This is a genomic window from Bacillus sp. XB1, assembly GCF_053557995.1.
The window spans coordinates 985705-1382411 of record NZ_JBNRIL010000001.1 but is presented as its reverse complement, the minus strand read 5'-3'; the positions used below and the strand labels follow the sequence as shown (position 1 = coordinate 1382411).

At 33.1% G+C, this 396707-nt stretch carries 377 protein-coding genes, 30 pseudogenes, 3 riboswitches and 1 other annotated feature (1 of these 411 running past the window's edge); of the genes and pseudogenes, 308 read left to right on the top strand and 99 right to left on the bottom strand.

The window, feature by feature from the left end; translation table 11 throughout:
• Positions 1–225: 225 nt before the first annotated feature.
• From thrS to ACK1U5_RS06915, 6 genes and pseudogenes are all read left to right on the top strand, one after another.
• A complete protein-coding gene (gene thrS / locus ACK1U5_RS06940; protein WP_069605115.1) occupies positions 226–2148 on the top strand; it encodes a threonine--tRNA ligase in 1923 nt (640 codons plus the stop codon).
• Positions 2149–2397: 249 nt separating this feature from the next.
• Positions 2398–3165 carry an ABC transporter ATP-binding protein gene (locus tag ACK1U5_RS06935; protein WP_000106426.1) on the top strand — a complete coding sequence of 256 codons (768 nt, stop codon included), beginning with the start codon at positions 2398–2400 and terminating at the stop codon, positions 3163–3165.
• An 11-nt stretch (positions 3166–3176) separates the two neighbouring features.
• Positions 3177–5057: an FtsX-like permease family protein gene (locus tag ACK1U5_RS06930; RefSeq protein ID WP_000897859.1), complete on the top strand. Its 1881-nt coding sequence runs from the start codon at positions 3177–3179 to the stop codon at positions 5055–5057.
• 151 nt (positions 5058–5208) lie between these two features.
• Positions 5209–5714: pseudogene (locus ACK1U5_RS06925) on the top strand (MFS transporter); the annotation flags it as partial.
• Between the two features lie 131 nt (positions 5715–5845).
• Positions 5846–6712 (top strand): ABC transporter permease subunit, encoded by an 867-nt coding sequence (locus ACK1U5_RS06920; RefSeq protein WP_000929104.1) that lies wholly within the window; start codon positions 5846–5848, stop codon positions 6710–6712.
• A 1-nt stretch (position 6713) separates the two neighbouring features.
• Complete coding sequence (locus ACK1U5_RS06915; protein WP_000267875.1) at positions 6714–7715, top strand: ABC transporter permease subunit; 1002 nt, start codon at positions 6714–6716, stop codon at positions 7713–7715.
• 45 nt (positions 7716–7760) lie between these two features.
• Here ACK1U5_RS06915 and ACK1U5_RS06910 read toward each other — a convergent pair whose 3' ends face one another.
• Positions 7761–9461, bottom strand: coding sequence for a pyruvate oxidase (locus ACK1U5_RS06910; RefSeq protein ID WP_000467235.1), 1701 nt, complete (start codon positions 9459–9461; stop codon positions 7761–7763).
• 135 nt (positions 9462–9596) lie between these two features.
• Entirely contained in the window at positions 9597–10334 is a 738-nt protein-coding gene (locus tag ACK1U5_RS06905) for a ZIP family metal transporter (RefSeq protein WP_069605116.1), read from the bottom strand.
• 155 nt (positions 10335–10489) lie between these two features.
• On the opposite strand from ACK1U5_RS06905, the gene ACK1U5_RS06900 reads away from it, so the two are divergent.
• Entirely contained in the window at positions 10490–11356 is an 867-nt protein-coding gene (locus tag ACK1U5_RS06900) for an MBL fold metallo-hydrolase (protein WP_069605117.1), read from the top strand.
• Positions 11357–11423: 67 nt separating this feature from the next.
• Here the strand turns inward: ACK1U5_RS06900 and ACK1U5_RS06895 are convergent, their stop codons facing one another.
• From ACK1U5_RS06895 to ACK1U5_RS06885, 3 genes are all read right to left on the bottom strand, one after another.
• A complete protein-coding gene (locus ACK1U5_RS06895) occupies positions 11424–12074 on the bottom strand; it encodes an SMI1/KNR4 family protein (RefSeq protein WP_069605118.1) in 651 nt (216 codons plus the stop codon).
• Positions 12075–12143: 69 nt separating this feature from the next.
• Positions 12144–13097 carry a nucleoside hydrolase gene (locus tag ACK1U5_RS06890; RefSeq protein ID WP_113710713.1) on the bottom strand — a complete coding sequence of 318 codons (954 nt, stop codon included), beginning with the start codon at positions 13095–13097 and terminating at the stop codon, positions 12144–12146.
• A gap of 21 nt (positions 13098–13118) precedes the next feature.
• On the bottom strand, positions 13119–13721 hold the full coding sequence (locus ACK1U5_RS06885) for a DUF2441 domain-containing protein (RefSeq protein WP_069605120.1): 603 nt from the start codon (positions 13719–13721) through the stop codon (positions 13119–13121).
• A 206-nt stretch (positions 13722–13927) separates the two neighbouring features.
• Here ACK1U5_RS06885 and ACK1U5_RS06880 point away from each other — a divergent pair, with 206 nt between their 5' ends.
• The 6 genes from ACK1U5_RS06880 (at position 13928) to ACK1U5_RS06855 (ending at position 18004) form a co-directional block, all read left to right on the top strand.
• Positions 13928–14413 (top strand): hypothetical protein, encoded by a 486-nt coding sequence (locus ACK1U5_RS06880; RefSeq protein ID WP_001987380.1) that lies wholly within the window; start codon positions 13928–13930, stop codon positions 14411–14413.
• A 171-nt stretch (positions 14414–14584) separates the two neighbouring features.
• On the top strand, positions 14585–15010 hold the full coding sequence (locus tag ACK1U5_RS06875) for a DMT family transporter (protein WP_000676010.1): 426 nt from the start codon (positions 14585–14587) through the stop codon (positions 15008–15010).
• Between the two features lie 18 nt (positions 15011–15028).
• Positions 15029–15724, top strand: coding sequence for a Crp/Fnr family transcriptional regulator (locus ACK1U5_RS06870; protein ID WP_000390202.1), 696 nt, complete (start codon positions 15029–15031; stop codon positions 15722–15724).
• A 16-nt stretch (positions 15725–15740) separates the two neighbouring features.
• Complete coding sequence (locus ACK1U5_RS06865) at positions 15741–16211, top strand: DMT family transporter (RefSeq protein WP_000579022.1); 471 nt, start codon at positions 15741–15743, stop codon at positions 16209–16211.
• A 615-nt stretch (positions 16212–16826) separates the two neighbouring features.
• Positions 16827–17234, top strand: a complete 408-nt coding sequence (locus ACK1U5_RS06860) for a GNAT family N-acetyltransferase (RefSeq protein ID WP_000431735.1) — start codon at positions 16827–16829, stop codon at positions 17232–17234.
• 116 nt (positions 17235–17350) lie between these two features.
• Positions 17351–18004 carry an MBL fold metallo-hydrolase gene (locus ACK1U5_RS06855; protein WP_000401502.1) on the top strand — a complete coding sequence of 218 codons (654 nt, stop codon included), beginning with the start codon at positions 17351–17353 and terminating at the stop codon, positions 18002–18004.
• A gap of 122 nt (positions 18005–18126) precedes the next feature.
• Here ACK1U5_RS06855 and ACK1U5_RS06850 read toward each other — a convergent pair whose 3' ends face one another.
• The gene (locus ACK1U5_RS06850) at positions 18127–18750 is read right to left on the bottom strand and encodes a TetR/AcrR family transcriptional regulator (RefSeq protein WP_069605121.1); all 624 of its coding nucleotides are present in this window, start codon (positions 18748–18750) and stop codon (positions 18127–18129) included.
• A gap of 121 nt (positions 18751–18871) precedes the next feature.
• Between ACK1U5_RS06850 and ACK1U5_RS06845 the strand changes: the two genes are divergently transcribed.
• Positions 18872–21103 (top strand): MMPL family transporter, encoded by a 2232-nt coding sequence (locus ACK1U5_RS06845; protein WP_113710712.1) that lies wholly within the window; start codon positions 18872–18874, stop codon positions 21101–21103.
• A 47-nt stretch (positions 21104–21150) separates the two neighbouring features.
• Here the strand turns inward: ACK1U5_RS06845 and ACK1U5_RS06840 are convergent, their stop codons facing one another.
• Positions 21151–21333 carry a DUF4021 domain-containing protein gene (locus ACK1U5_RS06840; RefSeq protein WP_001060657.1) on the bottom strand — a complete coding sequence of 61 codons (183 nt, stop codon included), beginning with the start codon at positions 21331–21333 and terminating at the stop codon, positions 21151–21153.
• Between the two features lie 200 nt (positions 21334–21533).
• Between ACK1U5_RS06840 and catA the strand changes: the two genes are divergently transcribed.
• The 4 genes from catA (at position 21534) to ACK1U5_RS06820 (ending at position 24703) form a co-directional block, all read left to right on the top strand.
• Positions 21534–22184: a type A chloramphenicol O-acetyltransferase gene (gene catA / locus ACK1U5_RS06835; protein ID WP_069605122.1), complete on the top strand. Its 651-nt coding sequence runs from the start codon at positions 21534–21536 to the stop codon at positions 22182–22184.
• 343 nt (positions 22185–22527) lie between these two features.
• Complete coding sequence (locus tag ACK1U5_RS06830; RefSeq protein ID WP_069605123.1) at positions 22528–23052, top strand: GNAT family N-acetyltransferase; 525 nt, start codon at positions 22528–22530, stop codon at positions 23050–23052.
• Positions 23053–23089: 37 nt separating this feature from the next.
• On the top strand, positions 23090–24034 hold the full coding sequence (locus tag ACK1U5_RS06825) for a GNAT family N-acetyltransferase (RefSeq protein ID WP_113710711.1): 945 nt from the start codon (positions 23090–23092) through the stop codon (positions 24032–24034).
• Positions 24035–24193: 159 nt separating this feature from the next.
• The gene (locus ACK1U5_RS06820; RefSeq protein WP_000512616.1) at positions 24194–24703 is read left to right on the top strand and encodes a GNAT family N-acetyltransferase; all 510 of its coding nucleotides are present in this window, start codon (positions 24194–24196) and stop codon (positions 24701–24703) included.
• Between the two features lie 25 nt (positions 24704–24728).
• Here the strand turns inward: ACK1U5_RS06820 and ACK1U5_RS06815 are convergent, their stop codons facing one another.
• A complete protein-coding gene (locus tag ACK1U5_RS06815; RefSeq protein ID WP_000841812.1) occupies positions 24729–25616 on the bottom strand; it encodes a DMT family transporter in 888 nt (295 codons plus the stop codon).
• Positions 25617–25786: 170 nt separating this feature from the next.
• On the opposite strand from ACK1U5_RS06815, the gene ACK1U5_RS06810 reads away from it, so the two are divergent.
• From ACK1U5_RS06810 to ACK1U5_RS06795, 4 genes are all read left to right on the top strand, one after another.
• A complete protein-coding gene (locus ACK1U5_RS06810) occupies positions 25787–26347 on the top strand; it encodes a helix-turn-helix domain-containing protein (protein ID WP_000581029.1) in 561 nt (186 codons plus the stop codon).
• A gap of 33 nt (positions 26348–26380) precedes the next feature.
• On the top strand, positions 26381–27328 hold the full coding sequence (locus ACK1U5_RS06805; RefSeq protein WP_000428899.1) for a hypothetical protein: 948 nt from the start codon (positions 26381–26383) through the stop codon (positions 27326–27328).
• Between the two features lie 170 nt (positions 27329–27498).
• A complete protein-coding gene (locus tag ACK1U5_RS06800; protein WP_000417698.1) occupies positions 27499–27648 on the top strand; it encodes an aspartyl-phosphate phosphatase Spo0E family protein in 150 nt (49 codons plus the stop codon).
• A 177-nt stretch (positions 27649–27825) separates the two neighbouring features.
• The gene (locus ACK1U5_RS06795) at positions 27826–29217 is read left to right on the top strand and encodes a protoporphyrinogen oxidase (RefSeq protein WP_000860361.1); all 1392 of its coding nucleotides are present in this window, start codon (positions 27826–27828) and stop codon (positions 29215–29217) included.
• A gap of 55 nt (positions 29218–29272) precedes the next feature.
• On the opposite strand, the gene ACK1U5_RS06790 is transcribed toward ACK1U5_RS06795, so the two are convergent.
• Positions 29273–29821: a hypothetical protein gene (locus ACK1U5_RS06790; RefSeq protein WP_000275249.1), complete on the bottom strand. Its 549-nt coding sequence runs from the start codon at positions 29819–29821 to the stop codon at positions 29273–29275.
• A 308-nt stretch (positions 29822–30129) separates the two neighbouring features.
• On the opposite strand from ACK1U5_RS06790, the gene ACK1U5_RS06785 reads away from it, so the two are divergent.
• On the top strand, positions 30130–30681 hold the full coding sequence (locus tag ACK1U5_RS06785) for a GNAT family N-acetyltransferase (protein ID WP_000885392.1): 552 nt from the start codon (positions 30130–30132) through the stop codon (positions 30679–30681).
• Positions 30682–30724: 43 nt separating this feature from the next.
• Here the strand turns inward: ACK1U5_RS06785 and ACK1U5_RS06780 are convergent, their stop codons facing one another.
• The gene (locus ACK1U5_RS06780) at positions 30725–30910 is read right to left on the bottom strand and encodes a cold-shock protein (RefSeq protein WP_000286203.1); all 186 of its coding nucleotides are present in this window, start codon (positions 30908–30910) and stop codon (positions 30725–30727) included.
• Positions 30911–30996: 86 nt separating this feature from the next.
• Complete coding sequence (gene cspD / locus ACK1U5_RS06775) at positions 30997–31200, bottom strand: cold-shock protein CspD (protein WP_000176366.1); 204 nt, start codon at positions 31198–31200, stop codon at positions 30997–30999.
• Positions 31201–31592: 392 nt separating this feature from the next.
• Between cspD and ACK1U5_RS06770 the strand changes: the two genes are divergently transcribed.
• The 3 genes from ACK1U5_RS06770 (at position 31593) to ACK1U5_RS06760 (ending at position 34011) form a co-directional block, all read left to right on the top strand.
• Complete coding sequence (locus tag ACK1U5_RS06770) at positions 31593–32489, top strand: CPBP family intramembrane glutamic endopeptidase (RefSeq protein ID WP_000794817.1); 897 nt, start codon at positions 31593–31595, stop codon at positions 32487–32489.
• A complete protein-coding gene (locus ACK1U5_RS06765; protein WP_002005064.1) occupies positions 32489–33148 on the top strand; it encodes an AAA family ATPase in 660 nt (219 codons plus the stop codon). The genes ACK1U5_RS06770 and ACK1U5_RS06765 overlap by 1 nt, the downstream gene beginning before the upstream one ends.
• Before the next feature lie 257 nt (positions 33149–33405).
• Positions 33406–34011 (top strand): PRK06770 family protein, encoded by a 606-nt coding sequence (locus ACK1U5_RS06760; RefSeq protein WP_000846983.1) that lies wholly within the window; start codon positions 33406–33408, stop codon positions 34009–34011.
• Between the two features lie 70 nt (positions 34012–34081).
• Here ACK1U5_RS06760 and ACK1U5_RS06755 read toward each other — a convergent pair whose 3' ends face one another.
• Positions 34082–34948, bottom strand: a complete 867-nt coding sequence (locus ACK1U5_RS06755) for a LysR family transcriptional regulator (protein ID WP_000425905.1) — start codon at positions 34946–34948, stop codon at positions 34082–34084.
• Between the two features lie 129 nt (positions 34949–35077).
• On the opposite strand from ACK1U5_RS06755, the gene ACK1U5_RS06750 reads away from it, so the two are divergent.
• Positions 35078–36121, top strand: a complete 1044-nt coding sequence (locus ACK1U5_RS06750) for an aspartate-semialdehyde dehydrogenase (RefSeq protein ID WP_113710710.1) — start codon at positions 35078–35080, stop codon at positions 36119–36121.
• A gap of 129 nt (positions 36122–36250) precedes the next feature.
• On the opposite strand, the gene ACK1U5_RS06745 is transcribed toward ACK1U5_RS06750, so the two are convergent.
• Complete coding sequence (locus ACK1U5_RS06745; protein ID WP_048568004.1) at positions 36251–36682, bottom strand: hypothetical protein; 432 nt, start codon at positions 36680–36682, stop codon at positions 36251–36253.
• 285 nt (positions 36683–36967) lie between these two features.
• Between ACK1U5_RS06745 and ACK1U5_RS06740 the strand changes: the two genes are divergently transcribed.
• A complete protein-coding gene (locus tag ACK1U5_RS06740; protein WP_113710709.1) occupies positions 36968–38092 on the top strand; it encodes a C45 family autoproteolytic acyltransferase/hydolase in 1125 nt (374 codons plus the stop codon).
• A 51-nt stretch (positions 38093–38143) separates the two neighbouring features.
• A complete protein-coding gene (locus ACK1U5_RS06735) occupies positions 38144–38407 on the top strand; it encodes a hypothetical protein (RefSeq protein ID WP_000921858.1) in 264 nt (87 codons plus the stop codon).
• Between the two features lie 96 nt (positions 38408–38503).
• On the opposite strand, the gene ACK1U5_RS06730 is transcribed toward ACK1U5_RS06735, so the two are convergent.
• Complete coding sequence (locus ACK1U5_RS06730) at positions 38504–39406, bottom strand: LysR family transcriptional regulator (protein ID WP_448814783.1); 903 nt, start codon at positions 39404–39406, stop codon at positions 38504–38506.
• 156 nt (positions 39407–39562) lie between these two features.
• Between ACK1U5_RS06730 and ACK1U5_RS06725 the strand changes: the two genes are divergently transcribed.
• From ACK1U5_RS06725 to ACK1U5_RS06705, 5 genes are all read left to right on the top strand, one after another.
• The gene (locus ACK1U5_RS06725) at positions 39563–40252 is read left to right on the top strand and encodes an MOSC domain-containing protein (protein WP_001263003.1); all 690 of its coding nucleotides are present in this window, start codon (positions 39563–39565) and stop codon (positions 40250–40252) included.
• 258 nt (positions 40253–40510) lie between these two features.
• Positions 40511–41398: a GNAT family N-acetyltransferase gene (locus ACK1U5_RS06720; RefSeq protein ID WP_000528676.1), complete on the top strand. Its 888-nt coding sequence runs from the start codon at positions 40511–40513 to the stop codon at positions 41396–41398.
• Positions 41399–41431: 33 nt separating this feature from the next.
• A complete protein-coding gene (locus tag ACK1U5_RS06715) occupies positions 41432–42028 on the top strand; it encodes a DUF1349 domain-containing protein (RefSeq protein ID WP_069604900.1) in 597 nt (198 codons plus the stop codon).
• 223 nt (positions 42029–42251) lie between these two features.
• Entirely contained in the window at positions 42252–44006 is a 1755-nt protein-coding gene (locus ACK1U5_RS06710) for an ABC transporter ATP-binding protein (protein ID WP_000834788.1), read from the top strand.
• Positions 43999–45795 (top strand): ABC transporter ATP-binding protein, encoded by a 1797-nt coding sequence (locus ACK1U5_RS06705; protein ID WP_001243555.1) that lies wholly within the window; start codon positions 43999–44001, stop codon positions 45793–45795. The genes ACK1U5_RS06710 and ACK1U5_RS06705 overlap by 8 nt, the downstream gene beginning before the upstream one ends.
• Before the next feature lie 636 nt (positions 45796–46431).
• Here ACK1U5_RS06705 and exsF read toward each other — a convergent pair.
• The 5 genes from exsF to ACK1U5_RS06680 all read right to left on the bottom strand — a co-directional run bounded on the left by exsF (position 46432) and on the right by ACK1U5_RS06680 (position 50053).
• The gene (exsF, locus tag ACK1U5_RS06700) at positions 46432–46935 is read right to left on the bottom strand and encodes an exosporium protein ExsF (protein WP_001257877.1); all 504 of its coding nucleotides are present in this window, start codon (positions 46933–46935) and stop codon (positions 46432–46434) included.
• A 385-nt stretch (positions 46936–47320) separates the two neighbouring features.
• Positions 47321–47605 carry a DUF4183 domain-containing protein gene (locus ACK1U5_RS06695; protein WP_001123247.1) on the bottom strand — a complete coding sequence of 95 codons (285 nt, stop codon included), beginning with the start codon at positions 47603–47605 and terminating at the stop codon, positions 47321–47323.
• A 242-nt stretch (positions 47606–47847) separates the two neighbouring features.
• The gene (locus ACK1U5_RS06690) at positions 47848–48120 is read right to left on the bottom strand and encodes a hypothetical protein (protein WP_000774115.1); all 273 of its coding nucleotides are present in this window, start codon (positions 48118–48120) and stop codon (positions 47848–47850) included.
• 386 nt (positions 48121–48506) lie between these two features.
• A complete protein-coding gene (locus tag ACK1U5_RS06685; protein ID WP_113710707.1) occupies positions 48507–49289 on the bottom strand; it encodes a glycosyltransferase family 2 protein in 783 nt (260 codons plus the stop codon).
• Between the two features lie 179 nt (positions 49290–49468).
• Positions 49469–50053: a LysE family translocator gene (locus ACK1U5_RS06680; protein ID WP_001121281.1), complete on the bottom strand. Its 585-nt coding sequence runs from the start codon at positions 50051–50053 to the stop codon at positions 49469–49471.
• A gap of 57 nt (positions 50054–50110) precedes the next feature.
• Between ACK1U5_RS06680 and ACK1U5_RS06675 the strand changes: the two genes are divergently transcribed.
• On the top strand, positions 50111–50725 hold the full coding sequence (locus ACK1U5_RS06675; RefSeq protein WP_100240153.1) for a helix-turn-helix domain-containing protein: 615 nt from the start codon (positions 50111–50113) through the stop codon (positions 50723–50725).
• A gap of 338 nt (positions 50726–51063) precedes the next feature.
• Here ACK1U5_RS06675 and ACK1U5_RS06670 read toward each other — a convergent pair whose 3' ends face one another.
• Complete coding sequence (locus tag ACK1U5_RS06670; protein WP_033667963.1) at positions 51064–51609, bottom strand: BclA C-terminal domain-containing protein; 546 nt, start codon at positions 51607–51609, stop codon at positions 51064–51066.
• Between the two features lie 211 nt (positions 51610–51820).
• On the opposite strand from ACK1U5_RS06670, the gene ACK1U5_RS06665 reads away from it, so the two are divergent.
• Positions 51821–52750 carry a DUF4183 domain-containing protein gene (locus ACK1U5_RS06665; protein WP_448814782.1) on the top strand — a complete coding sequence of 310 codons (930 nt, stop codon included), beginning with the start codon at positions 51821–51823 and terminating at the stop codon, positions 52748–52750.
• Between the two features lie 64 nt (positions 52751–52814).
• Here ACK1U5_RS06665 and ACK1U5_RS06660 read toward each other — a convergent pair whose 3' ends face one another.
• Positions 52815–53105 (bottom strand): DUF4183 domain-containing protein, encoded by a 291-nt coding sequence (locus ACK1U5_RS06660; protein ID WP_001121647.1) that lies wholly within the window; start codon positions 53103–53105, stop codon positions 52815–52817.
• Between the two features lie 468 nt (positions 53106–53573).
• Here ACK1U5_RS06660 and ACK1U5_RS06655 point away from each other — a divergent pair, with 468 nt between their 5' ends.
• Positions 53574–54848 (top strand): exosporium glycoprotein BclB-related protein, encoded by a 1275-nt coding sequence (locus ACK1U5_RS06655; protein ID WP_448814781.1) that lies wholly within the window; start codon positions 53574–53576, stop codon positions 54846–54848.
• 248 nt (positions 54849–55096) lie between these two features.
• Here the strand turns inward: ACK1U5_RS06655 and ACK1U5_RS06650 are convergent, their stop codons facing one another.
• Both ACK1U5_RS06650 and ACK1U5_RS06645 read right to left on the bottom strand, forming a co-directional pair.
• Positions 55097–55264 (bottom strand): hypothetical protein, encoded by a 168-nt coding sequence (locus tag ACK1U5_RS06650; RefSeq protein WP_002094006.1) that lies wholly within the window; start codon positions 55262–55264, stop codon positions 55097–55099.
• A 150-nt stretch (positions 55265–55414) separates the two neighbouring features.
• A complete protein-coding gene (locus ACK1U5_RS06645) occupies positions 55415–56047 on the bottom strand; it encodes a cupin domain-containing protein (RefSeq protein WP_048568162.1) in 633 nt (210 codons plus the stop codon).
• 229 nt (positions 56048–56276) lie between these two features.
• Between ACK1U5_RS06645 and ACK1U5_RS06640 the strand changes: the two genes are divergently transcribed.
• From ACK1U5_RS06640 to ACK1U5_RS06630, 3 genes are all read left to right on the top strand, one after another.
• Positions 56277–56582: a luciferase domain-containing protein gene (locus ACK1U5_RS06640; RefSeq protein ID WP_000010319.1), complete on the top strand. Its 306-nt coding sequence runs from the start codon at positions 56277–56279 to the stop codon at positions 56580–56582.
• A gap of 94 nt (positions 56583–56676) precedes the next feature.
• Positions 56677–57987, top strand: coding sequence for a phytoene desaturase family protein (locus tag ACK1U5_RS06635; protein WP_061113326.1), 1311 nt, complete (start codon positions 56677–56679; stop codon positions 57985–57987).
• Positions 57965–58834 carry a sigma-70 family RNA polymerase sigma factor gene (locus ACK1U5_RS06630; RefSeq protein WP_000447144.1) on the top strand — a complete coding sequence of 290 codons (870 nt, stop codon included), beginning with the start codon at positions 57965–57967 and terminating at the stop codon, positions 58832–58834. The genes ACK1U5_RS06635 and ACK1U5_RS06630 overlap by 23 nt, the downstream gene beginning before the upstream one ends.
• A 32-nt stretch (positions 58835–58866) precedes the next feature.
• On the opposite strand, the gene ACK1U5_RS06625 is transcribed toward ACK1U5_RS06630, so the two are convergent.
• Positions 58867–59025, bottom strand: a complete 159-nt coding sequence (locus ACK1U5_RS06625; protein WP_001100984.1) for a hypothetical protein — start codon at positions 59023–59025, stop codon at positions 58867–58869.
• 304 nt (positions 59026–59329) lie between these two features.
• Between ACK1U5_RS06625 and ACK1U5_RS06620 the strand changes: the two genes are divergently transcribed.
• The 3 genes from ACK1U5_RS06620 to ACK1U5_RS06610 all read left to right on the top strand — a co-directional run bounded on the left by ACK1U5_RS06620 (position 59330) and on the right by ACK1U5_RS06610 (position 62204).
• Complete coding sequence (locus ACK1U5_RS06620) at positions 59330–59923, top strand: O-methyltransferase (protein ID WP_002005067.1); 594 nt, start codon at positions 59330–59332, stop codon at positions 59921–59923.
• Positions 59924–60233: 310 nt separating this feature from the next.
• Positions 60234–61346 carry a toxic anion resistance protein gene (locus tag ACK1U5_RS06615; protein ID WP_000137396.1) on the top strand — a complete coding sequence of 371 codons (1113 nt, stop codon included), beginning with the start codon at positions 60234–60236 and terminating at the stop codon, positions 61344–61346.
• 24 nt (positions 61347–61370) lie between these two features.
• The gene (locus tag ACK1U5_RS06610) at positions 61371–62204 is read left to right on the top strand and encodes a DUF3974 domain-containing protein (protein ID WP_000008378.1); all 834 of its coding nucleotides are present in this window, start codon (positions 61371–61373) and stop codon (positions 62202–62204) included.
• A gap of 58 nt (positions 62205–62262) precedes the next feature.
• Here the strand turns inward: ACK1U5_RS06610 and ACK1U5_RS06605 are convergent, their stop codons facing one another.
• On the bottom strand, positions 62263–63822 hold the full coding sequence (locus ACK1U5_RS06605) for a glycoside hydrolase family 10 protein (protein WP_070758093.1): 1560 nt from the start codon (positions 63820–63822) through the stop codon (positions 62263–62265).
• A gap of 227 nt (positions 63823–64049) precedes the next feature.
• Here ACK1U5_RS06605 and ACK1U5_RS06600 point away from each other — a divergent pair, with 227 nt between their 5' ends.
• The 10 genes from ACK1U5_RS06600 to ACK1U5_RS06555 all read left to right on the top strand — a co-directional run bounded on the left by ACK1U5_RS06600 (position 64050) and on the right by ACK1U5_RS06555 (position 73578).
• On the top strand, positions 64050–64355 hold the full coding sequence (locus ACK1U5_RS06600) for a PTS sugar transporter subunit IIB (RefSeq protein ID WP_000865907.1): 306 nt from the start codon (positions 64050–64052) through the stop codon (positions 64353–64355).
• An 11-nt stretch (positions 64356–64366) separates the two neighbouring features.
• On the top strand, positions 64367–65650 hold the full coding sequence (locus tag ACK1U5_RS06595; RefSeq protein ID WP_087875361.1) for a PTS sugar transporter subunit IIC: 1284 nt from the start codon (positions 64367–64369) through the stop codon (positions 65648–65650).
• 78 nt (positions 65651–65728) lie between these two features.
• Complete coding sequence (locus ACK1U5_RS06590; RefSeq protein ID WP_001021966.1) at positions 65729–65995, top strand: hypothetical protein; 267 nt, start codon at positions 65729–65731, stop codon at positions 65993–65995.
• Positions 65996–66017: 22 nt separating this feature from the next.
• Entirely contained in the window at positions 66018–67190 is a 1173-nt protein-coding gene (anmK, locus tag ACK1U5_RS06585) for an anhydro-N-acetylmuramic acid kinase AnmK (RefSeq protein ID WP_087875362.1), read from the top strand.
• Complete coding sequence (locus ACK1U5_RS06580; protein WP_087875363.1) at positions 67187–68080, top strand: BadF/BadG/BcrA/BcrD ATPase family protein; 894 nt, start codon at positions 67187–67189, stop codon at positions 68078–68080. The genes anmK and ACK1U5_RS06580 overlap by 4 nt, the downstream gene beginning before the upstream one ends.
• Before the next feature lie 138 nt (positions 68081–68218).
• Positions 68219–68767, top strand: coding sequence for a glycerol-3-phosphate 1-O-acyltransferase PlsY (gene plsY / locus ACK1U5_RS06575; protein WP_016109967.1), 549 nt, complete (start codon positions 68219–68221; stop codon positions 68765–68767).
• A gap of 69 nt (positions 68768–68836) precedes the next feature.
• Positions 68837–70420 carry an aminotransferase class V-fold PLP-dependent enzyme gene (locus ACK1U5_RS06570; RefSeq protein WP_048568156.1) on the top strand — a complete coding sequence of 528 codons (1584 nt, stop codon included), beginning with the start codon at positions 68837–68839 and terminating at the stop codon, positions 70418–70420.
• Positions 70421–70494: 74 nt separating this feature from the next.
• Complete coding sequence (gene tdcB, locus ACK1U5_RS06565; RefSeq protein WP_000632959.1) at positions 70495–71496, top strand: bifunctional threonine ammonia-lyase/L-serine ammonia-lyase TdcB; 1002 nt, start codon at positions 70495–70497, stop codon at positions 71494–71496.
• 232 nt (positions 71497–71728) lie between these two features.
• On the top strand, positions 71729–72199 hold the full coding sequence (locus ACK1U5_RS06560; RefSeq protein WP_001030900.1) for a MarR family transcriptional regulator: 471 nt from the start codon (positions 71729–71731) through the stop codon (positions 72197–72199).
• Between the two features lie 143 nt (positions 72200–72342).
• Entirely contained in the window at positions 72343–73578 is a 1236-nt protein-coding gene (locus tag ACK1U5_RS06555; protein ID WP_000021821.1) for an MFS transporter, read from the top strand.
• A 221-nt stretch (positions 73579–73799) separates the two neighbouring features.
• Here the strand turns inward: ACK1U5_RS06555 and ACK1U5_RS06550 are convergent, their stop codons facing one another.
• Positions 73800–74129 (bottom strand): YkvA family protein, encoded by a 330-nt coding sequence (locus tag ACK1U5_RS06550; RefSeq protein WP_000415089.1) that lies wholly within the window; start codon positions 74127–74129, stop codon positions 73800–73802.
• A gap of 246 nt (positions 74130–74375) precedes the next feature.
• Here ACK1U5_RS06550 and ACK1U5_RS06545 point away from each other — a divergent pair, with 246 nt between their 5' ends.
• The 3 genes from ACK1U5_RS06545 to ACK1U5_RS06535 all read left to right on the top strand — a co-directional run bounded on the left by ACK1U5_RS06545 (position 74376) and on the right by ACK1U5_RS06535 (position 76940).
• The gene (locus ACK1U5_RS06545) at positions 74376–75062 is read left to right on the top strand and encodes an MBL fold metallo-hydrolase (RefSeq protein WP_087875364.1); all 687 of its coding nucleotides are present in this window, start codon (positions 74376–74378) and stop codon (positions 75060–75062) included.
• A gap of 158 nt (positions 75063–75220) precedes the next feature.
• On the top strand, positions 75221–75490 hold the full coding sequence (locus ACK1U5_RS06540; RefSeq protein ID WP_000535034.1) for a hypothetical protein: 270 nt from the start codon (positions 75221–75223) through the stop codon (positions 75488–75490).
• 73 nt (positions 75491–75563) lie between these two features.
• Positions 75564–76940 carry a DEAD/DEAH box helicase gene (locus ACK1U5_RS06535; protein ID WP_113710704.1) on the top strand — a complete coding sequence of 459 codons (1377 nt, stop codon included), beginning with the start codon at positions 75564–75566 and terminating at the stop codon, positions 76938–76940.
• Positions 76941–78254: 1314 nt separating this feature from the next.
• Here ACK1U5_RS06535 and ACK1U5_RS06530 read toward each other — a convergent pair.
• Positions 78255–78467: a hypothetical protein gene (locus tag ACK1U5_RS06530; RefSeq protein WP_000033153.1), complete on the bottom strand. Its 213-nt coding sequence runs from the start codon at positions 78465–78467 to the stop codon at positions 78255–78257.
• 342 nt (positions 78468–78809) lie between these two features.
• On the opposite strand from ACK1U5_RS06530, the gene ACK1U5_RS06525 reads away from it, so the two are divergent.
• Together ACK1U5_RS06525 and ACK1U5_RS06520 are read left to right on the top strand one after the other, a co-directional pair.
• Entirely contained in the window at positions 78810–79445 is a 636-nt protein-coding gene (locus tag ACK1U5_RS06525; RefSeq protein ID WP_001223580.1) for a TetR/AcrR family transcriptional regulator, read from the top strand.
• 64 nt (positions 79446–79509) lie between these two features.
• Positions 79510–80754, top strand: a complete 1245-nt coding sequence (locus tag ACK1U5_RS06520; protein WP_001111715.1) for an MFS transporter — start codon at positions 79510–79512, stop codon at positions 80752–80754.
• Between the two features lie 18 nt (positions 80755–80772).
• Here the strand turns inward: ACK1U5_RS06520 and ACK1U5_RS06515 are convergent, their stop codons facing one another.
• Complete coding sequence (locus ACK1U5_RS06515; RefSeq protein ID WP_000342728.1) at positions 80773–81246, bottom strand: CDI toxin immunity protein; 474 nt, start codon at positions 81244–81246, stop codon at positions 80773–80775.
• A 1707-nt stretch (positions 81247–82953) separates the two neighbouring features.
• A pseudogene (locus tag ACK1U5_RS06510) lies at positions 82954–83219 on the bottom strand (hypothetical protein).
• A 235-nt stretch (positions 83220–83454) separates the two neighbouring features.
• Here ACK1U5_RS06510 and ACK1U5_RS06505 point away from each other — a divergent pair.
• The 3 genes from ACK1U5_RS06505 (at position 83455) to ACK1U5_RS06495 (ending at position 85815) form a co-directional block, all read left to right on the top strand.
• Positions 83455–84165 carry a class I SAM-dependent methyltransferase gene (locus ACK1U5_RS06505; protein ID WP_000787498.1) on the top strand — a complete coding sequence of 237 codons (711 nt, stop codon included), beginning with the start codon at positions 83455–83457 and terminating at the stop codon, positions 84163–84165.
• Positions 84166–84280: 115 nt separating this feature from the next.
• Positions 84281–84688, top strand: coding sequence for a VOC family protein (locus tag ACK1U5_RS06500; RefSeq protein WP_087875366.1), 408 nt, complete (start codon positions 84281–84283; stop codon positions 84686–84688).
• Positions 84689–85032: 344 nt separating this feature from the next.
• Positions 85033–85815 (top strand): class I SAM-dependent methyltransferase, encoded by a 783-nt coding sequence (locus tag ACK1U5_RS06495; RefSeq protein ID WP_000381800.1) that lies wholly within the window; start codon positions 85033–85035, stop codon positions 85813–85815.
• A 157-nt stretch (positions 85816–85972) separates the two neighbouring features.
• Here the strand turns inward: ACK1U5_RS06495 and ACK1U5_RS06490 are convergent, their stop codons facing one another.
• Positions 85973–87658 (bottom strand): alpha-keto acid decarboxylase family protein, encoded by a 1686-nt coding sequence (locus ACK1U5_RS06490; RefSeq protein ID WP_113710703.1) that lies wholly within the window; start codon positions 87656–87658, stop codon positions 85973–85975.
• A 107-nt stretch (positions 87659–87765) separates the two neighbouring features.
• On the opposite strand from ACK1U5_RS06490, the gene ACK1U5_RS06485 reads away from it, so the two are divergent.
• The 5 genes from ACK1U5_RS06485 to spoIISB all read left to right on the top strand — a co-directional run bounded on the left by ACK1U5_RS06485 (position 87766) and on the right by spoIISB (position 90617).
• Positions 87766–88248, top strand: a complete 483-nt coding sequence (locus tag ACK1U5_RS06485) for a MarR family winged helix-turn-helix transcriptional regulator (RefSeq protein WP_000191888.1) — start codon at positions 87766–87768, stop codon at positions 88246–88248.
• A gap of 166 nt (positions 88249–88414) precedes the next feature.
• Positions 88415–89152, top strand: a complete 738-nt coding sequence (gpmA, locus tag ACK1U5_RS06480) for a 2,3-diphosphoglycerate-dependent phosphoglycerate mutase (protein ID WP_000594152.1) — start codon at positions 88415–88417, stop codon at positions 89150–89152.
• A 237-nt stretch (positions 89153–89389) separates the two neighbouring features.
• Entirely contained in the window at positions 89390–90127 is a 738-nt protein-coding gene (locus ACK1U5_RS06475) for a type II toxin-antitoxin system SpoIISA family toxin (RefSeq protein WP_000624977.1), read from the top strand.
• Between the two features lie 112 nt (positions 90128–90239).
• Complete coding sequence (locus ACK1U5_RS06470) at positions 90240–90368, top strand: hypothetical protein (RefSeq protein ID WP_000237818.1); 129 nt, start codon at positions 90240–90242, stop codon at positions 90366–90368.
• Positions 90369–90440: 72 nt separating this feature from the next.
• Complete coding sequence (gene spoIISB / locus ACK1U5_RS06465) at positions 90441–90617, top strand: stage II sporulation protein SB (protein WP_000852629.1); 177 nt, start codon at positions 90441–90443, stop codon at positions 90615–90617.
• Between the two features lie 18 nt (positions 90618–90635).
• On the opposite strand, the gene ACK1U5_RS06460 is transcribed toward spoIISB, so the two are convergent.
• A complete protein-coding gene (locus ACK1U5_RS06460) occupies positions 90636–91025 on the bottom strand; it encodes a YxeA family protein (protein WP_000713866.1) in 390 nt (129 codons plus the stop codon).
• Positions 91026–91236: 211 nt separating this feature from the next.
• On the opposite strand from ACK1U5_RS06460, the gene pepD reads away from it, so the two are divergent.
• The 3 genes from pepD to ACK1U5_RS06445 all read left to right on the top strand — a co-directional run bounded on the left by pepD (position 91237) and on the right by ACK1U5_RS06445 (position 94389).
• The gene (gene pepD / locus ACK1U5_RS06455; protein ID WP_000287515.1) at positions 91237–92706 is read left to right on the top strand and encodes a beta-Ala-His dipeptidase; all 1470 of its coding nucleotides are present in this window, start codon (positions 91237–91239) and stop codon (positions 92704–92706) included.
• Between the two features lie 245 nt (positions 92707–92951).
• A complete protein-coding gene (locus ACK1U5_RS06450; protein ID WP_113710702.1) occupies positions 92952–93761 on the top strand; it encodes a papain-like cysteine protease family protein in 810 nt (269 codons plus the stop codon).
• 25 nt (positions 93762–93786) lie between these two features.
• Complete coding sequence (locus ACK1U5_RS06445; RefSeq protein ID WP_000517260.1) at positions 93787–94389, top strand: hypothetical protein; 603 nt, start codon at positions 93787–93789, stop codon at positions 94387–94389.
• A gap of 239 nt (positions 94390–94628) precedes the next feature.
• Here the strand turns inward: ACK1U5_RS06445 and ACK1U5_RS06440 are convergent, their stop codons facing one another.
• Positions 94629–94880 carry a response regulator transcription factor gene (locus ACK1U5_RS06440; protein WP_000827560.1) on the bottom strand — a complete coding sequence of 84 codons (252 nt, stop codon included), beginning with the start codon at positions 94878–94880 and terminating at the stop codon, positions 94629–94631.
• A 376-nt stretch (positions 94881–95256) separates the two neighbouring features.
• Here ACK1U5_RS06440 and ACK1U5_RS06435 point away from each other — a divergent pair, with 376 nt between their 5' ends.
• The 17 genes and pseudogenes from ACK1U5_RS06435 (at position 95257) to ACK1U5_RS06355 (ending at position 134682) form a co-directional block, all read left to right on the top strand.
• Positions 95257–96135: a helix-turn-helix domain-containing protein gene (locus tag ACK1U5_RS06435; protein ID WP_000397984.1), complete on the top strand. Its 879-nt coding sequence runs from the start codon at positions 95257–95259 to the stop codon at positions 96133–96135.
• A 140-nt stretch (positions 96136–96275) separates the two neighbouring features.
• Positions 96276–96554: an AbrB/MazE/SpoVT family DNA-binding domain-containing protein gene (locus ACK1U5_RS06430; protein ID WP_000842216.1), complete on the top strand. Its 279-nt coding sequence runs from the start codon at positions 96276–96278 to the stop codon at positions 96552–96554.
• Positions 96555–97075: 521 nt separating this feature from the next.
• Positions 97076–98326: a hypothetical protein gene (locus ACK1U5_RS06425; RefSeq protein WP_001032367.1), complete on the top strand. Its 1251-nt coding sequence runs from the start codon at positions 97076–97078 to the stop codon at positions 98324–98326.
• A gap of 67 nt (positions 98327–98393) precedes the next feature.
• The gene (locus ACK1U5_RS06420) at positions 98394–99152 is read left to right on the top strand and encodes a TSUP family transporter (RefSeq protein WP_000347987.1); all 759 of its coding nucleotides are present in this window, start codon (positions 98394–98396) and stop codon (positions 99150–99152) included.
• 253 nt (positions 99153–99405) lie between these two features.
• Positions 99406–100065 (top strand): CatB-related O-acetyltransferase, encoded by a 660-nt coding sequence (locus ACK1U5_RS06415; protein ID WP_113710700.1) that lies wholly within the window; start codon positions 99406–99408, stop codon positions 100063–100065.
• 331 nt (positions 100066–100396) lie between these two features.
• Positions 100397–101710 carry a D-alanyl-D-alanine carboxypeptidase family protein gene (locus tag ACK1U5_RS06410; protein WP_061139286.1) on the top strand — a complete coding sequence of 438 codons (1314 nt, stop codon included), beginning with the start codon at positions 100397–100399 and terminating at the stop codon, positions 101708–101710.
• Between the two features lie 92 nt (positions 101711–101802).
• Positions 101803–101928: pseudogene (locus ACK1U5_RS06405) on the top strand (acyltransferase family protein); the annotation flags it as partial.
• Between the two features lie 137 nt (positions 101929–102065).
• A complete protein-coding gene (locus ACK1U5_RS06400) occupies positions 102066–102656 on the top strand; it encodes an SGNH/GDSL hydrolase family protein (protein WP_000265875.1) in 591 nt (196 codons plus the stop codon).
• 1060 nt (positions 102657–103716) lie between these two features.
• On the top strand, positions 103717–104970 hold the full coding sequence (locus ACK1U5_RS06395) for an MFS transporter (RefSeq protein ID WP_000858613.1): 1254 nt from the start codon (positions 103717–103719) through the stop codon (positions 104968–104970).
• 13 nt (positions 104971–104983) lie between these two features.
• Positions 104984–109540 (top strand): non-ribosomal peptide synthetase, encoded by a 4557-nt coding sequence (locus ACK1U5_RS06390; RefSeq protein ID WP_113710699.1) that lies wholly within the window; start codon positions 104984–104986, stop codon positions 109538–109540.
• Positions 109541–109542: 2 nt separating this feature from the next.
• Positions 109543–116013 (top strand): non-ribosomal peptide synthetase, encoded by a 6471-nt coding sequence (locus tag ACK1U5_RS06385; RefSeq protein WP_113710698.1) that lies wholly within the window; start codon positions 109543–109545, stop codon positions 116011–116013.
• Positions 116010–130892: a non-ribosomal peptide synthetase gene (locus ACK1U5_RS06380; RefSeq protein WP_113710697.1), complete on the top strand. Its 14883-nt coding sequence runs from the start codon at positions 116010–116012 to the stop codon at positions 130890–130892. The genes ACK1U5_RS06385 and ACK1U5_RS06380 overlap by 4 nt, the downstream gene beginning before the upstream one ends.
• A 321-nt stretch (positions 130893–131213) precedes the next feature.
• Positions 131214–131918: a 4'-phosphopantetheinyl transferase family protein gene (locus ACK1U5_RS06375; protein WP_087875374.1), complete on the top strand. Its 705-nt coding sequence runs from the start codon at positions 131214–131216 to the stop codon at positions 131916–131918.
• Positions 131905–132627 carry a thioesterase II family protein gene (locus tag ACK1U5_RS06370; protein ID WP_001172937.1) on the top strand — a complete coding sequence of 241 codons (723 nt, stop codon included), beginning with the start codon at positions 131905–131907 and terminating at the stop codon, positions 132625–132627. The genes ACK1U5_RS06375 and ACK1U5_RS06370 overlap by 14 nt, the downstream gene beginning before the upstream one ends.
• Before the next feature lie 383 nt (positions 132628–133010).
• Positions 133011–133352, top strand: a pseudogene (locus ACK1U5_RS06365) (SDR family NAD(P)-dependent oxidoreductase); the annotation flags it as partial.
• A gap of 251 nt (positions 133353–133603) precedes the next feature.
• Positions 133604–133912 (top strand): annotated as a pseudogene (locus tag ACK1U5_RS06360) (putative mucin/carbohydrate-binding domain-containing protein); the annotation flags it as partial.
• A 359-nt stretch (positions 133913–134271) separates the two neighbouring features.
• Positions 134272–134682 carry a hypothetical protein gene (locus ACK1U5_RS06355; RefSeq protein ID WP_000592189.1) on the top strand — a complete coding sequence of 137 codons (411 nt, stop codon included), beginning with the start codon at positions 134272–134274 and terminating at the stop codon, positions 134680–134682.
• 198 nt (positions 134683–134880) lie between these two features.
• On the opposite strand, the pseudogene ACK1U5_RS06350 reads toward ACK1U5_RS06355, so the two are convergent.
• A pseudogene (locus ACK1U5_RS06350) lies at positions 134881–134967 on the bottom strand (DUF2278 domain-containing protein); the annotation flags it as partial.
• Between the two features lie 823 nt (positions 134968–135790).
• On the opposite strand from ACK1U5_RS06350, the gene ACK1U5_RS06345 reads away from it, so the two are divergent.
• Together ACK1U5_RS06345 and ACK1U5_RS06340 are read left to right on the top strand one after the other, a co-directional pair.
• Entirely contained in the window at positions 135791–135979 is a 189-nt protein-coding gene (locus ACK1U5_RS06345; protein WP_223277249.1) for a hypothetical protein, read from the top strand.
• Positions 135980–136013: 34 nt separating this feature from the next.
• Positions 136014–136376: pseudogene (locus ACK1U5_RS06340) on the top strand (RNA ligase family protein).
• Positions 136377–136494: 118 nt separating this feature from the next.
• On the opposite strand, the gene blaIII reads toward ACK1U5_RS06340, so the two are convergent.
• Positions 136495–137439 carry a class A beta-lactamase BlaIII gene (blaIII, locus tag ACK1U5_RS06335; protein ID WP_087875377.1) on the bottom strand — a complete coding sequence of 315 codons (945 nt, stop codon included), beginning with the start codon at positions 137437–137439 and terminating at the stop codon, positions 136495–136497.
• A 777-nt stretch (positions 137440–138216) separates the two neighbouring features.
• Here blaIII and ACK1U5_RS06330 point away from each other — a divergent pair.
• The 4 genes and pseudogenes from ACK1U5_RS06330 to ACK1U5_RS06315 all read left to right on the top strand — a co-directional run bounded on the left by ACK1U5_RS06330 (position 138217) and on the right by ACK1U5_RS06315 (position 140705).
• On the top strand, positions 138217–138360 hold the full coding sequence (locus tag ACK1U5_RS06330; protein ID WP_002196501.1) for a hypothetical protein: 144 nt from the start codon (positions 138217–138219) through the stop codon (positions 138358–138360).
• 117 nt (positions 138361–138477) lie between these two features.
• Positions 138478–138830, top strand: a pseudogene (locus ACK1U5_RS06325) (YxeA family protein).
• A 412-nt stretch (positions 138831–139242) separates the two neighbouring features.
• Complete coding sequence (locus ACK1U5_RS06320) at positions 139243–139890, top strand: lysozyme family protein (protein WP_087875378.1); 648 nt, start codon at positions 139243–139245, stop codon at positions 139888–139890.
• 308 nt (positions 139891–140198) lie between these two features.
• Entirely contained in the window at positions 140199–140705 is a 507-nt protein-coding gene (locus ACK1U5_RS06315; protein WP_000470144.1) for a GNAT family N-acetyltransferase, read from the top strand.
• Between the two features lie 366 nt (positions 140706–141071).
• Here the strand turns inward: ACK1U5_RS06315 and ACK1U5_RS06310 are convergent, their stop codons facing one another.
• Entirely contained in the window at positions 141072–141257 is a 186-nt protein-coding gene (locus tag ACK1U5_RS06310; RefSeq protein WP_001987408.1) for a hypothetical protein, read from the bottom strand.
• A 945-nt stretch (positions 141258–142202) separates the two neighbouring features.
• Here ACK1U5_RS06310 and ACK1U5_RS06305 point away from each other — a divergent pair.
• Positions 142203–143621, top strand: coding sequence for an S-layer homology domain-containing protein (locus tag ACK1U5_RS06305; RefSeq protein ID WP_016090209.1), 1419 nt, complete (start codon positions 142203–142205; stop codon positions 143619–143621).
• Between the two features lie 24 nt (positions 143622–143645).
• Positions 143646–143759 (top strand): annotated as a pseudogene (locus ACK1U5_RS06300) (polysaccharide deacetylase); the annotation flags it as partial.
• Here the strand turns inward: ACK1U5_RS06300 and ACK1U5_RS06295 are convergent.
• Positions 143747–143839, bottom strand: a pseudogene (locus ACK1U5_RS06295) (peptidase M56); the annotation flags it as partial. The pseudogenes ACK1U5_RS06300 and ACK1U5_RS06295 overlap by 13 nt on opposite strands.
• Before the next feature lie 778 nt (positions 143840–144617).
• Between ACK1U5_RS06295 and ACK1U5_RS06290 the strand changes: the two are divergent.
• The 11 genes from ACK1U5_RS06290 (at position 144618) to splB (ending at position 154918) form a co-directional block, all read left to right on the top strand.
• Positions 144618–144950, top strand: a complete 333-nt coding sequence (locus ACK1U5_RS06290) for a hypothetical protein (protein WP_044797405.1) — start codon at positions 144618–144620, stop codon at positions 144948–144950.
• A 116-nt stretch (positions 144951–145066) separates the two neighbouring features.
• The gene (locus ACK1U5_RS06285; RefSeq protein ID WP_000844539.1) at positions 145067–145609 is read left to right on the top strand and encodes a hypothetical protein; all 543 of its coding nucleotides are present in this window, start codon (positions 145067–145069) and stop codon (positions 145607–145609) included.
• 840 nt (positions 145610–146449) lie between these two features.
• On the top strand, positions 146450–147523 hold the full coding sequence (locus tag ACK1U5_RS06280) for a patatin-like phospholipase family protein (RefSeq protein ID WP_000331129.1): 1074 nt from the start codon (positions 146450–146452) through the stop codon (positions 147521–147523).
• 868 nt (positions 147524–148391) lie between these two features.
• Positions 148392–148616 carry a hypothetical protein gene (locus ACK1U5_RS06275; protein ID WP_170950653.1) on the top strand — a complete coding sequence of 75 codons (225 nt, stop codon included), beginning with the start codon at positions 148392–148394 and terminating at the stop codon, positions 148614–148616.
• A gap of 638 nt (positions 148617–149254) precedes the next feature.
• Complete coding sequence (locus ACK1U5_RS06270; RefSeq protein WP_001056999.1) at positions 149255–149953, top strand: serine dehydratase beta chain; 699 nt, start codon at positions 149255–149257, stop codon at positions 149951–149953.
• A gap of 21 nt (positions 149954–149974) precedes the next feature.
• Positions 149975–150865 (top strand): L-serine ammonia-lyase, iron-sulfur-dependent, subunit alpha, encoded by an 891-nt coding sequence (sdaAA, locus tag ACK1U5_RS06265; RefSeq protein WP_000281777.1) that lies wholly within the window; start codon positions 149975–149977, stop codon positions 150863–150865.
• 290 nt (positions 150866–151155) lie between these two features.
• Positions 151156–152475, top strand: a complete 1320-nt coding sequence (locus ACK1U5_RS06260; RefSeq protein ID WP_000348958.1) for an aromatic amino acid transport family protein — start codon at positions 151156–151158, stop codon at positions 152473–152475.
• A gap of 292 nt (positions 152476–152767) precedes the next feature.
• On the top strand, positions 152768–152992 hold the full coding sequence (locus tag ACK1U5_RS06255) for a DUF2187 domain-containing protein (protein WP_000682213.1): 225 nt from the start codon (positions 152768–152770) through the stop codon (positions 152990–152992).
• A gap of 288 nt (positions 152993–153280) precedes the next feature.
• Positions 153281–153454 carry a hypothetical protein gene (locus ACK1U5_RS06250; RefSeq protein ID WP_000354585.1) on the top strand — a complete coding sequence of 58 codons (174 nt, stop codon included), beginning with the start codon at positions 153281–153283 and terminating at the stop codon, positions 153452–153454.
• 175 nt (positions 153455–153629) lie between these two features.
• Positions 153630–153893, top strand: coding sequence for a transcriptional regulator SplA (locus tag ACK1U5_RS06245; protein ID WP_000396091.1), 264 nt, complete (start codon positions 153630–153632; stop codon positions 153891–153893).
• A complete protein-coding gene (gene splB / locus ACK1U5_RS06240; protein ID WP_001039638.1) occupies positions 153890–154918 on the top strand; it encodes a spore photoproduct lyase in 1029 nt (342 codons plus the stop codon). The genes ACK1U5_RS06245 and splB overlap by 4 nt, the downstream gene beginning before the upstream one ends.
• A gap of 369 nt (positions 154919–155287) precedes the next feature.
• On the opposite strand, the gene ACK1U5_RS06235 is transcribed toward splB, so the two are convergent.
• Positions 155288–155557, bottom strand: coding sequence for a lipid II flippase family protein (locus ACK1U5_RS06235; RefSeq protein WP_002196508.1), 270 nt, complete (start codon positions 155555–155557; stop codon positions 155288–155290).
• A gap of 215 nt (positions 155558–155772) precedes the next feature.
• Between ACK1U5_RS06235 and ACK1U5_RS06230 the strand changes: the two genes are divergently transcribed.
• Entirely contained in the window at positions 155773–157242 is a 1470-nt protein-coding gene (locus ACK1U5_RS06230) for a glutamate decarboxylase (protein WP_001135431.1), read from the top strand.
• Positions 157243–157449: 207 nt separating this feature from the next.
• Positions 157450–157969 (top strand): annotated as a pseudogene (locus ACK1U5_RS06225) (linear amide C-N hydrolase); the annotation flags it as partial.
• 4 nt (positions 157970–157973) lie between these two features.
• Here the strand turns inward: ACK1U5_RS06225 and ACK1U5_RS06220 are convergent.
• Together ACK1U5_RS06220 and ACK1U5_RS06215 are read right to left on the bottom strand one after the other, a co-directional pair.
• Positions 157974–158393, bottom strand: a complete 420-nt coding sequence (locus tag ACK1U5_RS06220) for a DUF1259 domain-containing protein (protein ID WP_000067577.1) — start codon at positions 158391–158393, stop codon at positions 157974–157976.
• 379 nt (positions 158394–158772) lie between these two features.
• Positions 158773–158916, bottom strand: a pseudogene (locus tag ACK1U5_RS06215) (cell division protein FtsW); the annotation flags it as partial.
• Here ACK1U5_RS06215 and ACK1U5_RS06210 point away from each other — a divergent pair.
• From ACK1U5_RS06210 to ACK1U5_RS06195, 4 genes and pseudogenes are all read left to right on the top strand, one after another.
• Positions 158912–159118, top strand: a pseudogene (locus ACK1U5_RS06210) (phosphodiester glycosidase family protein); the annotation flags it as partial. The pseudogenes ACK1U5_RS06215 and ACK1U5_RS06210 sit on opposite strands and share 5 nt — an antisense overlap.
• 279 nt (positions 159119–159397) lie before the next feature.
• The gene (locus ACK1U5_RS06205) at positions 159398–161365 is read left to right on the top strand and encodes a penicillin-binding transpeptidase domain-containing protein (protein WP_069604687.1); all 1968 of its coding nucleotides are present in this window, start codon (positions 159398–159400) and stop codon (positions 161363–161365) included.
• Positions 161366–161769: 404 nt separating this feature from the next.
• Positions 161770–162303: an RNA polymerase sigma factor gene (locus ACK1U5_RS06200; protein ID WP_000438327.1), complete on the top strand. Its 534-nt coding sequence runs from the start codon at positions 161770–161772 to the stop codon at positions 162301–162303.
• Complete coding sequence (locus ACK1U5_RS06195) at positions 162293–163120, top strand: SH3 domain-containing protein (RefSeq protein WP_001060751.1); 828 nt, start codon at positions 162293–162295, stop codon at positions 163118–163120. The genes ACK1U5_RS06200 and ACK1U5_RS06195 overlap by 11 nt, the downstream gene beginning before the upstream one ends.
• Positions 163121–163134: 14 nt before the next feature.
• Here the strand turns inward: ACK1U5_RS06195 and ACK1U5_RS06190 are convergent, their stop codons facing one another.
• The gene (locus tag ACK1U5_RS06190; protein ID WP_000903423.1) at positions 163135–164892 is read right to left on the bottom strand and encodes a peptidoglycan D,D-transpeptidase FtsI family protein; all 1758 of its coding nucleotides are present in this window, start codon (positions 164890–164892) and stop codon (positions 163135–163137) included.
• Between the two features lie 384 nt (positions 164893–165276).
• Here ACK1U5_RS06190 and ACK1U5_RS06185 point away from each other — a divergent pair, with 384 nt between their 5' ends.
• The 7 genes from ACK1U5_RS06185 (at position 165277) to ACK1U5_RS06155 (ending at position 172727) form a co-directional block, all read left to right on the top strand.
• Positions 165277–167409, top strand: coding sequence for a peptidoglycan D,D-transpeptidase FtsI family protein (locus ACK1U5_RS06185; RefSeq protein WP_000678283.1), 2133 nt, complete (start codon positions 165277–165279; stop codon positions 167407–167409).
• 218 nt (positions 167410–167627) lie between these two features.
• The gene (gene bla / locus ACK1U5_RS06180) at positions 167628–168554 is read left to right on the top strand and encodes a class A beta-lactamase Bla1 (protein WP_002098388.1); all 927 of its coding nucleotides are present in this window, start codon (positions 167628–167630) and stop codon (positions 168552–168554) included.
• A 257-nt stretch (positions 168555–168811) separates the two neighbouring features.
• Positions 168812–169654, top strand: a complete 843-nt coding sequence (locus tag ACK1U5_RS06175) for a metallophosphoesterase (RefSeq protein ID WP_000727186.1) — start codon at positions 168812–168814, stop codon at positions 169652–169654.
• A gap of 214 nt (positions 169655–169868) precedes the next feature.
• Positions 169869–170120 carry a hypothetical protein gene (locus ACK1U5_RS06170; RefSeq protein ID WP_000548621.1) on the top strand — a complete coding sequence of 84 codons (252 nt, stop codon included), beginning with the start codon at positions 169869–169871 and terminating at the stop codon, positions 170118–170120.
• A gap of 187 nt (positions 170121–170307) precedes the next feature.
• The gene (locus tag ACK1U5_RS06165) at positions 170308–171033 is read left to right on the top strand and encodes an ABC transporter ATP-binding protein (RefSeq protein ID WP_001187071.1); all 726 of its coding nucleotides are present in this window, start codon (positions 170308–170310) and stop codon (positions 171031–171033) included.
• Positions 171030–172049, top strand: coding sequence for an ABC transporter permease (locus ACK1U5_RS06160; protein ID WP_001266717.1), 1020 nt, complete (start codon positions 171030–171032; stop codon positions 172047–172049). Before ACK1U5_RS06165 ends, ACK1U5_RS06160 begins: the two co-directional genes overlap by 4 nt.
• A gap of 24 nt (positions 172050–172073) precedes the next feature.
• Positions 172074–172727, top strand: a complete 654-nt coding sequence (locus ACK1U5_RS06155; protein WP_001168192.1) for a TetR/AcrR family transcriptional regulator — start codon at positions 172074–172076, stop codon at positions 172725–172727.
• Between the two features lie 122 nt (positions 172728–172849).
• Here ACK1U5_RS06155 and ACK1U5_RS06150 read toward each other — a convergent pair whose 3' ends face one another.
• Entirely contained in the window at positions 172850–173149 is a 300-nt protein-coding gene (locus tag ACK1U5_RS06150; protein ID WP_000728151.1) for a WGxxGxxG family protein, read from the bottom strand.
• 233 nt (positions 173150–173382) lie between these two features.
• On the opposite strand from ACK1U5_RS06150, the gene ACK1U5_RS06145 reads away from it, so the two are divergent.
• The 10 genes from ACK1U5_RS06145 to ACK1U5_RS06100 all read left to right on the top strand — a co-directional run bounded on the left by ACK1U5_RS06145 (position 173383) and on the right by ACK1U5_RS06100 (position 183395).
• A complete protein-coding gene (locus ACK1U5_RS06145; RefSeq protein ID WP_001248647.1) occupies positions 173383–174351 on the top strand; it encodes a YbgA family protein in 969 nt (322 codons plus the stop codon).
• A gap of 216 nt (positions 174352–174567) precedes the next feature.
• Positions 174568–175713, top strand: a complete 1146-nt coding sequence (locus ACK1U5_RS06140; protein ID WP_000397282.1) for an acyl-CoA dehydrogenase — start codon at positions 174568–174570, stop codon at positions 175711–175713.
• Between the two features lie 15 nt (positions 175714–175728).
• A complete protein-coding gene (locus tag ACK1U5_RS06135) occupies positions 175729–177066 on the top strand; it encodes an acetyl-CoA carboxylase biotin carboxylase subunit (protein WP_000486742.1) in 1338 nt (445 codons plus the stop codon).
• 26 nt (positions 177067–177092) lie between these two features.
• Complete coding sequence (locus tag ACK1U5_RS06130) at positions 177093–177308, top strand: acetyl-CoA carboxylase biotin carboxyl carrier protein subunit (RefSeq protein WP_001987345.1); 216 nt, start codon at positions 177093–177095, stop codon at positions 177306–177308.
• A gap of 21 nt (positions 177309–177329) precedes the next feature.
• Positions 177330–178241 (top strand): hydroxymethylglutaryl-CoA lyase, encoded by a 912-nt coding sequence (gene mvaB, locus ACK1U5_RS06125; protein ID WP_069604920.1) that lies wholly within the window; start codon positions 177330–177332, stop codon positions 178239–178241.
• Positions 178242–178245: 4 nt separating this feature from the next.
• Positions 178246–179034: an enoyl-CoA hydratase gene (locus tag ACK1U5_RS06120; protein WP_000939817.1), complete on the top strand. Its 789-nt coding sequence runs from the start codon at positions 178246–178248 to the stop codon at positions 179032–179034.
• Between the two features lie 2 nt (positions 179035–179036).
• Positions 179037–180578: an acyl-CoA carboxylase subunit beta gene (locus ACK1U5_RS06115; protein WP_000886742.1), complete on the top strand. Its 1542-nt coding sequence runs from the start codon at positions 179037–179039 to the stop codon at positions 180576–180578.
• 49 nt (positions 180579–180627) lie between these two features.
• A complete protein-coding gene (locus tag ACK1U5_RS06110; protein WP_000806459.1) occupies positions 180628–182568 on the top strand; it encodes an AMP-binding protein in 1941 nt (646 codons plus the stop codon).
• 335 nt (positions 182569–182903) lie between these two features.
• Positions 182904–183119, top strand: coding sequence for a hypothetical protein (locus tag ACK1U5_RS06105; RefSeq protein WP_000236249.1), 216 nt, complete (start codon positions 182904–182906; stop codon positions 183117–183119).
• Between the two features lie 45 nt (positions 183120–183164).
• Complete coding sequence (locus ACK1U5_RS06100; RefSeq protein WP_242259184.1) at positions 183165–183395, top strand: hypothetical protein; 231 nt, start codon at positions 183165–183167, stop codon at positions 183393–183395.
• A gap of 17 nt (positions 183396–183412) precedes the next feature.
• Here the strand turns inward: ACK1U5_RS06100 and ACK1U5_RS06095 are convergent.
• The 3 genes and pseudogenes from ACK1U5_RS06095 to ACK1U5_RS06085 form a co-directional block, all read right to left on the bottom strand.
• Positions 183413–183469, bottom strand: a pseudogene (locus ACK1U5_RS06095) (exosporium leader peptide-containing protein); the annotation flags it as partial.
• Between the two features lie 197 nt (positions 183470–183666).
• Positions 183667–184035, bottom strand: a complete 369-nt coding sequence (locus tag ACK1U5_RS06090) for an FtsB family cell division protein (RefSeq protein ID WP_000526886.1) — start codon at positions 184033–184035, stop codon at positions 183667–183669.
• 392 nt (positions 184036–184427) lie between these two features.
• Complete coding sequence (locus tag ACK1U5_RS06085; protein ID WP_170925778.1) at positions 184428–184838, bottom strand: hypothetical protein; 411 nt, start codon at positions 184836–184838, stop codon at positions 184428–184430.
• 565 nt (positions 184839–185403) lie between these two features.
• On the opposite strand from ACK1U5_RS06085, the gene ACK1U5_RS06080 reads away from it, so the two are divergent.
• The 5 genes and pseudogenes from ACK1U5_RS06080 to ACK1U5_RS06060 form a co-directional block, all read left to right on the top strand.
• On the top strand, positions 185404–185760 hold the full coding sequence (locus ACK1U5_RS06080) for a hypothetical protein (protein ID WP_000535573.1): 357 nt from the start codon (positions 185404–185406) through the stop codon (positions 185758–185760).
• Positions 185761–185865: 105 nt separating this feature from the next.
• Positions 185866–186399 (top strand): GNAT family N-acetyltransferase, encoded by a 534-nt coding sequence (locus tag ACK1U5_RS06075; RefSeq protein ID WP_000990086.1) that lies wholly within the window; start codon positions 185866–185868, stop codon positions 186397–186399.
• Between the two features lie 46 nt (positions 186400–186445).
• Positions 186446–187015: a hypothetical protein gene (locus ACK1U5_RS06070; RefSeq protein ID WP_396125279.1), complete on the top strand. Its 570-nt coding sequence runs from the start codon at positions 186446–186448 to the stop codon at positions 187013–187015.
• The gene (locus tag ACK1U5_RS06065; RefSeq protein ID WP_000237652.1) at positions 187008–187748 is read left to right on the top strand and encodes an alpha/beta fold hydrolase; all 741 of its coding nucleotides are present in this window, start codon (positions 187008–187010) and stop codon (positions 187746–187748) included. The genes ACK1U5_RS06070 and ACK1U5_RS06065 overlap by 8 nt, the downstream gene beginning before the upstream one ends.
• Positions 187749–187750: 2 nt before the next feature.
• A pseudogene (locus tag ACK1U5_RS06060) lies at positions 187751–188010 on the top strand (DinB family protein); the annotation flags it as partial.
• A 256-nt stretch (positions 188011–188266) separates the two neighbouring features.
• On the opposite strand, the gene ACK1U5_RS06055 reads toward ACK1U5_RS06060, so the two are convergent.
• The 4 genes from ACK1U5_RS06055 to ACK1U5_RS06040 all read right to left on the bottom strand — a co-directional run bounded on the left by ACK1U5_RS06055 (position 188267) and on the right by ACK1U5_RS06040 (position 191770).
• Complete coding sequence (locus ACK1U5_RS06055) at positions 188267–188404, bottom strand: DUF3956 domain-containing protein (protein WP_000376554.1); 138 nt, start codon at positions 188402–188404, stop codon at positions 188267–188269.
• A 331-nt stretch (positions 188405–188735) separates the two neighbouring features.
• Positions 188736–189752: a D-alanyl-D-alanine carboxypeptidase family protein gene (locus ACK1U5_RS06050; RefSeq protein ID WP_001160043.1), complete on the bottom strand. Its 1017-nt coding sequence runs from the start codon at positions 189750–189752 to the stop codon at positions 188736–188738.
• Positions 189753–189927: 175 nt separating this feature from the next.
• Complete coding sequence (locus tag ACK1U5_RS06045; RefSeq protein ID WP_001243309.1) at positions 189928–191085, bottom strand: sensor histidine kinase; 1158 nt, start codon at positions 191083–191085, stop codon at positions 189928–189930.
• A complete protein-coding gene (locus ACK1U5_RS06040) occupies positions 191075–191770 on the bottom strand; it encodes a response regulator transcription factor (protein ID WP_001038807.1) in 696 nt (231 codons plus the stop codon). Before ACK1U5_RS06040 ends, ACK1U5_RS06045 begins: the two co-directional genes overlap by 11 nt.
• A 192-nt stretch (positions 191771–191962) precedes the next feature.
• On the opposite strand from ACK1U5_RS06040, the gene yqeK reads away from it, so the two are divergent.
• The 6 genes and pseudogenes from yqeK (at position 191963) to ACK1U5_RS06010 (ending at position 198409) form a co-directional block, all read left to right on the top strand.
• Positions 191963–192571: a bis(5'-nucleosyl)-tetraphosphatase (symmetrical) YqeK gene (gene yqeK, locus ACK1U5_RS06035; RefSeq protein ID WP_113710695.1), complete on the top strand. Its 609-nt coding sequence runs from the start codon at positions 191963–191965 to the stop codon at positions 192569–192571.
• Positions 192572–192584: 13 nt separating this feature from the next.
• Positions 192585–193259, top strand: a pseudogene (locus tag ACK1U5_RS06030) (DUF3885 domain-containing protein).
• A complete protein-coding gene (mtnN, locus tag ACK1U5_RS06025; RefSeq protein ID WP_001987381.1) occupies positions 193256–193993 on the top strand; it encodes a 5'-methylthioadenosine/S-adenosylhomocysteine nucleosidase in 738 nt (245 codons plus the stop codon). The pseudogene ACK1U5_RS06030 and the gene mtnN overlap by 4 nt, the downstream one beginning before the upstream one ends.
• 143 nt (positions 193994–194136) lie before the next feature.
• A complete protein-coding gene (locus tag ACK1U5_RS06020; protein ID WP_000617062.1) occupies positions 194137–194985 on the top strand; it encodes a GNAT family N-acetyltransferase in 849 nt (282 codons plus the stop codon).
• 192 nt (positions 194986–195177) lie between these two features.
• Positions 195178–195552 carry a hypothetical protein gene (locus ACK1U5_RS06015; protein ID WP_001059023.1) on the top strand — a complete coding sequence of 125 codons (375 nt, stop codon included), beginning with the start codon at positions 195178–195180 and terminating at the stop codon, positions 195550–195552.
• Positions 195553–195727: 175 nt separating this feature from the next.
• Positions 195728–198409 carry a M4 family metallopeptidase gene (locus tag ACK1U5_RS06010; RefSeq protein WP_069604905.1) on the top strand — a complete coding sequence of 894 codons (2682 nt, stop codon included), beginning with the start codon at positions 195728–195730 and terminating at the stop codon, positions 198407–198409.
• Positions 198410–198741: 332 nt separating this feature from the next.
• Here the strand turns inward: ACK1U5_RS06010 and ACK1U5_RS06005 are convergent, their stop codons facing one another.
• A complete protein-coding gene (locus tag ACK1U5_RS06005; RefSeq protein WP_069604904.1) occupies positions 198742–199968 on the bottom strand; it encodes an AraC family transcriptional regulator in 1227 nt (408 codons plus the stop codon).
• Positions 199969–200559: 591 nt separating this feature from the next.
• Here ACK1U5_RS06005 and ACK1U5_RS06000 point away from each other — a divergent pair.
• From ACK1U5_RS06000 to ACK1U5_RS05955, 10 genes are all read left to right on the top strand, one after another.
• On the top strand, positions 200560–202221 hold the full coding sequence (locus tag ACK1U5_RS06000; protein ID WP_000719305.1) for an LPXTG cell wall anchor domain-containing protein: 1662 nt from the start codon (positions 200560–200562) through the stop codon (positions 202219–202221).
• Positions 202222–202308: 87 nt separating this feature from the next.
• Positions 202309–203112 (top strand): class C sortase, encoded by an 804-nt coding sequence (locus tag ACK1U5_RS05995; protein WP_002196522.1) that lies wholly within the window; start codon positions 202309–202311, stop codon positions 203110–203112.
• Positions 203113–203260: 148 nt separating this feature from the next.
• Positions 203261–205498, top strand: coding sequence for an MSCRAMM family protein (locus tag ACK1U5_RS05990; protein ID WP_069604903.1), 2238 nt, complete (start codon positions 203261–203263; stop codon positions 205496–205498).
• A gap of 156 nt (positions 205499–205654) precedes the next feature.
• Positions 205655–206218, top strand: a complete 564-nt coding sequence (locus ACK1U5_RS05985; protein WP_113710694.1) for a class I SAM-dependent methyltransferase — start codon at positions 205655–205657, stop codon at positions 206216–206218.
• Between the two features lie 240 nt (positions 206219–206458).
• Positions 206459–206938, top strand: coding sequence for an SRPBCC family protein (locus ACK1U5_RS05980; protein ID WP_000559852.1), 480 nt, complete (start codon positions 206459–206461; stop codon positions 206936–206938).
• A gap of 79 nt (positions 206939–207017) precedes the next feature.
• Positions 207018–210188: an ATP-binding cassette domain-containing protein gene (locus ACK1U5_RS05975; RefSeq protein ID WP_448814780.1), complete on the top strand. Its 3171-nt coding sequence runs from the start codon at positions 207018–207020 to the stop codon at positions 210186–210188.
• A gap of 429 nt (positions 210189–210617) precedes the next feature.
• A complete protein-coding gene (locus ACK1U5_RS05970; protein WP_002094025.1) occupies positions 210618–210923 on the top strand; it encodes a PadR family transcriptional regulator in 306 nt (101 codons plus the stop codon).
• Positions 210920–211432: a hypothetical protein gene (locus ACK1U5_RS05965; RefSeq protein ID WP_001244705.1), complete on the top strand. Its 513-nt coding sequence runs from the start codon at positions 210920–210922 to the stop codon at positions 211430–211432. Before ACK1U5_RS05970 ends, ACK1U5_RS05965 begins: the two co-directional genes overlap by 4 nt.
• The gene (locus tag ACK1U5_RS05960; protein WP_000751428.1) at positions 211432–212883 is read left to right on the top strand and encodes a serine hydrolase domain-containing protein; all 1452 of its coding nucleotides are present in this window, start codon (positions 211432–211434) and stop codon (positions 212881–212883) included. Before ACK1U5_RS05965 ends, ACK1U5_RS05960 begins: the two co-directional genes overlap by 1 nt.
• A gap of 115 nt (positions 212884–212998) precedes the next feature.
• The gene (locus ACK1U5_RS05955; RefSeq protein ID WP_000472627.1) at positions 212999–213811 is read left to right on the top strand and encodes a MerR family transcriptional regulator; all 813 of its coding nucleotides are present in this window, start codon (positions 212999–213001) and stop codon (positions 213809–213811) included.
• A 70-nt stretch (positions 213812–213881) separates the two neighbouring features.
• On the opposite strand, the gene ACK1U5_RS05950 is transcribed toward ACK1U5_RS05955, so the two are convergent.
• Together ACK1U5_RS05950 and ACK1U5_RS05945 are read right to left on the bottom strand one after the other, a co-directional pair.
• Positions 213882–215108, bottom strand: a complete 1227-nt coding sequence (locus ACK1U5_RS05950; RefSeq protein WP_000673894.1) for an MFS transporter — start codon at positions 215106–215108, stop codon at positions 213882–213884.
• 330 nt (positions 215109–215438) lie between these two features.
• Positions 215439–215582: pseudogene (locus tag ACK1U5_RS05945) on the bottom strand (SDR family oxidoreductase); the annotation flags it as partial.
• Here ACK1U5_RS05945 and ACK1U5_RS05940 point away from each other — a divergent pair.
• From ACK1U5_RS05940 to ACK1U5_RS05920, 5 genes and pseudogenes are all read left to right on the top strand, one after another.
• A pseudogene (locus ACK1U5_RS05940) lies at positions 215579–215713 on the top strand (winged helix-turn-helix transcriptional regulator); the annotation flags it as partial. The pseudogenes ACK1U5_RS05945 and ACK1U5_RS05940 overlap by 4 nt on opposite strands.
• Before the next feature lie 132 nt (positions 215714–215845).
• The gene (locus ACK1U5_RS05935) at positions 215846–216598 is read left to right on the top strand and encodes a class I SAM-dependent methyltransferase (protein WP_061139265.1); all 753 of its coding nucleotides are present in this window, start codon (positions 215846–215848) and stop codon (positions 216596–216598) included.
• A 128-nt stretch (positions 216599–216726) separates the two neighbouring features.
• The gene (locus ACK1U5_RS05930; protein WP_000833450.1) at positions 216727–217560 is read left to right on the top strand and encodes an alpha/beta fold hydrolase; all 834 of its coding nucleotides are present in this window, start codon (positions 216727–216729) and stop codon (positions 217558–217560) included.
• A gap of 117 nt (positions 217561–217677) precedes the next feature.
• The gene (locus tag ACK1U5_RS05925) at positions 217678–218472 is read left to right on the top strand and encodes a VOC family protein (protein WP_000627936.1); all 795 of its coding nucleotides are present in this window, start codon (positions 217678–217680) and stop codon (positions 218470–218472) included.
• 116 nt (positions 218473–218588) lie between these two features.
• Complete coding sequence (locus tag ACK1U5_RS05920; protein ID WP_000242839.1) at positions 218589–219341, top strand: aminoglycoside phosphotransferase family protein; 753 nt, start codon at positions 218589–218591, stop codon at positions 219339–219341.
• Positions 219342–219419: 78 nt separating this feature from the next.
• Here ACK1U5_RS05920 and ACK1U5_RS05915 read toward each other — a convergent pair whose 3' ends face one another.
• On the bottom strand, positions 219420–219746 hold the full coding sequence (locus ACK1U5_RS05915) for an aminoglycoside phosphotransferase (RefSeq protein ID WP_061139263.1): 327 nt from the start codon (positions 219744–219746) through the stop codon (positions 219420–219422).
• Between ACK1U5_RS05915 and ACK1U5_RS05910 the strand changes: the two genes are divergently transcribed.
• On the top strand, positions 219737–220549 hold the full coding sequence (locus ACK1U5_RS05910; RefSeq protein ID WP_100619076.1) for an AraC family transcriptional regulator: 813 nt from the start codon (positions 219737–219739) through the stop codon (positions 220547–220549). The two genes, ACK1U5_RS05915 and ACK1U5_RS05910, sit on opposite strands and share 10 nt — an antisense overlap.
• Positions 220550–220563: 14 nt before the next feature.
• Here ACK1U5_RS05910 and ACK1U5_RS05905 read toward each other — a convergent pair whose 3' ends face one another.
• The gene (locus tag ACK1U5_RS05905) at positions 220564–222255 is read right to left on the bottom strand and encodes a M3 family oligoendopeptidase (RefSeq protein WP_069604890.1); all 1692 of its coding nucleotides are present in this window, start codon (positions 222253–222255) and stop codon (positions 220564–220566) included.
• Between the two features lie 170 nt (positions 222256–222425).
• Between ACK1U5_RS05905 and ACK1U5_RS05900 the strand changes: the two genes are divergently transcribed.
• The 6 genes and pseudogenes from ACK1U5_RS05900 to ACK1U5_RS05875 all read left to right on the top strand — a co-directional run bounded on the left by ACK1U5_RS05900 (position 222426) and on the right by ACK1U5_RS05875 (position 227189).
• A complete protein-coding gene (locus ACK1U5_RS05900; protein WP_065845389.1) occupies positions 222426–223019 on the top strand; it encodes a DUF4030 domain-containing protein in 594 nt (197 codons plus the stop codon).
• A gap of 70 nt (positions 223020–223089) precedes the next feature.
• On the top strand, positions 223090–224469 hold the full coding sequence (locus ACK1U5_RS05895) for an aminotransferase-like domain-containing protein (protein ID WP_069604889.1): 1380 nt from the start codon (positions 223090–223092) through the stop codon (positions 224467–224469).
• 106 nt (positions 224470–224575) lie between these two features.
• A pseudogene (locus ACK1U5_RS05890) lies at positions 224576–224884 on the top strand (helix-turn-helix domain-containing protein); the annotation flags it as partial.
• A gap of 63 nt (positions 224885–224947) precedes the next feature.
• Positions 224948–225910, top strand: coding sequence for a helix-turn-helix transcriptional regulator (locus ACK1U5_RS05885; RefSeq protein ID WP_001124137.1), 963 nt, complete (start codon positions 224948–224950; stop codon positions 225908–225910).
• Positions 225911–225984: 74 nt separating this feature from the next.
• Complete coding sequence (locus ACK1U5_RS05880; protein ID WP_001193607.1) at positions 225985–226614, top strand: type 1 glutamine amidotransferase family protein; 630 nt, start codon at positions 225985–225987, stop codon at positions 226612–226614.
• Between the two features lie 371 nt (positions 226615–226985).
• Positions 226986–227189, top strand: coding sequence for a hypothetical protein (locus tag ACK1U5_RS05875; RefSeq protein WP_000538966.1), 204 nt, complete (start codon positions 226986–226988; stop codon positions 227187–227189).
• Between the two features lie 28 nt (positions 227190–227217).
• Here the strand turns inward: ACK1U5_RS05875 and ACK1U5_RS05870 are convergent, their stop codons facing one another.
• Positions 227218–227460 (bottom strand): hypothetical protein, encoded by a 243-nt coding sequence (locus tag ACK1U5_RS05870; protein ID WP_009326972.1) that lies wholly within the window; start codon positions 227458–227460, stop codon positions 227218–227220.
• 109 nt (positions 227461–227569) lie between these two features.
• On the opposite strand from ACK1U5_RS05870, the gene ACK1U5_RS05865 reads away from it, so the two are divergent.
• The 4 genes from ACK1U5_RS05865 (at position 227570) to ACK1U5_RS05850 (ending at position 230417) form a co-directional block, all read left to right on the top strand.
• Positions 227570–228496, top strand: coding sequence for an alcohol dehydrogenase catalytic domain-containing protein (locus tag ACK1U5_RS05865; RefSeq protein WP_069604888.1), 927 nt, complete (start codon positions 227570–227572; stop codon positions 228494–228496).
• A gap of 200 nt (positions 228497–228696) precedes the next feature.
• The gene (locus ACK1U5_RS05860) at positions 228697–228864 is read left to right on the top strand and encodes a hypothetical protein (RefSeq protein ID WP_000348947.1); all 168 of its coding nucleotides are present in this window, start codon (positions 228697–228699) and stop codon (positions 228862–228864) included.
• Positions 228865–229055: 191 nt separating this feature from the next.
• On the top strand, positions 229056–229553 hold the full coding sequence (locus ACK1U5_RS05855; RefSeq protein ID WP_000547584.1) for a DUF421 domain-containing protein: 498 nt from the start codon (positions 229056–229058) through the stop codon (positions 229551–229553).
• A 234-nt stretch (positions 229554–229787) separates the two neighbouring features.
• Positions 229788–230417, top strand: a complete 630-nt coding sequence (locus ACK1U5_RS05850) for a class I SAM-dependent methyltransferase (RefSeq protein WP_000397592.1) — start codon at positions 229788–229790, stop codon at positions 230415–230417.
• 253 nt (positions 230418–230670) lie between these two features.
• Here the strand turns inward: ACK1U5_RS05850 and ACK1U5_RS05845 are convergent, their stop codons facing one another.
• Both ACK1U5_RS05845 and ACK1U5_RS05840 read right to left on the bottom strand, forming a co-directional pair.
• A complete protein-coding gene (locus ACK1U5_RS05845; protein ID WP_061139261.1) occupies positions 230671–231372 on the bottom strand; it encodes a class I SAM-dependent methyltransferase in 702 nt (233 codons plus the stop codon).
• The gene (locus tag ACK1U5_RS05840; protein ID WP_061139260.1) at positions 231369–232271 is read right to left on the bottom strand and encodes an SMP-30/gluconolactonase/LRE family protein; all 903 of its coding nucleotides are present in this window, start codon (positions 232269–232271) and stop codon (positions 231369–231371) included. Before ACK1U5_RS05840 ends, ACK1U5_RS05845 begins: the two co-directional genes overlap by 4 nt.
• A gap of 144 nt (positions 232272–232415) precedes the next feature.
• On the opposite strand from ACK1U5_RS05840, the gene ACK1U5_RS05835 reads away from it, so the two are divergent.
• A complete protein-coding gene (locus tag ACK1U5_RS05835; protein WP_000551047.1) occupies positions 232416–232586 on the top strand; it encodes a DUF2197 domain-containing protein in 171 nt (56 codons plus the stop codon).
• Between the two features lie 187 nt (positions 232587–232773).
• Here the strand turns inward: ACK1U5_RS05835 and ACK1U5_RS05830 are convergent, their stop codons facing one another.
• Together ACK1U5_RS05830 and ACK1U5_RS05825 are read right to left on the bottom strand one after the other, a co-directional pair.
• The gene (locus ACK1U5_RS05830; RefSeq protein WP_000771814.1) at positions 232774–233157 is read right to left on the bottom strand and encodes a BA_1872 family lipoprotein; all 384 of its coding nucleotides are present in this window, start codon (positions 233155–233157) and stop codon (positions 232774–232776) included.
• A gap of 284 nt (positions 233158–233441) precedes the next feature.
• Complete coding sequence (locus tag ACK1U5_RS05825; protein WP_001128398.1) at positions 233442–233870, bottom strand: cell wall hydrolase; 429 nt, start codon at positions 233868–233870, stop codon at positions 233442–233444.
• A gap of 150 nt (positions 233871–234020) precedes the next feature.
• Between ACK1U5_RS05825 and ACK1U5_RS05820 the strand changes: the two genes are divergently transcribed.
• From ACK1U5_RS05820 to ACK1U5_RS05785, 8 genes are all read left to right on the top strand, one after another.
• Positions 234021–234935 carry an acetamidase/formamidase family protein gene (locus tag ACK1U5_RS05820; RefSeq protein ID WP_061139259.1) on the top strand — a complete coding sequence of 305 codons (915 nt, stop codon included), beginning with the start codon at positions 234021–234023 and terminating at the stop codon, positions 234933–234935.
• 126 nt (positions 234936–235061) lie between these two features.
• On the top strand, positions 235062–235769 hold the full coding sequence (locus ACK1U5_RS05815) for a response regulator transcription factor (protein WP_000238990.1): 708 nt from the start codon (positions 235062–235064) through the stop codon (positions 235767–235769).
• Positions 235766–236749 (top strand): sensor histidine kinase, encoded by a 984-nt coding sequence (locus tag ACK1U5_RS05810; RefSeq protein ID WP_030025701.1) that lies wholly within the window; start codon positions 235766–235768, stop codon positions 236747–236749. Before ACK1U5_RS05815 ends, ACK1U5_RS05810 begins: the two co-directional genes overlap by 4 nt.
• A 452-nt stretch (positions 236750–237201) precedes the next feature.
• Positions 237202–238830, top strand: a complete 1629-nt coding sequence (gene abc-f / locus ACK1U5_RS05805) for a ribosomal protection-like ABC-F family protein (RefSeq protein ID WP_069604891.1) — start codon at positions 237202–237204, stop codon at positions 238828–238830.
• Between the two features lie 20 nt (positions 238831–238850).
• Positions 238851–239435: a GNAT family N-acetyltransferase gene (locus tag ACK1U5_RS05800; RefSeq protein ID WP_000503527.1), complete on the top strand. Its 585-nt coding sequence runs from the start codon at positions 238851–238853 to the stop codon at positions 239433–239435.
• A 256-nt stretch (positions 239436–239691) separates the two neighbouring features.
• A complete protein-coding gene (locus tag ACK1U5_RS05795; protein ID WP_000404284.1) occupies positions 239692–240462 on the top strand; it encodes an ABC transporter ATP-binding protein in 771 nt (256 codons plus the stop codon).
• The gene (locus tag ACK1U5_RS05790) at positions 240437–242368 is read left to right on the top strand and encodes an ABC transporter permease (RefSeq protein ID WP_069605215.1); all 1932 of its coding nucleotides are present in this window, start codon (positions 240437–240439) and stop codon (positions 242366–242368) included. The genes ACK1U5_RS05795 and ACK1U5_RS05790 overlap by 26 nt, the downstream gene beginning before the upstream one ends.
• A 67-nt stretch (positions 242369–242435) precedes the next feature.
• Positions 242436–243104 (top strand): lipoprotein BA_5634 family protein, encoded by a 669-nt coding sequence (locus ACK1U5_RS05785; RefSeq protein ID WP_000831684.1) that lies wholly within the window; start codon positions 242436–242438, stop codon positions 243102–243104.
• 76 nt (positions 243105–243180) lie between these two features.
• Here ACK1U5_RS05785 and ACK1U5_RS05780 read toward each other — a convergent pair whose 3' ends face one another.
• Entirely contained in the window at positions 243181–243522 is a 342-nt protein-coding gene (locus ACK1U5_RS05780) for a DUF3914 domain-containing protein (RefSeq protein WP_030025703.1), read from the bottom strand.
• 279 nt (positions 243523–243801) lie between these two features.
• On the opposite strand from ACK1U5_RS05780, the gene ACK1U5_RS05775 reads away from it, so the two are divergent.
• The 10 genes and pseudogenes from ACK1U5_RS05775 (at position 243802) to ACK1U5_RS05730 (ending at position 253109) form a co-directional block, all read left to right on the top strand.
• Entirely contained in the window at positions 243802–245043 is a 1242-nt protein-coding gene (locus tag ACK1U5_RS05775; protein ID WP_000517066.1) for an esterase/lipase family protein, read from the top strand.
• Positions 245044–245130: 87 nt separating this feature from the next.
• Positions 245131–246156, top strand: coding sequence for a homoserine dehydrogenase (locus ACK1U5_RS05770; RefSeq protein ID WP_069605216.1), 1026 nt, complete (start codon positions 245131–245133; stop codon positions 246154–246156).
• Between the two features lie 89 nt (positions 246157–246245).
• Positions 246246–247694 (top strand): MocR-like pyridoxine biosynthesis transcription factor PdxR, encoded by a 1449-nt coding sequence (pdxR, locus tag ACK1U5_RS05765; RefSeq protein ID WP_000471629.1) that lies wholly within the window; start codon positions 246246–246248, stop codon positions 247692–247694.
• Between the two features lie 4 nt (positions 247695–247698).
• Positions 247699–248613 (top strand): D-alanine--D-alanine ligase, encoded by a 915-nt coding sequence (locus ACK1U5_RS05760; protein ID WP_001987735.1) that lies wholly within the window; start codon positions 247699–247701, stop codon positions 248611–248613.
• Positions 248614–248686: 73 nt separating this feature from the next.
• Positions 248687–248792, top strand: a riboswitch (TPP riboswitch).
• Positions 248793–248919: 127 nt separating this feature from the next.
• Positions 248920–249609 carry a thiaminase II gene (tenA, locus tag ACK1U5_RS05755; protein WP_000144526.1) on the top strand — a complete coding sequence of 230 codons (690 nt, stop codon included), beginning with the start codon at positions 248920–248922 and terminating at the stop codon, positions 249607–249609.
• Positions 249610–250006: 397 nt separating this feature from the next.
• Entirely contained in the window at positions 250007–250270 is a 264-nt protein-coding gene (locus ACK1U5_RS05750) for a DUF3937 domain-containing protein (RefSeq protein WP_002082716.1), read from the top strand.
• Between the two features lie 553 nt (positions 250271–250823).
• Positions 250824–251153: a heterocycloanthracin/sonorensin family bacteriocin gene (locus tag ACK1U5_RS05745; protein WP_113710692.1), complete on the top strand. Its 330-nt coding sequence runs from the start codon at positions 250824–250826 to the stop codon at positions 251151–251153.
• Between the two features lie 145 nt (positions 251154–251298).
• Positions 251299–251433 (top strand): annotated as a pseudogene (locus tag ACK1U5_RS05740) (site-specific integrase); the annotation flags it as partial.
• A 209-nt stretch (positions 251434–251642) separates the two neighbouring features.
• Positions 251643–252128, top strand: a complete 486-nt coding sequence (locus ACK1U5_RS05735) for a hypothetical protein (RefSeq protein WP_002063155.1) — start codon at positions 251643–251645, stop codon at positions 252126–252128.
• Positions 252129–252437: 309 nt separating this feature from the next.
• Positions 252438–253109 carry a pPIWI_RE module domain-containing protein gene (locus tag ACK1U5_RS05730; RefSeq protein WP_448814779.1) on the top strand — a complete coding sequence of 224 codons (672 nt, stop codon included), beginning with the start codon at positions 252438–252440 and terminating at the stop codon, positions 253107–253109.
• Positions 253110–253177: 68 nt separating this feature from the next.
• Here the strand turns inward: ACK1U5_RS05730 and ACK1U5_RS05725 are convergent, their stop codons facing one another.
• Positions 253178–254287 (bottom strand): site-specific integrase, encoded by a 1110-nt coding sequence (locus ACK1U5_RS05725; protein ID WP_429681289.1) that lies wholly within the window; start codon positions 254285–254287, stop codon positions 253178–253180.
• Positions 254288–254832: 545 nt separating this feature from the next.
• On the opposite strand from ACK1U5_RS05725, the gene ACK1U5_RS05720 reads away from it, so the two are divergent.
• The 3 genes from ACK1U5_RS05720 to ACK1U5_RS05710 all read left to right on the top strand — a co-directional run bounded on the left by ACK1U5_RS05720 (position 254833) and on the right by ACK1U5_RS05710 (position 256451).
• Positions 254833–255984: an AimR family lysis-lysogeny pheromone receptor gene (locus ACK1U5_RS05720; protein WP_429681290.1), complete on the top strand. Its 1152-nt coding sequence runs from the start codon at positions 254833–254835 to the stop codon at positions 255982–255984.
• A 37-nt stretch (positions 255985–256021) separates the two neighbouring features.
• Positions 256022–256168: a hypothetical protein gene (locus ACK1U5_RS05715; RefSeq protein WP_000720287.1), complete on the top strand. Its 147-nt coding sequence runs from the start codon at positions 256022–256024 to the stop codon at positions 256166–256168.
• Positions 256169–256322: 154 nt separating this feature from the next.
• Positions 256323–256451, top strand: a complete 129-nt coding sequence (locus tag ACK1U5_RS05710; protein WP_429681291.1) for a hypothetical protein — start codon at positions 256323–256325, stop codon at positions 256449–256451.
• Between the two features lie 35 nt (positions 256452–256486).
• Here the strand turns inward: ACK1U5_RS05710 and ACK1U5_RS05705 are convergent, their stop codons facing one another.
• Positions 256487–256840 carry a helix-turn-helix domain-containing protein gene (locus ACK1U5_RS05705; protein ID WP_000491234.1) on the bottom strand — a complete coding sequence of 118 codons (354 nt, stop codon included), beginning with the start codon at positions 256838–256840 and terminating at the stop codon, positions 256487–256489.
• Positions 256841–257039: 199 nt separating this feature from the next.
• Here ACK1U5_RS05705 and ACK1U5_RS05700 point away from each other — a divergent pair, with 199 nt between their 5' ends.
• The 13 genes from ACK1U5_RS05700 to ACK1U5_RS05640 all read left to right on the top strand — a co-directional run bounded on the left by ACK1U5_RS05700 (position 257040) and on the right by ACK1U5_RS05640 (position 261771).
• Positions 257040–257231: a helix-turn-helix domain-containing protein gene (locus tag ACK1U5_RS05700; RefSeq protein ID WP_000854271.1), complete on the top strand. Its 192-nt coding sequence runs from the start codon at positions 257040–257042 to the stop codon at positions 257229–257231.
• Positions 257232–257287: 56 nt separating this feature from the next.
• Entirely contained in the window at positions 257288–257554 is a 267-nt protein-coding gene (locus ACK1U5_RS05695) for a helix-turn-helix domain-containing protein (RefSeq protein WP_000522028.1), read from the top strand.
• A complete protein-coding gene (locus ACK1U5_RS05690) occupies positions 257554–257718 on the top strand; it encodes a hypothetical protein (RefSeq protein WP_000390289.1) in 165 nt (54 codons plus the stop codon). Before ACK1U5_RS05695 ends, ACK1U5_RS05690 begins: the two co-directional genes overlap by 1 nt.
• A 29-nt stretch (positions 257719–257747) precedes the next feature.
• Entirely contained in the window at positions 257748–257924 is a 177-nt protein-coding gene (locus ACK1U5_RS05685; RefSeq protein WP_001241124.1) for a hypothetical protein, read from the top strand.
• Between the two features lie 6 nt (positions 257925–257930).
• Positions 257931–258803 (top strand): DnaD domain-containing protein, encoded by an 873-nt coding sequence (locus ACK1U5_RS05680; protein WP_448814778.1) that lies wholly within the window; start codon positions 257931–257933, stop codon positions 258801–258803.
• Positions 258772–259575 (top strand): ATP-binding protein, encoded by an 804-nt coding sequence (locus ACK1U5_RS05675; protein ID WP_448814829.1) that lies wholly within the window; start codon positions 258772–258774, stop codon positions 259573–259575. Before ACK1U5_RS05680 ends, ACK1U5_RS05675 begins: the two co-directional genes overlap by 32 nt.
• Positions 259576–259590: 15 nt before the next feature.
• The gene (locus tag ACK1U5_RS05670; RefSeq protein WP_429681294.1) at positions 259591–259785 is read left to right on the top strand and encodes a hypothetical protein; all 195 of its coding nucleotides are present in this window, start codon (positions 259591–259593) and stop codon (positions 259783–259785) included.
• A gap of 24 nt (positions 259786–259809) precedes the next feature.
• Entirely contained in the window at positions 259810–259983 is a 174-nt protein-coding gene (locus ACK1U5_RS05665; protein ID WP_167319613.1) for a DUF3954 domain-containing protein, read from the top strand.
• Positions 259984–259997: 14 nt separating this feature from the next.
• Positions 259998–260252: a hypothetical protein gene (locus ACK1U5_RS05660; protein ID WP_448814777.1), complete on the top strand. Its 255-nt coding sequence runs from the start codon at positions 259998–260000 to the stop codon at positions 260250–260252.
• A 12-nt stretch (positions 260253–260264) separates the two neighbouring features.
• Positions 260265–260684: a hypothetical protein gene (locus ACK1U5_RS05655; protein ID WP_429681296.1), complete on the top strand. Its 420-nt coding sequence runs from the start codon at positions 260265–260267 to the stop codon at positions 260682–260684.
• A gap of 15 nt (positions 260685–260699) precedes the next feature.
• Complete coding sequence (locus ACK1U5_RS05650; RefSeq protein WP_124878142.1) at positions 260700–261182, top strand: nucleoside triphosphate pyrophosphohydrolase family protein; 483 nt, start codon at positions 260700–260702, stop codon at positions 261180–261182.
• A gap of 203 nt (positions 261183–261385) precedes the next feature.
• The gene (locus tag ACK1U5_RS05645) at positions 261386–261571 is read left to right on the top strand and encodes a hypothetical protein (protein ID WP_137000112.1); all 186 of its coding nucleotides are present in this window, start codon (positions 261386–261388) and stop codon (positions 261569–261571) included.
• A 14-nt stretch (positions 261572–261585) separates the two neighbouring features.
• The gene (locus ACK1U5_RS05640) at positions 261586–261771 is read left to right on the top strand and encodes a hypothetical protein (protein WP_448814776.1); all 186 of its coding nucleotides are present in this window, start codon (positions 261586–261588) and stop codon (positions 261769–261771) included.
• Between the two features lie 677 nt (positions 261772–262448).
• Here the strand turns inward: ACK1U5_RS05640 and ACK1U5_RS05635 are convergent.
• Together ACK1U5_RS05635 and ACK1U5_RS05630 are read right to left on the bottom strand one after the other, a co-directional pair.
• On the bottom strand, positions 262449–262916 hold the full coding sequence (locus tag ACK1U5_RS05635; RefSeq protein ID WP_060630990.1) for a hypothetical protein: 468 nt from the start codon (positions 262914–262916) through the stop codon (positions 262449–262451).
• Between the two features lie 748 nt (positions 262917–263664).
• Entirely contained in the window at positions 263665–264411 is a 747-nt protein-coding gene (locus ACK1U5_RS05630) for a hypothetical protein (protein ID WP_060630991.1), read from the bottom strand.
• A 921-nt stretch (positions 264412–265332) separates the two neighbouring features.
• Between ACK1U5_RS05630 and ACK1U5_RS05625 the strand changes: the two genes are divergently transcribed.
• From ACK1U5_RS05625 to ACK1U5_RS05445, 37 genes and pseudogenes are all read left to right on the top strand, one after another.
• A complete protein-coding gene (locus tag ACK1U5_RS05625) occupies positions 265333–265602 on the top strand; it encodes a PadR family transcriptional regulator (RefSeq protein WP_448814775.1) in 270 nt (89 codons plus the stop codon).
• A gap of 29 nt (positions 265603–265631) precedes the next feature.
• Complete coding sequence (locus ACK1U5_RS05620) at positions 265632–265754, top strand: DUF3983 domain-containing protein (protein WP_033695156.1); 123 nt, start codon at positions 265632–265634, stop codon at positions 265752–265754.
• A gap of 20 nt (positions 265755–265774) precedes the next feature.
• Positions 265775–265963: a hypothetical protein gene (locus tag ACK1U5_RS05615; RefSeq protein WP_434683292.1), complete on the top strand. Its 189-nt coding sequence runs from the start codon at positions 265775–265777 to the stop codon at positions 265961–265963.
• Between the two features lie 98 nt (positions 265964–266061).
• Positions 266062–266232: a hypothetical protein gene (locus ACK1U5_RS05610; RefSeq protein ID WP_033695145.1), complete on the top strand. Its 171-nt coding sequence runs from the start codon at positions 266062–266064 to the stop codon at positions 266230–266232.
• Between the two features lie 27 nt (positions 266233–266259).
• Positions 266260–266742 carry an ArpU family phage packaging/lysis transcriptional regulator gene (locus ACK1U5_RS05605; RefSeq protein ID WP_016081851.1) on the top strand — a complete coding sequence of 161 codons (483 nt, stop codon included), beginning with the start codon at positions 266260–266262 and terminating at the stop codon, positions 266740–266742.
• Positions 266742–267284 carry a site-specific integrase gene (locus ACK1U5_RS05600; RefSeq protein ID WP_001012135.1) on the top strand — a complete coding sequence of 181 codons (543 nt, stop codon included), beginning with the start codon at positions 266742–266744 and terminating at the stop codon, positions 267282–267284. The genes ACK1U5_RS05605 and ACK1U5_RS05600 overlap by 1 nt, the downstream gene beginning before the upstream one ends.
• Before the next feature lie 214 nt (positions 267285–267498).
• Positions 267499–268449 carry a nucleoside hydrolase gene (locus tag ACK1U5_RS05595; protein WP_001170296.1) on the top strand — a complete coding sequence of 317 codons (951 nt, stop codon included), beginning with the start codon at positions 267499–267501 and terminating at the stop codon, positions 268447–268449.
• A gap of 811 nt (positions 268450–269260) precedes the next feature.
• Positions 269261–270430 carry a serine hydrolase domain-containing protein gene (locus tag ACK1U5_RS05590; protein ID WP_448814774.1) on the top strand — a complete coding sequence of 390 codons (1170 nt, stop codon included), beginning with the start codon at positions 269261–269263 and terminating at the stop codon, positions 270428–270430.
• Between the two features lie 338 nt (positions 270431–270768).
• Positions 270769–271779, top strand: coding sequence for a hypothetical protein (locus ACK1U5_RS05585; protein WP_174767031.1), 1011 nt, complete (start codon positions 270769–270771; stop codon positions 271777–271779).
• A gap of 360 nt (positions 271780–272139) precedes the next feature.
• Positions 272140–272349: a hypothetical protein gene (locus tag ACK1U5_RS05580; protein ID WP_061113368.1), complete on the top strand. Its 210-nt coding sequence runs from the start codon at positions 272140–272142 to the stop codon at positions 272347–272349.
• 138 nt (positions 272350–272487) lie between these two features.
• Entirely contained in the window at positions 272488–272742 is a 255-nt protein-coding gene (locus tag ACK1U5_RS05575) for a hypothetical protein (RefSeq protein ID WP_061113369.1), read from the top strand.
• Entirely contained in the window at positions 272732–273109 is a 378-nt protein-coding gene (locus ACK1U5_RS05570; RefSeq protein ID WP_086423951.1) for an HNH endonuclease, read from the top strand. Before ACK1U5_RS05575 ends, ACK1U5_RS05570 begins: the two co-directional genes overlap by 11 nt.
• A 130-nt stretch (positions 273110–273239) precedes the next feature.
• Entirely contained in the window at positions 273240–273743 is a 504-nt protein-coding gene (locus ACK1U5_RS05565) for a phage terminase small subunit P27 family (protein ID WP_016081472.1), read from the top strand.
• A 1-nt stretch (position 273744) separates the two neighbouring features.
• Positions 273745–275439, top strand: coding sequence for a terminase large subunit (locus tag ACK1U5_RS05560; protein WP_174767030.1), 1695 nt, complete (start codon positions 273745–273747; stop codon positions 275437–275439).
• Between the two features lie 188 nt (positions 275440–275627).
• Positions 275628–276881 (top strand): phage portal protein, encoded by a 1254-nt coding sequence (locus ACK1U5_RS05555; RefSeq protein WP_174767029.1) that lies wholly within the window; start codon positions 275628–275630, stop codon positions 276879–276881.
• Positions 276868–277578 (top strand): head maturation protease, ClpP-related, encoded by a 711-nt coding sequence (locus tag ACK1U5_RS05550; RefSeq protein WP_097961615.1) that lies wholly within the window; start codon positions 276868–276870, stop codon positions 277576–277578. Before ACK1U5_RS05555 ends, ACK1U5_RS05550 begins: the two co-directional genes overlap by 14 nt.
• Positions 277579–277615: 37 nt before the next feature.
• Positions 277616–278788, top strand: coding sequence for a phage major capsid protein (locus ACK1U5_RS05545; RefSeq protein ID WP_174767028.1), 1173 nt, complete (start codon positions 277616–277618; stop codon positions 278786–278788).
• 20 nt (positions 278789–278808) lie between these two features.
• Positions 278809–279096: a head-tail connector protein gene (locus ACK1U5_RS05540; RefSeq protein WP_103653117.1), complete on the top strand. Its 288-nt coding sequence runs from the start codon at positions 278809–278811 to the stop codon at positions 279094–279096.
• A complete protein-coding gene (locus tag ACK1U5_RS05535; protein ID WP_174767027.1) occupies positions 279083–279406 on the top strand; it encodes a phage head closure protein in 324 nt (107 codons plus the stop codon). The genes ACK1U5_RS05540 and ACK1U5_RS05535 overlap by 14 nt, the downstream gene beginning before the upstream one ends.
• Complete coding sequence (locus ACK1U5_RS05530; RefSeq protein ID WP_214632393.1) at positions 279399–279833, top strand: HK97-gp10 family putative phage morphogenesis protein; 435 nt, start codon at positions 279399–279401, stop codon at positions 279831–279833. Before ACK1U5_RS05535 ends, ACK1U5_RS05530 begins: the two co-directional genes overlap by 8 nt.
• Positions 279830–280189, top strand: coding sequence for a tail completion protein gp17 (gene gp17, locus ACK1U5_RS05525; protein ID WP_174767025.1), 360 nt, complete (start codon positions 279830–279832; stop codon positions 280187–280189). Before ACK1U5_RS05530 ends, gp17 begins: the two co-directional genes overlap by 4 nt.
• Positions 280190–280795, top strand: a complete 606-nt coding sequence (locus ACK1U5_RS05520) for a major tail protein (protein WP_103653121.1) — start codon at positions 280190–280192, stop codon at positions 280793–280795.
• Between the two features lie 47 nt (positions 280796–280842).
• Complete coding sequence (gene gpG / locus ACK1U5_RS05515; RefSeq protein ID WP_086409880.1) at positions 280843–281160, top strand: phage tail assembly chaperone G; 318 nt, start codon at positions 280843–280845, stop codon at positions 281158–281160.
• A 29-nt stretch (positions 281161–281189) separates the two neighbouring features.
• Positions 281190–281366, top strand: coding sequence for a hypothetical protein (locus ACK1U5_RS05510; RefSeq protein WP_174767024.1), 177 nt, complete (start codon positions 281190–281192; stop codon positions 281364–281366).
• A gap of 15 nt (positions 281367–281381) precedes the next feature.
• A pseudogene (locus ACK1U5_RS05505) lies at positions 281382–282662 on the top strand (phage tail tape measure protein); the annotation flags it as partial.
• Positions 282663–282878: 216 nt separating this feature from the next.
• A complete protein-coding gene (locus ACK1U5_RS05500; protein ID WP_448814773.1) occupies positions 282879–285497 on the top strand; it encodes a phage tail tape measure protein in 2619 nt (872 codons plus the stop codon).
• A 14-nt stretch (positions 285498–285511) separates the two neighbouring features.
• Entirely contained in the window at positions 285512–286993 is a 1482-nt protein-coding gene (locus ACK1U5_RS05495) for a distal tail protein Dit (protein WP_174767023.1), read from the top strand.
• Positions 286990–291021, top strand: coding sequence for a phage tail spike protein (locus ACK1U5_RS05490; RefSeq protein WP_174767022.1), 4032 nt, complete (start codon positions 286990–286992; stop codon positions 291019–291021). Before ACK1U5_RS05495 ends, ACK1U5_RS05490 begins: the two co-directional genes overlap by 4 nt.
• A 127-nt stretch (positions 291022–291148) precedes the next feature.
• On the top strand, positions 291149–291373 hold the full coding sequence (locus tag ACK1U5_RS05485) for a hypothetical protein (RefSeq protein WP_000390479.1): 225 nt from the start codon (positions 291149–291151) through the stop codon (positions 291371–291373).
• Between the two features lie 75 nt (positions 291374–291448).
• Complete coding sequence (locus ACK1U5_RS05480) at positions 291449–291874, top strand: phage holin family protein (protein WP_139894511.1); 426 nt, start codon at positions 291449–291451, stop codon at positions 291872–291874.
• Positions 291874–292695, top strand: a complete 822-nt coding sequence (locus tag ACK1U5_RS05475; protein WP_139894512.1) for a GH25 family lysozyme — start codon at positions 291874–291876, stop codon at positions 292693–292695. Before ACK1U5_RS05480 ends, ACK1U5_RS05475 begins: the two co-directional genes overlap by 1 nt.
• 719 nt (positions 292696–293414) lie before the next feature.
• The gene (locus ACK1U5_RS05470; protein WP_372585039.1) at positions 293415–293684 is read left to right on the top strand and encodes a hypothetical protein; all 270 of its coding nucleotides are present in this window, start codon (positions 293415–293417) and stop codon (positions 293682–293684) included.
• A gap of 235 nt (positions 293685–293919) precedes the next feature.
• Positions 293920–294705, top strand: coding sequence for a hypothetical protein (locus ACK1U5_RS05465; RefSeq protein ID WP_448814772.1), 786 nt, complete (start codon positions 293920–293922; stop codon positions 294703–294705).
• A gap of 544 nt (positions 294706–295249) precedes the next feature.
• Positions 295250–296932, top strand: coding sequence for an RNaseH domain-containing protein (locus ACK1U5_RS05460; protein WP_100619941.1), 1683 nt, complete (start codon positions 295250–295252; stop codon positions 296930–296932).
• Between the two features lie 207 nt (positions 296933–297139).
• On the top strand, positions 297140–297907 hold the full coding sequence (locus tag ACK1U5_RS05455; protein ID WP_113710683.1) for a DUF3959 family protein: 768 nt from the start codon (positions 297140–297142) through the stop codon (positions 297905–297907).
• Between the two features lie 139 nt (positions 297908–298046).
• A complete protein-coding gene (locus ACK1U5_RS05450; protein WP_000905571.1) occupies positions 298047–298463 on the top strand; it encodes a DUF3995 domain-containing protein in 417 nt (138 codons plus the stop codon).
• A 120-nt stretch (positions 298464–298583) separates the two neighbouring features.
• Complete coding sequence (locus tag ACK1U5_RS05445) at positions 298584–298787, top strand: hypothetical protein (protein WP_000878372.1); 204 nt, start codon at positions 298584–298586, stop codon at positions 298785–298787.
• Positions 298788–299115: 328 nt separating this feature from the next.
• On the opposite strand, the gene ACK1U5_RS05440 is transcribed toward ACK1U5_RS05445, so the two are convergent.
• The gene (locus tag ACK1U5_RS05440; protein ID WP_000416828.1) at positions 299116–299328 is read right to left on the bottom strand and encodes a hypothetical protein; all 213 of its coding nucleotides are present in this window, start codon (positions 299326–299328) and stop codon (positions 299116–299118) included.
• Positions 299329–299536: 208 nt separating this feature from the next.
• Here ACK1U5_RS05440 and ACK1U5_RS05435 point away from each other — a divergent pair, with 208 nt between their 5' ends.
• The 6 genes from ACK1U5_RS05435 (at position 299537) to ACK1U5_RS05410 (ending at position 304886) form a co-directional block, all read left to right on the top strand.
• Positions 299537–300541, top strand: coding sequence for a DUF1835 domain-containing protein (locus ACK1U5_RS05435; RefSeq protein WP_448814771.1), 1005 nt, complete (start codon positions 299537–299539; stop codon positions 300539–300541).
• 145 nt (positions 300542–300686) lie between these two features.
• Entirely contained in the window at positions 300687–301091 is a 405-nt protein-coding gene (locus ACK1U5_RS05430; RefSeq protein WP_000282680.1) for a hypothetical protein, read from the top strand.
• Positions 301092–301251: 160 nt separating this feature from the next.
• Positions 301252–302487 carry a cytochrome P450 family protein gene (locus ACK1U5_RS05425; protein ID WP_000062127.1) on the top strand — a complete coding sequence of 412 codons (1236 nt, stop codon included), beginning with the start codon at positions 301252–301254 and terminating at the stop codon, positions 302485–302487.
• Between the two features lie 267 nt (positions 302488–302754).
• Positions 302755–304038 (top strand): MFS transporter, encoded by a 1284-nt coding sequence (locus tag ACK1U5_RS05420; RefSeq protein WP_000106392.1) that lies wholly within the window; start codon positions 302755–302757, stop codon positions 304036–304038.
• Positions 304028–304660 (top strand): Vat family streptogramin A O-acetyltransferase, encoded by a 633-nt coding sequence (locus tag ACK1U5_RS05415; RefSeq protein ID WP_001069249.1) that lies wholly within the window; start codon positions 304028–304030, stop codon positions 304658–304660. The genes ACK1U5_RS05420 and ACK1U5_RS05415 overlap by 11 nt, the downstream gene beginning before the upstream one ends.
• Positions 304661–304730: 70 nt before the next feature.
• Complete coding sequence (locus ACK1U5_RS05410) at positions 304731–304886, top strand: DUF1540 domain-containing protein (RefSeq protein WP_000046095.1); 156 nt, start codon at positions 304731–304733, stop codon at positions 304884–304886.
• Between the two features lie 102 nt (positions 304887–304988).
• Here ACK1U5_RS05410 and ACK1U5_RS05405 read toward each other — a convergent pair whose 3' ends face one another.
• A complete protein-coding gene (locus ACK1U5_RS05405; protein WP_000289122.1) occupies positions 304989–305486 on the bottom strand; it encodes a PadR family transcriptional regulator in 498 nt (165 codons plus the stop codon).
• 140 nt (positions 305487–305626) lie between these two features.
• Between ACK1U5_RS05405 and ACK1U5_RS05400 the strand changes: the two genes are divergently transcribed.
• The 7 genes from ACK1U5_RS05400 (at position 305627) to ACK1U5_RS05370 (ending at position 315208) form a co-directional block, all read left to right on the top strand.
• Positions 305627–306841 (top strand): cytochrome P450, encoded by a 1215-nt coding sequence (locus ACK1U5_RS05400; RefSeq protein ID WP_000168014.1) that lies wholly within the window; start codon positions 305627–305629, stop codon positions 306839–306841.
• Between the two features lie 108 nt (positions 306842–306949).
• A complete protein-coding gene (locus ACK1U5_RS05395; RefSeq protein WP_000954437.1) occupies positions 306950–307528 on the top strand; it encodes a cysteine dioxygenase family protein in 579 nt (192 codons plus the stop codon).
• 175 nt (positions 307529–307703) lie between these two features.
• Entirely contained in the window at positions 307704–308555 is an 852-nt protein-coding gene (locus ACK1U5_RS05390; protein WP_000766385.1) for a Cof-type HAD-IIB family hydrolase, read from the top strand.
• Positions 308556–309006: 451 nt separating this feature from the next.
• Positions 309007–310794: a PAS domain-containing sensor histidine kinase gene (locus ACK1U5_RS05385; protein WP_001088567.1), complete on the top strand. Its 1788-nt coding sequence runs from the start codon at positions 309007–309009 to the stop codon at positions 310792–310794.
• Between the two features lie 234 nt (positions 310795–311028).
• Complete coding sequence (locus tag ACK1U5_RS05380; RefSeq protein ID WP_000743768.1) at positions 311029–313155, top strand: peptidoglycan D,D-transpeptidase FtsI family protein; 2127 nt, start codon at positions 311029–311031, stop codon at positions 313153–313155.
• 76 nt (positions 313156–313231) lie between these two features.
• Entirely contained in the window at positions 313232–313762 is a 531-nt protein-coding gene (gene lepB, locus ACK1U5_RS05375; protein ID WP_000765192.1) for a signal peptidase I, read from the top strand.
• Positions 313763–314020: 258 nt separating this feature from the next.
• Positions 314021–315208 carry a macrolide family glycosyltransferase gene (locus ACK1U5_RS05370; protein ID WP_000932165.1) on the top strand — a complete coding sequence of 396 codons (1188 nt, stop codon included), beginning with the start codon at positions 314021–314023 and terminating at the stop codon, positions 315206–315208.
• 91 nt (positions 315209–315299) lie between these two features.
• Here the strand turns inward: ACK1U5_RS05370 and ACK1U5_RS05365 are convergent, their stop codons facing one another.
• On the bottom strand, positions 315300–315980 hold the full coding sequence (locus tag ACK1U5_RS05365; RefSeq protein WP_000864399.1) for an aspartate/glutamate racemase family protein: 681 nt from the start codon (positions 315978–315980) through the stop codon (positions 315300–315302).
• A gap of 154 nt (positions 315981–316134) precedes the next feature.
• Positions 316135–316250, top strand: a riboswitch (SAM riboswitch).
• 140 nt (positions 316251–316390) lie between these two features.
• On the opposite strand from ACK1U5_RS05365, the gene ACK1U5_RS05360 reads away from it, so the two are divergent.
• The 4 genes from ACK1U5_RS05360 (at position 316391) to ACK1U5_RS05345 (ending at position 319687) form a co-directional block, all read left to right on the top strand.
• A complete protein-coding gene (locus ACK1U5_RS05360) occupies positions 316391–316939 on the top strand; it encodes an ECF-type riboflavin transporter substrate-binding protein (protein ID WP_001038208.1) in 549 nt (182 codons plus the stop codon).
• Positions 316940–316949: 10 nt separating this feature from the next.
• A complete protein-coding gene (locus tag ACK1U5_RS05355; RefSeq protein ID WP_069604778.1) occupies positions 316950–318650 on the top strand; it encodes an ABC transporter ATP-binding protein in 1701 nt (566 codons plus the stop codon).
• Positions 318643–319443 (top strand): energy-coupling factor transporter transmembrane component T family protein, encoded by an 801-nt coding sequence (locus tag ACK1U5_RS05350; protein WP_000556362.1) that lies wholly within the window; start codon positions 318643–318645, stop codon positions 319441–319443. The genes ACK1U5_RS05355 and ACK1U5_RS05350 overlap by 8 nt, the downstream gene beginning before the upstream one ends.
• Positions 319444–319579: 136 nt before the next feature.
• The gene (locus tag ACK1U5_RS05345) at positions 319580–319687 is read left to right on the top strand and encodes a YjcZ family sporulation protein (protein ID WP_000120182.1); all 108 of its coding nucleotides are present in this window, start codon (positions 319580–319582) and stop codon (positions 319685–319687) included.
• 101 nt (positions 319688–319788) lie between these two features.
• Here ACK1U5_RS05345 and ACK1U5_RS05340 read toward each other — a convergent pair whose 3' ends face one another.
• Entirely contained in the window at positions 319789–321048 is a 1260-nt protein-coding gene (locus ACK1U5_RS05340) for a sensor histidine kinase (protein ID WP_001987738.1), read from the bottom strand.
• A 136-nt stretch (positions 321049–321184) separates the two neighbouring features.
• A pseudogene (locus ACK1U5_RS05335) lies at positions 321185–321490 on the bottom strand (tyrosine-type recombinase/integrase); the annotation flags it as partial.
• 196 nt (positions 321491–321686) lie between these two features.
• On the opposite strand from ACK1U5_RS05335, the pseudogene ACK1U5_RS05330 reads away from it, so the two are divergent.
• Positions 321687–321800, top strand: a pseudogene (locus ACK1U5_RS05330) (DUF3954 domain-containing protein).
• Positions 321801–322234: 434 nt separating this feature from the next.
• Here the strand turns inward: ACK1U5_RS05330 and ACK1U5_RS05325 are convergent.
• The 3 genes from ACK1U5_RS05325 to ACK1U5_RS05315 form a co-directional block, all read right to left on the bottom strand.
• On the bottom strand, positions 322235–324232 hold the full coding sequence (locus ACK1U5_RS05325) for a YVTN family beta-propeller repeat protein (RefSeq protein ID WP_277543976.1): 1998 nt from the start codon (positions 324230–324232) through the stop codon (positions 322235–322237).
• A gap of 659 nt (positions 324233–324891) precedes the next feature.
• Complete coding sequence (locus ACK1U5_RS05320; protein WP_001109248.1) at positions 324892–325356, bottom strand: hypothetical protein; 465 nt, start codon at positions 325354–325356, stop codon at positions 324892–324894.
• A gap of 606 nt (positions 325357–325962) precedes the next feature.
• A complete protein-coding gene (locus tag ACK1U5_RS05315; protein WP_061139227.1) occupies positions 325963–326571 on the bottom strand; it encodes a DUF998 domain-containing protein in 609 nt (202 codons plus the stop codon).
• Between the two features lie 611 nt (positions 326572–327182).
• On the opposite strand from ACK1U5_RS05315, the gene ACK1U5_RS05310 reads away from it, so the two are divergent.
• A complete protein-coding gene (locus ACK1U5_RS05310) occupies positions 327183–327551 on the top strand; it encodes a DUF3888 domain-containing protein (protein ID WP_000919725.1) in 369 nt (122 codons plus the stop codon).
• A 472-nt stretch (positions 327552–328023) separates the two neighbouring features.
• On the opposite strand, the gene ACK1U5_RS05305 is transcribed toward ACK1U5_RS05310, so the two are convergent.
• A complete protein-coding gene (locus ACK1U5_RS05305) occupies positions 328024–328239 on the bottom strand; it encodes a spore germination protein (RefSeq protein ID WP_001139345.1) in 216 nt (71 codons plus the stop codon).
• A 236-nt stretch (positions 328240–328475) separates the two neighbouring features.
• Here ACK1U5_RS05305 and ACK1U5_RS05300 point away from each other — a divergent pair, with 236 nt between their 5' ends.
• The 3 genes and pseudogenes from ACK1U5_RS05300 to ACK1U5_RS05290 form a co-directional block, all read left to right on the top strand.
• The gene (locus ACK1U5_RS05300) at positions 328476–328607 is read left to right on the top strand and encodes a DUF3983 domain-containing protein (protein ID WP_000369348.1); all 132 of its coding nucleotides are present in this window, start codon (positions 328476–328478) and stop codon (positions 328605–328607) included.
• A gap of 364 nt (positions 328608–328971) precedes the next feature.
• Positions 328972–329772 carry a C1 family peptidase gene (locus tag ACK1U5_RS05295; protein ID WP_000097509.1) on the top strand — a complete coding sequence of 267 codons (801 nt, stop codon included), beginning with the start codon at positions 328972–328974 and terminating at the stop codon, positions 329770–329772.
• A 160-nt stretch (positions 329773–329932) separates the two neighbouring features.
• Positions 329933–330200, top strand: a pseudogene (locus tag ACK1U5_RS05290) (GH25 family lysozyme); the annotation flags it as partial.
• Positions 330201–330406: 206 nt separating this feature from the next.
• Here the strand turns inward: ACK1U5_RS05290 and ACK1U5_RS05285 are convergent.
• The gene (locus ACK1U5_RS05285) at positions 330407–331288 is read right to left on the bottom strand and encodes a protein kinase domain-containing protein (RefSeq protein WP_069604775.1); all 882 of its coding nucleotides are present in this window, start codon (positions 331286–331288) and stop codon (positions 330407–330409) included.
• Positions 331289–331415: 127 nt separating this feature from the next.
• Here ACK1U5_RS05285 and ACK1U5_RS05280 point away from each other — a divergent pair, with 127 nt between their 5' ends.
• From ACK1U5_RS05280 to ACK1U5_RS05220, 13 genes are all read left to right on the top strand, one after another.
• Positions 331416–331925 (top strand): GrpB family protein, encoded by a 510-nt coding sequence (locus tag ACK1U5_RS05280; RefSeq protein ID WP_000372690.1) that lies wholly within the window; start codon positions 331416–331418, stop codon positions 331923–331925.
• 117 nt (positions 331926–332042) lie between these two features.
• Positions 332043–332573 carry a hypothetical protein gene (locus ACK1U5_RS05275; RefSeq protein WP_000411454.1) on the top strand — a complete coding sequence of 177 codons (531 nt, stop codon included), beginning with the start codon at positions 332043–332045 and terminating at the stop codon, positions 332571–332573.
• A gap of 12 nt (positions 332574–332585) precedes the next feature.
• Positions 332586–333260 (top strand): response regulator transcription factor, encoded by a 675-nt coding sequence (locus tag ACK1U5_RS05270; RefSeq protein ID WP_069604774.1) that lies wholly within the window; start codon positions 332586–332588, stop codon positions 333258–333260.
• A complete protein-coding gene (locus ACK1U5_RS05265) occupies positions 333257–334672 on the top strand; it encodes a HAMP domain-containing sensor histidine kinase (RefSeq protein WP_000594473.1) in 1416 nt (471 codons plus the stop codon). Before ACK1U5_RS05270 ends, ACK1U5_RS05265 begins: the two co-directional genes overlap by 4 nt.
• Positions 334673–334778: 106 nt before the next feature.
• A complete protein-coding gene (locus tag ACK1U5_RS05260) occupies positions 334779–335768 on the top strand; it encodes a zinc-binding dehydrogenase (protein WP_000644547.1) in 990 nt (329 codons plus the stop codon).
• 247 nt (positions 335769–336015) lie between these two features.
• Positions 336016–336615 (top strand): undecaprenyl-diphosphatase, encoded by a 600-nt coding sequence (locus ACK1U5_RS05255; RefSeq protein ID WP_001110118.1) that lies wholly within the window; start codon positions 336016–336018, stop codon positions 336613–336615.
• Between the two features lie 289 nt (positions 336616–336904).
• Complete coding sequence (locus ACK1U5_RS05250; protein ID WP_061139223.1) at positions 336905–339043, top strand: penicillin-binding protein; 2139 nt, start codon at positions 336905–336907, stop codon at positions 339041–339043.
• 176 nt (positions 339044–339219) lie between these two features.
• Positions 339220–339478 (top strand) — a binding site (T-box leader).
• A gap of 65 nt (positions 339479–339543) precedes the next feature.
• Positions 339544–340776, top strand: a complete 1233-nt coding sequence (locus ACK1U5_RS05245; protein ID WP_030025724.1) for an MFS transporter — start codon at positions 339544–339546, stop codon at positions 340774–340776.
• 262 nt (positions 340777–341038) lie between these two features.
• Entirely contained in the window at positions 341039–342064 is a 1026-nt protein-coding gene (locus ACK1U5_RS05240) for a serine hydrolase domain-containing protein (RefSeq protein WP_030025725.1), read from the top strand.
• 225 nt (positions 342065–342289) lie between these two features.
• Positions 342290–342922, top strand: coding sequence for a VanZ family protein (locus tag ACK1U5_RS05235; RefSeq protein WP_069604987.1), 633 nt, complete (start codon positions 342290–342292; stop codon positions 342920–342922).
• A 190-nt stretch (positions 342923–343112) separates the two neighbouring features.
• Positions 343113–343568 carry a DUF1453 family protein gene (locus ACK1U5_RS05230; RefSeq protein WP_000353706.1) on the top strand — a complete coding sequence of 152 codons (456 nt, stop codon included), beginning with the start codon at positions 343113–343115 and terminating at the stop codon, positions 343566–343568.
• Between the two features lie 79 nt (positions 343569–343647).
• The gene (locus ACK1U5_RS05225; RefSeq protein WP_000639421.1) at positions 343648–344154 is read left to right on the top strand and encodes a DUF3189 family protein; all 507 of its coding nucleotides are present in this window, start codon (positions 343648–343650) and stop codon (positions 344152–344154) included.
• 199 nt (positions 344155–344353) lie between these two features.
• Positions 344354–345160, top strand: coding sequence for a DegV family protein (locus ACK1U5_RS05220; RefSeq protein ID WP_000831921.1), 807 nt, complete (start codon positions 344354–344356; stop codon positions 345158–345160).
• Between the two features lie 513 nt (positions 345161–345673).
• Here the strand turns inward: ACK1U5_RS05220 and ACK1U5_RS05215 are convergent.
• Positions 345674–345780 (bottom strand): annotated as a pseudogene (locus ACK1U5_RS05215) (IS6 family transposase); the annotation flags it as partial.
• A gap of 356 nt (positions 345781–346136) precedes the next feature.
• Between ACK1U5_RS05215 and ACK1U5_RS05210 the strand changes: the two are divergent.
• The 8 genes and pseudogenes from ACK1U5_RS05210 (at position 346137) to ACK1U5_RS05175 (ending at position 353377) form a co-directional block, all read left to right on the top strand.
• Positions 346137–347063, top strand: a complete 927-nt coding sequence (locus tag ACK1U5_RS05210; protein ID WP_061139221.1) for a DUF2268 domain-containing protein — start codon at positions 346137–346139, stop codon at positions 347061–347063.
• Positions 347038–347805, top strand: coding sequence for a MerR family transcriptional regulator (locus tag ACK1U5_RS05205; RefSeq protein ID WP_000743883.1), 768 nt, complete (start codon positions 347038–347040; stop codon positions 347803–347805). The genes ACK1U5_RS05210 and ACK1U5_RS05205 overlap by 26 nt, the downstream gene beginning before the upstream one ends.
• Positions 347806–348311: 506 nt before the next feature.
• Positions 348312–348677 carry a MerR family transcriptional regulator gene (locus ACK1U5_RS05200; RefSeq protein WP_000703056.1) on the top strand — a complete coding sequence of 122 codons (366 nt, stop codon included), beginning with the start codon at positions 348312–348314 and terminating at the stop codon, positions 348675–348677.
• A 117-nt stretch (positions 348678–348794) separates the two neighbouring features.
• On the top strand, positions 348795–349727 hold the full coding sequence (locus ACK1U5_RS05195; RefSeq protein WP_000841637.1) for an NAD(P)-dependent oxidoreductase: 933 nt from the start codon (positions 348795–348797) through the stop codon (positions 349725–349727).
• A 7-nt stretch (positions 349728–349734) separates the two neighbouring features.
• Positions 349735–349923, top strand: a pseudogene (locus tag ACK1U5_RS05190) (hypothetical protein); the annotation flags it as partial.
• A gap of 375 nt (positions 349924–350298) precedes the next feature.
• Entirely contained in the window at positions 350299–350724 is a 426-nt protein-coding gene (locus tag ACK1U5_RS05185; protein ID WP_000801679.1) for an ester cyclase, read from the top strand.
• A gap of 497 nt (positions 350725–351221) precedes the next feature.
• Complete coding sequence (locus ACK1U5_RS05180) at positions 351222–351647, top strand: DUF4879 domain-containing protein (RefSeq protein ID WP_069605338.1); 426 nt, start codon at positions 351222–351224, stop codon at positions 351645–351647.
• A gap of 506 nt (positions 351648–352153) precedes the next feature.
• Positions 352154–353377: a MerR family transcriptional regulator gene (locus ACK1U5_RS05175; protein WP_000703288.1), complete on the top strand. Its 1224-nt coding sequence runs from the start codon at positions 352154–352156 to the stop codon at positions 353375–353377.
• An 87-nt stretch (positions 353378–353464) separates the two neighbouring features.
• Here the strand turns inward: ACK1U5_RS05175 and ACK1U5_RS05170 are convergent, their stop codons facing one another.
• Positions 353465–354649 carry an MFS transporter gene (locus ACK1U5_RS05170; protein WP_069605339.1) on the bottom strand — a complete coding sequence of 395 codons (1185 nt, stop codon included), beginning with the start codon at positions 354647–354649 and terminating at the stop codon, positions 353465–353467.
• Between the two features lie 58 nt (positions 354650–354707).
• Positions 354708–354807, bottom strand: a riboswitch (purine riboswitch).
• A 247-nt stretch (positions 354808–355054) separates the two neighbouring features.
• Here ACK1U5_RS05170 and ACK1U5_RS05165 point away from each other — a divergent pair.
• A complete protein-coding gene (locus ACK1U5_RS05165; protein ID WP_069605333.1) occupies positions 355055–356350 on the top strand; it encodes an MFS transporter in 1296 nt (431 codons plus the stop codon).
• Between the two features lie 39 nt (positions 356351–356389).
• Here ACK1U5_RS05165 and ACK1U5_RS05160 read toward each other — a convergent pair whose 3' ends face one another.
• On the bottom strand, positions 356390–357094 hold the full coding sequence (locus ACK1U5_RS05160) for a hypothetical protein (RefSeq protein WP_000035356.1): 705 nt from the start codon (positions 357092–357094) through the stop codon (positions 356390–356392).
• Between the two features lie 510 nt (positions 357095–357604).
• Between ACK1U5_RS05160 and ACK1U5_RS05155 the strand changes: the two genes are divergently transcribed.
• The 3 genes from ACK1U5_RS05155 (at position 357605) to ACK1U5_RS05145 (ending at position 360454) form a co-directional block, all read left to right on the top strand.
• A complete protein-coding gene (locus tag ACK1U5_RS05155) occupies positions 357605–358405 on the top strand; it encodes a GNAT family N-acetyltransferase (RefSeq protein ID WP_061139218.1) in 801 nt (266 codons plus the stop codon).
• 45 nt (positions 358406–358450) lie between these two features.
• Positions 358451–359323, top strand: coding sequence for a glycerophosphodiester phosphodiesterase (locus ACK1U5_RS05150; RefSeq protein ID WP_048567645.1), 873 nt, complete (start codon positions 358451–358453; stop codon positions 359321–359323).
• 285 nt (positions 359324–359608) lie between these two features.
• A complete protein-coding gene (locus ACK1U5_RS05145; RefSeq protein WP_000873734.1) occupies positions 359609–360454 on the top strand; it encodes an SH3 domain-containing protein in 846 nt (281 codons plus the stop codon).
• Between the two features lie 133 nt (positions 360455–360587).
• Here ACK1U5_RS05145 and ACK1U5_RS05140 read toward each other — a convergent pair whose 3' ends face one another.
• Positions 360588–361049, bottom strand: a complete 462-nt coding sequence (locus ACK1U5_RS05140; protein WP_069605334.1) for a DUF2306 domain-containing protein — start codon at positions 361047–361049, stop codon at positions 360588–360590.
• Positions 361050–361223: 174 nt separating this feature from the next.
• Here ACK1U5_RS05140 and ACK1U5_RS05135 point away from each other — a divergent pair, with 174 nt between their 5' ends.
• A complete protein-coding gene (locus ACK1U5_RS05135; protein ID WP_000495193.1) occupies positions 361224–361754 on the top strand; it encodes a DUF4269 domain-containing protein in 531 nt (176 codons plus the stop codon).
• Between the two features lie 44 nt (positions 361755–361798).
• Here ACK1U5_RS05135 and norG read toward each other — a convergent pair whose 3' ends face one another.
• Complete coding sequence (gene norG, locus ACK1U5_RS05130) at positions 361799–363232, bottom strand: efflux pump transcription regulator NorG (RefSeq protein ID WP_069605335.1); 1434 nt, start codon at positions 363230–363232, stop codon at positions 361799–361801.
• Positions 363233–363384: 152 nt separating this feature from the next.
• On the opposite strand from norG, the gene ACK1U5_RS05125 reads away from it, so the two are divergent.
• The 14 genes from ACK1U5_RS05125 (at position 363385) to ACK1U5_RS05060 (ending at position 375071) form a co-directional block, all read left to right on the top strand.
• A complete protein-coding gene (locus ACK1U5_RS05125; RefSeq protein ID WP_000551611.1) occupies positions 363385–364299 on the top strand; it encodes a DMT family transporter in 915 nt (304 codons plus the stop codon).
• A 138-nt stretch (positions 364300–364437) separates the two neighbouring features.
• Positions 364438–365799, top strand: coding sequence for a glycosyl hydrolase family 8 (locus tag ACK1U5_RS05120; protein WP_001013596.1), 1362 nt, complete (start codon positions 364438–364440; stop codon positions 365797–365799).
• 162 nt (positions 365800–365961) lie between these two features.
• Positions 365962–366885, top strand: a complete 924-nt coding sequence (locus ACK1U5_RS05115) for a nucleoside hydrolase (protein ID WP_000416775.1) — start codon at positions 365962–365964, stop codon at positions 366883–366885.
• A 76-nt stretch (positions 366886–366961) separates the two neighbouring features.
• Entirely contained in the window at positions 366962–367420 is a 459-nt protein-coding gene (locus ACK1U5_RS05110; protein ID WP_001025614.1) for a GNAT family N-acetyltransferase, read from the top strand.
• A 29-nt stretch (positions 367421–367449) separates the two neighbouring features.
• Entirely contained in the window at positions 367450–367797 is a 348-nt protein-coding gene (gene cutA / locus ACK1U5_RS05105; protein ID WP_001160790.1) for a divalent cation tolerance protein CutA, read from the top strand.
• 16 nt (positions 367798–367813) lie between these two features.
• Positions 367814–368260, top strand: a complete 447-nt coding sequence (locus tag ACK1U5_RS05100; RefSeq protein WP_050964636.1) for an NUDIX domain-containing protein — start codon at positions 367814–367816, stop codon at positions 368258–368260.
• Positions 368261–368459: 199 nt separating this feature from the next.
• Positions 368460–368708 (top strand): heterocycloanthracin/sonorensin family bacteriocin, encoded by a 249-nt coding sequence (locus ACK1U5_RS05095; protein WP_001071345.1) that lies wholly within the window; start codon positions 368460–368462, stop codon positions 368706–368708.
• Positions 368709–368808: 100 nt separating this feature from the next.
• On the top strand, positions 368809–369825 hold the full coding sequence (locus tag ACK1U5_RS05090; protein WP_069605336.1) for a serine hydrolase domain-containing protein: 1017 nt from the start codon (positions 368809–368811) through the stop codon (positions 369823–369825).
• Positions 369826–369856: 31 nt separating this feature from the next.
• On the top strand, positions 369857–370000 hold the full coding sequence (locus ACK1U5_RS05085) for a hypothetical protein (RefSeq protein ID WP_000653680.1): 144 nt from the start codon (positions 369857–369859) through the stop codon (positions 369998–370000).
• A 279-nt stretch (positions 370001–370279) separates the two neighbouring features.
• The gene (locus ACK1U5_RS05080) at positions 370280–371488 is read left to right on the top strand and encodes an L-lactate MFS transporter (protein ID WP_069605337.1); all 1209 of its coding nucleotides are present in this window, start codon (positions 370280–370282) and stop codon (positions 371486–371488) included.
• A 130-nt stretch (positions 371489–371618) separates the two neighbouring features.
• Positions 371619–372044 carry a GNAT family N-acetyltransferase gene (locus tag ACK1U5_RS05075; RefSeq protein WP_000706906.1) on the top strand — a complete coding sequence of 142 codons (426 nt, stop codon included), beginning with the start codon at positions 371619–371621 and terminating at the stop codon, positions 372042–372044.
• 279 nt (positions 372045–372323) lie between these two features.
• The gene (locus tag ACK1U5_RS05070) at positions 372324–372767 is read left to right on the top strand and encodes an NUDIX hydrolase (RefSeq protein ID WP_000757608.1); all 444 of its coding nucleotides are present in this window, start codon (positions 372324–372326) and stop codon (positions 372765–372767) included.
• Between the two features lie 30 nt (positions 372768–372797).
• The gene (gene dnaN / locus ACK1U5_RS05065; RefSeq protein ID WP_069605476.1) at positions 372798–373928 is read left to right on the top strand and encodes a DNA polymerase III subunit beta; all 1131 of its coding nucleotides are present in this window, start codon (positions 372798–372800) and stop codon (positions 373926–373928) included.
• 219 nt (positions 373929–374147) lie between these two features.
• Positions 374148–375071, top strand: a complete 924-nt coding sequence (locus ACK1U5_RS05060) for a hypothetical protein (protein ID WP_069605477.1) — start codon at positions 374148–374150, stop codon at positions 375069–375071.
• Between the two features lie 63 nt (positions 375072–375134).
• Here ACK1U5_RS05060 and ACK1U5_RS05055 read toward each other — a convergent pair whose 3' ends face one another.
• On the bottom strand, positions 375135–376097 hold the full coding sequence (locus ACK1U5_RS05055; RefSeq protein ID WP_001037071.1) for an MBL fold metallo-hydrolase: 963 nt from the start codon (positions 376095–376097) through the stop codon (positions 375135–375137).
• A 296-nt stretch (positions 376098–376393) separates the two neighbouring features.
• On the opposite strand from ACK1U5_RS05055, the gene ACK1U5_RS05050 reads away from it, so the two are divergent.
• The 4 genes and pseudogenes from ACK1U5_RS05050 (at position 376394) to ACK1U5_RS05035 (ending at position 378384) form a co-directional block, all read left to right on the top strand.
• Positions 376394–377371 carry an LAGLIDADG family homing endonuclease gene (locus ACK1U5_RS05050; protein WP_113710678.1) on the top strand — a complete coding sequence of 326 codons (978 nt, stop codon included), beginning with the start codon at positions 376394–376396 and terminating at the stop codon, positions 377369–377371.
• Between the two features lie 135 nt (positions 377372–377506).
• Positions 377507–377659: a hypothetical protein gene (locus tag ACK1U5_RS05045; protein ID WP_002005131.1), complete on the top strand. Its 153-nt coding sequence runs from the start codon at positions 377507–377509 to the stop codon at positions 377657–377659.
• Positions 377644–377855: pseudogene (locus ACK1U5_RS05040) on the top strand (hypothetical protein); the annotation flags it as partial. The gene ACK1U5_RS05045 and the pseudogene ACK1U5_RS05040, both read left to right, overlap by 16 nt.
• A 133-nt stretch (positions 377856–377988) precedes the next feature.
• Positions 377989–378384 (top strand): RidA family protein, encoded by a 396-nt coding sequence (locus ACK1U5_RS05035; RefSeq protein ID WP_001169714.1) that lies wholly within the window; start codon positions 377989–377991, stop codon positions 378382–378384.
• Between the two features lie 715 nt (positions 378385–379099).
• Here ACK1U5_RS05035 and ACK1U5_RS05030 read toward each other — a convergent pair.
• The 5 genes and pseudogenes from ACK1U5_RS05030 to ACK1U5_RS05010 all read right to left on the bottom strand — a co-directional run bounded on the left by ACK1U5_RS05030 (position 379100) and on the right by ACK1U5_RS05010 (position 382845).
• Positions 379100–379915, bottom strand: a complete 816-nt coding sequence (locus ACK1U5_RS05030; RefSeq protein WP_069604930.1) for a YwqG family protein — start codon at positions 379913–379915, stop codon at positions 379100–379102.
• A gap of 78 nt (positions 379916–379993) precedes the next feature.
• A pseudogene (locus ACK1U5_RS05025) lies at positions 379994–380874 on the bottom strand (DnaJ family domain-containing protein); the annotation flags it as partial.
• 88 nt (positions 380875–380962) lie between these two features.
• The gene (locus ACK1U5_RS05020) at positions 380963–381328 is read right to left on the bottom strand and encodes a hypothetical protein (RefSeq protein ID WP_000800298.1); all 366 of its coding nucleotides are present in this window, start codon (positions 381326–381328) and stop codon (positions 380963–380965) included.
• A 281-nt stretch (positions 381329–381609) separates the two neighbouring features.
• Positions 381610–381981, bottom strand: coding sequence for a YxiJ-like family protein (locus ACK1U5_RS05015; protein ID WP_000765913.1), 372 nt, complete (start codon positions 381979–381981; stop codon positions 381610–381612).
• Between the two features lie 12 nt (positions 381982–381993).
• Positions 381994–382845 (bottom strand): patatin-like phospholipase family protein, encoded by an 852-nt coding sequence (locus tag ACK1U5_RS05010; RefSeq protein WP_000789291.1) that lies wholly within the window; start codon positions 382843–382845, stop codon positions 381994–381996.
• Between the two features lie 179 nt (positions 382846–383024).
• Between ACK1U5_RS05010 and ACK1U5_RS05005 the strand changes: the two genes are divergently transcribed.
• Entirely contained in the window at positions 383025–383402 is a 378-nt protein-coding gene (locus ACK1U5_RS05005) for a PH domain-containing protein (RefSeq protein ID WP_069604929.1), read from the top strand.
• A gap of 120 nt (positions 383403–383522) precedes the next feature.
• On the opposite strand, the gene ACK1U5_RS05000 is transcribed toward ACK1U5_RS05005, so the two are convergent.
• The 5 genes from ACK1U5_RS05000 to ACK1U5_RS04980 form a co-directional block, all read right to left on the bottom strand.
• The gene (locus ACK1U5_RS05000) at positions 383523–383996 is read right to left on the bottom strand and encodes a GNAT family N-acetyltransferase (RefSeq protein ID WP_061139212.1); all 474 of its coding nucleotides are present in this window, start codon (positions 383994–383996) and stop codon (positions 383523–383525) included.
• A 1-nt stretch (position 383997) separates the two neighbouring features.
• Positions 383998–384519, bottom strand: a complete 522-nt coding sequence (locus ACK1U5_RS04995; protein WP_000999082.1) for a YfiT family bacillithiol transferase — start codon at positions 384517–384519, stop codon at positions 383998–384000.
• 16 nt (positions 384520–384535) lie between these two features.
• Entirely contained in the window at positions 384536–385063 is a 528-nt protein-coding gene (locus ACK1U5_RS04990) for a GNAT family N-acetyltransferase (protein ID WP_000409244.1), read from the bottom strand.
• A gap of 63 nt (positions 385064–385126) precedes the next feature.
• Positions 385127–386449 (bottom strand): FAD-dependent oxidoreductase, encoded by a 1323-nt coding sequence (locus tag ACK1U5_RS04985; protein WP_000482051.1) that lies wholly within the window; start codon positions 386447–386449, stop codon positions 385127–385129.
• Positions 386450–386531: 82 nt separating this feature from the next.
• A complete protein-coding gene (locus ACK1U5_RS04980; RefSeq protein WP_030025776.1) occupies positions 386532–387311 on the bottom strand; it encodes an undecaprenyl-diphosphate phosphatase in 780 nt (259 codons plus the stop codon).
• 132 nt (positions 387312–387443) lie between these two features.
• Here ACK1U5_RS04980 and ACK1U5_RS04975 point away from each other — a divergent pair, with 132 nt between their 5' ends.
• Positions 387444–387650 (top strand): hypothetical protein, encoded by a 207-nt coding sequence (locus ACK1U5_RS04975; protein WP_000265477.1) that lies wholly within the window; start codon positions 387444–387446, stop codon positions 387648–387650.
• A gap of 57 nt (positions 387651–387707) precedes the next feature.
• On the opposite strand, the gene ACK1U5_RS04970 is transcribed toward ACK1U5_RS04975, so the two are convergent.
• The 4 genes from ACK1U5_RS04970 to ACK1U5_RS04955 all read right to left on the bottom strand — a co-directional run bounded on the left by ACK1U5_RS04970 (position 387708) and on the right by ACK1U5_RS04955 (position 390966).
• Positions 387708–388088: a nucleotide excision repair endonuclease gene (locus ACK1U5_RS04970; RefSeq protein WP_001048941.1), complete on the bottom strand. Its 381-nt coding sequence runs from the start codon at positions 388086–388088 to the stop codon at positions 387708–387710.
• Between the two features lie 77 nt (positions 388089–388165).
• Positions 388166–388729, bottom strand: coding sequence for a GNAT family N-acetyltransferase (locus ACK1U5_RS04965; RefSeq protein WP_000185958.1), 564 nt, complete (start codon positions 388727–388729; stop codon positions 388166–388168).
• Positions 388730–388761: 32 nt separating this feature from the next.
• Positions 388762–389334, bottom strand: a complete 573-nt coding sequence (locus ACK1U5_RS04960; RefSeq protein WP_069604928.1) for a hypothetical protein — start codon at positions 389332–389334, stop codon at positions 388762–388764.
• A gap of 201 nt (positions 389335–389535) precedes the next feature.
• Positions 389536–390966, bottom strand: a complete 1431-nt coding sequence (locus ACK1U5_RS04955) for a PQQ-dependent sugar dehydrogenase (protein WP_000170007.1) — start codon at positions 390964–390966, stop codon at positions 389536–389538.
• Between the two features lie 136 nt (positions 390967–391102).
• Between ACK1U5_RS04955 and ACK1U5_RS04950 the strand changes: the two genes are divergently transcribed.
• On the top strand, positions 391103–391360 hold the full coding sequence (locus ACK1U5_RS04950; RefSeq protein ID WP_069604927.1) for a hypothetical protein: 258 nt from the start codon (positions 391103–391105) through the stop codon (positions 391358–391360).
• A 91-nt stretch (positions 391361–391451) separates the two neighbouring features.
• Positions 391452–391631: pseudogene (locus tag ACK1U5_RS04945) on the top strand (hypothetical protein).
• Between the two features lie 193 nt (positions 391632–391824).
• Here the strand turns inward: ACK1U5_RS04945 and ACK1U5_RS04940 are convergent.
• The 4 genes and pseudogenes from ACK1U5_RS04940 to ACK1U5_RS04925 all read right to left on the bottom strand — a co-directional run bounded on the left by ACK1U5_RS04940 (position 391825) and on the right by ACK1U5_RS04925 (position 395216).
• A complete protein-coding gene (locus ACK1U5_RS04940; protein WP_000026531.1) occupies positions 391825–392484 on the bottom strand; it encodes a serine/threonine protein kinase in 660 nt (219 codons plus the stop codon).
• Between the two features lie 192 nt (positions 392485–392676).
• Positions 392677–393104 (bottom strand): annotated as a pseudogene (locus ACK1U5_RS04935) (NUDIX hydrolase).
• A gap of 216 nt (positions 393105–393320) precedes the next feature.
• Positions 393321–394436: an NAD(P)/FAD-dependent oxidoreductase gene (locus ACK1U5_RS04930; RefSeq protein ID WP_000844391.1), complete on the bottom strand. Its 1116-nt coding sequence runs from the start codon at positions 394434–394436 to the stop codon at positions 393321–393323.
• Between the two features lie 126 nt (positions 394437–394562).
• Complete coding sequence (locus ACK1U5_RS04925; RefSeq protein ID WP_000110843.1) at positions 394563–395216, bottom strand: YdeI/OmpD-associated family protein; 654 nt, start codon at positions 395214–395216, stop codon at positions 394563–394565.
• A gap of 142 nt (positions 395217–395358) precedes the next feature.
• On the opposite strand from ACK1U5_RS04925, the gene ACK1U5_RS04920 reads away from it, so the two are divergent.
• Positions 395359–395541: a hypothetical protein gene (locus tag ACK1U5_RS04920; RefSeq protein ID WP_001147162.1), complete on the top strand. Its 183-nt coding sequence runs from the start codon at positions 395359–395361 to the stop codon at positions 395539–395541.
• 20 nt (positions 395542–395561) lie between these two features.
• Here ACK1U5_RS04920 and ACK1U5_RS04915 read toward each other — a convergent pair whose 3' ends face one another.
• Together ACK1U5_RS04915 and ACK1U5_RS04910 are read right to left on the bottom strand one after the other, a co-directional pair.
• Entirely contained in the window at positions 395562–396329 is a 768-nt protein-coding gene (locus tag ACK1U5_RS04915) for an arylamine N-acetyltransferase family protein (RefSeq protein WP_000202771.1), read from the bottom strand.
• A 189-nt stretch (positions 396330–396518) separates the two neighbouring features.
• A protein-coding gene (locus tag ACK1U5_RS04910) for a MepB family protein (RefSeq protein WP_001058867.1) crosses the window boundary here: on the bottom strand, positions 396519–396707 show its 3' end. Its footprint extends 315 nt past the window's final position; only the last 189 of its 504 coding nucleotides appear in the window; the start codon falls outside the window, past its right edge — the gene reads right to left on this strand; it ends in the stop codon at positions 396519–396521.

Sequence of the window (396707 nt, the reverse complement as noted above, 5' to 3'; positions counted from 1 at the left end):
ACAGAGAAGGAAGGAAAGCTGAGAACTTCCTAACGCAGAAAAATAACTTACCACCTTAGAGCTGCACTAGGGAAATGAAGTATCTAGTGCCGTGTAAACGACGTTACCGTAAATGAAGCCATTGTATATTTACAATGGGAATCTGGGTGGAACCACGGGTAAAAGCACGCTCGTCCCTATTTTAGGGATGAGTGTGCTTTTTATTATGAAATGGAGAGATGAAAAATGAAAGAACAAATGATTGAAATTAAATTTCCAGATGGTAGCGTTAAAGAATTTGTAAATGGAGTTACTTTAGAAGAAATTGCTGGATCCATTAGCAGTAGTTTGAAAAAGAAAGCAGTTGCGGGGAAAGTAAATGATGGATTATATGATTTACGCCGAAATATTGAAGAAAATGCGGAAGTGGAAATCATTACTATAGATTCAAATAAAGGGGGAGAAATTGCAAGACACTCCGCGGCACATATTTTAGCGCAAGCTGTAAAAAGATTGTATGGTGATATAAATCTTGGAGTAGGGCCTGTTATTGAAAATGGATTTTATTATGATATGGATCTTCCAAGTAGTGTAAACATAGAAGATTTACGAAAAATCGAAAAAGAAATGAAAAAGATCATAAATGAAAATATAAAGATAGAACGAGTTGAGGTTTCTCGAGAAGAAGCAGCTAAACTGTTTCAAGAAATGAACGACCGCTTGAAATTAGAACTTTTAGAAGCAATTCCTAGTGGGGAAAGTGTAACACTATATAAACAAGGTGAATTTGTAGATTTATGTAGAGGACCACATTTACCATCTACAGGTTATTTGAAAGCATTTCAATTAACTCACGTTTCCGGTGCATATTGGCGAGGTGATAGTAATAACCAAGTGCTTCAGCGCATATATGGTGTTGCATTCTCTTCTCAAAAAGAATTAGAAGAGTATTTACATTTCGTTGAAGAAGCAGCAAAAAGAAATCATCGTAAGTTAGGCAGTGAGCTTGAGTTATTTATGTTTTCTGAAGAGGCTCCGGGAATGCCGTTTTATTTACCGAAAGGACAAATGATTCGTAACGAATTGGAAGCATTTTTAAGAGAAATTCAAAAAGAGTATAAGTATCAAGAAGTACGCACTCCGTTCATGATGAACCAAGAAGTATGGGAGAGATCCGGGCACTGGGGACATTATAAAGATAATATGTATTTCTCTGAAGTAGATAATAAAAGTTTTGCATTAAAACCGATGAACTGCCCAGGGCACATGCTTATGTTTAAAAATAAATTGCATTCTTATCGTGAATTACCGATTCGTATGTGTGAATTTGGTCAAGTACATCGTCATGAATTTAGTGGTGCGTTAAACGGATTATTAAGAGTACGTACTTTCTGCCAAGATGATGCACATTTATTTGTAACTCCAAAACAAATTGAAGATGAAATTAAATCAGTAATGGCGCAAATTGATTACGTATATAAAACTTTTGGATTCGAATATGAAGTAGAGCTTTCTACTCGTCCAGAAGATTCAATGGGTGATGATAAATTATGGGAGCAAGCAGAAGCGGCATTAGAAAATGTATTACAATCGCTAAATTATAAATATAGACTAAATGAAGGTGACGGTGCATTTTACGGGCCGAAAATTGATTTTCATATTAAAGATGCTTTAAATAGAAGCCACCAGTGCGGAACAATCCAGCTTGATTTCCAAATGCCAGAGAAATTTGATTTAAATTATATAGATGAAAATAATGAAAAGAAAAGACCAGTTGTTATTCACAGGGCAGTTTTAGGGTCATTAGATCGCTTCTTAGCAATATTAATTGAGCACTTTGGAGGTGCATTCCCGGCATGGGTGGCACCAGTTCAGGTGAAAGTCATTCCAGTTTCGAATGCAGTTCATGTACAATACGCAGATGAGGTTGCGGATAAATTAGCACAAGCTGGTGTTCGTGTCGAACGAGATGTGCGAGATGAAAAATTAGGATATAAAATAAGAGAAGCACAAATGCAAAAAGTTCCTTATATTCTTGTTATTGGGGATAAGGAACTGGAGAACGGAGCTGTAAATGTACGTAAATATGGGGAAGAGAAGTCGGAAGTGGTTACTTTAAATGTATTTGCGGCTAGTATTGAAGAGGAAATAAAGAATAGAAAATATTGATTGTAAAGAAAACACACTATTAGCAATTAGTGTGTTTTCTTTTTTATCTTACAAAAATGTAAGGTAAATGTAAGCGAAATCGAGGGAACGAGTTGTAGAAAAATGAGAATATGAAGTAGGAAAAAGGTTCATGTTACAGGTGTAACTCTTCTTGAATGAATAATTAAAAAATTCTTAAGAATTCACATGACAAAATAATAAGAAATATGTGAGAAATTAATTTTATACAAAAGGGATGGAGTGAAAGAGATGTCAACAAATGTAGTTACTGTAGAAAGTGTAGAAAAAACGTATGGGAAAAGAAATGAGAATCAGTCAAAAGCATTAAGGGGTGTATCGTTAAGTATTAAAGAAGGAGAATTTGTCGGGATCATGGGACCTTCTGGTTCTGGAAAAACGACTTTACTTAATGTGATAAGTACACTTGACCAAGCGACAGGTGGTAGTGTGACAATAGCTGGTACAAATATTACTTCTATGAAGGGCAATGCGTTATCTGATTTTCGCTCTCAAAAATTAGGTTTCATTTTTCAAGATTTTAATCTTCTAGAAAACTTATCAATTTATGAAAATATCGCTTTACCACTTTCTTTGCAAGGCGTACCGTCAAGTGAGATTACTGGAAAGGTAAATGACGTTGCGAAGAAATTAGGCATCACCGAAATTTTAACAAAATATCCGACGGCTGTTTCTGGAGGACAAAAGCAAAGAACAGCGGCGGCAAGAGCTTTAGTACATAATCCAGCAATTGTATTAGCAGATGAACCGACAGGTGCGCTTGATAGTAAAAACGCAAAAAGTTTATTAGAAGCAATGCAAGATTTACATGAAAATCATAATGTAAGTATTTTGATGGTTACACACGATGCATTTAGTGCAAGTTATTGTGAGCGTATTTTATTTATTCAAGATGGTCTTCTTTATAAAGAATTAAACCGTCAAGGTACTCGAGAGAATTTCTATCAAGACATTTTAGGTGTGCTCGCTCATATGGGCTCAGCTGCTGAGTCTAAGTAGGGGGCGAAACTATGTTATTTAAATTATCACGTCATAGTATGAAAAAGATGTTAAAAGATTATATGGTTTTACTTATTGGCCTCGTTATTAGTATTAGTATTTTCTACATGTTCCAAACGATGGCGATGAATAGTGAATTTACGAAAGATAATAGCCTAATTAGTAGTATTAGACTCGTCTTTTGGGTAGGTGCAATACTATTATCTTTCATTACTGTATTTTATATTATATATGCCAACTCTTTCTTACTCACGTTAAGAAGAAAAGAACTCGGTATGTACATGATGCTTGGTGCGAAAAAGAAAAAAGTAGCACAGTTATTATTTATTGAAACATTCGGTATGGGGATTGTCAGTATTATTATCGGTATTTTAGTAGGGATGTTACTTGCAAGTGTAGCAGGAAACTTTTTAATGAATGGAATGGAAATTTCAGCAAAAGGTAGTTATGCATCTGTATACACACCAGCAATTTTAGTCACAGCTATTTTCTTCTTAATACTATTTTTCATTACTGGCTTAATGAACAGTGTCCGATTGTTACGTAAAACTGAATTAGAGTTAATTCGTGAAGATGAAACACTAGATGAAGTGAAGAAAAGTAAAACTCGCATTATAATAATGACAGTACTTGGTGTATTACTAGTAAGTACAGGGTACTATTTTATGATCAATGTAAAAATATATGCTGAATTAGGTTTTATTATAGCAACCATCGTTACAACACTTGGAACATATTTTATCTTTAGTTCATTACTTCCATTTTTTGTGATGAAAATTAAGGGGAATAAAAAACGAAATGAAACTGGTCTAAATAGTTTTACATATGCACAGCTACGCTTTCGAGTAAATAGTTTATCGAGAGTATTAGGTACTGTAGCAATGTTAATTGCATTAGGCGCAGGTGCGATGACGGCAGGTATGGCGTTCCAAAAAAATGTAGGTATTATGACAGACTTTTCTCGTGTATATGATGTTGTAATTCATGATCCGAATGATCAAGACAAAGCTGCCTTAAAAGAAATGGAAATTGTTGAAGAAAGCAAGTACAAATATAAAGTAGATGGAGAAGCGGTTTATTATTTACGTAACGACTTAACTGCGAAACCGCCACTTGTTTCAGACCATTTTGATACAAAAACTTTAAAAGAGCCTGTTCGCAAACGTGTGACTGAACCTTTAACTGAACCTGTATATTCAGCTTTAGAGGCTCCTGAATTAGCAAAATTCCCTCATATGCCAAAGGATTGGGAAGACGCAGTTGTAAGAGAGATACAAATTACGCATAATCAATTTAGCGGAAAGCCAGTAAGAATTGCAGACGAAGAGCATTATAAAGGGATTCAAGGAACAGAACATACTGTAACATTAGCAAAAGTAGATGATATGAAAAAATATAAACCGTTATTGATCGAAATAGATAAGAGACAAAAAGCACAAATTGAAAAAGCAACAGGTGAAAAGGTAGACTTATTTACGAAAATGACAATTTATCAGTTTATGAACAGCTTCATGAGCGGAACGATGTTTATGGGATTTTTCCTCGGAATTGCCTTTTTAGCAATGATGGCAAGTTCCCTTATGTTCAAAATATTAACAGGTGCTTCTCGCGACGTACGCCGTTATGAAATGTTACGAAAAATTGGTGTGAGACGTAGTATGTTAACGAAAAGTATATATAAAGAAATTTCATATTTATTTATCTTCCCAGCGATCATTGGCATTTCTCACGTTTTAGTTGGGCTTAACTTATTCAGCTTTATATTAGTTGACCCGTTTGTGAAAGTGTGGGTGCCAATAGGAATCTTCTTAGTCATTTATTTCATGTATTACTGGATAACTGTTCAACTTTATAAAGGTATGGTAATGCCGAAAGAAGAAGTAGCTAAATAGTTTATGAAAAGAGTCCTTGTGTTGAGAATAAGGGCTCTTTTTTATGTTTTTTATAAAGAAGGAAAAGATTGGATAATGGTCGAAAAATATAATGTAACTTCCAAGAAATTACTAAAATAATACTATTTTGTCGAGAGAAAGGATACGAAGTATGAAAGAAATGCTACAGTTATTTCGCAACAAAGTGTATGCACGTTTTTTCTAGCAAATATTTTAGAGCGACTCGGTTCTATGATTGCTGGAATTTTTTTAATATTTTATTTGCTAGATTAATACGGAAAACAACCAGTTTACGCAACGATGACACAAATTATGATTGCATTACCTGCATGAATCTTTTTTCTATTAGTAGGGACAGTAGTGTATCGTTTTGATAGACAACGTATATGTACAGTAAGTAACATATGTTGTTCGCTCTGTAATATTGGAATCCTAATTTCGCTTTATTACGGGATGATTATACTTGTCTTTATATTTTTATTTTTGGAAAATGCATGTATACAATTTTTCTCTCCATTAGAACAATCGATGATACAGGGAGTAGTTGAATCAGACCAATACGGTGCAGCAGCAGGTATTAATCAAATGGTAAATAGTTTGTATGCTTTGTTTGGTGTAGGAATTGCAACGATGGTGTACTGGACTTTTGGGATTTATCGTGTTTGGTTGATTATTTTTTGTTACGTGTTTATTCCAAGCTATTTTACTAAGTGGGAAAAAGCGAATTCAAGGTATGGTTGAAGAGGTTTGATTTTTTCTGAATATTCTTTTTTAAAGGGGTAATAGTTATGTTGATGCGAACTGCTAAGTGGTGTGGGATTACTTGTTTACAATTATTCGCTGCAATTCTATGTATAATCTGTTTAGGTGCGCTCCCTCGATTATTTAAGGGATTACAAATTGATTTAATTGGTTTTTGGAACACGATTGTGTTTATTGGAGGAAAGTTACTCCAACCTTGGGAAATTACATATGGATTTCGAGATTCGAGGAAATTATTTCCGCAAATATGGATTCATTATTTAGAGACAATGTTTGTATTTATTTCGGCATTTTTACTGTCATTACTTATTGCGTATGTTCTCGTTGTGTGGGTATTACAACGGTCTCAATCAAAGCAACGAATGTGGAATGGGATTTTTGTTGTACTTGAAAGCATCCCAGATATTTTAATAATTTTATTATCGCAACTTCTAGTCGTAATAATCTTTCAAAAGACAGGCTTTATGCCAGTAAAACTAGCGGGGATTGGGGAGGAAAGGGCTCGCCTATTGCCAATAATATGTCTAACTTTGCCTACAACACTATTATTTATTAAGCTACTACTATTACGTTTCAGAGAAGAATTAGAGAAAGATTATAGTATATTTGCTAAAAGTAAAGGGCTTAGTTTACGACATATTTTAACAAATCATATTTCAAGAAATGTTTTGTTAACAACAATCTATTATGCAAAAACAAATATTTTATTTATGTTATCAAATTTATATATTATTGAATGGATATTTAATACGTACGGTATGTTTGTTTTTGTAAAAGAAAATTCGAAATTAGAAATATTTACAGTAAGTTTAATTATATTATACGTACCGCTTTTTATACTATTTCGTTTATTACATACGTTTTTACAAAATGTAATAAAGGAGCGTGTTTAGCATGTGGCAAGTTGTAAAAAGAGATGTGAGATTTTGGTTTGGTGTTACTTTTTTAAGCGTACTTATGATTGTTAGTATTGGAAATACTTTATTTTTCGATGGGAATATCCGTGAACTTACGATGATGTATAACGAAAAAGGAGAACTAGAGGCTGCTCCATTTTCACCGTCGAATAAATTTTGGTTCGGTAGTGATGAGAAAGGACGCGATCTTTTCCAGCTAATAATAGAAGGAGCGAAATGGACAGTTGGTGCGAGCGTAATTATAGCGATTCTACGAGTTATAGTTGGAGGAGGTATTGGTTTGCTTCTTGGTATGTATAGCAAACGTTCTTTTCCAGTTATAGCATCTTTTTTTGATCCGTTCAGCATTGTACCTATGGTTATGATTTCTTTTTTTGTGTTAAAGGAAGTTTTAGTGTTTGAAAATGGGACAGTACCAGAGCCGTTTCATTTAAGGCTAATATTTCAAATGGTTATCCTTACATGTTTAGCGGTACCAACAATTATGTTATATACAGCGCAGGAAGTCCGTCGGATAAAAAGAGAAGAATTTATGATGGCAGCAACTGTGCTTGGGGGCAGTAAATGGCATAGAGTGAAAAATCACGTATGGCCACACGTATTACCATCATTTTTTTTACTTGTTGCTCAACAATTTGTGAGTACTTTATTACTTCTCTTGCATCTTGGCTTGTTAGAGTTATTTTTTGGTGGAACAATTATCTTTGGTACAGAGGCAGATAGTGTAACAAAAGAATGGACCGGCCTAATTGGTCAAAACTTCCGTCATTTAACTACTCATACATGGATTGTACTTATACCGATTGCTTTTTATAGTATGACAATTTTAGCTGGAAATCTAATTAGTAATAGCATGCAAGATGCGATTAAGTTAGGAAATGTGAGAAAGCTAGAGAGGGAAAGTAAAGAATTACAAGTAGAGAAACAAGTACAACCAACTATGAATGACTTTTCTTTTTATAAAGAGATACAAAAATAAAAAAAGATAGCTGAAGACAAATTGTTTTCAGCTATCTTTTTTCGTTTAAAGTGGAGGTAAATCAATCTTACCTTCTTCAAATAATTCTTTTATCATATGCTTCGTATAACCAGCGGCTTGACCAAATGTGATTTTTGCTGGCATTGGTGCTTCGTTAGCATCTACAACTACATCAATAATACACGGTTTATTTTGTTTTACTGCATTTTCGAAAGCGGGAAGGAGCTCATCTAAATTCTCAACACGGTATCCAATACCTCCACACGCCTCTGCATATTTTGCGAAATCTGGGTTCGTTAAGTCTGTTTCGAATTCGATATTACCCATGACTTCTTGCTCGAATTTAATCATCGCAATTTTATTATTGTTTAATACGACGACAACGATTGGTAATTTATATTTTACAGCTGTTACGAAGTCATTCATCGTCATTCCAAATCCACCATCACCACAAACTGCAAATACTTGTTTATCCGGGAAAGCAATTTTTCCAGCAAGTGCACCAGGTAAACCGCAGCCAAGTGTTGCGAGCCAGCTAGAAATGATAAATTGTTGGTTTGTCATACGGAAGTGTCTTGCTGTCCATACTGTTACATTTCCGACATCGACTGATAGAATTGCATCATCATGAGCTACTTGCTGCAGAGCATGCATAACACGTTGTGGTTTAATTGGAATGGAAGAGTCTTCTTCTTGATCGTGTAATTTATCTTCCCACTTTTTCATCATTTCTTGGTGCTGTTCTAAGAAGGAATGGTCTGTGTGTTCTTCCACATTTTCAATTAACCATCGTAATGTTTTATCAGCATCACCAGCTAAACCAATATCTGTCGCATAACGTTTCCCGATTTGGGCAGGATCTGTATCGATATGAATTGTTTTTGCTTTTTCAGGTAAGAAGCCGGTGAACGGATAAGAAGTACCGACCATAATTAAAGTATCTGCATGCTTCATTGCTTCATAAGAAGGTTTCGTTCCAATTAATCCTAATCCACCGATACAAAGAGGATGCTCATCAGGAATAATTCCTTTAGCAGGTAATGTAAGTACGATTGGAGCACCAATATGTTCTGCTAATGCAAGTAAAGATTCTCTCGCATGTTTTGTTCCTTTTCCAGCTAAAATCACAGGCTTTTTCGCTTCATTTATTGCGAGTTTCGCTGCATCTAAATCTTCTTTTTGTGGAAATAATTCAGGCAAAGTAAAAGAAGTATTTGTAACACGGGCACCATTTTTCACTTCGAATTTTGGGACATCATCTGGAATAGTAAGAACGGATACACCTTTTTTCGTATAAGCCATTCGAATTGCTTGATTCACTACGGCAGGTAGTTGCTCTGCTGACATAATACGCTGGTTATAAACCGCAACATCATCAAACATTCTTTCTAAATTTACTTCTTGGAAAAAGTCCGTTCCAAGTAAATCGGTTTCTACTTGACCTGAAATTGCTAGAACAGGGGCTTTATCGAGTTTTGCATCATATAAACCATTTAATAAATGAATAGCACCAGGTCCTGCAATTGCCATACAAACGCCAAGTTTTCCTGTTAATTTCGCATAGGCGGCCGCTGCTAATGCACCAGCTTCTTCATGGCGAACTTGAATGAATTTAATTTTATCTTGTTTTTTTCTTAAAGCTTCAATGATAGAATTGATGGAATCTCCAGGCATACCGTATATGTGTTCTACTCCCCAATCAATTAATAAATCAACTAATGCTTCACCTGCTGTTTTCCCAAACATAATTGTTCCTCCTTATAATAGGTAGATAACATTATGTTTTGAATAAAAAGGAAAAATATACAAGTAAGAAATTTATCTAGTTATTTGTAATCCAAGAATCAGTGTGGGAGGAAAAAAAGTTTCACTTTAGCAACTTTAATGATGACCAGCGAATAAAGTGAACACTGTTATTAGTAAAAAACCACTAGTTGCCCACATTAGAAATGTAAGGAAAGAGAGCTGTTTCTTAGCTTTCCAAAGCATTTCATGAATTGTGACATATCCAAGTGAACCAATAGCACTTCCCATAATGAGGCCTTGCAGGTGAAGAGCTTTTCCTTCCATCAAAATGCCAAAAACTGTGCCAGTACCGAGAATAAGAGAAAGTAATAAAGTCGTTAATAAAAAGGAAATATATTTATGTTTTGTAAAAAGAAATGGAATAATTAAAGCTAATCCTTCTGGAATATGGTGAACGACGATTGCTATTAAAAAGGGAATGGCAGAGTCATTATGATTTATAAAAGCTGTACCTAACGCAAATCCACTAGGTATATTATGAATAAATATAGCGAAAGAGAGAAAAAGGAAGGTTTGCCATGCTTGTTGATCTTTTTTATGTATCATTGGATGGTGACAATAGTTATCTAATAAGCTCATAACTAAAATACCGATAGCTATACCAAGTATAGGCCCAATCATTTCGTAGCTTGAAAATGTTTCAGGAATAATTTCAAGTGATAATAATCCGAATAAAATACCACCACATAATGCGTATAAACGCTGCATCTTTTCTTCAATGAGTTGGTGTGTTGCTACTCCAACAGCACCTCCTAATAGTAATCCACCGAACGAAAAAAATGTTACAATCATTGGAATCCATAAACGTTCCATAGTATCACACTCCGATTCTATTCCCTTATTTTTAGCTTACGAAAAGGAAAGTTAGATTAGTCCAAGTAATTGTGTTTGATTATAGAGAAAAAAGTAGTGATTCGTTATAATTTATATATTAATTTTAAGTGAGAAAATGAAAAGGGGAATTGGTTATGCAACAAATTAAAAAAATAGGAAACTCATTTTGGTATATGACACCTGTTTCTGAAACAGATAGACCTATCTTAGGAATGGTCGTTGGACAAGAAAAAACGTTAATGATTGATGCAGGAAATTCAGAAGAACATGCACAATTATTTTTAGAAATGTTAAAAGAACAAAATATATGGAATCCTGATTTTGTAGCATTAACGCATTGGCATTGGGATCATATTTTTGGATTATCTGTCTTACAGAATGCATTAACTATTTCGCACGCTGAAACGAAAAAAGAAATGCAGGCAATAGTATCTTATGAATGGACAGATGAAGCGTTGGACGCACGCGTAAAAGAGGGTACTGAAATTGCATTTTGTGCGGATTGTATCAAGAAAGAGTTTGAAGAAAAAGCGAGAAATATTAACATTATTCCTCCAACCTTAACGTTCCAGGATCAAATGGAATTAGACCTTGGTGAAGTGACATGCGTGTTAAAACATGTGGGCGGAGATCATGCGCATGATTCAGTTGTTATGTATATAAAAGAAGAAAAGATATTGTTTGTAGGAGATTGTATATATGCAGATATTTTTTCTTCAAAGTGGAACTATACGACGAAAAGAACGTTTAAATTGATAGATGAATTAGAGAAATTTGATGCTGAGACATATATTCTTTCTCATGGGACAGCTATAAATCGAGACGAGTTTTTACAAGAAATTCATTTGCTAAAAACAGTAGGAACATATACAGAAGCTCATAAAGGCGATGAAGAGAAGATAAAGGCAGCGTATAAAAAAGAGCTAGATAGAGAATTAAATGCAGATGAGTTAGAAACAATAACGTATTTTGTCAATGGTTATGAAATGAATAATCTGTAAGACACTACATTAATCAAATATAATTAAATTGCACAAAAAGAGTATTGAAATTTAATTCAATACTCTTTTAAATATTAAGTTCCAAGCAATTTCTAAATTTTTTGGCTGGTTCATCATCTGGATTTATACCACTTTCAAAACTGGTAGTGAAAGGTAACCACTGCCAATCTTCGCATCCTACAAAAGCTACCCTTGACCAATTCTCAATGAATTCAATGAAATTATTCGCAATCTTATACCCATGTCCTTCTCCATCGTCGTGGCTTAGGTAAACTATTGGAGCATCTATATCATCTTTCATATCAAATGCTAAATAATCTCCATTTCCCACTTCACAAAATGCTAATTTGTTGTGCCAAACTACATCATATTCATCATCTATATTTGAAAAAAACTCGTCAACCAAGTCTTTACGTTCTTTTTCGAATTTAGAAAGACTTTCTAAACTCCAGTGGGGTGTTCCGCAAAAAATATCAGTAAATTCATTTGGTAGCTCTACATCGTCAGGTAAAAACCAGCGTAAGCTAAAATTTCCTGAGAACTCTAAAAGTACTTTTTTGAAGCTATTTGGTAGTTTAATATCCAGTTTTTCTTCTACTTGGATTATTTGTTCAAGGGAAGATGGTTCATCTATACAAACTTCTTGAACTTCACCACCTATGTATTTAATTCTAGAAGTTATAATTTCTATTCGTTCTTTTAGTAACTCATAATCCATCTTATCACCTCATGTTATATTAATTAAAGTATATCATTCTTAATAAATTTTTTTCGTGTTATTGAGGTTTCAAGTAGCAGCTTTTTTAGCTAATTCAGTAATGTATTCAAAGAAAACATCATGTTTTACATCATAAACGATATTTACAGGTCGTCCATCAGTAGTTTCCTCTGTACGTCCTTGGCTTGGTCCATATGTATGAACGATACTATTAATCGTTTCAGTTTTTGCAAGGCTAGTGTTTCCGACAAAGGCGGTAGTTAGTACATCCCATAAATAGTAAGTAGAGTTCGTTGAGAAGTGAACGAGAGGGGGGACCATTGCATAGCATTGACCAAGGAAATCCATACCAATATACTTTCGCTCTTTTGCCCACTGTTCACGTATGTTTATAGTTAACGGAACTTGGTTTGTACTTTCTAGTTTCACTAAGTCGATTTTAATTTTTGCATCCCATACACGAGCCACCGCTTCAGGGTCCCAAAACGAATTCCACTCAGCTGTTCCATCATGCTCTGGTTCATGTACATTGCCAGCTTTAAGAAATGTACCACCCATCCAAACGAGGCGTTCAATTTTATCTTCGATTATGGGAGCTTCATATAATGCACGAGCAAGGTCAGTTAGGGGCCCAGTAAATAATAAAGTTGTTTTTCCTTCCGTTTGTAGAAGCGTTTCTATTAAATGATGATGCGCGGGTTTTGCCACCACGGGTGTTACAACTTTTCCAGACTCATTTAAAATTGGTAGAGCATCTACATAAAATGCATGCATCCGCCAGTCTTTCGGAAACGGGTTTTGCCCGCGAGAGTTTGAAGCGGCTACGGCAATATTACCTTTGCCGAAGCGATCGATAATTTTACGACTGGCAGACATTGCGGGTTCTAAATAGCAGTCTGCTGGGATAACAGATACACCGGTAAGCTCAACGTTTTCCATTTGAAGTAATAAAAATAATGAAATTAAATCATCTACACCGCCATCATGATTGAAGTACACTTTTTTCTTCATTGTAATCTCCATCCTATATGATTTAGTTAGAAATTAAATATGAATTGAGGAAAAGTCATCAATAATTTCCACCACTTCAATTTCTCCATTAATCAGTAACTCAGGAAGATCATTTCTAATATTTCCTTTCCAATACTCTCTAGCTTGTTCGATTTTTTGAGAAAAAGGAATTCCATCTTCTTTCGGTAGAAGATTCCCGTCACCTTCAAAAGAACTTCCGATCACTCGTAGTTTAACAATCTGTAAAACTTCTCGATTGTAAGAATCAAATAGCGCTCTCCATTTCAAAGCATCCTCATAGCTTTTAGCAGCATATAAGCAAGATAACCTGGAAGGGTATTCAGGGAATTTTTGTAGTCTAACCATTTCTACAATTGTTTCTCTAACTGCTCTAATTGTTTGATCCATATAACTCATAACTACTTTAGTATTTTCATTGTTTATATGTAATTCGTTATTTTTATAGTGTTTATTTAAAATTTGTATGCCATCTTCACCACTAGCATTTAATTGTTCTCTTTCAAAAAAGAAGTGATATAGAGTATTGTGTTGATTTTTGTTAAAAGGAATGATTTGTCCGATATGCATTTTTTTCCTTGTTACGATGTGATATGCGTAAAATTCTGCTTCATTCATGGTTATCCTCCTAGTAATAGTGTAATGCAATGTTAAATTTAGTAATTCAACATTGCGATATATATATCCTCTATAAGTAAAAGTGAGAATTTGAGTAGAAAGGAAAAAATGAAAACGTTTTAAATTTGTTCACAAAATGTTCACTTACGAAGGGGTTTCCAATGTCGATATAATGACAAAGACTCAAAGAGAAAGGGTGATGAAATTTGCCAACAACAAGAAAGGAAAACCTCCAATTTGGCATGATGATGTGCCTTGGGATGGTTATCGTAATGACGTTTTACAATTTACTAATGAATGAAACAGGAGGACCAATTTATATTAAAGAGATTGCATTAGAACTATTAATTGGCTTTATTATTGCACTATTAATTGAAATATGTATCGTTGGACCTTGTGCGAAAAAAATTGTATTCATATTGCCATTTGATAAATCTAAAAAAATAAATATTATCGTTGCAATGGCGACAACTATGGTAATTGGAATGGTGTTCTTTATGTCATTTTTCGGTATGGCTATGATGTATTTACATGATGGACTACAAGGAGATTCATTTGTTTCCATTTATTTTACGATTTTTATTAAAAATTTCATAATGGCATATCCATTACAATTAATTATTATGGGACCGCTTGTACGTTTCTTATTTGCAAAGTTTGTTATGAAAAAGAAATCTTTTAATGTAGCGTAATTTTCATTTATAAAACATTATATATAAATAATAAAAAAACACATCTCGCATTTTTGAGGTGTGTTTTTTTGTTCATTCCAAGTTATTTTCATAGTGATGTGACATTTGTCCTTTTGCCATTATAGGATGATGGTTTTTAATTAAGTCAGAAATAAAGGAGGAGATGATTTTTTGAAAGGTATTATATTTGCTATTTTTGCGGGGATATTTATAACACTTCAAGGAACCTTTAATGCGAAACTTAGTTCACATATCGGTATATGGTCGACGAGTATTATAACCCATTTAATTGGATTCATTATTGCAACAACTGTATTTTTGTTAAAGAAAGAAGAGAAAATAACGGATTTAAAGAGTGTGAAAAAAATATATTTAGTAGCTGGTGCACTTGGTGGGTTAATCATTTGTGCAGAAACAGTAGCGATACATGCAATGGGAGTTACAGTAACAGCGGGAACACTTATGGTTGCTCAATTATTAACAGCAACTTTTATTGAGATGAAAGGATTATTTCAAATGAAAAAGATACAGATGGAGAGATATCATATTGTGGGAACAATAATAATGATTATAGGTATTGTTGTATTTAATATGTAAATGAAAGGAGAAATGAATATGGAGGATAGATCAGGTTTAATTACGCATTATTTGAAAACCAATAAAACGCTCGAGGTTTTTTCAGAAATAGATACAGCTTATTTTCAATTAAATCACTTTGAAAAAGGCGAGCTCATTTGCAATATAGATGACGAAATGGATCGTTTATATTTTGTTGTTAAAGGTAAAGTAAAAGTTTATACGATTACACCTGAAGGGAAGAAACTAATTCTTCGCTTTATCAATCCATTGGCCATTGTTGGTGATATTGAACTAATTCAAAATAGCAAAGCACATAATGTCGTTGAGGCTTGTTCAGATGTTGTAGCAATCTCTATTTCTAATACGGTTATTAGAAACAAGTTATTACATGATCCTATATTTATAAAGTTCTTGCTTGAAAACATTGCGAACACGTTAAAAATATCGACTCGTTTTACTGCTCTTAATTTACTTTATCCTGTAGAAGTACGTGTAGCTAGTTATTTGCTTTCAATTTCAACAGATAGTAACGGGAATATGTATAAAGGGGATTTGGATGCAACTTCAGTAACGAGTATTGCAGATTTTATAGGGGTAAGTTATAGGCACGTAATTCGGGTATTACAAAGATTTTATAATGAAAAGCTAATTGAAAAGAGTAATGGAGTTATTGTAATTAAAGATTTTTCTAGAATGAAGGAAGTCGCTAAAGATAATATATATGAGCAATGAAAGGGAGAGGAAGATTTTGATTGGATTTAGTTTAGCTATATTAGCAGGAATATTAATTAGCGTACAATCTGTTTTTAATGCAAAAGTAAATGAAAATGTAGGACAGTGGTTAACGACTACATGTGTCCTTGGAATAGGTCTCATTAGTTCTATTCTATTTTATATCATTACAGAAAACAGTATTAACATTAAAGTGTATACTGCAAATTATTTGTTTTATGTAAGTGGACTGTTTGGTATCGGGTTAATTATTTGTATAATGGGTGCAATAAAGAGTCTAGGTCCAGCATATACGGTGCTAATTAGTCTTATTACTCAATTGGTCGTTGCGTTATGCATTGATACATTTGGATTATTTGGAATGGAGAGTATTCCATTACAAGTAAATAAATTAGTTGGTATAGGTTTATTAATTGTGGGAGTAGGAATTTTTAAAAATCTATTTTTGAATAAGAAAGCTATTAAAATAACTGAAGATGAGATTTAAAGAATATAAAGGAAATGTGTTAATGTTCAGATTATATATTTATGCAGTAGGGAATGCTTTTCTTATATGCCCTGTTTGTGAAAGATTTGTATCTATTTAATAAAAAAACGTGAGTTAGCAATTAGCATAGTTGAAAGGAAAACATCGATATGTCGAGGTCTTCTTTATTTATTGTTTTGAGATTATAAGAATTTAAGTATAGGATTATGAGAAGTGTTTTTAGATAAGGAGAATATGACTGGAAATTAAAATATTACTAAATATACGTAACTAATGAATACAATGTCTTTTTCAGTTATTAAGTTGTAAATCATTTTATGATAAAATCTTTTACATAATTTAATAAAGGGGTAGTATTCAATGGGTTATTTCTCAAATGGGTTATTAGTTTTGTTTGTGCTAATCGTATGCAGTTGTATATTTTTTGGTTGATAATATAATGAGAGTCTTATATAAAAGAAGTTATCTTAAGTGGGGTAACTTCTTTTTATTTTATATTGAGAAGGAATTCTATCTTTCTTATTGAAGTTTGTTCTAGTTATTTTTACATCGATTACATTTGTGTAAAGGGAATTTTATGAAATATAAACAAGCCAGAGAATAGGGAGTGTTTACATGGAAAATAGTATACGCTACACAAGTGAACACCCTACAGATTTTAATGGATTATTATCCTTATACGAATCTTTAGGATGGAATTCTCTTAAATTAACGGTTAACGAGTTAGAACGAATGTGTAAGCAAAGTTGGTATGCAATTTATGTTTTTGATGATAAGAGGTTAGTAGGGATGGGGCGTGTCATATCAGATGGAGTCATAACAGGTATTATTTGTGGAGTTGGTGTATTGCCAAAATATCAGTCTAGTGGCATCGGAAAAGAAATAGTGAAACGATTAATCCAGCACTGTGAACAAAACAAGGTTATTCCACAACTTATGTGTGTAGAAAAATTGCAATCTTACTATGAATCTATAGGTTTTGAAGCATTCTCTATTGGGATGACAAAACATATTATAAGATAGAGGTGCTTTATCTTGCTATTTGTCGGGTAGTAAAACCCCACGGATTAAAGTTTCACTTTATATTTTCAGTTTACTTGTACATATTTTCAAACTTCAACATAAAGGAGAATGGCTGTATGGAGATTGCTAAAGGAGTAGAAATGTTACAACTTGAATTTCAAGAATTTGTTATTCATCCAATTCTTTTATGGGATGATGAAATGGCAGTATTAATAGATACGGGTTTCCCAGGACAAATTGAAGATATACAAGTAGAGATGGAAAAGGTTGGGGTATCATTTGATAAGTTAAAAGTCGTGATTTTGACGCATCAGGATATTGATCATATAGGTAGTCTGCCAGAATTGTTGCAGCGCTGTCGAAGTAATATTAAAGTTTATGCGCACGAACTAGATAAGCCATATATCGAGGGGGATTTACCTTTATTGAAGGACGGAAATGTAGAGAACCGCCCAAAAGGAAAAGTGAGTGATACTGTGATTGACGGGCAAGAACTTCCGTATTGCGGTGGAATACTAATTCTTCATACTCCAGGGCATACTCCGGGTCATATTAGTTTATATTTGAAACAAAGCAAAATTCTTATTGCAGGAGACTCTATGTATAGTGTGAATGGGATGTTAGGAGGAATTCACGCCCCAACAACTATAAATATTAAGGAAGCAAAGCAGTCTTTGAAGAAGTATTTAAATTTACATATTGAATCTGTAGTTTGTTACCATGGGGGATTAAGTAAGGAGAATATAAATGTTCAACTTCAAAATTTGTAAAGTTAAAATGGAGTTTTTTGTTAAGTGGCGTTGAAGTATAATCTGATTATTAGTATATAAATAAATTATAAAAGAGCATGTTTGAAAAAATTAAACATGCTCTTTTATTAAAGTAAATCAGTTTAATATGAATGACCTAACCCATTCCAATAAAAAGAAACGATTTCTTGTGCTAATTCATCTATATTTGCCAGAATAGGATTGTGATTTTCATCTTTAAAATTCCCAATTGATAATAAAGATACGAAAGCATGAGCCACAAATTTAGCGTTTCCTTTCGGAATTTCTCCCATGTGCATCGCAGTATCGAGTGCTTTTTCTAGCACTTCATACATATTATTTTCAGCATTTTTTAATTGTTTCAATTGTTCTTCAGATAACGACATTTTAGCATCTTTCATAAAATTTTTCATATCAATATCCATCGTTGCGTGTAAGTAAACTTTGGCGAAGTCTAATAATCTTTCTTCTAAAGTTTTGTTTGTAGAGAGTATTTGAGACATATTCTCTCGTATACGTATCATCATTTGGGTCATAGTAGCGGTAAATAAATCGGCTTTTGTTGAATAGTAATAGTAGACGGTTGCTTTCGTAACACCACAAACTTTTGCGACTTCACCCATAGAAACGACTTGATAATTTTGTGTAAGAAATAAGCGAGTTGCCACTTCTAAAATGGTTTCTTTTGTAGATTTTGTATTTTTATTTTGCCGTGGCCTTCCGAGAGGACGTTGTTTTTGTTCCAAATCCATTCGCTCCTGACATTTATTCTTGAGATAATTATAACATAATTTTCAATCATTCTTGATTAATTAACCTACCAGTATATATAATTAATAATGAAGGAAAAAAGGAAGGTGGGTTTTTATGAAAAAGCACCCGTTACATATGTTAGGGAGGCTTGTAGCAGGAAAAAATACGCAATGGATCACTTTATCGGTATGGGTTCTTATTACAGTATTACTTTCATTTACGTTACCACAAGTAAACAGTACGAAAGAACCGAATCCAAAAAATTTACCTGAAACAGCTATGTCACAGCAAGCGGAAGCGCTTATGAAAAAAGAGTTTCCGAATAATGCAGGGAATCCGTTGTTAGTAGTATGGTATAGAGATGGTGGATTACAGTCACAGGATTATAAACTCATACAAGACGTTTATAAAGAGTTAAAAGCTAGTCCTTTAAAAGAACAATCAACGTTACCGCCATTTGATACAATTCCAGAGCAAGTATTATCAAAAAGTGCATCAAAAGATGGTACATCATTTGTTACACCGGTATTCTTTAATAAATCTGCTGGTACGGATATATTAAAAGGAAATCTTGAAGAGTTTAGAAAAATAGTGAATAGTAAGGTGGATGAAGATCCATTTAAACAAAAAATAAGTGAATCTGGTTTACATGTTCGATTATCTGGACCTGTAGGTATTCAAACGGATGCAGTTAGTTTATTTAGTCAAGCAGATGTGAAATTGTTAGTGGCTACTGTATTATTAGTCTTGGTCCTATTAATTTTGCTTTACCGTTCGCCAATTTTAGCAATTTTACCTATACTTGTTGTTGGCTTTGCATATGGTATCATTAGTCCTACACTCGGTTTTTTAGCTGATCATGGATGGATTAAAGTAGATGCCCAAGCAATATCAATTATGACAGTATTATTGTTTGGTGCTGGAACGGACTATTGTCTATTTTTAATTTCGAGATATAGAGAGTACTTGTTAGAAGAAGAAAGTAAATATAAAGCATTACAACTTGCGATTAAAGCTTCTGGCGGTGCAATAATAATGAGTGCGTTAACTGTTGTACTTGGATTAGGGACATTATTACTTGCTCATTATGGTGCCTTTCATCGATTTGCAGTACCATTTAGTGTTGCTGTATTTATAATGGGAATCGCGGCTTTAACGATTTTACCAGCACTATTATTAATTTTCGGTAGGATTGCATTTTTCCCGTTTATACCGAGAACAACTTCAATGAATGAGGAGTTTGCAAGAAAGAAAAAGAGGGCTGTAAAAGTTGAAAAATCAAAAGGCTCCTTTAGTAAAAAACTTGGAGATGTAGTAGTACGAAGACCTTGGACAATAATTATGCTAACTGTGTTTGTATTAGGTGGATTGGCTTCGTTCGTACCACGTATTCAATACACATATGACTTATTAGAATCGTTTCCAAAGGATATGCCTTCTCGCGAAGGGTTTACGTTAATTAGTGATCATTTCTCGGCTGGTGAACTAGCACCAGTAAAAGTGGTTGTTGATACGAAAGGAAAAGAGCTTCCTATTAAACAAGAACTAGAGAAATTTTCTTTCGTAAATACAGTGAAAGAGCCAAAAGAGGGAAAAGAAAATAAGCAAATACAAATGTATGAAGTTTCTTTAGCGGAAAATCCATACTCAATTGAAGCGTTAGATCAAATTCCTAAATTGAAAAGTAATGTAGAAAAAGTATTAAAAGATGCTGTGATTAGTAATGCTGAAGAGCAATTGTGGATTGGTGGAGAAACAGCTTCATTATATGATACAAAGCAAATTACTGAACGTGATGAATCAGTAATTATTCCAGTAATGATTAGCATTATCGCTTTACTATTACTTGTCTACTTACGATCGGTTGTTGCGATGGTTTATTTAATTGTAACTGTCGTTTTATCATTCTTCTCAGCGTTAGGAGCAGGATGGATATTGCTTCATTACGGTATGGGAGCGCCGGCCATTCAAGGTGCGATACCGTTGTACGCATTCGTATTTTTAGTTGCTTTAGGTGAAGATTATAATATCTTTATGGTTTCAGAAATATGGAAAAACAGAAAGACACAAAATCACTTGGATGCAGTAAAAAATGGTGTAATACAAACAGGTAGTGTTATTACATCGGCAGGTTTAATTTTAGCAGGAACTTTTGCAGTGTTAGGTACACTTCCAATTCAAGTATTAGTTCAATTTGGTATTGTAACTGCAATTGGCGTATTACTAGATACGTTTATCGTAAGACCGTTACTTGTACCCGCAATTACAGTTGTGTTAGGCCGATTTGCTTTTTGGCCAGGTAAACTTTCAAGAAAGAGTGAAGAAATACAAAAGGTGGATGCATAGTGAAAAAAGCCAAGGGTATTTTCCTTGGCTTTTTTCAATGTAGTTAATTAATTTTTTGAAGTCAAATCATCAGCTGCAGCGTGATCAGCATCTTCAATTGTTGTTTCGGGCATTCCGTATAAGCCGTTCATTGCTTGTTCTTCAATAGTAAGGTTTGCAGTATTATTATTTTGAATAGATGTAGTATTTTCAGTAACATTTTCCTTTTTATTCATATTTTTGTTATTCATGTATGTATCCTCCAAATTTCATTTGATTTATCTATAGTATGTGGATGGATTTCAAGAAATATGTGAATTGATTCTTACATATGTTATATAATTAAATAAATAATTAGGGTGAAATGTAAACTGTTAGGAGTGAACAATTATGGTGAAAGCAAGGGAAATAGCCTTCTAAAATAAAAAGAAAATTTTAGGAGGCTATTAGAATGAAGTTTCATGTAATTGATAGAGAAGATTGGAATAGAGAGCAGTATTTTGAGCATTATTTAAAGTTGAAATGTACATTTAGTATGACTGTTAATGTTGATATCACGATGTTATTAGAGGAAGTATATCAAAAGGGAATAAAATTTTATCCCGTTTTTATATATTTAATTTCTAGAGTAGTAAATAATCATAAAAAATTTCGAACATGTTTTAACGATGAAGGAGTTTTAGGCTATTGGGAGGAAATGATACCGAGTTATACAATCTTTCATAAAGATGATAAGTCTTTTTCAAGTATATGGACGGATTATTCAAGTGATTTCCGCACTTTCTATAAAAATTATGAAGACGATATGAGATGCTATGCTAGTGTTCATGGTCTTTTCACGAAAGAAAATATTCCTCCTAATGTATTTCCGATTTCTAGCATACCTTGGACTAGTTTTACTGGATTTAATCTTAATATTAATAATGATGAAAATTTTCTATTGCCAATTATAACTTGTGGGAAATATTTTAACGAAGGAAATAAGGTTATGCTACCAGTTTCATTGCAAGTACATCATTCGGTTTGTGATGGATATGATGCGAGTAAATTTATAGAAGATTTACAGCAGTTAAGTAATACTTGCAATGAGTGGCTTAAGTAATATCTAATTTTTAATTATATAAAGTGAAACTTTAATCAGTGGGGGGGTTCAGCCCTCACCAATCGGGATTTTACGGGCAATTGATCCCCCACCTAACTTCTTTGCTTTCGCTGAATTTTGAGGTGGGGGTCTTACTGCCCGGCAAATAGCGGAATAAAATTGAAAATGAATAAAAGAAGAGACCATGTTGATATTACATGGTCTCTTCTTTTATTCATTAATACTAAGTAATTGTGGAAAATATAGGGTGATTTGTAGTTTAATAGTAAAGAGAGTGATTAGTATTAATTTTCTTTGTTTTTAAAATTTTAAGCATGTAAATGTTTAACAGGGGGGGGATAAAGTGAAATTCGTAAGCATTGAAAAAGATGAAATCTTAATTGGGGATATGGCAAAATTGTATTGTAAAGTATTTGAGAAAATAAATTTCAATGAAATAATCGAGCGAATGAATAGGCATATAGAATATACAGGTTTTAAAGGTATAGTAGCAATAAATGATGAAAATGAAGTAGTTGGCTTTACTTATGGTTATCGCTCAATCGAGGGACAGTACTATAATCAATTAATGAGAGAAGCGTTACATCTAGAGCAAGTAGACGAATGGTTACAAGATTGTTTTGAATTTGTAGAGTTAGCAGTCCACCCACAATATCAAAATGAAGGTCTTGGAACGAAATTACATAATGAATTACTAGAAGGGATTCCAAATAGAACAAGTGTTTTAATAACACAAATAAACAATGAAAAAGCACGTTCGTTATATGAAAGATTAGATTGGATAAATATATTGGAGCCATTTCATCCAAGTACAAATGATGTTCCATATGTAATAATGGGAAAAGCATTAAAAACAAAAGTGAATTGATAATTATGGCATTCACAAAAATGGTTGGTTTGTAATAATGAAGGGGAAAACGAAAATGACGAGAATATCTATAGAAAAAGCTACAATTTTAGATGCTGAGAAATTAACAGAAATAATGAAAAGAACATTTGATGCAGAAGCAAAACAATGGCTATACGGCCAAGATGATGTCATTGATTATAACATTCAACCGCCAGGGTATTCTTCAGTTGAAATGATGGAATATTCCATTGAAGAATTGGATTCTTTCAAAGTTGTAATGGATAAAGAAATAATTGGAGGGATAATAGTTACGATTTCTGGTAAGTCGTACGGTCGAATTGATCGTATTTTTGTAGATCCTGTTTATCAAGGAAAAGGAATTGGATCACATGTTATGAAATTAATAGAAAAGGAATATCCAAACATAAAGATTTGGGATCTCGAAACATCTAGTAGACAAATTAATAATCATCACTTTTATAAAAAGATGGGCTACCAAATGATTTTTGAATCGGAAGATGAGTATTGTTACGTGAAAAGAATAAAAACAAGCTCAAACAAAGAGAGTGTAGTTACAAATAAAGATATGAAAAATAGTCAATACGAAAACTGTAATTTAGCAAATACAGAGTATTATCAAGTGAATTTAAAAAACAGTTCATTTGTTGGTAGCAATATAATGAATATGAATATGAGTAATTGTAATGTAAGTCAATCAAAGTTTAGAAATATAAATTTTAGATGGTCATCATATGCAGATTTAAATCTTTCTGGCAGTAAATTTAATTTGGTGACTTTAGGTGGAGTGCAATTTAAAAATACAAGTCTCGGAGATGAGAAGGAACCTATTGTATTCGATAAATGTGATTTGGAAGGTAGCACTATAAGTAATAGTAATCTGAAAAATATTGAAATAGAAAATTGTGATATAGTCGGCATGAAACTAAATGGTATTCCAATTGAAAATTTTCTTGATTTATATAACAAGGTGAAAAGTTAACCAAATCCATTTATGTCGTTAATCTTTTTGAAAATTAAGTGTCATATCAAAATAATTATGTAAAAATGACATAAAGAAATACGAGTGAGAAGGTCATTCATACACGTTTCTAGAATACACACAAACAAATATATTGTTATTTATACGGAGGAGAGAAAGATGGGGATCAACGTTAGAGCAGTAGAAATACAAGATGCTAGAGCAATTCATCGTATATGTATACAGGATGACGTTTTACCGTATATGGTTTTCTTACCTAGCATGCGTGTAGAAGCTATGGAAAATAGAATTCGAAATTTAGCACCAAATCAATTTGAATTTGTTGCAGAATATGATGGAGAAGTTGTTGGATTTGTAGGTTTAACACAAAGTCCGGGCCGAAGATCTCATTCAGGCGATTTATTCATTGGGGTAGACAGTGAATATCATAATAAAGGAATTGGGAAAGCACTTCTTATGAAGATGCTTGATCTGGCTGATAATTGGTTAATGTTAGAGAGAGTAGAACTAGGTGTGTTAGAAACGAATCCAAAAGCAAAAGCTTTATATGAAAAATTTGGATTTGTAGAAGAGGGAGTAAAGATAGGGAATTTGAAAGCTCACGGAAAGTTTATTAATGAAATTATGATGAGTCGTTTTAGACCGAATGGTTTAATTGTACATAATTAATAGTTAAAAGCATGACAGTATACTGTCATGCTTTTTCATTAGAATTTGGCTGTAATAAAAATAATACTAAACCAATAAAAATAACAGTAATTCCTAGTCCTTGTTGTAAAGAAATAGTCTCATGTAATATAAAGTACGCTAGCATACAAGTGCCAATTGTTTCACCTAAAATACTCATTGAAATTACAGTAGCACTCATCCATTTTAATAACCAATTAAAAATGGTTTGTCCTAAAATTGTAGCAATGAAAGCTAATCCAATAAAGCACAACCAAGTTTGTGTAGAGTAATGGATGAAAGATTCTTGTTGCATGAAAGCAAATATGCTAAGAAAGCCAGCACTACTTCCATAACTAATTACCGAATAGGGTATAAGTGACAAATCTTTACGAACGTGTTGGCTAATGAAAAAATAAGCAGTAATGATACCGGCAGCGATAAATGCTAAAATATCTCCATATAAAGCTTCTCCACTAATTTTGAAATCTTGCCAGCCAATGATGATACTACCTGAAATAGCGATGAGGCAACCAATAACCGCTCCTTTCGTAAATCTCTCCTTAAATAAAAAATAACCACCAATCATTGAGAACAAAGGTTGTAACGTTACGATAACTGTAGAGCTTGCTACAGAAGTATATTGTAATGATTCAAACCATAGTACATAATGTGCAGCTAAAAATAGCCCAGATGTGAATCCGAATGTCCATTGTTTTTTCGTTAAAGTTTTTAGCTCATTTCGACTATTTTTATTAAATAGTAATAACGGTAACAGGATCAGTGTGGCAAAGAATAATCGGTAAAAAGCAATGATTGTCGCAGGAGCATCTGCCAATTTTACAAAAATTGCTGAAGTTGATAAGGCGAATACACCAAAAAATAAGATGAAATATGAAAGAATAGGTGATTTCAAAGTTTGTCCCTCCGATAGAATGTTTATTATAATAAACTTAATGCGATATAATGTACAAAAGTAAGTATATAAGTCCCGGAGATAATAGGAAAGGATTATTTGCCTTTGTTTAGTATGTCAGCACAAAGACAATGAAATATGCATTATGATGGACGAAAGGAAGTTTTACTATGATACATGATAGGCTTGGACAAACAGTATTAAGTTATCGTAAGAAAAATAATATGACAATTCGTGAATTCGCTGATTATGCAGGGATTAGTACATCACTAATTAGCCAAATTGAAAGAGGACATGCTAATCCTTCTTTAAATGTTTTGGAGTTAATTGCAAAAGCATTAAATGTACCGCTATTTACACTTTTTATTAATGATATCGATACAGATTCGCTCATTTCTAAGAAAAAAGATCGAAAAAAAGTATATCGGGAAAACAATGATCATATTGTATATGATGTATTAACACCTGATTTTATGAAAGCACGTATTGAAATGTTAATGATGGATTTAAATAAACAAGCAAACACAACAGAAAGTCATTATTCCCATGAAGATAAGGAAGAGATTGCTGTTATTATGAAAGGGGAAGTGTACGTAGAATTGGAGGGAAAAGAATATTTTTTAGAAGAAGGCGATGTTGTACGTATTCCACCAAATGTGAAGCATCGATTTTTGAATAAAAGTGATGAATCGAATCACATTTTATTTGTACTGACACCATCTTTAGGATGAAAATATAGTGATTTTAACTAGAGGAGAAAGAAAATGGAAAACAAAAGTATTTTAAAAGGCGGCCTTTCAATTATTTCTCAATGTAAAAAAGAAACAAATGATATTTGGCATGCGCATTTTGGAGCAGCTGCAATTGCTAGTTATTTTTTTATGAAAGATAATAATATTGATGAAGAAACAGCTCGTAATATGTATTCGCAAACAAGGATGATGCTGAACAAGAAAAAAATTGGTGAGATGATTGATGATAAAAAAGAAATAGATTTTAAAATTGCGGAAAATATGATTATAAAATCTTTAGAACAAACGATTGATGAGCTTCATTGGGTGGGGCATAACGTCATTTATGCGTCATTAAGTTTATTAGCTATGAAAGAGCTACAAAAATGGGGTGATAATCAAGCAATTGAAGGGATTACTACTCTTATTTTATCATTTCGAAAAACAATTCCAGGTAGATCGTGGATTGGTTATACGACGAAAGAAGTAAAACAATTAAGTTTTGAAGAGGAGATACAAAGTGAATTGAGTAATCCAACACAAGTATCTCAGTTCATTTTAAATGAGTTATCGAAATTTAATAGTATTTATCGAGCGGAATCACATCATGATTTAATTGGGCATTTGCTTACATACTCCCACGCAATTAATATAATGTACGATTTAGGACATATAGATATATTTCAACGAGGGATACGTCCGCTGTTAAAACTAGTATACGTACTAAGAGCTAGCCAAAAGCTCAAGCTGAATACGGAAATAACTTTACACTCACCTATAGATCGATTACCTTTAATTCAATCTAAACGTGCAAATATTTTACCAACTGAAAATATATTTTGGATAAAAGACTATAGTGAATTCGATTGGGATTTTGGTCATGTATTTAAATTCTCATATAGTTATTTTAATCATATACAGAGAGCTCCAAATTATAAAGATATCACATTAGAAAAATTCCGTTATGTTATTCATTCTTAATGAACGTTAATGATCTGTAAAAGGATGTTTAATCTAGTTTCTTTTTTTGTTAGTAGTATATTATTTTTTCAAATATGTAAGATTTTACATGTGTATTTTACTTTTACTAATTATGTAAGTAGGCTATACTGAAATACATACATTTTATTTTTGGAGAGATGTAAAACGACATGGAACTAGCGAAATTGGAAAAAGTAATTGAAATAAAAAAAGAAGAACTTTTATATTTAGTATCGGATTATGGAATTCAACATGAAAAAGTATTGGCATTGAGTCAAGAACTAGACAAATTAATCAATTACTTTATGTTTTTAAAATAAAGAGAACTATGACGGGGTTTGTAAATGTTATAGTTCTTTTTTATTAGGTAATTTGAAAATATATTCAAATATATTGTCTAATTTCTTACAGAATGCGCAACTTGCTAGTCGAATATAAGGACTTTTGGTTATAATAAAAAGGAATTATTAATTGTATCGGTTAGGAGCGCAGCACATATGAAAACAGTTGTTGTTATCGGTGGAGGTATAACGGGACTTTCTACTATGTTTTATTTAGAAAAATTAAAAAAGGATTATAATATCGATTTAAATTTAATTCTTATTGAGAAAGAAGAGTATTTAGGTGGTAAAATCCATAGTGTGGAAGAAAAGGATTTCATTATGGAGTCAGGAGCGGATTCAATCGTTGCTCGTAATGAATATGTTATGCCACTTGTAAAAGATTTAAATTTAGAAGATGAAATGGTATATAATGAAACGGGTATTTCTTACATATATTCTGAAAACATGTTACATCCGATTCCTTCTGATACTATATTTGGGATACCGATGAGCGCCCAGTCTTTGTTTAGCAGTACGCTAGTCTCAACGAAAGGGAAAATCGTAGCTTTAAAAGATTTCATAACGAAAAATAAAGAGTTTACGAAAGATACATCACTTGCTCTATTTTTAGAAAGTTTCTTAGGGAAAGAGTTAGTGGAAAGACAAATTGCTCCTGTACTTTCAGGCGTATATTCTGGTAAATTGAATGAGCTTACAATGGCATCTACATTACCGTATTTACTGGATTATAAAAATAAGTATGGAAGTATTATTAAAGGTTTTGAAGAGAATAAAAAACAATTTCAATCAGCAGGAAATAAAAAATTCGTATCATTTAAAGGTGGACTATCTACGATAATTAATCGCTTAGAAGAAGTGCTCACTGAAACTGTCGTAAAAAAAGGTGCTATAACGACGGCTGTAAGTAAACAAGAAGATCGATATGAGATTTCTTTTGTAAATCATGAAACAATACAAGCTGATTATGTTGTTTTAGCAGCTCCGCATGATATAGCACAAACTTTATTACAGTCTAATGAGTTAAATGAGCAGTTTAATACATTTAAAAACTCATCTCTTATAAGTATTTACTTAGGATTTGACATACTAGATGAACAACTACCAGCTGACGGCACAGGGTTTATTGTAACGGAAAACAGTGATTTACATTGTGATGCTTGTACATGGACAAGTCGAAAGTGGAAACATACATCGGGTAAACAAAAATTATTAGTAAGAATGTTTTATAAGAGCACCAATCCGGTATATGAAACAATCAAAAATTATAGTGAAGAAGAATTAGTACGAGTAGCTTTATATGATATTGAAAAGAGTCTCGGAATTAAAGGTGAACCAGAAGTAGTCGAAGTTACAAATTGGAAAGATTTAATGCCGAAATATCATTTAGAACATAATCAAGCGGTTCAAGCATTGCAAGAAAAAATGACGAATCTTTATCCAAATATATATTTAGCTGGTGCCTCATATTATGGTGTCGGAATTGGTGCGTGTATTGGAAATGGAAAGAATATAGCCAATGAAATAATGGCTACATTAAATGAATAATACTGTAGAATAAATAAAAACTGTTCCTTCAGCAAAATGGAGGAACAGTTTTTATTTATTTTATTTGAATGGAAATTGTATTGTTTTTTACATTGTTTTCTTTTAATGTTAATGTTATTTCTCCAGACTCTTTAAATGAATACGGTGATAGTTGATAAATATCTTTTATATCATGTTTTTCTTGTAATTTATTTACCGGTATTGATATGATATTTGGCTTCCATGTTTCTTGTTTTCCTGAAGGATATTCTATAAGTATTACCGGATTTTTTAACTGTATTGTTTTCCAAGAGACAAAATATAGTTGTACTTCTGTATCTTTTTTTAATAATTCTTCGGAGAAATAACCGAATTCGCCTACATTACCGAAAACAGTATAGTTTTGATTTTTTAATTTAATATCTAAATAACTAGGTTGATATGTTACCGCATGATAAGTTCCATATGAAAGTGAGAGTATGGCAGCGATTAAAATACCGATTGAAAATGTCCTAAAGCTATTACCTTTAAAGCTAGTCATCATGAATGAGTTTGGTGTGAATTTTTTTGCGAATAAAAAAATAAGTAATATGAGTAAGAGGGATAAGCCGATGAATATATACATAGATTTTTACACCTCCATAGCGCAAAATGGATTAACTATATTTTACCATAAATGTATGGGTTAGGGTGGTTGTTTAGAAGGAAAAAATGAAAGAACAAATTCTTTACAGTTCTTGATAATTTAAAATTTGATTTATGAAAATTATAGTGTCATGTTTGAGTCGCAATCAGAAGGTATCCAATTCGTGTATATAGAATAAAGAGGGAATGCGCCATTAGAAATGTTTGACTTATGGAACAATAAGGACTTTACTAATTATACATATTTTTTCTGATATAATGAATGAGTAGAGAGAAAGGAGTGATCCTATGGCATTTCCTATATTAGAAACAGAACGCTTACGTTTAGTTGAAATAGAACAATCTTATTGTCAAAAAATATATGAAATCTTTTCATTGGATGAAGTGACGTGTTATTACGGTATGAATTCTTTTACGGAGTTTGGACAAGCTTCACGTATGATCGAATCTTTTTCAAAAAATTACTTTGAGAAAAAGGCAATACGATGGGGAATTGTGTTAAAAGAAACGAACGTTTTAATAGGAACAATTGGACTAAACAATTTACAATTATGGAGTAAACGATCTGAGATTGGATATGATCTGCATCCTCGCTATTGGGGAAATGGTTATGCTTCAGAAGCAGCTGGAGAAATTATTAATTATGGATTTAAAGATTTAGGTTTGTTTAGAATTGGAGCTATTACATATCCTGAAAATGTTACTTCTTGTAGAATGTTATCTAAAATTGGCTTCCAAAAGGAAGGGCTATTGCGCGGATATATTCATCAAGGAAATAAGCAACACGATGCATTATTGTATTCTATAGTGCGAACTGATGTTGAGGACATAAATTTATAATAAAAAAAACCTCTTAATTAAAAGAGGTTTTTTTTATTATAAATTAACCTAATTTAGGTAATAAACGTTCTCCGCTTTTCATGCTACTTTTACATAAAGGGCATTTAGGCTCTTCTTCAAATGAAAAGTTCTTTCTCATCCATCCTAAACAATCCTCTGATTCACATTCCCAAACAGGGGTTTGTTCTGGTGGTACTTCTGCTACATCGTTCTTTCGATTGCGATACATGTAACCACTCCTTTTATGTAAAAAATTTTAGTTATATATTAAAAAGGTTGTTAACCTTGCTGGTAACAACCTTTTTATTGTTTGAATTATAGCTTTACAACGTTTTTAGCTTGAGGTCCGCGGTTACCTTCTTCAACTTCAAAGCTAACTTCTTGACCTTCGTCAAGAGACTTGAAGCCGTCGCCAGTGATAGCTGAGAAGTGAACGAATACATCGTTACCGTCTGCAACTTCGATGAAACCGAAACCTTTTTCGCTGTTAAACCATTTTACTTTACCTGTTAATGTCATGGTAATGCCTCCTAAAAGTAGAAAAATTACAATATGATCGGCCTTATTTGAATGAAAATAAAATTTCACATATTATCAAAAACCCATAAGGAGTACAAACTGTCCCTGATTGATACTTGATAATATGCAAAGAAAATATAGTGTTAAATTGACCTTAATTACTATCTTACAACAAATGGTGGGAAATAGCAAGTGCTGGTAATACCACTGAGTAATCTGGGTGATAATAGTAAAGGCACAAAGGAACCTCTTTTATTTATATATTATTCCTAATTGGGATTTATGCAAAATCATGTAAGAAAAACTTAGAGTAAATATTAATAATATATTTTTCGTGGTAAAATATGGTTGGTTACTGTTGGTAGTTAAATATTATAAAAGGAGAAAAGAAAGTGAAAAATAATTCATTTATAATAATTGAAGCAGCAAAAGCAGGGAGAAAAAAGGTCCATCCAGTCTTTGCTGTAATATTAGCCATTATATTTTTGACTTTAGGCGAACTTTTTATGTTATTTATGTTATTTTTACCGAAAGCTGAAACGATATTCATGAAAGGTATTTATGACAATGTTAGAATGGTGTTAACGTTTGGCGGAGCTATATTTATTTTATTTATATGGGTTCGTTTTGTAGAAAAAAGACCCTTTTCATCCATTGGCTTTTGGAAAGAGAAATGGATGAGAAAGTATTTAAAAGGTGCGTTAATAGGGTTTTTATTTATTTCAACGCCAGTTATTCTACTATTATTAATGGGGAGTGTGAAATTGCAAGTACAACATATTACCTCAACAGTGATAGTAGGAATAGTAGGATCTCTAGTTGCATTTTTAATACAAGGGGCAACGGAAGAAATTATTGTACGAGGTTGGTTATTCCCGGTTCTTTCTGTTAGAAGTCGTATATGGGTTGGAATAATTGTAACTTCATTTTTATTTGGATTTCTTCATCTACTTAATCCAGGAATTACAATATTATCTATATCGAATATAATATTAGTGGGTGTTTTCGCAGCTTTATATGTATTGAAAGAAGACGGTCTGTGGGGAATATGTGCATGGCACTCAATTTGGAACTGGGCTCAATATAATGTATATGGTTTTGCAGTTAGTGGCACAACTGTATATTCTACTCCAATTTTTAAGTCTATAACAAATGGACCAGAAACATTGCATGGAGGCACGTTCGGAATTGAAGGTAGTATCATTACAACAATCATGCTCACTGTCGCTTCAATTGTTTTATGGAGAAAGTTATGGGGAAGAAAAGCGAAACAACGAAATTTTAGTTAATGAAAGAGGGAGAAACTATGGGGATAATAGCATTTGAGGGAGCAAGCGCTGTTGGTAAAAGTACCACGTGCCGTGAATTAGAAAAGAATTATGGTGCTTATATAATACCTGAAGTGAATTCTTTATTTGAAAGACCAAAAAATGAACATAGAACATGGTATTTTGAAAAACAAGTTGAGCGCTGGAATATAGCTGTTCAGAAGTCAAAGCAATATGAATTAGTAATACTCGATGGCGATATATATCAGCCACTTAGTTATAATTGGTGTTTTCATTTTGATATATTTAATCAGCCATTATCTTTAATAGAAAATTTTTATAAAGAAAAGATGATAAATAGGGAAATTGGTTTTCCAGATCAATATTTTTATTTATATACGAACGATGAAGAACTTAGAAAACGGAAAGTATCTGATGAAACGAAAAGAAGGAGAAACTTTGAAAAACATTTACATATATCAAAATCGTTTCAGCGTTATTATGAAAATTTAAATACTGTTACAGATGGGTATTGTAAATTAATTGAGGCAAAAAGTGTAAGAAATAATGAATTAGAAATAGTGAGAAACTCACAAAATTTGAACGTGTGTGAAGAAAGACGTTTTGATGTTTCGAAGTTAGATGCTATTACGAAGTGGTTAAAAGAAAATCGTGCATAAAGTAAAAACAACGAGTGTTGTAGAACGCGCTCGTTGTTTTTTTGTTTCTTTATAAATATAAAGGAAAAATTTGTAGAATATTTTCATTATTTAACAGAATAATCTTTCAATTTTAAAGAAAAAGAAATACAATATGAGGAAGTATATATAAATAATATGATAGGGGATGGGATGCGATATTTTGAATGAAGTAACAGTTTTTATATAAGAAATAATTAGGTAGTCAGAACGGAGATATTTGGGAGGAAACAAGCGAGATGAAAACATTTTTGAAAATAATAGGTGTTATAGCTGGTATGGCGGTAATTGGAGTAGGTTTAACATATGGTATGCTGCATTATTTAAATAATAGTAAACCAGCTGCGAAAAAGGCATCACCAGCTGCTCCAGCAGTAGAAGTATTAGCTGATAGTAACGTAAAAGCAGAAGATGCAAAGCTTTTAGAAAATGGAAATTATTCATTGCCGAATAGTGGTTTTAATAAAAATTTTAAATGGACAGATGAGAACATACAGACAGCATTACATGAAATGGCACATCAAAAAGCGAAAGCTGATCAAAAGTGGGGCTATATTTTTATTACACAAGAGCGGATTGAAAGCTTAATTGATATTGTAAAGAGTAATGATCTTGTACAGGGAAGTACATATGTAGAAATTTTAGAACGATGGAAACAAGGAAAATATGAAAAGGTTGATGGGGATCACAATAAGATTTGGAAATTACAAAGTGGGAATTTAGGAGAAGGAAAAGGAGTAATGTCGCAAGCTGAGCAAAAAGAATTAATTAATCAAGTGTTTATGAACAAAGGTACATATTCAGGTAGTAAATTAATTGCAGGTGGGGAACAGACTAATAAATAGTATACTAATTAATGAAAGAGAGTAATTGCTTATTAGGCAATTACTCTTTTTCTATGTACGTCTTAATATTTTAGTCTCGTTCAAGTAAGGAAAGGAACGATTGTAATACCGGGGAAATCCATCTAGATTTATGATAGATTACATAACTTTGAATAACTGTTGGAGTTTCGATAGGTTGAAAACATAGTTGTCCTTTTTGGCAACTTTCTTGTACAACGATATAAGGAAGAATTGAAATGCCTAACTCACACATAACGGATTGTTTAATGACTTCAACATTGGAAGTTTCAAATGTTTTAGCTGGAATATTTCCACTTTGACATAAAAAACGATCTACCATTGGCCTATAGCCGCAGCTTTGTTCTGTAAAAATGAACTGGGTGTCCTGTAATAACTGGAATGGATTTGTATGCGCAGAGGAATAAGCTGGTAAAATCCATCCAAATGTTTCATTACTAAAAGTACGCGTAATAAAATCATTATGTTCTATACTTTCTCCAATTATGAAGACAACGTCTGTTTCTCCTTCACGTAATTTTTGTAATGCTTGTTCATTTGTGTTTGTTTCAAGTACGATATTTACTTTCGGATTTTTCTGTTTGTAAGTACGTAATAATTGTGGTAATCGGTATACCGCTAATGATTCATTAGATGTAATACTTAATGTACCTTCTAAATAATCTGTATTTTGGGGGATTTCTCGCGCTTTTTCATATATTGAAAGTAATTCTAATGCATAAGGATGAAATTGATGACCTGCTTTTGTAAGTAGCACTTTTTTCCCTAACCGATCGAAAAGAGGAATATGTAAATCGTTCTCTAAAGCTTTCATATGTGCTGTAACAGTAGATTGCGCATAACCTAGCGCATGCGCAGCCTTAGAAAAATTACCATACTTCACAATGGCGCAAAATGTTTTAACATGTCTCATTTCCATAAGCAATCCCTCTTTTATTATCATGATTTTTGAATGATTATATCATGTATTTTAATTTTCCAAATGATTAAATTCTGTATAAAATGAAATTGTAGAAATATTCATTCAGGTGATATTGGAGGAGAAAAGATGAAAAAAAAGGGCTATCATGTAGCTGTTGTTGGGGCTACAGGTGCGGTAGGACAAAAAATTATTGAACTGTTAGAGAATGAAATGAAGTTTAATATAGTTGAAGTTACATTGCTTTCGTCAAAACGATCCGCTGGTAAGAAAGTAAGATTCAAAGGAAGAGAGATAATTATAAAAGAGGCAAAAACAACTAGCTTTGAAGGTGTAGATATTGCCTTTTTTAGCGCTGGGGGAGAAGTATCTAGACAATTTGTAACTCATGCAGTTTCTAGTGGTGCGATTGTAATTGATAACACAAGTGAGTACCGAATGGCGCAAGATGTACCGCTCGTTGTTCCGGAAGTGAATGCGCATACTTTAAAGCAGCATAAAGGTATCATTGCAGTTCCAAATTGTTCAGCATTACAGATGGTAACAGCACTTCAGCCGATTCGAAAATCATTCGGTTTAGAAAGAATTATCGTTTCAACATATCAAGCCGTATCGGGTTCTGGCATTCATGCGATTCATGAATTACAAGAGCAGGCTAAGTCTATGCTTGCTGGTGAAGAAGTGAAAAGTAGTATATTACCGGCGAAAAAAGATAAAAAACATTACCCAATAGCGTTTAATGTACTGCCTCAAGTAGATATATTTACAGACAATGATTTTACTTTTGAAGAAGTAAAAATGATTCAAGAAACGAAGAAAATATTAGAAGATGAAAACCTGAAAATGGCAGCTACTTGTGTACGTGTTCCAGTTGTATCAGGGCATTCAGAATCGGTTTATATAGAACTGGAAAAAGAAGCAACCGTTACGGAAATTAAGGAAGTATTAATGGATGCACCAGGTGTTATTTTGCAGGATAACCCTAGTAAACAGCTGTATCCAATGCCATTATATGCAGAAGGGAAAATAGATACATTTGTCGGAAGAATACGTAAAGATCCTGATATGCCAAACGGATTCCACCTCTGGATTGTTTCTGATAACCTATTAAAAGGTGCGGCTTGGAATTCAGTTCAAATCGCAGAGACTTTAGTAGAAAAGGGAATACTTTAATCTAGTTTGAAAAACCGGGGAATCGATAATCATTTTCCGGTTTTTATCCCGCTATTTGCTGGGCAGTAAGACCCCCACTGATTAAAGCTTCACTTTATTTAATAATTGTTTTCTTTATTTCGCCCAACTTTAATTTAAATTAGTCGTTATTGAATTTTTATAAATATCTACTTTATGTGCAGTGAAGCATAAGGTTTTGGATTCTGCATGAATTGTTAGGTTAATAATAATCGATAACGGCATTTCGACCGTTTTCACAATATCTTCTATAGCAATATACTCATTTTCTGCTTCGTTATAATAAACAACAGAACGAATTACTGCCTCGTTATTTTCAATGTCAATTTCACACATCATAGGGAATTTTTCACCATTATGTAAGAATAGTTCGCCTAGTACGATTGAACCGTTTAGCTCCTCTGTAAAATTAGTAGTTGCTGCTGGTTTTACCCATGTTTCGTCATGTTCTTCGTTTTCCTCTTCATCTATTGCCCATTCCCAAATGGGGTTTTGTTTTAGGTCTTCAATAGTTAATTCATCAATTGGTTTGCAATTGCTCATACATAAATTCTCCTTTTGCTTTGATAAATAAGTTTCTTAATCTCAAAAATTAGATGATTGCTTACGAGTAAGTTCAATATAGTATTTTGCTCATTTGATATTAAACTATTTTATTTTGAAGTAAAGCTTCTGTAGCAATATTAACAAAAAAATAATTATTTAGTAAATAATTATTAGTGGAGGTTTTAAAGTGGCATGGAGTTAAGGTAAGGTAGTAAAAAACATCAAGAATGAATGGGATTCATTTGGTACGATATGGATATGTTTAATAAGAGGGGGAATTTGATGTATCAAGTAAAGGGGTATTTTTCATCGCTCAAAGGAAGTCATTATGAAATTGGTAAGCAACAAGGTGAATTTGTGAAACAACATTCTTATCTTATTCCGCAATTTATAGAGCAAGAAAACTTAATATCGCATAACCATTGGACAGAATCTAGAAATATATTAAATCAATATTGTTCTGGAATTAATGAAGAAATTGAAGGTTTTTGTGAAGTGTTAAAAATTCCTTCAAAAAATATGATGTATTACTATCAAACACTATTGAAAGCAGGTTGTAGTCATTGTGCAGTATTACCTAAAAAGACAGATTCAACTCACACTTATGTATTAAGAAATTATGATTTATCACCAGTAATAGATGATATGCGTTTTTGCTCGACGCATGTTGAAGGTGCGTATGCACATAGTGGCTTTTCTACTCAATATTTTGGTCGAACAGAAGGGGTTAACGAACATGGATTATCTGTTACATTTTCAGCATGTGGTCAACCAGTAGGAAACATTGCAGGTTTAAGAAAGCCAATGGTAAATGGTTTACAGTGTTTTGCGGTAATTCGATTGTTGTTGGAGAAATGTAAAAATGTGCAGGAAGCTAAATCACTAATAGAAGAAATACCAATTGCTAGTAATATTAATTTAATAGTAGCTGATCCTTTAAACGCAGCACATATTGAAATATTTGACGGTCATAAATCCACAACAACGATTGATGGTGACAACCAAACTTTTATTGTATCAACAAACCATGCAGTTAGTTCATCAATTAAGAAATTAAATAATAGGAAATTAGAACAATCTACAAAGAGATATCATGTTTTACATGAGCATTTAAATGGATATGAACAAGTGAGCATAGAGTCTTTAAAAAAGTTAGTAGAAGAAGAATATCCTGATGGACTGACTGTACATAACTATGAAGAATGGTTTGGAACTTTACATTCTGTATTATTCGATTTACATGATCGTACAATGAAGATTTGTTTCGGATCACCACTTTTAAACGACTGGTACTCATTGAAAGTTGGAGGAAGTATGCCGTTTTCTGAGGTGAACGTGAACTTTAAAAATAAAACTTATACTGACTTTTGGAGGGAAGATAAGAATGAATTGATGCCTAAAAGATAAATGAGATAAGATGATAATGAAGAGAGTGCATTTACACTGGAGGGATTACCAATGCTAAAAGTTATGTTACCATTTGTTCTTATCTTTTTTCTTGTTATTGCGATGTATATTGCTTATCAAAAGAGAAAAAAATCTGGGATAAAAGGATTGAAAAGTGCGTTAACTTCTATTTGCTTCTTTTCACTCGCAATTTTAAATATGTTTGCATATTGGTTTCACTTTGGCGGTGCTTTTACTTGGTTATTTTCAATTGTATTATTGCTAGTTGGTGCATATTTTACTAAATATATTCCAATATCTAAAAAGGTACATTAAAATCTATAAGAGTTTAATATAATGTTTACTTTGTTTTGAAAAGAGATTATTCTACTAGATCGTTGTGAAACGGTTTCATAGGATAATCTCTTTTGTTTAGTTTTGGAAAGAACGTACTGTACTTTTTAGTTGCTCAATAAATTCTCGAGTTGCAGCACACATATATTTATCTTTTCTATAAATTAGCCCTATTTCAATTGTTGGAGTAGGGTTTTCTATTTTAATAGCTTGAATGTTTTTATTTTGTAAAAAGTCTATATATGGTTTGGGTAACACTGTAATTCCCATTCCTTTGGAAACCATTTGGATTAAAGATTCCATCGTGCTAATTTCTAAAATTGGTCTTGGTTTAAAGTTGAATTTTTGACAATGAGATGTAATTAGTTCGGTTAAAAAGAAATTTTTAGGTAAAAGAATTAAAGGGTAGTTCTGTAATTCAGCAATAGATACATGATTACGTTCAGCTAATCGATGACCAGTTGGCACGACTAATGTAAGATCGCTTTTGTATAGAGGGATAGAGAGAATCTCTTTATCTTGCACCGGGAGAAATGTAATTCCAATATCTAGTTCGCTTCGTAATAATTTTTCACGAATATCTCCTGTGCGAAGCCCTAATACAGAAAGCTCTATATTGGGATATAAATTATTGAAATTTAAAATAGCTGTTGGTAGTAAATAATTTACGACGGTTAACAAAGCCCCTATTGTTAAGGAACCTTGCTGTAATCCGTTTAGGTCTTGAATAGCTGAACGAGCTTGTTCGACTTCATGAAAAATGGTTTTACTATGTGATAATAAAATCTTCCCTGCTTCAGTTAAAGATATTTTTTTACCAATTCGATCGAAAAGTGGCATTCCTACTTCATGCTCTAATGCACGTATTTGTTGACTTAGAGAAGGCTGTGAAATATTTAATTTCTCAGCTGCTTTTGTGAAATGTAATTCTTTTGAAACAGCTAAAAAGTATTCAAGTTGTCGTAATTCGATTGGAATCACCTCAAGTATAATAATAGGTTATACCTATCATTATTATATAAATAATTGAATTGAACAATGATTTTAAAGGTTTTATAATCATCTTTATATAGCAGAGAGGGTTGTAAAAATTAATTGAGAGAAAATACATGTAACACTTTTAAAGGAGGAAATAGAATGGCTAATGAATATCAATTATTATCTTTAAATATAGGATTACCAAAAGAGGTTACATACGGTGGAAAGGTAGTTCATACAGGCATAAATAAGAAACAAGTAAAGGAACCGGTATATTTATCCTTTGTAAAATTTAATGGGGATGGACAAGCTGACTTAGTTCATCATGGAGGAGTAGATAAAGCAGTTTGTGTTTATACTGGTGATCACTATCCATACTGGGAAAAAGAATTGAATCAAGATCTTGTATATGGGGCTTTCGGAGAAAATATAACAGTTAGTGGTATGAGCGAAGAGGATGTTTGTATTGGTGATACGTTTGAGCTAGGACAGGCAATCGTACAGGTAACACAACCAAGGCAACCTTGTTTTAAATTAGCAAAAAAATATAATATTCCAAAGTTACCACTATATTTTCAAGAAACAGGATATACAGGATTTTATTTTCGTGTATTAAAAGAAGGATGGGTATCATCAGTCGACACCTTAAAAAGACTACAGTCTGATCCAAAAGGTGTTTCAGTAGCATTCGCTAACCGTATTATGCATAAGGAAAAACAAAATATTGAAGGGGTAAAAAGGATATTAGAAGTAAATGCACTTTCAAATAGTTGGAGAAAGTCTTTTGAAAAGCGTATAAGTGGAGAAGAAATTAATACGAAGGAAAGACTTGAAGGGATAAAAGAATAAAAATATTTTATTATCAATAGTGTATTTCTATTAGTAAAAGCTAATTAGAAAGCGCTATTTTTATAAAATAAACTAATTAATATCCGAAAATCTTAATATTTTTTTATTCGACTTATTTTCAAATAGTCGAAACATAAAATTAATTAGACTTTTTTTTTATGTTTTATGATAGTATATTGATTGGTAAGACCTCTATTTTTAAGAGTAGGTCATATAAGTATATCTAATTTAATGGAATTTAACATTTGGAGGTACAACATGGGGAATGTTGAAAAATTGGCAAGTCTTCTAATAGAAGAACCGAAAAGGGAGCAGTTATTTCCTTTATTTGAAGAAGTGTTTGGAATTACAACTCAAACATTGAATGATTTTTCGGATAAAGGATATTGGGATGATACATATAAAGCTTTATCATTTTTACAAGAAGATAAAGTGATTGCAAATGTTGCGGCATTTTCACTCCCGTTATTAATTAATGGTGAAAAAATAAATGCGGCGGGTATTCAATCAGTAATGACACACCCTAATTTCCGTAGACAAGGGCTAATGACACAATTAATGAGTAAAATGATAGAAGAAATTGATAAGAAATGTGAATGTGCATTATTGTTTACGGAAAAACCTGAACTATATACAGCATTTGGATTTAAAGTTGTGCAGGAATATTTGATGACTATACCATATGATAAAAATATTAATAATAACCATTCACTACTTAAAAAGTTAGATTTCTATAATATAGAGAATAGACAGTTAATACATGAAACGATTGATAGTAGCCAAAGACTTTCAAATAGTTTTTCAACTTTAAACTTCCATCCTTCATTTTATTTGAATATGTATGATTCGGAATGGAATGAGAAATTGTATTATTCAGAGAAACTAGATGCTTTAATCGTTTATGAAGTAGACAATGAAAAGTTGAAATTATTTGGAGTATTTGCGCCAGTACTTCCGGTTTTAGATGAATTATGTGGAGAAATCAATGAAAGGTTTACGGAAATCGAATTTTATTTTTCACCGGATCAATTAGGGGTTGAGGATGTACAGTTTACAGAATTACAGTCTAGCAAGTATTTAATGGTTCGAAGTGATAAAGAGTTAGATTTTAAAGGTTATAAATTCCCAGTATTAGCGGAGTTTTAAATGTCTATATAAATGCTTTATTATGGAGGAGCTATGAATATATCGTATATACCAGAACGTATTGAGCAACTCACTATAATGAATGTACCTGAATACTATAAAATTAATGATAATCATGCGTTTATTGTCCGTTCGAAAGCAGAAACCGATTTTTGGCTTAAAACACATTATGGTTTTGAAGTAATGAATGGTCATGTATTTTATAATGAGATGATGACAGACTTTCAAGCTGAAGTTCAGTTACGTATGAATCCAAATTCAAAATTCGATCAAGCAGGTCTTTTTGTTATGATTTCGGAGAACTGTTGGCTAAAAACATCTTTAGAATATATCCCTGAAGGGCCATCTCACTTAGGTGCTGTCGTAACGAATAATGGATATTCTGATTGGTCAACGCAAGATTATCCAACAGAAGCAGCTAAGCAACAACTTCGTTTTCGAATTATTCGAAAACGCGGTGATTATACAATATATGTGAAAAAGAGCCATCAATGGGAACAAATAAGAATCGCTCATTTAATGGAGGATATAGGGAGTGAGCCTATTAAAATAGGTTTTTACACGTGTAGTCCTTCTAAAAATAAGGGATTTGAGACTGAGTTTTTAAATTTTACAATTGAAGAAATATAGATGAAAAAAACCGTATTCTTTTCATTAAGAATGCGGTTTTTGTATTTACATAATATAAAGCACATTTATTGACCAGAAAGTCATTAATACTTATCATTTAATAATGTTAAATATTAATTTGCATAATATAATAAAAGTAATGAAGAAATTACAAAAAATATCAATTAAATAAGGAGGGATATGAATTATTCAGTGGTAATTTTATGGGAAAAGGAGATTATGTATGAAATCATTTCGTAAGTTATTACAGTATTTAAAACCATACATGTTCTTCGCTATTATTGGACCGCTATTTATGGTACTTGAGGTTGCGATGGACTTAATTCAACCGACTATTATGCAACATATCATTGATGTTGGGATTGCAAATCGGGATTTAAATTATGTAATAAAAATGGGGCTTCTTATGATAGGAGCAGCAGCACTCGGTTTAGTTGGAGGGCTTGGGTGTATGATGTATTCTACAAAAGCAGCTGTTAATTTCGCTACAGACATACGAAAAGATGTGTTTGCGAAAATAGAAACATTTTCTAGTAATAATCGTGATTCATTTGGAACAGGTAAATTATTAACGATCGTGACGAATGATATCACTTCCATTCAATCGGCAATGACGATGACATTACGTGTTCTCGTTCGTGGTCCACTGTTATTTATGGGAAGTATAATTATTGTTTTTGTAACAGCGCGAGAGTTATTTCCAATATTACTTGTAGTTGTTCCGATTTTATTACTTGCGATTATTTTAATTGCAAGTAAAGCAAGTGGTACATTTAAAAAGGTGCAAGAGGCATTGGACAAAGTGAATACAAAGTTACAAGAAAATTTATCTGGTGTACGTGTTATAAAAGCGTATGTAAGACAAAAATACGAAATCGCCCAATTTGGAAATGTAAATACAAATTTAACGAAGATAAATATTCGAGCTGTGCAACTTATTTCTTTAATGATGCCAATCATTATGCTAGTTGTAAGTGGCGGGATTGTCGCAACATTATGGATTGGTGGAGAAAAAGTATTCAATGGAACGCTTCAAGTAGGAGCGATTTTGGCATTTATTAATTACTTGAATATCATTTTAATGTCACTTATGTCGATTAGCATGGTATTTATTCAAATTGCGCGAGCTTTTCCATCTGCGGATCGTGTACAGCAAGTGTTAAATACCGAGGTTGATATTATAAGCGCAGCTAATGCAATCGAACCTGAGAAAATCGAGGGGAATATCGAATTTAAAAATGTTAGTTATAGTTATACGAAAAATAATGAATACGTTTTAAAGGATATTTCGTTTAGCATACAAAAAGGTGAAAAAGTAGGGATTATTGGATCAACTGGAAGTGGTAAATCTACCTTAGCGAAACTGTTACCACGTCTATATGATGTGGATCAAGGTGAAATATGTATAGATGGAATAGATGTTAAAACATATGATTTGCAAAAACTCCGTGCTTCAATAGGGTTTGTACCTCAGAAGGCTTTGTTGTTCTCAGGTAGTATAGAAGAGAATTTACGTTATGGTAAAGAAAATGCAACACATGATGAGCTGGAAGTAGCAGCTGCATCAGCTTGTGCGACTGAGTTTATCAATAAGCTGGAAGAATCTTATCGATATAATTTAACACAAGGTGCGACAAATCTATCAGGTGGACAAAAACAACGTGTATCAATTGCAAGGGCACTTGTGAGAAAACCACCGATTCTCATATTAGATGATTCTACATCAGCAGTTGATGCAAAATCAGAGGCTACTATTCAAACAGCTTTAAAAACAAAATATAAAGGCACAACGACATTATTAATCGCGTCCAAAATTTCTTCCATAATGGATGCGGATAAAATACTTGTATTAGATAATGGTGAATTAGTTGGCAATGGTACACATGAACAATTGTTAGAACGAAGTGAGGTTTATCAGGAAATTTATCTTTCCCAAGGTGGTAATTTGCATAAAGAAGGTGGGGAAGAACATGCGTAATTTTCAAGGGCAATTTGCTAATAAAGGTGGACGAAACACACCGAAGATGGGAAAAGCTAAAAATGCCCAAGGAACTGTAATGCGGATATGGAACTATATGGGCTATCAAAAAGCTGCTCTAATGTTTGTTATATTTCTAGTCGTTGTTACTACTTTACTTGGATTATTAGGTCCCTATTTTATGGGAGTCATTATAGATCAATATATTGTACCGAAAGATTTAAGTGGTACAGCAAGAATGTGTATGTTACTTATCGCGATTTACGGTGTAACTGTACTTTTAACATGGTTACAAACATTTGTCATGATTAACGTTGCATTAAAAACAATTCAAAAAATACGACAAGATATTTTTGAGAAAATCCAAACGCTTTCTTTACGGTTCTTTGATGTGCGTTCTCAAGGTGATTTAATGAGCCGTGTGACAAATGATATAGATAATTTGAACCAAGCTTTGACACAAAGTGTTGTACAAATTATTTCATCAGCGCTAACTTTTATAGGTGTAACGATTGCGATGTTCGCCTTAAATTGGATTTTAGCAATTGTAACTTTAATTACAGTACCTATTATGTTTTACGTTACAAAAAAACTAGTTGCATATAGTGGTAAAAACTTTGCGAAGCGTCAAAAAGATTTAGGTGAATTAAATGGATTTATTGAGGAAGCAATTACAGGTGCGGATGTTACGACGTTGTATGGAAAAGAAAAAGAAACTGTACAAAATTTCAATAAAATTAATGAACAGCTAAGAGTTTCAGCTACGAAGGCTGATACATTTTCAGCTTTTATTTTTCCAAGTATGAACTTTATTAATAACTTAGGTATGGGGCTTGTCATTGGGACTGGATCAGTTATGGTCTTAAACGGAATGACAACAGTGGGTGTTATTGCGGCTTTTATTAATTATTCTCGTCAATTCTCAAGACCGTTAAGTCAATTTGCGACTTTAATGAATACAATTCAAGCGGCAGTTGCTGGTGGAGAACGTGTTTTTGAGATTATGGATGAGGTACCAGAAATTCAAAATAAAAAAGACGCATTTGTTGTACAAAATTTACAAGGGCATGTTGCACTTGAGAATGTTTCATTTGGCTATGCAGAGAATAAAACGATTTTAAAAGAAGTGAGTCTTAAAGCGCAGCCAGGAGAGACAATTGCTTTAGTTGGCCCGACTGGATCAGGGAAAACAACAATCATTAATTTGTTAACTCGCTTTTACGATATACAGCAAGGACAAATTCATATTGATGGAAAAGATATAAAAGATTATGATATTAATTCTTTACGAAGTAAAATAGGAGTAGTTTTACAGGATACGTATTTATTTGCTGGTTCGATTATGGATAATATCCGTTATGGACGCTTAGATGCTACTGATGAAGAAGTTATCACTGCAGCTAAGGCAGCATCTGCACATTCTTTTATTAAGCATTTGCCAAATCAATATGAAACAGAAATTGCTTCAGAAGGATCGAATTTAAGTCAAGGACAAAAACAACTTCTTGCGATTGCACGAGCAATTTTAGCAGATGCAGATATATTAATTCTCGATGAAGCGACATCTAATATTGACACAAGAACAGAATTACAAATACAAGCAGGGCTAAATAATTTAATGAGAGGTCGCACAAGTTTTGTGATCGCTCACCGACTTAAAACAATTGAAAAAGCAGATCAAATCCTTGTTATAAAGGATGGAAGAATTTTAGAAAGAGGGGATCATGAGTCTCTCATGGAAGATAAAGGGTTTTATTTTGATCTGTATACGAGTCAGTTTAAAATATAGTAAAAACATTGATATGTTGCGGTTTCTCTTGAGAGGAGAAACCGCATTTTTTATATTTGTAAATATTACTATTCAAATGGTTTTTCACTACATATTTTAACAGCATCCTCCTGCATTCCAGGCAAAACATGTGAATAGCGATTTAATGTTATGAACATATCTTTATAACTGAATTGTTCACTTACAGTCTTTAGATGTATACCTTGTTTCAAAAGTAGCGTAGCATGTGTATAACGTAAATCATAAAATCGAACCTTAAAAATCGGAATTTAAATAAAAAGAGCGCTGTTAAAAGCGCTCTGAGACAAACTATATATTTAGAGAGGAATCAAGATAATATATGGATATTGTTTGAGAATGTTGTAGGTTTTAATTAAAAATAAAGCACACATATAAGTGTGCTTTTATGAACGCTTTAGATTTGTATGACTATATAGTCAACATACAATAAAATATGCTTGTTTGATATAAATGTGTGTCAAATCTATAAAAATATATTTTAGTGTGTATAAGGAACATTAAATGTTAGTTAGCCAAGTCTTTTGTTTTTATCCCGCATTAACGGGCAACCCAATTGGTGAGGGCTAATAATCATGGGGGGATGAACTAAACCCCAATGATTAAAGTTTCACCTTATTAACGAATTTGTGCAACTGTTAACGCTGCAGAACGAATATCTACTGTACCTATTACTTCAACGGGGACAATTTGAATTAAATCACCTGGGTTTAAGTTAATTAGAATGACGCCACTTGATACATCGACTTCACCAGTTCCAATAATATTAGAACGGACTGCGGTTCCGGATCCTGCAATAACATTAGTCGATGAATTTAATGTCAAGAAAAAGCGTGCTGCTTCTGGGGCTACTGGAACGTTATCAAGACTAATCGTTAATGTATAGCTAATTTGATAAATACCAGCTACTTGAATTTTAATACCAGTTCCAGTACTAATTGTATCATTGATTACAGGGACAGTAATGTTAGGATTTGGGCCTGTACTAGGTAATAGTAGTGGTGTAAATAATGTTGCAAATTGAGGTGAAGTAGCATTGAAGGCAAAACCTAGGGCAGGTAGTGTACTAGGTGCTTGTGCTTCACAATTAAAATTAGCGAATTTACGAATGGATGAGCGCATATTTTCACTCCTTTCTTGTATTTAGATTTCGTGAGTATTAACTTCACATTTTGGACAAGCATAATACAATATATGAAAATTTATAGTAGATAGTGCACAAGCGTTACTATTACGGATAAAGCTATGAATAATAATAAATACAATATGGAAAAAGCAGTTAGCTAATTTAGCTAACTGCTTAGTCGATTCTCCAAGAGCAAATAGACGAAAAATTATTGCGCTATATAAAAGATCACTATAGATAAGTGCTCTTTTTGAGAGTGAGTATAAATTTCTATCATTCTATCTAGTATTTGCACTGTATTATGTAGTTGCTACTAAAATTGATGTGAATTTTTAAAATTAGAGGTTTCTTTTAATGAAACCTCTAAAAAGACAACTAAAGTTACGTTATAGTAAATTCAATTGCGATAGGAGTGCCTCCATCTAGGACTGCTCCTCCTACAATAGTAGCAGCTGTAGTAGTCACACCAGTAATAGTATCACCTGTTTGAATAACACCATTAATATAAAGTGTTAAAAAGGCATAAGAAGCAGGGAATGTTGTTACAGCACCAGTGTCATCAGTGAAGTCTGTGTTAGCAAAAGTTAAATCTGCTCCAGCAGCAGTTCCTGTTGCGGCTGTACTTACAAATCGTCTTCCAGCTATAAAAGGTTTAACGATAGGCATTTATGTTCACCCCTTTTTGAAAATTAACTCGGACAAGTGTTTTGAAAGTTTTGTCCTGTATCGTATAATATGCTGTGCTTCTACTAAGAGATACGGCTTGTATACTAGTAAATAAGTATAATTATTATGCGTTTTATAAGTTAGGTTCTTATAAGTAATTAAGTGGTTAAGGTTGGATTTTGTATATGGTATGTTTATGTTAAAAAAGAGAGCTCTTTTAGAAAGAGCTCTTAATCAAATTATTATCTTAGTGTTGGAGGGAAACTGGCGGCCTCAGTGACAGATGGTAGAAATAATTTACGTGGTATGGTAATAAATTCAAGCGCAATTTGCTTTGGATAAAAAAGTATTTGAGTTAAATCTAGAGCATGTATTAATAGTATCATGAAGCTTGTAAGAATGATAAAACTACCCCAAAAGAAACTTTTTGAAGTGTTGCGGAAATCTTTTATTAAAGAAAAGAATGAAAAAAATGCGGTAACAATGAGAATAAAAAATTTATACTTATCAGCCATTGTGATCCTCCTAAAGAACAGTAATTTATATTATACCGTATTTTTCAATATTATTATAAAAAGATTTCAAAGTGAATAATAAGAAAAAAATAAAGCCATAACTTCAAACATTAGTTTAGGTTCTATTGTTTGAATTTTTTGTTTTAGAAGGTATATAATCTGAAATTGAAAATTTTCCAAATGAATTACCATTTTTTATTTCTGATCCAACATCAAGTGCTTAATGAAATGGTATGAAAGATTATAGGCTAGTGATACGAGATTAAATAAGAGGAATTTGCGTGCTGCAAGCGTCCTAGCTCAGATTTCTACTAGAGAAAAGTATTTAGTTGGAGTTGGTATGTTAATAAAAAACGGATGGATGTCGAAACTAAATATTCATGACATTAAGGACAAAGATCAGGAAATATAATTTGGTATTCTGGGAATAACCGGAGATCCGTAGTTAAGGTTGCATAGTATTTGTATTTTTTTTCTAATTTTTCAATTGTTGTTATGTGATGAGAACCTAATCCACGTCGTACACTATGTTGAGAAAGAGTCGGCCCAATTTGTAATTTTCGTTTTTTCATTGGATCGTTCCATGGACTGTAAAAAAATTTAAAAATAAAAGCAGGTTCCATGTAAATGCTATAAGGATAATGCGAACCATGTCTCCCGACTCTATAGTTCCCGTGCGAATTATTGTGAATTAATCTACCGTTAAGATATAGTTGATTTGGATTAGGTTGAATTATTATGCCGTGATAACGTTGTTTAACAAGCGGAGAGCTATATCTTGGATTAGTGTAGCCATGAGTCGGTTCGTCAATCATCATAATCATTCTTATTGAAAACATATTGCCACCCATAGTGCTAAGTGATTTGAAAAATTGTTCTTTATTATAACAGCACAGGAATTCTGTCGTATTCAATACCATTTTCCATCCTGTAATTTCTCTTTCAATTTCCATAACTTCTTGATCAACTAAATAAGCATCAAATTCGAGTGATTTTGAGTTTCGTATTTCCCAATTAGGAGCGAATGTTTTACAGATTTCAACTGAACGATCAGTGGATCCACGATTAATAAGAATGCCATGATCAAATAGCTTTGTATGGTGCATTAACCACCATGGAAGTAAATATTCTTCATTGTAAAAATGAGAAATTAAAGTAGTCTTAATCAAAATCACCTCCGTATTTAACCTGTTTCTTATTTAATATGATATGGAAGGAAACCTATTGTTAGAAGGTTTCCTCTTAAAAGTTTTAAACCACATAGGGTATGTGGATGGATTAGTATATAAAGTAGTCTGATTGATAAAGAGTGGTATTAAAAAGTACAAAATCTAAAATGAGCATCGAATTAGTGTATAACGATTGAAACAGCACTGAAAACTAATAAAACAGCCATAATGATGTTGAATAATTGGTTATGTTTTACTAATATTTTTTGGAATATTGAACCAAATAAACTCCAACTAAATGTACTTAGTAAACCGACTATACCTAGAAATAATGAGAAAAGCAGAAAACTTGAATATGAATTGTAGTAGGGGAGTATGAAAGTCGATACTACAGTCAGTCCGAATAATATCCCTTTAGGATTAACGAATTGAAGAGAAATCCCCACAGTGAATAAGTTTTTATTATCTTTTTCAACGGGATTCGTACTGCTTTTACTAGTAAGTATTTTAATAGCTAAATATAACATATACGCTACACCTAAAATTTTTAAAGGGAATTCGATTATGGGTAAGATATTAAGTAGTACAACATTAAAGAAACTACATAAAGAAGTGAGGATGAAAAAACCAAAAGCTACTCCGAAGCAAAAGTTTATGCTTCTCTTTAATCCATGTTGATTTGCGTATGTCATAGCTAAGAAATTGTTAGGACCAGGTGTGAAGCTACTTATAAATACAAATAACAAAAAAGAAAATATAGGCATTTGAACCCCCCTAATTATTTTTGTATGTTATAATGACCGAAAAGAACAATATAACGTGTGCTTTTTATTATACATAACAGTCGTTATATTGTATATAGTGTGGGAGTGTTTTTTATGGAAGAAATTCAACTTATACTAGCGAAAAATTTAAAAACTATAAGAGAAAAAGAAAAATTAAGTTTGGAAAAAGTTTCCCAATTAACAGGTGTGAGTAAAACGATGATTGGACAAATTGAAAGAGGAGAATCAAGCCCGACACTAACAACAATATGGAAAATTGCAAATGGCTTGAAAGTTTCTTTTACCTCTTTAATCAACAATCCTCAGCCTGATACGAAAGTGATTTTAAGAAAAGATATTCAAGCATTGTCTGAAGACAATGGAAAATATAAAGTGTATCCTTCTTTTCCTTTTCAAGATGATAGACATTTTGAAATGTATACAGTAGAAATAGAAACAGAAGGGAAATTAAGTTCAGAAGGGCATAAAGAAGGCGCAGAAGAATTTATTACGGTATTTGAAGGTGAATTGACAGTAGAAGTGAATAACTGTCAATATACATTAAATAGTGGAGATTCAATTCGTTTTAAGGCCGATAGATCACACTCTTATTATAATTTAGGGGAATCTTTGACTCGATTAAGCATGACAATTTATTATCCAACTGCATAAGTTTACATTTATAGTAACAAAAGATAAAACCATCTTTAAGAGATGGTTTTTATTTTTTATTACTCACAAAAAAAGACACTCATCTGAGTGTCAACATAGTATTGCTCTCGCGTATAGGATTGGAGTACGTTTCTCAAATACGTATTGAGATGGTTCGTAAAAAAGAAACTGTCTTCATATTTAATGTAACATCGGTGGAAGTCAGTGTAAATTGATAATATATATACGGAAAATTTAGTATAGATAGTTTCTACTATGAATATAGTGCAATTTGTTCTTTAATGCGCCACCACTTTTATGAAATAATTGGGAGGTTCTTATCATGACAGACTTAGTATTTAATAATGTTTATTAGAAAAAGAATGAATCATTTTTAAATCGATTCGTATAATTGTTAGAGAGGCACCTGTTGAACCACCTCCAACCAAATTAACGATGTATAATACGCCGAATAATTGAAGTGAAATTGTAGTATCGGCAATTAAATTATTGTTATAATTTGAAGTTGATATAGCGGGAGAAAAAATAGAACCAGGAAGTGGAGTAGAAGCGTTTAATAGTAGTTTTGTTCCAGCGAGTAGAGCAGTTGTCGTATTAACTTGATAGGTTAAATGATATCTTCTGGTTACAGGAATTGTAAATATATCGTTTGAGGCGTTAACTGTAAAATTACCGAGGCTTTGGTTATTAGAAAGAGGAATATTAGTTCCGCCTAATATCACAGTGATGGGATCACCTAATGTATTATTAGCGAACATAGAGTTTGTTGTAACTATTGACCCAGTATTTCTGGTAGGTTCAGTAAGTCTGTATGGAAGAATAATTTCAAGAGTCGTTGATACTAGTTTTTCTATTCTTTTTTCATTTTTATCTTGAGTATAAATTACCTCATTTTTAAATTAGAATGCAATAAGTTTCGTGTTTTTGGAATGGAACTATCATTTTATTATATTAATAGGGGTTATAGCAACGGTAAAATGTTTAATAACTGTATGAATCATTTGGAAAGAAAAAAGAATAGTTATGAAAGCATTTCTTAATAATAGACTCATACTTATGTAAGTTAATTAAAAATATGTGGAATGAGGAATTAAATTGAAGCGGAATGACAAATTATCAATAAATAAAGGTAAGATAGAACCTGAGAATATTGGACCTACATTTTCAGCTCTTCCACCAATATATATTCCAACAGGAGCAACAGGAGCAACAGGAGCAACAGGAGCAACAGGAGCAACGGGGGCAACGGGGGCAACAGGAATAACAGGAGCAACGGGAGCAACAGGAATAACAGGAGCAACGGGAGCAACAGGAATAACAGGAGCAACGGGAGCAACAGGAATAACAGGAACAACGGGAGCGACAGGAACAACGGGAGCAACAGGAACAACAGGAGCAACGGGTGTAACGGGAGCAACGGGAGCAACGGGAGCAACAGGAGCAACAGGAGCAACAGGAGCAACGGGAGCAACAGGAGCAACAGGAGCAACAGGAGCAACAGGAGCAACAGGAGCAACAGGAGCAACAGGAGCAACAGGAGCAACAGGAGCAACAGGAGCAACAGGAGCAACGGGGGCAACAGGAATAACAGGAGCAACGGGAGCAACAGGAATAACAGGAATAACGGGAGTAACGGGAGCAACGGGAGTAACAGGAACAACGGGAGTAACAGGAGCAACGGGTGTAACGGGAGCAACAGGAATAACAGGAATAACGGGAGTAACGGGAGCAACGGGAGTAACAGGTCCTACTGGGGGGATTGGCCCTCTAACAACAACTAATTTGCTATATTACACTTTTTCAGATGGAGAGAAACTTATATATACAGATGCAGATGGCATAGCTCAATATGGTACAACGAATATACTATCACCTACTGAGGTTTCATATGTAAATTTGTTTATCAATGGAATTCTGCAACCACAACCATTCTATGAAGTTAGTACTGGTAAACTAACTTTATTGGATAACCAACCACCATCGCAAGGTTCTTCAATTATTTTACAATTTATTATTATTAATTAAAAAAGACAGATTCTTAATGTGAAAAGGAATCTGTCTTTTTTGTTCTGAATTACATTCGGTAACATTAAGTGACGATAAATTCAATTGTAATTGGAATTCCGCCGTCTAATGCATCCCCACCAGGAATTGTAATAGCACCAGTAGGACCAGTAGTAACACTGGAGTTCACGCTTGGTTGAAGAATACCGTTCACATATAAGTTGTAATACGTGAAAGTCGGAAAAGCGGTTGCAGTAGTACCCGCATCGTTTAAACAAGCTGTGGCAGCAATTGCAAAAGCCGCACCTGTACCTGTGCCGGCTCCTAGTGTAGATGTAAATCTTCTAGATGCCATAAATGGTTGAATGATAGGCAATTAATTTTCACTCCTTACAATATTTTATTAGAACGAAGTATAAAATAACTTGTCCACTATATTGTATGAGAGTTTTTTATAATAGAAACGGCTTCCCCTTTAAAAGGGGAGCCCAATTTTAGTAAAGAAGTGTTCTTTATGTATATGAAAAAATGATGTTGTTACTTGCGGAATATATGTAAATCGTAAATTCGGTTTTTGTATTCAAATTAAAATGTGTCTTTGAACCTAAGAGATAAACGTGGAAAAATAAAATAAACTCTTAAGTTTAGGTATTTAATCTAAGCAGTCAATTATTAAAAACATATAATTAATATGTGAGTCATGAACATAATTAAATAGCGTTTGCAAGTTTAATTATATTTCATGTTTCCTATTTTAAGTCAATATATAACACATACTCTTTTACAACTTTATGATTCTTATAATAGGAAAAACTCAAATATAAAACAAGTAAGGAGGACATAAATGACAAGTAATAATTGTTTCGGTCATAACCACTGCAATAATCCGATTGTTTTCACTCCAGAGTGTTGTAACAATCCACAAACAGTTCCGATTACTAGTGAGCAATTAGGTAGATTAATTACTTTACTAAACTCTTTAATTTCGGCTATTGCAGCGTTTTTTGCAAATCCAAGTGATGCAAACAGATTAGCTTTACTCAATTTGTTTACTCAACTATTGAACTTACTAAATGAATTAGCACCTTCTCCAGAAGGGAATTTCTTAAAACAATTAATTCAAAGTATTATTAATTTACTACAATCTCCTAACCCAAATCTAAGTCAATTACTTTCTTTATTACAACAATTCTACAGTGCTCTTGCACCATTCTTCTTCTCTTTAATTATTGACCCTGCAAGTTTACAACTTTTATTAAACTTATTAACTCAATTAATTGGTGCTACTCCAGGAGGCGGCCCAACAGGTCCAACAGGTCCAACAGGTCCAGGAGGCGGAGCAACAGGAGCAACAGGAGCAACAGGAGCAACAGGAGCAACAGGAGCAACAGGAGCAACAGGAGCAACGGGAGCAACAGGAGCAACGGGAGCAACAGGAGCAACAGGATTAACAGGTCCAACGGGAGCAACAGGCCCAACAGGATCAACAGGAGCAACAGGTCCATCAGGAGTAACAGGAGCAACAGGCCTAACAGGATCAACAGGAGCAACAGGTCCAACAGGTCCAACAGGTCCAACAGGAGCAACAGGTCCAACGGGGGCAACAGGAGCAACAGGTGCAACTGGTGGTGGAGCTATTATTCCATTTGCTTCAGGTACAACACCATCTGCGTTAGTTAACGCGTTAGTAGCTAATACAGGAACTCTTCTTGGATTTGGATTTAGTCAGCCTGGTGTAGCATTAACAGGTGGAACTAGTATCACATTAGCATTAGGTGTAGGTGATTATGCATTTGTAGCACCACGTGCAGGAACTATCACGTCATTAGCAGGTTTCTTTAGTGCGACAGCTGCATTAGCTCCAATATCACCTGTTCAAGTGCAAATACAAATATTAACTGCACCTGCAGCAAGCAATACGTTTACAGTACAAGGTGCACCTCTATTATTAACACCAGCATTTGCCGCAATAGCGATTGGTTCTACAGCATCAGGAATCATACCTGAAGCTATTCCAGTAGCAGCTGGGGATAAAATACTGTTATATGTTTCATTAACAGCAGCAAGTCCAATAGCTGCAGTTGCTGGATTTGTAAGTGCAGGTATTAATATCGTTTAATTTGTTACAATGTTTAGTAGGAAATTAAACAGGGGTTTGTATATAGTCCTTCCTAATAAATTTAGGAAGGACTATATTTTTTAGGAAAATAAGTAATAAATTAATTGAACAATTACTCTTTGTTAAGTTCGTATAAAAAAGTATAATTTACCCTTTCTCATTTAAGTAATAAGTTATGTAACTTTAAAAATTTCCAATCAGTAAAAAAAGATGAATTCTTTTAAAAAAGAATTCATCCATAAGATAAACTATTTATTTTTATTACAGTTACATCCTTTTTTCTTTACATAGCCTTGCTCCGCTAAGTCTCTTTGCGATTGGGAATTGGAAGATTGAGAATTGGAAGATTGAGAGGATGCTGAAGAGCTACTATTTTTATTATAAGAGTAGTTTTTTCGATAGTTATAATTACTCATAGTACTATCACCTCCAATTTAATATATAAATATTATATGTATGTCCACTATCAATTGTTACTATTTTTAATAGGAAGAGAAGATACAATAAAAAAATCTCCTTGGTATTTTCCTAGGAGATAAATGATGATTCTTTTGAAAATTTACAAATTAATAGCCCCAGTAAAGAGGGAAGTAATAAGAATCTTGGTGATGCGGATTATGTTGTTGAGCGAGGGGCTGGGTTGGATAATTTTTCATTTCACGGTTTTGATTGCAGTTTGACGGAGGACCAATTACAGTAGTTGATTGAATAGGGGAAACCGCTTGTTTCCATTGTTGTTCATTGAGGCAGTAAGTATGTGCCATCATATGAGCAGGAGTTAATCTTAAAATATCAGAACCGAAAATAACTTCTGGCGCTGGAGCATTGAAAATAGCTAATAAATGAGTATTATTTGCTGTAGCAATTTCATAATGCCACCACGCTTGTGGAATGTTGGCGACTTGCCCGGGTTTTATCGGTAAGTTTAATATTTGATTCGTAAATGGATTAAGTAAAGAAACAACAGCAGCCCCTGAAATACAATAAACAAGTTCAGCTGCATTTTGATGAATATGTGGTTCTACAACATTTCCTGTACTTAAATAAATATCTAATAAAGAAGTATTTTCTAAAGTATTTAATTGTTTAATACCAAGTACATTTATATAATTTTGGGCATCTTTCCGAAAAAAATTACTTTTATTTACATCATAAGTAAAATTGGTTGAGGGGGAGGTATAGTCGATGTTGGCAGTCAATTGTATTACCCGCCTTTCTATAGGTAAGTTAGGTTACAAAATTAGGATATGTGTCTAGTCTTTGTTTTGTGCTGTTGTCGGTAGCTTAATAAATTCACTTATTCCATAAAGAATAAGGTGTTAAGACCAAACTATATTCGTATTCCCATTCATACTTTGGATTGATGGAAAAAAGTAATGAAAATGTTAATTTAAAATTACATCAATCATTTATAAGGAGTGAATGTTCATGTCATTTAGTGAAATGATTAGAAATGAAGTACTCAGCTGGGCGGGTGTTTCTGAAAAACCGCATCGATTTGGTGGTATTGAAATAAATTATGGCAAGAAAGAACTTGGCCATCTTCATGGTGATAAATTAGCTGATTTACCATTTCCGAAGTTAAAGCGAGATGAATTAGTGAAGCAAGGCTTGGTAAAACCACATCACGTATTACCTGAATCAGGATGGATCAGTTATTATTTAAAGAGTGAAGAGGATATTCCATTTGCAATTGAGTTATTTCGTATGCAATATGATCGAATTAAAAAGTAATGAAATAAAGTAGGATAATAAAAATTTATTTTTATGTCACATCCCTCCTTAATCGTTCGTCTTGTATGTAGAACGATTAAGGAGGGATTTTATTATGAATACATTTGATATAGCAATTGTTGGCGGTGGGCTTGCTGGATTAACAGCATCTATATATTTAGCGAAAGCTGGAAGGAAAGTGATTGTATTAGAAAAGTCCAGTCAATTCGGTGGCCGAGGGATGACTACAAATAAAAATGGAATCTGCATGAATCTTGGTGCACATGCTTTATATAGAGGCGGGGCAGCGTTTATAACTTTTAATGAGCTTGGTATGACTCTTCCAGGTGGAATACCATCTACAAAAGCACATGGAATATGGAAAGGGGATATATTCACTATCCCAACAGATTTTTACTCAATTTTATCAACACCACTACTTTCTTGGTCTGCAAAAGTACAATTCTCACGTCTTATGATTCGTTTAGGAAATTTAGATGTAGGAGAAGTTCCGAAAATGAGTCTAACTACATGGGCAGAAAATGAAATAAAAGATCCAATGGTTCGCAATATATTTTATGCGCTATGCCGAACAACAACATATACGTTTGCTCCTACAATACAATTAGCATCATCTGTACTAAAGCAAATACAGCTTTCTATAAAAGAGGGAGTGCTTTATGTAGATGGTGGTTGGGAGACGATAATAACAAAATTAAGAGCTATAGCGAATGATATCGGGGTGCAGTTTTTGGCTAAAAAGCATGTTGTGGAAATTGAGCATTCCGAAGGTAAACAAAGAATACATTGTGTTGATGATGAGGTTTTTGAAGTAGGCGCAGTCATCGTGACGACTCCGCCGAAAGAAGCTTGTAAAATAATAAAAGGTGCAGAAGGAACAAGTTTGCATAGATGGAGTGAACAATCTGTACCGGTTACTGTTGCTGCATTAGATATTGGCTTGAGACAATTACCCAATCCTACACATCAATTTGTATTAGGATTAGATCAACCTATATTTTTCACAAATCAATCGAGAGCAGCTAAATTAAGTGAAGATGGATCAATTGTAGTGAGTCTAATTAAGTACTATAATCCTGTACTCGAGATGAATCATATTCGTGATGATAAAGAACAGTTGGAAAGTACGATGGAGTTGTTACATCCAAATTGGAAAAGAGAAGTTGTTGCACAGCAATATTTACCGAAAATAACAGTAGTACATGATTTTCCTCATATTGACCGTGTTGAAAAAGCGGGCCCTAATATACCTGAAATGCCAGGTGTTTATGTTGCAGGAGATTGGGTAGGGCATGATGAAGTATTAGCTGATGCTGCGGTAGCAAGCGGGAAGCGTGCAGCATTATACATTTTAAAGCAATATGAAAGTGAGGCAGTTCATCATGGAAACGGAGCAGTTATATGAAGCGTATCAACCATTATTATTTTCGTTAGCATACAGAATCCTTGGGAGTGTTATGGATGCTGAGGATATCGTTCAGGATGTATTTATCTCGCTAAATAATATAGAAGATCCTCAATCTATAGAAAATATGAAAGCATATTTATGTAAGATGGCGACAAATCGTTCAATTGATAAATTACGATCGGCAGCGCATAAACGTAACGTGTATGTAGGGATGTGGTTGCCAGAGCCAATTGTAGAAGAGAGTGATGAGCCATCAAAGTCATTTATAATGAAAGAATCCCTTTCCACCGCATATTTATTACTTTTACAACAATTATCTGAGGTAGAAAGGATTGTTTTCATATTAAGAGAAGTTTTCAGTTATGAATACGAAGAAATAGCTTCAATTGTTGATAAGAGTAGTGTAAACTGCAGGAAGATCTTTCAACGTGCACGAAAAAGCATGTTGGAGAAACCGAAGCAATCAAAATTAAGCACGGAGAAAATGGCTTCTTATGTTGAAAAGTTTGTATCATCATTACAGTGTGGGGATGCGGAAGGTATGTTAGAAGTATTAAAAACAGATGCTATACTCAAAGCTGATGGTGGTGGTAAAGTTACGACTGCGATTAACCCGATTTATTCTGCGGATCGAATTATACGTTTGTTCTTTGGGATTGCACAACGATTGACAGAAGAGTACACTGTTGATTTCAAAATGGTCAATGGTATACCAGGAGTTATAGTTACAATAAATAATAAAGTAACTTATGTTCTTTCGTTTGTATTTGAAGATGAGAAAATTTCAAATATTTATATGATGGTTAACCCTGAAAAACTTATGCATTTAAATGTAAAAATATAAAAAAGCGCATTTCTTCAGAAATGCGTTTTTTATTATTTTTCTAACATTTCAAGAGGTACATCTTTTTCGCCAGCTACCTCAAATTTAATTTCCCCGTCTTCTTCATAAATACGTGTAATAATCGGTATAGTAATCATTAATTTTTTATGCTGCTTTCGTTTTCTAGCAGCATCTAAGCTAATCACGTTCATTTGTAAGCATCCTTTCTTCTGGAAATATATAGACAAAGAAAATGCGTCCGAAAAGGGCGCTTAATTGAATTTGAAATACCGATTCATTTAAATGGGGTTTATATAATTTAATAACTGCAATTTTAATATGAAATAATATAAATGGAATAATTGCACGTAGAAATTAACTTTACCAAAAAACGAAACAATATGCTATAAAAAAATTCAAATCTTTGTCATATAATAGGAAAAAGGTCTTTGTTTCGCATATAATGAAAGTAGACGGGCAGCAAGAGCTTTTTCATCATATTGCTTTGGAAAGGCGATGAAAAAAATGGATACGTTAGATTCATTATTATTTCAACTTGAACAATATGGAGAAGAGCATGATCGAAATAAAAAAACACGGGAAGAAAAATTACGGAATATTACTCGTGAGATGGGGCAATTTTTATCAATTTTAGTAAAAGGGTGTAGCGCAAAAAACATTTTAGAAATCGGAACTTCTAATGGCTATTCTACATTGTGGTTAGCTAATGCGGTAGAAGAAACAAATGGAAATGTAACAACTGTAGAGCTTTCTTCAGAACGAGTTGGAGAGGCACTTGTCAATTTTGAAAAGGCAAACCTTTTACAAAGGATTGATGTTCATAATCAAGAAGCAGGGGCATTTTTAGATGCGCAATTAGATCATTCATTTGATTTTATTTTCCTAGATTCAGAGCGTACGCAATACATGTGGTGGCTTGAGCATATAAAACGCATTTTACAACCAAAGGGTTTTCTTGTTGTTGATAACGCAACCTCTCATGCAAATGAATTAGCCGAGTTTAAAAAAATGATAGAAGAAGATGAAATGTTTGAAACGGTGTTATTGGCATTTCAAAATGGAGCATTCGTAGCGCGCAAGAAGAAATAGGAGTGAGCGCAATATAATTATCACATTGAAAAAGGGTGTATGTCAAAAGATTGAGTACAGAAGGATAGGAGAACATAATTTATAGTAACATACGAAGAATCCGCCTTCAGCATGTCGTTCTCTAGGTCTTAAGTCTGAGGAAAATTATGTTGTTTACAGGTATACTTATAGTAAGAAACAGGGAATGACTGCATAAACAGGCATTTCTAAAAAAATCGATTTCAAGCAATCAGAATGTATATGAAATACGATATAATAGATGAAATATAGTGCATATAAATTCGCACATATAAATAAAGGAGCGATTTTGTTGACTGAACTCGAGAAAAAAGAACCTGTATCGATCGTGAAAGATAATAATGTAGAAGTAGTAGTTGATACAGTTATAAAAGATGCAGAATTAGAGGAACTGAATAAAGAAGCTGATCTTTATGTACAAAAGTTAAATAGCGAGCAAAATACAGATTTATCAAAAGTATTGTCTCAGCTAGGAGATTTAGGAGATAAAGAGCAACAAGCAGCAGGACAAACGTTGTCAGCATTAAAACGTCCTGTAACAGCGATGATGAATGGAAAGAACGAAGAAATTCCAAATACATTGTTAGAATTACGAAAAGTGGTATCAGAACTTGATCCGAATTCATTAAAAGCAAGTGGTATGAAGAAAATTATGTTTAAAGTATTCAAGAAAAATCCACTTGAAACATACGTGCATAAATATCAATCTATAGATAAGCAAATTGAGGAGATTATAAGATCCCTTCTAATTGGTCGTGACAACTTACAAGAAGATACAGTTGGTCTTGAAATGCTTAAAGAGCAATCGCATGATAAAATTCACGCTCTTGATAAGCAAGTATACTTAGGGAAAAAACTTGCTGGCATGCTGGAAGCTGAGAAACAAAATCCAGAACGTCAAAGAGATATTCCATTAATTAACGATGCGTTAGAAAAGATACTTGTACGTACACGTAATATGCAGCAAGCGAAAAGTGTTTTATTACAATCTATCGCATCTGTAGACATTATTAAGAAAAATAATGAAAAGTTAACAGAGGCAATTCGTAATGCAATTACGATGACGCAAAACGTTGTAACGGTTTCAGCTGCTATTCAGTTAGCGTTAACAAATCAACGGAAAACAATCGATGCAGTGAATGCGACAAATGAAGCAATTGAATCGATGGTATTAAGTAATTCTCAAGCGTTAAAACAAAATACAGAAGAAACGACAAAATTGCTTGAAAACCCTGCTATTAGCATGGATAAATTACGTGAATCATTCCAAAATGTGTTCGCTGCAATTGAAGCATCTGAAAAATCGTCAGAACGTATTATCGAGTCAAGTAAGAAGTTCGTTATTGAACTAGACACATTTAATGATGAGATGAAGCAGAAACTCATTCAGCGTCCAAGGAAATAACGGATTATTAGAGGAGGTGAACAAATGAGTTTCATTCAAACAGTATTATTACTACTCGGTACATTGCTTTTAATAGCATTTACTGTCGTTGTTTTAGTCGTATATTTCGGACGGAAGCTGTATTTTTCATGGACGAAGCCATATAAAAGAGCGCAAGATTCTTTAGACAAGTTATCAAACAAATCAATACCGTTTCTACAAGAATTTACACAACATCCACTGTTTTATCGCTGGATTCGCACTGAAGGAAAGAAAGAACAAAATACATTAAATACTCTATTTTGTGCATCAGGTCAACGTACGAGAGAACAAGTCTTCTCGATGTTACCGAAAGAAAAGCAGAAAAAAGTGCATGTAATGGCAAAAACTACGAAAAAGCTTACGAATGAAGATATTGATGTAGCTGCGATGAAAGTGAAAGATTTCTTAAGACAAGAGACACAGCAAACTGTAAAACCGACAGACTTATCATTTTACAAATTGTATTTTTATGACCGTTATCCAGACGCATTAAATACAATTCAAGCGTATAAACGCTCAATAAATCCTTCATTACAAAGAACGGTTGATGATATTACAATTTCAGTATTGAATGCACTTCCGTACTATCAAGAGCAACGCATGTTTGAACAACAACATAAACTTGAAACGTTCTTAATGAAAGATTTAACGGCCATGTTATCGTTGGTAGTACAATTACCACCTTCACAAAGACCAGAGAAAGAAGAAGAACTGAAAATCTACTTGGAAAATTTCCAAAAAGAAATGGAAGTAGTAGAGCGAGATATTCGCGACTCAATTGATCACGATTTAAATGTGAAGATGAGAGCAGCGACTGAGAAGTTTAAGAATAAATAACAAAAAGCGCCTTAAAAGCTAAGTATCACAGCTTTAGGGCGCTTTTTGTTATGAGATTTTATTTTGCACTAACGGTAGTATGACTAGAAGCCACACTTTCATTATGCAATCGATCAACTGCAGTTACGACATACGTATACGTTTCTCCAGAAATAGCGGTTTTATCTACATAAATTTCTCCAAGTGTTGTTTTTCTTACAGTAGTAAGTAAATTTTTCGGATTTTGTATATCCACTTCATTTTTCCCATTCGCGCGGTAAATAGCGTAATAAGCAGAATCATTATCTCTATTGTCAATGATGCCAATTGCAATACCTTCATTTCTTGGAATGGCACCTTTTAAAGTCGGTTGTTTTGGTGGATCATGATCAATCCAAGGCATAGGCGGGATTAATGCAGGATGTTTATATATGTCTTTTGAGAGTCTATCTTTAACTCCAAGTGGATTGTTATTAATATCTTTTAAGCTAAAATGCATACTACCTTTTATTTCAGGATATAGCCGGTTTAATGCAATTTGTCTTGGATATTCTTCTGGATCAGACCAAGCAGGGACGGAGTTATTATTAATTTTATAGGCCGCTTGACCGATGTATAGGTGAATCGGTTTGTTATTTGTTTCTTTAACCCACCAATCTACTAATATGTCATATGCAGCTGGGGTGAAACCTATATTCCAATATATTTGCGGTGTAATGTAGTCAATATATCCTTTTTGTATCCACTCACGTGTGTCAGCATAAAGGTCATCATAGTTTCTTTGGCCTGCGGTTGTGTTAGAGCCAGTCGGATCGTCAGCTATATTTCTCCATACGCCGAACGGACTAATGCCAAACTTTACATATGATTTTTCTTGTTTTATAGCAGTATTTAAATCTTTTACAAGTTCATTTACATTGTTACGTCGCCAATCTTCTATATTTGTAAATCTACCGTTATTATATGTTTCGTACGTTTTCTGATCTGGAAATTCTTCACCGGCTACTTTATATGGATAAAAATAATCATCCATATGCAGCGCATCAATATCGTAATTTTGCACGATTTCTAAAGCACCTTCTGTTATAAATTTTTTCACTTCTGGAATACCGGGATTGTAATATAACTTTCCGCCATAAGGGACAACCCAATTGGGATGTTGCCTTGCAGGGTGATTATTTGATAATCGATTTATATCGGTGTGATTCATCGTTATTCGGTATGGGTTAATCCAAGCGTGGAATTCTATATTTCTTTTATGAGTTTCTTCAATCATAAATGCAAGCGGGTCATAACCAGGATCTTTTCCTTGTGTTCCTGTAATGTATTCAGACCAAGGACCGTAATTTGAAGGATAGAAAGCATCAGCGGTTGGTTTAATTTGTACAACAACTGCATTCATACCAGTGCTTTTTACATCGTCTAATAATCTTATAAATTCTTGTTTCTGTTTTTCAATGGGTAAGCCAGTTTTTGAGGGCCAATCAATATTCAGAACAGATGCAATCCATACAGCACGTAATTCATGTTTTTTGTATGCAGTATTTACTTCAGCATAAGTAGAGTGAGGGGGAATGAAAGAGAAAGGGATGAACAAGATGACGATACAACATATCATTAATAAACGTTTAACGATCATTTATACGCCTCCCTATCATATGATTATTTAAAATAATATAGGAGGCGAGGTTGACTTTGCAATAGAGAAAATTGCATATTGAAACATTAATTTAATAGGAAAAATATTTTTAATGAAATTTACTTTCATTATAACTAAATTCATTTACTACTTCATATGCTTGTTAGTAAAGTGAAACTTCCTTTCATTTGAAGGGTAATAAATTATAAGTATAGGAGGATTAATAAATGAAAGTTTTGTTCGTCTGTTCTGGAGGAATGTCCAGTGCAATTGTTGTAAACGCTTTAAAAAAAGAAGCGGAGAAAAATGGTGTGAACATGGAAGTGCATGCAATTGGAACGAATGAGGTAGAGGAAGAAGTAAAGAATGGCTGGGATGTCGTAATGGTGGCACCTCAAATAAGACACCGATTTGACTCTGTAAAAAAATTTGCAGAGGAGGAATCTATTCCGTGTGGCATCATTCCACCGCAAGCATACACGCCACTTGGAGGCCCGACTTTATTAAAAACTGTAAATGAATTAATTAGTTAGGAGGAAGCGTTATGAATAAGTTTGTCACGTTTCTTGATAAAAACTTATCTGGCCCGATGGCAAGGCTTTCTGAGCAGAGGCATCTACAAGCAATCCGTGATGGAGTTATTTCGGCGTTACCATTTATTATAGTAGGAAGCTTTTTTTTAATAGTAGCATTTCCACCACTGCCGAAAGATAGTTTCATATCGGTTTGGGCATTAAAGAATCAAACAAGTATATTGATACCATATCGTTTAACTATGTTTATTATGTCCTTATATATAGCATTTGGAATAGGATATAATTTAGCGAAAAGTTATAAATTAGATGCTTTATCAGGAGCACAGCTTGCGGTATGTTCACTACTTTTAACATTAACGCCTGAGTTAATTGATAAAAAAGGATTCATGCTTCCGATGACAAATCTTGGAGGTCATGGATTATTTGTGACGATGATCGTCTCTATTTTATCAGTTGAGATTTTAAGGTTTTGTAAGAAGAATAACGTAACGATAAAAATGCCAGAACAAGTACCACCGTCAGTATCACGTTCATTTGAAGCACTTATACCTGCAGCATTCGTTATTATTATGATGAGTCTTATTACAGTCGTTTTTAAAGTTGATTTACATTACGTTGTAGATAAACTAGCCGCACCGTTAGTAAAAGCTGGTGATAGTTACTTTGGCGTTATTATACCTGTATTTTTAATTACGTTTTTCTGGTCTTTCGGGATACACGGAGTATCAGTTGTAGGTACTGTGGCAAGGCCACTTTGGGATGTGTATTTAGGAAAGAACGGTGAAGCTGTAGCAAGTGGAGCGAGTCATTTTCCGTTTATTGCACCAGAACCGTTTTATCAATGGTTTATTTGGATTGGTGGTTCGGGCGCAACGTTAGGGCTTGTGTTAGCTATGATTGTATTTGGTCGATCAAAATATTCGAAAGCATTATCGAGAACGTGTATTGTTCCGGGGATTTTTAATATAAATGAACCGGTTATATTCGGTTTGCCGATTGTATTAAATCCAATTTTAATTATTCCTTTCGTCATTACCCCGTTAGTAACAGCTACTATAGCGTATGCTGCAACCGCAATGGGATTTGTAACACCAACGCATATTATGCCGCCATGGACATTACCTGCTCCAATTGGTGCATATTTAGCAACAGGTGGAGATTGGCGTGCGATTGTATTAGTTTTTATAAATATAACAATATCGTTCCTTATTTATTTACCATTCTTTAAAATGTACGACAAAAATATGCTTGAAATCGAAAAGAATGGTGACGGAGAGTCGGTTAATCCTTAATCTGCATGCTGTTATTTTGAGTGATAGACTTTTTGTCTATCACTTCTTTCACATTAAAACTAGAAAGGGGGAAATAGAATGAATATAAAATTTAGTTATAAAGGTGTGTTTTTATTACTATTTGGAGTGATTTGTGCAAATTTACTTTTTGTCCCTTTATTAGGCATGCTAAATTTATCACAAATGCATAGTATTTGGCTCGTTACAAGTATTGCGGCAAGCGTTTTGCTTACGGTAGTTGTTTCTTTCATTGATGGATCGTTTGCATCGAAAGCTCAGTTGTTTTTTAGATTTATATTGTTTTCGATTGGTTGTACGTTGGTTACTTACATGATTGTTTTTTAGTAAATAGGAGGTCATGCATGTTATGTATATTGCAGGGGTAATGTCCGGTACTTCGTTAGACGGAATAGATGTAGCACTCGTTCATATAGATGGAAGCGGTGTAGATTCTAAAGTTGAACTCATCCATTTTACTACTGTGCCATTTTGTAATGATATGAAAAATGATATCCAGCAGGCATTATCAATAGAAAATTCAAATGTACAACTTATATGCAGTTTGAATTTTAAACTCGGTTTACGCTTCGCAAACGCTGTAAAGGAAGTTTGTAAAGAGGCCAATTTTCCTTTGAGACAATTAGATTTAATTGGTTCTCACGGACAAACGATTTATCATCAGCCACAGCAAGATGGAGGTATGATTCCTTCTACATTACAAATTGGAGAACCAGCAATTATAGCGTATGAAACGAATACGACGGTTATTTCTAATTTTCGAACGATGGACATGGCAGCTGGAGGACAAGGAGCACCACTTGTACCATATTCAGAGATTATTTTATATCGTCACCAAACTAAAAATAGACTACTACAAAATATCGGTGGGATTGGTAATGTGACTGTAATACCAAGTCAACTAAGTGAGAAAAGCGTTATAGCATTTGATACAGGTCCAGGTAATATGGTAATGGATGAAGTATGTCAAAGGTTGTTTCAGTTGTCATATGATCAAAATGGTAACATTGCAAAACAAGGAGTAGTTGTAGAAGAGGTTTTGACATATTGTATGAATCATCCATTTTTGAAAATGAATCCACCGAAATCAACTGGTAGAGAACAGTTTGGAGAAGAATTTGTCAGTGAGTTATTAAAGCGGTTTGAAAAGCATAGTAAAGAAAATATATTGACGACTGTCACAAGGTTTACAGCAAGTTCAATTGTTTATCATTATAAGGAGTTTATTCTGCCGTATTATGAAATCGATGAGGTAATTCTAGGTGGTGGCGGAAGTTATAATGATACACTTGTAGAAATGATACGGCATGGATTGAAAGAAGAAAAATGTGCATTATTCCTTCAAGAAGATATAGGCTATTCTTCAGAAGCGAAGGAAGCAATCGCCTTTGCCATTTTAGCAAATGAAACATATCATCGTAATCCGAGTAATGTGCCGAGCGCAACAGGTGCTAAGAATTCCGTAATTTTAGGGAATATAACATTCCCTCCATACGCAGATGAAAATGAGGCGAACATATGAAGTATATGATTGGAGTAGATGGCGGGGGAACGAAGACAGAGGCAATTGCATTTGATCAAGATGGAAATGAAGTTGTAAGAGGTACGAGCAGATTTGGAAATGTATTAATAGATTTTGACCAGGCGCTTTTGCATATTATGGAAGCAATTAATCAATGCCAGAAGAGTTTAATGAATGAGCATTGCGTTTGTATTTGTTTAGGATTAGCTGGTATAAGCGGAGGGAATACAAATGAATTAACATTACGTTTAAAAAAGAAATACGGAACAAAAATTGAAATTTTTAATGATGCAATGATCGCGCATGCAGCTGCTTTAAAAGGTAAGGAGGGAATATTAACTATAGGTGGTACAGGTGCAATTTGTATCGGAAAGAAAGGGGAAGTATATCAGTATAGCGGTGGATGGGGACATATTTTAGGAGATGAGGGGAGCGGATATTGGATTGCATTACAAGCTTTAAAGAGAATGGCAATTCAGTTCGATCAAGGAATCAGTCTTTGTCCATTGAGTTTGAACATTCAAAGGCAGTTTCAACTTTTGACACCGTCTCATATAAAAAGCTTAGTATATACTTCTTCTAAAGATAAAATTGCAGCAATCGCGCCATTAGTTATTCAGGAAGCGAGAAATGGCAATGATAATGCGTATGAAATTATGATGCAAGCTGGAAAGGAATTGGCAAGGATTACAGTAAGTGTTTATAACAAGTTGAACTTTAAGCACTCAACGCCAATTGCAGTAAGTGGCAGTATATTGCGTTTAGTTCCTGAAATATTTGCTGTATTTAAGAAATGCTGTGAAGATAGTATGAAAGAAATTACATTCGTATCACAAGCAGAAATGGCAGTGAAAGGAACATATTATTTAATGAGGGATATATATTTTTAAAAATAGTGTATGAGAATTTTTGTATGATTTGTAAAAATATGATGTTAAAATGTATAAAGGGATGTATGTTAAAAACGTACAATATACGTAATAATTGAATATTGTATATGTAATCCCATGTAGAAAGTGAATGATTATATGATTAATAGTATGCAGTTTTTGTATTTGGTCGCTTCTTATTTATTTGGGAACATATTGACCGCTTATATAGTAACGAAATGGAGATATAACGTTGATATCCGAGATGAAGGAAGTGGGAATCCCGGCGCAAGAAATATGGGGCGTGTATATGGAAAAGGATATTTCATCGCTACATTTTTAGGTGATGCAATTAAAGGGGCAATCGTAGTTTCTATTGCAAAATACCTTTTTGGAGATTCTACATTTGTAATGTTAGCTTTACTAGCTGTTTTACTGGGACATATTTATCCAATTGTATTTAAAGGCAAGGGCGGAAAAGGCATATCAACATTTATTGGAGGATTAATCGCATTTGATTATTTGATAGCGCTTACTCTTGTTGCTGTTTTCATTATATTTTATTTAATTTTTAAAGGGTTTACTAAGCCAGGGTTAATTACAATTGCTTGTTTACCAGTTTGCATGATTTTGTATTCTTATTCTATTATTACGACTATTTTAAGTGCTTTTATCATTGTGCTTATTTTATATGTAAATCGAGACTGAAACGAAATTTTAATAAGTGGAGTAAATCTCCACTTATAATTTTTATTAAATACATAAAGGAGATAAGCCATGGGGTTAATTTATAAAGTTGCTGATCAAGATCGGGAATTTGAACGTATACATAAATTGAATTATAAAACATTTGTAGAAGAAATTCCGCAACATGAAGAAACGAAAGAGCGTGTTCGTATAGATCGCTTTCATGATGAAAATACATATTTAATTTGTTTAGATGAGGATAGATTAGTAGGTATGGTCGCAGTGCGGGGAAAACGACCATTCTCGTTAGATTATAAAATCTCAAATTTAGATATTTATTTGCAAGAGCATGGAGAAAAAGTGTATGAAATTCGTTTACTTTCAGTAGAACGTGAATATAGAAATGGAAGAGCGTTGTTAGGATTAATTCGTTTTCTACATCGTTATTTGCTTCTAAATGGATATGAATTAGCACTCATTTCTGCAACAACACGTGAACTACCTTTATATGAGCAAATGGGATTCAAATCTTTTCATACGTTAGTTGGTACAGAAGAAGCAGCCTTCCAGCCAATGTATGTTACTCCTGCTATGTTTGAAGAGTCGAGTGTTGGAGGGATTATGACGAAAGAATATACGTTTTTACCTGGTCCAGTAGATATTGAAGAGAATGTTCGAAAGGCATTTTCTACGCGGCCTATTTCGCATCGCTCTAAGTCATTTCAAGTGATGATGGACAATGTGAAAAAACGGTTACTTCACATGACAAAAGCAAAACATGTACAGCTTATGTTAGGAACAGGGACGTTAGCAAATGATGCGATTGCTTTACAGTTACGTTCTTTAAAAGGGAAAGGACTAATATTAACAAATGGAGAATTTGGAAATAGATTAGTTGGACATGCAAAACGAGCACAATTACATTTTGATACGTATAAAAAAGAAATGGGAGAGCCGTTTATTTATAACGAATTAGAAGAAATAATAATAACTGGAAATTATGAATGGCTTTGGTTTGTTCATCATGAAACATCTACTGGAATGTTAAACGATTTAAACGAGCTAAATACTCTTTGTAACGAGAATCAAATAAAACTATGTGTAGATTGCATAAGCTCAATTGGAGCAATACCATTAGACTTGAAGGATGTGTATTTTGCGAGTGGTGTTAGCGGTAAAGCGATTAAATCATATACAGGAATTTCTTTCGTTTTTTATAACCACATTGTAAAAATAAACGAGGCTGTGCCAGCCTATATGGACATTGGCATGTATGAAGAAAATGAAAGCATTCCATACTCACAATCATGGAATTTAATTTATGCATTGCAAGAAGCGTTGAAGAGATTTGAAGATGAAAAGGTATTTGTAAAAATTAAAGAGACATACGAGTATGTTGAAGAAGTTATTACTGACATGGGCTTAAAGCTTGTTTCACCTAAAGAACATGCCGCGCCAATTATACTTACTATTGTATTAAGCGAAGACCATTCTTCTAAAGTAGTAGGCGATGCATTAGCATTACAAGGATACATCGTTCATTATGAGTCATCTTATTTACAAAAGAATAATTGGATCCAAATTGCATGTTTAAATCATTATAAAGAACGCGATATGAAGAGGATGTTAAATTGTTTGCAAATGTGTTTATTTCAGAGTGGGGTACATATATAAAGATTTTTTCTTTTCGTATAAAGGAGCTACGACTTACGAAAACTTAGAAATAGAACTTTGGAAGAGGTGTCAGTATGATAACTAGAAAACTACCATTACATATAGACGATATTAAAAAAGCTCACAAGATTCTAGATAGAAATGCTCGTAAAACGCCATTAGTAAAATCTTTTTATTTGACTAGTAAAACGGGCGGAGAAATACATTTGAAATTAGAAAATATGCAATTAACGGGTTCTTTTAAATTTCGTGGCGCATTTAATAAAATGTCACGGCTCACGGATCAAGAAAAAGAAAGAGGTGTAATCGCATGTTCAGCAGGTAATCATGCACAAGGAGTTGCATTATCTGCTCATTTACTCGGTATTAAGAGTAAAATTGTTATGCCAATTTCTGCACCTCAGGCAAAAGTTGAAGCAACAAAAGGATATGGATCTGAAGTGATTTTACATGGTGAAACCTTTGATGATGCAAAGGTAAAATGTGAAGAAATTATAAGGGAAACAGGTGAAACATACTTACATCCATATGATGATGTAGAGGTAATGGCTGGTCAAGGTACAATTGGATTAGACATTCTTGATGATATGTGGGATGTAGATACTGTCATTGTACCAATAGGTGGAGGCGGAATTATTTCTGGTATTTCTGTAGCATTAAAATCTTTTAATCCATCCATTAATATAATTGGTGTCCAAGCAGATAATGTTCATGGAATGAAGGCATCTTACGATAAAGGCGCAATCGTAGAACATTATGAGGCCCCTACTATTGCAGATGGTTGCGCAGTTAAAATACCAGGAGAATTAACATTTGAAATTGTAAAAGAATTAGTAGATGATATTGTAACTGTATCAGAAAAAGAGCTGGAAGTAGCGATGAAAGATTTATTACAACGTGGGAAAGCTGTTGTAGAAGGTGCAGGTGCATTAGCAACTGCTGCACTTCTTGCAGGAAAAGTTGATAGTTATATAAAAGGGAAAAAAGTAGTGGCTGTTATATCTGGTGGGAACGTGGACTTACAGCGCATATCAAGTGTATGTGAGCACTTTTTTGTCGCTAATGAAGTGAAATAGTTTTATGAAAGAAGAGCTAAGAGAAATAATCTTAGCTCTTACTTTTTGTCTACCATTTACTGTAAGTAGCAATAAACTTGCAGAATTTGCTGTCTAATGAATTGTTTTATTTAAGCGCCTATTTTTACACATATCTTTAATGTTACAATAATTATTTCAATATTGTCGAAACGTAAGCAGAAATTTAATATAATAGTTTTAATGTGCTAATGAGCGGTGAGGAGGGCAGGTCATGAATAAAGAAGAACAGGTCATGAACGGTTTCAGGGAATTATATAATAAGCTGGTTTGGCTTAATAAAGATAAGATGGAAGAAGGTCTTAAAGGGTTTAAGTCTTCTGAAGTCCACTGTATTGAATATATTGAAAACAATGCAGATTCTAACGTGACACAACTCGCAGAGGCTTTTTATGTGACTCGCGGTGCTATAAGTAGAATGACTAAGAAGCTCATACAAAAAGGCCTTGTTGAAAGTTACCAAAAGTCAGAAAATAAGAAAGAAATTTATTTTAAGCTTACCGAACAAGGGAAAGAAATTTATAAAATCCATGAAGATCTGCACAAAGAGTTTCAAGAGCGGGATAAAGCTGTATTTGAGCAAGTAACTGAAGAAGAATTCGACAGTATAATTAGCTTTGTGGAAAAGTATAGTAGACATTTGGATGCAGAAATAAAGAAACAAGGTATACATATTAAATCGTAATACATTTTAATAATAAAATGGCAGCCTTACTCTAATATGAGAATAGGCTGCTTTTTTATTATTTTATCTTTGTTGACTAATCAACAAAACAGGGTTATCATTTTGTTGACGAAGCAACAAAACGTTTTAAGGAGAGAAGTTAAATGTCTATATTTAGATCACAAAATGAAAGGGAAACTGAAAAAAGCATAGATAAACATGCGTTACTATTTGGACTTATTTCTGTATTTCTTTGTGGTATAGGTTTCAGTATCATCATGCCTGTAGTCCCATTCTTAGTACAGCCATATACAAGTAATCCGGAAGAACAAGCATTAGTTGTTACACTACTAACTTCCGTATATGCGGCCTGTGTGTTTTTAGCTGCTCCAGCACTCGGGGGTTTAAGCGATAAGTATGGCCGTCGTCCATTACTTTTAATATGCTTATTTGGTTCTGCAATTGGGTACTTAGTTTTTGGCATAGGAGGAGCTTTATGGGTATTATTTGCTGGACGGATAATAGAAGGTATAACAGGTGGGAGCATAAGTACTATCTTCGCATATTTTGCAGACATCATTCCGAAAGAGCAGAGAACGAAATACTTTGGATGGGTGAGTGCAGTTGTAGGTGCGGGAACTATTATTGGACCAACTCTTGGGGGCTTACTTGCAAAGTTTGGTCATTCTGTACCTTTATACTTTGGAGCGTTCATAACTTTATTAAATGTTTTATATGGTATGAAATACATGCCTGAGAGTCTTGACAAAAATAACAGGTTAAAAGAGATTACTTTTGTAAGGTTAAATCCTTTTGCACAGCTAGCAAATATACTTTCCATGAAAAATTTAAAATGGTTACTTATCTCAGCGTTTTTACTTTGGATACCTAACGGATCTTTACAAGCAATTTTCACGCAATTTACAATAGATACTTTCAGTTGGAAACCTGCATTAATCGGACTTATGTTTTCAATTTTGGGCTTTCAAGACATTGTTTCACAAAGTTTTATCATGCCAAAGCTTTTAATCAATCTTAGTGATAAACAAATAGCTATTCTTGGGATGGTTTCGGAGATTATAGGATACAGTTTTATTGCAGCATCAGCTGTATTTTCACTCTATCCACTACTAATCGTTGGAATGCTAATGTATGGTTTTGGGGATTCAATTTTCGGGCCTTCATTCAACGGGATGCTTTCAAAGTCTGCCAGTTCTAGTGAACAAGGAAGGATTCAAGGTGGAAGCCAATCTATTCAAGCTTTAGCAAGAATGATTGGTCCTATTCTTGGAGGACAAATCTATGTATCACTTGGTCATGCCGCACCTGCTTTTATGGGTATGATTCTTATAGTAGCGGCAATAGCAGTTTTGTATAAGGGAACGTATGAAACTGTATAACAGATAGATATAAGAACAAATAAAAGGGAGTCAGAACTTAGGAACAAGTGCTGATTCCCTATTTGTTTACGGTTTGAGAGCTAAGAGAAATGCTTTTGTTTAGGAATTTATTCTGCTATGCTCTCATGGTGAAGGGTAATATTCAGTGAGGTGGAACTATCATTAATTACAGTTAGCTTTATTTGAAAGTAAAAAGGTAGGTAAATGACTAGATAATTTCATTATGCTTGTGCTGAAGTAAATAATGACTCCATCTTTACTTTGCTCTTTTCTCGAATTTCAGCATCTGCGTGTCTCATAACGTATTTATGCGCTACAGCGATTGCTAAAACATCATCTAATAACCCAATCCCAATAATAGCAGCTATATCTGGAATGAAATCGATTGTTAATACGTAATAAGATAAAGCGGCTAATATTATGAATTTCGCCTTAGTAGGTAATTCTTTCTTTTTCATTGTGTAGAATAAAATAATACTTTCATATACGCTAGATTTACCGAGGTTTACAGAGCTTTTTTTGAACTTTTTCCAAAGTGTCTGTTTCTCCATATAAACACTCCTTTTACAAAACATAGATTTTTTAAAAGGATGGACAAAGAAGTGAGAGATTAATCAATTTTATTGTTTTTCTTAATTATATATTTCCATAAAAATAGGGGATTACCTGTTTAAAATAATATAATGTGGATTATGTAACGATTCATAGTGTTCCGTTACATAGTATATATATTGTAAAATGTATGTGGATGATTTAGTTATTATTATGCATTTTATAAGCGGTATGGGGGAAGCAAAATGAAAATAATAGAACTACCAATTGAATTCGAATTTAACGGGCAAAAACAATGTATTTATCCAAGTTTAATTATATTACATAATGAATTAACGTTAGTCGATACAGGATATCCAAGTTTTTTACCTTTAATTGAAAATGCAATATTAAAACATGGATATGAGATAAAAAACTTAAAGAATATAATTATTACTCATTATGATGATGATCATATAGGGTCTTTATACGATTTTAAATTGAAATATCCTCAAATTAATGTTATTGCTAGTGAAATTGAATCTAACTATATTAGTGGTGATATAAAATCAGAGAGGTTAGTTCAAGCTGAAGAAATGTTAGAACGTATGCCAAATGAAGATAAAGAATTTGGTAAATGGTTTATACAACAGTTAAAAAATATAAAACATATTTCCGTCGATGAAAAAGTGCATGATGGTCAAATGATTTTGAATAATGAATGTCAAATAGTAGCGACGCCAGGACATACTTCGGGGCATATTTCATTATATTTTCCGAATTTAGATTGTGTAATTACGGGAGATGCGGCTGTTCAAGAGAATCGTGGGTTAGTAATAGCTAATCCGAATTTTTGTTTAGATATAGAAAAAGCGAAACAGTCTTTAAATAGGATTAAAAGTTTTAAAGCAACACAGTATTATTGCTATCATGGAGGAAAGCTTACTGTATAAATTAATGAAAATCGGTCTTTCCTAAATCGAAAAGATTGGTTTTTAGTTCATATATTTTGCGATTTCAACCAAATCAGTAACATTATATTTCGGTAAAATTGAAATATATATGTAAAGAAGAATATATATAATTTGAGCAAGAGTATAGGGGGGAGAAGATGGGTTCGTTATTTGATGTAATAGCAGATATCATTTTATTTTATCCTCGAAATGACATGAAATTGAAACATCATATCGCAAAATTAAGTGAATTAGAGTGGTTTCGAAATCTACATGAAGATCTGAAGTATACAAGTTTAATTTGGAGTAATAGAAAAATTAAAAGGTATATTTTGACTTCTATAAATATGGAAGCATTAATAAAATCTGAGAAAAAGCAAAAAGAATTTGTTCATCTAGTACAGGATGAATATAAAAAAAGAAGATAAGAATTTTTTTATTTTTCATATTTGGCGAAACAAATGGTACAATGAAAGCTAATGTGAAAAATAAGGAAAAGAAGTGGTCTATTTGAAAAATTTTTTAGAATTAGGAATTAGTGAAACTTTTAATCATACATTACGTGAAAATGGAATTACAGAAGCAACACCAATTCAAGAGCAGGCAATTCCTGTTATTATGTCTGGTAAAGATATTATTGGGCAGGCAAAAACAGGTACGGGTAAAACGTTAGCATTCGTGTTACCGATTTTAGAAAAAATCGATTCAGAGTCTAGTGATGTTCAGGCTTTAATTGTTGCACCAACAAGGGAACTAGCCCTGCAAATTACAACTGAAATTAAAAAAATGCTTGTTCAAAGAGAAGATATTAATGTACTAGCGATTTATGGTGGGCAAGATGTAGCACAACAATTGAGAAAATTAAAAGGTAATACACATATTGTTGTTGCAACACCAGGACGATTATTAGATCATATACGCCGTGAAACAATTGATTTAAGTAATCTTTCAACGATTGTACTAGATGAAGCGGATCAAATGCTTTATTTTGGTTTCTTATATGATATTGAAGATATTTTAGATGAGACACCAGGTAGTAAACAAACGATGTTATTCTCAGCAACGATGCCAAAAGATATTAAAAAATTGGCGAAGCGTTATATGGATGAGCCGCAAATGATTCAAGTACAAAGTGAAGAAGTAACGGTTGATACAATTGAGCAGCGTGTCATTGAGACGACAGACCGTGCAAAGCCAGATGCACTTCGTTTTGTTATGGATCGTGATCAGCCATTTTTAGCTGTTATTTTCTGCCGTACAAAACTTAGAGTAAGTAAACTGTATGATAATTTAAAAGGACTAGGTTATAATTGTGCTGAACTTCATGGTGATATACCTCAAGCGAAACGTGAAAGAGTTATGAAGAGTTTCCGCGAAGCTAAAATTCAGTACTTAATCGCAACGGATGTAGCAGCTCGTGGACTTGATGTAGATGGTGTAACGCACGTATTTAACTTTGACATCCCTGAAGATGTAGAAAGTTATATTCATCGTATTGGCCGAACAGGACGTGCAGGTGGATCAGGTCTTGCAATTACGTTCGTTGCAGCGAAAGATGAAAAACATTTAGAAGAAATTGAAAAAACGCTTGGTGCACCAATACAAAGAGAAATAATCGAACAACCGAAGATAAAACGTGTAGATGAAAATGGAAAACCGGTACCAAAGCTGGCTCCGAAGAAATCAGGTCAAAATCGTCAAAGAGATAGCCGCGAAGGTTCAAGAAGTGAATCAAGACGTGATTCAAGAAATAGCTCAAGAAGTGATTCAAGAAATAATTCGAGAAATAGTTCTAGAAATGAAAATAACCGATCATTTAATAAGCCAAGTAATAAAAAAGGTAGTACAAAGCAAGGTCAGCAAAGACGTGGCCGTTAAATAGTTATAATTGTAAAAGAGTCGCAAAATATTGTGGCTCTTTTTTTGTTTGTATACAACAAGGATGATGGCAAGAAAAAAACAAAATTTCATTCACCGCATTTGAAATTTATAAAGGGAATTTTATAGTCCAAAACCATTAGTGCAAGGGTATTACTATCATTCAGCAGAACACTTTGGTTAAAAGAAAAGGTATTGAAGCGAGCGAGTATTTTCATTATACATTCCGCAATTATTGAAATAGAACAAGAGAAGTTTATGAAGGATTAAACTCGTATTGGTGTACGATCGTTGGAAACTGGAAAACTAATTTGTTAGTTTTGATCGATGAGGAACTCGGGAAGCACCACTGCCATCCTTATGGGGAAATTGCTTACGACGACGATGAGGGTAATGTAGTGATAATATGCGAAATAAGAAAAAAGGACTAGCAGTCGTACCTGCCGTCCTTTAATAGGAGAAAAAGTAATCTTGTTTAGAACTACGCATAAACAGAAAATCTGCTTGTAATTAGTTTTACCCTAAATATACGTGTCTATACAAAAAAGGGATAAGTAAAAAATACTTATCCCCGGAAGGGAAATCCCAAGTACCAAAATGGCTCGTATTGGTCTGCAGGTTCAAAAGTAGTATATGTAAAACGAAAAATCTCATACAAAAAGCAGACAACGATTTTGGTTGTCTGCCAGTGAGTTCAATGAGTTAGCTAATTGTGATAATTTGCATCCCCATTGCGAGAAGAGTGAAGCTGCTAGTTCAAACAGCTTGTTGGTATTATTTTCGATTTCTAAAAAAATATACATCAAAAGAAAGAGGTATTAGCCGTGGACACGGCGGCTTGAAAATAGTATGTATTTTTATTTGAAAAATATTCAAGGGGTGAAGAAACATGGAATGTTTAATAAAGGTGTTTGTTTTATTAATCAGTTAATTAATAAAACAAAATAGTTATTTGGGAGAAAGGGAAAATTAATATGAGATGAATTGAAGCTGTTGAAAAATTACTTGAAGTGATGAAAGAATGCTTTTGGAACGGAACATCTTTAAAGGGTGAAGCTAATGATTTTAATATTGTATCTTGGCTGATTGAAGAAGCGACGCGTAAAACAAAATAAAGATTTCATTTTGTAGCAATGGAGAATAGATATGTGTACTTATTGGGGGAAAGTAGATAAAGAGTTCTTTAAGAGGTAAGAACCGGAACAAAATAAAAGAGCGGCTAGCAAAAGCTAACTGCTCAATACAAGGAGATACAGAGAAGACTACTTTAAATGAATGTTGGCATACAGCCCACATTCAGTATTGACCGAATATTTATTTTAAATTCAATTTATTTAAAGTAAACATCCCAACAGATAAAATGGTTGCGCCTGCTACAGAACCTAGCCAGTCTCTCCAGCCTAATGTATTTAAAGATGCATCTGTTAAATCCGTAATTAAGAAGATAGCAAACATTAATACACCAAATGCTAAGCATCCCCAAAATGTTTGCAAATATTTAATAATCTTCTTTCGGAACTTGCTCATATAAATCACCCTTATTAATAATTTATATTTTTATAAATAAATTATCACATATACAAAAATTAAAAGTGCGAAATATGCAATATTACATATTGGAACTCAACAAAATACTCCATTGATAAGTACATAGATCGAACGGAGGCATCGTTCTTTTCCTAAAATGAAAGGTGACGATAAGAAACATGAGATACGTTTTAAACAAATTGAGCGGACGTTAAAAAATAAAAATTTATAAAGGAAATAGAAAGTATGGTGTTGTATATGTACGATAATAGGAAACTTTTTGCAAACTAAACATATAATTTTAATAGACCGACAGTCGGTCTGATGGGAAGGAGAACTTGAATGCGAATTGTAAAGGAGTATGAGGAGCGTAGAAAGGAAATTTTAGAAACAGCTGAGCGTTTGTTTCTTACGAAAGGTTATACGAAAACAACCGTGAATGATATTTTAAAAGAAATTGGTATAGCAAAGGGGACGTTTTATCATTATTTTAAGTCGAAGGAGGAAGTAATGGATGAAATCATTATGAGGATTATTAAAGAGGATGTCACTAAGGCGAAAAGGATTGTCTCCAATCCCGATATCCCCGTTTTAGATAAGTTATTTAAAATTTTAATGGAACAATCACCAAAATCAGGAGATGTCAAAGAAAAAATGATTGAACAATTCCATCAACCAAATAATGCAGAAATGCATCAGAAAAGTTTAGTGCAATCCATTATACATTTATCTCCTGTATTAACGGAAGTTTTAGAGCAAGGAATAGAAGAAGGCATATTTTCTACTCCATACCCACAAGAAACAATTGAATTATTACTCTCTTCAGCACAAGTCATATTTGATGATGGTTTATTCCAGTGGAAACCGGAAGAAATGATGAGAAGAGCTAAGGCTTATATTAAAATGATGGAAGTATCTGTTGGAGCGAAAGAAGGGTCCTTTGATTATATGATCGAGGTTTTAATGAAACAGAAATAGCTTTTTTCTGTTTGGGTGTTATAGACCGGCAGTCGGTCTAGACTAAATGAAGGATGTGATGAAGATGCCAGCAAGTATTCAATCTTCCTTGAAAGATTTTCACTTAATGGTAAGTGGTCAAATTATTACTATTTTAGGTTCAACACTATTACGTTTTGCACTGTCTTTATATGTGCTAGATATAACAGGACGTGCCGATATATTTGCAGGGTTATATGCCATAACGAGTATCCCGTTTTTGTTAGCTCCTCTTGGCGGAGCGATAGCAGATCGTTTCAACCGCCGTAATGTAATGGTCATTTTGGATTTTATAAACGCTGCTATTGTATTAAGTTTTATAGTTTTGTTATTAACTGAATCGGTATCTATTTTATTGATTGGAGCAATTATGTTTTTACTAGCAGTCATTAGTGCAATGTACTCACCAGTTGTTATGGCAAGTATTCCGCAATTAGTTCCAGAGAAAAAGTTAGAACAAGCAAACGGTATCATAAATGGTGTGCAAGCATTATCTAATATAGTTGCACCTGTACTAGGAGGAATATTATATGGCATAATTGGTTTGAAAATGCTCGTAATAACAAGTTGTCTTGCTTTCTTTTTATCTGCAATTTTAGAAATGTTTATTACAATACCTTTTATAAAAAGAGCGCAAGAAAGCCATATCATACCGACAATTGTAAAAGATATGAAAAAAGGTTTTCTTTATGTTTTAAAGCAACCTTTTATTTTGAAGGCTATGTTACTTGCAGCTTTACTAAACTTAATTTTGACACCGTTATTTGTTGTTGGAGGACCTATTATGTTACGAGTAACTATGCAGAGTAGCGATACGATGTATGGAATTGGAATGGGATTAATTGATTTTGCAACCATATTAGGGGCATTGTCAATCGGTTTCTTTGCTAAAAAGTTACAGATGAAAACATTATATAATTGGATGCTTATCATAGCTTTATTAGTAATGCCAGTGGCACTATCAGTTACACCGTTTATTCTTAATTTAGGATACTATCCACCATTTATCCTCTTTATACTTTCTTCTCTTCTAATCGCAATGATTATGACAATTGTATCCATTTATGTGATTACTGTAGTCCAAAAGAAAACACCAAATGAAAATCTAGGAAAAGTGATGGCATTTATAACAGCGGTATCTCAATGTATGGCACCAATTGGGCAAGTCGTATATGGTTTTATGTTTGAAGGATTCAGTACGAAAATTTATTTACCTATATTTGCTATTAGTTTCATAATGATAATAATAGCGGTGGTGACGAAGAAAATATTAAGAAATGAAGGGAACTAGCTTCATATGCTTAGAGTATTAGCGAAACCCAATCCTAATCAATTCTTCATCATTTATTTCAATTACGAATCTATATTCTTTGTCTAATAGCCAGTAATAAAAACTGACTGCATCAACGTCAACTAGTGATTGGAATACTTTATCAAGATTTGTACTTACTACAGGGATTTCATAGTTATCCCATATTATAAAAATCTGTTCGTCAAAATCTAGTTGGTTTGCTCTAATAAGGGAAATTAGTTGTTCTTTGTTCGAAGCTATGAATTGATTATCTATCTGTTCCCAATCTATTCTTCCCGAGACAGTTATAGGAAATGAATTCATTAAAATAGTAGCAATCTGCTGGCTTTTTTCTTGGGAGAAAATGAGAGTTTCGTTTCCTAGGGATTCAAGGCATTCACTAAACAAAGGGTTTGTGTCATTGTTGTTTTTGGTTTTCAGTGCTCTTAACTTTTGTCGCAATTTCCATTGTCTTGACGATCTATCATCCATTTTTAACATTCCTTATACAATTATTTAAGAATGAGTATAGCATATAAGGGAAGTCTTTATGAAAAGGAACTTTTTAAATATAAATTAAACAAAAGCGTTATTTGAAAAAAAGCCTTTTAAGGAAAGATAAGAGGCCATCAAAAAATATAACAACATGAAAATTTTATATTATGTATATACAATTTAAAGAGTTAGTGGAAATAATAAAATGTATAAAATTCTTATAAAAAAGCCCTAGGATTAGGGGGTCTAGGGCTTCCTCTGTTGGTATATCTCACACGACATTATAAAAAGAAAAGAACTTAATGAAGATAACACATGAATGTTTCGTAAATGTATCAAAAAAGTGAACAAAAGCGTTATTTTAAGGACCATGATATATCATCAAGGGCTTTATAAATATAACTATACATTCGGTAAAAGAGATATTTTGGATTGTATTTTTGTTTCCAGTTCATAATAATCACCTCTCATACAAATAGTTTAATTATATTATAAGGTTATTAAAGAGAATGTTAAGAAAACTTGATATGAATTAAGGTGAATTTAAACAAACTAGTAATTGTAATTAAAAAGCAGTTAGCTTTTGCTAGCTGCTTCACTCACTGGGAGTTTTTTTATGTAATTTAGATAAAGAAACTAGCCATTAAAAATATTGCTTCTATCAAAATTAGAGAATCAACTAAAATCAAGAACTGTTTTTTCTGTAGCTTTTGAAATTCCTTTATTAATCTAAAAACTGCACTTATTCCGAAACAGATGTATAACAAAATCATTATTATTTTTAGTATTACTAACATTCCTAATATAATTAATTAAGTATCAGAAAATATATCCATGTAAGTTTTTAACAAAAACCTTATTTAAATAGAAAATGCCAGCTGAAATGTCAAGGGTGTATCAGCTGGCACTGAAATAGATATTAAATTTTAATATTAGGTTTTTTAGTTCGTACTTTTGTTCTTATTTCTAGAAGAGATTGTACCAAATATTGCTCCGGACATTGCTCCGATCAAAGTCATAAAAATTGCACTCCATACTGCAAATGACATAATTACACCTCCTAATAATAAAATGCTGCAACTATGTTTTTATTATATATGAATTTTAGTATGTTAAGTGGGGGAAAAGTTAGAAAATTAAACAAAACCGTTAATTAAATTAAAAAAAGAGCCCCGCGATAATGGCTGCAAGGCTTCATAAGGTCGAGTTATGTCGTACTCACAAGGGATTTTAACATGAATGTTGTGGTAAACATACTGGTAAATGTATCTAATTTATTTAGAGCATTTATTTTAAACCAAAACGCTATTTGATAAGTATATGTAAAAAAAGAGCGCCTTGTAAAGGCACTCTTTGCAAAGTCTTTTGTCTACTGTCGTGTTTTTATATTTACAATTCAGTAGCTTTGAAAGTTCGTTATTTTTAACAAAAATTTAATTTTATGGAAATGAAAACCCTAGTTTCCTAGGGTAATGGTATAACAGCCAAATATATTTTATTCTTTTATATCGTAACTTAATTTTACGTTAAAAACATCAGGTAAGTGTAACCAATTGCAGAAAATAAAAGAGCAGCCAGCAAAAGCTAACTGCTTGGTTCTCCAAGGGGAAAGGAGAAAGGTTAGGGATTTCATTAAATGAGTTTTGGCTATTGCCTATCTATATTATTAACGGAATATTGAGTTTTATTCACGAAGAACGATGTTTAACTTAATGCATAGCCAACAATCAAAGTTAGTGTTAAAAACACTGATAATACCAATGTTAGTAAGACTGTTGCTACACTTCTAAGCATCGCAATCCAATTATTTATCTTAGAAAATCCTATGATGTCTGCAAAAAAGTTCCTATTGCTAAAACTAGTAATATAAACAAAGGGTGAATGTGTAATAAATCCGTGAAAAATTTGAATAGTTCAAGTGAAATTTCAAAATATAAACGGAATAGCCCAACGCAAACTAAAGAACAAATAAAGGATCATAGATTGATGTTATGCTTCATAGCTTTCTCCTATGTTATCAAAATAGTTTTACTCAATTTTAATGGAAAATAAAAGAAAAAGATAGCGGTTATAAATTAAAATGAATTTTTTAACAAAATAGATCCTTTGAATAGAAAGTGAAGTAATGTAGGAGTTTTTTCTTTGTTTGAAAGTTCAAAAAGATATATAATAATTTTCTGACTATTAATTTGTGGAGGGGTATTAATGAAAAATGAAACGTTACACACACAAGAAGACATTTTAAAAATGCTTGATTCATTATTAAGACCTGCAGAACCATTTTGGAATGAATTTTATGAGAATAGAGAAAAGGATGTTCCATTTTTTGGAAATGTTCCAGATGAGAACCTAGTTTCGTATATACAAAAAGAGAGAGTTTCAAAAGGGAAAGTATTAGAACTTGGATGTGGTCCAGGTAGAAATGCCATTTATTTAGCGACTCAAGGATTTGATGTAACAGCAGTGGATTTATCTGTAGAAGGCATTAATTGGGCTAAAGAAAGGGCATTGGCAAAAGAGGTAGCAATTCATTTTATTTGTGATTCAATTTTTAATTTAGAGGTTCAAAACGAATTTGATTTTGTATACGATTCGGGCTGTTTGCATCACATTCCACCGCATAGAAGAATAAATTATGTGGATTTAATTAAAAACTCATTAAAATCGGGTGGTTATTTCGGATTAACATGTTTTGCGGCAGGTGATTTAGATGAGCGAAATGGATCGGAAATAACAGATTGGGACGTATATAGAGGGTGGAGTCTACAAGGTGGTCTTGCATACTCGGAAGAAAAGTTAAGAGAGATATTTAAAGAATTTGAGGTAATTGAGATTAGAAGAATGAAACAAATGAAACAACCGAAAGAAATGTTTGGAGAATCATTTCTTTGGACAGCATTATTTAAGAAGAAATAATAAAGTAGATAATTGACAAACTCATCGTTTTTATAGACAATATATTAAATGGAACGTACGTTTGGTTTTGTTGGCGTATGTTTTACATAAATACATAACAAGGGGCTGTCTCCATATGAGTAACGCAAATCAAAAAATTACTACGTTTTTAATGTTTGAGGGCAAAGCTGAGGAAGCAATGAATTTTTATACGTCACTATTTGATCAATCAGAAATTGTAAGTATTTCTCGCTACGATGAAAATGGACCTGGTAAAGAGGGAACTGTAATTCATGCAACTTTTACGCTAAATGGCCAAGAGTTTATGTGTATTGATAGTTATGTAAATCATAATTTTACATTCACTCCAGCTATGTCTCTTTATGTAACTTGTGAGACAGAAGAAGAAATTGAAAAGGTCTTTCATAAACTAGCGCAGGATGGAGCGATTCTTATGCCTTTAGGTTCTTATCCGTTTAGTAAAAAGTTTGGCTGGTTAAATGATAAGTATGGTGTATCTTGGCAGTTCACTCTTGCTGAATAAAAAAAGAAAAAGCGTAGCTTATTTGTTTAATGGATTTAGTTAAAAGCTTGAAAAATGAAATAACATAAAAAAGCGTTCCAACTGTCAACAGATTTGGAATGCTATTTTTATGTGGAAGTGAGTTGTTTAAAACTTACCAATTCTACGATTATTTTAAATGAATGGAATAGATGTATAATTTTTTGTCTTTTTAGAATTTTTAGCGATTATTAGCGTTTATCTGTTAATATAAATATAGACAACTATGTATGAACTATCAGGCGGGTTAATAGAAAAAGGAAAGCATAAATAGTTAATAATTTTACACTTAAAATGCAACTAGATTGTTAGGAGGAATAATTGTAATGGATACTACACAACAAAACAGTAATGCATGGGATAAGAAGGTGGAAGAAGGTTCTAGATACACGCAGTCTGTAAGTAGCGAGATTATTGAGAAAAGCAAATCAGGTGAATGGGAGATTACAGTCACTACGGAAAAATCAGTTCCTAGAGAATGGTTTCCAAAGTCATTAGATGGATTAAAGATACTTTGCTTAGCATCAGGTGGCGGACAACAAGCACCAGTTCTATCTGCTGCTGGAGCAGATGTAACAGTTACTGATATATCTAAGAAGCAATTGGAACAAGATGAAAAGGTAGCAAAACGGGATGGTTTAACTTTAAAAACCGTACAAGGAGATATGTCAGACCTTAGTGATTTTGAGGAAGAATATTTTGATATTGTTGTAAATCCTGTGTCTAATTTGTTTGTCAAAGATGTTCATCTTGTATGGAATGAAGTTTCTAGGGTTTTAAAGAATAAAGGTGTTCTTATTGCTGGATTTACAAATCCGTTACTATGGATTTTTGATGATAACCAAGAGCAAAAAGGTATTCTGGATGTTAAACATTCAATTCCTTCATCAACATTGGATTATTTACCAGAGGATGAAGTTCAAGATTACATCGATTCAAATCAAACAATAGAATATGCGCATACTTTAGAAGACCAAATCCAAGGCCAAATTGATGCTGGTTTTGCTATAACAGGTTTTTATGAGGATGATTTTGGTGGAACAAGGATATTAGATAAGCATATTAAAACATTTATTGCGACAAAAGCTATAAAATTAAAGATGGATTAAGAATTTTTGCTTGTCGCACGGGGCGTTAGTCGAAGAAGGCTCTTAAAATAGAAAAGGATGGTACTTTCCATCCTTTTCCTTATGTATTTTGAGTGTCGAAACTATTCTCAAAACAAGTTTTACACTACTAGTTGTATAATTAGGTTATGCTTTTATATTAAGAATTTTGCTGACCGAATCTTTTCCCGAGTTTAGCTAACAATTCAGGTTGATCGCTTTGGCTCATTATAACTTCAATAAAGATAAGTTGATTCTTATTAAAAATTATATTTGCTAAGGTTTCTGCTAATTCTGCTTCATTTTCTACTTTAAATGTTAGACTTTTTTCTTCTGATCCAAATATCATTGATAGTTTATTGTAATCCCACATCTGTATGTCATTATAAAGTTGGTTTTGTCCGTGAATGGCACGTTCAACAGTGTATCCGTTGTTATTGATTAAAAATATAATCGGTTTTAAATTTTGACGTAGTATAGTTGATAACTCTTGGGCAGTTACTTGGAAAGAACCATCACCAATAATTAAAATGTTGCGCCGTGATAAATTGGCGAGCTGTGTACCAAGTAGAGCGGGCAGTGTATATCCGATAGATCCCCATAACGGTTGTCCTACATATGCAGTGTTATTAGGTAGAGGGATAGCAGCACTACCAAAGAAAGGTGTTCCTTGCTCTACAATTAAGACGTCGTTTTCTTGTAAGAAATGGTACATTTGCTGCCAAAAACGTTTTTGTGTGACCATTTGTGCTTTTGGATTGAACTCTTCAGTAAAAGGTGATGATTCTAAAATAAATGGCTTAACGTCAAGGGTATCTTTATTACGATGCTCAATTGAATCACTTAAATGTTGTAAAACATCCTGCATTACAACTGGACCGTATTTTTCATCTATAATTTTCACAGTGTAGGGATGGATTTCCATAACTTGTTCTTTTGTAAAACCTTGTGTGAAGCCGCCTGTAATAGTATCAGTTAACTTCACACCAATACTAATAATACAATCAGATTCATCAATTCTTTTTCGCAAGTACGGAGAACTTACATCACCAGTATAAACCCCTATAAATTGAGGGTGTTTTTCTGGGAATATTCCTTTTCCCATACTGAACGTCGCGATGGGAAACCCAGTTTTTTCTACGAATTGATGTAAATTTTCTTTAGCGTGAAATCGATCTACTTCAAAATCAGCTAAAATAACAGGTTTTTTGGCACTATTTATTTTTGAAATGGCATGTAGAAGCATTTTATTTAATGCTTCTTTATTACTTAAAATAGGTTTATTTATAATAGGTTCTGTCGGTTTATTAATTGGTTTATTATACACATCAATCGGCAAATTAATATGAACAGGGCGTTTTTCATTCCAACATGCACGTAAAACACGGTCAATTTCCTCAGCAGCATGCTCAGGTGTTACATTTGTTTGTGCTATAGTGATTTCTCGATACATATTGGAAAAGTGATCGAACTTTCCATCTCCTAACGTATGATGGACGATTGCTCCATTTTCCATTATTTTTGTTGGTGGCGTACCTGTAATTTTTATAACTGGCACGTGTTCCCCATATGAGCCAGCAATACCGTTAATAGCGCTTAATTCTCCAACACCGAAAGTAGTAATAAGAGCGGCGATTCCTTTTATGCGAGCGTACCCATCTGCTGCATATGCAGCATTTAATTCATTACAATTGCCAATCCACTTTAAATTTTTATGTGCTACCACATCATCTAAAAAGGCAAGATTATAATCACCAGGAACCCCAAATATATGTTCAATTCCTAATTCGTGTAGTCTATCCAATAAATATGTACTTACAGTATATTGTTTTTTCAAATGAATCATCTCCTAATTATGCAATGAATGTTTCAATAGACTGAACAAGTTCTAATGCGTTGATTAAAATATTCATTACTAGATTGTGGTATAATTTACATACAGGGGGAAAGTAGATGACACAACATAAAGAAGAACAGATGAATGAGGCATTAGCATTATTTTATTTTGCATATAAAACATTTACTGAAAAGCCAGATGAAATTATAAAAGAATATGGCATTCAACGAGTACATCATCGAATTTTATTTTTTATCGCACGTTTTCCAGGGATAAGTGTAAATGAGTTATTATCACTATTAGAAATAAGTAAGCAAGCACTCCACGGACCGCTACGTCAACTTGTGGAAAAGGGCTTAATTGAGAGTAATGAAGCTATGCATGATCGACGTGTGAAACAGTTGTCTTTAACAGAAAAAGGTACAGATTTAGAGAAAAAACTGAGTGATGTACAAAGACAACAAATGGGTGCTATTTTTTCAAAATTTGGTGAATCATGTGAGGACAATTGGCACCAAGTTATGAATGAAATGGCAAATAGCCGATCAGGTTTTGATGCTTGGATATCGAAACGTGAAATACCAGTCGATCAAAAATAATGAAAAAACTTCTGTTTTTATCGTTTGAAAAAGAACAAATTTTATCCATACATTTGGCAACTATCGATTGGTCATAGAGTGAATGGATAAAAAGATACATTACTAGATACTTTATACGTGTACGCAATGGAACAATAAAATTCACATTTCCGAAAGGGGAATTATAATGATAAAACTTGTACTTATTCGTCACGGACAAAGCTTATGGAATCTTGAAAATCGCTTTACTGGATGGACAGATGTTGATCTATCAGAGAATGGATTAAGTGAAGCGAGAGAAGCAGGAGCAATATTAAAGAAAAACGGATATACTTTTGATGTGGCTTATACATCTGTATTAAAACGCGCAATTCGGACGTTATGGATTGTACTTCATGAGATGGATCTTACTTGGGTTCCAATACATAAATCTTGGAAGCTAAATGAAAGACATTATGGTGCATTGCAAGGGCTGAATAAAGATGAAACTGCTCAAAAGTATGGTGAGGAGCAAGTTCATATTTGGAGAAGAAGTGTTGATGTAAGACCACCGGCTCTTACTGAAGACGATCCTCGATATGAAGCGACCGATCCAAGATATAAAACACTCAAAAAAGGTGAATTTCCATTAACTGAATGTTTAGAGGATACGGAGAAGAGAGTACTTGCTTATTGGCATTCAGAAATTGCGCCGACATTAAAAAGTGGTAATAAAGTAATTATTTCATCACACGGTAACACAATTCGCTCGCTAGTAAAATATTTAGACAACCTTTCAAGTGATGGTGTAGTTTCATTAAATATTCCAACTAGCATTCCGCTTGTTTATGAATTAGACGAAAACTTACGTCCGATTCGTCATTATTATTTAAGTATGGATGGAGAAGTACCTGAAGGGGAAATTCCGAAACATATTTCTTTTTAATACGAAAATTTGAAATGAATGCTTGTCTACATATACAATATAGACTCATGGTAAAGTGAAATTTTAATCAGTGGGGTCTTACTGCCCACAAATAGCAGGATAAAAGACGTGGTACCTTCTAATATATATGCGATGTAGCTAATTTTAGAAGCTTGTCCACGTCTTTTGTCATAAAGAGAGCAGCTTGCGCATGTAATGATATCGTGAGTAGTTTTTGAATGGAGGGTGATGTGATTAATGATCTCTAACATTCGAATTGGCTTATTTGTTTTAGCGATTGTCTTTGTAGTCCTTGTTTTCTTTTATTGGAAAAATGAAGAGTTGTACGAGGAGAAGAAGCAACGTATTAGAAAGACTTGGTATGGTTTGTTTATCATATCTGTCACCGTGTATTTCATGATAAAAGGAATCGATTTAACCCTCTGGAAAAATCTTTTAATGTTTACTGCAATGGTTATTTTTGTTGATATTGCGTTCATTTTAACGCCTAATATTTCAGAAATATGGGGTGCGAAATTTAGCGATATTGGCAAGACAGTTCAATCCATAAAACGATCATTAATTGCATCTAAAGCAAGAGGAGAAATATACACGACAATTATTCAAAATGTTAATCCAGCAGTATTCGGTACGATGGAATGGCATACGGAAGAGGAATATACAAAGAGCTTAAATGCATTTTTAGATTCATATGGGGAAAAGATTGGCGCGAAAATTGTTGTTTTTGAAGCTGCGAAGGAATTAAATACAAACTTTCGTGGTATTCGCTCACAATTTAGTATTATCGTCCCGTTAGAACATATCGAGCAATTGAATGAGCAGAAAGCGGTGCAAGTAGAAAATGTCGGGATTATACCAGCAAAAATAGTAAGTGACGTTTTCATTGTTATTGATGGAAAGAAAAATAACCTGCAAGATCGGGATTTTGAAAATGTATATAATTTAACAATACATCATAGTTATTTTAGTAAATAAGGACAGAATCTTTTTCTGTCCTTTTCTTCTATACATAAATTAAAAACAAAATCCGACAAAGTTGAATAAAATTGGACAATCATTCCTACACTAGCATGTAGAGGTGATTGTAGTGGTAAAAGATTATGACAATGATTTTTTTAAAGAAGATAACGAAGATACAACAGATTTCTCTTTAATAAAAGGGGATACGTTGCAGCAAGTAGAAGAATTAGAAGAAGAATTAAAAAGAAAATCATAAGTGTACACTCTTTCTACATTTGCAATATAATATAAATAAAAGGTTGTATCTTTTTGAAAAGGGGGAGAAGAGATGGCTGAAGTCAATGTACAAAAGTCTTCGTTTTTTAAAGAAAAAAAAGAAGAATCCAATACAGATTTCTCTCTTGTGAAAGGTGCATTAACGGAGAATATAAATCGGTTAGAGAAACTGATGAATAATAGTAGTTCAAAATATATACAGGTGAAAAGAACAAAAGAAAATGCATAGAGCATTTTCTTTTGTTTTTTATTTAATAGTAAACTTATCTTTTACTTTTTTAGGTAAATCTGTTTTCTGAATCTCTTCATAGGACTTTACTTCAATTGATGATATTTCATTGTTGCTATTATCATCTTGATCTACATAAAGGCGTAAAAACGCGTCTTCATTTAATTTATGATTGTTTTCTTTTTTTGTACTTCTAAATGTAATTTGTTTTTTGACGCCATCTTCATCATATGCGGACAGCGTATAGTTTCGTAAGTTTCTATGATCTACTTTTTCGATAGTTCCTTCGCCTTTTATCTGCATGTAATATACATCTTTACCAATTCTATTTAGTGACGCTCTCTCACAGCCAATAGTAAAACTAAAAAATAATAAACATAGTGTAATAATTGCTAAAAACTTTTTCATTTTCTTTATCTCCTTTAATGTGTTTCTTTAAAAAGTATACGACTATTATTAAATAAGAAAAATCGATGTAGATTACAACGCCCTTACAATGTTGTAAGAGTGTTGTACATAAAATGAACAATAGAAGTTAAAAGAAAGATAAAATAATGAATCATGGTATAATGATATGAGACTTACATATTATTTTTTCATTTTGAGAGGAGCTTGAAAAATGTATTCTACTTTAGAACAATTAACAAAGCACCCTGTATTTTTTCATTTTGCAGAAATTTCAAAGATTCCTAGAGGATCAGGTAATGAAAAGGAAATTAGTGATTATTTAGTGGGCTTTGCAAAAGAGCGTAACTTAGAAGTCATTCAAGATGAAGCATTAAATGTCATTATTAAAAAAGAAGCAACAGCTGGTTATGAAAATGTACCAGCTATTATTATTCAAGGTCATATGGATATGGTTTGCGAAAAAAATCAAGCAACAGTACATGATTTTGAAAAAGATCCAATTGAATTACGAATCATTGGGGACATGTTATATGCAAATCAAACAACTTTAGGTGCTGATAATGGTATTGCAGTTGCGTATGCATTAGCTTTATTAGATTCAAAAGAAATTCCGCATCCAGCACTTGAAGTCGTTATCACTACTGAAGAAGAAACGACAATGGGCGGAGCTTTTGCTATTGATCCAAATCATTTTGAAGGAAAGATATTTATAAATATTGATTCTGAAGAAGATCATAAATTACTTGTAAGTAGTGCAGGTGGTGCGAAAGCTGTTGAAACAATTCAAGTAATTTGGGATGAAACGCCAGCGAATATGGATGCATACCGTATATATGTTGGTGGTCTAAAAGGCGGCCATTCTGGTATGGAAATTGATAAACAACGCGGTAATGCGAACAAAGTATTAGGACGAGTATTACGTGATTTATCAGTACATACGGAGTTTTACATAAGTGAAGTTCACGGCGGATTAAAAACGAATGCAATTCCGCGTGAAAGTGTAGCTACAATTTTAATTCGTACAGAAGATGTAGGACAAGTAGAAGAAAAACTAGAATCATGGACACGTGTATTACAAGAAGAAATGCGTGCTGTTGATCCAGATGTTCATGTTACACTGACAAAATTGGATGAAAAAGTTGAAAAAGTATTTGCTAAAGAGACACAAAAGCAGCTTATTTCATCATTATTCTTAATTCCAAATGGCATTCAAAGTATGAGCATGGATATTAAAGGTCTTGTAGAAAGTTCAACAAATTTAGGCGTTATTGAAACGTTGCAAGATGAAATTAAATTACGTAACGAAGTGCGAAGTTCTGTAAGTAGTTTAAAACAACATGTTGCAGAAGAAATCAAATATATTGCTGAATTAGTTGGTGCTACATTTGAAATAGAGTCAGAGTATCCAGAATGGCCATACAATCCAAACTCACAAATTCGTAATTTATTTGAGAAAGTACATCAAGAAAAATACAATAAAGAAATTGAAATCTTCGCTGTACATGCGGGGATTGAGTGTAGCGCATTCGTTCAAAAGATGCCTGAATTAGATGCAATTTCATTCGGACCAGACATTTTCAACGTCCACACTCCAGATGAACATATCAGTATCTCTTCTGTAGTGAATAACTGGGGATTCTTCATTGATGTAATGAAGGGTACGAAAGAATTAGCTAAGTAATAACGACGAAATAAAAAGGAGTCTATAAAAATTTATAGGCTCCTTTTTTGTATTGGAATTTATCCCACTATTTGCCGGGCAGCCCGATTGGTTCAACTAATAATCAGTGGGGGATGAATAAAACCACTACTGATTAAAGTTTCACTTTATGAGAAGTCATTTTTCGTTAGTATGTAATATTAAGCTTGAACAATTAATAAGGATGAATTGTTGATGTTTTTTAGTACTGATGAAGGGGTGGAGAAATGAAGGGAAGAAATCATTTTATTGTTTGTATGTTTTTATTGTTTTTCACATTTTGTTTTATTGGTGTTCAGAAAATAATAGCAGAAGAAGTTGAATTTTCAGGAACAACAGCTCCATTGAATGTAAATGTTAGAGAGGCAAAAAGTTTAAATGCAAATATTGTAGATGTGATTCCCGGAAATACAAAAGTATCTTTTAAAGGATGGGAGTATGGTGAAGCGGTTAAAGATTACTGGACAGGAAATTTAGATAATCGTTGGTTTTATTATTTTAAAGATGGAAAAAAAGTATATGTAACGTCAGCGTATATTAATGGAAATCCCCCAAGTACACCAACAGACCGTAAATTATCTGTACCTAACATATTACAAGAAAGATCAAATTGGTGTTGGGCAGGCACTTCGGTTTCAGTTTTAAATTATTTTGGGAAAACTCCTTCACAAGATCAGTACGTTAGGTATGTTAAGGGTGGATCATATAATAATCCTGCAACTTCACGTGAAATACAATATGGATTATCGGGATATGGTGTTAGCTCAGCTATAAGTTCTGGAGCAAAATCTTATGATTGGTTCAAAAGTCAAATTAATAGTAATCAGCCGATGATTGCACTCATTATGTGGCAAAATGGAGCTAACATCGGACACTTTCTAGTACTTGATGGATTTTATAAAGGGACAAATGGAACAGATTATATAACATACATGGACCCTTGGTATGGTGATCATTATAATCATAATTTCAGTACGTTCCATAACAATAATAATTTTTGGTGGAGTGAAACTGTTTATAATATCCATGCAAACTAATAATATTAAAAGCGGGGGTTCATAAATGGGAAAACTACTTAAGCTTGTGATACTGTGCATGTGCTTAATGACCGTTATTATTTTCGCTAGTAAAATTAGTTATGCATCAAAAAATAAAAGTGAATCAGTACAATCGATCGCATTAAAAGATTATCAATATAGTAAGGGAAGTTCTTCTGAAAATTTAAGTTTTGAAAAAATAACAACATCTCCATTTTCGTTACCAATCTATGAAACAATTCCAGCACAGCAAATTTTAAATAGCTCTGAATTTAAGAATTTACTATTACCAACAAATGAAAAGCTGTGGTTTATTATGAAGGGTGAGCAGCCAGAAGGACTAATTGTTGCGAATGATACTGAACCGATTCGAACGGGCGGAGAAAATAGAAGTAAAGATTTATATGGATTATATAAAGCAATAAAAAATAATACAAATGAAACAAAAGATATTAGTTATTTCGAATTTGAAGGGCAAGGAATATTGGTAGTAAATCAAAATAATGATCAAGAAATATACCTTAGTAAAGGTGCCGCTGCCATATTAAAACTTCCTGCTGGTCAAAAAGTATTGAGCAGTGAAGTAATACAGAAAATGAAAGAGAGAATTGTAACTGGTTTTGAATAGTGGTAATATCTGATTTTTTTGTTTATACAAGGTTGAATAGGGAACAGGATCAATGGTAGCATTAGGGCATCTTTACTGTTTGAAACCTAATAGTGTATATAAAAAGGTTAGAGAAGTTAATTCTCTAACCTTTTTATATTAATGTCTGAAATTTAAAAAGTGATGGAGTAAACCAAATAATAAAAGTTTGTCTGCTCTTCTATTTTTATTTGCAATTTAAACTCGTTATATTCAGCTATCTATTGTACAACCTTTTTACATAGCTGAATTTTTTTATTTGAAAATAAGGGTGCATCTATAAAACCATAATGATAAACTAAAATACCTAATTCCACTCTAGAATTAATATGCCATTTTTCTTTAATATGATTAATTATCGTTGAAATTCTTCGAGGGGTAACATATATTTTTTTTGAAATTTCTGCATCTGTGTATCCTTTTGCTACATAAATAGCCACTTCTAACTCTCTTTCGGTCAACATTCTTTTCATAAAATACGCTCCTTCGAAATTATTTATATAAAAATCAAAAGAAACTATTAAAAGAAATAAAGGTGAAAAATCATATTTATTTTAATCCGGCTATTTGCGGGTAGTAAGACTCCGACCTCAAAATTTAGATGTGGCAAAGAAGTCGGACTCCCTGTAAAAGCCTGCCTGGGGTGGACTAATAATCAGTGGGGGTGAATAAAACGCACATTGATTATTAGTGAACCATACTTTAATAATTTCTCGTATTGTGATACAAGTTTGTAAAAGAAACTATAAATCCATATAATTAGTAATTGTAACTATATCAATTTTACATTACATTAAAAGTTGGAAAATATTCTTATACTCATAAAGTGTTACATTTGAGGGAGGAAAGATGGAATTCTACAATCTTGGTATTATTATTAAAGAACTTAGAAAGAAAAAAAACATGTCACAATCTGAATTATGTCATGGAATATGTTCACAAAGTCAAATTAGTAAGATAGAAAAAGGTATTATTTATCCATCTAGCATATTGTTGTATCAATTATCTGAAAGACTTGGTATTGATCCAAATTATATATTCGCACTAACCAAAAATAAAAAAATAAAATATATTGAAAATGTAAAATGTGTAATGAGAGATTGTGTAAAACAAAAACAATATAATGAGCTTTATGAAATAGTGAAAAAAGAGAAAAATGATAATAATTTCCAATCAAAAGAGGATAAACAATTTTTATTATGGCATGAAGCGATTGCTATATATTATGTAAATGGAGCAACAAGTAATGCTTTTGACATTTTAAATAGAGCACTAAAACAAACCTTAAGTAGTACTAACTTTTTATCAGAAAAAGAAATAAGCATAATGAATTCAATTGCTATAATACATGCAGAAAATGAAGAGTATGAGAAAAGTATAAATATATTAAAACAAAGTTTAATTAATTTTAATAAGATAGAATTTCCTAGAGAAAAAGAAATCAAATTAAGACTCATTCATACGTTAACAAAATGTTTACACCTTGCAAATCAATATGAAGAAGCAATAAAGTATAGTGAAATAGGTATAAAATTAGCCATAAATATGAATACTTTATACTTATTAGGTGAATTGTTTTTTGAAAAAGGTGCAATTTTATTGAAAGTTCAGCACTCTAATGAAGTTGGTTTAACAGACATAAAAAAAGCATTATTTATATTTGAACTAACTGAAAGAAAACAATATATAAAAATGATCAAGGAAAAATATATTAAAAATCAAGAATAAACAAGAAAGAATTTTAACATAAACTATTCCTAATTGTTATTTATTTCTAAAAAAAGTACTGTAATACGAACTATTCCTAATTGTTGTTTATTGCTAAAATGAATACCGTAATATTAGATAAATATAAAGGGTGGCATTTTATGAAATCAAGAGGAATTACTCGTAAAGCAGATAGTATGGGGCGTATTGTTATTCCAATGGAAATAAGACGGAGTTTAGGAATTGTAGAAAAAGATTCTCTTGAAATGTTTATAGAAGAGGATCAGATTATTTTACGAAAATATCAATCTCCAAGAGCTTGTGCACTTACAGGAGATATTTCAGACAGCAATATTTCGTTAGCGAATGGGAAGATTATCGTAAGTCCAAACGGGATGGAACTGTTAATAAAGAAGTTACAGCAATATCTTTTAAAGTAAAAGATAAGTAAGAACTTTAAAATAGAATATACTTGGAAAAAGTCCTCTATTCATTTAGGGGGCTTTTTTATTGTTATCAATAAAATTGAGAGGCCGTAGTTGGTTCAATGGAATACGGATTACCTTATAAATAGTCTGACTATTTTTTATAAAAAAACTATTTATTTACATTTTTTTGTTTCGTGTTATATTTTTAATGTTAACATAGTTGTATTGAAAATTCTGATTTTAAAATTAGGAAAACTTTAGAAAATGAAATACTCTTACTTGAATTGAAAATCATATAAACATAGTTTGAAAGTAAAGTATGAAAATGAATCAGATTTTCAAATTAAATTTGCCAAATCAATGGAGGTTCGTGGGGGAAATGTAACTAAGAAGAAATCTCTTATACTCCATGTTTTTTATTTGTAAATCGGTAATTCTAATAGCTCTGACGAAAAGTAAAGGAGTAAAAAAGAAGTGGATAGTTTGTTTAATAGAAGATAGGGTGTAAAAAATAAAACAACGGAGGTTTTATAATGAATAAAGGAATACTGCAGATTACAGAAATTGAAGAAATTACTATTCCGAATCTATTGAAGGATAAAATGAAGAATCTGATAGAAAATGAATTAAAAACTCATAATCCTTATACTTGTGATCAAGAAATAGCAGCATATTTTTCAAAAGAGTGGCTTAATTGTTTGATTGACTATTCAAAGAAAACTCCGAATTCAGACATGAAAAATCTACTACATATGATAAAAATAGCGAATTGTGGTGGGAACGTACCGCCTATCCTTATTAAAAATACTCCATGTGATCCTATAGAAACACTATTACCTGGGGAAAATCGCAGAGGTTTTAATTATGGTGAAGACGAACACGATAGAATGAAAAAATATTTTTATGCAGAATGGGTCACCTGGCTTTTTGCCACACTTTTTAATTATGATGCTTTAATTCACCCATCCGAACATGCAGGGAAAAATAGATTTCATCTCATTTCACCTTTAAACAACGATGAAGTTTTGCGAAATGTCGGTGCAAGCACCGGTGGCGGGAACTTTTATCAACATAACGATGCCACAGTGTATACAGATATGAAAGACCAATCAGATATTGAAGCAAGATTGAAAACATTCAATACGAATTTAGAAATTGTATCAAATAGACTTAATAAATCCGTGGAACGAATAGTGTCTGAAATTACTTGTGGAAAATTTACTAGAGTTGATGCTCTTTTATTAAAAGGAGTGTTAAATTTAAAAACTCAAACTCATATTGGAACGCCAAAATTACTTCAAAAGCATCTTGAAGAAAATTTCTTCAGTAAAGATGACATATTGGCGATAAGTAAAATGCCTATTGCTCATATCGCAGGAATGGCTGATGGTGAAATATCGGGATTTGTAGGGGAAATAAACCAAATTATATTTTTAGATGATAATGGTGATATTATTGCAACTTGTTTAAATGGAGCAGAGAATAGATTGATTTATGTAGGAGAAAGTGAAGAAGAAAAATTGAAATTTGACATGTTTTTAGAACTCTTACGAACAACGCCTACTTATAAGGTTCCACTTACATCTGAAGATTTATTAATTATCCCAAATTCATACTATGGTAAACAAACAAATGTAACTCATGGTAGAGAAAGGTTATCTGAGGAAGAATATAAAATCCCGATTGGAAATAATAAATACGGAAGAAGAATTGTTTGCAGGCAATACGTTTCCAGCCGATTACGTGATCAGAAAGAAAGTTACTTTAAAGATTTAATTAACTAGTTTAAAGAGAGGAGGGAAGATGGGGAGGTTTGGGGTATAATAGCTCAAGCCTTCCCATATTCTTTGTATGGATTTTACTATTGAATTACTCATACTACTATTTTTAGTAGCTGTATTAGCAGGATGGATAGATACGATTGCTGGAGGCGGTGGTATGATAACTATCCCGATAATGTTATTAGTAGGTATGTCTCCTTCTGTAGCGATAGCAACTAATAAACTGCAAGGGAGTAGCGGAACTCTCATGGCAACAGTGTTTTTTATTAAGAAGAAAGAAATTAATCTTAAAGAAATGCGTTTGTCCATCTTAATGACCTTTTTTGGATCAGTTTTCGGTGGATGGCTTGTTTTACAGATACGGGCAGAATATCTAATTATGATATTACCTTTTTTACTTGTTTTTATTGGCATTTATTTTCTATTATCTCCAAATATAGCAAACGAAGATCGACCGAGGAAAATAAGTATGTTGTTGTTTGCGTTAACAGTGGCTCCGTTACTGGGATTTTATGATGGTTTCTTCGGCCCAGGAACAGGTAGTTTAATTGCTTTAGCATTCATTCTTTTATGTGGATATAGTGCTACACGGGCGACTGCAAATGCTAAGATTTTGAACTTTACAAGTAATTTCGCTGCTTTGTTATATTTTATTATTTTTGGCCAAATCGATTGGACAATTGGGTTGATTATGATGCTTGGTCAAATTATAGGATCATATATTGGAGCGAAGATGGTGCTTACAAAAGGGACGTCATTAATACGACCAATAGTGGTTATTGTTTGCTTTGTTATGGCAATTAAAATTTTTTTACAAAATATAAACTAAATGTAATCAATATATTATTTGTATCGAAGTTAGAGTGTTTTCATGTTTTTATTGCAGTATTACGCTGTTTAAGATGTGTTCAAAATTACACAATTTGACTAGTGTAATGTATTGCGTTATGCTTTTTTATAGTATAAAAGAAAGGCTTGAAGATAATGATTCGTCGTTTGAGAAAGCTAAAAAATGTAGCAGTCGTAGTAAGCTTCTAAGTAAATAGCAATATATATAATACTTAGAAGCGAGGAATAAAGTTATGAAGCATCCATTATTTAATCATTGGTCAGAAACAAAGTATATAAAAGATATAGTAACAAATCCACTCATTGAAGTAGGAGAGTACTCCTATTATTCAGGCTATTATAGTCATCAAAATTTTGAAGATGGCTGTGTAAGGTATTTGTGGGGAGATGCTAAGTCCCAAGCACTGTTCAATCCAATTGAACAGATGGGATGGCACCTTGACAAACTCATTATTGGGAATTATGTTTGCATAGCAAGCGGGGTAGTCATTTTAATGGGTGGTAATCATAATCATCACTCAGAATGGATTACAGTATATCCATTTGCTGAGCAAATTAAACAATCATATGAACCTAAGGGAGATACAGTCATTAAAAGTGATGCTTGGATTGGAATGAATGCTATAATAATGCCTGGCGTTACTATTGGTGAAGGTGCAATTGTTGCTGCAGGAGCAGTCGTAAGTAAAGATGTTCCGCCGTATACAATAGTTGGTGGAAATCCTGCTAAGGAAATAAAGAAACGATTCACTGATACAGAAATAAACATGTTAATGGAAATGCGTTGGTTTGATTGGGATAGGAAATTGATTGAGAAGGCAATTCCGCTGTTATCTAGTCCATCCATCGAACCATTATTTGCTTTTTATAAAAATGAAGTGAAAAATAAATAAATCAGTTAGAAAAACTACATCCAGTATAGGGTGTAGTTTTTTATTTTTTGTAAATGTGGAACAAATGTATTATTTAGATTGTCTATTAACTGTAATCCTAAAAAAATATGAAAGTGTGAATCATTTTGAAAAATATAAGGGGATTAAAAATAAGGATATGTGTGGGAATACAAAGTATTAGCGCACCTAAAAATGTCGGATGAGATGGTCTATATGAAAGCGATTCTAACGTTTTATATGTATATACAATTTGAGAACACTTTCTATTTTTTTGCGGGATTATGTTAGAATAACGCTTTTTTTAAGTACAAAGAAATTGGAGGTAACAGAAGTGAAAGGTATGTTTTGCAATAGAGTTATTGCAATAGTAACAGTGCTTACAATATTTTGTAGCATGGTCGTTACAATTGGAAAAGCAGCAGCGGAAACAGATCCTGCTATAGACGTTGAAGCAGGGTCAGCAATTTTAATAGAAGCAAATTCTGGAAAAATTTTATATGAAAAAAATGCAGATGAATCATTGGCAATTGCTAGTATGACAAAAATGATGAGCGAATACTTAGTTTATGAAGCGGTGGATAAAGGAAAACTTAAATGGGATCAAAAAGTTAAAATCTCTGAATATGCACATAAGATTTCGCAAGATCGTTCACTATCAAATGTTCCATTAGAAAATGGTGGCTCTTATACGGTAAAAGAGTTATATGAGGCAATGGCAATTTACTCTGCAAATGGTGCAACAATTGCTTTAGTTGAACAGATTGCTGGTAAAGAGGTCAATTTTGTAAAAATGATGAACGATAAGTCAAAAGAGTTTGGTATGAAAGATTATAAGTTTGTAAACTCTACTGGCTTAACAAATCAAGATTTAAAAGGATATCATCTAGAAGGGACAACTCTAGAAGAGAAAAATAAAATGTCTGCAAGGGATTGTGCAATTTTAGCACAACGTCTTATTCAAGATTTCCCCCAAATATTAAATACAGCAAAAATTCCTAAAAAAACATTCCAAGAGGGTGGTAAATATCCAATTGATATGGCGAACTTTAACTGGATGTTAAAAGGCTTAATTAAGCAATATGAAGGTGTAGATGGTTTGAAAACAGGAACGACTCCAGAAGCGGGAGATTGTTTCACTGGTACAGTAGAAAGAAATGGTATGCGACTAATTTCTGTAGTGATAAAAGCAAAATCTCATACGGCACGTTTTGATGAAACAAAGAAATTATACGATTATGGATTTGCGAATTTTGAAGTGAAGAATGTCTACGGAAAAGATTCAGTAATAAAAGGACATGAAACAGTTCGAGTGGCAAATGCAAAAGACAAAGATGTAGTAGTTCAAACGAAGCAAGCTGTTTCACTTCCAATGCCGAAGGGCAATAAAGACATTTATAAAAAAGAATTTAAAGTATCGAATAGGGAACAAGAAGCGCCTATTAAAAAAGGTGTAACAATTAGTAAAATGATTATCTCGTCTAAAGATAATACAGATCCTGGGTTCTTATCAGGTAATTCATTACAAATAGACCTTGTAACAAAATCTGATGTGGAACAAGCAAATTGGCTTACACGTTTTATACGTAAAACAGGATCTTTTTTTAGTGGTATGTGGGATCGTACGATTGATATAGTAAAAAGCTAATTTTATAGGATACAACTAAATATTAGTTTGAAACAAAAGGTTTCAAAGCACTATAGATTCTTATGTGGATAGCTTGGAATGTCAGGGTGTAATTTTTTCTTCTTACTTTGTGCATTGCAATGACACTACTTTTTTCTATAGTTTCGTATCATGTAATCGAAAAGAAATGTATCAACTGGGCAAAACAAAGAACAACAAATTTTTTGAAAAAAGTATAATTCCTAGAGGGATTTTATTTCTTTAGTAAATATAGTAAAGTGGAATATAATTGAAATCGAAAACCACTTAGAAATAACAATTACGGTGTGAGCTATTGTATAGTATAGATATGTTTAAAAATAAAGGGGGAATACATATGTGGAAGCGATTTGTAGCAATTGGTGATAGTTTTACAGAGGGGATAGGGGATGAAGTTGAGGGAATTGCATTAAAAAGCTGGGTAGATCATTTTGTTCAACTGTGTGAAAACGATATAGAATATGCCAATTTTGCAAAGCGTGGGTTAGTAACTGAAGAAATTCGCTTGCAGCAATTGGAAAAGGCGTTAACTTTTAATCCAGATTTGGTTAGTCTCATTGCAGGGGCAAACGATGTTTTAAAAGGACGTTGGAATCATGATGCATATAAGAACGATATGGAATTTATGATAGATACATTAAGTAAAGCAGGGGCTGATATTATTATAGCAAACCTTCCAGATTTTACAGTTAGGCTCCCTTTTGCTTCTGAAAAAAAACAAGTAATAAAAGAACAATTATTAGAGGCAAATGAAGTTATACATTCACTGAGCAGAGAGTATAAGCTTCATCATGTTGATTTTTGGAATCATCATTTAGTTAACGACAATACGCTTTGGTCTAAGGATTTAATTCATCCAAACTCAAAAGGATATGTAAAAGTTGCTGAATTAATTTTTAGTAGTTTGCCTGTACAGAAGACAAAATAATAGTTTGCAATGTAACGAATATGATATTAAGTGTATGAAGCTATGTTTTTTAGTAAATGGAAAGAACTAAACATTTAGCAAACAAAGCGTTTCTACGATATATTTCTACAGTAGTGCACAAATACAGAATCACAAAGAAAGATCACTTATGGAAATAGGTGGTCTTTAAATGTTTTTATAACTAAATTAGTATATACTGTATTACTAACAGTTTCGTACTACAAAAAAATTAAGTTCTCTTATAGAAAAACTGATATTATCTTAAAATATAATAACATGTTCAAATCATATTTTAGGTATGTATCCTAATTGTGAATGATGTGTAATTTTTTTGAAGTATAAATATCCAATAAATAAAATAGGTAGTAGGTGCAGAAGTATTAATACTATAGTATTCAATTCTTGTTATGAGTACATTAGTGATTGGTAATATTATATTTTTATTATCAACTTTAGTTATTGGAATTAATTTGCATAGAAAATATGTAGGATAAGAAAAAATAAATATACTTTATTGTATATTTATTTTTTTGTTTAGTAGGATTTATAGTCTCTATAAACTATTATGTTAATAAAATTAAAAAACTTAATTCTTGATATCCTTATGGCTAAAGCTATCTATAAAATGACAATATAACTAAATAATTGTTTGGTATGATTTGTGGATTTAGTTTTTTATCCGAATTTTCTGATTCAAATATTTCAACTTTATGAATATAGTAGGTGAAATATTTGTGTGATAGTATTTGAGATAGAAAAAAGCCAACTTTAAAAAGGATGTGAATTGAATGTGCAAACGACTGTAAAGGGTTATATTAAGGAAACGTTTAGCTGTTATTAGTGTAAGGTAAAGAAATATTTTGTAACAGTTGATATAAAAATGAAGAAATAGGTACGCTTTCGTTTGTCTGACTATTTTAAATATATGAAAAACAAGAGTGGTTTGAGTTTTGACGAAGTTAAATTCTAGGTGAGATGTCAATAATGATTAATTAAGTTTAATAAAGAGGTACCTTATACGCAAAAGCGTTTATATTAGTAACCTAAGGAGCTTGCTTTTATGAAAACTACTGATTCAAAAGGCCTATTAGGAAATAGGGTTTATTTACAAGTTTTCTCTGCCTATTCATTGCTTATGCTTGGTGTTTTTATTGATATGTTAGCGATTATGACTATAGTTGGGTTTGAATGGGAAGTAGATCCTACTATGATTGGATTGATTCCTGTTGCATATGCACTTCCTGGAATTATTTTTGGCTCATGGGCAGGTGTTATTGCAGATCGTTTTAGAAAAATTCCAATTATGATGTTCTGTAATCTAATGGTTGGTCTAATAACAATTGCTCTTTTATTTGTACAAGATATCCACTGGCTCTTAGTGGCATTAATGATTCGTTCCATTTTTATTGTTTTCTATTATCCTGCACAGCAAACACTAACAAGACAGATTGTATCCCCGGACTTGCTTACTAAAGCAGTAAGTATCAACGGAATAGTAGAGCAGGGTACAAAGATAGTAGGCCCACTTATAGGGGGCATGTTGCTGAGCTGGTTTCAACCAGAGTTCTGCCTCATTATAAGAGCTATAAGTTGTTTATTAGCTACCTTAGTTCTCATACCCACAATAAAATTTAAAGAAACTATATCGAAAGAATTTGTTGAAAAGCAAAAACAAAGTACTTGGACCGCTTGGGTACAAGGGTGGGGTTATGTGTTATCTAATCGGATAATATTATCAACCATGATTTTCGTTACAATAGCCATGGCAGTATTACAATTAGTAGACTCACAATTCCCAACTTTATTTAAGAGCTTATTCCCACATGATAAAAGTAAAATGGGATATATCATTTCTATTATTGGTCTTGGCGGAATACTTGGTGCATTACTAACTCAGAAATTAAAACAATTTCAATATGGCTGGGTAGTATGTGGAGGTATGGTTTTAATGGGAATTGGTTTTGGGGGGATTGGTTTGATAACGCCCGGTACGGTCTTCGTTTTAGCCTATTTAATTAGTTTTATCGCTGGTATCGGAAGTGGGCTGATGCTTGTATCTAATCAAGTCATATTACAAATAGAATCCGATCAAGATCAAGTAGGAAGAGTATTTGGTATTCAAAGCAGTTTAACAAATGCAGTTTTAATTATTTCTCCTGCTATGAGTGGTCCATTAGTGCATTTGTTTGGAGTAACTCAACTCTATGTTTATGGAGGGATTGGGCTTGTTATTATTGGAGTAATTGGAGTTTCACTGCAGAAATATTTATGGGCTAAACATAAACACGAACCTATAAGAGCAAATAATTTTTGAAGGGAAGATTTTTATGACCAATGAGGAATGTTATCCATTAAGCCATCCGCAGCGAAGAATATGGTATACAGAAGTTATTCATTCTGATAAAGGAATATGTAATTTAAGATTTTTATTTAAACTTCATCGAAAAATGAACTATTCAAAATTAAACCAAGTTGTGAATCGCGTTATCAGTGAAAATGACGGTCTGTGCATTAGGTTAAAAGAAAATGGGCATCAAGAACCTAAACAATATTTTATTAAACATGAAGAACAAGAATTTGAGTTTTTTGATTTCAGTAATGTGGAGAATACAAATTTGCTTGAGGAATGGATTGAGCAGAAAGCAAAAGAAACGTTTACATTATTTAATTCGAATTTATACTATTTCGCTTTAATAAAATTAAACGATAATGAATGTGCGGTCTTTGGAAATGTTCATCATATTATTATGGATGGTTTATCAATTCAAATATTTACTGAGCAGATTGCAAAATATTATTATGACATGCATAACGAGAATGAGGAAGGCGAAATTAAAAATTCATATGTTCAATTTCTGACTAATGAACAAACATACTTGAATAGTAGTCGTTTTCAAAAAGATCAAAAATTCTGGTTAGAGGAATTTAAAACACTGCCATCTGTGACCGGGTTGAAGCCTTATAATACGTACCAAGTTAGTACCAAAGCATCACGTGAGACGTTTATATTAACGGAGCATTTGAAGAGAAAGATAGAAAAATTTTCTGAAGATTACAAATTTAGTTTATACACCCTTTTTGTTGCTGCTTTCTCGTTGTCCATGTATCGGTGGACCTCATCGCTTGATATTGGTTTAGGAATGGCTTATGGCAACCGTATGACTAAAATGGAACGAAAATTGATTGGAATGATGGTGAGTACAGTTCCTTTAAGAATGGATATTGATCCAGAAGAAGAAGTACTTTCATTTATTAGTAGGGTGTCCAGAAAACAAAGTAAATCATTAAGACACCAGAAATATCCATTTGATTTGTTATTAAAGCAGATTAATAAAGAGAATAACAGTAATGTGAGACTTTTCGGAACTACGATTGATTATAGGGATCGTGATGAAAGTGGTGACTCACTATGGATTCCAAACCGTGAAGAAGTACAAGATTTTGCAGTGCATATTGAAAATCTAATTGATATAGACTCTTTACATGTACATATTGATTATCGTGAGGAGCTATTTTCTAAGGAAGAGATAGAACGATTCTTTAACGTTATGCTAGTGATACTGGAAAATATTTTTGAAAACCCAAAGCAGAAGGTGGCTGAAATAGAAATCATTTCTGAGGAGGATAAAAGAAAAAGTTTAGTTGAGTTCAACAATCCTAAACTGGATGTCCCGCCTCAAGTAACTATTCATGAAATGTTCGAACGGCAAGCGATGATTTATCCAAATGCTATTGCAGTTACGTATGAAAAAGAAAAAATTACTTATAAGGAGCTTAATGAACGTGCAAACCAGTTAGCTCATTATCTGCAGAAAAAAGGAGTAGGACCTGATACTTTAGTTGGACTGTGCGTTGAACGTTCCCACGAGATGATTGTAGGTATTTTAGGGATTTTGAAGGCTGGTGGGGCTTATGTCCCACTTGATCCAACATATCCAGAGCAACGACTTCAATATATTTTAGAAGATGCTAGCATTCAGTTATTCGTAACGCAAGAAAGTTTAAAAGAATTGAACTGGTTACCAGAAAATGTTGAGTCGATTTGCCTGGATCGTGATCAAGATGAGATTGGGAAAGAAAGTAAGACTTTGCCGGTTTCTGGTGTCGGTCCCCAAAATCTGGCATATGTAATCTATACTTCGGGATCAACGGGAAATCCAAAGGGCGTTATGATAGAGCATCACAATGTCATTCGGTTGTTTAAATCGACGGATTGTTGGTATCAGTTTAATGAAAAAGATACTTGGACGCTTTTTCATTCGTATGCATTTGATTTCTCAGTATGGGAAATTTGGGGAGCATTATTATATGGTGGAAAATTAGTTGTTGTTCCGTACTGGATTAGTCGATCACCTAAGGATTTTTATCAATTATTAGTGGAGGAAGAAGTCACAGTTCTAAATCAGACACCTTCCGCATTTCGACAATTAATACAAGTGTGTGAACAAGAAGATGAGAATAAAAATTTGCAGCTGCGTTATGTCATATTTGGCGGAGAAGCGTTAGAACCTACTAGCTTGTTACCGTGGTTTCAAAGGTATGGGGAGAAAAACCCACAGTTAATTAATATGTATGGAATTACAGAAACTACAGTTCATGTTACATATTATCCAATTACTTTAGATGATGTGCAGCAGGCTTCAAGAAGTAATATTGGAAAGCGGATTCCCGATTTAGAAGTGTATATACTAGACGCTTATCAACAACCTGTTCCTATAGGTGTTGATGGTGAACTTTATATTGGCGGAGCAGGGCTTGCACGTGGGTATTTAAATAGACCTGAATTAACAGCAGAGCGTTTTATATCTCATCCATTTAGTAGTGATCTGAAAGCAAGATTATACCGGACAGGAGACTTAGCGAGGTATTTGCCAGATGGGAATCTAGATTATCGTGGAAGAATTGATCATCAGGTTAAAATACGTGGTTTCCGAATTGAGATTGGGGAAATTGAGTCTACTTTACATACATATGCATATGTAAAAGAGGTAGTTGTAATTGTAAGAGAAGATCAGCCAGGCGATAAACGATTAGTAGCATATGTTGTAGGAGATGGAAATGTAGATGCGTGGAGAGAGTATCTTAAAGCGAAACTACCAAGTTATATGGTTCCTTCGGGATTTGTGGCGATGGAAGCTATTCCACTTACAGCTAACGGTAAAGTTGATCGTGAGGCCTTACCTATGCCGGAGGAAACGCAGATTAATAGTGAATGTGTTGGCCCTCGGAATAGTAACGAACAGATACTAACTACCATTTGGAAGAGAGTATTAGGTGTTAAAAAGGTGGGAATCTATGATAATTTCTTTGAAATTGGTGGCGACTCGATTCTCAGTATTCAAATCATATCTCAAGCAAGTCAAGTGGGGTTAAAACTTACTCCAAAGCAAATGTTTGAATGCCCAACTATCGCTGAGCTGGCACAAGTGGCTATAGAAACGCAGGGAGTACAAGCGGAGCAGGGAATTGTGATAGGTGATGTGCCTCTTACTCCAATTCAGTGCTGGTTCTTCGAGCAAGAACATCCACATACAGAGCATTGGAATCAATCAATGCTTTTAAGAGTAAAAGAAAGATTGGATGTGAAATTACTAGAGGGAGCGATATTAAATTTACTGAAACATCATGATGCTTTACGTTTCCGGTACGAACAGTTACCAAACGGAACGTGGAGGCAGAGAAATGAAGGGACTGATGAGCTGTCAGTACTCCATGTTGTAAAACGGAATCAAGTTAATGAAAAAGAGTGGAATAAAATAATACAAGAAGAGATGAATATTCATCAAGCTAGTTTCAATTTAATTACTGGTCCGTTAATGAAAGTAGTGTACTTTGAAGATAACTTGATTGAAAATGATCGAATATTCTGGGTGATACATCATTTAGTAGTAGATGGAGTGTCATGGAGGATTCTATTGGAAGATTTACAGGTGGTATATAACCAGATGAAACAAGGTCAAGAAATTCGCTTACCTGCGAAAAGTACATCTTTTAAAGAATGGTCTGAACGACTTCAGACATACAGTGATTCGGGTATTTCAAAAGAAGTAAAGGATTATTGGAATGAACAAGTAGAAAAAGAAACGATGAAAATTCCAATGGACTATCCCATACAAGAAACGACAGAAGAATCGATTGATCAAGTGACGAGGACTTTAGGAATAGAAGAAACACAAGCATTGTTTCACGAAGTTCTAGTCACTCATAAGACAAGGATTGATGAGGTACTATTAACGGCATTAGGACAAGCTATCGTCGATTGTACAAATCAGCAAACCGTTTCTATTCATCTAGAAGGACACGGGAGAGAAGAGATGATTGAAGGTATTGATTTATCAAGGACAGTGGGCTGGTTCACGAGTATTTATCCCGTTCATCTCAATTTTCAAGGAACTCAGACACCTATTGAAGGGTTAAAGGCAGTCAAAGAGCAATTGCGTCGAATCCCAAATCGCGGAGTTGACTATGGTATTTTACGTTACTTGAATAAAGGATTACTTCCGTTTTATCAGCAAAAGCCTTCAATAAGCTTTAACTATTTGGGCCAATTTGATCAGGTGTTTTCAAGGGACTCTTTGTTTATGCAAGAGACAGGATTTACATTTTTAGATCATGCTCCAGATTCCAAACCATCTCATCTAATTGATGTTATTGGAATGGTGAAAGATGAAAAGTTACATTTTATTTGGATGTATAGTAGGGAACAGTTTTCTAAATTAAAAATTCAAGTGATAGCAGATGGTATGTTGAGGCATCTTCGTCAACTTATAAATAAACCAACAACAGAGTCTGCTTTTACGGTATCAGATTTTGCTGATGCAGAGGATCTTACGGAAGAAAGCTTGAGCAAAGTATTACTTAAATTAACAAAGAAGAGGGTGTAAAAATGGGAGACGTTATTGATATATATGGTTTATCACCTTTGCAAAAAGGAATACTGTTTCATACTTTATACGATCAAGATGATGAACATTCTTTTTCCTATATTGTACAAGTAGGTTTCTTGCTCGGGGGGCAATTGGATGTTGATACTTTTGAAAAGGCTTGGGAATATGTTATTAATCGACATGAGGTTTTACGTTCAGTATTTGTATGGGAGGAAGTAGAAAAGCCACTACAAGCGGTTTACCAACGTCTTCCTTTTACTATTCATCAAGAGGATTGGAGCACCTATCCACATGAGGAAAGGGTGAAGAAATTACAACAGTTTTTGAATGTAGATCGTAGAAAAGGATTTTTATTGGATGAAGCACCATTGATGAGAGTCACTGCGATTAAAGAAGCAAAAGAGGAAACGAGAATTATTTGGACACATCATCATATTTTGCTAGATGGATGGAGTGTGTCATTGGTCTTTAGTGAAGTGATGGAAGTTTATCTCAAGATGATAAAGGGAGAATTATTGACTCTTCCTAAATCTCTTCCTTATAAAAAATATATCCAGTGGATAAATAAACAAGATCAAAGTCAAGCAGAGGAATTTTGGAAAGAAGAATTAAAAGGGTTCTATGCACCTACGCCATTAGCAATGGAAAGAAAGGATCAAGGACAAGAGAAGGGCTATGGAGAGTGTGTTTATCAAGTATCTGAGAAACTTACTGAGAAGTTACAAGAGTGGGTACGAAATAGTCGATTAACGTTGAATACGTTAGTACAAGGTGCATGGGCTTATTTGATGAGTAGGTATAGCGGTGACAGTGACGTCGTATTTGGCGTAACTAGCGCTGGACGTCCTACTGATTTAATGGGAGCAGAGAATATGGTGGGGCTATTTATTAACACATTACCTACCAGAATTCGATTAACGGATAATACATCAGTAGTAGATTGGCTTCGTAAAATACAAATGAAAGAAATGGAACGAAGACAGTATGAGTATAATTCGTTGATAGATATTCAAGGCTGGAGTGAGGTTCCGCGAAATAGCTCCTTATTCCATACCTTGTATGTGTTTGAAAATTATCCAATTCAAGGTGAGAGAAATGATGATTTAAGATTACTAGATGTTACAAGCACGGAACAAACAAATTATCCTTTAACACTCATTGTAATGCCCGGTAAGAAAATTACTTTAAAGTTGATGTATGATCGAAGCTATTTTAATGAAGAAACAATAAATCTGATTCAGAATCACTTATTGCAAATATTAATTCAGATGACGAAGAGCCTAGATTCAAAACTATTTGAAATTACTCATTTAACAGAAGAAGAACAGATACAGTTACTAGAGGAATGGAATCATACTCAATTTAATTATTCGGCTGAAGGCATGATTCATACGATGTTTGAGGAGCAAGTTAAAAAAACACCGGAAGCAATCGCGGCTAGTTACGAAAATGAACAAATTACCTATAAAGAGTTGGAGAAGCGTGCAAATCAGCTAGCTCATTATCTACAAAAGCATGGTGTAGGCCCAGAGTCTCTAGTTGGAGTATATATGGAACGTTCATTACAAATGATGATAGCGTTATTAGGTATTCTAAAATCAGGAGCAGCGTATGTTCCACTTGACCCTACTTATCCAGAGAATCGACTTCGATATATATTAGAGGATGCTGGAATCGAAGTACTAGTGACGGAAGAGGATTCTAAAAATTTGTTTGTATCTGAAAATATAGAAACGATTTGTATGAATAAAGATTACACTGCAATTGAAAAAGAAGAATCAACCCCATGTATAAGTGGTGTAACAGGAGAAAATTTAGCGTATGTTATGTATACTTCAGGATCTACAGGGAATCCAAAGGGAGTAATGATTGAGCATCATTCAGTAATTAATTATCTAGAATGGATGCAACATAAATATCCGCTTTCTGAAAAGGATGTGGTCTTGCAGAAAACGCCATTCTCATTTGATGTCTCTGTTTGGGAATTGTTTTGGGGCATTCACGTTGGTGCAAGTGTATCTTTCCTACCTCCAGGTGGAGAAAAAGATCCTTCTATTATAGCTGAAGTGATTAAACAACATCAGGTTACTATAGTTCAATTTGTACCTTCGATGTTATCTGTTTTCTTAGACCACTTCAATCATATTGAATTGAACATGAATTGTTCGTCCGTACGCCATGTATTTTCTGGTGGAGAAGAACTAAGTTCAGGGTTGGTTAGACGATTTCAACAGAAATGGAATTATAGTGGACAAGTGAAATTAACCAACTTTTATGGGCCAACTGAAGCCACTATTTATGTGAATGCATTTGATATTCAGCCTAATCAAGAATTTGTTTCTATTGGGCAGCCAATACAGAACACGCAATTATATGTATTAGACCAAAATCAACGCTTGCAATCAATAGGAATTGAGGGTGAGTTATATATTGGTGGTGCTGGTTTAGCACGTGGATACTTAAATCGTCCGAATCTTACTGCTGAAAAATTCGTTTCGCATCCATATCGATTTGGGGAACGACTATATCGAACAGGAGATTCAGTAAGATATTTAACTGATGGGAATTTAGAATTTATAGGTAGAATGGACCACCAAGTCAAAATGCGTGGTTTTAGGATTGAATTAGGAGAAATTGAAGCGACTTTAGAAAAATGTTCGTTTATTAAAGAGGCTGTCGTATTAGTTAGAGAAGATCGTCCAGGTGATCAACGATTGGTTGCATATGTAATAAGCGATGGAAATACCGAGGAGTGGAGAGAGTATTTACAAAAACAATTACCAAATCATATGATTCCAGCGCACTTTATAGATTTAGAACACTTCCCGCTTACTCCAAATGGGAAAATTGACCGAAAGGCCTTGCCAGCACCTGATGAGCAAGCTATTGAAGATTTAAATGTGCTACCTCGGACGCCATCGGAAGAGCTTATTGCCTCGGTTTGGAGTCAAGTGTTAGGAACAGAAAATATTGGCATTCAGGATTCCTTCTTTGAACGTGGTGGGCACTCACTACTTGCTACTCAAATTGTCTCTAGATTGCAAGAAATGTTCCAAATTAAAATTCCATTACGTGAACTTTTCAAGCACGATACAGTGGAAGCATTGGCGAAACGAGTGGATCAGTTACGAAAAGAAGATAAAAAACGAGAGGTTGCTCCTCTTGTACCTATGAAACGAGAAGAAGTTATCCCACTTTCCTATGCGCAGAAACGTCTATGGTTTATTGATCAATTAATGCCAAATAGTGCTATGTACAATATTCATGCAGCGTGTCGCTTAACAGGTGAATGGTCAATTGAAGCATTGGAGGTCGGATGGAATCAATTGTTGGAGCGTCATGAATCATTAAGGACGACAATTCTAGAACAAGAGGGTGAACCTTTTCAACAAGTTCAATCTCATGTGTTCAGGCATATTCCTCAAACGAATCTAACAGATCTTTCTTTGGAAGATAGGGAAAGAGAAATGAAACGCCTTATTCAAAACGAGGCGGAGGAACCATTTCATTTTGGACAAGGTCCTCTGATTCGAACACGAATATTGAAAGTGGACAGGGAAGAATGGGTTCTCATTTGTACGATGCATCATATTATTTCAGATGGATGGTCAATGGGAATCTTACTTGAAGAATGGATGGCTTTTTATGAAGGAGCACTAACCGGAAAACCAGTGGAATTGAAGGAGTTATCTATCCAATATGCAGATTTTGTTATGTGGCAGAAGGAATGGCAAAAAGAGGAGAGTTTGAATCAGCATCTTCAATATTGGAAGGAAGAATTATCTGGGGAACTACCGGTTTTACAATTACCGATGGATCGTCCTCGACCTGCAGTTCAAACCCATCGTGGTGCAAGTCAGTCCTTAATAGTGGCGAATTCCTTACAGGAAAAGCTCAAAGATTTAAGTTTGCAAGAAGGATGCACTTTATTTATGACATTGATGGCAGCGTATCAAAGCTTCCTTTCTCGTTATACAGGACAGGACGACATTATAGTTGGAAGCCCCATCGCTAATCGAAATGTGAAAGAGATTGAGGGATTAATAGGATTCTTTGCAAATACGTTAGTTTATCGAGCTGATTTCAGTGGAAATCCGACGTTCCAAGAACTATTGTCGCAGATAAGAAAAAAAGCACTAAAAGCATACGAGTATCAGGACATCCCATTTGAGAAAGTGGTAGAATCCGTAAAACCTGAACGGAATACAAGTCATTCACCAATATTCCAAACTATGTTTACTTTACAGAATACGAAACAAGAGTTTCTTCAGCTATCCGAAAGACAAATGGAACTCATGGAAAGCCATGTTTCTGTTGCCAAATTTGATTTGAGTTTATTTGCTTCTGAGACGGAAGAAGGATTATCACTAACCTTTGAATATAATACTGATTTGTTTAATGATACAACCATTAAACGTATGGTAAATCATTTTGAACATTGGTTAAATCAAATTGCCTCTTATCCAAAATGTTTATTATCAGAATTGAATATGTTATCGAAAGTGGAATATAAGCAACTACTAGAGGAATGGAATGAATCAGCCGTTATAGATATAGAAGATAGTACGATTCATACAATGTTTGAAGAACAAGTGGAAAAAACACCAGAAGCAATTGCAGTAGTGTGCGAAGATGAAGAACTAACATATCGAGAGTTGGACGAACGCTCGAATCAGTTGGCACATTATTTACAAAAAAATGGTGTAACATGCGAAACATTGGTTGGGATTTGCGTTACACGTTCATCCGAGATGATTGTCGGTCTCTTAGGAATTATGAAGGCGGGAGGAGCATATGTCCCAATTGATCCAGCGTATCCGGAAAGTCGACTGCAGTACATTTTAGAAGATGCTCAAATAAAGGTACTGGTGACACAGGAAAAGTTACAACAAAAAATGGTTATACCTACATTCGTTAACGTCATTTGTATTGATCGTAATCGAGCAGAAATAGAACAAGAAGTTACTACGGTATGCACGAGTGAAGTGACGGGTGATAACTTAGCCTATATTATCTATACTTCAGGTTCCACGGGAAATCCAAAGGGAGTAATGATTGAGCACAGGAATACAGTAACAATGATTCATTGGGCGCATCATACGTATTCTCGAAAGGAATTAGCGGGAGTATTAGCTTCAACTTCACTATCTTTTGATTTATCCGTTTTTGAAGTATTTGTTCCCTTAACGATGGGTGGTAAGGTGATTGTCGCTGAAAATGCTCTACATCTAGACAAGTTGTCTACCAAAGGTGTGACTTTGGTTAATACTGTGCCATCGGCAGCAAAGGAACTGGTTCGAGCAAAAACAATTCCTTCTTCAGTAAAGGTAATGAATTTGGCTGGAGAACCGTTACCATATCCGCTTGTTCAAGATTTATACGAGAGAAGTACGATTGAGAAGGTGTTCAACTTATATGGACCGTCTGAAGATACTACGTATTCCACGTATCTGGAATTAGAAAAGGGTGTCATGCATAGGGTACCACCAATTGGTAAACCAATCTTCAATACAGAAGTATATGTATTGAGTGCTGAACAAAAAATGGTTCCAATTGGTGTAGTTGGTGAGTTGTACATTGGTGGATCAGGGTTAGCACGTGGATATTTAAAACGCCCTGACTTAACGAAAAATCGATTTATACCGCATCCGTTTAAAGAAGACGAGCGAGTATACCGGACTGGAGATCTAGTAAGGTATTTGCCGGATGGAAATTTGGAGTATGTCGGACGAATTGATCATCAGGTGAAAATTCGTGGGTTCCGGATTGAACTAGGAGAAATCGAAGCGGTATTACAAAAGCATACATTAGTTAACGAAGCTATTGTGATGGTGCGGGAAGATTATCCTGGCGATCCACGTTTGATTGCCTATGTTGTAGGAGACGGTGATTCTCAAAAGTGGCGTGATTATCTCAAGGACCAACTACCAAATTATATGATTCCATCCTATTTTGTTGGATTAAATGCATTTCCACTCACTCCTAATGGAAAAATTGATAGGAAGGCTTTACCAGCACCAGAGAAGCAGGAGATAGCGAGTTGTTATATTGCTCCTCGTACGTCTACGGAAAAAACAATTGTTTCAATATGGCATGAAGTTTTAGGCATGGAAAACATCGGAATTCAAGATTCGTTTTTTGAAATTGGTGGACATTCATTACTTGCTACGCAAGCTGTTTCCAATCTTAAAGAGGCTTTTGGAATCGAGATACCATTGCATGATTTATTTATGTTTCATACGGTGCAGCAATTGGCAGAACAGATTGATCAATTGCTCGATAACAAAAATCAAGAAATGCAGAATGATAGTAAGGAGAATATAAGCCTTCAAGATTATATTCAAAAAGAAGCAGAAGTCAGTAATGATGAAGAATTATTAGAACTGCTTAAGCAATTAGAAGAGTTATCAGAGGAAGAAGCACAAGGGATATTCGAGAGTAATTTGATTGAGGAAGGGGTAAAAAAATGAGAAGTGATTTACTTGCAAAGCTGAGTTCACTTTCTCCTGAGAAGAGAGCATGGCTTCAGAAGCAAATGCAAAAAAAGGAGAATAAAGAAGCACTCCCGTTGTCTTATGCACAACAACGTTTGTGGTTTATGGACAGATTTAACCCAAACAGTTCTTTATATAATATTCCAACAGTATGGCATCTAAAAGGAAATTGGATACCTGAAGCATTAGAGAAGGGATTCAATAGACTCATTGAACGTCATGAATCATTACGAACTGTTTTTAAAGAAATAGGAGAACAGCCTGTGCAACAAATTGTCGAATTCCTTCCTAGAGCATTACCTGTAAGGGATTACTCTCAACTTCCTCTAGAAGTAAAAGAAAAAGAGGTAGATAGTTTAATTGCGAGAGAAGCGCAAGAACCATTTGATTTAATGAATGGTCCTTTAATTCGTAATCAGCTTGTTCAATTAGAGAAGGATGAATGGTTATTACTGTGTACGATGCATCATATTATTTCTGATGCTTGGTCCATTGGTATATTCATGAATGAATTCCTTGCTTTCTATGAAGAAGAAACGGGCGGAAATCCTGCTAAATTAAGTTCATTATCTATTCAATATGCAGACTTTGCGAAGTGGCAAAAGGGGTGGTTGCAAGGTGATGTGCTAAATCGTCAGCTTACGTATTGGCAGGAAGAATTGTCTGGTGAGCTTCCTATCTTACAACTGCCAGTGGATCGACCTCGACCGGTTAAGCAAACTTACTCTGGGGCTGCGCATCATGTGATTTCTCCTTATAAATTGCTCAGTCAATTGAAGGATATAAGTCGACAAGAAGGATCTACTTTATTTATGACTTTAATGGCCGCATACCAGAGCTTTCTTGCTCGTTATACGGGACAAAAAGATATTCTAGTTGGTAGCCCGATTGCAAATCGGAACCATAAGGGAGTAGAAGGATTAATTGGTTTTTTTGTTAATACGTTGGTTTATCGATCAGATTTGAGTGGCACCCCTACTTTTCGGGAGATTTTGAACCAAACAAAGAAAAAGGCGTTAAAAGCTTACGAATATCAAGATATACCATTTGAAAAAGTGGTAGAAGCTGTGCAACCTGAACGAAGCATGAGTCATTCTCCTATATTTCAGACCATGTTTACGCTACAGAATATAAAACAAGAACGACTAGATTTGCCTGATAGAAGTATTGAAATGGTAGAAAGTAATATGTCTATTGCTAAATTTGATTTGAGCTTAACTGCCTATGAAGTGGAAGAAGGTCTATTCGTCTCATTTGAATACAACACGGATTTATTTGATAGTAGTACCATTGCACGTATGGCAGGACATTTTGAGAACTGGCTAAATGAAATCACGTATCATCCAGATGAATCATATACAAAGCTGTCAATGTTATCGGATACTGAGCAAAAACAACTCCTAGAAGAATGGAATGATACGGACGTAGTTTATGGTCATGATTGTATGATTCATGAGCTATTTGAGCAGCAAGTTGCACGGACACCTGACGCAGTGGCGGTAGTTTATGAGGGTGGAAAGCTAACGTATCAAGAACTAAATGAAAAATCGAATCAATTGGCACATTTTCTACAAAAACGAGGTATCGGACCTGAATCATTGGTTGGTATATGTATTGAACGTTCTCCTGATATGATTATCGGTCTCTTTGGGATTTTGAAGGCAGGTGGGGCTTATGTCCCACTGGACCCAAGTTATCCTGAAAACCGCCTGAGATATATTTTGGAGAATTCACAAATTCAAGTGCTGTTAACAAAAGAGGCACTACAGGACTGGTTACCTAAAGATATTCAAGCAATTTGTTTAGACCGGGATCAAGTGATGATTTCTAAAGAGAGTAATTTAGCTCCGGTAAGTGGAGTAACAGCAAATAACTTAGCCTATATTATATACACTTCGGGTTCGACGGGAAATCCAAAGGGGGTAATGATTGAACATCATTCCGTTATCAACCGCCTACAGTGGATGCAGAAAAAATACCCATTGTCCGAGGAGGATACAATCCTACAAAAGACACCGTTTTCATTTGATGTTTCTGTATGGGAATTATTTTGGTGGTCATTTGTAGGAGCACGTGTTTGTTTACTTCCACCAGGAGGAGAGAAAGATCCTGCGGTGATTGAGGAGTATATTGAACGATATCGCGTGTCCACCATACACTTTGTTCCGTCGATGTTATCTACTTTCTTAGATTATATGGAACTATATAATTCGAAAAGGGATGTATCGTCTTTAATTCAAGTTTTTACTAGTGGAGAAGCGTTAAACACTGAGCATGTTCGCCGGTTTAAGGGGATCTTTTACAATGTTCAGCAAACAAAGTTAATTAACTTGTATGGTCCTACTGAAGCGACTGTGGATGTGACTTATTACGATTGTGATTTAGAAAAAGAAGCAATGATTATTCCGATTGGTCGTCCAATTGATAATACAGAGTTGTATGTGTTAGATCAATATCAACAAGTGGTCCCGATTGGTGTGGCAGGGGAACTTTACCTTGGAGGAGTAGGATTGGCACGTGGCTACTTCAATCGACCGGATTTAACTACTGAACGTTTTATTCCGCATCCTTTTAAGGACGGGGAACGATTATATCGAACGGGTGACTTGGTGAGATATATGAATGATCGTAACTTAGAATATATTGGAAGAATAGATAACCAAGTTAAAATTAGAGGATTCCGAATTGAATTGGGAGAAATTGAAGCAGCTTTACATGATCACTCATCTGTAAAAGAGGCAGTCGTGTTGGTGAAGGAAGAACGACCAGGAGATAAGCAGTTAGTAGCTTATGTAGTGGGTGAAGGGGATGCTGGAGAATGGCGTGAATATCTCAAGAAGCAATTACCACATTATATGGTTCCGGCATACTTTTTCCAAATTGAAGGTATGCCACTCACTCCAAATGGTAAAGTGAATCGGAAAGCATTATTGGAATTAGAAGAACAGTTCATAAGTGAAGATATTACTTCATCACGAACACCAGTGGAGGAGCTCATCGTTTCCGTTTGGAGCCAAGTGTTAGGAATAAAAAATATTAGTGTTCAGGATTCCTTTTTTGAAATCGGTGGTCATTCACTACTAGCTACTCAAGTAGTGTCACGTTTACAGAGAATTTTTCAAATCGAATTACCAGTACGTGAACTATTTGAATATACAACGGTGGAGTCACTGGCAAAGCGATTAGAACAGTTACGTAAAGGAGATAAAAAACGAGAGATTCCGCCACTAATACCAATGAAACGAGGAGAAGCTATTCCACTATCTTATGCCCAACAACGTTTATGGTTTATTGATCAATTTACACCTAATAGTGCCCTTTACAATATGCCAATGGTATGCCGTCTTACAGGGAATTGGCTACTTGAAGCATTGGAAACGGGATGGAATCAACTAATAGAACGTCATGAATCACTGCGGACGGTCTTTCAAGAGGTGAATGGTCAACCCGTACAGCAAATTGAACCGTATGCTTTTCAATCAATTCCGAAAACGGATTTAACTATGCTTTCTTCTGAAGATCAAGAAGAAGAGGTTAAACGTTTAATTCAACAAGAAACAGAAGTACCATTTGATTTAACAGAGGGTCCATTAATCAGGACAAGTATTTTGCACGTGGGAGAGGAAGAATGGATACTCCTTTGTACTCTACATCATATCATTTCAGATGGATGGTCAATGGGAATCCTACTTGAAGAATGGATGGCATTTTATGAGAAAGCAACGGATGGAAAGGTAGCGGAACTTGAACCATTACCGGTTCAATATGCCGACTTTGCTCAGTGGCAAAAAGGATGGTTAAAGGAGGAGGTGCTTGATCAACAACTCCAATATTGGAGGGAAGAATTGTCTGGGGAGCTTCCTGTACTCCAACTTCCTGTGGATCGCCCGCGTCCCGCAATACAAACTCATCACGGATCGACATACACTATGGTTCTGCCAAGCACGCTACATGATAAATTGAATGAACTTAGTCGAAAAGAAGGGGCTACGCTCTTCATGACGCTTTTAGCTGCATATCAAAGTTTTCTATCTCGTTATACGGGACAAGAAGATATTCTGGTCGGAAGCCCAATTGCGAATCGGAATTATAGAGAAATTGAAGGACTAATTGGTTTCTTCGTTAACACGCTGGTTTATCGAGCTAATTTGAGTGGTAGACCGACATTTCAAGATGTACTGTATCAGGTTCGTCAAAAGGCATTGAAGGCGTATGAATATCAAGATATTCCATTTGAAAAAATTGTAGAAGTTGTGCAACCGGAGCGAAGTACAAGTCATTCGCCAATCTTCCAGACTATGTTCATCTTGCAAAATATGAAACAAGAGTTACCGGTGTTATCTAGTAGAAGTATTGAAATGATAGAAAGCCATAGTCCAATTGCAAAGTTTGATTTAAGTGTAATGGCAGTTGAGACGGAAGAGGGATTACTTTTTACTTTTGAGTACAATAAGGATTTATTCAATGCTACTACTATTGAACGGATGGCAGGACACTTTGAGAAATGGCTACATGAAGTTTCTCATCGCCCACAAAATCCGTTGCATAACCTGAGCATGCTATCAGAAACCGAGTGTACTTTGTTATTAGAAACATGGAATGACACTGTAATAGAAATGTCTCATCAGGGTCTTATTTGCGACAAATTTGAGGAGCAAGTAGCAAGGCGTCCTGATGCGATTGCGATAGTTGATCAAACAAAACAGTGGACTTATGGTGAACTGGATACACAAGCAAATCAGTTGGCAAATGTTTTACAGCGAAAGGGAGTAGCCCCAGAGTCAGTGGTAGGGGTTTATCTTCCGAGGTCAGCTGAGCTGATGGTAAGTTTACTAGGCATTTTAAAAGCTGGTGGAGCTTATGTCGTTTTAGATCCGTTGTATCCAAAATCAAGGTTAGAATACATGATTGAAGATGCAGGAATTCAATTTGTAGTGACGGCGGAAGGACAAGAAGGACATTTCGCACACGTCGAAATGGTGAGTTTAGAAGAATTAACGGTGGAAAGCGTAATCGCACCTACACGTCAAATAAATCCAGAGAACTTAGCCTATATTGTTTATACCTCTGGTTCTACAGGAAAACCGAAGGGTGTAATGGTTGAATATCGCTCATTAATGAATATGGTTTCTTGGCATCAGGAAGTTTATCATATTTCAGCAGAGGATCGTGCGACTCAGATTGCAGGGGTTGCTTTTGATTCGGCTGTCCAGGAAATCTGGCCGTATCTAACTGCTGGCGCAGCACTCTACTTGTCAACAGAGGAACTGAGAATTAATCCAGAAGCACTAAGGGACTGGCTCATTGATTCACGAATAACAGCTAGCTTTGCACCTACGCCTATTCTGGAAAGGCTGTTGAAATTATCTTGGCCAGATAAAACGGATCTTCGTTTTATCATTACTGGTGGGGATCAATTAACGCAGTACCCATCTAACGATATTCCTTTTGCGGTAATTAATCAGTATGGTCCATCGGAAAATACCGTTGTTACCACAGATTGTTATGTACCTGTAGGAGTGACAACAGGTACGCCATCGATTGGTCGACCGATTGCAAATACAGAAGTTTATGTGTTAGATTCTCATCTTCAGCTAGTACCAATTGGCGTAATTGGAGATCTCTATATTGGAGGGAAGAGTCTTGCACGTGGATATGCTAATCGTCCGGATCTTACAAAGGAAAAATTTATTCCACATCCTTTCAAGTCAGGAGAACGTCTCTATTATACAGGAGACAAAGCAAGTTATCTTTCTGATGGTAATCTCCAGTTCCATGGACGTATAGATGACCAAGTAAAAATTCGTGGTTTCCGGATTGAATTGGGAGAAATAGAAGCTGTTTTGCAGGCACATTCTTCTGTGAAAGAAGCAGTTGTATTGGTACGAGAGGATAATCAAGGTGATAAGAGATTAGTAGCTTATGTAGTTGGTGAAGGAAGTGTCCATGAATGGCGAGAACATCTACAAACACATTTACCAAATTACATGGTTCCAACAAACTTTATTGAGATGGAATTTTTACCACTTACACCGAATGGAAAACTTGATTTGAAGGCATTGCCTATACTTAGTGAACAATCCGCTGAAAATACTGTATACCCAAGAACTCCGCTGGAAGAACTTATCGCTTCAGTGTGGAGTCAAGTGCTAGGAATAGGAGACATTGGTGTTCAGGATTCTTTCTTTGAGCTTGGTGGTCACTCTCTACTTGCTACACAAGTGGTCTCACGCTTACAGGAAGTCTTTCAAATCAAATTGCCAGTACGTGAACTGTTCGAATATTCAACGATCGAGGCATTAGCGAAACGAATGGATCAGTTACGTAAGGGGAATGAAAAACGAGAAATTCCACCATTGGTGCCGATGGAACGTGGAAATAATATTCCACTATCTTATGCCCAACAGCGCTTATGGTTTATTGATCAATTTGCACCTAATAGTGCACTTTATAATATGCCAATGGTATGCCGTCTTACAGGGAATTGGTTACCTGAGGCATTGGAGTTGGGATGGAATCAGTTGATAGAGCGTCATGAATCTTTGCGGACTGTATTTTATGAAGAGGATGGCCATCCTGTGCAGCAGATTCAACCGTACGTTTTTCGTCCGCTTCTGCAAATGGACTTAACTAAGCTTTCATTAGAGGAGCGAGAAAGAAAGTTGGAGCAATGGATTCAAACTGAAGTCGAATCTCCATTTGATTTAGAACAAGGGCCATTATTCCGTGGGAAACTCATAAGAATTTCAGAAGAAGAATGGGTTCTTCTGTGTAATATGCATCATATTATCTCGGATGGGTGGTCGATGGAAATCTTGCTTCAAGAATGGATGGCATTTTATGAGAATGCGATTGGTGAAAAACAAGCAGAGCTGCAACCACTACCAGTTCAATATGCCGATTTTGCTCAGTGGCAAAGAGACTGGTTGAAAGATGAAGTACTATATCAACAGCTTGCATATTGGAAGGAAGAATTATCTGGTGAGTTACCAGTCTTAATGTTGCCAATGGATCGTCCGCGTCCGCCAGTGCAAACCCATCATGGATTAACTCATAATGTTTTGTTGTCACGCTCATTACTGGATAAATTAAACGAACTAAGTCGTCAAGAAGGGGCCACACTTTTCATGACCTTATTGGCATCGTATCAAAGTTTCCTTGCTCGTTATACGGGACAAACGGATATTATTGTTGGTAGCCCAATTGCAAATCGAAATTATCGAGAAATTGAGGGGCTAATTGGTTTCTTTGTCAACACTTTGGTTTATCGAGCTGATTTAAGTAATGCACCGGCATTTCAAGAGTTGTTATCTCAAGTACGGATAAAAGCATTGAAGGCGTATGAGTATCAAGATGTTCCGTTTGAGAAAATTGTAGAGGTTATCCAACCTGAACGAAATACAAGCCATTCTCCGATTTTTCAAACCATGTTTACTTTGCAAAATACGGGACAGAAGCTACCAGAACTACATGGAAGAAATATAGAAGTAATGGAAAGTAATGCTCCGATCGCTAAGTTTGATTTAAGTTTAACTGCTGCAGAAGTGGAAGAGGGTTTATTACTTACTTTTGTTTATAGAACTGATTTATTTGACAGCTTAACTATTGAATCCATGGCTGAACATTTTGGGAACTGGTTGAATGTAATCGTGGAGAATCCTGATAAATCATTAGCTAAGTTGCCTATATTATCAGGATTACAGCAAAAACAGTTGGAGGAGTGGAATAATAATACTGTAGCATATCCACAGGAAAGTACGATTCATCAGCTGTTTGAAGAGCGAGTAAATCGTACACCTGATGCGGTAGCAGTGGTAGATGAAAAACAGCAGTTAACATATCGAGAGCTGAATGAAAAAGCTAATCAATTGGCCCACTATCTTCAGCAATGTGGGATTGGGACTGAATCATTAGTTGGAATTTGCTTTGAGCGTTCAGTTGAGATGATTGTTAGTATTATGGGGATCTGGAAGGCTGGAGCAGCCTATGTTCCATTGGATCCATCATATCCAGAAAGTCGCCTACGATATATTTTGGAGGACACTGGAATTCAAGTATTAGTTACGAACGAGTCATTGGAAGATTGGATACCTAAAGAAATCAAGATAGTTTGTCTAGACAGGGATCAAATAATGATTTCACAAGAAAGCATTCTTTCACCAAAATGTGAAGTAACAGGAGAAGACTTAGCGTATGTTATCTATACTTCAGGATCAACGGGGAATCCAAAGGGTGTCTCGATACAGCATCATTCTGTACTAAACTTGTCGTATGGTTTACAAAAAGAGGTTTTCGAACATGAGATACCATCTAACATGCATGTCGGTTTAAATGCGTCAATTGCCTTTGATGCATCTATCCAGCAATTACAAATGCTGCTTTATGGTTCAAGTTTGTATATTATTCCAAGCGAAGTACGAAGTGATCCGGAGCAGTTTGTAGCTTATATTAGGGAGAACAAGTTAGAAATCTTTGATATAACACCTTCATTGCTTCAATTACTTATAGATGTCGGATTGTTAGAAACGTGCGATGGCGTTCATGTTCCAAGTAAGGTACTGGTTGGTGGTGAAGCAATTATGCCGTCATTATGGGAACAGCTAGTAGAGACTGATAAAATCCAGTTTTATAATGTATATGGTCCTACAGAATGTACGGTTGATGCAACATGCTATCATATCAAGAAAGATAGTAAGAGAGTAACAATTGGACGTCCATTGCCTAACATCCAAACTTATGTATTAGATAGAAATAGGTTGCCAGTTCCAGTTGGTGTAATGGGGGAACTTTATATCGGAGGAGCAGGTCTAGCAAGGGGGTACTTGAATCGTCCAGAGTTAACATCCGAACGATTTATTTCTCATCCATTCAAAGAAGGCGAGAGGTTATATAGAACAGGTGATCTTGTGAGATATCTTCCTGATGGTAATATAGACTACTTAGGAAGAATGGATAATCAAGTGAAGATTAGAGGATTTCGAATTGAACTTGGAGAGATTGAGTCGACTTTACAAGAGCATGACTTAGTAAAAGAGGCAGTTGTAATGGTTAGGGAAAATCAGTCGGGAGATAAGAGGCTGGTAGCTTATGTAGTGGGCGAAGGCAGTTTAGAAGAATGGCGAGAGTATCTTAAAACAAAACTGCCAATCCATATGATACCTTCCTACTTTGTCGAAATGAAAGAATTACCGCTAACCATAAATGGAAAGATTGATCGGAAATCGTTACCTATACCAGATTATCAAGGAACACAAGAAGGATACGTGGCCCCAAGAAATGAACGTGAACATAAGCTTTCTATCATTTGGGAACGTGTGCTAGGTTCAAAACGTATTGGTATGAATGATAACTTCTTTGAAATTGGTGGAGATTCAATTCTTAGCATTCAGATTGTCTCGCGCGCGAAGCAAGTTGGTTTACAATTGACACCAAAACAAATATTTGAACACCAAACAATTGCTGAGTTGGCGCAAGTAGTCAAAGAAGAACAAGGTGTACAAGCTGAACAGGGAATTATAACTGGAGAGACGATACTTACACCTATTCAGCAAAGGTTTTTTGCACAAAATCATCCTAACCCACATCATTGGAATCAATCCATGTTCTTTAGAACGAAAGAGAAATTGGACATAGGATCACTGGAAAAGGCGGCAGGTAACCTTCTACTTCATCATGATGCTCTGCGTTTAAGATATGAACGTTTACCTAATGGGGTTTGGAAACAGTGGAATGAAGGAATAGAAGAACAATTGATGCTTACTGTCATTTCATTAGACGAAGTGCCGGAAGCTGATTGGCATCAGGTTATTCAAAAAGAGATTAATATTGCACAAGAAAGTTTGAATTTACATGATGGTCCGCTAATGAGAATGGTGTATTTTGATGAAGGTGAGCACGCTGGCCGATTATTTTGGACAATTCATCATTTAGCCGTGGATGGTGTTTCTTGGCGAATTTTATTGGAAGATTTGCAAACAGCATATACGCAAGTAGTCCAAGGGCAGAAAATTCAATTACCTATGAAGAGTACATCTTTTAAAGAATGGTCGGAGAAATTACATCATTACGCTGAAACTGGCCTATCAAAAGAAGTGCTACATTACTGGGAGGAGCAGGCTGAACAAGACGTAGTTAAATTGCCAGTAGATGGTACTATAAGTAATCCAGTAAGCGCAGTAACTGAGGAAATTACTGTGGTGTTAAATGAGAATGAGACCCGTATGTTATTGCAAGAGACTTTAAGCACTCACCGTGTCCAAATCAATGAAGTATTATTAGCAGCATTAGTACAAGCTACGGCAGCATGTACGGGGCAGCCGATATTGAGCGTAGATTTAGAGGGACATGGTCGAGAAGAGATTATTGAAGATGTTGATTTATCGAGAACTGTGGGATGGTTTACAAGTATTTACCCAGTTCATTTAAATATTACTAGTGCTAATACGCCAATTGAAGCATTAAAAGCAGTTAAAGAACAAGTTCGCAAAATTCCTAATAAGGGTGTTGATTATGGGGTGTTGCGTTACATGAACGCAACAATGTGTGAGCAATTAAGCTCCCAATATACACCGTCTATTAGTTTTAACTATCTTGGACAATTTGACCAAATGTTTTCTAGCGATGCAATGTTTATTCCGGAGAACGAATTTAAGCGTTTAGATCATGCTGCCGGTTCCAAGCGATCGCATGTAATTGATGTAATTGGGGTTGTAACGGATGGAAAACTTCAATTCACTTGGGTATACAATGTTGGACAATTTGCCAAATCAACGATTCAAAGTATTGCACAGAATATGCTATATCAACTGAGTACATTGATTCAATTTTCAGATAGAGAATCTGCACTGACCATTTCGGATTTTGCAATGGCTAATCTTAGCCAAGAAGGTTTGACAAATGTACTAAACAAAATGCATCGCGGAAAGAACAATCAGATTACTGATTTATATCCACTATCACCTTTGCAAGAAGGTATGATTTTCCACACATTGCATGACCAAGGGGATGAACATGTTGCACCGTATATAGTGCAATTGAGTTTTATGATTCGAGGAAAAATGAATATTCCTACATTTGAGCAGGCGTGGAAATCTGTAATTCAGCGGCATGAAATTTTTCGTACAGGATTTGTATGGGACGAAATTGAAGAACCTGTACAAGTGGTGTATGAAAATATCCCATTTAAAGTGAATAAAGAAGACTGGCGTACAATGACAAGTGAAGAGATAGAGGAAAAAAGAAAAGTCTTTTTGGCATTAGATCGAAAACAAGCCTTCCAATTTGATGAAGCACCATTGATGCGGGTAACAGTCATTCAAGAAGGTGAGGAAGAATATCGGATTGTTTGGACCCATCACCATATTTTACTGGATGGATGGAGTTTACCATTAGTATTTAATGAATTACTTACAGTCTATCAGAAGAGAATGAATGGAGAAGCTGTGAAGTTACCTAAGTCCTCACCATATAAGAAATATATCCAATGGTTAAGAGAGCAAGATAAGGAGCAGGCGGAACAATTCTGGAGAGAGAAGCTAAAAGGTTTTACTGCGCCAACTTTGCTGGGCTTAGAAAGTAAAGAGGAAGAAAAAGGTTACACAGAGAAGGTTACGTATTTATCAGAAGAGCAGACTCAAGCGTTACAAGGATGGGCGAAACGCAATAAACTTACTTTGAGTACAGTAATTCAAGGTGCATGGGCATATCTCATGAGCCGATATAGTGGAGAAAATGACATTGTTTTTGGTGTAACAAGCTCAGGGCGTTCTACGGAGATTATTGATGTTGAAAACATCGTAGGTCCTTTCATTACAACGTCACCGACGCGAATTCAATTGATGGATGATATAAAATTAATAGATTGGTTGCAGAAGATACAAGAGGAAGAGATAGAAAGAAGACAATATGAGTATGCTTCTTTGACAGAGATTCAGGGGTGGAGTGAAGTTCCTAGAGGAATACCGCTGTTCAATAGTTTATATGTGTTTGAAAATTATCCAGTGAAAGAGGAGTCTTCAGAAAATCTGGAAATTGGTGAATTGGAAGGGGTAGAACAAACCCACTACCCATTAGGGTTAGCTGTAGTTCCAGGAATCCAGTTATCGTTAAAGTTAATGTATGACCGTAGTAAGTTTAATAGAGTAACCATTGAACGAATGCTGGGTCATTTACACAAAGTGTTAATGCAAATGCTCAAAAACATTGATCAAAATCTATCGGAGCTAGTATATATTACGGAAGCTGAACAAAGAAAGCTATTGGAAGAATGGAATAATAATACTATATCCTATCCACGTGAGAATGCAATCCATCAACTATTCGAAGAGCAAGTAAATCGTACGCCTGACGCGTTGGCAGTGGTAGATGAAAAACAGCAACTAACATATCGAGAGCTGAATGAAAGAGCTAACCAATTAGCCCATCATTTACAGAAATGTGGAATTGGGACAGAGTCATTAGTTGGCCTTTGCTTTGAGCGTTCAGTTGAGATGGTTGTTGGTCTCATGGGAATTTGGAAGGCCGGAGCAGCCTATGTTCCATTAGATCCATCGAATCCGGAAAGCCGCCTACAATATATTTTAGAAGACACAGGAATTAAAGTGTTAGTTACAAATGAAGTATTACTAGGCTGGATTCCTAAAGACATTAAGACAGTTTGTCTAGATAGGGACCAAGCAATGCTTTCTCAAGAAAGCAAACTTTCACCAATATGTGAGGTAACAGGGGAAAACTTAGCGTATGTTATCTACACTTCTGGTTCGACAGGGAATCCAAAGGGAGCTTTAGTACAGCACCATTCTGTAATAAACCTATCATATGGTTTACAAAAAGAAGTTTTCTCACATGAGATACCTAGTAATATGCGCGTTGGTTTGAATGCATCAATTGCCTTTGATGTATCTATTCAGCAATTACAAATGCTGCTTTATGGTTCAAGTTTATATATTATTCCAAGTGAAGTTCGCACTAATCCAGAACAATTTGTGTCCTATATTAGGGAGAATAAATTGGAAATGTTTGATATGACACCTTCATTACTTGAATTACTAATAGATGGAGGATTGCTAGAAATAAGTGCTGATGTTCATGTACCAAGCAAGATATTGGTCGGTGGTGAAGCAATCATGCCGTCATTATGGGAACAGCTAGTAGAGACTGAAAAGATTGATTTTTATAACGTATACGGTCCTACAGAATGTACGGTTGATGCAACATGCTATCATATCAAAAAAAATAGTAAGAAAGTAACAATTGGACGTCCGTTGCCGAACGTTCAAACTTATGTATTGGATAAAAATTTGTTACCTGTTCCAGTTGGTGTAACAGGTGAGCTATATATTGGGGGGGCAGGTATAGCGAGAGAATACTTGAATCGCCCAGAATTAACAGCAGAGCGATTCATCTGTCATCCATTTAATGAAGAAGAGCGTTTATATCGTACGGGAGATTTGGTTCGTTATTTACCTGATGGTAATTTAGATTACTTGAGAAGAATTGATAATCAAGTGAAAATTAGGGGCTTTCGTATTGAACTTGAAGAGATTGAAGCGAGTATAGAGAGGCATCCATTGGTAAAAGAAGCAGTAGTTTTGGCAACAGAGGATAAATTAGGAGAGCAGAGATTGGTTGCTTATGTAGTTGGAGATGGTAGTATGCATGAGTGGCGTGAGTATCTCAAGACACAAGTACCAAATTATATGGTTCCCGCACACTTTATTAAGGTAGACGAGATTCCTCTTACAACGAATGGCAAAGTTGATCGAAAGGCATTGAACAATTTAACTATTCATAGAGAAAATAACTTCTCTACACCAATCATTCCAAGGGATGAAATTGAATATCAGTTGATTAAAATCTGGCAGGATGTGTTACAGATAGAAGATGTCTATGTAAATGATGATTTCTTTAATAGAGGAGGACACTCTCTCCTTGTAATTAAATTAGTTTCAAAAATTAGGGAGAAGTTTGGAAAAGAGATTAAGGTTTCAACATTGATTAAGAATCCAACATTGGAAGGAATCGCATGCCTTATTCGTGATAAGCATGATATGACGAAATCAGTAGCAGCGCTAGTTCCACTACAAGAATCAGAAAAAAGCCCTTTCTTCTGTGTTCATCCGTTTATGGGGAATGTATTCTGTTATATTCAACTAGCAAGATTACTTAAGAACCATTGTTCATTTTATGGTTTACAGAATCCTCTTATAGAAAAGGAAGAAATTGATGAATTGACCTTGCCGGAACTAATTCAACTTTACATTGAAGAAATCAAACGTGTTCAGCCAGAAGGCCCATATCGTCTTGGAGGATGGTCTTTAGGCGGTGCAATTGCTTATGAAATCGCAACTGTGCTAAAGAATCAAGGTGAGGAAGTTGAGTTGTTGATACTAATGGATACTAAAGTACCTTCAGAGCAAGATCGTAAAACAAGGGAGGATATGCTCTCATATATATATGAGCATTTCATTCCTAGAGATCTTACTGAGCAGGGGGAAGGCCTCTTCCATGAACAAGATATGCTTGTAGAGCGATTAATTATGGAAGGAGTACTCCCGCCTGATGCAGATCTTATGAATTTGAAGCAAGTTATCAATGCTCATAGGAAATGCCTGAACATAATGGCAGATCATGATTTAATACCATACTCTGGAGAAGTTCTCTATTTTAGTGCTGAGGAAGGAAAAGAGTTGTTTACAGATTGGGGACATTTATTAAAAGGAAGAGTAAATAAGTATTCTGTCCCTGGATCACATGAGGAAATAGTAGACTTCCCCGCAGTTGAAAAGATAGCTAAGTACCTATTAAATGAATTTGAAGGGATAAAAGAAACATCCCTTTCATTAACTGAAAAGTAGAGAGTGCAAAAGATGCAACGCTATGAACGAAAAGGGCAGCCCAATAACTGCAAATAAAGTGTAGGCAATAATGAATATATCAAGAGTATTACTTTTTAAGAGGATAATGTAAAAAGTAATTGGTAGAGACATAGAAATCTTTGTAATAGAAGCGAATGCCTGATGATATTACTGAGGAAAGGTGCATATTTTCATTGATATGTAAATATGCACCTTTTCTATTGTATTTGCAATTTAATAAAGTTAATTTGAATTTATGTAACGCACATATATGAAGCCATCTTTTAAAAAAGGAAGTGATTTATCATACACATTCAAGCTGTGAAAATACCAAAGAATATTGAAAGTCATTTGTTTAAGCAACTTAGTAACTTAGTTTCAAATGAGAAGAAAGAACGAATGAAGCGTTTATTAAACTCATGTGACGTTAATAGGACCCTGATAGGGGATTTACTAATCCGATCTCTAATCTGCCAAAAGTATAAAATTAATAATGAAGAAATTAGATTTAAATATAATGAGTATGGAAAACCTTTTGTTGAAAATTTTTCTGACTTTCATTTTAATCTGTCACATTCAGGAGAATGGGTGGTTTGTACTACTGCTAATTTTAATGTGGGTATTGATATAGAAAAGATTTCAGAGATAGAGGCTCTTAAATTAGCAAAAGAATTTTTTTCAGCGGATGAATTTTATGATATATCTAATATGAATTCTGATGAACAAAATAATTGTTTTTTTGATTTATGGACATTAAAAGAAAGCTATATAAAAACGATTGGAAAAGGGCTTTATACCCCATTAAATTCATTCTCTATAAAAAAAGAATCACGAACTTTAATTTCATACAAGAATATACCTAAAAACTTTTACTTTAAACAATATAACATTGATCCAAATTATAAGTTATCTGCTTGTGCAACAAGGGATGAATTTCCGCAAGAGATAATAATTAAAGACATTTATGCAATTTTCCAAAATATATACAAATTTGAAAGTAAGGAGAAAATCAATGCAGAAGACTAAACTTTTTTGCTTTCCACATGCTGGGGGATCTGCGTTTAGTTACGCAAAATGGAAAAATCACTTTAATCCATATATTGAGGTAGTCCCGATAGAGTTAGCTGGTAGAGGATATAGAATTGAAGAAAACTTGTACCAAAGTATGGAAGAGGCAGTAAATGATGTTTACAATAAAATAGTTATGCAGATAGATGATTCGCCCTACATTCTATTCGGGCATAGCATGGGAAGTTTGATCGCCTATGAAGTGGCCAGAAAAATAAAAGATTCTAAAAACGTATCGCCTGAATTTCTTGTTTTGTCCGGTAGAAATCATCCAAATAGTAAAATAAAAAATATCCGACATAATCTTTCTAATGAGCAATTTAAAAGAGAAGTTATTGCAATGGGAGGTACACCATCTGGGGTACTGCAATCAGAAGAATTAATGGAGATTTTTCTCCCTATTCTAAGAGCAGATTTTAAAATCGTTGAGACGTATATTCATGACAAAAATACACAACCATGTGATATTGATTTTCTTATATTTAATGGGGAAAATGATGAATTTACTACATATGATCAAGTAATAAAATGGGAACGATACACAAGTAAAACGTGTACTTTTCATTCTTTTGAAGGTAATCATTTCTTTCTAAATGAAAATATTGAAGAAATAGCAAATAGTATTAAAAGAAAGTTAGATTCTAAAAGATTATCAAATAGTTTTTAGTTTTTTAAGTATACTCATAGCTAACAAAGAAAAATATGAAAGATGAAAAATACAGGCATTGCTGAAATTTTATTGAATATATGCATAGAATCCTAAACGAACTGTTTAAAGGCAGAGACTCTAAGCAAAATGTATATGAATTAACTTTAGTTTAAGTTGGCTTTACCTATAATACCATTTAGAGTCTTTATTATACTTAGTACAAAGTACATAACAGTTAGGGATGCTGTATGTAAAGCTAATGAATATGTGAAGTGAAAAGGCCGACTCTTATAATTATGAGTGGGCCTTTTGGTTTTATGGATATCAAATTAGTGAGCAACATTTCAAAGCGTATCTTGTGATATAACTAAGTAGATTTTTTTAAACAAGGGGATGATGAGATGAATAAATTGAAGGGGAAAATTGCATTAGTAACAGGGGCTAGTAGAGGGATAGGTCGAAGTATTGCCTTACATTTGGCACAGGCTGGTGCGTTAGTCGTTGTTCACTATAGTGAAAGAAAAGAAGAAGCAGAAAGTGTAGTGGATAAAATTAAAAAAGATGGCGGTTCCGCATTTGCGATTCGTGCAGACTTAAGTACTTTTAATGGCATTAATAAATTGTATTCAATGATGGATCAATCTCTTCAAAAATATATAGGTGATACTACATTTGATATCCTTGTAAACAACGCTGGAATTGGGCAGGTGTTAACGATAGAGGAATCTACGTTTGAAATATATGTAATGTTTAGATACCTAAAGGAGTCTACGTTTTTTAGTAGGGTCTTTCTAGCTAATGATAAGGTACCAGCAAATAAACTATTTTGTCTAATTGACAAATAGAAAGTTTACATAACGTTTTTCTGGTAAATAATTATGAGTCAAATAGTGTGATCAATTAAGTTATTTAGTCCTAAATCATAAGATTTTAATACAAAATACTATAATTTGATTAATAATAGTAGTGAAAAAATATTAAATATATCTAAGTTTTAAAGCGAATATTAGAAACCGGTGTACCGCATTCTTATTTCAATAGCACATATGCAAGTATTAAAGTCCAGAACTCATCTGGTAGCGTTATGTACAATAAGGAAATTATGGGAAATAGACAACAAAATGCTGAAACGCAAACAGTACCTGTAAAAGAGGGAGATTATATAGAATTTACTCATATAGGAGGGGAAGCAGCAAAGGAAAAAACACGCGCGACTTTAACTAACCTTGAGAATGGAAAACAGGAATATATCGGAAAGAAAAGAACATATGGGGTTACATCTACAGGATTAATAAGACAATAAACGTATAAAAAAGTTGGGGAAATCCCCAACTTTTTTATACGTTTTAGTCAAGAAGATTCCTTCTTCAAGGAATACGAAGTGAGTAGGTAGAGGTAAATTGGCTTCGAATAAGGTATGGCAGGAAGCTTTATCAATAAGTATGCAAATATTTAAAAAACTAATTTTTATACAAAAAGTGTATACTTACGACAAAAAAATTTACCTTAACCAACAATTTTGCTTTTAGTAAATTTAAGGTGTGTAATTAATATACATTTTTCGAGGAAAACACAGAATTCTGTCAAATTATCTTCATTTACATGACTGTGAACGTGGTATAAAAATGAAGCATATCCAAAATTATTAAAGGGGCTGAAAAAATGATTAAAAAACTTATTATTGGTTCTGTTGTTTTAGGAACAGCAATAGGAGTAAGTAAACCTACATTTGCTTCAACAAATTATTCTCCATCACAGTTTCAAGATAGGGGAGATGCCCAAGTTCAATCAATACCATCGCCATGGCAGTATTTAGGGCAAACCTCTAGGGAACTTCAAATTAAAACTAAGGATCCAAAAGTGCTTGCTTTTGAATTAGCAAAAGAAGCTCCATTTTACGAAGATGAATTAGTGGATGTGTGTTTTGCAATCTTAAGAGAAAATGTAGATGTAGTATATTGGACAAGTAAGGAATGGGCTAGATTTGAAGTAGGAAATTACGAGTTTAAACATGAAATGAAAATTTATAGAGATAAAGAACGTCAGCAATTAATTACTTCAATAGAATCATAAAAAAAGAAGCTATCTTTAGTAAGATATGCATCTAATAATGTAGACAGGAAAAGAGAGCACATAAAACTGTTGCGATATTGGAAAGTAAACTAAAAAAACAAGTATAATTACTTGTTTTTTTAGTTACAGTAATTATTTAGAAGGCTTAGCTTGTATATGTTCACATATATTTATTGGATAACCATAATCCTCTCTATACTATGATTGGGATACAAAAGCTAGAAAGGTATCAATCCATTTATTCTTAAATTGAATTACCATTCCTCCGTCATGGTAGGTTTCGTTATATTTTGAAAAAACACTTCACAAACAATATGTATTACTTTATGGGAACATTATTAAATTTGAACGATATTAACAATACTTTGTTGATAATTAGCTAAAAAAGTATTGTACGATTAAATGTATTGTGTTACATTTATGTTACAAGATTGTTACGAAATATTATAATTATTTCTATATCATTTCCTTTTGTTTCCTTAATGTTACGAAAGGTATAGACGTGTTATGTGTATAGGAGTGTGTGTAGTAAAGAGTCTGAGTTGAAAATACGTGCACACTTTAAATTTCCTTTCTGTCTGAATGAAGAAGACTACCAACTAATTAAAGGGTTCAAAGTAACAACTTTAAATAAAATGTGCTTCCTTTCCCACACACAATTTAGTACATATTTAAAGTACAGCCTAGTTGCTACACAGACTCTTGTACATATAAACATTAAGGTGAAATAGAGATAAGGATTTATTACATAATAAGCATTACTTAGCTAAACGTAAAAATATTATCTGTGCATTTTTATGAAATGTTAAAATGTCTAGATGATATTTTTTGAAGATTTCTTGGATATGTTTATGAATAACAATTTCTAATACTTAATGATTCTCTACTACTGCAATATCCGATAATTTATGTAATAGGATTTATAAGGTGTATGTACATTCACTTATATAGGGAAAATGAGGTTTTTCATATGAAGTATAGTTATAAAGTGTTTATATTTATTTGGACAATTATTTTATTGTTTTTTCTGCTTTATTATGGTTACAGTGAAATTTCTGATACCAAGAAAGTGCCAGTTATAACAATCAAAAAATAGAAGTAAAGAATATTGAGAAAACCAAATGAGATAAAAATAGATACAGTAGAAAGGCTACTACAGGAAGTAATTAATCGTACGAAGTTAGAAGGTGAAAATGCATCTCTTTATAAAGATGCTATTCATGCAAGGTCGTTATCAAGTGGTCATAACCCATCGAGAACATGGGTAAAAACGTTACAAGGAAGTATGGGGGGATAGAATTCCAGAAGGCTGGAGGATATGTGGTGAAAATGTGTATGCTTGTCATGGCATTCACTACACAGCACTGACGTCCTATTTTTATGTCTTTTCAATATAGAATGAGAAAAATGAATGTTTATCGTGGGATGCAGCAGTTGCATGGTGTAAAAAGTTAGGCCTTGCACACGTTCCAGTGTTATATCGTGGCCCCTATAATGAAAAGGTAATTCGTTTGTGCTACAACGGTACTTCACTCTTTGGAGGGATTCAGGAGGGGTATGTACTTAGATTAACGGATGCGTTTCACTATAATGATTTTTCAAAATCCATAGCGGCATTTGTTCGAAAAGACCATGTGCAAACCAATCAGCACTGGATGACACAAGCGGTTATCCAAAATAAATTAGCAAAATAAAAACACGCAATTCCAAATGGAACTGCGTGTTTTTTCTTTTTTTAGCATCATTTGACGTTCATGTATGGTTACTCTTATTAGAGAATATGTCCCCTAACCACGGAAAACTATTAATTTATTAGTTTTTATTCGTAACTTTTAAAGTATCTAATACGACTTTAGTTGTGTCTGCAATAAGCTTATCATCATATTCTGCATCTTCTTTATCATGATTAGAAAGGATGGCAAGAACAATTGGCTTTTTATTTGGTGGCCAAATAATTGCAATATCATTCCTTGTTCCATAAGATCCTGCGCCTGTTTTATCAGCTACTTCCCATCCTTTTGGTACGCCCGCACGAATCAACTTATCTCCAGTCGTATTTCTCTTCATCCAATCTACTAATAATTCACGTTTCTCTGTTGGAAGTGCAGATCCTAATGTAAATGATTGAAGTGTCTTAGCGATCGCTTCTGGTGTACTGGTATCGCGCGTTTCTCCAGGATGTACTTCATTTAATTCAGGTTCAAATCGTTCAGATTTAGTAACCGTATCTCCCGTTTCTCTCAAGATTTTTTCAAATGCGGATGGACCACCTAACTTTTTAAGAATTAAATTATGTGCCGTACTGTCACTATATCGAACAGAAGCATCTGCAAGTTCTTTTAACGTCATTCCTGTATACACATGCTTTTCTGTAATTGGATTATAATTAGAAAGGTCTTCACGCGTATACGTAATCCCTTCATCAAGAGCTTCTATTGAGTTCTGACGTAAAAGAGCTCCCGCTGCTAATGATTTAGATGTAGAGGCAAATGCAAAACGATCATTTGAATGATAAGCAATAGTTTGATTTGTACCTGTATCCAGAGCATAAATACCAAGCTTAGCATTATATTCTTTTTCAAGCTTAGCAAAAGAATCATGACCTGTATTTTCTTGTTTAATTTGCTTTATTTGTTTTGTTTGCTTAGGTGGTCCAGATGGATTATTACTATTAGAACACCCTATTAGTGTTACACATGAAAGTAATACGACAGGTACAATCTTTTTGTAGGTAAAGAACTTGTTTAAAACGTACATGAATTTTCAACCTCTTTCAACGATATATGGATTTTGTTTTGGTATTTTAAATACCGATGTTAATTAAAGCGGGTGTTGGATACCGATACTTCTGAAGTTGAATTTTAACAGGCTAAGCAGAACCAAAGCGTTTATATGAATGAACAGTTGCTGTTTAGGGTGTTTCTTTTTTTATAGTTTACCTGTGAAAGTATTAAACTCGTAACATTTAAATGAAGTATCTCAATACACACTTTTTTACATCACTTTACTTTGGGGAATAATAAGTCCTTTCATATTTTTAGGGATACACATAATAGACACTCTAAGTAATAAATTTGTTCCATTTTAACTTGGTAAATGGTAAAGAAAATACAATGAATTGTAAATGAAATCTGTACGGGAATCTAGTACCGTATAGTACAGTGCATATGAAAAACTCCTCAATGCTATCTCTCAAAAAATAATAATTCTCGGCTTTATAGACTGTATTTTCAAAAATATTGCGAACTTGTAAGAAAAATGAAAGGTAATTCAATATGAGATAAACAACCTTACTACAATGAAAAACAGAATCATTATTAAAATCATGAGATACGATATCAAGTTATTTGCGTGTTTAATACATTTGACCAAATATTCCAGTTTTAATAGGAAAAGTCAAAATGTAGACAAGTATCTTCTATCAAATCTCATTCTTAGTGTGTACATTTGGAGGGAATTTCTCATATGAAATTAGTAAAAGTAAAAGATCTTAGTTAGGAGAAAGATGAGAATGCTAACAAATTCTATGGGAAGGTGAAGAAAGAAGGTAGCGTAGGTCTATTCATTAAGAGTAAGCTTGAGGAGATTATATCAGCTAAGTTACTCTTTAGCGACACAGTTAATCCTGAGGGGGATGAGACAATTACAAAAGAACAGCAAGTTGAATTTCACTTCTAAGAGGGGGCAGACGCCTCTCTTTTTTTATGTCGCAAATAACATTAATTCGTTAAGTAATTTATATGAGATTATCTTAAATAAGTTAGTTAAGAAAGAAAAATAAAAGTGAGTAACAAGATAAAAATATACAGGTACGTAAAAAATAAGGAAGTTGTATTTGCAAGTGTTTTAGTTGGGTGTGATATCAACCGTATGGGTAAAGATGAATATTACGTTCAAATTAATATGGATGGAAAAGGAGGAGTTTCAAAATCTATGGATGGTAAAGTGATGGGAAAGGAGTATGAATATACATTATCGGATTTTGATAAGGAAGGTAAAGAAAAAGAGTTAGAATTTATCGCACAAAAGAATCTTCGTAAAGAAGCATTCCTACGTGTATATCATTTAGATAAAAAGGTGTAACAGCTTGGGAGGAAGTGCTGGAAGACGGGATCCCTAAGAAAGCAAAAAAACTAGGTGTGAAATAATCAGTTATTTGTGATGGTGGATTCTCCTAGGTGGAGGGTTCGCCGTTTTTTATTATATGTTATGTTGTGGTTTTTATATAAAGCATATTGAAAAGATGGATTAAATCTTCTGGAATGATGTCTCCATAATTAATAACTTGTACAATAACCTTTCAATTATCACTAAATCCATTCATATCAACAAGTTGTCCCATATATCCCTTTGTAGCAATATCTTTTAAAGTACGCTAAAAAATACTCTTTATTTTATCTTTATCTTATCTTTACCTTATCTTTAAATTTTTATATTAAACTTGAAACCTTAAAGTATTAATGTATGAGTCTAAAAGGGTGGGAGATAGATGTTCATTACATAGTTTGTAAATAACCAATTACCTTTGAAAAATTAAATTTTTTATACGAGGAGGAATATATGAAGGATACAAGTAAAAAACAAATTATAAAAGTGTTCCTTATTAGTATTTTAGGCTTAGGAATAATACTTGGAATGCTATATTTTAATCATAAAACCAATATTCAACAAAATAAAGCGCTAGCCACCGAAAAACGTGTATTGCAATATGAATCTACCTTGAAGAAAGAATTAGAAAAATATAATTTAGGAGAGAAAACAGCAGTTTTATTAGGAATTATGTACCAAGAGAGTAGAGGTGAGGGAAACGATCCTATGCAGTCATCCGAATCACTTGGATTAAAGCCAAATGAAATTCAAGAGACAAGCTTGAGCATTGAACAAGGGGTAAAACACTTTGCTAAAATGTACAAATATGGAACGGACAAGGATGTTAGCATGGATACAATTATTCAAAGCTATAATATGGGGCCAGGTTATATTGATTTTGTTGCTAGTCAAGAAGTTAAACAACACTCGGAGGATTCAGCCAAAAAGTTTTCTAAGATGAAAGTTGATCAAAATCCAGCGATGTATACTTGTGGTGGAAATAAAAATAATTTTAGGTATCCATATTGTTATGGTGATTTCAAATATGCCACAAAGGTAAATGAAAAAACAAAACTTATTGAAGAACTTCTTCGAAATGTACATAGCGCTTCTAAATAAGTTGCAGAATGAAATATAATGATACCGTCAGTTAATAATAATAATAATAGCTAAGAAAAAACTACTTCCTTTCTTAATTCACATAATTTTCAAAAATAAATCCTGTGGATGTTAATATTTGTTATATAATATATTTGTCAAAGCATTACCCCTAAAGTTTCTACAGTCAATCTGTAAGATAGTTTGTTTGGCTCGTATATTCACCTTAAACTAAAAAGAACTTGTAGAGAGTCCTACAAGTTCTTTTTGTTTTAAGGGTTAAATGTGGATTTCAAATATAGTTGCAATTTTTTGAGGGGGAAAAGTAAATGTTTATAAAAACAGAAAGATTATTAATACGGAAATTTGAGTTCAAAGATTGGCAAGCTGTTCATGAGTATACATCAGATATCAATGTTATGAAATACATACCTGAAGGGGTTTTTACTGAAGAAAATACAAGAAACTTTGTGAATGAAAACATTGGTGAAAACGCTAAGAACTTTCCTGTAGTATTAATTGATAAAGATATTCTGATTGGTCATATAGTTTTTCATAAATATTTTGGTGAGCATACATATGAGATTGGTTGGGTGTTCAATCCTAAATATTTCAATAAAGGATATGCTTCTGAAGCAGCACAAGCTACATTGGAATATGGCTTTAAGGAAATGAAATTACATAGGATTATAGCTACATGTCAACCACAAAATACCCCATCATATCGAGTAATGGAGAAGATTGGAATGAGAAGAGAAGGCTATTTCAGGAAGTGTATACCACATGGGAATGAATGGTGGGATGAATATTATTACGCTATTTTAGAAGAAGAGTAGTGTTTCAGAATGCATCATTTAAATTGACACTCTTATTCCTAAATAGGCAAGTTGACTATCTTTATTGGGGATTCTTGCTACTAAAGGCGAAGTTTATTTTCAGTATCGCTGACGTGCAAAACTTTGTATAATCTGATCTTATCTCTAAATCACAACTGTTACCCCATCACCATCAAGTTAAAGTTTCATTTTATTTTGCTAACTTGATCGTGATGTGACGTAACCTTAATTATTTAAAAATTTTAAAAAGGCCCCTTAGTCATGTTAAAGGGACCTTGATCACGCAAATGATCTGTAAACCAATTCATTTTATATATATAGATCATTTGTATAATAATTTTTATAAATAATTGCTAAATAGTGAATTTACATAAATGCTTTTAGTAGTTCTTGAATTAATGGGATTGCTCCACCTATAAATTTTAAAACTGCCATTGCGATTTCCATATTATTCTCTCCTCTTTTTCGTATTAAGATGTAATAAATCTTTATAACCTTATTATAGTAAGCGCTTACAATTATAACAATACATTTTCGTATGCAATATTGCATATTTATACATTAGATCTCTATTATTCATTTTTTAATGGTACTATAGCGAGGTGAGAGTCTTTAAGGGTTCTGCTTAATAGGAGGAAATATGGAAAGAGTGCAAGCGATTTACAGTAATCAAAAATTTAAGAGTTGGGTTAAACAGGTATTAGCTGTAGGAGGAGTAATAGGGTGCTGTTATTTGGTGTTATATGTTTTCTGTTTCTTAGTTATCATGTAAATAGTATACAACTAAACTAGTAGAGTCTTGCCTAGAAAGGTAAGACTCTTTTATTGTAGTACCTGGAGATGAGCAAACTACATACAATATCTCTCAGGTTTTTCAGATCACTTTGTACGGTTTCTTGTTTAGAACACTAATTCCTAGCATTGAAAACAGAATTCTATGGATAAAAAATATGTTTTTACTAGATATAAATTAAAAAGACAAGCATAAATTATATTAGATTTTGACAAAGTCTTTTTAATTTCGAAAAGGATTTAAATCTTACTTATAGATTTGATTCCTTTTTATATAATATAATCCTTATATTGATACGTAAATATAATACAGTAATAATGATTTAAAAGCAAGAATTTTAGTAGCGGTACATTCACACATCCATCAATTTAAGATTTTAAAGTAGCTCTTAAACAAAAAAATTCTTTTTTTAATTAATTAATAGTAAACAAGAAAGATTGGCAAATTAACAACTAAAGAGATTTATTCAGGTAAAATCTATCAAAAGGTCCTTTACAAAATTTATACATAATTTAATTACAAAATAATGTAAAAATTATGCATTTTTGTAAAAGAAATTCATTGACACTTGTGTATATAAGTAACTATACTCGTTACATCAAATTGAATGCGTGATAATCCGATTTTATTATTATTACAAACATGTAAATATTAAAATAGAAAATTTCAATTTGATAAATACAATGGTAGAGGTGTTTATTTTAATGAAGCACAAATTAATTGCAACAGGTATCCTTGCAGGAGCTATATTATCCTATTCTTCTAATATTTTAGCAGATACTCATAAATTCCCTGATGTTCCTACATGGGCTGATAAATCCGTTAATTATTTAGTTGATAAACAGGTATTAAATGGTTATCCAGATGGAACTTTTGGTTCAAATGACTCATTAGACAGAGCTTCGGCTACAAAAATTATGACAAAAGTTTTAGGTATACAAATTGATCCTAATGCAAAACCATCTTTTACAGATTCACAAAACCACTGGGCTACTCCTTATATTGCTGCTGCTGAAAAAGCTGGGATTGTTAAAGGTGAAGGTAATGGAATCTTCAATCCATCCGGAAAAGTAACTCGCGCTGCTATGGCTACGATGCTAGTAAATGCATATAAACTACAAAGCACACCAAATCATAATGATCAGGTTAGATTTGAAGATTTAAAAGGGCATTGGGGAGAAAAATATGCCAATATTTTAATAGATTTAAAAATCTCTAATGGTACCGAGAACGGTTGGCAACCAAATAGATTTATAACACGTGCTGAAGCTGCTCAACTTACTGCAAAAACAGATATGTTACAACAAAATTTAAACGATGAAAAAGAGGTTATTACTGCTACCTCATATGAAGATTTAAATTTAACAGTGGCTTCGAAAATTACAGCTCAAGAGATTGATAGTTTTATTGCGAAATATCACTCGGATAGTCCTTTAGTTGGACATGGGCAAGATTTTATCAATGCGCAAAATCAATATGGCGTGAGTGCTCATTATTTAGCAGCGCATGCGATTTTAGAATCTGGATACGGAAAATCAGAAATCGCATATCAAAAACATAATCTATTCGGTCTACGTGCATATGATGGAGATCCGTTTAAATATGCAAAATATTTACCAAGCTACGGGGATAGCATTGCTTATAACGCTAATTATGTACGAGAAAGATATTTAGAAGAAAGTGGTATGTATTATAACGGCCCAACATTAACTGGCATGAATGTGAAATATGCATCAGATAAAGGCTGGGCTAAGAAAATTGCGGGTATTATGGAACGTATTAAACCGTTTCATGTAGAAGACTATACATATGCAAAAAAATTACCAAAGAATCCTGAAACATTAGATGTCGACGCGTTATCGAATGAAATTCCATATAAAATGTATGCAGACGGTTCAAGCTCAAATGTTGTATCATCAGCTGCTTACTACCAGGTACCTTATCCATTTAATTTAAAAATTAAAAGTAGACCAGATGTAGCTGTCGAGGAGAATAAAGTTGGTACAGTAACCCCTGGAACAACCATCTTTATTTATCGTGAAGATCCAAATGGATGGGTAGAATTCTCTTTTGAAGCTAATGGAGAAAAATATTGGACATTAAAAAATAAATTAAGTATGTAATTAAAAAGATCTATTGCACTAGTTTTAAAAGTATGGGATTGGACAATTGATTCTCTAGATTGGAAATACAGTAAATTACCCGTTGATGTAGCAGCTGCAAAGATTATTCAAAATGTCTTAGCAGGTGCGACATCCGCATGCTTTTTCGGGAAAATGTTGCGCAAAGTAGGTTCATTTTCAGCACTATCTCCTGGTTCACCGTAATCTTTAATGATGTAATATTCCTCATCTTAAATGTATATATTGAATATACGGATATATTGTGTTATGATGTGAATTAGAAACTCGCGTGTTTCAAATACAACATTTTTATCTTCTTGATGACCTCTTATCTTTCCGTAAGAGGTCCTTTTTTATCCCTCCGTATTGCATAGCCGCTAAAATACTATGAAAAGATACTAGAGACTACTACAATGTGATATTCTCTAGTATTTTTTCTTTATCCATATTATCTATTGTTGGGTAATCGATGAATTATTAATTTTTGTATGATTTTCACAAAATAACTTTGAACCATTATTTATTTCAATATAAAATAATAAAGGGGTATATATGAATAGGTATGTCCTTTTTATGTGATGATAATGCGAATTGAAGCGTAATACTGAAACGGTAAACGAGAAGAATCAGTGCCGAAACAGATAGTAAGGAAAGTAAAACAGTAACAGCAGACAATACTTATAATGAAAACGTTCATAATGGACTGTCTATGGATGGAGAAAAAATACGAAAAGATAAAAGGGGCAAATGAATATGAACAGAGCCTTTAAAGGTACCGTATTAGCAGGGATAAGTGTGGGTTTCTTGCTAGCTGGTTGTACAATAGAAACATATGTCCTAACGCAGTCCAGAATATAAGCAAGTAGATTAAGTATTCTAAGCAGATAAATGAAGACTATCACGATGAAGAAATTGAAAGACAACTAAGAGGTATAGCATTCTGACTTTCTAAATAACATGAGTGTTTCTATAGAATGAATCCTTAGGAGGGCTATTGTGGAACCTTTAATCAATGCTATTCTATACTTTGTATTTTTATTTGGAGCACTGTTTCTTATACTGGGTACTGCATTGGTTTTATTAATCGTGGCTGCATTACCAGTAATCTGGAAGAAGAATCTATCATTCCTAATGATTAGTTTAGGTATAAATATACTTGTCATTCCATTGTCTTTTTTTATTGGCGGGATGGCAACAGATTCTCCTGGTAGTACGATGCACGATTTTTGGGAAGTATTTTTCTTTATTCAGGTATTTCCGTTTCCCCTAGTACTGCTATCTTTAGTTTGGTGGCTTGTGCGTCGAAAAAAAGCAAAAGTTCATGTATAGTGTTTTTAATGCAAATAAGCTGTCCGTTTGGGCAGCTTATTATATTTATTACTAAGCGTGATTATTTCCAAAATGAATGCAATACCACTATACAGTTAAATTGAAGGTGAAACATATTGAAATCTTATCAAACTTTAGCCCACTTGTATGCATTAGGACTAGGCTGCGGACTTTGGAATAGAGAGGAGGTTATTTCATGGTGCGATAGGTTGATTGAAGCAAGTGATCACCCGCCATATGAAATTATGGAGATATCTTTAATGTCTAAAGCAAAGCTGATATATATAGAATCGGCTTTACTGTCATATAGCCGCATAGTTGATGAAAAACCCTTGGTAAACATCCTTCTTTCAGTCTTAAATGAAAAGTTAGTAGCTCAGAAATGGAATATTAAACAAGCGATTACTTGCTCTACTCGATTACTAGTAAATAGAGGCCTGTATTGGGAAGAAGAATATTTTGATTTATACAGCCTTAATGATAGCTATGACTTAGCACAGGAAGGTATCCATTTTAATGAAAAAGATGTGATTTCTGCTTATATCGATACATTAGATGTTTTTCGCATCCATTTTAACGAGTTTGAAGATCTCTATTTACAAGTCATGAAACAGAAGTGGCAAGGGGAGAGGGCAGGAAAAAGAATCATTGAATCGTAAGATTTATTTCCTGTATTTATCACCAAATTTATCTAGCCAAGACAAATCTGTCTTCGTGTTGATGAATTTTTGTCTCTTAATAGCTTAATGCTATCGTTTTTAATTTTTCCGACAGCAAGCAAAGTTAGCATGTTTAATGCATAATCAGACGCCTGTAAATGAGCATTACTATTTAAATTTTTACCAGAGAGTAATTTAGTTAATTAGTAGAAAAAGGAAGGGGCCTATTTGGCTCCTTCCCTTTTCTCATACATACACAACGCTTGTTGACAACTTATGAAATAATAGCATTCATCGCTATTAAAATATAACATTAAAAGCAATTAATTAGATATGTAATTTTGCATATATTGTACTATTTCATGAATAGGAACAAAACTATTTATTCCTTTCTGTATGGAGACAAATAGATTTAGGTTTACTTAGGGTAAGAAGACCTGATCATTGATTGCTGGTTAAACCATATTTCTACGTATTTGAAACAAATTATTTCACTGAATTGTATGTTAAAGAGAGTGAGGGATTTATGAAATGTAGATTATTCCTTGATTTCTTACTCGTGATTTTACTTGGACATCGGAAAAGAAGTTACGTTATATACGATTTCAAAAGGGGATATTATTCAGTGCATCAAAAGATGCGCTCCGTTTCCTGTTTCCTATCCTACTAAATTACCATTCCAAGCAAATTTCTTCTCTTTCAAACAATTCATCCATTGAATAAAGATAATTCGGCCATACGTATCGGAGGACATGAAACTTTCTTAATACCATTTGGAATATATTTCAATATACTTCCGATACTATAACAGATCGAAAATTTCTTTATTGGAGGTATATAATGGCATATCCATTTCGTAACTTAGTATTTGAAGGTGGCGGGGTAAAGGGAAGCGCTTATATAGGTGCCATCCGTGCACTAAATGAAGAAGGGATTTTACCAGAAATACAACGATTTGGAGGGACTTCAGCAGGAGCGATTACTGCATTACTTTTAGGTCTTTCCATTCCATTCGCAGATCTTGTAAAAATCCACAAAGACATGAATTTCAAAGCGTTTAAAGATGATGATTTTTCGATTGTACAAGATAACATTCGTTTATTTTTTGATGGTTTTGGTATCTATAAAGGGGATTTCTTCACTGAGTGGGTAGGAAAGATTGTTGAAAAGTGGACAGGGAGTAAGGACACAACTTTTCAGCAGTTGTATGACAAAACAGGAAAAGACGTGTTTTTCCAAGGAACGAACATTTCTACACACCAGCTTCGTACGTTTTCACGCGAAACGACACCTGATGTCCCATTAGTAGTTGCTGTGCGGATTTCGATGTCCATCCCATTCTTTTTTAAATCTGTGGAATGGGATAAAGATTATTATGTAGACGGAGGTGTACTCGATAACTACCCAATTCGTTTATTTGATCGAAAAAGTTTTGTGAATAAAGAAGAACACTTCACGACCACAGATACGATTGACGAGGTTAATAAACTGATAAGCAATATAGAGGATCATTTTACATTAAGAAGCTTACACACGAAATACAATGCATCTTTCTTTGATCCTACAGATGAAATTGTCTACAACAAAGAAACACTTGGTTTCCGTTTAGAATCTCAGGCGGAGGTTGCCATGTTAAAACATATCGCAACCTCAACAGAACATCATATTGGCCATTCTCTTATTCATTTTGCATGGAATTTGTCTCAAACCATGATCAAAGGTCATGAGAGCGGAAAAACCACCAAAGAAGATGCTGCCCGCACTGTATTTATTAATACATTCTTTACGTCGGCGTTTAATTTTGATATCACAGAAGAAGAAAAGAAAACACTCATGAATTCAGGTTATACTTCTACTAAAGACTATCTACATCAGTTTAATACGTCTGAAGTAAAATTGTTTAATCGACCATAAAGCCGAGTGCAATGCACTTGGCTTTTTTTAATCGTCCTGTAAATTCTTTTTTTAGTAGCTAATAAAAATTTAGATAGACTATGCATAGAACAAGAGAGAGGAGATAACAGAAAGTAATAAATATAAGTTTTGATGACTTCTTATTTTGTAAAACTAGGGTGTAGAAAGGGTGAAACAGGTGGAAGAAAAACGAATTATGATTTATACAATTTTTTGGCTAACACAGTACAAAAGAGAACCTTAAAACGGTGGATAGGAATGTATCAAAAAATGAATAGAGTAGCAAGGCGGATTTATTGTGGAAGTAGGGATTTTCCTTTTTCTTTCTACTGATAATAAAACGTTATGTAGACTGGGGATGTATAAGGTATTCATTGCTATTCCTTCAAAATGCTGATGTTACATCACATTAAAATAACCTCTAATTTAAGTATTGAAATTCTCTAAATCTCGATGTATTATATTCTTGTATTTTCTCACTTTGCGAAGCCTAGAAAACATCATCACTTCTGAAAGAACTCGAACTCTAGCCGGTTCTTTGAATTTACTTGAACTTATTTTTGAATCATTGTATTATATTTTCGAGTCTTACTCATATAAATCATTATCAGGAGAATCTGCAAATTTGCAGGTTCTTTTTTATTTTATTGAAAGTAAAATTTTAGCCAGTCGTTTATTTTCATATTGTTGGTTTTTATACGTGTTTGGTAAAAAATCAATGTGTTGCAAAAAAATACTATGCTGAAATCTAGTTCGGTATAGCAATGTGCATATAAAAGATCTCACTTTGCTATATCCCCTAAAAAGAGTCATAAAAATCTATATTTTTTTAATTCAGTTGCATACTACAAAACTTCTTTTAAAAGAAATGTATGTACATACACATTATATTTTGTTCTATAACTCTCTAACTTTTGTTCACGATAGTCTGTTAAGTACAGGATTATTGGCGGGTGGTGCAATAGGTGCAGAAGATGTGAAAACAAATGAAAAAGTACAAGTTGCTGTTGCAGGTAAAGAGGGAAATATGACGTATAAAGAAATTGATAAAGCGGAATCTCCATTGTTATTTGGAATGTATCCTTTATGTTAAGATCCTAATAAGAAGTTAGTTTTTTTTGATAATTAATATTTATACAAAATATATAATTAATATACTAAAACGTTTTTAAATTTTATTAATGTATTCCTTTTCATATGAATGAATTATTTATTGCAACAGGTTTCCCTTTCAAAATAAGATGTTCAAACAAAAGACAATATAAGTATCTTTATAATGATTTTTCAATATAATCAATGTGTTTATGAAAGGAACTCTGTGTTATTTTTGCTTTTTTACTAACTAATACAGCTTCAAACAAAGGACACAATTGCTACATACTAAGTGTAATTTATTACCTATTCAAAATTCTGTCTATTCAATCTTTCTAAAAATAAAAAAAGATTAAACTTATAAATATACAAGTTATAATGAGGGCGTCGAGACACAATTTATTACCTCTAGAGAAAATATCAAACCTCGTTTTGGATTAAAAATTCTAAAGAACTTGCCAGTAATTTTTTAAAATTGGACATACTGATATGATTACTATACGGAGGATAGCGGATTAGAAGGGAAGTTTATTCAACTCAATAAAGAAAGCGTTATCAAACAAAACTTGTTTTGAATCGATCATTCTAATAACTTAGATTCAACTACAGCTAAAAATAATAAATTATGGGGGTGCTTATATGAACATGAATGTAGCATCTATTAAAGAAAAAAAGATTGTTAAATACAAAAGTTGTTTTGATGTGATTGGGCCCATAATGATAGGCCCTTCAAGTTCACATACTGCAGGTGCTTTGGCTATTGGAACAGTTGCTAATAAATTATTTCAAGGTCTTCCCAAAAAAGTTGTGGTAAAGTATTATGAATCATTTGCTGAAACCCATAAAGGTCACGGAACTGATTTTGCAATTATTGCTGGTATATTAGGCTTAGCTGCTGATGACAGCAAAGTGCCAGATGCTATTAAAATAGCAGAGTCTAAGGGAATTGACATTACCTTTATTGAACAATTGGGTAATAGTCCTGCTGGTCATCCAAATACGGCAGATGTATATGCAGAGGATGAAAGTCGAAGTATTAGAGTAATGGGTATTTCGGTCGGTGGTGGGTTGATTGAAGTCAAAAATGTTGAAATTGATGGATTTAGCTTAAATCTGCAGGGGCCATTGCCAGTTGTTATTGCGATTTCAGAAAGAGCTGACTTTGAATTTGTTTTACGCAGGATCTTTAAACAATATGATGTGGAAATTAACAACTTTCATAGTTTGGAAGATAAAACAAAATATTTATATGCATTCGCTCTGGATTCGATATTGCCAGGTAATGCTCAGAAGGAATTAGGAGATTTAAGCAATATAGCTAATCTTATTATTCTTTAGTCACATTAAGGAGTGAAAAATATGTATATGGCCATAAAAGAAATTGTGGATGCAGCTAATAAAAGCCAAAAGCAAATTTATGAATTAGCAATCGAACAGGAAATCAAACAAACTAAAACTTCTTATGAAGAAGTATGGAGTAAAATGGAACGAAATTTAGCGACTATGCAACATGCAATAAATAAAAGTATCGAGGGCGACGGTGTATTTTCTCCAACAGGTTTGACCGGAGGGGATGCTGTAAAAATTAAAAACTATCGAGAAAATAGGAAAACTCTTTCTGGAGATTTGATGGTGTTAGGGATTCAAAGTGCTATCGGTGTTAATGAAGTAAATGCTGCATTAGGAGCTATTTGTGCAACTCCAACAGCAGGTGCGAGTGGGACGATTCCGGGAGTCCTATTTAGTATTAAAGATACGTTGCAGTTAAGTCATGAAGATATGATTCATTTTCTATTCACTTCAGCGTTATTTGGAACGATAGTCGCAAACAACGCTTGTATTTCAGGAGCGTATGGAGGATGTCAAGCTGAAGTAGGAAGTGCCTCAGCGATGGCGGCTGCAGCTGCGGTAGAAGCTGCGGGTGGAACGCCACAGCAATCTTCTGAAGCTTTTTCGATTGCATTACAAAATTTACTCGGTTTAGTTTGTGATCCGGTCGCTGGTTTGGTAGAAATTCCTTGTGTAAAGAGAAACGCCATTGGAACGGCAAATGCTTTAGCAGCAGCGGACATCGCATTAGCTGGCGTAAACAATCTCATCAATGCTGACGAAGTGATTGAAGCCATGTATAGAGTTGGAAGACAGATGCCTCGCGAATTAAGAGAGACAGGTTTAGGTGGTATTGCAGCTACACCTACAGGAATTGCCATTAAAAATAAAATCTTTGGGGAGAAACAATCAAATCAATAAGTTATCGAATATATTGTGAAGTTTTCAACAATCTTTACTCTATTGTTCGCCTAAGGATGTCTGTATATTGGGGGAGTTATCAATAAAATATACTACTATATAATTAAAATATTTTATAAGTGGTAACAAACCCTTCAGGTTGATGCTTCGCTAATTTTTTGATTTTTATTAACCTAGAAGGGGGATATTCGTTGTGGGGCACTATATAAGCTATTCATTTTTCAAGAACGGTCTATATTCCTATATCTTAAAAAGAGAATTAAGAATAGGACACAAGGAGGAATTATTATATGGATGGGAATACTGCAAAAAACATAGAATTTCAAGCTGATAACACTGCAGTAAAAAACGAGAAATATTTAGACCCTAAAAAGTGGCATAAACAGGATACTACCTGGGCATTGAGCCTTTTTGGAACAGCAATTGGAGCAGGAGTACTCTTTTTACCGATTAATGCAGGTTCAGGTGGTTTATTATCATTGCTGTTAATTACCATACTTGCATATCCTGTTATGTATTATTCACATAGGGCGCTTGCTAAAATGATTTACGCTTCGAACTCTGCCGATGAGGGGATTACAGGTACAATAAGAGAGTATTTTGGAAATAAGGCAAGTATCATTTTTAATATTGTATATTTTGTCTCCATTTATACGATCGTGCTGATGTACTCGGTCGCACTTACAAATACCGCTAGTAGCTTTATCGTGCATCAATTGCACATGTCGGAGCCTCCAAGGTCCATTTTATCGCTTGTTTTAGTACTCGGTCTTATCACTATACTAAATTTTGGTCAAGATATAACTGTAAAGATCATGAGCATGCTAGTGTATCCTTTTATAGCTTCTCTACTTTTTATCGCAATATCTTTGATTCCACAGTGGAATACGTCAATGCTTAGTTTTTCAGCTGTTTCTACTGCTTCAACAGGAACAGGATATTTAGGAACGATATGGATGATACTTCCAATTATAGTATTCTCGTTTAATCATTCGCCTATGATTTCGTCATTTGTTATGAAACAGAGAGCTACGTATGGAATAGATGCTACTGATGCTAAATGTGCTCAAATACAAAAAGTTTGTTATATTATGACATTCGCAGTTGTTATGTTCTTTGTTTGGAGCAGTACCTTAAGTTTGACTCCAAATGATCTTAAGGTGGCAAAAGAACAGAACTTGTCAATCCTATCATATCTTGCTAATGAGCTTAATTCGCCAGTAATCACTATTGCAGCTCCTATCATTGCTTTTGTGGCTATTACAAAGTCTTTCCTTGGTCATTATATAGGAGCGTATGAGGTAATGCGTGACATGATTATCAAGTCCAGTAAAAAACGTGGGAAAGATATAGGAGAAAAAACAGTTAAGACAATGATTCTTACTTTTGTCGTATTAACATGCTGGTATGTTGCTTATACAAATCCAAGTATTCTTGGAATCATTGATGCCCTTAGCGGTCCGCTAGTTGCTGCTATCTTATGTATACTACCCATGTATGCAATCCATAAAGTATCAGTACTTGCTAAATACAAAGGGAAATCTAGCAATGTATTTGTCATTATTATAGGTATTCTTACTGTCCTAGCAAGTATTAAGTCATTATTCTAATCCACTATTGTTAGTATCGATGCAAAAACCGTGGGATATGGAAAAAAGAAAGATTCTTATCGGAACTGAATTCTATATTGTTAAACTAAAGAAATCATGGTTTTGGACAAACTCCTCACATTGGAGAGTTTGTCTTTTTTTATCATTTTAGCCAAGAAGACCCCTTCCTCAAGGAACGCAAAATAAGTAGGTGGGAGATGAATTGGCTAAAATGATAAACTGGTGACCCCGTATGTAGAAGTAAAAAAGGGGGAAACTATTGTATAATTATCGATAATTTAGGGGGCGCCAAATGAAACATAATAAAGAAGTAACACTTGGGGATTACGTTGAATTTTCATATCGTAAAAATCACAATTTGAAATTAATGGGATTTGTGGTGAATGTTTTACAAAATACAATTGTTGTAGATATTGCGGAAAGAATGGATATCGAGGTAGATGATTTTAGGCAAGTTGTAAAGCATGGTTATTATAATAAAGTGGTTCATAAGCAAATAAAGAATAGTGTTTCATAAAAAGTGCTCCTATATATATAAATTTAGGAGCACTTTTTATGGAGAGAATTTTCGCAAAGATTTTTTTGTCTGAGGTATAAAATTTTCATATAAAAATACGTTTTGAAGATATTTTCTTATTTGTTAATTAATAATTTTTTCAATCTTTATAGCTGTTATGGATTTAAAATATTATTCATAAAAATTTCACATAATTTTATTAAAAAGAAAAATACTAATACTTGTTTTAATACTTTACTTCGAGTCATTAAAACAAATTTACTAACTACGAAACAAGGAGGCATCACTGTGGACATTCGTGAAGGATTAATTCCAACAGCTTTAGGTACAGCAGTGACAGCAGCAGGTTATGCTCTTAAACAAACTCGTGGAACTAATAAAATGATTGCAAATACAGTATTTGGTTTTGGTTTAGCACACGTCGTTTTAGGTGTAATCGATCTTGTTGAACATCGTCGTTAGAACGAAAGGCAAGCATTGATATATGCTTGCCTTTTTGGGAGTACATTTATTATTCATTTTTCAAAATATGTTTGTATGACGTAATCATTATCAATGTAATTAAATAGTTACACTACAAGAAAATTAGAAAGTAAAACTGTGAGCATTGAATTTTATGAAATGAGATGGTGATGGAATGGAATTTTCTTCTGAAAGTAATACGTATCATGCTGGTGACATTGTTTATATTTTTTACCGAAATCCTCATACTCAAGACGTAGCTAACATACAAGCTGCAGCAGTTGTAAATAATCCTGAAAGACCTAATGAATTAGCACTATTTCTTTACGAAACGTATTATCCACTAACAAATGAGATGGCTATATATGCTACCGAAGATGAAGCAAACCAAGCTTACACTTACTATTATGGTGATATTTCAGAGGGGATGTTAGAATGAATAAGCCATTTATGCCTAAGCTCGTATATTTTGAACCGAAAGCATTAGATTATCCTTTGGGGAAAGAGCTGTTTGAGAAGTTTTCAAAGATGGATGTTGAAATTCGACATACTACTTCCCATAATCAAGTAAGAGATTTGCCAGGGGATAACGATTTTCAAAAGTATCGAGTAGCAAAATCCACGCTGGTTGTTGGTGTTAGAAAAACACTGAAATTCGATACTTCCAAGCCTTCAGCAGAGTATGCAATTCCTTTTGCAACGGGATGTATGGGACATTGTCATTATTGTTATTTACAAACAACGATGGGAAGTAAGCCTTATATACGAACGTATGTAAATGTTGAAGAAATTTTAGATGCTGCTGATAAATACATGAAAGAGCGTGCACCTGAAGTAACAAGATTTGAAGCGTCGTGTACTTCAGATATTGTAGGAATCGATTATTTAACGCATACCCTTAAACGGGCCATTGAGCATTTTGGAGAATCTGAATATGGGAAATTGAGATTTGTTACGAAATTCCACCATGTAGATCATTTACTTGATGCTAAACATAATGGAAAAACAAGATTTCGCTTTAGTGTAAACGCTGATTATGTGATTAAAAACTTTGAACCAGGAACTTCTCCCTTAGCTAAACGAATTGAGGCAGCAGGAAAAGTAGCTAGAGCTGGATATCCTCTTGGTTTCATTGTAGCTCCTATTTACCTGCATGAAGGCTGGAAGGAAGGATACTATCATATGTTTGAACGCCTAAATGCTGAATTACCTCTTGATGCACGGGATGATATTACATTTGAATTTATTCAACATCGTTTTACAAAGCCAGCTAAGAGAGTAATTGAAAAAAACTACCCGATGACAAAACTAGAATTAGATGAAGAGAAAAGAAGGTATAAATGGGGGAAATATGGAATCGGAAAATACATTTATCAAAAAGAAGAAGAAGAGGATATAAAAAACTATCTGTATTCCTATATGAAACAGTTCTTTCCTAATGCAAAACTAGAATATTTTACATAAAAGAAACGAAAAAAATTCATTACATCATCAATCTAAAAAATTACTCACTCAAAAAAGTGATATTGGTCAACAATTCGCTAATAAATCATTTGAAAAATTTATATACGAAAGTCTTTTATGTAAAAAATATGTTTCATTATGAGCTGAACCCCAACAGTTAAACAGAAAAATACAGTGGTTGTATGAATATAAGTCCGGTATTGTACCGGGCTCATTCTTTTTAACGTTGTATCAATTCTTTTGTGAACATATTAATTTGAACATGTTTAAAAACGAATCATCTTTTGACAATGGTATTAGCGCTTTAGAAAGAACTTTCATAAAAAATGGTACTAATAATCCCTCCAAGTATTACTCCCATAGTAGAATCTAATAACAAAAATCTAATTGTTTAATTAGTAATTCTAATCTACCATTTTTTGCTGTACTATCAACTAAAGAAACAGTAAATGGTTGTTGAAACATATTAGAAAATCGAGCAATTAAAGACATAATATTATATTTAGCAAAAGCCGATGCAACTAAAGCTAATTTCGCCCCAACAAGTTGAACTCCATATCCTAAAACTTCTATAGAAGTCGTAAGCATTAAAAATAAAAAGATACAAATTACTTTAAAAGTAATAAACTCCATAATCATACCCCTTAAGTTTCTATAAATACATAACTCAATAATTATATTAAAAATATTCAATATTTTCATTAAAATGCAAATCAATTTCTATTTTATAATCAAAAACTATACTCCTTTATTTTGAATGATGGCATCACCTTTTATTAGAATTGTCCCTTGGTTTAGCAAATGTTTTTTTGTAAATAATATATTTGTTAAACCATTAATTAAGGGGGACTAGTATGCCGCAGGATCGAAAAGAAGAAGTGCAAAACGATACATATGAAGGAAAAGAGGTTATGCCAGATAATCCACAATATCTACCGCGTCACGTGCAAATGGAGCTGCCTCCCGAATTTTCTATAAATCCTCTTTTTGCCCGCAAAGGAGAATCAGTCGTTCCGCGCTTTCACATGCCTGATGAAGGCATGTTACCAGAAACAGCGTATCAAATCGTCCATGATGAAATGACTCTTGATGGCAATGCACGCTTGAATCTTGCAACATTCGTTAGTACATGGATGGAACCTACCGCAGAGCACTTATATGCTAAAGCATTTGATAAGAACATAATTGATAAGGACGAATATCCACAGACAGCTGAAATTGAGGAGCGGTGTGTCCGCATTTTAGCCAACCTCTGGCATTCCCCCAGCCCCCTTACAACTATGGGCGTTTCAACAACTGGATCGTCGGAAGCCTGTATGCTCGGGGGGCTTGCATTAAAGAGACGCTGGCAAAATGCACGAAAAAGAGAGGGTAAGCCGGTGGATCGGCCTAATATTGTGTTTAGTTCTGCTGTTCAAGTCGTTTGGGAAAAATTTGCGAACTATTGGGAGGTTGAACCACGCTATGTGAAGGTTAGCCCTGAGCATCCCCGATTAGATCCTCAAGGGGTCCTTGCAGCCGTGGATGAAAATACGATTGGTGTGGTACCGATTCTCGGTGAGACTTATACCGGACTTTACGAACCGGTTGCCGCCATTGCAAAAGCGTTGGACGATTTACAGGAGAGGACAGGACTCGACATTCCTATGCATGTAGATGCGGCTTCGGGCGGATTTATAGCACCGTTTCTTCAACCAGATTTAGTCTGGGATTTTCAGTTGCCGAGGGTGAAGTCCATCAATGTATCGGGACATAAATATGGATTAGTCTATCCTGGCTTGGGTTGGATAATTTGGCGGGAAGCTGATGATCTCCCCAATGATTTAATCTTCCGCGTCTCCTATTTAGGCGGAAACATGCCGACTTTTGCCCTGAATTTTTCACGTCCTGGCGCACAAGTGCTCCTACAATATTACAATTACCTGCGTTTGGGGAAAAGTGGGTACTATGATGTCCAAAGGGCTTCTCAGAAGGTCGCTCTTTTTCTTAGCAAGGCGATTCAGGAGATGGAACCGTTCGAACTTTTGTCCGATGGTTCGGATATTCCGGTTTTCGCTTGGCAACTGAAAAAAGGTTACACATTAAACTGGAACCTTTATGATTTATCTCGACAATTGCGTGTGTTCGGCTGGCAAGTACCCGCATATCCATTGCCTCCAGATCTAGAAGCAGTGACGATTATGCGCGTTGTGGTTCGAAACGGATTTTCTATGGATCTCGCGCATTTATTTTTGAGGAACCTCAAACAGGCCGTTGCCTTTCTGGATTCCTTGGATGGACCTATGCCACATGATACGAAATGTGATAATGGGTTTCATCACTAATTAGGGAGCAGCTCTCGTCGTCGTTAAATTGAGCTCAACACCCATAACTTTTCGAGCTATCGACTGGGAAGTGGTACAGAAAAGCTGATGGTTTCAACCAAGGGATACATGATGATAGGTGATGAACAAATTGATGCCTGAGGGCTTTACAATATCAAAACATACGCCTAGTTTTCAGAAATCTATTGGCTTTTCTTCTGGTTTCAAAAGACACAATTCAAATCTGTTGAAGAGTTAAAGAAATTTGTAGCTAGTATTTCCTTTTGGGAGGTACCATTAGCTGCTTTAGGAGTTACTCCACCATTACATTGGATTTTAGCGGATAAATGGGGTAAATCTATTGTATTAGAATCGACAAGGAGTAGTGACTAATAGTCCTGAGTTTAATTGGCATTTATAAAATTTAAGACAATATATAGGTCTTAAATCGCAGCCATGCGCGGGGGAGGTACCATTAAGTGCTTTTGGACAAGGTTCAGGTTCAATGGGACTTAATGGAGATTTCACCCCACCATCAAGGTTTATACGGGCAGCGTATGGTAAACAAAATATTCAGGGTATAGATAACGAAGAAGAGGGTATATCGGTCATTTTTCGTATTTTGTAAAATTGTGAGGTTCCAAAAGGAGGAGTAATAACGGAAGAAGATACATTAGATAATACTATTTATACAAGCGCAACGTGCATGGAGTCTGGTACATATTATTACCATATCTATGATTGTAGATAAATTATTGCCCTTCGATATTAGTAACAGGATAGCTGCTTAACGATAAAAATGAATTTGCCAATTTTCTTGCAAAATGTAACGGGTGCTCTACCGATTGGATATGAATATACATAATTAAGGGATTCATGTATAACCAGTGATTATGTAAAGCACTGACAATAATTCCTTGTTGTACAATTGATTTCATAAATGCAGGGATCTCTTCTTGTAGAACCGCGATTTCTCCTAAATTTAATGCATTGCCATTTTGATCCAACGATTCAAAACTTACTCCGACGGGAACTACATAGGCACTTGGTTTTCCTTGAACCAGGACCTTAAAATTGCGGTGAAAAGACACCGAACAACCACCTTGATTTATTTTACTCTTTCCTTTAAGAATTGCAGCAAATTGATCAGAAATGAAATTTAAATTAGACATAAGTTCAATTCCTTTCTCGTGCTAAATTTATTCATTTAGAAATTTAATTTAAAAAATGTAGTTCCTTCTTTTAAAGAAAAGAACTACTTATAAACAACTTTTCTCTAAAATAAACAGGCCGATATGTGCAATTTGTACCCTGTTTATTTTAGAAGAAATATAAATGCTATTTCCCAACAAACATAACTTAATGAACCCTTTCTATATATCATTATAAAGAACTCATAAAGTAGGCAATTGTACATCTTTATTTTATGTAGGTTAGATAAATATGTGCCTTAATAAGTCTGTGCTTTCTTTATGAAATTCTTATTGGTAATTAAACAATAAATTTAATATATTTTAATGATTGTATAGGGTAAAACTTAATTTGTTTTTTCATTGAGACTATTCGTTTTTTCCATATTTCATATGGGAGTAAAGCACAAATTATTAATCCTATTGTTCCTAAAAGTAGCTTTGTTAATTGAGCATCAACAAAATGTCTACTGTTATAACCGTAATGTTGGACAGCGACAATGGATGGAGGTTCTTCTGCTACGCTATATTTAGGAGGAAAGGTTATAAATTCACCGTCTACATTATCCCATGAAGATCGTTATTTACCGAACGCTTGGGTGGTAACAGCAAACCAAAAACAAAAAATAAAGATGACAATTGATGGGAGAAAAATAGATACCAAAACATCAGATGAATTTGATGCGAACATTTCAACGAATTTATGAATTATTAAAAATAGAACAAATACATGATTTTTATCTCGTTAGTTGGAAAATTAAAATTATTTTTTAAAATTAGAAATTATTATTTCATATTCATGATTTGCACAATATCAAACGAGAGTGATGAGGATTCCAAATTTACGGAATTCTTATCACTCTTTTTTAGTTTTTTGTAAATATGGAACAATATCCTTACTTTCACTGTCTATTAAGCGTTAAAACATTTTTTATTAAATAAATTAAGAAAGGAATCATCATTTTTAACTAAGGGAGAAGATTGAATTGAAAAAATTATGGATGCTGCTTTTCGTTTGTTTCGCGGTTATGTTGGTAGGATGTAATAAAAACGAACCGCCAAAACAAGCATTTGAAGAATATATCAATTTATGGAATGATAGAAAATTTACAAATATGTATGATCATTTATCAGATCATGCAAAAAAATCAATTTCTAAAAAAGAATTCACAGAAAAATATCAAAAAATCTATGAGGGGATTGGAGCTAAGAATTTAAAAGTTAAAATGAAAGGAGAGAATACGAAAGATAAAGAGCTTTTTCTTTTTGAAGTTAAGATGGATACCGATGTAGGATCAGTTTCATTCATCCATGAAGCAAAACTTGTGAAAGATAAAGAGTCCTGGAAAATAGATTGGACGCCAGACTTCATTTTTCCAGGAATGAAAAAAGATTACAAAGTACGTATGCAAATAGAGCAAGGAAAACGCGGAGAAATATATGATCGAAATGGAAAAGGGCTTGCAACGAATGGTAAAGCGACTGAGGTTGGAATTATTCCAGAGAAACTAGGCGAAACAGCAGCGCAAACGAAAGAAATAGTAGCACAATTACTTGATATGTCTATAGAAGAGGTCGAACAAAAGCTCACAGCAAAATGGATAAAACCAGACTCCTTTGTACCAATTGGTATTTTAAAAGAGGGAACCAGACAGAATGATTATATTGAATTAGAAGGAGTTTCATCTCACCCAGTAAATATTCGTACGTATCCATTAGGTGAAGCAGCGGCACACTTAACTGGATACATAGGAAAGGTGAATGCGGAGGAGTTAAAATCACTTCAAAAACAAGGTTATCAAGCAGATGATTTAGTAGGTAAGACCGGTTTAGAGAAAGTGTTAGAAAATAAATTGCGTGGTGAAAAGGGTGGACGCGTATTTATAGAAGATGAGAAGGGGAAAGAGATTAAAAACGTAGCAAAAAAAGAAGCAAAAGAAGGAGAAAATGTTACGTTAACAATTGATGCTGCAATTCAAGAAAAAATCTTTAATGAGATGAAAACTGAAGCAGGGTCTAGTGCAGCGGTCAATCCTAAAACAGGTGAAACAATCGCACTTGTAAGTAGCCCTGCTTATAATCCAAATATAATAGTTAGAGGAGCATCGAAAGCCCAACGAGAAGCATGGAGTAACGACTCGAAACTACCAATGACGAATCGCTTTACACAAGCATTTGTACCAGGTTCCGTATTTAAAACGATCACAGGTGCAATTGGTTTGGAAACAAACACAATAAATCCGAAGGAAGAATTTAAAATTCAAGGATTGAAGTGGACAAAAGATTCGTCTTGGGGAAATTACTATGTAACGCGTGTAAAGGATGCAAGTCCAATTGATTTTGATAAGGCAATGAAGTACTCTGATAATATTTATTTTGCTCAACAAGCTTTGAAAATGGGAAAAGATCAGTATGTAAATGAATTTAAAAAGTACGGATTTCATGAAAAATTACCAATCGAATACGAACTTCCTATTTCAATCATTGCAAAAGATGGGATAAAAAACGATATTCAACTTGCAGACACGGGCTATGGACAAGGACAAGTATTAATGACACCATTTCATTTAGCATTAACATATGCACCGATTGTAAATGAAGGGAATATTCCGTCGCCACATCTTTTAAAAGAAGCAAAAGTAGCGGGGAATTGGAAAGAAAATGTGGTTTCTAAAAAGAATCAAGAGATATTAAAGAGTGCATTAATCAAAGTCATTAATGACCCTGATGGCGCAGGGAGAATTGCACAGGTTGATGGTGTGACGCTTGCTGGTAAAACTGGTACAGCAGAACTGAAAGAGTCGAAAGAAGCAGACGGAAAAGAACTGGGATGGTTCGCAGCTTTCGATGCAAATGCGCCAGACATGATTGTTACAATGATGATTGAAGATGTAAAAGGAAGAGGAGGAAGTAACGTTCCAGGTGAAAAAATAAAACATGTATTTCAGAAATAATACTTAATTATAAGGTGAATTTTTCACTAAATTTATTACATGTTTGCTTAACTCAAAGATATAAATTGGGGGAAATATAGAACAATTAAATTTCAAAAAAGCATTCTTTCTAATCGAGAATGCTTTTTTGCTGTCATTCTAGAAAAGTTGACATTGTTAATGGTAAATAGAAGGGAATAGCAAATTGAAATGGACAAGTAGAGTGTTACGTTAAATTCAAAAAATAGATTATTGTGAGTGGATTTTTATCATTGTATGCTTTACTTGTTTTTTAGTAGTATTATTCTGCCTGAAAAAAGATAAACAATGGAACAAATGAAACTTGTATTTTGTCTATATATTGAAACCATAATAAAAAAGTGAGGGCAGTTTTATGTTTATTCAAATAAGTTTGAGGTGTGGAAATGGAACAGACGTTTATTGAAAAGTGTAATCATGATGAGCTGGACTATGTTATAAAAGACTATTGGCAAGATGTATGGAATTATTCATTTATTATTACGAAAGATCCACACTTATCAGATGATATCACGCAAGATGTATTTATAAAGGTGTTTAAAAATTGGAATTCATTTCGAAAGGAGTCATCTATTAAAACGTGGATTTTAAAAATCACAAGAAATACGGCAATAAACTATTTGAAATCCTCCTATTTTAAAAGGATATCTTTAATAGGATTTTTTAGTGACGATAAGCAATCCCTGTCAGCAGAACAAGAATTTTTTAAGCAAGAAGAAATGAATGATGTGTGGAAGGTGGTATTAGAACTACCTAAAAAGCACCGTGAAATAATTATATTGGATGCAAAATATGAATTATCTTATGAAGAAATGGCTGAAACATTAGGAGTATCCATTGGAACTGTAAAATCGAGATTAAGTAGAGCGAGAAGTAAGGTTTCAAAATTAATAGGGGAGGGTAGTAGTGATGAACAATAAACAAAATCCTGACTGGTATAGAAAAATAAAAAAAGGCCCAATGGAGAATCGTAAAGATGAAGAAGAATTTATTTCTAAAATAAAGCAGTCTATATATGAAAATAATGAAGTGGATTTTGAAAAACATAAAAGACCATTTCGTAAAAAAGCATTACCTATTGTAGTTGTTTTGGTTTGTACAATGTTATTTTTCATTGTTCAACAACCTTGGCTTGATGATAATAAATCGCCGGTACAAAGTAGTACTCAAATTAAGCCTAAAACAAAAGATGAGTCTGCTCAAGATCCATCATTAAAACAATTTATGAATGAACTATATCAAAGTACGAACTCAAAAAATGAAAATAACTTGTACAAAGCGTTAAATGATGAAGTTCTATTTAAAGGAAAGAGTTATAGGAAGGATGAATTGAAGTTTGATGAAGATATCTTTCATGAGTTGCAAGTCGCCCTTACAATGGGAGGAGAGTTTGCAAAAGATACAAAGCAAGTATATAAAGTACCAAGTGGATTGACAGAAAGTAACCAACCAAACCAAGCGCATTTTATATATGCAACTGTTACTGGAAATAAAACGAAAATTTTAGCTGAACCAAAGCGAGAATCACAAGTTTTATATGAAGTATCTAATGAAATGGTAAAAGCTTGGATTCCAGAAAAAGTACAGAATAATGGATATATAAAAATATCTACAATTAACGGTAATACTGGATATGTACAGAAAGAGTATGTTTTAACTGATATTAAATATTCATTTATGTTCGAAAAGAATAATGAAGGTATATGGAAAATAATAAATATAGATTCTATATGGTAAAAGAGGAAGGTTCATTAAAGTGAACCTTCCTCTTTATTTTTATTTTCGTTTTGAAGAGTATTCCAGTACTCTAAAATTTCTGATGTAACGAGAGCGGCAATGTTTTTTTCTGAATTACTACCAGGGATAACGACAGAAACGGCAATTTGTGGATCTTCCGTAGGAGCATACGCAATGAAAAGAGAGTGATTTATCATTCTTGCTTGCTCATTTGGAAAACCTGTAATACCTGTTTTACCTGCGACGTCAAAGGGCAACTTTTTAATTTCCTCTATATTTTGACTCATCCCACCTTGCACGACACTCCAAAAGTTCATCGGGTAACGATTTGAACTTTCTAAAATGGGTTTAAACTTTTTGGTTTCCTTACCATCTTGACCAATAATCGCACTTACGATTTGAGGTTTATATTTGTCGCCTTTACTTGCCAAAGTTGCTGCATATTGAGCGAGTTGAAGAGGAGTATGCACTTCATTTCCTCCCCAAGAGGCATTTAATAAAGCTGAAATCCCATTTTCAAATTTATTAGATGGATGGAATTCATATTGTCCGTCTTCTTCAAAGGGTAAATCAATCCCAGTTTTAGAACGTAGGCCGAATTGCATTAAATAATCTGTCCATATATGTGCCACTTTTTCTATATTTCCATTATTTTGGTTGAATAAGGGCAGAGCTACTTTTGCTGTCATAAATGTGTTAGATGAATTAATGATAGCCTGCCTCGGTGTAATCTCCCCTGTTGGTGTTCCAGGCGCATTCGTAATGTTATTTTGATTATCATACTGAAAAGTACCTTTATCTAAATAAGTATCTTCTGGTTGGAAAAGCTTTTCATTTAATCCAATTAAAATAGTGAGTGGTTTTATAGTAGAAGCCATATTTACATAAGATTCACCATACTTTAATTTTTGAATTGCTTTATTTTGCGAAAGAGATTTAATGTTTTCTTTTCTAGAAGATACATGTGTATTTAATATATTTGGATTAAAAGCTACCGAGTTGGCCATAGTTAAAATTGCGCCAGTTTTTGCATCGCTCACTATAGCATAACCAGCTTTAGCATCAGGTGTTTTCTTAATTTGAGATTTTAATGCTTCTTCTGCCTTTTGCTGCAACTCAGAGTCTAAAGCTAGCCGCACATCTTTTCCTTTTTGTACTTTTTGAATGTTCCATAAGAACTTTTTATTATTCAATTTAAAAATAAGAGTTTTGCCTGGTTTTCCTTTTAAATCATTTTCATATTGCAGCTCAATCCCGCTTTTTCCAACAGCCATATGCTTGGACTTAAGGTCATTTTCTACATACCCAATTACTTGTGAACCAATTTCGTGTTTAGGGTAATATCGAATCCATTCATCTTTAATTATTACATTATTGGGTTTGTTTTTGTTTATGAATGCAAGTTCATTCTCATTTATATCAGAGTATAACGGTATATCATTCATAGTCTTCTTTTTACAAGATTGTTGCAATTGAGATTTTATGTTCTCTGTAGAAATATCATGTTGAAACTCGCTTGAAAATTGGTTAAAAAAAGCTAATGTGTTTGATGTATCTTGTTTCGATAGCTTTTCATCATTAGAAGTGCAATATAGAGACTTAACTTTCTTATTTGTAGCTAGCATTACACCATTTTTATCAAAAATCTTTCCTCTTTCAGCTGAAGAAGTTGCGATAGTAATTGAAATGAAGTTGATTTTTAATAAAATTAGTAAAATCAAACCTACAATAGAAAGAACCGCAAAAAATCTCCATCTTCTTGTATGTAACATATAACCCTCCCTTATGTAGCCTATTTCATCTTATATTTAATTATTTTTTTTGTAAATGTGGAACAACTTTATTGTTTAGGTTGTCTATTAAGTATTACAGCATGAAGAAAGGAATAATTAGCATGAAAATTTACTAGCAAGTTTATATGTAAGTTTAATAAGAGTTATTATACAGTTTAGCACTTCTAATGCAAGTGGCAAAAAAAATAGAGAGAAAACAAGAAGGGAGAGTTATTAATTCCGTAGCTAAACGAAAAGGAATGGTTGCTTACAAGGATTAAGCAAAAAATTGAGGCGATATTTATAACCGATTATCGGTATCTAATATATAAGGAATGCTTTTAGTATTTGTAGCAATTCCTGAAAGGATTAAATGGAGGATTTATGAAAGGACAAAAAGGCAAGAAGCAGAAGACATATATATCTATTCGATTAAATATAATGTTCCTTTGCATATTTGTACTATTCTCAGCTATTATTATGCAGCTAGGAAAGGTACAAATCGTTGAGGGAGAGGCTTATAAGAACCAAGTGGAAAGTAGTCAAAATGCAATAACTAGTATTCCAGTTCCACGTGGACAAATTTTAGATCGAGAAGGGAAAACAGTTGTTAATAATAAATCTCTTCGCACAATTACGTATACAAGGGTGAAGGGAATTACGAGTGAAGATATTTTAAAAACAGCAAAAGACTTGGCGAAAGTACTTGAAATGCCTGAACAAGATATAAATAAATTAACAGATATCGATAAAAAAGATTTTTGGATGCAGTTGAATTTGAAACGTGCGGAGACAAAGATTACTAAGAAAGATATAGAAAAGTTTAAAGAAAAGGGTATAGAGGGAAAAGAGTTAGATAAAAAAATAGAAGACTTAAGACGAGGTCGTGTTACAGAGGTAGAATTAGCAGAATTAACAGCACAAGATTTAAAGGTGTTAGCTATTAAAAGTAAAATGAGTTCAGGTTATCAACTAACACCACAAATTATTAAAAAAGATGTAACAGATGAAGAGTATGCGCGGATAAGTGAAAACCTTGCGAATTTTCCAGGAGTAGATGCAACTGTTGATTGGGAACGTAATTATGTAAATGGTAATTTATTTCGTTCTGTATTAGGAAATATTACGAGTAGTGAAGAAGGATTACCGAAAGAAAATTTAGATTCTTATTTAGTACGTGGATATAACCGTAATGATCGTGTTGGAAAAAGTTATATTGAACAACGATATGAAGATGTATTACACGGCACAAAAGAAGAAGTGAAAAATATTACTGATAAATCAGGAAACATTGTTAGCACAGAAATAATCTCTAAAGGAAAAAGTGGTAATAGTTTAACATTAACGATTGATATGGAATTACAAAAGAAAGTGGAAGAAAGTATAGAGAAAAACTTGAGAGCTTTTAAGAGTTCAGAGCCACTGCTCGATCGAGCTTTTGTTGTCATGACGAATCCAAATAACGGACAAATTTTATCAATGGCAGGCAAAAAGATTGTAGAAAAAGAAGGAAGAATAGAGGTTGAGGATTTGGCATTAGGTAACATGACAACTTCGTATGAGCTAGGGTCAGCTGTAAAAGGTGCTACTTTATTAACTGGATATGAGACAGGGGCAATACATCCAGGAGATCAATTTTATGACGCGCCGATGAAATTTAAAGGTACACAAGCTAAGAAATCGTGGAATGTATCCGGATTTGGTAATATTAATGATTTACGGGCTTTACAAGTATCTTCGAATGTATACATGTTCCAAACAGCTTTAAAAATTGCGGGAGTCAATTACGTACCAAATGGCTCATTGGATATTAAACAAGGAGCATTTGATACGATGCGCTATTATTTCAAGCAATTTGGTTTAGGTGTCCCAACAGGTATTGATTTACCGAATGAAATAATTGGACAAACGAGAAAAGTAGATAGTCAACCTGGGTTTTTACTAGATTTTTCTATCGGTCAGTATGATACGTATACGCCGTTGCAATTAGCGCAATATATTTCAACGATTGCGAATGGTGGTTATAGAATGCAACCTCAAATTGTACAAGAAATACGAGAACAATCAATAAAAGAAGAGGTTGGCAAAGTTATACGTTCCATAGAGCCTGTCGTATTAAATCGAATTGATATGAAGAAAGAACATATTGATCGAATAAAAGAAGGGTTTAGATGGGTATTCCAAGAAGGTGATGGAACTGGCGTGAAATATTTCAAAAACGCGCCATATAAACCAGCAGGAAAGACAGGAACAGCCCAAACTGTATATGGTGGAGATGACCCGATTGGTAGAAATGCAAAAGGAGAACGTATGGAATGTTACAACTTAACGTTAGTTGGATATGCTCCATATGATAATCCAGAAGTAGCATTTTCCGTAGTAGTTCCATGGCTTCATGATGATAAAAATGGAATTAATTCTATAATTGGAAAGGAAGTATTAGATGTATACTTTGATTTGAAACAGCAACGTATACATGGTGAAGCTACTAGTACAGGTAGTTCTAAGCAAAATTAGAGTACTTTTCTCAGGGAAGAGACCCTGTTCATATAAAGCCATTTATAAGTAAAAAAATGAAATATGAAATAAGAGATAGAGGCGTCGTAGCTACTATCTCTTATTTTGTTAATAACTCTCATACTAGCTATAATTTTTTTAGTTTGTGGAACAAATTTGGTTCGGTGATTGTCTATTATGTGTACGTATAAAAAGGTGCTAAAAATTTGGAAGGAATGATGATTTTGAAAAATAAGAGGATGCTAAAAATAGGAATATGCGTTGGTATATTAGGTTTAAGTATTACAAGCCTAGAAGCTTTTACAGGAGGGGCACTGCAAGTTGAAGCGAAAGAAAAGACTGGACAAGTGAAACATAAAAATCAGGCGACGCATAAAGAGTTCTCACAACTTGAGAAAAAATTTGATGCTCGAGTAGGTGTATATGCGATTGATACTGGTACAAATCAAACAATCTCTTATCGATCTAACGAAAGATTTGCCTTCGCATCAACCTACAAGGCTTTAGCAGCAGGAGTATTACTACAGCAAAACTCAATTGATACATTAAATGAAGTAATCACATTTACGAAAGAAGACTTAGTGGATTATTCACCTGTTACAGAGAAACATGTAGATACTGGAATGAAACTAGGAGAAATTGCTGAGGCTGCTGTTCGTTCAAGCGATAATACTGCAGGGAACATTTTATTTAATAAAATAGGAGGACCGAAAGGATATGAAAAAGCGCTTAGGCATATGGGGGATCGGATTACTATGTCTGATCGCTTTGAAACAGAATTAAACGAAGCTATTCCAGGAGACATTCGTGACACTAGTACAGCGAAAGCTATTGCTACGAATCTTAAAGCTTTTACGGTCGGAAATGCACTTCCAGCTGAAAAACGTAAAATTCTTACAGAGTGGATGAAAGGAAATGCTACAGGGGACAAACTTATTCGTGCAGGCGTACCAACTGAATGGGTAGTTGGAGATAAATCAGGTGCTGGTAGTTACGGGACAAGAAATGATATTGCTATCGTTTGGCCTCCAAATAGAGCACCAATTATCATCGCAATTTTATCTAGTAAAGATGAGAAAGAGGCAACCTATGATAATCAACTCATTGCAGAGGCAACTAAAGTTATAGTTAAGGCTCTTAAATAGTATTTTAGTTTTCGCATTTTTAACATGAAAGTATTAAAAGTATAAAGTTAGAAAACGACTCTTTTCTTGTGATAAGAGTCGTTTTTGTATTCTTATTATTAAAAAGGTAAAAGTAAAAATATAACGAATATATATGACATATCTCATACGAAATTTCATGTACTGCATTATTTTATTAATTTAAATAAATTTCAAGAAAGTATAATATAATTCAGTTAGCATATAGAAGTGTTTGATGAGAATGTAAAGGAGAAAATATGAAAAAGAAAATTAATAGAATTGTAATGATTATTTGTATATTAGTAGGTTTTACAATCTTTTTATATTTACAGAACAATTTAATAAGTATAACTGAGGTTAAAATAACCTCTAGTAAAATACCATCCTCTTTTAAAGGGTATAAAATTCTACAAATTTCAGACTTACACAATAAAAAATTTGGCGATAATCAAGATGTGTTAATTCAAAAAATAAAAAGTATAGACCCAGATATTATTGCGATTACGGGTGATTTAATTGACAGTAAATCATACGATGCAGAAGTGAGTATGCAATTAATACAAAAAATGGTAAAGAAGTATCCTGTATATTTTGTGACAGGAAACCATGAACAATGGTCTGGAAAGTATAACAGTTTAGAAAAAGAGTTGAAGAAATATGGTGTCAATGTTTTAAGGAATGAACATGTAGGCATTCGAAAGGGTGAGCAAGAAATAAACTTGCTAGGTATTGATGATCCAGAGTTTGTTACTGGAAACCGTGATGAAGGAAATATTATAATAGATGAAATTAAAAAAGCAAAAATTGAAATGCAGCCAGATAGATATAATGTATTATTATCCCATAGGCCTGAATTTATAAAGGAATATACGAATGAGAGGTTGGATTTGGTTTTATCGGGACATGCTCATGGAGGGCAAGTTAGATTGCCATTTATCGGTGGATTAGTTGCTCCAAATCAAGGTGTTTTACCTAAATATACAGCAGGTTTATATGTAGAACAAAATACATCAATGGTAGTGAGTAGAGGATTAGGAAATAGTATCATTCCGCAAAGAATTTTGAATAGGCCAGAGATTGTAGTCGTGCAGTTAAATTAAGCTGTACGATTTTTTTATGCAAAAGTGAGTAAAGAGATTTTATGTATTTTGCAGGAGTTAACATTACAATTTTGTTAAAAATTTTCTACGTTACATAAAGTAACAAAATTTGACCCTGATTGTTTGTTATAGTGTAAATAATCAAAAAACTTAAAATTTGTCGAGTGAAAATTGTGATAAGTAATTCATGTAAAAAACTTAAAGGGGTGTACACATGCATAAAGAATATGAAATTGAAGAATACACGGCGATTGAGGAACAAATACATTATTATTGTAAATGTTTATTAGTAAGTCATCCTGATCAAATAATAAAGTATTTAGAAAAAAGGTTAGAAAAATATGCAGAAACATTACAATATGCACATTTATATCCTGACACAGTTATTTTACCGTTACAGCAATTAGTTATTGAATATTCTTTAGATGTTGCTAGAATTCGGAAGTATATGAATTTAAAAACGTAAAGTGAAATTTATAGTTTAAATGAAACAGAGTCGACTTTAGGAAATGAAATTCTAATGTCGACTCTGTTTCATTGTTTAATATCGTTGATTGAACATACATACTAATCAATGAAGTTTGACATATAATTAAGCAAGGGTAAAATAAAAGTGAGTACTCACTCATTTTATTGGAAAAGGAGGATGGAACGTGCAACAACCTTCAATTATTTTACGGACTGTATCAAAAAGTTTTGGAAAAAAAGAAGTGTTACACAATCTTTCATTGCAAGTTGAAAAAGCAGAAATTTTTGGTTTTGTTGGACCTTCTGGATCGGGGAAAACAACGCTCATTAAAATGATTGCAGGTATTAATGAGGCAACGAAAGGTGAAGTGCTTGTTAATAATACTAATATGCCTAATTTAAATGAAATGAAAAGAATTGGTTATATGGCTCAGGCGGATGCATTATACGAAGAATTGTCAGCATATGAAAATGCAGATTTTATAGCAACGATGTATGGACTAAAGGGAAAACGTAAAAAGACAAGAATTGCAGAGGTTTTTGAACTTGTACAATTGTCTCAGTATATGAAAAAGCAAGTACAACAATTTTCAGGTGGAATGAAAAAACGCTTATCATTAGCAATAGCGCTCCTTCACGAACCAGAAATATTAATTTTAGATGAGCCTACAGTGGGGATAGATCCGCTTCTTAGAAAAACGATTTGGGAAAAATTTTATGATCTTAAAAAGAAAGGCACAACGATTATTGTAACGACGCACATTATGGATGAAGCTGAATTTTGTGAGCGTCTAGGGTTAATTAGAGAAGGGAAACTAGTTGCGGTTGGAACAACTGAAGAATTGAAAAAACGCGTGTCATCTGGACGGATTGAAGATGTCTTTTTGCTAGAAGAGGTGGTGCCATCATGAGAGTTACTGGTGTAATTATACGTATTATTCGTCAATTTTTTCGAGATAAGCGTTCGTTAGCAATGATGTTTGGAGCACCGATGTTATTACTTTGGCTTTTGTCACTAGTGTTTACACAGAAAGACTATATACCGCAAATTGCTGTTGTTGATATGCCCGCTCAAATAGTAAAAATGATGAAAAATCAAGAAGCGTCAATTTATGAATACAGTAAGGAAAAGGCGATTTCTGAGTTGGAAAAACAAAAAGTAGATGCAGTATTTCGTATAGAGAATGGAAAAATGAAACTTCTGTTGGAAGGTAGTGATTCGTCAAAAAATCGTGCTGTACTTCAAGTATTGCAAAAAAGCACAGAGAAGAATGATGTATCGATTATGAAACCTGAAGTAAATTATTTACATGGCTCTAAAGACTTTACGATGTTTGATGGGCTTGGTCCTGTATTAATTGGTTTCTTTACATTTTTCTTTGTATTTATATTATCAGGTGTATCTTTCGTAAGAGAACGTTTAAGTGGTACGCTAGAAAGGTTATTATCCACCCCAGTAAGAAGATGGGAAATAGTCGCAGGTTATATTATTGGTTTTGGAATCTTTGCCTTTATACAATCCATTATTATCGTAAGCTTTTCCGTTTATATTTTAGATTTATACGTAGCTGGCTCCATATGGCTAACGCTACTTATTACATGTATGCTCTCTTTAACTGCACTAACATTAGGTACGTTTTTATCGGCATACGCAAATAATGAATTTCAAATGATTCAATTTATACCGCTTGTTATAGTGCCACAAATCTTCTTTTCTGGATTGTTTCCAATGGAATCTATGAATAAGTGGCTCCAAATGTTAGGGAAAGCATTTCCACTCACATACGGCGCTGACGCAATGAGACAAGTGATGATTCGGAATCAAGGGTTTACAGAGATTGCATTAGATCTTACTGTGTTATTACTTTTTTCACTATTATTTGCAGTAGGAAATGTATTTGCTTTAAAGAAACATCGCAAAATATAATAATGACAAAAAGGAGCTTTATAAATGCAGAAGGATTGGCTGGAGGAATTAATAGCTGCAACTAATACGGATAAACGAAATGAACGTCAAATGCGAATATTAGAGGCGGCTGTTGATATGTTTGGAGAAAAAGGATACGCTTCAACTTCAACAAGTGAAATTGCAAAGCGTGCTGGTGTAGCGGAAGGAACCATCTTCCGCTACTATAAGACGAAAAAAGATTTATTACTAGCGGTCGTAATGCCAACTTTAACTAAGTTCGCTGCACCATTTTTCGTACAAACCTTTGCAAAAGAAATATTTAAATCAGAGTATGAATCGTATGAAGGACTTTTAAGGGTTGTAATTCATAATAGATTTAAATTTGCTCAAAAACACTTTCCTATGATAAAAATATTAATTCAAGAAGTACCATTTCAACCAGAACTAAAAAATGAAATACAGCAATTAGTAGAAACAGAACTGTTTTCACATTTCAAAAAGTTGATTGTGAAATTTCAAGAAGAAGGAGAGATTATTGAGATACCACCATCTTCCGTACTACGTCTTACTTTATCAGCTGTATTAGGTTTATTATTAACACGATTTTTATTATTGCCTGAAGAAAAATGGAATGATGAAGCAGAAATTGAAAATACGATTCAATTTATATTGTATGGATTAACTCCACGAATTTAATCGTCGAAGTGTGAATTACATACATTACTTTTTAAGTAAAAATAAATCGCCTTTAAAAAGGCGATTTATTTTCGTTATATATTTTTGATAAATAAGTACTTGTTTATTAAAAACATTCTAAATCAGCGTGTTTCTTTGTCTCTTCTTCTAAGACCTAATAATCCTGCTAGTCCTAATAAACCAAGCCAAGCCCAATTATTATTTCTATCACGATTATCATTTAAATCATTTGTTGTATTTACATTTCGAGTTCTTACATCATTATTAACTCTGTCTAAATTATTGTCATTTACTCGAGTTGAAATATCAGTGTTATTCACTCTATTCATATTATTTCCATCGTATTCAGCTTGCGCAGATGTACCTAAAAACATAATAGAGAGTGCTAAAACACTTAAAATAGATGATAATTTCTTTTTCATAACAATTCCCTCCTTTCTTAATCATTAATTTCTCCGGAGCATCTGTGTATTATTCATTTCACAATATCTAAACCAGTATAATAGGGCGCACATTTATTGAAAATAGAGTTGAATGATTGTTAATATATTATTGGATATATATTTCTCATAAAAATAAATGAATCAAACTTTGCTTAAAATGTTAATCTTAGTACAATTTATAGTATACGGACTAGCACTAAGGAGGTAATGAGATGCGACAATTTGCAAAACCTACAATCGTCGTAAGTAAATGTTTAGAATTTGATGCTTGTCGATATAATGGAGAGATGATTCCAGATGTAACAATACGAAATTTGCAGCCATTTGTTACATTTATACCTGTTTGTCCAGAAGTGGAGATTGGATTGGGAACTCCTCGTGAAACGATACGAATTGTAGAAGAAAATGGTGAGAACAGACTTGTGCAACCGTCGACACGAGAAGATGTAACTGAAAAAATGGAGCGGTTTTCAAATGACTTTTTACAAACGATATCGGATGTGGATGGTTTTATTTTAAAGAATCGTTCGCCAAGTTGTGGTACGCGTGATGTGAAAATTTATTCTGGTTTTGAAAAAGCGCCAGCAAAGGGAAAAGGATCAGGCTTATTTGGCGGAGCAGTAGTAAAAAAATTTTCGCATCTTCCTATTGAAGAGGAAGGTAGATTGTCGAATTTTATTATTAGAGAGCATTTCTTTACAAGGTTATTTACAATCGCATATTACAAAATGATTAAACATAATAAAAATATGAAAGACCTTGTATCGTTTCAGTCGGACAATAAATATTTATTTATGGCATACAATCAAGTGAAACAAAAGGAATTAGGGCGTATAATTGCAAATCAAAAAAATGAAAAGATTGAAGTTGTATTTGAAAACTATGAGAAGACTTTATATGAATTATTTATGCGCACCCCCCGCTATACATCGAATGTAAATGTATGCGAGCACATTTTTGGATACTTTAAAACAAAGCTAAAAAAACAAGAAAAAGATCATTTTATAGAACTGTTACAAAAGTATGCAGAAAAGAAAATACCACTTAGTAGTTTACTTACAATTTTAAAATCATGGGCCATTCGATTTGATGAAAAGTATTTATTAAGACAAACGTATTTCGAACCATACCCTGAAGCATTAGTAGAAATTTCTGATTCGGGAAAAGGTAGAGATTATTAAACAATAAATTACATAATTCGACACAAAATCTCCTATGTTGTTGTAGAACAATGTAGGAATTTTTTTGTGCATTAGTACAGAATCTGTTTTAAAATTAAGTTATGACAGAATTATAGCAATTGTCTAACTAATATTCTTGTCTTTTAAGTTGTTATGTTTGTAGTAGAAACTCGCACGCTGTCGAAACTCAATATTCGATAAGGGGTGTGTAGCGGAATGGAATTTACTCTAACTCGCGAAAAACAAATGATTAAAGAAATGGTACGTGACTTTGCTGAAAAGGAAATCGCACCGAAAGCTGTATATTATGACAAAACTGCAGAGTTTCCATATGAAACATTTCAAAAAATGGGCGAACTAGGATTATTAGGCATCCCATTCCCAGAAGAGTATGGAGGTTCAGGTGGCGATACTGTATCGTATGCGTTAGCAGTTGAAGAAATTGGTCGCGCTTGTGGTGGCACTGGTTTAAGCTATGCTGCAACAATTTCATTAGGTGCTTCTCCAATTTATTATTTCGGTACAGAAGAACAAAAACAAAAGTATTTAGTTCCAATGGCGTCAGGTAAAACATTAGGTGCCTTCGGATTAACGGAGCCGAATGCTGGATCAGATGCAGGTGGTACTCAAACGAAAGCGGTACTAGATGGCGATGAGTATGTAATCAGTGGTGAGAAGTGTTGGATTACAAACGCAGAGTATGCAAATACCATTATTGTAACCGCTGTCAACGGTGTTGAAGAGAATGGTAGAAAACGCATTTCAGCATTTATCGTACCTACTACTAGTGAAGGATTAACGATTTCTAGTCCTTACGATAAAATGGGCGTTCGCGCTTCTAATACTTGTGAAATCGTACTTGATGGTGTTCGTGTACCGAAAGAAAATATTCTTGGTGATGTAAATAAAGGTTTTAAACAATTTTTATATACACTTGATGGAGGACGTATTTCAATCGCAGCATTGGCAGTTGGTATTGCGCAATCAGCCTTTGAACGTGCATTGCAATATGCGAAAGAACGTCAACAATTTGGAAAGTCAATCTCTAATTTCCAAGCGATTCAATTTAAATTAGCTGATATGGCGACTGAAGTAGAGCTAGCACGCAATTTAGTACATAAAGCAGCTTGGTTAAAAGATAACGATAAACCTTTCGGTAAAGAAGCGGCAATGGCAAAACTATTTGCATCGGAAGCGGCAAGCCGTATTGCGAATCAAGCAGTACAGATTCATGGTGGATATGGCTATATGCGTGAATATGAAGTTGAACGACATATTCGTGATGCGAAACTATTAGAAATTGGTGAAGGAACTTCTGAAATTCAACGTCTCGTAATTGCTAGACATTTAGGATGTAGATAAAAGGGAGGAATCACTATGTTTCAAAAAATATTAATTGCGAATCGCGGGGAAATCGCTGTTCGTATTATGAAAACTTGTCAAAAACTTGGCATTCGCACTGTTGCTATTTATTCTGAAGCAGATGAAAATGCCCTTCATGTGAAAATGGCAAATGAAGCTTACTTAGTAGGTGGACCGCGTGTCCAAGAAAGCTATTTAAACCTTGAAAAAATTATTGAAATAGCTAAGAAGACAAATGCAGAAGCAATTCATCCGGGTTATGGTTTATTATCAGAGAATCCGTCTTTTCCGGTTCGCTGCAAAGAAGAAGGAATCGTATTTATCGGTCCTTCAGAAGAAATCATTACGAAGATGGGAAGTAAAATCGAATCACGTATCGCAATGCAAGCAGCAGATGTCCCAGTAGTCCCAGGTATTACTACAAATATTGAAACTGCTGAAGAAGCAATTGAAATTGCAAAACAAATTGGTTATCCATTAATGCTTAAGGCATCCGCAGGCGGCGGAGGCATTGGTATGCAGTTGATGGAAACTGAGCAAACGCTCACCAAAGCGTTTGAAAGTAATAAAACGAGAGCGCAAAACTTCTTCGGTAACGGAGAAATGTATTTAGAGCGATATATAGCAGACGCGCATCATATTGAAATTCAGCTTTTAGCAGATACACATGGTAACACAGTGTATTTATGGGAGCGTGAATGTTCGGTACAGCGCCGAAATCAAAAAGTAATCGAAGAAGCACCTTCACCATTTTTAGATGAAGGTACACGAAAGGCGATGGGAGAAGTTGCTGTACAAGCTGCCAAAGCACTTGGTTATACAAATGCAGGTACAGTTGAGTTTCTTGTAGATGATCAGAAGAACTTCTATTTCTTAGAGATGAATACGAGATTACAAGTAGAGCATCCAGTGACAGAAGAAATTACGGGATTAGACCTTGTAGAACAACAACTTCTGATTGCAAGTGGAGAGAAACTATCATTTACTCAGGATGATGTAAAACGTAGTGGTCATGCCATTGAAGCTCGTATTTATGCAGAGGATCCGAAAACATTCTTCCCGTCACCTGGGAAAATTACAGATTTAACATTACCGTCAAATGTACGGATTGATCACTTCTTAGAAAATCATGTAACGATTACACCTTTCTATGATCCAATGATTGCGAAAGTCATTGCACATGGCGAGACTCGTGAAGAAGCAATTTCAAAATTACATGATGCTCTAGAGGAATTAAAAGTAGAAGGTATTAAAACGAACACACCAATGCTACTGCAAGTTTTGGAAGACGAAGTGTTCAAAGAGGGTATTTATACAACAGGCTTTGTAACGAAACAACTCGTTAAAAAATAAGATTTAACAATATTAAGGGGGAAAAAATGATGACGAAAGTATACGCATCGATGGCAGGAAACGTTTGGAAGATTGTTGTAGGAGTAGGAGATACAGTAGAGGAAGAGCAGGATGTCGTCATTTTGGAATCTATGAAAATGGAAATTCCAATCATTTCAGAAGAAGCTGGCACAGTTATGAAAATTAATGTGCAAGAAGGCGATTTTGTAAATGAAGGAGATGTATTATTAGAAATTGAATAGGGAGATATAGGGGGAAGCGAATTGAAACTACCTAATTTTGCTGTCATTAAAGAAGTCGGGCCACGTGATGGCTTACAAAATGAAAAAAAGATTGTTGGCACAAAAGATAAAGTAAAATGGATTCAACTACTTACAGAAGCAGGATTGTCGTATGTTGAAGTTTCCTCATTCGTTCACCCAAAATGGATCCCTGCATTAGCGGATGCAAATGATGTATTTTCTGAGCTGAAAAGGGATCCAAATGTTACATATGCTGCGCTTGTTCCGAATCAAAATGGTTTGGAACGAGCTTTTTTGCAAAATGTAGATGAGGTGAATGTTTTTTTATCAGCAAGTGAATCTCATAATAAAAGTAATATTAATAAATCGATTAAAGAAGCATTAGTTGTAATTGAAGATATAACAAAACAGGCATTATTCGAAGGGAAAAAGGTAAGAGGCTATGTTTCTACTGTATTTGGATGTCCTTATGAAGGGGATATAAGTGTCGCAGCAGTTGACGAATTATGTAATCAACTATTTTCATACGGCATTTATGAAGTTTCTCTTGGGGATACAATCGGTGTAGCGAATCCATTACAAGTAGAACAAGTATTAGAACATCTATTAAAGAAGTATGATGCTTCGCAGTTTGCCATGCATTTTCATAATACGTATGGAATGGCTCTAGCGAATGTAGTTAAATCATTAGAATACGGTATTACAACGTTTGATAGTTCTTGTGGTGGACTCGGGGGCTGCCCTTATGCACCAGGAGCATCAGGTAATGTTGCCACTGATGACCTAGTACATATGCTCCATAAATTAGGAGTCCAAACGAATATAGACGAAGAAAAGTTATTGAGAGCTAGTCAATTTATTCAAAGTAAGTTGAATATCCAATTACCGAGTCATGTGTATAGAGCGCTTCAACATAAAACGATAAGTAGGTGAGAAGATGCTACAATTACAAAACATTTCAGTTGATTATGTAACACCTCACGTTGTAAAGATTTCGTTATATCGTGAAAGACAAGCAAACTCATTATCTTTAGCGTTATTAGAAGAGTTACAAAACATATTAACTCAAATAAGTGAAGAGTCCAATACGCGTGTAGTTATTCTAACAGGTGCTGGTGAAAAAGCATTTTGTGCTGGTGCAGATTTAAAAGAGCGTGCCGGTATGAATGAAGAACAAGTTCGCCATGCTGTTAGTATGATTCGCACTACTATGGAGATGGTTGAACAATTACCACAGCCAGTTATTGCTGCTATAAATGGAATTGCACTTGGTGGTGGTACGGAATTAAGTTTAGCTTGTGATTTTAGAATTGCTGCTGAATCTGCAAGTCTTGGTCTTACTGAAACGACACTTGCAATTATACCAGGAGCAGGTGGTACACAGCGCTTACCGAGATTAATTGGTGTTGGTAGAGCGAAAGAATTAATTTATACAGGTAGACGTATTTCAGCGCAAGAAGCAAAAGAATACGGTTTAGTAGAATTTGTTGTACCAGCTAATTTACTTGAAGAGAAAGCGATTGAAATAGCAGAGAAAATTGCTAGTAATGGACCTATTGCTGTTCGATTAGCAAAAGAGGCAATTTCAAATGGTATTCAAGTTGATTTACATACCGGATTACAAATGGAAAAACAAGCGTATGAAGGTGTAATCCATACGAAAGATCGAATAGAAGGATTACAGGCATTCAAAGAAAAACGCAAACCGATGTATAAGGGGGAGTAAATATGTTAGACCAAAAACAACAATCTAATTCATTTGAAGAACGAGTTGAAACAATTAAACAAGGCGGGGCACCGAAATATCATGAGCAAAATAAAGCAAAAGGAAAATTATTCGTTCGAGATCGTTTAGCGCTTCTATTTGATAATGGCGAATATGTAGAAGATGCATTATTTGCTAACTGTGAACAAACAGGCTTACCTGCGGATGGCGTTGTAACGGCAACGGGTAAAATACATGGTCGTACTGCGTGTGTAATGGCCAATGATTCTACTGTAAAAGCTGGATCATGGGGATCACGCACAGTTGAAAAGATTTTACGTATTCAAGAAACAGCTGAAAAACTACGTGTTCCGTTATTTTATTTAGTTGACTCTGCTGGAGCGCGTATTACAGATCAAGTAGAAATGTTCCCAGGGCGCCGCGGTGCAGGAAGAATCTTCTATAATCAAGTGAAGTTATCAGGTAAAGTTCCTCAAGTATGCTTGTTATTTGGACCTTCTGCAGCTGGTGGTGCGTATATTCCAGCCTTTTGTGACGTTGTAATGATGGTAGAAGGAAATGCATCTATGTATTTAGGATCTCCTCGTATGGCTGAGATGGTTATCGGTGAGAAGGTAACTTTAGAAGAGATGGGCGGAGCTCGTATGCATTGCTCTGTATCAGGATGCGGAGATGTTTTATGTAAGACAGAAGAAGATGCGATTAAACAAGCAAGACAATACATTTCATATTTTCCAAATAACTACTTAGAAAAGACTCCATTGGTTACACCTCAAGAACCGAAACAATTCGATAAAACGTTAGAACAAATCATTCCAGAAAATCAAAATGCTCCTTTCAATATGAAAGATCTCATTAATAGAGTTATTGATGAAGGTTCATTCTATGAAGTAAAAAAATTATTTGCTCAAGAGCTAATTACAGGCTTAGCACGTATTGATGGTAAGCCAGTTGGTATTATTGCAAATCAGCCGCGTATGAAGGGCGGCGTATTATTCCATGATTCAGCTGATAAAGCTGCTAAGTTTATTAATTTATGCGACGCATATCATATTCCATTATTATTCCTTGCGGATGTACCAGGATTTATGATCGGTACAAAAGTAGAGCGTGCTGGTATTATTCGCCACGGTGCAAAAATGATTTCTGCAATGAGTGAAGCGACTGTACCGAAGATTTCTATCGTTGTTCGTAAAGCATATGGCGCTGGTTTATATGCGATGGCAGGTCCAGCATTTGAACCAGATTGCTGTCTGGCATTACCGACAGCTTCTATTGCGGTAATGGGTCCAGAAGCTGCGGTTAATGCTGTATATGCAAATAAAATTGCAGCTTTACCAGAAGAAGAGCGTGCTAGCTTCATTGCTGAAAAACGTGAAGAGTATAAGAAAGATATTGATATATACCACTTAGCATCAGAGATGGTGATTGATGGTATTGTTCATCCAAACAATTTACGTGAAGAGTTAAAAGGACGTTTCGAAATGTATATGAGTAAATATCAAGTATTCACAGATCGTAAACATCCTGTATATCCAGTTTAAAAGCCCTATTTAGGGCTTTCTTGCTCAAAAAGTTAAGGAGGGGAAAACATTGAAACAAGCAGTTTGGTTTCCAACAGAAGAGTACAAGGAAAAAACACGTTTATATGGTTGGATGAAATCATTGGGATATGAAGACTATGAAATTTTTTATAATAAATCTATTGAGGAAACAGCTTGGTTTTGGGGAGAGGCAGAAAAAGCAGTAGGCTATCAATGGATGAAACCTTATACAGAAGTGTTAGATTTAGAAAATGGTACACCGTTTGCACAGTGGTATAATGGCGGAACATGTAACGTTGTAGAATCAGCTTTATCCCGCTGGCTTGCGGATGAAGAGACGAGAATACAGCCAGCACTTCAGTACGAAGGGGAAAATGGAACTTCAAAATCATTTACATATGAAGAGCTTGACAACTGGGTAAGCCGTGTTGCAAATGGTTTGAAACACGCGGGTATTGAGAAAGGTGACCGTGTAACAATTTATATGCCGATGATTCCAGAAACAGTTGTTGCGATGCTAGCTGTAATGAAAATCGGAGCAATTATTTCACCAATATTCTCAGGCTTTGCGTCTGATGCAGTTATGACACGTGTGCAAGCGGCAGGTTCAAAAATGATTATTACCGCAGATGGATTTTCACGTCGCGGTAAAATTGTTTCTTTAAAAGATGAAGTAGATAAAGCTTGTGAACATTGCCCAACTGTTGAAAAAGTTGTTATCGTTCGTCATGCAGGAAATGATTTTACACCACATAACTATGACTTTTCGTGGAGTACGCTAGAAAAAGAAAAACCATTCATACATGCAGAGGAAATGCAAAGTGATGATCCATTGATGCTCATTTATACATCAGGAACGACTGGTAAGCCGAAAGGAACAGTACACACGCATGCAGGATTTCCTTTGAAAGCAGCTTTTGATGCAGGATTTGGAATGAATATTAAACAAGGTGATCGTGTATTATGGGTAACTGATATGGGCTGGATGATGGGGCCGTTTCTATTATTCGGTTCACTCATTAATGGAGCAACGATGGTTATGTACGAAGGTGTTCCAGACTTCCCAGAAGCAGACCGGTTATGGGAGACAGTTGATAAATATGAGATTACTCATCTAGGTATTTCGCCAACGTTAATCCGAGCATTAATGGCAAAAGGTGATGAGTATGTCAATAAACATTCTTTAAAGAGTTTGGAAGTATTCGCATCAACAGGAGAACCTTGGAATCCTGATCCATGGATGTGGCTGTTTGAAACAGTTGGAAAAGGAAATGTTCCAATCTGTAACTACTCAGGTGGAACTGAAATCTCTGGTGGGATTTTCGGTAATGTTCTTATTAAGCCAATCGCACCGATTAGTTTTAACGCATCTTTACCAGGAATGGCAGCTGTCGTACTGGATGATCAAGGTAAACCAATTCGAGATGAAGTCGGAGAATTATGCTTAGAGAAACCTTGGGTAGGTATGACGAAAAGCTTCTGGGAAGATGATGAACGTTACGTGAACACATATTGGTCACGTTTTGAAAATAAATGGGTCCACGGTGACTGGGTCATTTACGATGGTGAACAATATATCATCACAGGGCGTTCAGACGATACGTTAAATATTGCAGGTAAACGTATTGGACCTGCTGAATATGAATCTATTCTTGTGAAACATAACGATGTAATTGAAGCTGCTGCAATTGGTGTACCTGACGAAGTAAAAGGTGAAGTTTGTCATTGTTTTGTAGTATTAAGAGATCATGTAACATTCACAGGAGAATTAAAGAAAGAATTAATGAGTTTAGTAAACTCTCATATTGGAAAAGCGTTGTGTCCTAAAGACATCCACGTTGTAGAAGATTTACCGAAAACACGTAATTCTAAAGTAATGCGGCGTGTTATTAAAGCAGCTTACTTAGGAAAAGAATTAGGTGATTTGTCTTCACTTGTAAATCCTGAAGTAGTTCCGTTTATTCAGGGGTTACAGTCTAGTAAATTATAAAGTTAGAAAGGATCTCTGTATAAATAGAGATCCTTTTTTATGTTTATAAAAAGAAAAGAAGTGAATTTGATGAAGAAGAAAAATTCTACTATTAGTGTTAAGTATGTCTGTTTTATAGTTTTTATTAAAATACGATACTGTGGCATGTTTATTCATTGGAGTAATTAAATTTTGTTAAGGATGAAATTCAATAAAAGCGTTATTTTAATAGGCTGTTACGAAATTTAATTTGAAAGGCACATCCAAATGATAAAAAAAGAGCACTATAAAATCAGTGCTCTTTTTATTAGAAATTGCTTAGTTCTTAAAAATAAAATCATTACGGACAATTCACAATGGTAATAATGACGCTAGCCATTGTTCCAGGAGAATCAAGAAGAGAAGCAGTAACGGTTACTGTTCCAGGCCCATTAGCGGCTAGAAATACAGCGGTAAAGTTACCTGAGGCATTGGTAATGACAGCAAGAGGAACCATGAAAGCAAGAGATGGGTTACTAAACGAAAAACTGACCACTACCCCTGGAGTAGGAATACCGTTTACTAATACTTGACCCGAAAAAAATAAAGTATTATTTCCTTGAGTGGATACACATGCTGTGGTTTCGTTAGAAGTCAAGGTAATAGATGCAGGTCCAGCAGGAAGATTAAATCCAGTTGGTCCAGTTGGTCCAGTTGGTCCAGTTGATCCAGTTGGTCCAGTTGGTCCAGTTGGTCCAGTTGATCCAGTTGATCCGGTTGGTCCGGTTGATCCGGTTGGCCCAGTCGGTCCAGTTGATCCGGTTAATCCAGTAGCTCCTGTAGAACCGGTGGGACCGGTAGGGAATTGAAAAGGTTGAACAGTTGGAAGTGTAGGTCCAATAGAACCGGGATTAAGTGCAGCAAAAGATAAAAACTCGTCCATTATTTATCACCTCTAAAAATCGTATTACTAATAGTAAATGTAATGATAGAGCAAAGTGAAACGGACAAGCGGTTTTATTTTAACAAATTAAACAAAGTAGTTATATGATAGAAAGAGAGATTAGTATGATTCCTTTAGAAATTAAATATAAAAAGGCGATTATCTTCAAATCGCCTTTTAGGTAATGCCGTGTAATTTTATTCAGTTATTTGAAATATAGTTTCATTCGGTTTGGAAAATCCATACAGTTTCCTTGCGAATTTTAAAATTTCTTCTTCACTACTTGTTAAAGCCTTGACATCCTTGTTAAGGGAATGACCATCCTTCTTTACAGAAGATAATTTTTGTTGTTCCGTATTAAGTGTGATTTGTTTTTCTTTAATCATTTCTTGTTGGTTATTCAGAGAATATTGAAGGACAAAAATTATAGGTAATATAAAAGCCAAAGTAGTTATAATACGGCGTCTTGTTTTTTTTATACTACCTTGTTGGGTATTAGGATTCACTTGCTGTGAGGGTATATTAGGATTTGATTGGTGTGATGATACTTTTGGGATGTTTCCCATTAAAATGCCTCCATTACTGATTGTCGAATTTAAACCGTTTAATAGTATTATAAATGTTCAATAAGGATTTTAGAAGATATTTTAATATAGGTGAGTTTTGTAAAGTTTAAACAAAATCTTTATTTAAATAAAAGAAACCCCGCTTGTCTCTGGGGTTTCTGAAGGCAATGAAAGTACTCGACTAATTAAAGATTCCATGAATTTTTTGCTGAAAATACTGGTGAATTCGTCTGAAGTAATGAGGGCATCTAAAGCTTTATACGTACGTGAAGTAATTAAAAATCGATTTATAAGAGTTAGCTTGTTTTTTCTTAATAGCCCACCTAATCAGTAAATACATATGTCTGTTGAAATCTTTACGTGTTCATTGATAAAAAACTGATTATATTCAGTCAGCTTTTTGTATAATACATTCTAGTATTTATCGGTTCCAAAAGACATATTCTTTCCTTTAAGTTGGCATCGAAAATATTACCAATTTTTCCTTTTACAATGGCAACAAATAAAGAAACATTTACAACGACACTTATTTCGTTTAGAACTCCAATCATCATCACGATGACACTTTTCTTTAGATTTCCACCAATCATCATTACAATGTTTTTCCTGAGAACTCCAATCGTCATCACAATGACACTTTTCTTTAGATTTCCACCAATCATCATTACAATGCTTTTTCTGAGAACTCCAATTATCATCACAATGATGTTTTTCTTTAGATTTCCACCAATCATCACAACAATGCTTTTTCTGAGAACTCCAGCAATCATTTTTCCAGGACATTTATTTCTACCTCCTTTCAATAGTGTTCATATTATTCTATGTTTTAATAAAAAAATTGCTTGTTTATTAACCTACTATTTTATCTTTATATGATAGAGTGTCTTCTACTCGATATAGAGTTCATACAAACTATGCTAATTTTTAAGAGATAGTGGAGGGAACTACTACTAGTTATGGTATTTTTTAATAAACATTTGTTGAAGAAAGCGTTCTGATTACAAATAATATCTTATTTTCGAGTACGCTTTTTTGAATGTATATTTCACAATAACAAAGGAAAAATCCACAAATAAAGTCTATGTATATGTGAGTTAATGGGAAAATCTAGTGCGTTTTTAAGGAGCGTCTTATTTAAAAGAAAAAAGGTTTGTTTTAGAAAGCGGTGTCTAAACATTAAATGGAGTAGGACTAAATTCACGGCCGCTCATTAAACAAGCTTTTAATTAGGAGAGGTCTGTTTTTATAATGAATAATGAAAAGAAGGTTTGGTACAATTGCTTGTTTTTTTCTTTTTATGCGTTTGCCTCGTACCCTTTTAAGCTAGTGGACATACTTTACTAATAGAAATGATTAGGGGGTGAGGTATTGGGTTCTCGATTTAATAATTGTAAAAAGAAGTGTACATGTAAACAAGATGATTGTTGGGAAGTATTCGAAGAGTGTAAAAAAGAACAGCATGAGAAATGTGATAATTCTTGTGTACAAGGAATTAGAGATGAACTTAAGAAATTAATTAATCGAACAGTTCAAATTAACACAGAGGGACGTACTTATGTAGGTACTGTTTCGTCTGTAAGTTGTGATGTAGTTAAGCTTGCGGCTATTCCTGGATCGGTTGGAGTAATTATTTCCATTTGCAAAATTGAAGCAATTTTCCCACCTGTTACAACGGTTACGGCTGACTTTGATTTTAATGGTATTGATGTAGCAAACAAGGCATAATTATGCTGCTTTTTTGTAAAGCCATTCACATGAATGGCTTTATTTTAATTTCATATAAAAGGAGAATATATTCTTTATATAGAAATAAGTTTGAGGTTATAAAACATGATGTACGAAAGGAGCAAGGAAGTGATTAAACTAGAAACCTTTAAAAAATCTGATTATAAACAATTAATAAATTGGATTAATTCCGAAGAATTTCTAATACAATGGTCAGGTAATGCCTTCACATTTCCTTTAGACGAACAGCAATTAGAGAAGTATATAGAAAGTGCAAATACATTCGCTTTCAAAGTGGTAGATGAAGAGACTTCAGACGTTATTGGTCATATTTCGCTTGGGCAAATAGATAATATTAACAAGTCCGCTAGAATTGGAAAAGTATTAGTTGGTAATACGAAGATGAGAGGACGTTCTATAGGAAAACATATGATGAAAGCAGTACTTCATATTGCTTTTGACAAATTAAAACTACATAGAGTAACTCTTGGTGTGTATGATTTTAATACATCGGCCATTTCATGTTACGAAAAAATAGGGTTTGTAAAAGAAGGCTTATTAAGAGAGTCAAAAAGAGTAGGAGAAACGTATTGGAATTTATGGGAAATGAGTATGTTAGAATATGAATGGAAGAAGTAGCAACGATAGTAATTTATAATTATATTATGTTAACGAAAGGGTCTTGGTGGGTATAGTGGATAATAAAACAAAAATAATTTCAATTGCAGCTGTTTCGGGGGGAGGTAAAACTACAATTACAGAAAGATTAAAGCATAAGTTTAAAAACTCAAAAGCTTTATATTTTGATAGTTATACATTTGATAACTGTCCTGCTGATATTTGTAAATGGATTGATGATGGGGCGAATTATGACGAGTGGGTATTAACACCATTAATTCATGATATTGAGCAACTTATACAAAATAATAGCTTAGACTATATTATTATAGATTATCCTTTTGCAAACTTAAATAGTGAGATGCGAAAGTTCATTGATGTAACTATATTTATTGATACGCCTTTAGATATTGCGATGGCTAGAAGGATTTTGCGAGATTTTAAGGAAGGTACAATAGATGAAATACATAATGATTTGGAACATTACATGACATATGCGAGAAAAGCTTATTTAGAGGCAATTCATACTGTTAAGCCAAATTCAGATATCATATTGGATGGTTCTTTATCTGTAAGTGAAATAATTAATCACGCTGTAGAGGAACTTGGCCGAAGAGAAGTGATTGTCAATGGTTAAATGTATAGAGGAATATATACAAGTTGCTGATTTTAAAATGTATACGAAAATATTCCAAGGAAAGAAGCAGCAGCCTGTTATTATATTGGAATCAGGTTATGGTGATTATTCGAAGGCATGGAATCAAACTGCTGAAGAACTGACGGAATATGGTACGATACTTACATACGATCGGGCTGGATTAGGCAAAAGCGGGAAGAGTTCCAAGAAACGTATTAGTTCTGAAATGGTAAAAGATTTGAGAACATGCTTAAATCTTTTACAACTGAAGCCACCTTATATTTTTGTAGGACATTCTTTTGGTGGTATAAATGCACGTTTATTTACTGATTTTTATCCTGAAGATATGTTGGGAATAGTTTTGGTTGATTCGACACCAGAAAATTATAAAGAAGCATTTTTGCCAATCATGTCTCCAGAATTTCAAGAAGCTTACTATAAACAATTTGTACATGAAAGTTCTTATGAAGAGTTTATGTTTAGTCTGGGTGAAGCAGATAAATATTGTCAGTTGACGAGAGATATTCCACTCGTCGTGTTAGCTGCTGGTAAAAAAGCTTTTTATTCGCAAGATGCACAAATAAAATGGTTACAATTGCAAGAAGAATTATTACGATTATCAAACAAAAATAAACTAATAATTGCAGAACAAAGTGGTCATTATATTCAAAAAGATGAACCACATTATATAACAGATGCTGTTAGGTGGATAATTGAAGTAAGGGAGAGATAAATGTGTACACTTTATTTCAATATAATTGGCAAGTAAGAGATGATTGGTTTAAGTGGTGTGAACAACTTTCAGAGGAAGATTTACTTTGCAAACTGGGGGTATGTTAGAAACATTATTTCATATTGTAGATGTAGAGTATAGTTGGATTAGTGCTCTTCAAGGATAAGAAGATAGAGAACAGCAATTTAAAGATTATCAATCGATTCAAAAAGTGAAAGCGTTATTTAATTTATATAAACGAGAACTTGAAGTTTTTTTGCAGTCATAATTATCTAGCCTAGAATGCTAGCACACTTAAAATAAGACGTATAAAAAGTTAATCATTGTGTGCTTTGATTATATAATGTCGGCGAAATAAATAGTGTGAAGGACAGCTATCTTAACAAGTGTTTCATGTAACGTTCATATACTTTAATTTTTTATAATTAATTAAATTTGAATTTTGTTTGTTGTTAAGAAAAGGTGAGAAGAAAATAAAAAAAGAGGGCTAATGCCCTCTTTTTCTTTTAATTTGGTAATTAATCACAGATTGGTATCCCAAGCACTCTTAGAGCTAATGCTACTTGAAGGGAAATCTCTAATCTAGCAATTTCAATACCAGCTACTGAAAGAACTAAAAAAGGTTGTCCGTTTACAAATACAACGCAACTATCCATAGTTAAGCCTCCTTTCTAGTAATCTACTACAGTATATGAATAGAACTTTAATATGTAATAGTTCAATTGTTGGATTTAATAGAATTAATAGATTAACCCATTTAAACTAAACAAACGAATACAACGAAAGGAAACAGAGATGGATGTATGCCTCAAAAAACATAGGTTTTAAGACATGTAATGGGATATGAAATTCATCATATTGGTCAGCTATCTATATGGGCGAGGAAGTTAAACTTGCAACCAGTTTCAGCAAATTTGAAGAGGATGATAGAATTAAAAACCGACTTGCATCTCAAATGCAAGTCGGTTTTATATATAAGAAGATTTCTTAATTGAAATCCTCGGATTTTTTCTGACGTATATGTAAAAACATTAAGGTGGTAATGATTAAAAAAATCATTATAGTTTGTATAATTAAATTTTTAAACTGAAGTAATATTGTCCAGGATGTAAGGGCGTCTTTAAAAGCTTGGAGTGCAGAGTACGAGGAAGGATCAAAACCATACTGTAGTAACTTTTTTGTTTCAATAAATGAAATGTTTTCTTCATCTGCATCTAATATTACTGAAATTAGTCTAGTATCTCCAAGTTTTGCTGTACTAACAAAACTATAATTACCGTTAGTTGAAAAACTAGTTTGTAAGCCATCAACACCTTGAAGTTTAATGTTTTCATTAAGGGAATATATCATTTTATTCGTATTGAAAACTTGGGAATCTTTGAAGGTAAATTGGTAAGAGGTTAGTTTCGTAATATTCAATACATCTGGAAAATCTTTTACTAATCGTGCTGCTAGTTTAGCTGCATCTATCGCTGTTGTAGTTGATTGTTTATTTGTATCATTATTAATTCCAGTAGAGTTTAGAAATGGAGATGGTTGTAATAACTTTAGTTCTTTTGCTTTTTTATTCATTAATATTGTAAAGTTATCTTCATTTCCAGCAATGTGTTCTGCTAGAGCGAGTGCAGAACGATTATTCCCTGCCAGTAGCAATGCATGAAGTAAATCACGAACCGTTGTTTTATCATTCGATGTTACTTGTATAGGGCTTGTTTCTACTCGGAAAACTTCGTTACTTATTTGTACGAAGTCATCTAACTGTATTTTTCTATCATTTAGTTGCTCCAATACGATATATTCCGTCATTAATTTAGATAAAGCAGCTGATTGTATCGGAGTTTCTTCATTTTTTTTATAAACAATTTCACCTGAATTAGCATTTATTAAAATAGCTGATTTAGCTTGAATAATCGGACCATTTACATAAAGATAAAAATATAAAACGATAAGTGCAGTAATAAAAAAAGATAATAATAAAATAGCGAATTTCTTTAAGAATTGCATAAGCGATCCTCCTATTATGACATCAATACTAGTATTGTAAAAAGGAATGCTTAATTAGGAAGAAAGAAAAGATAAAGAATTTCTAAAGAATTATAAAGGATTATTAAATTTTGGGCATTAATGGAAAAAGTTCAATTTCTTATATGATAAGAAATTGAACTTTTTATTTATAATATTAACATTTGTATGGGAGTAGTTTTACAGTGAATGTTGTTTTTTCATCATCACTATATACTTCAATTGTTCCTTTATGCAATTCGACTATACTTTTTGCAATAGCTAATCCAAGTCCAGATCCACCAGTGTTTGTAGAGCGAGATTTCTCAACGCGATAAAAACGTTCAAAAATATGAGGTAAATCCGTACTAGGAATAGGTTGTCCGTAATTTGTTATATCAATTGTAATCATATTATTGCTTTCATAAGCAGTAAGGTCAATATAGCGACCTTCGCTTCCATAAGCGATAGCGTTTATAATAAGATTTTCAAACACACGCACTAATTTTTCACCATCAGCTAATACCATGAGCTTTTGAGATGGGAAAGAAGGTCGACATTCTATATTTGCTTCTTGAAATTGTATACGGAATTGAACAGTTAATTGTCCAAGTAACTCTACTATGTCAATAGGAACAGAATACAAGCTTAACTCTTTATTTTGAACACGTGTATATTCGAACAAGTCATTCATTAATGCATTAAGACGAGTTACTTTATCGTAAATGACTTGAATATAGTATCGCAATTCTACTTCATCTCTATAATTATCATGATGGATTAAATTTACGTATCCAACTATAGAAGTAAGGGGAGTGCGTAAGTCATGTGATACATTTGTAATAAGTTCACTTTTTGCTTGTTCCGCTTGTCTTTCTTCATCAATGGAGACTTTTAATTGTTCAACAATTTCATTGACCCCGATTGCTAATTCTTCTAGATAATTATGATTTACAATAGAAACTTTATGATTGAAGTTTCCATTTGCAATATAACGAATTTCTTCTATCATTTTTTTAATACAAGTTTCATAGTAAAGTTTTTTCTCGTGGCGATAAAAAATGTAAAGATAGGATGAAAAAATAGAAAATAAAAACAAATAAGATACAATCATCATCCATAACGATTCTTTAATCCCTTTATACTTTTCATAACCAAAAATTCGAATGAATTCTTTACCGAGTTCAGTTAGAGTAAGTGAACTCTCAATTACACTCGTAACGAGGCGATAAATAATTAATTCAGTAATAGGCGTGAGTGTGATAGCTAATAAGAGCCAAAAAATAAGTTTCCATTTAGGGATATCTTTTAATATATCAAATGCTTCATTTCTCAATTTTATAGCCAACTCCCCAAACAGTGTGAATAAATTTCTCTCCATTTATTACTGTTTCAAGTTTATCCCGTAAGTTGCTAATATGGACCATTACAGTCTTATTTGAACCGTAACCATCTTCATTCCAAACGCGTTCAAAAATTTCTTCTGAACTAAATACTCTTCCTGTATTACTTGCAAGCAAATATAAAATATCGAATTCAATAGAGGTTAGTTTAATATACTCTCCATTTACTTTAACAGTATGATTATGTTTGTGTATTTCAACAGAGCGAATACGAATAATACCATCTTCATTCTTTTGCGAAGTAGCGTTTTGGAAAGATGATCTTCGTAATAAAGCTTTCACTCTTGCTACTAATTCTAATGGATTGAATGGCTTGATCATATAATCATCGGCACCTGTCATAAGACCTAATATTTTATCCATATCTTCTGCTTTTGCACTAAGCATTAGAATTGGTACAGTATTATTTTCACGAACTTCCTGACAAACTTCTAATCCGTTTCGCTTTGGCATCATAATATCCAAAATCATAAGGTCAACTTCATATGTAGAAACCTTTTGCAATGCTTCATCGCCATCATAAGCTTTATAAATGTTATAGCCTTCATTTCGCAAATAAACAGCAAGTAATTCAACAATTTCTTTATCATCATCAATAATTAATATGTTTTTATTCATTGTGTAGTTCCTTTCCTTACAAATCATCAACATTACTATAATATCAAACATTTATGTACTTGTAGCGATGATTCTGTATAAAATTTCATGTAACGTATTAAAAAGGAGTAAAAAGATTAATAACGAATATAAAATAACGAGGATATTTAGATCCTACATTATAATGAAAGTTAGTTATAAGGGGGATTTTCTATGTTATGTAATGATATATATTCATTTACTCCAACTGGAAAAATAGAAAATGATATTAAAGCTTTTCTACTAAAATATAATAAAGAGTTTACATATAAACATTCAATTCGTGTGGCAAATGTGGCAAAAAAGATTGCAGAAAAGTTTCACGTAGATAAAGAAAAAGCAGCAATTGCAGGATATTTACATGATATTAGTGGCATTTTTCCGAACGAGGAGCGGATTGCAGTTACTGAAGAATTTGATGTAGAAATAGTGGAAGCAGAAAGAAAGTTTCCTATGATCATTCATCAAAAACTATCGAGAGTAATCGCAAAAGAAATATTTAAAGTAGAAGATGAAGAAATTTTAAATGCAATTTGTTGCCACACAACGTTGCGTAAACATGCAACGAAGATGGATTTAGTATTATTTGTTGCAGATAAAATAGAATGGGATCAAAAAGGGACACCACCATATTTAATAGAAATAAAAAAAGGATTGGAAAAATCTTTGGAAAAAGCAGCTTTTGTATATATTTCATATTTGTGGGAAAGGAAAGATACATTGAAAGTTATACATCCATGGCTAGAAGAAGCATACTGGGATTTAAAAGGAATTGTACAGTAGAAAGGACAAGGAAATGCAATTAAAAGAATATATGAATCAAACATTTCCAGGAGTTACATTAGTACCCTACTTATATTCTTAGTGGGAAAATCATTTACATTTTGATTTTGGAAAAGATAAATATCAAATTGTAGAAGGAACCGACAATTTAAATACGGAATACTTTTCTCAACTATATACATATAATAAATTCTTATTTGAAGACATATTTTCAAAAGAAGATGTAGTGTTTGTAGTGACAAATGTTTATAGATTTAAAAAGGAAAATATAAAAACTCCACAGAAAATAAATGTATACAATAAATATATTAAGAAAAGAGATTTAAGGTTTCATATAAGATAAGAAACGTTACCGTTCTTATTTGAAGATGAAGAAGCAGATTTATATTGTACATATCATTTTTCTTTAAAATGCCTTGCGGAACATATTAAATATGAATCGCTTATACAAGTTGCTAATCATGAGGATTTCTTTGATTTATATCCTCGATTTGGACGAAAAAAAGAAATTTCTTATCCAGATGTATTTCTCATAAATGCAACGAAAGATATTGTCATGTTTATGTATGATGATAGAGGATGTGAAGTAATTGCGAAGAATAAAGAAATAATACGAGATTTATATAAGAAATACAAAGAATGGATTCCAGATTATGAACGAGAAAGTATAGATAACTTATTTAAATGACAATAGGGGAAGTGAAGCGTGTAATGAAACGTATTGCAATTGTATCTGCATGGGAACCAGAACTGACGTATTTGCATCAACATTATCCAAGTGAACGTGTTGAAAAAAGAGCAGCTTGGGAATTTCATTTTCATACTATTAATGAGCTGGAAATTATATCAGTTGTTACTGGTGTCGGTAAAGTAAGCTGCGCTAGTTGTGTACAATTGTTAATTAGTGAGTTTCAGCCAGATGAGTTGTTTATGACAGGAATATGCGGAAGTTTATCAAACAAGGTGAAAAACGGTCATATTGTAGTCGCACTAAACGCAATACAACATGATGTTACTGCTGCTGGTTCAGGAGAAGATGTTTTTAATTTATATAACGGTAGAACAGCACCTATTGAAACAACAAAATCACTTGTAAGAAGAATAAAAAAAATACGATCGTATGATCCGATACATTTCGGTACATTTTTATCAGGAGATCAACGTATTCGTAGTTCAGAAATGAGATATTTACTCCATACCGTATATGGAGCATTGGCAGTTGATCAAGAAGTAGCAGCTTTCGCCTATGTATGCCAAATAAATAAAAAACCATTTCTCTGTTTAAAAGCTGCTTCAGATCAAGCAAATGATAAAACGAAAGAAGAACAAAAAATCTTTAAAATGCTAGCATGTGAAAGAGCATGTGAGCATTTAATTGCTTTTTTACGTGTTTATGAGGTTAATGTAGTAAATAATAGATAGTTTGTTATAAAACAAATCAATAGTGAGTTATATGTAGGGAAATGTCCGCTCATTTCAAATTAAGAGCTGAAATTTATAATAGATGGAATATATTATATGGGTACACGTTGAGTTTAATATAAGCAGTTGGAGGGCAATTTTATATGATTCAATATAAAAGGTGTAGTGAAGTAAATATTGATTTAGTATATGAAGCTTTTAAAGATGGATTTTCAGATTACATTATTAAGATGGAGGTTTCAAAAGAGGATTTTATACAACGTTTTTTGGGACCAGAAGGTAATTTGCTAGAACATTCTTTTCTTGCTTTAGAAGAAGGCAAATCTGTTGGCGTAATACTAGGTGGCATAAAGGATTATGAAAGTATAAAGACTATGCGCTGCGGAACATTAGCGGTTCATCCTAATTACCGCGGTATTGGTGTGAGTCAAAAATTATTTGAACTGCATAAAGAAGAGGCGATTCAACATGGATGTAAGCAACTTTTTCTCGAAGTCATTGTAGGAAACGACCGAGCGATTCATTTTTATAATAAGTTGGGCTATGAAAAAGTGTACGATCTTTCTTATTATAATTTAAATGATTTGACTAAAATAAAGAATAAAGTTTGTAAGGATATTGAAGTAAAACAATTAGAATTTCCAACTTTTAAAGATGAAATTCAGAAATGGTTAAACTTCCATATAAATTGGCAAAATGATATTGATTATATTAAAAAAACAAATAATGTATTTTATGGTGCATATGTTGATAATGACTTAAAAGGCTCTCTATGCGTAACTGAACAAGGTAAAATTAGTTTTATTTTCGTAGACAAAGGTTATAGAAATATTGGTGTTGGGATGAAATTATTACAAGTAGCAAGAGAAGAATTAAATTTATCAAGTTTATCAATTGGGTTTCCTAACAATAATTTATTAGAGGGTTTTTTTAAGAAATGTGGATTTGAAAAGAATTCTTTAGCGCAATATGAAATGTATTTATTACTCTAAGAGCGGAAAGATTTATTCTTTTCGTTTTTTATTTTGCTGTTATGTTGGTAAATGCTCCGCAATTATAATTTATAATGAGAGGGATTTTGTTTATCCTTAAGTTATTTTTTTAATTGTCAATTTCTTGCTAATAATTTTCTTTGTATAATATTCTAATTTTATGTAGAATAGATACGATGGGAGGGGATGAAAATGAATAATGGATTAAAGTTTAAGATTTTTGAATTGCATTGTCTCGTTCAAAAGACTTATTCTGATATTAAAATAGCATGTGATATTGCTATTTATCAAGAAAACACTTCTAAATATTTAATTTCATTAGGATTTTTAAATAAATCATATATGACTTATATAGAAGCAAAAAGATTCTATCGCGAAAATGAAGAGCTTGTAAGTGTAGAATTTGATAATTTTTTTGATATGTATGATAAATTAGAAAATGAATTAAAACAAGTTATTTCAACTGAAGATAAAAATCCTTCATCGCTACATAACAGATTTGATCAGTTTCAGCAGAAAGTTGAAAATATAAATGACCTAATAAAAGTATTGCAAAATGCTCGTTAATGAATGCTTTTTTCTTTTTTGTATAGAAATTATGTATTAAAAACATTTTAGGGATATTATATATTGAAGAGGTGGCTTTTGTAGATTACAAAAGTCATCTTTTTATGTTAGGAATAGATTGTATACATTTTAGCAGTTTCATATAAATAATAGAAATTTATACGAGGTAAATACCATGGGAAATAAAAAAGAAATAGCTATAGTTGCATTAACAACAGGATTTGTTTTAACAAGTGTAACACCATATGGAGTAGGTCATGCAGAGGAACCTGGTCAAATGCAAGTTGAAATTCAAGAGGATTCATTCCGTACAGGTGATCTTACACAACCATCAAAAAAGGCGCCAGAGAATGTAGTGAAAGATGCACTTAAGGAAAATACGGAGCATGCTTTGTCTCCAAAACAAGTTAGTGCAGAAACAGGAGTAGATTACAAGGTTCTTCAAAAACGTGGTTCTTATGATGGAACTACACTTGTGCGCATGCAACAAATATATGAAGGAAAAGAAGTGTATGGCCACCAGTTAACTGCTCACGTAGATAAAAAAGGTATTATTAAAAGCATTTCAGGAGCTAGCGCACAAAATTTAACACAAGAAGATTTAAAGAAACCTATTAATTTATCAAAAGAAGAAGCGAAACAATATATTTATAAAAAGTACGGAAACGACATTAAATTTATTTCTGAACCAGAAGTTAAGGCGGTTATTTTTGTTGATGAAAATCATGGGCAGGCTAGCAATGCATATCAAGTTACATTTGCTGCTACAACACCAAATTATGTATCTGGAACTTATTTAGTGAATGCTCATAATGGCGATATGTTAAAAGATATGGTACAAGAATCAAGTTTGAAAATAAGTGAAGAGTATGTTGAATCCGTTAAGGAAAATAAAACTAGCAATTTCACATCATTAACTGGAACAGGAAAAGATGATTTAGGCGTAACTCGTACATTTGGTATTTCTAAACAGACCAGTGGGAATTATGCGCTTGCTGATTACACAAGAGGGCAAGGAATTGAGACATATGATGTAAATTATAGAGATATTACAAATGAAGAAAGTTATTATCCTGGCATACTAGCAACTAGCGCTTCAACAACATTTAATGATCCAAAGGCGGTAAGCGCTCATTTCTTAGCAACAAAGGTATATGATTTTTATAAAGAAAAATATAATCGTAATAGTTTTGATAATAAAGGAAAAAAAGTAGTTTCAGTTGTACATGCATGGGATTCTGGAGGAACAAATGATCCTGAAAATTGGGAGAATGCATTTAGTACTAATATTAATAACATCAGTATGCTTTTATATGGAGATCCTATGGTAAAAGCGTTCGATATAGCCGGTCATGAATTTACACACGCAGTTACATCAAGTGAATCTAACCTTGAATTCTCAGGAGAATCTGGGGCAATTAACGAGGCATTATCGGATATTATGGGAACGGCTATAGAGAAATACATAAATAATGGGGAATTTAACTGGACAATAGGAGAACAAACTGGATCGACTTTTCGTAATATGAAAAATCCAACTGCAATTAATTTTTCAGAAGGACTACCGTATCCTGATGATTATAGTAAATATAATGATTTAAATGGAGAGGATTATGGAGGCGTACATTTTAATTCAAGTATTATTAATAAAGTTGCATATTTAATTGCACAAGGTGGTACTCATAACGGTGTAAATGTAAATGGTATTGGTGAAGATAAAATGTTTGATATTTTCTATTATGCAAATACTGATGAATTAAACATGACTTCTGATTTCTCTGAATTGAAATTGGCATGCCTTAAAGTCGCAGCTAATAAATATGGAACGAACTCAATTGAAGTTCAAGCAGTCCAAAATGCTTTTGATGCGGCAAAAATTACAGGAACGGTGAAAGAAAACGAAAAAACAGCAGAAAACCAAGCTCCAGAGTTAACTGTACCGTTTACGATTACACTACGTGTAGGTGATACGTTTGATCCAATGAGAAATGTAAAAGCTGTTGATAAAGAAGATGGTGATTTAACAAATAAAGTAAAGCATAAAGGCGATGTAGATACTTCAAAACCAGGTACATACATTGTGGAATACCTGGTTGTTGATTCTCAAGGGGGGAATGCAACGGCTACACAGACTGTAATTGTAGAGGGAAATGGCGAAACATCAGATTTAGAACCTAAATTAACAGTGCCTGTTGGAGCGACAATTCATGTAGGAGATTCATTTGTTCCAATGGCAGAAGTATTAGCTATCGATAAAGAAGACGGTGATCTTACTTCTAAAATCAAAGTTGATGGTGAAGTAGATACAAATAAAGCCGGTACTTACGTATTAAAATACACAGTTACAGATTCAAAAGGCCATGAAGTAACGGCGAAGCAAACTGTAACGGTCAAAGTTAGAGAAGAAGTTAAAAATGATAAACCAATACTAAAAGTACCTGCTACAACTTCAATTACTGAGGGTGATCAATTTGATCCGTTGGTAGGGGTATCAGCTACTGATAAAGAGGACGGTGACCTTACTTCTAAAATAGCGTATGAAGGAACTATAGATACAACTAAAGCTGGTACTTATGAAATAATATATAGTGTCAAAGATTCCATGGGTAATGAGGTAAATACGATACAAAAAGTATTAGTGAAAGATAAAGAAACTAGCAAAGCTAATGGCCTTGCTAATAAGGCAAATAAGAGTAATATCTCTAACAACAGTAATAGCGATAAAAAAGAATATACATATAAGGAGCTTCCAAAGACGGGTGTAAGTACAACTAACAGTGCAGCAATCGGCATATTGATGATTATTACAGGCACAGTACTCACTTTTGTTCGCAAATTTAGAAAGATACAAAAATAATAGTAGGGATCATTCGTTTGAAGAAAAGAGTTCAGTATTCAAAAGAAATAAAGTAGAAAGTAAATAAAACGAAATATGGATTTTTTACTTATTAAGATTTTAATAGTTAAGCGGTACATTTGGCTTTTATAAAAATTTGCAGTTGGATACTATTCTGTCTACAGAACTATATTACATATAAAACACGTTACTATTCTCATTAAAATAAAAGAATAGTAACGTGTTTTTTAATTTGAAAATAGTATAAATCCTATAGCTCATGAATATAGGAGTACTTCTAATTTGCCATTGATAAGTTACTGAAAACACTTTGTTTTAATGGAAGTGTCACTCTAAATGACAACATGAGATTTTCGGTATTTACCAGGTGTTTCATTGGTGAATTTTTTAAAAATTTTAGTGAAATAACTTTGATCGCTAAAATTAAGCGAAGCGCATATATCTGATAAGGGATAGGTGGTGAAAGTTAATAATTTCTTTGCTTCTTCGACTCGTTCACGTTGAATGTACTCAATTAATGAAATACCGACTTCTTTTTTAAATAATATAGATAAATAATCTGAATTCACATTTGCAAATTTAGCAAGTTGTTTAACAGATATTGGATTGTAAATATTTTTAAAAATGTAGTTTTTACAAATAGCAATAGTCTGTGAATGTTGCTGTGTTTTTTGTGCCTTTACACGGTCTGCAAAGGTACAAAAAGCATTTTTTAATAAATCCCAAACAGATTCTTTGTCTTTTAAATCTTCTGTTCTTTGAATATGCAAATCATAAATTTTGTAAGCAATCCCAGATGGAAGTCCCCCTTTTATCGCATATCTAGTAGCGAGCGTGATGGATGAAATACAAATGTTTTTATGACGTCTTAATTGATGGAATGAAGATAAAGATGAAAGAGTCTCTTGTTGGAATTCGTAATAATATTTGAGTACGGTTTCTTTATCCCCGTCTTCTATAGAACTAAGTAGTTGCTGCTCTATATATAAATTATGATAAATGGATTCTTCTTTTTGCATTGAAATATATACATCTTCGTTTAAGATGCTGCTATGACTTATATGAAGTGAGTCACTGTTATTTGAAAAGGTGCTTACATCTGAATTTTTTTTATAGAGAATGTTATAGAACAATATCGCTATATTTACAAAGAAATTTTGATCTTTGACTGACAATGAAAAATAATGGTCTCTTGTTCTTTTATAATTTGGAATAAAATTAAGGTTACTATCCGCTTTACTTGTAGAAAAATTTACATGTGTCAAGGGCCCAATAATAACAGTACCGTTCACCATATAATCGCTCTTTATGTGAATTAAAATAAAGTGCCCTAGATATTCGTGAGTTCTGAAGATGGGGGAATTATATGTATCATTTCTCTGAAAAAGCATATGTAACTGTTCTATTTTTGATGTATATAACGAATGTGAATCATTTTTGGATTTAAATTCTAAAAGAATATTTTTGTTACAATCTAAAAAACAAACTGGAATTTCGAAAGATTGAAAAAACATATTGCAAATGTACTCTATCTCAACTAGACTGAGTTTTTTAGTCATATTCTTCCTCCTTACAGTTATGCGTAATAGTTAAATAAACATATATTCCTTTTTCATAAGTAGATACGGAAAACCTTTATCAATAAAAAATATAAATAAAAGTTATAAACTTCTAAGAATAATACCATAATTTAACATGAATAGCACATATTATTTGAATATACAGGTAATAGTTTTGGACAGTAACGTAAAATATGAATCGTCACACTTATTTGTTGGTTATTACTTATATGTATTAAAAAATGATTAAGATTGGATTTTAAATAGGGATAGGAAGTGAGATATGAATAGATTGACAGTAAGTGACTAGTCGAAATTAGCAGTGAAAGCTATTATGTAACAAATGTAATGATTCTTGAAATAGGGATATACGTGTAATTTAGGGGAGAAAATTACATATATCATGTGGAGAGACAACGTAATAATAGAAGATAAGAAAAGTGAATAAGTGATTGTAAACAATGGATTGTTGGACGACTATGTTTTATGTTATTCGTTTAAATCTGATACTTGGCACACTATTGCTTTTAAGAAGGTAATAGTAATAAAGAAATTTTTAAAATGATAGAAGTAGTAAAGGGGATAAGAGAAATGAAAAAAATATTTAGTGTGCTTTTAGTGTTATTCTTAACATTTTCTACATGGTCTAGTGTATTAGTAAAGGCAGATTCACCATCTAAAGGTACTTTAACGATTCATAAGTATGAACAAGAAAAAGATGGAGCGCAGGGACTAGAAGGTGACGGTTCTGCAAATCAAGAGGTGCCAAAAGATGTGAAACCATTAAAAGGTGTAACGTTTGAAGTGAAAAGGGTTGCTTCTTTTGAAAAAATTTCAAACGATGGGAAAATCGTAAAAGAAGACGTGAAACCTGTAATGGGAGCCACTCCAAATCAAGTAGTAACAGATGATAACGGACAAGCTGTATTAAAAGATCTTCCGCTAGGACGTTATGAGGTGAAAGAAGTGGCAGGACCTCCACATGTTAATCTAAATCCCAATACGTATACAGTGGATATCCCATTAACGAATAAAGAGGGTAAGGTGCTAAACTATGATGTTCACATGTATCCCAAAAATGAGATTAAACGTGGTGCAGTGGATTTAATAAAAACTGGTGTAAATGAAAAAGCATTAGCAGGTGCAGTATTCTCTTTATTTAAAAAAGATGGTACAGAAGTGAAAAAAGAGTTAGTAACAGATGCTAATGGTCATATTCGCGTGCAAGGATTGGAGTATGGTGAATACTATTTCCAAGAAACAAAAGCTCCGAAAGGCTATGTAATAGATCCAACTAAACGTGAGTTTTTTGTTAAGAACTCCGGAACAATTAATGAAGATGGAACTATTACTTCTGGTACAGTAGTTAAAATAGAAGTGAAAAACAATGAAGAACCAACAATTGATAAAAAAATTAACGGAAAATTGGAAGCGTTACCGATAAATCCGTTAACTAATTATAATTATGATATTAAAACATTAATTCCAGAAGACATTAAGGAATACAAAAAATATGTGGTAACAGATACTTTGGATAATCGTTTAGTGATTCAAGGAAAGCCAATCGTGAAAATTGATGGAGCAGAAGTAAATGCAAACGTTGTTGAGGTAGCTATAGAAGGTCAAAAAGTAACAGCTACAGTAAAAGATTTCACAAAATTAGATGGTAAAAAAGAATTTCATTTGCAAATTAAATCCCAAGTAAAAGAAGGAGTACCATCTGGTTCGGAAATTTTAAATACAGCAAAAATACATTTTACAAATAAAAATGATGTAATTGGAGAAAAGGAATCTAAACCTGTAGTTGTTATTCCGACAACTGGAATAATTGAGTTAACAAAAATTGATAGTGCTAATAAGAATAAATTAAAAGGTGCAGAGTTTGTACTTAAAGATAATAATGGAAAAATAGTTGTCGTAGCAGGAAAAGAAGTAACAGGTGTATCAGATGAAAATGGTGTTATTAAATGGTCTAACATTCCATATGGAGACTATCAAATTTTTGAAACGAAAGCACCAACATATACAAAAGAAGATGGTACAAAAGCATCTTATCAATTATTAAAAGACCCCATTGATGTAAAGATTAGTGAAAATAATCAAACGGTTAAATTGACGATTGAAAATAATAAAAGTGGATGGATTCTTCCGGTAACGGGTGGCATAGGAACGACTCTTTTTACTGTAATAGGCCTTACGTTAATGCTTACAGCGGCATTTGTTTTCTTTAGAAAAAAGTTTGCTAGAAATTAAGATTTTAGGAACATGTAACTATGGGAAAAGGGGAGAAGCAAAATGCTTCCCTCTTTTCGATATTTAAGCATATACAGAGGTGGAAATATGAAACGAAATCTTGTTTTGGGGGGTATTTTTTTATTTGGATTAGGTATTTTTTTATATCCTACTATTAGTAATTGGTTGGCGACTCGTGCACATTATTCTGAGATTAGCTCTTACGATAAGAAGATTAAAGCATTACAAAAGAAAGAAGTCGAACGTAGGGAAAAAGAAGCAGCCGAATATAATAAACAAGTTCAAATTTCTGCGAAAACATTTACAGATCCATTTTCTGAAAAAAAAAGTAATCATCAAGCGTATGCTGATGTGTTAAATTTAGGAGATGTAATGGGGTATATTGAAATATCGAAAATTAATATAAAACTGCCAATCTACCAAGGGACCTCTGAGGAAGTATTGGGTCGCGGGATAGGTCATTTAGATTTTTCTTCGCTCCCGGTAGGTGGAGAAAGTACGCATACTATTTTAACAGGGCATCGTGGTTTACCATCAGCAAAATTATTTACAGATTTAGATAAGTTGAGCAAAGGAGATCTTTTTTATATTCATTCTTTAGACAAAGTTCTTGCTTATAAAGTAGATCAAATTAAAGTAGTGTTACCACATGAAACGGACGATCTACAAATTGTAGAAAATAAAGATTATACAACTTTAATTACGTGTACGCCTTATGGAGTAAACACCAATAGATTGCTAGTTCGAGGTGAGCGCGTGGAGTTAAACGAGAAAGAAAAACAAAAAGTGAGTACAGAGATATTTATATTTAATAAGTGGACTGTAATAGTTACAATCCTATTGTTATGTGTGCTTCTAGTCGTAATTTATAAGAAAAAGTTAACTCGATAGAATGTATTTATCCTGCATTAATGGGAAGTGGGACCGGAAATTCAAAGATAAGTAAAGAAGGTATATAGGGGATGAAGTAAATCATCATTAATAAAAATTCATTTTATTCGATTATAAAAAAAATACGGTAAAGGTGGGAACAAAGGAATTGAGGCTACGATTAAAGCTGGTAAGTATTCATTTTATTGTTTTGTTAATGTTAAGTGTAAGTTTTGTCGTATATGTACCAAAAGAAGCATATGGATCCACGACTACCTTAGAAGGTCTAGGAGATATATCGCGTTATAATGCTGTTGTCTTTGGTAACCATAAAGCAATAGGTGGCGACATTGAAGGAGCAATTGCAGTTCAAGGTGATATGGATGCATCGGGGTATACGATTGTAGGTGCTGCAGCGGGAACATCTAATATAGTAGGTGAAAAATGGGTTGATGAGGGATATCCGTCCTTGTTATTGTCTGGAAAATTTAAGAAATCAAGGGAAGAATCTTTTATCATTCAAAACGGAATAGTCGTAATGACAAAAGAGAGTGATCCAGATCGCATCATACAATCCTCTTATGATCGTATCGTTTATAAAGAAAAACTAGAAATTGACGCGAAATTTAATGAATTTCGCAATATAGTGAACCAAGTCAGTAAAAATGCAGGTCAATATAAAACAAATACCCCAATTCCAAATATGAGTCATGGAATCGGAAAAGATATAAACAATCCTAATATTTATGTTTCATCAGAATTGACAGGGAAAATCAGTGTAGATATAAGAGATGTATTTTTGCCCAATGCTAAGGACAAAGATTTTATTGTAATGTATTCAGATGCAATAGAGGTTACATTTAAAAATGGGTCTATTCTATATGACACGAACAATATTGGAAAGGCTACAGATATAGTTCCTACATCACAACCATATTCGCCTAATTCCCCGTTTACTGAGCTATATGGGAAAATGATTTGGGTTTTTCCAAATGCGAAAAAAATTACAACAGAGGGATATGGTGTAGTTGGGAGTGTGTTTGCTCCCAATGCTGTATTAGAAACAAAAGGCGGTTCGATTAATGGACAAGCATTTGTTGGTGCGGTACAACAAACTGGTGGATTTGAGTTTCACAATTTCAAATTTAACTGGAAACATTGGAACAAGCCTAGTACAGGAAAAGTAAAAATAAAAAAGGTTGATAGTAATAATGATAATAAAAAATTGGTGGGAGCAAAGTTTAAAATTGAAGATTTAAATGGGAAAATAGTTGGAGAACTAGTAACAAATGAAGAAGGAGAAGCGATATCAAAAGACTTACCAATAGGAAACTATACTTTAGTGGAAAAAGAAGCACCTAAAGGTTACGAATTATCAAAAGATAAAATAGCTGTAAAAGTAGAGAAAGATGCAGAAGTAGAAATTAAAATAGGAAATAAGAAATTGCCCGATCCAATGGGAAAAATGAAGCTTGTGAAAGTAGACATAAGTGATAAAAATAAAAAGCTAGCAGGAGCAAAGTTTAAAATTGAAGATTTAAATGGGAAAATAGTTGGAGAACTAGTAACAAATGAAGAAGGAGAAGTAATATCAAAAGACTTACCAATAGGAAACTATATCTTAGTGGAAGTAGAAGCGCCAAAAGGCTATGAATTAGTAAAAGATAAAATAACTGTAAAAATAGAAAAAGATGCAGTGGTAGAAATTAAAATAGGAAATAAGAAATTGCCCGATCCAATGGGGAAAATGAAGCTTGTGAAAGTAGACATAAGTGATAAAAATAAAAAACTAGCAGGGGCAAAGTTTCATATAGAAGATGCAAAAGGAAAAGTAGTTGGAGAGTTAATAACAGATGAAAAAGGAGAAATGATATCAAAGGACTTACCAATAGGAAACTATACCCTAGTGGAAATAGAGGCACCTAAAGGTTATGAATTATTAAAAGATAAAATAGCTGTAAAAATAGAAAAAGATACAGTAGTAGAAATTAAAATAGAAAATAAGAAATTGCCAGATCCGACTGGGCAATTTGAAATTGAAAAAGTTGATGATAAGGATAGTGAATTAAAGCTAAAAGGCGCTGTATTTCAAGTGTTAGATAAAGAAGGGAAAGAACTTAGTAGATTAATAACGGATGAAAAAGGAAAGGTAATTTCCAACCAATTAGCAATTGGAAAGTATACGATTAAAGAAATAAAAGCACCGAACGGATACATGTTACTTAGAGATCCAATAGAAATAGAAATTACAGAAGCAGTAAAGACACAAAAAATAACAGTGAAAAATGCGAAGAATAATTGGGTAATTCCTAATACTGGTGGGAGCGGAACAACAATTTTTTACGTAATTGGTATTATGCTAATGTTTGGTGTGCTATATTTCTGTAAGAAAAATCGTATATTATGAACTAATTTTATAGAGTTAGACAGATTGTTGCGTTAGAGAGTTTTTAGGGCATGAGTTCGGTATTGTACTGGACTCATGTTACTACATTTGTTGAAGGAGGAAGGATAATAGTAAACATAGAATATATTAATGAATTAAAATGTTTAAGAGGTGAACATGGTGGCAATAAAACAAGACGAAATTAAAGTAGTTGTCGGAGCTGGAGTGTTTAATAATAATCCAGGCTGGATTCAAACGCAAGAAGATGAACTTAACTTACTAGATAAAGCTACGTGGGAAGAAAGATTTGAATACAACTCTATTTCAGCTATTTTAGCTGAGCATGTATGGGAACACCTTACTTTTGAAGAAGGTGTAAGAGCAGCTGAAATCTGTTATGAATTTTTAAAACCATCTGGTCATATTCGGTGCGGAGTCCCTGATGCATTCTTTCAGGATGAGGTATATCAAAATATAGTTCAAATAGGGGGACCCGGTCCGAAAGATCATCCAGCAGCAAGTCATAAAATCGTTCATAATTATAAAACATTAACGAAAATGTTTGAAACTGCTGGATTCGAGGTAGTTTTACTTGAATATTGTGATGAAAATGGTCAGTTTTATTACAACGAATGGGATGCAAACGACGGTGTTATTTTCCGTTCGAAAAGGTATGATTCTAGAAATAAAGGCGATAAACTTGGTTTTCCATCGCTAATTATCGATGCGATTAAGCGCTAATCATTTAACCAAAAAAGGAGTTAATCCCATGATTTCATAAGTCGCAAATGCGGCTTTTTTATTTGTACGTAAATCTATATTTAATTTTCAATACTATATAGCTCGATTTAGAAAATATTTAAGTTTTTCTCAGCGTCATTCACTTTAAATTAACACTTCGTTGACATAAATATTTATTTTATATTTATATTCTTGTAAAATAAAATGAGAACATATATTCTATATGAGGAGGCAATCAAAATGATAGCTGAAATTGGGAAACTAACTGGTGGATATATAGTAAAATTTGAACGCGAATTTCCATATACGGTAGAGGAAGTTTGGTCTGTATTAACAGAAAACAGTAAGCTGAAAAAATGGATGTCCAATTTACAGATTGAAAGCCTTAAAACTGGTGGAATAATAAAGTTCGACATGATGGACGGTTCATTCATAAACATTGATATTTTAGAGTGTCAACTAAACTCAGTACTTGAATTTACTTGGGATAAAGACCGTGTCCGATTTGAAATACATAAAGAGGAAAATAGTACTCTTTTATTCCTTAAAGAGTACATTAATGAATTAACAGATCATACACCGAGAGATATAGCTGGTTGGCATATTTGTTTAAATCTTTTTTCTTACGTTTTAGAAGGAGAAGAGAAAGAATTTTCTAAAGATGAATGGCAACAGTGGTTTGAAATATACAAGGATAAGATTCATGAAGTGAGAGGATAATTGCATAATAGGTAATATTCATTATGTAATTATTATATTTTAAAAATGCTTTTGTGAATAAATAAGAATAGAGGTTAATATGAAAGTAAATCAATTAATTGCTAATAACATAAATAAATTAGATGCAACTATACCGTTTAATAAATCGTTTGGAATTGCTGGGTTATCTGGATCGGGTAAAACAACTTTTTGCCAAACAATTGGTGAAGAATCAAAAAAACGATTAGTTTCTTTATTACCAAAGGCTGAATATCAATATTTATTTCCTAACATTATGGAAACAAATTTTAGTGCTATTAAGATGGAAGAAATGCCATTAGTACTTTTTCTAGGAAAATCATCGATTTCGTCTAATCCGCGTTCAACGATTGGTACTCATACTGGTGTTTTTACAGAGGTTCGGGAAAAACTTGCTGAAGTATTTAATCTTTCTCCAGAGGTCTTTTCATTTAATAATCAATTAGGCTGGTGTACTGGTTGTAAAGGCCGTGGTACTACAAAAAATGTTGAGTGTAAAAAATGTAAGGGAAAACGTTATAGTGAAGAAATTGAACAATATGAAATTGATTTGTTGGAAAAGCCACATTCAATCTCAAATATTAATGATTTAAGTGTTGAATCTATTCTTTCACTAGCAAAACAATTAAATATTAGTGAGGAAAAACAGCATATACTGCAAAATATTATTAATATGAACATTGGTTATTTAACATTAAATCGAATTATGGGTACGTTGTCAGGTGGAGAGTTAACACGACTTTATTTGGCTGAATTCATGGCAGTAAGTGAAAATGCTGTAATTATTATTGATGAGATTTCAGTTGGACTTGATCATGAAACATTATTACAAATTTTAGAAGAGATTAAACGATTAGGGTGTAAAAATCAAATTTGGCTTATTGATCATTCAGATACGGTACTAGATACAACTGATGAGCAATTGTTCTTTGGACCTGGTAGCGGAAAATATGGCGGGAAAATTGTGAAAGAATCACCAAGACCAAAGTCAATACTGTGGGAGCGAAATAAAGAAATACCAACAGAATATTATACATTCTATGATTTATATTGCCGTAATATCCAAATGGCGGAGTTTCAAATTCCTAAAAACAGGCTTGTAACGGTTACAGGAGAATCGGGATGTGGGAAATCTACACTTGTCAACGAATGTCTAGCTACAGATTTTTTAAAACGATATCCAAAAGATAAATTAGTTATGGTAGGACAAGACCGAAATCAATCAATTACAAGTCGATCAACTGTAGCAACTTTCCTAGATATTAAAAAGAAACTCACAAAGTATAGTGAAGACATTGATGATATTTTTGAGCGCTCGATTGAGGATATTATTGATGAACTTCCAAATGAAGATATCGCTTATAAACGTTTGAGCTTACTAATTAAATTAGGGCTTGGCTATTTAACATTAGAGAGAAAAACACAAACATTATCGACAGGTGAGTTTCAATGTGTTCATTTAGTTTCGGAATTATTTGCAAACACTAGAAATCCACATACATTATTCATTTTTGATGAGCCTTCAAAAGGTTTATCACAAAATATTTTAAATCAATTTATCGATAGTATTAGAGGTATTCTGCAAGATGAATCAGTTTCTATCATTATGATTGAGCATAATCGTTACATGTTAGAAAGCTCTGATTATATAGTTGATTTTGGAAAAAGGCAGAATGAATCTGTAGAGCATTTGGATGTTGTTAAACATGAGGATTACTATCGTCAAAAAAGTAATGTGAATAGCACAGAGAAAATAAATATCTCTTCAATGCTTAAGCAGAAAAAAGGAGTTCACTATTTAGAAGAAAATCATATTAACTATTTTAAAAATGCCGAAAATGTTTATAAGGGCGGTATTTTAAAAAGTTTATCATCAATGGCTAGGTTAATTTATGGTGAATATGAATCTGATACAATCGCACCTGTTATTGCTATTGATCTTGAAAGACATTTATATAGTCAATATAGTTTCTTATATGAGATTGGTGGATTAATTAATCATATTGTAGCTGCTCATCCAATTAATAAAGATACGAGAAGTTTTGATTTCTATTCACAGGACAATCATTGTCCATCTTGTTCTGGACGTCTTCAAATTGAAGTTTTTGATAAAGATATTGCCATTCAAGATAAAAGTGTTCCATTTTGGGATGGGCTATTCGATCAAGAAATCATGAAGGTATTAAAATTTTATCAGCATGAAAAAATAGAATTTCTATTCGAAGAAATAAAAAATGAGCTTGGTCACGATTTGTCAAAGAGCTATAATGATATGTCAGAAGAAGAAAAGCATACGTTTTGGTACGGATATTTTGAAAAATCATTTTATGATAAAAAAGGAAAGACACGCAGAACATGGGTAGGGTTTAATACAATTATTGGTGGATATATTGTTATTTCAAAAGCACCTATTAAAGAAGAAATTAAGAGTTCAAAAAAAATGATGAAATGTCCAATTTGTGAGGGGACGGTTTTAAATCATCATAAACCACTTAAATTTGGTAACGTAGATATTCGTGAAATAATCAATCAGCCTATTAATAAAGTATTGAAAATAGTTGATGATTTACCGGCACTTGTTAAATTGAAGTCTATTGTTGGTGGCGATATGGTATTGACGGAAGATGTTTCTTTATTGCCAAGAAAAGCACAAGTTGCATTGAAAATGTTTGAATTAGAACAAGCAAGCTTTTCAAACTATGAAATGGTGTTACAAAATGTCTTACCATTCTGGAGCGAAATAAAAGGAAATATCGAATCCATTAGTGTTAATAATCAGGTAACTGTTTGTGATTTCCCTAATGTTTATGAAACGAGAGAAACCATTATAGATAAGTATTTCACAAATGGTAAATATAAAAAACTTACGTATGTATACGAAGCGTTTGGATACAAAAAATTAGTTACCCAAATTAATAAAATTAAAAAAAGTAATCCATGTCCATTTTGTAAAGGTAAGAAAGTGATAACCGAAGATAATTTACATGATGGTGTCTTTAAACTAACAATTCCATGTGTAACTTGTAATGCAAGTGGTATTAATGACGAAGGGTTAAAAGAAGTTGTCGAGGGCGTGGATGTACAAACGTGGTTAACTGGAAAAGTAAGTGATGTTGTGAATGAAAGCTTATTAACAGAAGCTGTTGGACAAATACCCATTTTCAATCGCATACGTGAGTTGGATAAACGAGATATGATGGCGGTTTATGAATGTCTTGAGAGTAATCAGTAAATTTTATTAATATATGTTTTATTAATATAAATTAATAAAACATATATTCTTTATAATGTATATATTAGCGCAGTATGATTAATACAAGGTAATGAAAGAAGATCCAATTTCTTAATATCAAAATTAAGAAATTGGATCTTTTAGTATTTTTATGTCTCCATACAATATTTTTCAATAAGAAAAGAAGTAATATGGAAGGAGAGATACAAAACAAATAGTGATAAACGATTAATATATTATGTAATTATTATATTATAAAAGCGAAAATTAAGGTTTAAAATGGTTCGTAAGTGATATGTTTTTGTTTATTAATCTATTTTTCATTGTGTGATTTTTTAAATTTAACAGAAATATATACTTGAATGAAGTATATATTTCTGTTAAATTTATCCTATGGATAGAACAAGTTTAATTAAAGGTCATTTAGAAATGTGTGTATTATCTATTTTGTCGAAAAAGAAAAGTTATGGTTATGAGATTATGAAAGAACTTGAAATAAACAATTTAAAATTGAAAGGAGTAGGAAGTATTTATCCTATTTTAACTAAGTTGAAAAATCAAGAGTGGGTTAACACTTATCAAGAGGTAACAGACAGTGGTAAAGTGAGGATTTATTATGAAATTAATGAAAATGGGAAAATACGTCTTGAGAAGAAAATTAATGAGTGGTTAGAATTGCAATTGGACATTCAAACATTATTAAAAAGCGGTTTGAAAGGAGACCTTCTGAAATGAGGAATAAATTGATAGGTAAAGAAAAGCAATTTTTAAGAGACGTACTTAAGGAATTAAAGCAATACGATATTAGTTTAGAAGAAAGGGAAAATATTAAGAGACAAATATTAGAACATATTCAAGAGTGTCATGAACATGGTGAAGACAGTATAGATGATTTAGGTACCCCTCAATTATTTGTTAAAGATTTTATAGAAATAAATGAAATTGATTTACAAGTTAAAATGAAACAACTTCAAAATGAAAAAGGAAAATTCAACACATTTATCTTACGTGGCATATTCATCGCAATTATTACTTACCTCATCTCGCAAACTACATTTTCAATATTTTTAACTGAATCATTTAATTCAACTAATAGCAAAAATACATTTAATTATAATATTTTATATCGCATATCAGAGAATCAATGGTGGAACGTTTTATTAATAATGATTAGCTTTATGCTCTCTGTAGTAGTGTTTATTAGCTTAGTAAGTTATAAAAAAAGAAAGCTATCTAAAGTATAATGAAGAAAACTATCTATAAACTATTTCAAATCTATATTCTTTGTAATGTAATAGTATTATGTATCATTTATCCAAAAGCATATGCTCAGCAAGATATTAAAGCTACTTTAGATAAGTATATTGAAAAATTTATAAAGGAACAGAATATTCCAGGGGCTGCTGTTGCAATTGTACATAATAAAGATGTATTCTTCACTAAAACGTGGGGGATTACTGGGGAATCTGAAAAAAAAATAACTAGTAAAACACCATTTGCAATCGGCTCAATAAGCAAATCTTTAACAGCTTTAGCTATAGTGAAATTAATAGAAGACAAAAAGATAAAATTAGAGGATTCAGTTCAACAACATCTTCCTTGGTTTAAACTAAAAGATTCTCAAATATCCTCATCTATAACAATCCAACACCTTTTAACTCATACAAGCGGAATAAACACATATGAAGGCTTATTAATATCAGATAAGCAATCCAAAAGTTCTACAGCATTAAAAGAAAATGTAATGAGACTTTCAAATGTAAAATTAACTGCTCTACCAGGAGAAAAATATCAATATAGTAATGCGAATTATATTGTTTTAGGTGCACTTATTGAGGAAATTACAAATGATACATATTCCTCATATATGGAAAAACATGTTTTTCAGCTATTAAATATGAATGGTGCGGCAGCAAGTAAAGAAACTGCATATGAAAAAGGCTATTTAACAGGTTATCAGTCATGGTTTGGCATACCAAGAAAAAGTGTAGTATCCTATGATAATGCCGGGGCACCGTATGGTTATATTACCGCAAATTTGGAAGATATGATTCAATTTATTATGTTTTTGAATCGACAAGAAGATACTCAATTTTTAAAGAAAGAAAACATCGACCTTTATCTTACACCACTTTATAACATAAATTCAGAAAAAAGCTATGGTTTTGGATTAAGAACAACAAGTATAAATGAAAGCGAAACGATGATTTGGCATTCAGGATCAACGCCCGATGCTCGTACAGAAATATTTACTTTAAATAAAAGTGGCTGGGGTGGTGTGATTTTAACAAATAAAAATCATGTATTAGAAGAACCAGCACTTTCAGTATTAAAAAAGGGGATTATTAATATTTTGAATGAAGAAGAACCGGTTGATCCCCATAAAAGCATACCATTTACACAAATTGTTATGTCTACAGTTATACTCGCGCTTTTCATTTCATCAATTATGTTAATTAAAAAATATAAACATAAGGAAACTGTAAAAAAATTAACTTGGTTATTCGTAGGGGCTCTATTCCTACTATTATCTATTATTTTCATCCCACTTCTTACTTATTGTACAAGCTCACCATGGCGTACGATAAAAATATTTGCGGCAGATGTAGGTTTACTTACAAGTATTATAGTAATTTTATTAGCTGTGAACGGATTATTATCAATCTTTATAGGCATAAGACAGAAGAGTATATAAGGGTAAATAATTAAAGAAATATAATTCAAACGTTATAAACAGTTGACCCTCACACAATGTTATTGTTTAAGATAAAGTTGAGCTTCAAAGCAGATGTAACTTATAGGAGGAAATCATGTTTAAAATAGGGGATTTTTCAAAACTATCTTCCATTAGTATACGAATGTTGAGACACTACGATAAAGTGGAATTACTACAACCAGTAAAAGTCGATGAGCAGAGTGGATATCGATTTTATTCAGCAGACCAATTAAAAAAAGTAAATCAAATTCAAACGTTAAAAGCTATGGGGTTTAATATTGCTACCATCAAAGAAATAATAGAATGCGATAATATAGATACCATAAAAGAGCAATTTTTTAATCGTAGTGCTCAAATTAAAGAAGACATGAATAACCTCCAAAAACAATTACGTCTCCTCGAAGACTCAATGAAAACGATGAGAGAGGATGTTGTTGAGATGAATTATCATGTTTCAATAAAAGAAATTCCAGAAAGAACTGTAGCTAGTGTTAGAAAGATTATTCCATCGTATAATTGCGAAGGTGATTTATGGAGTGTATTAATGCAAGAAATTCAAATGAAAAATATTAGTATTGCCCAACCGAGTTATAGTATTGCGGTTTTCCATGATCGTGAATACAAAGAAAATGATGTGGATATAGAAATACAGCTAAGTATTCTTGGTAAGCACGAAAATACAAAAGACGTTACATTTAAAAATATGGAATCGACTAATGTAGCTTCTATAACAGTTAATGGAAGTTATGAACAGATGACAGCTGTAAATGAGGCTGCGGCAAAATGGATTGAGACAGAGGGTTACAAATTAGCAGGCCCGATGTTTAATATTTATCATGTGAGCCCAGCGATGGAATCCGATCCTAATAAGTGGGTTACAGAAGTTTGTTATCCAATAAACAAATAAGTAATAAAAAAAGGCATGTTTTATGCCTTTTTTATTTTATTAATATCTCAAAATATATAAATCTTTATCTTTACAGTTTTCGTATCGGACTATATAAGGCAATAAAGACTTCAATTATTTTAGTAAAAGCAGCTAAAGCAAATATAAATACAGGATTGTAGGCTGAAATAATTCCACCTACTAATGCCCCCAATGGCATAGATAATCGTGTAAGTACACGAGAAAAACCTAAAACACGTCCTTGCAAATTGGATGGAACAGTTTCCTGCCGAATTGATGTAACAATCGTATTCCATGTGATATTACATGTCATCGCGATTCCGAAAGCAATTCCGGGAGCAAGCCAATATGTACTCCACAAAGCAAATGTTAACCCAAGCGCTCCTAAAAATAGGAGTAAAGGAATAAGTACACCACGTCGAAATTTCTTTTCTAAAGGAACGGCAATTAAGCTTCCTAAAAGCCCACCTATTCCTATTAAAGTATAATTATAGCCACTTTGTGCGGAGGTGAGATTTAATGTCGATAATAAATAATACATAAGTACACCTAAAACAGCACTTGCTCCAAAGTTACCTACCATAGCTTGAAGTGACAAAGCTATATTTAACCAATCATTTTTGAGCCATTTAAAACCATCAAACAAATCATTTAGTACATTTTGCAATGTTTTTTTATCAGTATTCTTTTTATTTAAGTTTTTCATAGAAGGTAATATAATCACAGCAATTAATGTAGCAATAAATGAAAGAACATTAATCCAAAGTACTTGAAAGCCGCCAATAAAAGATATGAAAAGCCCAGCTATCATTGGACCAAACAAACTAGCCAATTGATTAACCATTTGATATAAAGAATTAGCCTTCGTTAATGATGCATCTGCGATGTGTGGAATGACTGTAACTGTTGTTACATCAAAAAGCATGGACATAACTGCTAAGATAAAAGTAATTACGTATAAATGCCAGACTTCTAATAGATGTAATGCATGTAGAATTGGTACGAGACTTACTAAAATAATATTGGTAATATCCGCCATCCAAAGTAACTTTTTTCGATCATATCGATCAACTAGTACACCAACTAAAGGGCCAAATAAAACGATTGGCAATACGTTAACAGCAAATAAAGAACTCATAATTACAGCTGAACCAGTTAATTGATATGCAATCCAAGGCAGTGCAAAAGTATATAGTGAATCCCCGATTCGTGAAATGAGTAAACCAAAAATAAAAATCTTGTATTCTTTTGAAAAAGTTGTCTTGACAGTTAATCTTCGTTCTTGTACAAATTTCACAATTGTATGAACCACCTTTAGTAAAGAGGAATTTGAAAATAATCCGTCCAATACGTATTAAATATAGAATTCTGTAAGAAGTTGTTGAATCCTACCTTTATAAGGTTAATTTTATATAAAAGTGTAGGGAATAGAAATTAGGGCGGCTTTTATTGGATGAGGCGGAATGATTCGAGAACAAAAAGGATTGCTAGATAAAGAGTTAATCTTACGACCTTTTCCACAACTTTTGTTTTAGCAGAACTAATAAAAGAGAATCCTATATTACTTCAGCAATGTTTAAATTAGCGACAAAAGCCACTGTAATAAGGGGCTTTTGTTGCTAATAATTTAATGATATGTGTACCCTCCATCTGGAAATAATACATTACCCGTAGTAAAACTATTTTGCATTAAATATAGAACAGTATGTGCAATTTCATTATTATGGCCAGGCCTTTTTACAAGAGAAAGAGATTTATAAGATTCATAAGCATTATCAAGAAATACCACCTAAAGTAGAATATAGCTTAACTGAACATGGAAAAACAGTCAGTACTGTTTTGGATAGTGTGTGTAGTTGGGGAAGAGGTCATTTAGAACATATAGATAAAGGTGAACTATAAAATTGTTATGTAAACTTATCGTCGTACGAAGTGGAATGGTGTTTTAATAATTTGTATTTTATAATATATAATTAAATAGTGTTGTAGGTTATTATACATATTTAATTCGTTTTTACAAAGGGGAGTTATAAGGTGAATGAATTAGAGTACAAAAGCTTTTATGATAAAGTAGGAAGATTAAATGGATGGGATTTTAGTAAAATAAAATGTGAAACTGTAGGAGAAATATGGGACTTTTATGGAGAAGTGAAAGAAAGATGTAAATCATCAGACATTCTACTTGATGTTGGTACAGGCGGAGGAGAAAATGTACTTAACATAGCATCATCAGCTAAATTGTTGATTGGAATTGATAATTCTAACGGCATGATTGAAACGGCACATTCTAATTTGAAAAAATCAGGTGTACAAAATGTTGAGTTTATTCAAATGGGTTCTGAAGCTTTAACGTTTCCACATGCGCATTTTGATATCGCTTCAAGTTGTCATGCTCCGTTTCTAGCATCTGAGTTAGCAAAAGTAATGAAACGAGGTGCTTTTTTCTTAACGCAACAAGTAAGTGAGAATGATAAATTAAACCTGAAAGAAGCATTTGGCAGAGGACAATGCTTAGGTGAACGAGATGGCACTTTAAAAGAAAAGTATATGGATGAACTTATTAGTGCAGGATTTGATCTCGTGCAAGTACGTGAATATGATGTTACTGATTATTACAATACGCCTGAAGATCTCATTTTCTTATTAAAACATACGCCTATTATTCCTAGATTTGGAGAAGAGGAAGAGGATTTTACTATTTTACAAAAGTTCATTGACACGAATAGTTCTGAAAAAGGGATTCATACAAATTCAAAAAGATTTATGATTATCGCTGTTAAATTATAATATATTTTAGCGTAAAAGCTGCTTTTCATTTAAAGAAAAGCAGCTTTTTGTGTGGAAAAGAATACAGGAAATACTTGAAAATAATAGAAATAAATAAAGTGTAAATCAAAATATGGAGGATAAATGTTTTGAAACGTTACTATATTAGCAATGAAAAAATAAATGTACATATTACTGAATGGGGGAATAATGACAAGCCCGTTATCTTTTGTTTACATGGATTAGGTAGTACGAGTTTAAGTTTTATAGAAATTGCTGAGGAATTAAAAGAAGAGTATAGATTTATCTCCGTTGATGCACCTGGACATGGTAAAACACCGCCATTTGAAAGAACAGAAGATTATGAGATGCAGAATTTAGCAAATTGGTTAAATGAAATAATAAATGAATTGAGAATCGAATACTTCTATTTTCTATCACATTCATGGGGAAGTTTTGTAGCGTTATTTTATTTGTTACATCATTCAGAAAAAGTACAAGGAAGTATTCTTATTGATGGTGGATATCAAACAAAAAGGCTTCAAGAAAAAACGTTGGAAGAAGAAATTGCTTATTATGAAAAGGACTTTGATGAATACGTTTTTAATAATTGGGACGAATTTTTCAAAAGTGAAAAAGAAGCTTATACTAGGTGGTCTTCATTGTTAGAAGTTGCTGTAAAGGACCTAGGGATCGAAATGGATAACAAAGTATGGTGGCATGCCAGGGGGAATACAGCTAGTAATATAATAAGAGGTATGTATAAAGATGAAACGATAGATATATATGAGAAGCTGCCGGCTAATATTGTATTACTCCGAGCTACAGTTCCACAAGTTTGGGCGGATTATAGAGATAAGACAGTAAATGTTTTCAAAGAGAAAACGGACAGTATAGTAAAAGTAATTCCTGATACTACACACATGTTGCACTGGGATAAACCAGAAATTGTTATAGCAGAAATAAAAAATAATTGGAGCTAACATATTCATACTAAAGTTGTAGTTTCTATATGGAAAATCCATCCTTCCGTTTGATTTTATCTATTTATAAGTGTAATACAATACGAATAGATAATAAGAAATGAGGGGGAATGTAAAGTGATTACACATATATCAGATATAAAACTACAAACGGTTTCCATAGAAGGGGTAAAACAAGTTTATAAGGACATATTATCTTTTCCAATAAAAAAAGAAACAGCATCCTTCATTCAATTTGAAGTAACACCTTATACAACAATTAGTTTTCAAGAAGTGTATGAACCAATTGCACCTGCACATGTTGCTTTTGAAATCCCATATTCAAAATTTCATGAAACAGCAAGATGGCTTGAGGAGTCTGGATTACTCATTGCGAAATGGAAAGATGGTCATATAATTGATGAAGAGGATGGTCGATTCAATTTATACTTTAAAGACGGAGATGGAAATCTACTCGAAATTATCGCGCATAGTTATGTTAAAGAAGATGTATTAGTACCGCAGTCACCTTTAAACATTTTATATGTAAGGGAAATTGGTCTTCCTGTTAAAAGTGTACCTATTTTTAGGGAATGGCTGAAATCAAATCTAAATATGAAAACGATGGAAGACGGGGATATTTTTAACTTTGTAGTTGGTGGCACTGCTTATGTCGTCGCAACTTGGTGGCAGCGACCTTGGATTCCAATCGCGATGAAAGCTCTATCACCGAAAGTACACGTTTCTTTCGGAACACCAGACGTCGCATTTTTACAGCGAATCCAAAATAACTTTAAGAAAAATGGTGTATCATTTGAATATAAATGTAATGAAGTATCATTTATTGAGCAAGGATATACATTTTCAATTGTGCATACATCAGAGTTTCATTCTGATATTCCTAAACAATTAAACTTACCGCTTTCTATTTAAGGATGGAAAGCGGTAAGTTTTTTGTATATTCGTGAAGAAGGTTTTAGCTAGGATTATAGTGAATTTAAAGAGAGGTATAAGGTGTTATTTTAATTTATGTTAAGGGGAGAAATGAAGTGGTTTTAGGTAATCCAATTGCAAAAGGGAATACAGCAGAAATTTATTTAACTGATGATAAGGTTGTAAAATTATTTAAAGATTACCTCCCAGATACAGAGTCTATGAATGAAGCAAAAAAACAAAAATATGCTTATTCATGCGGGCTGCCAGTTCCAAACGTATTTGAAGTGACAAAGATACACGATAGACAGGCAATTATTATGGAATACGTAAAAGGGGACAGTGTTGGTGATCTCCTACTTAATAATTTAAATGAGGCAGAGCGTTATATCGGACTTTGTGTTAATGAGCAAAAAAAGATCCATGCTATACGTGTGAATACAGATGAAATGGAGTTAATGAGGAAAAGGTTAGAGCGTCAAATTAAATCTGTACATAATTTGGATGAAAGCAAAAAGAAGAATATATTACAAAAATTAGATTCTATTACATTTGATTTTAGGCTATGTCATGGAGATTTCCATCCATTTAATTTGATTTTGAGTAAGGAAGAGAAAGTGAAAGTTATAGACTGGGTAGATGCAAGTTCAGGTGATATTCGCGCAGATGTATTTCGAACATATTTGTTGTACTCACAAGCTTCGGTAGAATTAGCTGAGATGTATTTACATATATATTGCAGTCGTACCGGCTTATCAAGAGATGAAGTTTTTCAATGGGCTCCTATTATTATTGCAGCTAGATTTTCTGAAAAAGTATCACCGCAAAATGAAGTGTATTTGAAAAGATTATTGAATCAGTATTTATAAGTCATAAAAAAGGCTGTCAGCAAATTAATAAATGCTGTTGTTTAACCAAAGTTTCCTTGTAGTTAAACAACAGCGTTCTTAAATATTGATATAGGTATTCTTATTTTCGATCTTCATCCTATAAAGGTTCATAATCCGTACTTGTTCCTCCGTTAATTCTTCTTTATCCCAATACATATGCATTAAGCTATATTCAAAAATCTCCTTTAATTTAACAAATAATGGAAACTTGTCTATCATCTCTTTTGGTAGTTCATTTTCCTCTTGGTAGCCTTCAAATAGTGCTTTTGTAATAGAATGTTCATAGTCAATGATATTCCCATTTCCAGCAAATGAATATTCTATCGCACTATAAATAGGAACGGCTAAATCGAATATGTAAAAATGTTTTTGGAATGAATCCAAGAGAATATCAACTTAACAAAATGTCTATTCAATCATTTCTTAAACTAAATTTAAATAAAGAAGGGGCGTTTAATATGAATATTTCTAGAAAAATAGAGGTTGAACAGTTGCGAAATAGGAAGAGTGAGCTATTTGATAAAGAGGTACTTAACATATTAAATGGTCAAGTTATGTATGAAGAATTTAAAAATAAAAAGCTAATGGGTGATTCTGATTATGCACCATTTAATGAGGCGATGTGTGTGAACCCTGCTACTACACAAGTTTTTGATGAGGACTTTATTAAAACAAGAGCGGAAGGACATAACAGTTCAGTAGAAAGTTATACAAAAAAGGTAATAGATCCATTAAAAAAACTTTTTACGAAAGAGTACAAATGTATTGTTTTATGGTTTGGTGAAGATATGTTTTGCCAAATGAATCTACTTACTTTACTTTCATACCTTGAGCAGTCGTGCTATGAAGGGAAAGTATACTTAAATAGTTTCAGGGAGGATGAATTTAAAGTAAATCAAATTGAACTTGAATTGGGGGATTATTCTACTATATACAATGAAGTATTGGTAAACCATAAAAAGACTTATCATAAAGTACCACCTGTAATGTATCAGGCTATAGATTTATATTTAGAAATGCTAAAAGAAGATAATATCGTAATGAAATTCATCTCTAAAAATAAAGGTTTATCAAATCAAGAATTATTAACAAAGTTGTTTTATCTTTTTCCAACAATCGGATATGGTGATACTCAGTACATAGAACTGATTAATAAAATGAAGAAGAAAACTACACCTAAAATATAGGTGTAGTTTTCTTCTTATAATTGCTCAAGTAATTCTAATTCTTTTTCTACAAATAGCATTAGTTCTTTAATGGTTTCACCAGAGAAATCAAAACGAATACCGGCTGCATCATATACTTCTTTTATAGATTGCGAGCTTCCTAGTGATAATGCCTTTTTATAATTTTCTAGTGTTTGCTTAGGATCCTCTTTATATTGTTTATACATTTGTAATGCCCCAAGTTGGGCAATCGCGTATTCAATATAATAAAATGGTACTTCAAAAATATGGAGTACAGGTAACCAACTCGTTGCTATCCAGTTTTCGTAGCCATCAATATGTATGACGCTAGATTGATAATGTTTTTGAAGTTGTAAGTATTTTTCATTTCTTTCTTCAGAAGTATGAATTGGATTTTCATACAGCCAGTGTTGAAATTGATCTACAATAAGCATAATAGGTAAATATGAAATAACATCTTTAAAGAAGTTAATTTTTGCTTGTTTTAAATCTTTTTTGTCTGTATAGAAGGTATCCCAATAATTAAGCGAGAATAACTCCATTGTCATACTGGCTAGTTCAGCTGTTTCAGCTGGAATTTCTATATACTGTCGTAATTTTAATGGTTTTATGAGTTCGTTATGAATACTATGACCCATTTCATGTATAAAAGTGATAATATCATCTTGTGTATAATTTAAGTTCATAAAAATATAAGATAATTGTGAAGCTGGTAAGTACTCACAAAAGCCACCAGCTGCTTTTCCTTTGCGGCTTGTTAAATCAAGACAATTGTGTTTATACATTCGGTTTAATAGTGCTGAAAATTCAACATCTAGTTTATTAAAGATATGAGTGCTCCTTTCAATTAAATCATTTTCATTTGCAATAGGTTTAAGTACTTTTTGATCTGGAGTTACAGCTGATACATCCCACGGGCGAAGCGTATCAACTTGCAGTTTTTCTTTTTTCTCTAGCATTATTTTATCTTTAAGAGGCACAACATATTTACGTATGGATTCGGCTAGTTCATAGCAATCTATCGCTGAATAATCAAAACGCTCGTATTTTTTGAACATATAATCGCGATAATTCTCTAGTTGAATATTTTTTGCTTTTTGATGGCGAATTTCAATTAATTGATTTAATATGTTTTGGAGTTCTTTTTCAACAGATAAAAATTGTTCAGAAATAATAGTTTTTGCCTTTTTACGGATGTCACGATTCGAATCTTGTAAATAGGATTGTAATTCTGTTATCGTTTTTTCTTCTCCGTCCCAAATGGCACTTAATCCTCCAGTGATTTCAAAGTACTCTGTGACTAATTTGTCTTCCTGTATTTCTAATTCGATATTTTCCTCACAAAATAACTTTTGAGCATTTTTTATTTTTGTATCTAATAAACCATATACGTTAGAATCTAATTCCATTCGAAAAGGTGACTCTAAATATTTATTATCCAATAAATTTTGGTACCGCTTTAAAAGTGGCTTTACAAATTGTTGATCATGTTCAAAAGTATCCTTTATTCCTTCATCATCCGTATTACATTGAAAGGCGATGTAATGTGATCTTAATTGTTCTTCGATTTCCCAAATTACTTTTGACTGCTCTTTTAACCAATTTTCAAGGTCTAGTTTTGAAGAAATCATCTTATTTAATAAAGTCGAAAGAGTTTTTTCCAATTGTAGTACATTACTAATATCAATCGTATTTACACGTTGCATTATATATCCCTCACTTTTTATTTATTCATAGAGATATTCTATTTATTAATTGTAATTCCCTTGTTAAGTGGGGAAAATGTGAAATAATGTTAAATTTAATAATTATAGAAAGTATTTATATGTCAAAGTAAAAAGTTTATCGTAAATGAAAATGTGTGGAGGGGTGCTACATGAGAAAGGGAACAAAGGTACTTGTATTTTTAATTCCATTTGCTTTATTATGTGCCTGTGAGAATGAGATTGAAGATGCTAAAAGTGAAGATTCTATAGTGATGGATATTGCTACAGTAGCGGTAAAGGAGGAATCTTTTTTTAGTGCTGCTATAAGAGATGAAAAAGCAAGAATAGTAGATTTAGAGATTGCTGATAGCGAAAATCCTAACGAAATAAAAAAAGAAATTAATAAAAGATTGCAAATTCAAGGTATTATGTCCTATAAAGTAAATATATCTCAAAGAAACAAGGAGATTGTAAATGCAGAACATAGATGGGAGTTAGTTTTTGGACAGATATTTGATGACGTATTCAGAAAAAATGGATATGAAGGGTTTGGTATTCAGCAAATAAATTATAAAAAGAATCAACCTGTTACCATTGATATAAAAACTAAGATTAGCGATGGTGAAGTAAGGGCGAGAGAACTTGGACAGAAAACAGAAAAAGAAGTTGAAGGGGTACTTAAAACAGTAGCAGTAAAGAAATGGATTGAAAATGATTCATATGCTATTGGGATTTACGATATAGATGATCGGAAAATTAACTAATTGAGGAATGAATGCTATATTAATTAAAAATCGATATAATTAAATATAGAATTACTGAAGGAGGTGTAAGATGTATAAGTATTTAAATATTTTAAACGACATAGAAAATATGATTCAAAATGGAGAAATAAGAGAAGGAAAGAAATTACCGTCTATACGGTCACTCGTTACGCAATATGAATGTAATAAGGCAACAGTTATACGTGCTCTTCATGAATTAGAAAAGCGTCACATTATATATTCTGTCCCTCAAAGTGGATATTACGTTGTTAAGAAATCTGGGAGTACCATAGAAAATAACGAGATAATTGATTTCGCTTCTTCAGCACCAGATCCAGATGTTTTCCCATATTTAGATTTTCAGCATTGCATTAATAAGGCTATTGATACGTATAAAAATGATTTGTTTGTATATGGAACGCCGAAAGGGTTACCATCTTTAATACCAGTTATTCAAAAACAACTAGCAAATTATCAAGTCTTTACAAAAGAAGAAAATATTTTTATAACGTCAGGTGTTCAGCAGGCACTTGCTATATTAACTTCCATACCATTTCCGAATGGAAATGAAACTGTATTAATTGAACAGCCAACATATCATCTATATATTGATTATCTAGAAATAAATAAAGTTCCTGTAATCGGTATTAGACGTACGAATGAAGGTATCGATTTGAATGAATTGGAGCAAATATTTCAAACTGGAAAAATAAAATTCTTCTATACGATACCGAGATATCATCATCCGCTTGGAACGTCTTATTCTAAAGATGAGAAAGAAAAAATCACACTATTGGCTAAGAAATACAATGTATTTATAGTGGAAGATGATTATTTAGCAGATTTAGAAACTGATTCAAAAGCAGATCCGTTATATAGCTTGGATAATTGTAGTTATGTCATATATTTGAAAAGTTATTCGAAGATTATTTTTCCAGGTTTACGGGTTGGAGTTGCGGTCATCCCACGATCCATTGCAACTGCTTTCTATACATACAAAAAAATACTAGATATTGATAGTCCGATGATTTCTCAAGCGGCTTTAGAAATTTATATAAAGAGCGGTATGTTTGAACGTCATAAAAATAAAATTAAATCTTCCTATCACAATAGATCTAAAAAATTAGCAGAAACACTAGAAAGAACTCATAGTGAAAACCCACTTTTATTCACATATAAAAAGCATAATACAATTGGAATTCATACTTGTTTAAAATTACATAAAACGAGTAGTTCAGAAATGTTTTTCAAAAGACTAAGTGAAAAACAAATAAGTATTGATACAATTGATAAAAATTATGTGAGAGGTTTTCCGAAAGAAAGACTATTAAAGTTAAACGTATCGAATGTAAAGGAAGATAGGATTGAAGAAGGAATTCGTAAAATAATAGAGGAAATCAAACAATTGGAACATATATCCTTCCAATTTAAAAAAGAAAAAAATGAATAAGTAGCTTTGTTGTGAGACGCAAAATAATTCTTTTGTTTGTGTGTATCGCTATAATAATTGAAGCTATTGTTGTAACTAAATATTATAATAAGGATGATAATTATAATCCTTCAAAGATACATGGCTCGATTTATTGGAAGATAATTCCTAAAGCCAATGCTTAATTAAGGTTATGGCGGGTATAAACCAATTAGAACGTGATCTGATTCGTAGGTGGAAACATAAAGGTATTGAACTGAATAAGAAAGAAGGAAAATTTAAAGGTTGGTTAAAGAAATACTATAAAAATCATGCAGGAATGAATTATGCAGTAAAGCTTTATGAAGAGGTAGATATGAATGTAAATCAAATTTGTGAAATTACAAATGTGTCTAGGGCCTCATTATTTAGAAAGCTATCGGAAAGGAACAGTTGATGAGTTATACTAAAAATCAGAAATATATAATAAGGGATAAATTCCATAGAGAGGTGGAATTACATGCCTAAAATTGATAATATGTTAGCGATTCTATGGATGCTTCGCTCAGGTAAAAAAATTACTGCAAAACAAATTTCAGAAAAGTTAGAGATGAATATAAGGACTGTGTATCGTTATATTGATACAATTTCAACAAGTGGTGTACCTATAATTTCAGAACCAGGACATAACGGTGGATACACGTTATTAAACAATTTTATTGAGGCTCCTCTTTTTTTTGATTTTGAAGAGCAAACTTCACTATTTCACGCTGCTGTTTTTGCAGAAGAAGCCGGATATTATGGAGGTGAAGCATTAAATAGGGCCATTTCAAAACTAAGTAAATACTCAAATCAAGAGCAGGAAGCAAAGATAAACCGACATTTAAGTAGTCTAGAAGTAATAAGTCGATTTAGTTCATCCTCTATGGAACATTTTTTGAAGGAGTTGGAGGAGGCCGTAACTGATGGGTATTCAGTAAAAATTCTTTATTATAAAAGTGGGAAAAAGCAATTAAATTATAGATTGGTCGATCCGTACAGAATTATCTATTGGAATAATAGGTGGTATGTGATTGGATTTTGTCATCTTAGGAATGATATCCGTAGTTTTAGGGTAGATCGAATTGAAAATTTAATGCTAACCGAAAATAAGTTTAACCGGCCAGAAAATTTTTCAGCACGTGACTTTTTTATAAAAAATCTTCTTCCAACTATAGAAGATAAGGAAGGGATTATTTCTTTGGTTATTAGTGGGGATAAAAGTGTATTGGATGATATTTGCCAACATTGGTTTTTAGGACATTATTTACAAGTGCGAACTTCAAATCAAGCAGTTTTTCTTCTTGAAAAAGATATGATACATACATATGTACCTTATTTACTTTTACCGTACAATAAATCTATTAAAGTTATTGAGCCAATAAGTCTTAAGAAAAGACTTATTGAAGTTCTGTCGGAATTAATAAAATTTCATGAAGTATGATAACTTCCCTGACGTTAACTGTCAGGGAAGTTATATTATAATATCCATATCAATTGTGATTGGAGTGATATGGGATGCAAACAAAAAAAGTTTTTCTATATGTATTTAATACAATGTCGGACTGGGAATATGGATATTTAATTACCGAACTAAATTCAGGAAGATATTTTAAAAAAGATTTAGTACCTTTAAAAGTAATTACAGTAGGAGCTAATAAAGAAATGATTACTACTATGGGGGGACTGAGCATAAAACCAGATATTTCCCTTGATGAATGTACTTTTGAGAGTAAAGATCTTTTAATTTTACCAGGAGGGACTACTTGGAGTGAAGAGATTCATCAACCTATCTTGGAAAGAGTTGGCCAAGCTTTAAAGTTTGGTACTATTGTTGGTGCAATTTGTGGTGCAACTGAGGCCCTTGCAAATAGGGGATACTTAGATACTAGAAAGCATACAACTAATAATTTAGAATACACTAAAATGGTATGTCCTAACTATAAAGGAGAAAAATTCTATGAGTTGAGATCTGCGGTATCTGATGCGAACTTAGTTACTGCATCAGGAATAGCTCCTCTGGAATTTGCGATGGAAGTACTGAAAAAATTAGATGTATTTGCACCAGATACATTACATTCATGGTTTAACCTAAATAAAACTCACAAACCTGAATACTTCTTTCAGTTAATGAATTCAATAAATTGATGAACTAAAAAATCAACTAAGCAGATTTATATTTGTTTAAATAATAACCATGCTCTAGACAATGTCAAAGCATGGTTATTGAATATAACTTAAAAATGGTTATAAAGTAATGAAAATCCCTTAACTTTGTATATTCGTATTTTCCTGACGTTACCTCTATAAAAGGAAATATGATAACAATCATATACCCAAAGTGATAGAACTGAGTTATAAAAAGTAGAAGAAAAGTGTTATGTTAATAATTTTTAGAGCACCCAATTGTTGAGTGCTCTTTTTGTTTAGGACATAATTGTTTTAAATGGAAATAAACTACCAATAGATGATATCTTTAAAGTATAGCATTTATTTTGAATGGGAGGGTGATGGAGTCTATGGGGGTACGTATAGTCGATGATTTACAGCAATTATCATTATTACTTATGTTTTTAAGTACATTTATATTTTACAGATACTTAAAGAAAGTGAAACGAGAGAGAAAATTGACTGGTTTTGAATGGACAATGTATTTTGTCACTCAATTTGCGACATTAATTTGGGCATTCACTTATTTTATTAAACACTTAGCTGAATCGTAATTTCTACTCATTTAAATCTAGTGTATTGTTATCTATTAGGGATATAAATATAGTCTGTATCTAAATCAATGACAGCATCGCTTAGGACTTCTTCTTGTAGTAATTTTGAGGATTTTTCAAAGTGATACCGTACACAAAATAAGCTTAGAAGATCTTCGTTAGATAACTCTTCACTTTTAACATGTAAATACATTGTTCTTATTTCGTGTATAGAGCAGGTAAGGCCAATAACATACTCATTTATTTCATATCCATCAAATTCAATTATCATATTATCACTGTTGGTTGCTAGCCAACTTTATAGCTTAATTTTAGATGAATCCATTATACATTGTTTGAAATTTAGTGAGAATATATTTTATAAAATGTGAGGGGTATAAATGGAACAAAATAAATTAGTTTTAGAAGGACCAAAACGTCTTAAGTGGAAAACATGTAAAATTAAGTCTATACAGGATAATGAAATTATCGTTAAAACAATTGCAGGTGCAATAAGTATTGGAGCAGAGTTACCACAGTATAAAGAATCGGATGTTACAGATACAAATCCTATCTATCCTAGAAAAACTGGATATGAAAGTTATGGTGAAGTTATTCAAGTTGGTAATAAAGTAACAAATTTAAACGTAGGTGATAAAGTAGTTTCTTTTTATGGACATGAAACGATAGGAATAGTTAAGGGAGATAAAGTAATTCGAGTACCTAGTTATATAAAACCTAAAGTTGCTTTATTATCTATTCTTTCGTGTGATGCTGCTAAAGGGGTATTGAAGCTAGACCCGCGACAGGATGAAAAAGTACTTATTACTGGAATGGGAGTTATCGGTTTACTCGCTTGTTATTTCTTAAAATACTATGTAGGTGTTAAGCATGTGGATGTTGTTGAGCCTAATAAAAATAGAAGAGAATTTGCAAAGAAGTTTGGTGCGAAAAACCTCTTTGATTCAGAAAAACAAATAATAGAAACATATAATTACGGTTTGGAATGTTCTGCTACAAATAGAGGGTTTCACACATTACAAAAGGCCATTAATAGTAATAGAGCGATATGTATTCTTTCTGATGGTAATATAGAAGACTTAACATTAACCGCCGACTTTTATCGAAAAGAATTGAAAATCATTGGTTCAAGTGATGGATATGGTTACCAAAAACATGCAGATTGGTTTTTTAGTCAAATAGAACAGACGCCATGGATAGAAGAGATTTTTCAACATGAAATTCATTATACTGCACTTGAAAAATGTTTTGAGGAATTAAGTCAAGGAATAATTACTCCTTTAAAAGTATTTGTCTCATATGAATAAAATGACAACGTACTTGTCACGTAGCTCACATATATTTTGTCATTAATATGATAATAAAACGAGGAGTAGCATGTACGTGTTAATTTTTAATAGGCACAACGGGTTGTTGCTCTTTCATTATGTACAAATCGTATATTATCTTTCTCAATGTACATATTAAGTAAAGTATTTAATATCACGTACATAAAAGGCGGGGTAATATGGATGGAAATAAGAAAAATGAAGAATTGAGTAAATTTAAGAAACAATGGTTTAATGAAGATAATCAACCAGTAGCTGGTATAGAGCTAGCCTTACCGCCTGATATAGGCAGCATGTTAGACTCGAAATCAGTTGATGATCAAAGTGGAGAAAGTAATAATGAATAAGTTTAATCTATACGCATCCATTTGGGTGCTTTTGTTTTTTTGACAATAGAAAATAGATCATCAAATTCTTATTGAAAAAAGATGGATCTAAATAGATCCATTTTCTATATATGTAAGTTTTAATTTTCACCAAAAAGTTTAAAGTGCATCTAGAATGCTAATAACATTTACCATTAAAGGATTGGGCTATTATGCATATTATTGTTGAAAGCATTATTTTAATTCTCACTGGGATTCTTGCATTAAAAATGACAGGTAGTAAATCTGTTAGCCAAATGACAAGAGCTGAAATCATCATAGTAGTATCAATTGCGCGTATTATTGTAGAGCCTGTATTAAGTAGGAATGTAGTCCCATCTATATTTGCAGCTGTAATATTTGCAAGCGTACTTCTTATCATTCATTTCTTTGAACTGAAATCAAGGGAGGCGGAACAATTCCTAAATGGCAGTAGCTTTGTAATTGTTGAAAATGGAGAGATTATTAAAGCGAACTTGATGAAGGCAAAAATGTCTGAACAACAACTTTATATGCAATTAAGAGAAAAAGGAATACATGATTTAAAGATTTTGCAGCAAGTTACAGCTGAGCCGAATGGACGTATTGGTTATCAATTAATAGAGAAAGCTCAACCGATAACTTTAGAAATGTTAGAAAAAACATTAGATCAGCACAAAATAAAAAGATAATTTCTTATGTGAAATGCCAATATACAATTGAATTATTGGCATTTTTTATTTTTTCTAAATGTAAAAGTTAATATTTAGAATAGATATTCAGCCAATCTTTAAATTAGATATAGGCTTATTAATATGCTATATTCAATGGAGCTATAGTGACTGTGGTGAAAAAAGCAGCGTTAAAATGAATAGGTCTTTCATGTGATATTAAACATGAGATAAGAATAAGGAGATAAAAATAAAATGGAATTTTGGGAATCAAGTTTTATTGAGAAACAAACAATGTGGGGATTTGAACCTACAGAATCTGCAATTTTGACAAAAGATTTTTTTCTAGAAAAGAACATTAAGGACATATTAGTTCCCGGTATTGGATATGGTAGAAACGCAAAGGTATTTATCAAAAATAGTATAAATGTAACAGGCATTGAAATTTCGAAAACAGCGATCGATTTAGCAAGAGAAAACGGACTAGAAGATGTTAGTATGTATCACGGTTCAGTAAACGAAATGCCTTTTGATAATAAACTGTATGATGGGATATTTAGTCATGCACTTCTTCATTTGTTGAATGGACAGGAAAGAGAGAAATTTATTGAAGATTGTTATAATCAGTTAAAACCAGGAGGATATATGGTTTTTACAACTGTTTCTAAAAAAGCTCCCATGTACGGAAAAGGAAAACAGTTGGATAAAGATTATTATGAGATAATGGAAGGTGTAAAAATGTTCTTCTATGATTCTGAATCTATAAAAAAAGATTTTAATCAATATGGATTAGTACAAGTTTCGGAAATTGATGAACCAAATAAGAACATAGTAAATAAACCTTCAATCAATTTCTTAATGATAAAATGTAAGAAAGAACGATAACTAAAAGTTATTAAGAATGATTAAAGATGTTTATATATTGATTATGCACAAATAAAAAGGACAAGCATATAATATAAATACCTTTTAACTTTAAGTAACCTTAACTTTCGTTAATAGGGTATCTCAAAATCCCCAAAAGAGCACTTGCGGAAACAAGTGCTCTTTTATTTTTTTGTTTCATAAATATTTATACTTGCAAATTTCGTGCAATAAAAATAAATCTGAGAGAAATAACCATATCTTTATTATACGATTATTTCTGAACTACAAACGTTATAGCATTTGTTTTTAATTGAATGTGTCTTTCATTACGAACTATATTATAAGCTAATTCTTTTATTTCAACTTTTACTTCTTTCCATCCTTTATAAATACTTTTTAATAGATGTATCATTTCATCAGTTGGGAGATTAATTTCAATTAAAGCTTCTAATTCTTCATTCGTTTTTAAATCAATTTCTTGTATGTTAGAGTTAATAATCAAACAATTAATACCGCCGTTTTTTGTCCCTTGTTTCATAGAATGGAGCACTTTTTTTAAATCTTCTTTTGATTTAACATGCTCTAAACTTGATACTGCAACGATATAATCATAAGCGTTAGAGTCAATATGATAGTTTTCAATTGCTGCTTGTTCTGTTTTTATAACCTCGAATACATCATGTTCTTTACTATAAGTTTGTAGCTTTGTTAAAGCGGAATTAAGTAAATCAACACATGTAACAGTGCCGCTAGTATTTCTTAATTTTTGTGCAATTGGAATGCTATTTCTACCGACGCCAGAGCCAAGATCAAGTACTTGCAAGTTGTTTTGTCCTTCAAAGTGATCCATCAAGTCCATAACTGTTTTAACCGGTTTGTACAGCCAAGAGCCAATTTCAAATAGTTTATATTGTTCATAGCAAAGGTCGTGATATTTCTTTTCTTCTTGTCTTATGTAATCGATACGGTTCATATTGTTTCAGCCCCAATATTTTTATTGCAAAATTCATATGTAGGACAACCTTTTATATTTGTTTGAATTCGAAAAATACCACCAGCATGTGGATACTCTTTTAATTCGTCATCTGTCATTCTTGTTCTGGCTGTTGTAACATATAAATCTTTTAAATTAGGCCCACCAAATGTACATGATGTAACATATAACGCAGGAATTGGAATGCTTAATATTTGTTCTCCAGTAGAGGGATGCCATCTAGTTATTTTTGAACCTCCCCAATGTGCAATCCATAAACAACCTTCTTCGTCAATTGTCATACCATCAGGTAGACCATCATTTTCAGAGAAAATGATTACATCAATTGGATTATGAATGTCTCCAGTACGTATATTATATTGATAGCGAACCACTTTTTTAGTAGGTGTATCTATAAAGTAAAAGTATGTATGATCAGGTGACCAAGCAATTCCATTTGATGTATTTACATGTGAAACTTTTTTCTCTACACTTAAATTATGATGTAAACAATACAAGGAACCTGCAGCATTCATACCGTATGTATCTGTAGAACCTGCCCAGAAACGACCAGCTGGATCACATTTTCCATCATTGAAACGATTTTCTATTAAATGTGGTTCAGGGTCAAAAATATGTGTCAGTTTTTCGGTATTTACATTAATAGAATAAAAGCCTTTTTCCATAGCTAAGAGTAGTACATCCTCTAAATATGGAACAACACAGCCAATTTGTTGATTGAGAGCAATTACTCGGTTCGTATTAGCGGTAGGATTGTATATGCATAATTTTCTCTCCATAATATCAACCCAATATAAAAGTTGCTTTTTTCCATTCCAACATGGTCCTTCAGCTAAACTTGCTTTAGCATCTAAAACTAATTCTATATTACTGAACAAGATGTTCACCTCGCGTTATAAGATATTAATATAATTCGATAAGAATAGAGGTAAACCTTTTAGTCAAAGGATATTAAAATTTATGCTGTAGAAAAATGACCTTCTCACAAGTGATTAAAAAAGTGTATAAACAAGGAGAGGAAAATGCATATGATGTTTTATGAGATTGTTTGCTTTTCTTGTAAGAATATATTTCGTGTTTACGAAGGCAGTGAAAAATATAAGCGATTTAAAGAGAAACCAAACGGGGCATATTGTTGTGATGAGTGTAGTCATAAAATTCAATTAGAAGCGATAAAGAATTTTTTTAGATAATTAAACTAAAATTCCGGAAGTCATAACTTAATTTTTATTTTAGAAGATTTTTTAAGAATAATGTCTAAATATAGAATGTAAATAAAGATGAAGTATACACAAAACAATTCGTTTAATCGATAAGTATATATTATGAAAATTGAGTTAGAAATAAAAACGGCAAGCTAGAATTCGCTTGCCGTTTTTTTTATAGTTTTGTATGTATTTGTATACCTTTTGCTTTTTCTTTTTCGTTCTTTACGCGTACAATTAAATTATAAGATCCAGATTTTGGTGCTTCAAAAGAAAGTAAACCTTCTTTTTGAGAAGTGACTTCTTCTTCGTAAATGACCTTATCGTCTTTAGTGATTTGTAATAAAATTGTACCCTCTTCAACGGTTGCATCAAAAGGAAATTGTACATTTCCTTGTTCAGTTTTGATCGTTTGTACATCGTAATACCCTTTCAGGGAGCCAATGTTTAAAGTTGTTTCGCCGTTTTTTTGAACCTTGGTGACTTTTACTGCTGTATTACCACATGCGCTTAATAATACAACAAGAGTTAGAATGAGAAATAAACGTAGTAATTTCATAGTGATCCCCTTTTTATCATTATAAAATTTTTCCAATGCGTAAATTAGTTTATCATTTTTTTATAAATAAATATATACATTAAAACTAAAAGTTGTTATTTAGTGATAATCTCTTATATACCATTTGGTTTCTATTAGTCTAAGAAACTTCAGTACATGTTGAATATTCAATTAATAAAATGTTATAGGAGTTAAATATTTTATCTTACTATTAGATTACTTGAATAAAAAGAAAATACCGAAAGTATATATAAAAGCAGGTACTTTCGGTGTTCTCTTTTTTACTATCGTGAATACATTTTCGGACATTCATCACCACTTGGTTCATAAAAACAATGGCTTTTAAACTGTCCTACAAATGGCTGATTATACCATTCAGGTGGACAAGCTCCAACTGGACGGAAATACCAAAGAGCCCATCGTGCAGGCCAGCGCCATTCACCTTGCAAAACTTTTCGTGCGATTTCTTTTTCTGATTCACGAGCACGTTGATAAAAATATCCATATTGTACTGCTTCAAATCCGCCGGGGCTTTGATATACGGCGTCTCGTACGGTACGGAGTTGTTTAAAATCTAAGCAATCACAAAATACACGATTTACTACAACGCATCCAACTAACTCCTCACCTTGGCGACCTTCGCCTTCAGCTTCAGCACGAATTAAACGAGCTAGTAAATCAACATCACTTTCGTTGTATGGAATAAGGGGCATAGTGATACCACCTTTCTGTTATAGTAAAGAGTGTATGTTATAAAACAATCTGCGTGCTTTTTTACATAAAAATAACATTTAATTTTAAGAGGAGCTTGTATAAAAAGAGCTAATTAGTAATAGTAGATAAATATAAAAGGGAGAGGTATTATGTATCGAATTCATAAAGACCATATCATTTACTCAATGTCACCAGAAAATAAGCCTTGTATGGAAGTGGAAATTGGGAGCAGTCTTGTATTTGAAACATATGATTGCTTTGAAAATCAAATCGATTCTGAAGATGTTGTGTTTCAAGAATTAGATTGGAACCGAATTAATCCAGCGACTGGACCTGTATATGTTAAAGGAGCAGAACCTGGCGATATATTAGCCGTAACGATTGAAAAGATTAAAATTGCAGAGCAGGGCGTTTTAACTACAGGTGCAAACCTTGGTGTAATAGGGGATGAGTTAAATGAAAATACAGTGAAAATTGTCCCAATACATAATGAACATGTTTTGTTTTCAAGTGAACTACAAATCCCGATTAATCCAATGATTGGGGTAATTGGTACTGCACCGAAAGAAGAGAGCATTTCATGTGGCACACCGCATGATCACGGCGGGAATATGGACTGTAAAGAAATTAAAGAAGGAACAACATTACTACTACCAGTTAATGTCCCAGGAGCACTATTAGCGTTAGGTGATTTACACGCAGCAATGGGTGATGGTGAAATTGGTGTTAGTGGTGTAGAGGTTGCTGGTGAGGTAACGGTAACAGTTCAAATTATAAAAGAAAAGAAATGGCCGTTACCAATGGCTATTCAAAAAGAAAAAATGATGACGATTGCTTCAGAGAAATTGTTAGATGATGCAGCAAATCGTGCTGTACGTAATATGGTGACATTTTTACATGAAGAATTAGCAATGTCTAAAGCTGATGCAACGCTTTTATTATCGGCAGCAGGTAATTTAAAAGTTTGCCAAGTTGTGGATCCGTTGAAAACGGCGCGTATGGAATTAGGGATGGATTATGTGGAGAAACTAGGATTTACTTTTAGTAAATTTCATATTAAATAGATAAGGGACGAAAAAGGATGCTTTTGTATAAAAGCATCCTTTTTTAATTTACGGATTTTGTGAAAAGAGGTAGTATTTATTTTATATAAGTATATTTGAGATTGTGGATTAAAAAGGAGTTCAATAATGGTCAAAATTATGATTGTAGAAGATGATATGAAAATTGCAGAACTATTATCAACACATGTTGCGAAATATGGTTATCAAGGAGTTATTGTATCGGACTTTCAAAATGTATTAGACATTTTTTTAGATGAACAACCAGAGTTAGTTTTATTAGATATTAATTTACCGAGTTTTGATGGGTACTTTTGGTGTCGTCAAATTCGCGGTGTTTCTACATGTCCGATATTATTCATTTCGGCTCGTGAAGGTACGATGGATCAAGTTATGGCGTTAGAAAATGGTGGCGATGATTTTATTCCGAAGCCTTTTCATTATGAAGTTGTAGTGGCGAAAATTCGTAGTCATTTAAGACGTGCATATGGAGATTATGCACCGAAACTAGAAGAGCGAATGATTGAGCAACAAGGCCTTTGTTTATATCCTGAAAGACTTGTATTGAAACTTAGAAACGAAGAGATTGATATAACGAGAAACGAAGCTATTTTATTAGAGACATTAATGAAAAATTATCCGCGTGTTGTGAGTAGAGAAGTGTTACTTAATAAATTATGGGATAGTGAATCTTATGTTGATGATAATACATTAAGTGTAAATACAACACGTGTGCGTAAAAAGTTACAAACGTTACATATAGAAGGTGCGATTGAAACGATTCGTAGTGTTGGATATAGATTGCATATTACTTGGGATACTGGTATAGAAAAATGATAAGATTGTTTATACGTGATCATATACCACTTATTTGCTTTACTATAATTCAACTACTAGCTATATTTCTCGTATATTGGTTTGATGGGCATAATCATATTACAACGGCGTTATATGCAATGTTTCTAGGTATTTTCTTTATGGGAAGTTATTTAGTGTTTCGTTATTTTACACATCGTTCTTTTTATGAGCGCTTAGCAAACCCGATGCAATCTTTGGATGAATCTGTTCAAAAATCTGATTTTGCAGCTGTATCGGCTGCTCTTCAAGAACTACTTGAGGTGCAATATCGACATTATCAAAATCAGCTGCAAATGCAAGAGAGAAAAAATAATGACCATTTAACCTTTATGAATCAGTGGATTCATCAAATGAAAACACCTTTATCTGTAATAGAATTAATTACACAGGATGAAGTAGATTCACGTTTTGAAAGTATAAATGAGGAAACTGATCGATTAAAAAAGGGATTAGAAATGGCTCTGTATGTCGCACGTTTAGAAGCATTTACACAAGATTTTTATGTAGAAAGAGTACAACTACATAAAATAGTGAATGATTCGGTACATGAGCATAAACGGTTCTTTATCCGGAATTTTGTATATCCAGAGCTTGAAATTGATAAGGACATTACTGTAGAAAGTGATGCGAAATGGTTACAATTTTTAATTGGGCAAATACTATCGAATGCGATTAAATATTCATCAGGTAGTAGAGAAAAGATTAAAGTGAAAGCTTGTAAGGAAGGTAATACCGTTATACTTGAAATTGCTGATAATGGCGTAGGTATACCGAAGCAAGATTTACCAAGAGTCTTCAAACCTTTCTTTACAGGAGAAAACGGTAGAGATTTTAAAGAATCAACAGGAATGGGGCTATATCTCGTATATGAAATTACGAAGCAATTAGGACATAGTGTAGAAATCCATTCAGAAGTTGATAAAGGTACGGTAGTACGAGTAATATTTTTTAATGTGTAAAAAGTGATCAAGGCTAAAGAACGTTGGAGATAAGTTTTTTAGCCTTGTTTTGTATTTTTTAAAAAGTTTTCATATGAATAAATGATACAAATTAGTAAAAATTAAAGATATGAGCACATGAAATTGTAAAAATAAACTTGAAGAAAAATAATTGCTTTTGAAGTACAAATAATAATATTTACGCATACAGTATTATCATGGTACAATTATGGTTATTAATGACAGAAAGGAATGATGGGTGGACGATGATTAACTAATCTTATTTTTAAATGTTGAAATTCAATAAATTTCAATTTCTAAAAAATAGGATTAGTCTGCCCAATTTCCATAGAACGGTATTGCTATTTATGTTACGTAATAGCTTATTTGGGTGTAAATATTTTAACGACTAATCCTGCCAAATTTATTTGGGAGGATTTTTTTATTCTCCCTTAATGAAAGGGATCGGTATTATGAAAGAACTATTAAAATTAAATGATGTTTATGTTGAAATAAAAGAAAATATGTTGTTAGAGAAAATGAATGTGACAGTAAAACAAGGGGATGTTATCGGATTAATTGGTAAAAACGGTGCTGGTAAATCAACGTTACTTCAATTAATAAATGGAAAGATTGAGCCTTCAAAAGGGATTGTTGAATGGCAGCAAATGAATATGAAAACCGCATATGTTGAGCAAGAAATAGAATCTTTTATTAGTAATGATGTAATTGCAAAAGAAGCAGAACTTCTTGCGAAATGGGGTGTGCCAACGAACGATTTTCATACTTTAAGTGGTGGTGAAAAGCTGAAAATTCGATTAGCAAAGGGATTTGCTGAAAATCCTAATGTCTTAATATTAGACGAACCGACAAATCATTTAGATGAGATCAGTACGGGATTTCTCATTAAACAAATAAAAAACATGAAAGGTACAGTTATCGTTGTATCACATGATCGATATTTTTTAGATGTTGTCGCAACAAAAATATGGTCAATTGAGGACAAAAAATTAATTGAGCATAGTGGTAATTATACGAGCTACATGAAAGCACGTGAGCAAAAAAGAAAGTCACAACAGCGTGAATATGAAAAGCAGCAAAAAAAGATAGAACAAGTAGAAACACATATAAAAGAATTGAGTTCATGGTCACAAAAGGCACACGCGCAGTCTACAAAACAAGAAGGTGTGAAAGAATTCTATCGTGTAAAAGCGAAGCGAATGGATGCACAAGTGAAGTCAAAACGAAAAAGACTCGAAAAAGAGCTGGAGAAAACGAAAGTAGAACGTGTGAAAGAAGAGTATTCAGTTGAGTTTTCTATTCAAGCGAACAAAAAAGTAGGAAAACGCTTTTTAGAAGTGAAGCAATTAAAAAAAGACTTTCATGGGAAAGTATTATTTGAAAACGTTAATTTTACAATTCAGCACGGTGAGAAAGTTGCGATTGTTGGACCAAACGGTAGTGGGAAAACAACATTACTGAAGATGATTATGGGAACGGAAACTGCTGAAGGAGAAATATGGATTTCACCTTCAGCAAACATCGGCTATTTAACACAAGAAGTTTTTGATTTACCGCTTGATAAAACACCAGAAAATTTATTTTTTAAAGAGACGTTTGAAGAAAGAGGAAAAGTCCAAAATTTAATGAAACATTTAGGATTCCAAGCGTCTCAATGGAAAGAGCCGATTGAGCATATGAGTATGGGAGAAAGAGTAAAGTGTAAGCTAATGGCTTATATTTTAGATGAAAAAGATGTACTCATTTTAGACGAACCGACGAATCACTTGGATCTACCTTCACGTGAACAACTTGAAAATACATTAGCTGAGTATAACGGAACATTAGTAATTGTATCTCACGATCGATATTTTCTGGAGAAAACAACTAACACAAAACTCGTGTTTTCAAACAATACGATACAAAAGCAGCTAGAAGAACCTACTAAAACAAGAGATGATATTGAAGAGCTACGTTTAACGTTAGAAACAGAGAGACAAGAAGTATTAGGGAAATTAAGCTTTTTAACTTCTAAAGACAAAGAATATAAAGCACTGGATGAACGGTTTATGGAACTTACGAAGCAGATTAAAGAGCTATAACGTAAGTAAGGGGGATTAACATGGGAGAAGAGAGATTCACTAAGTTATTTAAAATAGATTGTGGAGATATATACTTGCAAGAATTTACGGTCAAAGATGCAGAGAGTATTTATAAAATAGCAAATCAACCGGAAATAGCAAAATTTTTACCAGACTGGAAATCAACGAAAGAACAAAGGGTGGATTGGATTGCAGATTATGAAATACCAGCAAACAAAGCATTTCTTGATGCAGTGAAAACTACGAATAACATAGATAATCATATGTTAAAGCTAGGAATATTTAAGAAAGCTACAAATGAACTCATTGGATGGTGCTGCACGGGTATGAAAGAAGAACTCCCTTCACCAAACAGAGAGATAATGTATGCTATCTCAAATGAATATCAAAATCATGGCTATGCTACAAAAGCGACTAAAGGTTTAATTGACTATTTGTTTAAAGAAACAAATTTAAATGTCCTTAACGCAATTGCTTTAATTAACAATGTAGCATCAAATAAAGTTATTGAAAAATGCGGGTTTATTTATAAGAGCCAACAGAGGATAGAAAATCAAATATATAATCATTATATATTGAGAAAATCTGAGTGGATAAAAATATAACGTTTGGTAGTAAAAGACCGATAGCAATCGGTCTTTTCTCATTTATATAATAAAGATTTATTATACATTATATTTCCTACTACTATACAATTATTATAAGATAGTTATGCGTTAATTTTAGTTTGAAATAATTATGTTGTCAGTTTTTTTAGAAATCTTACAAGCGTGTAAGGTAAATGAAAGATGAATCAATATGAGCTGTAAGACAATTCATTTACACTTTATAGTGAGCAGTGGAAATGAAGGGAGAATATACATGGAAATTTTACATGCAAAAAGTATTAGTAAAGTATATAAAGGGAAAGTACCTTATAAAGCATTAGTTGATATTGATTTATCAATTCAAGAAGGTGAATTTGTAGGGATTATGGGGCCATCTGGTAGTGGAAAAACAACGTTATTAAATATGGTATCTACTATTGATTCTCCATCATCGGGAGAAATTTTAATAAATGGTACAAATCCTTTCCAATTATCATCAGAAGATTTAGCGTTATTCCGCAGAAAACAATTAGGATTTGTTTTTCAATCATTTAATCTTCTTAGCACACTTACTGTAAAAGAAAACATCGTATTGCCGATGACTTTAGATGGTGTTTCCGTGCAAGAAATGAACAAGCGATTGGAAGAGATTGCAGAGAAGTTAAATATTACAGATATCTTGAATAAAAGAACGTTTGAAATATCAGGGGGACAAGCTCAAAGAACAGCAATCGCTCGTGCGATCGTTCATAAGCCGCAATTATTACTTGCAGATGAACCAACAGGGAACTTGGACTCTAAATCTTCAAATGATGTAATGGAGATGCTTGATACTCTTAATAAAGAAGAAAAAGCAACGATGATGTTAGTTACACATGATCCGTATGCTGCGAGTTTTTGCAGTAGAGTAGTATTTATTAAAGATGGTCAACTATATAACGAAATTTATTGTGGTGAAAGCAGACAAGCCTTTTATCAAAAGATTATGGATGTTCTTTCTTTGTTAGGAGGGAAAAGGCATGACTTTTCGTCAGTTCGCATTTAATAATATTTTTCGTAATAAGCGTACATATGCTGCCCATTTTTTAAGTAGTACATTTTCTATTATGGTTTTCTTTACGTATGCTCTTTTATTATTTCATCCTGATTTACAAGGGGAATTAAAATCAACAAGTGCAACAATGAGTGCATATGGTACGATGGGATTTACAATTTCGCAAGGTTTGATTTTTGTATTTTCATTTTTCTTTATTCTATATTCAGTTAGTTCATTTTTAAAAACTCGTAAGAAAGAATTTGGCATATTAATGATGCAAGGTATGTCAATGAGACAGTTTAAGAAATTATTATTAATTGAAAATATGTTGATTGGACTTGGTTCAATTTGTATAGGGATTTTCATTGGACTCATATTTTCTAAACTAGTCTTATTGATAAGCGCAAGTGTATTAATGATTAATAATGGTTTGCCTTTTTATACACCAGTGAAGGCTGTATTATTAACAGTTATCACTTTTCTTTTCTTATTTTTCATTGTTTCACTATTTACATTTAAAATGGTAAAAATAACGGAACTTGTGGAACTTATTCGAGCAGAGGAAAAACCAAAACCTGAACCGAAATCTTCAATTTTATTATCACTGCTTTCTTTAATTAGTATAGGATATGGATATTTCTCAGTATTTCGCTTTATTTCAAGTTCCAGTTTTACTACGCTCGGAATGGGTGTCCTACTAGTAATTGCAGGAACGTACTTTTTATATACACAGTGTAGCGTTTATATATTACATCTTGCTAAAAGGAGAGAATCTTTCTTTTTAAAAAGAACAAATATATTAACGTTTTCTGAATTAATTTACCGTATGAAAGATAATGCAACGATGTTTTTTATTGTATCTATTATTTCAGCAGTTGCATTTACAGCTATTGGTACAACAGCTGCTATTGGTAATAGAAATTTAGTGTGGATGACAAACCCATATACATTTCTGTATGAAAGCTCTGAAAACAACAAATTGGTAGATAAACATCTCTCTATTATAAAAAAACACCTCTTGGATGCAAATATTCCGTATCGAATGGCTTCATCTTCAAGTAAATTTACAGAAAGTAACGTAAATGTATTGAAATTAAGTGAATATAACGAACTTACGAGAGCACTCGGGTACCAACATGAAACGATTGAAAAAGAAGATGAAGTTTTACTAATCCCTGGGAGGGTGTCACAAAAGCAAGAATTTAAAAATGGTGACTATAAAAAAAATATTGAAGTCATTCAAGGAGATTGGACAAAGACATTTCGTGTGAAGAAAACTGTAGAGAATTTAGTTTTACCACATGATTCTAGTAGTATTTATATTGCTGTTCAAGATCATGTGTATGATGAAATTCCTCTGACGAGTAATCCAGAGGATAAAGATATTCAACATCGTACTTACGGATTTGTTGTAGATGATTGGATAAGAACGAAAGAGATTTCAAATCAATTAAAGAGTATATTCGATAAAGATCTTAGGGACAGTGATTTCTACTTTGGAGCTTTAACATTAAACTTGTTGGAGGCAAAGCAAAAAAATGGTTTATTACTTATGGCAAGTGTTTTAGTCGGAATCGTTTTCTTTACATTTGCTGCTAGTTTTATTTATTTCCGATTATACACTGATTTGGACCGTGATCAACAACAATATAAAATGATTTCGAAAATGGGATTAAGTAAACAAGAGTTAAAAAAAGTTGTAACGAGACAGTTATTATTAATGTTCTTCTTACCGATTGCTGTTGCGGTGATTCATACTGTAGTAGCGTATACGGCACTGCAACAATTAGTTAGTTTTTCTATTTTAAATAGCTCGATTTTTATTTTAATTTCATTTATATGTATACAAGTTTTATATTTCTTTATTACTCGTTGGCGTTACCTACAAAAGCTTTATAAGACTATGGAGCAATAAAGGATATCAACTAATAAAATTACAGAAAAGCATGTAAAAAATGATATGAATTATGAAAGGAACCGTGATGAAAAGAACTTTAACTATTTTTATGTTAACTATAATACTTTTAATAAGCTTTAGTTCATGCTCTAAAAAGGATAACTCATTTCCTGCAAACGGTGTATTAATTATTGGAGATGAAAATAATATTTCACCAATTATTAATCGTTATCAGGAAATTACGAAAGAAAATGAAGTGTTTTCTGTGAAAAAAGGTGAAGTCGGAAATGGACATGTATTAATTTTAAATGAATCTACAGCACTAGCACTGATTAAAGAAAAAATTTTTCATAAACGAGGTAATGGCTCCAATTATATTTTAGATACGTTACCAAAATTCCCAAAAGAAGGATCACTATTGTTTACAAATGAAGACGAAAAGACTATGAAAAGTATTAAAATAGAAGGAAATGAGATTCCTGTTACATACGATAGTGACACTTGGATAGGAAACACTCGTAAATATCCAACGCAATCGTATGTGATTGTAGCAAAAAATAGCGTATATAAGGAAATAAAAGCAAATGAAACGAAAATGCACCTTCTTCAATTAAAGAGATCTCTAGGCGATGAAAGACCTAAAATGTCGACAGATAATACAATGGTTAATGAAAATGTCAAAGTAAAAAAGCTAATTAAAGGTTTGGAAGGAGAAGTATCTTTTCAATTTGTAACGATTGGCGAAAAACCTTAAAAAAGAGTTCGGAGTTGATAAAAATTTCATCAGCTTCGAACTCTTTTTAGTTTATAGACAAATCAATTATTATGCTTTACATTACTTCATTTAATCGAGTCTCGTTTGTTTCCTCAATCCCATTTGAATTTTGAACTGAATTATTTTGGGATTCTTTTTCTTTACGAGCCTTTTGTAGCATTTCAAGGATGATCCATAAGGGAACACCTTTATCCTTTAACATCTTCCATAAATCTAATTCATTAAATTTATGCTCAGGCTGTTTCATTTCTTTTTCAGATGAACGAATATCAAACTTGATAGGATCATTTATTTTCTTATTTTCAAGTTTAGTAGAAGAGATAGTATTATGCTCAAGAGTAGATGGAGTTATTTTAGTAGGTTGAGATAATGTATGAATATTTGATCCGATTTGCATGCTTTTTCCTCCTTTTCAAGCAATGAGATTAGTTTTCTTATGGTTTTTAAATCTTTTTAACATGAGGCAACTATATCTAATTATAAATTCAAATAAACAGATTTACAAGTTGTATTGTAAAAAGTAAATATTTACTTGAATTAATATTTATCAACATTTGTATATGTTTTCTATATATACAACGTATATAAAATACTTTACATTATGTTTAAGTTGTTAAAGTATTCTGTTAATTTTTTAAAAAAGAAAAATGTAAACGTTTTATTAGGGGGAGAAAGTATGGGGAAGTTATTTTTAAAAATATGTTTTTTCGCATTAGTGACCGTATGTTCATTCGCAGCGAAAATATCATACGCTGAAGAGAGGCAACAAAATAATTATCCAATCATATTGGTGAATGGATTTGCTGGATGGGGTAGAGAAGAAATGCTTGGCGTAAAATATTGGGGTGGTGTTCATGATATACAGGAAGATTTGAAACGCAATGGTTATACGGTACATACCGCAGCTGTTGGACCTGTTTCTAGTAACTGGGATCGTGCATGTGAATTGTATGCACAAATTAGCGGTGGGACAGTAGACTATGGTGCCGTACATGCTGAGAAACATGGACATAATCGTTTTGGCAGAACTTATAGTGGTTTTGCGCCGAATTGGAGTGAAACAAATAAAGTTCATTTAGTTGGACATAGCATGGGTGGACAAACGATTAGAACATTAGTACAGCTATTAAAAGAAGGTAGTTTTGAAGAAAAGAATTATGTGAAAAATCACCCAGACATCAAAATATCACCACTATTTGAAGGCGGAAAATCATATGTTCATAGTGTTACAACATTAGCAACCCCTCACAACGGTACAACACTTGCGGATGGTAGTCTTCTACTGCCGTTCGTTAAAGATTTACTCATTACAGCTGCAAGCTTTGGAGGAAACAATAATTTATCATTATATGATTTTAAATTGGATCAATGGGGTATAAAGAAAAATGCTGGAGAGTCCTTTTTCCAATATAGTAATCGTATTCTAAATAGTTCACTTTGGAAAAATACAAAAGATATAAGTCAATGGGATTTAAGTACAGATGGTGCAAAGGAGTTAAATAATTGGGTAAAGACGCAACCAGATGTGTATTATTTATCCTATAGTGGACATGCATCACAAGCAGCACCTATAACAGGTTTACATTTACCGCATATTACGATGAATAAAGTGTTGATGGGGAATGCATTTTTCTTAGGTTCTTATGCGAGATATGAAGAAAACCGTCCGTTAGTTGATACTTCTTGGTGGCAAAATGATGGTGTAGTAAATACGAATTCTATGATTGCACCATCTTCTAATGTTGCTGTAAATAATAATGGGTCATTACAGATTGGAAAATGGAATCATATCGAAACGAAAGCGAATTGGGATCATCTCGATATGGTAGGATTAAGTGTTTCAGACTCATTAGGTTTTTCTAGCATTCAAGAGTTTTATAGAACAATTGCTGAAAAGCTATCACGTTTACCGAAATAGGTAATAATAAAGCGCTCTCGATGGAATTCGAGAGCGCTTTATATTATATTGAAAGAGGGATTTGGTAGAAAAATATGGGGGGATATTATGAAAATTCAAGTTGTATTATCAGGATACGGAACAGTAGGCAGAGAGTTTATAAAATTATTAAATGAAAAATATTCATATATATATGAAACATATGGGATTCAATTAGTTGTAAGTGGCGTATTAGGGAGAAATATTGCAATACATAATGAAGACGGCTTATCACTTCATCATTTATTGATGTATGGTGGCGGTACCGCTGCAATTGAAAAATATTTAGAGTATCATCCGAAGGAACGTGCAACAACTAGCATAAGTGGTACTGTATTGGTAGAATCAACAGTTACAAATCTTAAAGATGGAAATCCAGGGAAACAATATATGAAACAAGCGATTGAGAAACAGATGGATATAGTAGCAATTTCTAAAGGGGCGCTCGTTACAAACTGGAGAGAAATAAATGAAGCAGCAAGAGGCGCCCATGTACGAATTCGATATAGCGGTGCAACAGCCGCTGCATTACCGACCCTAGATATCGGACAATTTAGTTTAGCCGGTTGCAGTATTGAAAAAATAGAAGGAATATTAAATGGAACAACTAATTACATTCTTACGAAAATGTATGAGGAAGATATGACATTTGAAGAAGCATTGAAAGAAGGACAAGATAAAGGAATTGCTGAGACAAACCCTATATTAGATATAAGTGGTTCAGATAGTGCGTGTAAATTGTTACTTTTGACAAACAGCTTAATGGAAACAGAGAAAACACTTACTGATATACATATAAAAGGAATCGAGCACGTTACAAAACAGCAAATTAGAAATGCTAAGGAACAACATAAAATTATTAAATTAATAGCATCAACATATAAGGATGAGGGTGGCAATGTCAATTTAAATGTTGAACCGTGCGAAATAGAGAAAGATCATCCGTTAGCAAAAGTAAATGGGACCGAAAAAGGAATTACGTTCTTTACAGATACGATGGGACAAGTTACTACAATTGGTGGGGCTTCTAATCCACGAGGCGCTGCAGCTGCAGCTTTAAAAGATGTAATTAACTTATATCGAAAAGATTTGTAAGACCGTACCGCCCTTTATAAAAAATACATATGTCGTGGACCTTTTGAGAATGAAATAAATATGCAAAAATGATTGCAGGGGGTAAGGAATTGTTTAAGGATTTTAAAGTTGTTAAAGATCGTCCCGTTTATATTCAATTGAAAGATTATTTGAAGAAGATGATTATGAAAGGGCATTTGCTCGGGGATCAAAAAATCCCATCAACAAGGGAACTAAGTGAATTACTAAGTGTGAGTAGAAACACTGTACTCGCTGCTTATGCAGATTTAGAGCAAGAAGGACTCATTTATGCAGTTAAAGGAAAAGGGAACTTTGTTGCGAAGGTGGATATATCTAACACTTCGTCTGTTGAAATAAATTGGAAAAATAAACTTAATACAGTGACCGCATTAGCGGATGAATTAGATTTAATGAAACATGGTGTTCGTTGGGAAAAGGGAATGATTGTCTTTAATAGTATAGCCCCAGATGAGAAGCTATTTGATGTTGAAAATTTCAAAAGAGCTTTTCTTACTCGTATGTCCATTGAAGGAGACATCGTATTGAACTACGGATATGCAAAGGGATATAGACCGTTAATGAATTATTTACTTCATTACATGGAAATGAAAGGTGTAGACATTTCGAATAAAGATATTCTAATTACAAATGGATTTACAGAAGGATTGGATATTGTACTCTCTTCTTTATCAAAAAAATCCGGTCGTGTCATTTGTGAGAATCCAACTCACCACGCTGCACTTAAGCTTTTCCGTTTACATGGACTTGAAGTTCATGGGATTGATATGCATGAGGATGGTATTGATACGAATGAAGTTGAAAAAAGTTTGCGTGAAAAAGATTTTGATTTTGCTTATTTAATTCCTTCTTATCATAATCCAACCGGTATTGTTACGAGTTCAGAGAAAAGAACGGAATTGATGAGGTTATTCTCAAAATACAACGTTCCTATTATAGAGGACGGATTTAATGAAGAATTACGTTATTCAGGTTCACATTTAGCTCCATTATTAACTTTTGCTGGAGCTGGCAATAATGTGATTTATATTAGTAGCTTTTCAAAGGTACTTTTCCCTGGTTTACGTGTAGGCTGGATTATTGCAGATAAAGAGCTGATTCATTATTTAGAAAGCGTAAAAAGAGCAAGAACGATTCACACATCTACGCTAGATCAAGCTGTTCTGTTTCAATATTTACATGAGGGATATTTTGAGAAATATTTAAAAAAGGCAAGATCTGTTTATAAGAAAAAATATGAGTTAGCTGTCGGGGCATGTAACCAGTACATTCATTTCAAAAGAATGACTGGAGATGGTGGACTTCATTTATTTATAGAACTAGAAGAGCATATGAATGCCCGCACACTTTTACAAAAGTGTTATGAGAAAGGCGTTACGTTTTCACCTGGAGATGTTTTTTACTCTGATGGAGAAGGAGCGAACACTTTCCGATTAGGGTTTTCGCGCTTGAAAGAAGAAGAAATAGTTCGGGGAATTAAAATAATTGGTGATACATTAAAAAATGAAATTTGGAGTTGAGAAAATGAAAATCGGTGTTATTATGGGCGGGGTATCGTCTGAAAAACAAGTTTCAATTATGACGGGGAATGAAATGATTGCTCATTTAGATAAAAATAAGTATGAAATAGTTCCAATTACATTAAATGAAAAAGTGGATTTAATTGAAAAAGCGAAAGACATTGACTTTGCGTTGCTCGCGTTACACGGAAAATACGGAGAAGATGGGACAGTTCAAGGAACACTGGAGAGTTTAGGGATTCCTTATAGCGGAAGTAATATGTTATCTAGCAGTATATGTATGGATAAAAATATTTCGAAAAAGATTTTACGTTATGAAGGTGTAGAAACACCAGATTGGATTGAACTTACAAAAATGGAGGATCTAAATCTTGATGAGTTAGATAAGTTAGGATTTCCATTAGTAGTAAAACCAAACTCTGGCGGATCGAGTGTCGGAGTGAAAATCGTTTATAATAAAAATGAATTGATCTCAATGCTAGAAACTGTATTCGAATGGGATTCTGAAGTAGTAATTGAGAAGTATATAAAAGGTGATGAAATTACATGTTCCATTCTGGATGGAAAACAGTTACCTATAGTTTCAATTCGACATGCAGCCGAGTTCTTTGACTACAATGCAAAATATGATGATACTAGTACAGTTGAGGAAGTTATTGAACTTCCAGCAGAAATTAATGAACGTGTAAATAAAGCGTCACTCGCTTGTTATAAAGCATTAAAATGTAGTGTTTATGCAAGAGTTGATATGATGGTGAAGGACGGAGTTCCATATGTAATGGAAATTAATACATTACCAGGGATGACACAATCAAGTTTATTGCCAAAAAGTGCAGAAGCAGCGGGAATTAGTTATAGCAAACTATTAGATATGATTATTGAAACATCATTAAAAGTTAGAAAAGAAGAGGGGTTTTAAGGGAATTATATAACTAATTTTTTTGACAGTTTCACGAAGTATGCTATGATGAATACATTATAAAAACAAAATATTTATCCACTAGGGGGGCCTTTTATAGGCTGAGATCAAATGTGATTTTGAGACTCTTAGTACCTGATCTGGTTAATGCCAGCGTAGGGAAGTGGGAAAGACGTTGCTATTTAATGAGTAAATAAATACTGTCAATTTCACTTTCTTTACGCCTGTAAAGAAAGTTTTTTTATTTTAAAGCGTTAATAGCTGTGGATAAATATCTATATTTTATATATTATTGGAGGGATTTAAATGACTTTTTCACAATCGTTACGTAAAGAAGTAGATTCAATTTGGAAAGCGAGTTTTAACCATCCTTTTGTAAAAAAACTTGGTGAAGGAACGTTAGATTTAGCTAGTTTTCGCTATTATGTTCTTCAAGATTCATATTATTTGAGTCATTTTGCTAGAGTACAAACATTAGGAGCTGCAAAAGCTCTTGAATTAGAAACGACAGCTCGTATGGCACACCATGCCCAAAATACATATGAGGCGGAATTATCATTACATGAGAATTTTGCTAAAAAGCTAGGGATAACAAAAGAAGAAAAAGATAATTTTATTCCTGCGCCAACTGCATATGCGTATACTTCACATATGTATCGTGCTGCGTATGAAGGACATTTAGGAGATATTATTGCAGCAATCTTACCTTGCTATTGGTTGTATTATGAAATTGGCGAACGCTTAAAAGAGTGCCAGCCGGAAGAGCAAATTTATAACGAATGGATTTCTGCTTATGGATCTGATTGGTTCCGTACGCTAGTTGAAGAGCAAATTACACGTTTAGATACTATCGCTGAAAAAGTAACAGAGACAGACCGCAAGCGTATGAAACAGCATTTTATTATTAGCAGTCAATATGAATATTCATTTTGGGAAATGGCTTATACATTAGAAAAGTGGCCAGTGGATACAGACGTAAAAGACGTAATTGGATAAAGAATAGAAGTAATGTTATAGCTAGGTATGGATCATACCTAGCTATATATTTTTTCTTGTCAAATTTGCGTAAAGTCATTAGTGCTACTGATATGGCGAAATAGAATATCGATAATTTAGCTCATTTACTTGTCTACGCATTAACTGGATAAACTTCTGTCACATTTATTTTACAATCAAAGAACGTAAATGTTGGTGGTATGAAGTTAAATAAGAAAAGAAACCCGAGCTGTTAGCTGTAACGGAGTTGTTTTTTCTTTGCAGGAATTTCTAAATTATCATGGAGTGTTGTTAATACGATATGCAAATATGCATATCGTATTTTTTTGAGTTCTTTATGTGTTAAAATTAGATATAGAGATATGTAAATATAAAGAAGCAAAAGCAGGAATATCCAATGAATTTTGAGAGGTGTTATATGTTTACAAATAAGAAATTAATTCGATTTGGTTTATCGTTGTTTGTATTTTTAGGGATAATTAATTTTACAATCAGCTATTTCCAAACATATCTTGAAACAGCAGCAGATATTAAATGGGTAATTCCAGAAATTTGGAAAACTATTTTGCTAGATGTTCCTCAAGGTATACTTGTTCTTTTAGGCGCAATTGCTTTATATGATTTCACAAAAGAGGCATCACAAAAAGACGCATCAATCTAAGTGTGTCTTTTTTAATTAACAATTTCATAGAGAGCTTTGCTGGAGAAATAGAATGAAAAGCCCTAATTAGGGCTTTTTTTGTTGGAATTTCTTAACCGTCATAAAAACTGGTCACTTGGAGGTGTTATAGCGAAAGCCACTTACAGTACAGAAAAATCTAAGCAGCAGACGGAAATATATAGGATATGGATCATAATTATTGAGAAATTAATTGAACTTAGTAAGTATGAAGATATGACGCTAGAATTCATATTTTTTAATTTTTATTTATCTCGCTATTTGCCGGACAGTAAGCCCCCCACCTCAAAATTCAGCGGAAGCAAAGAAGTTAGGTAGGGGATGAACAAAACCCCACTGATTAAATTTTCACTTTATAAAAATGAGCCCATAGTAAAAATAGGTATATGAACAAGGTGCATCATCTAGTGATAAGTCATACTTTGTTGGTGTACGTATTGAACTTAGTTTATAGCGCTATTTCTACTTAGATGTAACGAACAGGAATATAGGGAAGTATCGATGAGGTTGTATTTTATAAACGGAGGTTATGAAAATGAATCAGTTTCAACAAGAACTACAAGCGTTAAGCCTTAATGATTACCGGTCTGGAAATATTGTCTATTGGGACCAGCAAAACCAATATCCATATTACTATATTGAAGATGCTGCTCGTCGCTGTGGCGGTTGTGGTCGTTGTGGCGGTTGTGGTGGAGGTCGTTGTGGCGGCTTCCGTTGTGGTGGCTTCCGTTGTATTGGTTGCTTCGGTTGTTTTGGTTGCGGAGGCTGTGGCGGCTGTGGCGGTTGTGGCGGCTGTGGTGGTTGCTCTAACTGTTTTGATGGTTTTACTGATACTACCGGTACTATTGTAACGTATGAATATTGATAACAGCTATCTTGCTAGTTGCGGGCAGTAACATCCCAAAAAAAATTCAGCGAGAGCAAAGAGAAGTTAGGTGGCGGACTGCCCATAAAAGCCCGATTGGTGAGAGCTGATTAAAGTTTCACTTTATCAATTAAAAAACATTAGTTATATGTACGTGCCGACAAAGAATATAGCCATTATTAATGGATATATTCAATCATTCAAGTGAAAGAGTAACAATAAGATATATAGATGTAATCAAGATGTGATGGATAAAGCAATGACTAGATTTAAAATCTAATCATTGTTTTTTTCTTATGGTTTTATCATTAAATATCTGTCTAGTTTGGGCATTGCTTCCTTCTAGCTAATGATTTTATTACAACCGTGTAAGGTTAATGTAATGTTAATCGATAGTAAAATAAGTTGCTTAAGTGTATTTTAAATAAGATTAAAAAGTACTGTTTATCTACAAAATAATAGGGTAAATACTATGTAATTAGGAAGTGTATGAATATGGTTGAACTAAAATCTATTTTCCATTCGTATAAACTAAAGAGAAAAATAGCTAAAGATTTATACGGAAAAAGAGATGAATTATCACTGTTATTAAATGAATTTAATAATATGAAATGTACAGTAACATCTGAAAAGAAGAAAAATAATATATTATCTCGTTTGCAACTAATTTATCAAAATATGAAATCGGATAAGCAGTACCCTCTAGCAGTTGCTTTTGATAGTAAATTATTGGAGCGATTAGAAAAAGAATCTGTACATACTATTGAGGATGGTGTAACATGTCTACATTTAATGTTAGATATGAATTATGAGAAGATAAAACAATATGGTTCGGGTACAAGTAGGTCATTCGTTCCATTATCGCAGTCTTCTATTTGTCTTGCTGATTGTATTTGTTTAACAGGATTTGTAGTAGGTTTACTAGGAACAATTTCATTTGGAGGATTACTGTTATCTATATGTTCAATTACATAACGCTTAATATTTGTAAAGAGAGCGCCGATTTAAGGTGTTCTTTTTTAGTTTTTTGTAAATTTTTTGTAAATGATAAGTACAATACATTATATAAATTGTATAATTTAAATGTATTAAAATATAAATATAATGAGGTGCTGTATATGATAATTACTTTTAATTGTTAAAAGAGTCGATTTGATAATGTTTTATTCAGATAAATAGTTTTTACTTTTCTTTTAAATACTTGATTTAAATGGATTAGATTAAGTAACTATTGTTCTAGCTTTTTGATAATCAAGACAACTGAAGAAAGGAAGGAATCATTTTATGAAAAAATTAAGGCTGCTAACATTTGAAAATATAGTAGAACCCCTTTTAAATGAAAAGGTATCATTTATATACTTTCCTATTGAATGGCTGGACATCGTAGAGATACATTATAAGACATTTTTATTAACGAGTAAGTTGAAACGTTTGAATGAAAGATTGTATGATATGTTTTCAGATATATTGTTTATTCAGCATAATCCGTACGTATTAAATGAAAATATACCATGGATTGTATCAAAAGAACCTATTAAACAAGAGCAACTCGATTATATTTTTCAAAGTTGGTATGAGATTATTCATGATTGGAAGCCAAATAGATTAGTAGAACCACCAAAATATGAATGGCAATCCGATTTGATTTCTAATTTGCCAGTACTACATGATAATGAAACGTATTCTAAGTGGGTACCCGCTTTAATCTCACATATTTTTTGTGAGCGTCCTATATATTTAGAAAATACAAATGAAGAAGAAATCTATTTTTCTCCTCTTAGATCACAAAATATTTGTGAGGCGATGTCAGAGCCGATAAAAGATGAAAAAACACAAGATTTTTTCTCCTATGTATATCGATTCCAATGCATAACCCGCGGTGGTGAGAACGCTCCATTATTAAATATTTCAATAGGGATTCGGAGATTTTATCAAGAATATAAGATGATAGGTTAAACAAACCTTGATATAACAACGTTTGTTTAACCTATTTTTATGAATTGCAAACATTTTGCAAACATAAGTTATCCAAAGATGCTTTTACCAAATTTTTTAACGGCTTCTTCTTGCATGTTCGGTAAAACATGAGAATAAACACTCAATGTCATTGAAATGTCTGTATGACCTAATCTTTCACTGATAATTTTAGGATTAACTCCTTGCTTTAATAGTATAGTTGCGTGTGTATGTCTTAGATCATGGAACTTAATTTCTTTTACGCCTGCTTTGTGTATCGCTCTAATAAAATTTTTTCTGAAATTTGCTTTTTTTATAATCATTCCAAACTCATTACAATTAATTAAATCAAAATCTTGATAAGCAGAACCAAGTCTTAATTTCTCTTGATTAATTAAAACCTTATGCTTTTTTAAGGATTCTATAGTTTCTTTGGGTACAGGAATGGTGCGTTTTGACGAATTTGTTTTTGCTGTTTTTTTGATTTTATTGTCATGGCCAGATGTTTGGTTTATTGTAACGGTATGTTTTTCAAAATCAACGTCCTGCCATCGTAAGCCTAGAACTTCACCCATACGCATACCTGTAGTTATTGCAAGAAGATACCCAATGTGATATCGTGATTCTTGTGAATGCAAAAGAAACTTTTTTACTTCTTCCTCTGTCCAAGTTTGGATAGAGGTTCTTTCTTTTTTAGGTATCTCAGCAAAATCAGCTGGATTTCGAGAAATAATATTTTGTTTTACAGCGAGATTTAAAGCGCTTTTTAAAATTCTATGCATAAGCAAAACAGAATTGTTTGCAATACCTCTATCTATCGCGTTTTTATAGCATTTTTGAATGTGCATAACATTTAATTTATGGAGTGCGACCATTCCAATACTAGGTATAACATGTTGGTTGATAAATGCCCTATATCCGACAAAGGTACTTCTTTCTATACTCATACTTTTAATTTCTAACCAGTGATTTAGGTAGTCTTCTAAGGTAACTTTAGACGGCTCTATAAAAGTCCCTTCATTCAACTCTGTAATCTTCTTCGCAACATCAGCCTGTGCTTCTTTTTTTGTCTTATATCCAGAAAACCATTTTTGTCTTCTTTTTCCTGTCTCTGGATCAGGTCCGATATCAATAACAATACAATACTTATTTCCTCTTTTTCGAATATGTCCTTTCACTTAAAACACTCCTTCATTTATTTTGAATCATGTTGTATAAGTCTAGTTGTAATTTTGCTGCTATGAAAATTACATATTTGGACATATCAGCGATGGATATATTTTACCATATAAAAATAAATTCAGTTATAGGGTAGAGTTTTCATTTGTTGTTAAAAAATATTGAAATATCTACTCTAGTTATCAAATGTAATATTGCATATTTTATTGAGGCTCTAAAAAACAAGACGTATATTAATATTTTCAACTTTCTCAAGTATTTTCAGAATATGAGAGAATAGATGTTTGGGTTATTTATGATAGAATATTCTTAATAATATAATTTGACGGAACGAAAAAGACCCATAGCGTGTGTAATTGTGCTGGGAACACTTTTACACCGTTTGCCCTAATTGTAGTAGGGAAAACATTTGCCATGAGCCTTTCAGTTACGACTATGCGTAACATATACGGCTAGTTATAACACAGCCTTTAGATGTATTTCATCATTAAGGTGCGTTTTCATGATAGGGAAGTGTGTCTTGTTCCAATAAGGGGGACAAAACATGTGGAAAGCTCTAAATCAAATTGAAAAAGAGTTATGTGCAGCTGGAATAAGGAAAAATAAACTAGCAAATTATTGGGGAGTTAAGCCAAGTACTGTTACAAAAATTTTTAAAGGTAACATAGACATGAGTTTTGGCTTTCTTTCCAAAACAGTTATCCTATTAAATAAAGGCATACAGGTTCAAGAAAATCTATTAATGGATTATATATATGTAACGAAACCAAAATCAGAAAACTTACGTGAGGCAATGGAAGATTTAGCTTTAAGAGGAAAGTTTAATCTATTAATTAGTATTATAAATAGTGAATCACAATCAAAGGTAGCAGAAAATAGAGAATTTGCTAATGTGTATCGAATTATATATAAACGATATATAGGTGAAATTGATGCTGCACAGTACCATAAGGCATTAAGCCTGGAAAGTAAATCAATAAGAACAATAGAGATGGAAGTGTTAATTGAAATTTTATTATGTCAAGCGCAATATCAATCGGGTAACTTTACTTCTTTAATTGAGCGATTAAAATCTCTTGAAATAAAAATAAATAAAATAAGTAATAGGTACATTCGAGAATGTTATAAATTACGATATAAAGAAGCGATTGCCGTTACTTCGTTGCAGGGTGGTGAAGTCATTGAAGCAAGGCATGTTAGTATGGAATTATTAGATGATCTTGAATGGGATAACTTTTTTTCTTTTCCAAAAGTAAATGCATATTTAAAGTTAGGTGAATCGTATATTTTTTCAGCCAGTGAATATGAGAGATCAAGATATTATTTGGAAAAGACTCTAGAAGTAATAGGAGATAGTAAGACTAATGGAATTGAGAAAAAAAGAAAAATGGTACAACATACATTATCATTTCTAAAGATTCATCATGATAAAGAAATTAGTAGCTTAGATGTTGTTCATTTAGGTGAACTAGCATATTTGAAGATTAAACAAGGTAACAAAATGGAGGCGAGAAAACTATTGAATCAATTAAAAGAGAAGAATGGAAGTTTAACAGACATACAGACTGCATATTTAGCTTTAACATATGAAGGTACTAAAAAAGAAGAGTTAATGAAACGTTCTCTTTTGATGTGCCAAAAGTCAGGGAATATATTTTATTCGAATTTACCAAAAATGCACTTGGGTTTAATTTGAATAATTGGTATAATTGTCTTCGGAAAGAGGTGAAATAATGAAAAAAATAATTAAAATTATTCCTGCACTATTAATAGCTGCTACATTATTTATTAACACTGATTCTATAAAAGAAAAACCTAGTACAAATGATCCAAAACCTACAGTTCAACAAATGATGGTTGACCCTGGTGGTGGTTGGTAAAATACATAATAAAAGTTTATATATATTACAAATGACATCGTCTTAATTGACGATGTCATTTGTAGTTTTGGGGGAAATTTCTTTTTTCGCTGAAAAAAGAAAAAAGAAATTTTTGTAAAAAAATACAAAAACACAAAGAGGGAGATAGAAGAAGATGAAGAGCAAAGATGGGGAAGTTAATCTAATTAAACAAGCTTTATTACTTTTGCAAAAAGAGGATGATCCGAAAGAGGCATTATTTTCTATCTGTTTGAGTGAAACAAAAAAAGAAAAAGTTATGTAAAAAAGACTATCTAACTTTTTGATAGTCTTTTTACACTACATATTTCCTTTAGATTTCTCGTAGTTCACAAACATCTCTAATTGTTCTAATGCTTTTTTTCGTTGTTCTTCGGGTAAATCATTAATGATTTGAAGAATTTCGTGTGCTTCTTTTGTTAGCTGTAAATCTTGGCCCGCTGTTAAATCTGGTGAATCAGATAAACCTAACAGATAATCCGTTGTTACTTTTAAATAATTTGCTATCTTCTGAAGTGTACGTGTACCGGGTGCTTTTTTCCCTTCGACATAATTATAAACAGAAACATGACTAACACCAATTACATCAGCTAGCTGTTGTTGGGTGATGCCCTTCTTTTCAATTAATGATTTTAACCTCTCATGACTAAACATAATAAAAAACACCCCAAGTTTATTTTATATGAAATTATTTTTTAAAATCACTATTATGGTGTCACACTGTCATTATATATTAACTATCAGTTAAGTGGAAAGGTAATTTTTTTTTAAAAAGTTTTGGGAAACGCTTGAACTTAACCTAAAGTTAAGTTAATATGTAAATAACAACAAAAACGGAAGAGAGGAGTTGTTTATGAAAACTCTAAAACAGCTACGTGTAGAACAGGGATATACATGTAGGGAAGTAGCTGAAGCCGTAGGTATTACTGAAGTTTATTATTGGTATATTGAAAACGGGAAGCGTCGACCTTATTATGATTTAATTGTAAAAATTGCTGAGTTTTTTAAAGTGAAGCTAGATGCAATCAAAATTTTTTGCCCATAACTTAACTTGAAGTTAAGTTATGTTTGGTTAAGTAAATTAGAAAGGAGTAAAACAAAATGGGATTAGATCAAATCATTAAAGAGTCAATTCGCGAAGTTGTTCGGGAAGAAATTCAAGCAGCTTTAGCTTCATTCCAACAACAATCACAACCAAACAAGGTAATGCGAGTAAAGGAAGCAGCAGCTTTCTTAAACATAGCGGTTTGTAGGATGTATGAATTAGCAAATCATCCTAAGTTTCCAGTGATAAGAGAAGGGCGTAAACTACTTTTTCTACAAAAAGATTTGGAAGCATGGTTAGAAGCACAAAAGGAGGTGATCTAGTGGAAGATACAACATCATTAGTAGCATTCGCAATATTTATCGCATTTAGTGTATTGCTACTTTACATTACTTACGAACCAATAAAACGGTGGGCTTGGAGTGACGTAGAACAAAATAAAAAGACCCATGGCAGTGGGTCCTTTAAGAAAAAACACTTGTTATAAGTATATCACGGAAAGTAGGGAAATAGTACATGCGTTTAACTGAATATCAAGTGCTATTACCTAATAAATTCTGGAACTTAGCAGAAAGCAAGGATGAATTAAAAGAAATGATTGAACAGTATTTCAAAGTTGGTTATCCGCATTATGAAATTCAACGAATAATCAAAAGTGGACAAGCATATGTGGCAGTTTGTATCAGGAGGTAAATATTTATGGCAAACGTAGTAACTGAAATTGGTGGATTAAATTTCAAAGGTAATGTAGTGGATCACGAATGGTTTAATTACATCACATTTAGTAATGGTAAGCCTCACATTGTAGCAATTATGGTATTGAGCGAAATCGTCTATTGGTATCGCCCTACAGTTATTCGAGATGAATATACTGGCAAGGTTACTTATAAGAAAAAATTCAAATCAGATAAGTTACAAAAGAGTTATCAGCAATTAGCAGAAACATTTGGGTTTTCAAAACTACAAGTTAAACGAGCTTGTGACTTATTAGTGGATATGAACTTAATCGTAATCGAATTTAGAACAATCATTGTAAATGAAATCACTTTAAATAATGTAATGTTCGTTGAGCCTAAAGTAAGTGAAATAAAAAGCATATCAAGTATGTATCAACAAGTCGAAGAAGACCCTGTTGACTTTGAAGTAAAGAGGGTAGTCACTTCAAAATCAGGTACCTCTTCATATAAAAGTAATGAAGCTCCTGACTTTAAAGTAAAGACAAATACAGAGATTACTACAAAGAATACTACAGAGAATGTAAGTAGTAGTATCTTCTCTTTCTACGAAAATAATTTCGGTATTTTAAATTCATTCATAGCCGAAAGTATCTCGCAATGGGTAAACGATACAAGCGAAGAACTTGTACAAGCAGCTATGGAACGTGCTTTGAAACAGCAGAAGAAATGGAATTATGCTGAGGGCATTTTAAAACAGTGGGTTAACAATAACGTGAAAACTTTAAAAGATGTTGATGCTTTAGAAACTGAATATCAACGAAATAAAGGAGTGAAAAAACGTGTCGGAATCAATCGGAAGAGTGATGACTCGGATAGTGAATACATCGGCTTGTAGTGAAGAAACAGAAGGGTATACATGTGAACACTGTAATAAATATATCGCAGCAATTACTGTAGAAGTTCCGCAGTTACGTATTAAAAATAAAATACTTCCTACATGTGAGTGTGTTGTAGAACGTGAAGAAGCCAAAATACGTGAAGCTCAAAATTTTGCTAAGAAACGAGAAATAGAAAAGTTGTTCAGTATCAGTAATTTAGGAGAAAGATTCTCGAAAAGTACATTTGAATCATTTCTAGATAGAAACGGATCAGAGACAGCTTATAAAGTTGCAGTGAAATACGTGAAGACTTTTAAAGAGTGGAACGGGGAATCGTTAATGCTTTGGGGAGAACCTGGAAATGGTAAAACACACTTAGCAGCCGCGATTGTAAATGAGCTTTCTAAAAAAGGATACATTGTCGTATTTCAAAGCGTTCCAGAATTATTACAACGTATTCGCAGCACATTCAATAGTGAAAACAAAGAAAATGAAACACAAATTATGAGAGCACTTTTAGAATGTGACTTACTAATACTAGATGATATTGGAGCAGAAAAAACTACGGAATGGGTAGAAGAAAAATTGTTTAATATCATTGATGGTCGGTATAGAAAAGAACTTCCTACTCTATATACAAGTAATTTAGAACTCAAAGAACTGAAAAATCAAGTTGGCAAACGTTCATATGACCGAATGGTTGAAACAAGTCTAACTGTAAAAAATGAAGCTGCTAGCTATAGAAGAGAGATAGCGAAGCAACGTTTACAAAGGTTTATCGAAGCATAAAAGGAGGAAATAAAAATGTGCGTATTATGTCATGATACAGGGATTATTCGTAAAGAAACTTATCCGGGTGTAATTGAAACGAACGGTTGTAATTGTGAAGTGGCAAAGCGACAGCAAGCGGAAAACGATAAGCGTTGGCAAGCATGGTTAATAAAATTTGAATCAATGAAACAAGAATTAGAAATAAGCAAACAACAAAAAGTTAGTTAACAAGAAAAGGAGGATTTCAGTCGTATGAAGCCTACGAAAGTTGAAATCGATGTTACGGATAATAAAATTTATGTGGTTAAAAATGGTGAGGTTACTCCGCTGAATCCTCCAGTAACTGGATTTGGAGAACAAATAATTACTTGGCAAGGCGGGAAAGTTGATCGTGTATCAACTACAATCACTGAAAAAATTAAATAACTGGGGATACGATTATGAAGCAAATAACTATTGATGATGTTGTAGGTAGTTTCGACTACAATGCGATAAGTACCAGTGAAAAGTTTTTGAATCCAAGCTATGAAGTCCATTTTTACGATAAAGAGGAACGGCAAAAGATGGATTGTTTTGATGCTAAGACTGAAGTTGAAGCTTGGAATGCAACAATAGAAGAGCATGGTAAAGGTATTCAGAAGATTAGGATAACTCATTCAAAACGTACCAGAGCTGAATTTCTAGCGCTGGATTAGGAGGGGAAATTGATGGCTTTCAATCGTTGGTTAACTGATGAGGAATATCAGCAAGCTGAATCCAACGGTATTAGTAGAAGAGTTCTTTACATGAGAATGTATAGATACGGTTGGGACTTACAAGAAGCATTGACTACACCACCGAGAACATATTGGCATATGGGAGAAGGGAAAGAAAATAAGTGGTTGAAAATAGCGACGGAAAATGTAATTAATTCAAGTACTTTTTACAGCAGGGTAAATAATGGTTGGGACCCTAAAGATGCGGCAACTATTCCGACGCGTAAACAAATTGATAGGAAGGAACTTGTTAAAATCGCTGAATCCAATGGCATAAGCGTAAGTACTTTCAGATCTAGATTGAGTTATGGATGGGAACCGATAAAAGCAGCGACAACACCAACTAAGGCTAAAAATAAAAATATTAGTTAAGAGGAGTAGATGAAAATGAAAGTAATGGAAAACGGTGTGTTGGAAGCAACGAAATTAATTAGTGAAGCAAGAAAAGAAGGTCAAGTTATAAAAGAAGCTACTGTTTTACAGATTGCAAGCATTTTATCAATCGGCGAATTAAACGATTATCAAGAAGCAACTTTACGCACTTGGAATAACAAAACTGATTTTGGAGGACGTGTTTCTAATGCGGCTTTAGGACTTACAGGAGAAGCTGGTGAAGTTGCTGATATTGTTAAAAAAGCAATTTATCATGGGCATGGTTTCCAACCCTCGCATTGTCCAGGAGAAGAGGACGGAAACACTTATAAATTAGCCTTAGAGCTTGGGGACATTATGTATTATGTATCGATTATGGCGCATGAACTAGGATATACGTTACAAGATATTGCTGAAATGAATATCGCAAAATTAGCTAAAAGATATCCGGACGGATTTAGTCGGGAAGCAAGTCAAGCACGTGTCGATGTGAAGTAAGTAAAAAGTCCTAGCTTAAAATGCTAGGACTTAAGGAAGTAAAGTTGTTGCAATTGTCGATTCCATATTTATGACTGTAAGGAACTTTCATAGTATAACTAATTATTTATTATAAGTATATATAAATTTTAAAAAATTCTACAAAATAGTTTTTTATAGATTTTAATCAAATTTGAATTTTGTAGAAAAAAGGGGAATGAGAAATGTTTAAAAAAGGTGACAAAGTTATTATGCATACATGCGATGAAGCTAATCATTACAACGGTCAGGTTTGGACATGTAAAACCGATGAATTTATAACGGGCAAAGGCAAGTATAAACAAAGTCTCGTTTTCTTAGAAGGGTTTAGCGGAAGCTTCCTAACTAAGTATCTTCGAAAATCTAACTAAGGACGGTGTAAACGATGAAAAAAGTAACCATAGAATTTCACACAGAAGAAGCTCCTGAATACCAATATGTTTGGGATTACGAAGAGTCGATTGTAGAAGCTGTAAATAAGTATAAGGCGGTTAGTTTGACTAATTGGCATAGTCGTAAAAAAGAAGTCATTGTTATTAACAATATCAGAAGAATTTGGGAACAGAACTAAACAAAAGCGTTATTTTGTCGAAAAGTAATGCGGAGATAAATAAGACCGCTCCTTTTATCGGAACGGCCGTACAAATAACCTGTGCTGGAGGTCGCATCAAATGGCATAAGATGTTTTCTCTAAGCAGTATAGACAAGGATTTTTATGATTATACGTAAAAACGGCAGGCAACTGTTTAAGTTACCTGCCACGTTCCTGCATGACACGGAGGAGCGCTTTCCGTTTTGAAAAAGTGAAGCCGGGGAGAGATCGGCTTGCAGGTAGTATGTGTAATACAAAAAAGATTATTCATAATCAGAAAACTAAACAAAATAGTTATTTTACAACCAAAAATAAAAGAACCCGTTTGTTATAAACGGATTCTTCCCTTAAGGTGTGCAAGGAATACAAGGTAACTGGCCTAGGGAAACCTGTAGGATTCCTTGTAATTGTAATGTATGCAAAGGAATCAATAAGGTTAATGAAGTTTAAACAAAATTCTTATTTAATTAAAAAGAGCACCATTAGGGCAATATGGCGCTCTTTGACCAAGAACTATAGTGTGTATTTTTTTATAGTCCATATAAGTATATGGGAGTTAAAAATAAAGAGTGAATACATTTTAAATAAAATCGTTATTTGATTAAAAGAAAAAAGAGCACATGTTGATATGTACTCTAAGATGATCATTTTAATATCTATTTAAGTGTTTCTTCTGCATCAGGTGTATCAAATTTATCAATCACTTTAAAGATTACTTCTAAAAGAATAGTAGATAAAATCGCAAAGATTAATACAGCATGTGGTGATAATTGCACTGCTGTGAAATTAAATTTTGCTAGCCAAAAATATCCGACATACATTGTCAGGAAGGTACTAACAATTGAAATTGTAAATCCTAAGAAACCTAATTCTTTTAGCTTTTCTTCAGATAATTTAAATACGCGTAATACAAATGAGAAGATGATCCCAACTATGAAAAATCCAATACATAAGATCAATAGTGACATTATACTTGGGTATTCAACGTCATTAGGCATCCATTGTTTCATTCCTACAATTATGGCTGTAGGGAGCACGATAGGTATTAATAGTGGTGATACTATTAGAAAAAGAGCTAATAGTCTACTGATGTTGTTTGTTTCATTGTTGTTTTGATTGTTCATAAAGCCTCCAAAAATAATATAAAAATAAACACCCTAGTGGATTTTAGCATGAAATTATTAGTAAAGCCATAGTTAAAAAAAGGTGGATTTAAACAAAAACGCTATTTTGCAAAAAAAAGAAGCGCCTGACCAGGACGCTCTTCTAAATGCTAATATACAATACCTATCCAATCATAATGTAAATGCGTTAGGTATTTAATAATTACTTTTATAATAAAAATTTCATTTTGTAATAAATAAACAGAGCACTTACAGGAGTGCTCTTTAAGATAAGAGGTAACACCTTGAGATGGATACTTAGGTTAAGGGTATATGGCGTAGAAGAGAAATAAGACCTGAAATTTATAATTAACTTAATACAAAAAAGCAGTTAACAAGCGTTAACTGCTCCGTCCTCAGAGAAAGAGGAAAAGAACATTACAGAGGTCACTGTCAATTCAAGCTGTATCAGCCTATTTATAGTATTGGACATACTTTAGAATTTTATTCGGACAGACAAACCCAAAAAAGGCAGCTAGCAAAAGCTAACTGCTCAATAGTTTCATATTTTACACAGGGGTGAAATAGTGAATCTAATGAAGTATAACTTTTATAAAGGTGAATATCATTCGTATGTTAATCATAAAGGGATACGTTCAATATATGGGCGCATATGGTGATTTCTAATATGAAAAGAGAGCCAGGGGGCCCCTCTTTAATAGTTATTGGATTCGCTAGAAAAACGAAAAGCTTCAGATATATTTATGCATTAAAAATTTTGTGAACATGAAGTGCAAGGTCCACCAGTAGGTTGGAATACAACATTATCAACAAAAGCTGTTGCGCCTTCTCCCCCCGTAGCTAAGTTTTGGAAACTAATACATGCTGTAGTTACATCAGCAGGTATACACACAACAAGGGTATAATGTTGGAAGCCAGCTTGTTGTTGATTTGAAACAGGTACAATGTGCGGAATGTTTAATGGTCCAAGTGTTGTAGGGTTAGGAGGACATCCTTGACCAAGTTCTGGAAACGATACAGAAGCAACAAGGAGTGCTCCGTCTCTTATATCCCCAGCAAAAGAAAGGGTAAAGCAACAACCTTCGCCCACATCAACAGATTGGGTCATAATTCCTCCAGGTCCAATAGAAACAGCTAAAGCACTCAAGGTTCCATTTGGAAGAAAACGACCGCTGTGCGCATTTGGAAATCCTACTTCTGAAACATTTCCCGTTACAATCCATCCTGGAACTGGAGTACCTGGTGTTGCAGGTTCATCAAATCCAGGGTTATCAAGAACATTTGTACATGGGCAACATGCCGTAGCAGCTGGTCCCGTAGGTCCTGTAACTCCTGTAGCCCCAGTTGGTCCAGTCGGCCCAGTTGGTCCAGTCGGCCCAGTTGGTCCAGTCGGCCCAGTTGGTCCAGTCGGCCCAGTTGGTCCAACTTGAGGTGGGGGTACAGGGGGGAGAAAACACTCACATGGAATATGAAATTTCTTTTTAAATTCACTCAATTTTACACCATCCTTATCATTCACCCACTTACACACTACAACTTATGAATTGGTTAACAAACAAGTATAAGAAAAAGGCCCTTGAAAATTAAAATAAATAAAAAAATAAGCCCTTATGTCACAAATATAAACCCATTCCATAATATATAAGGAACATGGGTTCACTTCAAAAAGCTTTTAATATATATAAGGGAGTCCGCTTCCTAAATCAATATCGTTGAACCTGTTGCTCCTGTTGCTTCTGTTGGTAAAGTGAATGACGAAGAATAGATAGGAGAGTTGAATCGATTAAACTTGATTCAACAGCAACTCCATGTAAAACAATATTTTCTTCATTCATACCTTTACCTTCTATGATTGCTCGCCATAGGAGGTAAAGGTTGCAAAAAGCAAATCATGAAGTTGGAATGTAATTATATGGAAGCTCAAAGGTTGTTAAGGGGAATTAAAGAATGTATCGAAGTGAATGGGTTGAAGTGGACAAGCAGTTTTATTTTATAAATTAAATAAAAATTTCATTTTATATTAATTCGGAACACAAAAAGATCACTTAGTAAAGTGCTCTTGTGACGAGCCTCATTTTATAACGACTATTTTATAAAGAAAGGAACTCAAAATATTATATGTAAGTCTAGTTAATTGAGTGCTTTTTACAAATAAAGAGCAGCTAGCAAAAGCTAACTGCTCGGCCCAAGGTAATGGGTGTAGAGTAATGAAAAAGAATACTTTTCCTTTAATACAAAATCATATTTTGATTCTCGATAATATATGAGTATTAAGACAAAAACGTGCAATTAAAAGAGCAGCTAGCAAAAGCTAACTGCTCGGCTGGTTCTCCAAGGGGGAACTAGGAGAAAGTAACTTAATGGGTTGTCTACAGTATTGACCGAATGTTGATTTTTATTCAGGAGGTAGAGGGAAATGAATTTGAACTTACACGATGCAAAATTTTTTATAGAAACACCTGATGGAGAAAGTGTGGAAATAAGGGGCAGTGTTGATTGGGCTGATGTTCCTTCTGGTGAAACGAATGAATCTGGTTTTGATTTTAGTAGAGAAATAAGTGTGCCGTGCACTTTTGAAGAACCACAAAATATAAAAGAGTTAAAAGAAGTAGGTTTCACAGAAAGACAAGCCTGGAATATTCATTTTCGTAAAGGCGAAAGTTGGAAAGAAAAGTCAACAAAATAATCCTTTTAATAGAAAGCGAGGTTAGGAGAATGACTAATTTAAAGAAAAGAAAAATTAGTAAAGCTATCGCGCGTCGCACAAAGGCAGTAGAGAAATATCAAGTTGATAACGCTTGGAGAAATATTTTTGTGAAAGCCGGAATAATAAAATAACAGTACTGGAGGGATAGAAAATGAATAGTAAACAGTTTTTTGGAATGTATTTGGCTCTTTACTTAATCATCATGTTTGTGACCTTTAGTAATGCGAAAAGTTTCATAGAAGCTGGAATTATTATGGTACTTGTAATCTTGATTGCGGAAGTTGATCATAGATATGGATTTTATAAGGGAAGTAAAAAAGTTAAAAGCAAACAAATATAGTCCGGCTAGAAAACTAGAGGACACCAATTCATTAAAGCAGCAATTAAGGCTGTTTTACGAATAGGTGTCCTTTTTATTTTGAAAAGGGAGATGGGGAAATGAAGGTGTTAAAGGATCAATTACTTGAATGGAAAAAGAAATCCAAGCAAGGAAAGAAGAAAAACAAGAAAAAACAAAAAGAGAAATTAAGCACTCGTGATATTGAAGATTTAATGGGGATGCATAGACCTTGCTATGAACGAAGACGTGGAGCAATAAGACAAAAGTAATTTAAAAATAAAAAGGAGTGGTCTTACATGACTAAACAATTATCTTTCTTACCAAAAATCGATAGAACGGCGACACAAGAGGAATTAGAAGGTGTGTTGGAAAGCATACGTATACATAGACAATTCGGGATGATGCGTAAAGAAATGAAAGTCACTCCTTCTTATGAAATACGTGAGCATGGTCCTACACATACAGTTGGAAAACCATTAGAAGATGTTGCTATAGTAAATATTCAACAAAGCAAAAGAGAAGAGTGGCTTGAAAAAATGTCATTACGTATTGATCAGTTTCTAAATCGATTAGGAAACGGACGTGCAGGAAGTATTCAAAGAGATATTATTTATAAACGTTATTTAGAAGAAGAGGATGTGTGTGACTACATGGTTTATAACGAGATAGGGATGTCAGAGCGCACTTATCGACGTTGGAAGTCTAAAGCGTTTTATAAACTTGCTTTTGCACTAGGATTAGAAGTTTATGAGACAGAAGAAACTGGAGGTAATAAATAATGAATTTTGTTCAACCGATACGTGATCCAGAGCAAATACAACAAATTAAAGAATATCTAAAAGAAAAGAATGAACGCAATTATATTTTGTTTGTAATGGGAATTAATACAGGTCTACGTATTAGTGATATTTTAAAACTGAAGGTTGGAGATTTAAATGGCAGCCATATATCAATGCGTGAAATGAAGACAGGTAAGCAGAAACGAATTCAGATTACTGCAGCATTAAGAAGAGAGTTAAAGTGGTACATTGAAGATATGGAAGACTATGAGTATTTAATTAAGAGCAGACAAGGAAAGAATCGACCAATCGGAAGAAGCATGGCATATAAAATACTTAGTACCACAGCAGCAAAGTTTGGTTTAGAAGAGATTGGGACACATACATTACGTAAGACATTTGGATATCATATGTACATGCAGACAAAGAACATAGCTTTGCTGATGGAGATATTCAATCATTCAAGTGAACGAGTAACGTTAAGGTATATAGGAGTAAACCAAGATGCAATGGATAAAGCAATGACTAGGTTTAAAATCTAATCATTGCTTTTTTTGTTCAAGGATAGCAACACATGCTTATCGACTTAAGAACAGAAATTTACGCTTGAACATAAAATCAAATTTAGATGAGCAAAGCTATTTCAAGTGAATAGAATCCACTCTTTAAGAATACATAAAAAATATATATACAAGCGTAGTCTAATCAATACATCATTGGCGAAAGTAGAATTCTATAAATTTTGGAGGAAGAGATATGCAAAAAAAGGTTCTCCTGTTTACAGATTTAGGGATTGATGATGCGTTTGCTATACTCTACACCTTTTTTCGTAAAGACATTCAACTTGTAGGAATCGTGGCCGATTATGGAAATGTATCAAGAGAAAATGTAATAAGAAATATTAACTATTTAAAGTACATTGCGGGAAGAGAAGAAATACCTGTATTCCTTGGTGCTTCTGTACCGTTGACAGGTATATTGACTCAGTATTTCCCTGAGGTACATGGAAAAGTTGGATTAGGACCTATTATTCCACCTGAAATTTCATATCCAGTTTATCCTTTAAATGATATTTATCAAATTATAGAATCGAATTTAGAAGAACTTACAATTATTAATTTAGGAAGACTTTCTTCGCTAGCTACAACTTTTGTATTGAATTTAGAAACAATGCGAAATGTAAGAGAATGCATTTGCATGGGGGGAGCTTTTTTCTATCCAGGTAACGTAACTGCTGTGGCTGAAGCTAATTTTTACGCAGACCCTTATGCAGCAAACTTAATTCTGCAACATGCAAAGAACTTGACAATTATTCCTTTAAATGTGACCCAACATGCGATTGTTACACCCGAAATGGTCCAGCAAATCGATGCATTTCATCGGAATACACAGGATCTTGCAGGGCTTATCATTAAACCTATGTTAGATTATTATTATAATTTTTACTCCAAGTCTAATCCAGGTATAAGTGGAAGTCCTATGCATGATTTTGTAACAGTGTGGTATTTGCTAAATAGAGAGGCTGTTAGCCTTTCGAGAGTACCCATTAAAGTAATTCCTGATCAAGGGGAAGGGTTTGGTCAAAGCATTGCAGACTTTCGTTTTGTTACTAATCCAGGTTATAAAACGCATAATGTAGCTTTTCAGTTTGATTATGAAAGATTCAGGAAGGATATTATGGAAACGTTCTTAAAGAAGAGAGTGTAAAAGACTTTATTAACTTCAGATAATACGGATTATATGAATGAAATATCACTGCACTTCACGTACAAGAATTCGACTTTTATAGGTTAAAATTCGTCTAACATACATAGCTTCCGAAATGTTGGCTGTACCCTATCGCTATCAAGCTAACAGAATAAAATATTCCTGATTTCTGGTATATTAAAACTTTAAGTTGATGACCATGTGGTGCTCCCCCACATCCATCAACTTAAGAAAAGTAAACACCCAAAAAACAAAAAATGAGCTGACTTCTCAAAATAACTAACTATAGAGAAAGAGAAATTTCATTTAGTGGGTACTTCAAAACCTTAGCTTGATTGCGATGGGGTCACCATATCAAAAAAGAAAATTGTGCGTTTAGACATATTTTTCAACCGCTTCCTGTACGTTAAGGGACTCGTTATTTTTTTACAGTTTTTTATTATGAAATTCAAAATAACTAATTATAATAGATGAAAAAAACGATTAATAGTTGGGGTACGGAAAGGATTCGAATTTACATTCTTTCTCAATACATATCATGGATAAATAAAGTAAAATATGGGTTGGGGCTATGTCTCATGTTGTGTTAATCCTAACAATAACTAAGGGTACATAATATGCTTTCATACCTTTGAATAATTTTGTTATAGAAGGGATGGAGATTTAACTGGCTCAAATTGTTGGTATTGATAGATACCTTTGTACTGGGGCTTTAATCTATATGCGTGAGGGCCTTTCCCTAAGTCTTTTCAGGAAGTAAGGATCCGTAAGCAAACACTTATACAATATGAATAGAGGAGAGGAATGCCTTATGAAAATACGTAGTCAAATTACATGTGCAAGTCTGGCCCTTTTAATAGCTGGAAGTTCCCTGTTATATACAACACCAACCTTAATTGTAAAAGCAGAGCCTACTCAAAATGTATCTAGTTCGTTACAAACAAATACTCAACGAGATCGTACTTCCGTCAAGCAAGCAATGCGAGATACATTGCAATTTGGATACCCGGGGATACTTGCTAAAACTTCTGAGGGTGGAAAAACGTGGGGGTATGCCGCTGGAATAGCGGATCTGAGAACCAAGAAACCAATGAAAACAGATTTTCGCTTTCGCATTGGGAGTGTGACGAAGACGTTCACCGCAACAGTTGTACTTCAATTAGTTGGAGAGAATCGCCTGAAGCTAGACGACCACATCGAAGACTGGTTGCCTGGTGTCATTCAAGGAAATGGATATGATGGTAACAAGATTACTATCCGGGAGATATTGAACCATACAAGTGGTATCGCTGAATACTCAAGGTCAAAAGACGTTGATTTTACGGATACAAAAAAATCGTATACGGCTGAAGAGTTAGTGAGGATGGGGATTTCTTTTCCCCCAGACTTTGCTCCAGGAAAGGGCTGGTCTTATTCAAACACAGGATACGTATTACTGGGTATCCTTATTGAAAAAGTAACTGGAAACAGCTATGCGGAAGAGGTTGAAAATCGAATTATTGAACCACTTGAATTGTCGAATACATTCCTACCAGGCAATTCAAGCGTTATTCCAGGCACTAACCATGCACGTGGATATGTCCAACCAGACGGAGCAAGTGAGCTAAAAGACGTTACTTATTATAACCCAAGTGCAGGTAGCTCTGCTGGAGATATGATTTCTACTGCTGACGACTTAAACAAATTTTTCTCTTACTTGCTCGGTGGCAAATTACTGAAAGAACAGCAACTAAAACAAATGCTTACTACAGTTCCTACAGGAAAAGAAGGAATCGATGGATATGGTCTTGGAATCTATGAAACTAAGCTTCCAAGCGGTGTCTCGATATGGGGACACACAGGTGGCATTCTAGGGTTTACAACTCTTGTTGGAGGTAAACTTGGAGGTAAGCATACGTTGGTCGTCAATTGGAATAGTTTGGGTAGAACTGACAGTCCTAATCCTTTTAAAAAAATTTTACTTGCTGAATTTAGCAAGTAGGAAAAAAGGAAAAATTTATCGTATTTTTCATAGTTAAAAATATACTTTTCTGTTTCAAAAGCCCCAACTTATTTTCAAGAAAAATTTGGGGCTTTTTTTGTTTTGGTAGCGTTTATTCTCCTTAAGTTGATGGATGTGTGGTGCTACCCTATTCTATACAGTTACTCATTTTTATTGTGTTGTGTAACTCAAAAGAGAAAGTGCTATGAAGCTATTGATATCAAGGGCTGTAGCGTTTAGATTAGTTACACACAATATAAGATATGGGTAAGTCAAAGGGGATATTTTAACTCTTATATTTTAATGATAGAATATTAGATAAAAGGGGTGTTTAACCAATGGGAAAGAAAAAAAGGTATAAAAAGAGGATTGCAGTAGAAAAAAGAAAAGAAAATGTTAGAGTAGAAGAAGAGATTGTAAAGAAGATTTCCAACCAAAACTTATACTCGTCTGAAATAACTGGAATTTTATCGGATGCACAAAAAGCATGGCAGGAGAAAATGAAACCGATTTTTGATGCACAAGAGGCATGGCAGGAGAAAATGAAACCGATTTTCGATGCACAAGAGGCATGGCAAGAGAAAATGAAACCGATTTTCGATGCACAAAAGGCATTGCAGGAGAAAATGAGCCCAATTATAGAAATCCAAAACTCAATGCGTGAGAAAATTCAATCAATAATAGAGATGTATAACAAAATTGATTGGGATTTATTACGTGAAGCAGTAGCAGAAGAAATAAAAGAATTAGAGGGTATATTAGTAGAGCAAGAAGAGAATTATTGGTGTTTAGATATAGGTACTGCGACTGCTATAGTAAATGGAGTGATAGCAAAAGATGACTTGTCAGAATATATGGATGAAAATCTCGAATCAATTGTAACAAAGATAGTTCATGATCCTATATATGAACTCCATGCAACGTTAATCCAAGAAGCTTATCAAGCATATAAAGCCGGATTTTATAAATTGTGTGCAATGCCGCTTTTTGCAGCGTTTGAACATGTTGTTAAGTTATGGTGTTTTGGATATATAAAAAAGGATAATATAGTTGTTAATCATAAACCAAATAGATATGGGATTAAAAAGGTGATGGACCCTGAAAATTATAATCATGTAGAAAAAGAGAATTTAAATAAAATTTTTGTACTATCTGTATTTCGAATGTATGAAAAAATCTTTGCTGATATACCAAAGCAATTGGGGCAAGAGTTAAATCGTAATGCGATAGCGCATGGTTATCATGATTATGATTCTCTATCTAAGGTAGATATTCAAAAATTATTCCAATTGCTTAAGGCTACTTTGATATTAAAATCATTTGAACCATATAAAGTGGCAGAATCGTGACCGCTTTTTGGCAGTAAATGTGCCGGTTGTTTTGGGATTACCATGATATATTTGTATTGTGAGAAGTGGCGGAAAACACAACTCATAAATTCCTTTATAAACTATATGTTGTTTAAACGGTTTCGTAATGACGGCACATAAAATCCGAAACCAGCAGATGGTAATGATTGAATGATACCGTTATTAAGGAGAGCTTTTGCTCTTCTTCCAGTTACTTAATATCGTTGATACATATCGGTAGGTTATCATTAAGTTACTGGAAGAAGGATGAAACTTCACGTACCGGAATTAAATTACAAATTAATAATCGATAAAAAAAGCATCCATTCGGGTGCTTTTTATTTGGGAGGAGGATGAAGAATGAAACTAGATAAACAAGAACAAGCGGTGGCTATTGGTACATTCATTTCAATGTTAGGACAGGAACTTGTAAATGATCGTATCGATAAACAGAAATTAGAAAGTGTACTTCCTATCTTTAATGAAATGCAAGATAATACAACACCGAAGCAAAAGAGAGAAGCGATGATTAGTTTGCTTGAAAAAGCGGTAGATGAATTCTTAAAGTAATAGCCATAAAAAAAGGGAAAGCAACTCGCTTGGGGTGCGAATCACTTTTCCTGATGGCAATGTTAACTTTATTATAACAACTTGTATTTATTTGGTAAATGTATAATTGGAATATTCTTTCTAAAGGAGTGAGGATAGATGCAAGTCTACTGTTCTAGCTGCAATAAAGATTACGATATGCAACCACAAGTAGCACAGCTTCCCAAAAGAATTGAGAAGTGTTTCTACATTTGTCCACATTGTGGTCATGAGCATGTTGCTGCATATGTGAACGATAAGGTTCGTAAGCATCAAGCTGACATTACAAAGTGTCACGAACGGATTAATAAAAATAATCGGGCAATCGAGGATGAAATGAAAAGGTTGAGGAAGAGGATGGAAGGTGCCAAGTAAACCATTCAAGCCGTGTAAGTCGTTAGGTTGCAACGAACTAACACGGGATAAGTATTGTGCTAAACATATCGAAAAGGAAAAAGAAACAGTAAAATATTATGACAAACATATTCGAAACAAAAGCTCACGTTCATTCTACAACTCAAGATTGTGGAAGGATATGCGTGAGCTTATTTATCGTAGAGATTATGGCCTATGTGTTCAATGTAGAAGCAAGGACATCATTAAGATAGGTGATGTAGTCGATCATATCATTCCTATCCGTGTTGATTGGTCGAAACGATTAGAACCATCTAATTTACAAACGCTTTGCCATGCTTGCCATAACAAGAAAACAAAAGAAGATGAGAAGAAAAACAAAAAATAATTCGAAAGAAAAAAATCATAAGCATCCCCCCCACTATGAAAAAGAAAAAGGTGACTTCTTGGAGACCGCCGCCTAGCTTTCCGTGCAAAAAGTTCGTTTTATTCCATAAAAGGGGGTTCAGCCGAGGGAGGTGGTTCACATAGGAAGGAAAGCGAAACCGATTCATTTGCATTTATTAGAAGGTAATACAAATCGATTGACAAAAGATGAAATTGAGCAGCGATTAAAAGCCGAAAAACAGTTACAAGCAAAAAAGGACAAGGTAAAACCACCAACGTGGTTAGATTCAATTGCTAAGAAAGAATTTAGACGGATTGCTGGTGAATTACTAGAGCTAGATGTTATTACAAACATAGATGTGAATGCATTAGCAACGTATTGCGATGCTTACTCTGACTATGTTGAATGCACCAAAATTATACGAGAAGAAGGACTTCTTGTTGAATATACAAATAAGGCAGCTGAAACCAATAAAGTTCCCCATCCACTACTTACAAAGAAGAAGCAATTGCATGAACAAATGAAGGCTTTGGCTGTTGAATTTGGTCTTACACCAAGTGCAAGAGCGAAAATTGTCATTCCAAATATCAAACAAGGTCCGAAAACAAATGTAGAAAAGGAGTTTGATGTATAACATGATCAGGCAATGGGTGTTGGACTACTGTGATGATGTATTAAATGGTGAAGTTGTTGCTTGTCAGAAGCATAAACAAGCTTGCAAACGATTTTTAAGAGATATTGAGCGTGAAGGATCTGAAGATTTTCCATATGTTTTTAAGGAAGAAAAAGCGCTTCGCTTCTTAAAGTGGATGTCTCTTTTTAAACATACAAAAGGAAAATTAGCAGGTCAGAGAATTGAACCACATTCCATACAAATTTTCGTGTTTAGCAATATTTACGGATGGGTTCATCGTAATACAGGATTAAGGCGATTTAAAAAGGCGTATTGGCAAGTTGGACGTAAAAACGCAAAGTCTCAGTCTTTAGCGTGTGTAGGTTCCTATGAAGCGATGGCATTTGGTGAAAACATGTCAGAAGTCTACATTGGAGCTACGAAAACAGAACAAAGTAAAATTGTTTGGAATGAAATTAAAGCACAAATGAATGGATGTGAGGATTTAAAAGGAAAGTTCAATATTGCGTATGGGAAAATCGAACACCTTAAAACGGATTCTTTTATTTCAGCGCTATCAAAAGATGCTGGGAAATCTGGTGATGGACTGAATGTTCAGTGCGGAATTATCGATGAATATCATGCACATCCTACTTCTGAAATTTATGATGTACTGGTGTCTGGTTCGGGCGCTCGTCCGAATCCACTCATGATGATTATAACGACAGCTGGTTTCAATTTGAGCCATCCTTGCTATCGTGTGGAGTATCAATATGTTTCTAAGATTTTGGACCCTAATATTGATATTGAAAACGAAGAGTATTTTGTAATGGTTAATGAATTAGATAAAGATGATGAGATTACGAATCCAGAGGTGTGGGAGAAAGCAAATCCAATCCTATGTAGTTATGAAGAAGGTCGTTCTTTCTTAAAAGGAGAACTTCAATCAGCTCTTGATGTGCCTGAGAAAATGCGTAATTATCTTACGAAAAATATGAATAGATGGGTGGATATGAAAGAAAATGGCTACATGGATATGCAGAAATGGAAAGATTGCAAAGAAACTGTGGAATTATCCGAATTAAAAGGGTTGGAATGCACAGTAGGTGTCGATTTATCAGCAAAAATTGACTTAACAAGTATTTCATTTGAGTTTAAAAAGGATGATAAATATATTGTAATTAGTCATAGCTTTATGCCGGAAGATACGTTAGCTGAAAAGAGACAAACGGATAAAGTCCCTTATGATCTGTGGGTACAACAAAAATGGATCACAACAACACCTGGTGCGGTAGTTGATTACGAATATATTAAAATGCATATTAGAAATATGGAAAAAGATCATAAATTTAAGATTAAAGAAATATGTGCTGATCCATGGAACGCAACGCAATTTATGCAAGATATGGAGGCAGAAGGGTATACCATGATAGAAATACGCCAAGGGATGGCAACTTTATCAGGACCTACAAAGGATTTTCGTGAACAAGTGTATCAAAAGAAGGTCATCCATAACAACAATCCTGTACTAAACTGGGCAACTAGTAATGCTATAACAAAACAGGATGCTAACGAAAATATCATGTTGGACAAGTCGAAAACAACAGAAAGAATTGATCCGATAGCGGCTGTAATTAACTCACATGTTCGATGCATGCTCAATTCTGGTGAAATGGACTTAAATTCATATATTTTAAGTCAAGATTTCTCGTTCTAGGAGGAATCACATGCGATTCTTATTATTTTTTATAAATATTTTAGAAGATATTCTATTGATTTCAGGGTTATCCATTATTGTAGGGACGACTTTTTTTGTTAATCCGATTTATGGATGGTATCTGTTAGGAATTATTCTCACAATGTTGGGGGTGGTAATGATAAGAAGATAGAAAGGAGGTGAAACTTTTGATTTTTCGGCAGTTATTTAGAAATCAGGATACGACAGATTTAAAAAATCCTTCTCCTTGGTTTAAAAGTTTATTTGGATATCAAGCCGCAAGTGGTGAAAAGGTAACAGTTGAATCATCTTTAAGTGTTCCAACGGTCTATCGATGTATTAACATCCTTGCCAATAGTGTTGCAATGCTTCCTTTTCAAACGTTTAAAAAGACAGCAAAGGGAAGAGAACGGGATAAGGCACATCAAGTGTCTTTTGTTCTAGAAAGAAGACCAAATCCCTATCAAAGCCCATTCAAATTCAAACATTTAATTGAAACACACCGTAATACATGGGGAAATGCCTACATTAATATACATTGGGGTGTGGATGGAAGACCAAAAGAATTATGGGTACTGAATCCAGCTGTTACAACACCCACTGTGGACCTAAAGAGCAATAAGCTATGGTATTTTACTAGTTTGCCAGACGGTACACCTATAAAAATACCTGATGATGACATGATTCATCTTACTACATTGTCTACTGATGGTTTAAAGGGGAAACCACCCATTCAAATTGCAAGGGAGTCTATAGGTAGCTCGCAGGCGGCACAAAAATTTAAAGGTAAGTTCTTTACAAACGGTGCAGCGCATAGCGGAATATTAAAAACGCAACAAGCACTTGGTAAAGAAGCGAAAGAAGTTCTTCGTGATTCATGGGAAGAGGCAAATACAGGGTTAAATAATGCTCAAAGAATAGCTATTTTAGATGCTGGACTAGAGTTTGAAAAGGTTGGAATGCCTTTGAAAGATGCTCAATTTATCGAAGGTATGAAATTTGATAAAGGTGAGATAGCAAACATCTTTAATATTCCTTTGCACATGATTAATGAGTTAGATCGTGCTACTTTCTCCAATATTGAGCAACAAGCGTTGGATTTTATTCAAAATACATTGAGTCCAATTCTTATTCAATATGAAGAAGAGTTTTCTTATAAAACATTTTCGTTTAATGAGCAAAAACGATATTACTTAAAGTTTAATTTGACAAGCTTATTACGTGCTGATTCTAAATCACGAGCAGAATTCTATAAAATTATGTTAGATGCTGGTGCTTTCTCAATCAATAAAGTATTAGAGCTTGAAGATATGGATGGAATCGGAGTATACGGTGACAAACATCGTGTTGATTTAAATCATGTATCTATTGAAATTGCGGACGAATATCAATTAGCCAAAGCTAATGGAGGTGTATCGCAGAAAGGAGGTGAGGGCGATTAAAGATGTGTTTACTATTAAAAACCAAACAGATTCTTCAGCTGATTTATTCATTTATGGTGACATTATAAACAACACTGGATGGAAATGGGATGATTCAGATGTTATGCCTGATGATGTTAAAAATATTCTAGGCCAGTTGGATGATAAGAGTAACTTGAATATTTATGTAAATAGTGGTGGAGGGTCTGTATTTGCTGGTCTAGCTATTTATAACATGCTGAAGCGTAATAAAGCTCAAAAAACTGTCTATGTGGATGGAGTTGCAGCATCTATTGCTTCTGTAATTGCATTAGCTGGTGATCGCGTTGTCGTTCCTTCTAACGCATTCTTAATGATTCATAAACCATGGACTGTTGGTGTAGGGAATGCAAATGACCTTCGTAAAATGGCAGAGGACTTAGACAATATCGAGTCAGGTATTATGAATGTATATAAAGAAAACTTAAAAGAAGGTATTGAAATTGAAGAAATTCAACAATTAGTAGATGCTGAGACTTGGTTAAGTGGTGAAGAAGCTGAAAAATACTTCGATATTGAAGTTGTGGAAGCAAAAGAAGTTGCCGCTTGTATGAGCGATTACTTTGATAAATATCAAAAAACACCTAATAAAGTAGTTGCAAAAGCTCCTTTTATTCCAAAGAAGGACAATAATGAACAATTAAAAATTCAAAATGCACTAGACCTGTTAGAACTATAGGTCTATTTTTTGTGCCAATACAAGGAGGATATACCGAATGGATAAACGTGAACAAGAATTACGTCAAAAAGTTGCTGACTTAAAAGCGAAAGCAGAAGAGTTTAATAATAGCGGTAAATATGAAGATGCAAAGGCAAAAATTGAGGAAGCAAAAAACGCGAAAAATGAATTAGATAATTATTTAGCAATGAAGCAAATTCAAGTTACTGAGCCTGTAAACTCACAGGCAGGAGTATTACCTCCAGCATCAGTTAAAAATGAAGACCCATCATACAAAGACGTATTTATGAAAGCTATTCGTGGTCAAAGTTTAAGTCATGAAGAAGCAAGTGTTATGCAGGAATATAAAGCATCTTTATCTGAGAATACAGGTAAAGATGGTGGTTATATTGTTCCAGAAGATATTACTACAACTATTAATCAGTTAAAACAAACGGTTGATAACTTAGAACAATATGTAAATGTACAACCTGTTTCAACAAATAAAGGGGCTCGTACATTAGAAAAGCGTGCGGCATCAACACCGTTTGCTCCATTATCTGAGTATGGTAAGCCGAATGCAATGCAAGAAATTGCTTCTCCTGAATTTGATCGTTTATCTTATGCTATTGAAGATTACGCAGGATTCTTACCGGTACCAAATGATTTATTAGATGATACAGATCAAGCTTTAGAAGAATATTTACGCCAATGGATCGCTAAGAAATCTGTTGCTACTCGTAACTATCTAATTTTACAAGAACTCAACAAATTGACAAAGGTTGATTTTAAAGATTATAAGGGCATTAAAACAGCGTTAAATGTTACATTAGACCCGGCATTTGCAGCTGGGGCTAATATTTTTACTAACCAAGATGGATTCAATTACTTAGATCAATTAGAAGATAAAAATGGTCGTCCGCTTCTTCAACCAGATCCAACAAATCCAACACGTAGTTTGTTGTCAGGAAAACCGGTTATTACTTTGTCCAATAAGACAATCGCTACAGATAAAGATGGGAAAGCCCCTTTCATTGTTGGTAATTTAAAAGAAGCCATCATTCTTTGGGATAGAAAACAATTATCTATCGATATGACTACAGAAGGTGGAAACGCTTGGAGAACAAATACTTCTGAATTCCGAGCAATTGAGCGTGAAGATGTTACGCCATGGGATACAGAAGCAGTTGTGTATGGACAAATTATTGTTACGCCTAAAACAGGAGCTTAATAAGGTAGGAGGTGTCCTTCTTGGTACTAACATTAGAGGAAGCGAAAAAGTATCTTCGTGTGGATGGTGATGAGGAGGATGATCTCATTACATCTTTCGTAATAGCAGCTGAAATATATATTAAAAATTCTACAAGTAAAACTGTGGACTTAAAAAGCGAACTTGCTAAATTAGCGGCTCGTATTTTAATTGCTCATTGGCATGAAAACCGTGAAGCGGTTGGGAAAGCTGAACAATTAGCATTTAGTTTGCAATCAATATTAGTTCAGTTGCAATATTGTGGTGGTGATTCAAGTGAATCCGGGTAAATTAGATAAACGTCTTACCTTTCAAGTGAAAGACGATGAAGCAAAGAGCCCAGACGGTGATCCGATAGAAAGTTATAAAGATTCTTTTACTGTATGGGGTTCTTTTATTTTTTTAAAAGGAAGAAAATACTTTGAAGCAGCCGCAGCTAATAGCGAAATCCAAGGTGAAACAGAAATCCGATATCGAGCTGATGTAAATGCTGGTATGAAGATTAAGTATAAGAACGTAATTTATGACATTATTTCAGTTATACCAACTGAAAAACACACCTTATCAATCATGTGGAAGCGTGGTGGAATGAATGGCTGATGGTGTTGATTTTTTAGGATTTGATTGTTTGATATCTGAATTAGAACAAATGGGTCTACGTGGGGAAAAGATTGAAGATAAAGCTCTTGCAGCGGGTGGAGAATCTATTCGAAAAGCTATTTCTGAAATAGCTCCAAGAAGTGATAGTCCTAAAAGAGCAACAAAAAGTGAACCGTGGCGTACAGGACAACATTTGGCTGATAATATACGAGTTACAAAAGCTAAAATGGAAGTTGGCATAAAAACTATTAAAATCGGGATAGATAAAGCGGATCGTTCTCCATTCTTTTATGGAAAGTTCTTAGAATGGGGAACGTCTAAAATGCCAGCTCAACCATTTATAGAACCAGGTTTTAATTCTTCAAAAGAAGCGGCGATTCGTGCTATGACAGACATCTTAAAGAATGAAATGAGGCTGAATTTATGATGAATTTACGCCCCGAAATTGTGCAAGCTCTTGAAAATAATCAGGAGCTTGTTTCTTTATTGGGTGGAAAACGTGTTTATTATCGTAAAGCTAAAAACGCTGAAGAGTTTCCGCGTATTACGTTTTTCGAATTAGACAATAGGCCAGATTATTTTGCAGATAACGAGGAAAGCGAAAGCGAAATTACATTTCAAATCGATATTTGGTCAAAAGGCAGTACAACAGCAATCCATAAAAAAGTGAATGAAATTATGAAAAGTATTGGTTTCTCACGTTATGCGGTTGCTGATTTATATGAAGATGATACACAAATTTTTCATTACGCGATGCGATTCGCGAAAGGAGTGGAGTTATAGATGGCTGGAGAAATTATTAAAATTAGTTCGACTGTCGGTGTAGATAGTCTTGTTTATGCGAAATTATTGAAAGATGATGCAACAGGTGTCGATTATGACACAGTAAAGGAAATGGAAGGCGCAGTAAAGATTAAAACTTCTAAAAAGGTAGCTTCTGAAATTATGTGGAGTGATAATAAAAAATCAGAAATTGCTGAGTCTGATGGAGAAGTAGAAGTAGAAATTGAGCTTCGTAGTATTTCATTATCAACAAAAGCAGATATTGAAGGGTATCCTGAAGTTAAAGATGGTGTATTAGACGAAAAACGTGAGGGTGAAAAACCATATTTGGCAATTGGATGGCGTTTCTTAAAGGCTAACGGGAAATATCGATATGTTTGGTTGTTAAAAGGGAAACTTTCACAAGAGGAAGAAGAAGGCGAAACTAAGAAGGATAAGCCTAACTTCCAAACTACAAAACTTAAAGGCTCATTTATTGAACGTGATTTTGATGATAGACCAAAATTTACAGCTGATGCTGATGAGCCTACATTTACAAAAGCCGTTGGTGATAACTGGTTCAAAAAGGTATATGAAAAAACAGCAACACCACCAACAGGGAAGTAGGGGGAGCAAAAGCTCTCTCTTTTTTATTAACTAAGGAGGAATAAAATATGAAATTAACTTTAAGAATCAATAGGGAAAATAAAACTTTTAATTTACCAGAGTTCATTCCAGCTCGCCTAATCCGTCAAGCCCCTGAGCTTGCTGATATTCCAAATAATCCTGGACCAGAGGATATGGATAAAATGGTTAAATTTGTGGTAAATGTTTATGATGAACAATTCACCTTGGATCAATATTGGGATGGTGTGGATGCCCGTAAATTCTTATCAACAACTTCAGATGTAATTAATGCAATTGTCAACGAAACTGTAGATGCAGCTGGTGGTACACCTGGAAATGGAGAAGCAGAAAACCCAAACGCGTAGAGGGGGGAGGGCTGACGTTCAGTGAGTTTATGGACGAGCTCTACCTCTCTTTATTACGTCAAGGATATAAACACCATCACATCGATAACGAAATGGATATTTGGCATTATTTAAGGTTGAATCGCAAGCATCGTGATCAAGGTAATTCAAATAGTACAAATCAAAATTCAAATGAAATTGAAGTTCCAGCGGAAAACATTATCTAGCAAGGGGGTGAGACATTGGCGAATGAAATGAATAATCTAGTCGTTAGGCTTTCCCTTGATAATGTGAATTTTCGTCAAGGTATTGCGAATTCAGGACGTGCCGTAAGGACTTTACAAAATGAATTGAAATCAATCAGTACTGGTATGGGTGGTTTTGCAAACGCTAGTGAGCAAACACGAGCCAAAACGGATGCACTTAATAGATTGATTGAAGCACAAAAAGAAAAAGTTAGAGCATTACGCCAAGCCTATGATCAAAATAAGGCTAAGTTGGGTGAAAATGATGCAGCAACCCAGCGATATGCTTCACAGGTCAATAAAGCGGTTGCTGATTTAAATAGGTTTGAAAATGAATTAAAACAAGTAAACCGTCAAGCTGAACAAAAAGGGATGGATAAGTTAAATAATTCTTTGAAATCCTTACAGGCTGAATTTCAGTCTATTACAACAGGCATGGGCGGTTTTTCTAATGCAACAGAGCAAACCCGGGCGAAAATTGATGTTCTCACTCGCATGGTGGATAAGCAGAAAGAAAAGATTAGGGAACTTCAACAAGCCTATAATCGTGCGAAAACAGAAGAAGGCGAAGCGAGTCAATCGGCACAACATTATGCTGAACAAATTCATCGCGCTACAGCTGAACTTAATCGATTTGAAACTGGGTTACAGCAGTCAAATCGTGAATTAGAGCAGCAAGGCAATCGCTTGTTGAATTTTGGTAATCGCATGGAGACATTAGGTAACCATTTGCAAAATGCAGGAATGCAAATTGGTATGGTGTTTGGTGGAATGACTTATGCTATAGGACGTGGTTTAAAATCCGCGGTTACTGAATCAATGAATTTTGAACAACAAATGGCGAATATTAAAGCGGTATCCGGTTCTACTGGAGAAGAAATGAAAAAGTTAAGCGAGTTAGCTGTTAACATGGGGGAAACAACAAAATACTCCAGTGTTCAAGCGGGACAAGGTATAGAGGAATTAATAAAAGCCGGAGTTAGTTTAACAGATATTATAAATGGTGGTTTAGAAGGTGCTCTTAACTTAGCTACAGCAGGAGAGCTAGAATTAGGCGAGGCGGCAGAGATTGCATCCACAGCCCTAAATGCATTTAAAGCAGATCATCTTTCAGTAGCAGATGCAGCTAACATATTATCGGGTGCAGCAAATGCATCAGCTACAGATGTACGTGAACTGAAATATGGTTTAGCGGCATCGTCAGCAGTAGCAGCAGGGGCTGGAATGACGTTTAAAGATACAGCTACGACTCTTGCAGTATTTGCTCAGAATGGGTTAACGTATAGCCCCGTTGCGGAGAGATTCGCAGCGTAAAGGACGTGAATTGCTGGGAAGCTAAGGTTATATAACTATGCTAATCAGCAGCCGAGTCATTTAGGAATAAATGAAGGGTCCAGAGACTAGGGTATGGAGTCCAGAACGGACAGTAAAACCCCACGAGCGCGTCCCATCCTAACGTGTAAGGCGAGGATGATGATATAGTCCGATACTCCAGTGAAAATTGGAGAATATGAGATAAAGAGCTCATATATAACGAATGTAAAAGGTTCTGATGCAGGTACTTCACTAAAAACTATGCTTATGCGGTTAAACCCATCTACTAAAGAAGCGTATAACAAAATGAAAGATTTAGGTCTTATCACGTATAACGCCCAAGCGGGTTTTGATTTCTTAGTTAAAAACGGTATTCAACCAGCTTCAAGAAATGTAGGAGATATAGAAGTTGCTTTAGAAAAATACGTAATGAAAACCGAAGGGGTTACAAAGTGGAACGATAAATGTGATACAGCATTCCGTGAGTTAGCCACGAGTTCGGCTTTCTTATCATCAAAATTTTATGATCAACAAGGGCATATTCAAAGTCTAGAAAATATTTCAGGAACACTTCATGAGTCTATGAAAGATTTAACAGACCAACAACGAAGTATGGCTTTAGAAACATTATTCGGTTCGGATGCTGTACGTGGTGCAACTATTCTCTTTAAAGAAGGGGCAAAGGGTGTTAATGAGATGTGGGATTCCATGTCGAAGGTTACAGCAGCTGATGTCGCAACAACTAAAATTGATACTCTACAAGGACGAATTACATTATTAGACTCGGCATTTTCCACAATGAAAAAGACAATCGGTGATGCGCTTGCCCCTGTGGTTAGTGCTTTTGTTGCTGGATTGCAGAAACTTGTGGATGGATTTAACGCATTACCAGGGCCAGTACAAAAGGCTATTGCGATTACAGGTGGTATTGTTCTTGCTTTAACAGCTGTGGCTACAGCTGTAGGTGTTGTTTTAGCGGCGTTTGGAATGATTGCTTCAGGAATTGGTTCTCTATCTATTGCGTTAGCATCCGTCGGCGGGATTGCTGGAGTTGCAGCGGGAGCGGTTGGATTCTTAGGAAGTGCACTAGGTTTATTACTAGGTCCGATTGGATTGGTAGCAGTCGCTCTCATTGGAACTGGAGTTGTCGCATATAAAGCATATCAAAAAGCAACAGAGGACAGTATTGCTTCCGTAGATCGGTTTGCTACGAATACAGAGGGGAAAGTAAGCTCATCCACAAAGAAAGTCCTTGGTGAGTATTTCAAGTTGTCTGATGGCATTAGACAAAAGTTAACTGAAATTAGATTGAACCATGAAGTGATAACTGAAGAACAATCACAAAAGCTAATCGGACAGTATGACAAGCTAGCTAATACAATTATAGAAAAAACAAAAGCAAGACAACAAAAAGAGATTGAAGGCCTGAAAAAGTTTTTCGCTGATTCATACGTTTTAACAGCAGAAGAAGAAAATAAGCGCATCGAGCAACTTAATCAGCATTACGAACAAGAAAAATTAAAGACTCAAGAAAAAGAAAATAAAATCAAAGAAATTCTTCAAACCGCAGCTAGAGAAAACAGAGAGTTAACAACATCTGAACGCATCTCCTTGCAAGCTTTACAAGATGAAATGGACAGAGTTGCTGTAGAGCATATGTCTAAAAATCAAATGGAGCAAAAGGTTATTCTTGAAAATATGCGTGTGCAGGCTAGTGAAATTTCAGCTAGACAGGCAGCGGAAGTTGTAGAGAATAGCGCTAAAGCAAGGGATAAAGTTATTGAAGATGCGAAAAAAACACGTGATGAAAAAATTGCTGAGGCGATTCGTCAGCGTGATGAAAATAAAACAATTAATGCTGATGAAGCGAACGCAATCATTGCTGAGGCAAAACGTCAGTATGATAGTACAGTTTCTACAGCGCGAGACAAACATAGAGAAATTGTTAGTGAAGCAAAATCCCAAGCTGGGGAACATGCAAATCAAGTTGATTGGGAAACTGGTCAGATAAAATCTAAATACCAAGTAATGAAAGATGATGTAGTTCAAAAGATGAAAGAAACTTGGTCAGGTATAACAAAATGGTGGGAAGAAACAAAAACTTCAGCAAGCAACAAGGTAGAAGAGATAAAAAATACAGTTTCAAGGAAATTTGAAGAAAAGAAAAAAGCTGTCGTTGATAAAATGAAAGAAATAAAGAGCGATATTGAAGATAAGTGGAATACAGTTGAAAAATTCTTCAGCACTATAAATCTACGTTCCATTGGTAAATCCATTATAGAAGGTCTTGAAAAAGGGTTGGATGATGCGACAGGTGGTTTATATAGTAAGGCGAAAAGCATTGCTGGAGAGATTAAAAAGACTATTTCTGGAGCACTAGAAATTAACAGTCCATCTAAAGTGATGATTCCAGTTGGAAGTGCCGTACCAGAAGGTGTTGGCGTTGGTATGGATAAGGGGAAACGATTTGTTGTGGATGCAGCAAAAAATGTAGTTGGAACTGTAAAAAAACAAATGAGTAATATGCCATCTGTTTTTGATTTTGGATTCCAAACTTCGCATTATAGTATCCCGCATAATGCACTGGGTGATTTCAATGGGTATACGCAACCACAATCGCCTTATAACAACGCACCTACAGCAAGAACTATGTTCTCGGATAGATCAGGTAGAGAACAAGAATTAAATTTAACTGTAAATATGACCAACGTTTTAGATGGAAAAGAATTAGCGAACGGAAGTTACGCATATACTACCAAGCTTCAAGATCGTGAACAAAAAAGAAAAGCGGAATTTTAAGGGCGGTGAGCACGTTGGGGAAACTCAGCTTTACTTTTAATAAGATCAGAAAAGATTATATTCAAATGCTAGTTGGAAGAAAACGCCCTTCCTGGGCTCCAGTTAAAAGAAAATTAGTAAGAGTCCCTCATCGCGCAGGGGCTCTTTTTCTTAATACAGAAACAGAGGAACGTCGTATTGATGTTCCTCTTGTAATTAAAGCGAAAAAAGATATCGCTGATTTACAAAAGGTAAAAGAAGATTTAGCGGATTGGCTATATACAGAGCAACCAGCTGAACTTATTTTTGATGATGAGTTAGACAGGACTTATTTAGCATTAATTGATGGTTCTGTCGATTTGGACGAAATAGTCAATAGAGGTAGAGGTGTTATTACTTTTGTTTGTCCAATGCCGTATAAATTAGGTAAGCAAAATACTCATACGTTTACTCAAAACTGGTCCACTGAAATCACTACTTCTTTCGTCAATCAAGGTAATGTAGAAGCGCCTCCAATTATTGAGATTGAGGCCAAGAAACCGAGTACATTTTTAGATGTAAGGTTTGGTGAGTATCCGTATAATCGTGATTATTTTAGAATCGGTTATCCGTTGAAAACAGAGCAACTACCTGTAGAGAGAAATCAAAGGCTGATATGGGATGAAATGACTACCACTGTTGGGTGGAGTAAAGTAAGTTCAATGGAAGATGGCAACCCAGTCGGTGAAATGAAATCAGACGGTTATCAATTTTATTGCTCTAATTATGGTACAGGGACAGGAAAAGGATGGAATGGTGCAGCTGTTAAAAAAAATATACCTAATGGGCCAGTGCAAGATTTTATTATTCAGGCTTATGTTACATGTAAAAGTAAACGTATCAATGAGATGGGTCGAGTGGAAATAGCGATATTAGATGAAAACAGTAAAGTGCTTTCGAAAATAGCTATGACTGATGTATTTTGGCAAGCTGAACAAAACTTCGGAACAATGGTAATCGGTTATGATAATAAACCAGGAAGAAGAAGTTTAATTCATGAAAGTGGAGATTATCCAAACACTTGGAACCAGTATCAAGGGCGATTGTGGATAGCTAGAACAGGAAATGTATGGGAAGCGTATATTTCGAAATTCCTCCCGGGGACGGAAAAAGATGATTCTGAACGATTTGTGCGGTGGACGGATGAAAATAACTATCACATGGAAAAAGCGGCGCAAATTCAAATCAGTATTATGCAATGGCAAGATGTACCGCCAGTAGAAGCGATGACCGTTTCAGATTTAAAGTTTTGGAAAGTGAATTTAAATACTCAAAATAATCCGCCTTACATTTTTGATACGGGAGACAAGATTATAATTGATACAGAAAAAAGTCTTGTAACCATTAACGGTAAAAATGCGATTAATTTAAAAGACATTTTTAGTAATTTTCCAAATGTCATACGTGATGAGAATCGTATTGATATAATGCCACCAGATGTTAAAGCGACTGTTAGTTATAGGGAGAGATACAGATGAGAACACCAAGCGGGATTTTGCATGTTGTGGATTTCAAAACAGATCAAATCGTTGCAGTTATTCAGCCAAATGACTATTGGGATGATAATAGGCGTTGGGAACTAAAAAACAATGTTGATATGCTGGATTTCACTGTTTTTGATGGAACTACTCATTCAGCTACACTACAACAACAAAACCTTGTTTTAAAAGAAGTTCGCGATGGAAGAGTTGTACCATATGTCATTACAGAAACAGAGAAGAATTCAGACAAACGATCCATTACCACATATGCTTCAGGAGCTTGGGTTCAAATTGCTAAATCAGGCATTATAAAACCACAAAGGATAGAAGGGAAAACAGTAAACGAATTTATTGATATGGCTCTTGTAGGCATGAAATGGAAACGTGGAAAAACAGATTATGCAGGTTTTCACACTATGACCATTGATGAATTTATGGATCCGTTAACTTTTTTAAAGAAAATAGCTTCTTTATTCAAATTAGAAATTCAATATCGCGTTGAGGTTCAAGGGTCACAAATAGTTGGATGGTATGTTGATATGATTCAAAGGCGTGGTCGAGACACGGGGAAAGAAATAGAACTGGGGAAAGATTTAATAGGTGTTACACGTATTGAACATTCAAGAGACATTTGTACAGCACTAGTTGGCTTTGTGAAAGGTGAAGGCGATAATGTAATTACTATTGAAAGTATCAATAGGGGATTTCCCTATATTGTTGATAAGGATGCATTTCAACGATGGAATGAACGTGGTAAACATAAATTTGGTTTTTATACACCAGAAACAGAAGAATTAGACATGACTCCAAAACGTTTAATGACTTTAATGGAAATAGAATTAAAAAAACGTGTCAATTCTTCCGTTTCTTATGAAGTAGAAGCACAATCGATTGGACGTATTTTCGGACTAGCTCATGAACTAATTAATGAGGGCGATACGATCCGAATCAAAGATACAGGATTCACACCTAAGTTATACCTTGAAGCACGTGTAATTGCTGGTGATGAATCTTTTACGGACCCTACACAAGATAAATATGTGTTTGGAGATTATCGCGAAATTACTGATTCAAACGAAGAACTACGGAAAATTTACAATCGAATCTTAGGATCATTAGGCAATAAACAAGAGCTGATAGATCAGTTAGATAAATTAGTGAAAGATGCAAATGAAACAGCTAGTAATGCTAAGAAAGAATCCGAAGCAGCGAAAACATTGGCTGAAAAAGTGCAAGAGAATCTTAAAAATAACACGGTAGACATCATTGAAGCTAAGAATCCACCGACAACAGGACTGAAACCTTATAAAACACTTTGGCGTGATATTAGCAATGGGAAGCCTGGTATTTTGAAAATATGGACAGACGCAGCTTGGGAATCGGTTGTACCAGATGTTGAATCCGTTAAGAAAGAAACACTTGAGCAGGTTAATAAAGATATTGAATCAACAAAAACAGAATTAAATCAAAAGGTTCAAGAGACACAAAATCAGGCGACGGGACAATTCAACGAAATAAAGGAAAGTTTACAAGGTGTCAACCGTACAATTTCTAATATTGAAAATAAACAAGGTGAAATTGATAAGAAAGTAACTAAGTTTGAACAGGATTCTAATGGATTTAAAACTTCTATTGAATCATTAACGAAAAAAGATACTGAAATTAGTAATAAATTAAATACTGTCGAATCAAATGCGGAAGGTACAAAAAGGGCTATTTCTGATGTGCAACAAACAACAAGTGAACTAAAGAAAACAACTACTGAAATAGAAGAAAAAGCTGGGAAAATCAGTGAGAAGTTAACGAATGTAGAAACAAAGGTTAATAGTGATAAAACTGGTGGACGTAACCTTTTATTAAAATCAAATGTTAAATATGAAAAAACAGACTATCTAATCAATCAATATTCTCTAACTGAAAATTTCTTTGCGGGTGAGGAATATACCTTTGTAATTAAAGGAAGTGTCCCACAAGGGCAGAAATTTGGAATTTGGCAGAATGGTGGGTCTAGCAATGTTGGATATGCAACAAGTGTTTACGCTAATGGAATAACTTATCTAACCTTTAAAGCTGTTGTGGCTACAAGTGGAAATGAACGAAAGTTAAGCTTATATAACTATCCGAGTAGTACTACGAAATCTATTGTGGAATGGGTTGCCTTGTATAAAGGGAATAAGCCGCAGGATTGGACGGCACCGCCTGAAGAGCAGGTAACAACAGATGAATTTACCAAGAAAACAACTGAGATTGAAAAAAGTGTGGATGTCGTAAAAAACACTGTAACCAGTGTTCAAAATAGCCAGGCTGGATTCGAAAAGCGTATGACTATAGTAGAGCAAACAGCAACGGGGTTATCTTCCACAGTGAGCAATTTAAATAACGTAGTATCAGATCAAGGAAAAAAGCTTACTGAAGCAAATTCAAAACTCGAACAACAGGCAACAGCAATTGGAGCGAAAGTTGAGCTTAAACAAGTAGAGAATTATGTTGCTGGATTTAAGATACCTGAGTTGAAGCAAACCGTTGATAAAAATAAACAAGATTTGTTGGGCGAATTAGCTAACAAACTTGCAACTGAGCAATTTAATCAAAAAATGACTTTGATTGATAACCGCTTTACTATCAATGAACAGGGAATCAATGCTTCAGCCAAAAAGACAGAGGTATATACAAAAGATCAAGCAAATGGGCAATTTGCCACATCATCTTACGTAAGAGATATGGAAACCCGTCTCCAGTTAACTGAAAAGGGCGTTAGTATATCTGTAAAAGAAAATGATGTAATCGCAGCTTTCAATATGAGTAAAGAAAACATTACTTTGAATGCAAACAGAATTAACTTAGTAGGTTTTATTACAGCAAATCATATCAAAGGAAAAGTTTTAGAAGGGGTAACACTTAAAACGAGTGGAAATAGATTTGTTGAAATAAATAAACAAGACATGAAGATTTTCGATTTAGATAAGCCACGTGGTTATATAGGATTTATGGAGACAAATGATGGGAGTATTCAACCTTCATTAGTCCTTGGTTCTGATAATAGAAAATACGCTGGTACAGGATCATTTTATATTTATCAAGTCATGCCGCGAATTAATGGAGTCGATCAACCTTCTAAAGCGTATGCAAAATTTGGGGTTTCTAAAGGAGAAAATGCAGAAGGAACTAATATTTGGTCAAATTATATTCAAATGCAGAATGACGGTGGACATCTAAGCGTATATTCAGATGGACAATTTCGTTTTCAAAACTTGAATGATATTATTTTTGAATCTGAAGGATGGGCTCCAGGATATGGTTACTTCTCTGTAACTACAACTGAACCGCATATTTTTAACAATAACAAGGGACAGTTTACTTTCAAAAGAAAAGGCAGTGACTATAAAATACATTTCATAAACGGCGCCACCGATCATGATTTAATCATGGGTAATGCAATGATAAGATCAAGTTTTGTACAAGGTTATAACAACGGACTACAGATTAAAGGTATGATGGGTCAAGGATGGAAAGATATAGAATTAAGAACGCTACGAGCGAATGAAGATATTAGTGCTGTTGGGCAAATGTGGGCAAAAGCATTTAATCCTACGTCAGCTAGAAATATGAAAGAAAATATAAAAGATATTCCTTTCTCAGCTCTTGATAAAATCATGAGTTTAGCTATCAAACAGTACAACTTCAAGGACGATATGTATGATCTGTATCAAATGCGTGTGAACAAACCAGAGGAACAAACAGAACCATATACAACAAAAGAAATTGAAACGTATTTCGGTATGATTGCAGATGATACGGAAGATATATTTACAGATAAAGAGAAACGTGCCATTAATTTATATAATACTGTTTCAATCTTTATTGCAGCTTTCCAACAGCAGTATCATGAATTTAACGAAAAATTAACTACTGTTAAAAGTGAGAATAAACAACTAAAAGAACAGGTTACGACCCTAGCGATGGATGTGTCTACATTAACAGATTTAGTTCGGAAATTAATAGGTGAAAAACCAGAGCAGCCATAAGCTGTTTTTTACTTTGCACAAAGTACGGCTTTTGTATGGAAATTCCTACGATGTATTCACCATGAATAAGGTTGTCTCATATCATATAAAGATTGCTTTATTAAGATGATAAAAGGATGTGAATGTATTGGAAGATGTATATGTAAAAATCGATAGTTTAAAAGCAGAACAAAAAGAAATTATGCGTGATATTCGTAATTTAGAAACTCGCACAACAATTAATGAGAAAGACATCGCTACAATTAATAAGCAATTAGAAAAGATTAGTATGAATACAACTTGGATTTTACGAATTATTATTAGCGCAATCACAATGTCGGTTTTGGGTTTAATATTAAAAGGGATGATTTAATATTTTAAAATAAAAGTACTTATTGAGAGAGGGACAAGCGTCTCTCTTTTTTATTATACATAAGGAGATGGAAAGATGGATCGTATTGATATATTAATGAAAGCATTTATAGCTACATTCGGTGGCTTCTGTGGCTATTTCTTGGGGGGATGGGATGCAACATTGAAAATTTTAGTGACGATGGCAGTTATTGATTATTTAACTGGCATGATTGCAGCAGGATATAACGGAGAATTAAAAAGTAAAGTTGGTTTCAAAGGCATCGCCAAAAAGGTGGTGCTTTTTCTTTTAGTTGGGGCGGCAGCTCAATTAGATGTAGCGTTAGGAAGTAACAGTGCTATTCGTGAAGCAACAATTTTCTTCTTCATGGGTAATGAATTACTTTCTCTTTTAGAAAACGCTGGACGAATGGGTATTCCACTTCCACAAGTGTTAATAAATGCAGTTGAGATTTTAGAAGGTAAACAAAAACAAGAAAATAGAAAAGGAGATGTTAAGTAATGGGACATATTATTGATATTTCAAAATGGAATGGTGACATTAACTGGCCTATAGCAAAGCAATACATTGATTTTATTATCGCTCGTGTACAAGATGGTTCAAATTATGTAGATCCATTGTATAAAGATTATGTACAAGCTATGAAGCAGCATGATATTTCTTTTGGTAATTATGCATTCTGTCGTTTCGTTTCTGAAAATGATGCGTGTGTAGAGGCCCGTGATTTCTGGAACCGTGGTGATAAGAGTGCAACAGTCTGGGTGGCTGATGTAGAAGTGAAAACAATGGATGATATGCGAGCAGGTACACAGGCTTTTATCGATGAATTACGTCGATTAGGTGCTAAGAAAGTCGGTTTATATGTTGGTCATCATATGTATGCACCTTTTGGTATGGAAAATGTGAAATCTGATTTCGTATGGATACCTCGATATGGCGGGAATAGACCAGCTTATCCATGTGATATCTGGCAATACACAGAGACAGGAAATGTACCAGGTATAGGAAAGTGTGATATGAACAAACTAATTGGTAGTAAATCATTATCTTGGTTCACAGGAGAGAAAGAATCAGAACAAGCTATTACCAATGTTGGCTATCAATATGTTAAATCCGGTGGATTTGGAGTCTCATTGGTTCCAGAAGTGTTAAATGCTATGACTGAGCGTGGAACTAAAGGGAAAGTTATTTCTGACCCATCAACTGGTATAGCGTACGTACAAACCGAAGTGTTACCAAATGGTGAGCTCGATAAAATTACAGCTTGGATGGACAATCGACCTGAAGGTAAATGGTGGTACGAATATATTAAAGTTAAATAAAAGAATAGTTAGATTAATAAAAATAAGAGCCGTCCTATTTGGGCGGCCTTTTTTATTTCTATGTAATTAAAATTTACTTTTAGATAATGCTTTGAGTATTGGATTAACAATCCTACTGATTAAGCGAAATCCTCTAAATATCGACTGGACAACCTTTAGCGTATCATTCCCTTGAATTAAGTGAATCATACCAATTTTAGAAGAGAATTGTAAGATTATTTTTCTAATTGTATCTAAAAGAGTGGATTGTTTATTTTATATTCAATAATTCATCAAATTTAAATTCTATATTTAATTCAAAGGTATCTGTATTGTACAAAGTTTATATGATGTGGGATTGGGATTCAAAGTTAATTACTGTGAAGTAAAGAGAAATTCACTTTTATAAGGAGGAATATTCTTGTTTGTTATTCTAATTTATCTGATTTAATAAATAGAAAATTATCGTAATTTGGTGAGGAAAGTATCAAGATTTTTCATAGAAAAATTCTCTAAAACTATTATCTGAATTTTCAGAATAAATAGGGGGACGTTTGTTTTTATATCAATAGTGAGCAAGTCTAAGCAAATTGTAATCAAAAACATAGTCTATCTTATAAAGCAGTGAGGCAGTTCTAAAATAAGATGAGATTTACTTTACTAGTTTTCATTTCTTATAGTAAGTAGGTTTGATTCAAAAAGACTTCTTCACTACTTTATAAATTTCAAAGGAAAGGTTGATGAAAATGGCAGAACGTCATGAAGATGAAATCCGTACTTTGTTACGCGCGTTTCAATTAGTAGGAGCACGAGTTGTATTATTTTTACCTTCATTCCACGTAGAAGGTTTTATTACTCGAATCGGAGAAACTTTTGTTACGCTTCGTCGTGGTAATGGAGAAGGCGTAGAAGTAGAGAGTAATGATAATGGAAATGCACTTGAAAATCCTAACCAAATTAGTGTCAAAATTAGTAGTATTTTATCAGTTAGTGATGATCGAGGAGCGTAATTAGCAAGTTTAAAAATGCACTAGGTATTTGTAATCCTAGTGCATTTTTTTAATATTATATAAAATTTAAATAAACGATTTACCAAATAAGGAATTTAAAATTAATTACATATAAGACTGGTGATAGTGCAATTACCTAAAATATAAGTAATATCAAGATTTTAGGTAATTGCACTATCACTTTTATACAAGTCATGTTTACAATATAATACAAACTTTTATAGGAGGGGATTATATGTGTAAGTTCTGTTCAAATCAAAAAAATACTAAATTTAAATTATTTGATATAAAACCTATCCCGTTTTTTATTCCACCGAAATCTTTTGCAAATTCATCGGAGCTTCAGGAATCGCCTGATACTTCAACAAAACCAATAAGGTCTCAAGAATCGCCTGGTACTTCTGCAAAACCAATAAGGTCTCAAGGATCACCTGATACTTCAACAAAACCAATAAGACCTCAAGAATTTACTGATGCTTCTGTAAAACCAATAAGACCTCAAGAATTTACTGATGCTTCTGTAAAGCCAATAAGACCTCAAGAATTTACTGATGCTTCTGTAAAACCAATAAGACCTCAAGAATCCACTGGTGCTTCTGCAAAACCATTAAAAAAACAAAAATCCTCTCGTGTCTTATTAAAATTAAGTGATACTTTTAATAAGACACCAACCTCTAAAAAATTCATACTATCGCAAGATAATTCACAATTATTATATAGTCAAGAAGAATCTCATTACCAAATAGATACATCTAATAATATTGAAATAAAAACAAATGAAATTAAAAAATTACTATGTGATTATCAATCAACCAATTTATACATTATATTATTTTTAGAAGATATTCATATCAAAGGTTTTATACTGCAAATTAGCAAAGATCTAGTTACTATTATTGGACCAAATATAAAAGTAGAAAGCAATTCAACAGATAATCTTATAGGACTACCAAACAAAATTAACGTAAAACTTGAAATGATTCAAGGGATTGGTGATGTAGGAGCTTCTCTCTCTAGCTAAGATAAATTTGTATATCAATATGGATAATATTTATGCATTCATATTGATATGCAGTTATTACTGTAATGTGAAACCAATATTTCTTTTTGAATTTGCATTGAATCTATTAGTTCTTGCTCAAGTTGTTCTTGTTTATCATCTGTAACTAGTGATTTTGGAACTTTATTTAATTAGTTAAGAATCTCGTTATTTCCAATGAACTATTCCGGAATTGAAACGAATGATCTCCACTTTACTATACCTCTCCAATGTAATTACATGAAATAAGGGTATATCCTCAGAACGTAAGTACTTCAATGGGAAAATAATCAGTATATAAGAAGGTGTGTGTATTATTTAAATAAAAAAGTGCTAACAAGTTTGCAAACGAACTTGCTAACACTTATACAGAATAGACATAAATTATCGCTGATATGTCTTCTTTGAAAATAGCTTTAATCAGTTAAATCACACTTATATGAAATGCTCATAAAAACCGTCTTAATATCAAGAATATAATCATCCAGATATTCCTTTACTTTTAAGACGGAAACGAGGCATGATATTGATTTCTACCTCAGAGTTTGCGTCAAATAATAAAAAAATACGGTTTGTAAAACTAAAAATACAACAAGCTACAACCGGTATGAAATGGATTAAAATATTTAGAAATTTAAAAGATGATTTTCAAATAGGGGGAGAGGTGGATTTAGACCATATTCTCCAATATTCGAAAGATTATATTGTAGGGGAAAATAAAAGGGTGTTATTTCCATACAATGAGAGAATTTATAAAGTTCAAGGTACTAAAATAGAACCGGGTATAAAAGTAAAGGAAAGAGAGTATTTATTTAAAGAATTTCAGCGTAAATTCTCTTATTTCACAATACTTCCAGAATGTAAAAATGTAGCAACAAATAACAAAAATGAATTATTCCCTTTATTTGCACCAAAAGGATTAGAGACATTAACATTAGAGGTTTGGTCTGAAAATATAGTGCTGGAAATAGAACAAGCATTACTTGATAGTGAAATTATTTTGACTAAAGTTGGTGAAAATACTTACGTATTGAATACAGATTTTCCAGTGTTATTAAAGGTTGTGAGATACAATATTGAAAAGGTGTTACAAAATCCATATAAAATGCAATATTGCCAAAAATATAAAACAAATCTTGTAGATGATGTTACGAAAGCTGTCTATGCTACCGCGGGCGAGCGCAGTGATGCGACATTAGCATTAATCGCATTGAAAAATTGTGATGGACGAGAAAAAATTGATCCAAAACAAATCATTAGAGAGGGATTTGCACGAGCAAACCGTATTTCAACATTTATTAATTTATTTATAGGCCAAAGTGTATCGCGTAAAACAATTGTAAATAGTGTTTTTAGTTTATTAGAGCAAAAAGGATTTTTGAAGCGTAGTTGGAATAAGATAAATTTACCTTGTATATATGTTAATTTATCAATTGAACGAATATCGAAATTTGATTTCTTACCTATTCTTTCAAAAATAAAAGGAAAAGAAATTTTATATAAATTATATGGGAATACAGAATGGCAAACGATTGATTACGTATTATTAAATATAAATAAACATAATGCATTTTTACCACAACCATCAAAGAGAAATGATATGGGAGCTCTTTTTAAACAATATGTTTCCGAAACATTAATGGAAATTGTACAATATGCAAAAGAACAAAATGAACAAGTTTATTTCATTGTAGATGCAAATTTGAGAAGGTATTGGATAAAAGAGTTACAAAATAAAGAAATTAATACAGATATTTTACCTGATATTGTTCCAGAGGTGTTAAAGGTTCCAAATTTAAATATTATTAGAATAAATACAGGTTTTGATGTACCAAGTTACGGTTTAATAGAATGTGATGATGCTTTAGATAGCATTGGCTTATATGCAGATCAAAAAGGGATGTATTATAGCACTGGTGAATATTCCCTTAATTGTAGTGGGATTTTTCAGCGATATATACTTGAAATTCTACCATTAGGTGTAAAACCTGTAGAAAGGGATTATATCGCTAAAATGATACATTACATGTGCTGTAATTCTAGTATGCTTTCGAAAAAGAATGTACACATGACATATTCCATGCATATGGAAAAGGTAATAAAGAGTTATATTACTGACATAGATGCAAGAGAGTTTAAAGAATTTGATGATGAATTGGATGTAGATGTAGTAAAAGTAGAAAAGAAAGATTCAATTATTCTACTTTAAATACTAGTAAACAAATCCTGCTCGTTATATCGATCAGGATTTGTCATTTTTTTATGTAAATAAGGATATCCTTTGTCAAGTATCTTTTCGTTTACATATTTACTTTATGTGCAGACAGGATTAATATGTTTTTTAGAAATACAAAAACTATTTCATATGGAAAAATAATTTTTATTAATTGAAAAAATTTGAAAGGAATGGGGAATTGTGAAGAAATTAGATGTGCTCTTAATGCTACTGAGCGGCCTCTTTCCAATTGCAGGACTTACAAAGCAAATCCCTCTAGAACAATCTATATATATTGGAGGGCTTTTATTTTTTACTAGTTTCGGTAGTTATTTTGCTAAAAAGATGTATTCACGTATATGCAGTTGGATAGCGTATGCGCCATTTATAACATTACTGTTAGTTATTTGGCATCAAGATATTTCAACAAGCTCAATCATAGCAAATGCGAAAATTGCTGCATGTGTCGCGTTAATTCCATGTTTATTCCGTTTTCGTACATATGGACTTACTTTGGGCTTATTCTCATTATGGGCCGCTTTACTATGGGATATAAAAGAAGTACAGTCGTTATTCATACTTGAACGCATAACGAGTTTAATGACAAGCCATTATGTATATATATTACTATTAATTGGAGGACTTGTAATAGGAGGATTACTTGCGATGTTCATTCACCGCAAAGAGAAAGATAATAATAAAGAAAATATAAATCTACTTGGACCAAAAAAGAAACGCAAAAGATTATCATTTAAGATTCGTCTTCCAAGATTACCGAAATTAAGGATGAAACTATTTAAGTTTGGTGGGAAAGAATCTAAAAGTAAAATGCCAGAAAAAATCCATGAATATAAGTACGAAGAACCAGTTGCAACATATGAAAGGACAGAGAAAATAGATCCATACAAAGAAAATGCAGTTCAAGGTCAAACAAGGATGGAACGCCGAAGAAATAGGTATAATGCATAATGAAGTTTAATAACCCCGTAATGACTTATCTTAATATTGATAAATCATTACGGTTTTTTTATGTAATGAAATGAAGGTTGCTATTGCGGAGGGGAATAGCATATTTTATAGATAGGAACTAAAATAAGGGGAGGATAAAATGCTTATCATTACATATATATCTGCTTGCATATTATTCTTAGTTAGCTTTTTACATGTATATTGGGCTTTCGGAGGTAATTGGGGGACAAATAGTGTTATTCCAACTAAATCAGGGGAAAAGGCGTTTACACCTCGCGCCGGAATGACATTGTTCATTGCATTATTATTAAGTATGGCAGCAATAATTTTGTTGCAACAAGCAAATATTGTTCATTTTGCAGTTCCTAATGTTATTATTCAAGTCGGTTCCTGGATTTGTATGATTGTCTTTTCTATTAGAGTGATTGGTGAGTTTAACTATTTTGGTATCTTTAAACGACAAAAAGATACGCACTTTGCAAGAATGGATACTGGTTTATATATTCCACTTTGTGCATTTTTATCTTTATCTTTCTTATTAGCAATAATTTTGTGAGTGAATAATAGTAGTTTCTTTTCTCAACATATATGTAAACGTGAGAAATCTAAGAGTAAATAAAAAGGATGTAAGCGCCTTCTTGTCGAAATGTAAATTATTATGAAAGGCGGTGACACTATGAAGTATGTAAAAGTTAGTATGAATGGTGGAAGTGAACATAAATTCTCAATGACTTTAGATCGGTTTAAAGAACTTATTACTACAGAGAATGGGATATTAGAAAATAAATTAGTATGTATTGAAAATGTAATGATTAATCCTACTAATATATCTTCTGTAGTTGAAAAAATTGGTGTACCGGCTAAGTTTATGGAAGCTTAAAATGTTAGATAAAAAACATCCATTAGGGATGTTTTTTAATTTATAAATATGATAATCGTACAGTAAATATTTGAGTAGATTTTATAGCAATGACTATGCATATATTAAGTACCTGAACATGGTTCTTAATACATGCACGAAATAATAAGTACAAGCATATATTATATAGTAGGACAAGATCTTCGTGTCCTACTTAATACTCAGAAAAAACCTCTAATCACATAAGAGCATCCAATTGCAGGGTGCTCTTATTTTTTATGAAAATCTACTACGAGTCTTATTTTATAGTAGGATGCAATAATAAAGGGCTATTTTGAAATAGTGTTCTTTAGCCTTTAATGTTAAATTTATCTTTAACGTTAATAAATATTAAAAATAATATGATAGCAGAAATTAAGTTAGATAAGTAGAAATTTTGATGAAACAGTAGTTCGAAGATGACATAGAAAGTAACGAATAAGGCAATAGCAGGTAGTATGCAAATAAATATAAATCTCCAATTTTTTAAGTAATGTTTATAATTAGTAAGTACTTTCTCCATAAATATAGCTCCTATATTTTTGTTTTTATATAATTATACATTTAGATACAAAGATTTTCAAAGTAAAATATTTAGCAATTCAAAAATATAAGGAGAGCTTTTGTTGAAAATCCAGATTGCTGTAGCAATCTGAATTTGACTTTAAAGAACTATACTAAAATGATACACTATAATCTACGTTATTTTTGAAATGAATAGAGGGGTTTGTGTGATAGATAAAATTAAAAATGCTGTAGAGGATATGTACGAAGATGAGGCTAAAGATTTACTTCAAAGTATTCTCATACAGTTAAACTTATTAGAAGAAAACTACAGTGAAGATACAATTAAAAATTTGATGGATATTCCGAAACAATTAACGAGTAATCCTACTTATAAAAGGAATGTAAAAGAAAGTACGCACGTACATATTGCTTTTGATGATTCAACGGCTGGTTGCTTAAAATATATGTTAAGTCAAGAAGAATTATTTGAAGAGAGTGTTGTTGCTTTTTCGGAATTCTTTTCAATTGGACCGATATATAGGTTGCATACGAATGAGGGGCAACTAGCAAGACAGAAGTGGTTAATAAATAACTTAACTGCTTATGATAGTTATTTTGAAGAAGAATATTTATCAAGATTTATAGCAACTATAGAAGAACTACATACTATTCCTGTTGAAACGCCTATTACAATTTGGAAGGCTGATAATGCACATGAACATGTAGGCCTAAGTTTTGTAATGGCACAATTAAAGGATAAGAAAAATATTCGAGTTATTAATACGTCTGAAGCAAGTAGAGAAATATTAAAACAAGAGTATGATATTCGTGGAACGGGAGAATTACCACCTGAAAGTTTAGCTCTATTCCAAAAAAGTTTTATAAAGCTACCTTATTTAACTGAAGAGAAGCGCATGAAGTTTGAAAATAAGTGGGATAGATTATCGGAAAGCATAGAATGTTTAAGAGTGTGGAAAGAAAATGAAGTGCATTCTGTACAGGAAGATTATTTTGATCAATTTATAATTGAATGCGCGAAAAGTGTGGGTGCTGATCGAGAGTTCCTCAAAGCTCCTAGAGTAATTGGTGAAGCACTTGGTCTTGTTGAACAATTAGTTGGAGATACTTTCTTAGAATATCGCTTGAAACAATTAATTAAACAAGAAGTATTTGAATTTGAAGGTTCGTTAGATGAAATGCGTTTTTATAGTGTGAAGTTAAGGAAATAATAAACACATTCTATTTTTGAAAGGCTCGTATTTTTAATAATACGAGCTTTTTAAGTTGAATTTGGGCTATACATAAGCTTCCCAGAGAGGACATATCACATATGAATGGTAAAGGTAATGAATGAAAAGAAGGTGATTTGTTAATATGTATAACCAACAAAATTATCCATATGATCAAGCGATGTATTATAATCCACATGACTACGGGTATGAACCTACAAATGAAGTGAGAGATATTGAACAAGAAGATTACAGACCAGATGATGCAGAAGATGCTCCAACGTCACCACCTCCGTCACAAGCGCCGTCGTTACCGTCTACATTTGCTTCTCCAGCACAACCAGGTAATATGAAATCATGGATGTGTAACTGTCTAGGAAGATGGGGCTATTTACGCTTACATCGTCCTGGTCCTTTCGGAAGAGATTTATGGTTCTTCCCGACTGAAGTGAGAAGAAATGGAGTGTCAGGTTACACGTGGCAAGGTGGTCGTCGTCGTAAAGTAAGTTATCGCTATCAACAAATTAGTAATTTTATGTGCTTCGCATAAAGAGAAGTGGGAGAGTGAAACGATTTTACTCTCTCACTTTTTTATTTTTCAATATACGAAGTAAGATTTTGATTAAAAATTTACAATTTTCACGTTTTTATTAGAGTATAATGCATATGTTGGGTTGATTTTCAAAAACAAATGAGAGTGAGGGAATACAATGTCAATGAAAAACAAAGTTGGGTTAAGCATAGAGGATGGCATTAATTTAGCTTCAGCTCAGTTTAAAGAAGATGCGTATGAAATTTATAAAGAATCGCGAAAAAAACAACCTATATTATTTGTAAACCAAGTTGAAATCGGTAAAGAATGGCTCATTACTAGATATGAAGATGCTCTGCCACTTTTAAAAGATAATCGTTTAAAAAAAGATTGGACAAATGTGTTTTCTCAAGATATAAAGAACATGTATCTTTCCGTTGATAATAGTGACCACTTAACAACACATATGCTAAATTCAGATCCACCTAACCACAGTCGTTTACGATCTTTAGTTCAAAAAGCTTTTACACCGAAGATGATTGCACAATTAGACAAAAGAATTGAGAGAATAGCAGATGATTTGATAAGTGATATAGAGCGAAAAGGTACATTAAATCTTGTGGATGATTATTCATTTCCATTACCGATTATTGTAATAAGTGAGATGCTCGGTATTCCAAAAGAAGATCAAGCGAAATTTAGAATTTGGTCTCATGCTGTTATTGCATCACCAGAAACACCTGAAGAAATAAAAGAGACCGAAAAACAACTATCTGAGTTTATTACATATCTTCAATATTTAGTTGATATTAAACGAAAAGAGCCAAAAGAAGACTTAGTGAGTGCTTTAATACTTGCAGAGAGTGAAGGGCATAAACTTAGCGCTCGGGAACTATATTCAATGATAATGCTATTAATTGTAGCAGGACACGAGACGACAGTGAATTTAATTACAAATACGGTATTAGCACTTCTTGAAAATCCAAATCAATTACAGTTATTAAAAGATAATCCAAAACTAATTGATTCGGCTATTGAGGAAGGATTGCGTTATTATTCTCCAGTTGAGGTTACAACTGCAAGATGGGCAGCGGAACCTTTTCAAATTCACGACAGAACAATCGAAAAAGGAGATATGGTTGTCATTGCCTTAGCTTCTGCAAATCGTGATGAAACTGTATTTGAAAACCCAGAAGTATTCGATATTACTCGGGAAAATAATCGTCATATTGCCTTTGGTCATGGTAGCCATTTCTGTTTAGGCGCTCCACTTGCGAGGTTAGAAGCAAAGATTGCTATTACTACTTTGTTTAATCGAATGCCTGAACTACAAATAAAAGGGAATCGTGAAGAAATTAAATGGCAAGGTAACTATTTAATGCGTTCTTTAGAGGAATTGCCTTTAACTTTCTAGAATAGTTAAAAGGAGACATGCATACATCGAAAATGATTTACATAGAGTATGTATGTGTTATTTAAATTCGAAACGGAAGGGTGAAAACATCCCAATGATCAACTAATTCTATTTGTAAGAGATCTTCGTTAAAAAACGAAATATTCTTCTGAATAGGGTTAGTCTGTACATTTATAGAAAAGGGATGTATTTCGCTCTGCGAATATATAGTCTTTTTATATGATTTGTGCTGCCTCCTGTTCAGAACATGAAATGGGAGGCTTTTTTATGTCGACAAATGTAGTAACGAAACAAAACAATGGGGTATCACAAGTATTAAAAAATCGGTTTGTTCAAGGGATTTTAGCATCAGCATTATTTTTACAAATAGGAATATGGGTTCGCAACTTTGCGGTATTACTATATGTAATGGAAATGACAAAAGGTGATGCTTTTGCTATTTCGATGATTTCAGTTGCTGAATTCGCTCCAATTTTTATTTTTTCATTTATTGGCGGTACTTTTGCTGATAGGTGGAAGCCAAAGAAGACAATGATATGGTGTGAAACGTTAAGTTCCATTTCAGTATTCGCTGTATTAATTACGCTTATGTTTGGAACGTGGAAAATTGTGTTTTTTGTGACACTCATCTCTGCAATCCTTTCACAGTTTTCACAACCATCTGGAATGAAGTTGTTTAAACAACATTTATCAACGGAACAAATTCAATTAGCAATGTCTATATATCAAACGATATTTGCAATATTTATGGTATTAGGACCAATACTAGGGACATTTATCTTTCATAGTTTTGGAATTTATATTTCAATCATCATAACAGGTATTTCGTTTTTACTTGCGGCAGTTGTATTGTTATTCCTTCCGAAAGATCTTGAAAACGCCGTAGAAAAGAAGGATATCACTCTGTTGCAGGAGATGAAGGATGGTATTAAGTATGTCAAAAAGAAAAAAGCATTAACTTTGCTAGGGCTTTGTTTTATGGCTGCAGGACTAGGTATAGGATTAATTCAGCCATTAGGTATATTTATTGTGACTGAGCAGTTAGGATTATCAAAAGAGAGTTTACAGTGGCTACTAACAGTAAATGGTGCGGGAATGATTGTTGGCGGAGCATTAGCAATGGTATTTGCGAAAAACGTTGCTCCGCAAAAGATGTTAATTATCGGTATGCTTGGTCAAGCAATTGGTATTGGCATTATAGGATATTCTACAAATTTATGGGTGACACTTACAGCGCAGCTTTTTAGTGGTTTAGCTCTTCCTTGTATCCAAATTGGTATTAATACGCTTATTATTCAAAATAGCGATACCGATTTTATAGGTCGTGTAAATGGTATTTTAAGTCCGCTTTTTACCGGTTCAATGGTAGTAACGATGAGTATAGCTGGCCCATTAAAAGAGATGTTTTCATTAAGTATGATGTATGAAGGGACGGCTTTACTTTTTATAATTGGATTATTGTTTATTTTACCTATATACAATTTAAAGCCAGTAATAGCGGTAGAAAGTGAAATAAGTGGTAAAGGAAGTGCTATACAAAATGAATCCTAATCCAAATGTTAAATACCCTATTGAAGGAAATCAAAACGTTCAATTTATAAAAAATATAATAACAAAACCTAATATACTTGTTGGTGACTATTCTTATTATGATGCGAAAGATGGAGAAACATTTGAAGATCGAGTATTACATCATTATGAATTTCTTGGAGATCGCCTTACTATTGGAAAGTTTTGTTGTATTGCATCTGGAGTTAACTTTATTATGAACGGAGCCAATCATCGGATGGATGGATTTTCGGCATATCCATTTAATATATTTGGAAATGGGTGGGAGAAGTATACACCTAGTTTGTCTGATTTACCTTATAAAGGTGATACAGTTATAGGAAATGACGTTTGGATTGGTATGGATACAACAATTATGCCCGGAATAAAAATAGGGGATGGTGCAATCATTGCAGCTAAATCTGTTGTGACTAGAGACGTCGCACCATATACAATTGTTGGTGGAAACCCTGCAAATAAAATAAAAGAGAGATTTTCAAATGAAATAATTCAAGAATTATTGCAAATTCAATGGTGGCATTTTGATATTGAAAAAATAACTGGAAATATTGATGCTATTGTACGCGGAGATATTGAACCATTAAGAAAGCTAAAAAGGGAATGAAAAATGGATGACAAATAGTATCATACCTCCGAATTTTGTTAATGATAATAGAACAAGGAGGTGTGATACTATGGCACAAGACGTTTTATGTGAAGTAAACAACTGTAAATTTTGGGCGAACGGTAATAAATGTAGTGCAGAGGCAATTTACGTAGTAAGTCATAAAGGTAAACATGCATCTACAACGGAAGAAACAGATTGCAAAACATTTGATCCAGAAGTGTAAATTCTTTAAGGGTAGCCAAATCGTGGTTGCCCTTTTATTAATGATAGTATTGATAATAAATATCATTTTCATTCATTAATTTTAGCTTTTTTTGTTATTTTTTCATATTTTCTTCATAAGTGATGTAATCCAACTCAATTCATGTTCAATTCGTGATTTACTAAATTCAATGACTTCAGTAATAAAGGCTGAGGTAACCTCTAGAGACTGAATAGCGGTAAGTTGACTATGTAGTACGTTTTGACGTACAGTCAAAATCTCTTTTCTAGCTTCATATTCAAGTTTTTCAAATAGCGCGATACGAACAAGAAATTCTGCATTATTTGTCGCAAGTTTTTCGGGAAACTCTCGTAACATTTCAGAAAAAATTTCTTCTCCTGTTTCTGTTATATCGTACATATTTCGGTTTGGTTTTCCAACTTGTTTATGTATTTTTTTCGTTATAGCACCCATATTTTCAAAGCGCCGAAGGGCAGGGTAAAGCATGTTGTGATTTAATTCAAAATTCTCACCTAAACGATTTTGAACATTTTTTTTGATTTCATATCCATGTTTTGGTCCGGTCGTTAATTCTGCTAGTAGTAAAATATCAACGTACATAAAAATCCCCCTTATATATTTCTCAAGTTCTTTAATGAAAAATCCCCTTTAGTATATGTTAAAATAACATATGATAGTTTATACAACTTTGAACTGCCGACCTATCACTTTTATTGTAAAAGAAAAGGGAGGAAAGAACTATGGCTTCACCTGAAAATGTTATTTTAGTTCATGAAATTTCAAAGCTGAAAACAAAAGAAGAATTATGGAATCCATATGAATGGTATCGTTTGATGAGGGATAATCACCCAGTTCATTATGATGAAGAGCAGGATGTATGGAATGTTTTTTTATATGATGATGTAAATCGTGTTTTATCAGATTATCGCTTATTTTCAAGTAGAAGGGAGCGCAGACAATTCTCAATCCCTCCTTTAGAAACTAGAATAAATATAAACTCTACAGATCCACCAGAACATCGCAATGTACGTTCCATTGTTTCTAAGGCATTTACTCCAAGAAGTTTAGAACAGTGGAAACCTCGAATACAGGCTATCGCAGATGAACTTGTACAACATATCGAAAAATGTAGTGAAGTTAATATCGTTGAACAGTTTGCTGCACCTTTACCTGTTACCGTTATTTCTGATTTATTAGGAGTCCCAACAACAGATCGTAAAAAAATTAAAGAATGGTCTGATATTTTATTTATGCCGTATAGTAAAGAAAAGTTTAATGATCTGGATGCTGAGAAAGGGATAGCATTAAATGAATTCAAAGCATACCTTCTACCGATTGTTCAGGAAAAGAGATATCATTTAACCGATGATATCATTTCTGATTTAATTCGAGCTGAATATGAAGGCGAAAGATTAACCGATGAAGAAATTGTAACCTTTTCATTAGGTTTACTAGCAGCTGGGAATGAAACCACTACAAATTTAATTATTAATAGCTTTTATTGCTTTTTAGTAGATTCACCTGGAATTTATGAAGAGTTAAGAAAAGAACCTAACTTAATTTCAAAAGCGATTGAGGAAGTATTACGCTATCGCTTTCCTGTTACATTAGCCCGGAGGATTACAGAGGATACAAATATATTTGGTTCTTTAATGAAAAAGGATCAGATGATTGTTGCGTGGGTTAGTGCAGCGAATTTAGACGAGAAAAAATTTTCACAAGCCTCTCAATTTAATGTACATCGAACAGGAAATGAAAAGCATTTAACCTTTGGGAAAGGTCCTCACTTTTGCTTAGGAGCACCACTTGCACGTTTAGAGGCTGAGATTGCATTAACTACCTTTATAAATGCTTTTGAAAAAATAGAGCTATCTCCATCTTTCTGTTTAGAAAAATGTATATTGGAAAATGAACAAACATTAAAATACTTACCTATTCGATTGAAAGCTAAATAAAAATCTTAACAAGGTGCATACATTTGCATCTTGTTTTTTGTTTCTCAATTGTGAGTTTTCGGTAATCACCTTAATATGGAATTGTATAAAACGTAGAGGAGGATTCTTATGTTGACTTGTAATGGAAGTAAATCATTTCAAAAGTTTATTAAAGGTGTTACAGATCTTATGGAAAACGGTTTATTTGAAGAAGAAATAGTGTGTGGCATTGAAAAGTTACTAGAAGAACTTTTAGAAAAGAAAACATGGCTTCCGTTAGATAAACAGAAGGCCAATTTGACTCAATATGCACGACATTTATTGTATGAAGATCCGCTCAAACGTTTTGAAGTACTAGCTCTCGTATGGAAAGATGGACAATCTACACCTTTACATGATCATGACGGCACATGGGGAGTAGAAGGCGTTTTTTCAGGAAGGATTATGGTGCAGAACTTTATACAAACGAAACAACTTGGAAATTCACTTGTTTATTTAACACATACAGGAAATCTTTATTTGGGAGAAGGAGAAACAGATAAAGTAATTCCACCAGCGGATTGTCATATTCTTGAAATTAGCAAAAATGAAAGCGTTATTACGATTCATGTCTATGGAAAACGGTTAGAAAAGTTTAAAGTATATATACCAACTGAAGAAAAAAATGTGTACATGTGTGAGACAAAATACATTAGTTATAATTCATAGTTTAAAATCCAAAGCTTTTTTAAAAAGAAAAGCTTTGGATTTTATTTTTAATTATTTCTTGACCTGAAACGCTTTTCATAAATTATAAATAAGAAGTACCTCACGAGGATTGTATGAAAACGATACCTAATAATTAATTAGAACTCGTGTATTTATAGAAAGTGGTGAAGAAATAATGAAATTAATCGCAATTGATTTAGATGGAACTCTTCTTTCGGGGAATAAAATGATAAGTAAAGAAAATGCAGAAGCAATTCGAACATGTCAAGAAGCTGGCCATGTTGTAGCAATTTGTACAGGACGTTCAATTGTTGACATTGAGCGATTATTGTTAGAAGTTGATTTAGAGTGTCCAATCATTGCGGAAAATGGTGCTCTTATATATAAAGATAAAAAAATGATGAAGAGATATCCAATTCAAAATATGCAGGCACTTGAAATTGTAGAATATCTTGAAGAGAATGGTTTATATTATCAGCTCTATACTGATAAAGGTGTGTATGTGCCGGATTATGGAGTAGAGAGTGTACGTAATGAAATTGAGCATGTGAAGAATTCAAAAGAAAATTTCGACTTGAAAGAGTTAGAAACAATCGCAGCATTATATCTTGAGCATACAGCGTTTCATAGTGCGGAAAGTTGTAAACCAATTGTAGAAACAGATATACATGTGCATAAACTATTACCATTTTCTTATGAAATTGAGAAATTAAAAAAACTCAAAGAAACATTTCTTCATAATACAGATTTAGCAATTACATCTTCATATTGGCACAATTTAGAGATTAATCATCGAGATGCTCAAAAAGGGAATGGATTATATACTTTAGCAGAACATCTTAATATTCCAGTTGAAAACACTGTAGCGATAGGTGATGGGCTAAACGATGTTTCTATGATGGAAAAAGCGAACATATCAATTGCAATGGGGAATGCAGTAGAAGAAATAAAAGCAATGTGTAAATACGAAACGTTATCAAATGAAGAACATGGTGTGGCACATGCTTTATATAAATATGTAATGTAATTAAAAAAGAAAAAAGAATCCAAATGGATTCTTTTTTCTTTTTTATTAGGGGTAAGGTATTCTATGAGATTCATAGAAGCCTTATTACATTTTATTATATAGAATATATTGGAATAAATGTTTATATTTTTCATAAAAATTGTGAATATTTTATGAACTTTATACTTATTGCATGTTTATACCGCTATTAGTGACGCGTATGACTCTCAAGTGAAAATTCAGTGAATGTAAGAAGGAATTCAAGTTACCTAGACAATAAGTGAGGAATCAACGAAATATATACTAATTAAAGGTATATTCAGTATATATATTCTTTTCTTATTTTAATTGAAAAATAAAATTTGTTCGAATAATTATTCTACAGCTATATACCTACACTAGCTTTCTTCGTATAATGGAGAAGTATGAATTTTAGATTTGTATTAATTTTACATATTGAGGTGAAAAAGGAATGAATTCGCGGCTAATGGAACTTATTGATGTGAGTACAATAGAAACCATGGCAGAACAATTTTATAAATTAACTAACATATCACATCAACTTCTTGATGCTGAAAAACAGTGTGTTTTTTCATTCGGAATGAATGAGATAAAAAAGAGTAAACTTCCAAAGATTGAAATCCCCATTTTCTTATACAATCAACATTTAGGATCTTTTGTTGTATGGTCCAAAAAAAGCGAAATTTTCAGTTGTCAAAAATACTTTGAAATGCTCTCAAGTTTAATTTTAGATGGCGCAATAAAAGTATTTCAAAGCAAAAATACAACATTGCTTTCTCGGAAAGAGGAGGAACTACATACGATTTTACAAAACATGCCTGTTATGGTCGATGCGCTTGATTATAATGGAGATTTTGTTTTGTGGAATCGAGAATGTGAAATTGTAACAGGTTATACCGCTGAAGAAATAATTGGAAATCCCAATGCACTGCAATTACTGTATCCTGATTATAATTATCGCCATCAAATACAAAAGAAATTTTTAACTTGTGGAAAAAATTTCAGAGATTGGGAAATGCACTTAACATGTAAAAATGGTGAAGTCAAAACAATAATGTGGTCGAATATATCAGAACAGTTTCCTGTAACAGGATATAGTTATTGGGCTGTTGGTGTAGATATTACACATTTAAAAGCGATAGAAGAGCAGTTAAAACAACAAACATCTGAACTGGAATTAATTTTTAAAGCTTTACCAGATTTATGTTTCTTAACAGAAGATGATGGCACAATTATAGATTACAAGGCAGGATCTCCTACAAAGTTTTACGTACCTGCAGAAGCTTTTATGGGAAAAAAGTTTTACGAAGTATTACCATCTTCAGTAGCACAGCAGTTTCAGGAAGCCATTAATCAAGTGAAGGAAAAAGGAACGAATGTAATTGTAGAATATCCACTCACACTTAATGGAAGTATTAATTTCTTTGAGGCTAGGTGCTTACCATTATTACATGATAAAATTATGATTATTGTACGCGACATTACAGAGAGAAAAAAGACAGAAGAATTGCTAAATAAATCAGATACGCTTGCAGCAATTGGTCAATTAGCAGCTGGCGTGGCTCATGAAGTAAGAAATCCTTTAACTGTAATTAAAGGATTTATACAGTTATTTCAAATTAATAAAGAAGATCAAGAAAAATATTTTGATCTTATGCTCTCTGAAATTGAAAGGATAGAAGCGATCCTGCAAGAATTTCTGGCAATTGCTAAAACAGATGAGATAAATACAGAAAAGAAAAATATTTATCAAATTTTTAAAAATGTCGTATCGTTAATGAATACAAAAGCAATTATGACAAATATTCAAGTTGAACTATTTACGGATGACAAAGATATAATTATTGAATGCTCAGAAAATCAATTGAAACAAGTATTTATTAATATTTTGCAAAATTCAATCGAAGCTATGCCAAATGGTGGGGAAATTTCAATTCACATAAAAGAAATAAATGATGATGGTGTCATCATTCATGTAATAGATGAAGGAATAGGAATACCTGAAGAAAGAATTAAGAGATTAGGTGAACCTTTTTATAGTACGAAAGAAAAAGGGACTGGTATTGGATTAATGTTAAGTTATAAAATTATTGAAAGTCATCAAGGGACAATTAGTATCATGAGCGAGGTTGGTATCGGGACAACAGTAACTATTTACTTACCGAAAGTACTAAGTAAACAATCTCTTTCTAATTGTGACGATAAATGTATAGCAATACGCACTAGTAGTAATTCTTAAATCAATTAATACCCAATAACAAAGCGATTAGTGAAAACTAAGCTTTTTGTTATTGGGTATTTTTTATATTTAATTTAGTAAACTTTACCTTTTCTTTAACTTTGTTTTAATTTCTATTAAGTTTTAAACATTATATTAATATTTGTACAAAGCAATGTATAGAAATTGTACATTACTTTTAATATAGAAATGTGATTATTATTTGAAATATTGTAAGGAGGAGATTATGACAAAGTGAAAAAGCAAGAGAAGAAAAGTGGTAGAGTAGTACCTCTCCGGTTAAATATTTTATTCCTTTGTGTATTTTTATTATTTTCTGGCATTATTATTCAATTAGGGAAAGTGCAAATTTTTGATGGAGAAACATATAAAAATGAATTAGAGAAGAGAGAAAATGCAACCGTGGGCCTTTCTGTACCACGTGGGAAAATATTTGATCGTGAAGGAAATCCAGTAGTTGATAATAAGTCTTTACGTACGATTACATATACAAAGGTGAAAGGTGTAAAACAAGAAGAAATATTAAAATCAGCAAGACAACTTGCAGATATTATTGAAATGCCACAAGAAGATATAGATAAGTTAACTGAGACTGATAAGAAAGACTTTTGGATGCAATTAAATCCAGAACTTGCTCAAGACTTAGTATCAAAAAAAGAAATAGATAAGTTCCGAGATAAGGATATTACCGGAAAAGAGCTAGACAAAAAAATAGAAGATTTAAAAAGGAAACGCGTTACAGATAAAAATCTTCAAGAACTAACGGCTAAAGATATAGAAGTGTTAGCTATTAAAAGTAAAATGACCTCAGGTTTTCAAATGGCACCTCAAATTATTAAAAAGGACGTTAGTGAACAGGAATATGCGGTGATTAGTGAAAATTTAGCGAACCTTCCAGGAGTAGACGCATCAGTTGATTGGGAGAGAATCTATGTAAATGATGGTCTATTCCGTTCTGTTCTTGGTAACGTTTCAAACGCTGATGAAGGATTGCCACGTGAACGATTAGATTATTATTTAGTGCGTGATTATAGCCGAAATGATAGGGTCGGTAAAAGTTATATCGAACAGCAATACGAAGATGTACTTCATGGTACAAAAAAAGAAGTAAGAAGCATTGCTGATAAACAAGGAAATACTATTAGAACGGAAACGGTTTCGGAAGGAAAAAGCGGTAAAAATTTAACTTTAACAATAGATATGGAATTGCAAAAAAAAGTAGAGGAGAGCATAGAAAAAATATTAAAACAATATAAAGGATCAGAATCAATGTTAGACCGTGCTTTCGTAGTGATGATGAATCCTAAAAATGGCCAAGTATTATCAATGGCTGGGAAAAGGCTTGTAGAAAAAGACGGGAAAATGGAAGTAGAAGATTATGCTTTAGGCACGCTGACAAGTTCATATGAGCTTGGATCAACGGTTAAAGGTGCGACAGTGTTAACAGGGTTTGAAACAAATGCAATAACTCCTGGAACACATTTTTATGATGCACCTATGAAGTTTAAAGGAACTAAGGAAAAGAAGTCTTGGAAAAATTTTGGTGATATAGACGATCTAAGAGCGTTACAAGTTTCTTCAAACGTTTATATGTTTAATATAGCATTAAAAATTGCTGGTGTGGATTATGTGAAAAATAGTTCACTAGATATTAAACAAGAATATTTTGATAAAATGAGATATTATTTCAGGCAATTTGGACTAGGTGTACAAACTGGTATTGATTTACCAAATGAAACTGCAGGGCAAATTGGAAAAAAAGATAATCAGCCTGGTTTCTTATTAGATTATTCTATTGGGCAATATGATACGTATACGCCACTTCAGCTTGCACAATATATTTCGACTATCGCAAATGGAGGATATCGAATGAAACCACAAATTGTTCAAGAGATTAGAGAACAAACCGTTCAAAAAAATGAGGTTGGTAAAGTAGTACAATCAATAGAACCCGTTGTTTTAAATAGAATCGATATGAAACAAGAATATATTAATCAAGTAAAAGAAGGATTTAGAAAAGTATTTCAAGAAGGAGATGGAACAGGAGTAAGAGCGTTCCAAAAAGCACCATATAAACCAGCTGGTAAAACAGGGACCGCACAAACTGTATATGGTGGAGAAAATGCAATTGGGCGAAATGCGAAAGGCGATCGTAGAGAATGTTATAACTTAACATTAGCTGGATATGCGCCATATGATGATCCAGAAGTAGCATTTTCTGTTGTAGTACCGTGGGTTGAAAATGATAAATCGGGCATTAACTCCGATATTGGAAAAGAAGTTTTAGATGCTTATTTTGATTTGAAAAATAAGCGGTTAACTGGTGAAGCGCCAAAAACAGATGCCTCTAAAGAGAATTAAAATGTACGAAACGTCTCTAGCATTCCTGTAAACTAGAGGCGTTTTTATCTGGGGATAGATTAGAAATGAGGTATATATGAAGCTGTTTATTCTAAAATATTGGAGGAACATATGTAGCTACATATTAATTATAATAGGGGTTATTTTTATTAATAAGTCCTTTTTATTTTGTATGGTAGAAGGAATTTCGATGCAACCTACTTTGAATGAAAAAGATTATATACTTGTTAATAAGGTAAATGTCTGTTTATCGTCTTTTCATCATGGAGATGTTGTCATTATAAAAAAAGAAGACGAGCCTACTTACTATGTGAAACGAATTATTGGATTATCGGGGGATAATATACAACTAAAAAAGGATGAGGTATTTATTAACGGTAAAAAGCGTGATGAGTCGTATATACATTTAGATATGTCACAAGTATCCAATCGTTTTTCAAATTTTAGAGAAATAAAAGTTCCTACGCATAAATTATTTGTGTTAGGTGATAATCGTAATCATAGTAAAGATAGTAGGAATACACTTGGACTTATTGATGAGTCAAATATAATAGGTAAAGTAGAAATGGTATTTTATCCATTTGATCATATAAAATGGATAAAATAATTCTATTAACGATTCACGTTTTATAAAATCAATCATATATTAATAGCATAGGACAAGCAGAAAAGCTTGTTCTAACCTCACAGAACACTCCTTATCACGGTTAGGCATCTACATAGGTAGATGCTTTTTTTATGTTGATGACTGAAAATTATTTATCAATATAATGTAGCAAGCATATTAGGACTATTAGGGGAAGATTACTTGTACAAATAACAGTATGCTTAATTAAAACAATGAAATGTAAGGAGTGAGGAATAAGTGCTAAATATTTTAGTGGTTAATTTTCCAGCAGAGGGACATGTAAACCCTACATTAAATTTAGTAAAAGCTTTTACTAAACGAGGGGATAACGTACATTATATTACAACGGCAAACTTTAAGGATAGAATTGAAGATTTAGGAGCTACTGTACATATTCATCCGGATCTATTAAAAGAGATTTCTATTGATGCTGAAACCTCATCTGGGTTAAATGCTTTCTTTCATGTGCATGTTCAAACTTCTTTATATATATTAGAAATTACGAAACAATTATGTGAAAGTATAAATTTTGATTTCGTAATTTATGATATATTTGGCGCAGGAGAGTTAGTAAAGGAGTATTTACAAGTTCCAGGTGTAGTGTCCTCACCTATATTTTTAATTCCGCCAGAATTTTTGAAGACATTACCTTTTCATCCAAATGCAGATATGCCATTCCAACCAGAGGAAATCTCTGAAAAATTACTAAATCAGATGGAACATAAATTTGGAGTAAAACCAAAGAATAATCTTCAATTTATGAATAATAAGGGTGATGTTTGTCTCGTATACACAAGTCGCTATTTCCAACCTAATAACGAATCGTTCGGAGAAAATAACATTTTTATTGGACCGAGTATTTCAAAGCGTAAAACAAATATAAAGTTTCCACTGGAATCACTTAAAGAAAAGAAAGTTATTTATATTTCAATGGGAACACTGCTTGAAGGACTCGAACCATTCTTTAATACTTGTATTGATACTTTTTCAGATTTTGATGGGATAGTTGTAATGGCAATTGGTGATAGAAATGATATTTCTAAAATTAAGAAAGCACCAGATAATTTTATAATTGCTCCATATGTACCTCAATCAGAAATATTAAATGAAGCAGATGTTTTTATTACACATGGCGGTATGAATAGCGTACACGATGCCATTCATTATAATGTCCCATTTGTAATAATACCGCATGATAAAGACCAGCCAATGATAGCGCAAAGATTAACTGAGCTTGAAGCGGCACATAGACTATTGAAAGAACATGTTAATGTGCACACTTTAAAAGAGGCCGTAACAGATGTTCTTTCAAATGAAAAGTATAAACATGGTATAAGAAAACTTAATGATAGCTTTTTAGAATGTGGTGGTTCAAAAGAAGCAATTGCAGTTATTGAATCTCTTTTAAATAAAGTAAAACTTTAATCGGTAGGGATTTTACTACCCATAAATAGCGGGATAAATAGTCGTAACTGTATACAAGCATAGAGGTTCTCACCTTTATGCTTGTATATTCTTATCCAGCAAATTGCACAGCAGTATTTGCGTGTAAAAAAGCAGTATCAAAAACGGGAACAGTAAGATCATTTTGGGAGATAAGTAAAGGTATTTCAGTACAGCCTAATAATATACCTTCAGCGCCGTTTTGAATTAATGATTTTGTAATTTGTAATAACTTTTCTTTAGATGTTTCTGAAATGATCCCTCTACTTAATTCATCTAATATGACATGGTGGATAAAGGTTCTTTCCTCTTCATTTGGGATAATTGTCTCAATGTTATATTTCGCTAATCGTGATTTATAGAAATCTTGCTCCATCGTTTGTTTTGTTCCTAATAGTCCGATACGCTTTATACTCTGTTCTACCATTTCTTTAGCACTTACATCACCAATGTGAAGAAGCGGGATAGATATTGCTTGTTCTACTTCCTCGGCAAATAGATGTACGGTATTTGAACACATTAATAAACATTCAGCCCCAGATTTTTCAACTTTCTTTGCAACTGTAACTAGTTCATTTTTCACTTCTTCATATTGATGATTTTGTAATAAAGTAGTTACTTCACCAAAGTCCATACTATATAAAACTAACTTTGCATTTTGATCGTATTGAGAGAGTGTAAGTGTATTAATATGTTTATAGTATAATGATGTAGATTCCCAACTTAATCCTCCAATCAAACCAATAACTTTCATAATGCATTCCTCCCGAAACGATTTTGAATTTATTATTTCATAATTCCGATAAGAATACAATGATTTAAATGATCTATTTAACAAAAAAATAAAAATAGTAAGAAAAGTGTTGAAATTAACATTCTTTAGTGCCATAATACGAATTACAAATTAATACTTATCCAGAGAGGTGGAGGGAACGGCCCTAAGAAACCTCAGCAACCCCTATGCAATTTTATAGGAAGGTGCTAATTCCGCAGAGGACACGATGTGTTTTTTGAAAGATAAGAGGATTCTTGAACGTGAAAGAAAATGACCTCTTATGTAAGAGGTCATTTTTTTGTTGTATAGAAAGGGAGTGTCGATGCATAATTCATTTTTAAATTAAATATAGAGTAATAAAAGTTGACTAATATGAGAGGGGAATTGTCATGAACAAATTATCAACAAAGTTAGTAGTAGCAATCGGTATTGGAGCAGCATTATACGGGATATTAGGACTTTGGGGATTTTCTATTGCACCGAATACATTTATTAAACCAGCATTAGCTATATTAACTGTTTTTGGAGCATTATTTGGTCCAGTGGCAGGACTGTTAATCGGACTTATCGGTCATACCGTAACAGATACGATTGCTGGCTGGGGTATTTGGTGGGGATGGGTTATTAGTTCAGGTATTATTGGTTTTTCAATGGGGCTTATTCAAAAAAGAGTTGGTTTTAGTGTGAAAAACGGGTCATTTAAGAAGGGGGATATTTCTTATTTAGCAATTACTGGGCTAGTTGGTATTGTCATTGCTATTATATTTGCTGGGGCATTCGATATTATTGTGATGGGGGAACCATTTGACAAAATTGTTATACAAGTATTAGGAGCAACAATTTCCGATGTCATCGTTTTCTTAGTACTTGGATTGCCACTTACAATTGGTCTGGCGAAATCCAATAAGAAACATACACATTTAAAAATTGAAAAGTAGGGATGTCAACATGCAACCAATTATTTCGTTTGAACAATTCACCTTTCAATATGGGCATGCTGCGCAGCCTACTTTAAGTGATATTACCTTTCATATATACCCTGGGGAAAAAGTGCTAATTGCTGGACGAAGTGGTTCAGGAAAGTCGACATTAGCTCATTGTATAAATGGGCTAATCCCATTTTCTTACGAAGGGAATAGTACAGGTAACGTTTTAATTGCCGGTAAAGACCCGAGGGAAGGAAGTATTTTTGAACAAAGTAAACAGGTAGGAACAATTTTGCAAGATCAAGATGCTCAATTTATTGGTCTGACAGTAGAAGAAGATGTAGCTTTTTATTTAGAAAATGAATGTGTAAAGCAAGATGACATGAAAAAGATTGTTTCGGACTCATTAAGAAAGGTGAAGATGCATACGTTTCATAAACAAAGTCCACATGAATTATCAGGAGGTCAAAAGCAAACAGTTTCTCTAGCGGGTTTATTAACAACAAATGCGGATATATTATTGTTCGATGAACCGTTAGCTAATTTAGATCCACTAAGCGCCTTACATACGATAAAACTTATGAAAGATATACATGAACAATATAATAAAACGATTGTTATTATCGAACATAGAATAGAAGAAATTTTAAACCTGGATTTAGACAAAGTTATATTAATTGATGAAGGTAAAGTCATTGCGATAGGAACACCAAAAGAAATCTTAGCGTCAAATATATTACCACGTATCGGCTTAAGAGAGCCTATTTACATCGAAGCATTAAAGAGATTACATTTTGATAGTAATAATGACGTAATATATCCAATGGAAAACCTTCAAAAAGAAAAGGTAAGCAATGTTATAAAAGAGTGGATGGAGAAACAAGTCATATTAAAAGGGAATACTAAAAACAAGGAATTACTTAAAGTGGAGAATTTATCATTTTCATACTCTAATAAACAAAAAGTATTAGAAAATGTAAACCTTTCAATATATGAAGGAGAAATTGTGGCACTGTTAGGACATAATGGAGCAGGGAAATCAACATTAGCTCATAGTCTTATAGGCATAAACAAAATGAAAAATGGGAAAATCTTGTTAAAAGGTGAAGATATTAGTTCTTGGTCTATTCGTAAACGTGGGGAAATCATATCTTACGTGATGCAAAATCCAAATCATATGATTACACAGCCTACTGTTTTTGAAGAAGTTTCATTTACATTAACATTACATAATTTTTCTAAGGAAGAAATTAAGAATAGAGTAGAAGGAACTTTAAAAATTTGTGGTTTATATCCATTTCGTAATTGGCCAATTCAAGCACTAAGCTATGGGCAAAAAAAGAGATTAACAATCGCATCTGTATTAACAACAAATCCTAAACTTATCATATTAGATGAACCGACAGCGGGACAAGATTATTATCACTATAAACAATTTATGTCTTTTATTAAAAACCTAGCTAAAAAGGGAATTTCATTTGTTTTTATCACTCACGATATGAATCTCGCGCTAGAATATACAGACCGTGCAGTAGTTCTACATGAAGGGAAAATTATTGCGGATAATACAGTGTTTGATGTATTAGGCGATCAAGAAACGTTACAAAGAGCCAACTTAAGAGAGAGTTCTTTAACCAAGCTTGTTAAATTTAGTGGGATTGCATGTCCAGAAAAATTTATGGAGCTTTATTTAGACAGTAATAGGAGGGAGGAAGGTGCATAGTACATATTTTCATCGTATGGATGGGATAGTGAAATTGTTTTTATTTATTTTTTGTATGACGCTTACTTTTTTGTTTTTTGATTTTCGGGTGTTGCTAATATTATTTATTATTGGGTGTATCGGGCTCAGCATTGCTAAAATTCCATTTCGTAAAATTTTAATTGTTTTTAGTGTCATATTTACATTTAGTTTATTAAACTCTGTCATGATTTTATTGATTACACCAACTCATGGATCTGAATTAACTGAATCATATACCGCGTTTTTACATGTTGGATATGCAACGATTACATATGAAACATTATTTTATGCAGCTACACTTTCATTAAAGTATTTTACGTTATTACCATTTACACTTCTTTTTATTTACACGACAGATCCAAGCGAATTTGTAAGTAACTTAAGTAAACTTGGTATTCATTATAAGATTACTTATGCAATAAATATTGCACTACGTTATATTCCTGACATCCAGTCTGAGTATAAAATTATTAAACACGCGCAAGAAGCGAGAGGGGTGGCTTTTGAAAAAGGAGAAGCAAGTTTATGGGTTCGTATGAAGAACCGTGTTTTAATTTTCTGGCCACTGATCATTCATTCTCTAGAAAGAATAGATACGGTTTCAAATGCAATGGATTTAAGAGGATTTGGAAAGAAGGATAAACGTACATGGTTTTATACAAGTAAGGCGAAACGTGAAGATTTCATCGCTTTATTTGCCGGTATTTTCATATTTATTGTTGCGGTATATTTAAAATTAAACGTATTTCAAAACTTTTGGTATCCATTTTAAAGCACTCTTTAAACGAGTGCTTTTACTTATTTTTATGTAGACATGCTCAAAAAAGGGATATATACATAATGTATAATACGAACCAGTTAAAATGATCAACTACCTATTAGTTTTCAAACCAAAAGGAGGAGAAAATATGAGTTACGGTGGTTCTTGTGGTTTTGGTGGAGGTTTCGCTTTATTAGTTGTGTTATTCATTCTATTAATAATTGTAGGATGCAGCTGCTGGGGCGGAGGATACTAATTTTTAATTAGTCTTCACAAATGTAAACTAAAAAAACATTGAAGATACTTATGTATCGAAACAAATAAAAAAGGAGCGACTATGCTCCTTTTTTATTTGTTTTAATGCGTATTCTTACTATATTTCGGGAACGTAATCGTTAAAGTCGTTCCTTTACTAACGATACTTCGGATTTTTAAACTTCCATGCATCGTCTCAATAATCTTAACAGCAACCATTGTACCTAAACCGGTTCCTTTTGTTTTTGTACTAAAATACGGTTCACCGAATCGATGTATTTGCTCCTGTGACATTCCAACTCCGCTATCTTCAATTCGTATTTCAACTTTACTATTATTGATAGATGAGGAAATATTTAAGGTACCACCATTAGGCATCGCTTCAATACTGTTCTTTATTAAGTTTAAAAAACATTGTTGAAAGTGCTGTTTATTACCAACAATGGTTGCCTCAGAAAAATCCTGTGTAATATGTATCGTATTCATATTACACAATGGCAATATCATATTAATAACCCGATTTAACTCTTGTTTTATTGAAATTTGATCTAATTTTTCTGGAGCAGGTTTGGCAAACGTTAAATAATCATCGATAATTTCTTGGGCACGATTTAACTCTTCAAGTATATGTTTAATATATTCGTCTCTTGACTCAGGAGTTAAATTCGGTGTTTTTAAAAGCTGTGTAAATCCTTTTACAACCGTTAAGGGATTCCTTACTTCGTGCGATATACTTGCAGCGAGTTGGCTAACAATCTCCATTTTTTCCATTTTAATTAATTTTGAGCGCATTAATACAGCATCTTTAATAACTTCATTTATATAAACAATAAATAACATTAAAGTAGTCGGTAATACCATGAAATAAATAATATACAAATTATTCACTTCAAAATCTGATAAGGTTAATACAATTAAAGTTGTAAATATTGCTAGGAAAAAGGTTAAAAACATGGAAAAAGCTACTTTAAGTTTTCTATTATATGTATTAAATTTTGAAGATGCGAGTGCTGTAACGATGAACATTATTCCGTAAACAACAACTGTCAGCATGTTAAAGCCATAAAATAAAAATCTCGTAATTAATAAAATTGTAAACAATATGATACCGACAGGGAATCCACCATAAAGCGTACCTATTATGACCGGAATTTGTCTTAAATCATGAATACAACTTTCATCCATATAGATAGGGTATCGCATACATAAAATAAGCGGGATACTAGAACAAAGGGTAATCAGTAGTATTTTATATTTCTTTAAATAGTGCCGGCTATCATATATGAAATAAAAAACAAATATACTACATAAAATGTATAGAAGATTATTTAATACGTTTTGATTAATATAAACAAAGTCCATAATATTTGCCTCGTTATTCTGAATTTACTTAACATATGTATTATACATAATAACATATGTTAAAGTGAATAAACCTTGTTAATACAAGATTAGTTTGGCTTTTTGTTATAAAATGCAAACATTCTACAAACGTTAGCTATCCAAAGATATTTTTACCAAAATTTTTTACTCCTTCTTCCTGCATGTTCGGTAAAACATGAGAATAAATCCTAAGAGTTAATGAAATGTCTGTATGACCTAATCTCTCACTGATAATTTTAGGATTAACTCCTTGTTTCAATAGTATAGTTGCGTGTGGATGTCTTAAATTACGAATTTTAATTTTTTTCACTGCTGCATTTTTTATTTCCTTATAAAACTTTTCCCTGAAAGCATTTCTGCATAACCCCCCACCTGATTTATTACAATTAATTAAATCTAAATCTTGATAAGCAGAACTGATTGGTAATAAGAAACGTTTACATGAGATTCTAAATAAATATAAAAATACTAAAGGAAAGTAAGGTATGAAAAAACAGGTGTTTCAAGAAAAGTGGACGAGCTAGGTCGTGTAGTAATTCCAGTAAGAGTTTATTTGGGAAGTGGCTTTTAAAACTGATGTTGTTGAGTACATGTGGTAGTAAAAGGTAGATGGACATATGAACAAAGTAGAAATTGATGTTAGTAGCAACAAACTTTTAATAGTTTAGGACGAAAATGTAACAGTAGTCAATCCACCAATGAGCGGATTTGGTGAGCAAGTTGCGGTTTAGATAAAGGGTAAGGTTGATTGTGTAGATACTAAGTTTACTGAAAAGATAAAATGATTATTTTTAGAAAGATACCCAGACGGATTTAGTCGAGAAGCTAGTCAAAATCGCGTAGATGTGAAGTGAAAATCGTAAAAAAAGAGTCATGAGTGGAAAGGCTCATAGCTCTTTGTATAAGGGTAATGGTTTTATAGGTAAATATTATTATTAAATTCTGAAAAATTCAATGTTAGTAAATTAATTGGTATGTGATTTGGGTTTTATAGAAAGAGAGCAGCTAACAACAGCTAGCTGCTCTGCAGGTTCTGTAAGACAAAACAGAAAAGAATATTAACAGAATATAAAGGTTTATCCTGGTTGTTTGAACGTAGTTAAAGAAAGAATATCACATACTATCAATGTTAATAAAAACTATCTGTGGCTTTCACTTCTTTATTTTATTCACAAATAGTTCCAGTAGCTATTCCGGTTGGAGCGACACCTACTGGGACATTAGTGATAACAGTATTCGTAGCAATATCAATAACGGAAACAGTATTACTAGCTTGATTTGTAACATATGCTCGAGTGCCATCAGGTATGATGGTTACTTGATCAGGGGATAAACCAACAGAAATTGTATCAATCACAGTATTTGTCGCAACATTTATTACCGATACATTATTGCTAACCTTATTTACAACGTAAATAAGGTTTCCACCCGGTGTAATATCTATACCAACAGGTTCGGTACCTACGTTAATTGTATTAATAACTGCATTGGTAGCGGTGTTAATAACAGAAACTGTATTGCTGTTTTGATTCGTGACATACGCACGAGTACCATCTAGTGTAAACACGATTATTCTAGGACGAATGCCAACAGGGATGGTAGCAATAACTGTGTTGGTAGCAGTATTAATGACAGAAATTGTGTTGCTTAATTCGTTTGCAACATATGCAAAGGCACCATTTGGGGAAACAGTAATCCCTTGTGGAGCGATGCCAACAGGAATAGTATTAATAACTGTGTTTGTTGCCGCATTAATGACAGAAACCGTATTATTACCATGATTTCCAACATAAACAGTTGTGTTATTTGGAGAAACAGCTACACCTATTGGATTAGTTCCAACAGGAATGGTAGCGATAACAGTATTCGTAGCAGTATCAATAACGGAAACGGTATTAGAAAAAATATTAGTAACATAAGCACGAGCTCCATTTGGTGAAACTGTTACTTCAAGTGGTGCATTACCTACAGTAATTGTATCAACTACTATATTTGTTCCGGTGTTAATTACAGATACTGTATCATTTGTAGGGTCATCTATGAGTCCTGCATTTGTAGCATATACTAGGAAATTACATGCAGGTCCGGTTGGCCCGGTCGGTCCGGTCGGTCCAGTAGGTCCCGGTGGACAATCACAATCTCCAGTAGGTCCTGGTGGTCCTTCCGGTCCTTGAATCCCTTGCACACCTTGAGGTCCAGTAGGTCCCGGTGGTCCTTCCGGCCCTTGAATTCCTGGCACACCCTGAAGTCCAGTGGCTCCTTCTGGTCCTTCCGGCCCTTGAATTCCTTGTACACCCTGAGGGCCAGTGGGCCCTTCCGGTCCTTCCGGTCCTTGAATTCCTTGGATACCCTGAGGCCCAGTAGGTCCCGGCGGTCCAGGAATTCCCATTCCGGTCCCTGAACCAGTAGGTCCCGGTGGTCCCGGAGGCCCTTGAATCCCTTGTACGCCTTGAAGTCCTTGAGGTCCCGGTGGTCCTTCCGGCCCCTGAATACCTTGCACGCCTTGAGGTCCTTCCGGTCCTTCCGGCCCTTCCGGTCCCTGAATCCCTGGCACACCTTGAGGTCCTTCCGGTCCTTCTGGTCCTTCCGGCCCCTGAATACCTTGCACACCTTGAGAACCCTGAGCGCCTCTAGGTCCAGGAAATCCTCTAGGTCCAGTGGCTCCGGTCGGCCCCGGTATTCCGATGTTACTTAATAGCGAACTATTTAAGATTCCTTGTAAAATTAAGTTGAATGTTTGCTGTAATAAGGGGTCCGATATATTTGAACAACTTATAAGTGAAGACAAGCTTTGGAATAGAAATTGGAATAATGCTGAGATTTGAGTGAGGGATGCAGTAGGTAAGGAATTAATTAATTGATTTATAGTTCTTATAACTAAATTTCTATTTGGTGTATTTGGTTGTACTGTTATTAATAAATCATTTAATGCCTGTAATGCTGATTGGAGTATTTGTATAGTTGTTGGATTTGGTGTTGTGAAAAAAGAAAGGATGGCTTGATTTAATTGATTTATTATTTGTAATAATTCTTGTTGTTGAGAATTCGAGAAAAAAACAGGTGTACAGCAATTACTTTGATCACAAGCGGATATAGAAATAAAGCAGGGTTGCTGAAATTTATCACACGAATTTTGGAAATTTGATTTTCGATTATATCTCATAAATACCTCCTTTTAAAAATTGAATATTAAGTAATTTTTGGTAAATTATTAGCAACTGAGTTTGTAGGTATATGTTTAATGTGAAATGTTTTTTCCTTCAAAGTATATGCCAATAAAATAGAGGTGTTCATATGGGATATATAATCAATACTTGGTTGTTAGGAGGATGTTGTAATCATAGGAAAGAAAATGAAGGTTACAAAGTTTATAGGCAAGCGATTGTATTTTAAAAAAGCGTTATTGTAATAAAATTTGAAGTTTATTAAAAAGAAGGAATGAAGGAAGATTTAAAAGATTTTGAAAGATCCATAAAAAATTCAGTAAAACTCTGAATTCTTCTACACGTATTTTTATTTGTTAATCCATTTAGAAATAATAGGAATTTGTTGTGCCTATTAAAATATGTACTGTTGGTAATTATAACATGAAAATGGATTGTAATAGACTAATGCATAAAAAAGAACAAGTAATAAATTAAACAAAAGCTTTATTTTATTAGAGATAAATAGGTGACTCAGCAATTGTGCTAGCCGAGTCACCTAGTACTATGGAACCAAATAATGTTCTTTTTCTATATGTAGTTATGTGGAGTTCTTAGAGGCTAGCCCAATAGACAGTTAAGGGATAAATAAAATCATTTTAGAGAGTTTTACATTTTATTATGTTAATGCTACAACAGCAAGAGTTAAGCCCAATGTATTTAATGTATTAGAATATGGTCCTACATTAACAGTAAGAGTACTTGTTATACCTAAAGGTGTAGTGAAAATAGCGGGTGCTGATACAGAAGTGAATCCTGCAGTATATCCCAGAGAAGTACCAGAGCCAATGATTGGATTATTATTAAGATACATAGTGATACCTGCCGAATTACCTCCTGGTTGAATGATAACTTGCACTTCATAGATTGCCAAATAGGTTCTTCCACCTTCAAGTAAAACAGTTGTTGGTGGTGTGAATGAGATTGCCGTACCATTAGAATTTACCACGGTATCTAGTGGAATCGCAGAATTTACCGAGACTATTGATGGGGTAGTTTGAACAACATTTAAACTGTTAGCCGTGGGGGATGGACAAGTGCAAGGTTTGTGAATGTTAGAGTTATTATCATTTTGGTAATTCACAAATAATCAAGCTCCTTTGCGTAAGATAATTTTTTATCCTATATAAAACGTAGCTTTTTTGTATCTAAGTGATTTTTAATAAGTTTTTAAAGATAAGTCGAATATTGTTGGTCAGTTAACTTTTAAAAGTATTTGATACTCTGGAATTTAAAAGTGCATCTGATAAATATATATGAATGTTTTTTAAGGACATTACTGTAAGTTAGGAAACATAATAAAATAGTTATTTTGTTAAATAAAAAAACATGCACAAAAATTGTGCATGTTTAAAAAAGTTATGTCTTGTCTATGTAAATATATGCTTAACTAATATATACCGTGTGTATGTTTGAACAAAATGGTTATTTATTAACAAATATAAAGAGCGCTTTTTAAGATGCTCCATGACCAAGATGTGTATCGATAAGGATACCAAAAGATTAATAATGAGATGATCATGATTATTGTATGTACATTTCTAATGAATGTGAAATCTTTAAATGCAATCAAAAAGAGCACGCATATAAGCATGCTCTTGGACAAGAAAGGTAGATTTCTATGAGTGGATATCTCCATACAATACTATATGCTTGTCCAGTTAAAAGGTGAAAAGTTTTAATGAAATCTTTATTTTATTAATTTGTAGGTTGATACAGTTCCCCAAACGAAAAGAACCAAGTAAAAAAGTCTTTGTAGTAGACCTGCAGGTAAGGGGAAAAGAAAAACAAGTGAGATAATGATTGTTATTACTATTAAGTTTAGTAAGCAGAAATATGTCCATTTTCTAGTTTTTTTAAGATTCTTTGCAAAAATAAATAGTCCTGGAAATACAGTAAGCATACCTATCCAAACTAGAATAGAATGTCCAATTAGGTTTACATCTGCAGGAATTAATCCTGAGACTATAGTGGAAACTCCTATTATAATTATAAAAAATGTTGCTATTTTATTAATTTTTGTTTTTTCTAGATGTTGTGAAATATATAGTACTCCAATACAAAATGTTATTCCATTAAGAATAAAGAGTAAATTCATCCAAAAGTGATTAGGGGAGCATATTTCATAAGGAGCTATTTCGTAGGTGAATTCTCCACAGGTTGTTACACCTAGATCACTCATTGCATGATGCAAATAGTTATAAGGTGCTGTAGAAGTGAAAATAAAGAAAGGTTCAATTAAAAAGTATAGACAAGTTGCAATCCAGCTAAATAAGCCAATTTTATTTGATATATACATTAGATACCTCCTTTGAAAAAAGTATATTTCCATTATAGGTGGTTGCATTATCAAAAGTGAAAAATTTCAAGTTGAGAGTCGATAACCATTTTTAATAATATAGGGTTTTCTAGACAAATGTGTTTAGCGGAAAGACGTGTGAAAAATGGATGGGGTATAACTTAACAAAATCGTTATTTGAGAAAAAGGGATTAGTTTAGTTTTGATTCTGCTAATCCTCAACCAATTATAAAAAGCAGGCCGAATATGAGAGGGTAAAAAATACACGAAATTATTATACTAGTTATAACGACTTTTTTTGATGTACCTTTTGGAGCGAAAATAATTAAAACCAGTGATACAAATATTAAATAAATTAAATTACTATCACTATAAAAGGTAAAAAATACGATAATAGTTAACAAATTTGAAATGAAACCGAATTATTTTCTCATTACTTTAGCCTTTCTTGGAAAAATAAATAATCCAGATTATACCATGAATGAATAAGGTTTAAGTAAAATTTTAACAAAAACGTTATTTGAATAAAAAGAAGTTAGATAAGGATGAAGAATAGTCATCTCTTATGCTGGGGAGCTTAACGGATATCTAAATGAATTAAGGATGAGTATATGTTGAAAAGAAAAGTGGTTAGTTTGTTTTTGGGAATTACTATGGTAGTTTTATTTTTAAATCCGTTAGATACCAAAGCGTTTAATATTGATAATCAAGAGTTTTATGATTCTTATAATACTTTATTAGCACCATATGCAAGTCAAGTTATCAGAAGGAAGCTTGGACCAGATCATCAGTATAGTTTGACGGACACAAAAATTATAAAAATTGAACGTTTCCCAGAAGAAAACTTTAATTTTATTGTTACAGTTCAATATAAAACTTATATAGGAGCTCATAACCCTCCGAATGGCATAGAAACTATTACTTTTAATATAAATCCAAGTGGAGTAAAGGTTATAAATTTTGTTCATAAAGATGCTTAAAGAAGAAGTAATATTGTTCGTACATTGATGGAAAGGATATTTGAACTGAAAAATGTTATAAAAATTTCATTTTGTAGAAATAAAGAAACTAAAAAAAGAGCACCCTGCATCAGTGCCCTTTCAGATAGGAGGTAACACTTTGAGTTGGATACTTAAAAAGTATATGGTATAGAAGAGAAATACGACCTAAAATTTATTATCAACTCAATACAAAAGAGCAGTTAACGAAGGTTAACCGCTCAGTCCTCAGAGAAAGGAAAAAGAACATTACAGATGTCAATGTGAATTCAAGCTGTATCAGCCCATTTATAGTATCGGTGAAATATAGAATTTTATTCGTGTGAAACATAAAAAGAGCAGCTAGTAAAAACTAGCTACTCAGCCTTCGGGTATGAAGGGAAATCAGAAACTGTATATACATTATTAACGGAATATTGGGTTTTATTCAGGAGTTAGAGGGAAATGAATAAATTTAGACTGTTCCAACTTGGTTTTGGTCTGCAACATCAGAATCAAATGTGTTTGTTGCACTAACACCGTTAAATGTATTGAGAACAAAAGCAACGTTAGATGAACCTGAACCATTATAAGCTTTTGTATTTTCTTTTGGAGAAACGTTATAAAAATCACCTAAGTTGAAAGAGCCGTTACTATTTTGCACAACCATATTTCCGACAATAGATGGCATAGCTTTCACCTTCTTTCCTAGGAAGCATTTAAATTAGTATATGGTGTATGCGTCTAGTGGTTCATCTGAAACTGAGAATTTTGAAATGAAGTTTGATTGAAAATCTAATAAAATAATCCTTTTGAAATTATATAGGTACAATTCACATTTGAGCCGCTTTTTGAATGTAAGAAGGTATTAAATTAATAAAAACGCCTAAAATGGAAAAAACTGTTTTATAAGAAGGAGTGAGAGGATTGGATAATTTAAAGAAAAAGAAACTAAAAAAAGCAATTGCTCGTCGGACAAAGGTTATACAAAAATATGAGAAAGACAGAATAGATAAAGCTTGGAGGAATCTTTTTATACAGACAAGTATAATGAAATAAATATAGTCCGGCTAGAAAACTAGAGGACACCAATTCATTAAAGCAGCAATTCAAGTTGTTTTAATGAATTGGTGTCCTTTTTATTTTGGAAGGGGGAGATAGGAAAATATGAGGGCACTACAAGACTAATTACGTGAGTGGAAAAAGCAATTGAATCAAACAAGAAAGAAAAAAAGATATAGAGTTCAAGTAGTTGTGAGATAAATTGAAAATAGAAATTGATAAGTAAAAAGATAAATAATTAAACATGCGGATGTATTGAATGCAAATGAAATAAAAATTAAATAGGTATATTTTTAATTTTTAAGTTAAGTATAGAGAAGAAATGAATTATCTAGATATTAAGAAAGGATGGATTTTTACAATGAGTTCAAATGAATCAAATTTCAGTTTTACCAGTAACAAAGATATTGTAAAGTACCTTAATGTAAGAAAAGACCCTGTTGATTTAAGAGACAAAATGTTTCGGAGTTACTTGTTTAGTAATGAGGCGGATTTGCCAACGCAAGTCGATCTTCGTCCTAAAATGTCAGGTATAGTAAATCAATGGAATATAGGTTCTTGTACGGCAAATGCAATTGTTTCAGGATTACGAGAATATCTATTATTACAATCAGGTCGTCCATTTACTTGCTTATCTCGTTTGTTTTTATATTATCATGAACGAGAAATAGAAGGACATATTCAGGAAGATAGTGGAGCGAATGTTCGTGATGGTATGGGGGTTCTTAAAAATATTGGAGTATGCCCTGAAGAGGATTTTCCTTATACCGAGAATTTTAGAGATAAGCCATCACCAAAGGCTGAATCAGATGCTGCACTTTATAAAATTGGAACCTACCATCGTATTCAAGATTTATCGGGATTAAAGGCTGCACTTGCTCATGGATTAGTTGCTGTACTTGGATTTGCTGTACCAAAATCTTTTATGTCAGAAGAAGTGAAAAAGACTGGTATAGTTCCAGTATCAGGAACAGATGATGTAATTGTTGAAGATGGTCAACCAGCGGGACATGCTGTTTGTGCTGTTGGATATGACGATGATAAGCAAACGGTTATTATTCGCAACAGCTGGGGAGAAGACTGGGGAGATAAAGGATATTGTTATTTCCCATATGAATTATTTAAAAATGGAATTGTGCAAGATATGTGGACAGGTCGTTAATTAGAAAAGTGATGGAAGTATGGAAACTACAAAACACGTTATACGTGTTACGGGTAGCATAAAAGAGCGTGAAAAAGATGTAGAAATAAAAGGTGTAATGCATTATCATCTATTAATTAATGATATATCAGTTTTACATACAAGTGGTGCAGAGGTATCGTATAAAGGTTATGTACAAGCTATGAAGCAGCATGTGATTTCTTTTGGTAACTATGCATTCTGTCGTTTCTGAAAATGATGCACGCGTAGAAGCCCGTGATTTCTGAAACTGTGGTGACAAGAGTGCAACAGTTTGGGTGGCTGATGTAGAAGTGAAAACAATGGATGATATGCGAGCAGGTACACAGGCTTTTATCGATGAATTATGTCAATTAGGTGCTAAGAAAGTCGGTTTATATGTTGATCATCATATGTATGCACCTTTTGGGTGTGAAATATTTAAACAAAAAAGTGTTAGCAAGTTTGCAAACGAACTTGCTAACACTCATACAAAATAGACATAAATTATCGCTGATATGTCTTCCTTAATAATAGCCATAATCAATTAGAACACAATAATATGAAATGCTCATAAAATCATTCTTGCTATACATGATAATAGTATAAACTCTATATTTCTTTTAATAATTTAGGGTTATATCTTTTCTGCATCAGCCGCTTTTAACCACGCTTCGTAGAATTCTGTAACTGATGCATACCGTTCTGCCCGATTGTCATTTACAGCACGATACGCTACCTCATATAATTCCTTACTTGCTTCCCATTTTATAAAAGAACGATCTTTTTCACCGCCTAAGAGTGAGAAAGCCATTGCTCCCATATTAAATACATTTGTTCTTTCATCAATTATAGCGTTTAGTTCAAATTCCTCTGGTGACATAAAACGGGAGGAACCCCATAGCCGGCCCATTTTATTTATGTAAGGTTTCTTACTGTATAAATCTATATCACAAATTTTTGTTTCGTTTGTATTAAAATTATATAAAATACTACCGTCATAAAAATCTATCGCTACATAATTTTTCTTTTCTACATAAGTATGGAAAGAAAAAATGGAATGTAAAGAATGAATTCGTTCTATAACAGGTAAATGTCTAAATTTATAAAATGGAGAGTTTGGATTTTTATATTTCTCAGGAGGTGGGAAGCGCCAATGCGAATGAAGACATTCACCATCAAACCAATCGAAAATTAATACATATCCAGATTGAACTGGAAAATGATCAATTAATCTTATGAGCGATTCATGCTTTAAATCTTCATAAATAGTAACTGAATTTTTTAGCCTTTCAATAGCATCACCCGTTGTTCCTTCATATGCAATTGTTTGTGCTCCTGCGTATTTGATAAATTTCTTATGCCCATCTTTTTCTACACCAAAACTTATATTACCTGAATCTTGCTGGTCAAAAACTGCAAATACGGTCCCTAATTTAATAAGCCAATCAAAATTATGATATTCTTTTAATTGGAATATTACACTATTTAACTGAATTTCGACGGAATTATCTTTCATAGATTACCTCACATTTAATATAATTAAGTTGTACATTCCACTATTCGACATATTTTATGGAAATCCTATGCTAACAATATAAAATTTTATAAATATAATGATAAACACTTATAAAGAGGTGAATACAATGGATCAACAAATTGTTATTAAACCGTATCAAAAAGACTGGGTTGAAGAGTATATAAAAGAAAAAGAGAAATTCTGTTCCTTGTTAGGACAAGAAATAATCGCTGTTGAACATATAGGAAGCACAGCAGTAGAAGGATTAGGAGCTAAACCTCTTATTGATATGATGATTGGCGTAACAGAATTGCAAATAACTGAAAAGTGGATTGAAGTTCTATCGGAAATTGGATATGAGTATGTTCCAAAAGATGCAACCAATTGGCGTTTTTTTAGAAAGGGAAAATGGAGAGCAGGTACTCATCATTTGCATGTTTATATTTATAATAGTGACGAATGGAGGAACAATATTTTATTTCGTGACTTTCTAATAAGCCATGAATGGGCACGTAAAGAATATAGAGAATTAAAAGAGATGCTTGCTATTACATATGCTTTTGATCGTGTTTCATATACAAAGGCAAAAGCACCGTTTATTCAAAACATAATAAAGTTAGCTGAAAAAAATCAATAATAATTGTCAGTGATATTGAAATTCTCATTTTATTTTAATCTTTCTCTCATGTTCTTTTCTTTTTTATTTGATAGACTGCTTGTTACAAAGCTTTTGTGAGTAAGGAGATTAAATAAAATGGAGAAGATATTAAGAAATAAATATTTTCGTGTGTGTGTTAAAATTATGGGCATTACTATTATTATTTGTAGTGTATTGATGCTATTTATTAATGTTATATACGGCAATGTTTTGAATGTAAAATGGTTAAATAAAAAATTAGGCTCTTTTGGTGAATATGGGGCTATTATCGCTGCTTCATTATGGTTTTTACGCCATATATGGGTGTTTTTAAAGAAGAAAAATATACAAGGATTTAAAAAAGTTAAAGAAGTGTATCTATTTGCAAAAAAGTTTCATGTATTAATTGGATACGCTATAATAGCTGTTGCAATTACTCATGGTGTTTACTTTTTTATAAAAGGGAGTCCTCATATTTTACTCATATACAGTGGCATATTTTCTCTATTAGCCTTAATCGCACTAGGGGTTGTTGGGTTTTATTTACAGAAAATGAATAAGAAAGAAAAATTTATGATGTATAGAAAAGTGCATCAAATCATTGTAATTATATTTGGAATAGGATTATTTATTCATTTAATTGTCTAGGAGGAACTACCGTTGCAACACATTTTAATTATTGAGGATGAGGAAAGTTTAGCAGATTTTCTAGAATTAGAACTAAAATATGAAGGGTATAAAGTAGATATACAACTAGATGGAAGAAAAGGGTTAAGCGCAGTACTTGAAAAGAATTACGATCTCATTTTGCTTGATTTAATGCTGCCTGGATTAAATGGACTAGAGGTATGTCGTCGACTAAGAGCGACTAAAAATACACCTATTATTATGCTGACTGCTCGTGATAGTATTATGGACCGTGTGACAGGTTTAGATAGTGGAGCGGATGATTATCTTCCGAAACCATTTGCAATTGAAGAACTGTTAGCACGTATGAGAGTGATATTTAGAAGAGAAGAACATATTGAAAACAAGCAGGTTTCATTTCTTACATTCAAAGATTTGCAGCTTCAGATTGAATCTCGAACTATAACGAAAGGAAATGAAGAAATTGAACTTACAAATAAAGAATTCGAGTTATTGCTTATGTTTATGAAAAATATTAATCGCGTACTTACTCGTGATGTTTTACTGGACCAAGTATGGGGATATGATGCAATTGTTGAGACAAATATCGTTGATGTATATGTTCGTTATTTGCGAAACAAGTTACATAGTGTAGATAAGGAGGAGTATATCCAAACAGTCCGTGGTGCGGGATATATAATGAAATGATAAAAAATATTATGTTTCGAATTCGAAATCTACCTATAAAGTGGAAACTAACACTTTGGTCCACTACACTAGTATTTATTTTATTCATCTTATATAGTGCTTTGCAGTTTATTGTAATCAATAAGTGGACTATAGATTATGAACAGAAACAAATAAATAGGCAAGTGACGGAAATAGCGGCATATTTCCAAGATAAAAATGATACCCTTTCGAGTAAAACATTTGAAAACAGTAAAGATTTTCTAAACAATATGATTGATAAGCATCAAATGATTCGTATTATTGACATGGATGGGGGGCCGATTATTACTGTTTCACGAGATTTTAATGAAACGTGGATAAAGCCGAAACAGGTTATAAAAGATGAGTCATTTATAAAAAGGCATTTAGAAGATCGAATATTAGTTAAGCGCATACCAATTAAAACGAAAGAGTTTACTGGCACTATTGAACTTACGAAAAACCTAGAGACATTTGATTATTTATTAAAAGTTATTTTAGTGGTAATGCTTATTGCTGGAATATTTGGATTGATATTTAGTTTTTTAGGTGGGATTCTTATAACGAAGAAACTATTATCAAGTGTTCAAAATATAACAGATACGATGAAACGTATTAAAAAGAATGGACTAAATGAACGGGTTCCAGTACGAGAAAATAATGATGAGCTTGCAAAATTATCATTTCTCTTTAACGAGATGATGGATGAAGTAGAAACTTCTTTTGCACAACAGAAACAGTTTGTCGAAGACGCATCTCATGAACTAAGAACACCGTTAACAATTATTCATGGTCACTTAGCGATGTTAAACCGATGGGGGAAAAATGATCCAGCAGTATTAGATAAATCTCTTCAATCTAGTTTAAAGGAAGTAGATCGTTTAAATAAATTAGTTTCAGAATTGCTTGAACTATCAAGAGCTGAATCTGAACAAATGTATCCAATAGCAGCTGAGCCAGTCCATGTAAATAGCGTATTAAAACATGTTACACAAAACTTTATAGTAATTCAAAGTGATTTTCAATTTGATATGAAATTCGGGGATGACGAGGCTTATGTTTCAATGCCATCATCTTACTTAGAACAAATTATTATTATCATAATGGATAATGCAGTTAAGTATACAAAAGAGGTTAATAAATATATTTGCATAGAATCCAGTTTACAATCAGGGAAAGTTACAATTCGTGTAATAGATCATGGAACGGGAATACCTGAAACCGATTTACCATTTGTTCTTAATCGGTTTTACCGAGTTGACAAAGCGAGAAGTCGAAAACAAGGTGGAAACGGACTAGGTTTGTCTATTGCAAAACGACTTGTAGAAAAATATAAAGGAGCTATTAAAATAGAGAGTAAAGAAAATGAAGAAACAATCGTTACGATTACATTACCATGTATAATAAAATAAGCCTTCAAAGAAGGGGTGCGTTTTGCATTCCTTCTTTTTTTACGATCAAATCATTTTGTTTATTTTGAAATTTCTAGTACATTAAAATTATTAAGGGGGAATAATAATGAAAGCTATCGTACATCAATATAAAACTGGGTTTGACGGTGTAGAATATAAAATATCACCTGAGAGAGCACTTAATGATGGGGAAGTTAAAGTGAAATTAAAATCAGCAGGCTTAAATCATCGGGATTTATTTATTATAAATAATAGAAAAGAAATGGATCTACCATTAGTAATAGGATCAGATGGTGCAGGTATTGTTACGGAAATTGGAAACGGTGTTTCTGATAACATATTACATACAGAAGTTATTATTAATCCTAGTATTGGATGGGAACATGCTACTGAAGTACCGGAGTTACCGGAAGTGCTAGGTGGGCCGAAAGATGGAACGTTTGCTGAATATGTAATTGTACCAGTTGAAAATGTTGTAGAAAAGCCGTCATATCTTACTTGGGAAGAATCAGGTGTTTTATCTTTATCCGCATTAACTGCATATAGAGCGCTTTTTACTAAAGGTAGATTGAAGCGCGGCGAACACGTTTTAATTCCGGGAATAGGCGGTGGTGTTGCTACATTTGCCATGTTATTCGCGAAAGCAATTGGCGCAAAAGTGAGTGTTACTTCAAGGGTAGAGAATAAAATGGAACTTGCTGCAAAATATGGTGCAGATATTTCTTTTCATAGTGCCGGAAATTGGGAAGAGAGCTTACAAGGTGAAAAAGTAGATTTAATAATAGATAGTATAGGTCCAGCAACTTTTTTGAAATATTTTGATGTATTAAAACCAAACGGAAGAATCGTGAATTTTGGTGCAAGCTCAGGAGATAAAATTGAATTACCATTACGCGCGCTATTTTACAATCAAATTGATATTATGGGAACATCCATGGGTAGCCGTGAGGAATTTAATGAGATGATAAAGTTTATAGAAAAACATCAAATTAAACCAATTATTGATAAAGTTTACTCGTTAGAAGAAGCAATTCGAGCACTAAGCCGTATGGAACATGGAGAACAATTTGGAAATATTGTACTTCAAATGAATTAAAAAATATGATTTTACAATTAGTATATTTAAATGAACATGTTATGTATTCCAAACATGAAAAAAATACGAATCGCCTTATTATAAAGGTTTACGAACTTTATACATAAATAGCGTATAAAATTTGTTTTATAATTGTCACATGAGTAATAGTAAAATGAGAATTAGATGAGAAAAGTTTAAGCCCATTTTCATAATGGTATTGTATACTGTGTAAATCAAGAACACTTGTAAGTAGGGAGAGAGTATTATGAATTACACAGTATTTCAGTGGTTTAATAATTTTGCTGATTCATCCAAACTATTAGATACGATAATGGTTGCAATTACAAATAGCGCTGCATACGTAGCCATTTTATTTATGCTTATCTTATGGTTTAATAATGGAAAGAAAGAGAATGCAATTAGAAAACAATATACAGTTTTATATACGACGCTTTCGGTTATTATTGCATTAGTAGTAAATGTTCTTATACATGCGGTATATTACCATCCGCGTCCGTTCGTATCACATGATGTACATCAATTAGTACCACATGCAGCAGATTCATCATTTGTTAGTGATCATTCTGTACTTGTATTTTCAATCGCCTTCGTATTTATTCTTAGAGGAGAAAAACTGAAATATATCGCGCTATTATGGGCAGTGTTAGTCGGTATATCACGTATGTATGTAGGTGTTCATTATCCTTTAGATATACTTGGTGCAGCTTTCATAACACTTGTTACGAGCGGTTTAGTAATGCAAAGTACACGTATGTTTGAACCAATAGCGAAATTCGTATTCAAAATGTATGCATTAGTAGCGAGACGAATTCCTTTCTTAGCAAAATATAACCATATCGCATAATTTTCCTATAAAAAGTTCCCCTTTGGAAATCCAGAGGGGAACTTTTTATAGTAAATAAGAAAAGAGTTTAGAGTGATATGCAATCAAGTTTTGGTGGGGTTAATATTCAGAAATTTCACGCACCGTACTTTAATTAAATAAAACAAAAACAAAAAATAACAATAGTTAGTTTCGTATTGTTTTAAAGGAATTAAAAAGAAAACTTCGAAACATATAGTATCGTAAACAAAAACTACAAATTATAAAACGCATCTTCGTACGAATCCATTCCAAAAGAGAGGAGATAAGTATGCAAAAACTTCAAACGAATAAAGGCGCTCGATATATGATGATTGCTTTTATTGTTTTGTTTCTTATTATGATTTTGCGTATAGTCTATATTCAGGCAGTAGGAGTCGTGCATAATGTAAATGTAAAGGACCTCGCGGATGAACAACATAATAAAAAAGGTGTTTTAGAAGCGAATCGTGGCACTATCTATGACCAAACGGGAAAGGTGTTAGTACAAGATTCTACAACATATCGAGTTGTTGTGAATTTAAAAGGAAAAGATAAAGTGAAAAATAAAGATGAAACCGCACAACAATTAGCCGATGTGCTTGAAATTGATAAAGAAGAAGTATTAAAAAACTTTCATGAAGGGCGTACGCAAGTTGAAATTGGGAAAGTTGGTCGGAACTTATCTAGGGAAACGAAGGAAAAAATTAACGATTTAAAAATACCAGGTGTATCTTTTATGTCGGAAAAAGCAAGAGTGTATCCGAATGAAGATTTTGCATCCTATATACTGGGTTTTGCTAGACCAGATGATAAAGGGAATACGGAAGGAAAGTTTGGGCTTGAAAAGAGTTTGGATAAATATTTGCGCTCTACAAACGGGAATATAGAATATGTGGGTACACGAAGGGGGATTCCGCTTACAAATGATATAGGTAAAGTAGAACCTGCTAAAAATGGGAATAACGTGTATTTAACGCTTGATAAACAAATTAATAGCTTTTTAGAAGAAGCGATGAACAAAGCACAAGAGCATTATGATCCTTCTATGTTAATTGGAATTATTGCTGATCCAAAAACAGGAAAGGTTTTAGCGATGTCTAGTAAACCTAGTTACAATCCTAATGTAGGTGATATCGAATACTTTTTAAATGATCCGATTGCAAATGCATATGAACCAGGTTCAACTATGAAAGTTTTTACGTTAGCAGCTGCCATTAATGAAGGTGTATATAACGGAAAAGAATATTTTCAATCTGGAAAATATTCCGTTGGTTCCTCTGATATAAAAGATCATAATGGTGGATTTGGATGGGGGTCAATTACATTTGATGAAGGTTTTGAAAGATCATCAAACGTAGCTTTTTCTATTTTAGAAGATCAGTTACTGAAACCAAATAAATTTAAGCAATATATGAATAAATTTGGATTCAATCAAAAAACAGGAATAGATTTACCTGGAGAAAGTAAAAATACTTTATTATTAAATACGCAAATTCAACAGGTTACAACTTCTTTCGGTCAAGGTTCTACAGTAACTCCGATTCAATTAATCCAAGCAGCTACTGCTATAGCAAATGACGGGAAAATGATGCAACCATATATCGTTGATAAAGTTGTAAATCCAACAAATAAAGAAGTTATTATGGAAAATCAACCGAAAGAAATTGGGAATCCGATAAAAAAAGAAACAGCGGACAAGGTTAGAAGCTTAATGGAGCGTGTTATAACATCTTCAAAAGGAACTGGTACAATGTATAAAGTAGATGGTTATCCAATTGGAGGTAAGACAGGAACAGCACAAATCCCGAATCCTGAAAACGGCCGATATATGGAAGGGAAAGAGAATTACATTTTCTCCTTTTTAGGAATGGCTCCAATTGATGATCCGGAGTTAATCGTATACTTAGCTATTAAGCAGCCAAAGTTAAAAGGAGATGAGTATGGAGCTCAGCCTCTTGCTGAAATATTTAAACCTGTTATAAAAAACAGCCTTGAATATTTAAAGGTGAAACCGTATACAGAAAAACAAATAGCTGATGCAACGAAGCAATCTCAATTAAAAGTACAAAATTATGTAAATCAATCAATGGGTACAGCAGAGAAAAGTGTAGAAAAAGAGAAGCTACAGCCGGTAATTTTAGGAGAAGGAAAAATAATAAAACAATATCCACAGTCTGGCGAGGTAATGAGTGAAGGTGATCGTATATTTTTATTAGGGAATAACGCACAAATGCCAAATGTAAAAGGTTGGTCCATGCGTGATGTTATGTATTTCTCTAAGCTTTTGAAATTAGATTTGAAAACTTCTGGTACAGGTTATGTAACGAGCCAAAGTATTGAAAAAGGACAAGATTTACATGAAGGAGATACACTAGAACTAGAATTAGAACCGCCGTTACAACCGTTAACAGAGGCGAATACGAATTAATTCAGGTATTTGGAAGGAGCTAGATGCAAATGGCTCTTTCTTTAGAGCTGTAAGTAATTTCACGCACCGTAATTTTCAGAAAAAACAATAAATAAATGAATTAATAGAGACACGTTATTAAATATCTGATTATTTTTTATTTACAGTTAAAAATAATTGTGATAATATGGAAAAAATCAAATGCAGTGAAGAGAAGAGTAAATAAAATGAATTTTTTACAGAGAGCTCCATTTAGCTGAAAAGGAGTAAAAATTCCTTATTGAACCAAGCCTCTGAGCAGCGCATCGGAACCTATTATTAGGGGATGGTGTGACGGGAGCTCCCGTTATAGAGCTATGGTATAAGCATGAGTTAGAATGCAGTACCTGATAAGGTTAATATGGTGACATATTAACAAACTAGGGTGGCACCGCGATGATAAATCTCGTCCCTAAGATTAAAAGTCTTGGGGGTGGGATTTTTTTATTGTTTTAAAACAATTTTGAAAGCGGGGGCCAAAAATGAAAAACTTTCTTAAAGATTGGAAATATCCTTTATTACTACTGTCCGGTGTTGGTATTGCGAATTTAGGGGCATGGATTTACTTAATAGCACTGAATGTACTTGTCTATAATATGGGTGGCTCAGCCTTAGCTGTTGCTGCTTTATATGTAATAAAACCATTAGCCACTTTATTTACAAACGCTTGGTCTGGGAGTATGATTGATCGTTTAAATAAACGGAAGTTAATGATTCACCTCGATATATATCGTGCGTTATTTATCGCTATTTTACCTTTACTTCCGTCAATTTGGATTGTTTATGTATTTGTATTCTTTATAAGTATGGCCAGTGCAATTTATGAGCCAACTGCTATGACGTATATGACGAAATTAATTCCAGTAGAACAAAGACAACGTTTCAACTCATTACGTAGTTTAATAGGATCTGGTGCATTTTTAATTGGTCCAGCGATAGCAGGGGTTTTATTAATTGCGAGTACACCAGAGATTGCTATATATATAAATGCTATAGCATTTCTCTTATCAGGATTCATTACATTACTTTTACCTAATCTTGATAAGAAAGAAGCTTCGGATACAACAAGTAATACATTATCTCTTACAGTATTAAAAAAAGATTGGAACACTGTTATAAATTTTAGTAGAAAACATGTGTATGTCGTATGCGTGTACTTCTTATTTCAAAGTATGTTCGCATTAGCAACCGCTACTGATTCACTTGAACTATCGTTTGCGAAAGAGGTATTACTACTAACAGATAGTGAATATGGTTTTCTAGTTAGTATAGCTGGTGCAGGATTTATTTTAGGTGCCATAACAAATACAATTTTGTCAAAGAAATTAGCACCTTCACTTCTAATTGGAATAGGATCATTATTCATTACAATTGGTTATTTAATTTATGCTTTTTCAAGTGTATTTTTAATAGCTGCTATTGGATTCTGTATTTTATCTTTTTCAATGGCATATGCAAATACAGGATTTTATACATTTTACCAAAATAATATCCCTGTTCATATGATGGGACGGATTGGGAGTATATATGGACTTGTTATTGCGATAGTAACAATCTTTATTACAATATTATCTGGTGTTGCGACTCAGTTCATTTCTATACAACTTGTAGTTATTGTAGGTTCATTGGTCATGTTATTTATTACTATCGTCTTATGTGTGTTTACTTTATTCCCAGCACAATCTAAGTTGTATTCTACTGAATCAATAAAGTGAAACTTTAATCAGGGGGCATCCCCCACTGATTATCAGCCCTCACCAATCGGGCTTTTACGGGCAGCAAGGTCCCCACTTAACTTCTTTGCTTTCGCTGAATTTTGAGATGGGGGTCTTACTGCCCACAAATAGCGGGATAAATTCGAAATGAACTTTGTGTTCTCATTAACAATTTATCGTATTTAATAAAAGGGTTCTTTCCCCTTTATATGGAAAAATTAATAAGGGGAAAGAACAATACCGAAAGATAAGGGTGGTTGTCGTGATAAAAACAAAAGATGAAATTGATAAAATTGTAAAAGAAATACAAAAGAAAATAGATTTCTCTGGAGTAGTTTTAGTAAAAAAAGAAAAAGACTTAGTCTATGAAAAAGCTTTGGGTTACGCAAACCAAAGTGAATGTATAAACAATACGATACAAACAAGATTTGGCATTGCCTCAGGATGTAAAATTTTCACTGCAATTGGGATCTGTCAACTTGTTGAAAAAGGTTTTATTTCTTTTCATACAAAATTAAAAGATTGTCTAGAGATAAAATTTCCAAACTTCGATGAAGATATTACAATACATCAACTACTAACGCATAGCGCTGGTATACCAGATTATTTTGATGAAAGTATTATGGATAACTTCGAAGATCTTTGGAAACAAACACCTATGTATCTATTAAAGAGCTTAAAAGACTTTTTATCATTATTCCAAAAAAGTAATATGATGTTTGCACCTGGAACTAAGTTTCACTACAACAATGCAGGTTTTATCATACTTGGATTAATAATAGAAGAACAGACGGGAATTAAATTTACGGAGTATATAGAAAAGAACATTTTTAATCCGATTGGCATGAATGATTCTGGCTATTTTTCGTTAGATAGATTACCAAGACATACAGCTCTAGGATATATAAAGGACGAAACCAACCAAAATTGGAGAACAAACGCCTACTCTATACCGATAAAAGGAGGAGCTGATGGAGGTGCATATGTTACTGCACCAGACATGCTGAAATTTTGGGTGGCCCTATTTAATAATGAAATTTTAGGAAAGGAATATACAAAATTACTTTTAACTCCTCACATTCAAGTAAATGATAAACAGTCCTACGGCTATGGAATATGGATTGAAACACGAGAAAACAAGGTATTCAAATATCATGTAATGGGATATGATCCAGGCGTCAGTTTTCGCTCGGCTATATATCCAGAATTAGGAATCACTTTAGTTATTCCATCGAATAAAGGGGCAGGACCTGAAAAATTAATGACAGAAATAGAAAGAACTTTTTAATTATATGGATTTAAAAGAAGAGATACGAAAATAATTTAAACGGGTTCATGATTGTTTCCGTTTTGAAAAATATTTTAGTTAACGAGGAACCCTTTATTTATTAAATAAGGGGTTTTTGTAATTCTGTACAATTATATATAATTATATGGATTTTTAAATTAGAAAACATTACTATATAGTTGTAAATTTTTATTATTAATTCATATGAAAGGATGTGTTAACAATTTGTATATGATTAACGGTAGTGTGTTTATTATTTTAGGAGTTATTTGTTATTTAATTGTACGTGGAATATTAATTGGTACCAAAAATACAAAACATGTAATTTGGTGGAAAGAAATAATAAGTTTTTTATTTGTGATCTACATTTGTATGGTTGTTGCAGTAACTTTATTCCCTTTACCAATCGGTTTTCCTTTTAATATTGAAAATCTGAATCGCTCGGTCAATATAATACCATTTGCATCAATTATTAAAGACATCAATCAAATTGGTAGTGCTTATGATGGAGATAGCCTATTTATGATTGCTCTAATTGTAAGAAATGTAGGCGGGAATATTTTATTATTAATGCCTTTAGGATTTTTAGCACCAATCCTATGGGATAAATATAAGAAATTCAAAAATACAATTTTATTAGGATTTTCTATATCAGCTAGTATTGAATTGCTACAATTAATTGAGTCTTTATTTAGTGGAGTGGGACGTATTACTGATATTGATGATGTGATCTGTAATGTTATAGGTTCTATTGTTGGATATTGTATTTATATTATCTTTTTAAAAGCTATTAATAAATTTAACATTCGAGTGTTGGGTAAAGCTAATTCTAAAGGTGTGGAATTAGTTGATAAATAGGAGTTTAAACGAGTTATTAAAGGCGTACGAGTAAAAAGTACGTCTTTTTATTTTTATAAATAATGCTTAAGGCTGATGAGAAATCACATTTTCCATCTTACACTTGAAAGTAGCTATCGTATTTCAAGTATGGAATGAAAAGAGGAGAATATAATCTTTAAAGATAAACAAGTTTATAGGAGGATTCTAAATGGATATTTTACTTGTTATTCTTATTATTGTTTTGATGCAAAGTAAAGAACGAAAAGTGAAAATAAACCGTATTTGGCTCATTCCGGCTTTGTTGTGTTTTGTAACAGTTCAATCCATTATTCATATGGGACAAATAACTTTGCTGCAAGGACTACTGTTTGTTGTAATGCTTGGAATTGGCTTATGTCTTGGGATTATACGGGGAAGAGCTTTAACATTTCGATTAGATAGTGAAACAGGTCATGTACTACGAAAAGGAAATTGGGTAAGTACAATAATCCTTCTTGTTATTTTAGGAGCAAAAATTATGATTAAACAAAGTATGTTTTCGGGTAGTACGCACCAGACATTAATGGTTGTAACAAATGCCTTTTTATGTATTACATTAGGCACTGTGATTAGTAGACGTTATTATATTTGGAAAAAATATAATGAATTAACACAAAAAGCGTAAATACATTCATCCCTTGTTTAACATTGCTAAGAACGGTAATACTAATTAACATTGAACTTTTACAACAAGGGATGATAATATGATATACATTTACACAGATTTTGGTGGAACACATACTACCTCACTAGCTGCAGCGTATCATTTAAATAAATTACCAACGGATCGCAAGTTAACGAAAGAAGAAATTTTGAATGTAGATTACTTTAATAAATTGAAAACAGAAGATATGGGAAAAATTATTTTTCATGGCATAGATGAACATGGTCATCCTGTATATACGATTGGATGCGGCGCATCAAAAGTTGTTGTACCAGCGATGAAGCATTTAGGAGAAATCTTGCAAAAACATTATCAAAGTCATGAAAAGATTATTTTTTCTAATACATCACCAACCGTACCTTTACCAATGACTTTCGGTGGGCTGTTTTCTAGAAGGTTCCATATCGATTTTATTGGCGTACCGTTACTCGTATGGGGAGCAAAAATTTGCTGTGATAATATACAAAGGCTTGTTAGTTATACAAAAGAAGCTGGCCGATTAACGAATGATTATGTTGTAATTTTAGATAATGAAACTTTTAAATAGTATATGATAAAAAGAAAATCGAGCAAATTCCTTGATTTTCTTTTTTATTTGTGAAATAGACAAGAAATAGTCACATTTAATATACATCTACTATAGCCAAAACAATAAAGTCCTGTTACTATTACAGGGATATTCTCTTTTCATAACATAAATATATAGAAAAATTAGAAAAGAGGAATTGAATTAAGGGAGGAACAACATGAAGCGTGTTGCTTGGATTACTGATAGTACAACTGCGAATTTTAAAACAGAAGGAGATAACTTTGTTATCCCAATCGAAGTTATTATTGATGGAATTTCGTACAAAGATTGTGAAGAAGGTGTACGTGAAAGGGTTTATAATGCGTTAAACGAAGGTAAAACAGTCACTACTTCACAACCTAATATTGGGGAAATGGTAGAGTTATTTACAAAATGCAAAGAAGAATATGAAGAAGGATTTGCAGTTGCTATTAGCGGAAAAGTAAGTGGAACCTATCAAAATATGAAGTTAGCTGCAGAAATGGCAGGTTTTCCATTAACGGTATTAGACAGTGAAACAACAAGTTATCCAATGGATGAACTAATTAGAAAAGCGAAATCGTTATACAATGATGGTATGACTTTACAAGATATACACAAAACATTAGTAGATGAAAAAAGAAGACCCTTTCATGTATTCCCAAAGAGTTTAAAAGGTCTATATGCAAGTGGCCGTGTAAAGGGCATGCAATTTTTACTTGGAAGTTTATTAAGTGTTAACTTAATATTAGAAGTAAAAGGTGGAGAGCTTTTACTTGAAAAGAAAGTTCGTAAAATCCAAAAATGTCGAGAATATATTAAAAATGAACTTGAAAAAGAATTACCAAAAGTACTTCACATGTTCCATGCTAACGATAAAGCTGGAGCTGAAGAATGGATTGCAGATATTAGACAAGCATTCCCTGAAATGGATTTCAAATTATATCCATTACCAATTTCATTTGCAGTTCATGCAGGTGAAGGTACAATAGCAATCAGTTATTAAAGAAAAACCCGTGAATAATTCACGGGTTTTTCTTTAATTAAAATTAAATTGGATCCCGGCATATCTCCAGCGAGCTTAGAAATCGATGGTTCCCCTTAACCTAGCAGTAATTGAAAGACTTGTACTATGGAATCTACAAAATATCCGTATTCTTTTCTTTGTACAAACTATAGGTATACTTTGCATTCTCGGATAAGATCTGATCCATGAAAGCTTTGAACATATACAAGACAATCCCCTTTGGATGCTATTTATTATTACTTCGGTCGTATCGGCTTATCTATCCATGAGCATTAGTACAAGGGAGGGTTTATTATTAGGTTTTATCTAAATTTGAAATAAAGTCGCGACGTTTTGCCCCTTTGAATCAGTTTATCTAAAAGGATGTTTTTATAGTGAAAAGAAGATCTGCACTGTAAGGCGAATTAAGGAACTGCTGGGTAGCAATAAAGCTTCTCCACTAAAGGGCCCATTTAATGAAATAAGGCTTATGAACAAAATGAATTTCTACCATTCGATTAAATCCCGAAAACTGAGGCTGTACTTAGGCACCATTTTATGGTTAATAAAATAATATCAGGTTGATAATGTTTCCACTTGAATAGATTTTGCTTTTCCACACTTAACATGTCTTTTTTTAGAGTACTAGTATCAGTATGTCCAAGTATGGGGAGGTACTGCAGATATTTTGAAGGTTTGCACCAGAACCTAAAATCTTTTCTTTTATCTTCATAAAATCAATTCTTGATAGGCATGTGATGGGACCCCAATAAGGTTGTTTAAAAGTCGGCTTGGAGATATTTTTAAATATGTTTAACATCCAAACTAAGCCAAGGTAATTAAAAATGAAAGTGTCCTATTAATATTAAAAAAACACCTAATCCCATTCTCTTGCTATATTTTTAGTTAACTCACTTGACTATAACGCAACGTCATAGTGCATAATTTTAACTATATTAAATAAGGAGTGAAAGAAATGAATATAAAATCATTACGGTCAGATAGAATATACCGAAAAATTTTACAAGCTCCAAAAGAGGAAAAGGTTGAGTTATACAGGAAAGAAATGTTGGCTCCGTTTATGGGGAAATGGGAAATTCAATATGTTCCTTTTAAAGCTGAGGAGCCAAATGGTTTTGATGTTATTACATTGAATAATATAATGAGCATTTCTCCTAATCAGATTACAAATGAGATTACACCAGAACTAGAATTGATTTCGTCAGATTCTTTTTGGTCTGAGTGTAAAGAAGCTGTTAGGAAAAGCCTTCATTTATTTAGAGAGTATGATGTGAACCTTCGTGTATCTGATTACGTATTCACGATTCTATTAGGGAATCCCAATAGTCCTTCATTAAGGTTAAATGAAGGGTATAGTGGTGATGGAGGTATTCCTGGTTATATTTTGTGTACATTTTTGCCAAATGAATACACAATCCCTCGAATGAAAGCTGCTTTAGCACATGAATGTAATCATAATGTTCGATATCAATTTATTCAGTGGGACCATACTGTTACTTTAGGTGAATTAATTGTTAGTGAAGGTTTAGCAGAAAATTTTGCTACTTCTATTTTTGGGGAAGATCTACTCGGACCTTGGGTATCGAAAACAACTATGGAAATGCTTAATAGACGTATCAAACCCGTGCTCAAGGATCAATTACAATTAACAGGATTTGATAAAATTGCACCGTATCTTTATGGTGATGAATTAGCAAAACTTCAAAACTATATACCAGTCGATATGCCTTATGCTGCTGGTTATGCCTGTGGATACTATTTAATTAAATACTATTTAGAAAAAACAGGTAAAAATATCTTTGAAGCCACAATAACTCCTGCCAATCAAATACTAGATGAAATAAAGGAATTTTGGGATGAAGAAACAATTTTTAACGGTTAAAGATATTGTGCAAATTACAGGCATAACAAAAAGAACCTTACAATACTATGATAAAATAAATTTATTAAAGCCAATTTACTTAACGGAAAATGGTTATCGACTCTATGATAAGAACAGTTTAGCAAGACTTCAAATGATACTATTTTTTAAAGAAATGGACTTTTCTCTAAAGGAAATTGCGGAAGTTTTGAAACTTACAAGAGAAGAACAGCTACAATTATTAAAAAAGCATAACCAAACTTTATTGTTAAAAAAACAACATTTAGAAACAGTTATTACTGCGGTGGATGAGTATGTATCAGGAAAGGATATCTACAATTTAAATATTTTTAATAATTCATCTATTTTGCCATTACAAGAACAATATGCTCATGAAGCGAAATTCATCTATGGAGAAACAGAAAAATACAAAGAATTTGAGGAGAAACTGAAAGAACTCTCTCCTAGTGAAAAAGCGGACTTATTTCACGAATTCGAACAAAAAATGGAAAGGGTGTTTAGAAAAATTGCTTCCTATATTAATCAATCACCTACTTCCGATGAAGTACAGCAATTAATTGTAGAGTGGAAAAGTTATCTCGAACAATCTATTGTATGTGATTCTGAAATGTTGACATGTATTGCAAATACGTATAAATTTGATAATCGATTTAAAAATTATATAAATCAATTTAGTAATGAAGACTTAGCTGAATTTTTATATGACGCTATTATACATTATATCAATCAAAAGAAGTATTAATGTCGTACTTTTATAATAGGGGTCACCTTACATAGCCATTAACTTAAGAACAGAATTAAAAAAGGCTTTCGTTTACCAAAATAAAAGCATTTAAAAAAGGAGTATTTTCTTATAAATGTGCATGATAAATAAGCCCTGGCTAGTTCTAAAAATTATACAGTTTTTTGCCCTCTTAATATAGTATACTCGTAAACAACACCTAAAATATTCTCATATGGGTGAGTTTTTCGTCCGTTTTAGCTAGAAATATGTCCATAAACTGTGTATATAAATCATGGAGGGTAGTTCAAAATCTAGAACCAGGATTTGTATCACAAATAAAGGATATTTTCGGGAAAAATTCACAAACTCCATTGTGAACTGTTTGTTATGTTAGAGTTTCTTTAAGTTCCTTTTATGAAAAACTGTATTTTACAAATACTACAAGTTCATTTAGGGCAAATAATAATGGAAAATCGCCGTTGTATAATCAATTTATTATGAGCATGCAAGGAGGCTTGTTAGGAGTGAAAATAAGCGAACTAGCACGATTGACCAATGTCAGCATACGATCCATCCGGCATTATGACAATAAAGGACTTCTAAACGCCGATAGGTTGGAGAACGATTACCGGGATTTCGACGAATCGGCCATAGAACGAGTCAAAGCGATTCAGTTATACTTGAAGCTTGGATTAACAGCAGATGAGATTAAAGTATTGTTCAAGAGCGAAGCGGCAAATCCTGACGAATATCAATATTGCGAAGAGATGCTGGAAACGTATGAAAAAAAGCTAAGTAATGTGAATTATCAAATCGAAGCACTTCATGGATTAAAGAGATTACTGGAGAGGCAAATCGCTTTAACGATTAGGAAAAAGAGAACTGTTTAATGTAGAAATGGTCCCGAGCATGATAAATTGCTCCGGGGCCATTTTTGTTTGTGTTGACATTGATACTAGTGTAATCCTTTATGATTTACTTAATTTCACCTGAAAGGGGTTTTTTCATTGAAAAGTAATAGCCAAAATGAGAAAAATGGTTCTGAAACTACAAACGCGGTTGGGAACCGAAAATCAGTAACAGTCATAGGGTTAGGGCCGATGGGTCAGGCGATGGCAGACGTTTTTCTGGAATACGGGTACTCGTTGACCGTGTGGAACCGGACTTCAAGTAAAGCAGACCAGCTTGTAGCAAAAGGAGCCATCAGGGTGTCCACGGTCAACGAGGCGTTAGCTGCTAACGAGTTGGTAATCCTTAGCCTTACAGATTACAATGTGATGTACTCTATTCTTGAACCCGTCTCTGAGAACTTATTCGGTAAGGTGCTCGTTAACTTGAGTTCGGATACTCCGGAGAAAGCTCGTAAGGCGGCTAAATGGTTGGAAGACCGTGGAGCCTGGCATATTACTGGAGGGGTGCAAGTTCCACCGTCAGGCATAGGTAAGTCGGAATCTTACACATACTATAGTGGTGATCGAGTGGCCTTCGAGGCTCACAGGGAGACCTTGAAAGTGTTAACAAGTACCGATTACCGGGGCGAGGACCCCGGATTAGCCATGCTATACTATCAGATACAGATGGATATATTCTGGACAGCAATGCTAAGTTACCTACATGCTCTTGCAATCGCTAACGCAAACGGCATTACGGCGGAGCAATTCCTACCATACGCTTCGGCGATGATGTCGTCACTCCCGAAATTCGTAGAGTTCTATACCCCGCGTCTCGACGAGGGGGAGCACCCTGGTGACGTGGACAGACTCGCAATGGGCTTGGCGAGCGTTGAGCACGTTGTTCATACTACCCAAGAAGCCGGCATCGACATCGCTTTGCCAGCAACTGTTTTGGAAGTCTTCAGGCGCGGCATGAAGACTGGTCATGCCAGTGATAGCTTCACCAGCCTCATTGAAACCTTCAAAAATTCCGATATTCGTTCATAACAAGAATTACGTGGAAACTGTTTCATTGTACATGTCTTATGAAAATAAATGTATCTTTGAAGCCGAGATGAAATCGGCAAAACGAATCTATACTCGTAGTAACTCCTTATATGTTCAAGGCGGTGTAGAAAACAAAACAATCGAGGTAAAATTTAAGCCACATTTTACTATTCAAATAGAGGTATTCCAGATATAGTAAATAAGAAAACACCTTACATACTATAAGGTGTTTTTACACCAAAGATGCCCATATGGGCGTCTTTGGTACCTCTTAACATGACTTGAATAGCGTTTATTTGAGGTCATTAGGTAGTAAGAGATGGATAGACTATCTTAAACGAAAAATGTTGATTAGTTCTTATTTATTATACATCATTATATATTGATTTAAACATTAAATATTGCATGTTTAAATCAATGCTCAGCAAATCCTAAGCAAATTTACAATTTTTAATGTCAACACTACAAACTTGACATGTTTATTAAGAAAGAGTGAGGATGAGAATTATAACACTTATCCGATATATTCAGGTGATATTAGAATTGGATTTATTTTTAAGGGGGATGTTTAATGAAACCGGAAATAATTATTAGAAATTTCTTTAAAGAAGTGCGTTCAGGGAGTAATCCGGATTTTTCAAATCGATATATGGCAGATAAAGTATTGGCACATCAAGTTATATCTGAAGAGGAACAAACAGTATACAGATCGCCAAAAGATTATGCTGAGCATGTAAGAGAGATGATAGGAATATATGGAAACTTTTCATTAGAAATTCAAGAATTATTAGTACAAGATAGTAAAGTATATGTACGCTGGAAGCAAGTAGGTACACACATAGGAGAAATAGATGGGTATGAACCTACAGGCCTCCCTATAATTCAAATAGCAAGTGCAGTGTATAGAATAGAAAACGGGAAAATTTCAGAGTATTGGATTCAAATTGATAGATCAGGAATTCAAAATCAATTAGAGTACAATAAGAATATTCAATAAATTATCTTTAAGAATAATAGAAAAAAGCATAAAAACAAGATTTTTAAAACGATTATTTTTGTTACATAAAGGATACAAATCAATGTACTTTTTTACTGAAAGATTCATTCAAATTAATAAAAGAGAGCATGTTTTAATAAATCTTTTAAAATATGCTCTCTTTTATTGTTTCTATGTGTACTGATATCAGTTTGGTGTAACATTATTATATAGTAACAAGAAATATAGGCATCTGTTTATGAACTAAAAAAATAGCAACAATGGTTCATAGGGTTTAAATTCGCTATACGCTAGCTAATAATGAAAATAATAGAATCAATTTGTAATGTGTATTTCGTTTTACACTGTAAATCATTCATATTGAGTAATAGAATTGCAGAAATATATAATAGAATATTCACACTAATATTTATACAGCTACAATCTATTTACATATAAAATTATTAGGATTATATTGACAATGAAAGAGAAAACAATAGATGGAAGGGGATGTTTTTATGTTAAAAAAAGCAGCACTAGGGATTTCATCGTTAGCAATCACAGCGTTCGTCGGATTAGGGATGGCAACAGAAGCTTCAGCTGGACCAGCAGCACCACTTACTTCACTAAACGTCGTACAAGTAGAGTCTGAGCTAGGCGGGGTAGAAACAATTAATCAGAACAGCTTCAGCACATCGCGTAACCACGGGGGAAAATATTTATATATTACAACGAAAGAAATGGGCTATGGCCAAAACCCATTTGCTAAAATGAATGGTTCTAATGTAAAAAGTATTGATTCCACTATAATTGGGGGAAGACCAATCGTTGGCTGGTATTATAAATGGGATGCTTCTGGACACCAACAAGGAAACTTTGAGTACCAAAAGACATCTATAAATGCACCATTTAATACAATGCGTACATCAATTTATATCCAATAATTTTGAAAGCGTTCGCACATATAGAATAGTAAAAAAGGTACTTCTAGGAGTACCTTTTTTTGATTTGAATCAACGTTCATCTATATTTATAATCCCGATTCCACAGCAAGAATGCTTCCCATAAAACAAAATCCTTAAACGTCTATAAAATTAATATGAACGCGTAGTACAAGTCCGCTACAGTTAAAGTACGTAACTTTACATATTTCAACTCAATGAAAAAGGAAGAAACTGCAGTACTTACGCCGCAGTTTTTAATTCATACATGAATTCACAGTTTTTAGATATATAGACATAAACGTACTACCTGCTACTCTTTTTTAAATTCAAGATTAAAAAAGGAGTAGCTAAACTTATATAAGCTTAGCTTAATGGGTATGTGGCGGAACTTTAAAATTAATTACATCTTTTTCATAGCATAAATAATTTTGTATAGGGAGATGAAAGGATTTTTTAAAATAATAAAGAAGTATGTATAAACAAATATATAAATGGTAGTGATTAGGATGAAAATCAGTAAGTTTGCAGAAGTAAATAATGTAAGTGTAGATACGATTAGACATTATATGGACCTCGGACTCGTTATTCCCGAGAAAAAAGGAAGTCACTATTTTTTTGACGAGTATTGTCAAAAGGATATAGAACTTATATTAGAGTACAAATGGCTAGGGTTTAGCTTGTATGAAATTAAAGAACTGTTTCTTTATAAAAATTTAGGGAAATCCTTAGGCTATGAAAAGGATAATTTTTATCAATCTTTATTTAAAGTAAAATATGAAAAGATTGAACAAGAAATAAAAACTTTAGAGGAACGAAAATGCAAATTAAAGGAAGCGTTACATAATTTATCTATAGAAACTGAAATTTCGAGTTCAATTTTAGGGATAGATTTAAAAGTACTTCATTTATTTAAATGTGTTAAGTGTAACGGAAATTTAATTCTTGAAGATGGCATTATTAATAAGAATCAAATTATTGAGGGAAAGTTAATTTGTAATTGTGGTGAAGAATACACGATTATTTCAGGGGTTTTAACAGCTGGTAACTCAGTGAAAGCGTATGAAAAGAAATCACTTGAAGATTCTATTTCGGATTATATTCATGAAACTGATACTGCTTTTTTGGAAAATGTTCAAAGAGGAGGAGAATGGGCGAAAAAGAAACTAATGCAATTAGATTTAAATGAAAAAATACTACTTGATTTAGGGTCTGGTATTGGGTTCTTTTTACGAAATATTTATGAAGAACTACCGGAAGAGTGTTTATATATTGCTGTTGATCGAGATTTGAATAAACTTTTACTTTTAAAAGATGTAATTGAGAGAAGAAATGTGAAAAGAAATATTTTATTTATCTGTGCCGATTTTCTAAACATACCTATTCAGAATTATTCTATTGATATTGTAATTGATCAATCAGGTACAAGTAATTATAGTTTTGAACATGAGGAGTTCTTATTGTGCGAATTAAATTCTCTTTTTAAACACAATAGTTATTTATTAAGTTCGTTTATTTTATTTAATAAATTTAGTATAAATAGCCAAATTGCACCTAGACTCAGAGAGAATTTTACATCTGTAAAAGTAACGAAAGAAATCCAAAGTTTACAGTTTCAATCGATTGATGAAAGTACTTCAAATTATTTGATACGAGGGGGAAAGTACGAGGATTTCTTTGTTCAAGGAGAAGAAATTTATACATATTCATTTTTCGGAAAAAGATGGGGTTAACCCCGTCATAAAAAGTCCGTTTTTATAACGGGACTATTTATGACGATTCCTATCTATACTTTTTACGATGAAAAGAAAAAGAGAATGTTAATCTAAATGTTTAGCACTCACTGGACAGTCTCTTGTCGGTGTATGTCTAGTAAGAGAAAAGATAGCCAAACCTAAAGATAATAAAACTAAAGATCCACCAACCCAGGCCATATTGGCGACATTATGTACTTGTTTTAAAGCTATACCTCCAACTGCAGAGCCGAGTGAAATTCCTATTTGTAGGGCTGAATTATTAAAACTTTGCTGTATATCTGACGTATCCGGGGCAGTTTGGATTAAATAACTTTGTTGAGGTGGTGCAAGCCCCCAACTCAATGCAGCCCAAACTATCATAACAGGAATAAATAGGATAATAGAAACTGCCGTAAACGGTAATATAAATAAGATTAGAGCAAATAGAGTAATAACTATCACAATACTTTTTTGAGCGCCTATTTTATCTGATAATACACCCCCAAACGCTCCTCCACTTACTGCAGCTATACCAAACACTAAATAAAATATGCTAATCCAATAAGGGCTTAGGTGAAACTTATTTTCTAAAAAAGGAGTAAAATAAGCATATAGAGTATAGTGTCCTGCTAACATAAACATGGTAGCTAGATGGGCAGATCCTAGTTTAAGACTACAAACGGCCTTTAATTGGATAGATAAAGGAGTTCGGTTTTCCTCTCCAGGTATTTTATCTAAAAATACTGAAATTAAGATAATAGACCCCAATGATAAAATAGCTATACATAAAAAAATAATTCTCCAGCCAAATGTGTTTGAAATTAATATGCCTAGTGGTACTCCTAGTACAAGTGAAGAGCTAATACCCATATAAATTAATCCTAATGCTTTTGCTCGATAAACGGGATTAACAATTTTAGCTGCAATTGTTAGGGAAAGTACTACAACTAAAGCAGTACTCATAGCAGTTAAAATTCTTGCTATCATCATAAAAGTAAAGCTCGGACTAAAATAAGTAAGTAGATTACCAATTAGAAAAATGTAAAGTGAAATAATATATAATTTTTTTCTTTCCACTTTACTTGTGAAAATCAATAATACAGGACCTGCTATTGCATAAGTAAAGGCGAAAATTGTAATTAATTGACCAGCGGAACTTAATGAAACATTAAAATCTTTAGCGATGTCTGGCAATATTCCTCCAACGATAAGCTCTACAAGACCTACCGCTATCGTTGCTAAAGCTAATATAAATACTTTGAAATTCATTTTTTGTAATCCCTTCTCGTCATTATTTACCTTAGAACAAAAAAACTCCTGACTACAAACGCTAAAAGACGCATTTTGTAGTCAGGAGTTGTTGGTTCCTGGTAGAGACCCCCAAGCCATATTCTTGGAGTTATACATGATTCTCATATGTAATTAATCAACGTAATAGAAGATACCATATTATTTTTTAGATTTCAATAAAAAATTTGCATTTGTACATGTGATCTTATTAATCATTTTATTTTTTATCGTTGTAGGATGCACTAATATCTTCAGTTGATGTGCACGGGGTTACCCCCATCTTTTTTCATTTCTTTGTAGTAATTTTTAAACACAGTGTATTGATATTGGGTTAACCCGAGAATTTACACTTTATGTAATACAAAGAAAAGTGAGGGGAAAGTGATGGGAAGTTTACGATTACATATAGAAAATAAAAAAAGAAACCAAGAACTAAGAAATATTTGTTTATATTCAATTGCAAAAGCAGTATCACTATTCGGTAGCTCTATTTATAGTTTTGCATTAGGATTGTATGTTTTACAAATAACCGGATCTGCGTTAAATTTTGCGATTACGCTCATATTAGGAACGATTCCAATGATTGTTATGAATCCATTTGCTGGTGTCATTGCTGATAAGGTTGATAAAAAGAAACTCGTCGTTTGCATGGATGTATTAAGCGGGTGCTTATTAATAACTGTTTATATATTAAGCAACTATTATGGATTAAACTTATTCATTATTTATACTACTACCCTTCTTATGACAGTATTTACAACGTTTTTTGGAATAGGATTAGAGGCCGTAAAACCGAATATGGTTACTAAAGAACGGTTAATGAGTATTAATTCTATAAGTAAAATTATCGATTCTATATCTTTAATTTTAGGGCCTATGTTAGGGGGCATTGTTTTTGCAATCTTGGATATAAAAACTTTTATCATTATTAACGGTATTTCATTTATCCTTTCGGCTATATCCATATTGTTTATAAACTTTAAATTGTGCGAGCAAAACATAAATGAGGAATGTTCAATTAGAGAAATTAATTTTATTGAAGAGATAAAGGAGGGATACTCTTACTTATTGGAGCGGAAAAGCTTAAAAAATACTTTTAGTATTTTAATTTCACTTAATTTCTTTTTAGGCTTTGCTGTAACTGTTCCATTGCCATACATTATTAACACAGTTCTCAATCTTAGTTCTAAGCAATTTGGTATGATTCAAGGTACTTTTCCGATAGGTATGATAGTTGGTGCAATATTAGTAAAAAAGATAACTGATTGTTTTTCTTATTCTTATCTATTGAAGAAAATAAGTTTTATGTTGGCAATTTTTATGATAGTTTCAGGAATACCTGTTTTATTTAAATCTATTGTAGTAAATAATTTGGTATATGTTACTACGTATTGCATGATTATGTTCTTTTTAGGATTTATGATAGCACAAATTGATATTCCTTTAATGTATTTCATGCAAAATGAGATTCCTGAAGAATATAGAGGAAGAGTTCTTAGTATTGGATTAAGCTTAGGTAAAATAATGCAGCCAATAGCACTTGCAATATCAGGACTGTTATTAAATTTCATTCCAGCCTACACGCTTCCCATTGCAGGAGGGATTGTATTTTTTACTTTGAATAAAATTTTAGCAAATAAGTTAAATTTAGAAATTCATTCAAAAGATTATAGTGTTTAACGTAACTTAAAAAGCGCAGGATTCTAATCCTGCGCTTTTCTATCGTAATTCAGCTGTTTTTCTAATAACGATCTTATCAATTTCATCTTCTTCATCACCAATAAATAATCCTCGTTCTTTTAAATATGCTTCAAAATATAAATCTGCTTCAGCGCGTTCGTCATATGGCTTTACAGAGAGAACGAAACCTAATTTGTTTTGTTCTTCTAAATGAGAAGTGGAGATGTAAGCCGGTACATTATGGCGTAAAAAGAGTTCTTTAACCGGAATAATCATATCTTTCATTAATTTCGTTAGCATACCCATTTCAAACTCGAAATTAAAGCGATCTATACTAGATAAATCAGCGAATACTACACCGATAAAACCTGTATTAAATACTTCTTGATATTCTACATCTTCGTCATGGCCGCCGTAAAAATTCTTTTCGATTAAATAATTGACAAAATAAGCAACGCCATCACTTTGTTCAAATGGTTTCGTTGAAAGAACAAAGCCAATTTTCTTTTGTTTATGTAAATACACACATGACATGTATGCTGAAATGTTATGTTCTTTAAATAAAGCACTTGTTGCTCCAGAGAGACCATCTAATACGTGATGAACAATTTGAAGTTTTTTACGAGCGAAATAATAGGATTTCTTTTGTAACTCCAATGTATCAATAAAGACAGAGCCGATAAAGCCTGTATTTGAAATAATAGGTGCTTGCTTTTTTCTTCCTCTGCGCTTTAATGGAGCCATTGTTAAAATCATCCCTTCATGTACGTTTAAAATAAAAAGAACGTTTGTTCGTATATTTATATTTTACTATTAAAACGCTATAAAGTAAAGGGTTTTTGATGAAAATATAACAAAAAAGACACCTTATAAAAGGTGCCTTAAACGCTGTAGGGAATAGGGTTTACCCTAACTATTTATATTATGATACAGAAACAATCTCTTCTGTATCTTCTACATCTAAATGACAGTCCATAGTACGAACATCTTGATCTTCATGACTTCCGAAATAAATAGTAATTTTCATATGTATCGCTCCTTTATTCTAGGAATACCTAAAATAATTACTAGTAATGTTAATATTTATTATATACCACTTTTTTCATTCCGACAACGTTATATCATTTTTAATTATTTTAAACTATAGAGCACAATTTAAAGAGGTACTTTTTATAGAAAAAGGTAAATTTCTAATATGTTATATTTAATATAGAAGAATTCGAGGAGTACTTTTTATGAAAAGGAGAACTATTGATGAATTATAAACAACTACTAATAGATAACTTTGCATTTAAAACTTCATATGTTGCGCAATTTGTGCCCGGAATGAGTATAAAAGAAACGCAAGATTATATTGCTGTTGATTGCGGATTACCTGCAGATACATTCAATGTCATTACTCTACTAAACAATCATTTAACGGTAGGGATAGAGAAATTATATAAGGAGGTAGACTACTATAATCAAAAGAATTTTCCAATGAGTGTTTGGTTATGGGATGAAGAGCAAGAGCGGGATATAAAAAGCAAGTTAAATAAAATCGGTTTAAAAGAAGCGGAGCAAAATATTGCGATGGTAGCAGACTTAAAAACAATTTCTCCAACAATAAACATGCCAGTAAGTTTTACAATTCAACAGGCATCTTCACCTGCACAAATAAAAAAATTTGGAGAAATGTTAGCTAATCTATTCGGCACATCAGAAGAAGGTATACATGTACAAGCATTCTATAATCAAATTTCTAATCTTGATTTATGGAACAGTGAAAATATGAAACTATTTTTAGGATTTTATGAAGGGGAAGTCGTAACTGTTGGTTCATTGATATGTTCAAAAGATAGTATTGGTATTTATGACATCGCAACTAAAGAGGAAATGAGAGGACGAGGATTCGGATCTACTATGTTCAATTTCCTTCTGCAAGAAGCACAAAAATTAAAAAATATGTATTGTGTGTTACAAGCTTCACCCGATGGAATCAACATTTATAAAAAATCGGGATTTCAAGCTATTGGCAAAATGACTGTATTGGAAAATCGACATTTAATTGAGTAAATCATTCAAGTTAAATCGTCTTTATATAGGAGCTTATAAATCGTTATGAAAAAGATATATCTCGTTACAATAATTTTTATAGTAATAAGTATCTTTGTTTTTCAGAAAATAAATGAACATAAGTATACTAAAGCTATTAATCAATCAAATCATATAAAAAATATCGCACATAGAGGTGCTTCTGCGTATGCACCTGAACATACAATAGCAGCATATCAATTAGGCCAACAAATGAATGGAGATTATATAGAAATTGATCTTCAAATGACAAAAGATGGACATTTAGTGGCTATGCATGATGAAATATTAAACCGTACAACGAATGGTACTGGGCTGGTAAAAGAGCATACATTAGAAGAAATAAAGCAACTAAATGCTGGCTCTCTTTTCAATGAAAAATATCCGAACTTAGCAAAGAAAGAATTTGAAAATGCAAAAGTCCCAACATTAACAGAAATTATTGAAACGTTTGGGCATAACGCGAACTATTATATTGAAACAAAAACACCTGATGAATATCCAGGAATGGAAGAAAAATTATTAGAAATTATTAATCACTACGAAATACAGGATAAAGTTATTATTCAATCGTTTAGTGAAGAAAGTCTACAAAAGATTCATAGCTTAAATAGTAATATATCCATAGTACAATTATTACCTTATAAAAAAGCAGTTCAATTAACAAAATTAGAGATAGAAAAGTATAAAATGTACTGCATAGGTCTTGGCATGAATTACAAATATATTGATTCAGATTATGTAAATAAAATAAAGAAAAACGGATTAGAAGTTCATCCATTTACAGTAGATAATGAAAAAGATATGAAAAAGTTACTTTCATGGGGAGTCGATGGGATGTTTACTAATGATCCGGATCGTTTACATTCAATATTATTGGATTTGAAAAGTCATGAATAAGAAGTGTTATTCATAAAGGGAAAATTTACACAACCTGTATATTAGGATTATCAATGCAAGAAGGCATGTAGCATATAAAAAGAAAATACCAAAAACCGCAACTGGAAGACTTAGGTTGTGGTTTTTTTATTGCTTCGATTTCAACTTACAAAGTTTGAAGCTAGAAGTGAAAACCTTTTTAGCTGAATTGGCTTCCTATGTATTTGTACTTCGTATCGTTGTAGGTATATGTACAACCCGTGAGAAGAGTTTTGCATAGGATAATAGAAAAGGAGATGTTGCATATTGAAATACCACAATAGAAATGTAAGTAATCTGAATAAATTAGCGGATAATACGAAAGCTGCAGCTTTTAAGTGGTATCAGTACTGTATCGACAATGGAATTGAAGTATTAATTTATGAAACAATCCGAACGGTCGAGCAACAACGTGAATATGTTCGTAAAGGAGCATCACAAACGATGCGCTCATATCACTTAGTAGGACAGGCATTAGATTTTGTTCCAATTCAGTCGAATGGTACAGAAGATTGGAATGGCTATAATAAAGAACCGTGGGCATCAGCAATTCGTTATGCTAAACAAATTGGTTTTGAATGGGGCGGTGACTGGAAAGGATTTGTGGATAGCCCGCATTTGCAATATAACTACAAAGGATATGGAACGGATACTTTTGGAAAAGGTGCTCAAAACGTAGTGGCTCCTCCCACGTCGAATGATAGTGTAGGGATTGCTTATATTAACGGTAGTAATGTAAATTTACGAAAAGGACCTGGTACTGGATATGGCGTTATTCGTCAATTAGGGAAAGGAGAGTCCTACAAAGTATTTGGGCAATCAAATGGCTGGTTAAATCTCGGTGGCGATCAGTGGATTTTTAACGATCCATCATATATTCGTTATACGGGAGGAAATGTGCCAACACCTTCACAATCATCAAATGAGGGTATAGGTGTAGTTACTATAATCGCTGATGTATTACGTGTTCGTACCGGCCCAGGAACAAATTACGGCATTGTGAAAAACGTGTATCAAGGTGAAAAATATCAATCATTTGGATATAAAGATGGTTGGTATAATGTTGGTGGAAATCAATGGGTTTCTGGTGAATATGTTACGTTTGTAAAGTAAAAATAAGAGCCGTCCTGTTGGGCGGCATTTTATTTTAAATATTCATAGGGCGAGCACTCATGATATCATTCGTGATACATAGATTATAATTTTTCATTCTAATAATCAGAAAGTAATCAAAATGTAATTAATTTCAACTACGCTTTTTATATTTTTTTGATACACTGGCTACGAGGGGGATACCAATTAAGGTGGGTAAAAACCAAAACCATATTGGCGGAAGTAAATTTATAATGGGAATATGGATGCCGACATTTACTAAAAGTGCGGTGACTGCACCTATATAAGAACCTAACATACCTCTAATGTGGTGATGGAGCCAATTTTTCCAACGTTTTTTTCGTGCAAGGTATCCATAAATCGCAAATGAATAAGAGAAGATTGCTACATAAAATAAATATGCGATTTTATCCCAGTTTATAATGGATAATATAATGGCAGTAATGGTGATAACGACATAGGATGCGTGATATATTTCACCCCATTCCGTATGTTTACCTTTTTTCTTTTGAGCAACCATCGCTATTATCCCAGTTATTAAACATATCGTTCCAAATAATATGTGGATGGTTAAAAGAATGTTGAAAATGCTCATCATAATTCCTCCCTTTTTATTTTTATAGTATTGCAGCATAGGAGAAAAGTTGAAACATATTGTTTATTCACTTTAATATATTGAAGTAAAGGTACTTCAAGAACAAGTTTAAACGGACAAATTTTTCTTGAGTTTAGTGAGACACGTATTACGTGAAATGAAGGAGAGACTTCCATGTTTACATCTATTACATATTTACAATCAGGGAATGACAAGCAACAAAAAGTATATGATGTTTTGAACAAACTAAATATTATGGAGGGTTTAGCTTTATATAATCCCGTTCTTTGCGGGACAATCCCGATAAGAATTGATACTTCTCAATCTGACTTAGATATTGTAATGGAAGTATATAATTTTGATGTTTTTGAGCAGGAAATGAGATCTTTATATGGTTCTTATAGAGGGTTCAATATAAAAAAGAAAAAAATGAAAGGTACTGAATCGATAAAGGTGAATTTTGAATTCGAAGGTTTTGAATTTGAATTATTTGCTCAACCTAAGCCAGTGCGTAATCAAAATGCATATAGACATATGATAGTGGAACACATGTTATTAATGCAGCATCCCCATATAAGGGAAGAAGTTATTCACTTAAAGGAACAAGGTTTAAAAACAGAACCTGCTTTTGCTCAAGTATTAAATATTGACGGAGATCCTTATGAAGAACTTATTTTATTGGGGCAGGAAATGAAATTGTGGTAAATAAGATACATAAAAAAATCCTCCAAAAACAAAAGAGGATTTTTTTATGCTGTTAACTTCCGAATTAATTCACTGAGCAATTTAATTCCGTTAGTCATTTGTTCTGGAGAAGCATATCCATATGATAAACGAATGTACTGATCTGATTCTTCTTCATAAATACGTCCCGGGTTTAAAAGAATTCCTTTTGATAGTGCCTCTAAAAATAGTTTTTTCATCGGAATGTTATGTACAACCTTTAGCCATATAAAAACTCCACCACTAGGAATATCCCACGATGCAATATCTGCACAATATTTATTTAAAGCTCGTATCATTATTTGTCTTCGTTTTTTCAGGTGCATTCTTACGTTTGCTACATGTTCTTCATAAAAACCTTCATTTATCCATTCAGCAGCTACTCTTTGAGATAAAGAACTCGATCCATAGTCTGTTTGCATTTTTATATCTGACAACCTATCAATAACAGGCTCAGGTCCAATTATCCATCCAATTCTAAGTCCAGGGCTAAGTGTTTTAGAGAGGCTACCAATATATAATACATGTCCATGTTTATCCATCGACTTTAAAGGAGCTGGAGGTGATTCATCAATCCATAACTCCCGGTAAATATCATCCTCGATGATAGGCAACTGCTCTTTTTCACATATTTTTAATATTTCTTTTCTTCGCTCTTTGGACATCAATATCCCCGTTGGATTTTGAAAACAAGGGATTGAGTATAAAATATTATTCTTTTGACTATATTTAATTCGTTTTAATAAGTCATTAGGTAAAATACCGTGATAATCCATTGATATACCGGATAAATTTATATTTGCTGATTGAAAAACATGAAGTGAATATAAGTAAGAAGGTTGTTCAAGTAAAACAGTTGATTTTCTATGTAAAAGACCAATTGATATTAATTGTAATGCTTGGAGTGCACCAGACACTATTAATATAGAACCCGGTGATGCATGTATTCCAAATGATCTTACATATTTGCTTATTGCTTCACGTAACGGATAAAAACCTTTTTGTTCTTCGTATCCGAAATAATCTAATTCCTCACTGACGTTTTTTATTATAGATTGCATAGTTTCGAGCGGGAAGAGATGAGGTGCAAGTTCACCTTTACTAAGATGGATAAGCGTTTTATTTGCTTCTGCTTCATTTATTTCTCGCACCATTAACTTACTTGGTTTATGAATACCGGCCTTTACATATTCACTCCAATCAGGCGGGGGATTAGTTGCTAATAATGACCATGTATTATTTGTTACAATTGTTCCTGCTCCGATTTGTCCTTGAATTAAACCATCTGCCATAAGTTCATCTAGCGCAGTTATTACAGTACTTCGATTTACATGAAATAATTTTGCTAACTGCCGCTGACTAGGGATTTTACTTCCAATTGGCCATTCTCCGTTTTCAATTTTTTCTTTCATATAGTCTATTATCTGCCGATATTTGGGCACTTTTTTATCGTTTGTCATATAAAAAACTCCCTCGTTTATTTAAAAGATTCAAAGTGGTTGGTTTTTCCGATAAATAACTGGTTGAAGACATTGTATCAACTATTAAATATGATGAAAAGAAATAATTGGTAATTTAAAAATGGTTGGTTTATTAGGGAGGGAGAGAAAACATGCATAATAAAAAATGGGATTTACGCATTATATGTGCTCACGCTTTTACAATTCTTATATGGGGAACTGCTTTTCCAGCAATTCGTATGGGGCTTGAATCTTATACGCCTGAACACCTTACTTTACTACGCTTATTAATCGCTTCATTTATACTTTTGTTATTTTCATTTATATACAAACTACGACTACCGGATTTAAAGGATATCCCAGCATTTTTTATATTTGGTGCTTTAGGGTTTACTATTTATCACATCGCATTAAACTACGGCGAAAAAACAGTAAATGCTGGATCTGCAAGTTTAATAATTTCAGTCACTCCAATAGTGACGGCAATTCTTGCTTTTGTTTTTTTGAATGAAAAAATGAAATTAAATGGCTGGATCGGTGGTGTAATGAGTTTTGCAGGAATTGCCTTAATTTCATTTAGCCAAGGCGACGCTATTCAATTAAATAGCGGGGGATTATTTATATTATTAGCGGCGATTTCAGAAAGTCTATTTTTCGTTTTCCAAACATCTTACTTAAAAAAATACGGCTTCTTACCATTTACCATATATACAATTTTGTCTAGTACTATATGTATGCTTATTTTCTTACCTGGAGTTTATCAAGAAATACTAGCAGCTCCTCTTGAAGTTAACTTGAGCGTTATATATTTAGGTGTCTTTCCAACAGTACTCCCGTATATTGCATTGGCCTATATTATATCTCGTGCTGGTGCTTCTGAAGCAACAAGTTCTCTATATTTAACGCCAATAACTGCGTGTTTCATTGCTTGGATATGGTTAGGAGAAGTGCCAACTTTAGTTTCGATAATTGGCGGAGTGATTACTATACTTGGAATTGTGATTGCTCATATACCAGTATTAAGAAAAGAAAAACATGGGAATTTAGCAAATAATCAATCCGTATAATGTAATTCAATAATGACTTTAAGATACTTTTTTATATAGTTTCTTTCTTATGTTGATAAATATAATATTTTGTATTTCAGTTAAATATTGTATGTTACATTTTATGTAGTAAGCATTTTAAAAGGAGCTGACAACATAATGAATGGAAAAAGAAAAATTTTCACATGTATTTCTATTGTAGGAATCGGACTAGCTAGTTTTTCTAATTCTAGTTTCGCAGCAAGTGTAACGGACAATTCAGTACAAAATTCTATTCCCGTAGTTAATCAACAAGTAGCTGCTGCAAAGGAAATGAAACCATTTCCGCAGCAAGTTAATTATGCAGGTGTTATAAAACCGAATCATGTTACACAGGAAAGTTTAAATGCTTCTGTAAGAAGTTACTACGATAATTGGAAAAAGAAATATTTGAAAAATGATTTATCTTCTTTACCTGGTGGTTATTATGTAAAAGGAGAGATTACAGGTGATGCTGATGGGTTTAAGCCACTTGGAACTTCAGAAGGTCAAGGGTATGGGATGATAATTACAGTATTAATGGCTGGTTATGATTCGAATGCTCAAAAAATCTATGACGGTTTATTTAAAACAGCAAGAACTTTTAAAAGTTCTCAAAATCCTAATTTAATGGGATGGGTTGTCGCAGATAGTAAAAAAGCACAAGGTCATTTTGATTCTGCTACTGATGGAGATTTAGATATTGCGTATTCTCTTCTTCTTGCTCATAAGCAGTGGGGATCTAATGGAACAGTGAATTATTTGAAAGAAGCAAAAGACATGATTACAAAAGGTATTAAAGCTAGTAATGTTACAAATAATAACCGACTAAATTTAGGAGATTGGGATTCTAAAAGTTCACTTGATACGAGACCATCTGATTGGATGATGTCACACCTTAGAGCATTTTATGAATTTACAGGTGATAAAACTTGGCTTACTGTTATTAATAATTTGTACGATGTTTATACGCAATTTAGTAATAAGTACTCTCCAAATACAGGACTTATTTCAGATTTCGTTGTAAAAAACCCACCACAACCCGCACCTAAAGACTTCTTAGAGGAGTCAGAATATACAAATGCATATTATTACAATGCTAGTCGGGTACCATTGAGAATTGTAATGGACTATGCGATGTACGGCGAGAAAAGAAGTAAAGTCATTTCTGATAAAGTTTCTTCGTGGATTCAAAATAAAACGAATGGAAATCCTTCTAAAATTGTGGATGGTTATCAATTAAATGGATCTAATATTGGTAGTTATTCAACTGCTGTATTTGTTTCACCGTTTATTGCTGCAAGTATAACAAGTAGCAATAATCAAAAGTGGGTAAATAGCGGTTGGGATTGGATGAAGAATAAGAGAGAAAGTTATTTTAGTGATAGTTATAATTTATTAACTATGTTATTCATTACAGGAAATTGGTGGAAACCTGTACCTGATGATACAAAAATACAAAATCAAATAAATGATGCAATTTATGAAGGATACGATAATTAATTAAATTTGAGAATGGTTACTCAAGAAAGGAATTAGCATACGCTAGTTCCTTTTTAATATTTTGTAAAACATTATCCATTCTAAAATTTGCATAGATATACTTGCTTTTTTCATATACATAGTTACTAATGACTCGTTTTTTTCGTGAGAGGAGCGTATTTCTTGGAAAAAGTATTATTTTTCGGAGACCCAGGTATTGATGACTCATTTGCCATTATGTATGGCTTACTGCATCCCGAAATTGAAATTGTCGGTATTGTAACTGGATACGGAAATGTTGAGCATATACATGCTGCACATAATGCAGCGTATATTTTACAGTTAGCAAATAGACAAGACATTCCTGTCATTAGTGGTGCAACAAAACCACTTACAGAAGAAATCACTACGTACTATCCTGAAATTCACGGAGCAGAAGGATTAGGGCCCATCCATGTTCCAGAAAATATATTATCTATTCCAATATACAATTTTGGCAGTATTGCTGCGATTCTTATAAAGTACGGAAAAGATTTAACGATTGTTGATGTAGGAAGATCTACCTCGTTAGCAATTGCTTTTAATTTGTGGAATGATTTAATGCTAAATGTAAAAGGAATCTATTTCATGGGTGGTGTTTTTTTAGAAGTAGGAAACGTTACGCCGTTAGCAGAGGCAAATGTGTATGGAGATCCTATAGCAAGTAAAATTGTTTTCCATCAAGCAAAGAATTTATTAATATTCCCTTTAAATGTAACAAACAAAGCTGTGTTAACACCAAATGTGTTTGACTATATTCAAGCTAATTCAAAGAATCCATTCCATACGATAATGAAACCAATGTATGATTACTATTTTTCTGCATACCAAAAACTTAATCCATCTATCGAAGGGCCATTGCTTCATGATGTGGTTGCTATAAGTGGATTAGTAAATCCAAACTTTTTTGAATTTGTACATCGTACAGTGAATGTTGATACATACGGAGATACGAAAGGACAAACATTTGCTGATTTTCGCCTTAGCTCTATATCTGAAGGAGCCCGTATAGCTTTAGAAATAGATGCAGAAAAATTCATTCAAGATTTTATAAAAATTATGTTATAAGTCGTTGTCGAAAAAGGGAATTATTTCAATGCGTTGAATATAAACATACATCCTCTATATAAGGGAGCTTACAATATTGAATATCCAGTTAAAGGTTGTTACGAGAGAAAATTGGGAAGAAGCATTAAAACTACAAGTTAAAGAAAATCAGTTGAAATTTGTTCCATCCGTAGCAGTTTCGCTTGCTAAAGTATATATAAAACCAGATGGTGACAATGTAGAGTACATACCATTCGCTATATACCATGGTGACCTTATGGTTGGTTTTGTTATGCATGCTGTTGTAAGAGAGACATCGGATATGTATTGGATTAACGGATTTATTATTGATCAATCGCAGCAAGGTAATGGTTATGGAAAAGCAGCATTACAAGAAAGTATTAATATAATAAAAAATACTTTTAAATCGTGTAAAGAAATTAGATTAACAGTACATAAAGATAATCTCTCTGCAAAGAAATTATATGAACGATATGGTTTCATATCATTAGGACAAGAGTATGATGGTGAGCAAGTATATCGTTTATTTGTTTAACTATTAGGAAGTAAAGGTGTAAATGAAATATGCAATTTACTGAAGTGAAAATTGAAGTGTTCATTCCTGAAGAATATATTGAAACATTAAGGGATGAATTAAATAAAATTGGAGCATGTAAAACGGGCGAATATGACCATTGCCTTTCCTATAGTTCAGTGAAAGGATATTGGAGACCTTTAGACGAAGCATCTCCTCTTAATGGAGAAATTGGGCGAATATGCGAAGGGCAAGAATGTAAAGTTGAAATAAAGTGTAAACGAGAACTTGTAAAAGATGCTCTTGAAGTTATTAATGATATTCATCCGTATGAAACACCTATGATTTATATTATACCAATACTAAATGACTATTTTGAGCAACTATACATTGAATAACTAGGAGGGATTTCAATTGAAAAGTAAATTCCATCATATTGTACGAGCAGTCATGATAAAAGATGGGAAATTATTAGTTGCTGAATATATCGGCCATCATTATTTTTTACCTGGTGGCCATGTTGAAATTGGAGAATCAGTAGAGAATGCATTAATAAGAGAGTTAAGGGAAGAACTTGGAGTAAACTGTAGTATACAACAATTTTTAGGAGTCATAGAAAATCAATGGCAAGATAAAGAAGTGCTCCATCATGAAATTAATCACATTTTTGAAGTAGAGTCACAAGATTTACATACGGACTTAACACCGAAATCGAGCGAGTCTCATTTAGCATTTCACTGGATAGATTATAATAAAGAAGCCTTAAATCATTATGAAATCATGCCAATGCCTTTAGTGAAGGAATTACTAGAAAGAAAGTTAAGTGATGAACTAATAAATTGTTGGATTAGTAATTTTTAAATCACTTTATTTATAGTAAATACGTCCATCGAATAAATATAAAGAAAATAGGCTGAAAAACAAGGTACATCACCTAGTGTAAGTTCATATTTTGTTGATGTACGCATTTAGTCTATAGTCTTGTTTCTATTTTGTTTACAAAAATATATAAACTTTAACGTTTGGGCGAAATTTATATTTATAAATGGAGGGGTTCGTAATGAATCAGTTTCAACATGAATTACAAACATTAAACCTTAATGATTATCAAACTGGTAATGTTGTGTATTGGGATCAACAACAAAGCCAATATCCATATTATTACATCCAAGGCGATGCACGTCGTTGTGGCGGATGCGGAGGTTGTGGTGGACGCTGTGGCGGTTGCGGCGGTGGCAGATGTGGTGGTTGCGTAGGTTGTGCCGGATGTTTTGGTTGCTTTAATTGCTGGAACTGGTGGATTATTTAAATATAGTACATCATTAATATTTTATATGAAAGAAAGGTGTAAATACTGTTTATACTTTTCTTTCATGCTGTAATTTTGATGTGTATTAAGGGGGATTTATTTGTATACATATGATAAGTTGATTTCTTGGGTAGAGAATATAAAAGAAAAAAATCATAGTTCTGCTACAGCAATTTGTATTATAAAAAATAATAAAGTCGTATTAGAGCATTATAGCGGTTATCACTCAAATACATCGACTAATAAAAAAGTAACCGCATCTTCGCAGTTCAACGTTGCTTCTGCTAGAAAAAGTTATTTAGGATTAATGATAGCGTATGCGCTTTACGAGGGGAAAATAAACTCTATTGATGATGAAGCGATAAAATATTTTAAAGACTTTAATCCTGCATTGCTTGGTAAAACAACGATAAGACATTTAGTAACACATTCGCACGGATTAGAAGAAATGAATGACGGGACAATTTTTCGTGAATTTGAACCGGGACAAGCATGGACATATAGAGATATTAATGTAAGAATGATGACACGTCTTATTTATCAGCTATATAACAAAAGTTTTCCTGAATTGTTAAAGGAGCGTGTTTTTAAGCCTGCTAATTTTCAAGAAACAGGTTGGAGAGTTCAGCGAGATGAAAATTTAGTTGACGTTGTTAATAATCCAAATGAAGACGCGACTAGTGAAATTGGTACGGTAGATGACGGTACTGAAAAAAATCTGTTTGTCTCAGCTAGAGAATTTGCTTATTGGGGCAATCTTCATTTAAATCAAGGTGTGATAAACGGTAAGCAAATTGTTCCAAAAGAAGTTATAAAAATCGCTACGAGTTTGCAGAGTCCAACATATGTAAATAAAGAGCTACCACAAAATGGATTGTTTTGGTTCGTTCAAAATGAACCTGCACAATTAAGCGAACTTGGTGAACGTGTTCCAAAAGGGTCATATCAAATATTAGGGATTACTGGACCGACTATTTTAGTAATACCTGAATATAATGTAGTTGTTGCAAAAATGTATAACAAAAGATATAACTACGGCGGTGATAATTACTTATATTATTTACGTGAATTTAGTAATTTAGTCGCTGATACATTTAGTAACGGTAATAGGGCATAATTACTCCTATAACAAAAAGGAGTGATTGTAAGTGAAAGATAAAGTGAACAAAAATAAAAAACAAAATATAAAAGATGTAAATACAGAGCAAAATGCAATTTATAGCGATCCTAAAGATGCAGCTAATATGCAAACTGTACCGCAGCCGAAGGATTTTGATGAAATCGAATATTAATTTTTCATCCGACTATATGATGAATGAAAAATACGTCTTAAGTCTCATCACATATAAGAAATTATTTGATAACATATATACATAAGCATTCGAAAATGGCTTATCTTAACAAAGCTTTCTTTAGAAACATCTGATATAACCTGCAAAAGACACTTCTTTATGAAGTGTCTTTTTGTGTATATGAACTTAATTACCATTTTCCGTACAGTATCTTGCAATTTACGATGGATATACTAACTGTGAAAATCTATGTCAAGATAAAAGAAGGGGACAGTTAGTATGAAACAAACTTCTATAAATCCGTTACTAATTGTTCTAGGTACAATCATTATTCAAATTGGCCTTGGAACAATTTATACATGGAGTTTATTTAATCAACCCCTTGTAAGTAAGTTTGGATGGAATCTTAATTCAGTAGCGATAACTTTCTCTATAACAAGTTTTTCTTTATCATTCTCAACTTTATTTGCAGCAAAATTGCAGAAAAAATTAGGACTTCGGAAACTTATTGCTACTGCAGGAATTGTTTTAGGACTCGGCTTAATACTTAGTTCACAAGTTTCTTCCTTACCACTATTATATTTATTAGCTGGTGTTGTTGTTGGTTATGCGGATGGAACAGCTTATATTACATCACTATCTAATTTAATTAAATGGTTTCCAAATCGGAAAGGGCTTATTTCAGGTATATCTGTATCAGCGTATGGAATGGGCAGCTTAATCTTTAGATATATAAACGGAAATCTTATCAATAACCTTGGTGTATCACAAGCATTCTTATATTGGGGTATTATCGTGTTACTTTTAGTGTTAATCGGATCGTTCTTCTTACGTGAGGCAATTGTAAGTAATGCTGTAACTGAAACATTGCACAATGACTATACTCCGCGTGAAATGATGCGAACGAAACAAGTATATCTGCTATTTTTTATGTTATTCACCTCGTGTATGGGTGGTTTGTATTTAATCAGTATGGTAAAAGATATCGGTGTACAACTCGTTGGCCTTAGCGCAGCAACCGCTGCAAACGCCGTTGCTATGATTGCAATTTTTAATACAGTAGGTAGAATTATTCTTGGGACGTTATCAGATAAAATCGGCCGAATGAAAATTGTCTCTGCAACGTTTATTATTATAGGATTGTCAGTCTTTACTTTAAGTTTTATTCCGCTAAATTACGGAATCTATTTTGCTTGTGTAGCAAGTGTCGCCTTTTGCTTCGGCGGTAATATAACTATATTCCCAGCTATTGTCGGAGATTTCTTTGGATTAAAAAACCATAGTACAAATTACGGGATTGTCTACCAAGGTTTCGGATTTGGTGCGCTTGCAGGATCATTTATTGGAGCGATACTCGGGGGATTTCAACCAACTTTCATTATAATCGGTGTTTTAAGTGTTATTTCCTTCATTATTTCAATATTAATCCGCCCACCAAATGTAGAAAAGAAAAAGGAACTAAAACATTTACATCGGAAAGTAGCTTAATTTTAAAAAGAGTCCTCATGTTAGGGCTCTTTTTTATTCCATTAACTTTGCTTCTTTACGAACTTATTAAAGACAGGACAATTTCATTATAAAATTGAATAGATAAGTAAAAAGGAGCGTGACACTTAAAATGAAAATAGTACAGCAGTGGGTACAAGAAGATAGTGATTACATAAGAGAGAAAGTAATTGAATACAATCAAAAATATCTTGCAGATGAAGAAAAAACACCTTCAGAAAAGGTTAGTTTCATAGTAAGAAATGAAAAAGAAGAAATAGTAGGTGGGGTAACAGCAATAACTTTTTGGCACCATGTACACGTTGACTTTCTATGGGTTTCTGAAGAATATAGGCATGAAGGTTACGGAAGCAAGTTAATAAAGCTTATTGAAGAATTTGCAATTGAAAAAGGGTGTAGGTTAATTAATTTAGATACTTTTAGTTTCCAAGCACCTGATTTTTATAAGAAACATGGATATAAAGTAATTGGAGTAAGTGAAGATCATCCGAAAGGACATAATCATTATTATTTAGAAAAACGGTTAAAAAGTATATAGAATTTGTTAACGTTAGTATTTGAAATACAAATGCAATAAGGGCGAGGTTATTATTAATTTCAGTATTAATTGAATCAATTTTTATACTAAAACTGCAAGAACGTACTTTGGATAATCTTCCTAAGGTACGTTCTTTTTTTATATCAGTAGCCTATTCTTATTAACTCCAACAATAGCGGTAAAGGCAAGACTTAACTAACTTATATATATTAAAAGGAGTTAATGGTAGAATGAATAGAAGGCAGAAAATTCCTTTTATTTAAAATAGAGGAGGTATATATGAAAAAAGTTAATGTTACATACGCGATTTTGTACGATAAAACTAATGAAAAGATCTTAATGGTAAAAAACAAAGGGGAAAATGGTTCTTATTATACATTACCAGGTGGCGCAGTTAAACTAGGAGAAACATTAGAAGAAGCAGTAATTCGAGAAGTAAAAGAAGAAACAGGGTTACATATAAACGTAAACGGGATTTGTTCTATCAGTGAAGCCTTTTTCGAGGAAAGAGATCATCATGCAATTTTCTTTAATTTTCTAGGCGAAATAATCGGCGGGGAGACATATATATCAAGGCCAAAAGAAATTGAAGAGATTACTTGGATGGAATTACATATAGCAGCACCGTATTTACGCATACCAGAACATTTACTATATTTATTACAAAAGAAAGAAACAGTACCTTATTTTTTTAACGGAACAATCGTTCATCAATCTTCATAAAAATATTATTTCATGTAAGGCGGGGGAAACATGGAGTTTATCGTTAATCACAAACAATTCACTCAAGCACTTTCAGAAGTCAACAAAGCAATATCAACAAAATCTTTAATTCCTATATTATCTGGTATAAAAATAACTGCAGATCAATCTGGAATTACTTTAATTGCAAGTAACTCAAATATTTTTATTGAAAAATTCATTCCTGTTTCAATTGAAGACGAAAAGATTGCAACTATTTTAAAGGTAGGAACTATTGTTGTACCTGCAAAGTATTTCATTGAAATAATAAAGAAAATGCCAAGTGATATAGCAATAAAAAGTAAGAATGAGCAAATTATTAAGATACAATCAGAAGAAATCACATTAAGTTTAAATGGATTTCCTGCAGATGAGTTTCCGAATGTACCGCTTATAGACAATCATGCAGAAATCAAGGTAGAAACAGAGCAATTGATTGAAGTATTTAAACAAACAGTCTTTGCGGTAGCAAAAAATGAGTCTAGACCTGTTCTTACTGGGGTGCATATAGAGTTATCTAATAATAAGTTAATTTGCGCTGCAACTGACTCATATAGACTAGCGATACGCGAAACATTACTTTCCTCAGATGTAAAAGCAAATTGTATTGTACCAAGCGCAACCATTAGTGAACTTCTAAAATTAATGAACAGCAATTCGGAATTCGTATATATCTACCTTTCAGAGAGTCATATTATATTTACGATCGGAACAACTACATTATATTCAAGACTAATTGAAGGGAAATATCCTAATATTTCTAACCTTATTCCAAATGATTTTAAAACGATTATTAACGTAGATAGAAAAAAGATATTACAAGGTGTAGACCGATCAAGTTTATTAGCAAGTGAATGGGCTAATAACAATGTTAACTTAGAAATCATAAACGAATCCACAATTAAAATTTCTTCAAACGCTTCTCAAATTGGGAAAATATCTGAAACGCAACAAATAGATGCGATTCAAGGTGAAAAACAATTAAATATATCTTTCGATGGGCGTTTTATGGTTGATGCTTTAAGAGCAATAAAAGAAGAAACGATTACTTTAAGTTTTGGAGGTTCTATGAGACCGATATTGATTGAAGCAGGAGAGCAATCTGCAGCAGTACATCTTATATCGCCAGTAAGAGCTTATTAGGAATAGAGAAAGGGATTTCATTATGTGCAAGCAGACTGTTGTTTTATGAAATCATAAATTAATACATTATAAGAATGATGTATTAGTAAAGCAAACAGTTTACTAATTCCTACATAATATAATTCATAGACAAAGCAGAAATGGTAATCTGAAATACAAAGCAAAATAATAATAACCTGAATATAAAAGCCATAGATTAATAGATATGGGGTGAGTACGATGAAGAAAATAATTGTTTTACTCATGGGTATAGTTTTAATTATTTTTGCTTTTTATCAATACAACAAAAAAGACTATGCAGCTAAAAGTACTAACTTGTATGTAGAAAACTTTAAAGGGGAAAATGATTCAATAAAAATACAATCTGCTATTAATAAAGCAGAGTCTAGTAAAATTAAAACTGTATTGCTTGATGATAAAAAGTATAAAATTACGTCACCAATCATTGTTAAAAAAGGTGTGAAATTATTATTTGGTTACGGATCCCAATTTGTAGTTGAGGGAAACTTTAGAGTTTTAGAACTAGAGAAAAACGCATCCATTGAAGGAGCGTATATAGCTATTGACGATCCTAAATTTAACTCTGAAGTTATTTATTTAGACGGTAAAAATAAATATTATAACACTTGGAACAAAGCACAAATAAAAGATATAAATATTATCAATTGGACGGAAACGAATAAAGGTACCGGAATTTCTTTATACTCTGCTGGAAAAGAAAATGAAATTTCGTTTGTTAACTTCGAAAATATTAAAGTTGTAGGAATGGAAACTGGACTGAAATTAGTAGCGAAAAAACCGAGCACCGGACAAGCTTGGATAAATGCCAATCGTTTTATGAACTTTTCTTTAGAAGACTGTGTAAATATGATTTATATGGATAGTCAAGTAACTACGCCAAATGAAATTAGTGGGAATCAATTTACAAACCTTCAAATACAGCCTTCAAATAAAACAAAAAGCATTATACAGGTAAGTGGTCAACATAATGAATTTCATGGGATGGTGTGGGATTTAAATAAAATAAAACATGAAAACGAACTCATTGAACTGACTGATAAGAGTATGAATACAGTGGTTGAAATGTCCAGTGTACCAGCAAATAGAGTATTAGATAGTGGGAGATCCAATATAGTGAAATAAGTTTAAATACAGAAAAAAGAGCGAATTCTTTATAAGAGGATTCGCTCTTTTTATATTTTAAAATTAAATTTCCTTCCACCAAGCGGATAAAGGATAGTCTGTAGATTTTAACGTAATAGATTCGCCAATTTGTGGCGTTGTAATTTTAACTCCTAAACGGTTAGCTTCTTTCGTAACACGTTCTATCGGGTCACTCCATTCATGTAATGCTAACGTAAAAGCACCCCAATGAATCGGAAGAAGTAATTCTCCTTTAACATCAATATGAGCTTGTACCGTTTCTTCAGGCAACATATGAATAGCAGACCACCTCGGATCATATTGCCCGCATTCCATTAATGTAAGATCGAATGGACCGTATTTATCACCAATTTCCTTAAAGTGAGGGGCATAACCGCTATCACCACTAAAGAAAATTTTAGTCTCTTGACCAAGAATAAGCCATGAACACCATAATGAACGATCTCTATCTGTCATACCACGTCCAGAGAAATGCCTTGCAGGCGCACATACTAACTTAATATTATCAAACGTAATTTCGTCCCACCAATTATGCTCACTAATTTTACTAGGTGAAACACCCCATTTAATAAGATATTGTGCAACTCCAGTTGGAACATAAAAGTGTTTTGCGCGATTTTTTAACTGCATAATACTTTTGTAATTCAAATGATCATAGTGATTATGAGAAATGATAATCGCATCAATTTCTTGAAGGTCATCACGTTCTAAAGAAAAAGCACCACTATAACGCTTACTATTAAACAAGGGAAATGGGGAAGAGGCATCTCCAAACATCGGGTCTAATAACAGTTTTTTACCTTCTATTTTCAAAAGAGAAGCAGAATGGCCAAACCATGTAACACTCTCTAACGCTTCATTATCTTTATTTGATAAAACAACAGGCAAATCCTTTATAGGACGCAGCTTTGATTTTATTTTAAAGTAATCCGTCATTAAACTTATAATATCTTTCGGTTTAAAACTCATATCAGTATGAATTTGATTTGTATATTTCTTATTCATTCGTTCTCCTTTTTACGATTAACAATTTACGTATGTTGTTATTGTAGCTATTTGTAGTTTAAACTATATTATTTTACCTTTCATCTAAAATGCCTTGTATTTCATAAATCCGTCAAATTCATTATTTGTATCTATAAAGTACAAATCGCATAGCAGCAGCTAAGACAAATATTAAGTACATGTAAATTGTTTTTATTTAGTAAATTCCTTCTTATACGCAACAAAGAACGTATGTTTCATTGTATGTTATAGAAGAAAATATGTCTCTAATAAAAGAAAGGAAGGAGAGGATGTAAGTGCACATAGAGCGAAAAAAGAAATCAAAATGTAAACTATCAAAATCTGAAATCATGCATTTGTATACTGAAGGGAAGAGCACCTCAGAAATCGCTATGCTTGCTAATGTGTCTGCAAGGTATATTCGTATGGTTTTATCAGACAATAACGTACCAAGGCGCGCTATAGGGAGTTGGAAGAGAAAGTATGACATAAAAGAAAATTATTTTAAAACTTGGTCAAATAATATGGCTTATATTTTAGGATTTATAGCAGCTGACGGCGTTATACAAAAAGAAAATCAATGCGTCAGTATATCACAAAAAGAAAGTTATATTTTAGAAGATATAAAAAAAGAACTAAAAACAAATCAGCCGCTATACCAAAACAAAAAAACAGGTGTATATATGCTAAATATTAATAGCAAAACAATAAAAGACGACCTTATGAACATGCACGGAATTATGCCATGTAAATCATTTAACATCGAATTTCCTTTTGTACCAGAAGAATATTTGCATCACTTTGTTCGTGGGTATTTTGATGGGGATGGTTACGTCAAGTATGAAACGTATACAGTAAGCTTTGTAGGAGGATCATATAGCTTTATGAATTCTTTAAATCAGGTACTACAAAATCACAATTTACCAGCCGATTTACTAAATCAAAATAAACATTATCGCGTCATTTTAACCGGGAGAAAATCAATACAACTATTTTCAAATTGGATTTATAAAGACAAAGATATTTATTTGCATAGAAAATATGAAGAATTTCAGAAAGAAAGTCTAAGTCTAGATCAATTAAAAGATCGAAACCTAAAAAGAACCCAATCTGCTGTTAAGCAGAGAAAACAAAATTTCCTTAAGGAATATATGAAAAATAAATGTATCGCTAAAACTTGTTCCATTTTAGAAATAAAGGAACCAACTTTTAAAAGTTGGTTAAAAAATGATAATCAATTTAAAAAAGACTATGAAAGAATTCATTCATTATAAAAATACAAAAAACCTTAGTATATCTATGCTAAGGTTTTTAATTTGAGATTATTAGAGGATACTTATTTTCGTTTATAGAAGTTAGTAAATACATAAATCTTACAATGAATTTACTAGTAAGGGAGGGGTTATGAAGTGTTTACTAATAATATTCCGGAGAATATATTACATACAGCTTATGAAGCTAAAATGATTTTCTCTGGAGATAATTCGCCATCTATAAAAATAAAAGGAACGAAACTTCAATATTTACTTGTAATGCTTCATCTTGGATCAGTAAAGATTTAGTCTTATTGTTTAATGAAAACGATAAATCTTTAAAAGAATACTTTGCCAGCAGCAGATACTCAAAAGAAATTACTTATGAAGAGTTTTTTATCTGGTGGTATCACTTTTTCTATACAAAAGTAACTGAAGAATTAATAAAACAAGGTGTAATTATAACAAGCACAAAAAAAATCAAACGTACATAATCCATCAATAACTTTAAATTAAAGTGCTAATACACTTTTACAAATGTAGCAGCTAAATCGATAAATAATTATTAGTAAATAGAGGATAATCTGAAATCAAAACCTAACATTAAGAAAATGAAATGTTTAAAGGGGAGAAGAGCCTTGCAAAAGAAATTTATCAATCCAGAAACGATGCCACCAACTTTTGGATACTCGCATGTAGTCGAAGTTACAAACGCTAAACGAACAATTTACATATCTGGACAAGTAGCGATTAACACTGACGGTCAAATAGTTGGAATTGACGATTTAGCTACACAAACGCGACAAGTATTCGAAAATATTAAAAGTGCATTGGAAACTTCGGAATTAAAATTTAATGATGTAGTCAAATTAACATTTTTCTTAACAGATATTTCTCAAATGGCCATTGTGAGAAATATTCGAGATCAATACATTGACACTAATAATCCACCAGCAAGTTCAGCTGTAGAAGTTAGAAAGTTAATTAACGATAACTTATTAATTGAAATCGAAGCAATCGCTGTAGCAAACTAGTTATAAAAAAATATTCGTCATCATAATACAATTCGTTTAAAATGAACAGATTAAACGAATTGTATTTTTATTATTTAAAATCTAATTTATATCCGAAAATATTATTATCAATAGCTAATAAAGCGAATAAATACATAACCAATCACACATTACTAATTCGGTGGAAAAGGGGATCATAATAAACACAACTAAAACTTAGTAAGTTTATTACTTTTTTACAGTTAACATAATATATATTATAGGCAGTTATAGAAACAAAGCAATACCAGGTATCAAAACCCAAGTAAACTATACTTAATGAGACGAAACAGAGATTTTTAGTGAGATTCACATGAAATCTTATCTAAACAAATTTCTTCAGTTTTTATCGTTTTTATTTGTTATAAATTCATCACAGCAAATCTTAATCAATAATCACTTAAGATTTAACGAATTAAAAACATTTTTGATTGGTAAGAAATTTTTATACAGAAAAATTATTTCTATACAAAATATAAATTATTAATTTTATTTTATGTTTTACTTAATGAATTTATTGCTATTTGCACATGTTTTACAACTTTACATTATTTGTTGTTATTTCTGTTATTTAGGCTTGACTTTCATTACACTCATTGTTTTTTATTCTAGTTAACATAACGCTTATTTTTAACATAAAAAAATCCTCCTCACCTTCAGGAAGATTTTTTGTTTGCTATTATTTTATTTATATCCTCTAGTAACAATCCCAATTGTAAATGACATTGGAAAAATCTAGATTTAACAAATCTTCCTTACGTATAAAGAAATTAGCAACGCCAGAATCTCCCCACATAATATTTAATGAATCGTCTGTATCGATTTGCAGTAATAATATATCATGTTGTTGGTATTTTTCTTCCCATTCTCTCGGATCTGTCTGTGTGAAAAATGGATAACCACCAATTTTATGTCCTTGATCTTTACATAAATCATCATACAGTTCGCCTAATTCTGTATTATTTTCTTCATCAACAATTTCTTCCCAATCAATTTTATCACTAAAAATCATTTCAAATCGATAATCTCTTGGTGTTACTGGCTGATATGCCAACTCAAACTTTAGTTTTGCTGCTTCGGGTATGATGAAATTCTCTAAATCTAAAGTGTTTAAATAACTAAAATCAGTAATTACCTTATTTAAATCTTCTATAATTGTAGAATGATAAATAATTCGAAAGTCTTTTTGGATTGTTGGATGATCAAAATCTGCTCCATAAAGCTCATCATCAGCACTTACGAAAAACTGTAACATTCCCTTTTGAGGCATATATTCAACATGCGGAATTTCTTCAAAGTTTAACTGCGCAAGTAGCATCATAGGTTGTCCATTTGAGTCTTTAGGATGCTCTTGATCTATAGGTAAATACGGATATCCACCAAATTTACTTTCAAAAAGCGTTGTCTCTGCTTGCGTTCCAGACACTTTAATATACGGTTTCACACTTTCTTCTAAAATACTACGATACTGTTCTAGTTCTTTCGGAATTTGAAGTTGATACGTATTCTTCACTACATTTGCCTCCCTTTAGTAATGAATTGAAAATGCCTAACTTAATTATATAGTAAGCGATAGCTTAATTGAAAATCGTTAAAAATCCATTTTCACCCTCATTTTTTGCGCGCTTGGCGGACAAAGTAAATTATGCTCTAAAACCTTTTTATTAATAGTTCGAATTAATTCCGCTGCTTCTGTAGTATTTGTATTTTCTTTTAGTCTTTCTTTTAAATCGTCAATTTCTTTTGAAAGCTCAATCCACCTAGGCAAAACATGATTATTTGCTAAAGTTCTATAAAGTTGCTTTTCAGGATTGTAAGAAAGATCGTTATCGAGATTAAGAGGTTTACCTTTACCAGGTAAATTATTAAATGACCCTTTCTTTTCTGCCTCTTTAACGATAGAACTAATATGATCCTCATACGTATAGGACCAAACTTTTTCATCTTTTACTAAAATCTCTTGCTTTTTTAGTTTTTTATCTAGTTCTTCTTGATTCATAGCTTTTCTCTCCTTTTTATTTTTAGTGTCGTTTTTGTAAATTCCAATGCCCTTAATCCTTCGAATAGCTTTTCTCGCCACCACACGCTATCATGATCGCCTTGAAACTCTTCATAAGTAATGTGGTATTTCTTTTCTTTTAAAGCTTTATACAGACGTCTATTAGCCGTTAAAAGAGGTCTGTTTTCAAGTTCTCCTACTGCTATGTAAGAATAGAGATGAGTCGCATTAGAATCTATTGATTAAATTTGATTTTCAATCCAAGGAATATCGTTTTCAAAAGTTAGTTCTTCTAGCTGATTAACATGATCTACAGCAATACATGGCGGTATTCCATTTTCGTAAATTAAATAATTGAGTGTTTTTGCGATTGAAGATTACTTAATGCATGGATTTTTATTAAAGACAATGAAATGTTCTTGAAGATGTGAAGTTTAAGAATAATTATGAGGTAGATCAAGATGTTTTGCCCTTGCTGCAATGTGGCAGTAAGGATATTTAATTTTGATAGAATAATATAAGAGCCTTGCTACACTTTTGTAATAAGACTCTTTAAATGAGTTATTTACTAGAATAAGTATCTATTGCTTGAATAGAAAGTTCCAACGATTTTATTCTTCTTTCTAAAAGCGTTCTTTGAGGACTCCCAAGCTTCGACTTAACGTAAATCTTTTCAATTGATGGAAGCAAACCAATCAGAACATTACGAGCTTCTGCTAAATCTTCCTGAGTATAATGATGAGTTTCTTGCTTCCAAACACTTTCTAACATAGCTAAGCCGATACTAGCTGCTTTGAGTCTTTTTTTCACTAAAGTAGTATTTGATCCTTTGTGAGTCATCTGTGATAAGGCATTTTCAAGTTTACTAATTGTTGACTGTAAAGATTTTATTGATTCTACTTTATCTATATTTGATACGTTTTTCATGTTAATGTTATCCCTTCTACGTTGCTAACTTGTTTTGTTTAATGTTTAATGAAATCCTTAAAAGCTTGATTTCACTCGAAATATTTTAACATAAATAACTAACTGTATTCGAGTTGGACAATAACTTAAAGTAAAACAGCTATTCCTCTCTCCTCCCCTGCATCATTCTATTATATGTACTTCTTTCTTCTCATTAGAATTCCTATATAAACTAGTTGTTAATATTGAATGTTTTATGAACAAAAAAACGTACAAGTAATGTAACCTGTACGTTTTCGCTTTTATTCAGTAAGGTAATAAAGTAATAGCTTTCTGGTCTTCTCATAACTTATGAAATCTCTATACAAAATGGGATAATTCACAATTTCTGTTTCTAGAAAACGATATTGCGGAAACCACTCGAAAAACGATTTTCTTAACCACTTTATTTGTTGAAACGTAATGTTCTGTTCGTTTCCATTTAGTACAGAATTTAAAGTAGCTGCTGTATGCATCCAATAATGATTAAAATCAGCGTTTATACAGTCATCTTCGGTAAATTTACTTTTTAAGTCTCGCTGCAATTTTGCTGTAGCACGATAAGGAAACGGTTTATGAAGTGGAATATGCATTTTCTGCAATTCCTTAAAAATAATTTGTTTTCCTAACTTCAACTTTCTCCTCCTTTATTTCTCTAGCCAATTTAATAAGTTTTCATAATGATATTGAGCATCGATATACCCAAGATTATATAAATTAACGAGCTTTTCCTTATTTCTTTCTATTCCGCTTATAGGAAGCTGTACACTTGGTTGAATTACATAAAAATTATCTTTTTGTTCTTCTTGATTCATATAAGATATCGTCTCGTTATAAAAACGATAATGGTCTACTAAATTCTCTGCGATTTTCGGATATTTTCTATATAGAATTTTAGCTAGACCAGAAAATTTATTTCGCTGCTTCTCGTATCCTTCTGGCTTTGTCATAATTACAACGTTCTTTTCATAACCATCAGTTTGAGCTTTTAAAACTGGTATAGGATCTATAATTCCTCCATCTAGTAATTTTCGATTATCATATTCTACAGCAGGTGCTATAAACGGCACAGAGCTGGATGCACGGATGATTTTTAAAATATCATTTCCATGTTCTGTTTTATTATAATAAACAGCTTGTCCTGATTCGCAATCAGTCGTCCCTATAACAAATTGTTCATTACAGTTTAAGAAAGTTTGAAAATCAAATGGAACAATTTTATTAGGTACTTCATCAAATAAAAAGTCCATTCCAAATAATTCACGTTTTCGAATTAAATTTCGATAAGATATATACCTGTAATCTGATACTAGCTCTGTATTTACTTTCTTATTTCTCCCTTGTTGACGCGACAAATAGGTTGCTCCCATACAGGCTCCAGCTGATACGCCGACTACATATGGAAAGAATAAGTTCTTTTCCATGAAATATTCGAGTACACCTGCAGTATATAAACCTTTCATTCCTCCGCCCTCTAATACTAAACCGATATTCTTCATTCTATATCCCTCTGCTTCTTTTTTCTTAATTTCATATTAGCATAAGATTTTAAGATGAGGTTATATAAACTAATTACAACAATAACCAGAAACTACTAAAGTAATGTGATAATATCTTTGTGAGTAACATGTTACAATATAAGTAATTCATTCCACATATATTAAAGGAGGGATTTAATATGGGTTTATTTAGCGGTATTTTAGGAAATGCATCAAATACGAGTTCTGAAAGTGTAGAACGTGATTTAGAGAAGATTATGCTAGACGATGAAAAAGTAGAGCATGCTTATAAATTAATTCGTGATCTAATCGTATTTACAAATCATCGTCTTATATTAGTAGATAAACAAGGAGTAACTGGCAAAAAAACAGAATACCATTCTATTCCTTATAAAAGTATTACACAATATAGCATCGAAACGGCTGGGCATTTTGATTTAGATGCAGAACTTAAAATTTGGGTGTCTAGTATGGAGGAACCAATTACGAAAGAATTTAAAGGTGACGATAGTATTTTAAGCATTCAAAAAGCGCTAGTAACCTTTACGACAAAGTAGTGGTTTTTGTATCTTTATTCATTTTCAAAATTACTAACCCGAGTATTTTGGAAGAACATACATTATTTTTGTATATTTAATCTAAAATAACATAAAAAGGTAAAGCGTATTTTAAATGCTTTACCTTTCTTTTTTGTAATAAACAAGTGTAGTTTTATCATTTAATTTCTTTATTACTTCTGTTCTTTTATACCCCATTTTCTCGTATAGAAAACAATTTCTTTCTTCTTCTAAAATCGTAGCAAGTTCAAAACTTCGTGCTTCTGGAAACATTTCTTCAATTAAAATAAGTACCTTCTGAGCAATTCCTTTCCCTTGATAGATTGGATGAATAAACATTGAACTAATCCAAAATTTATAAGGTAGTTCTTTTGCGGATATACATATCGCTCCAACAAGTTTCGAATCTATTATCACCTTATAAAAATTACTGCTGGGATTAGTTATTCTAAAAATAGTTTTTTCAATAGTTTCATTTGCTGGATTTGTTTCATAGTCTTTATATTTATGTAATAAAGAGCTAAATGAGTCTATTTGCATTTGAAATATAACTTCTGCATCAGTTTCTGTCACCTTTTCTAATATAATCTCCATGTTACCAATTTAGACGCTTTCTTAAAGAAGTAATATGAGCGGTATGGTGACGACCATGCCATGCATATAGTCCTATTGCAACAGCAAGTTTTGTTTCACCAGTTTCAGGATGGTTAAATGTCTTTTCTAAATCTTCAATTTCTAGAGAATATAAAAGATTAACCCATCTTTTATGTAATGAATCTAGCATTACTAGTGAAACATCTACCGGTAATTTTGAATCGGGTAACTCTGCCCACTTCTCTTCTTTATACGGCTTAATAGTTGGATTCTTTTCTGTCAGTGCTAATTTAAAACGTATGTAGCTATTCATATGGCTATCAACGACGTGATGAACTACTTGACGTACAGTCCAACCTCCAACGCGATATGGTGTATCTAACTGCTTCTGATCTAAATCTTTAATTGCCCTTGTTAGTTCATTAGGTAAATCTTCAATTTCTTGAATCCATGTATCAATCATTTCTTCAGTTATAGGACGTTTGTATGTAAATTGGCCAATTGGATAACGTAAATCATTCATGAATAAGTCCTCCTTATTATAAGTGTGAAGTATTTCTCCAAATATAGTGTACAAACTTCACATGTTCTCCATTTAATTCTACAGATGTTATATCTGATTCGTTTTGATAAGAAGAAAATCCGCTTTTTTCTAGTACAATTTGTGATGCGAGATTATTAGTCGTTGTTTTAGCATAAACTTCAGTAATTTCATTATTTTTCGCTACATCTAAAATTAATTTTACGGCTGCTGTTGCAACTCCTTTTTTAGTAAATTTTTCTCCGACACGATACCCGAGCGAACTAATTCGAGTTTCCGTATCTATATCTACTAAATTGATTCGCCCTACAATTTCTTTTTCTTCATTACGAATTAAATAAAAATAAGAATCTCCATCTGCCTGTTCTATTAATAAATCGTCTAGTAGTTTTTGGAAATATTCAAATTCAAAATATTTCGAGCCACGATTTGGTACCATTGTTTCAAAAAAAGATTTATTTGTAAGTTCAAACGTAAATAAATCCTTAGCATCTTGTTTCTTTAGTTGCTCTATGTATATTTCCATTCCGTATTCTCCTTCTTGATTTACTAACTGTTATACATTCTTTTTTAATCAATTATATTCCTGCTATTTCTTTCGATTAAGTAATACAGATAGTAGCACTTTCGGATGAAAGAGATGAAATGGACTACGAATTAAATTCATCACTCGTACTAACCGAATATAAACATCAGAATTACTTGCGGATAGTCGATATATTTGCTTCGTATACCATAGTTGAAATTTTTGTTTTGTAGTTAATTCTCTCTTTAGTTGCGGGTGACGTGATATTTCTGTTGTTGTCATATCCCAAGGGGTTTCTATTATAGTAGCTGCCTTTTTATAAAATTGTTGTGTAAATGTTTTATCAAGTTGTTTTCTATCTTGCAAAAGTAATTGCAATTGGTGAGCCTCCATAGCAGCAACTGATACGCCTTGGCCGAAAACGGGATCAAAACGACATTGCGCATCTCCAACAACTAATAATCCTTCTGGTACATTATTCACTAAATCAAATCGCCGGCGTACTTGATAAGGGATTTTGTATGTCTTTATATCAGTAATTCCCTCAGCCTTATTTAAGAAGTCTGTAACATTAGAAATTGATAGATTTTCAGCAAAATCATAAAACTCATCATCTGTTTGTGGTGCTTTCTCATTTGCGTATCCACTAAAAGTAACAAAATAACGATTATCTTCTATCGTTTGAATAAGAACGCCATAAGGGTTATCAGGGAAACTAGGAGACATTAGCATATTACAACAGTCTAACTCCTCATTTTCTTTAAGTTTGAACATTTTCGTTGCGTAAAATAAATCAATACGAACTTTCTCTTCTTGTACTTTAATTTCGTATTCTCGTAGCCACTCTATACTTTTTGAGCCAAATCCACTCGCATCAACTACAAGATCCGCATGAACTTCTTCTTGTGTGTTTGTCTCTAAATATTTAACTTTTACTCCACACACTTTGTTAAGCTTTGCATCTACCAATAACCCTTTAACCAATGTTTCATATTTAATAGTAATATTTGAAATTTGATGTATTCGTTTTTGAATATGCCATTCTAGCAAAGGACGACTTTGTTGAATCATATGTACTTCCCCTATGAACGGTTGTTTCCATAGACCGAATTGATGCCATTTCAAATCACGCGTAAAGTTGTTTATAATACTACCCGCTTCTATTAATTCGTTCGTAATATTAGGAAACAATTCTTCAATTGCGTTTTCTCCACCTTTTAATAACACGTGAGGATGATTACTTTGTGGAACTCTTTTTCTCGAAGACTTTCCATCCCATCTTTCACCAGCTTCTATAATGATTACTTCTTTAAAAGAAGTTGATAATGCTTTTGCTGCAAACTTTCCTGCCATACTTCCACCAATAACGATAGCCTTATTAAACATATTTTCCCCCTTAATAAAAAGAGATCCTGCCTTGTATGAATGAAACAGGATCTTAAACTAATTAACTTCTTTACCATTATACTTAAAATACATCAGTAAATTGCAACATTAAAATTAAAATACCTAATCCCCATACGTAATACGCGAATACTTTTAAGGAGTGACGTTTTAAATATTGAATCATCCATGAAACGGCTATGTATCCAAAAAAGGCTGCTGATAACGTTCCGACAATTAAAGATGTACTAGAAATAGATTCTGCTTTCCCTTGAAAAACGTCTACAAATTGCAAAACGATAGCTCCAACGATGGCTGGTGTCGATAGTAAAAAAGAAAAGTAAGCAGCAGTTTCACGGTCTAATTTTCTCCATAATGCAGCGACAATTGTCATTCCAGAACGGGAAATGGCTGGAAAAATAGCAGCAGCTTGAAATGAACCGATAATTAATGCGTCTTTATATGTTATGTCATCCATTTTTTTACGACCATTCTTTTGTTTATCTGCCATGTAGAGAAAGAATCCGGTCACTAAAAACTCCCAACCGATCGTGATTCCTGTTTTTGAAATATCTTCAAAGAAATCTTTAAACAATAAACCAATTACAACTGCGGGTATTGTCCCAACGATAAGTAATAACATGAGCTTTGAAAATGGGTTTTTAATTAAATATATAAATTCTTTTTTGTAATAAATAAAAACCGCAAGTAAAGTCCCAATATGCAGCATCGTATCTAAAAATAAGCCAGCCTCATCTAATCGGAACAAATGCCTTCCTAAATAAAGATGTCCGGTACTACTGATTGGTAAAAATTCTGTTAAACCTTGAATTATACCTAGTATGAAAGCTTCTAACCAATTCATGATGGTCTCCTTTCTCTTTTGCTTGTACCAATATATGAGGGTTAAATTTTCGATATGAAAAAAACTATATTTCTCTATGAATTTACTTTTTATTTATGGATATATATGTAAAGAGGGTTAAGGAGGGTTATTATGTGGAAGCACACAAAATTCGGTAATGTATTACTTTGGGTGGGCCCTATCCTTGTATTTTTAGGACTATGTATGACAAATGTTATTTCAGATATTCCTTTCTTTGAGGGAAAACATAAAACGGTTGGTATTGTACTTATATTTATAGGTGTAATCTGTTTTGTTGCTGCTAATCATTTGAAAAAAGGAGAAAGATATGAAGAATAAATCTAAATAAAAAACAATCCTTGCATATTAGCTAGGATTGTTTTTTATTAATGTTGATTATTTGTAGAATACTTTATCAACGTTATATTTCGCTTTGTATTCATTAATGATATATGTTTCGTAAATTTCTCTTTCTGTTGGATCTTCTACGATACATGCATCAATGCGGTATACTTCATCACGGTGATTTTTAATTGGTGAAACATTATCTTCAAAATGCTTCTTAATACGTTGTCTAATTTTACGAGCTTTACCTACGAAAAGAAGTTCGTCATTAATATTGTAAAACATAAAAATGCCGCCTTTATCTCTAGGGAACAAGTGGAAATCGATAAATCCATTAATTGGAGTAATGATTGGCTCGTCTCCTTTAATAACTTGTTTACGTTCAGTAATTGAAACATCAGCTTCAGGAATATTAATTTTAATCAAGTTCATTCACGTCCTCTTTTATTATAAAGATAAATAATAGCATACATAAGTAAGAAAAGCTATGTTCAGAGGCATATTTCATTTTATAATTCAAATATTATAGGTGTATCATGTAAACTTTTCTTCCAAATCATATGATCACTGGATTCTCCCCAGTAATCTTTCAATACATAGCTAGGTTTTCCAAACTTTTTCATCCATATACTTTGCGCATTTTTATATCCACTATCTAAACAATATTCTGTTATCCCTCTGCTAAGTAATGTAAGAAACATTGTATGTAGTAATAAACTCCCTATTCCCTTTCTCTGATACTCCGGAAGTATGAATACAGTTCCTATTTCATACAAATTTTTAAGTACACCACCTGTACAACTATTAATCAATGTACTTGCTGGACCGATTTCGATTGTTCCAATGATTTTATCGTTACTTGTATCAATTGCTAATAAAAAGTAACGACTTTCTCCGTTACTATCAAAGTCACTTTTCAAATACTGCTTTTTTGAGTTAATTTCATTTTCTATGTCATCTAATAATTGTGACAATCCTTCATCTTTGTATGTATTCGTAATAACTATACGGAAAAATAAATATAGTTCATCTACATCATTCAAATTCGGTCTTCTAACTGCAACGTTAGTCATGAATTCAATCTCCAATCCTCATTATGCCATTGTCAATACAACACTTTATATAATCTATTCATCATTATTCTGCAAAAACCTGCATAAATCCAACAGTATAGAAAGCTCATTATAAATATTGATAAAATAATTTTTATATCCATAGTTGTATGAACAGCAGGACCAAGTACCGGAAAGTGGAAAACATCGAGAACGATCATAATACCTATAAGTAGACAAGTTGCTGAAAAAGAAACAATCCAAATTCTCCTCTTTAATTTTAAAAAGGATACTCCTAAGGCTAGACCTAATAAGCCTGTAGTAAAAGGAAAGACAATTAGTTCACTGGGCTCAATAATAAATAATAGAAAAATAGTAAGAATATAAGAAAGTATTCCCTCACGAATAGAATAGAAAATAGCAAAAAAAATCGGTAATGTCGAAAATGGACTAATGAGCAAACCTATACCAGGAACTAAGTTCCCAGCTGCTTGAAACATGGTGGCCAATGCACTCATCAAAGCTGTAAGTACTAACTTATTCGCAAGGGACAATTTTCTTTTATGAATAAAGCTCGTATCATGTTCTATCATCAGTTGATACCAATAACGTACAAACCAATTCATTAAAATACCCCCTAAAGATACCACATTCATTACTTTCTATATTATTCATACACTTATGGTTTATGAGTTGCTTTCTACTAGTTATAAATCACTATATAATAGATACTTATAGATTGAAGATTTTTAGGGGGACAAGTCAAGTTGTGCGTTTTGGAAGCAGAATAAACTCTTTATGTTTTTAAACTGAGAATTTATATCGTATCAAGGAATAATTTCAAAAATGGTACCTTTGTTAAAATCAGTTACTTTCATAGAACTGTAAACTCCTAAATATAATTTAGTTTGATCCGAATTTGTTCCTAAACTCATATAATAAGCTGGTTGCGTACCAAAATCATAATTGGTTTCAATAGCATAAAAGTCAGCATGTTTACCGTCTGTACCTGCTCTAGTATAGGCTAAAACACCCTTAACTGGAGACTGAGATTCTCCTTTCTTGGCAAGGTCAGTAAAAACAACGCTACCTGTTAAATTTGGAATTGCATTTCCCATATATGGCTGAACTCCTGTAAGTGAAGTTCCTCCAAACTTATCTGTTCTAGAATCTTTATGAAAATAACTAAGTAGAGGCAGAATACGCTTCACTGAAGTTTGTATTGTTTCATCATAATAAACCATTGTTCTCTCATCCAAAGTCTGATTCTCAGAACAATGTCGTATAAAAGAAGTAGGCAAATCCCCTTCCCATCCTCGCCACCCAAAATTGATAAACCCATCTTGATTGGGAGTTAACCTCATAAAATGCATTTGAACAAGTTCTGTTACCGGTATAGGTTTATATTGAACAAATGAAAAAATAGACTCTACAATATCTTGTCCGACATTTCCGGCGTATTTGATATATTGATTATAAAACCTTTGAAATGAAATGCCGGTTATATTACGTACTCCTTTTGCAATTACTGTAAGTGTTTCTTGTATAGATAAAGGAAGTTCATTAAAGCGTGTAACTACAGGAGGGTTATTTATAAATGTATTTTTACTTACATCGATTTCAATTATTTTTCCTGCTATTTCTAAATCATCTTGGCTTAAATTAAATGGATCATAACCTGATCCACCATCTCCATTTGTAAAAACAAGTTTTCCAGTCTCAGGTGAAAAGTTTAAACTATTGACTCCGTTATGATTAAAAAATGGTCTTCTTACATTCAGTAATGTTCGTCGCTTTTGAGCTTGACCATTAGATTGTAAAGTCCATTCTTCCACTGTATCAATGTGATCATATTGCGTATTTCTATTAACCCACTTCAAATTTAACGTTTTAGGGTCACAAGGATTCGGTTTAAATTGTTCAGAAAGTGCACCTGGTCCTTGAGTTCCGGCTACTGAATAATGAAGATAAAATAACCCATTTTGATAAAATTGTGGATGGAACGCAAGTCCTAGCAATCCGCGTTCATCATAACCGCTACTAGAAACACCTTCTTCAAATGTACCTAATTTAATAATTAGGTGACGAATATCTAAAAATGTCTTTATAACTCCGTCCCCTATGTAAAAAATCTCTCCTAATTGAGTTGCGATAAATAGTCTTTCGGTCGATTCACCTGGAAGTATCGTTGTTTTCAATACAGTTGGTAAATTTACGTTATGAACAATGGGTCGTAAACTAACTTTAACTTTTGTCAATTAACTGTACACCCCTTTTTCTTCTTTTTTATAGAAGAATATGATTAGAGTAGTTCTGTTAGTATCAAATAAGTTTTCTTCCTTTTTATTACAATTTTGTATATAATATAATTATAAATAATCTGGGGGACGAACTATGATAATCGTACTACAAATCATCTTACCACTAATTTTCGCAGTCTATTTATTTACCCTCTATCGTAAAGGGATGTATGGATCAGCTTCATTCCTTTTAGCAGTCATGATAGGAATTTTCGCTTTAGAGAATATTTTTCAGCATGCTAGTCTAACTGATCATGCTATTTATCCATATTGGGGCAGTTTGAAGGCTGTTGTTATCGTTTTATCAGTCGTATTTCTATTTAAAAAAGGTGGTTTAACAGGAAAATATTGATTTTTAATGCGTTACATATTTTCTTGTTAAATTGCTTTTATTTTATAAAAGCAGCAATATTTATGTGAAAACAAGAAGGGATGTGTTACATATGTCTATAAATATTATTTCAATAGTTTCTATCATAATATGGATTGTGTTAATTACAGAACTTATAAAACCTTCAAAAGAATAGAACGTACGAAAAATAGTAACTTTAGTAACTGCTGGTTCCGCATCAACACTTATTTTGACGGTTTCATTTATTCAAAATATCCCGTTTTGGAATTGATAGTGATATATATAACTAACAAAAATATGTATAAATAAAAAGATTAGGGTTCACTCCTAATCTTTTTATATTTTGAGGTAGCACCACATGCTCAGCAAGCTAAGGTCTTGAAGTAGCCCCTAAACAAAATTTAAAATTTTTCTAAAGTTATTTATGTGAATTTAACTCGTTTTCAGGAACATATGTGGTCCTTTTATAATTTGAAGTTCTTTTTAAGCTTCTTATATTTTCTATACGAACGTCTAACAATGTTTAACATAAAATACGGTATTTTAACAGAGAAAGGCAATTTATAAATGAAAGGAAAATAAAAGGTGAAATATGCCTTTTCTAGATCCCTCCACTTACTATCTTCTTTTGTTTTTAAGAAATCAGATACATCGACTACATATCCCCTTCCTTTTTCCATCATCACATTTTTCCCGTGAACATCACAAGGAGTTAATCCTTGTTCCCTCGCATACTCTAAAGCTTTATTTATATCAAGGATCACCTGCTTAGGAATTTTAATCCCCTTATGAAGGGCATCGTATAAGGTAATTTCTTTTAAACGTTTCAATACTATGAAATTTTTCCCTTTATATATAAGCTTTGAATAAGAAGGATGATCTCCAATTCTTCGGTATACTTCTGACTCTTTTTCAATTCCTTCTCCTTCTCGCACGTAAACTTTCACTACCCAATCTTTGTATTCTCTGTGCATGAATACTGCGGCATAATTACCTGTTCCTAAACACTTCCAAAGTCTAGGAATATCTTTAACTACTACAGGCTCGAATTCATCATCACTTCTTATACTTACCTCTTTTAATAATTCGTCATTTATCAATCCCACAAAACTATTTATACTCATCATTCCCACTCCGGTTTTGCTAAAAGGGGGCCCACCCACATTTTAACGAAAATATACACTAAGCGAATTTTAGCATAACATGCCAAATCTATATTACTCTATTTTATAACCTAAAACATTGTTTAGAAATGTAGCAAGGGTTTGTTAATGGTTCAATTCTTCTTCCACAACTATTTTTGTCAGCAAAAACTTTTATTGTTTTAATAGTCTTTTGTTTAATTCCCACAATGCTGTTTTGTTGCTATCCCATTTCAAAAGCGTTACTGCTTCCTCAAAGCATAACCATTTATAATTAAAGTGTTCTTTAGATAATGATATGTTTTTTGTAGGGACTTTAACTCCAAAAGAAAATTCTTTTATTACATAAACCTCTTCTCCCCAAAGGAATCCTCTACGGGTAGTGAAGACACAGAATCTAATTGTATATATGGACATTCTCTTGTAATACCAGCCTCTTCAAACGCTTCCCGTTTTGCTGATTCAATAGGAATCTCACCGACTTCTCCGCCACCAGCTATTCCTTGCCAATAACTATAATCACTTCGGTTGAAAATAGCATATTGAATGGAATCAGTAGTTTTTATATAAGGAAATATCAATACTTGATATGGCGCTCTCATTGCTTAAGCTCCTCTCAAAAATAAGTTTTAAATAAATATAAATAAAGAGCCGACATCACAATTCTACATTATTAATGCAGGTTTATAATGTCGGCCTTCTATTTTTAAAGAATTTTATTTTTCATAAACAGGCTTACTCTTAACAGAGGGAAAACTGCTTATTCCTTGTCGAATTTGTTTAGCATGGTTCTTCCTAAATGTTAGCAGTACCCTATATTATTCAATTGCGCCAGCAACATCATAATCATTTAAATCTAACTCAATTGGTTGTCCCAGCGCTAATTTAGCAAGTTCCGCTCCTAAGTATGGACCAGCTGTTAAACCCGAAGCTCCTAATCCATTCGCAACGAGAATTCCTTTAAAGTTAGGTAGTGGTCCGATAACAGGTAAGAATCCTGGTGTAAATGGTCTGAATCCAACTCTCGTTTCAAGCACTGTAGCATTTTCTAAGCCAGGTGCAACTGCTAATGCCTTATGGAATACTTCATGTAAACCACCTGCTGTTACACGATGATCGAAACCAGTATCATTCTCATGTGTTGCACCAATTACGACATGCCCATTGTCAAACGTTAAAATATATTGATCGTTCGGTGGCATAACAACTGGCATATTTTCTGTTGCTGTATTCTCGATTTGCAGATGAACAATTTGTCCTTTTTGGAATGTAACTAAGAAATTAATTCCTAATGGATTCAAGATTTCGTTCGCCCATGCGCCTGCAGTTACAATAACCTTTTCCGCTAAAATTGTTTCATCGTTTACTGTAACTCCCGTAATATGATTTCCTTCACGGACTAATATAGCATCGCCTTTTATTAAAGTTGCACCATGTTTTTTCGCAGCACTTATTAATGCATTGCGTAATAATCTTCCATTTACTCGTGCAGCACCACTAATATGAACAGAACTATATTCGTCTGATAATGCTGGGAATAATTTTTTTGTTTCTTCAGCTGATAAGCGAGTGATTTCACCAATCTCTGGGGCATCTTCACGTCGTTTATAAGCTCGCTCTTCCATTTGATCTAACTTTTTCTCGTCAGTATGTAAACTAATTGCACCTACACGATTATATCCTGTGTCAGTTTCACCGTCTTCTTCTAATTGCTGAATTAACGAAGAATAGTAACGTGCACCGCCTTTAACAATTTTATACCATGCTTTATTACGACGCTGCGATAGCCATGGACATACAATACCTGCTCCTGCATCAGTTGCTTGCCCTAATTGTTGGCGATCCACGATAGTAACATTCGCACCTGCCTTAGCAAGATGATAAGCAGTAGACGCTCCTAAAATTCCAGATCCAACTACAATATACGATTTCATCTCAAACACCTTTTCTCTTTTGCTAATTATATAAATATAAGAACATTCCTTAGTATAATAGAAGGAATACTTTTTTCAATGTACTCATCACAATTAATTGTTGCAGCATTGTGACTTTCTTAATCATTATTTTTTCTTCTTACGGAATAATTCAATTGTTTTATAGCCTTGTGAAAGGATCTCTATCATTTTCTCTAGACGTTTTTCACGTGTTTTTTCTTGTTTTACAGAAAAAAGATTACGTGCCCAATCTTTCTGATATCCAGGCGTTAAACTTTGATAAAACTTAAGTTCATTCGGATGATTAGCTAATAATGCTTCAACATCTTTAATTCGATCTGCATAATCGGCAACACATTGACTCATAGCAGATGTTTTCGTTATTTTTTTCTTCTCGCGTTTTAAACCTACAACAGTAAAGACTTCATCCATACTTACCATTCGTGCAAATTTAATATCACTTTCTCCCACATAACCATCTTCTCCAACATTTAATGCCGGAAACATCTCATCACGGTGAATAAACGTACTATAACGAGCATTACCTTTTTTCGGATATGCGAAGAATACGTAACCTTTTTCAATTAGTAATTCTTCATTACTTATAATAAAATTCGTTTGTTTCACCATTTCATCAAGCGTTTCTACAAATATAAAGATAGCATCGTGTTCTTTTGAGAATGCAGTTTCTTTACCTGTAAAAATGTCATAATCACTTGGTTCGTTAATAACGACCATATTTGTATACTTATTAAGTTTCAATTTATCAATAACTGACATATTAATCTTCCTTTACATTCAAAATTCATTGTACATACTTTTGCGTACTGTTCTAGTGTATTATATGTATTAAGAAAATCAACTTTAAATCGTATTATTCTGCTGCAAAAGAATATAATTCTTTACTAGATGGGGTGGTTTTATGCCATATGTAATCCGAGATGAAGGGCTAGTTTTACAAGGGGATGATGGAAAAGAACCAATTTTTCATACATATGAAGAAGCGAAGGAAACATTAAAAACATTAACTATACCGCAGTTTCCGAAACATATTAGAAGAAAACCATTTACACCAAAAATAATAAAGATAGCCGCTTCTGAATAAGAACCGGCTATCTTTATTATTCATAACTTAATAGCAAATAAAGTATATAAAAACTCTTTATATTGATCTTCTGTAATTTCACGCTTAGTTTTTTCCCCATGAACAACTTCAGTTAAACTTGTATTCGTTAATGAAATATGACCGGAGTTCGTCAACTTTACTGCAATTGGTCCTTTATTAAAAATAGACTTCTCATCTTCTATCACTCTTCTTTGAACATCGTTTATTACTATCTCATCAATATTAGGTTTATAAAAAGCATGACAAATTTTCCATTCTCCATCAGTATCTATTCTTTCTAAAACATAATTTCCTTTACTTGTATCTTTTCGTCTCACTCGGTACGAACCATTTTTTGAAGAAACAGACTCGCCAGTAAAAGGTACAGGAACAAGAGGTACTAACGAAGCTATACCTACATCAATTAAATACTGTAGATTATCATAAGTTAAAATAATTGTTATATGGCCATCCTCCAGTGCCCATGCATTTATATCATTTTTATACACCGTACCTAATGCCAGTTGTACATCATAGCCACAGTCTTTTAAGAAATAGTAAAAAAGAGTATTTAATTCGTAGCAAAGTCCACCACGGGAACTAGTTAAAATTTTCTCTCGTAAGTTTTCCAGAGAGATTTGATTCGTATTTCGTGCTATAACATCTAAATTCTCAAATGGTATAGTGTGTGCAAATGTAAAGAGAATTGTATTCAATTCTTCAAACTTCACTTCAGTACGCTTTGCAAGATTCAATCTTGTAAAAAGCTTATGTTGTAGACTTGTCATAGTCAGCACCCCTTAAAATGTATAAGTTAAAATATTATATGCTGATTGTAAATTTTAAGAGGCACTGTAACAACGTACATTTCATTTAACTGTACCGGTACAAAAATTACGATTCACGGGGTAAATTAATAGAAGGCGTCATTACAAATGCCTTTTCTGTAATTACTTCTTTTTGGAGTAGATCAAAAGCTACGAATATAAATTTAATAGTTTATCTATAGGCAAATTATTACTATCACTTAAATCAACAAAATACTGAAGTTGCCACATTTGACTCTTTTTAGCTTGATTGCTAACAGTGGTATCCCAAACAGGATAAATTCTCATTGCCATTTTCCCTGTTTGATTTTGGGTTCTCAATATTTTTTCTTTAAGAAG

Bases quoted from the DNA above. Each gene is read 5' to 3' on its own strand.
- thrS (WP_069605115.1), top strand. From the start codon at position 226: ATGAAAGAACAAATGATTGAAATTAAATTTCCAGATGGTAGCGTTAAA.
- ACK1U5_RS06935 (WP_000106426.1), top strand. From the start codon at position 2,398: ATGTCAACAAATGTAGTTACTGTAGAAAGTGTAGAAAAAACGTATGGG.
- ACK1U5_RS06930 (WP_000897859.1), top strand. From the start codon at position 3,177: ATGTTATTTAAATTATCACGTCATAGTATGAAAAAGATGTTAAAAGAT.
- ACK1U5_RS06920 (WP_000929104.1), top strand. From the start codon at position 5,846: ATGTTGATGCGAACTGCTAAGTGGTGTGGGATTACTTGTTTACAATTA.
- ACK1U5_RS06915 (WP_000267875.1), top strand. From the start codon at position 6,714: ATGTGGCAAGTTGTAAAAAGAGATGTGAGATTTTGGTTTGGTGTTACT.
- ACK1U5_RS06910 (WP_000467235.1), bottom strand. From the start codon at position 9,461: ATGTTTGGGAAAACAGCAGGTGAAGCATTAGTTGATTTATTAATTGAT.
- ACK1U5_RS06905 (WP_069605116.1), bottom strand. From the start codon at position 10,334: ATGGAACGTTTATGGATTCCAATGATTGTAACATTTTTTTCGTTCGGT.
- ACK1U5_RS06900 (WP_069605117.1), top strand. From the start codon at position 10,490: ATGCAACAAATTAAAAAAATAGGAAACTCATTTTGGTATATGACACCT.
- ACK1U5_RS06895 (WP_069605118.1), bottom strand. From the start codon at position 12,074: ATGGATTATGAGTTACTAAAAGAACGAATAGAAATTATAACTTCTAGA.
- ACK1U5_RS06890 (WP_113710713.1), bottom strand. From the start codon at position 13,097: ATGGAGATTACAATGAAGAAAAAAGTGTACTTCAATCATGATGGCGGT.
- ACK1U5_RS06885 (WP_069605120.1), bottom strand. From the start codon at position 13,721: ATGAATGAAGCAGAATTTTACGCATATCACATCGTAACAAGGAAAAAA.
- ACK1U5_RS06870 (WP_000390202.1), top strand. From the start codon at position 15,029: ATGGAGGATAGATCAGGTTTAATTACGCATTATTTGAAAACCAATAAA.
- ACK1U5_RS06860 (WP_000431735.1), top strand. From the start codon at position 16,827: ATGGAAAATAGTATACGCTACACAAGTGAACACCCTACAGATTTTAAT.
- ACK1U5_RS06855 (WP_000401502.1), top strand. From the start codon at position 17,351: ATGGAGATTGCTAAAGGAGTAGAAATGTTACAACTTGAATTTCAAGAA.
- ACK1U5_RS06845 (WP_113710712.1), top strand. From the start codon at position 18,872: ATGAAAAAGCACCCGTTACATATGTTAGGGAGGCTTGTAGCAGGAAAA.
- ACK1U5_RS06840 (WP_001060657.1), bottom strand. From the start codon at position 21,333: ATGAATAACAAAAATATGAATAAAAAGGAAAATGTTACTGAAAATACT.
- catA (WP_069605122.1), top strand. From the start codon at position 21,534: ATGAAGTTTCATGTAATTGATAGAGAAGATTGGAATAGAGAGCAGTAT.
- ACK1U5_RS06825 (WP_113710711.1), top strand. From the start codon at position 23,090: ATGAAGGGGAAAACGAAAATGACGAGAATATCTATAGAAAAAGCTACA.
- ACK1U5_RS06820 (WP_000512616.1), top strand. From the start codon at position 24,194: ATGGGGATCAACGTTAGAGCAGTAGAAATACAAGATGCTAGAGCAATT.
- ACK1U5_RS06810 (WP_000581029.1), top strand. From the start codon at position 25,787: ATGATACATGATAGGCTTGGACAAACAGTATTAAGTTATCGTAAGAAA.
- ACK1U5_RS06805 (WP_000428899.1), top strand. From the start codon at position 26,381: ATGGAAAACAAAAGTATTTTAAAAGGCGGCCTTTCAATTATTTCTCAA.
- ACK1U5_RS06800 (WP_000417698.1), top strand. From the start codon at position 27,499: ATGGAACTAGCGAAATTGGAAAAAGTAATTGAAATAAAAAAAGAAGAA.
- ACK1U5_RS06795 (WP_000860361.1), top strand. From the start codon at position 27,826: ATGAAAACAGTTGTTGTTATCGGTGGAGGTATAACGGGACTTTCTACT.
- ACK1U5_RS06790 (WP_000275249.1), bottom strand. From the start codon at position 29,821: ATGTATATATTCATCGGCTTATCCCTCTTACTCATATTACTTATTTTT.
- ACK1U5_RS06785 (WP_000885392.1), top strand. From the start codon at position 30,130: ATGGCATTTCCTATATTAGAAACAGAACGCTTACGTTTAGTTGAAATA.
- ACK1U5_RS06780 (WP_000286203.1), bottom strand. From the start codon at position 30,910: ATGTATCGCAATCGAAAGAACGATGTAGCAGAAGTACCACCAGAACAA.
- cspD (WP_000176366.1), bottom strand. From the start codon at position 31,200: ATGACATTAACAGGTAAAGTAAAATGGTTTAACAGCGAAAAAGGTTTC.
- ACK1U5_RS06765 (WP_002005064.1), top strand. From the start codon at position 32,489: ATGAAAGAGGGAGAAACTATGGGGATAATAGCATTTGAGGGAGCAAGC.
- ACK1U5_RS06760 (WP_000846983.1), top strand. From the start codon at position 33,406: ATGAAAACATTTTTGAAAATAATAGGTGTTATAGCTGGTATGGCGGTA.
- ACK1U5_RS06755 (WP_000425905.1), bottom strand. From the start codon at position 34,948: ATGGAAATGAGACATGTTAAAACATTTTGCGCCATTGTGAAGTATGGT.
- ACK1U5_RS06750 (WP_113710710.1), top strand. From the start codon at position 35,078: ATGAAAAAAAAGGGCTATCATGTAGCTGTTGTTGGGGCTACAGGTGCG.
- ACK1U5_RS06745 (WP_048568004.1), bottom strand. From the start codon at position 36,682: ATGAGCAATTGCAAACCAATTGATGAATTAACTATTGAAGACCTAAAA.
- ACK1U5_RS06740 (WP_113710709.1), top strand. From the start codon at position 36,968: ATGTATCAAGTAAAGGGGTATTTTTCATCGCTCAAAGGAAGTCATTAT.
- ACK1U5_RS06735 (WP_000921858.1), top strand. From the start codon at position 38,144: ATGCTAAAAGTTATGTTACCATTTGTTCTTATCTTTTTTCTTGTTATT.
- ACK1U5_RS06725 (WP_001263003.1), top strand. From the start codon at position 39,563: ATGGCTAATGAATATCAATTATTATCTTTAAATATAGGATTACCAAAA.
- ACK1U5_RS06720 (WP_000528676.1), top strand. From the start codon at position 40,511: ATGGGGAATGTTGAAAAATTGGCAAGTCTTCTAATAGAAGAACCGAAA.
- ACK1U5_RS06715 (WP_069604900.1), top strand. From the start codon at position 41,432: ATGAATATATCGTATATACCAGAACGTATTGAGCAACTCACTATAATG.
- ACK1U5_RS06710 (WP_000834788.1), top strand. From the start codon at position 42,252: ATGAAATCATTTCGTAAGTTATTACAGTATTTAAAACCATACATGTTC.
- ACK1U5_RS06705 (WP_001243555.1), top strand. From the start codon at position 43,999: ATGCGTAATTTTCAAGGGCAATTTGCTAATAAAGGTGGACGAAACACA.
- exsF (WP_001257877.1), bottom strand. From the start codon at position 46,935: ATGCGCTCATCCATTCGTAAATTCGCTAATTTTAATTGTGAAGCACAA.
- ACK1U5_RS06695 (WP_001123247.1), bottom strand. From the start codon at position 47,605: ATGCCTATCGTTAAACCTTTTATAGCTGGAAGACGATTTGTAAGTACA.
- ACK1U5_RS06690 (WP_000774115.1), bottom strand. From the start codon at position 48,120: ATGGCTGATAAGTATAAATTTTTTATTCTCATTGTTACCGCATTTTTT.
- ACK1U5_RS06680 (WP_001121281.1), bottom strand. From the start codon at position 50,053: ATGCCTATATTTTCTTTTTTGTTATTTGTATTTATAAGTAGCTTCACA.
- ACK1U5_RS06655 (WP_448814781.1), top strand. From the start codon at position 53,574: ATGACAAGTAATAATTGTTTCGGTCATAACCACTGCAATAATCCGATT.
- ACK1U5_RS06650 (WP_002094006.1), bottom strand. From the start codon at position 55,264: ATGAGTAATTATAACTATCGAAAAAACTACTCTTATAATAAAAATAGT.
- ACK1U5_RS06640 (WP_000010319.1), top strand. From the start codon at position 56,277: ATGTCATTTAGTGAAATGATTAGAAATGAAGTACTCAGCTGGGCGGGT.
- ACK1U5_RS06635 (WP_061113326.1), top strand. From the start codon at position 56,677: ATGAATACATTTGATATAGCAATTGTTGGCGGTGGGCTTGCTGGATTA.
- ACK1U5_RS06630 (WP_000447144.1), top strand. From the start codon at position 57,965: ATGGAAACGGAGCAGTTATATGAAGCGTATCAACCATTATTATTTTCG.
- ACK1U5_RS06625 (WP_001100984.1), bottom strand. From the start codon at position 59,025: ATGAACGTGATTAGCTTAGATGCTGCTAGAAAACGAAAGCAGCATAAA.
- ACK1U5_RS06620 (WP_002005067.1), top strand. From the start codon at position 59,330: ATGAAAAAAATGGATACGTTAGATTCATTATTATTTCAACTTGAACAA.
- ACK1U5_RS06610 (WP_000008378.1), top strand. From the start codon at position 61,371: ATGAGTTTCATTCAAACAGTATTATTACTACTCGGTACATTGCTTTTA.
- ACK1U5_RS06605 (WP_070758093.1), bottom strand. From the start codon at position 63,822: ATGATCGTTAAACGTTTATTAATGATATGTTGTATCGTCATCTTGTTC.
- ACK1U5_RS06600 (WP_000865907.1), top strand. From the start codon at position 64,050: ATGAAAGTTTTGTTCGTCTGTTCTGGAGGAATGTCCAGTGCAATTGTT.
- ACK1U5_RS06595 (WP_087875361.1), top strand. From the start codon at position 64,367: ATGAATAAGTTTGTCACGTTTCTTGATAAAAACTTATCTGGCCCGATG.
- ACK1U5_RS06590 (WP_001021966.1), top strand. From the start codon at position 65,729: ATGAATATAAAATTTAGTTATAAAGGTGTGTTTTTATTACTATTTGGA.
- anmK (WP_087875362.1), top strand. From the start codon at position 66,018: ATGTATATTGCAGGGGTAATGTCCGGTACTTCGTTAGACGGAATAGAT.
- ACK1U5_RS06580 (WP_087875363.1), top strand. From the start codon at position 67,187: ATGAAGTATATGATTGGAGTAGATGGCGGGGGAACGAAGACAGAGGCA.
- plsY (WP_016109967.1), top strand. From the start codon at position 68,219: ATGATTAATAGTATGCAGTTTTTGTATTTGGTCGCTTCTTATTTATTT.
- ACK1U5_RS06570 (WP_048568156.1), top strand. From the start codon at position 68,837: ATGGGGTTAATTTATAAAGTTGCTGATCAAGATCGGGAATTTGAACGT.
- tdcB (WP_000632959.1), top strand. From the start codon at position 70,495: ATGATAACTAGAAAACTACCATTACATATAGACGATATTAAAAAAGCT.
- ACK1U5_RS06560 (WP_001030900.1), top strand. From the start codon at position 71,729: ATGAATAAAGAAGAACAGGTCATGAACGGTTTCAGGGAATTATATAAT.
- ACK1U5_RS06555 (WP_000021821.1), top strand. From the start codon at position 72,343: ATGTCTATATTTAGATCACAAAATGAAAGGGAAACTGAAAAAAGCATA.
- ACK1U5_RS06550 (WP_000415089.1), bottom strand. From the start codon at position 74,129: ATGGAGAAACAGACACTTTGGAAAAAGTTCAAAAAAAGCTCTGTAAAC.
- ACK1U5_RS06545 (WP_087875364.1), top strand. From the start codon at position 74,376: ATGAAAATAATAGAACTACCAATTGAATTCGAATTTAACGGGCAAAAA.
- ACK1U5_RS06540 (WP_000535034.1), top strand. From the start codon at position 75,221: ATGGGTTCGTTATTTGATGTAATAGCAGATATCATTTTATTTTATCCT.
- ACK1U5_RS06530 (WP_000033153.1), bottom strand. From the start codon at position 78,467: ATGAGCAAGTTCCGAAAGAAGATTATTAAATATTTGCAAACATTTTGG.
- ACK1U5_RS06525 (WP_001223580.1), top strand. From the start codon at position 78,810: ATGCGAATTGTAAAGGAGTATGAGGAGCGTAGAAAGGAAATTTTAGAA.
- ACK1U5_RS06520 (WP_001111715.1), top strand. From the start codon at position 79,510: ATGCCAGCAAGTATTCAATCTTCCTTGAAAGATTTTCACTTAATGGTA.
- ACK1U5_RS06515 (WP_000342728.1), bottom strand. From the start codon at position 81,246: ATGGATGATAGATCGTCAAGACAATGGAAATTGCGACAAAAGTTAAGA.
- ACK1U5_RS06505 (WP_000787498.1), top strand. From the start codon at position 83,455: ATGAAAAATGAAACGTTACACACACAAGAAGACATTTTAAAAATGCTT.
- ACK1U5_RS06500 (WP_087875366.1), top strand. From the start codon at position 84,281: ATGAGTAACGCAAATCAAAAAATTACTACGTTTTTAATGTTTGAGGGC.
- ACK1U5_RS06495 (WP_000381800.1), top strand. From the start codon at position 85,033: ATGGATACTACACAACAAAACAGTAATGCATGGGATAAGAAGGTGGAA.
- ACK1U5_RS06490 (WP_113710703.1), bottom strand. From the start codon at position 87,658: ATGATTCATTTGAAAAAACAATATACTGTAAGTACATATTTATTGGAT.
- ACK1U5_RS06485 (WP_000191888.1), top strand. From the start codon at position 87,766: ATGACACAACATAAAGAAGAACAGATGAATGAGGCATTAGCATTATTT.
- gpmA (WP_000594152.1), top strand. From the start codon at position 88,415: ATGATAAAACTTGTACTTATTCGTCACGGACAAAGCTTATGGAATCTT.
- ACK1U5_RS06475 (WP_000624977.1), top strand. From the start codon at position 89,390: ATGATCTCTAACATTCGAATTGGCTTATTTGTTTTAGCGATTGTCTTT.
- spoIISB (WP_000852629.1), top strand. From the start codon at position 90,441: ATGGCTGAAGTCAATGTACAAAAGTCTTCGTTTTTTAAAGAAAAAAAA.
- ACK1U5_RS06460 (WP_000713866.1), bottom strand. From the start codon at position 91,025: ATGAAAAAGTTTTTAGCAATTATTACACTATGTTTATTATTTTTTAGT.
- pepD (WP_000287515.1), top strand. From the start codon at position 91,237: ATGTATTCTACTTTAGAACAATTAACAAAGCACCCTGTATTTTTTCAT.
- ACK1U5_RS06450 (WP_113710702.1), top strand. From the start codon at position 92,952: ATGAAGGGAAGAAATCATTTTATTGTTTGTATGTTTTTATTGTTTTTC.
- ACK1U5_RS06445 (WP_000517260.1), top strand. From the start codon at position 93,787: ATGGGAAAACTACTTAAGCTTGTGATACTGTGCATGTGCTTAATGACC.
- ACK1U5_RS06440 (WP_000827560.1), bottom strand. From the start codon at position 94,880: ATGAAAAGAATGTTGACCGAAAGAGAGTTAGAAGTGGCTATTTATGTA.
- ACK1U5_RS06435 (WP_000397984.1), top strand. From the start codon at position 95,257: ATGGAATTCTACAATCTTGGTATTATTATTAAAGAACTTAGAAAGAAA.
- ACK1U5_RS06430 (WP_000842216.1), top strand. From the start codon at position 96,276: ATGAAATCAAGAGGAATTACTCGTAAAGCAGATAGTATGGGGCGTATT.
- ACK1U5_RS06425 (WP_001032367.1), top strand. From the start codon at position 97,076: ATGAATAAAGGAATACTGCAGATTACAGAAATTGAAGAAATTACTATT.
- ACK1U5_RS06420 (WP_000347987.1), top strand. From the start codon at position 98,394: ATGGATTTTACTATTGAATTACTCATACTACTATTTTTAGTAGCTGTA.
- ACK1U5_RS06415 (WP_113710700.1), top strand. From the start codon at position 99,406: ATGAAGCATCCATTATTTAATCATTGGTCAGAAACAAAGTATATAAAA.
- ACK1U5_RS06400 (WP_000265875.1), top strand. From the start codon at position 102,066: ATGTGGAAGCGATTTGTAGCAATTGGTGATAGTTTTACAGAGGGGATA.
- ACK1U5_RS06395 (WP_000858613.1), top strand. From the start codon at position 103,717: ATGAAAACTACTGATTCAAAAGGCCTATTAGGAAATAGGGTTTATTTA.
- ACK1U5_RS06390 (WP_113710699.1), top strand. From the start codon at position 104,984: ATGACCAATGAGGAATGTTATCCATTAAGCCATCCGCAGCGAAGAATA.
- ACK1U5_RS06385 (WP_113710698.1), top strand. From the start codon at position 109,543: ATGGGAGACGTTATTGATATATATGGTTTATCACCTTTGCAAAAAGGA.
- ACK1U5_RS06380 (WP_113710697.1), top strand. From the start codon at position 116,010: ATGAGAAGTGATTTACTTGCAAAGCTGAGTTCACTTTCTCCTGAGAAG.
- ACK1U5_RS06370 (WP_001172937.1), top strand. From the start codon at position 131,905: ATGCAGAAGACTAAACTTTTTTGCTTTCCACATGCTGGGGGATCTGCG.
- ACK1U5_RS06355 (WP_000592189.1), top strand. From the start codon at position 134,272: ATGATTAAAAAACTTATTATTGGTTCTGTTGTTTTAGGAACAGCAATA.
- blaIII (WP_087875377.1), bottom strand. From the start codon at position 137,439: ATGTACGTTTTAAACAAGTTCTTTACCTACAAAAAGATTGTACCTGTC.
- ACK1U5_RS06320 (WP_087875378.1), top strand. From the start codon at position 139,243: ATGAAGGATACAAGTAAAAAACAAATTATAAAAGTGTTCCTTATTAGT.
- ACK1U5_RS06315 (WP_000470144.1), top strand. From the start codon at position 140,199: ATGTTTATAAAAACAGAAAGATTATTAATACGGAAATTTGAGTTCAAA.
- ACK1U5_RS06310 (WP_001987408.1), bottom strand. From the start codon at position 141,257: ATGCAATATTGCATACGAAAATGTATTGTTATAATTGTAAGCGCTTAC.
- ACK1U5_RS06305 (WP_016090209.1), top strand. From the start codon at position 142,203: ATGAAGCACAAATTAATTGCAACAGGTATCCTTGCAGGAGCTATATTA.
- ACK1U5_RS06280 (WP_000331129.1), top strand. From the start codon at position 146,450: ATGGCATATCCATTTCGTAACTTAGTATTTGAAGGTGGCGGGGTAAAG.
- ACK1U5_RS06275 (WP_170950653.1), top strand. From the start codon at position 148,392: ATGTATGTACATACACATTATATTTTGTTCTATAACTCTCTAACTTTT.
- ACK1U5_RS06270 (WP_001056999.1), top strand. From the start codon at position 149,255: ATGAACATGAATGTAGCATCTATTAAAGAAAAAAAGATTGTTAAATAC.
- sdaAA (WP_000281777.1), top strand. From the start codon at position 149,975: ATGTATATGGCCATAAAAGAAATTGTGGATGCAGCTAATAAAAGCCAA.
- ACK1U5_RS06260 (WP_000348958.1), top strand. From the start codon at position 151,156: ATGGATGGGAATACTGCAAAAAACATAGAATTTCAAGCTGATAACACT.
- ACK1U5_RS06255 (WP_000682213.1), top strand. From the start codon at position 152,768: ATGAAACATAATAAAGAAGTAACACTTGGGGATTACGTTGAATTTTCA.
- ACK1U5_RS06245 (WP_000396091.1), top strand. From the start codon at position 153,630: ATGGAATTTTCTTCTGAAAGTAATACGTATCATGCTGGTGACATTGTT.
- splB (WP_001039638.1), top strand. From the start codon at position 153,890: ATGAATAAGCCATTTATGCCTAAGCTCGTATATTTTGAACCGAAAGCA.
- ACK1U5_RS06235 (WP_002196508.1), bottom strand. From the start codon at position 155,557: ATGATTATGGAGTTTATTACTTTTAAAGTAATTTGTATCTTTTTATTT.
- ACK1U5_RS06230 (WP_001135431.1), top strand. From the start codon at position 155,773: ATGCCGCAGGATCGAAAAGAAGAAGTGCAAAACGATACATATGAAGGA.
- ACK1U5_RS06220 (WP_000067577.1), bottom strand. From the start codon at position 158,393: ATGTCTAATTTAAATTTCATTTCTGATCAATTTGCTGCAATTCTTAAA.
- ACK1U5_RS06200 (WP_000438327.1), top strand. From the start codon at position 161,770: ATGGAACAGACGTTTATTGAAAAGTGTAATCATGATGAGCTGGACTAT.
- ACK1U5_RS06195 (WP_001060751.1), top strand. From the start codon at position 162,293: ATGAACAATAAACAAAATCCTGACTGGTATAGAAAAATAAAAAAAGGC.
- ACK1U5_RS06190 (WP_000903423.1), bottom strand. From the start codon at position 164,892: ATGTTACATACAAGAAGATGGAGATTTTTTGCGGTTCTTTCTATTGTA.
- ACK1U5_RS06185 (WP_000678283.1), top strand. From the start codon at position 165,277: ATGAAAGGACAAAAAGGCAAGAAGCAGAAGACATATATATCTATTCGA.
- bla (WP_002098388.1), top strand. From the start codon at position 167,628: ATGATTTTGAAAAATAAGAGGATGCTAAAAATAGGAATATGCGTTGGT.
- ACK1U5_RS06175 (WP_000727186.1), top strand. From the start codon at position 168,812: ATGAAAAAGAAAATTAATAGAATTGTAATGATTATTTGTATATTAGTA.
- ACK1U5_RS06170 (WP_000548621.1), top strand. From the start codon at position 169,869: ATGCATAAAGAATATGAAATTGAAGAATACACGGCGATTGAGGAACAA.
- ACK1U5_RS06160 (WP_001266717.1), top strand. From the start codon at position 171,030: ATGAGAGTTACTGGTGTAATTATACGTATTATTCGTCAATTTTTTCGA.
- ACK1U5_RS06155 (WP_001168192.1), top strand. From the start codon at position 172,074: ATGCAGAAGGATTGGCTGGAGGAATTAATAGCTGCAACTAATACGGAT.
- ACK1U5_RS06150 (WP_000728151.1), bottom strand. From the start codon at position 173,149: ATGAAAAAGAAATTATCATCTATTTTAAGTGTTTTAGCACTCTCTATT.
- ACK1U5_RS06145 (WP_001248647.1), top strand. From the start codon at position 173,383: ATGCGACAATTTGCAAAACCTACAATCGTCGTAAGTAAATGTTTAGAA.
- ACK1U5_RS06140 (WP_000397282.1), top strand. From the start codon at position 174,568: ATGGAATTTACTCTAACTCGCGAAAAACAAATGATTAAAGAAATGGTA.
- ACK1U5_RS06135 (WP_000486742.1), top strand. From the start codon at position 175,729: ATGTTTCAAAAAATATTAATTGCGAATCGCGGGGAAATCGCTGTTCGT.
- ACK1U5_RS06130 (WP_001987345.1), top strand. From the start codon at position 177,093: ATGATGACGAAAGTATACGCATCGATGGCAGGAAACGTTTGGAAGATT.
- ACK1U5_RS06120 (WP_000939817.1), top strand. From the start codon at position 178,246: ATGCTACAATTACAAAACATTTCAGTTGATTATGTAACACCTCACGTT.
- ACK1U5_RS06115 (WP_000886742.1), top strand. From the start codon at position 179,037: ATGTTAGACCAAAAACAACAATCTAATTCATTTGAAGAACGAGTTGAA.
- ACK1U5_RS06105 (WP_000236249.1), top strand. From the start codon at position 182,904: ATGGTAATAATGACGCTAGCCATTGTTCCAGGAGAATCAAGAAGAGAA.
- ACK1U5_RS06090 (WP_000526886.1), bottom strand. From the start codon at position 184,035: ATGGGAAACATCCCAAAAGTATCATCACACCAATCAAATCCTAATATA.
- ACK1U5_RS06075 (WP_000990086.1), top strand. From the start codon at position 185,866: ATGATGTACGAAAGGAGCAAGGAAGTGATTAAACTAGAAACCTTTAAA.
- ACK1U5_RS06065 (WP_000237652.1), top strand. From the start codon at position 187,008: ATGGTTAAATGTATAGAGGAATATATACAAGTTGCTGATTTTAAAATG.
- ACK1U5_RS06055 (WP_000376554.1), bottom strand. From the start codon at position 188,404: ATGGATAGTTGCGTTGTATTTGTAAACGGACAACCTTTTTTAGTTCTT.
- ACK1U5_RS06050 (WP_001160043.1), bottom strand. From the start codon at position 189,752: ATGCAATTCTTAAAGAAATTCGCTATTTTATTATTATCTTTTTTTATT.
- ACK1U5_RS06040 (WP_001038807.1), bottom strand. From the start codon at position 191,770: ATGAATAAAAACATATTAATTATTGATGATGATAAAGAAATTGTTGAA.
- yqeK (WP_113710695.1), top strand. From the start codon at position 191,963: ATGTTATGTAATGATATATATTCATTTACTCCAACTGGAAAAATAGAA.
- mtnN (WP_001987381.1), top strand. From the start codon at position 193,256: ATGACAATAGGGGAAGTGAAGCGTGTAATGAAACGTATTGCAATTGTA.
- ACK1U5_RS06020 (WP_000617062.1), top strand. From the start codon at position 194,137: ATGATTCAATATAAAAGGTGTAGTGAAGTAAATATTGATTTAGTATAT.
- ACK1U5_RS06015 (WP_001059023.1), top strand. From the start codon at position 195,178: ATGAATAATGGATTAAAGTTTAAGATTTTTGAATTGCATTGTCTCGTT.
- ACK1U5_RS06010 (WP_069604905.1), top strand. From the start codon at position 195,728: ATGGGAAATAAAAAAGAAATAGCTATAGTTGCATTAACAACAGGATTT.
- ACK1U5_RS06005 (WP_069604904.1), bottom strand. From the start codon at position 199,968: ATGACTAAAAAACTCAGTCTAGTTGAGATAGAGTACATTTGCAATATG.
- ACK1U5_RS06000 (WP_000719305.1), top strand. From the start codon at position 200,560: ATGAAAAAAATATTTAGTGTGCTTTTAGTGTTATTCTTAACATTTTCT.
- ACK1U5_RS05995 (WP_002196522.1), top strand. From the start codon at position 202,309: ATGAAACGAAATCTTGTTTTGGGGGGTATTTTTTTATTTGGATTAGGT.
- ACK1U5_RS05985 (WP_113710694.1), top strand. From the start codon at position 205,655: ATGGTGGCAATAAAACAAGACGAAATTAAAGTAGTTGTCGGAGCTGGA.
- ACK1U5_RS05980 (WP_000559852.1), top strand. From the start codon at position 206,459: ATGATAGCTGAAATTGGGAAACTAACTGGTGGATATATAGTAAAATTT.
- ACK1U5_RS05975 (WP_448814780.1), top strand. From the start codon at position 207,018: ATGAAAGTAAATCAATTAATTGCTAATAACATAAATAAATTAGATGCA.
- ACK1U5_RS05970 (WP_002094025.1), top strand. From the start codon at position 210,618: ATGTGTGTATTATCTATTTTGTCGAAAAAGAAAAGTTATGGTTATGAG.
- ACK1U5_RS05965 (WP_001244705.1), top strand. From the start codon at position 210,920: ATGAGGAATAAATTGATAGGTAAAGAAAAGCAATTTTTAAGAGACGTA.
- ACK1U5_RS05960 (WP_000751428.1), top strand. From the start codon at position 211,432: ATGAAGAAAACTATCTATAAACTATTTCAAATCTATATTCTTTGTAAT.
- ACK1U5_RS05955 (WP_000472627.1), top strand. From the start codon at position 212,999: ATGTTTAAAATAGGGGATTTTTCAAAACTATCTTCCATTAGTATACGA.
- ACK1U5_RS05910 (WP_100619076.1), top strand. From the start codon at position 219,737: ATGAATCCAAGAGAATATCAACTTAACAAAATGTCTATTCAATCATTT.
- ACK1U5_RS05905 (WP_069604890.1), bottom strand. From the start codon at position 222,255: ATGCAACGTGTAAATACGATTGATATTAGTAATGTACTACAATTGGAA.
- ACK1U5_RS05900 (WP_065845389.1), top strand. From the start codon at position 222,426: ATGAGAAAGGGAACAAAGGTACTTGTATTTTTAATTCCATTTGCTTTA.
- ACK1U5_RS05895 (WP_069604889.1), top strand. From the start codon at position 223,090: ATGTATAAGTATTTAAATATTTTAAACGACATAGAAAATATGATTCAA.
- ACK1U5_RS05885 (WP_001124137.1), top strand. From the start codon at position 224,948: ATGCCTAAAATTGATAATATGTTAGCGATTCTATGGATGCTTCGCTCA.
- ACK1U5_RS05880 (WP_001193607.1), top strand. From the start codon at position 225,985: ATGCAAACAAAAAAAGTTTTTCTATATGTATTTAATACAATGTCGGAC.
- ACK1U5_RS05875 (WP_000538966.1), top strand. From the start codon at position 226,986: ATGGGGGTACGTATAGTCGATGATTTACAGCAATTATCATTATTACTT.
- ACK1U5_RS05870 (WP_009326972.1), bottom strand. From the start codon at position 227,460: ATGATAATTGAATTTGATGGATATGAAATAAATGAGTATGTTATTGGC.
- ACK1U5_RS05865 (WP_069604888.1), top strand. From the start codon at position 227,570: ATGGAACAAAATAAATTAGTTTTAGAAGGACCAAAACGTCTTAAGTGG.
- ACK1U5_RS05860 (WP_000348947.1), top strand. From the start codon at position 228,697: ATGGATGGAAATAAGAAAAATGAAGAATTGAGTAAATTTAAGAAACAA.
- ACK1U5_RS05855 (WP_000547584.1), top strand. From the start codon at position 229,056: ATGCATATTATTGTTGAAAGCATTATTTTAATTCTCACTGGGATTCTT.
- ACK1U5_RS05850 (WP_000397592.1), top strand. From the start codon at position 229,788: ATGGAATTTTGGGAATCAAGTTTTATTGAGAAACAAACAATGTGGGGA.
- ACK1U5_RS05845 (WP_061139261.1), bottom strand. From the start codon at position 231,372: ATGAACCGTATCGATTACATAAGACAAGAAGAAAAGAAATATCACGAC.
- ACK1U5_RS05835 (WP_000551047.1), top strand. From the start codon at position 232,416: ATGCATATGATGTTTTATGAGATTGTTTGCTTTTCTTGTAAGAATATA.
- ACK1U5_RS05830 (WP_000771814.1), bottom strand. From the start codon at position 233,157: ATGAAATTACTACGTTTATTTCTCATTCTAACTCTTGTTGTATTATTA.
- ACK1U5_RS05825 (WP_001128398.1), bottom strand. From the start codon at position 233,870: ATGCCCCTTATTCCATACAACGAAAGTGATGTTGATTTACTAGCTCGT.
- ACK1U5_RS05820 (WP_061139259.1), top strand. From the start codon at position 234,021: ATGTATCGAATTCATAAAGACCATATCATTTACTCAATGTCACCAGAA.
- ACK1U5_RS05815 (WP_000238990.1), top strand. From the start codon at position 235,062: ATGGTCAAAATTATGATTGTAGAAGATGATATGAAAATTGCAGAACTA.
- ACK1U5_RS05810 (WP_030025701.1), top strand. From the start codon at position 235,766: ATGATAAGATTGTTTATACGTGATCATATACCACTTATTTGCTTTACT.
- abc-f (WP_069604891.1), top strand. From the start codon at position 237,202: ATGAAAGAACTATTAAAATTAAATGATGTTTATGTTGAAATAAAAGAA.
- ACK1U5_RS05800 (WP_000503527.1), top strand. From the start codon at position 238,851: ATGGGAGAAGAGAGATTCACTAAGTTATTTAAAATAGATTGTGGAGAT.
- ACK1U5_RS05795 (WP_000404284.1), top strand. From the start codon at position 239,692: ATGGAAATTTTACATGCAAAAAGTATTAGTAAAGTATATAAAGGGAAA.
- ACK1U5_RS05790 (WP_069605215.1), top strand. From the start codon at position 240,437: ATGACTTTTCGTCAGTTCGCATTTAATAATATTTTTCGTAATAAGCGT.
- ACK1U5_RS05785 (WP_000831684.1), top strand. From the start codon at position 242,436: ATGAAAAGAACTTTAACTATTTTTATGTTAACTATAATACTTTTAATA.
- ACK1U5_RS05780 (WP_030025703.1), bottom strand. From the start codon at position 243,522: ATGCAAATCGGATCAAATATTCATACATTATCTCAACCTACTAAAATA.
- ACK1U5_RS05775 (WP_000517066.1), top strand. From the start codon at position 243,802: ATGGGGAAGTTATTTTTAAAAATATGTTTTTTCGCATTAGTGACCGTA.
- ACK1U5_RS05770 (WP_069605216.1), top strand. From the start codon at position 245,131: ATGAAAATTCAAGTTGTATTATCAGGATACGGAACAGTAGGCAGAGAG.
- ACK1U5_RS05760 (WP_001987735.1), top strand. From the start codon at position 247,699: ATGAAAATCGGTGTTATTATGGGCGGGGTATCGTCTGAAAAACAAGTT.
- tenA (WP_000144526.1), top strand. From the start codon at position 248,920: ATGACTTTTTCACAATCGTTACGTAAAGAAGTAGATTCAATTTGGAAA.
- ACK1U5_RS05750 (WP_002082716.1), top strand. From the start codon at position 250,007: ATGAATTTTGAGAGGTGTTATATGTTTACAAATAAGAAATTAATTCGA.
- ACK1U5_RS05745 (WP_113710692.1), top strand. From the start codon at position 250,824: ATGAATCAGTTTCAACAAGAACTACAAGCGTTAAGCCTTAATGATTAC.
- ACK1U5_RS05735 (WP_002063155.1), top strand. From the start codon at position 251,643: ATGAATATGGTTGAACTAAAATCTATTTTCCATTCGTATAAACTAAAG.
- ACK1U5_RS05730 (WP_448814779.1), top strand. From the start codon at position 252,438: ATGAAAAAATTAAGGCTGCTAACATTTGAAAATATAGTAGAACCCCTT.
- ACK1U5_RS05720 (WP_429681290.1), top strand. From the start codon at position 254,833: ATGTGGAAAGCTCTAAATCAAATTGAAAAAGAGTTATGTGCAGCTGGA.
- ACK1U5_RS05715 (WP_000720287.1), top strand. From the start codon at position 256,022: ATGAAAAAAATAATTAAAATTATTCCTGCACTATTAATAGCTGCTACA.
- ACK1U5_RS05710 (WP_429681291.1), top strand. From the start codon at position 256,323: ATGAAGAGCAAAGATGGGGAAGTTAATCTAATTAAACAAGCTTTATTA.
- ACK1U5_RS05705 (WP_000491234.1), bottom strand. From the start codon at position 256,840: ATGTTTAGTCATGAGAGGTTAAAATCATTAATTGAAAAGAAGGGCATC.
- ACK1U5_RS05700 (WP_000854271.1), top strand. From the start codon at position 257,040: ATGAAAACTCTAAAACAGCTACGTGTAGAACAGGGATATACATGTAGG.
- ACK1U5_RS05695 (WP_000522028.1), top strand. From the start codon at position 257,288: ATGGGATTAGATCAAATCATTAAAGAGTCAATTCGCGAAGTTGTTCGG.
- ACK1U5_RS05685 (WP_001241124.1), top strand. From the start codon at position 257,748: ATGCGTTTAACTGAATATCAAGTGCTATTACCTAATAAATTCTGGAAC.
- ACK1U5_RS05680 (WP_448814778.1), top strand. From the start codon at position 257,931: ATGGCAAACGTAGTAACTGAAATTGGTGGATTAAATTTCAAAGGTAAT.
- ACK1U5_RS05675 (WP_448814829.1), top strand. From the start codon at position 258,772: ATGACTCGGATAGTGAATACATCGGCTTGTAGTGAAGAAACAGAAGGG.
- ACK1U5_RS05670 (WP_429681294.1), top strand. From the start codon at position 259,591: ATGTGCGTATTATGTCATGATACAGGGATTATTCGTAAAGAAACTTAT.
- ACK1U5_RS05665 (WP_167319613.1), top strand. From the start codon at position 259,810: ATGAAGCCTACGAAAGTTGAAATCGATGTTACGGATAATAAAATTTAT.
- ACK1U5_RS05660 (WP_448814777.1), top strand. From the start codon at position 259,998: ATGAAGCAAATAACTATTGATGATGTTGTAGGTAGTTTCGACTACAAT.
- ACK1U5_RS05655 (WP_429681296.1), top strand. From the start codon at position 260,265: ATGGCTTTCAATCGTTGGTTAACTGATGAGGAATATCAGCAAGCTGAA.
- ACK1U5_RS05650 (WP_124878142.1), top strand. From the start codon at position 260,700: ATGAAAGTAATGGAAAACGGTGTGTTGGAAGCAACGAAATTAATTAGT.
- ACK1U5_RS05645 (WP_137000112.1), top strand. From the start codon at position 261,386: ATGTTTAAAAAAGGTGACAAAGTTATTATGCATACATGCGATGAAGCT.
- ACK1U5_RS05640 (WP_448814776.1), top strand. From the start codon at position 261,586: ATGAAAAAAGTAACCATAGAATTTCACACAGAAGAAGCTCCTGAATAC.
- ACK1U5_RS05635 (WP_060630990.1), bottom strand. From the start codon at position 262,916: ATGAACAATCAAAACAACAATGAAACAAACAACATCAGTAGACTATTA.
- ACK1U5_RS05625 (WP_448814775.1), top strand. From the start codon at position 265,333: ATGAATTTGAACTTACACGATGCAAAATTTTTTATAGAAACACCTGAT.
- ACK1U5_RS05620 (WP_033695156.1), top strand. From the start codon at position 265,632: ATGACTAATTTAAAGAAAAGAAAAATTAGTAAAGCTATCGCGCGTCGC.
- ACK1U5_RS05615 (WP_434683292.1), top strand. From the start codon at position 265,775: ATGAATAGTAAACAGTTTTTTGGAATGTATTTGGCTCTTTACTTAATC.
- ACK1U5_RS05610 (WP_033695145.1), top strand. From the start codon at position 266,062: ATGAAGGTGTTAAAGGATCAATTACTTGAATGGAAAAAGAAATCCAAG.
- ACK1U5_RS05605 (WP_016081851.1), top strand. From the start codon at position 266,260: ATGACTAAACAATTATCTTTCTTACCAAAAATCGATAGAACGGCGACA.
- ACK1U5_RS05600 (WP_001012135.1), top strand. From the start codon at position 266,742: ATGAATTTTGTTCAACCGATACGTGATCCAGAGCAAATACAACAAATT.
- ACK1U5_RS05595 (WP_001170296.1), top strand. From the start codon at position 267,499: ATGCAAAAAAAGGTTCTCCTGTTTACAGATTTAGGGATTGATGATGCG.
- ACK1U5_RS05590 (WP_448814774.1), top strand. From the start codon at position 269,261: ATGAAAATACGTAGTCAAATTACATGTGCAAGTCTGGCCCTTTTAATA.
- ACK1U5_RS05585 (WP_174767031.1), top strand. From the start codon at position 270,769: ATGGGAAAGAAAAAAAGGTATAAAAAGAGGATTGCAGTAGAAAAAAGA.
- ACK1U5_RS05580 (WP_061113368.1), top strand. From the start codon at position 272,140: ATGAAACTAGATAAACAAGAACAAGCGGTGGCTATTGGTACATTCATT.
- ACK1U5_RS05575 (WP_061113369.1), top strand. From the start codon at position 272,488: ATGCAAGTCTACTGTTCTAGCTGCAATAAAGATTACGATATGCAACCA.
- ACK1U5_RS05560 (WP_174767030.1), top strand. From the start codon at position 273,745: ATGATCAGGCAATGGGTGTTGGACTACTGTGATGATGTATTAAATGGT.
- ACK1U5_RS05545 (WP_174767028.1), top strand. From the start codon at position 277,616: ATGGATAAACGTGAACAAGAATTACGTCAAAAAGTTGCTGACTTAAAA.
- ACK1U5_RS05530 (WP_214632393.1), top strand. From the start codon at position 279,399: ATGGCTGATGGTGTTGATTTTTTAGGATTTGATTGTTTGATATCTGAA.
- gp17 (WP_174767025.1), top strand. From the start codon at position 279,830: ATGATGAATTTACGCCCCGAAATTGTGCAAGCTCTTGAAAATAATCAG.
- ACK1U5_RS05520 (WP_103653121.1), top strand. From the start codon at position 280,190: ATGGCTGGAGAAATTATTAAAATTAGTTCGACTGTCGGTGTAGATAGT.
- gpG (WP_086409880.1), top strand. From the start codon at position 280,843: ATGAAATTAACTTTAAGAATCAATAGGGAAAATAAAACTTTTAATTTA.
- ACK1U5_RS05510 (WP_174767024.1), top strand. From the start codon at position 281,190: ATGGACGAGCTCTACCTCTCTTTATTACGTCAAGGATATAAACACCAT.
- ACK1U5_RS05490 (WP_174767022.1), top strand. From the start codon at position 286,990: ATGAGAACACCAAGCGGGATTTTGCATGTTGTGGATTTCAAAACAGAT.
- ACK1U5_RS05480 (WP_139894511.1), top strand. From the start codon at position 291,449: ATGGATCGTATTGATATATTAATGAAAGCATTTATAGCTACATTCGGT.
- ACK1U5_RS05475 (WP_139894512.1), top strand. From the start codon at position 291,874: ATGGGACATATTATTGATATTTCAAAATGGAATGGTGACATTAACTGG.
- ACK1U5_RS05470 (WP_372585039.1), top strand. From the start codon at position 293,415: ATGAAAATGGCAGAACGTCATGAAGATGAAATCCGTACTTTGTTACGC.
- ACK1U5_RS05465 (WP_448814772.1), top strand. From the start codon at position 293,920: ATGTGTAAGTTCTGTTCAAATCAAAAAAATACTAAATTTAAATTATTT.
- ACK1U5_RS05450 (WP_000905571.1), top strand. From the start codon at position 298,047: ATGCTTATCATTACATATATATCTGCTTGCATATTATTCTTAGTTAGC.
- ACK1U5_RS05445 (WP_000878372.1), top strand. From the start codon at position 298,584: ATGAAGTATGTAAAAGTTAGTATGAATGGTGGAAGTGAACATAAATTC.
- ACK1U5_RS05440 (WP_000416828.1), bottom strand. From the start codon at position 299,328: ATGGAGAAAGTACTTACTAATTATAAACATTACTTAAAAAATTGGAGA.
- ACK1U5_RS05430 (WP_000282680.1), top strand. From the start codon at position 300,687: ATGTATAACCAACAAAATTATCCATATGATCAAGCGATGTATTATAAT.
- ACK1U5_RS05425 (WP_000062127.1), top strand. From the start codon at position 301,252: ATGTCAATGAAAAACAAAGTTGGGTTAAGCATAGAGGATGGCATTAAT.
- ACK1U5_RS05420 (WP_000106392.1), top strand. From the start codon at position 302,755: ATGTCGACAAATGTAGTAACGAAACAAAACAATGGGGTATCACAAGTA.
- ACK1U5_RS05415 (WP_001069249.1), top strand. From the start codon at position 304,028: ATGAATCCTAATCCAAATGTTAAATACCCTATTGAAGGAAATCAAAAC.
- ACK1U5_RS05410 (WP_000046095.1), top strand. From the start codon at position 304,731: ATGGCACAAGACGTTTTATGTGAAGTAAACAACTGTAAATTTTGGGCG.
- ACK1U5_RS05405 (WP_000289122.1), bottom strand. From the start codon at position 305,486: ATGTACGTTGATATTTTACTACTAGCAGAATTAACGACCGGACCAAAA.
- ACK1U5_RS05400 (WP_000168014.1), top strand. From the start codon at position 305,627: ATGGCTTCACCTGAAAATGTTATTTTAGTTCATGAAATTTCAAAGCTG.
- ACK1U5_RS05395 (WP_000954437.1), top strand. From the start codon at position 306,950: ATGTTGACTTGTAATGGAAGTAAATCATTTCAAAAGTTTATTAAAGGT.
- ACK1U5_RS05390 (WP_000766385.1), top strand. From the start codon at position 307,704: ATGAAATTAATCGCAATTGATTTAGATGGAACTCTTCTTTCGGGGAAT.
- ACK1U5_RS05385 (WP_001088567.1), top strand. From the start codon at position 309,007: ATGAATTCGCGGCTAATGGAACTTATTGATGTGAGTACAATAGAAACC.
- lepB (WP_000765192.1), top strand. From the start codon at position 313,232: ATGAAGCTGTTTATTCTAAAATATTGGAGGAACATATGTAGCTACATA.
- ACK1U5_RS05365 (WP_000864399.1), bottom strand. From the start codon at position 315,980: ATGAAAGTTATTGGTTTGATTGGAGGATTAAGTTGGGAATCTACATCA.
- ACK1U5_RS05360 (WP_001038208.1), top strand. From the start codon at position 316,391: ATGAACAAATTATCAACAAAGTTAGTAGTAGCAATCGGTATTGGAGCA.
- ACK1U5_RS05355 (WP_069604778.1), top strand. From the start codon at position 316,950: ATGCAACCAATTATTTCGTTTGAACAATTCACCTTTCAATATGGGCAT.
- ACK1U5_RS05345 (WP_000120182.1), top strand. From the start codon at position 319,580: ATGAGTTACGGTGGTTCTTGTGGTTTTGGTGGAGGTTTCGCTTTATTA.
- ACK1U5_RS05340 (WP_001987738.1), bottom strand. From the start codon at position 321,048: ATGGACTTTGTTTATATTAATCAAAACGTATTAAATAATCTTCTATAC.
- ACK1U5_RS05325 (WP_277543976.1), bottom strand. From the start codon at position 324,232: ATGAGATATAATCGAAAATCAAATTTCCAAAATTCGTGTGATAAATTT.
- ACK1U5_RS05315 (WP_061139227.1), bottom strand. From the start codon at position 326,571: ATGTATATATCAAATAAAATTGGCTTATTTAGCTGGATTGCAACTTGT.
- ACK1U5_RS05310 (WP_000919725.1), top strand. From the start codon at position 327,183: ATGTTGAAAAGAAAAGTGGTTAGTTTGTTTTTGGGAATTACTATGGTA.
- ACK1U5_RS05305 (WP_001139345.1), bottom strand. From the start codon at position 328,239: ATGCCATCTATTGTCGGAAATATGGTTGTGCAAAATAGTAACGGCTCT.
- ACK1U5_RS05295 (WP_000097509.1), top strand. From the start codon at position 328,972: ATGAGTTCAAATGAATCAAATTTCAGTTTTACCAGTAACAAAGATATT.
- ACK1U5_RS05285 (WP_069604775.1), bottom strand. From the start codon at position 331,288: ATGAAAGATAATTCCGTCGAAATTCAGTTAAATAGTGTAATATTCCAA.
- ACK1U5_RS05280 (WP_000372690.1), top strand. From the start codon at position 331,416: ATGGATCAACAAATTGTTATTAAACCGTATCAAAAAGACTGGGTTGAA.
- ACK1U5_RS05275 (WP_000411454.1), top strand. From the start codon at position 332,043: ATGGAGAAGATATTAAGAAATAAATATTTTCGTGTGTGTGTTAAAATT.
- ACK1U5_RS05265 (WP_000594473.1), top strand. From the start codon at position 333,257: ATGATAAAAAATATTATGTTTCGAATTCGAAATCTACCTATAAAGTGG.
- ACK1U5_RS05260 (WP_000644547.1), top strand. From the start codon at position 334,779: ATGAAAGCTATCGTACATCAATATAAAACTGGGTTTGACGGTGTAGAA.
- ACK1U5_RS05255 (WP_001110118.1), top strand. From the start codon at position 336,016: ATGAATTACACAGTATTTCAGTGGTTTAATAATTTTGCTGATTCATCC.
- ACK1U5_RS05250 (WP_061139223.1), top strand. From the start codon at position 336,905: ATGCAAAAACTTCAAACGAATAAAGGCGCTCGATATATGATGATTGCT.
- ACK1U5_RS05245 (WP_030025724.1), top strand. From the start codon at position 339,544: ATGAAAAACTTTCTTAAAGATTGGAAATATCCTTTATTACTACTGTCC.
- ACK1U5_RS05230 (WP_000353706.1), top strand. From the start codon at position 343,113: ATGGATATTTTACTTGTTATTCTTATTATTGTTTTGATGCAAAGTAAA.
- ACK1U5_RS05225 (WP_000639421.1), top strand. From the start codon at position 343,648: ATGATATACATTTACACAGATTTTGGTGGAACACATACTACCTCACTA.
- ACK1U5_RS05220 (WP_000831921.1), top strand. From the start codon at position 344,354: ATGAAGCGTGTTGCTTGGATTACTGATAGTACAACTGCGAATTTTAAA.
- ACK1U5_RS05210 (WP_061139221.1), top strand. From the start codon at position 346,137: ATGAATATAAAATCATTACGGTCAGATAGAATATACCGAAAAATTTTA.
- ACK1U5_RS05205 (WP_000743883.1), top strand. From the start codon at position 347,038: ATGAAGAAACAATTTTTAACGGTTAAAGATATTGTGCAAATTACAGGC.
- ACK1U5_RS05185 (WP_000801679.1), top strand. From the start codon at position 350,299: ATGAAACCGGAAATAATTATTAGAAATTTCTTTAAAGAAGTGCGTTCA.
- ACK1U5_RS05180 (WP_069605338.1), top strand. From the start codon at position 351,222: ATGTTAAAAAAAGCAGCACTAGGGATTTCATCGTTAGCAATCACAGCG.
- ACK1U5_RS05175 (WP_000703288.1), top strand. From the start codon at position 352,154: ATGAAAATCAGTAAGTTTGCAGAAGTAAATAATGTAAGTGTAGATACG.
- ACK1U5_RS05170 (WP_069605339.1), bottom strand. From the start codon at position 354,649: ATGAATTTCAAAGTATTTATATTAGCTTTAGCAACGATAGCGGTAGGT.
- ACK1U5_RS05165 (WP_069605333.1), top strand. From the start codon at position 355,055: ATGGGAAGTTTACGATTACATATAGAAAATAAAAAAAGAAACCAAGAA.
- ACK1U5_RS05160 (WP_000035356.1), bottom strand. From the start codon at position 357,094: ATGGCTCCATTAAAGCGCAGAGGAAGAAAAAAGCAAGCACCTATTATT.
- ACK1U5_RS05155 (WP_061139218.1), top strand. From the start codon at position 357,605: ATGAATTATAAACAACTACTAATAGATAACTTTGCATTTAAAACTTCA.
- ACK1U5_RS05150 (WP_048567645.1), top strand. From the start codon at position 358,451: ATGAAAAAGATATATCTCGTTACAATAATTTTTATAGTAATAAGTATC.
- ACK1U5_RS05140 (WP_069605334.1), bottom strand. From the start codon at position 361,049: ATGAGCATTTTCAACATTCTTTTAACCATCCACATATTATTTGGAACG.
- ACK1U5_RS05135 (WP_000495193.1), top strand. From the start codon at position 361,224: ATGTTTACATCTATTACATATTTACAATCAGGGAATGACAAGCAACAA.
- norG (WP_069605335.1), bottom strand. From the start codon at position 363,232: ATGACAAACGATAAAAAAGTGCCCAAATATCGGCAGATAATAGACTAT.
- ACK1U5_RS05125 (WP_000551611.1), top strand. From the start codon at position 363,385: ATGCATAATAAAAAATGGGATTTACGCATTATATGTGCTCACGCTTTT.
- ACK1U5_RS05120 (WP_001013596.1), top strand. From the start codon at position 364,438: ATGAATGGAAAAAGAAAAATTTTCACATGTATTTCTATTGTAGGAATC.
- cutA (WP_001160790.1), top strand. From the start codon at position 367,450: ATGCAATTTACTGAAGTGAAAATTGAAGTGTTCATTCCTGAAGAATAT.
- ACK1U5_RS05095 (WP_001071345.1), top strand. From the start codon at position 368,460: ATGAATCAGTTTCAACATGAATTACAAACATTAAACCTTAATGATTAT.
- ACK1U5_RS05080 (WP_069605337.1), top strand. From the start codon at position 370,280: ATGAAACAAACTTCTATAAATCCGTTACTAATTGTTCTAGGTACAATC.
- ACK1U5_RS05075 (WP_000706906.1), top strand. From the start codon at position 371,619: ATGAAAATAGTACAGCAGTGGGTACAAGAAGATAGTGATTACATAAGA.
- ACK1U5_RS05070 (WP_000757608.1), top strand. From the start codon at position 372,324: ATGAAAAAAGTTAATGTTACATACGCGATTTTGTACGATAAAACTAAT.
- dnaN (WP_069605476.1), top strand. From the start codon at position 372,798: ATGGAGTTTATCGTTAATCACAAACAATTCACTCAAGCACTTTCAGAA.
- ACK1U5_RS05060 (WP_069605477.1), top strand. From the start codon at position 374,148: ATGAAGAAAATAATTGTTTTACTCATGGGTATAGTTTTAATTATTTTT.
- ACK1U5_RS05055 (WP_001037071.1), bottom strand. From the start codon at position 376,097: ATGAATAAGAAATATACAAATCAAATTCATACTGATATGAGTTTTAAA.
- ACK1U5_RS05020 (WP_000800298.1), bottom strand. From the start codon at position 381,328: ATGAAAAACGTATCAAATATAGATAAAGTAGAATCAATAAAATCTTTA.
- ACK1U5_RS05010 (WP_000789291.1), bottom strand. From the start codon at position 382,845: ATGAAGAATATCGGTTTAGTATTAGAGGGCGGAGGAATGAAAGGTTTA.
- ACK1U5_RS05005 (WP_069604929.1), top strand. From the start codon at position 383,025: ATGGGTTTATTTAGCGGTATTTTAGGAAATGCATCAAATACGAGTTCT.
- ACK1U5_RS05000 (WP_061139212.1), bottom strand. From the start codon at position 383,996: ATGGAGATTATATTAGAAAAGGTGACAGAAACTGATGCAGAAGTTATA.
- ACK1U5_RS04995 (WP_000999082.1), bottom strand. From the start codon at position 384,519: ATGAATGATTTACGTTATCCAATTGGCCAATTTACATACAAACGTCCT.
- ACK1U5_RS04990 (WP_000409244.1), bottom strand. From the start codon at position 385,063: ATGGAAATATACATAGAGCAACTAAAGAAACAAGATGCTAAGGATTTA.
- ACK1U5_RS04985 (WP_000482051.1), bottom strand. From the start codon at position 386,449: ATGTTTAATAAGGCTATCGTTATTGGTGGAAGTATGGCAGGAAAGTTT.
- ACK1U5_RS04980 (WP_030025776.1), bottom strand. From the start codon at position 387,311: ATGAATTGGTTAGAAGCTTTCATACTAGGTATAATTCAAGGTTTAACA.
- ACK1U5_RS04975 (WP_000265477.1), top strand. From the start codon at position 387,444: ATGTGGAAGCACACAAAATTCGGTAATGTATTACTTTGGGTGGGCCCT.
- ACK1U5_RS04970 (WP_001048941.1), bottom strand. From the start codon at position 388,088: ATGAACTTGATTAAAATTAATATTCCTGAAGCTGATGTTTCAATTACT.
- ACK1U5_RS04965 (WP_000185958.1), bottom strand. From the start codon at position 388,729: ATGACTAACGTTGCAGTTAGAAGACCGAATTTGAATGATGTAGATGAA.
- ACK1U5_RS04960 (WP_069604928.1), bottom strand. From the start codon at position 389,334: ATGAATTGGTTTGTACGTTATTGGTATCAACTGATGATAGAACATGAT.
- ACK1U5_RS04950 (WP_069604927.1), top strand. From the start codon at position 391,103: ATGATAATCGTACTACAAATCATCTTACCACTAATTTTCGCAGTCTAT.
- ACK1U5_RS04940 (WP_000026531.1), bottom strand. From the start codon at position 392,484: ATGAGTATAAATAGTTTTGTGGGATTGATAAATGACGAATTATTAAAA.
- ACK1U5_RS04930 (WP_000844391.1), bottom strand. From the start codon at position 394,436: ATGAAATCGTATATTGTAGTTGGATCTGGAATTTTAGGAGCGTCTACT.
- ACK1U5_RS04925 (WP_000110843.1), bottom strand. From the start codon at position 395,216: ATGTCAGTTATTGATAAATTGAAACTTAATAAGTATACAAATATGGTC.
- ACK1U5_RS04920 (WP_001147162.1), top strand. From the start codon at position 395,359: ATGCCATATGTAATCCGAGATGAAGGGCTAGTTTTACAAGGGGATGAT.
- ACK1U5_RS04915 (WP_000202771.1), bottom strand. From the start codon at position 396,329: ATGACAAGTCTACAACATAAGCTTTTTACAAGATTGAATCTTGCAAAG.